The following is a 371,141-nucleotide window of genomic DNA, read 5'->3' as shown; positions in this document are numbered from 1 at the left end:
GGTGACAACGTGTCGATCACTGTGAAGCTGATCAACCCCATCGCCATGGAAGAAGGTCTGCGCTTCGCTATCCGCGAAGGCGGCCGTACCGTGGGCGCTGGCGTCGTGGCCAAGATCATTGCTTAATCAAGCAAGGTATACAGGGGTATAGCTCAATTGGCAGAGCGTCGGTCTCCAAAACCGAAGGTTGTAGGTTCGATTCCTACTGCCCCTGCCACTTGAATGTGGCCCCCAACAAGCCCGCCAGACCCTGGCGGGCTTCGGTGTCTTAAGTGATGCCGTGAATAGGAAGCAGGAAATACTCAAAGATGGCCACTTCACAGGTTGAAACTGTCAATACAGGCGCAGACAAGGCCAAGCTCGCAGCGGTAGTGGCGTTGGTCATTGCCTCCGTTGCGGGCTTTTATTTGTTGAGCAAGCAAGGCGCCGTCGTGCAGTGGGCGGCATTGATCGTCGGGCTGGTTGCGGCTACGGCGGTGTTTTTGGTGTCGGAATCGGGGCGTCAATTCGTCGCGTTTGCCAAAGACGCATGGCGCGAAGTGAAGAAGGTGGTCTGGCCCACGCGCAAGGAAACCTTGCAGATGACGGCCTATGTGTTCGCCTTCGTGGTCATCATGGCGCTTTTTCTGTGGTTCACGGACAAGACGCTGGAGTGGGTCTTGTACGACTTGATTTTGGGTTGGAGAAAGTCATGACGACCGCTGCGGAAATCACGGGAGCACAAGCTCCTGCAGGCGCTTCTGCCTCGGCCAATCCAGACCTGCGCTGGTACATCGTCCATGCCTATTCGGGCATGGAAAAAGCGGTCGAACGCAACATTCAGGAGCGCATCGGCCGCTCTGGCATGCAAGACAAATTTGGTCGGATTTTGGTGCCGACCGAAGAAGTCGTGGAAATGAAGAACGGCCAGCGCAAGACGACGGAGCGTCGCTTGTTCCCTGGCTATGTGTTCGTTGAGATGGTGATGGATGACGACACCTGGCACTTGGTGAAGCACACCAACAAGGTCACGGGTTTCGTGGGCGGCGCCAAGAACAGGCCTGCCCCTATCTCGGAAGACGAAGTGCAAAAGATCGTCAGCCAGATGCAGGAAGGCACCGACAAACCACGCCACAAGATCGAGTTCATGGTGGGCGAGTTGGTGCGCGTCAAGGAAGGTCCTTTCACTGACTTCAACGGCTCTGTCGAGGAAGTCAATTACGAAAAGAGTCGCGTGCGCGTCTCTGTGATGATTTTCGGTCGCTCGACCCCTGTGGAGTTGGAGTTCGGGCAGGTCGAAAAGACATAAATCTGTCGATCACAAGCCTGACTGCCTCGGCAGTCAGGGCAATGATTTTGGACGCCGCACTTTTCGGCTCGGTGCGGACGTCGTCATGGTGAGTCGTTAACCCGGGGAGCTGGTGGTTGCATGGTGCAACACAAGCGTTATGACCCGTCAGGAGTAAAGCATGGCGAAAAAAATCGTCGGTTTTATCAAGCTGCAAGTTCCAGCTGGTAAGGCCAATCCATCCCCACCGATCGGCCCAGCACTGGGTCAACGTGGCCTCAACATCATGGAGTTCTGCAAGGCATTCAATGCGCAGACCCAAGGTGTGGAGCCAGGTCTGCCACTGCCCGTGGTCATCACGGCGTTCGCAGACAAGAGCTTTACCTTCATCATCAAGACGCCGCCTGCGACGACTCTGATCAAGAAGGCCATCAAGCTCGAAAAGGGTTCTTCCAACGCCCTGAAGACCAAGGTTGGCAAGATCACGCGCGAACAGCTCGAAGAGATCGCCAAGACCAAGATGAAGGACATGAACGCCGCTAACGTTGACGCTGCTGTCCGTACGCTGGCTGGTTCCGCACGCTCGATGGGCGTGACGGTGGAGGGTTTGTAAATGGCCAAGTTGACGAAAAAGCAAAAGGCCCTGCAGGGCAAGGTTGACAGCACCAAGCTGTACGCTTTTGCAGACGCAGTGGCGCTCGTGAAAGAAGCTGCAACGGCCAAGTTCGATGAATCCATCGACGTGGCAGTGCAACTAGGCATCGATGCCAAGAAGTCGGACCAAGTGGTGCGTGGCGCCGTGGTGCTGCCCAATGGCACTGGCAAGACGACCCGTGTCGCTGTGTTTGCACAAGGCGCCAAAGCGGAAGAAGCCAAGGCTGCGGGTGCTGACATCGTTGGCATGGACGACCTGGCTGCCATGGTCAAGGCTGGTGACATGCCTTTCGACGTGGTGATTGCTGCCCCCGACGCTATGCGCGTTGTGGGTACGCTGGGCCAGATTCTGGGCCCTCGTGGTCTGATGCCTAACCCCAAGGTTGGCACCGTGACTCCTGACGTTGCCACGGCTGTGAAGAACGCCAAGGCTGGTCAGGTGCAATTCCGCGTAGACAAGGCCGGTATCGTGCACAGCACCATTGGCCGCCGTTCGTTCGACAACGAAAAGCTGCAAGGCAACCTGGCTGCGCTGATCGATGCACTGAACAAGGCCAAGCCAGCTTCGAGCAAGGGTCTGTACCTGCGCAAGGTCGCTGTGTCCTCCACGATGGGCGTTGGCGTCCGCGTGGATACGCAATCCATCGCAGCGTAATTGCGATTGAAATCTTCGGGCCTTTTTCAAAGGGCCTGATGTGGTGGGCTGTGGGTGGTGCAATACCTGCCTGCAGGCCATCCAAGACCGTTGGTGTGTGGCTCGCCGCACTTAATCCCCTTGCGGGGCCAACGCAGATGGCGATCCCGCTGCAGATGGAATTCGTTCCGAAACAGTTGGTCGCTGCAACAAGAGCGCGCAGGAGGGTGCAAGCCTGAGTGCGCAATTTAAGGAGTAGACCTTGAGTCTTAATCGCAGTGAGAAAGAAGCGGTCATCAGTGAAGTGACCAGCCTCGCCGCTAAAGCTCAAACGCTTGTGATCGCGGAATACCGTGGCATCACGGTCGCCGACATGACCAAACTGCGCGTTGATGCTCGCAGCAAGGGTGTGAGCCTGAGTGTTCTGAAGAACACCCTGGCCCGCCGTGCTGTGGCAGGCAGCCAGTTTGACGTGGTGGCAGACCAGATGACCGGTCCCCTGATCTATGGCTTCTCCGAAGACGCCGTGGCTGCCGCGAAAGTGGTGGCTGACTTTGCGAAGACCAACGACAAGTTGGTGATTCGCGGTGGCGCTTTCGGTGGTAAAGCCCTGGACGTCAACGGCGTGAAGCAACTGGCCAACATTCCTTCCAAGGAAGTTCTGCTGGCTCAGATTTGTGGCTTGCTTATGTCCCCCATGTCGCGTACAGCCGTTGTGCTGGGCGCACTGGCGGCGAAAAAAGGCGAAGGCGCAGCCGCACCGGCCGCCGAACCTGCAGCAGCTTGATAGCTGGGCAGTCAACCAACACAATTGTTAGGAAATCAAAATGGCATTCGATAAAGACGCATTTTTGACCGCGCTGGACAGCATGACGGTTCTGGAACTCAATGACCTGGTGAAGGCCATTGAAGAGAAGTTTGGCGTGAGCGCTGCAGCTATGGCTGCTCCTGCTGCCGCTGGTGGTGGCGCTGGCGCCGCTGCTGCTGAAGAAAAGACGGAATTCAACGTGGTGCTGACCGAAGCCGGCGCCAACAAGGTGTCCGTCATCAAGGCAGTGCGCGAAATCACCGGCCTGGGCCTCAAGGAAGCCAAGGACCTGGTGGACGGCGCTCCCAAGAACGTCAAGGAAGGCATTGCCAAGGCCGACGCCGAAGCAGCCGTCAAGAAGCTGGTGGAAGCCGGCGCCAAGGCCGAACTCAAGTAATTCGGTCTTGCTCAAGGGCTGGAGTGCTCCTCAAAGGGCCTCCAGCCTTTGGTGCTTTCAGAGAGCACCCGTAAGCCCCGTCTGCAACGAGGCTTTCGAGTGTCTTCTGACAACCCCGACAGCAGAAGACGCCTTGGTTCGGGTGATGTGCAACGCATCACCGTCCGCCATGGTTGGTAGTGGCCAACCGCCAAGCCCGTAAGGACCACGCTCCTTGCGGGTCAGTCGTCGAAGACCCAGGACTCATGTCTTTGCCCGGAGATCTCATGGCCTATTCCTACACCGAACGCAAGCGAATTCGCAAAAGTTTCGGCACCCGCGATAGCGTGCTCGAAGTTCCTTATCTGCTGCAGATGCAGAAGGACGCATACACCGCTTTCCTGCAGGCAGATACAGCACCCCAGAAAAGAACCATCGAAGGCCTTCAGGCTGCATTCGACGCTGCCTTCCCCATCGTCTCCCACAACGGTTTTGTGGAGATGAAGTTCATTGAGTACAACCTGGCAAAGCCGGCCTTCGATGTGCGTGAGTGCCAGACCCGTGGTCTGACGTTCGCCTCGGCCGTGCGCGCCAAGGTGCAACTGATCATCTATGACCGCGAGTCCTCGACGTCGCAGTCCAAGGTGGTCAAGGAAGTGAAGGAGCAAGAGGTCTACATGGGTGAAGTGCCCCTGATGACCGACAAGGGCTCGTTCATCATCAACGGCACGGAGCGCGTGATCGTGTCGCAGCTGCACCGTTCGCCAGGCGTGTTTTTCGAGCATGACAAGGGCAAGACCCACAGCTCGGGCAAGCTGCTGTTCTCGGCTCGGATCATCCCGTACCGCGGCTCCTGGCTCGACTTCGAGTTCGACCCCAAGGACATCCTGTACTTCCGCGTGGACCGTCGCCGCAAGATGCCGGTCACGATTCTGCTCAAGGCCATCGGCCTGAACCCCGAGTCCATCCTGGCGAACTTCTTCGTCAACGACAACTTCCGTCTGATGGACAGCGGTGCGCAGATGGAGTTTGTCTCCGAGCGCCTGCGTGGCGAAGTGGCACGTTTCGACATCACCGACAAGTCGGGCAAGGTGGTTGTGGCCAAGGACAAGCGCGTCACGGCCCGTCACACCCGCGAACTGGAGCAGTCTGGCACCACGCACATCAGCGTGCCCGAAGACTTCCTGATTGGCCGTGTGGTCGCTCGCAACATTGTGGACGCCGACACGGGCGAAATCATCGCCAAGGCCAATGAAGAACTGACTGAAGCGCTGCTCAAGAAGCTGCGTACTGCCGGCGTGCAAGACCTGCAGGTCATCTACACGAACGAACTGGACCAAGGCGCCTACATCTCGCAGACCCTGCGTATCGATGAAACGGTGGACGAGTTCGCTGCCCGCGTGGCCATCTACCGCATGATGCGCCCCGGCGAGCCGCCGACAGAAGACGCCGTGCAGGCCCTGTTCCAGCGCCTGTTCTACAACCCCGACACGTACGACCTGTCGCGCGTGGGCCGCATGAAGTTCAACGCCAAGATTGGCCGCGACGAATCCACCGGCCCCATGGTGCTGTCCAACGAAGACATCTTGGCCGTGGTCAAGATCCTGGTGGATCTGCGCAACGGCAACGGCGAAGTCGATGACATAGATCACTTGGGCAACCGCCGCGTGCGTTGCGTGGGCGAACTGGCCGAAAACCAGTACCGCACAGGCCTGGCGCGTATCGAAAAGGCTGTGAAGGAGCGTCTGGGCCAGGCCGAGCAAGAGCCGCTGATGCCCCATGACCTGATCAACAGCAAGCCGATCTCGGCAGCGCTGAAGGAGTTCTTCGGCGCATCGCAGCTGTCACAGTTCATGGACCAGACCAACCCGCTGGCGGAAATCACGCACAAGCGCCGTGTATCTGCCCTCGGCCCAGGCGGTCTGACCCGTGAGCGCGCAGGCTTTGAAGTGCGTGACGTGCACGTGACCCACTATGGTCGCGTCTGCCCTATCGAAACGCCTGAAGGTCCGAACATTGGTCTGATCAACTCGCTGGCTCTGTACGCCCGCCTGAACGAGTACGGTTTCATCGAGACACCGTACCGCCGCGTGGTGGACGGCAAGGTGACCAACGACATCGACTATCTGTCGGCGATCGAAGAAGGCAAATACGTGATTGCGCAGGCCAATGCGCAGCTCGACAAGGACGGTCGTCTGACGGGCGAACTGGTCTCAGCCCGTGAAAAGGGTGAGTCGATTCTGTGCGGCGCAGACCGTGTGCAGTACATGGACGTGTCGCCCGCGCAGATCGTGTCGGTGGCAGCCTCGCTGGTGCCATTCCTGGAGCACGATGACGCGAACCGCGCGTTGATGGGCGCCAACATGTCGCGCCAGGCCGTGCCTGTGCTGCGTCCTGAAAAGCCCCTGGTCGGTACGGGCATCGAACGTGTGGCCGCTGTGGACTCGGGCACCGTGGTGACCGCTACACGTGGTGGTATCGTGGATTACGTGGATGCCACCCGTATCGTGGTCCGCGTGAACGACGACGAAGCCGTGGCCGGTGAAGTGGGTGTGGACATCTACAACCTCATCAAGTACCAGCGTTCCAACCAGAACACCAACATCCACCAGCGTCCTATCGTCAAGAAGGGTGACAAGCTGGTCAAGGGTGACGTTGTGGCCGACGGTGCATCGACGGACTTTGGCGAAATCGCCATTGGCCAGAATATGCTGATCGCGTTCATGCCCTGGAACGGCTACAACTTCGAAGACTCGATCCTGATCTCCGAACGCGTGGTGTCCGAAGACCGCTACACCTCGATCCACATCGAAGAGCTGGTGGTCATGGCTCGCGACACGAAGCTGGGTGCAGAAGAAATCACACGCGACATTCCGAACCTGTCGGAACAGCAACTGAACCGTCTGGACGAGTCCGGCATCATCTACGTGGGCGCCGAAGTGCAACCCGGCGACACGCTGGTCGGCAAGGTCACGCCCAAGGGCGAAACCACCCTCACGCCTGAAGAGAAGCTGCTGCGCGCCATCTTCGGCGAGAAGGCTTCCGACGTGAAGGACACGTCGCTGCGCGTGGACCAGGGTTCGTCCGGCACCGTGATCGACGTGCAGGTGTTCACACGTGAAGGCATCCAGCGCGACAAGCGTGCCCAGCAGATCATCGACGATGAACTCAAGCGCTTCCGTCTGGACCTGAACGATCAGCTGCGCATCGTGGAGGCCGACGCCTTTGATCGTATCGAGAAGCTGCTGACCGGCCGCGTGGCCAACGGCGGCCCACAGAAGCTCGCCAAGGGCACGAAGATCGACAAGGCCTATCTGGCTTCCGTCGAGAAGTTCCACTGGTTCGACATCCGCCCTGCGGAAGACGAAGTCGCCACCCAGCTCGAATCCATCAAGAACGCGCTGGAGCAAACTCGCCACAGCTTCGACCTGGCCTTTGAAGAAAAGCGCAAGAAGCTCACGCAAGGCGACGAGCTGCCTGCTGGCGTGCTCAAGATGGTCAAGGTGTACCTTGCCGTCAAGCGCCGTCTGCAGCCTGGCGACAAAATGGCTGGCCGCCACGGTAACAAGGGTGTGGTGTCCAAGATCGTTCCGGTCGAAGACATGCCCTACATGGCCGACGGCACGCCTGCCGACATCGTTCTGAACCCGCTGGGCGTGCCCTCGCGGATGAACATTGGTCAGGTGCTGGAAGTCCACCTGGGCTGGGCCGGCAAGGGCATTGGTCAGCGCATTGGCAACATGCTCCAGGAGCAGGCCAAGGCGTCCGAGCTGCGCACCTTCCTCGAAGAGGTGTACAACTCGCGCGGCCGCAAGGAAGACCTGTCGCAACTGAGCGACGACGACCTGATGGCCATGGCGGAAAACCTGACGAGTGGTGTGCCTTACGCCACCCCCGTGTTCGATGGTGCTTCGGAAGAAGAAATCAAGGACATGCTCAAGATCGCCTACCCGGACGATATTGCTGAGCGCAAGGGCCTGACACCGACCCGCACACAGGCTTATCTGTTTGATGGCCGCACGGGCGAGCGCTTTGAGCGCCCGACCACCATCGGCTACATGCACTACCTGAAGCTGCACCACTTGGTGGACGACAAGATGCACGCCCGCTCGACCGGTCCTTACTCGCTCGTCACGCAGCAGCCGCTGGGTGGTAAGGCGCAGTTCGGTGGCCAGCGTTTCGGGGAAATGGAAGTGTGGGCGCTGGAAGCTTACGGCGCCGCCTACGTGCTGCAGGAAATGCTGACCGTGAAGTCCGACGACGTCGTGGGCCGTACCAAGGTGTACGAGTCCATCGTCAAGGGCGAACACGCCATCGAAGCCGGCATGCCGGAATCGTTCAACGTGCTGGTCAAGGAAATCCGTTCGCTGGGCCTGGACATCGAGCTGGAACGCTCCTAAGCAGAAAAGGAAAGAGTCACTATGAAATCGCTACTCGACCTGTTCAAGCAATTCACGCCGGACGAGCATTTCGATGCCATCCGCATCGGCATGGCTTCGCCCGAAAAGATCCGTTCGTGGTCTTTCGGCGAAGTGAAGAAGCCCGAAACCATCAACTACCGCACATTCAAGCCCGAGCGTGACGGTCTGTTCTGCGCCAAGATTTTTGGTCCTATCAAGGACTACGAATGCCTGTGCGGCAAGTACAAGCGCCTCAAGCACCGCGGTGTGATCTGCGAGAAGTGCGGCGTTGAAGTCACGCAGACCAAGGTGCGTCGCGAGCGCATGGGCCACATTGATCTGGCCGCACCTTGCGCTCACATCTGGTTCCTGAAGTCGCTGCCTTCGCGTCTGGGCCTGGTGCTCGACATGACGCTGCGCGACATCGAACGCGTGCTGTACTTTGAAGCCTACGTGGTGACCGACCCCGGCATGACCCCGCTGAAGAAGTTCAGCATCATGTCCGAGGACGACTACGACGCCAAGCGCAAGGAATACGGCGACGAGTTCATCGCCAAGATGGGCGCCGAAGGCATCAAGGACCTGCTGGAATCCATCGACATCGACCTGTCGATCGAACGCCTGCGCGGCGACCTGACCGGCTCCGAAGTCAAGGTCAAGAAGAACGCCAAGCGCCTGAAGGTGCTCGAAGCCTTCAAGAAGTCGGGCATCAAGCCCGAGTGGATGGTGCTCGAAGTGCTGCCAGTGCTGCCACCGGACCTGCGTCCGCTGGTGCCGCTGGACGGCGGCCGCTTCGCGACCTCCGACCTGAACGATCTGTACCGCCGCGTCATCAACCGCAACTCGCGTCTGCGCCGCCTGCTGGAGCTGAAGGCCCCTGAAATCATCGCCCGCAACGAAAAGCGGATGCTGCAGGAAGCCGTCGACTCGCTGCTGGACAACGGCCGCCGTGGCAAGGCCATGACGGGCGCCAACAAGCGTGCGCTGAAGTCGCTGGCTGACATGATCAAGGGCAAGTCCGGCCGTTTCCGCCAGAACTTGCTGGGCAAGCGCGTGGACTACTCCGGTCGTTCCGTGATCACCGTGGGCCCAACGCTCAAGCTGCATCAGTGCGGTCTGCCCAAGCTGATGGCGCTGGAGCTGTTCAAGCCTTTCATCTTCTCGCGCCTCGAAGCCATGGGCATCGCGACGACGATCAAGGCCGCCAAGAAGGAAGTCGAATCCGGCACCCCCGTGGTGTGGGACATCCTGGAAGAGGTCATCAAGGAACACCCCGTGATGCTGAACCGTGCACCTACGCTGCACCGTTTGGGTATCCAGGCCTTTGAACCCATCCTGATCGAAGGCAAGGCCATCCAGCTGCACCCCCTCGTCTGCGCCGCCTTCAACGCCGACTTCGACGGTGACCAGATGGCTGTGCACGTCCCGCTGTCGGTGGAAGCACAAATGGAAGCCCGCACGCTGATGCTGGCCTCCAACAACGTGCTGTTCCCCGCCTCGGGCGAACCCTCCATCGTGCCTTCGCAGGACGTGGTGCTGGGTCTGTACTACGCCACCCGTGACCGTATCAACGGCAAGGGTGAAGGCCTGGTGTTCGCTGACACCGGCGAAGTGCAGCGTGCCCTGGACGCTGGTCAGGTCGAACTGGCTGCCAAGATCACGGTGCGCATGACCGAGTGGACCAAGGACAAGGCCACGGGCGAATTTGTGCCCTCGACCTCGCTGGTGGAAACCACCGCAGGCCGCGCACTGCTGTCCGAGATCCTGCCCAAGGGTCTGCCGTTCAGCAACATGAACAAGGCGCTGAAGAAGAAGGAAATCTCCAAGCTCATCAACGTGAGCTTCCGCAAGTGCGGCCTGAAGGAAACCGTGGTGTTTGCAGACAAACTGCTGCAAAACGGTTTCCGCCTGGCTACGCGCGCCGGTATCTCCATTGCCATCGACGACATGCTGGTGCCTCCGCAGAAGGCCGGCATCATTGAGCGCTCCGAGAAGGAAGTCAAAGAGATCGAACAGCAGTACGTGTCCGGTCTGGTGACGTCTGGCGAGCGCTACAACAAGGTGGTGGATATCTGGGGCAAGGCCGGCGACGAAGTGTCCAAGGTGATGATGGCCCAGCTGTCCAAGCAAAAGGTCACCGACCGCCACGGCAAGGAAGTGGACCAGGAGTCTTTCAACTCCATCTACATGATGGCCGACTCCGGTGCCCGGGGCTCTGCGGCCCAGATCCGTCAGGTGGCTGGTATGCGGGGTCTGATGGCCAAGCCAGACGGCTCGATCATCGAGACGCCCATTACCGCGAACTTCCGCGAAGGTCTGAACGTGCTGGAGTACTTCATCTCCACCCACGGTGCCCGTAAGGGTCTGGCAGATACGGCGCTGAAGACGGCGAACTCCGGTTACCTCACCCGCCGTCTGGTGGACGTGACGCAAGACCTGGTTGTGACCGAAGAGGATTGCGGCACGGCCAATGGTTCGCTGATGCGCGCCATCGTCGAAGGCGGTGAAGTGATCGAATCGCTGCGCGAGCGTATCCTGGGCCGCACTGCGGCTGAGGACGTGCTGCACCCCGAGAACCGTGCGGTGCTGGTCGAAGCTGGTGTGATGCTGGACGAAGACCTGATCGAAGAGCTCGAAGCCGCTGGCGTGGACGAAGTGAAGGTGCGCACGGCCCTGACCTGCGAAACCCGCTACGGCCTGTGCGCCAAGTGCTACGGCCGCGACCTGGGCCGCGGTGGCCTGATCAACCTCGGCGAAGCCGTGGGTGTGATCGCTGCCCAGTCCATCGGCGAGCCCGGCACGCAGCTGACCATGCGTACGTTCCACATCGGCGGTGCCGCTTCGCGTGCAGCCATCGCGTCGAGCGTGGAAGCCAAGTCCAACGGCGTGATCGGCTTCAACGCCACGATGCGCTACGTGAGCAACACCAAGGGCGAGCTGGTGGTGATTGCACGTTCGGGTGAAATCATCATCCAGGACGAGCATGGCCGCGAGCGTGAGCGCCACAAGGTGCCTTACGGTGCGACGCTGACGGTGAAGGCCGACCAGCAGATCAAGGCCGGTACGATCCTGGCCAACTGGGATCCGCTGACGCGACCCATCATCACCGAGTTCGCCGGCCAGACCAAGTTCGAGAACGTCGAAGAAGGCCTGACGGTGGCCAAGCAGGTCGATGAAGTGACCGGTCTGTCCACGCTGGTGGTGATCGATCCGAAGCGCCGTGGTGCCGCCAAGGTGGTGCGTCCGCAGGTGAAGCTGATCGACGCCCAGGGCAACGAAGTGAAGATCCCTGGTACCGACCACTCGGTGACCATCGGCTTCCAGGTCGGTGCTCTGATCCAGGTGCGCGATGGCCAGGACGTGGGCCCTGGCGAAGTGCTGGCGCGTATTCCGGTCGAAGGCCAGAAGACCCGCGACATTACCGGCGGTCTGCCCCGCGTGGCCGAGCTGTTCGAAGCCCGTACGCCGAAGGACAAGGGCACCCTGGCCGAAATGACCGGTACCGTGTCGTTCGGCAAGGAAACCAAGGGCAAGGTTCGCCTGCAGATCACTGACCCTGAAGGTCGCGTGTTCGAAGAGCTCGTGCCCAAGGAAAAGAACATCCTGGTGCACGAAGGCCAGGTGGTGAACAAGGGCGAATCGATTGTGGACGGCCCGGCCGACCCACAAGACATTCTGCGTTTGCTGGGTATCGAAGAACTCTCGCGCTACATCGTCGATGAAGTGCAGGACGTGTACCGCTTGCAGGGCGTGAAGATCAACGACAAGCACATCGAGGTGATCGTTCGCCAGATGCTGCGCCGCGTCGTGGTCGAGAACGTCGGCGAGTCGAACTACATTGCCGGCGAGCAGGTCGAGCGCTCCGAGATCCTCAACACCAACGAGGCACTGCAGGCCGAGGGCAAGATCCCTGCGACTTACAGCAACCTGTTGCTGGGTATCACGAAGGCATCTCTGTCTACCGACTCGTTCATCTCGGCCGCTTCCTTCCAGGAAACGACCCGCGTGCTTACCGAGGCTGCCATCATGGGCAAGCGCGACGAGCTGCGTGGCCTGAAGGAAAACGTGATCGTGGGTCGCCTGATCCCTGCCGGTACGGGTCTGGCCTACCACCAGGCACGCAAGGCCAAGGACGCCATGGACGACGCCGAGCGCCGCGCCATCGCCGAAGCCGAAGCCGCCGAAATGGCAGCCCAGTCGGACGCCTCGGATGTGGACAGTGGCAGCGTCACTGCCACCGACGCAGCGGCGGACTGATAGAAAACAGCAAGGCCTCCCTCAGGCCCTGCTGCGGTCGCCACAGCGCCCCCGTCCTGTCCCAGGCAGGCCGGGGGCGTTTTTGATGGACGCGTGTCTTTTCACCGCCCGTCGTTTGTTTCAACTTTCTGTTTTTCGGGCCGCGACGGGTGCAGCAGCATCCGCTCCGGCAACTGTGCATGCTGTGGTCGTCGCCCCTCTTCTGGATTGCTTTTGCCGTCTTTCTGTTCTGGGCCCTGGGGGCCTACAACCGTCTGATGCGTCTGCGCTCGGCCGTCGTTCAGTCGTTCGGCAGTTTTGATGCACACATGGTGCGGCTGGTGGCCTTGCTTGGCGAGTTCGGGGCGGCGCAGACCGTACAGCGCGGCAGTTTGCTGGCCGATGCAGGTGCGCAAGAGTTGGCTGCGCTGCAGGGTGCCGTGACGCAATTGAGTGCCTCGCTGGCCGTGGCACGCGCCCGCCCGCTGCAGGGTGACGCGGTGGCAGCATTGACCGCCGCCCGCGAAGTGCTGCGAGCAACCTGGGCCACCGCCTTGCAGAAGTTGCTGGCCGACCCTGCACAGCCAACAGCGTTGGCCTCGACTGCAGATACCGCTACGGTGACCCCAGGGTCTGCGCCCGTGGTCCTGTCCGTGTGGCAGGTGCGCTGGGACGAACACGCCGTGCAGAACGAGCAAGCGATTCGCGTGTTCAATGAGGCCGTGGTGCAGTACAACAGTGCCATTGCCCAGTTTCCGGCCAGCCTGCTGGCCTGGGTGTTCGGGTTCAAGGCGGCACGTGCGCTGTAACCCGTTTTCAGGATCACGATGACTCCACCTCCCCACCACCGTCCCCGCCGCACCGGTGGCAATGCGCCTCGTCCCGTGCGCGCAGGCTCCGGCCAGCAGTCTCCGCAGGCGGGTTCTGCTGCGGTCTCACCCGATAGGGCGACTTCGTCGAGTGCCCCGACGGTTCCTCTGTGGCGGTTGCTGACAGCGGTGGCTGGCGCCTTGCAGGCGATCCGGGGTGGGCAGTCCGGCACCGCAGCGCTGGCGGCCATAGAGATCGCGCTGCGCCCTGGCGCGCAAGCCCTGCTGTTCCAGGTATTGCGCCAGGCTGGGCGGGCCGAGGCCCTGCGCCGACAGCTGGCCGCCCGTGCCCCCGCACCCGCCGCCGATGCGCTGCTGTGCAGCGCGCTGGCGCTGTGCTGGGACCCGCAGGCCTCGCCCTATGAACCCTTCACCCTGGTGAACCAGGCGGTGGAGGCGGCCAAGCACCACCCGGCCACCCGCGCGCAGGCCTCGTTCATCAACGGCTGCCTGCGCCGTTTTCTGCGCGAGCGCGACGCCCTGGTGGCCGCCACCGACAACGATCCCGTGGCGCGCTGGAACCATCCGGCGTGGTGGGTGCAGCGCCTGCGCAAGGACCACCCCCAGCACTGGGAGCAGATCCTGCAGGCCAACAATGCCCACGCACCCATGGTGTTGCGGGTCAATGAACAAAAATGCACGGTAGCGCAGTATTTACATGCCTTGGATGCTATTGGTTTAGGAGCGATTGCGGTGGGCCAGCATGGCGTCGCGCTGCGCCAGGCGATGCCCGTTCAGTCGCTGCCACACTTTGCGGAGGGCTGGGTGTCCGTGCAGGACGCCGCCGCCCAGCAGGCGGCTCCTTTGCTGCTGCAAGGGCTGGATCTGAGTCAGCCCTTGCGCGTGCTCGACGCCTGCGCCGCCCCCGGCGGCAAGACGGCGCACTTGCTGGAGATGGCGGGTCCGCAGTCTCCCTTGCAGGTCACGGCGCTGGAGATCGATGCCACACGCAGCGTCCGTATTGGTGAAACCCTGCAGCGCCTGGGGCTGATGGCCCAGGTCTTGGTGGCCGATGCTGCCCGCCCGCAAGACTGGTGGCAGTCGCAGTGCGGCGGCGTGCCGTTCGACGCCATCCTGCTCGACGCACCGTGCACCGCGTCCGGCATTGTGCGTCGCCATCCGGACGTGCGCTGGCTGCGCCGTGAATCCGACATTGCCCAGCTGGCAACCCTGCAGGCGGCCCTGCTCAAGGCCCTGTGGCCGCTGTTGCGTCCGGGCGGGCGCCTGCTGTATTGCACTTGTTCCGTCTTCCGGGCAGAGGGTGATGCCCAGGTGCAAACGTTTCTTGCACACAACACCGATGCGCAAATGCTGCCGTCGCCGGGGCATTTAATTCCCGGCAACGCGGACAAGGTCGGGGCTGTCCCGGACAATCTGACCGGTGACCACGACGGCTTTTTTTACGCACTGTTGCAAAAATCGGCGCAATGAGCCCCGGGACATGCGCTGGTGGCTGGTGTGCGCATGGTTTGTGCTGTTTTGGGGGACGGTGCTCTGCTGGGTGCCGCAGGCCGTAGCGGCACAGGCGGCCTCCTCCGAGGTGGGTGACCTGCGCCTTGAACGCGGGGACGATGGTCTGTACCTGAGTGCCAACCTGCAATTTGAACTGCCCGAGCTGGCTGAAGACGCCTTGCAAAAAGGCATTCCCATGTTCTTCGTGGCCGACGCCCAGGTGCTGCGCGACCGCTGGTACTGGTCCGACCGGCAGGTGGCCGAGACCACCCGGTACTTCCGCCTGAGCTACCAGCCGCTCACCCGCCGTTGGCGTCTCAACATCTCCTCCACGCCTTTCACCAACAGCGGGCTGGGCGTGGTGCTGGGTCAGAATTTTGACAATTACGCCGATGCCTTGTCGTCGATTCAGCGTTTTTCACGTTGGAAGATCGCCGAACGCGATGTGATCGAGTCCGATGCCGTGCATACGGTGAACTTCCGCTTCCGCCTCGATATGTCCCAGCTGCCCCGTCCTTTCCAGATCGGCGCGGTCGGCCGGTCGGGCTGGAACCTGCTGGTCTCCCGCAGCCAGCGCCTGGGCGCAGAGCCAGCCAAGTGAGCACGTCCCCCCCATCCACCGGCGTTTCGGCATCGACCCACGCCACCGCCCGCCAGTCCCGCGCAGTGCGCTGGGCCGTGGGCGTGGGTGCCGCCATCATGTCGGCCATCGGTCTGGTACTGCTGTTCTTGCTGACGCTGGCCACCAACAACCGCGTGCTGTACGAGCGCAACTACGCCTGGCTCTTCGGCGTCAACGTATTTGTGGCGCTGCTACTGCTGCTGGTGCTGGGCTGGGTGGCGGTGCGATTGGGCTTGCGCCTGCGCAAGGGGCGTTTTGGCAGCCGCCTGCTGGTCAAACTCGCAGCCATTTTTGCGCTGGTGGGGCTCATGCCGGGGTTGCTGATCTATGTGGTGTCCTACCAGTTCGTCACGCGCTCCATCGAAAGCTGGTTCGACGTGAAGGTGGAGGGAGCTCTGTCTGCGGGCGTCAACCTGGCCCGCGTGTCGCTGGACTCGCTGGCCACGGACATGGCCGCCAAGACCCGCAATGCCAGCGCCCAGGTGGCCCAGGTGCCCGACGCCGCTGCAGGCCTGGTGCTGGAGCGTATTCGCGACCAGCTCGGCGCGACCGACGTGGTGCTCTGGAACGCGTCCGGTCAGGCGGTGGCCAGCGCGGGGCAGTCGCGGTTCAGCCTCAACCCCGAGCGGCCCGGCGCTGCCTTGCTGCGCACGGCGCGCCAGCAGCGCGCCACGGCGCAGATCGAAGGGCTGGACGACATTGCCGACCCGGCTGCGGCGCAGAACGCGCGGGTCAAGGTGCTGGCCCTGGTCAGCAGCCCCAGCGTGGGCCTGTTGATGGAGCCGCGCTATCTGCAGGCCACCTTGCCCCTACCGCCAGCCTTGGTGGCCAACGCCATCGCCGTGCAGGAGGCCAATCGTGAATACCAGGAGCGTGCGCTGGCCCGGGGCGGGCTGCGGCGCATGTATGTGGGCACGCTCACGCTGAGTCTGTTCCTGGCGGTGTTCGGCGCTGTGCTACTGGCGGTGCTGCTGGGCAACCAGCTGGCGCGGCCTTTGTTGGTGCTTGCAGAGGGGGTGCGCGAGGTGGCTGCGGGCAATCTGAGTCCCAAGGCCGCGCTGCAAAGCAAAGATGAGTTGGGTGGGCTGACGCGCTCGTTCGCGCTCATGACCCAGCAACTGGCAGACGCGCGCCAGGCGGTGGAGCAGAGCATGGGCGAGGTCGATGCCTCCCGCGCCAACCTGCAGACCATTCTGGACAACCTTACGGCGGGTGTCATCGTGCTGGATGCGCAGGGACTGATCCGTTCGTCCAACCCGGGCGCCACCCGCATCCTGCGCGCTCCCATGGCCGCTTATGAGGGGCGGCCGCTGTCCGAAGTGCCGGGCCTCGCGGAGTTTGCCGCGTCGGTCCAGGGCCATTTCGATGCGTTTCTGGGGGACCATGAACGCCATGGCCTAGACCATTGGCAGCAGCCGTTCGAGCTGCATGCCTCCTCCGGCGGCGCCGGACAACACGCCACCAGCCTGGTCGCGCGGGGCGCAGAGCTGCCCGATGCCACCCGACTGTTGGTTTTTGACGACATTTCGGAAATCGTTTCGGCCCAGCGTGCGCAGGCCTGGGGCGAGGTAGCGCGCCGGCTGGCGCACGAAATCAAGAACCCGCTGACCCCCATCCAGCTGTCGGCCGAGCGCCTTGAAATGAAGCTGTCGGGCAAGCTGCCGGACCCTGAACAAGCCATCCTCGCCAAGTCCGTCAAGACCATCGTGGACCAGGTCGATGCGATGAAGCGACTGGTCAACGAGTTCCGCGATTACGCGCGCTTGCCTGCCGCCGAACTGCATGCGCTGGACCTCAATGCCCTGGTCGCCGACGTGCTCCATTTGTATGGGGCAGAAAACGCCACCGTGCCTGTAGAAGCCGAGCTGGACCCGCGCTGCCCCTGGATTGCGGGCGATGCGCAGCAGTTGCGCCAGGTCGTACACAACCTGCTGCAGAACGCCCAGGACTCGACCGAGCAGGCCCGCGCCGGGGCCTCCGAGCCCGTGCCGCCGGTGCGCATCAGCACCCGCTGGAGCGAATCGTCACGCCGTGTGCGGCTCACGGTATCGGACAGCGGCGGGGGCTTTCCGTCCCACATCCTGCAGCGCGCTTTCGAACCCTATGTCACCACCAAACCGCGTGGCACCGGCCTGGGTTTGGCCGTGGTCAAAAAGATCGCAGATGAGCACGGAGCGCGCATCGAACTGTCCAATCGCACCGAAGAAGGCGTGGTGCGCGGCGCCCAAGTGTCGTTATCATTCGCCCCTGAACCAGCGGTGGCGTCATAACAACACCGCCCCGCAGTACCTCCCCAAGGCGCTTCAACACACATGGCAAACATTCTGGTGGTCGACGATGAGCTCGGCATTCGCGATCTGCTGTCGGAAATCCTGAACGACGAAGGTCACAGCGTAGACCTCGCAGAAAATGCGACCCAGGCCCGAGCCGCCCGGGCAGGCAACAGCTATGACCTGGTGCTGCTGGACATCTGGATGCCCGACACCGACGGCGTCTCGTTGCTCAAAGAGTGGGCGACTGCGGGCGTGCTCACCATGCCGGTCATCATGATGAGCGGCCACGCCACCATCGACACGGCGGTGGAGGCCACGCGCATCGGCGCCTTCTCGTTCCTCGAGAAACCCATCACCCTGCAAAAGCTGCTCAAGGCCGTGGAGCAGGGCCTGGCCCGCAACGCGGCCCACCAGGCTGCACCCGTGGCTGCCGTGTCTGCACCCGCTGCCGCTCCGGCCGATCCGACGTTCTCGCAGCTGCCTGCCGTTTCTGCGGTGATGGCCGGGGTGGACCCCGGCCCCCATGCCCACCAGGGGTTTGACCTGGATCGCCCCCTGCGCGAAGCGCGCGATGGTTTCGAGAAAGCCTACTTCGAGTTTCACCTGGCCCGCGAAGGCGGCTCCATGACGCGCGTGGCCGAAAAAACGGGCCTGGAGCGCACCCACCTGTACCGCAAGCTGCGCCAGCTGGGCGTGGATCTGGGGCGCGGCAAGCGCGGCTGATCAATTAATTTGTGCCTTTTGCCGGAAGCGCTGATTTTTCTGGCTATAATTTGAGGCTCAGGCCCGGTAGCTCAGTCGGTAGAGCAGAGGATTGAAAATCCTTGTGTCGGTGGTTCGATTCCGCCCCAGGCCACCAAACAAAAGCCCTTGATTTGCAAGAATCAAGGGCTTTTTCAATTTCGTACTGCCGAAGCAGGGCCACACCCAGCTGGGCAGGTGCGCATGCCGAAATCCCGCGTTGCCTTGGTGCTGGTTGCCGCCCGTACCGCGCATTGCCTTCCTTGTTGTCTCTCCCCACGTTCCCCATGCCCCTTCTGCAGGACACCACCCTTGGTATCGACTTCGGCACTTCCAACTCCGCGATGGCGGTGCGGCAGGGCGCGGGCCTGTCGCGGATGGTGGCGCTGGAGGGGGATGCACACACGCTGCCCACGGCGCTGTTCTTCAACGCCGAAGACCAGCGCACGCACTTTGGGCGCGATGCGGTGGCGCAGTACCTCGCGGGCACGGAAGGGCGGCTGATGCGCTCGCTCAAGAGCCTGCTGGGCAGTGCGCTGCTGCAGGACAAAACCGCAGTGCACAACCAGCTGGTCAGCTACCAGGACATCATCGGCCTCTTCTTGCGGATGCTGGCGCAGAAGGCCCGCGACGAACTCGGTGGCACGCCCGGGCGGGTGGTGATGGGGCGGCCGGTGCATTTTGTGGACGGCGATGCCGAGCGCGATCAGCAGGCCGAGGACGCGCTGCGCCAGGCCGCGCTGTCTGCAGGGTTCGAGAACGTGAGCTTCCAGTTCGAGCCCATTGCGGCCGCGCTGGACTACGAGCAGCGCATCGACCGGGAGTCGCTGGTGCTGGTGGTGGACATTGGCGGCGGTACGTCGGACTTCACGGTGGTGCGCCTGGGCCCCGAGCGCATGGCCCGCGCGGACCGCAGCAGCGATGTGCTGGCCACCACTGGCGTGCACATCGGTGGCACGGACTTTGACCGGCGCCTCAGCCTGGACCTGCTCATGCCGCTGCTGGGCTTTCGCCACATCGGTCCGTCGGGGCGCGAGGTGCCCAGCCGCGTGTTTTTCGACCTCTCGACCTGGCACCTGATCCAGTGGCTTTATTCGCCGCGCGCACTGCGTGATGCGCAGAACCTGCGTACCGACTATGCCGATGCCGCGCTGCATGCCCGGCTGATGCGGGTGTTGAACGAGCGGCTGGGCCACCGCCTGGCCAACACGGTGGAGCAGGCCAAGATCGCGGCTTCTCTGGCCGATGCCGAGGCGCCTATGCCGCTGGACTGGGTCGAGGCTGGGCTCGGCGCCGCCATCACGCCGCCCGGATTGGCGCAGTCCCTGGCGCAGCCGCTGGAACAGGTGGTGGCCTGCGCGCGCGACTGCCTGCAGATGGCGGGACTGGGCGATGGGGGGGTGGATGCGATCTACCTGACCGGGGGCTCGTCGGCATTGCGGCCCCTGCGCCAGGCACTGCGCACGGCCTTCCCGGCAACTCCGCAAGTGGAGGGTGATCTGTTCGGCGGGGTGGCTGCGGGCCTGGCGGTTTCGCGGTAGTCATGCCATCCAGTTTGCTATCAATTGAATAGCTGATACGGCATATTGCACTAGCGCTACCGCCACAAATCATCGCAAACACTGCCCGGGAGCATCTGGAGTCAGTCCTGTACGCCATCCCCGCGCTTCCACTCCAGCGCGGTGTCGTACAGCACGTTGCGCGATGCGCCCGTGATCTCGGCGGCCAGGCGCACGGCGGTCTTCAGGGGCAGCTCGGCCAGCAACAGGCGCAGCACGCGGTGGCTGTCGCCCGCGTCGCTGACCACAGGGACCGGGTGCAGCAGCACCACGAATTCGCCGCGCGAGCGCTGGGGCGACCCATCCAGCCACGCCGTCAGCGCCTGCGCGGGCTGGGTGGTGACTTCTTCAAACTGCTTGGTCAGCTCGCGCGCCAGGGTGACGGGGCGCTCGCCCAATACGGCCAGGGCCTGGGCCAGCTCGCCGATGCGGTGGGGCGCTTCGAGCAGCACCACGCACCGGGGCTCCTGGGCCAGCTGCTGCGCAATCACGTTGGCACGCTCCGCGTTCTTGACGGGCAGGAATCCTGCAAACACAAAGCCGCCGTGTTCGGTGCTGTGGGCCACGGCACCGGCCACGCTCAATGCGGTGGTGATGCTGCTGGCGCCCGGCAGGGGCACGGCACGCAGGCCCGCCGCCTGCACGGCAGCCACCAGACGTGCGCCGGGGTCGCTCACGCCGGGGGTGCCTGCGTCGCTCACATAGGCCACGCGCTGGCCCTGCTGCAGCCGGTGCACCACGTTCTGCGCGGCTTCGGCCTCGTTGTGCTGGTGCACAGCCAGCAGCTGGCTGGCGCCCTTGTCGATGCCGTAGGCGCGCAGCATCGACTGCGTATGGCGCGTGTCTTCGCAGGCCACCGTGTCGGCCAGTTGCAGCACATGCAGTGCGCGCAAGGTGATGTCGGCCAGGTTGCCGATGGGCGTGGCCACCACGTACAGCGCGCCCTGCGGATAATGCTGCGCAGCGGCGGCGTCGTGCGCCGCACCCTGGGCTGAAGCGAAAGATGCGCTCAATGAATTTCCTTGGAAAAAGACCACCGGCCGTTGCCACCCCGGGGGCTGCCAAAAAAGCCACCACACGTGAGCGGGGCAACGCTGCCGAGGACCAGGCATTGGCCCATCTGCAGGCAGCGGGACTGCAACTGGCGGTACGCAATTATCGGACGCCCGGACGCGGCGGGGGCGAGATTGATCTGGTGATGCGTGACCGGGATGGCACCCTGGTGTTTGTGGAGGTGCGTAGCCGCGCGCATGGCGGCTTTGGCGGCGCCGGTGCCAGCATCAGCGCGACCAAGCAGCAGCGCATCATCTTTGCCGCACGGCACTACCTGATGCGCTTGCCGTCGCCACCGCCCTGCCGTTTTGACGTGGTGCTGGTGGAGGAGGGGGTGCAGTGGCTCAAGGCGGCGTTCGATGCGCAGTAGCGGCGGGCGCCGTACCGGTCGCCAGCGTAATGCGGGTGGCTACCCTTTGCTACAAAAGCTGTAACACGCGGCGGGTATCATCGGGCCCTCATGCTTGAGCAACGCATCCAACAGCATTTCATCGACAGCGCCGACCTGAAGTACCAGGCCGCGCAGACCCTGAGCCACCCCATTGCCGCTGCCGTACAGGCGGTGCTGGCCTGCGTGACCAGCGGCGGCAAGGTGCTGGCCTGTGGCAACGGCCCGTCCGCCGCCGAAGCGCAGCAGTTTGCCGCCTTTTGCGTGGCGGGCTTTGAACGCGAACGTCCCGAGCTGGCCGCGCTGGCGCTCACATCCGACAACACCCTGCTCACGGCGGCTGCGGGAAGCAACGATGCCACCCAGCAGTTTGCGCGCCAGGTGCGCGCCCTGGGCCAGGCGGGCGATGTGCTGCTGGCCCTGACGGTGCACGGCAACGACCCCAACCTGCTGGCTGCCGCCGAGGCCGCGCACGAGCGCGACATGACCGTGGTGGTGTTGGCGGGCCGCACCGGCGGCAAACTGGCCGCCATGCTGCGGGAGACCGACGTCTTGATCAGCGTGCCCCATGACCGTGCGGCACGCGTGCGCGAAGTCCATACGCTGGTACTGCACTGCATCAGCGACGGCGTGGACGCACAGTTACTTGGTGAACAGGAGATCCCACTATGAACCCGACAACCCTGAATCGCACCCGCCGCGTGGTGGGCACTGCCCTGGCTGCTGCCACGCTGGCCGCTGCACTATCGGCCTGCGCGCCCCTGATCGTGGGCGGCGCTGTGGTCGGCGGCGTGATGGCGGTGGACCGCCGCACGGCCGGCACCCAGATCGAAGACGAAGGCATTGAGCTGCGCGCGGCCAACCGCATCCGCGAAGCCCTGGGCGACCGGGCCCATGTCAATGTGACCAGCTACAACCGCCAGGCCCTGCTGACCGGTGAAGTCGCCACAGCCCAGGACCGCCAGGCGGTGGAGCAGATGGTGTCGCAGGTGGAGAACGTGCGCTCCGTGGTCAACGATCTGGCCGTGATGCCCAGCTCCACCCTGAGCCAGCGGTCCACGGACACCTTCATCACCGGCAAGGTGCGTGCGAGCCTGGTGGACGCGCAGGACATCTCGGCCAATTCCTTCAAGGTGGTGACCGAGCGCAACACCGTCTATCTGATGGGCCGTGTCTCGCAGCGCGAGGCCAACCGTGCCACGGACATCGCCCGGGGCGTGAGTGACGTGCGCAAGGTGGTGCGTGTGTTCGAGATCGTTTCGGAGGAAGAGCTGCGCCGCATCGCGCCGCAACCTGCGCCGGTTACCACGGACACCAAGCCGGCCGGCGGCTGAGGACGGGGTTCAGACCGGAGGGTCAATGTCCCACACCGCAGCGCGTGGTCTGGGACATTTTTCTTGCAGCGCAGCGCTGGGGCTCCGCAACGCTGCCACACGTCGCCGGCGTTGCGCCCGGGGGTGAGGCTGCGACGACGCCTGCTTTGCCCGACCGCCGGGTCTGCCCTTTGTCAGGGTAGACACCGCAGGCGGCTGAGGGGGTTACTTCAAGCGCTGAATCAGGCTGGACGTATCCCAGCGGTTGCCGCCCATCTTCTGCACATCGGCATAGAACTGGTCCACCAGTGCCGTCACCGGCACGCGTGATCCGTTGCGCTTGGCTTCGTCCAGCACCAGTCCCAGGTCCTTGCGCATCCAGTCCACGGCAAAACCAAAGTCGAACTTGCCGTCCACCATGGTCTTGCCACGGTTGTCCATCTGCCAGCTCTGGGCAGCGCCCTTGCCGATCACTTCCAGCACCTGCTTCATGTCCAGCCCGGCGTTCTGGCCAAACGCCACGGCTTCCGACAGGGCCTGCACCAGCCCGGCGATGCAGATCTGGTTGACCATCTTGGCCAACTGGCCCGAGCCGCTGGCACCCAGCAGCGTGAAGGCGCGCGAGAACGCCATGGCCACGGGCTGAGCAGCCTCGAAGGCTGCTGCATCGCCGCCGCACATCACGGTCAGCAGGCCGTTCTGAGCGCCGGCTTGGCCGCCGGACACGGGCGCATCCACAAACTGCAGGCCGAGCGCCTGGGCGGCCGCATACAGCTCGCGGGCCACCTCGGCCGAGGCCGTGGTGTGGTCCACAAAAATCGCGCCGGGCTTCATGCCAGCGAAGGCACCGTCCGCGCCCAGGGTGACCGAGCGCAGGTCGTCGTCATTGCCCACACAGCAGAACACGATGTCGGCGCCTGCCGCCGCCTCGCGGGGCGTGGCTGCATGCTGGGGAGCCTTGGTGCCCGCGTGCTCTGCGCACCACGCTACGGATTTGGTAGCGGTCCGGTTGTACACAGTGACTTCATGGCCAGCCAGCGCCAGGTGGCCTGCCATGGGATAGCCCATCACGCCCAGGCCCAGAAAGGCGACTTTGCGGGAGGGAGTGGTGTCGTAATTGCGGGGGTTAGTGCTTGGCATGGTGTGACGGCAAGATGATGCAAAAGTATGCGTGAAAACGAAAACCCGCCCAGGAGGGCGGGTGAAGCTGCGCGAAGGTGTGTGGACCTGGCTCTGGGGTCAAACGATCGCGAAATGCTCGGTGCCCTGTGCCAGGTCGGGTGACTTGGCGCGCTGGCTGTTGAGCTTGATCTGCAGGCGCAAGTCGTTGAGCGAGTCGGCATTGCGCAGCGCGTCTTCGTAGCTGATGACATTGGCCTCGTAGGCATCGAACAGCGCCTGGTCGAAGGTCTGCATGCCCAGGTTGCGGCTCTTCTTCATGATCTCCTTGATCTCGGAGACCTCGCCCTTGAAGATCAGGTCGGAGATCAGTGGGGTGTTGAGCATCACCTCCACCGCTGCGGCGCGGCCCTTGCCGTCCTGCTTGGGGATCAGGCGCTGCGACACCATGGCGCGCAGGTTGAGCGACAGGTCCATCAACAACTGGGCGCGGCGCTCTTCGGGGAAGAAGTTGATGATCCGGTCCAGCGCCTGGTTGGCGCTGTTGGCGTGCAGCGTGGCCAGGCACAAGTGCCCGGTTTCGGCAAACGCCACCGCATGTTCCATGGTCTCGCGGTCGCGGATTTCGCCCATCAGGATCACGTCGGGCGCCTGCCGCAGCGTGTTCTTCAGCGCTGCTTCCCAGCTGTCGGTATCCAGGCCCACTTCACGCTGCGTCACCACGCAGTTCTTGTGCGGGTGCACAAATTCGATGGGGTCTTCCACCGTGATGATGTGGCCGAACGAGTTCTCGTTGCGCCAGTCCACCATGGCGGCCAGCGTGGTGGACTTGCCCGAGCCCGTGGCACCCACCAGGATGCACAGGCCGCGTTTGGTCATCGTCACTTCCTTGAGCACCTGCGGCACACCCAGGCCGTCGATGGTGGGCAGCGTGAGCGGAATGGTCCGCAGCACCATGCCGACCTTGCCCTGCTGGATGAAAGCGTTGACGCGGAAGCGCCCGATGCCAGCGGGCGAGATGGCGAAGTTGCACTCCTTGGTGCGCTCGAAGTCCGCCACTTGCTTGTCGCTCATGATGGCGCGCGCCAGCGTGAGCGTGTGGTTGGACGTGAGGGGTTGCGGCGACACCTTGGTCACCTTGCCATCGACCTTGATGGCGGGTGGAAACTCTGCCGTGATGAACAAGTCGCTGCCGTTGCGGCTCACCATCAGCTTGAGCAGGTCATTGATGAATTTACTGGCCTGATCGCGTTCCATCAGAAGTTCTCCCGGGGGTGGTCGTCTGCCGGACGATCTTGTGTCGTGGATAGGTGCATCATTTCTGGTTGTCGCTCAGGCGTGCGCTCACCACGCGCAGGCGCAGCGACAGCTTGCGCGCCAGCAGGGCAATCAGGCTGGCGGCCAGTTGCGGATCCTTGGTCATCATGTCGTCCATGGCCTCGGCGGAGAGCACGGCGATCTCGCAGTCGGTGAGTGTGGTGCAGGCCGAAAAGCGGATGCCGCTGTCCAGCAGCGACATCTCGCCCAGGATGTCCCCAGGGCGTGTCTCGGCCAGGCGCAATTGTTCGCCCCAAGGCTGCACGCGGTCCACGGCGATGGTGCCGGTGAGCAGCACCACCATGAAGTTGCCGTACTCATCCTGGCGAATCACGTCGCGATTGGACGGGACGGCCGCAAATTCAAAAAAGCGCTCCATGCGCTCCACGGCGTCCTTGTCCAGGTGCGCCATGTACTTGTCCTTGGCCCACAGGCCTTGCAGCAGTTTGCCGCCCCGGCTGGTAGGCAGGCGCTTGGCGCCCACTTCCACGGCGCGTGCCTCCCAGGGCACCAGCATGGAGTCGTCCACACCCTGGCCCGCAAACGCGGTGGAAAACAGCACGGAATCCGTGTGGTCGTCCGATGGCTTGCCGCTGCGGGCTTTCATTTTCAGAAGGCTCAAAATGCCTTTCATATCGCGCTCCGGTATGCGGCGCCTGCAGGGGCCGCAAAGTCGTTCATGGGGGTGTGCTGTCGGGGGCTCAGCCGGGGAAGTTCTCGGGGATCTTGGCCTTGCTGCGTGCTTCGGCCGGACTGATGATGTTGCGGCGCACGAGGTCGGTCAGGTTCTGGTCCAGCGTCTGCATGCCCACGCTGTTGCTGGTCTGGATGGTGGAGTACATCTGCGCCACCTTGGCCTCGCGGATCAGGTTGCGGATGGCGCTGGTGCCCAGCATGATCTCGTGCGCAGCCACGCGGCCGGAGCCGTCCTTGGTCTTGCACAGCGTTTGCGAGATCACGGCCTGCAGCGATTCGGACAACATCGCGCGCACCATTTCCTTTTCTTCGGCGGGGAACACGTCGATGATCCGGTCGATGGTCTTGGCGGCGCTCGAGGTGTGCAGCGTACCGAACACCAAGTGGCCCGTTTCAGCAGCCGTCATGGCCAGGCGGATGGTTTCCAGGTCGCGCATTTCGCCCACCAGAATGGCGTCCGGGTCTTCGCGCAGTGCGGACTTCAGGGCCGCCGCGAAGGACAGCGTCATCGGGCCGACTTCACGCTGGTTGATCAGGCACTTCTTGGACTCGTGCACGAATTCGATCGGGTCTTCCACCGTGAGGATGTGGCCGTATTCGGATTCGTTGAGGTAGTTGACCATGGCGGCCAGCGTGGTGGACTTGCCCGAGCCCGTGGGGCCGGTCACCAGCACCAGGCCCCGTGGCTTCAAGGCCAGGTCGCCGAAGATCTTGGGGGCGTTGAGCTGCTCCAGCGTCAGGATCTTGCTCGGAATCGTCCGGAACACGGCGGCCGCGCCCCGGTTCTGGTTGAAGGCGTTGACGCGGAAGCGGGCCAGGCCTTCGATCTCGAAGGAAAAGTCCACCTCCAGGAACTCTTCATACGTCTTGCGCTGCGCGTCGCTCATGATGTCGTACACCATGGCATGCACCGTCTTGTGGTCCAGCGCATCGACGTTGATACGCCGCACGTCGCCGTGGACCCGGATCATGGGCGGCAGACCGGCGGAGAGGTGCAGGTCGGAGGCCTTGTTCTTCACGCTGAACGCGAGCAATTGGGTAATGTCCACGGAGTCCCTCTATCGTTTGGTACGCTTGCCAAACATTATGACCACGATTGCTAACAACCTCCAACAGGTTATGGGCCGGATCGCCCAGGCGTGCCGGGCTGCCGGGCGCGACCCGGGCCAGGTGGGCCTGCTGGCCGTTTCCAAGACCTTTGGCGCCGATGCAGTGCTGGAGGCGGTGGCCGCAGGCCAGCGCGCCTTTGGCGAGAACTACATCCAGGAGGGCGTGGACAAGATCGCCGCCGTGCGGGCTGCCTTGCCCGGCGTCGCGCTGCAGTGGCACTGCATTGGCCCTATCCAGAGCAACAAGACCCGCCTGGTGGCCGAGCACTTTGACTGGGTGCATACGGTGGATCGGCTCAAGATCGCCGAGCGCCTGTCGGCCCAGCGGCCCGATCACCTGCCGCCGCTGCAGGTATGTATCCAGGTCAACATCGACGGTGGGCCCACCAAGTCGGGCGTGGCCCCGGCCGAGGCCCTGGATCTGGTGCGCGCTGTCGCAAAACTGCCACGACTGGTGGTGCGAGGACTCATGAGCATTCCGGACCATGCTCCTGAGTTTGAAGCGCAATTGGCAATCCACACTAGCGCCAGAAGGCTATTTGACGAGATATCGGCAGTGGGAGAGCCAGGCCTGGGGCAGTTTGACACCCTGTCCCTGGGCATGACGGCCGACCTGGAGGCCGCCATTCAGGCAGGCAGCACGCTGGTGCGCGTGGGCACCGGCGTGTTTGGTGGCCGGACCTACCCCGCCGCCTGAGCGGGCTCAGCCCGGCAGCGTGAAGCGCGCCACGCAGTCCAGCGCCGCTGTCACATCCGCCTCACTCACATCCAAGTGCGTCACCCAGCGCAGCCGGGTGGCGCCGCCATACAGGCTGCTGGTCACGCGCACGCCGTGCTGCGCCAGCCAGGCGGTGAAGGCTGGGGCCACCTCCGGGTGCAGGTCGGTGAAGAGGATGTTGGTCTGCCACGGCAGCACGGTGAGCTTGCCCTGCAGCACGGGGTGGCTGCGGTTGGCTTCGGCCAGCCCTTGGGCCAGCCGGTCCAGGCGGGCGTGGTCTTCCGCCAGGCGCCGCACATGGTGCTGCAGCGCGTAGTGGCCGGCAGCCGCCAGGACACCCGCCTGCCGCATGCCACCGCCCAGGATCTTGCGGGTGCGGCGCGCCTGCCGGATGAAGTCGCGCGAGCCCAGCACCAGCGAGCCCACGGGTGCGCCCAGGCCCTTGCTCAGGCACAGCGATGCGGAATCAAAGTGGCTGCACAGCGCGCGCGCTTCCGCATACACATCGGTGCCGTTGCGCGCGGCATTGGCCGTGGCGGCGTTGAACATGCGTGCGCCGTCCAGGTGCATGGCCAGCCCCCGGCTGCGCGCCAGTTGCGCCACCTCGGCGATGTAGGCGGGCGGCAGCACCTGGCCGCCGGTCGTGTTCTCCAGCACCACGAGGCGGGTGCGCGCGAAGTGCGGGTCGTCCGGTTTGATGGCTGCCGCGATGTCGGCCACGCGCAGCGTGCCGTCAGGCTGGGTTTCGACCGGCTGGGGCTGGATGGAGCCCAGCACGGCCATGCCGCCCGCCTCCCAGCGGTAGGTGTGCCAGCTCTGGCCCACGATGGCCTCGTCGCCGCGCTGGCAGTGGCCCCACAGCGCGATCAGGTTGGTTTGCGTGCCCGAGGGGGCGAACAGGGCGGCCTCAAAACCCAGCAGCTCGGCGGCATGGTCCTGCAGTGCGTTCACCGAGGGGTCGTCGGCAAACACATCGTCGCCCAGCGGGGCCTTGAACATGGCCTCGCGCATGGCGGGCGTGGGCTGGGTGACGGTGTCGCTGCGAAAGTCGGGCATGGGCGCGGTCCTTGTGGGTCGGGTCAATGAATGCAATGGCCGGCCATATTAGTCGCGTTGGCATCCCCTGCGGCTGCAATGCCCTCGGCCGGCGAAATGGGCGCTGCCTAGGTCAGGGACGCCGAGCAAGGGCCGCCCCGCAGCGAGGGCGTCGTCCCCCTGAGGGGGAAGGCGCCGAAGGCGACTCAGGGGGGCTACGGTCTGTTCATCTTGCAATCCGTGCCTTGCGCCAGCTCATTGCCGGTGTAGGCGGCATCGGTGCGAAAGCCATAGTTCGTGCCTTCCCAGCCCACCTTCACGGTCTTGCCGTCCACCGGCGCGATGGTGTTGACCACCTGGGGCAGCAGCAGCTGGTGGTCTTCGCCGCGCATGCGCACGGGGCCCACCACCGATTCGAGCGTCAGGTCTTCCAGCGCACGGGCTACCTTCACCGGGTCGGTGGACTGGGCCTTGTTGATGGCTGCGGCGAGGAAGCGCGGCGTCATCTCGATGCGCGGCGCGAGAAAGTCCTTGCCCGTCTTGGTCTTGTAGGTCTTGGCCAGCGCATCCACCTTGGGGGTGTCGGCCTGGCCGGGGTGCCATTCGGCCACCCAGGTCAGCTGGCCCTGCTTGGCCTGCGACACCGCCAGCACCGTGCCGGGGATGGAGCCCGCGCTGTGGTTGAAGTAGCGTAGGTTGTAGCCCGCATCGCCCGCCGCCTTGAGCAGCAGCGTCATGTCCTGCCCCCAGTTACCGGTGATGACCGAGTCGGCCTCCGTGCTCTTGACCTTGGCGAGGTAGGGCGCAAAGTCCTTCACGCGGCCGATGGGGTGCAGCGCCTCGCCCACAAACTGGATGTCGGGCCGCGCCAGGCCCACCATCTCGCGGCCATAGTGCGCCCACTGCTTGCCGTGCGCGTAGTCCTGGTTCAGCAGGTACACCTTTTTGATGTCCGGCTGCTTCTTGATGTAGTTGGCAATCGCCTTCATCTTCATGGCCGTGTTGGCCTCGAACTGGAAGTGCCAGAAGTTGCACGCCTTGCCCGTCAGCTCGGGGTCGATAGAGGAGTGGTTCAGCACCAGGATCTCCTTGCCCGGGTTGCGCTGGTTGTGGCGCGCTGCCGCCTGCACCAGCGCCGTGACCACGGAGGAGCCCGAGCCGCCCGTCACGATGGCCTTGGCTCCCTGGTCAATGGCGGCCTGCAGCGCGCTCTGGCTCTCTTGCGCCGAGAGCTTGCTGTCGAACTGCAGCAGCTGCAGCTTGGTGCCCTTGAGCACGCCGCCCTTGGCGTTGATGTCCTCGATGGCGTACTGCGTGTGGGTGAGCATCAGCTCGCCCACATTGGCGAACGGGCCCGACAGCGGATCGATGTAGGCGACCTTGAAGGTCTCCTGCGCGCTGGCGGCTGTACCGATCAGCAGGGCCGCCGCAGCGGCCAGGGGGGTGAGGAACACGGTTTTCATGGGTTTTGTCTCCGGTGGTTGTTGTGCTTGGTGTAGGGGGGCTGCGGTGCGCGTCAGGCTGAGTTGCGCTTGCGGATTCGCCGCAGCCCCAGCACACGCCAGGCCAGCTGCGCCAGCTCCTGCGCCACCTCGTCTTGCGACAGGCGGCCGTCAGGGCGGTACCAGTTGTAGAGAAAGCCGGGCAGGCTGCAGGCGGCCAGGGCGGTGATTTTGGTGTCGTTGAACTCGAACATGCCGTCCTGGCGGCCCTGTTCGAGCAGTGCACACAGCCGGTCGTAGAAGTGGTTCGCCAAATCCTTTTGCGCCGCCAGGTACTCGGGCCGGTACACCTGCGGCTCGCGGTACGGGAAGAAGGCCGAGGGGTGGTGCTCCAGCGTGGCGCGGATCAGCCGCTCGATGCCTTCCGTCACCTTCACATGGGCAGGCCGGTCATCGTCCGCCGCAAAGTCCATCGCAGTGAAACACGCCACGGCAGGCGCCCACGACAGCGTCTCGAAGATCTCCTGCTTGTTGCGAAAGTAGTAGTACACAAAGGGCTTGGTCACGCCCAGCTGCTGCACGATCTGCTCAATGGTGGTGTTGGCGTAGCCCTGCGCATCGAACAGCGCCTCGGCCGCGCGCAAGATGCGTTCGCGCTTCTCGTCCGACCCGGCCGTGGCGGCCTTCTGGCGGCCGCTGGCCTGCACGGGGGGCTGCTGGTTCATCGGTGTCCTTTGCGCGACGTTGGAGTTATACCCATGGGTAGCATTGTTCTACCGAGCGGTATATATTGGCAAGACGCTGGCGGGTGAGGGTGCTCAGAGAAAACCCTGAGTGGCCGCCAAGAACCAGCGATTCCAGACACCTCGGAGACAACGCCATGCCTTCTGCCGCACCGCAGCTGCCGCTGCACGAACACCTGCGCCACCACGCGCGCGAAACGCCCGACCACATCGCCTACCTCTGGTACGGCCAGCCCCTAACGTGGGCGCAGCTTGATGCGGCCAGTGATGCATTTGCCGCGCGCCTGCAGGCGCTGGGTGTGGCCAAGGGCGAGCCCGTGGCGCTGTTCATGAACAACTGCCCGCAGTACGTGATGGCGCACTACGGCATCCAGAAGATCGGCGCCATCGTCTGCCCTTGCGGGCCGCTGAACAAGGAGCATGAGCTGGAATACCAGCTCACCGACCTGCAGGCGCGCGTGATCGTCGCGGCCGATGTGCTGCTGCCCGTGGTGGACAAAGTGCGCGCCAGGACCGCGCTGCAGCAGGTGTTTGTGGTGCGCTATGCCGAGCTGCTGCCAGAGGGCGCGCCCAGCATCGACGTGCCCGCCGAGCTGCTGGCCATGCGCGCCGCCATGGGCCCGGTGCCTGCGGGCTGCGAAGACTTCCTGGCCGCCACCCGCACCGGTGCGCGGCCTGCGCCCGTGGCCTGGTCGATGGATGACATCTCGCTCATGACCTACACCTCGGGCACCACCGGGTTGCCGAAGGGCGCGATGCTGAGCTATGGCAACGCCACGTTCAAGACCGCTGCATCGGCGGACTGCAATGGCATGACACCGCACGAAACGCTGCTGGCGGTGGCGCCGCTGTACCACATTGCCGGCATGGTGATGGGCGTGAACCTGCCGGTCTACACCGGCGCCACGGCCGTGCTGCTGTACCGTTTTGACCCGCTGGGTGTGGCCCAGGCGCTGGAGCGCCACCGCGTGACCTGGTGGTACAGCATCGCGCCCATGAATGGCGCGCTTATGCAGGTGCCCGGCGCACGCGAGATGGACTGGAGCGCGCTGCGCCGCAACCCAGTCACCAGCTTCGGCATCACCTTCACCGAGGCGCTGGCCCTGCAGTGGCAGCAGTTCGCGCCGAACTGCATCTCCCACGAGGCGGCCTACGGGCTGTCCGAAACGCACACCGTGGACACCGCCATGCCGGTGGACGCCATCCGCTGGGGCACTCAGGGCAAGCCCGTGCCGGGCAACACCATCCGCATCGTCGACCCCGACACTGGCGCGCCGCTGCCCACCGGCGAGGTGGGCGAGATCACCATCCACGGCCCCGGCAACTTCAAGGGCTACTGGAACAAGCCCGAGGCCACGGCCAAGACGCTGCGGGATGGCTGGGTCTACACCGGCGACATGGGCAAGATCGATGCGGACGGCTATGTCACCTTCATCGGCCGTTTCAAGGAAATGATCAAGGTGTCGGGCTACAGCGTGTTTCCCGAAGAGGTCGAGACCCTGCTCATCAAGCACCCCGCCGTGGCCCAGGCCGCCGTGATTGGCGTGCCCGATGCGGAAAAGGGTGAGGTGGTGCGCGCCTTCATCGTCAAGAAGTCCGGCCAGGAGGTGGACGCCGCCGGCCTGGTGGCCTGGTGCCGCGAGAACATGGCGCCCTACAAAGCCCCGCGAGAGGTGCGTTTCATCGACGCACTGCCCGCCACGGGCGCTGGCAAAGTGCTGCGCCGCCTGCTGCGTGATATTGCTTGAATGAGTGAAAAATTGGCTGCTGGCGCTAGTTGAATATGCGCTGGCAGCTATAAAAAATAGAGCGACTGCCCCATGCCATCTTCTGTTCTGTTCACCAAAGTGCTGGTTGCCAATCGGGGCGAAATCGCACTGCGCACCGTGCGCGCCCTGCACGACCTGAGCATCACCAGTGTGGCCGTGTATGCCGACGATGACGCCACCAGCCCCCATGTCCACGCAGCCAGTGCGGCCGTGGCACTGGGCGCCACCGGCCCGGCGGCGTACCTGGACGGTGCGCGCCTCATCGCGATTGCGAAGGCGCAGGGCTGCGATGCCGTGCATCCGGGCTACGGCTTCTTGAGCGAGCGCGCCGACTTCGCCCGCGCCTGCGCCGAGGCCGGGTTGCGCTTCATCGGCCCCACGCCTGCGCAGCTCGCGCTGTTCGGCGACAAGGCGCAGGCCCGTGCGCTGGCGCAGCAGCAGGGCGTGCCGCTCATGCCCGGCACGCAGGCGGCGGTGACGCTGCTGGAGGCACAGGCCTTCTTTGCGCAGCACGCCCATGCCGGCATCGTCATCAAGGCCATCGGTGGCGGCGGCGGGCGCGGCATGCGCGCGGTGGCGTCGGCCGATGACTTGCCCGCTGCCTACGCGCGCTGTCGCAGCGAGGCGCAGGCCGCCTTTGGTGTGGACGGCGTGTACGTGGAGCGCCTGATGGGCAACGCCCGCCACATCGAGGTGCAGGTGCTGGGCGATGGGCGCGAGGTGATCGCGCTGGGCGAGCGCGAGTGCACGCTGCAGCGGCGCTTTCAGAAGGTGGTGGAGATCGCGCCCAGCCCTTCGCTGCCCGCAGTGCTGCGCGAGCGGATCACCACCGCCGCACTGTCCATGGCGCGGGCGGTGCAGTACGAAGGCCTGGGCACCTTCGAGTTTCTGGTGGACTTGGCGTCGAGCGACCTGCCGTTTGTCTTCATCGAATGCAACCCACGCCTGCAGGTGGAGCACACCATCACCGAAGAGGTCACCGGCGTGGACCTGGTGCAGGCGCAGATTGCGCTGGCCGCAGGCCGCACGCTGCAGGACATCGGCCTCGACCCTGCCGCACCGCCTGCCGTGTTGGGCTTTGCCGTGCAGTGGCGCATCAACGCCGAGACGCTGGACGCACAGGGCAACGCCACCCCCGGCAGCGGCATGCTCAGCCGCTTTGACCTGCCCGCAGGCCCAGGCGTGCGCGTGGACACGCACGGCGCAGCAGGCGTAACGCCGTCGCCGCACTACGACACGCTGCTGGCCAAGCTCATCGTGCACACGCGCGGCCCGCGCTTTGCGGACGCGCTGCGCCGCTCGCAGCGCGCGCTGGCCGAGTGCCGCATCGACGGTGTGGCCACCAACCTCGCGCTGCTGCAGGCGCTGGCAACATGGCCCGAAATGGAGAGCCAGCAGGTGCACACGCGCTGGCTGGAGTCGGTGCTGCCGGATCTTTTGGTTGCTACTGAAAATATAGCTATCAAGGCAGATTCGACTAGCGCTACAGGGCAAAAAGACCCGCATATCGCCTCTGACACCCCTGACGGCGCAGTGCTGGCCCCCATGCCCGCCCGCCTGGTGCAGCTGAGCGTGGCCGAGGGCGACGTGGTCGCCGCAGGCGCCGAGCTGGCCGTGCTCGAAGCCATGAAGATGGAGCATGTGCTGCTGGCCCCACACGCGGGCCGCGTCGGCGCGCTGCTGGCCGTGGCCGGTGCCTACGTCGCGCAGGGGCAGCCGCTGCTGGTGCTGGACGCGGTGGACGATGCGGCCGATGTCGAAGTGCAGGGCAGCGCTGCGCACGACCCCGACCACATCCGCGCCGACCTGCAACGCGTGATCGACCGCCACGCCTTCACGCTCGACGCCGCGCGCCCCGACGCCATGGCCAAACGCCACGCCCAAGGTGGCCGCTCCGCGCGCGAGAATATTGCCGACCTGTGCGACGACGGCAGCTTCATCGAATATGGCGCCCTCGCCATCGCCGCGCAGGCGCGCCGCCGCAGCAAGGAGGACCTGATTGCCAACACACCCGCCGACGGCATGGTCACAGGCATCGGCGGCATCAATGGCGCACTGTTTGGCGACGAGAAGTCCCGCACCGTGGTCATGTCTTACGACGCCACCGTGCTCGCGGGCACCCAGGGCGCACGCAACCACGCCAAGACCGACCGCATGCTCGGCATCGCGCTGGCGCAGAAGCTGCCGGTGGTGTTGTTCGCCGAGGGCGGCGGCGGGCGCCCGGGCGACACCGACATGCCCGTGGTGGCGGGGCTGCATGTGCACACGTTTGCGAGCTACGCGGCGCTGTCGGGCCAGGTGCCAGTCATCGGCATCGCCGCCGGGCGCTGCTTTGCGGGCAACGCGGCGCTGCTGGGCTGCAGCGACGTGATCATTGCCACGCGCGCCAGCAACATCGGCATGGGCGGCCCGGCCATGATCGAAGGTGGTGGTCTGGGCATCTTCAAGCCAGAGCAGATCGGACCGAGCCGCGTGCAGCATGCCAACGGCGTGATCGACGTGCTGGTCGATGACGAGGCCGGGGCGGTGCAGGCCGCGCGCCATTACCTGTCGTTCTTCCAGGGCCGCACATCGCAGTGGTCTGCACCCGACCAGCGCCTGCTGCGCGCCGTGGTGCCCGAAAACCGCCTGCGCGTGTACGACACCCGCACGGCGATGGCGGGCCTGGTGGACGACGGCAGCCTGCTGCTGCTGCGCACCGGCTTTGGCGCGGGCATCCACACCGCACTCGCGCGCATCGAAGGCCGCCCCGTGGGCCTGCTGGCCAACAACCCGCAACACCTGGGCGGCGCCATCGACGCCGATGCGGCCGACAAAGGCGCGCGCTTCATGCAGCTGTGCAACGCGCATGGTCTGCCCATCGTGAGCCTGGTGGACACGCCCGGCTTCATGGTCGGCCCCGAGGTCGAAGCCACGGCCCAGGTGCGCCACGTGAGCCGCCTGTTCGTCACCGCAGCCAGCCTGCGCGTACCCACCTTCAGCGTGGTGCTGCGCAAGGGTTACGGCCTGGGCGCCATGGGCATGACGGCCGGGGGCTTCCATGCGCCCGTGTTCACTGTCGCCTGGCCCACGGGCGAGTTCGGTGCCATGGGGCTCGAAGGCGCCGTGCGCCTGGGCTTTCGCAAGGAGCTGGAGGCGCTGCCCGAGGGCGCCGAGCGCGACGCGCTGTTTGCCAAGCTGCTGGCCAAGTCCTACGCCAACGGCGAGGCGATGCACATGGCCGCCACGCTGGAGATCGACGCGGTGATCGACCCGGCGGACACGCGGGCCTGGCTGGCGCGGGGGCTGGCGTCGGCGCAGGTGGCTCCGCTGGGTCCACGTTGCATCGATACCTGGTGAAGCAGCACGGCACCTGGCACGGTGGTGCCTATCGGTGCATCAGGGCGAGCTTTGCGCCGAGCCCGACAAACGCGGCCGCAAAGCCGCGGCGCAGCCACACCAGCACGCCGGGGCGCTGCAGCACCTGGTCACGAAACCGGGCGGCAAAGACGCCATAGCCCAAAAACACCACAAAAGTCATGGCCATGAAGACCAGCGAGAGCTGGACCATGCGCCACGCGGGCTGCGATTCACCCGGTGCGATGAACTGCGGCAGAAAGGTGAGGAAGAACAGCGACAGCTTGGGGTTGAGCAGGTTGATCAGCATGGCTTCCGCGATACGCCCACCGGCTGTGCGTGCGGGTGCGTCGGCGCGCACCTCCAGTGTGGCGGGCGAGCGCCACGTGGCCCAGCCCATGTAGACCAGGTAGGCGACCCCCGCGTAGCGCAGGACTTCGAATGCCGTGGCGCTGGCGTTGAGAAGTGCGGCCAGCCCGGTGATCGCCGCCAGCAGGTGCGGCACGATGCCGAGCGTGCAGCCCAGCGCCGTCACGGCGGCGGCCCGCGCGCCGCCCGAGAGTCCGGCCGCCACGGTCAGCAGGGTTCCTGGCCCCGGCGAGACGACCACGATGAGAGAGGTGATGAGAAATTCGATGCCCATGGCGAGAGGCCGCGCGGCGGCGGCGTGAAGTGGCGATGCCCGCAGCATCCGCCAACCCCCGCACAACGGTCTTGAACGAAATTGCAGGGTCCGGGCTGTCAGCCGCGTGCGCGGACGTAGGCGCCCGGTGTGATGCCAAAGCTGCGCGTGAAGAGGCGCGTCAGGTGGCTTTGGTCGGCAAAGCCACTGGCTGCGGCGATATCGGCCAGGGGCGTACCCGCACCCATCAGATGGCGCGCAAGCTGCAGTCGGCGCTGCAGCAGGTAGGCGTGCGGCGTCAGGCCCGTGGCCTGGGCAAATTGGCGCACGAGCTGGTAGCGGCTCAAACTTGCCGCATCGGCCAGTTGCGCGAGGCTCCAGGCCGCGGTGGGATCGTCGTCCATCATGGTGCGAGCCCTGGCGATGGACGCGGCGGATTGTTGGTGGCCCTTCGGCCGCAGCAGGCCGCTCAGCACCCGCAACAGGCATTCCTCCACATGCAGCGCTGCGGCCGAGTGGTTGGGGCGGTGGGTGGCCGCGTCGAACAGCGCCAGTACCTGGTCCGCCAGCCGCGCATCGCGCATGGTCGGAGCATGGAATTCGAAGGCGGAGCCGTGCGGGCCCGGATGCACCTCTGCCGCCAATGGCGCCACCAGGGCGGGCTCCAGGTAGAGCATGCGCCAGGCGCGTCCACGCTCGTCCAGCGGCATGCCATCGTGGACTTCGCCGGGGTTGACCGTGATGGTGTCGCCTGGGCCCGATTCCACAATCCCCCGGCCGCTGGCCGATTTCTGCGCACCCCGCTCGATCACGCCGAGGCCGAACTGCAAGTGCATGTGCCTGCCGAAGACGAGGCGGGAGTCGGCCTGCATCGCTTCGATGCCGGGCAGTGCGGTGGGCAGGAATCGGAAGGGTTTTTGCTGCATGGCGCGCGGCCTTGGGGTGGCGCGGGGCCATGATAAGCTGACCTGATCGTCCCTTTTTCCTCCCTCAGTTTCACACGCGGAGACTCCTCTATGCCTGGCCTTTTGCCCGATATCGACCCCGATGGTTTGCTCGAATTTTCGGTGGTCTACACCGACCGCGCGCTCAACCACATGTCCAAGCGCTTCACCGGCGTGGTGCAGGACATCCTGGGCACGCTCAAAGAGGTCTACCACGCCCACACCGCCGTGCTGGTGCCCGGCAGCGGCACCTTCGGCATGGAGGCCGTGGCGCGCCAGTTTGCCAACAAGGAAAAGGTGCTCATCGTGCGCAACGGTTGGTTCAGCTACCGCTGGACGCAGATCTTTGATGCCGACAAGGGCCTGGGCGGTGGTTCCGTGGTGTGCAAGGCGCGCCAGCAGGGCAGTGGCCCGCAGGCGCCCTGGGCACCATGCCCCGCTGAAGAAGTCGCCGCCACCATCCGGGCAGAAAAGCCCAAGGTGGTGTTTGCGCCCCATGTGGAAACGGCCAGCGGCATCATCCTTTCGGACGACTACATCCGCACGCTGACGGCAGCTGCGCATGAGGTGGGCGCGCTGTTTGTGCTGGACTGCGTGGCGTCGGGCGCGATGTGGGTGGACATGCAGGCCACGGGCGTGGATGTGCTCATCAGCGCACCGCAAAAGGGCTGGAGCGGATCGCCTTGCTGCGCCATGGTGATGCTGTCCGAGCGTGCGCGCGAAGCCATCGAGGGCACCACGAGCAGCAGCTTCTCGTGCGACCTCAAGAAGTGGATGCAGATTGCCGAGGGCTACGAAAAGGGCCAGCACGCGTACCACACCACCATGCCCACGGATGCGCTGGTGCGCCTGCGCGAGGTGATGGGCGAGACGCGTGAATATGGATTTGCCAAGGTGCGTGACGAGCAGATCGAATTGGGCGCCAAGGTGCGCGCGCTGCTCGAATCGCGCGGCTTCCCCAGCGTGGCGGCAGACGGCTTCAAGGCGCCCGGCGTGGTGGTGAGCTACACCACCGACTCCGGCATCCAGAACGGCAAGAAGTTCATGGAAGTGGGCCTGCAGACGGCTGCGGGTGTGCCGCTGCAGTGCGATGAGGGGCCGGACTTCAAGACCTTCCGCATTGGCCTGTTTGGCCTGGAGAAGTGGCACAACGTGGACCGCACGGTGGGCCACCTGTCGAAGGCGCTGGACCAGATTGCGGCGACTGCCTGACGCATTGGGGTCGAGGTCGGCGGGCTGGCCCGGATGAAGCCAGAGACTGACAGCGCAACCGTAGCCCTGCGGCGTGCCAAACGGCAGGCGCTGGGACTGTTGCTGCTGGTGACGGCGGTGTTCATCGCCACCAGCGTGGTCGAACGCGGACTGTGGCTCAACGGTGTGAAGGCCATGGCCGAGGCCGCCATGGTGGGTGCGCTGGCGGACTGGTTTGCGGTGGTGGCGCTGTTCCGGCGCCCGCTGGGCCTGCCGATTCCGCACACCGCAGTCATCGCGCGCAACCAGGCGCGCATCGGCCGCAACCTGGCCACCTTTGTACGCGACAAGTTCCTGGACGTGCCTTCGCTCGTGTCGCTGATCCGCCGGCACGACCCGGCCGAGCGTCTGGCGCAGTGGCTCACGGCGCCAGGCAACGCCGCGCTGCTGGGACACCAGGCCACGCGCCTGGCATCGGCCGCGCTGGAGACGGTGCAGGACGCGCAGGTGGAGCGCTTCATCCACAAGGCCGCGCGTGCCTTGATCGGGCAGGTGGATATGTCGCGCGCCCTGGCGGCGGTGCTCGACACCCTCACGCACAACGGCCGTCACCAGGCGCTGCTGGACGACGTGCTGGCCAAGCTCATCGAACTGCTGCAGAACGAGCAAACCCGCACCTGGGTCGCGCAGTCCATCGTGGTCTGGCTGAAGAAGGACCACCCGCGCACCGAGAAATTGCTGCCCAGCGACTGGCTGGGCGACAAGGGTTCGGCCCTGCTGGCCCGCGCGCTGGAGAGCCTGATGACCGATGTGGCCGCCAACCCGCAGCACGCATTGCGTGCGCAGTTTGATGTGGCGGTGCAGCGCTTTATCGAGCGCCTGCGCAGCGACCCGGAATGGGAGCGCAAGGGCGAGGAGATCCGCACATGGTTGCAGACCGACGCCACGGTGGCAGGTTATGTACAGACCTTGTGGTTGGATCTGCGCGGCGCTCTGCAACGCGACCTGGCCGATGCCAACTCGGTGCTGGCGCGGCAGGTGGGCAAGCTGGGGTTATGGCTGGGCGAGTCGCTGGCGGGGGACGCGGCGCTGCGGCAGTCGTTCAATGACAGGCTGGAGCGTTGGGTGGAGGGTCTGGCGCCGGATGTGTCGGCGTTCATTGCGCAGCACATCGAGGACACGGTGCGGCGGTGGGATACGGAAGAGATGACTCAGCTGATCGAGCTGAACATTGGCAAGGATCTGCAGTACATCCGCATCAATGGCACCGTGGTGGGCGGGCTCATCGGGCTGGTGCTGTTTGCTGTGTCGCATGTGGGGGAGATGGGGCGGGCTTTGTGGGGCGGGTGAGGGCCGCTGAGCGCGGCGCAGCGTGGGACAAGAGGTGATGCCCCTGCCGCACCCCTCACAACAACCGGAACACCAGCGGCATCAGCACCGCAGCCAGCACCACCTGCAGCCCCAGCGCCAACCCTGCATACGCCCCCGCTTCGGCATGCACCTGCAGCGCATGCGCCGCGCCGATGCCATGTGACGCCGTGCCCAGCGCAAAGCCCCGCAGTGCCATGCCTTGCGCGTCGGTGGGCAGGCGCATCAAGCCAAACAACCAGCGCGCAGACAGCGCCCCCACCATGCCCGTCAGCGCCGCGAACACGGCGGCCAGGGCGGGCACGCCGCCGATCTGTGCGGCAATGCCCATGGCGACCGGGGCGGTGACGGATTTGGGGGCCAGCGACATCAGCACATCACCCGGCAGGCCCAGTGCCCAGCCCAGGCCTACAGCGCTGGCGGCCGCCGCGCTGCCACCCGCCAGCGAGGCCAGCACCAGCCGGCCCCAACGCGAGCGCAAGGCCGCGCGGCGCTGCCACAGGGGCCAGCCCAGCGCCACCACCGCAGGGCCCAGCAAGAAGTGGATGAACTGCGCGCCCGCAAAGTACGTGGGATAGGCCGTGCCGGTGGCCAGCATGACCGTGGCCAGAATGGCCACCGACAGCATCACCGGGTTGGCCCAGGGCGCGTGCCCCGAGCGCACCGACAGCGCCTGCGCCAGCACATACACCGCCAGCGTTGCGGTCAGCCCGAACAGTGGGGCCGATGCCAGGTACACCCACAGCTCAACGAAGTTCGCCATGGGTCTCCTTGGGCTGCAAAAGACGCAGCACCAGCGCCGTCACGGCCATACCGACCCAGGTGGACAGCACAATCACCGCCACCAGCTGCAGGCCATAGGTGCTCAGCAGCGCCAGGTGGGTCATGACCCCCACGCCCACCGGCACAAACAGCAGCGACAGGTGCTGGAGCAAGAAGCCCGCCGCCGGGGCTACGGCATCCCGAACGGGCTGCCAACGCAAGGCCAGCAAGAGCAGCACCATGCCGACCACCGGCCCTGGGACCGGGAGCTTCAAAAAGTGAGACAGCGCCTCGCCCCCCGACTGCATGAGCAGAAGAAAGGCCAGCCCTTGCAGCGCCTTCATGGCGATCAGAAACGCGGCAGGTCGGGGTGCTTGATCTGCCCCCCACGCACCAGCATCTTCCCGTACTCCGCGCACCGGTTCAGCGTGGGGATTACCTTGCCGGGGTTCAGCAACCCTGCCGGATCAAACGCGTGCTTGAGCCCGAACATCTGTGCGTTTTCCGCTGCAGAGAACTGCACACACATGCTGTTGAGCTTCTCCACGCCCACGCCATGCTCGCCCGTCACCGTGCCGCCCATGGCGACGCTGGTCTCCAGGATGTCGGCGCCAAACAGCTCGCAGCGGTGCAGTTGGTCGGCATCGTTCGCATCGAACAGGATCAGCGGATGCAGGTTGCCGTCGCCCGCGTGGAACACGTTGGCGCAGCGCAGCTGGTATTTTTTCTCCATCTCCTGGATGGCGAGCAGGATGTCCGCCAGGCGCTTGCGCGGGATGGTCGAGTCCATGCACATGTAGTCGGGGCTGATGCGGCCGCTGGCGGGGAAGGCGTTCTTGCGGCCGCTCCAGAAGCGCAGGCGCTCGGCTTCGTCGTTGCTGACCGAGATGGCGGTGGCGCCTGCAGCGCGCAGCACGTCGCTCATGCGGCCAATTTCTTCCTCTACCTCTTCGGGTGTGCCGTCGCTCTCGCACAGCAGGATGGCTTCCGCAGTCAGGTCGTAGCCCGCGTGCACAAAGTCCTCCACGGCAGCGGTCATGGGTTTGTCCATCATCTCCAGGCCGGCCGGGATGATGCCGGCCGCGATGACCGCGGCCACCGCGTCGCCCGCTTTGCGCACGTCGTCAAAGCTGGCCATGATGCAGCGCGCCAGCTGGGGCTTGGGGATGAGCTTGACGGTGACCTCGGTGGTCACGGCCAGCATGCCCTCGCTGCCGATCACGGCGGCCAGCAGGTCGTAGCCAGGGGCGTCGAGTGCCTCGCTGCCGAATTCGACGGGCTCGCCTTCCACCGTGAAGCCCTTTACCTTGAGCACGTTGTGCACGGTGAGGCCGTATTTGAGGCAGTGCACGCCGCCCGAGTTCTCGGCCACATTGCCGCCGATGGTGCAGGCGATCTGGCTGCTGGGGTCGGGCGCGTAGTAGAGGTTGTAGGGGGCTGCCGCCTCGCTGATCGCCAGGTTGCGCACGCCACACTGCACCACGGCCGTGCGGCTTTCGGGGTTGATGTCGAGAATGCGGTTGAACTTGGCCAGCGACATCGTCACGCCCAGGGCGTGGGGCATGGCGCCGCCCGACAGGCCCGTGCCCGCACCGCGCGCCACCACCGGCACCTGCAGCCGGTGGCACACCTGCAGCACGGCCTGCACCTCGTCGTAGGTTTCCGGCAGGCACACCACCAGCGGGCGCTGGCGGTAGGCGGTGAGGCCGTCGCATTCGTAGGGCGTGGTGTCCTCGTTGTGCCAGAGCAGTGCGTGGGCGGGCAGCACGCGGCCCAGGGCCTGGACAACCTCGGCCTGGCGCGCGGCGCGTTCGGACAGGGCTACGGTGGGGTCGGCGGCAGTGTTCATGGCTGTCACTGTAGGGGATGGTTCGGTGCCCGGGCTTGAGCTTTTCTTCAGGGGATTGTGAAAAACACCGGATTGCTCACCAATTGATAGCTGCTGGTGCCTGTTGGGCAAGCGCTGGAGGCAAATTTACCTGAACCTGATGGAGGCGAGCGTGACTCGGGCGAGGGCAGCCGAGCAAGGGCCGCCCCGCAGCTAGGGCTGCGTCCCCCTTCCCGGCGCAGCGGAGAGAAAGGAGAAGGCGCCCAAGGCGACTCAGGGGGATACCTCTACTACGCCATGGTTTTGCGCAGCCATTCGGCAAACGCTGCGCATTCCCACCGGTCCATGGTGCCCGTGCGCCAGCACAGGTAGTGCGCGTGGGGGCTGGCGGTGTCGGTGTCAAACAGGCGCACCAGTGTGCCGTTCTCCAGCCAGGGCGCGCCCAGCTTCAGGCGTACCAGCGCCACGCCCATGCCGGCAGCGGCGCCATCACACATCAGGCCGATGTCGTTGAACTGCGAGCCCTCGCTGGGCTCGGCCCAGTCGAGACCCGTGGCAGCAAACCAGGTGCGCCAGGGCTCCAGCGGGCTGCGCAGCAGGGGCACGCCCTCCAGGTCCTCGGGGCGGTCAAAGGGCCCGTGCTCGCGCACAAATGCGGGCGAGGCCAGGGGCGTGACCACGTCGCGCGCCAGCTCCACATGCTCCACGTCGGCATAGTGGCCGGGGCCAAAGCGCACCATCAGGTCGGCGTCTTCGGCCACCACGTCCAGCAGCGGGATGGAGACCTGCAGCGCCAGGTCGATCTCGGGATAGGCCTCGGTGAACTGGCGCAGGCGGGGGATGAGGATGGTGCGCGCAAACGTGGGCGTCACGGCCAGCTTGAGCCGCCGCCGCCCGGGCGCGGCCGCCTGGCCGGGGAACCGCTGCAGCGCGCCCAGCCCCTCGCGCACATGGGCCAGGTAGGCGCTGCCCTCGGTGGTGAGCGAAAAATCGGCCCGGCCAAACAGCCGCACCCCCAGGATCTGCTCCAGCTGCTTGACGCGGTGGCTCACGGCGCTGGGTGTCACGCACAGCTCGTCGGCCGTCTGCGTCACGCTGCGCAGGCGGGCCAGCGCCTCGAAGGTCAGCAGGCACTGGATGGGCGGGATGCGCCGTGCAGCGCTGCTGAGGAAGGAGGACGGGGCTGCCGTGGCCATGGGAAAGCTGGACTAGCGGAAGATGACTGTCTTGTGGCCGTTCAGGATCACGCGGTGCTCGCTGTGCCACTTCACGGCGCGGGCCAGCACCTGGCTTTCGGTGTCGCGGCCGCGGGCCGTGAGGTCTTCCACGGTGTCGGTGTGGTCGGCGCGGGCCACGTCCTGCTCGATGATCGGGCCTTCGTCCAGGTCGGCCGTCACATAGTGGGCCGTGGCGCCGATCAGCTTCACGCCCCGGTCATGGGCCTGGTAGTAAGGCTTGGCGCCCTTGAAGCTGGGCAGGAAGCTGTGGTGGATGTTGATGGCCCGACCGGCCAACTTTTGACATAGGTCAAGAGAAAGTATCTGCATGTAACGGGCCAATACCACCAACTCGGCCCCTTCGCCCTCGATAATCTCAAACTGCTTGGCTTCGGCCTGGGCCTTGGTGCTGCCCGTCATCGGGATGTGATGAAACGGCACGTTGTAGCTGGCCGCCAGCTGGTAGAAGTCGCGGTGGTTGCTGATGATGGCGCGGATGTCGATGGGCAGCAGGCCACTCTTCCAGCGGAACAGCAGGTCGTTGAGGCAGTGGCCTTCCTTGCTGACCATGAGCACGGTTTTCATGGGGGCTGCCGTGGCGTGCAGGCTCCAGTGCATGTTGTAGGGCTCGGCAAAGCTGGTCAGGCGCGCTTTGAGGGTGGGGTGGTCGTGCTGGTCGCAGGCAAACTGCACCCGCATGAAGAACAGGCCCGTGGCGTGGTCGTTGTACTGCGCGGCTTCTTCGATGTTGCCGCCATGCTCCAGCAAAAAGCCGGAGACGGCGTGCACCAGCCCCAGGCGGTCGGGGCAGGACAGGGTAAGGATGTAGGCGTTGGTCATAGCTGTGCAATTGTCGCAGCAAGGGCCAAAGGCCGTGAAACCGTGAAATCAACAAGGAGCGCAAGAAGCGCAATGGGCAACGAGGGCTATGCCTCATCACTGGTCCCCTGGCGGGGCATGCTGCTGTACCTGGTGCTGGGGGTGGCCTGGGTGTTTGCGGGCGATGTGTTGCTGGCTCACTGGGTGACCGACCCGGCCCTGCTGACCCGTTTTCAGACCTGGAAGGGCTGGGGCTATGTGGCGCTGACCAGCGGCCTGGCCTGGTGGCTGCTGCGGCGCATGCGCCGCGCCGAAAAGGTGCGCATGGCCATGGCGCAGGAGCTGACGCAGATCGTGCGCCATGCGCCGGCCGGGTTTGCGCGGGTGGCGCTGGACGGCAGCTTTCTGTGGGCCAACGCCCGCCTGTGCGACCTGCTGGGGGCCACGCCCGCGCAGACGCTGGGCCTCAATTTTCGCGATGTGATGATCGCCCAGGACCCTGACTGGGCGGCGTCGCAACTGGAGCGCCTGCTGGCTGGCGAGATCGACCACTATGTGGGCGAGCGTCACTGCCTGCGGCTGGACAACGGCCGCCGGGCGCCCGTGCTGTGCACCGTGACACTGGCGCCCGAAGTGGGCGATGAGCCCGCGCACCTGGTGTGTGTGGTGCAGGACCTCGACGAGATCAAGGCCGCGCGTGCTGCGCTGCAGCGCAGCGAGGCCCGCCAGCGCCTGGCGGCCACGGTGGTGGACAACACCATGGAGGGCGTGGTGGTAACCGACGCCCACAGCCGCATCCTGTCGGTCAACGCGGCGTTCACCCGGCTGCTGGGCTATACCGAGGAGGAGCTGCTGGGCAAGACCCCGCGCGTCTTCAAGTCGGGCCGCCACGACAAGGCTTTTTATGAGGCGATGTGGTCGGCGCTGACCGAAACCGGGTACTGGCAGGGCGAGATCTGGAACCGCCGAAAGAACGGCGAGATCTTCCCGGAGCACATGTCCCTGTCGGCCGTGCGCGACCCGGCGGGCGAGATCACGCACTACGTGTGCATGTTCACCGACATCTCCGAAGAAAAGGCCCAGCAGCGGCAACTGGAATACCTGGCGCACAACGACCCGCTCACGGGCTTGTCCAACCGCACCTGGTTCGGGCACCAGCTGGAGCTGGCGGTGCAGGAGGCGCAGGGCAGTGGCGAGCACATCGCCGTGCTGCTGCTCAACCTGGACCGCTTCAAGGACGTGAACGACAGCTACGGCCATGCCACGGGCGACGAGGTGCTCAAGCACATTGCGCGGCAGGTGCAGTCCGCCCTGCGGCCCGGAGACGTGCTGGGGCGCATGGCGGGCGACGAGCTGGCCGTGGTGGCGCGCAACCTGCGCCATGCCGATGGTGCCGCCGCCGTGGCGCGCCACCTGATCCGCGCCGTGGCCGAGCCCTGGCGTTCGCCCGACGGGCTCGAGGTGGTGGCGGGCGTCAGTGTGGGCATCTGCATGTTCCCTGAGCACGCTGGCACCACCGAACTGCTGCTGCAGGGCGCCCACGCGGCGGTCTATGGCGCCAAGGCGCGCGGCCGGGGGGCGTGGTGCTTCTTCCACGAGGCCATGACCCAGGCGGCCCGCGAGCGGCTGGAGCTGGAGTCGCGCCTGCGCCTGGCGCTGGCCCAGGGCCATCTGCAGATGTACTACCAGCCCCAGATCGACATTGCCACCGGTCGCATCCAGGGCGCCGAAGCCCTGGTGCGCTGGAACGACCCGCAAGAGGGGCTGATCTCCCCCGCGCGCTTCATTCCCGTGGCCGAGACCTCGGGCGTCATCGGTCCGCTGGGGGAATGGGTGGTGCGCGAGGTCTGCCGTCAGGGCCAGCAATGGCGTGACGCCGGGCTGCCCCCGCTGACCCTGGCGCTGAATGTGTCGCCGCGCCAGTTCCACCTGACCGACTTGGCCGGTTGCACGGCGGCCGCGCTGCAGGCCAGCGGGTTCCCCGCGGCACTGCTGGAGCTGGAGATCACCGAAAGCGCCCTGGCCGAACGTACCGAAGAGGCCCGCCAGGTGCTGGTGCGACTGCGCGAGCTGGGGGTGCGCATCGCGGTGGATGACTTCGGCACCGGCTATTCGTCGCTGGCGCAGCTCAAGCGGTTTCCCATCGACGTACTCAAGATCGACCAGGGATTCATCCGCGATATTCCGCAAAGCGAGGACGACATGGCCATCAGCGCCGCCATCATCGCCATGGGGCACAGCATGGGCCTGTCGGTGCTGGCCGAGGGGGTGGAGACCGAGGGCCAGCTGGCCTTCCTGCGCGAACGGGGCTGCGACGCCTACCAGGGCTACCTGTGCAGCCGCCCTGTGCCTGCCGACGATTTTGTGGCGCTGCTGCGCGCGCAGGCGGAGACTGCTGCCGCCGCGCAGGGCTAAAAGGCGCGCTCAGACCTTCTGTCCGGGGGGCGCAGGGCGCCACTGCTCGCGCAACTCTGCGCACACATCACGCGGGGGCAGCGCCGGGGTCTGGACCACGGCATCTGCTTGTGCACCTGATTTGATAGCGGCTGGCGCATGCTCCACCTGCGCTATCACTACTTTTGACACCAGATTTGCCGGCCAATGCGTTGGCACGCCCAGGTGGCGCAGCACATGGCCGCCGCCAGCCACCAGCAGCACCGTCTGGCCGGAGCGCAACGCCTCGTGGGCCGTCCGGGCCATGCTGGCGTCGCGGGCGATCTGGATGCGGGCCATGGGCGCAATTTGTGGCTCCGGCAGCAGCCCGCAGTGGCCGTCGCGCAGCGCCTGGTATTGCTGCGCCAGCGCGGGGGCGGGCAGGTGCCGGTCCCAGGCGGTCTCCGCCATGGCGGCCCGCATGCGGGCGCGGGGCAGGTTGCCTCCCAGCACGGGCACGCCGGCGCCCACGGCCGCCATCACCACCGGGCCATAGGCCTGCCATGGCCAGGCGGCGTTGTCCCATTGCAGGGCGGCCTGGGCCTGCGCTTCGCTGGCATCGCGCGGCAGGCCCCGGGTGCTGTGGCCCCGCTCGGCCATCTCCATCACCACGGCCGCCAGCTGCCCGCGCGAGGACAGCCACGCCACGGCCTCGCGCTGCAGGCGCTGGTGGTCGGGTGCATCGTGCTGCTCGCCCAGCAGCAGTACATCGGCGGGAAGCAGGCTCTGCAAGCGGTCGGTCCAGAGGGGGGAGGGCGGCGTGCCCGGGGCAGGGGCGTAGGCGCAGCCAGCCAGCGCCACGGTGACGCTTCCCAGCACCAGCCAGGTTCGCAGGAGAGGGAGGGGCAGTCGTTGCATGGCTCCATGCTACGCGGGCCGCTCTTGACCCAGGTCAAGGTTGTGGTGATGCCCCTTCCCTACACTGCGCCATGCGCTCCCGTCCCACGCTCTCCACCAAACTCCTTGCCATGGGCGCGGGCTTCTTGCTGGTGGCGCTCGCTTCCATCGGCCTGACCCTGTGGGTGACCTGGAAGCTCGAAGGTGGCGCAGCGGCGGTCAACGAGGCCGGCCGCCTGCGCATGAACATGCTGCGCATGGTGCTGGTGCTGCAGACCGAGCCACCCGAGGCCGTGCAAGAACGCGCCCGCCAGTTCGACGCCAGCCTGGAGTTGCTGCGCACGGGCGATCCGTCGCGCCCGCTGTTTGTGCCGTGGAGCGACGAGACACGTACGCGGTTCGATGGCATCCGCACCCGGTGGACCGAGGCCCGCACCGGGTGGGTCAGCGCATCGCCCCCGGACCGCGCCCGGAACCTGGCGGAGGCCGATGCCTTTGTGCAGCAGGTCGATGGTTTTGTGGATGCCATCGAGATCCAGATCGCGGGCTGGACCGCCGCGCTGCACCTGTTCCAGCTGTTCATGATGGCGCTGGCCATCGTGGCTGCCGTCACCTTCATGGCCGTGAGCTATCTGCTGGTCATCAATCCCGTGGCACGTCTGCAGCAGGCCCAGGCCCGGCTGCGCCAGGGCGAGCTGGGCACGCGGCTGCCGGTGGATACGGATGACGAGTTCGGTCAGCTGTCGGCGGGCTTCAACCTCATGGCGCATGCACTGCAGGCATCGCACGACGAGCTGGAGCACAAGGTGCGCGAAAAGACCGCCAGCATCGCCGTGCAGAACCAGCGCCTGGCCGCGTTGTATGAGGTGAGCGCGCTGGCCAGCACGGCGGGCAGCCTGGAGCTGCTGGCCCAGGGTTTTGTGCAGCAGATCCGCCGCGTAGCGGGGGCCGACGCAGCCGCCGTGCGCTGGTCCAATGAGGCCAACGAACGCTATGTGCTGCTGGCGGGCGACGGCCTGCCGCGCACCATGGCCGAAGGCGAGCACTGCCTGCACACGGGCACCTGCCTGTGCGGCCAGCCGCAGGCCCAGGCGCGCACGCGGGTCATTCCCATCACACCGTCCACGACCGTTGCCTTGCCCCATTGCCGCGAGGCGGGGTTCCAGACCATGGTCACCATCCCGGTGCAGATGCTGCAGCGCCTGTTGGGCGAGGTGGATCTGTTCTTCCGCTCGCCAGTGGAGCTGACCGATGAACTGCGCGACCTGCTCGAAGCCATGACGCGCCACCTGGCCAGTGCCATGGAGGGCCTGCGTGCCACCGCGCTGGAGCGCGAGGCGGCGGTGGCAGAGGAGCGCAGCCTGCTGGCGCGGGAGCTGCACGACTCCATCGCCCAGTCGCTGGCCTTCCTCAAGATCCAGACCCAGCTGCTGCGCGATGCCGTGGCGCGCGGCGATGAGGCCAAGCGCGACCGCAGCATCGGCGAGCTGGATGTGGGTGTGCGCGAGTGTTATTCCGATGTGCGCGAGCTGCTGGTGCACTTCCGCACCCGAACCAGCGAGGAAGACATCGAGTCAGCGCTGCGCGCCACCTTGTCCAAGTTTGAGCACCAGACCGGCATGGCCACCACGCTGGGCATGGTGGGCCACGGCTTGCCGCTGGCGCAGGACGTGCAGATCCAGGTGCTGCACATGGTGCAGGAGGCATTGTCGAACGTGCGCAAACATTCGGGCGCCACGCGGGTGGATGTGCTGGTGCACCGCCATCCACGCTGGCGCTTTGAGGTGCAGGACAACGGCACTGGCTTTGAGGTGGCCTCCGTGCCACCGGACTCGCTGCATGTAGGCCTGGGCATCATGCGCGAACGGGCCCAGCGCATTGGCGCGGTGGTCCAGGTGGAGTCTGCTCCGGGGCAGGGCACCCGCGTGTGCATCGAGCTTCCCTCGATCGCACCCACGCCGCCTCACCAGCCCGCCGCATCCACCCATTCAGCGGGTTCGATATACGCCGTAGCCCCCCAACAAGCCACCATCCCATGACGACCTCCGTATTGCCCGTTGCCACAGCCCCCGCGTCAGCGCCGACGACACCGCCGGTCACGCTGCTGGTGGTGGACGACCACACGCTGTTCCGTCGCGGGCTGATCGCGCTGCTGAGCCAGTATGAGGGCCTGTCCGTGGTGGGCGAGGCGGGGGATGCCGCGCAGGCCCTGCGGCTTGCGCCCCAGCTGCAGCCGCAGGTGATCCTGCTCGACAACCACCTGCCCGGGGTGATGGGCGTGGATGCCATCCAGGGCCTGCGCGAAGTCTCGCCCGCCTCGCGCGTGCTCATGCTCACCGTGAGCGAGGACGCGCAGGACCTGGCCACCGCGCTGCGCAACGGCGCGCAGGGCTACCTGCTCAAGACCATCGACGGCGACCTGTTGGCCCAGGCCATTCGCCGTGCCGCCCGGGGTGAGCCCGTGGTGAGCCCCGAACTCATGGGCAAGCTGGTGGCGGCGTTCCAGTCGCAAGGCGCGCCCGAGATAGCGCCCACCGCGCCCATACCCGCCGATGCCGCTGCGGTCGCTGCAGGCGCCGTCAGCGGCTTCACACCCCTGTCACCGCGCGAGGAAGACGTGCTGCGCGAGATTGCACGCGGCGCCAGCAACAAGGAGATCGCGCGCACGCTCGACATCGCCGAGACCACGGTGAAGATCCACGTGCAGCACATCCTGCGCAAGCTGGGCCTGAGTTCGCGCGTGCAGGCCGCGGTGTACGCCTCGGACCGGCAGCGCGCCGAATAGCGCTGGCCCTCGCACGCTCCGGGCGCATCGGGCTGGTGTGGTGCGGGTGCTATTACCCACAACGCTTGCGCCATAGTTCTTTCGGACGATGCTCCGCCCCGGGTAACTAGTCCCTCTGCCGCGCCGCACACCCTCTAGTGAAGGATGTGCAAAGGTCGCCACAAACGCGACCATTCCTCTCATGCAAAAAGAGAGGAATCGCGCAATGGCCAACGCAACCCTGCCCCCGGGCGACAGCCCGCAGCGCACTCGCCAGGCTTGGTCGGTGCTGATCGTTAGCACCTTCGCCTTCACGGTCTGCTTCATGGTGTGGATGATGTTTGGCGTCATCGGCATCCCCATCAAGAAGATGCTGAACCTGAACTCCACGCAGTTCGGGCTGCTGATGTCCATGCCCGTGCTCACGGGCTCGCTGGTGCGGGTGCCCCTAGGCATCTGGACCGACAAGTTCGGTGGCCGTATCGTGATGGCGGCCGTCATGGCCACCACCGTGCCTGCTATCTGGCTCATGAGCTATGCCACGGAGTACTGGCACTTCCTGACGATCGGCCTGTTCGTGGGCTTGGCGGGGGGCTCGTTCTCAGTGGGTACGCCTTATGTGGCGCGCTGGTTCCCCAAGCATCGCCAGGGCACGGCCATGGGTGTGTATGGCGCGGGTAACTCGGGTGCAGCCGTGAACAAGTTCGTGGCGCCGGTGCTGCTGGTGGCCTTCGGCTGGACTATGGTGCCGCAGGTGTATGCGGCCATCATGCTGGGCACCCTGGTGCTGTTCTGGTTGTTCAGCTACAGCGACCCGGCCCACCTGGTGCCCAGCAACGTCAAGTTCACCGACCAGCTCAAGGCGCTCAAGGACCCCAAGGTCCTCAAGTACTGCCAGTACTACAGCATCGTGTTTGGCGGCTATGTGGCGCTGTCGCTGTGGATGGTGCAGTACTACGTGGGCGAGTTTGGCCTCGACATCCGCGTGGCGGCACTGCTGGCCGCGTGCTTCTCGCTGCCCGGCGGTGTGCTGCGCGCCATTGGAGGCATGCTGTCCGACAAGTACGGCGCCCACAGCGTGACCTGGTGGGTGATGTGGGTGAGCTGGATCTGCCTTTTCCTGCTGAGCTACCCCCAGACTGATTTCACCATCGTCACCGTCAACGGCCCCAAGACCTTCCACATCGGCCTGAACGTGTACCTGTTCACCGGTCTCATGTTTCTGCTGGGCATTTGCTGGGCCTTCGGCAAGGCCAGTGTCTTCAAGTACATCAGCGACGACTACCCCCACAACATCGGCGCCATCAGCGGCATCGTGGGTCTGGCTGGTGGCCTGGGCGGGTTCGTGCTGCCGATCCTGTTCGGTGCGCTGATGGACCTTACCGGCATCCGCTCCAGCGCTTTCATGCTGATGTACGGCGTGGTGTGGGTCTCGCTCATCTGGATGTACTTCACCGAAGTGCGCAACACCCGTCTCATGGGTTCGCAGGGCGCTGTTGCGCAACCTGCCACCCGTTGATCTTTCAAGGAAAAATCACCATGTCTGCCACCACCACCAGCGGGCGCCAGGGGCGTCTGCTCACCCTCTGGGCCCCGGAGGACAAATCGTTCTGGGAGCGCGAAGGCGAAGCCATCGCCAAGCTCAACCTGTGGATCTCGGTGCCCGCGCTGTTCCTGGCCTTTGCCATCTGGCAGGTCTGGAGCGTAGTCGCCGTGAGCCTGCCGGGCCTGGGCTTCAAGTATTCGACCAACCAGCTGTTCTGGCTGGCGGCGGCACCCGCGCTCTCGGGCGCCACGCTGCGCATCTTCTACTCGTTCATGGTGCCGCTGGTCGGTGGCCGCCGCTGGACGGCGATCTCCACCGCCTCGCTGCTGATCCCGGCCATCGGCATCGGCTTTGCGGTGCAGGACAACACCACGGCCTACCCCACCATGCTCATCCTCGCGCTGCTGTGTGGCCTGGGCGGCGGCAACTTCAGCTCCAGCATGGCCAACATCAGCTTCTTCTTTCCGAAGGAGCGCAAGGGCTCCGCGCTGGGTGTGAATGCGGGCCTCGGTAACCTGGGCGTGTCGGTGGTGCAGTTCCTCAGCCCTCTGGTCGTTACGGCCGGTATCTTTGGGGTCTTTGGTGGCGATGCACAGACCATTGTGAAGAACGGCCAGACCGCGCAGGTGTGGACGCAGAACGCCGCCTTCATCTGGGTGCCATGGATTGCGCTGACGGCGCTGGCCGCCTGGTTCGGCATGAACGACATTGCCGATGCGCGTGCCTCGTTCGCTGCGCAGGCCGCCATCTTCAAGCGCAAGCACAACTGGCTGATGTGTGTGCTGTACCTCGGCACCTTCGGGTCGTTCATCGGCTATGCCGCAGGCTTTCCGCTGCTCATCAAGAGCCAGTTTCCTAACATCAACCCCCTGGCCTACGCATGGCTGGGGCCGCTGGTGGGCGCGGTGGTCCGGCCGTTTGGCGGGTGGCTGGCCGACAAGCTCGGCGGCGCGCGCGTCACGCTGTGGAACTTCATCGTCATGGCGATTGCCGTGGTGGGCGTCACGGTGTTCCTGCCATCCGCAGGCAATGAAGGTCAGTTTGCAGGCTTCTTCGTGTGCTTCCTGGTGCTGTTCCTCACCACCGGTATCGGCAATGGCTCCACCTTCCGGATGATCCCCGTGATCTTCCTGACCGAAGCCATGCGCGGTGTGGACCCCCGCAACACTGCGGCCGTGGCCCAGGCCAACAAGGAAGGCAACACCCTGGGCGCCGCCACGCTGGGCTTCACGGCCGCCATGGCGGCTTACGGCGGGTTCTTCATTCCCAAGAGCTATGGCAGCTCCATTGCGCTGACCGGCAGCCCCCATGCCGCGCTGTGGACGTTCTTCGCCTTCTACCTCGTTTGCATCGTGATCACCTGGTGGCACTACGCGCGCAAGAACGCCGCCATGCCTTGCTGATGACCCCTGAACAGAACAGAACAAGGAGCCCCCGATGAGCCATTTCCTCGACCGCCTTTCGTACTTCTCGCAGCCCCGCGAGACCTTTGCCCAGGGCCATGGCGAAACCAATGGTGAAGACCGCACCTGGGAAGACGCCTACCGTGACCGCTGGGCACACGACAAGATCGTGCGCAGCACCCACGGCGTGAACTGCACGGGCTCCTGCTCGTGGAAGATCTACGTCAAGGGCGGCATCGTCACCTGGGAAACCCAGCAGACCGACTACCCCCGCACCCGGCCCGACCTGCCCAATCACGAACCCCGTGGCTGCGCACGCGGCGCCAGCTACAGCTGGTACCTGTACAGCGCCAACCGCGTGAAGTACCCCATGGTGCGCGGCCGCCTGCTCAAGCACTGGCGCGCCGCCATCGCCCTGGCCAAGAGCCCGGTGGACGCCTGGGCCAGCATCGTCGAGAACGATGCCTCCAAGCGCGAATGGCAAAAGCAGCGCGGCCTGGGCGGCTTTGTGCGCAGCACCTGGGACGAAGTCAACCAGATGATCGCTGCGGCCAACGTGTACACCATCAAGAAGCACGGCCCGGACCGCATCATCGGCTTCTCGCCCATCCCGGCGATGTCGATGATTTCGTATGCAGCGGGTTCGCGTTACCTGAGCCTCATCGGCGGCGTGTGCATGAGTTTTTACGACTGGTACTGCGACCTGCCTCCCAGCAGCCCACAGACCTGGGGCGAGCAGACCGACGTGCCCGAGTCGGCCGACTGGTACAACAGCTCGTACATCATTGCCTGGGGCTCCAATGTGCCCCAGACGCGCACGCCGGATGCGCACTTCTTGACCGAGGTGCGCTACAAGGGCACCAAGGTGGTGTCCATCACGCCCGACTACTCCGAAGTCGCCAAACTGGGCGATCTGTGGATGCATCCCAAGCAGGGCACCGACGCTGCCGTGGCCATGGCCATGGGCCATGTGATCCTGAAGGAGTTCTACTTCAAGGACGGGGGCAAGGGCCGCTCGGCGTACTTTGATGACTACGCCCGCCGCTACACCGACCTGCCCCTGCTGGTGGTGCTCAAGGAAAAGACGCTGCCCGATGGCCGCATGGTGATGGTGCCAGACCGCTATGTGCGCGCCAGCGACTTTCCGAACAAGCTCGACCAGTCCAACAACCCCGACTGGAAGACCGTGGGCTACGACGAACTGGGCCAGGTCACGCTGCCCAATGGTTCCATCGGCTTCCGCTGGGGGGCCGACGGACGTGCCGACCAGGGCCTGTGGAACCTGGAGAACAAGGACGCACGCACCGCCAACACCTTCAAGCTCAAGCTTTCGGTGATCGAGGACGGCGCGCAGGCCCATGAAGTAGCTGATGTGGCCTTCCCGTACTTTGGCGGCGTGGCAACGCCCAACTTCACGGCCAACGAACAAGGCGGCGACGTGATGGTGCGCCGCGTGCCGGTGTCCCACCTGGAGCTGGCCGGGCACGAAGCCCAGGGCCGGGTGATGGTGGCCACCGTGTTCGACCTGCTGGCTGGCAACTACGGCATTGACCGGGGTCTGCCCGGCGAAGAGCAGGGCGTCACCTACGACAGCGACCGCCCCTACACGCCCGCCTGGCAGGAAAAGATCACCGGTGTGCCGCGCGATCAGATCATCACCGTGGCCCGCCAGTTTGCCGACAACGCGCACAAGACCCACGGGAAGTCCATGGTCATCATCGGTGCGGCCATGAACCACTGGTACCACAGTGACATGAACTACCGCGGCATCATCAACATGCTGATGTTGTGTGGCTGTATCGGTCAGAGCGGTGGTGGTTGGGCGCACTATGTGGGCCAGGAAAAGCTGCGCCCACAGACCGGCTGGACGGCGCTAGCCTTTGCGTTGGACTGGATCCGCCCACCGCGCCAGATGAACAGCACCAGCTTCTTCTACGCCCACACCGACCAGTGGCGCTACGAGAAGCTGGGCATGGAGGAGGTCCTCTCGCCGCTGGCCGACAAGAAGGCTTATCACGGCGCGCAGATCGACTACAACGTGCGCGCCGAGCGCATGGGCTGGCTGCCATCCGCCCCCCAGCTCAAGACCAGCCCGCTGCAGGTGGCCAAGGACGCCGCAGCCCGGGGCATGGACGCCAAGGACTACGTGGTCCAGTCACTGAAAGACGGCAGCCTGCAGATGAGCTGCGAAGACCCGGACCACCCCGCCAACTGGCCGCGCAACATGTTCGTGTGGCGCTCCAACATTTTGGGCTCGTCGGGCAAGGGGCATGAATACTTCCTCAAGCACCTGCTGGGCACCACCCACGGCGTGCAGGGCAAGGATCTGGGCAAGGATGAAGCCAAGCCCGAGGAAGTGCAGTGGCACACCAACGCGCCCGAAGGCAAGCTGGACCTGCTGGTCACGCTCGACTTCCGCATGAGCACGACCTGCCTGTACTCCGACATCGTCTTGCCCACGGCCACTTGGTACGAGAAGAACGACCTCAACACCAGCGACATGCACCCCTTCATCCATCCGCTGTCCACAGCGGTGGACCCTGCCTGGCAGGCCAAGAGCGACTGGGAGATCTACAAGGGTTTCGCCAAGGCCGTGAGCGAGGTCAGCGTGGGCCATCTGGGCGTCGAAAAGGACGTGGTGCTCACGCCCATCATGCACGACACGGCCGGCGAAATGGCACAGCCCTATGGTGTGCGCGACTGGAAGCGGGGCGAGTGCGAACTCATCCCCGGCAAGACAGCGCCGCAGGTCACGGTGGTTGAGCGCGACTACCCCAACCTCTACAAACGCTTTACAGCGCTGGGCCCGCTGATGGAGAAGGTGGGCAACGGCGGCAAGGGCATTGGCTGGAACACGCAGACCGAGGTGGGCCAGCTGGGTGACCTGAACGGCCGCGTGAAGGAAGAGGGTGTGACACAGGGCATGCCCCGCATCGTGACCGACATCGACGCCACCGAAGTGGTGATGATGTTGGCCCCCGAAACCAACGGCCACGTGGCCTGTAAGGCCTGGGAGGCCCTGGGCAAGCAGACCGGGCGCGACCACGTGCACCTGGCGCTGCACCGCGAGGACGAGAAGATCCGCTTCCGCGACATCCAGGCGCAGCCGCGCAAGATCATCAGCTCGCCCACCTGGTCGGGCCTGGAAAGCGAGAAGGTCAGCTACAACGCGGGCTACACCAACGTGCACGAGTACATCCCATGGCGCACGCTCACGGGCCGCCAGCAGTTCTACCAGGACCACCCGTGGATGCGTGACTTCGGCGAAGGCTTTGTGAGCTACCGCCCACCGGTGCACCTCAAGACGCTGGAAGAAGTCGAGGGCAAGAAGCCCAACGGCAACCGCGAGATCGCGTTGAACTTCATCACGCCGCACCAGAAGTGGGGCATCCACAGCACGTACAGCGACAACCTGATGATGCTCACGCTCAACCGGGGTGGCTCCGTGGTGTGGCTGAGCGAAGACGACGCCAAGGTTGCAGGCATCGTGGACAACGACTGGGTCGAACTTTTCAACGCCAACGGCGCCATTGCGGCCCGCGCGGTGGTGAGCCAGCGCGTGAACCCCGGCATGGTGATGATGTACCACTCGCAAGAGAAGATCATCAACACCCCTGGCTCCGAGATCACTGGCACCCGTGGCGGTATCCACAACTCGGTCACGCGCATCGTGCTCAAGCCCACCCACATGATTGGCGGCTACGCACAGTACAGCTACGGCTTCAACTACTACGGAACCATCGGCACCAACCGCGACGAGTTTGTGCTGGTGCGCAAGATGGACCGCGTGGACTGGCTCGACGATGAGCCTGTGTCCAGCACCGCAGCCCACGCCTGAAGCCAAGGAGAAACACGATGAAAATTCGCGCACAAATCGGCATGGTGCTGAACCTGGACAAGTGCATTGGTTGCCACACCTGTTCTGTTACCTGCAAGAACGTCTGGACCAGCCGCCCCGGGGTGGAATACGCCTGGTTCAACAACGTCGAAACCAAGCCCGGCATCGGCTACCCCAAGGAATGGGAAAACCAGGACAAGTGGAATGGCGGCTGGGTGCGCAGCCCCGACGGCTCCATCGCGCCCCGCCAGGGCGGCAAGTGGAAGCTGCTCATGCGCATCTTCGCCAACCCCAACCTGCCGCAGATCGACGACTACTACGAGCCCTTCACGTTCGACTACGACCACCTGCAGTCCGCGCCTGAAACCAAGGCCGCACCCACGGCCCGCCCACGCAGCTTGATCACCGGCAAGCGCATGGAGAAGATCGAGTGGGGCCCGAACTGGGAAGAAATCCTGGGCGGCGAGTTCAGCAAGCGCAGCAAGGACAAGAACTTCGACGATGTGCAAAAGGACATCTACGGCCAGTTCGAAAACACCTTCATGATGTACCTGCCGCGCCTGTGCGAGCACTGCCTGAACCCGGCGTGTGTGGCATCGTGCCCCAGCGGCTCGATCTACAAGCGCGAGGAAGACGGCATCGTGCTGATCGACCAGGACAAGTGCCGTGGCTGGCGCATGTGCGTCTCAGGCTGCCCCTACAAGAAGATCTACTACAACTGGCAGTCGGGCAAGGCCGAGAAGTGCATCTTCTGCTACCCCCGCATCGAGGCGGGCCAGCCCACGGTGTGCTCGGAAACCTGCGTGGGCCGCATCCGCTACCTGGGTGTGCTGCTGTATGACGCAGACCGCATCCAGGAAGCCGCCAGCGTGGAGCGCGACCGCGACCTGTACCAGGCCCAGCTCGACATCTTCCTGAACCCGAACGACCCCGATGTCATCAAGCAGGCCCGCATCGACGGCATCCCGGACAGCTGGATGGACGCCGCCCGCAACAGCCCCGTCTACAAGATGGCAGTGGACTGGAAGGTGGCCCTGCCGCTGCACCCCGAGTACCGCACGCTGCCCATGGTCTGGTATGTACCGCCCCTGTCGCCCATCACGGCCGCTGCCAATGCCGGCCACGTGGGCGTGAATGGCGAGATCCCCGACGTGTCGCAGCTGCGCATCCCCGTACAGTACCTGGCCAACCTGCTCACCGCCGGTGACACCGGGCCCGTGGTGCGGGCGCTGGAGCGCATGCTGGCCATGCGTACCTACCAGCGCGACAAGCATGTGGAGCAGCGCCAGAACCTGTCGGTGCTCAAGCAGGCCGGCCTGTCGATGGCGGAGGTGGAGGAGATGTACCACGTGATGGCGATTGCCAATTACGAGGACCGCTTCGTCATCCCATCGGCCCACCGCGAGTACGCAGAAAACGCGTTCGACATCCGGGGCGGCTGCGGCTTCTCGTTTGGCAACGGTTGCTCCGACGGCGCCACCGAGACCAGTATGTTCGGTGGCAAGAAGCCGCGGACCATTCCCATCAAAGCGACTGTTTGAGCGACACGGAAGGAATCACCATGTTCAAGAAGAACCCGACCTCCGTGCGCCTGACCCTGCGCGCCCTGGGCTACCTGCTGAGCTACCCCGATGCTCAGCTGCGCAGCGTGATGCCGCAGCTCATCGACGCTCTGCAGGCCGAGCAAGCCCTGACGGCCGAGCGCATGGAGGAGTTGAAGGCGGTGTGCGAGCACCTGGCTGCACTCGACCCGCTGGAAGCCGAAGCCCGCTACGTGGACAACTTTGATCGAGGCCGCCAGACCTCGCTGCACCTGTTCGAGCATGTGCACGGCGATTCGCGTGACCGGGGCCCGGCGCTCATCGACCTGTTGCAGACCTACGAGAAGGCAGGCCTGCAGTTCCAGGCAGAGGAGCTGCCCGACCACCTGCCGGTGGTGCTGGAGTTCGCCTCTACCCAGCCGCCCGAAGTGGCCAGGGAGTTTCTGGGCGAAATGGCCCACATCCTCAATGCGCTGTTCAGCGCCCTCGTGGCGCGCAACAGCCCCTACGCCAGTGTGATTGCCGCCGTGCTCGAAGTCTCGGGCCAGCGTGTGCAGTCGGTGGCGCTCACGCCCGAGCCGCCCATGGACGAGGTCTGGGCCGAGCCCGAAGCGTTTGGCGGTTGCAGCACCCAGGGCCAGTCCAAGCCCGACCAGCCGCAGCCCCTGCATTTTGTTCGTACCCCCCGCGCCGAGCGGGCACCCGAAGGAGTCTCAGCATGACCACCTGGCTTGACACCCTGCTGTTTGGCATCTATCCCTACATTTGCCTGGCCGTGTTCTTCATCGGCAGCTGGACGCGGTTTGACCGTGACCAGTACACCTGGAAGAGTGACTCGTCGCAGCTGCTGCGCACCGGCAGTCTGCGCTGGGGCAGCAACCTGTTCCACATCGGCGTGCTGTTCCTGTTCTTCGGCCACACGGTGGGCATGCTCACGCCGCACTTTCTGTATGAGCATTTCATGAGTGCAGGCGCCAAGCAGCTCATGGCCATGGTCTCCGGCGGGATCGCGGGCACGCTGGGCTTCATCGGCCTGTCCATCCTGCTGCACCGCCGCCTGTCGGACCCTCGCATCCGTGCCACGTCCAAGACCAGCGACATCCTGATTCTGGTGCTGCTGTGGCTGCAACTGGCACTGGGCCTGGCCACCATTCCGCTGTCGGCGCAGCATCTGGATGGCTCCATGATGATGAAGCTGGCCGAGTGGGGGCAACGGGTGGTGACCTTCCGCAGCGGCGGGGTGGAGCTGCTGGCCGAGGCGGGCTGGATTTTCAAGGCCCACATGTTCCTGGGCATGAGCATCTTCCTGGTCTTCCCCTTCACCCGTCTGGTGCATGTGTGGAGTGGATTTGGCACGCTGGCCTATGTGCTGCGCCCCTACCAGGTGGTGCGTGCGCGCCGCTTGAACCTGCCCCCAGGCCACATGCAGTCGCAAGACCGCCGCGCCTGAAATCCACCGACTATCAAGGAGCACACCATGAGCGGATGTGGAACCGGGAGCTGCGGATGCGGCTCCACTGACAGCGGCGTGGCGGCAGCACCTGCCAGCACGCTGACCCCGACGCAGGCTGCGGCCTACGAGGCCCTGGTGGCAACGATGGACGATGTGCCCCTGCAAGCCACCCTGGCACCACAAGCTGGCGCCATGGGGGGCGGTGGCTCGGTGGCGGCCGAGGTGGCACGTGTCAATGGCGTGGCCCTCAACGCCCCGCACGAGTCGCTGGACGAAGAGGCCCTGCGCCAGCGTGCGTGCACCGAGTTGCTGCGCCAGGCGGCGCAACAAGCGGGTCTGCTGCCCGCGAGCGATGTGCCGGGTGCCCTGGGCGCCATCAGCGTCCAGGCCTCCGATGCCATTGAGCAGTTGCTGGAGCGCGAGTTGGACCTCCCCGATCCTTCGGAAGAAGCCTGCCGCCGCTACCACGAGGCCCACCCTGCGGCCCATGCCCAGGGGGAGCGTGCGCAACTGCGCCATGTGCTGTTTGCGGTGACACCGGGCGTGGATGTGAAGCAGCTGCGCCTGCGGGCCGAGGCCTTGCTGATCGAGCTGCGCTGCGCGGACGATGGCGGTGCACAGTTCGCCAAGGCCGCCGCCCAGTGGTCCAACTGCCCCAGTGGCCAGCAGGGCGGTGACCTGGGCTGGCTGACCCGCGCCGACTGCGCCCCCGAGTTCGCGCGCGAGGTGTTTGGCGGTGCTGAGATCGGCGTGCTGGCACGCCTGGTGCACAGCCGCTTTGGTCTGCATGTGGTGGAGGTGGTGGCCCGTGACCCGGGGCAACAGCCCTCGTTCGAAGAGGTGCGCCAGGCCATTGCGCTCACCCTGCGCCAGCAGGCCTGGGTGAATGCGTTGCGCCAATATTTGCAGCTGCTGGCGGGCGCCGCCGTGGTCGAAGGGGTGGCGCTGGACGCGGCCGACACTCCGCTCGTACAGTAGTTGCTCCACACACCACCGTTATCTGATTGCCTGCCCATGCCCGACGAGTTGCTGGACCGCTTGCGCCGCTTCCATGACGACGCTTTCCCCCAGTATCGCCAGCAGTTCCAGGCGCTGGTGGACGAAGGGCAGCATCCCACCACCTTGTTCATCGGGTGTTCCGACTCCCGCCTGGTGCCCTATCTGCTGACTGGTGCGGGGCCGGGCGAGCTGTTTCTGGTGCGCAATGTGGGGGCGTTCATCCCGCCGTACGACGGGTCGCATGGCCACCATGGCACCACGGCGGCCATCGAGTTCGCGGTGCTCAACCTGCAGGTGCGCCGCATCGTGGTGTGCGGCCACAGTCACTGTGGGGCCATCAAGGCGATGTATGGTGAGGTGTCGCCCGAGGCCCCCAACCTCAACCGCTGGCTGGACCTGGGGCGCGAGGCACTGTTGCCCATGCAGCCGGGTCCCGAAGTATTGCGCCGCACCGAGCAGCGCGCGGTGGTGCTGCAGCTGGAGCGCCTCATGGAGTACCCCATGGTGCGCAGCCGGGTGCAGTCGGGCCAGATCAGCCTGCACGGTTGGCACTATGTGATCGAGGACGGCGAAGTGCATGTGTTCGATGTCCAGACCGGTGGATTTGTGCCCGCTTCGCAGTCGGACCACAGCGGCACCGGCCCCTACCAGCCCTACGTGGAGCATGATGGGCAGGTGCTGGTGGACGAGTGAGCGGCTACCGACTTGCCATGGCGCTGCATTCGGAGTGGAATGAGCGCTCCTTGACGGAACGCAACCCCGTTTCAGCCTGAAACCCAAATCATCGGCCCCCATGAAACGCGAACCCCAGCCCCCACTCAACCCCACCTCGTCCCTGCAGCCCATCAGCCTGGATGTGTTGCGGGAGAAATACCTCAAACCCGGCGAAACCACGGCCGACGAGCTGTACCAGCGCGTGGCACGGGCCCTGGCCTCGGTCGAAAAACCCGAGCTGCGCGAAAAGTACGAGGCCCTGTTCCTCGCCAACCTGAAGGCGGGCGCCATCGGCGCAGGCCGCATCATGAGCGCAGCGGGCACCGACATCCAGGCCACCCTCATCAACTGCTTTGTGCAGCCCGTGGGTGACTGCATCCAGGGCGTGGATGACGAAGGCTTTCCGGGCATCTACGAAGCGCTGCGCGAGGCGGCCGAGACCATGCGCCGTGGCGGGGGCGTGGGCTACGATTTCTCCCGCATCCGTCCCAAGGGCGCACAGGTGAAGGCCACCGCCTCCATGGCATCGGGGCCGTGCAGCTACATGAACGTGTTCGACCAGTCCTGCTCCACCGTGGAGAGCGCTGGCGCACGCCGGGGTGCGCAGATGGGCGTGCTGCGCATCGACCACCCCGATGTGCACGAGTTCATCACCGCCAAGCGCACGCCAGGCCGCTGGAACAATTTCAATGTGTCGGTGGGGGTGTCGGACGATTTCATCCAGGCCGTGCAGAACAACGCACCGTGGGAGCTGGTGCACAAGGCCCGCCCCGGCACCGCCCTGCTGGCCCAGGGCGCTCGCCAGCGCGCCGATGGCCTGTGGGTCTACGTCACCGTGGCCGCGCGCGAGCTGTGGGACACGATCATGAAGTCGGCCTACGACTTTGCCGAGCCTGGCATCCTGTTCCTGGGGCGCATCAACGAAGACAACAACCTGCATTACTGCGAAGACATTGCGGCGACCAACCCCTGCGGAGAGCAGCCGCTGCCGTCCTATGGCTGCTGTGACCTGGGCCCCATCATCCTCACCCGCTTTGTGCGGCACCCCTTTGGTTTTGGCGGTGTGGCCGCGTTTGACTTTGACGCATTCACCCAAGCCGTGGCACTGCAGGTGCGCGCACTCGACAATGTGCTCGATGTGACCTACTGGCCGCTGCCGCAGCAGCGCGACGAGGCCATGGCCAAGCGCCGTATTGGCGTGGGCTTTACCGGCATGGGCAACACGCTGGCCATGCTGTGCCTGCGCTACGACTTGCCCGAGGGCCGCACCATGGCCGCGCGCATTGCCGAGTGCATGCGCGACGCAGCGTATGCCGCATCGGTGGATCTGGCGCGCGAGAAAGGTGCGTTTCCAAAGTTCGATGCGCGGGGCTACCTGGCGGAAGGCACGTTTGCGAGCCGGCTGCCCGAATCGCTCAAGACCGCGATCCACCAGCACGGCATCCGCAACAGCCACCTGTTGTCCATCGCGCCCACCGGCACCGTGAGCCTGGCCTTCGCCGACAATGCCTCCAATGGCATCGAGCCGCCGTTCTCGTGGATGTACAAGCGCAAGAAGCGCGAGTCCGACGGCAGCACCACCGAATACGCTGTGGAAGACCATGCCTGGCGCCTGTACCGCGAGCTGGGCGGGGATGTGGAGGCGTTGCCGGACTACTTCGTCTCGGCCCTGGCCATGCCGGCCGAAGGCCACATCGCCATGATGGAAGCCGTGCAGCCTTTTGTGGACACGGCCATCTCCAAGACCGTGAACATTCCCGCGGACTACCCCTACGAAGGGTTCAAGGACCTGTACCTGCAGGCCTGGCGCGCCAAGCTCAAGGGCCTGGCCACCTACCGGCCCAACAGCATTCTGGGTTCGGTGCTCGAAACCCATGCGGAACCTGCGCCTGCGCCCGCTGCGGCGCCTGTGGCGCCACCCGCACCCCCGGTGGACCCCATGCGCACCGTGATCGAAAGCCGTCCGCAAGGGGGCCTTTCGGCGGTGGCTGAGAAGCTTGAGTACTGGACACAGGAAGGCCACAAGACCCTGTACCTCATCGTGTCCTTCCTGCCCGTGCCAACGGGCGTGGGCAACGGTACGGTGGACCGCGCCATCGAGTTCTTCATGCCGGTGGGCCAGAGCGGCGAGTCGCAGCAGTGGATCACGTCCAGCATGCGCATGCTGTCGCTCGCAGCGCGTGGCGGTTTTCTGGAGCGGGCGCTGTCGGACATGCGCAAGGTCGCCTGGGACCGCGGCCCGGTGCGCCTGGGCACCCACCGCAAGGACGACGGCACGCTGGTGCCCATGTGGCACGACTCCGAAGTGGCGGCCATGGCCTATGCCATCCAGAACATCCTGGCGCGCCGCGTGGCCGACCCGGTGCAGCAGCAACTGCCGCTGGACGAGCCCGCCCCGCTGCCCGTGGCCGTGCCCCAGGCCATGGCGGGCAAGAAGTGCAGTGAGTGCGGAGCCCATGCGGTCATCCGCAAGGACGGCTGCGACTACTGCACGCAGTGTGGGCACCTGGGGAGCTGTGGATGAACGGTCGGGTCCCGCATCGGCCTTCCCGGCACACACGGTAAGCATTGGAAGGATTCCCCATGTCTGTCATTCCCTGGCCGTTGAACCCTTCGTCTCGCGCGCAGCCTGCTGCAGCGCGGGCCAGTGCGCCTGACGATGTGGCCGGGCTGGCGGCGGCGTTGATCCAGTCACGCCAGACCATTCTGCCCAAGCGCCTGGGCGGGCCAGGCCCCAATGCTGCCGAGCTGGCGCAGATCCTCCAGGCCGCAGCCCACGCGCCAGACCATGGCCAGCTGCTGCCCTGGCGCTTCATCCTGGTGCCGCAGGCCGCGCGTCCGCCGCTGGCCGATGTGTTTGCGCAGGCCCTGCTGGAGCGCGACTCTGCCGCCACCCCCGAGCAGGCCGAGCAGGCACGCGAGAAGGCGTACCGCTCCCCGGTGTTGCTGTTGGCGGTGGTGGATGCCGAGCGGGGCGACGCCGAGATTGATCTGGTCGAGCGCACCGTCTCTGCGGGCTGCGCCGTGCAGAACATGCTGCTGATGGCCACCGCGCAGGGCTACGGCTCCGCGCTGACCAGCGGCAAGGCGCTGAAGGCGCCCAGCCTGCGGGCTTTGTTCCAGCTGGCTGCCTCCGAGCAGGCCTTGTGTTTCATCAGCATCGGCACCGTGTTGTCGCGCAAGGCGGTGCGTGCACGCCCTGCGGCCGGTGCCTATGTGAGCACGCTGGATGCCAAGCGGGGCGTGGTGCCCGGTTTTTGAGGTGCGCTGGTGGGCCCCAACCTTTCATTGATTGCGAGACTTTTGCATGGATATTTCCAGTTTTGACGACCTGCTGCAGGCTGCACGCATGCAGCCTGAGCCACAGCGCCTGCTGTTCGTCTTCGCGGCGGTGGAGCTGCCCGACGACGCCACCCCGGCGCAGCGCGCGCGCTACGAGGCCGGGCAGGGCGGTGCCCTGGTGCCGCTGATGTGTGTGGACAAGACGCCGCAGGAACTGGCATCGTTCGACGCGCTGGTGACCGAGGCCCGCCAGTTCACCGCCCCGGGCCACGACTGGGCCATCGTGTTTGCGGCGGCGATGTCCGGCACGCTGAACCAGGCGCCTAGCAGCGCCGATGCCGAGGCGCCCTTGCAGCGCATGGTGGATGCGATCAAGGGTGGGGCGCATGGGGCGTTCATTCCGTTTGACCGCCAGGGCCACCCTGTGCGGTTTGGCTGAGGCCTGCCATGGCACAGGCGTCCGTACCTGCGTCCGCATCCGCACCTGCACCCGTATCTGCACCCGCATCTGCACCCGTATCTGCTGCCGCGCCAAGGCATCTGCCCGGCTTCAGCGCACCGGCCGTGGGCTTTGAGCAGCCTTTTGCCATGCTGGAGGCCTGCCACGAGCGCGTGCAACGCACGCTGGGTTTGCTGGGCCGCTTGCGTGAGCATGTGCGAAAGCAGGGCGTTGACAACGATGCCCGCCAGGCCGCGCGGGATGTGCTGCGTTATTTCGACATCGCCGCACCGCTGCACCACCAGGACGAAGAACTGCATGTGTTCCCCCTGCTGCTCGCCCAGGCCACGCCCGAGGTCCGGGCGCTGGTCACGCGCCTGCAGCACGACCACGTGGCCATGACCACCGACTGGGCAGCGGCCCGGCCCGGGCTGCAAGCGTTGCTGGATGAAAGCGCCACCGGCTTCACGCCCCAGGACGAGGCCGCGCTGGACCGTTTTGCAATGCGGTATGACGCCCACATCGCCGCCGAAGAAGGCGTGGCCTACCCTGCTGCTGCCGCTTTGCTGCCGCCCGCGTCCTTTGCGGCGATGGGGCAGGAGATGGCTGCGCGGCGGGGTGCGATCTGATTGCTATCAAAAATATAGCTTCAAGCGCATATTCGACTAGCGCAAGAGGCCGCTAGGGCTGAAATTTAGGCGCCTGCTGCCCCAGGGGCAGCTTGGCGCCCGGTGCCACGCGGCCGTTGCCCGGTGGCGATGCCAGCCGTTCCGTCTGGGCAGCGCCTTGGCGGCTGCGGGGCCAGCGGCTCGCGCGATACTGCGGGGTTGCGCGCGCGCCCCGCCGCGCCTGTTTGCTTGCCTGCCTGCCGTTTCCCGTATGCGCCCCCTCTTTATTGTTCGCACCCTGGCCACCCTGGCCTTGGCGTGGGCCGCTGCCGCCGCCTGTGTGGCCCTGCAGACCCCGCTGCCCTGGATGATCGGCCCACTGCTGGCCACTTCTGTCGTGTCGATGGCCGGCGGCCCCACCGAAAGCTGGGGCCCGCTGCGCAACGCCGGGCAATGGACCATTGGCGCCGCGCTGGGCCTGTATTTCACGCCCCAGGTGGTCGCGCTGATCGGCGGCCTGTGGTGGGCCATCGTGCTGGGCATTGCGTGGGCGCTGCTCCTGGGCTGGCTGTTTGGTGCGTGGCTTTACCGCGTGCATGCGCCTCGCATGCACGGTGTTCCTGCGCCGATGCTGCGCGCCACCAGCTACTTTGCCGGCGCGATTGGGGCGGCGTCCGAGATGACCTTGTTGTCCGAGCGCGAAAACGCACGCACTGACCTGGTGGCTGCCAGCCACAGCCTGCGGCTGCTGATCGTTACGGTGACCATTCCGTTCGCGCTGCAGTTCAGCGGCCTGCACGGCCTCGATATCCTGCCGCCCACGCTGCGGGTGGTGAACTGGCCGGGGCTGGCGCTGATGGCGCTGCTGACCGGTGCAGGGGCGTTGCTGATGGACCGGCTGGGCCGCGCCAACCCCTGGTTCATGGGGGCGATGCTGGTGTCCATGGGCCTGACCATGGCGGGCCAGAGCCTGTCGGCGGTGCCCCAGGGCATGGTCAACGCAGCGCAGCTCGTGATCGGGGTGAGCCTGGGCGTGCGGTTTCGCGCGGAGTTCTTGCACACCGCGCCGCGTTGGCTGGCGTCGGTGGCGCTGGGCACGGTGGCGTTGATGGGCGTGTGCGCACTGTTTGCCGGTGCCCTGGCCTGGGCGACGGGGCTGCCCTGGGTCACCTTGCTGCTGGGCACTTCGCCCGGCGGCATCACCGAGATGGCCATCACGGCCAAGGTGCTGCAGCTGGGGGTGCCCGTGGTGACGGCGTTCCAGGTGTGCCGGCTGATTGCGGTGCTGATGCTAGTGGACCCGCTGTACCGAAAAATTTACCCGCCTCCCGGGACCTGATGCCTCGCAGCGGCCGATTGTGGTGGGTGGGGCCACGGCCTCCCGCACAATCAGGGTCCATGGCGATGCGTTCGCCCATACAACCATCTTGCGCGCGGCCCTGGACGGCTGCATATCCTGACCATGAGCATCAAGTACAACTTGGGCGGCCGCCCTCCACAGAGTCTTCAGACCCAGCAATCGGCATTGTTCGAACAGGCTCTGCGCTTGCACCAGCAGGGGCAGTTGGCACAAGCCAATCAAATTTACAACGCTATCCTGCAGGCCAATTCGCGCCATTTTGGCGCCTTGCACATGCTCGGCGTTCTGGCGTACCAGACGGGGCACCACCAGGCTGCATGTGACTTGATGGCGCAAGCGATTGCACAGCAGCCAAAGGACCCCGCGCCCCATGTCAATCGCGGGCTTGCTTTGGGTGCATTGGGACTGCGCGAGGAGGCGCTGGCGCATTTTGATCGTGCCATTGCCCTGCGCGCTGATTTCGCCGAGGCCCATGTCAACCGCGGAAAGACACTGGTGGAGTTGGGGCGGGTTCCAGAGGCCCTCCAGAGTTACGATCTGGCCATCGCAACCCAACCCCGGATGGCAGCCGCCCACAACAACAAGGGAACCGCGCTTCGGACGCTGGAGCGGTTGGATGAGGCCTTGGAGTGCTACCAGCGGGCGTGTGCGCTGGATGGCAACTATGTTGATGCGCTGCTGAACATGGCAACGCTGCACGCGGCACTTGGCCAGGCAGATGAGGCGCTGGCTGGCTTCGACCAGTTGCTCGCGCTGCAACCTCAACACGCCCAAGCCCACAACGGCAAGGGCGCGATCCTGGCGCAGAAGGAGCAGTGGGCGTTGGCGGTACCGCACTTCCAGGCCGCCATTCAGTCGGACGAGAAGCTGGTGTCAGCACACAAGAATCTGGGGCAGGCATTGCATGCGCTGGCCCAGTATGCCCAGGCCGTGCCTGTATTGCGAAAGGCTGCAGAGCTGCAACCCGATGACCTGGACATCCTTGCCTTGCTGGCCGTCGCGCAGACCGATGCAGGGCAGTTTGCCGACGCGCTTGGCACATACGACTTGGTCATCTGGATGGCCCCGGACAGGCCTGGCTTGTACTTCAACCGCGCGGGTCTCCACGTACGATTTAACAGACATGCGCAGGCGCTGGCAGACTTCATGGCGGCGTCCGATATGCAGCCGGACAACCAGCATTTGTTCGGCTGGATTGCGAACAGCCGTGTTCACGCGTGCGACTGGAGCGGGCTGTCTGCCGATTTGAAGCGCTGCGAAGAAAGTATTCGTGCTGGGGAAAACAATGTGCCGCCTTTTGTGGCGTTGTCGTTGTTTGACGCCCCCGCATTGCAGATGCAGGCTGCTATCAATCGCGTAGCGGCAGACTTCCCGGAAAACCATTCTCTGGGCGCCATTTCTCAACGTGCGCCCTCTCAAAAAATCCGCGTGGGCTACTATTCCGCAGATTTTTACGGCCATGCGACTGCATTCCTCATGGCGGAGCTTTTTGAAAAGCACGACCGGCAGCGTTTTGAGTGGTTCGCGTTTTCCTACGGGCCGAATGTCCAGGACTCAATGCGAGAACGCCTGGCCGCCAGCTTCGATCACTTTATCGACGTGCGTGAGCACAGAGACATTGATGTTGCCCGCATGTCCAGAGAGTTGGGCATAGATATCGCCGTCGATCTGAAGGGCTTCACAACAGACCAGCGCTTTGGAATTTTTTCCCATCGCTGTGCTCCCGTGCAGGTCAGTTACCTGGGATATCCGGGAACGACAGGGGCGCCTTATATGGACTACGTCGTGGCCGACAGGGTGGTCATTCCGGAAAAGGAGAGAGAGTTCTTTACCGAGAAGGTGGTGTACCTGCCGCACAGCTACCAAGTCAATGACGCGAAGCGCAGAATCAGTGACAGGGTGTTCACGCGTGAGGAACTGGGGCTTCCAAGCAGTGGTTTCGTATTTTGTTGCTTCAACAACAATTACAAGATTCGTCCCCCGGTTTTCGACAGCTGGATGCGCATCCTGCAAGCGGTGCCGGGCAGTGTCTTGTGGCTCTTCGAAGGCAATGCCAGCGTCATGGACAACCTGCGCGCAGAGGCGCAGTCCAGGGGTATAGCCGGTGATCGCCTGGTGTTTGCCCCGCGCATGCCGTTGGACGATCACTTGGCGCGGCACCGCTTGGCCGACCTGTTCCTTGATACCTTGCCGTACAACGCCCACACCACTGCGAGTGACGCGCTCTGGGCAGGCCTGCCAGTCCTGACGCGGGCAGGCCAATCGTTCGCGGCGCGAGTGGCCGCCAGTCTGCTGCAGGCGGTAGGAATGCCGGAGTTGGTGACCCACACTGCAGAGGAATATGAAGCGCTCGCCATTGCGCTGGCGCAGGACCCTGTCCGGTTGCAGGCGCTGCGCGACAAACTGGATGCGGAAAAAAACCAAGCCCCGCTATTCAACGCAAAACAGTTTGCGAGTGACATTGAGGCGGCGTATCTGGCAATGCACGCGCGTTGTGTGCAAGGCCTGCGTCCCGATCACATCGAGATATGAGTGGCTGGTAGCCGCCCCCGAGCGACGGGGGCGGGACTCGAAGCTCCAGCTTTCAGTGCACCACCACCGGGTTCTGCGCCAGGCCCGCGTAGCGGTCCAGTGCGTCTTCCACTTCTTCCTGGGTGGGCGTGTCGCGCTGCCAGGCCAGGATCTGTTCCTGGAACATCTCGGCCCAGGAACCGTCCAGGTAGACCTCTTTGCCGGAGCGCTTGTCCACGATTTCAAAACCATGGCGCGCAAGCTGGGGAACGGCGGGGGCGGTGTCGTTGAGCACCTGGGCGCTCTTTTTCTCCACGGCATCGGGCAGCATATGGACCACCACGAAGGATTCTGAGTCGTAGAGCATGTGCATCGTGTTCCCCTTGTCGATATAGATGTCAGATGACAGCGGGTGCGCAGAGTTCAAGGGCCCCGGGCCAAGCCACGGCTTTTGTCCCCTGCTGCGTTGCAGTATTTCATGAAAAACGGAGCACGCCGGGTTCGCGGGGCTTTTTTGCCCGGATGGCGTATGGGCGCAACACTCCGTGCGGCGCGAGCCATCGGAGGCAGTGCTTTGAACAGGTTCTCAGGGTGGGCTGCTGGCGCGCAGCAGCAGGTCGGCGAAATCGCCGTTGGCCTGGGTGAGCTTGATGCGCACGGGCAGATAACCCAGCCCCGGCGCCACCCAGAGTTCGGCCTTCTGGTCGTAGTCCTTGCGGGGCAGGCGCAGCAGCTTGAGGGCAGGCGTGGGCCCGGCGGGCAGGTCCAGGGTTTCGGGGCCTTCCACGGTGAAGGTCCAGCGGTCGGCGCTGCGGGCGCTCACCGTGGTCAGCGTGATCTGGGTGCCGGGCACAAAGCGGCCTGGGTCTGCAGCCAGTAGGGCGCCCAGCTGGATGAACAGGCTCAGGCGGTCCTGCACGCCCGGCCCTGCCGCCGCGTCGGGCGTGTTGGCGCTGAAGGTGACACGGCCCTTGGCGTAGTCGAAATGGGCGGCCTGCTCGCTGCGGGATTTGTCAGAGAACTTTTCGGGCAGCAGCCCCTGCGCTGTGACCGTGCCCACGCTGCGCTGCGTGCGGGTACCCACCAGGAAGGCACTGATCTCCTGGCGCGCTTCGTAGCGATTGCCGTCGTGCTGCCACAGCAGTTCGGCCCGGGCGCTGTAGGCGAACTTTTTGGCCTGGCCGCTCACATCAAACGCGAGGCGCGTGGGGGCAGGCATGCGCACGGGCGGCGGTGGGGCGCTGGCACTGCGGCCGGTGCCTCCGGGCGGGCGGATGTCCACGCCCGTGCCGGGCTGGGCGTCTTCAGCCGGGGGCTCTGGGGGGGCGGCCGGTGCCGATGCCGCAGGCGCGGGCGCCGGGGCGGCGTCGTTGGCAGGCGTCTCAGGGGTTGCGCTGGCCACGGTGGTTGCGGCACCAGGGTCCGCAGGCGCGCCGGCTTCCGTGACAGGGGCGGCCGCCAGTGGCGCCTCGGGACGGTCTGGAGCGACAGGGGTTGGTGGGCGCTTGGGGGTGGGCGCCTTTTTACGGGCCGGGGGCTGCGGTGCGGCGACGGGCGCGGCGGTCACGCCGGAGGGCGCAACGGCTGGTGGGGGCGGTGCGGGCGCGATGCTGCGCGTGCTGAACACTTGGCTGGACGGCTGTGCAGGGCTGTCCCAGGCCAGGGGCACGCCGCTGAGCACCAGCCAGTGCAGGGCCAGCACCAGGGCCGTGATGAAAACCAGCGCGCGCCGTGGCATCTGCTCGCTGCTTGTGTGTGCGGGTACGGGGCCGTCAGGCGGTGCCTGCGCCCAGGTCGCTGGACAGCTGGGCTGCGGCCGCGCGCAGCGGCGCATCAATGGCGCCGCCCCATTCGGGGTCAAAGGTGGCGATGGATCCCAGCGTGGTGATGCCCAGCTCCAGGTGACCGTCGGCATCGAAAACCGGCGCGCAGAAGGCGACGATGCCCGGCAGCAGCGTGTCCACCACGCGCGCCGCGCCGCGCTCGCGCACCTTAGCGAGCAGTGCGTTCACTTCGGCCATGGTCGCGGGCAGGTCGGTGCGGCGCATCTTCACGGCGCGGGCCAGCTCCTCTTTGAGCAGCGGCGCCACCACCTCGGGCGACATGAAGGCCGCAAAACACCGGCCCGTGGCCGACGACAGCAGCGGCATCACGTCGCCCAGGCGCAGATTGGCGGTGACGGCCTGGGGCGATTCCTCCCAGTGCACGATGGTGGGGCCGTGGTTGCCCCACACGGCCAGCGCCAGCGTGTGGCCGATGGTTTCCATGAGCGCGGGCATGCGTTCGCGGGCCAGGCGCACGCCATCGAGCCGTGTCAGCGAGGCCAGCCCCAGCTTGAGTGCAGCCGGGCCCAGGTCATAGCGCGCGGTGCGGGGGTCTTGCGTGACCAGGCCCAGGCGCTGAAAGCTCACCAGATACCGGTGCGCCTTGGCCGCGCTCATGCCCGCCGAGGCGGCCACATCCTTGAGCATCAGCGGTCCGCGCGAGCGGGTCAGCCCCTCCAGCAGGGCAAAACCGACCTCGACCGATTGAATTCCTGCACGTTCTTTGTCCATGTGCACTAAAATTTGCGAGTTTTGTTTAGTTAAATCAATTTACCCAAGCGTAATTTTCGCTAGCGGTGCCCATCAACCCTTCTGAGACAAAGGTCCTGCCACCATGAAACTCGCTACCTACAAAGACGGCTCGCGCGACGGCCAACTGGTTGTCGTCTCCCGCGACCTGGGCACGGCCCATTATGCGACCGGCATTGCCAGCAAGATGCAGCAGGTGCTGGACGACTGGGGCTTCATCTCGCCCCAGCTGCAGGACCTGTACGACCAGCTCAACAGCGGCCGCGCGCGCCACGCCTTCCCCTTCGACCCCGCCCAGTGCATGGCCCCGTTGCCCCGCGCCTACCAGTGGGCCGACGGCTCGGCCTACATCAACCACGTTGAACTGGTGCGAAAAGCGCGCAACTCCGAAGTGCCCGAAAGCTTCTACACCGACCCCCTGATGTACCAGGGCGGCAGCGACGACTTCATCGGCCCCTGCGACGATGTCGTGGTGCCCAGCGAAGCCATGGGCATCGACTTCGAGGCCGAGATCGCCGTCATCACCGGCGACGTGAAGATGGGCACCACCGCCGACCAGGCGCTGGACGGCATCCGCCTGGTGATGATTGCCAACGACGTGAGCCTGCGCAACCTGATCCCGGCCGAGCTGGCCAAGGGTTTCGGTTTCTTCCAGAGCAAGCCCGCCACCGCCTTCGGCCCCGTGGCCGTCACACTGGACGAGCTGGGCGACGCCTGGGACCACGGCCGCGTCAACCTCACCGTGCAGTCCACCTGGAACGGCCGCAAGGTCGGCATGTGCGACGCGGGCCCCGAAATGACCTTCCACTTCGGCCAGCTCATTGCCCACATCGCCAAGACGCGCAACGTGCGCGCCGGCTCCATCGTGGGCAGCGGCACCGTCAGCAACAAAGGCGTGGAGCAGAACGGCCGCATGGAATGGCCCAAGGGCTACAGTTGCATCGCCGAAAAGCGCTGCATCGAAACCATCCAGGACGGCAAGCCCAGCACCGACTTCATGAAGTTTGGCGACACCATCCGCATCGAGGTCAAGGGCAAGGACGGCGCCAGCATTTTTGGTGCCATCGACCAGACCATTGCCGCACCGGCCGCCTGAGGCCCCGCAGAGCAAAATTTGAATAAAAACGGCTGTATGCGCTAGAGGAACATGCGCTTGCAGCTATCAAATTAATAGTATCAAGGAGACAACCCCATGCAACGCCGTACCCTCTTGTCCGCCCTGGCCGCCGCAGGCGCTACTACCGCCGCGCCCTGGGCCGCCGCCCAGTCCGCCTGGCCCGACCAGCCCCTGCGCTGGGTGGTGCCATACCCCGCCGGTGGCGGCACCGACGTGCTGGCCCGCACCGTGGCTGAGGCCATGCGCCAGACGCTGGGCCAGCAGATCGTGGTGGACAACCGCCCTGGCGCCTCCACCAACATCGGTGGCCAGATGGTGGCCACGGCCAAGCCCGACGGCAACACCTTCATGTCGGCCGACAACGCCATCCTGGCTTACAACGAACACCTGTTCACCAAGCTGCCGTTCAACCCTGAAAAGGACTTCACCTACGTGGGCGGCATCAGCCGCTTTCCGCTGGCGCTGGTGGTGCACCCGGCGTTTGAAGCCAAGACGGTGAAGGAATTCCTCGCCTACGCGCGCGCCAACCCCGGCAAGCTCAACTACGCATCGCCGGGCAATGGTTCGCCACACCACCTGGCGATGGAGATGTTCAAGAACCGCACCAAGACCTTCCTCACCCACATCCCCTACCGCGGCGCGGCGCCCGCGCTGCAGGACGTGATGGGTGGCCAGGTGCCCTGCATGTTCCTGGACCTGGCCGCTGGGCTTCCCGTCATCACCTCGGGCAAGGTGCGTGCGCTGGCGATTGGCTCGGCCAAGCGCGTGGCCGCGCTGCCCGACGTGCCCACCTTGGCCGAAGCCGGTGTGCCCAACACCGAAGTGTTTGCGTTCCAGGGCATCCTGGCGCCCGCCGGTCTGCCCGCTGCGATCACGGCGCGCCTGAACGGCGACCTGAACAAGGCCCTGCTCAACCCCGCCGTGGTCAAGCGCATGGCCGACTTCGGCATGGAAGCCCTGCCCGGCACGCCCGAGCAGTTCCGCGCCATGGCACGCTCCGAGTCCAAGCGCTGGGGCGAGATCATCAAAGCGGCAGGCGTGAAACTCGACTGACCCCCCTGAGCGGCTGCGCCGCTTCCCCCCAGGGGGACGCACCCGGTGGCCTGGCAAAGCCAGTTCCACGGGGGCACTCGCTTGGCGGCGCGCCCTCTGCGGAGGGTGCAGCGGTGTTTCTTACTCCGGCAGGTGGCACACCGCCTCGATGTTGTTGCCCTCGGGGTCGATGACAAACGCGCCGTAATAGTGGGGGTGGTAGTCGGGCCGCAGGCCCGGGGCGCCGTTGTCTTGGCCCCCGGCTTCGATGGCGGCGCGGTAGAAGGCATCGACCTGGGCCCGCGTGGTGGCCCGCCACGCCAGGTGGCAGCCCGTGGTGGCGGGCGGGCCGCCGTAGGGCGAGGGGCCGTCGATGAACCACACATCCGCCTTCTTGCCGTCGGGCTCGGACGGAGCCGGGTAGGTATAGCCCAGCATGTTCGAGCCGTAGTTGCCTTCAAAACACAGGCTGTAGCCCAAAGGCGCGAGGGCAGCGGTGTAGAACGCCTTGGTGCGGGCAATGTCGGTGACGCGGAAGGTCATGTGGTCCAGCATGGGAGGTCTCCTCGGGTTGTGGTGCCCTGATTTATACCTGAAAGACTGTTTATAAATAAGGGGTATCTATTTAGCTCCAGTGACGTCAAAATAACTGGATGGAAACCCAGATGCTAACGCCAACTCCTGGACAGGACTACCCTCGCACCTGGAACGAATTTCTTGACTGGTTTGCCACCGAAGAGGCCTGCCAGGCGTTCCTGGAGAAGCTTCGCTGGCCCCAAGGCTTCGTCTGCCCGCGTTGCGGCAACGCTGGTGATGTGTACCGCGCCAGCCGCACCCGCCTGATGTGCCGCTCATGCCAGTACCAAGGCACAGTGACATCTGGAACCATCTTTGACAAGACGCGCACACCGCTGCGTGTCTGGCTGGCTGCAGCTTGGTACCTGACCAATCAGAAGCAAGGCGTGAGCGCCCTGGGGCTGCAGCGCGTATTGGGTTTGGGGAGCTACCAGACCGCCTGGACCATGCTGCACCGGTTTCGACGTGCCATGGTCCGCCCGGGCCGGGACAAGCTCAAGGGGCTTGTGGAGGTGGATGAAACGTACCTGTCCATCACGGATCGCAAAAATCCCGCTACCCCTGCAGGGCGCAAGAGCAGAACCACCAAAGTGTTGATGGTCATGGCGGTGGAGATCGTGGAGCCCAAGGGGTTTGGACGCATCCGGTTACGCCGCATTGACCGAGACGCCGCCACCCACGTAATCCCCTTTGTGCAGGAGGTGGTCGAGCCCGGAGCCCAGGTACGCACTGATGGTTCGGCGGCATACCGCGCTCTGGGAGAACTGGGTTACACCCACCAGCGCACCGTCATGCTCGGCTCAGGCGTACCTGCCCATGTCTCCATGGCGGGAGTGCACCGGGTCGCCTCATTGGTACAGCGCTGGGTGCTCGGAACGCATCATGGCTCTGTACAGCCAGACCACCTGGATGCCTATCTCGATGAATTCGTGTTCCGCTTCAACCGGCGCACATCCAGCTCACGCGGGATGCTGTTTTACCGCTTGCTGCAGCAAGCGGTGGTTACGCCGCCAGTGACGTATGGGGATGTCGTGAGCAAGAACACCGGGGAGAGCCAATCGGATACCATTGCTGGATAAAATCACAGTATCAATGGGGCTACTGGAGCTAAATAGATACCCCTTTTATAAATACAGTATTTTTCAGCCCGACACACAATCTGCCGCGCGGGTGGTGCTACGCCCCCTGCGTGGCCCGCAGGTCTTCAGGCCCACCCCTCCAGCACCAGCTTGCCCCGCGCCTTGCCGCTCTCGATCAGCGCATGTGCGCGCTTCAGATTCTCGGCATTGATCGTTCCAAAGCGCTGGTCCAGCGTCGTGCGAATCAGCCCCGCATCCACCAGCTGCGCCACCTCGGTCAGCAGCCGGTGCTGGCCGATCATGTCGGCGGTGCCGAACAGTGCGCGGGTGAACATCAGCTCCCAGTGCACCGACACCGACTTGCGCTTGAACTTCGTCACGTCGAGCGACACCGGGTCATCGATCAGCGCGAACTGGCCCTGCGGCGCGATGGCCTCCACGATCTGGTCGAAGTGCGCGTCGGTCTGCGTGAGGCTCACGACGATGTCCACCGTGGGGTGGCCGATGCGGGCCAGCTCTTGTGTGAGCGGCTGGCTGTGGTCGATGACGTGGTGGGCGCCCAGGTCGCGCACCCACTGCTGCGTTTCGGGGCGCGATGCGGTGCCGATGATCGTGAGGCTGGTGAGCCGCGCCGCCAGCTGCGTGAGGATGGAGCCCACGCCGCCGCTCGCGCCAATGATGAGCAGGGTCTTGTGGGTGGGCTGCTTGCCAGGGGCCACACCCAGGCGGTCAAACAGCAGCTCCCACGCGGTGATGGTGGTCAGCGGCAGCGCGGCGGCTTCGGCAAAGTCGAGCGATTGGGGGGCATGGCCCACGATGCGTTCATCCACCAGGTGCAGTTCGCTGTTAGTGCCCTGGCGTGCGATGGAGCCCGCGTACCAGACGCGGTCGCCGGGCTGGAACAGCGTCACATCGGGGCCCACGGCGCGGACGATGCCGCTGGCGTCCCAGCCCAGCACCTTGTAGTCGGGCCCGTCGCCGCTGCGTGAGCTGCTTTTGCGCACTTTCGTGTCCACGGGGTTGACCGAAACGGCGTGCACTTCCACCAGCAGATCGCGGCCCGTGGCCACCGGGTCGGGCAGGGTGATGTCGAGCAGCGACTCGGGGTGGTCGATGGGGTGGGCGGTTTGGTAGCCAACGGATTTCATGATGGGTCCTTGAGGTGCAAAGGGAGTTGAAGCGGGGGATATGCGGAGTCCGGAAGGGCGCGTGGTGCCGTTTTCAGGCCACTTCAGCCGCGCCAGCCCGGGCCTTGGGCGCAGCCAGCGGGGCCGGTGTGTAGTCGCTGTAGCCATGTGCGTCGCCGCCAAACAGCGTGGCCGCATCGAACGGGGCCAGTGGCAGCCCGGCGGCATAGCGCGCAGGCAGATCGGGGTTGGCAATGAACGGGCGGCCAAACGCCACCAGGTCGGCCATGCCGGACGCGAGGATCTGTTGCGCGCGTTCGGGTGTGTACTGGCCCGCCACCATCACTCGGCCGCTGAATGCGGTGCGTAGAGCCTGGCGGAATTCATCTGGAATGCGGGGGGCGTCGTCCCAGTCGGCCTCTGCCAGGTGGATATAGGCCAGGCCCAGCGTGTCCAGCTCGCGCGCCAGGTGCAGGATGGTGGGGATGATCTCCAGGCAGTCCATGCCGCGCTGCGTGATGAACGGGGCCAGGCGCATGCCCGTGCGTTCGGCGCCGGCCTCGCTGGCCACGGCTGCGGCCACTTCGCGGGCGAAGCGGGTGCGGTTTTCCACCGGGCCGCCATAGGCGTCGATGCGGTGGTTGGAGGTCGTGCGCAGAAACTGGTCAAGGAGATAGCCGTTGGCGCCGTGGATCTCCACGCCGTCGAACCCTGCGCGCATGGCGTTGGCGGCGGCACGGCGGAAGTCGTCCACCACGCCAGGAATCTCGGCGGCCTCCAGTGCGCGGGGCACGGGGCAGTCGAGCATGCGGCCCACGCCGTCTTCGCCTGCCACCCATACCCGTGCCGCCGGGGCCAGGGCCGAGGGCGCCACGGGCAGCCCATCGGCATGGAAGCTGGCGTGCGACATGCGGCCCACGTGCCACAGCTGCAGCACCATGCGCCCGCCCGCGGCGTGCACCGCTTCGGTCACGCGGCGCCAGCCTTGCACCTGCGCCTCGCTGTAGATGCCGGGCGTGAAGCTGTAGCCCTGGCCTTGGCGTGACACCTGGCTGGCCTCGCTGACGATGAGGCCCGCACTGGCGCGCTGGGCGTAGTAGTCGGCCATGAGCGCGTTGGGCACGTCGCCCGGCTGGCTGCTGCGGGCGCGCGTCATGGGCGCCATCACGATGCGGTGGGGCAGTGCCAGCGGCCCCATCTGCAGGGGGCGGAACAGGGCGGGTGTGGCGGTGTGTGGGGTGGTGGTCATGGCAGGGGCTCGGGTCGGCGGCAGGCCGGTGTGGAACATGACGTGAATGGTGGGCTTTCTGCAATAGTTTTTAAATAGATGGTTGATTGAAAGAATATTCAAAGAAAATTTGAACATCAGCCCCTGGTGGTGGTGTCGTTCCATCGCCGTCGTCTTCCCTTTCCCATCCACCCTCGCCATGAAAAGCCTGCAAGACCTCGACATCTTTGTGCGCACCGTGGACAGCGGCAGCCTTTCGGCCACGGCCCGTGCGCTGGATCTCACCCCCGCCGCCACGAGCGCCGCGCTCAAGCGGCTGGAGGCCGAGCTGGGCGTGGCGCTGTTCGTGCGCTCCACGCGCAGCCTGCGGCTCACGCAGGAGGGCGCGCTGTTTCTGGAGCACTGCCGCCCCGCACTCGCCGCGCTGCAGCAGGTGCAGGGCCAGCTCGCCAGCGGCCGGGCGGGCGAGCTGCGTGGCATGCTGCAGCTGGCGGCCCCGTCCGACCTGGGGCGCAATGTGCTGCTGCCCTGGCTGGATGCCTTCCAGGCACTGCACCCCGGCATCGACATCCGCCTGCAGCTGTCGGACCGCATGGCCAATGTCTACGGCGAACCGGTGGATGCCGCCTTCCGCTACGGCAAGCCGCAGGATTCGAGCCTGGTGGCGCTGCCGCTGGTCGCCGAACACCGGCGCGTGCTCTGCGCCGCCCCCTCCTACCTGGCAGCGCACGGCACGCCCGATACGCCCCACGCCTTGGCTGCACACGATGGCCTGTGCTTCATGCTGGGCGAGGACGTGCACGACCGCTGGCGCTTCTGGGACGCATCGGGCCAGGAAGTGGTGGTGCGCGTGCGCAGCCGCAACGTGGCCAACGACGGCGACGCGGTGCGCCGCTGGGCCGTGCTGGGCCGGGGCATTGCGTACAAGTCGTACTTTGATGTGGCCGACGACCTGGCCGCCGGGCGCCTGGTGCCGCTGTGCCCCGGCTGGACCACCGAGGCCGTGCCGCTCTTCCTGGTGGCCCCCAGCCGCCGCCAGTTCACGCCGCTGGTGCGGGCGCTGCGCGACTTCATGGCCGAGCGGCTGCAGGCGCTGATGGAGCGGGCGCCGCACTGAGTGCCTGTTGACGACCCCCGCTGGATCGTCAACAGGCTCCCAGCGCTAGCAGCAGTCGCATGCGCTACGCCCGACGTGCTGCATGAGGCTCTGCTGGCGGCAGGGCTATCGCACGCGCGACCGGCACCGGGACCCCGTGCGCCGCACAATCGCGCCCTTGCTGTCGCTACCCAGGGCGGCGCGCCCCCTGCGCCCACCCGCGCGGCCGGGTTCCTGGTGATGCAGCGACGGCCTTTGACGGAGAAAGACCAACATGCTGAATTTCGACTTCCACAACCCCACCCACATCGCCTTCGGCCAAGGCCGCATTGCCGACCTGGCCAAGCTCGTGCCCGCTGCCGCCAAGGTGCTGATCCTGGTGGGCGGTGCCAGCGCCGAAAAGACCGGCACCCTGGCCGAGGTGCGCGCCGCGTTGGGCGAGCGCCAGCACGCCACCTTCAACGGCATCGAGCCCAACCCGAGCTACGAGACCTCGATGAAGGCCGTGGCGCAGATCCGCGAAGGCGGGTTTGACTTCTTGCTGGCCGTGGGGGGCGGTTCGGTGATCGACGCCACCAAGTTCATCGCAGCCGCTGTCCGTTTTGAAGGCGATGACCCCTGGGCCATCCTCGAAAAGCACGGCCGCAACATCAAGGGCGCCATGCCGTTTGGTTCCGTGCTCACGCTGCCCGCCACAGGCTCGGAGATGAACAACGGCGGCGTCATCACCCACCGCGCCAAGGGCGCCAAGCTGTCGTTTGGCAGCGTGCACACCTACCCGGTGTTCTCGGTGCTCGACCCCACCAAGACCTACACCCTGCCACCCCAGCAACTGGCCAATGGCGTGGTGGATGCGTTTGTGCACACGGTCGAGCAGTACCTGACCTACCCGGTCAACGCACCCGTGCAGGACAGGTTTGCCGAAGGCATCCTGCAGACGCTTATCGAGATCGGCCCGCGCCTGCTGACTGCCCCCGAGCCGGTGTACGACGACCGCGCCAACCTGATGTGGGCCGCCACCATGGCGCTCAACGGCCTGATTGGCGCGGGCGTGCCGCAGGACTGGGCCACGCACATGATCGGCCACGAGCTGACGGCGCTGCATGGCATCGACCACGCGCGCACCCTGGCCATCGTGCTGCCCGCGCTGCTGAACGAGCGCCGGGTGGCCAAGCGCGCCAAGCTGCTGCAGTACGGCGAGCGCGTGTGGGGCATCACCACCGGCAGCGAGGACGAACGCATCACTGCCGCCATCGAGCGCACGCGCGATTTCTTTGAGAGCATGGGCATCGCCACCCGCCTGTCGGGCTACGGCCTGGGCAGCGAGGTGGTGAACACCGTGGTGACGCAGCTGGAAGCGCACGGCATGGTGACGCTGGGCGAACAGCGCGAGATCACCCCGGCGGTGAGCCGCCGCATCCTCGAAGCGGCGCTGTAAATGGAGGTGGACGGGGAGGGCGGGGTCCCAGGCCCTCTCTCCTGCTTGCCCCGCCTGCGCTGCATTTCGCGCCGCGCAGCAGCGTTTCGTCGCAGGGCGCTGGAGCCCGCCTCTTGCGCCGCCTACAGTGCCGTCAAGCCACCTCCTTGGGTGGCATTTGACGAAAGGCGCACCGTGACCCTCATCCTCATCCTGGCCCTCCGCTCCGCGTGGCGCAACGCCCGAGCCCCGTTGCTGGCAGCTTTTGTGGCCATGCTGGCCTGGGCCGCGCCGGCATCGGCCCAGCACGCCGGCCTGCGCACCCTGGTGGTACCGGGCGCAGAGCCCGTGACCGTGGCGCTGTTCTACCCCACGCCGGTGGTGGCGCGCACCCAGCCCATGGGGCCCTGGCGGCCCGTGGTCACGCCGGGCGCCCCGGTGGCAACCGCGCCCCTCAAGGGCCTGATCCTCATCTCGCACGGCACGGGCGGCCATGAACTGGGCCACCACAACCTGGCCACGCGCCTGGCGGCCGACGGCTATCTGGTGGCGGCGTTGCGCCACCCGGGCGACAACTGGGAAGACCGGTCGATGATTACCTCGGGCCGCTACTTCCGCGAGCGCCCCCGCCAGGTAAGCCGCGTGCTGGACGCGCTGCTGGCCAGCCCCGAATGGGGCCCCCGCATTCCGGCCGGGCGCATTGGTGCCGTGGGGCATTCGGCAGGTGGCTATACCGTGCTGGCCCTGGCCGGTGCGCAGGCCGAACCGGCCCGTGCGGCACAGCACTGCCGCAGCGTGTCGGACGACCCCGGCTTTTGCAGCCTGGGCAAGCTGCCCGCCCGTGGCCAGGCCGCTCAGACTTCCAAGGAGGCACCTGCGGCCGCCACAGCGGCACCCACGCAGGCTGGCGCCCCCGTGCTCGATGGCCCGCTGGTCTCGGTGGCAGACCCCCGCATCCGCGCCGTGGTGGCCATGGCGCCCATGGCCGTGGTGTTCACGCCAGACAGCCTGAAGGCCATCAGCGTGCCCGTGCGGCTGATGGTGGCCGAGCGCGATGCCGTGCTTGTGGGCCCCTACCATGGCGGCTATGTGGCAGCGAATTTGCCGTCTGCACAGGCCAGTACGGTGCCGGGTGCAGGCCACTTCGCCTTCATGGCCCAGTCTGTCTGGCCGCTGGCGTCCGAGGCGGGCGACGCCGCCGCCAACCCCGAAGGCTTTGACCGGGTGGCCTATCACGCCACGCTGGAGAACGAGGTGGCGGAGTTTCTGGCCAGGCAGCTGCGTTGACAGGTTGAGGGCCCGCAGGCGCGGCAGCGCCGTGCTGTAAGCCAATGCCGCAAACCTGCCCGCATCGCGGGACAACGGGCCCGATGGCTGGTACGGTGGTGGTTTGGTTTTTCCGATCAACCCCTCCCCACACCGAAAGCGACTTCCATGGCACACATTCTCATGGTTCTGACGTCCCACGACCAACTGGGCGACACCGGCAAAAAGACGGGCTTCTGGCTGGAAGAGTTTGCTGCACCGTACTACGTGTTCAAGGATGCAGGCGTGCAGATCACGCTCGCATCGCCCCACGGCGGCCAGCCACCCCTGGACCCCAAAAGCGACGACGAAAACGCCCAGACCGATGCCACGCGCCGCTTCAAGGCCGATGCTTCAGCGAAGCAGCAGCTGGCCAGCACCGTGCCTCTGTCCAGCGTGAAGGCCGAGGACTTTGATGCCGTGTTCTACCCCGGCGGCCACGGCCCGCTGTGGGACCTGGCCGAAGACGCGCAGTCCATTGCCCTCATCGAAAAGACCTTTGCAGCAGGCAAGCCGCTGGCGCTGGTGTGCCACGCACCCGGCGTGCTGCGCCACGCCAAGGCGCCCGACGGGTCGCCGCTGGTCAAGGGCAAGAAGGTCACGGGGTTTACCAACAGCGAAGAAGACGCGGTGCAGCTGACCCAGATCGTGCCGTTCCTGGTGGAGGACATGCTCAAGGCCAACGGCGGCGTGTATTCCAAAGGCCCCGACTGGGCGCCCTATGTGCTGACCGACGGCACGCTGATCACGGGGCAGAATCCGGCATCGTCCGAGCAGGGCGCCCATGCGTTGCTGAAGCTGTTGGGGTAAGGGGCCGCGAAGGAACCCTGCAAAGCCGCAGATCCTGCGCAGAACGGGTGTTTGCGCAGGTTAAGGGTAAAAATGGCTGCAAGCGCTAGTGGATATTGCGCGAGAAGCTATTGAATAAATAGCAAACCCGGCATCTCAAGCTGCCCTCAGGCCGTGGTGCCGACGCGGGCCCCGGCATCCATGCCGGCATCGGCGGCGCCTGTGGCCTCCACTTCCACCAGACAGTCATAAAACGTGGGCGCGCGGCCCAGGTCGGTCAGCGCCTGGCTGGTCACCTCGTTCACGTTGGTGCCGTTCAGCCCCAGCTTGCGCCACCAGATGCCCAGGCCGTTGACCACGCCGGGCCGTGCGCGGCGCGAGACGGTGGCGTGGCATAGGTAGCTGCCCCGGTCGTTGAACACGCGCACCGCGGCGTCATTGGCAATGCCGCGTGCTTCGGCATCGTCGGGGTGGATCTCCAGCACGGGGCGGCCCTCGATGTTGCGCAGGCTCTGCACATTCACGAAGGTGGAGTTCAAGAAGTTGCGCGCGGGCGGCGAGATCATGGCCAGCGGGTAGCGGGCGTCCGTGCCCTGCAGTTCGTAGTTGGGCAGGTGGTCGGGTAGGCCGTCCAGGCCCTGGGCGGCCAGGCGTGCGCTGTAGAACTCGCACTTTCCAGAGGGTGATGGGAAGTTGCCTTCGGCGAACGGCGCATCGGGCAGCGCCAGCGTGGCAAAGCCTTGGCTTTCAAGCATTGCGTAGTCCACTGCATCGCCAAACGCCTGGCGGCACAGGGCCTCGTCGCTCTCGGCAAAACAGGGCTCGGCAAAGCCCATGCGCGCCGCCAGGTCGCGGAAGATCTGCGCATTGCTGCGTGCCTGGCCCTGTGGCGCAATGGCGGGGCGGTTGAGCAGCACGTCGGTGTGGCCGTAGCTCAGGTGCACGTCCCAGTGCTCCAGCTGCGTGGTGGCGGGCAGGATGTAGTCGGCGTAGTCGGCCGTGTCGGTCTTGAAGTGCTCCAGCACCACGGTGAACAGGTCCTCGCGCGCAAAGCCCTGCACCACCTTGCTGGAGTCAGGCGCCACGGCCACGGGGTTGCTGTTGTAGACCACGATGGCCTCGACCTTCGGGCCGAAGGTGGGTGATGCCTCGCGCAGCAGGTCGTCGCCAATGGTGGACATGTTGATGGTGCGCGGCGTTTTGGCGGGCATCAGGTCGGGCCGCTGCAGCACGGCACGCTGCGCCGGGAACTGTCCCGAGCTGGACAGCAGCACGCCGCCCGCGCGGTGGCGCCAGGCGCCCGTGAGCGCAGGCAGGCAGGCCACGGCGCGCACCGCATTGCCGCCGCCCCGCACGCGCTGCATGCCGTAGTTCAGGCGGATGGCGGCGGGCTTCGTCGTGCCGTAGTCCTGGGCCAGCTGGCGAATCTGCTCCACCGGAATGCCGCACACCTCGGCTGCGCGTTCGGGCGGCCACTGCAGTGCGCGCTCGCGCAGCGGGTCCCAGCCCAGCGTGTGGCGGGCGATGTAGTCGTGGTCCAGCCAGTCGTTCGCGATCAGCTCGTGCATCAGCGCCAGGGCCAGCGCGGCGTCGGTGCCCGGGCGCAGGGCGATGTGCTCGTGGCACTTGTCGGCCGTCTCGCTCTTGCGCGGGTCGATGCACACCAGCTTGGCGCCATTGCGCTTGGCCTGCTGGGCGTAGCGCCAGAAGTGCAGGTTGCTGCCGATGGAGTTGCTGCCCCAGATGATGATGAGCTGTGATTCGGCAAAGAACTCCACCTTCATGCCCACCTTGCCGCCCAGGGTCTGCACCAAGGCCTCGGCGCCGGCCGATGCGCAGATGGTGCGGTCCAGTTGCGAGGCACCCAGCTTGTGGAAGAAGCGGCGGTCCATGCTCTCGCCCTGCACCATGCCCATGGTGCCCGCGTAGCTGTAGGGCAGGATGGCTTCGGGCGCGCGCGCGGCGATGGCCTGCAGGCGCTGGGCGATGTCGCTCAGGGCTTCGTCCCAGGCCACGGGCACGAACTGGCCGGCCCCCTTGGCGCCCGTGCGCTTGAGCGGCGTGAGCACGCGCTCGGGGTGGTAGCTGCGCTCGGTGTACTTGCTCACCTTGGCGCACAGCGCGCCATCGGTGTGGCGGTGGTCGGGGTTGCCCTGCACGCGGGTGGCCACGCCGTGCTCGTCCACGGTGGTGAGCAGAGCGCAGGTGTCGGGGCAGTCGTGGGGGCAAGCGCCACGCACCTGAATCAGTGCCGATGGAGGGGAATTAGCGTCAGAAGGCGTGGGCATTCGGGGGCTGGATCGTTAAACTGGCTGTCAGGGTTGGAACGGGCGTGCATATGGGTCCCCCGTTTCCAAGGGGCTGCCTACCGGCAGTGCAGAGGGGCATGCCCTTTCTTTCTTCTTACAAGAGCAGAGATTTCACCATGAACCAGACAGTATTGGGGCGCAGGCAGTTTTCGGTGGGCATGGGCGCCGTGGCGCTGGGCGGGTTCGGCCTGGCGCGTGCGCAGGGCGAGGGGCGCATCGTGCTGGGGCAGTCGGCCGCCTTCACCGGCCCGGCGGCGCAGCTGGGCGTGCAGTTCAACCAGGGTGCCAAGCTCTTTTTTGACCAGCTCAACGCCCAGGGCGGCGTGGGCAAGCGCATGGTGGAAATCCGCACCATGGACGACGGCTATGAGCCCGACCGGTGCGCCGAGAACACCCGCAAGCTGATTGCCGACGAGGTGTTTGCCCTGTTTGGCTACATCGGCACTCCCACCAGCCTGGCGGCGCTGCCACTGTTCACCAAGGAGAAGGTGCCGTTTTTTGGCCCCTTTACCGGTGCCGAGGCGCTGCGCCAGCCGTTCAACCGGCTGATCTTTCATGTGCGTGCTTCCTACTACGACGAAACCGCACTCATCGTGCGCCAGCTCACCAACCTGGGGCTCAAGAAGATTGCGGTGTTCTACCAGAACGACGCCTATGGCAAGGCGGGGCTCGATGGCGTGAACCGCGCGCTGGCCGAGCTGAAGCTGACACCCGTGGCGACGGCCACCGTGGAGCGCAACTCCACGGACGTGAAAGCGGCCGTGGACAAGCTGGTGCCCGCCACGCCCGATGCCGTGGTGCAGATCACGGCCTATGCGTCGGCCGCCGCGTTTGTGCGTGCGGCGCGCAAGGCGGGCTTTGGCGGCACGTTCTACAACGTGTCGTTTGTGGGCACCCAGGCGCTGGCCGACGAGCTGGGCAAGGACGGTGCGGGTGTGGTGGTGTCGCAGGTGGTGCCCTCGCCCTACCAGCCCTCGCGCCAGATCACGCGCGAGTTTCTGGAGGCCATCAAGAAGGGCGGCGACAAGGTGCAACCCAACTACTCCAGCATGGAAGGCTATCTGGCTGCACGCGTGTTCGCCGAGGGCCTGCGCCAGGCCCAGGCCGGCGGAAAGATCACGCGCGAGAGCTTCATCACGGGCACCGAGTCCATCGGCAACCAGGTGATCTCGGGCTTTCCGGTGTCGTTCAGTGGCACCAGCCACGCAGCCTCGAAGTTTGTCGAGATGTCGATGCTGACCGGGGACGGCCGGGTCAGGACCTGATCCCGAACGTGGGGCGCGCGCGCCGGCCCCCGCCGCTCCGAAGCGATTAGCCCAGCGTGCGCGTGCGCGCCAGCCCCTGCATGAACGCCTCGCAGCGTCCCAGCTGCTCCAGGCTCACGTACTCGTCGGGCTGGTGGGCCTGCTGGATGCTGCCGGGGCCACACACCACGGTGGAGATGCCCGCGTTCTTGAACAGCCCCGCTTCGGTGCCAAAGGCCACCAGGGTGGTGCCTTTTTCGCCCGACAGCTCCTGCGCCAGGCGCGTCACCGGGTCGTCCTTGCTGCCCAGGAAGCTCGGGATTTCGCAGATGGTTTCGAATTCAAAACCCGCTGCAGGCGCCACCTTCTTCATGGCGGGCTCCAGCGATTTGGCGTAGGCCACCACCTCGGACTGCATCTGCGCGGCGTTGGCCGTGGGCAGGTCGCGGAACTCGTAGCGGAACTCGGCGTCGCGCGGCACCACATTGTCGGCAATGCCACCATGGAACTGGCCCACGCTGCTGGTGGAGAACGGCACGTCAAAGCCCTCAAAGCGGGGCTCGTTCTTTTCAAAGTCTTCCGCCATGTCGCGCACCCGGCCCACCACGCGGGCGGCCATCTCGATGGCGTTGACCGAATGCGGCGTGAGGGAGGAATGCGCCTCCTTGCCGCGCACGCAGCACTTGTAGCGGTACACGCCCTTGTGCGCGATGGCGGGGATCATGCTGGTGGGCTCGCCCACGATGCAGGCCAGGGGCTTGATGTTCGCGTCGCGCAGGTCGGCGATGAGTTCCTTCACGCCAAAGCAGCCGATCTCCTCTTCGTAGCTGAACGCCAGATGGACCGCAAAAGGCGCGTCGCTGTTCAGGAACTGCTCTGCGTGCGAGACGGCAATGCCAATGAAGGCCTTCATGTCGGCACTGCCGCGCCCGTACAGGTTGCCGTCCTTGACCAGGGCACTCAGCGGGTCCATGGTCCAGTCCTGTCCATCCCACGGCACCGTGTCGGTATGGCCCGAAAGGATCACGCCCGCCGGCTTGCCCTCGCCCAGGGTGGCGAACAGGTTGGCCTTGGTCTTGTCGTCGTTGAAGGTCAGGCGGCTTTTCACGCCCAGCCTGGCCAGGTGGTCGCGGATGAAATGGATCAGCTCCAGATTGGAGTTATGGCTGACGGTGTTCATGCGCACCAGGGTTTGCGCAAGTTCAAGGGCGTGGGCAGAAATCATGGGTGGCTAGCGAATAACCCGGGTTGGCACGTGTGTTGCTGTCGGGCTAGACTGTGAGATCGTAAGGACACATATCATGAACGTTATTGACTCCATCGTCACCCAGGCGGCCAGTATTGCAGCGGTGCGCCGGGACATTCACGCCCACCCCGAGCTGTGCTTCGAAGAGGTGCGCACCGCCGACGTGGTGGCGCAAAAGCTCACCGAGTGGGGCATTCCCATCCACCGGGGTATGGGCAAGACGGGCGTGGTGGGCATCGTCAAGGGGCGCGACGGTGGCGCCAGTGGCCGCGCGATTGGCCTGCGCGCCGACATGGACGCACTGCCCATGCAGGAGTTCAACACCTTCGCCCACGCCAGCAAACACCAGGGCAAGATGCACGCCTGCGGCCATGACGGCCACGTGGCCATGCTGCTGGCGGCGGCGCAGCACTTTGCCAAGCACCGCAATTTCGATGGCACCGTGTACCTGATCTTCCAGCCCGCCGAAGAGGGCGGCGGCGGGGCCCGCGTGATGATCGAAGACGGCCTGTTCGAGCAGTTCCCCATGGAGGCCGTGTACGGCATGCATAACTGGCCCGGCATGCCGGTGGGCACGTTTGCCGTGAGCCCCGGCCCGGTGATGGCATCGACCAGCGAGTTCAAGATCACCCTGCGCGGCAAGGGTGGCCACGCGGCGCTGCCGCACACCGGCATCGACCCGGTGCCGATTGCCTGCGGCATGGTGCAGTCCTTCCAGACCATCATCAGCCGCAACAAGAAGCCCGTGGACGCTGGCGTGATCTCGGTCACCATGATCCACGCGGGCGAGGCCACCAACGTGATTCCCGACAGCGTCGAGCTGCAGGGCACGGTGCGCACCTTCACCACCGAAGTGACGGACCTCATTGAAAAGCGCATGCGCCAGATCGCCGAGAACCACTGCGCTGCGCACGATGCCACCTGCGAGTTCGATTTCGTGCGCAACTACCCACCCACCGTCAACTCGCCCGCCGAGGCCGAATTTGCCCGCAAGGTCATGACCGGCATCGTGGGGGAAGAGCGTGTGGTGGTTCAGGAGCCCACCATGGGTGCTGAAGACTTTGCCTACATGCTGCAGGCCAAGCCCGGTGCGTATTGCTTCATTGCCAACGGCGACGGCGCCCACCGCGAGATGGGCCACGGCGGCGGACCCTGCATGCTGCACAACCCCAGCTACGACTTCAACGATGACCTGATCCCGCTGGGCGCGACCTACTGGGTCAAGCTGGCCGAGGAATGGCTGGCCCAGCCCGCCAAAGCGGCCTGAAGCAGCTTGGCTGCGCCGTTGATCCTCCTCCACCCGGGCGTGCGCAGCGCGCGTGCCCGGGTTTTCTTTTTGTCTTCCCACTGACTCCTGAAAGCCCTGCCCATGACCGGAATCGTTGAAGCCTTCTCGCCCAGCTACGCCCAGGCGCGCACAAAGTTTCTGGAGGCCGCCGCAGCCGCCGGCCTGTCCATCGAATCGCACGCCCACCCGCTCCAAGGCCGCGACGGCGAAGACCTGGCCATGGACGTGGTGCGCGACGGCCCGGTCGATGCCAAAAAGCTGCTCATCGTGAGCAGCGCCTGCCACGGCGTCGAGGGCTACTGCGGCAGCGGCGTGCAGGTGTTTGCGCTGCACGATGCCGAGTGGCGCGCCAAGGCGCGCGATGCCGGTGTGGCCACGCTCTACATCCACGCGCTCAACCCGTATGGCTTCTCGCACGTGCGCCGCTTCACGCACGAGAACGTGGACCTGAACCGCAACTTCCAGGACTTCAGCAAGCCCCTGCCCGTGAACACGGCCTACCGCGAGGTGCAGCCCCTGCTGCTGCCCGAGCAGTGGCCACCCGGCCCCGAGAACCAGGCAGCGGTGGCGGAGTACATCGCCACCAAGGGCGAGGCCGCGTGGCAGGCCGCCATCTCGCAAGGGCAGCACGAGTTTCCGCAGGGCGTGTTCTTTGGCGGCACCGAGCCCACCTGGAGCAACCGCACGCTGCGCCAGGTGCTGCGCCAGCACGGTGCGGCCGCGTCGAAGATCGCCTGGATCGACCTGCACACGGGCCTGGGCCCCAGCGGCCATGGCGAGCGCATCTATGCGGGCAATGACAACGCCGTGGCCGTGGCCCGGGCGCGCGCCTGGTGGGACGGCGGCGGCGCCACGCCGGTCACGTCGATCTACGACGGCTCGTCCACCTCGGCCTTCCTCACCGGCCTGATGTGGACATCGATCTACGACGAGTGCCCCCATGCCGAATACACCGGCATTGCCATGGAGTACGGCACCGTGCCCGTGCTCGATGTGATGAACGCCATCCGTGCCGAGCAATGGCTCCAACTGCACCCCGAAACTCCGGCTGACAAGGCTGCCCAGATCAAGGCGCAAATGCTGGCGGCCTTCTACACCGACACGGATGTGTGGAAGGGCCAGATCATCAGCCAGGCGCGGCAGTCGATGTTCCAGGCGGTGAACGGGTTGACGGCCTGATTTTGTGTTCCAGAGGTCTCAGGCGCTGGTGCTATATGCCTGAGATGCTATCAATATGGTAGTGGGTGCGCAGGGGTTTGGCGGGTAGTACGGGTTCAGGAGCGTTGGGGTTGCCACCGTGGGGCGGCTACCATCGCCCCAAAAACCAGGAGACACCATGGCCTCTGACCCTCTGCGCGCGCTGAGCCGCTGCCTGCTCCGGCTGTCGGAGCAAGCCCAGCAGGTGGCCCCGCAGGACTTGCTGCAGCAGGCCATGCAGACCTTGCAGGGGCTGGTGCCTTTTGATTCCGCCTGGTGGGGCGAGGTCTCGGCGGGCGATGTGCAGGTGGCACCCCGCAACTGGCTGCACGGCAGCATTGGCCTGAGCCGCAGCTTTGCCGAGGAGTGGAATGCGCTGGCGGCGGTGGACCTGTTTGGGCTGCAGTCCATGCAGCAGCTGGGGGTGGTGATCCGTGAGCGTGACGTGGTGGGCCCGTTACCCGAGCACCCGGAGGTGGCCGCCTTCAGCCAGCGCCACGGCCTGTACCACTGCATGGCCCTCACGGCCGAGCTGCCCCACAGCGGGCTCATGTTTTTTGTCTCCATCTACCGCCCGCCAACGCGGCCGGAATTCTCGGACGGAGAGACCGTGCTGTTCGGTGAATTCGTCCTGCACCTGCTGCAGCAATGGCACTACCGTCTGCAGCGCCTGCAAAGCGATACACCCGGCCGCCCCTGGGACAGCTTTGCCCTGGCCCGGCCGTCGGGCGAACTGCTGTTTGCCGGGCTGCGCATCAGCCGGGCGTTGGGCGAAGCCAGCCCCGGCTGGCACGGCACCCACCTGCCGCCGGTGGTGGCACAGGCGCTGGCGGGCGCGCCCTGCACCCTGTCGGTGGGCAAGGCCTGCCGCCTGCGCTTGGAGCCCTGCGGGCCACTGGTGGCCGTGAGCCTGGCGTCGCGCCAGCACAAGCAAGCCCTGGCACCGCGCGAGCTGAGCGCCGCCATGCTGTACGCCCAGGGCCGCTCGCACAAGGACATTGCGGCCACGCTGGGCCTCACGCCCGCCACGGTGCGCACCTACCTGCGCACGGCCTATGCCGCGCTGGGCGTGAGCAACAAGCTGGAGCTGGTGGCCGCGCTGCGCCACCAGTAGCGATCGGCGGCGGGGCGCTACGCGCGAGTTTGCAGGGCTCGGTAGTTTCCCGCTCCCTCTGCATTTGCAGAGGCTGCAACCACGCCGCCTTTTCCTATCGTCCGCACCGGAGTCCAGTCGCTGGTGCCGGTCATGCCGCCGCCCGGCCTGGGCTCCTGAAGAACCGCCATAACAGGAGACCCTTGCATGTTCCCGAACCCCCACCCCTTCGCCGTGGCGCCCCGACGCCACCCTCACCCCCTGGCACGCGCAGGGCGATGGACCGCTGCCTGCACCCTGGGTGCTGTGGCAGCCCTGGCCCTGACCGCCTGCGGCGGCGGCAGCAGCGACGCCAATCCCCCGCTGGCCAGCAAGCCCCTGGCTGAGGCCTGCGCCGCCTACGCATCCACCGCCTTGCCCCATGGCGCCAAGGTCACCCGTACCGAGCTGCGCAAGGCCGAGGGCACGTTGCCCGACGTGTGCATCGTGCGCGGGCAGATCGTCTCGTCGCCCGAGTCCACCATCAACTGGGCGGTGGAGCTGCCCACACTGACCCAGTGGAACGGCAAGACGCTGACCATTGGTGGTGGCGGCTTTGACGGCTTCATCCCCACCGACGACCCGTGGTACCAGCAGCTGGTGGGCCCGTCGGCCAACCCGTACGTGAAGATCAGCTCCGACTCCGGCCACCAGATCCGCGGCTTTGCCTGGGGCAAGAGCGACGTGGCGCTGCGCAACCACGCGTTCGACGCCAACCATTTCGTGCTGGAGGTGGGCACTTCCATCGCCACCGAGTTCTATGGCAAGCGCCCCGTGCGGCGCTACCACATGGGCCATTCCAACGGCGGTCGGTCGGGGCTCATCTCCACGCAGAAGTACCCCAAGGACTACGACGGTGTGGTGGCCATGGAGCCCGCCATCAGCCAGCAGGCGCACCAGGTCAACCTGGGGCCCACGGTGCTGCGCCACATCTTCAAGAGCCGCGACAACTGGATGAGCCCCGCCAAGATCGCGCTGTATGCCAAGGCCGAGGTGGCGGCGTGTGATGGCCTCGATGGCCTGAAGGACGGCATCATCGGCAACATCGAGGCGTGCAACTACGTGCCTACCGAGCTGCTGTGCCAGGGTGCGGACAACGACAGCTGCCTCACGGCCGGCCAGATCGAATCCATCCGCCTCATCTACAGCGACCACAAGACACCCGTGACCCTGTCGCGCGGTGCCGTGGGCTACCCGCGCTATGGCCGGGGCGGGGCGTCCACGTCGGACTGGCAGTCGTACATGTTCGGCACCAGCTTTGACGCGCCCGATTCGTTCAACCACATGGCCGTGACGGAAGCCGCGCGCCTGGTGGAGGGCAACCCCAACGCCAACATCCTGAGCCACGACCCCACGCAGTACCAGGCGCAGTACGCGCGGCTGGCCGAGATGATCGATGGCACGGACCCCGACATCTCCGCCTTTGCCGACAACGGCGGCAAGCTGCTGATCTGGTACGGTCTGGGCGACACCTGCGTGTCGCTGTACCGCACGGCAGACTATTTCGACACGGTCAAGCAGCGCATGGGCGCCAGCAAGGTGCAGGGCTTTGCGCGCATGGTCACCTCGCCCTCCAACGGACATGACCTGGACGGCGCAGGCACCGAGCCGCGCTCCATCGACCTGCTCGCCGCCATGGACGCCTGGGTGGAAAAGGGCGCGGCGCCTGACAAGCTGGTCGCCACGAAGTTCGCCCCCGGCACCAGCACCCCCGTGGCCCAGCGCCCGGTGTGCGAGTACCCCAAGTTCCCGCGCTACAACGGCACGGGCGATCCGGCCAAGGCCGAGAGCTTTACCTGCTCTGCGACCTGAACGCGGTGCTGGATGCAAAAAGGCACGCCCCTGGGCGTGCCTTTTTTGTGTGTCCAGTCGTCAGGATGCCAGCGCGCGCATCTCTGCGATCAGGTCCGACTTGCCTTCGAAGCCGATGCCCGGCAGCGGCGGCAGCGTGACGTAGCCGTTCTCGACCTTCACGCCATCGGGGAAGCCACCGTAGGGCTGGAACAGATCGGGGTAGCTCTCGTTGCCGCCCAGGCCCAGGCCTGCCGCGATCGCCAGCGACATCTGGTGGCCCCCGTGTGGAATGCAGCGGCTGGGGGACCAGCCGTATTCCTTGAGCATGTCGAGCGTGCGCAGGTACTCCACCAGGCCGTAGCTGAGCGCGCAGTCAAACTGCAGCCAGTCGCGGTCCTTGTGCATGCCGCCGTGGCGGATCAGGTTGCGCGCGTCCTGCATCGAGAACAGGTTCTCGCCCGTGGCCATCGGGCCCTTGTAAACCTCGCCCAGCTTCGCCTGCAGCTCGTAGTCCAGCGGGTCGCCCGCTTCTTCGTACCAGAACAGCGGGTACTGCGACAGGGCCTTGCCGTACTCGATGGCGGTCTTCAGGTCGAAGCGGCCGTTGGCGTCCACTGCCAGTTGCTGGCCCGGGCCCAGGATCTTGAGCACTGACTCGATGCGCTCGCAGTCTTCGGCCAGCGTGGCACCGCCGATCTTCATCTTGACCACCGAGTAACCGCGCCCCAGGTAGCTTTCCATTTCCTTCTTGAGGCCGTCGAGCCCCTTGCCGGGGTAGTAGTAGCCGCCGGCGGCGTAGACAAACACGCGCGGGTTGGGCGTTCCGCTGCCGTAGCGCTCGGCCAGCAACTGGTACAGCGGCTTGCCTGCAATCTTGGCCGTGGCGTCCCACACCGCCATGTCGATGGTGCCCACGGCCACCGAGCGCTCGCCGTGGCCGCCGGGTTTTTCGTTGATCATCATGCGGGCCCAGACCTTGTGCGGGTCGAGGTTCTCACCGGTCTCATCCAGCAGGCTGGCGGGTTCGGCCTCCAGCACGCGCGGGATGAAACGGTCGCGCATCAGCGCACCCTGGCCGTAGCGGCCGTTGGAGTTGAAGCCGTAGCCGATCACCGGCTTGCCATCGCGGATCACGTCGGTGACCACGGCCACGAGGCTCAGCGTCATCTTCGAGAAGTCGATGTAGGCGTTGCGGATGTCCGACTTGATGGGACGGGTCGATTCGAGGATGTTGACGATCTTCATGGTGGTCGCGTTGGTTGGCAAAGAGGGAAAGGTGCGGGATCAAAAGGAAAGATCAGCGGGCGAGCGAAGAGCCCCCGCAGATCGCGATGTCCTGCCCCGTGATGGCGGCGGCAGATTCAGACAGAAGAAAGCCCACCAGTGCGGCAATCTCGGCAGGCTCGATCAGGCGGCCGATGGGCGGCAGGCGCGGTGCACTGCCCTGGCGGGCGGGGTCGTTCAGCATGCCGGTGGCGGTGGCTGCGGGCGAGACGACATTCACCGTCACGCCCTGCGCGGCCACCTCGGCGGCCCAGCTGCGCGCCAGTGCAATCAGCGCGGCCTTGGTCGCGGCGTACTGACCGCGCCCGGCCATGCCCTGCGCCACGCGGCTGCCAATGAACACCACGCGCCCCTGACCGCGCTGGGCCATGTCGGGCACTATGGCATCGGCCAGCCGGGTGGCGGCATCCACATGCAGGCGCCACATCAGCTCGCCGCCCGCATGGTCGAGCTGGCCCAGCGGCCCCACGCGCAGCACGCCGGCCGCATGGACCAGCGCGTCCACGCCGGGCAGTGCAGCGGCCACGCGGGCGATATCGGCACCATCGGCCAGGTTGACCGGTGTATGGGTGAACGAGGGGTGAACGACCGTCGGCTGGGCCACATCCAGGCCCGTCACGCGCCAGCCGACGGCCAGCAGCGACTCGGCGATGCTGCGGCCTATGCCGCTGCTGCTGCCGGTGACGATGGCGTGGCGGGCATTACTCGACACGGATGTTCCCTTCGGTGACGATCTTCTGCGAGCGCTCCATGTCGCTGCGCTGGAACTTCGCAAAATCCTCCACGCTGCCCGGTGTGGTCAGCAGCCCTTGCTCTTTGAGCTTGGGCGTCATCTCGGCCAGGGCCTTGTTCACCTCGGTGTTCAGCCGCTGGGTGATGTCGGCCGGCAGCTTGGCCGGACCCCACAGGCCATACCAGCTGTAGAACTCGTAGCCCGGAATCGTCTCGCCCACCGTGGGCACGTCGGGCAAGCTCGCGGCGCGCTGGGCGGAGGTGACGGCCACCACGCGCAGCATGCCGCTCTTGTGGTACTGCAGAGACCCCAGGATCGGATCGATGAACCCGTCGATCTGTCCGCCGATCAGGTCCTGAAACGCAGGCGCCGTGCCCTTGTAGGGCACGATCAGGTAGTCGAGGTTGCCTGCGCGCTTGAGCAGTTCGGTCGAGAGGTGCCCGGCCGACCCGATGGAACCCACGGCGAAGGTCATCTTGCCGGGGTTGGCTTTGGCGTAGGCCATCAGCGACTTGATGTCGGTGACCGGCAGGTTCTTGTTGATGGCCACCGACAGCGGGGCCTTGGCCACCAGCGCCACGGGCGTGAAGTCCTTGACCACGCCGTAGGGCACGGACTTCATGGTCATGGGCGCAGTGGTGAAGGTGGATGCGTTGAACAGCAGCGTGTAGCCGTCCGCCGGGGCCTTGGCCACCACGTCGCCGCCAATCACGCCGTTGCCGCCCGCCTTGTTCTCGACGATGAAGTTCTGGCCCATCTGGTCGCCCAGCTTTTGCGCGAGCATGCGGCCCACGGTGTCGAGCGTGCCGCCTGGCGGAAAGGGGATGACCATCCGGATGGGCTTGGCGGGGTAAGCCTGCGCAAAGCTGCTGGCCGCCATCGCGAGTGTGGCTACACCCAGGGCGGCGCGGAGGAAAAGGTGGCGTTGCATGGTGTCTTGTCTCCTTGTCGGTTTTCTTGTGTGCAATGAGGCGCGGGGGACTCAAAATCCCCCGCGCCTCGCAGGGACCGCTCAGCGCTTGAGCAGGCCGGCCTGCTTGACTGCAGCGCGCAGCGCTTCGACTTCCGTGGCGTTGGGCGCCTCGGTCGGTGGGCGCACGGTGGCGTCGTCGATCACGCCTGCCAGGTACATGCCACCCTTCATGCGGGCGTGGGCCTCGCCGGTGGGCTCGCCGCCGCCGTACACCGCGTCCTTCAGGGGCGTGATGACGGCCTGCACGGCCATGGCTTTCTTCAAGTCGCCGGCCTTCACCGCATTCCACAGATCGATGATGAGCTGGGGGATGAAGGTGGCAAAGCCCACCAGCGCGCCGTCCACGCCCTGCACCATCGAGGCCAGCAGGTACTCGTCGTGGCAGGTCAGGATGGCCTTGGACGCGTCGGCCTCGCGGATCGCCTGGATGTCGCGGGCGTACTTGTTCATGTCGCGCTGGCCCACCTTGAAGGCCTGCAGGTAGGGCAGCCGGGCCAGGTCGGCCAGCAGCTGCGACGAGTAAGAGGCACGCGTCCAGGCCGGGTAGACGTGGCAGACCAGATCGGCGTTGGGCGCCGCCTTGTGGATGGCCTCGAAGTACTGCAGTGCATGGCCGGGCGTGAAGCCAAAGCGCAGCCAGTGGTGCGGGGGCATCACGTCCAGCGCCACGGCACCAGCCTCGACGGCAGCGCGGGCATGGTCGGCCGCGTCGGCCAGGCCTTCGCAGACGATGGACGAAATGACAGGCATGCGCCCCTTGAGTTCGTCGGCCACGATGCGGGTGACCTTGGCGCGTTCAGCCGGTGTGAGGGAGAACACCTCGCCGGTGTGGCCGTTGGTCATGACGGCCACCACGCCGTCGTGGCCTGCCAGCCAGGCGGCGAGCTTGCGCAGCGCGGGCTCGTCGATGCGGTGGTCGGGGGTGAAGGGGCACGAGATGGCGGGGATGATCCCGCGATAATTCGAGATGGCAGGCATGCTTTCTTGTCTCCGTTGGGAAAAGCTGGTGAACAACGGGGTGGATCATTCCGCGCCATGCTGCAGCGGTCCAATACTCGAATCGCATACAACTATCTATCGATCCATCGCGGAGACACATGGGACCCGGCAACCGACCCCTGGACCTGGAATGGCTGGAGGATTTCCTAGCTCTGGCCGAGACGGGCAATTTCTCGCGCGCGGCGGAGGCCCGCGCCATTGCCCAGCCCGCCTTCAGCCGCCATATCCGCGCACTGGAAGACTGGGTGGGCGTGGAGCTGTTCGACCGCAGTGCCCATCCTGCGGCGCTCACGGCGGCAGGCCAGCGCTTTCTGCCGCTGCTCGAAACCATCCTGGCCAATCTGGAGGCCGCGCGCATCAAGGCCCGCGCTGCACACGACCTGGCGGCTGCCAGTCTGCGCTTTGCGGCCACGCACGTGCTCTCGCTCACGTTTTTTCCGCGCTGGCTGGTGGGCATGGAGGCGCGCCTGCGGCTGGGGCCCATCCAGACCATGTCCGACAGCTCGCAGGCCTGCGAAGACCTGATGCTCCAGCGGCGTGTGCAGTTTGTGCTGTGCCATGGCCACGCCGAGGTGCCGGGGCGCCTGGACGAGGCGCAGTACCCCATGTGCCGCCTGGCGGACGACCGGCTGCTGCCAGTCAGTGCGCCACAGCCCGGCGGCGCAGCAGGCCAGCCGATGCATGCGCTGGGCCAGCAGGCCCCGGTGCCCGTGCTGGCCTACAGCGAGGCGTCGGGCCTGGGCCGCATCATGCGGGCCCGCATGCGCGGGGTGTTCGCTGACGGTGCTGACGGCCCGGTGGCGGTGGTGTTCACCGCGCACCACGCGGTGTTGCTCAAGACTCTTGCCCAGGAAGGGCGGGGCGTGGCCTGGCTGCCCGAAAGCCTGATTGCCGACGAGTTGCGCGCCGGCACGCTGGTGGCTGCCGGGGGCGCCGACTGGAACGTGCCGGTGCAGATCCGCCTGTACCGCCAGCGTGCCGAGATGTCGCCGGTGGCCGAGTCCTTGTGGGAACTGGCGGTGGCGCAGGTGGCACCGCTGGCCTGAGCGCTTGCCGTTCCCCTGGCTGGCAGCCGATTCTTAAAGGCCCAGGTCGCTCAGCCCCGGATGGTCGTCCGGTCGGCGCCCCAGCGGCCAGAAGAACAGCCGGTCTGCGGCCTGGATGGGGCGGTCGTTGATGCTGGCGTGGCGCACGGCCATCAGGCCTGCGTCGTTGAACTCCCAGTTCTCGTTGCCGTAGCTGCGGTACCACTGGCCTGCGTCGTCATGCCATTCGTAGGCAAACCGCACGGCGATGCGGTGGCCGCTGAACGCCCACAGCTCCTTGATGAGGCGGTAGTCCAGTTCGCGTGCCCACTTGCGCTCCAGCAGCTGCCGGGCGGCCTCGCGGCCCACGGGGAACTCGGCGCGGTTGCGCCAGCGCGTGTCCTCGGTGTAGGCCAGGGCCACGCGGGCAGGGTCGCGCGAGTTCCAGCCGTCTTCGGCCAGGCGCACTTTCTGGACGGCGGTGTGTTGGGTAAAGGGGGGCAAAGGCGGGCGTGTTTCCATGGGAACCTCGACGGTGAAGGGTTGATGTAGACAGATCTGTCTACGTGCCATCATAAAGCCATGTAGACAGACTTGTCTACAATGAGCGAATGACCTTTGATCCTCTCCCTGTCGGCTGGCAAGACCTGCCCGCCCGAGACCGCCTGCTGCACACGGCGCACGCGCTGTTCTACCGGGATGGCATCCGCGCCACGGGCATCGACCGGGTGATTGCGGAGTCTGGCGTGACCAAGGTGACCTTCTACCGGCATTTCCCGAGCAAGAATGCGCTCATCTGTGCGTATCTGGAGTACCGGCACGCGGGCTGGATGGGCTGGTTCGCCGACGCGCTGCAGCGCCATGCGCACGCGCTGCCCTCAGGGGCGGATCGCACGCGGGCATTGGCGCCTGCCCTGGCGGAATGGTTGGGCAGCAAGCACTTTCGGGGCTGTGCCTTCATCAACAGCGTGAGCGAGCTGGGAGACACCGTGCCGGAGGTGCTGGAGATTGCGCAGCGCCACAAGCGCGACATGACGGCGTTGCTGGCTGCCTTGTTGCCAGCGCCTTCCCACCGTGCGCAGGACGCGCAGGCGCTCACCCTGGTGGTGGAGGGCGCCATCGTGCGTGCGCAGATGGGCGAACCTGTCGCCGCGGTGGTGGCCGCAGTGTCCCGCCTGACGGATGCGCTGGTTGCGCCTCCTCAGCGCAAGGGGTGAGCCTGTCGGTCGATAGGAAAGATGGGAACGTTTCTGGCGGCCACCCGCATGGTCAGTCCAGCCGTGCGCCTTGTGTGGCACCGTGGCGGGTGCGCTGGTCGTACTGCTTCTCGCGTGCCACGTGGTCCTGCAGCAGCCGGTGGCCCAGGGCATTGGCTTCGCGCTCCAGCGTGGCGCAGTCGGACGCTGCGGGCATCTGGCGGATGGCCTGGTCAATGGCCTGCGCTGCGTCGCGCCCGATCTGCACATGGCCTTGCTCGTGGTGGGACAGCGCCTGCACATACCGGTCAAAAACCGCCTGCTGCGCCGGGCTGGCGGCCTGCAGGTCGGGCAGCTGCACTTCGGTGCGCAGCCGGGTGTTGACTTCGGTGATCGCACAGCGGCCCGAGGCTTCGCGCCACCAGCGGAAGGTCCAGCGCACGTTCCAGCGGGTGTAGCCATGAAAGCGCTGTCCACCCACCGAAATGGGGGTTGCAGCATGCAGGGCATCGCGCAGTGTCTCTCCGGGCTGGGCGCGCACCACGTAGGGCCGCTGGGTGCTTTCTTCCTCCACGGCCGCGTGTGCCCCACCCGCAGACAGCAGCAAGGCCACCACCCACCCGAGACGCACGCAGGGTGGTGGCTCTTGCAACGCAGATGCGTTCAGTCGCCCCACGGCAGCATCAGCGTGAGCAGCGACAGCTGGTCAAACTCGGGCGCAAAGGCATCAATGATCTGCTGCGGCTCGGGGCACAGGGTGGTGTCGGTGATCACGCCAAACTGTACGCCGCCGCCGTAGCTGAGGATGGAGACCCCCAGGCCGATGTCACCCGACTGCGGCACCCAGAACATGCACTGCGTGACGCGTGCACCGCACAGCGTGAGCTGCTCCTTGGGGCCGGGCACGTTGGTCATCACCGCCGTGGTCTTGCGGCCAAACAGGTTGAGCAGTGCGTCCTGTGCGGGCTTGATCATCAGGCCTGCCACGGCGAGCATGGCAAACGCCAGGATGGGCTGGGTGCTGCCTTTGAGCGCATTCATGCGCTTGCGCACTTCGTACACGCGCTCGACAGGGTTGGCCACGCCAATCGGCAGCACCAGCGGCACCAAGCCAAAGCGGTTGCCCAGCTTCCAGGCCTCTTCCATGGGGCGCAGATTCACCGGGATCATGGCGCGGATCTCCTGGCCCGTAGGGTCGTCCCCCTGGCTGCGCAGGTAGCCGCCGATGGCGCCCGCCACACACGACAGCAGCACATCGTTGATGGAGCAGTTGAGTGCTTTGCCAATGGCCTTGACCTCTTCGAGCGGAATCGGCGGGCACCAGGCCACACGCTTGGCGCTGCCGGGCTGGCCTTTCAGGCGCGTGGGGGAGTCGTCAGGCATCAGCGCCAATGCCGCCGCATCGCTGACGAGCTGGTAGGCCATGCGGGCCATGTCCATGGTGCCGGTCAGCCCGTGGTGCATGGCCTTTTCCGGGTCTCCCAGCATCTGCAACGACTTGGCGGCGCTGTCGCCCGCCAGGTCCAGGGCCTTGACGGTGAGGCCGGTGAAGGGCTTGATGAGTGCGTCGGCGATCCAGTCCTCGGCGGTGGCGGCTTCCTTGTCTGCCCGCGCCTTGCGCTTGGGGGGCTCCGAGCCGCCGTCCACCAGCGACATGGTCACCGAGATGAGTGCAATGCCGTCGGCAATGCAGTGGTGGATGCGCACGATGAGCGCGCTGCCTTTCGCGCCGTCATCACCCACAAAGTCTTCGATCAGGTGCATTTGCCACAGCGGGCGGCGTGTATCGAGCGGCTGCATGGCGAGCTCGCCCACGCGGTCCTGTAGTGCGCGCTGCATGCTGTGGCCTGTGCGGTGGGGCAGCTTTTCGCGCAGCACATGCGCAGCGATGTCGAAGTTGCGGTCCTCCACCCAGGTGGCGCCTGCGGCATCTTCCACCACCCGCTGGCGAAAGCGCGGGTACTGCAGCAGGCGCTGCTGTACGCGTTCGCACAAGGCCTCCCAGGTGATGCCGGGTGACAGGGTCCACACGCCGTTGATCATCATCAGGTTGCTGTGCGAATCCATGCGCAGCCAGGCGGTATCGACCTTGCTCATGCGTTCGCCCGACAGGCCCAGCATGCCGGTGGCCGCGCGGCGCACGTTCTTCTGCACCACGGTGGCGGCCTTGCGGGCTGCGGGGGGCAGGGCCTGGGCGGCCTTGCGTGCCACCTCAGGCGCCTGGTCGCGCATGGTGCGCAGGGGGCTCGTGCTGCGGCCGGGGGCAGCTTTGCGGGGGGCTGGAATGCGGGTCACCATCAGATGTACACCTATTGTTTGATTTTTGGGGGCTTGCCTCTATGGATTGAGCGGCCCCGGGCCGTGCTCAGCCCGTAAGATACAACGCAGCAAACCCTTGCCGACACCGTTCTTTCCCTCCCCCCACACATCCCAAGGAGCACACCGACATGGCCGACCTCAATGCCACCTTCGAAGCCGCCGTGGCCAATTCCAAGAACCTGAGCGAGCGTCCCGACAACGCCACGCTGCTCAAGATCTACGCGCTGTACAAGCAAGCCACCGCCGGCGACAACACCGAGAAGAAGCCCAGCTTCTCCGACATGGTGGGCCGTGCCAAGTGGGACGCCTGGGAAAAGCTCAAGGGCACGGGTGCCGACGAGGCCAAGCAACTGTATGTGGACCTGATCACCTCGCTGAGCTGATACGGCGGTGACCCCCCAAAGAAAAAGGCGACCTTGGTCGCCTTTTTCTTTGGGGGCAGAGGCGCCTAACGCTGGACCCACCCCTTGGGCAGCCCGGCTTCCGGCGTCATGCCGTAGACCGCCTCGCCCGGCAGCCCCGCCTGCAGCGGCACGCGGGCGGCCATCAGGCGCTCCAGGTCCACCCCCGTGGCAATGCCCATGGCTTCGAACATGAACACCAGGTCTTCGGTCACCACGTTGCCCGATGCGCCTGGTGCATAGGGGCAACCGCCCAGGCCGCCCAGCGACGCATCAAAGGTGCGCACGCCTACGTCGTAGGCCGCTAGGCAGTTGGCCAGCCCCAGCCCGCGGGTGTTGTGCATGTGGGCAGCACCGGCCTTGGCACCCAGCTCGGCGCGCAGGCGCGTGAACAGGCGGCGCACCTGCGCCGGGTTGGCCATGCCGGTGGTGTCCGACAGGCCCACCTCGTCGGAACCGGCCTCGGCGCACAAGACTGCGAGCCAGATCACATCGTCCTCGGGCACCACGCCCTGCAGCGTGCAGCCAAAGGCGGTGGACAACCCCACCTCCACCAGCACGCCGGGCGCTAACTCATCACGCAGCTGTGCCACGGCGCGCACCTCCTCGACCATGGACTCGCGCGTCTTGCGCACATTGGCCAGCGAATGGGCAGCACTGGCCGATACCGGCAGGGTGACCTTGTGCACCCCTGCTGCCAGCGCCGCCTCGGCGCCGCGCAGGTTGGGGGCCAGGGCCATCACGGTGATGCCAGGGTGGGTGAGCGCGTGCTGCACCACTTCGGCCACATCGGCCATCTGGGGCAGCAGGCGGGCGGGCACGAAGGAGCCGACTTCGATCTCGCGCAGGCCGGCCGCCACCAGGGCGTCGATCCAGCGCAACTTGTCGGCCGTGGACATGGTGGCTTTGACGGACTGCAGGCCATCGCGCGGGCCGACTTCGCTGATGAGTACTTGGGGTTGCGTCATGGTGCTGGACGGAGGATGCCGCCGAGGATAGCGCGCTGGCGCTGCCAGAAGGTGCTCTGGGGGTTTTGAACAAAGTGGCAATTTGTGATGCCATACCGGCAAACAGCCCAGCAATATGCAGCAGATTGGGCGATTCCCATTGTTTTGGCACTTCGGGACACTGCTTGGAGCCGTATCCATTCCCATTCGGAGACAAGCGCCATGCCCTCACACCATCCTTTTTCCACCCGCTACCTCAGTGCCACCGATGTCATCGACATGGTGCAGCGCAAGGGCGTCGAGGCCTGCCTGCGCGGCGTTGCCGACTACATCCTGGCCGACTTTCTGCGCTGGGGCGCGTTCGACAAATCCGCACGTGTGGCCAGCCACTCGCGCGACGGCGTGATCGAACTCATGCCCATTGCCGATGACCAGACCTATGCGTTCAAGTACGTCAACGGCCATCCCAAGAACACGCGCTGGGGCCTGCCTACGGTGATGGCGTTTGGCGTGCTGGCCGATGTGGCCACCGGCGCGCCGCTGCTGCTGAGCGAACTCACGCTCACCACCGCCCTGCGCACCGCCGCCATGTCGGCCGTGGCCGCCCGCGCCCTGGCGCGGCCTGACAGCCGCACCATGGCGCTGATCGGCAACGGCGCCCAAAGCGAGTTCCAGGCGCTGGCGTTTCACCACCTGCTGGGCATCACCACGCTGCGGCTGTTCGATACCGACCCGGCCGCCACCGCCAAGCTGCAGGCTAACCTGCAAGGCACAGGCCTGCGCACCGTGGCCTGCAACAGCACGGCCGAGGCCGTGCGCGGCGCCGACGTTGTGACCACGGTCACGGCCGACAAGACCAACGCCACCATCCTCACGCCCGGCATGCTGGCGATCGGCATGCACATCAACGCCGTGGGGGGCGACTGCCCCGGCAAGACCGAGCTGCATGCCGACGTGCTGCGCCAGGCCCAGGTGTTTGTGGAATACGCGCCGCAGACGCGCATTGAAGGCGACATCCAGCAGCTGCCTGCCGACTTTGGCGTGACCGAGCTGTGGGAAGTGCTGGCAGGCCAACACACCGGCCGGGCCAGCGATGCCGCAATAACGGTGTTTGACTCCGTAGGCTTTGCGCTGGAGGACTTTTCTGCGCTGCGCTTCTTGCGCGATACGGCCGCCGAGCTGGGCATGGGCCAGCCCATCGAACTCATCCCCCAGCTGTCAGACCCCAAGAACCTGTTTGGGCTGCTGCGCACGCACAACCCCCTGCTGCGCGCTGTGGCCTGACGCCTGTCCGGTCACCCCTTCTCAGTCCCTCCAGACCACGCTGCTGGCGGAGTCGGCGCGTGTGGTGCGGAAATGGTTGGCCGGGTGGGCCGGGTCCGCCATGCCAAAGGAGATGCCGCAGACGATGCTGCGGTCGTCGCCAATGCCCAGCACCTCGCGCAGCACGCCGGGGTAGGACGCCAGCGCCGCCTGTGCGATGGAGCCCACGCCCAGGCTGTGCGCGGCCAGCATGAAGTTGCTCACATAGGCGCCACAGTCCACCGCACCATAGACGCCCAGTGCCTCGTCGCTGGTGACGATGGCCACATGCGGTGCGCCGAACATCGTGAAGTTCTGCGCCGCTTGGCGGGCCGAGGCTTCGCGGTCACCCTTGGCAATGCCCAGGGCTTCGTACAGGCCCCAGCCGCATTCGCGCCGCCGTTCCTGGTACACGCCCCGGTATTCGCGGGGCCAGGGCAGGTCGGGATTGGGGGCTGCGGTGGTCACGTGCGACTGCAGTGCGCTGCGCAGGCGCTCCAGCGTGGCGCCGCTGGCTATGGTGAGCTGCCAGGGCTGCGCGTTGCACCACGATGCTGTGCGCTGCGCGGTGGCCCGGATGGCTTCGATGGTGCCGCGCGGCAACGGCTCGGGCAGAAAAGCGCGGCAGCTGTAGCGGGTGTGGAGCAGCGTGGAGAGGGTGTCAAACGCCGGGCTGTGGGCGGCGGTCTCGCTCGCGGTGGATGTCATGGCGGTGGCTAGGCCTTCTTGGCCTTGGTGGCAGGCTTGGCCGCTGCCTTGGGGGCCGGCTTGTCAGCATCCGCGTCTGCCGCCGCTTTCTTCTTGTCGGCCGCTGGCTTCTTGGCACTGGGGTGCGGTGCATTGAGCAGTGCATCCAGCTGTTCGCCAATCTCGGCCTCGATGCGGTCCTTGAACGCGCCGAACAGAAAGCCGAGCTGTGCCTTCATCTCGAACTGGTGCGCATCCACCAGCAGCGTGCCCTTGACGCCCGAGCGGGTGAAGGTGAGCAGGTCTTCCTTGTCGCCCTCTTCGTAGGTGCATTCCATGTCGAATTTTTCTTCGGCCTTCTCGGCCCAGGAGAAGGCGACCTTGCGGGCTTCCTTGAAACCCAGGTGGTGTTCGCGGTGGATATGAATGTCAGGCACCGGCTGTCTCCTTGAGGTGTTGGGGGTCAGGTAAAAGGGCGCGCAGTGTGTCGTGCCGCTCGGGCTGGGGCTGCTGCGTCAGTTGTCGTACGGCATCATAAAACCGGGGCCAGTTGCGCCCCTCGCGTTCAAACAAGGCCTCGAACGCGGGCACCAGTTCGTCGTAGGCGGCCTGGGCGGCAAAACTGGCGTTGTTGGCCTGGGCCACCCAGCGGTCGTAGCCCGCCACCTGGGCTGTGGTGGCTCGGGGGGGCGTCCCGCCGGGCGCGTCCAGCCAGCGTGCGCGCAGTGCGGCATAGTCGTCGCGAAATGCTTGCATTGCTTCTCTTTTCATAGCAATTAAGGCATGATCTTCTAGCGCTTGAAGCTCCTTTTGCTCATAAATGGCCGCCAGGCGGGTGCGCGTGGCCCGGGTGAGCATGCGGAAGGCGCTGCGCCGCGCTTCGCTGGTGGCGTAGGCCTCGCGCGCGGCGGGCGTGGACTGCGTGGCCAGCCACCGCGCCACGCCAATGCGTTCCACCGCCGTGGCAAAGGATTCGTTGAACAAGGTGTCGTTCTCGGCATAGACCACCTGGTGCGCCAGCTCGTGGAACAGCAGGCGCACAAAGTCGCCCTCGGGCCAGGCGATGAAGGTGGACAGCAGCGGGTCGCCGCCCGCCCAGTTCATGTAGCCCAGCGTGGAGTAGGCGGGCACGCCGTACACCTCCACCTCCAGGCCCTGTGCGGCCAGCTCGGCGGCCTCGGCCTGTGCCGCAGCCTCGGTGAAATAGCCCCGGTAGCCGATGCAGCCCGTGACCGGAAAGCACCAGGTGTGTAGCGTCAGCGAATAGGGCGGCGCGGCGACCACATTCCACACGGCGGCGGGGCGCTTCAGGTCGGCATAGCGGCGGTAGCTGGCGTTGTCGGGCAGGCCGAGTTCCGCCACCGCAAAAGCCCGCGCACGTTGCGCCAGCTGCAGCTGCTCGCGCAGGGCGGGCGAGATGTCCTTGCGCGCCACCCATTCGTCAATCGGTTCTGCGGCATGCATGATCTGCATGTGCCCGCGCAGCGATTGCCAGTAGTAGCCCAGCGCGTTGGAGGGACCGGTGGTGCTGGCGCAGCCGACCAGCACCAGGCAAAACATCAGGCTGCAAGTGGCCCGCAGGCGGGAAAGTGGCTGGCGCATGCAGCGCAGTTTATGGGCAGATTGAACCCTTTGCGCTCGCCCTGTCAGCAGCCTGGCTGTTGCGCTTTCTAGAATGCCGCGCATGATCCCTTTGACCGCTCCCGATCCTGCTGGCCCACCCGCACTGGCCGACGGCCTGTTTGCTGACGAAGCCGGTTGCCCGCGCTGCACTTGGTGCCAGTCCACGCCGCTGTACCGCCACTACCACGACACCGAGTGGGGCTTTCCAGTGGCCGACGACCGCAGGCTGTTCGAGAAGATCTGCCTGGAGGGTTTTCAATCGGGCCTGAGCTGGCTCACCATCCTGAACAAGCGCGAGGGCTTTCGTGCCGCGTTCGCGAACTTCGACGCCGAGCAGGTCGCGGCCTTCGGCCCGGCCGAGGTCGAGCGCCTGGTGCAGGACGCGGCCATCGTGCGCCACCGCGGAAAGATCGAGTCCACCATCAACAATGCGCACCGCGTGCTGGAGCTGCGGCGCGAGTTTGGTTCGCTCGCGCACTACGCTTGGCGCTACGAGCCCGCTGCCACCGACCGGCCCGAGCGCCTCACGCGCGAGGTGGCGCGCACCCTGTCCACGTCGCCCGCGTCGATTGCCATGTCCAAGGACCTCAAGAAACGTGGCTGGAGTTTTGTGGGCCCCACCACGGTGTACGCCTTCATGCAGGCGATGGGGCTGGTCAATGACCACCTGGAAGGCTGCCACTCGCGCCCCGCAGCGCTCGCTGCGCGCAAGGCGTTTGTGGTGCCGCGCGGTTGATCATTCAGGCCCGCGCCACGGGACGCAGCAGCCACAGCGCTCCCAACGCGGCCAGCCCCAGCATTGTGGTGAGCCACAGGGCCGCTGCCCCGGCGCGGTCCAGCAGCATGCCAAACAGCACCGGCGCAAATGCCTGCGCTACGCGGGCGGGCACCATCATCAGGCCCTGGCGCGCGCCGTAGCCTGCTGGCCCAAACAGCACCAGTGGCAGCGTGCCCTTGGCAATGGTCAGGATGCCGTTGCCTGCCCCGTGCAGCACGGTGAACACCGCTGCCGCAGGCCCGCCCAGTACCATCAGCAGGCCCGCGCCCACAGGGTGTGCGGCGGCAGCCAGCTGGGCCGATAGCAGCGGGTGCAGGCGGCGCAGAAAACCAAACTCCAGCAGGCGTGCCGCCACCTGCGCCGGGCCCACCAGCGCGGCCAGTGCCACTGCCGCCTGCAGCGACGTACCACTGGCCTGCAGCAGGCGCGGCAGGTGGGCTGCCATGGCGGTGCTGGCGAACCAGGTGACCGCAAACACAAAGGACAGCAGCACGGTGGTGCGCAGCGGGTGGGCTGGAGTGGGCGGGGCGGATACGGCCGGTTCTGTGGTGGGCGCTGCGATGGCGTCCGTCGATGGTTCGGTGGCCTTTTCTGCGGCGTCGGCGCGCGGCAGCCAGCCATTGAGCGGCACGCCCACCAGCAAGTGCAATGCGGCCCAGCCCGCGCACGCGCCGCGCCAACCCCACTGCACCTCCATCCAGGCCGACAGCGGCCAGCCCACGGTGCTGGCAAACCCCGCGATCAGCGTGATGCCGGTGATGGCGCTGCGCGCGCCCTGGCCGTACAGCCGCACCAGCGTGGCAAACGCCGCCTCGTACAGGCCCGACCCCATGGCCACGCCCATCAACACCCACGCGGCAAACAGGCCCACCGGGCCTTGCGCCAGGGCCATGCCCACCAGAGCAGCTGCAAACAACAGGTTGGTGCCCACCAGCACCGGGCGGCCGCCATGGCGGTCGATGGCCCGGCCCGCGAAAGGCCCGAGCAGCGCCGACACGATGAGCGCCACGGAAAACGCCGCGAACACCGTGGGGGTGGCCACACCCAGGTCGCGCGCCATGGGCGCGGCCAGCATGGCAGGCAGGTAGTAGGACGAGGCCCAGGCCAGCGTCTGGGCCGTGCCCAGGCGCGCCACGGTCCAGCGTTGCGAGGCGGCGCTCATGCCGCGCGGTGGGCCATGGTGGGGGCGCGCGAGGTTGCCTCAGACACGCTGGCCCTGCGCGTTGATGACGACTTCGCCATCTTCCTTGGTGAAGGCGCTCTGCTGGGGGGCGGGCAGGATGTCGAGCACCTTCTCGGACGGGCGGCACAGCCGCGTGCCCAGGGGCGTGACCACGATGGGGCGGTTGATGAGGATGGGGTGCTGCAGCATCGCGTCGATGAGCTGCGCGTCGGTGACGCCCGGTGCGTCCAGTTGCAGCTCGGTGAAGATCGCCTCCTTGGTGCGCACGGCGTTGATCACCGGCTCGCCGGTCGCTGCAATCAGCGCTACCAGCGTGGCACGGTCGGACGGGGTCTTGAGGTATTCGATGACCTCGGGCTCCACGCCGCTGTTGCGGATCATGGCGAGGGTGTTGCGGGACGTGCCGCACTTGGGGTTGTGATAAATCGTGATGGCGGTCATGGCGTGCTGGAAAGTACGGAAACAATGGGCGAAAGTTTGCCACTGCGCTGGGGCCAACCCGGCAAATTTTCCAAAGCATTCAGCAGCCGCAGGCCCGCATCGCCCAGCGCTCCGTCGTTGTGCACCTCCAGGCTGGCCGCGCCCGGCGGCGGGCTGTAGGCCAGCGCGCGCTGCACGCGGGCCTCCACCTCTTCGCGCGTCTCGCGGCCCCGCGCCTGCAGACGTTCGCGCAGCACCTGCGGGCTGGCAGTGATGTGCACAGCCACCAGGTCCGGGAAGCGCGCCAGGGCCTCGGGCAGGTAGGCGCGCGAGCCATTGAGCAGCACCCAGTGACCCTGCGCCAGCGGCGCCAGTTGCGCATGCCGCACGCCGTAACCCAGGCCGTTGGCCTGCCAGTGCAGGGCAAAGGCGTGGTCGCTGCACAGCGCAAAAAACGTTTGGGGCGAAACGCTTTCATGCACTTCGCCGGCAGACGTCGCGGCACGGCTGATGGTGCGCTGCGCCCAGTGCACGGGGCACGGGGTGGGCAGGTGTGTCCGTAACCAGTTCAGCAGGCTGTCCTTACCCGCACCCGAGGGGCCCATGCAGTAAATCAGTCTGCCGGTGGTCATGCGCCCATCTCCAGGTGGTCCAGCAGCACAAAGTCCGCGCCGGGCGCAGGCTCTGCGAACAAGGCCAGGCTGTTGAACTTCAGGGTCGGCAGGTCCGAGAAGAACTCCTGCGCGGCCTCGAACACCAGCGCCTGCGTTGGCGGGTCCACCTGCGCCAGACTGCCGGTGAGCGACATGTGAAAGCGGAACTCGTCCAGCACAAAGGGGTAGCCCCATTGCTGCAGCAGCGCGTCCTGCCGGGCAGTGAGCCCCGCCGAGCGGCGCCGGGCGAGGTCGGCGTCGGACAAGGGTGCGGCCAAGGGCTGCAGCGCCGTCACGCAGGTGGCGGCGGTCTCCTGGATCTGCGCATTGGCGGGGTGCAACGCCGGGGGCACCAGTGCCAGAAAGTCGTCGATGCGTTGCACCTGCAGGGGCGGCAGCACAAAGGGTTGCAGCCCGCGCGCCACGGACTGCACGGCCTGGTGCAGCGTGATCCAGTCGGTGCCGGGCGCCAGTGCAAACGGCGCCTTGAGCGTGGCGTGCCAGCCGTAGCGGCGGGGCGCTGCGGTCAGGCGGTGCAGGTCGTCCGCCGCCACGCCGTCGATGGCGAGCTGCTGCAGCGGCTGCAGCAGCGCAGCGCAGCGCCCCAGCCAGTGGCTGCCGGCGAGCCAGCCCAGGCTGCCCGGGTTGGGTGCGAAATAGACCGCATAGCGGTGGTGGGTGGGAGGCATGTCAGGCGTGTTCATCGTGGTCAATGGTCAGTTTCACGCGGTCGCCCGCAAACCAGGCGCGCGCCCATTCGATGGGCGTGCCTGCCAGGTCCACGTTCAGGCTCTCTACCTGCAGCACGGGGCGTGACGTGGGCTGGCGCAACTGGGCGGCCACTTCGGCGCTCGGCAGCTCGGCGGTGATGCGGCTTTCGCGGCGCGTGTAGTCGGCCACGCCGTGGGCGGTGAAGCCTGCGGTGATGGAGCCCGTTTCGCGCACCACGGCCGCCAGGTTTTCGAAGCGGGGCAGGGGAAAGTAGCGCTCGCTGATGTGCAGGGGCTGGCCCTCGGCGTCGCCCCGCACGCGCAGCGCCAGCAGCGGGCTGCGCGCGGGCACTTGCAGCGCCTTCGCCAGCGCCGCCGTGGCGCGCGTGGTCTGGGCCTGCAGCACCAACAGGCTGCCGCGCAGACCGGCCTGTGCCAGGCCCTGCTGGTGGCGCGTGCGCTTGCCCAGCACCAGGTCCACCGCAAAGTCTTCCACATAGGTGCCACTGCCCTGTGTGATGCGCACCAGCCCCTGGCTGCACAGGCTGGCGAGCGAGCGGCGGATGGTGTGGCGGTTCACGCCGAACTGCTCAGCCAGCGCGTGTTCCGAGGGCAGTCGCTGGCCTGGCGGATAGACACCACTGCCGATGGCCTCGGCCAGCTCGGCGGCAATGCGCGTCCAGAAGCTGTCGCGCGCAGGGCGCAGTGGTGGTGCTTGCGGGACCTGCAACGGGGTCGTGAGAGAGGTGGTGCTGGCTGTCATGAAACCTACATGCGCGCTCTTTAAGCTGGCGCCAGTTGTTCAATTTGTCTATACAACTTTCAGGGTACCACTTCCATGTTTCAAGCCTTTGACAACCCGGGACCGGGCCGCCCCCTGGGCCGCGCGCAGTGGATGGCGCTGCTGGCCCGGGCGCCGCTGGGGCTGCTCGAATCTGCCTTGCACGAGCATGCCACGCGCCCCGCGCGCTGGCTGCGTGCGCCAGAGACCGGCCTGATGATGGTGCAGGGCCGCGCCGGTGGCACGGGCGAGCGCTTCAACCTGGGCGAGGTCACCGTCACCCGCTGCGCGCTGCGCGTGGCCGACGCATCGGACGCCGCCGAGGCCACTGTGGGCGTGGCCTACGTGCTGGGCCGGTCGCACCGCCAGGTGCAGCTGGCGGCCCTGGCCGATGCGCTGCTGCAAGACCCTGTTCAGCAACCGGTGCTGGACGCACAACTGCTCGACCCCATCCGCAACCACCTGCGCAATACGCAGGCTGAGCGCCAGGCGCGGGCTGCCAGCACCAAGGTGGACTTTTTCACCGTGGCGCGCGAGAGCGGTGCCGACAACGACGAGGACACCGAATGAGCACGACCCCCTTGGCATCGCTGGGTGCCGGATTCTCGAACGAAGCCTTTGGCAGCCAGGCGGTGTTCCGCGCGGTGCTGCAGGCGCTGTCGCACCCCGGCCGCACGGTGGCGGTAGAACACGACGCGCAAGCTCCTGCCGTGGGGCATGCCGCATCGGCTGCCGTGCTGCTGGCGCTGCTCGACAGCGACTGCACGTTGTGGCTCTCGCCCAAGCTGGCAGCCAGTGATGCCGGTGCCTGGCTGCGCTTTCACACAGGCTGTACTTTGGTGGCCGACGCCGCGCAAGCCCGTTTTGTGTGGGTGGCGCAGGGTGATGCGCTGCCTGCCCTGAACCGTCTGGCCCTGGGCACCGACATCTACCCCGACCAGTCAGTGACTTGCGTGGTCGATGTACCGCGTGCCGCCGCCACCACGGCGGACGCAAGTGAGGCATGGCACTTGCGCGGCCCTGGCATCCAGGAGGTTGCGGACTTGCAGGTGGATGGCTTGCCTGAGGACTTCGAGGCCCAGTGGGCGGCCAACCATGGGGTGTTTCCACGCGGTGTGGATCTGCTGCTGGCCACTGCGGACCACATCGTGGGCCTGCCCCGCACCACGCGGGCGACGCGCAGCGCCACTGCCGTTCAGGAGGCCTGAGCATGTACGTAGCCGTCAAAGGCGGAGAAGCCGCCATTCTCAACAGCTACCAGCTGCTGACGCGCCAGCGCCGGGGCGATGTAGCACAGCCCGAACTCTCGGTAGCGCAGATCCGCCAGCAGCTCAAGCTGGCGGTGGACCGCGTCATGACCGAGGGATCGGTGTACGACCCCGAGCTGGCGGCACTGGCCATCAAGCAGGCAGCAGGCGACCTCGTGGAAGCCATCTTTTTGCTGCGCGCCTACCGCGCCACGCTGCCGCGCCTGGGCACCACCTGCCCGCTGGACACCAGCCGCATGGCGCTGGACCGCCGCATCTCCGCCACCTTCAAGGACCTGCCGGGCGGCCAGGTGTTGGGCCCCACCTATGACTACACGCAGCGCCTGCTGGACTTCAAGCTGCTGGCCGAGGGTCCTGGTATGGAGTCTGCGGGCACTGCCGCAGCGCCATCCGCAACAGCGCCAAGCCCCACGCCGCGCGTAGTGGACCTGCTCAACCAGGAAGGCCTGATCGAGACCCGCCCCGTGCCCCCGGGCGACCCGGCGCCCACAGACCTGACCCGTGAGCCACTGCGCTTCCCCGCCAACCGCGCCACGCGCCTGCAAAACCTGGCGCGCGGGGACGAGGGCTTCTTGCTCGCCATGGCGTATTCCACGCAGCGCGGCTATTCGCACTCGCACCCGTTTGTGGGCGAGGTGCGCCTGGGCACGGTGGCGGTGGAGATCGAACCCGAAGAGCTGGGCTTTGCCATCGACATCGGCGACATCGAGATCACCGAATGCGAAATGGTGAACCAGTTTGCGGGCAGCAAGAGCCAGCCGCCGCAGTTCACGCGCGGCTACGGCCTGGCGTTTGGCCACAGCGAGCGCAAGGCGATGGCCATGGGCCTGGTGGATCGCGCCCTGCGTGCGGATGAGTTGGGCGAACCCGTCGAGTCCCCCGCGCAGATGCAGGAGTTTGTGCTGGGCCACAGCGACAGCCTCGAAGCCTCGGGCTTCGTGCAGCACCTGAAGCTGCCGCACTACGTGGACTTCCAGTCCGAGCTGGAGCTGGTGCGCAAGATGCGCGCCGCTGCCGCCCACCCCACAACCACCGCCGAGGAGGATGCCGCATGAACGCGCCCCTGGAACCCGCCGTGATGGGCCTGCCCGCCGACGCCGCACCAGTGGACGGCCACTTCAACTTTGCCTACCTGGACGAGCGCACCAAGCGCATGATCCGCCGCGCCATCTTGAAGGCCGTGGCCATCCCCGGTTACCAGGTGCCCTTTGGCTCGCGCGAGATGCCGCTGCCCTATGGCTGGGGCACGGGCGGCATCCAGGTCACCGCGTCCATCATCGGCCCGCAGGACTGCCTCAAGGTCATCGACCAGGGTTCGGACGACACCGTCAACGCGGTCAACATCCGCCGCTTCTTCGAGCGCACCACGGCCGTGGCGACCACCACCCGCACGCGCGAGGCCACGCTGATCCAGACGCGCCACCGCATCCCCGAGACGCCGCTGGCCGAAGGCCAGGTCATCGTCTACCAGGTGCCCGTGCCCGAGCCCATGCAGCGCCTGGAGCCGCGCGAGACCGAGACACGCACCCTGCACGGCCTGGCCGAGTACGGGCTCATGCACGTCAAGCTCTACGAAGACATCGCACGCTATGGCCACATCGCCACCACCTACGACTACCCCGTGCTGGTCAACGGCCGCTATGTGATGGCGCCGTCGCCCATCCCCAAGTTCGACAACCCCAAGATGCACATGAACCCCGCGCTGCAGCTGTTTGGTGCGGGCCGCGAAAAGCGCATCTACGCCGTGCCGCCCTATACGCCGGTGGAGAGCCTGGGTTTTGAGGACCACCCGTTCGAGGTGCAGCGCTGGGATGCTGCCTGCGCGCTGTGTGGTGCCACCGACAGCTTTCTGGACGAGGTCATCACCGACGACCAGGGCGGGCGCATGCATGTCTGTTCCGATTCGGACTACTGCCAGGAGCGCCAGGCGCAGCAGGCCGAAACGGCGCGCGTGGAAGGCGGCGCCGCATGAGCACCGTGCACATCCGCGAAGCCCGGCAGGCAGACCTGGAGAGCGTGCTGGCGCTGTATGCCGCCATTGAAGACAGCCCGGCCGACGTGCTGACCCTGGAAGAAGCCCAGGCCGTGTGGGCCCAGTTCGCCCGCTACCCCTGCTACCGCCTGTGGGTGGCCTGCGACCCCTCGCAGCACGGCGCCGTGGTGGGCACCTATGCGCTGCTCGTCATGCACAACCTGGCGCACCGGGGCACGCCCTCGGCCATCGTGGAAGACGTGGTGGTGGCACAGGACCAGCAGGGCCGAGGCATTGGCCGCCAGATGATGGCCCACGCCATGCAGCAGGCGCGCGACGCGGGCTGCTACAAGCTCGCGCTCTCGTCCAACGCCCGCCGAAAGGGCGCGCATGCCTTCTATGAATCCCTGGGCTTTGCGCAGCATGGCCTGAGCTTTGTTGTCGAGACCCTCACATGAATCACCCCGAACCTTCTGCGCCGCTGCTCAGCGTGCGCAACGTCAGCAAGCGCTATGGCGACCGCGTGGTGCTGCAAGGCGCGTCCTTTGACCTGTGGCCCGGCGAGGTGCTGGCCGTGGTGGGCGAGTCGGGCTCCGGCAAGTCCACGCTGCTCAACGCCATTGCGGCACGCAGCGCCCCGGACGAAGGCACAGTGCAGTTCCGCCAGCGCAGCGGCGAGCTGCAGGACATCTATGCCATGACCGAAGCACAGCAGCGCCTGCTGGCGCGCACCGACTGGGGGTTTGTGCACCAGAACGCGGCGGATGGCTTGCGCATGGATGTATCGGCTGGTGCCAACGTGGGCGAGCGGCTGATGGGCCTGGGCGAGCGCCACTACGGAAAGCTGCGTGCTACGGCCACCGAATGGCTGCAGCGCGTGGAGATCGATGCCGCGCGCATCGACGACGCACCGCGCACGTTTTCGGGCGGCATGCGCCAGCGCCTGCAGATTGCGCGCAACCTCGTCACCCAGCCCCGCCTGGTGTTCATGGACGAACCCACCTCGGGCCTGGATGTGTCGGTGCAGGCGCGCTTGCTGGACCTGCTGCGCCAGCTCACGCGGCAGATGCAGTTGGCGGCCATTGTGGTCACGCACGACCTGGCCGTGGCACGCCTGCTGGCCCACCGCATGGTGGTCATGCAACGCGGCCGCGTGGTCGAAGCGGGCCTGACCGACCAGGTGCTCGACGACCCGCAACACCCCTACACCCAGCTCCTCGTTTCTTCGGTACTGCAGCCATGAACCAGCCACCTTCCATTGCGCCCATTCTCCAGATGCAAGGGGTGGCCAAGCGCTTCACCCTGCACCACCAGAACGGCATTGAACTGCCCGTGCTCGCCCACGTGGACCTGGCCGTGCAGCCGGGTGAATGTGTGGTGCTGGACGGACCCTCGGGCATGGGCAAGAGCACGCTGCTCAAGATGATCTACGCCAACTACCGGGTCAATGCGGGGCGCATCACCGTGCGCTCGGCCGATGGCGCCGTAGTGGATGTGACGCAGGCCACGCCGCGTGCGCTGGTGCAGTTGCGGCGCGACACCGTGGGTTATGTGAGCCAGTTCCTGCGGGTCATCCCCCGTGTGTCGGCGTTGGACGTGGTGGCCGAGCCACTGGCGGAAGACGCCGGCGACGACCCAGCGGGCATCGAGGCTGCACGCGAGACCGCCCGGCAGTGGCTGACCCGCCTGCGCATCCCCGAGCGGCTGTGGCACCTTCCGCCCGCCACCTTCTCGGGCGGGGAGCAGCAGCGCATCAACATTGCCCGCAACATGATCAAGCCCAAGCCGTTGCTGTTGCTGGACGAGCCCACCGCATCGCTCGATGCAGCCAACACCGAGACCGTGATCGCCATGATCCGCGAGGCGGTGGCGCGCGGGGCGGCCTTGGTGGGCATTTTTCATGACGCACAGGTCGGCACTGCCGTGGCCACGCGCCGCGTGAACGTGGGTGACTTCCAGGGAGCATCGGCATGAATGCAACCGTGTTCAAGAACGCCCGCATGGTGCTGCCAGGCGAAGTGGTGTTGGGCAGCCTGCACGTGGATGGCGGGCGCATTGCGTCGCTGGACAGCGGGGCCACCTCAGCTTTGCGAGGCATCGACCTGAGGGGCGACTACCTGCTGCCCGGGCTGGTCGAAATCCACACCGACAACTTTGAGCGCCACCTGATGCCGCGCCCCAAGGTGCAATGGGCCGAAATGCCCGCACTGCTGGCGCACGACGCCGAGATTGCGGCCGCAGGCATCACGACGGTGCTCGACGCGCTGGGCGTGGGCGAGGCCGACGTGGACAGCCTGCGCGGCAGCGCCTGGAACCGCGTGCTCGACACTATCGATACCTGCACCGAGCGCAACCTGCTGCGGGCCGACCACCACCTGCATGTGCGCTGCGAGCTGCCTGCGCCCAACACCATCGACCTGTTCGAGCCGTTCCACGGGCACCCGCGCCTGTCGTTGATCTCACTGATGGACCACACCCCAGGTCAGCGCCAGTGGGAGAACATCGAGCAGGCGCGCACCTACTACACCGGCAAGAAGGGCTGGAGCGCCGAGAAATTCGAGCGCCAGGTGGCGCACGCTGCCACGCTGCAGGCGCAGTACGCCGAGCCACACCGTGCGTACTTTGTGGATTACTGCCGCACGCACGGCATCTCGCTGGCCAGCCACGACGACACCACGGTGGCCCATGTGGAGCAGGCCCATGCCGAAGGGGCCGCGATGTCGGAGTTCCCGACCACACTGGCTGCAGCCCAGGCCGCGCACGAACGTGGCTTGCTCACCGTGATGGGCGGGCCCAACGTGGTGCGCGGTGGTTCGCATTCGGGCAACGTGGCGGCGGCCGACCTGGCGCGCAGGGGGCTCTTGGACATCCTCTCGTCCGACTATGTGCCCGGCAGTCTGCTGAGCGCGGTGATGCGGCTGGTGCAGGACGACATCCTGCCTTTACCACAGGCTGTGGCCACCGTCACCCACAACCCGGCCAAGGCGGCGGGCATGCTGGACCGGGGCGCGCTGGCGCCCGGCCTGCGCGCCGACCTGGTGCAGGTGCACATGGCCGAGCTGCCTGATGGCGGTCGCCAGGCCGTGGTGCGTGGGGTGTGGCGCGAAGGGCAGCGCGTCCTGTAGAGCGCGTGCAGGTCGTTTCCTGACATCCAAACTTCTCCCAACTGTCAAAGCACTGTCACGCCCGACAACCACACTCCGGTTGTCTAGACGACTTAACCCCCAGGAGGCTGCCATGACTGCCGCACTGCACATCCACCAACTGAACAAGCACTTCGCCAACGGCAAACGCGCCCTGCGCGACATCAACCTCACCGTGCAGCGCGGCGAGATGGTGGCGTTGATCGGTGCATCGGGCTCGGGCAAGTCCACCCTGCTGCGCCACGTGGCGGGCCTGGTGGTAGCCGATGCAGCCAGCGATTCGCTGATCGAGGTGGATGGTCGCTGCGTGCAGCAGGGCGGGCGCATCCACAGCGACATCCGCAAGGTGCGTTCGCAGGTGGGCTTTGTGTTTCAGCAGTTCAACCTGGTGGACCGCTTGCCGGTGTTGATGAACGTGCTGGTGGGTCTTCTGCACCGCACGCCCTGGTGGCGCGGCTGGCTGCGCATGTTCAAGCCGCAGGAGCGCGCGCTGGCGCTGGAAGCGCTCCACCGCGTGGGCATTGCCGAATGCCATGCACAACGTGCTTCCACCCTGTCCGGCGGGCAGCAGCAGCGCGCGGCCATTGCCCGCACGCTGGTGCAGGGCGCCAAGGTGGTGCTGGCCGACGAGCCCATCGCCTCGCTGGACCCCGAATCCTCGCGCAAGGTCATGGACATCCTGGCCCGCATCAACCGCGAGGACCGCTGCACCGTCATCGTGTCGCTGCACCAGGTAGATGTGGCCATCAAATACTGCCCCCGCGTGGTGGCGTTGCACCACGGCCAGGTGGTGTACGACGGCCCTTCGGCGGCACTCACGCCCGCACTGCTGCGCAGCCTGTATGGCGTGCACGCCGACGAAATTCTGTCGGATGCAGCGGGTGCCCCCACAGCACCCGTACATGCCCCAACACCCGTCCCTCAGTGGGCGCCCGCCATGGTCCAGGCCGCCTGAACGGTCTTTTGTTTCTTTTCAATTCCTTTCTCTGGAGTTTTCAACATGTTCAAGAAACTGTGTGCCGCCCTGACACTCGGGCTGGGTTTGACCACGGGCGCGTTGGCCCAGGACATCAACTTCGGCATGATCTCGACCGAGGCCTCGCAAAACCTCAAGGCCGACTGGCAGCCCCTGCTGGATGACATGGCCAAGCAGACCGGTCTGAAGATCAACGCCTTCTTTGCATCCGACTACGCAGGCCTCATCGAAGCCATGCGCTTCAACAAGATGCAGGTGGCCTGGCTGGGCAACAAGTCGGCCATGGAAGCCGTGGACCGCGCCAACGGCGAAGTCTTTGCGCAGATGGTGAACGCCGACGGAACACAGGGCTACTACTCGCACCTCATCGTGCACAAGGACAGCCCCCTGGCCACCCTGGATGACGTGCTCAAGAACGGCAAGTCGCTGAGCTTTGGCAACGGCGACCCCAACTCCACCTCGGGCTTCCTGGTGCCTGGCTACTACGCCTTTGCACAGAACAAGATCGACGCGAAGACGCACTTCAAGATCACGCGCAGCGCCAACCACGAGACCAACGCGCTGGCCGTGGCCAACAAGCAGGTGGATGTGGCCACCAACAACAGCGAGAACCTGGAGAAGATCAAGGAGCGCCAGCCCGAGAAGTTCAAGGACATCAAGATCGTCTGGACCTCGCCCCTGATTCCGCTGGACCCGCTGGTGATGCGCAAGGACTTGCCCGAGGCCACCAAGACCAAGATCCGCGACTTCTTCTACAACTACGCCAAGACCGATGCGCGCGAGAAGGAGATCGTGATGAAGATCTCCAAGCTCTCGGGCTTCAAGCCATCAACGAACGCACAGCTCACCCCCATCCGCCAGCTGGACCTCTTCGGTAAGCGCAACAAGATCGAGGCCGACGCGACGCTGGCCGATGCCGACAAGAAGACCCGCCTGGCCGAGATCGACCAGCAGCTGGCGTCGTTGAAGTAATCCGTAGGTTTCTTGTTGCGACCCGGGTGTCTCCATGTCCTCTGCTTTGAATCCCTCGCTGGCCACCCTGGCCGGCACCTCGTCGCCCAAGCGCAGCCTGGCCTGGTACCTGTCGTGGGGCATCCTGCTGGTGTTGCTGGCGGCGTCCTGGAAGGGCGCCGACATGCGCCCGTTCGATCTGTGGAACGACTCGGGCAACATGGTCAGCTATGCGGCGGAGTTCTTTCCGCCCAATTTTGCGCAGTGGCAGATCTATGTGCAGGAGATGCTGGTCACGCTGCAGATCGCGCTGTGGGGCACGGCGCTGGCGGTGGTCACCGCCGTGCCGCTGGCACTGCTGGCCTCGTCCAACATCGTGCCTTGGTGGGTGTACCAGCCGGTGCGCCGCGTGCTGGACGCGTGCCGCGCCATCAACGAAATGGTGTTTGCCATGCTGTTTGTGGTGGCCGTGGGCCTGGGGCCTTTTGCAGGTGTCCTGGCCCTGTGGATCCACACCTCGGGCACCCTGGCCAAGCTGTTCTCCGAAGCCGTGGAGGCGATTGACCCGCAGCCCGTGGAAGGCATCCGCTCCACCGGTGCGAGCGCACTGCACGAAATCATCTATGGCGTGATCCCGCAGGTCATGCCGCTGTGGATCTCGTACACGCTGTACCGCTTCGAGGCCAACGTGCGTTCGGCTTCGGTGGTGGGCATGGTGGGTGCTGGAGGCATTGGGGTGGTGCTGTGGGAAATCATCCGGGGCTTCCAGTACGCCGAGACCTGCGCGGTCATGCTCATCATCGTGGTCACGGTGAGCGTGATCGACCTGGTGTCGGCCCGCATCCGCAAGGCACTGGTCTGACAAGGAGCACACCATGGCATTGAGCCTTGAAGACATTGCCCACCTGCTCGCTACCCGGGGCGTGAACCAGTACGGCCGCGAGGCGGTCAGCCAGCTGGAGCACGCACTGCAGTGCGCGCAGTGGGCCGAAAAATCGGGTGAAACCCCGGCCACTGTCGTCGCGGCCCTGCTGCACGACCTGGGCCACCTGCTGGCGCCCGGGGGCGACTCGGCCGAGCAGGACGACCTGCACCAGTACATGGCCATCCCGTTCTTGCGGGGCCTGCTGTCGGACGCAGTGCTGGAGCCCATCCGCCTGCATGTGGATGCCAAGCGCTACCTGTGCACCATGGAGCCGGGGTACTGGGAGACACTGTCGCCCGCATCGCAACACAGCCTGTTGCTGCAGGGCGGGCCCTTCACGCCGAAAGAGGCAATGCAGTTTGCGGCCCAGCCCTTTGCGCAGGAGGCCATCCGCCTGCGCCGCTATGACGACCATGCCAAGGTGCCGGGGCTGGTCACGCCCCCGCTGGGCTACTACATGGCGCTGGTGCAGCGGCTGGCGCCAGTTCCAGCGGCTATTGCCGCTGCGGCTGAACTCGCCCCGGTGGCTGCGTAAAAAGCCGCGCGACCAAGCCGAGGCCGCCCCTACGCATCACCCTCCCTTGTCGCCATTCACCCACCCCAGGTCCAGCGGCCGGTCCTCGAATTCGGTATTCAGGACCACGGTGCTCGTGGTGCGCGCCACGCCGGGAATCGCCTTGATCTGGTAGAGCACGTCCTCCAGCCCGCGCGCGTGCGTGGTGCGGATCTTGGCCAGGAAGTCGTGCTCGCCAGCCACGCTGTGCAACTCCTCCACCTGGGGGATACCGCGCAGGCGCGGCGCAATGTCGCGGCAGTGCGCGCCGCCATCGTTGCGGATCGCCACAAACGCGGTGAAGTTCAGCCCCACGCGTTCCGGGTCCACGCTGATCGAAAACCGGCGAATCACGCCCTTGTCCAGCAGCTTCTTCACGCGCTCGTGCACGGCGGCGGTGGACAGTCCCACTTCGGCCCCCACATCGGCATAGGAACGTCGGCCATCGGCGCCTAGCGCCGAAATAATTCTGGCGTCCATGTCATCTGTCTGAATATTTGCTTGCATAGCCGCTCGATTTTGGTAAAAATTCCGAAAACCTCGCGGTTTCCATAAATTATTCGGTCAGGTGAAGAATATGCCGGCAATTTTCAATGCGCAAGCCCATGCACAGCGCAAAGGGGCGGTGGCCATGGCACTGCTCCTGGTCTACATCGTCTGGGGCACTACCTATTTCGCCATTGGTATTGCGCTGCAGAGCATGCCGCCGCTGCTGATGAATGCGATCCGCTTTCTGTGTGCAGGGGGGGTGATGCTGCTGATTGCGTTGTGGCAAGGCCATGCATTGCCCACGTGGGTGCAATGGCGCAACTCGGCGGTGGTGGGTGGCTGCATGGTGTTTCTGGCCATGAACCTGATGGGTTTTGCGCAGAAGCTGGGCATCGGCTCTGGCCTGATGGCCACGGTGGTCACCACCATGCCGATGTGGCTGGCGCTGTGGTCGCGCTGGGGCGGCGAGCGGGTGCCCTTCACCAGCTGGATCGGCCTGGCCCTGGGCGTGGTGGGTGCGCTGCTGCTGGCGCTGGAGGGCGACTTTTCAGCCACCTGGCTCGGTGCGCTGCTGGCCTTTGGTGCTCCGCTGTGCTGGAGTGTGGGCTCGTATGCATCGCGCAAGCTGTCGCTACCTGCGCCCGCCATGGCATCGGCCGCGCAGTGGTTTGCGGGGGGCGCCATGGGGCTGGTGGTGGCGTTGTGGTTTGAGCCGTTGAGCGCCCTGGGCCAGGTCACTGCCAAGTCGTGGGCGGCGTGGGTCTATCTGCTGGTGTTTGGCACTTTGGTAGCGCTCAATGCATATCTATGGCTGCTGCAGAACACGTCGGCCGCGCTGGCGGGCAGCTATTCGTTTGTGAACCCTGCGGTGGCTTTGCTGGTGGGCGTGGCGCTGGGGGGCGAATTGCTGACGGGCTGGGTGTTTGCCGCGCTGCCGTTGATTGGGGCGGCGCTGGCGTTCATCCTGTACGGGCAAGCGCTGCAGCGGTGGCTGGAAAAGCTCAGTCCGGGATTACAGCGGTTGCTTCAATCTCGATCTTCGCGCGCTCTTCCATAAGCCCCGCCACCTGCACACACGCCATCGCCGGAAAGTTCTTGCCCAGCACCTCGCGGTAGACCGCGCCCAGCTCTTTCAAGCGGCTGTTGTATTCGTTGCGGTCGGTCACATACCAGGTCAGCCGGACCAGGTGCTCGGGGCCCGCGCCGCCAGCCTCCAGCACCGCACGCACATTCAACAGCGTCTGCCTCGTCTGGTCGATGAAATCGTCGCTCTCAAACTGTTGCTGCGCGTTCCAGCCGATCTGGCCGCCGGTAAAAACCATCGTTCCGCGCGCGGCCACGCCGTTGGCGTAGCCCTTGGGGGTGACCCAGCCTTCGGGCTGCAAAAGGGTGTTTTTCATCATGTTGTTTTTGTTGAAGAAGAAGGTGCCGGCACCGCGCCCTGGCGCAGCTTGAAACGCTGCAGCTTGCCGGTTTCGGTGCGCGGCAGGGCGGCCACAAACTCCACCACGCGTGGGTATTTGAACGGGGCGATGGTGGCCTTCACGTGGTCCTGCAGGGTCTTGACCATGGCGGCGTCGCCGGTGTGGCCGGGCTTGAGCACGCAGATGGCCTTGACCACCATGCCGCGCTCTTCGTCGGGCACGCCGATCACGCCGCATTCCGCCACTGCCGGGTGGCGCAGCAGGGCGTCTTCCACCTCTGGGCCGCCCACGTTGTAGCCGGCGGTGATGATCATGTCGTCGTCGCGTGCCTGGTAGAAAAAGTAGCCGTCTGCGTCCTGCGTGAACGCGTCGCCCGGGTAGTTCCAGCCGTCCTTCACGTACTTGGCCTGGCGCGGGTCGTCGAGGTACTTGCAGCCCGTGGGGCCGATCACCGCGAGCTTGCCCACCGTGCCGCGCGGCAGCTCATTGCCATCGTCGTCCACCACCTTGGCGGTATAGCCGGGCACCACCTTGCCGATGGCGCCGCGCCGGCTCTCACCGCCGGGCGAGGAAATGAAGATGTGGAACATTTCGGTGGCGCCGATACCGTCCGTCATGTCGAGGCCGGTCGCCTCCTTCCACAGCTGGCGTGTGGCGTCCGGCAGGCCCTCGCCCGCGCTCACGCTGGTGCGCAGCTGGGGCAGGCCGATCTGCCGGGCGAACGGTGCCATCTGCCGGTAGAAGGTGGGGGCGGTGTAGCAGATGGTCACGCCCGCGTCGCGCATCAGCCGCACCATGGTTTCGGGCGTGTAGGGCTGGTCGGGGAAGTACACGCTGGCCCCGGCCCACATCGGAAACACCAGCAAGCCGCCCAGGCCAAAGGTGAACGCCAGCGGCGGCGAGCCCGCCACGATGTCATCGGGCGTGGCCTTGAGTACATGGCGCGGCCAGGCCTCGCAGCCTGCCAGCACATCGCGGTGCGTGTGCACGGCCGCCTTGGGGGAACCTGTGGTGCCCGAGGTGAACGCCATCAGCGCGATGTCGTCCGCTGACGTGGGGCAGGGCGGCGTGGTGCCGGGCTTGCCCTGCGCGCGCTGCAGCAGGTCGGCTGCATCCGGCGCTGTGTGGAAGGGCACGATGGTGGCGAGCACGGGGTGCTGCGTCTGCGCGGCCTGCAGCTCGGCCAGCAGGCGGCCGTCGCACAGTGCCAGCGTGGGCTGGGCGCGGTCGATGATGCTGCCCAGCTCCACCGCGCGCAGCAGCGGCATGGTGGCCACCGCCACCAGCCCCGCGTAGACGGTACCCAGCCAGGCCAGCGCCATCTCCACCGTGTTGCCTCCGCGCAGCAGCACGCGGTTGCCGGGCACCAGGCCGTGGTCCTGCGTCAGCACCTCGGCAATGCGCGCGGCCTCGGTGCGGGCGTCGCGGTAGGTGTACGTGCGGTGCGGGCCGCGCAACAGGGGGCGGTCGATGTGGCCCGCACGTTCGGCCTGGTCGAACAGCGCCTGCACCAGGTTGGCCTGTTTGGCGATCTGCAGCTCGGGCAGGTCGTAGCGCAGTGTGGGCCAGGCCTCGGGCGGCGGCAAGCGGTCGTGCACGAAGTGGTCGGGCTGGGCGGAGGGGGCTTTCATGCGATTACTCCTGCAGAACGGCCTTGCCGATGATGAGCTGCTGCACTTCGGTCGCGCCTTCGTAAATGCGCAGCGAGCGGATGTCGCGGTACAGCGATTCGACCTTGCTGCCCACCTCCACGCCGCGCCCGCCGTGCAGCTGCAGCGCCATGTCGATCACGCGCTGGGCGTTTTCGGTGGCGGTCATCTTCGCCATCGCAGCTTCGGCCGTCACGCGCACGCCACCGAATTTTTCGCCCGTGTCGCGCAGCCAGGCCGCGCGGTAGGTGAGCAGCGCGGCGCTGTCCACCAGCGCGGCCATCTCGCCGATCTTGGCTTGCGTGAGCTGGAAGTCGGCGAGCGTCTGGCCGAACATGCGGCGCTGGCGTGCGTGGTGCACGGCCTCGGCCAGTGCGCGGCGCGCCATGCCCAGTGCGGCGGCGGCCACCGATGCGCGGAAGATGTCGAGCGTGCGCATGGCCAGCTTGAAGCCGCCGTTCTCGTCGCCCAGCAGCGCGGTGGCAGGCACGTTGCAGTTGGTGAACTGCAGCGTGGCCAGTGGGTGGGGCGCCATCACATGGATATGGCGCGAGGCGTCCAGGCCCGGCGTGTTCGCATCGACGATGAAGGCGCTGATGCCGCGCGTGCCGCCGCTCGGGTTGGTCTTGGCGAACACGCAGTAGAAGTCGGCGATGCCGCCGTTGCTGATCCAGGTTTTGGTGCCGTTCAAGCAAAAAGTGCCTGTAGCGCTAGTCGAATCTGTGCTGGCAGCTATGGTTTGCATAGCACCCACATCTGACCCCGCCTCGGGCTCGGAGAGCGCAAACGCAGCGATCAGCTCGCCGCGCGCCACCCCCTGCAGATAGTGCGCCTGCTGTGCCGGGCTGCCGGCCAGCGTGATGGCGCCGCTGCCCAGGCCCTGCATTGCAAACGCAAAGTCCGCCAGCGGCGAGTGATAGGCCAGCGTCTCGCGCAGCAGCACCAGCGCGCGCGAGTCGAGCGCCGGCAGCGCGCCGCCGTGCGCGGCGGGCACGCAGTAGCGCAGCCAGCCGCCCGCGCCCAGGCGCTGCACCCAGTCGCGGCAGGCGGCGCGGTCGTCGGTTTCATCCACCTCTTGCGCGGCAGCCCAGGGCACCAGGCCCTCGGCCAGCGCGCGGTGGGCATCGTCAAAAAAGGGCAGGGCCAGGTGCGCCGTCGAGGGCGGGCGTGGGGCCGGGGGCGTTGCGACGTGCATGGGTTCAATCTCCCTGGAACACGGGCTTTTGCTTGGCGGCGAACGCTTCGTAGGCGCGGCGGAAGTCTTCGGTCTGCATGCAGATGGCCTGGGCCTGCGCTTCGGCTTCGATGGCCTGCTCGATGGTCATGCTCCACTCCTGGCTCAGCATGGTCTTGGTCATGCCGTGGGCGAAGGTGGGGCCGTCGGCCAGCGCGCGCGCGGTAGCCTGCACATTGGCCAGCAGGTCGGCGCTTTCATACAAGTCGTTGAAGAAGCCCCAGGCCAGGCCTTCGTGCGCCGTCATCGCGCGGCCGGTGAACAGCAGTTCGCTGGCGCGGCCCTGGCCGATCATGCGCGGCAGCAGTGCGCAGGCGCCCATGTCGGCACCGGCCAGGCCCACGCGGGTGAACAAAAAGGCGGTCTTGGTGGCCTCGGTGCCGTAGCGCATGTCGCAGGCCAGCGCCATCATCGCGCCCGCACCGGCGCAGATGCCGTCGATGGCGCCCAGCACGGGCTGCGGGCAGGCGCGCATGGCTTTCACCAGGTCACCCGTCATGCGCGTGAACTCCAGCAGCTCGGGCATGGTCATGGTGGTGAGCGGGCCGATGATCTCGTGCACGTCGCCGCCTGAGCAGAAGTTGCCGCCCGCACCCGTGACCACGATGGCTTTCACATCGGTGGCAAAGCGCAGCGCGTAGAAGAAGTCGCGCAGCTCGGCATAGCTCTGGAAGGTGAGAGGGTTCTTGCGGTCCGGGCGGTTGAGCGTGACGGTGCCCACACCATCGGCAAAGGTCCAGGCAAAGTGCTCGGCCACATAGCTGGCTTGCGGGTTGAACTGCTCGCGCATGGGGTTGCTCGCCCCGATGAAGTGTTTCATTCGGCTGTCTCCAAAGAATTGTTTTGGGTGTGTTCTTTCACCTTGCCCAGCAGGCGGTACAAGGTGCTGATGTCGCGCTCGCCCAACGAGGCGAAGGCTTCGACGATCCATTGCTCGTGCTGGCGCGCCATGGTGTTGAACTGCTCGCGGCCTTGCGGCGTGAGGCGCACCAGGTACGCGCGGCGGTCGCCTTCCACGTCCAGGCGCTCCACCAGGCCTTCGGCTACGAGCTGGTCGGTGATGCCGGTGATGTTGCCGCTCGTCACCATCATGCGGCGCGAGAGTTCCTTCATCTTCATGCCGTCCGGCGCCCGCTCCAGCTGCGCCATCAGGTCGAAGCGAGGCAAGGTGGTGTCGAACTGCGCGCGCAGATGGCTGCGCACCTGCTTTTCGATGAGCTGGGTGCAGGTGAGCAGGCGCAGCCACAGGCGCAGGGCTTCGGGATGTTCGCTGGGGGCGGCGCCGTGCAGGCGGGCTTCGAGGTCCATGGTGGTTTACTCGATTGCTTCTATTTTTGTAGCTGCTGGCGCTTGATTCACTAGTGCTTGTGCCTGCTTTTGCTTGGAAATTTCGCGCAGCATCTGGTCGCGGCCGCTGTGATACTGCACCGGCCAGTCGGTGTGCGCTGCGGCCACGGGGCTCAACTGCGCGGCGGCGTGCAGCGTCCAGGCCGGGTCGGCCAGGTGGGGGCGGGCAATGGCACACAGGTCGGCGCGGCCGGCCGCGATGATGCTGTTCGCGTGGTCGGCCTCGGTGATCGCGCCCACCGCCATGGTGGCAATGCCCACTTCGTTGCGGATGCGGTCGGCAAACGGCGTCTGGTACATGCGGCCGTAGACGGGGCGCGAGTCGCGCGTGGTCTGGCCGGAGGACACGTCGATCAGGTCCGCGCCTGCGGCCTTGAACAAGCGCGCAATGGCGATGGCGTCGTCGGCAGTATTTCCGTCAGGGAGCCAGTCGTGGGCCGAGATACGCACGCTCAGCGGCTTGTCGGCCGGCCACACGGCGCGCAGCGCGGTCAGCACCTCCAGCGGGTAGCGGCAGCGGTTCTCCAGGCTGCCGCCGTACGCATCGGTACGCTGGTTGGTGGCGGGGCTCAAAAAGCTGGCCAGCAGGTAGCCGTGTGCGCAGTGCAGCTCCAGCCAGTCAAAGCCGCAGGCCATGGCCCGGCGGGCGCTGTCCACAAAAGCGGCGGTCACGCGGTCCATGTCGGCGCGGGTCATGGCGGCGGGTGTCTGGTTCTGCGCGCCATAGGCGATGGGGCTGGCGGCCAGCAGGGGCCAGTTGCCCGCCTCCAGCGGCTCGTCCGTGCCCTCCCATCCCACGCGGGTGGACCCCTTGGGGCCGCTGTGGCCGAGTTGCAGGCCGATCTTGGCCGTGCTGCTGCCGTGCACAAAGTTGACGACGCGCGCAAAGGCGGCTTGTTGTGCGTCGTTCCACAGACCGGGGCAGGCGGGGGTGATGCGGCCCTCGGGCGTGGGGCTGGTCATCTCCACCATCACCAGCGCCGCGCCGCCGAGGGCGCGCGCGCCCAGGTGCACCAGGTGAAAGTCCTGCGGCACGCCCTCGACTGCGCTGTAGGTGGCCATGGGCGAGACAACGATGCGGTTCTTGAGCGTGAGGCCTTTGAGCGTGAAGGGCGTGAGCATGGGCAGAATCGCGGCCTTGCCACCCGCGAGCCAGGCCTCATAGCCCTCCAGCCACGCGGCATCGCGCAGCCGCAGGTTCTCGTGACTGATGCGCTGGCTGCGCGTGAGCAGCGAGTAGGTGAACTGCTCCACGGGCATGCCGGCGTAGCGCGCCACGTTTTCAAACCACTCGGTGCTGTTGCGCGCGGCGTTCTGGATCTTGAGTACCTCCACGCTGCGGCGCGCCTCGTAGTGCTGCAGCACTTCGTCGATGGGCAGGCCGGTGGCGAACTCGTTGGCGAGGTCGATGGCGTCTTCCAGTGCGAGCTTTGTGCCGCTGCCAATCGAGAAATGCGCCGTGTGCGCTGCGTCGCCCATCAGCACGATGGGCACCTGCTTGCTGCCGATGGCTTCGCGGTGCACCCAGGTGTTGCAGATCACACGCGGAAAGCGGATCCAGTTGGCCGAGCCGCGCAGGTGCGTGGCGTTGCTGATGAGCGCGTTGCCGTCCAGGTATTGGGCAAACAGCTTTTCGCAGAATGCAATGGCCTCGGGCTGCTCCATCTGGTCCAGGCCGTGGGCCTTCCACACGGCCTCGGGCGTTTCGACGATGAAGGTGGAGGTGTCGGCGTCAAACTGGTAGGCGTGTGCCTGGAACCAGCCATGCTCGGTCTGCTCGAAAGCAAACGTAAAAGCGTCGAACTTTTTCTTGGTGCCCAGCCATACGAAGCGGCACTGGCGCAGATCGATGTCTGGCTGGTAGATGGCTGCGTAGCGGGTGCGGATGCGGCTGTTGAGGCCGTCGCTGGCGATGACCAGGTCGGCGTTGTACTGCGCAGCCAGCGCCTGGTCGTCGGCCACGTCGGTCTCGAACACCAGCTCCACGCCCACCGCCAGGCACCGGTCCTGCAGGATGTTGAGCAGGCGCTTGCGGCCAATGCCGCAGAAGCCGTGGCCGGTGGAGCGCACGCTGCGCCCCTTGAAGAACACCTCGATATCGTCCCAGTGGTTGAACGCGTCGCCGATCAGGGCTGCCGTGGGCGAATCGGCCGCCTGCAGGTTGGCCAGCGTCTGGTCCGACAGCACCACCCCCCATCCGAAGGTGTCGAACGGCCGGTTGCGTTCGACCACCGTGACGCGGTGCGAGGGGTTTTGCTGCTTCATGAGCAGTGCGAAGTAGAGACCGGCGGGCCCACCGCCAATGCAGAGGATGTTCATGTCAAAATAGTTTAGGCTTAAACAAAATACTGTCAATGGGGCCTTCCCGGCGAAACCCCTGATGCCATTGCGGGGTGTTGACGCAGTGCAGCAAATTTTTCAAGATGCTCCGCATGAAGCACTTGCTGCACACCTTGGAGGGGCGGCTGGCGGCCTTGCCGGTGCCGATGGCGGTCCAGTTGCCTGCGGGCCAGCAACTGGGCGCGCCCGAGCCCGCCGTCACCTTGCGCTTTCGCGACCGCATGGCCCTGGTGGCGCTGGCCACAGGCGAAATCGGCAGCGTGGGGGCTGCCATCGTCGAGGGGCGTGTGGCGCTGGAAGGCGGGATGCGCGACCTGATGGTTGCGGCCGCAGGCCTGCTGACCCGCGACCCGGCCCGCGACCAACACCTCGGCTGGTGGCGGCGGGTGCTGGCACGCGCGCGGTCCATGGCGTCGCATACGCTGGCGCACGACGCGCGCCATGTGCAGTTTCACTACGACCTGTCGGACGACTTCTACGCGCTGTGGCTGGATCCGCGCCGCGTGTATTCGTGTGCCTACTACCGATCGCCCGACTTGACACTGGCCCAGGCACAAGAGGCCAAGATCGACCACATCTGTCGCAAGCTGCAGCTGCAGCCCGGCGACCGGTTCCTGGACATTGGCGCGGGCTGGGGTGGCCTGCTGCTGTGGGCGGCTGAGCACTACGGCGTGGATGCCACAGGCATCACGCTGTCGCGCAACCAGCATGCGCATGTGCAGCAGCGCATTGAAGAGCGTGGGCTGCAGGGGCGCGTGCGCATGCAATTGGTGGATTACCGCGAGTTGCAGGTGGAGCAGCCCTTCGACAAGATCGCGTCGGTGGGCATGTTCGAGCATGTGGGCCGCGCGCAGATGCTGCGTTATTTTGAAACCGTGGCCCGCCTGCTGCGCCCGGGCGGGCTGGTGCTGAACCACGGCATCACGGCCGGGGGCTCAGACAACGCGCAGCTGGGCGCAGGCATGGGTGACTTTATCGAGCAGTACATCTTCCCCGGCGGCGAGCTTTTGCATGTGAGCGCGGTGCTGCACGACATGGCGCGCGCGGGCCTGGAGATGGTGGACACCGAGAACCTGCGCCCGCACTATGCGCGCACGCTGTGGGCGTGGTCCGACGGGCTCGAAGTCCGATTGCCTGCAGCCCGTGAGGTGCTGGTCGCACAGGGAGGGGAGGAACCGGGTGATAAGGTCTTGCGTGCGTACCGCCTGTACCTTGCGGGCAGCGCCCTGGGTTTTGAACGTGGCTGGATGGCGCTGCACCAGATGCTGGCCATCAAGCCGGATGGCGACACGGCCAGAGGCCTTTTGCCCGGCGCACAATCGAGCTATCCGTTCACCCGCGACTACATGTATGCGGACCCTGGCAACCTCTTCCGATAGGCCTTGACCATGCTCTACAAGTTCAAATCCCGTGCCACCGCCGACCTGATCATGCTCGAACCCCAGGGGCGCCAGATCGTGACCATCATCGGCAAGACACCCGGCGCCAGCGGCATCGTGACCGCTGCCCAGATTCCCGGCGCCATTGCCGCGCTGGAGGCGGCCGTGATCGCCGACGAAGCCCAGCCCGAAGCCCAGGAAAACGATGAGGCCGCGGCTGAAGAAATCAACGAGGCCGTGCGCCTGCGCCAGCGTGCTGCGCCGTTCATCGAGATGCTCAAGCGCAGTGCTGCGGCGGACGTGGATGTAGTGTGGGGTGTGTGACCTGATCGCAGGTGCGTCTGCCGCTAGCGAGCGTTGTTAGCTTGGCTGCGTACGTTCGGCTGGCGTCGCAGCCCATGCTCGCGGCACGGCTGATACGGTGGCGCCAACCATCAATCCACCTTGGCCCCCGATGTCTTCACCACCTGCGCCCACTTCTTGTGCTCGTTGTCGATGTGCTTGGCAAATTCGGCCGGGGTGTTGCCGCCGGGGATGGCGCCTTGTGCCAGCAGCCGCTCCTTCATGGCGGGCGTGGCCAGTGACTTGGCGACTTCCTGCTGGATGCGGTTGACGATGTCGGCGGGTGTGCCCGCCGGGGCCAGCAGGCCGAACCAGGAACTGGCTTCATAGCCCTTGAGTGTGGGGCCGCCCGCCTGCTCCACGGTGGGCACATCGGGCAGTGCGCCCGAGCGCTCGGAGCTGGTCACGGCCAGCGCGGTGAGCTTGCCGGCCTTGATCTGCGCCATGGACGAGGGCAGGTTGTCGAACATCACGTCCGCATTGCCCGCCACCATGTCCATGAGCGCCGGGCCCGAGCCACGGTAGGGCAGGTGCAGCATGAAGGTGCCGGTCATGCTTTTGAACAGCTCGCCAGCCAGATGGATCGATGTGCCGTTGCCGCTGGAGGCCATGTTCATCTTGCCGGGGTTGGCCTTGGCCACCCGGATGAAATCCTGCACGTTGTGAATGCCCTGGGCCTTGGCCTTGTCGGCATTCATCACCATCACATTGGGAACAGCCGCCACCAGGGTGATGGGCACAAAGTCCTTGATGGGGTCGTACGGCAGCTTCGCGTACAGCGCACGGTTGATGCCGTGGGTGCCCACGGTGCCCATCAACAGCGTGTAGCCGTCGCCGGGCGACTTGGCGACGATCTCCGCGCCCACATTGCCGCCGGCGCCGGCACGGTTGTCCACGATGAACTGCTGGCCGAAGGCCTTGGACAGCTCGGGCGCCATGGCGCGGGCCAGGATGTCGGTCGTGCCACCGGGCGCAAAGGGCACGACGATGCGCACCGGCTTGGTGGGCCACGCCCCCTGGGCGCGCGCCATGGTGGGCAGCAGCGCCGCCGCGCAGGCCAGTGCCAGCGCACTGGCGGCCAGGGTCAGCGCCTGGCGACGTCGCGCACGAAGTGGGTGCACGGCGACTGTCGCACCGGATGGGCGAGTGGGTGCGTGGGGGGGAGTGCGTGCCATGGAGATCGATCCTTGATGTCGGGGGGAGGAGATAGGTCTGCCCTGGTTCTACGCGCGTTGGCGCAGTGGGGGCAGATGGATAACCCCAATCCTGTCGGCGCATGGGATTTGCCAGGCGCTATGTCTTGCGCATGGTGCGATCAATAACCCGCCACGCACCCACAAAAAAAGCCGCAACGCGGCGGCTTTTTTGGAGGGGCTGGCAGGGCTGCGTTCAGAGCCCTGCCGGGTGCGAAAGCATCAGTCCGCGTAGGTGCCAGCGGCCTTGATGACGGCGCCCCACTTGTCGATCTCAGCCGCCACAAACTTCTTGTGTTCCGGGCCATCGATGCGCTTGTCGGTGATGACCACGGCGCCCAGGGCTTCCTGCTTCTTGATGAACTCCGGGTCCTTCAGTGCGACCTTGAGGGCTTCGTTGATCTTCTTCTGCACATCGGCTGGCGTGCCCTTGGGGGCGTACAGGCCGTGCCAGATGCTCACGTTGAAGTCCTTCAGACCGGATTCGGCCAGGGTGGGCAGGTCCTTGAGCGCAGGCGTGGTCAGGCGCTTGGCGGTGGTCACGGCATAGGCCTTGACCTTCTTGCCTTCGATCTGGCTGGTGGTGTTGGTGGTCTGGTCGCACAGCAGGTCGATCTGGCCGCCGATCAGGTCGGTGATGGCAGGGGCCGTGCCCTTGTAAGGCACATCCGTCATGTCCGTCTGCAGGGCGGACTTGAACATCAGTCCGCACAGGTGCGAGGCCGCGCCCAGGCCCGCGTTGCCCAGGTTGATCTTGCCCTTGTTTTGCTGGATCCAGGCGGTCAACTCCTTGAAGTTGTTGGCGGGCATGGTGGGGCGAGCGATCAGCGTCATGGGCACTTCGTTGACCATGCCCAGGTATTCAAAGTCGTTGGGTACGCTGAACGACAGCTTGCGGTACAGCGCAGGCATGGTGGACATGCCGATGTGGTTGAGCAGCAGCGTGTAGCCATCGGGTGTGGCGCGGGCTACGCGGGCGGCACCGATCGAGCTGCCTGCGCCGGCGGTGTTGTCCACCACAACGGTCGCGCCCAAAGGCTTGCGCAGCGCCTCGGCCAGGTCGCGCGCCACGCGGTCGGTGGGGCCACCCGCCGCAAAGGGCACCACCAGGGTGACTGTCTTGTCCTTGGCGGGGAAGTCCTGCGCATGGGCGCCAAAGGCGGCCACTGCAGCGGCAGCGACGAGGGCGAGTTTCAGCGTTGTTTTCATGGGTGCTCCTGTAAATGACGGGCCATGATAGCGAGGGGTATTTCCGGCAACATTGCGGATAGTACGTAGCACACAAGCCATATGGTCTTTAAGCCAAAGAGGCCTGTAGCGCAGATATTTATTGGCTTGAATGCTATTCAAAAGATAGCATTTGTAAGGGTAAACACTGCGGTACCCCGGCGCGCAAAGTGGACATGTTTTGCGCTGTCGCAAGGGCAGGCGCGATGTCCTGGCCATTGATGTGCATGCACATCTTTTGGGCGCCAGCATGCGTTGCGGGCGCTGCCAGCACGGGCACGCGCCGCGCTCCTGCGGCCCCTGCGAGAACGTCAGCGGGCTCTCAGGGGCTACTTGTAGCTGCGCGCGTCTTCGATGACCTTGCCATCGTTGGGCAGTGTGCCCGGGGGCACCATCTGCACCTCGCCGCGCAGCTTGGTCACTTCGCGGATGGCGTCGCTGAGCTGGTGGGCCAGGCCCTCGGCGGTTTCGGTGGTCTCCACCTGCAGCACCATCTGGTCGTTGGCCATCTCTCCGCTGACCACGAGCCGGGCACGCTGCACCTGTGGAAAGCGCCGCGCGATGGTGGCGATCTGGCCGGGGTGCACGAACATTCCGCGCACCTTGGTGGTCTGGTCAGCCCGGCCCATCCAGCCCTTGATGCGGGTGTTGGTGCGGCCGGTGGGGCACTGGCCCGGCAGCACTGCCGACAGGTCGCCAGTACCAAAGCGGATCAGCGGGTAGTCAGTGTTGAGCGTGGTGATGACCAGCTCGCCCACCTCACCCTCGGGCACGGGGTCGCCCGTGCCGGGACGCACGATCTCGACGATCACGCCTTCATCCAGCACCAGGCCTTCGCGGGCCGAGGTTTCATACGCAATCAGGCCCAGGTCGGCGGTGGCATAGCACTGGTAGCCCGCGATGCCACGCTCGGCAAACCAGTCGCGCAGCGAAGGCGGGAAGGCCTCGCCCGACACCAGGGCCTTGGTGACGGTGGGCAGCGCCACGCCCATCTCTGCAGCCTTCTCGACGATGATTTTCAGAAAACTGGGCGTTCCGATGTAGCCCGCAGGCTTCAGCTCGGCCATGGCCTGCACTTGCTGCTCGGTCTGGCCCGTGCCACCGGGGAAGACGGTGCAGCCCAGCGCGTGGGCGCCGGTTTCCATCATCGAACCCGCAGGCACAAAGTGATAGCTGAAGCTGTTGTGGATCAACTCGCCGCTGCGAAAGCCCGCTGCGTGGATCGCCCGCGCCATGCGCCAGTAGTCCCGACGCGTGCCCTCGGGCTCGTAGATGGTGCCGGGGCTGGCAAAAACCCGGGTCATACCCGGCCCGAAGCCCAGCGCACTGAACCCGCCAAACACGTTGGCCGCGCGGCCTGCCTGCTGGCGCTCCAACAGCTCGTACTTGCGCGTGACGGGCAGCTGCGCCAGGGCTGCGCGGCCGGTGATGGTGGTTGCATCCACACCAGCCAGGATGCCGGCAAAAGCGGGCGATGCCTTCTGGGCATGGGCGATCTGCTGCGGCAGCGCAGCCATCAGCGCCGCTTCGCGCTCGGCGGGGCTGCGTGTTTCCAGGGCGTCATAGAACGTGCTCATGCCTGGGTTTCCTTGTGAGGTTGTTTGAGTGAAATATGCCTCTAGCGCTTTTCGATCAAGCGTAAGCAGCTATAAATTTAAGAGTGAATTCGTCCGAAGTCTGAAAAGGAGTACAGCCCTGATCTCCCACACTGCCGAAGGCCAGCGCCACCGCGCAAGGGCCGCCCCGCCGCGCTGGTGGCGTCCCCCTGAGGGGGATGGCGCGTCAGCGCCTCAGGGGGCTCCCTAAGCCAACCAGCGCTTGCGCCGCTTGTAGCTTTTGACATCCTTGAAACTCTTGCGCTCGCCGCCGCCCACGCCCAGGTAGAACTCCTTGACGTCCTCGTTGTTGGCCAGGTCGCTCGCGGCGCCGTCCATCACCACGCGGCCGCTTTCCATGATGTAGCCGTAGTCCGAGTACTTGAGGGCCATGTTGGTGTTCTGCTCGGCCAGCAGGAAGGTGACCTTCTCCTTGGTGTTCAGGTCCTTCACGATGTTGAACACCTCCTCCACGATCTGTGGGGCCAGGCCCATGGAGGGCTCGTCCAGCAGCACCATGCTGGGGTTGGCCATGAGCGCGCGACCGATGGCGCACATCTGCTGCTCGCCGCCCGAGGTGTAGGCCGCCTGCGAGGTACGCCGCGTCTTCAGGCGCGGAAAGTAGTTGTAGACCTTCTCCAGGTTGGCCGCGATTTCGGCCTTGCTGGTGCGGGTGTAGGAGCCTGTCATCAGGTTCTCTTCAATGGTCAGGTGGGCAAAGCAGTGCCGCCCCTCCATCACCTGCACCACGCCACGCTGCACCAGGTCGGCGGGCGACAGGTTCTCGATGCGCTCGCCACGCAGCTCGATGGAGCCCTTGGTGACCGCGCCGCGCTCCCCCTGCAGCAGGTTGGAGATGGCCCGCAATGTGGTGGTCTTGCCCGCGCCATTGCCGCCCAGAATGGCCACGATGGAGCCCTCGCGCACCTGCAGCGAGACGCCCTTGAGCACCAGGATCACGTGGTTGTAGATGACCTCGATGCCGTTGACGTTGAGAACGATATTGCTGTTGGAGTCCATGGTGTTGCCTTCCTGTACCAATCCAAAGGGTTGTTGCACAACCCTTTGGATTGGCGGCTGCCAAAGAGGCAACCGCTGTTCATTGGCCCTTGAAACGGTCGCTGCCCAGGCCAGTGCCACCGCGCAAGGGCCGCCCCGCCGCTCTGGCGGCGTCCCCCTTCCCGCAGCGCGCAGCGCTAAGAGAGAAGGGGGAAGCGGCAAAGCCGCTCAGGGGGATGTGCTTAGCTCTGGCAATCCGCCGCATCCCGGCGCGTCATCTTCTTGTCGGCCAGGTACTTGTCCGCACCGGCCTTGACCATGGGCTTCAGGATCTGCTCATCGGCCTGGTACCAGTCGGACGAGAAGTTCCACTTGCTGCCATCCCAGGTGTGCACGCGCGACCAGGTGGAGCCCATGTGGTCGGCGCAGCTGGTGGACAGCGGACGCATCACGCCGCCAAAGCCCAGCGCGTCCAGCTTCTTCTGGTCCAGGGCCAGGTTTTCCATGCCCCAGCGCACTTGTTCGCCAGTCATGACCTTGCCCTTGCCAAAACGCTCCTGCGCGCGGCGCACCGATTCGACGGCCAGCATCTGGATGATCACGCCACGGGTGTACAGCACCGAGCCCACTTCGTCCTTGGGACCCGTGCCCTGGCCCTTGTCGTGCACGTTCTTCAGGATGTCCTGGATCACCTTGGGCTGCTGGCCCGAGGTGTTCAGGGCCAGCGCGTTGTAGCCCTTGGCGCCTTCGCCCACGTCACGCACATCGGGCTCGGCACCGGCCCACCACACGCCGTACATCTTGTCGCGGGGGTAGCCGGTGGCCTGGGCTTCCTTTAGGGCGGTGGAGTTCATCACGCCCCAGCCCCACAGCAGCACGTAGTCGGGGCGGCTCTGGCGCACTTGCAGCCAGGTGGCCTTCTGCTCCACGCCAGGGGCTGTCACAGGCAGCATCTGCAGCTCAAAGCCGTGCATCTTGGCGCGCTCCTGCAGCAGCGGGATAGGCTCCTTGCCAAACGGGCTGTCGTGGTACACCAGCGCAATCTTCTTGCCCTTGAGCTTGTCCAGACCGCCGTTGGCCTTGCCGATGTGCTGGATCAGGATGTCGGCGCCGGTCCAGTAGCTGCCCATGAACGGGAAGTTCCACTTGAATGCCTGGCCGTCCTGCGCCACCGACAGGCCGTAGCCCAGTGTCATCAGCGGAATCTTGTCCACGGGGGCTTTTTCGGTCAGCGCAAACGTGATGCCGGTGGCCTGGGGGTCGAACAGCGACACGCCGGGGCGGCTCTTGAGGCGCTCATAGCATTCCACGCCACGGTCCGTGGCGTAGCCCGTTTCACATTCTTCAAAAGTCAGCTTCACACCATTGATGCCGCCATCGCGTGCATTGATCATCTTGATGTAATCCTGCTTGCCGTTGGCCCATGGCACGCCGTTGGGCGCGTAGGGGCCGGTGCGGTACGACAGCAGCGGGAAGAACTGCTCCTTGGCTTGTGCGAAAGCGCTCGTCGCGATGGACGATGCACCGGCAGCAACCACCGCAGCGGCGATCACGATTTTCGAAAGCTTCATGGATGTCTCCTTTGGATGAATGTGTTGAAGCACGGGAAAAAACAGGACAGATAGACAGTTAACGCGGCAATGCGACAGGCACGTATCGGGACTTGCGAGTAAGGGGTTTCCTGCAATGCCGTCCGGTCAATGGGGGAAGGGCCACAGGCGCAGCTTCTGCTTGGCGGTGGACCACAGCTTGGCCAGACCGTGGGGCTCGACGATGAGGAACCACACGATCAGCGCACCGAAGATCATCAGCTCGGCATGCGATACGCCCGCCGTGGACACCTCGATGCCAAAGAGCCCCATGAAGGCCGGCAGGAACTGGTTGAGCACGATGGGCAGCACCACGATGAAGGCTGCACCAAAGAAGCCACCCATGATCGAGCCCAGCCCGCCGATGATCACCATGAACAGCAGGCGGAACGATATTTCCACCGAGAAGGCTGCTGGCTCCCACGCGCCCAGGTGCACAAAGGCCCACAGTGCACCGGCCATGCCCACGATGAACGAGCTGACCGCAAACGCGCTGAGCTTGGCATACATGGGGCGGATGCCGATCACGGCCGCGGCCACGTCCATGTCGCGAATCGCCATCCACTCGCGGCCAATGGCGCCACGCACCAGGTTCTTGGCCAGCAGGGCCACGATGACCAGCAACGCCAGGCAGAAAAGGTATTTGCTGGTGGCGCTTTCGATGGGCATGCCCAGCACCTGCAGGTTGTTGACCGACACCGAGCCCGAGTCGGAGTTGTTGGTGAACCACTTGATGCGCAGGAACATCCAGTCGCTGAAGAACTGCGCGGCCAGCGTCGCCACGGCCAGATACAACCCTTTGACGCGCAGGCTGGGCAGCCCGAACAGGATGCCGAAGAACGTGGCGCACAGGCCGCCCAGGATCAGTGCAGGGATCAGCGGCATGCCTGGAAAACGCACGAAGAAGTTGTAGGCGCCGTAGGCTCCCACGGCCATGAAGGCGCCCGAGCCCAGCGAGATCTGCCCGCAGTAGCCCACCAGGATGTTCACCCCCAGAGCCGCCAGCGCCATGATGACGAAGGGGATCAGGATGGCGCGGAAGATGTAGTCGCTGGCCAGCATGGGCACGGCGATGAAGGCAATGGCCAGGATGATGCCGATGGCAATGCGATCCTGCGCGATCGGAAAGATCTGCTGATCAGCGCGGTAGCTCGTCTTGAACTGGCCGTTTTCGCGGTAGAGCATGGAAGTCTCCTGTTCTTGTTGTTATGGGTTACACGCGGTCAATGATCTTCTCCCCGAACAAACCTTGCGGTCTGAACAGAAGGAACACCAGCGCCAGCACATACGCAAACCAGATCTCGATGCCGCCGCCCACGAAGGGGCCCAGGTACACCTCGGAGAGCTTCTCGCCCACGCCGATGATCAGCCCGCCGATGATGGCGCCGGGCACCGAGGTGAGGCCGCCCAGGATCACCACGGGCAGCGCACGCAGCGCCACCGTGGTCAGTGAGAACTGCACACCCAGCTTGCTGCCCCAGATCATCCCGGCCACCAGGGCCACGACACCGGCCACGCACCACACGATCACCCAGATGCGGTTGAGCGGAATGCCGATGGACTGGGCGGCCTGGTGGTCGTCGGCCACGGCGCGCAGCGCGCGGCCGGTGGAAGTCTTCTGGAAGAACACCGACAGCAGGGCCACCAGCGCGGCGGCAATGGCGGCGGCAATCACGTCTTCCTTGTTGATCAGGATGCCGCCCTGGAACATGGACTCCAGCGCAAAGATCGGCTCCTTAGGCATGCCCACATCGATCTTGTAGATGTCGCTGCCGAACAGCGTCTGGCCCAGGCCTTCCATGAAGTAGGTGATGCCCAGCGTGGCCATGAGCAGCGTGGCGCCCTCCTGGTTCACGAGGTGGCGCAGCACCAGTTTTTCAATCAGCCAGGCCACCACAAACATGATGGCGCCTGCGATCACAAAGGCCGCCAGGTTGGCCACGATGGGGCTGCTGATGCCCGTCCACTTGGGGATCCACTCGGCAAAACGGGCCATGGCCAGCGCTGCGAACAGCACCATGGCGCCCTGCGCAAAGTTGAACACGCCCGAGGCCTTGTAGATCAGCACAAAGCCCAGCGCCACCAGCGAATACAGCATGCCGGCCATCAGGCCGCCGATCAGTGTTTCAAGAAAGAATGCCATGTTGTCTTCTCCTGATCAGTGCGAGGTGCCGAGATAGGCACTGATCACGTCTTCGTTGCTGCGCACTTCGTCGGGGCTGCCGTCGCCGATCTTCTTGCCGTAGTCCAGCACCACCACGCGGTCGCTGATGTCCATCACCACGCCCATGTCGTGTTCGATCAGCACGATGGTGGTGCCGAACTCGTCGTTCACGTCCAGGATGAAGCGGCACATGTCCTGCTTTTCTTCCACGTTCATGCCGGCCATGGGCTCGTCGAGCAGCAGCACCTGCGGCTCCATGGCCAGGGCGCGGCCCAGGTCCACGCGCTTTTGCAGGCCGTAGGGCAGCTGGCCCACGGGTGTCTTGCGGTAGGCCTGGATTTCCAGGAAGTCAATGATGTGCTCGACGTATTCGCGGTGGCGGATTTCCTCGCGCTCGGCCGGGCCGATGCGCAGCGCCTGCATCAGCAGGTTGCTTTTGATCTTGAGGTTGCGGCCGGTCATGATGTTGTCGATCACGCTCATGCCCTTGAACAGCGCCAGGTTCTGGAACGTGCGCGCCACCCCCATCTCGGCCACCTGGCGCGAGTTCATGTGGTCAAACGTCTTGCCCCGGAAGGTGATGGAGCCCTCGGACGGCGTGTACACGCCGTTGATGCAGTTGAGCATGGAGCTTTTGCCTGCGCCGTTGGGGCCGATGATGGCGCGGATCTCATGCTCCTTGACATTGAAGGAGATGTCGGTGAGCGCCTTCACGCCGCCAAACCGGAGGCTGATGTTCTTGACGTCGAGGATGACGTCGCCGATCTTTTTAGTGGTCATGGTGGGGGGCTTCTCCAGCGGGTAGAGCGCGGGCTTCATGCGGCACTCTTCACAGGCGCAAATGTCTTCGTGTCCGACAGCTTGAGCGTGGCGCTCACGCTGCCGGTGCGGCCGTCCTCGAACTTGACCTGGGTCTCGATGTACTGCTCGGTGCGGCCTGCGTACAGCGCATCCACCAGCACGCCGTACTTGTCGGCAATGAAGCCCCGGCGGACCTTGTTGGTGCGGGTGAGTTCGCCGTCGTCGGCGTCCAGCTCCTTGTGCAGCACCAGGAAGCGGCTCACCTGGCTGCCAGCCAGCATGGTGTCGGTGGCCAGGTCTGCGTTGACCTTCTCGATGCACTCGCGGATCAGTTCGTACACCTCGGGTTTTTGGGCCAGGTCGGTGTAGCCAGCGTAGGGCAGGTTGCGGCGCTCGGCCCAGTTGCCCACGGCGTCGAAGTCGATGTTGACCATCACGCAGACCTTCTCGCGCTTGTCGCCCAGGGCCACCACTTCCTTGATGTGCGGGAAGAACTTGAGCTTGTTCTCCACGTACTTGGGCGCAAACATGGCGCCGTCGTTGGCGCCGCCCATGATGCGGCCCACGTCCTTGACGCGGTCGATGATCTTGAGGTGGCCATGCGCATCCAGAAAGCCTGCGTCGCTGGTGTGGTACCAGCCGTCGGCCGTCAGCACCTCGGCCGTGGCGGCCGGGTTCTTGTAGTACTCCTTGAGCAGCCCGGCCGACTTGACCAGGATCTCGCCGTTGTCGGCCACCTTGATTTCCACACCGCGAATCGGCACGCCCACCGTGTCGGCGCGCGCCTGGTTGTCGGGCTGCAGGCACACAAACACGGCGGTTTCGGTGGAGCCGTACAGTTGCTTCAAGTTGATGCCGATGGAGCGGTAGAAGGTGAAAAGGTCAGGGCCAATAGCCTCACCCGCCGTGTAGGCCACGCGCACGCGGCTGAAACCCAGGTTGTTGCGCAGCGGGCCGTACACCAGCACATTGCCTAAGGCGTACTTGATGCGGTCGAGGGTGCCCACGGGCTCGCCATCCATGAGGGCGGGGCCCACGCGTTTGGCGACGCGCATGCAGGCCTCGAACATCTTGCGCTTCAAGGCGCCCGCGTCTTCCATGCGGATCATCACGCTGGTGAGCAGACCTTCAAAGATGCGCGGTGGCGCAAAGTAGTAGGTGGGGCCCACTTCCTTCAGATCGATGGTCACCGTGCTGGCCGACTCGGGGCAGTTGACCACGTAGCCGCAGGCCAGCCACTGGGCATAGCTGAAGATGTTCTGGCCGATCCAGGCGGGTGGCAGGTAGGCCAGCACTTCTTCGCTGCTGGTGAGCTTGTCGAACTCGGCGCCCGCGCTGGCGCGGTCCAGCAGCGTGCTGTGGGTGTGGACCACGCCCTTGGGGTTGCCCGTGGTGCCGGAGGTGAAGAACATTGCAGCCACGTCGCCGGGCTGGGCCTTGGCCACCTCGGCCTTGAACCAGCCGGGGTTCTTTGCTGCAAAGGCCTTGCCGGACTCGATCAGGGCATCCAGCGATGCCAGTCCGGGCTCTGCGTAATTGCGCAGGCCGCGGGGGTCGTCAAAGAAGATGTTGGAGATCTGCGGGCATTGCTCGCGGATTTCGAGCAGCTTGTCCACCTGCTCCTGGTCTTCCACCAGGCAAAAGCGCACCTCGGCGTTGTTGAGCGGGAAGATGCACTCGGCGGCCACCGCGTCCTGGTACAGCGGCACGGGGATGGCGCCCAGCGACTGGGCGGCCAGCATGGTGGCGTACAGGCGGGGGCGATTCGCGCCCACCACCACCATGTGTTCATGGCGCTTCAGGCCCGCCAGGTGCAGGCCGGCGGCCACCTGTTCCACCAGGCGCACCAGGTCGGCCCAGCTGTGGGTTTGCCAGATGCCATATTCTTTTTCGCGCAGGGCCGGGGCATTGGGGCGCTCGGCGGCATGCTTGAGCAGCAGTTGCGGGAACGTGGTCAACATTGCAGGTTCCTGAAAGTGAGAAGGTGTCAGCCCGGTGACTGCCGGGCGCGCAAGCTTGTGATTGCGCGATGGGGGAATGCTAGGACCCACTTTGACGTCATCTTGTCTTGCCGACGACAATTTAGGGGTAACTCCCGGGTGGGTAAAACCCTGCCCACGGGCGGGCGGTATCCTCCGGGGCATGTACGCCCCGTTCTTCGGCCTTCAGCACCCGCCGTTCTCCATCGCCCCTGACCCCCGCTACCTGTTCATGAGCGAGCGGCACCGTGAGGCGCTGGCGCACCTGCTGTATGGCCTGGACGCCGGCGGCGGTTTTGTGCTGCTGACCGGCGAGGTGGGTGCGGGCAAGACCACGGTGTGCCGCTGCTTTCTGGAGCAGATCCCGCCGCATTGCAACGTCGCTTACATCTTCAACCCCAAGCTCACCGTGGGCGAGCTGCTGCGCTCCATCTGCGACGAGTTTGGCGTGCCGCACCGGCCCTCGGTGGCAGGCGTGGAGACGGTCAAGGACTACATCGACCCGCTCAATGCCTCACTGCTGGCGGCGCACGGCGCCGGGCGCAACACCGTGCTGATCATCGACGAGGCGCAGAACCTGTCGGCCGACGTGCTGGAGCAGCTGCGCCTGTTGACCAACCTGGAAACCAGCGAGCGCAAGCTGCTGCAGATCATCCTGATCGGCCAGCCAGAGCTGCGCACCATGGTCGCCAGCCCGGCCTTGGAGCAACTGGCCCAGCGGGTGATTGCGCGTTTTCACCTCGATGCGCTGAGCGCGCAGGAGACCCAGCAATACATCGCCCACCGCCTGGCCGTGGCGGGCCTGCAAGGGCCGCTGCCCTTCAGTCGCAGCGCCATCCGGCGGGTGCACACGCTGTCGCGCGGCATTCCCCGGCGCATCAACCTGCTGTGCGACCGGGCGCTGCTGGGTGCCTATGCCGCCGGGGTGCGCGAGGTCAGCGCCCGCATCGTCCAGCGCGCGGCGGCTGAGGTGTTTGATGCGCCAGCGTCGGCCGCTGCGGCGCGCAACGTCCGTGGCCTGTGGCCGCGCTGGGCGGTTGCGGGCCTGGGCGTGGTGGCCGGTGCAGCCCTGGTGGCGGGCGGATGGGCACTGGGGGCCTGGCCGCAATGGTCTCGGCAAGGCGCCGTGACATCCGCCGTGCCTGCGGGCGCCATGGCCAGCAAAACATCTGCCAGCGCGCCACCGAGCGGCGCTGCCAGCACAGCGGGGGTAACGCCCGCAGCACCTGCGTCCGGGGCTTCGGCCCCGCGCGGGGCAGCGCCGGTGGCCATGTCGGACCTGCAGCAGTTTGTGGCCGCACTGCCCGCCAGCGACACCGCCGCCTGGCAGGCGCTGGCCTCGGCCTGGGGCGCCAGTGTGGCCGATGGCGCCGACGCCTGCGCCGCATTGCCCCGCGACGGTTTGCGCTGTTATCGCAACCGCCGCGCCGGCCTGAACCTGGTGCGGCAGATCGACCGCCCGGTGCTGCTCACGCTGTTCCCGTCCGAAGAGGGCGACGTGGCGGTGTCGGCCGTGCTGCGCCGCCTGGACGGCGACACGGCCACGCTAGAAGGCGGGGGCCGCACAGTGCGCGTGCCCGTGGCCGAGCTGGCCCAGGTGTGGCGCGGCGACATTGCCACGCTGTGGCGCACGCCGCCCGACATGCCCGACAAGGGCGACCTGGCGGAGACCCCCGCTGGCGCCGCCTGGCTGGACCAGCAACTGGCCACGGCTGCAGCAGGGGGCACGCGGGCTGCCGTACCTGCAGCCGGTCGCGCGACCACGCCGGCCCAGCGCCAGTCCCGCATCCAGCGCTTCCAGCTGGCCCAGGGGGTGACCCCGGACGGCCGGGCGGGCCCCTTGACCCTCATGCTGCTCAACCGTGTCAACGGCGTGAGCGAACCGCGCTTGCGCACCGGAGGCTGAACCCAGTGTCTTACATCCTTGATGCGCTGCGGCGCGCAGAAGCTGAGCGCGGCCGTGGCGCTGTGCCCGGCATCCATACCCCGGCGGTGCCTGTCCCCGGTGCCGTGCCGGTGGCAGGGCGATCGGCCATCAGCCCGGTGCTGGTGGCCGTGGCGGTGGTGGTTGTGGCTGCTGTGGCGGCCGGTGGTACTTGGTGGTTTATGCAGCGGCCGGTGCCTGCGGGCGCCGTTGTTGTTGCTGCCGCGCCCGCCATATCTGCCGCTGTGACGCCGTCCATGCCGGCGGTGGCGTCCACGGCGCCGCCGGCAGCGCCTGCAGCTCTGCCGGCAGCCCCCGAAGCGGCCCCTGCGGTGGTGGCGGCGGTGACGCCCCCTCCGGCAGCCGCGCCCCGCGCGGCGGCACCGCAGCGGGAGCGGCCCGCGCCGGTGTCCAGCAGCTCGGTCGCACCGCGCTCCCCCGCCACAGACTCCGAACGGTCACGCCCTGCAGAGCTTGCCCCCCGTGAGCGCGTGCCTGCGGCCCCAGCGCCGCGTGTACCCGACATGGCTGCGGCCAGTCCAGCTCCTTCCGCAGCACCGGCGGCTACGGGCACCGTGTTTGCCCAGGCCGACCTGCCCGAGGCTGTGCGGGCGCAGTTGCCGTCGCTCAAGATCTCTGGCGTCACCTATTCCAGCAATCCGGTGTACCGCATGGCCATCGTCAACGGACAGGTGCTGCACGAGGGCGACCCTGCCGGGCCAGGCCTGCTGCTGGAGAAGATCGAGCCCGGCCGGACCATCTGGTCGTTCAAGGGCTACCGGTACGGGTTGGCTTCGCAATAGCAAAATTTGGGCGAAATAGGCCAGTAGCGCTAGTGAAATATGCGTCAATAGCTATTTAATTGATAGCAATTGTGTGGGCGTCCGCTGCACCACCTGCGCCGCTCACATCTGCGCAGAACTGGCGTGACCCGGGGCTATCGCAAGAACCGCCCATCGCGCCCCACCAGCGTGAGCTCCACAAAGCGCGAGGCGTTGCGGTCGGGCGTGCTGGCGCTGATCTCGAACCCGCCCAGGTCCCATTTTTTCAGGTTCCAGGTGGCGTCGATGAAGGCCGCGCGCGTGGGGTTGCGGCCTGCGCGCTGCAGGGCCTCGGCAAACACGCGGGCGTTGATGTAGCCCTCCAGCGCCAGGTGCGAGGGCTCGGCCGTGGCGCCGGATGCCTTCCAGGCGGCCTGGAATTCGCGCACCACGGGCATCACCACGTTGGAGGGCAGGGGCACCACCTGCGAAATCGCCATGCCCGTGGCGTCCGCGCCCAGGGCCTTGACTGTGGCCGGGGTGCCCATGACCGACAGCGCGTACAGCGTCACGCCCCGCTTGAGCGCGCGGAACGCCTTCACGAACTCCAGCGTGGGCTTGCCCGCCAGGCCAATCACGATGGCCTCCAGGTTGCCGCCAGCCAGCTTGGCCGCTGCGCTGCCCGCGTCCGAGGCGTTGTTCTCCACCGTCACCGTGGTGGCTTCGGGCAGTTTCAGCCGGTCCATGGACTGCTTGGCCGCGTTGAACACCTCTTTGCCGAACGAGTTGTTCTGGTAGACGATGCCAATGCGCTGGATGCCGATGGTGGACAGGTGCTGCACCAGCTTCTCGGCCTCGTCGGCATAGCTGGCGCGGATGTTGAACACGTTGCGGGCGTTCTTGGTGCGGCTGAGCTGCGCGCCGGTGAAGGGCGCAAAAAACGGGATGCCGCTCTCGATCACCTTGGGCAGCATGGCGTCGATCATGGGCGTGCCCATGCAGTTGAACAGCGCAAAGTACCCAGGGTCGGCCAGAAACTGCTCCACATTGGCCAGCGCCTTGGGCACGTCGTAGGTGTCATCCTGCGTGACGAGTTCGACGGCCTTGCCATGCACGCCGCCGCGCGCGTTGATGCCCGCAAATGCGGCCTTGGCGCCCTGGTGCATGGCCGAGCCCAGGTCGCCCAGCGGGCCGGTGAGGGCGGTGGATTGCGCAATCTTGATCGCGCCCTCCTGCGCGCGGGCCGCGCCGCTCCAGCCCAGCCCGGGCAGGCCGACGGCCGCTGCGGTGGCGGCTGCGGCGGCCAGCACCTGGCGGCGGGCCAGGGGGCGCGGCGCGGTGGGCGCGGGTGGGACGGTGCGTGCGGTGATGGAAGGGTGTTGGGTCATGGTGCTTGTCTCCTCGGGGGCTCCGGCCCTGTACGGGCGGGGCGCGAGGCGACATCATCCCGTCACGATTGGCATTTTTTTGTCGGTCTGGCGACAATTGGGATCGTGGTATTCCCGCATGCCGAGGCGGCTGCGGGGCGCCCTTTTTCGTGAGAACCTTTGCGCCATGGACCCACGCACCCACCAGGACCTGTCGCTGCACCAGCGGCGCCGTTCGCCCACGCCGCAGGAGCTTGACGGTATTCCGTGGCTCGACTTGCTGCTGCCCGCCGAGCGAGAGCGCGCCGTGGCCTCGTTGCTGGTGGGGGACGCCAAGGCGGGCGACTATGTGTGCCGCGTGGGGCGCCCGGTGACCTACTGGTTTGGGGTAGTGGAGGGCCTGCTCAAGATGAGCACCGACAACGCCCAGGGCCAGACCATGACCTATGCGGGCCTGCCGCCCGGCGGCTGGTTTGGCGAGGGCACCACCATCAAGCGCGAGCCCTACCGCTACAACATCCAGGCCCTGCGCAAGAGCGTGGTGGCCGGGCTGCCGATTGACAGCTTTCACTGGCTGCTGGACCACTCCATCGGCTTCAACCGTTTTGTGATGAACCAGCTCAACGAGCGCCTGGGCCAGTTCATTGCAGCCCGCGAGATCGACCGCCTGAACAACCCCGATGTGCGTGTGGCGCGCAGCCTGGCGTCGCTGTTCAACCCCGTGCTGTACCCGGGCGTGGGCGAGGTGCTGCGCATCACGCAGCAGGAGCTGGCCTATCTGGTGGGGCTGTCGCGCCAGCGGGTGAACGAGGCGCTGGCGGCGCTGGAGGCGCAGGGGGCGATCCGGGTGGAGTACGGCGGCCTGCGGGTGCTGGACCTGGCGGCGCTGCGATCCAGTGTGACACCCCCCTGAGGCACTGTGCGCCTTCCCCCTGAGGGGGCGACGCCCTCGCTGCGGGGCGGTCCTTGCTTGGTGCCCCTGGCGTGGAGTGCGCCCGATTGAAAGTCCCGTCAGCTACGCGGCAGTGCGGGAGCGCGGGATGATGGGGCTGAGGCCAGGTGGCGCGGGGCTGCCGTGCGCGTGGGCGCTGGCACTGCGGTGGGCGATGCGGAGGCGCTGGCCGTGCCCCAGCTGTTTTCGTCGCCGCCGTCGCGCGTCAGACGGAAGGTACCCACCATCTGTGTCAGGCGTCCGGCCTGGTCCTTGAGGCTGTCGGCCGCGGCCGCGCCTTCCTCCACCAGGGCGGCGTTCTGCTGGGTCATTTCTTCCAGCGCACCCACCGACTGGCTCACATGCCCGATGCGCTGGCTTTGCTCCTGCGTGGCCGCCGTGATCTCGCCCATGATGTCGGAGACGCGGCGCACCGACTGCACCAGTTCTTCAATCGTCTTGCCGGCGTGGTTGACGAGCGCGCTGCCCTCTTGCACCTGGTCCACGCTGGTTCCGATCAGCGCCTTGATTTCGCGCGCGGCCTGGGCCGAGCGTCCCGCCAGGTTGCGCACCTCGCCCGCCACCACCGCAAAGCCGCGGCCCTGCTCGCCCGCACGGGCGGCTTCCACCGCCGCGTTCAGCGCGAGGATGTTGGTCTGGAACGCGATGCCATCGATCACGCTGATGATGTCGGCGATCTTGCGCGAGCTGGCGCTGATGGTGTCCATGGTGCGCACCACCTGGCCCACCACTTCGCCGCCGCGTGTGGCCGCATCGGACGCGGTGGACGCGAGCTGGTTGGCCTGGCGGGCCGAGTCGGCGCTTTGCGACACCGTGCCGGTCAGGTCCACCAGCGCTGTCGCGGCGCCCTGCAGGTTGTGCGAGGTCTGTTCGGTGCGCTGGCTCAGGTCCAGGTTGCCCGAAGCCACTTCGGAGCTGGCCACCAGGATGGAGTCGGCGGTCTGGCCGATTTCGCCCACCAGGGTGCGCAGGCGCTCCTGCATGGCGGCAATGGCTTCGAGCAGGCGGCCGGTTTCGTCGTGGATGCGCACTTCGACCTGCGAGGTGAGGTCGCCGCGTGCAATGCGCTCGGCCACCACGACTGCGCGGCCAATGGGGGCGGTGATACTGGCCGTGATGCGCCAGGCAATCAGCGCGCCCAGCCCGATGGCCAGCAGCACCAGCAGCCCGCCCACCACGCGGGCACTGCTCTGGGTTTGCTCTGCCGAGACGGTGGCCTCGGCATTCAAGGTGTTTTGCAGCTCGATCAGCTCACGCAGCTTGGCGCGCCAGGCGGTTTCTGCGGGGGCCACGCGGGTCATCAGCGCCAGCGTGGCGCTCACGGTGTCGCCGTCGTCAGCGGCCTTGATGGCGTTGTCCAGTTCGGGGCGGGTCTTGCCGCCCAGGGTCTGCACCTCGGTCAGCAGCTTGAGTTCTGCGGGGGTGGCCGTGGCAGGGGTGAGCAGCTGGGTCAAAGCGGCTTCTTGCGTGGCGTATTCCTTGAGCGTCTTGCCCACGGCCACGATCTGCTCGCGCGCCTGCTTGGGGTCGATGTCGTTGAGCATGGCGGCGGAGCGGCTCTGGATGCCGATGGCGCTCACGCTTTCCAGCATGCCGTTGACCAGCTTGGCCTTGTTGGCACCCACGCCGGTGATCTGCGTCATCTGATCATGCACTTTGCCCACGGACAGCTGGCCCACTGCCGCCACCGCCACTAGGAGCACCAGCATGCAGCCAAACCCCAGGCTGAGCCGGCTGGAAATCGACAGGGATTTGAAGGTGGAAGCAGCCGGCATGGGGGTCCTTGGGTATCGAAAAGGATCAAAGCGTGATCAAACGGGGGCCTCTGCGCAAAGCAATAACGGTGCCCACCGGCCGCCGCGCGTCCGTTGAACGGGCGCGGGAGTCGGTGCAGTGTAGGCAATAACAACAAAATGTGTCATGAGCGTTGAGGATGGTCCCATGCCCGATCTGCATAGCTGTGTTTGTTACAAATACCGCGCCGCACGACCCTGGTGCAATGGCGCCAAAGTGCAACAGAAGGTGGCGCTGAAATTATTCGCAAAACCATCGCGGGCGCCTGTAATTAATACCTGTTTTGCTATCAAAAACAAAGTGAATGTGGGGCTTGGGGTTTGCCCTTGCCCACACCACGGGCGCTACCGATCAGGTATAAACCTGTAACACTTGCGAGGTCTTTCATGCATCCGTTTTTTCCCTCTTCCACGCTGCGCACCGCCCTCGCTGCAGCCGCCCTGGCCTTGCTGGCCGGCTGTGCGGCACCCCGGCCCGACACCGGTTTGCGCGAAACCCTGGTGGCCGTGACGGCCTCGCATGAGCTCATTACCTTCCAGGCCGCGCAGCCCGAGCGCATCCTGGAGCGGCGCCCCGTGACGGGCCTGGCGCCCGGCGAGCGGCTGGTGGGCATCGACTTCCGCGTGGCCAAGGGCGTGCTCTATGCGCTGTCGCAGGCGGGCCGCCTGTACACGCTCGACATCCCCACCGGCGCGCTGCGCCCGGTGGGCCCTGCACCCGCCGCGCTGGCGCTGCAAGGCGCAGTCTTCGGCTTTGATTTCAACCCGGCAGCCGACCGTATCCGGGTGGTGTCGAACACCGGCCAGAACCTGCGTCTGCACCCCGACACCGGGGCGGTGGTCGATGGCGACACTGCGGTGGAAGGGGTGCAGCCCGACCCCAGCCTGCGCTACGCCTGGGGCGACGTCAACGCCCGCCGCAGGCCCGACATTGCCGGTGCCGCCTACACCTACAACCCCAACGACAGCAAGATCACCACCAACTACGCCATCGACCGTGCGCTGGGCGTGCTGGTGATGCAGGGCTCGCGCGAGGGCACCCAGCCCGTGGTGTCGCCCAACGCCGGGCAGCTGCGCACCGTGGGCCCGCTGGGGCTGGGGCCGCTCACGGACGTGAGTTTTGACATCGCCGACGTGGGCAACACCGCCCTCATCGCCGTGCGCACCGCCGCCGATACCCAGACCCGGCTGCACCAGGTGGACCTGGCAACCGGCGCCACCCGCCCCCTGGGCCTGGTGGGCGATGGCGCGCCCCTGGTGGGCCTGGCGATCGAACCATGAGGCCGGACGGCCTGCCGACGCTGCGGCCGCGCGCGGTGCACCAAGCCTTGCGTCACGCCATGCGTACCTCGTCAGCGGCACTCGCTGCGCTGGCGTTGGTGGCCGGCGGCGCGCAGGCAGGCACCGTGCAGGTGGATGTGTCCGACGCTGCGGGCAAGCCTGTGGCCGATGCGGTGGTGTTCCTGGACTCGGCCGAGGCGCGCAAGCAGGTCAAACCGCTGACCGGTGTGGAGATGGCGCAGGAGAAACGGCAGTTTGTGCCCGGCCTGCTGGTGGTGCCGGTGGGCACCGAGGTGCTGTTCCCCAACCGCGACTCGGTGCGGCACCATGTGTACTCCTTCTCGCCAGCCAAGAAGTTCGAACTCAAGCTCTACAGCGGCACGCCATCCAACCCGGTGCTGTTTGACAAGGCCGGTGTGGTGGCCCTGGGCTGCAACATCCATGACCAGATGGTGGGCTGGGTGCTGGTGGTGGACACGCCGTACTACGCCCGTACCCCCGCCGCCACGGGCAAGGCGCAGCTCGACAATGTGCCGCCCGGCACCTACACGCTGCGCACCTGGCACACCCGCCTGCCGGTGGGTGCCTCAGCCCTGGAGCAGGCGCTGACCGTGCCCGCTACAGGCTCCGCCACGGCGTCGGTGCGCATGACGGGGTTGCAACCTTGAAGCGGCTGCGCCTGGCCCGGCGCAGCCTGATCCTGCGGTTGGTGGGGTTGTCGCTGCTGCTGCTGCTCATCGTGCAGGCGGCAGGGTTTGCCGTGGTGCGGGCCTCCATCGACCGCAATGCCCGCGCCCAGATCGCGCGGGCCCTGGACCTGGACGAAAACATCTGGCGCCGCCTGCTCGACCAGAATGCCGAGCAGCTGCGCCAGGGATCGGCCCTGCTCGCGGCTGACTATGGCTTTCGCTCGGCGGTCAACTCGGGGGACGAGGAAACCATCCAGTCGGTGCTGGAGAACCATGGCAGCCGCATCGGCGCAGCCGTGACTGCACTGCTCGGAACGGACCTGGAGCTGCGCGCGGTCAGCCTGTCCGACAGCATGGAGCAATTCCCGGCCACGCTGCGGCAGGTGGTGCCGCGCCTGGCGCAGCAGCCCCAGGGCAGCCAGGTTGCGGTGATGGATGGCGTGCCCTACCAGTTCGTGATGGTGCCCATGCGTGCGCCGGTGGTCATTGGCTGGGTGTTGATGGGTTTTCGCATCGACCAGTCGCGTGCCGACGAAATGCGGCAGCTCTTGTCGGTGCATGTCGCCCTGATGATCAAGTCCCCGGAGGGGGCGATGACCCTGTCGGTCAGCACCTTGCCCGCAGATGCGCGGGCCTTGCTGCTGAGCACCGGTGGCGCGGCGGGCGAGCTGCAGACAGCCGAGGGCACCTTGCTCGCGCGCTCCAGCAAGCTCGACAGCGTGGGGGGGGAGGTGTACTCGCTGCTGCTGCGTTCGGTGGACGAGGTGGTGGCGCCTTATCGCCAGCTGCAGGTGTTGCTGGCCATCATCACCGTGGCGGGTGTGCTGCTGTTTGCGGCAGGCACGGGCCTGGTGGCGCAACGGCTCACCACGCCCCTGCGCTCGCTGCTGGCGGCCACGCAGCGGCTCTCACGCGGTGAATACGATGTTCCGCTGGAGCACACCGACCGCACGGACGAGATCGGCAACCTGGCGCGTTCGTTCGACCACATGCGCGTGGACATCGGCGCGCAGCAAACCGAAATCCGCCGCCTCGCCTACTGGGACCGCCTGACGGGCCTGCCCAACCGGGAGCGCTTTCGTGACGCCGTGGTGCAGGCCATCGCCGCAAATGCCGATCCTGCGCAGCCGCTGGCAGTGCTCACGCTGGACCTGGACCGTTTCAAGCATGTCAATGACGTGCTGGGCTACGCCTTTGGCGACCGCCTGCTGCAGGCCGTGGCCGAGCGTCTGAGCCAGCAGGTGCGTTCGCCCGATGACATGGTGGCGCGCCTGGGGGGCAATGAGTTCGCCATCCTGCTGCAGCGCGCCGACGCCGCTGCGGCACACGAGATTGCCCAGCGCATCAACCAGTCGTTCGAGGAACCGCTGGCCTTTGAGGACCAGACGGTGGACCTGAGCGCAGGCATTGGTTTTGCCTGCTGGCCGGGCAATGCGGGTGACGCCGACACGCTGCTCAGCCGCTCTGAAATCGCCATGTATGCCGCCAAGCGCAAGCTCAGCGGAGCCCTGCAGTACGACGCAGCCTTTGATTCGTCCAGTGCGCAGACCCTGTCGCTGCTGACCGAGCTGCGCCACGCCGTGGAGCACCATGAGTTGCGCCTGTACCTGCAGCCCAAGGTGCCCTTGCACGGGCAGCCGGGCCTGGCGGCCGAGGCGCTGGTGCGCTGGCAGCACCCGCAGCGCGGGCTGGTGCCGCCCATGCAGTTCATCCCGTTTGCCGAGCAGACCGGGTTTGTGCGCCACCTCACGCTGTGGATGTTTGAAGAAGTCGCGCGCCTGCTGGCCGACCCGCGCACGCAGGGCCTGCCGCTCAGGGTGTCGGTCAACCTCTCCACCCGCGACCTTCTCGACCCCGAGCTGAGCCACCGGCTGGCTGACATCCTGGCGCGCCACGGAGTGGCGGCCAGTGCCTTTTGCCTGGAGATCACCGAAAGCGCGATCATGGACGATCCGCAGCGCGCCGAGGCCATGCTCAACCGCCTGTCGGAGCAGGGTTTCAAGCTGTCCATCGACGATTTCGGCACGGGCTATTCGTCGCTGGCCTACCTCAAGCGCCTGCCGGTCGATGAGCTCAAGATCGACAAGTCGTTTGTGATGGGCATGGAGACGGGCGAAGACGACGCGATGATCGTGCGCTCGACCATCGACCTGGCGCACAACCTCGGGCTCACCGTGGTGGCCGAAGGCGTGGAGACCGCCGCCATCCTGGAGCGCCTGCGCCTCCTGGCCTGCGACGAGGCGCAGGGGTATCACATTGCGCGGCCCCTGCCGGTGGATGATTTCCTGGCGTGGCAGGCCCGCCAGGGGTAGCTGGCGCCAGGCCGTTGCATCTCAGTTTGGGGGCGAAGAGCCTGTTCAAAGCAGTTCACAGGCGAAAATACACGCAATGTCTTCCTCCTCCTCTCGCCCGCCTGCGGGCTCCGCTGCTGCCCCAGCCTCTGACGCTGGCGGCTCCACGCCTGCTTCTTCCTCTGCGCCTGCCGCGCGTCCCGTGCTGCGCCGCCCGACCCTGGCGGCCAAGCCTGCGCCTGCACGGCCTGCGCCGCCACCCAGGGCCCCCCGTCCGTCGCGCGCTCCAGCGCCGTCCAGCTACCGCGTCGCGTCAGGCGCCTTTGTGGCGCCCGTGCGCCAGGTGCCTGCGCCGGCCACCAGCACCGTGGGGGGCTTGCCCACCTCGCGCCTGAACAAGCGCATGGCCGAGCTGGGTCTGTGCTCGCGCCGCGAGGCCGACGACTGGGTGGAGCAGGGCTGGGTCAAGGTCAACGGCGTGGTGGCGACCATGGGCCAGCAGGTCACGGCGGCCGACCGCATCGAGGTGGACAAGATTGCCCAGGGTTTCCAGGAGCAGCGCGTCACCATCCTGCTGAACAAGCCCATTGGCTATGTGAGCGGCCAGGCCGAGGACGGTCACACGCCCGCCGTGGCACTGATCAACCCCCGCACCCACTGGCGCGATGACCCCAGCCGCAACCGCTTCTCCCCGCCGCAGCTGCGGGGCCTGGCACCTTGCGGGCGGCTCGATATCGACTCGGTGGGCCTCCTGGTGCTGACCCAGGACGGCCGCGTGGCCCGGCAGATCATTGGCGAGGACTCCGAGATGGAAAAGGAGTACCTGGTGCGCGTGGTCTACCAGGCCCCCGGTCAGGCGGTGCCACGCCACCCCGGCGAGCGCTCCGCGCCGCTGCAGGAAATCGACGAGCGTGACCCGGTCAGCACCAATGTGCAGGCGGTGTTTCCCCGAGAGTTGCTGGAACGCCTGCGCCATGGCCTGAGCCTCGACGGCGAACCGCTCAAGCCCGCCAAGGTCGATTGGCAAAACCCCGAGCAGCTGCGGTTTGTGCTCACCGAGGGCAAAAAACGCCAGATCCGCCGCATGTGCGAACTGGTGGGGCTCAAGGTGGTGGGTCTCAAGCGCATTCGCATCGGCCGGGTGACCTTGGGCAACCTGCCGGTGGGGCAGTGGCGTTATCTTTCGCCCAACGAGCGGTTCTGAGAGCCCCGGGCTCCCTGACATTTTTTAAACGGAGCCCTTTCATGCCCCCACCGTCCACACCCCGGCTGCGCAAGCCTGCTGCTTCTGCCCCTCCGGTCGACGGCGCCATTGCGGCGAACGCCAACCCGCTGCGCCAGTTGCGGGCGTCCGACCTGCGCGGTGTCGCGCGCCTGGCCGCGCAGGCCACCACCGGCATCAGCCGGGTAGCCGAGGGGGTGCACCAGTCGGTGCTGGGCACGCTGGGGCTGCCGGGCGGTGCCCAGCCGGGTCGTACGCGGGGGCTGACCGGGTTGGTGTACCAAAGCATCCGGGGGGTAACGCAGCTGGTGGATGCGGGCCTGCAGGCCGGGCTGGCGCGGCTGGAACCGTTTTTTGCTCCGGCCACGCCATCCGACGCAGTGCATTGGGAGCGCGAGGCGGTCATCGCAGCGCTCAACGGCGTGATGGGCGACCGCCTGCAACGCGACGGCAACCCGTTGTGCACGCAGATGGGCTGGTACCAGCACGGTCTGCCCCTGGACTTGCGCGCGCTGGCTGCACCGGGCGCCGCCACGGGCAAGCTCCTGGTGCTGGTGCATGGCCTGTGCATGAACGACCTGCAGTGGCTGCGCCATGGCCACGACCATGGCGCCCATCTGGCCGAGGTCCTGGGCTATACCCCTGTCTACCTGCGCTACAACACCGGCCAGCACACATCCACCAACGGTGCCGAGTTATCGGCCCTGCTTGCATCCCTGGTGGCTTCGTGGCCCGTGCCGGTGACGGAGCTGTCCATCCTGGCCCACAGCATGGGTGGGCTGGTGGCGCGCAGCGCCTGTCACCATGCCGCACAGGCCCCGGCAGGCTCCGGCGGCTGGCTGCCTCGGCTGCGCCACCTGGTGTTTCTGGGCACCCCGCACCACGGCGCGCCCCTGGAGCGCGCGGGCCACTGGGTGGATGTGCTGCTGGGCAGCACCGCGTACTCACGCCCCTTTGCCCGCCTGGCCCAGTTGCGCAGTGCGGGCATCACCGACCTGCGCTACGGCCATGTGCTCGATACGGACTGGCAGGGGCGCGATCGCTTTCGCAAAAGCCCCGACCAGCGCACCCCGGTGCCGCTGCCTTCCGCCGTGGCGTGCCACGCGGTGGCGGCCACCCTGGCTGCGCGGCGCAGCCCGGTGGGCGAGCGGCTGGTCGGGGACGGGTTGGTGCCCTTGCACAGTGCGCTGGGCATCCACGATGATCCCGAGAGGACGCTGGGCTTTGCCAAGCCCCGGCAGGCGGTGTTCTACCGCCTGGGCCACCTGGATATGCTGGCAGATGCGGGCGTGGCCCGGCAGCTGCAGGAATGGATGCAGGCATGAGTACCTGGGCGGCCTGCTTTTTGACGCAGGTGGCGCTTGCCAGGGGCCGGGGCGCGGCTACCATGTCGCGGTGCGCTACGTAACAAGGAGAATTTAGTGAGTGATGCGAAATACCGCCTGGTGACCCGCAGTGACTTTGACGGCCTGGTCTGCGCGGTGCTGCTCAATGAGCTGAACCTGATCGACGAGATCACTTTTGTCCACCCCAAGGACATGCAGGACGGCAAGGTGCCTATCACCAGCCGCGATATCACCACCAACCTGCCCTACGTGCCGGGTGCGCACCTGGTGTTCGACCACCACGAGTCCGAAACCATCCGCAACTCGGGTCGCCGCGACGAGAACCACATCATCGAGGCCCACGCCCCCTCGGCCGCGCGCGTGGTCTACAACCACTATGGCGGTAAGGCCGCGTTCCCGCGCATCACCGACGAGATGATGGCCGCCGTGGACCAGGCCGACTCGGCGCAGTATTCACGCGACGACATCCTCAACCCCCAGGGCTGGGTGTTGCTGAACTACCTCATGGACTCGCGCACGGGCCTGGGGCGTTTTCGGGAGTTCCGCATCAGCAACTATGCGCTGATGATGGACCTGATCCAGTATTGCCGCGACCACACCATCGACGAGATCCTGGCGCTGCCCGATGTGCAAGAGCGCGTCAATCTGTACCGCGAGCACGCCCCCAAGGCCCAGGCCCAGCTGCAAAGCTGTGCCATTCGCATCGGCAACCTGGTGGTGCTGGACCTGCGCGACGAGGAAACCATCTGGGCCACCAACCGGTTCATGATCTATGCGCTGTTTCCACAGTGCAACATCTCCATCCATGTGATGTGGGGCCTGCAGAAGCAGAACACGGTGTTTGCCACCGGCAAGTCCATTCTGGACCGCAGCAGCAAGACCCACGTGGGTAACCTGATGCTGGAGTTTGGCGGCGGCGGCCATGCGGCGGCGGGCACCTGCCAGGTGGCCAACGACAAGGCCGACACCATGCTCAAGACGCTGATCGAGCGCATCACCACCGACGGCTGAGCACTGAGGCCCGGCCGGGCGGTCAACGATCGCCATGCCTGGCCCTTGAAAAACGGGCGCACGCCCCTACATCACGCCTGCTGGTTCGGCAGGCGTGATTTTTTGTGCCGATCCCATTCGTATTCGTTCAGACCGATTTCCATAGAGAGAACCCCTCCATGAGCAAGCAAACCCTGTCGTTCCAGGCCGAAGTGGCCCAGCTGCTGCACCTGGTTACCCATTCGCTGTATTCCAACCAGGAAATCTTCCTGCGCGAGCTGATCTCCAACGCGTCGGACGCCTGCGACAAGCTGCGTTTTGAGGCGCTGGACAAGCCCGCCCTGTACGAAGACGCGCCCAACCTTGAAGTGCGCGTGACCTTCGACAAGGCCGCCAAGACGCTGACCATCACCGACAACGGCATCGGCATGAGCCAGCAGGAGGCCATCGACCACCTGGGCACGATTGCCAAGAGCGGCACCAAGGACTTTATGGGCAAGCTCTCGGGCGACCAGAAGGCGGATGCCCAGCTCATCGGCCAGTTCGGCGTGGGCTTCTATTCCGGCTTCATCGTGGCCGACAAGATCACGGTGGAATCGCGCCGTGCGGGCCTGAAGGCCGACGAAGGCGTGCGCTGGATCAGCGGCGGCACGGGCGACTTCGAGGTGGAAACCATCACCCGCGCCCAGCGCGGCACCAGCATCATCCTGCACCTGCGCGATGACGCCGAGGAATACCTCAACGCCTGGAAGCTCAAGCAGGTCATCGCCAAATACTCCGACCACATCAGCCTGCCCATCCTGATGGAAAAGGAAGAGTGGAAAGACGGCGAGCTGATCACCCCCGGCGACGAAGCCGGCGGCCGCCAGCCTGGCGGCATGGTCAAGACCGGCGAGTGGGAAACCATCAACAAGGCCAGCGCCCTGTGGACGCGTCCCAAGAAGGACATCACCGACGAGCAGTACGCCGAGTTCTACAAGACCATCAGCCACGACCACGAAGCCCCACTGACCTGGGCGCACAACCGCGTGGAAGGCAACACCGAATACACGCAGCTGCTGTACATCCCCGCCAAGGCGCCGTTCGATTTGTGGAACCGCGACAAGAAGGCGGGCGTGAAGCTGTATGTGAAGCGTGTGTTCATCATGGACGACGCCGAAGCGCTGATGCCCACCTACCTGCGCTTCGTCAAGGGCGTGATCGACTCGGCCGACCTGCCGCTGAACGTGAGCCGCGAGCTGCTGCAGGAAAGCCGTGACGTGCGGTCCATCCGCGAAGGCTCCACCAAGCGCGTGCTCTCGATGCTGGAAGACCTGGCCAAGCACGACAAGCACGACGCCGCAGCGGGCGCCGACGGCGTGACCGACGTGGTGGATGCCGACGACAAGGCCAAGGAAGGCAAGTACACCGCGTTCTACGCCGAGTTTGGCGCCGTGCTGAAGGAAGGCCTGGGTGAAGACTTTGGCAACCGCGAGCGCCTGGCCAAGCTGCTGCGTTTTGCATCCACCACCAGCGACGCCGTGACGGTCGGTTTTGCCGATTACAAGGCCCGCATGAAGGAAGGCCAGGAGGCGATTTACTACATCACTGCCGACACCCTGGCTGCTGCCAAGAACAGTCCACAGCTCGAAGTCTTCAAGAAAAAGGGCATCGAGGTCCTGCTGATGACCGACCGCGTGGACGAGTGGGCACTGAACTACCTGCACGAGTTTGACGGCACCCCGCTGCAAAGCGTGGCCAAGGGTGCCGTGGACCTGGGCAAGCTGCAGGACGAGGCCGAGAAGAAGGCCGCTGAAGAGGCTGCCGAGGCGTTCAAGCCCGTGCTCGCCAAGCTCAAGGAAGCCCTGAAGGACAAGGCCGAAGACGTGCGCGTGACCACCCGCCTCGTCGATTCACCCGCCTGCCTGGTGGTGCAGGACGACGGCATGAGCACCCAGCTGGCGCGCATGCTCAAGCAGGCCGGCCAGCAGGCGCCCGAGACCAAGCCCGTGCTGGAGGTGAATGCCGAGCACGCGCTGGTCAAGAAGCTCGACGGCAGCGTGCACTTCCATGACCTGGCGCACATCCTGTTCGACCAGGCCCTGCTGGCCGAAGGCGGCTTGCCAGAAGACCCCGCGGCCTATGTGAAGCGTGTGAACGCCTTGCTGGTCTGACCCTGGACGTTTTGCCGGTAAAACGGCAGCGGGCGCTAGTTCCATATGCGCTGGCTGCTATCAAATTTGAATCCCGGTGGTGCCAGGCATCACCGGGATTTTTTCTTGCCGACGGACGGTGGCAGACGCTGCGGCTGGGTTTTGTGCCCCTGGTGGCGAGGGGCCGTATGGTTCGTCAGTCCTGGGACTCGGCCAGTTCCAGGATGCGTGCATGCGCCTGGTTGCGCTCCGCCGGGTCGGCGTCGATCAGCATCTTGAGTGCACCGTCGGGCAGCAGCAGGCCTTTGCGGCGATCGGCCTTGACCGGCATGTTGCGCCAGCCCGATAGCACCAGCCAGTCCCACAACTCAGTGGACACAGGGTGGGTGACCAGCATCTTCACCGTTCCCCGCACGATGAACACCCCCACAACAGGCAGCGAGCCCACAGGCGCTGGCCGACGCGGTTGGCGGATCGATAGGGCGTTGCGGATCCAGTCTTTCATGGGGGCACTGCGTACGGGGTGGGATGCCTGGCAGCATAGCCCAGCGTCGCCCGCAATGCCATCAGCTTGTTGCCAGTTGCGGCTGGAGGTCGCTGCGCTCTGGCAATGGCTCGGTAGCGGGTGCTGTAGTTCCACTTTTCTGCGGTAGCGACACCGCATCCAGCCGGTACCCCACCCCATACACCGCCGTGATCGTGTAGCCGTTGGCCTCCGTCAACTGCAGCTTGCTGCGCAGCCGCGACATGTGGGTGTCCAGGGAGCGCGAAGGGGTGTCGGTGGCGTCGCTCCATACCGCTTCGCGCAGGTGTGAGCGGGACAGCAGGCGGCCCGCGTTGCGGAACAGGAACAGCGCGAGTTCGTATTCGCGGTGTTTGAGCCCGATGGCTTGGCCGTGGATGTGCAGGGTGCGTTGTTCCGCGTCAAAGCGGTACACGCCAAACTCCAGCCGGGCGCCCATGGACTGGGGAAAGGCGCGGCGCAGCAGGGCGGTGGCGCGGGCCACCAGTTCCCCCATGCGCAGGGGCTTGCTCATGAAGTCGTCGGCACCCCGCGACAGGGCCTCGACCACGTCGCGTTCATCGCTGCGGCGGGTGATGAACAGGATGGGCGGCTGCATGCCGTGGGTGTTGCGCACGGTCTGTACCACGTCGGTGCCCTCCATGTCGGGCAGGTGCCAGTCCACGATCAGCAGATCGAAGGTGTCGTTGCGCAGCGCCTGCAGCAGGCTGGTGCCGTCGGCAAAGGTGTGGCACACGTGCTGGTGGCATTCCAGGGTGCCCTTGATCTGCTCCAGCAGGAGAAGGTCGTCGTCAAGGACTGCGATGCGCATGGGGATGGGCTCTGGGGGGTTGGCACCCCGTTGGAATTAACAAAACACCCCCAATTGGGGAGCGCTTTGATGTTGCCCCACATCTGCCCGTCGTGCGCGCGGGTTGACAATCGTTTGCAATGGCCGGGCCTGCGCTGGTGGGGCCTGTCCCCGCCCGATCCGCCTTGTCAGGCCACCAGCGGTTCTTCCTCCATCGCCTCGATCTGCTCGATCAGCATGTCCACTTGCCCGCGCCAGTAGTCGCTGGTGCCAAACCAGGGAAAGTTCACCGGGAAGATCGGGTCTTGCCAGCGGCGCGCGAGCCAGGCGCTGTAGTGGATCAGGCGCAAGGTGCGCAGCGGTTCGATGAGTGCCAGCTCGCGGCGGTCGAAGCTGCGGAACTGTTCGTAGCCGTCGATCAGTGCGCCGAGCTGGTGGGTGCGCTGGCGCCGGTCGCCCGAGAGCAGCATCCACAGGTCCTGCACGGCCGGACCCATGCGCGCGTCGTCCAGGTCCACAAAGTGGGGGCCGCCCCGGCCCCACTCGTCCAGTGGCGTCCACAGGATGTTGCCGGGGTGGCAGTCGCCGTGCAGGCGGATCATGGTGGCATTGTTCAAGCCAAATTGGCCTGTAGCGCTAGTGGAATATGCGCTGGCAGCTATCAAATCAAGAGCTTTGTCGCACTGGGCCTTCCAGGCGGCTTGCATGTCGAGCGGAATGATCTCGTTCATCAGCAGCCAGTCGCGCGATGCCGTGCCAAAGGTGGCCAGGTCCAGCGTCGGCCGGTGCACAAACGGCTGGGCAGTGCCCACGGTGTGGATGCGGGCCAGAAAGCGGCCAATCCATTCCAGCACTTCAAAGTCGTCCAGCTCGGGCTGTCGCCCGCCGCGCCAGGGGCTGACGGAGAACGCAAAGCCATCGTGCTGGTGCAGGGTGGTGCCGTTCAGCACCAGCGGGCCCACGGCGGGCACCTCGGCGGCTATCAGCTCGGCGGCAAAGGCGTGTTCTTCGAGGATCTGGGCCTCAGACCAGCGGCCTGGGCGGTAGAACTTGGCCACCACGCGCTCGCCGTCTTCCAGCGTGACCTGGTACACCCGGTTTTCGTAGGACGACAGGGCCATGAGGCGGCCATCGCCGTACAGGCCCACGCCAGCCAGTGCGTCCAGCACCTGGTCGGGGGTGAGGCGGGCGTAGGGGTGTGTCAGCAGGCTGTCGGGGCTGGGGTGCGTCATGGGGACTATTGTCGGGCCTGGCACCCGACTTCATCCCTCGGTGTGGGCCCCGCCCACACGCTGGCGCGTGGGCGCCAGCGCCTCAAGCCTGGTGCCGCCGCACCGCGTGCAGGCCCAAGGCTGCCGCCAGGGCTGACAGCAGCAGCATGCCCCACTCGCCAAGCGTGGGAATGGATTGCGCACCAGCGGGCGCGCCCGCCAGTGCGAAGCCGCCCGGGTCCTGGATGAACTGGTTGGCGGCGCCGTCATGGTCGCCCAGGCCGCCGTCGGTCAGCGTCAATGTGGCGCTCAGGCGGTCCGGTGCCAGCGCGGCGCGGTTGGCGGGCAGCTCGTACCAGTGAGGCTGCGCGCAGGCGGCGCCCTGGCAGTTGTAGCCGTCGGGGCTAGGGCCGTACTTCATGTACACGGCGCCTGCGGGCACAGGAGTGGTGAACTGCAGGGTCACGGTCGCATCACTTCCTTGCACGCCCCCGCTCAGGTTCAGTGCCAGCAGGCCCAAGGGGAAGCTCACACCTTGCGGAGCAGCCGCTGGGGGCGAAGCGCTGAAGGTGGCGCTCGTGACCTGCCAATTGTTCGTGCCCGGTCCTGCCACCGTACCGCGGCCGCCGCCTGCGTTGGCCCATTGGGCCTGGCAGCTGTTGCTGGCGCCGCCGTTCTGTCCCTGGCACTGCCAGGTGTAGGTGCCGCTGGCATTGGACACCGCGCTGGCCGTGCCCGCGCTGCACAAATTGGCCGTGGGCGCCACCGACAGGCTCTGCCCTGCCGATGCGCCGCAAACGCCAATGACTGCAGCGGCCAGTACGGCAGGCGTGGGCGCCGAGCAGGCCTGCACACCCGCAGCCGTGCCCGCGCTGGCCACCGGGGTCACGCAAAACACAAGGGTCTGGCCCACGTCGGCAAGCGCCGGCGTGTATTGCGCGCTGGTAGCGCCGCCAATGGGCGTGCTGCCGCGCTTCCACACAAAGGTGCTGGCGCCCTGGGGGTCACTGTCTGCGTCGGCATAGACATAGCTGCCAGTGAGCGGCTGGCCCACCTGCGGAGTGCCTGAAACGGCCACGCTGCTGGCCACCGGGGCGGCGTTGGCCGCCCCTGCGGATGTGGGTGCCGAACAGGTTTCCACACCCAAAGCCGTGCCCGCGCTGGCCACCGGGGTCACGCAAAACACAAGGGTCTGGCCCACGTCGGCAGGCACCGGCGTGTACTGCGCGCTGGTAGCGCCGCCAATGGGCGTGCTGCCGCGCTTCCAAACAAAGGTGCTTGCGCCCTGGGGGTCGCTCTCGGCATCGGAATAGCTATAGCTGCCGGTGAGCAGCTGGCCCACTTGCGGTGTGCCGGTAACGGCAACGCTGCTGGCCACCGGGGCGGCGTTGGCGACCAAGGTGGGCTGATAATGCCCGACCACGCGGCCACGGTCATAGTCGGGAATCATCAGGTAGCCCGCCTGGGCGTTGTAGCCCAGGCCCAGCGGGAAATTGAGTCCGGTGGCGGTGAGCGCAGGCGCGTCGCTGGTGAAATTGCCTTGTCCCAGCACATGGTCGGCGGGCGCGCCGTTGGCCTTGGTGGCGGGGTTGTTGTAGACCAGCACCCGGTGGTAGCGGGCATCCGCCGCATACAGGGCGCCATCGGCAAGCACATCGATGCCGAAGACGTCGATACTCATGTTTGAGGCTGACGCGGAACCTGTGCCAGCTGTCGTGAAATCGGGCGCGCCCAGCACGCCGTCGGCGGCGGCGCCGTTGGCCTTGGCCGCGGCGTTGTCGAAGCGCAGGATGCGGCGGTAGCCCGCATCGCTCACGTAGAGGTTGCCGGCGGCATCCACCGTCACGCCGTTGATACTGCCGGAGAAGGTAGATGCTGTGAGCGCAACTGCACCCGCCGTGGTGAGGTTGGCCGCGCCCAGCACACCATCGGCGTCGGCTCCATTGGCCTTGGCGGCGGCGTTGTCAAAGCGCAGCACACGGCGGTTGAGTGAGTCAGACACATACAGCGCGCCGTTGGGGCCCAGGGCGATGCCGTAGAGAACCGCCCCGCCGAAGCGATTGGCGGTGTTACCGGTGCTGCTGCTGGTGAAGTCGGCTTGGCCCAGCACCCCGTCTGCCGCCGCGAAACTGGGCTTGGTGGCCGCGTTGTCGTAGCGCAGCACACGGCGGTTGTCGGAGTCCGTCACGAAGAGCCGCCCGGCGGCATCCATGGCGCAGGTCATGGGGTGGGACAGCGATTGTGCAGAACGCCCGCCGTTGTTGGCGGCGATGCTGGTGAAGTCGGGCTGGCCAAAAACGGCCTCGGCCACACCGCCGTTGGTGACGGCCTGGGCTGCAGAAAAACGCAGGATGCGATGTTGGCCGTAGACGATCACGAACACCTTGCCGGTGGCCGCGTCGGTGCAGATGTCTGAAGGGTCGGCAAAGCGGGAGGCCGATGCACCGCCACCGGCCGTGGTGAAGTCGTCCGCCCCCAGCACCAGCGTGGCGGCCTGGCCGTCGGTCCAGGGAGTGGCGGCGTGGGCGCCCGCTGAAAGGGAGAGGCCCAAGGCCAAGGCTTGCAGCGCCCGCCAGGCGCGGGTTGTCAACATAGAGAGGGTCTGCTTGGGTGGCATGGGCCGTTCATGAATCCAAAGGGATACCGAGAGGGTACATGCTGAAACACTTTGGCATGGAATAAATTTGGCCGCTGTGTGTTATTTGGACCAAATCGGGCTCTGGCGCATGCCCAGTATGCGCGAGCAGCTATGATTTTTATACCAAGTGGTCGGCGTTGCCCGCCGTGTTATGCGGCCTGCAGTGTGGCGATATGCCCCGCACGCGGGTCACCGCTGCCCGCCAGCACGCTGGCAAACAGGGTTTGCGTGGCCTGGGGGCCCGCATGGCGCTGCACCACCAGCCAGGGCTGCGGCCCCGACGACACGGCGGCGCTGAACTGGTTCCACGCCGCCACCAGGCGCTCGTTCAGGCCCTGGGCGCCCCAGTCGGCGTGGCGCTTCTTGACCTGGGCGGGCGCAAAGAACATCACCGGGCGCGGGCCGGGCAGCTGGCCTGCGCCGCCCAGGTCCTGCACGTGGCTGGCGCCCACCGAGCAGCTGTAGGCCAGGCCCGTGAAGTGGGCGTGGATGCGCTGGCGCAGGCCCACGCTGCCCGCAAAGTCGATGTAGACGCTGGGCGTCGCGCCGTCGATCTGGTCCAGTGTGTCGTAGGTGACCACGCGGCTGTAGCAGCCCAGGCTTTCGCAAAACGCCACATTGCCCGGCGAGGTGAGGCCAATGACCTCGATGCCGTCGCGCTGTGCAAGCTGGAAGGCGGTGCCGTAGGCCGTTTTGCTCGACGCGCTGGACAGCAGCATGCGCTTGGCGCCAAAGAACTGCTGGTCGGCCAGAAAGTCGTCGATGAGCCACGAGGTGATGAACAGCGGCCGCAGCAGCGCCTGCACGTCCTCGTTGTCAGCGCGGTACAGCCCGTCGGTGCTGGTGCGCAGGTAGTGGTTGTAGACCGCATGCAGGCCCGCGCGGTGCGGGGCGCCGTCGCTGAAGCCCGTGGGGTTGACACGCTGGGGCGAAAGCACGGCCTGGCTGGCCATGGGCCAGTAGCCATACAACCGCTCGCCCACCGCCACGGCCGGGTGCAGCGACTGCACCACGGTGCCAAAGCCCCACACGGGCACGATGCCCCAGCCGGCCTCGCCGGTGGGGAAGAACTGCCAGTAGTTCAGCATGTCGCCCAGCGCGGCATAGGTGATGTTGTTGGCCGTGAGGGCAAAGGACTCGACCCGCACGCGGACCTGGCCCTCGGCCAGCGGGGTGTCGTCGGTGGTCAACAGGCGGGTGGTGGCCAGCTGGTCCTGGCGCACGAGAAGGGTGGTGGTGCTCATGCCGCGACGCTAAACCAAAGCGGGCGTGCGCTCAAGCAGCGCGCGCCGCCTGGGCGACAGGTGCGCGGCGTGGCGGTGCGCCGGAGTGCCGGAATGCTGACGGGCTCAGTCCGCCGTGGGCTGGGCCAGTTGCTCGAAAGGCAGCGCCTGCTTGACCAGGATGACGGTGCAGGGCGCATCGCGCGCCACGCGCATGGGCACCGTGGCAAAAAAGCGCTGGGTTTGCAGCCCGTGGGTGGCGGCGCCCAGGATCATCATGCTCACGTGGTTGCTGGCCGCATAGCGCACCAGCGCGTGGGCCACGTCGCCCGCTTCGAGCACGTGGTAGCTCACGGCATGCCCGGTCAGGTCCAGCCCCTGTGCCCACTGGCGCAGGCGCGCCATGTGCTGGCGGTGCAGCGTGGTTTCGCTGCGCTCGCTGTCGCTGGTGCTGCTGGCGCCGGGCGACACCACCGTCACGCAGGCCAGCCGTGCGCCGGGGCGGATGCCCAGGGAGCGCGCCACGGCCTGGCGCAGCGAATACAGCGTGGCGTCAGTCACGTCGGCATGGGGCACGGCCACCATGAGGATGGGCGTGTCCTCGATCTGCTGCGAGGGCAGGGGGCTGGGGGTGTAGTGCATGCCCGCTGCGCGCAGCCAGCGTCGCAGGTGGGTGCGCAGTGGCGTGCGCTCGGTGCGCTCGCCGCGTTCGGTGATGAGTACCTGCTCGGGGTTGGACAGGTCAAACGCCAGGTGCGCGGCCGAGGGGTAACGGCTTGCGGCCTCGGGCTCCAGGCAGCGCAGGATGACCTCCTGCAGCCAGGGCGGGATGTCGGCGCGGTGCTTGCGTGGCGGCGCGGGCGTCATCCACAGGCGCTGGCGCATGCCGCCGCTGGTGGTGGGGGCGCCAAAGGGCAGCTCGCCCGTGGCCAGCTCGTACAGCATCACGCCGATGGCAAAGATATCGCTGCGCGGGTCGCCGCGCACGCCCACCACCTGCTCCGGTGCGATCCAGGCGGGCGAGCCCACGGCCTGGCGCATTTCCTCGGCCAGCAGGTCCGGGTAGTGGGCGTGGCACGAGAGGCCAAAGTCCAGCAGCACGGCCGTGCCATCTTCTTTGATGAGCACGTTGGCAGGTTTGAGGTCCAGGTGGCACACGTTCTGCTGGTGCAGGCTGTGCGCGGCGCGCGCCGTGGCCGCGCCCAGGCGGGCTATGGTGGTGATGTCGCAGCGCCCGGGCGCATCCAGCCAGTGCTGCAGCGTCTGGCCGGGGATGTATTCCATGACCAGGTAGGGCAGCCGCACCAGGTCGCCCGCCGCCACAAAACGCGGCACATGCGGGCCGCTGAGCACCGGCAGGATCTGCAGCTCGACCTCGAAGCTCACGATGTTCTCGGCCCCGTCGCCCGCCGTCATGCGCGGGATCTTCATCGCCATGGCAAAGCCGGGGCTGCGGTCGGCCTGCGCGTATTCCACGGCGTAGATGTGGGCCATGCCGCCCGCGTGGATGCAGTCCACCACGCGGAAGCCGTCGATCTCGGTGCCGGGCTCCAGCAGTTTCATGTCACTGGCCTTTTTCGAGCCGGTCGGCGTAGAAGCCGGGCAGGCCCGCCGCGCGGATGGCGGCGGCGGCGGCCAGGTGGTCGTAGGGCACGCGGTAGAACGTGATCTGCTTGGCGGTGTCGTCGAACAGCGCGTACATGGCGCGCGCATCGCCGTCGCGCGGCTGGCCCACGGAGCCCACGATGCCCAGCCACTGGCGGTGCGTTGGCACGGGCACCGGCACGCCGGGCTCGGGCGCAAAGCGCATCAGCTTGGCGGTGGGGGTGAGGAAGTACAGCACCTGCTCGTGCACGTGGCCGCAGAACACATAGCGGATGGCGGGGTCGATGCCTTGCGCTGCGGTCATGCTGCGCTCGGCGGCGTTGGAGTCCTCCACATACCGCCATTGCGCGGGCATGTCGGCACTGGCGTGCACCAGCAAGGCGCTGCTGCCCAGCCGCGCCGTGAGCGGCAGCGACTGCAAAAAGGCGATGTGGCTGTTGCCGAGCTGGTCGTGCGTCCACTGCGCTCCCAGCTCGCTGCGGTTGCGGGGGTTGGCGGGGGGCGCCAGGGCCATGGCGTCGTGGTTGCCCAGCACACACAGGGCACCTTGCTGGGCAAGGTCGCGCACCTGCTCCACCACGGCCACGGGCTCGCCGCCGTACCCCACCAGGTCGCCCAGCAGCGCAAATTGTTCGGCGCCCTGTGCGCGGGCGTGTTGCAGGCAGGCGTCCAGGGCCTGGCGGTTGGCATGGATGTCGGACAGCAGGGCGATTTTCATGGGGTTGTCTCCAACCCCATCATCGCGGGTGTCGCTGAACGCCAGCTTGCAGGCGGCAGTACCTGCGTGGATTCAAAGAAAAAATAGCTGCCAGCGCTTGTGGAGCAAGCGCTGGAAGCTATGGTTTTGGTAGCTCAGAGGCTGCGCTGTGCGGCGACTTTTTTGTCCAGTGCCAGCACCAGGCCCAGCGCAATGATCGCGGGCAGCGCCTGGCTGAAGAAGATCTTGGGCGCTGCGGTGGCGGCGCCAAACACCCCGGCCACGATCACGCAGGCCAGGAAGAAGATCTTGAACACCCGGTTGCCGGTGAACAGCCCCCAGAACAGGCCTGCCGCCAGAAAACCGTTGTACAGCCCCTGGTTGGCCGCCAGCGTGGTGGTGGCGTCGGCCAGCTCCTGGGTCAGGTTGAAGGTCTTCATGCCCAGGGGCTTGTTCCAGAAGAACATTTCGAGCACGAGGATGTACACATGCTCGATGGCCACCAGGGCCACCGCGATGCGGGGGATCAGCAGGCGGCCCATGGTCTTAGACGATCGTGATGGTCACGTCGATGTTGCCGCGCGTGGCGTTGGAGTAGGGGCAAACCTGGTGGGCTGCGTCTACCAGCTTCTGGGCCGTGGCCTTGTCCAGGCCGGGCAGGCTGATCGCCAGGCGGGCAGCGATGCCGTAGGCGTTCGGGATGGGGCCCAGGTCCACTTCGGCGTCGATGGACACGTCCTGGGGCACGGGGATGCCGATCTTGCCGCCGACGGCCTTCATCGCGCCGATGAAGCACGCTGCGTAGCCGGAGGCAAACAGCTGCTCGGGGTTGGTGCCGGTGCCGGACGTACCAGGCGAGGACAGCTTGACGTCCAGGCGGCCGTCATCGGTCTTGGCGGCGCCATCGCGGCCACCGGTCACGTGCGACTTTGCGGTGTACAGGACTTTTTCGAGTGTGGTCATGGTGTCTTCCTTGCGGTTGTTGCCCACTGGCGGGCGGTGGAGGGAATCGGTTCTTGCGTTGTCTGCAGGCCGTCAGCGTTGCTCGCTGAGCCGGTCTCGCAGCTGCTTGAGTTCGGTGGTCAAGGTGGTCAGCTCGGCAATCGAGCACTGGCTGCTTTGCAGCACGCACGGTGGAATGGCTTCGGCCTGGTTGCGCAGCGCGCGGCCTTGTGACGTGAGGGTGATGCGCACGCGGCGCTCGTCCTGCACATCGCGCAACCGGGCAATGTGGCCCTGCGCCTCCAGGCGCTTGAGCAACGGCGTGAGCGTGCCGGAGTCGAGGAACAGGCGCTCGCCCAGCTCGGACACCGTCACGCCATCCTGTTCCCACAACACCAGCATCACGAGGTACTGGGGGTAGGTCAGGCCGATCTGGTCGAGCAGCGGTTTGTACAGCTTGGTCATCGCCAGCGAGGCGGAATACAGCGCAAAGCAGACCTGGTTGTCCAGCCGCAGGATGGCGGGGCTGGGAGTGTGGGGTGTGCTGTGGCTGGGCATGGGGTGAATTGTGGGTGCAAATTCAATTGTGTGCAATTGAATTGTGAAAAACTTTGTTAATGGATGGGATTGTGTGGGTGGGGGTGTGGCGCCGCGCCATCGGTGCTATTCGCGCGTCCCGCTTGCGCAGGCGGGGACGCTGTGCCCCTTTCACCCTTGGAAAATTGCTATCAATAGCAGAGCTGCTAGCGCATGATTCATATGCGCTATCGGCCGATTGGGCTTGAAATTTGGCATGTAGTGGTTCGGGCGGCGATGCACCACCAGGCCCTCAGCGCCCGCTGAACTGCGCGGGCCGGCGCTCGACAAACGCGCGCACGCCTTCGGCCGCATCCTCGCTGTTGGCCAGTTCCTTCTGCACCGGGATGAAGTCCGCCACCGCAGCCGCCTGGCCTTGCTCGATGGCCTTGAGCACATTCAGGCGAGTGGCGACCACCGCACGCGGCGCCTGTGCGGCAATGCGCTGGGCGATCGCCAAGGCCTCGTCCAGCTCCTGGCCAGCCGGCACCACTTTTTGCACAAAGTTCAGGCGGTACGCTTCAGCGCTGCCGAACTCGTCGGCCGTCAGCAGGTGCAGCAGCGCATTGCCCGTGCCCGCGCGCTCGGCCATGCGCAGCGTGGCGCCGCCCGTGGCCATGATGCCGCGCTGCACCTCCATCTGCGAGAAGCGGCAGTTGTCGGCCGCCACCACGATGTCGGCACCCAGCATCAACTCGATGCCCACGGTGAAGCAGATGCCCTTGACCGCCACCACCATGGGCTTGGTACGGCGCCGGTAGCCGGGCAGGCCGTAGTCGTGCGGCTCCACCAGGCCTTCGGGGATGGCTTTTTCGCCGCGCTGCATGTAGGCGCTCACGGCGGGCAGGTCCAGTCCGGCCGTGAAGTGGTCGCCCATGGCATGCAGCACACCGACGCGCAGGTCGGGGTCATCATCCAGTCGGGTGTAGGCCTCCGCCAGCTGGCGGAACATGGGGGGCGTCCAGCCGTTGCGCTTGGCCGGGCGGTTGATGCCGATCAGCAGCACGTGGCCGAGCACCAGGGTGTCGATGCAGCCCTCGGGCGGGGGCGTGGTGCTGGATGGGGTGGTGGTGTTGACTTCTGACATGGCCGGGTCTCCTTTTCGTTTCCACGATTGAAAACCCGGTGCGCGGACTGCGCCGTCCCCAGGGGGACAACGCAGCGCGTTCAACGGTTAGTAGGTGTAAACACCCTGGCCCGTCTTGCGGCCGAGGCGGCCTGCGGCCACCATTTCCTTGAGCAGCGGGCAGGGGCGGTATTTGCTGTCGCCAAACTCGGTCAGGTACACGTCCATCACCGCCAGGCACACATCCAGGCCGATCATGTCCGCCAGCGCCAGCGGGCCGATGGGCTGGTTGCAGCCCAGTTTCATGCCCGCGTCGATGTCCTCGGGCGTGGCCAGGCCCTCGGCCAGCACGAAGAAGGCCTCGTTGATCATGGGCACCAGGATGCGGTTGACCACAAAGCCGGGGGCGTTCTTCACGGTGATGGGGCTCTTGCCCAGCGCCTCGGCGAGCGCCTTCACGGCGTCGTGGGTCGCGTCGCTGGTCTGCAGGCCGCGAATGATCTCCACCAGCGCCATCATGGGCACGGGGTTGAAGAAGTGCATGCCGATGAAGCGGTCGGCGCGGCTGGTGGCGGCGGCCAGCTTGGTGATGGAGATCGAAGACGTGTTCGATGCAATCAGCACCTCGGGCGCCACGATGGCGTCCACCTGCTTCAGGATTTTGAGCTTGAGTTCGTAGTTTTCGGTGGCGGCCTCGATCACCAATTGCGCGGCTTTGAGGTCGTCGTAGCTGGTGGAGGTTTGGATGCGCGCCAGGGCCGCAGCCTTGTCGGCTTCGGTGATCTTTTCCTTCTTGATCAGGCGGTCCAGGCTGCCGGCCACGGTGGCCAGGCCTTTTTGCACTGCAGCATCCGAGATATCGACCATCACCACGTTGATGCCCGACACCGCACAGGCCTGTGCAATGCCGTTGCCCATGGTGCCTGCGCCGATGATGCCTACGGTCTGAATCGTCATATAGAGAGCCCTCTTCAAAGTGAAACGGATGGACGGAATGGTAAGGCGAATCGCACGACCGTTCGGTTATCGTGCGTCAAACCTGAACCAACAAGCCGCTGCGCAGCATGGCGGAGGAGACACAAAACATGTTTGACTACATCGTGATCGGTGGCGGATCGGCGGGCTCCGTGCTGGCCGGCCGTCTGACTGAGAACCCCTCCGTGCGCGTCTGCCTGCTGGAGGCCGGGCCTGCCGACAAGAGCGTGCTCATCCACTGCCCGGCCGGGCTGGCTGTGATGGCCAAGTTCGAGCTGAACGGCTGGGGCTTCAACACCACACCACAGGCGGCGCTCAACAACCGGCGCGGCTACCAGCCACGCGGCAAGGTGCTGGGGGGCTCCAGCTCCATCAACGCCATGGTCTACATCCGGGGCCAGCATGCCGACTACGACCACTGGGCCGCGCAGGGCAACCCGGGCTGGGGTTGGGAGGATGTGAAGCCCTACTTTCTGCGCGCCGAGAACAACGAGCGCGGTGCCAACGACTGGCATGGTCGGGGCGGTCCCTTCAACGTGGCGGACCTGCGTGCGCCCAACCGGTTCAGCCAATACTTCACCGACGCCGGTGTGCAGGCCGGGCACCCGCACAACACCGACTTCAATGGCGCCACGCAGGAAGGCGTGGGCCTGTACCAGGTCACGCACAAGAACGGCGAGCGCCACAGCGCAGCCAAGGGCTACCTCACGCCGCACCTGGCGCGGCCCAACCTGCAGGTCATTACCGGTGCGCATGCCACGCGCATTCTGTTCGAGGGCACACGCGCCGTGGGTGTCGAATACCGCCAGGGCGGCGCCTTGAAGCAGGTGCGTGCGGGACGCGAAGTGCTGCTGAGTGCGGGCGCGCTGCTGTCGCCGCAGCTGCTGATGCTGTCGGGCGTGGGGCCCGCGGCACACTTGCAGCAACAAGGCATCCCGGTGCTGCACGACCTGCCGGGCGTGGGCCAGCACCTGCACGACCACCCCGACGTGGTGCAGGTGCTGGACGCACCCGAGCTCAAGGACCTGTTCGGCCTGTCACTGTCGGGCATGGCGCAGACGCTGCGCGGCATAGCCGAATGGCGCAAGCACCGCACGGGCATGTTGACCACGAACTTTGCCGAGGCGGGGGGCTTCATCAAGAGCGACCCGTCCGAGCCCGCGCCCGACCTGCAGCTGCACTTTGTGATCGGCAAGCTGGTGGACCACGGGCGCAAGACCGTGTTCGGCCATGGTTACTCGGCCCACGTGTGCCTGCTGCAGCCCAAGAGCCGGGGCGCGGTCACGCTGGCCAGCCGCGACCCCATGGCCTTGCCTTTGGTGGACCCGAACTTCCTGGCCGATCCCGATGACATGGCGCGCATGGTGCGTGGCTTCAAACGCACGCGGGAGATCCTCATGCAACCGGCGCTCGCGAAGTTCGGCGCCAAGGAGCTGGCGGCCTCGGCCAGTGCCCGCAGCGACGCGGAGATCGAGCAGTTCATCCGCCAGTACGCCGACACCATCTACCACCCCGTGGGCACCTGCCGCATGGGGCCCGGGCCGCTGGATGTGGTGGATACCGAACTGCGTGTGCATGGCCTCGCGGGCCTGCGTGTGGTGGACGCGTCCATCATGCCGCGCATCGTGAGCGGCAATACCAATGCGCCCACGGTGATGATTGCTGAAAAAGCGGTGGACCTGCTGCGCGCCGCGCCGTGAACGATTTCACGGTTGGCGCCCGGAACGCGATTTTTAAGGTTTTCAAAGGGTCTGTTTAAGGAGTTTTTAACAGGCAAAAGCGCGGCGAATTTCTAGACTTCTTTGCATGGAAACGGGTGCATGGTGCACCCGGCCCAGCGCCCAAAAAAGGCGCTGAAAGAGCCCACCGGGGCCATGAAAGAACGTGATGAAGATTGATGCCCGCGAAATTGCCGCACTGACACAAGCCCAGCCCGCCGCCCCCCGCATGGACATGTACGCCAGCATCCACAAGGCGCTGCGCGCCTTCATGGCCGACACGCTGCTGGGCCTGGGCCGCATGGATGTCGAGGATGACCTGGAGTTTGCCCACACCTGCGACCGCGTGATGCAGCTGCTGGACCTGTGCCGCGCCCACCTGCACCACGAGAACCAGTTCGTGCACGCCGCCATGGAGGCGCGCCAGCCCGGATCCAGCCAGAGCATTGCCGGTGAACATGTGGAGCACGAAGAGGCCATCACGGCCCTGGCAGACGGGGTGAACCACCTGATGGCCTGTGCCAAGCCCGCACGCCCCGCAGCCACCCAGGCCCTGTACCGCCAGCTGGCGCTGTTTGTGGCGCACAACTTTGAGCACATGCACGAGGAAGAGACTTCGCACAACCGCGTACTCTGGCAGTGCTACACCGACGCAGAACTGGCGGGCGTGCACGACGCGCTGGTGGCCTCGATCCCGCCGCACGAAATGATGGTGGTGGCCCGCTGGATGGTGCCCTACATGTCACCCGCCGAGCGCACGGCCATGCTGTCGGACATGAAACAACATGCGCCTGCCCCTGTGCTGGCAGCGGTGCTGGCGCAAGTGCAGCCGCACCTCACGCAGCCTGAGTGGACCAAGCTGATGCGCAGCCTGGGCCTGCCGGTGGTGCCGGGTCTGGTGCACTGAGAAGGTGTGAACGAACCCGCCATGCCCGATCATCCCGCCAAAACACACCCGTTCGTCGTTACAAATGCTCGCCATAGCCCGAGCTATGGCTGCGCTTTGCGTCTCGATCGGGCGCGTTTTGACGGCCTGCTCGGGCTCGCCGGACTCATTCACACCTTCTGAGGCTCAAGCGTCTTCCAGCACCACCGGGCGCAGCACGCACAGCCGAAAGCGCCCGCGCCCCGTCTTTTCGATGTGGATGTGCGGGCAGTTCTCCTGCAGGCGGCGCTGCAGCAATAGCAGGCGGGCCTCCAGGTTGTCGGCCACATCGGGCAGGCGCAGGGCGGGGTCCAGCCGCAGTTCGCGGTTGGTGAAGTCCACGCGCCCGGTGTGCTGGTGGTCGCGCAGCAGCTTCCAGACAATGGCGCCCGCCACGCCCTTGATCAAATAGTCGTCGTTGATGAACACGCTGTCGTTGGCCGCAAAGTGGCGCACCCGCAGCGCGCTGCCGCTCACCGGCGGTGCAGCCGTCGGAGTAGGCAGCGGCTCGGCCACATCGGGCGCGGCCTGCAGCAGGTCGATGGCGGCGGCCAGCTGGCCCGCAATCGCCACCAGCAGGTCTTCGTCCTCGAAGCCAAAGCGCATGTCCTCGGGACTCTCGGCAAACAGCACGCCCAACAGGCGCCCGGCCGACAGCAGGGGCACCGCCACCTGGCTGTGCGGCTCGGGCAGGCCGGGGTAGGGGATGTCCAGGCCGCGCAACGAGGGCGCATCGGGTGTGGCATGCGCGTCCATGCTTTCGCGGATGGCATGGCTGTACAGGGCAGCGTGCGTCATGTGGCTGATGCGCACCGGCGTGCGCTCGCGCGCAGCCATGCCGATCACTCCCTGGCCCAGCCGGATTTCGGAACCCACGCCCGATGTGGCATAGCCGCAGCTGGCCACCGTGTAGAGCTGCTGGGCGCTGGCGTCCAGCATCAGCACCATGGCGTGCTGGATGCCCAGCTTGTCCTGCAGGCCCTGCAGCGCGCCTTGCAGCAACTCGTCCAGCCCCGAGCAGCGCGCGATGCTCTCGCTGCACAGACGCAGCGTGTGCAGCAACCCGGAACGCGGCGCCGGTGCCGGCAGGCCTTCGCCCGCCACCGATTCGATGCGCTCCACAGCGTAGATGTCGGCCCCTTTGAGTTCAAACACCTCGGCCATGCCCGCATGCGACGCAATGCCCGCCAGCTGCGCGCGCATGCTCTCGAACACCGGCCCGCTATCCTCGGTGCGTTCGTACAGCAGGTGCAGGCGGTAGAAATGGGCGGTGACTGGGTCCAGCACCAGCACCGACGCGCGCGGGTTGCGCAGGATGTTCTGGCGGGTCTTGTTGAAGAACTGGAACGACAGCGCCACATGCACCGCATCCACATAGACCACCTGCGAGATGTAGGCCACGTTGGGTGTGCCGTCAGGGGCGCAGGTCGCCATGATGGCGGGAATCGCCCCCTCCAGGCAGGGGCGGATGCTGTGCAGGGACGGCGCTGCGGTGCTCATGGCTGCGGTAGGGGTGGTGTGGGTGGTGCGGGCGGCGCACACAACTCCGCGCCCGCGCGCGGGCCTGGGGTCTGGTCGAACGCGCTGGTGGGGGTGAATGTCACTGCCACCACATCCTGCAGCGGTGCTGCCAGCATGGCGCCCACATACTGCGGCCCATAACCCACCCGGCCCACCTCCTGCACCATGGACTGGAGGTAGGCCTGCAACACCGGCAGGTCGCCATCAGTGGCCGGGTGCTGCGTGGCCCGGCGGGCTTTGAGCTGCAGCGTCTGGTGGGTGGACGGCACGCTGAACACCACGGCAATCTCTCCGGTGTGCGCAATGTCCTGCAGCAACTGTTCGGACTGGCTGCGCCGCAGGTACACCGTGACCTCCCGCCCATCGCCGCTGATGCGACTGCCCACGGCCCGCATGATGCTCGGCCGCAGGGCCGCATCGCGTGACGCCACGATGGCCGACACGCCCTTGGCCACCATGGCGATATGGCTGGGGCCGAGCAGCGCGGTCATGCCTTGAAGCGCTTGCGGGTCAGGGCCAGAGCCACCCAGAAGGCCACCACGGTGGTCACCACCAGCACCAGGCCGTGGCGCAAGGGGTGGGCGGGCCACTGGTCCATGAACAGCGGGCGTACCAGCTCGACCGCGTTGGTCAGCGGCAGCCAGTCGGAGATGGTGCGCACGATGGGAGGCAGCTGCTCGCGCGGGAAGAACACGCCCGAGAGAAACATCATGGGCGTGAGCACCAGCGTGAAGTAGTAGGTAAAAAAGTCATACCCCTTGGCCAGCGCATTGAAGATGAGCGCGATGCTGGAGAACATCACCCCCACGAACAGCAGCACCGGCCAGGCCACCAGCAGCTTGGGGCTGTGGCTGATGGAGAGGGCCAGCATGACGCCCAGGATGGCGGTGACGGTGAATAGCGCCTTGAACGCCGCCCACAGCATTTCGGCCAGCACCACGTCGTCCAGGCTGACCGGCGCGTTCATGATGCCGTCCCAGGTCTTTTGCACATGCATGCGCGAGAAGGCCGAGTACAGCGCCTCGAAGCTGGCCGCGTTCATGGCGCTCATGCAGATGGAGCCGCTGGCCAGGAACAGGATGTAGGGCACCTTGGTGTCGCCCGCCGCGCCGCCCACGTTCACCTGCCCCACCAGGGCCCCCATGCCGTAGCCAAAGGCCACCAGCCACATCAGCGGCTCGGCAATGTTGCCCACCAGGCTGGGGATGGCCAGCTTGCGCCAGACCAGCAGGTTGCGCATGAACACGGGCCACCAGCGCACGGACAGGCTGGGCGGGCGCCATACCGACGGCGGGGGCGGGGCCACAGTGGCCACCGAGGACGGGGTAACGGTTTGCATCCGCTTATTGTGCGATGTTGGCGGGCGGGCGCACAGTCCCCGATGTGTTCATCTTCGCCTCCTGGGCACGGCCATTGCTTGGGTACCCCTATGTCCACCCACGTCCTGAACCTGCCCGCCGGTGCCAGTGCCCTCTGGCAGAACCGCCTGGGGCTGCTGCTGGAGTCCACGGGCGAGGGGGTGTTTGGCATTGATCTGGCGGGCAACTGCGTGTTCATCAACCGGGCGGGCGCGCAGATGCTGGGCTTTGCGGCCGATGAGGTGATGGGGCGCAACATGCACGCGCTCACCCACCACAGCCACCCCGACGGCAGCCCGTATGCGGATGGCGACTGCCCCATCTTCAACGCGTTCCGCCAGGGCCTGCCCTGCCGGGTGGACACCGAGGTATTCTGGCGCCGCGATGGATCGGCGTTTGCCGTGGAGTATTCCAGCCACCCCATTTTGGAAGGCGATCAGGTGCAGGGTGCCGTGATCGCCTTTGTCGACATCACCAGCCGCAAACGCGCCGCCGACGAGCTGCAGCGCGCGCACGATGAGCTGGCCCGCGCCAACGATGAGTTGGAGCGCCGAGTGGCAGCGCGCACACAAGAGCTGTCGCAGGCGCTGGCGCAGCTGCGCGAGCTGTCGGCCTACTCGGAGCAGGTGCGCGAAGACGAACGCACCCGCATCGCCCGTGAGGTGCATGACGAGCTGGGCAGCCTGCTGGTGGCGCTGAAGATGGATGTGAACTGGCTGCACAAGCGCCTGGGCGAGCAGGGCGAGCGCACGCCTGAGGCCGCGGGCGACATGCGCACCCAGATGCGCTGCAAGTGCCAGAACATGAGCCGCCTGATCGAAAACGCCGTGGACAACGTGGGCCGCATCATCACCGACCTGCGCCCCAGCATCCTGGACCACCAGGGGCTATGGGCGGCGCTGGAGTGGCAGGCACAGGAGTTCGTGCAGTCGGCCGAACTGGAGCTGGCGTGGCAGATGGAGGTGCCTGCCACCCTGCACTTGCCCGAGCCTGCCGCCATCGCGGTGTTCCGCATCTTTCAGGAGATGCTGAGCAATGTGGGCCGCCACGCGCAGGCCAGCGCCATCGACATTGCCATCGACGTGCAGGACGAGATGCTGCAACTGCGCGTGCGCGACAACGGCGTGGGCGCCACTCGCCAGGCCCTGGAGGCGCCCACTGCCTATGGCGTGATGGGCATGCGCGAGCGGGCGCGGCAGCTTGGGGGCCGGTTGAGCATCACCAGCGAGCCGGGGCAGGGCTCGTGCCTGCAATTGCTGATTCCTCTGGAGCTGTCATGAATTCCGTGGTTCGAGTGTTGATCGGTGATGACCACCGCATCGTGCGGGAGGGGCTCAAGCAGGTGCTGGGCGACCCGGCCAATGGCCTGCCCGAGATCACTGTGGTCGCTGAGGCCACCCAGGGCAACGAGGTGCTGGAGCTGGTCGCCGCCTTGCAAGGGCCCACGGGAACACCGGGGCTGAACCTGGTGCTGCTGGACATCGCCATGCCGGGCATGGACGGCCTCGAAGTGCTGCAGGCGCTGCGCAAGGCCTGGCCTGCATTGCCGGTGCTGATGCTCAGCACCTACCCCGAGCGGCAATACGCGGTGCGCTGCATCCAGATGGGCGCGGCGGGCTACCTGCACAAAAGCGCCGATCCCGACGACATGGTGGCCGCCGTGCGCAAGGTGGCCGCTGGCGGGCGCTACCTGACGGAAGCGACTGCGCAAGCCCTGGCAGGTGCACTAGAACGCACCGGGGTGGTGCGCACCGCCCAGCAGGGCACGCCCGCCGGGGTGGACGCGCTCTCCTATCGGGAGCACCAGGTGTTCCGCCTGCTCACTGCCGGGCAGAGCGTGAGCGAAATTGGTGCGCAGCTCAAGCTCGCGCCCAACACGGTGAGCACCTACCGCGCCCGCATCCTCGAAAAGACCGGCGCGCGCAACGATGTGGAGCTTGCGCTGCTGGCACGTGGCGCACCGGCAGAGTGAATTCGGTGCGTTGCACGACCGATTTGTAGTGCTGGCCCTACACGCTGTAGACACCACACCCACGAATTCATGACAGCGGGCCGACACCGGCAAAAACTGGCCCGCGCTTTGCGTAACGCCTGGCACCAACTTCTTCGAGGTGTGCCATGTCCGAATTCTTCTCGCCCTACGATGCCGACCGCCCGTTGATGCTGAAATGCAGCTGTGGCCGCGACCACACGGTGGCCGACCACCACACCGAGGTGTCGGCCGATGCCGCCGCAGCCACCCTGCGCCAGCGCAGCGAGACCCGTGAGTTCGAGCTCTACAGCAACGAGTTCATCGAAGCCACGCTGGTCAAGGCGCTGTTTCCGCAAGACGCAGTGCGCCGCCGCTTCATCAAGGCGGTGGGCAAGGGAACGGCCATGGCGGCCATCGCCAGCGTGTTGCCCGTGGCCAGCATGCAGGCCATGGCGCAAGAGAAACAGGGCGCACTGGAGAAGACCAACCTCAAGATCGGCTTCATCCCGATCACCTGCGCCACCCCGCTGATCATGGCCCACCCGCTGGGCTTCTACAGCAAGCAGGGCCTGAGCGTCGAAGTCACCAAGACGGCCGGCTGGGCACTGATCCGCGACAAGATGATCAACAAGGAGTACGACGCCACGCACTTCCTGAGCCCCATGCCGCTGGCGATCTCCATGGGCCTGGGCTCCAACGCCACGCCGATGAACGTGGCCACCATCCAGAACGTGAACGGCCAGGCCATCACGCTCAGCCTCAAGCACAAGGACAACCGCGATCCCAAGAACTGGAAGGGCTTCAAGTTCGCGATTCCGTTCGAGTACAGCATGCACAACTTCCTGCTGCGCTACTACCTGGCCGAGGCGGGTTTGAACCCCGACACCGACGTGCAGCTGCGCGTGGTGCCACCCGCAGAGATGGTGGCCAATCTGCGTGCGGGCAATATCGACGGCTTCCTCGGCCCCGATCCTTTCAACCAGCGTGCCGTGTTCGAGGAAGTCGGCTTCATCCACCTGCTCACCAAGGACCTGTGGAACGGCCACCCCTGTTGCGCCTTCGGCACCAGCACCGAGTTCATCCAGAAGAACCCCAACACCTTTGCCGCGCTGTACCGCGCGGTGCTCACCTCGGCCGCGATGGCGCGCGACCCGGCCAACCGGGAGCTCATCGCCAAGGTGATTGCGCCCCAGGCCTACCTGAACCAGCCCGAGGCAGTGCTCAACCAGGTGCTCACCGGAAAGTTCGCAGACGGCCTGGGCAAGATCCAGAACGTGCCGGACCGCGCGGACTTCGACCCCATGCCGTGGCAGAGCATGGCCGTATGGATGCTCACGCAGATGCAGCGCTGGGGCTACATCAAGGGCGATGTGGACTACAAGCAGATTGCCGAAAAGGTGTTCCTGATCACCGATGCGAAAAAGCAGATGAAGGCGCTGGACCAGAAGGTGCCCGAAGGCGCGTACCCCAAGTTCAAGATCATGGGGCGCGAATTCGATGCCGCCAAGGCGAGCGAGTACGCCAAGAGCTTCCCCATCCGCAAGGCGGCATGACATGACTCCCGCCAAGAACCTCAACCTGCGCGCGGGCCTGTTGTCCGTGCTCATCTTCCTGGCCCTGCTGGGGATCTGGTACATCGCCACCGCTTCTTCGGGCGGGGGCAACAGCACGGCCGGCATGACCGCCGAGCAGATCGAGTACGCCAAGATGATGGGCAAGGACCCAGGCGCCAGCGCCAAGGGCAGCGGCTTCCCCTCGCTGGCAGAGATGGGCCGTACCGTGTGGGGGCACGTGTCCAACCCGTTCTATGACAACGGCCCCAACGACAAGGGCATCGCCATCCAGCTCGCGCATTCGCTGGGCCGGGTCGCGCTAGGGTTCGGCCTGGCCTGCTTGGTGGCGATACCGCTCGGTTTCGTCATCGGCATGTCGCCGCTGCTGCGCCGTGCGTTCGACCCGTTCATTCAGGTGCTCAAACCCATCAGCCCGCTGGCGTGGATGCCGCTTGCGCTCTACACCATCAAGGACTCATCGATCTCGGGCATCTTCGTGATCTTCATCTGCTCGGTGTGGCCCATGCTGGTGAACACGGCGTTTGGCGTGGCATCGGTCAAGCGCGAGTGGCTCAACGTGTCGGCCACGCTGCAGGTCAACCCGCTGCGCAAGGCCTTCCTGGTGATCTTGCCCGCCGCAGCGCCCACCATCCTCACGGGCATGCGCATCAGCATGGGCATCGCCTGGCTGGTGATCGTGGCGGCCGAGATGCTGGTGGGCGGCACGGGGATTGGCTACTTCGTGTGGAACGAGTGGAACAACCTGTCGCTCACCAACGTGATCTTTGCCATCCTGGTGATTGGCGTGGTGGGCATGTTGCTCGACCTGGCCTTCGGCCAGCTGCAGAAGGTGGTGACCTATGTGGAGTGATGTCGCCCAGCGCCCGGCTGTTCCAGCCCCTCTTGCCACTGACGTCCCGCAACGAAAGGCCTCTGCCGTGACCCAAGGCTTCCTCCAGATCGACCGGCTGAGCAAAGCCTTTGTGCCCGCCAAGCCCGTGTTTGCTGATGTGTCGTTCACGCTCGACAAGGGCGAGTTCGTCTGCATCATCGGCCACTCGGGCTGCGGCAAGACCACCATCCTGAACGTGCTGGCGGGGCTGGACACCGCCACCTCGGGCACCGTCATCATGGACGGGCGCGAAGTGGCCGGCCCCAGTCTGGACCGGGGCGTGGTGTTCCAGAGCCACGCGCTCATGCCCTGGCTGACGGTGCGCCAGAACATCGCGTTCGCCGTGAAGTCGCGCTGGCCTGACTGGAAGAAGAGCCAGGTGGATGCGCATGTGGAGAAGTTCGTGGCGCTGGTGGGCCTGAGCCCTGCCATCGACAAGAAGCCCTCACAGCTCTCAGGCGGTATGAAGCAGCGCGTGGGCATTGCGCGCGCGTTCTCCATCCAGCCCAAGATGTTGCTGCTGGATGAACCCTTTGGCGCACTGGATGCGCTCACGCGCGGCACCATCCAGGACGAGCTGATGGCCATCGTGCGCCAGACGCAGCAGACGGTCTTCATGATCACGCACGATGTGGACGAAGCCATCTTGCTGGCCGACCGCATCCTGCTCATGAGCAACGGCAACGAGACGCCCGAGGGCTACCGCCCCGGCGGCATCGCCGAGGTGGTGGTGAACCCGCTGCCACGCGAACGTACGCGCACCAGCCTGCACCACCTGGACGGCTACTACGCGCTGCGCAACCACATCGTGGACTTTCTCGTCACCCGAGCCAAAGCCCACTGATTTCCTGAATAGCCCAGCACTGTCGTGTTGCCCCTTGGGGGGGCAGGGAGTGCTGCACCCTGAAGTTCCTGTTCCCTGTTCCAAAACCCATCCAACCGAAGGAGCCATCACCATGAACCGCAACGACGTTACCGAAAAGATCATCAGCACCAAGGTCGCCAAGGGCCTGCAATGGGAGGCCATTGCCAAGAAGGTCGGCCAGTCCAAGGAATGGACCACGGCCCTGTGCCTGGGCCAGATGACGGCCACGCCCGAGCAGGCCAAGATCGTCGGCAAGATCTTCGGCCTCACGGCCGAGGAGCAGAAGTGGCTGCAGGTGGTGCCCTACAAGGGCTCGCTGCCCACGCCAGTGCCCACCGATCCGCTGATCTACCGCTGGTACGAGGTGGTGAGTGTGTACGGCACCACCATCAAGGAGCTGATCCACGAAGAGTTTGGCGACGGCATCATGAGCGCCATCGACTTCAGCATGGACATCCAGCGCGAAGCCAATCCCAATGGCGACCGCGTGAATGTGGTCCTGTCCGGCAAGTTCCTGCCGTATAAACAGTACTAACCCCCTGAGTCGCTTCGCGCCTTCCCCCTTTCTCTCGAATTGCTGCGCAATTCGGGAAGGGGGACACCGCCAGCGCGGCGGGGCGGCCCTTGCGCGGCGGTCGCTGGTATAGGCCGTGCTCGTTACACCGGCGTGGGCCTATGCATTGCGCCGAGTGGGGTAACGAATACAGTCAGAGCACCTTGACCGCCCGGCCGATGAACTGGATGGGGCCTGTGGGCTTGCCAATCGGCGAGCCCGTGGGCGGTTCCAGCGTCAGCTCGAACAGCTGGTTGGGCTGCAGCGGCGGCAGCTTGTCCAGCGGGATCTGCAGGGGCTGACCGGGCTGCACCAGGCCCAGCGATACGGGGCCGCTCCAGCCGTCGGCCTTGGTCCAGAACTCCAGGGCCTTGTCGGCCGGTACTTCGGCCACACCCAGCGGAATCAGGCTGATCTGCCGGGGCGAGCTGGCCTGCACCACCCAGCCCGGGGCCTTGTCCTGCGGCGCGACCAGCACCACCATGAACTGTGGCGGCGCGGCCACTGGGGCGGTGCGGGTGACGAGCACTGCCGCGAGCACCGCCGCCATGGCAAAGCCCGAGCCGGCGAGGGCCCGCCACAGGCCCAGGTGGTCCCACCAGCGCACGGACGGTTTGCGTTTTGTTTCTGCGCGGGGCGGTGCAACGGGTGTCGCAGTCTGTTGAGGGCTCGCCGCTCGCAGCGACTGGTCGATGCGCGCCCACAAGACAGCGGGGGGCGCGATGGGCTCTGCCAGCTGGGTCAGCGGCAGCAGGCGGGCTTCCCATTCGGCAACCGCCTGTTGCAGTGCCTTGTCACCAGGCAGGCGTTGCTGCACACCCTGGCGTTCGGCGGCGGGCAGGGTGCCCAGCACGTACTCGCCGGCCAGCACGCTCAGGTCTTCCGGCGAGGGGGAGGACGGTGTGTTGCGCACGTCGGTCATGCCATGCACTCCCGCAGCGAAACCAGGCTGCGCCGGATCCACGCCTTCACGGTGCCCAACGGGGCACCGAGGCGCTCCGCAATTTCTCCGTGCGAGCAGCCGTCCACATAGGCGTGCAGCACGCAGTTGCGGCGCGCGGGGTCCAGGGCCTCCAGGCAATGCTGCAGGCGGCCCAGGCTGGCGTTCAGCGCAAAGGTTTCCTCGACCTCATGGTGGGCCTGCACAGACATGTCGGCCTCCAGGGCTTGGGTGGTGGTGTCGTCCACATCAACGTGGCGGCCCGCGTCGCGCACGGCGTTCAGGGCCAGGTTGCGCACCACGCTGTAGATCCAGCCGCGTGCGCTGCCCCGGCGCGGGTCGTAGCTGGCGGCGCGGGTCCAGATGTTCACGCAGGCATCGTGCACGATGTCCTCGGCCAGGGCCCGCTGGCGCACGATGCGCAGCGCAACGCCCAGTAGCCGCGCGCCCTCCTGTTGGTACAGGCGGTGCATGGCCTGCCGGTCGCCCGCTGCGCAGGCGGCCAGAGCGGCTTCGTAGTCAAAATCGCCAGGGGTGTCGGGCACGGTGTGCAGGCAGCGGGGCCGCGGCTAAAGAGTGGGCGCATCGTAGCCGCAAACCCGCCACCGCCTGGCGGTAGCCCCCGCTGGGCAGGGGATTGCGTGTGCGTGGTTTACGCGGCCTTCCAGAAGATGTAGTCGGCCTGGTACTTCACGATCTGGCGCTCGCCCTTGTTGGCGGTGGTGCAGGCGGCTGCAGGTGCCACACCACCCTTCAAGGCCACGCGCTGGATGAAGGTCACGCCGGTCATGGCGCCGGAGCCCATGGCGGGGTTGGCCTTGACGAGCTGGTAGGGCAGGTTACCCGTGCCCGAGGGGGCCACGGCCAGCTGGGTGGCTGTCAGCTTGGACCCATCGCTCGACTCCCAGGTGGCCGGCGGGCCGTAGTAGGTGCCCACTTGTTTGCCACTGCGGTCATTCAGCACGGCCTTGGGGCCCACGAACACCCATTCGGTCTGGCCGGGCATGTTGGCCTTGTCGCGGCATTCGTAGGTGATCTCGCCCACGCCCACGGTTTCCATCGCCACCTTGTTGCCAGCCGGCACCTTGATGCTGTCGGGCAGGCTGTCCTGCGAAACCATGGATTTGGAGGACGACGACATCATCGAACCGCAGGCGCTCAGCAGCACGGCGGCGGCAATGGCGCCCGTCAGGGGCAGCAGGCGGGAGATGGGGGACGTGTGGATGGTCATGGCGTTTCTCTCTGGTCTATGGGTTGATAGGACAGCAGCAAGATGCGCTGCTGTAGGTACTACCCACGAAAACGCCGTTTGGATGCAGTGGATGCCAAAAATTTTTTGCCGATGCCAGCCCGGGCAAGATTGCCGCCCGGGCCCGATGCTGCCTCAATGCAGGGTCAGCGGCCGTGTGGTGGTCTTGACCCGCACCACGGCTGCCCGGTGCTCATAGGGGGTGACCGGTTGGCCCAGGATGGCGGCCGCCAGCGTGCGCGCCTGTCGCGCAATCGGTTCGATATAGCGGCTGCACTGCCCGTCGATGCTGATGCAATCGCCCAGTGCATGGATGCGGGATACGCTGGTTTGCAGCGTGTCTGCGTCCACCGCAATGCCATGGGTCCAATCAAGCCCTGCACTCTGCGCAAGGCGGTGGGGGGGCAGCAGGCCTGCTGCCACCACCACTTCGTCCGCCGCAAAACGCCGCCCGCTGGTGGTGGTGACGCGGTAGCGCGAGCCCACGCGTTCCACCTGCTCCACCTGCAGACCGCCTTCAAAGCGGATGGACAGGTCTTTCCAGGCGTCCAGCAGCTGCGGGCCCGCCTGCTGGTCGTGCCAGCGCGCCAGTGGTTCGGTGGCCGTGTCCAGCAGCGTGATGTGGTGGCCGCCCAGTGCCAGGTCGTTGGCCAACTCACTGCCGACCAGGCCCGCGCCGATGATGAGCACGTCCTTGGGCTGATCGCCCAGGTGCTGGCGCAGGCGCTGGTAGGCGTCCAGGTGGTTGACGCGCCAGCACAGGCTGGCGGGCAAGCCCTGAGGCAAGGCGGCCTGCGCGCCGTGGGCCAGCACCAAGTGGCCGTAGCGCAGCACGCCCCGCGTGGTGCGCAGTTGGCGAGTGTCGGCGCAGATGCGCACGGCATGGGTGTGGGCCAGCAGGGTCACGCCCAGGCGCTGCGCCGCATCGCGGCCGGGCTCGGACACCAGGGCCAGCGGGTCCAGCTGGCGCGCCATGGCCACCGACAGCAAAGGCTTGTCGTACCGGTCGCCCGCGCAGGCCGTCACCAGGGTGATGGGCAGCGTGGCGCTGTGTTGGCGCAGGGTTTCGGCCAGTTGCCAGCCTGCACGGCCCGCGCCGACGATGACCACTCCCGGCTCGCCACGCACGCGGAGGGAGGCGGCTGGCGCTGCGCTGGCCTGCGCCTGCAGCGCCTCCAGCGTGGGGGCTTCGTACGGAGAAAAATCGGCCTTGGTCACTCCACACAGCGGGCAGGCCCAGTCGTCGGGTATTTCCGCCAGCCGCGTGCCCGGTGGCAGGCCGCCATCGGGGTCGCCGTCGGCCTCGTTGTAGATGTAGCCGCAGGCGTTGCAGATGTAGCTTTGCCAGGGCGCCTGGGTGGCCGCGTCGGCAAACGCATCGCACAGCGCCTGCGATGCCGCGCTCAACACGGACTCGGAGGTAACCGACGGCGTGGTGGCGGTGGGGAGGGCGAGCGTCATGCAGGCATCTCCTCGGTGCTGAGCCGGGCGATCTCCTTGCGCAGGTGCTTGATGGCGGGCGTGACGATGGCCACAAAGTGCGACTCGCGCACGCGCCGCTGCACGTCTGAGCTCATGAGGTAGCCGCGCGCACCCTGGTGCATCAGGGCGGACTGGGCGGCGCGCAGGCACAGCTCCGCGCCATGGGCTCGGGTGTCCAGCACGTCGATGAAGAAATCAGTGCTTGTGTCGAACGGCGTCTGGGCCAGTTGCATGACGCGTGCAGTCAGTGCATCCAGCTCGGCCTGCAGCGCGTCGGGCCGGTCTTCCAGGAACTGGTTGACATGGCCCAATTGGGCCTCCACCGCCCACATCGAGTCGATGGCGCCCTGGGTGATGCCCACGGCCAGGCCACATTGCAGCATCACAAACGCCGCGCGGATGCGGGCGATGAAAGGCCGGGTGGGGTCGGCCATGGTGTCGGCCGTGCCGATGAAATGGTCCTTGAGCCGCAGCGCATAGGTGCCCGTGCCCTCCATGGCGGAGAAGCTGGGGCATTCGCGCATCTCCACGCCGGGGGCATCGCAGCGCAGCAGGAACATCACCTCGCGCTGGCTGGCCGCACCGTCGGCCTCCACCACCGCCGCAATCGCGCCGCAGTAGTGGTCGGGCCCCAGGTTGCTCACCCAGGGCAGAGTGCCGTTGATGAGGTAGCCCCCCTCCACTGGCGTGGCCTTGAGCAGCAGGCTTTCGATCTGCGCATAGCTCTTCATGGGGTTGGACAGCGCCGTGCCGCCCATGCCTGCGCCGCTGGCGTGGCGCTGCAGCACATCGCCCATCAGCGCGGGGTTGCCCGACTGCTGCAGGTACAGCCCACACACCGCCTGGCACCACATCATGAAGCCGGTGGCGCCGCACACGCGCGAGGCCTCGGCCATGGCGCGGATGGCCAGGCCGTAGTCGGCCGGGCCGGCCGTGCTGTCCAGGTGCGCGCTCATCGCGCCCACGGCGGCCAGCTGCTGCAGCTCGGCGCAGGGGTAGTAGCCGGTGCGGTCAATCGCCTCCACCTGCGCGGCCAGCGGGCCCTGGGCGATCTGGCGCACAGCGGCCAGCAGCGCATCGCCCCGCAGGGCGCCGTCCAGGTGGAGTTGGGGGGGGAGGTCGGCGGGGTTCATGGGGCTCCTTGGGTGCGCAGGGCGGGCTCGGTGGCGGGGCTATTTAGTCCGCGAGGCTGATCTGGAACGGAATGGGGTTGCGCATGCTGTTGGCCACGGGCGAGTAGAAATTGGCGTGCTGCACGATCTCGTCCAGCACCTCGCGCGGTGCATCGCCTTCCACCAGCACCTTCACGCGGATCGCCTGAAAGCCCATCTCCGGCGGCGTCTTCTGCAATGCGCCACCCGCACCCCAGGCGGCGGGGTTGCCGATGTCGCCTTCCATGAACACCTCGATCTTGCTGAGCTTGACCTGCTTCCAGGTGGCCACGGCCGTGATGCCCACGGCCAGGCAGCCGCCCAGGCCCGACAGCACGATTTCGCCGGGCGCAGGCGCCGTGTCCTGACCGAACAGGTGCAGGGGCTCGTCCACCACCACCGGCGCATGGTTGCCCACATAGCTCAGCGAGCGGTACTGCCCCTCCATCACCGTATGGACCTTGTTGGTACCCCGGCTGGCAGGGTTGTTGCGGCCTTTGTCGGCAAAGGCCATCAGGCCGTCGCGGTCGATGGGGCGCAGGTGTGTGTGCACGGTGGTGACGGGGGCAGAGGGTTCCAGCAGATCGGTGGACATGGTGTTCCTTGGAGAAAGAGAGGGGAATGCAAAAAAGAAGGACAGGGTTCGCAGCGGGCCATGCCCGCTGCAACAACGCACGGTGCTCAGGCCGCCAGTGCCAGCGCAGGCTTTTTGGGGAACTTGACCAGCGGCAGCCCGCTTTCGATCGGCAACTTGTCGTCGCGCGACCATTCGTTCCACGAGCCGAAGTACATGCGCACATCGGCAAAGCCCGCCTGCTTGAGCGCCAGGAAGGTGTTGGACGCGCGTGCGCCCTTGAAGCAATACAGGTATACCGTGTCCGCCGGGCTGATGCCCGCCGTGGCGCATTCGGCGCGCACTTCGTCGGGCGACTTGAACACCGGACCCTGGGGCGAGGGCTTCATGAAGCGGTACCACTCCAGCCACTTGGCGCCCGGCAGGCGGCCTTTGCGCGGCGCGAAGTCCTTGCCATAAGGGCTGGAGCTGTCGCCAATCCACTCGTCCACATCGCGCACGTCCAGCAGCACGGTGTCGGTGCCCAGGGCCTCGATCACATCTTCCTTGGTCAGCATCACATCGGTGGTGGCCAGCTGGGTGGGGAAGATGGCGGGCGTGGGCACCACGGCCTCGGTGGAGACGGGCAGCTCTGCCGCCTTCCAGGCCGAGTAGCCGCCATTCAATACCTTGACCTTGGGGTAGCCCAGCCAGGTCAGCAGGTAGTAGCCCCGACACGACTGGCCGTAGCCGCTGTTGAGCGCATCTTCATAGAACACGGCCGTCTCGGCGCCCGACAGGCCGATGGCGCCCAGGTGCGCGGCAAAGGTGTCTTTCAGCTCCTGCAGGCCTTGGGGCGTGGAGGTGGCGAGATACGTGAATGTCTCGCGCAGGTTCACCGCGCCGGGGATGTGCCCCAGGGCATAGGTGTCGGCGTCGCGGGTGTCGATCAGCACCACAGGTTCTGCGGCTTGCAGGGCCAACAACTGGGTGGGTGAGATGAGGACGGCGTCGGAGGCGGTGGCGGTCACGGTGCTCATGGAAAACCTTTCGGTGCGGTGGTGGGCGGGATGCCTGCCTTCCTTATCGCAACAGGTGTGCCAGAGCGGGTGGAGATAGGTAAATTTGAATAAAAATGGCTGGAAGCGCTAGTGAAATATGCGCTGGCAGCTATTGATTTGATAGTGAGTGGGGTGTGGCCATGTGTCGGTAGCCAGGGTGGAGCAGACCGCGCCAGACACTGTGTCTACAAATTGTCGACACAGTGTCCGTCGTCACTTCAGACCCGCCTTGCGCAGCCGGTAGCTGAACTGCCGCAGCGTCAGCCCCAGGCTCTGCGCTGCACGCGACTGGTTGCCGTGGTGCTCGGCCAGTGCTGTCTGCAGCACCAACACGCTGTGCGACTGGGCCGGCGCGTAGTCACGCACCAGCGGCGCCGGGGCAATGGCTGGGCGTTCTGCTGCCGTGGTGGCTGCAGGAGGCTGTGGTGCGGGAGGCGAAGGCAACGGCACGGACGCAGCCGGCAGAAACCGGTCCAGCTCCGCCCGCGCCACCAGCGTGTCATTGGTCAGCAGCACCAGGCGTTCGATCACATTGCCCAGCTCGCGGATGTTGCCGGGCCAGGGGTGTTCTTCCAGCCGCGCCAGCGCGTCGGGCGAGAGGTTCACGTTGCGCTGGTGCGCCTGGTTGGCGCGGCTCACAAAGTGCAGCGCCAGCGCGCGGATGTCCTCGCGCCGCTCGGCCAGCGAGGGCAGATGGATCGGAATCACATGCAGGCGGTAGTACAGGTCCTGCCGAAAGCGCCCGGCCTCCACATCGGCCGCCAGGTCGCGGTGGGTGGCCGCCACCAGGCGCACGTTGACCTTGACCTCGCGCTGCCCGCCCAGGCGCACCAGCGTGCCCTCCTGCAGCGTGCGCAGCAGCTTGGACTGCAGGGCCAGCGGCAGCTCGCCAATCTCGTCGAGAAAGATGGTGCCGCTGTCAGCCTGCTCAAACCAGCCCGCGCGGGCTGTGCTGGCGCCGGTGAACGCGCCTTTCTCGTAGCCAAACAGTTCGGATTCGAACAGCGCGTCTGGAATGGCCGAGCAGTTGACCTTGATGAAGGGCCGATCGCGCCGCCCGCTGGCCAGGTGCACGGCGCGTGCGAACAGCTCCTTGCCCGTGCCCGACTGGCCCAGCAGCAGCACGGTGGCCTGGGTTTGCGACACACGCTCCAGCTCGCTCAAGGCCTGCAGCAGCGGTGGCGAGCTGCCAATGAGCCCGTATCGCGCGCTTTTGGTGTTGAGCGCATTGGCCAGCACGGCGTTGCGCGCCTGCAGCTGCCGCGTCTGCTCGGCCACCAGGGCTTCCAGCTGCAGCAGCTGCCCGACCAGCGTGGCCAGCACGCGCAGCACCGCCAGGTCGTCGTTCAGGTGGCGCTGGCGGCTGCGGATGCGGTGACAAGCCAGCACGCCGATGGGCGCGTTGTTGACCTCGACGGGCAGGGCGATGAAGGCCACCGTCTCGGGCGGCAGCTGGCTGCGCTCCACCGCGCGGGCCAGAAACAGCGGTTCGGCATCAATGTCCTGCACGATGGCAGGTTGCCCCGTGGCCAGCACGCGGCCGGTGATGCCCTCGCCCCAGGCGTACCGCCCGCGCTGCACCTCGGCCTGGGTGAGGCCGTAGGCGTGCTGGATGGAGGCGGTGCGCGGCGCGCCGGCTGGGGAGGAGGGAGCGTCGTCCACCAGCACGATGCGCCCCCGGTTCAGGCCCAGCAGTTCGCTCATCAGGTGCAGCATTTCGCGCAGCACCAGGCCGGGCGCCAGGCTGCGGCCGATGAGGCGCATCACCTCGCGCATCAGCAGCAGCTCCTGGGCGTGCCAGTCGGTGGGGCTGTGCGAGCGGGCCGTGCTGGAAGGGGAGGGCATGGGCGGTGGGGGCATGTCAGGGCGATTGCAAGTTCTGCGCCCGGGTGCATTAAAGTCGCCTGCGTCCCGCCATTTACCGACTTTTTCACCTTCTCGAAAGCCCCCACCATGACCACCCTCGGAACCCCTCTGTCCCCCCATGCCACCAAAGTCATGCTGCTGGGCTCGGGCGAGCTGGGCAAGGAGGTGCTGATCGCGCTGCAGCGCCTGGGCGTGGAAACCATCGCTGTGGACCGTTACGACAACGCGCCCGGCCAGCAGGTGGCCCACCACGCGCGCACCATCACCATGAGCGACCCCGCCCAGCTCAAGGCGCTGATCGAAGCCGAACGGCCCCACCTGGTGGTGCCCGAGATCGAAGCCATCGCCACCCCCATGCTCGAAGAGCTGGAAGCCGTGGGCACCGTGCGCGTGATCCCTACGGCCCGCGCAGCGCGCCTGACCATGGACCGTGAAGGCATCCGCGTGCTGGCCGCCGAAACGCTGGGCCTGCCCACCAGCCCGTACAAATTCTGTAATTCGCTTGAAGAGTTGCAGGCCGCGATTGATGGCGGGATTGGTTACCCTTGCATCGTCAAGCCCGTGATGAGCAGCTCCGGCAAGGGCCAGAGCAAGATCGACGGCCCGGCGGACGTCAAGAAGGCCTGGGACTACGCCATGGCCGGTGGCCGGGTGAGCCACGGCCGTGTGATCGTCGAGGGCTTCATCGACTTTGACTACGAAATCACCCAGCTCACCGTGCGGTCGGTGGGCGCCGACGGCCAAATCACCACCAGTTTCTGCGACCCCATCGGCCATGTGCAGGTGAGCGGCGACTATGTGGAAAGCTGGCAGCCCCACCCCATGCACCCCGCTGCGCTCGAAAAGTCGCGCCAGATCGCCAAGGCCGTCACCGACAACCTGGGCGGCCAGGGATTGTTTGGTGTGGAGCTGTTCGTCAAGGGCCAGGACGTCTGGTTCAGCGAAGTGAGCCCCCGCCCGCACGACACGGGCCTGGTCACGCTGTGCACCCAGCACCAGAGCGAGTTTGAGCTGCACGCCCGCGCCATCCTGGGCCTGCCGGTGGACACGAGTCTGCGCAACCCCGGCGCCAGTGCCGTCATCTACGGCGGTGTGGAAGCCCAGGGCATCGTGTTCGACGGCGTGGAAGAAGCGCTGCGCGTGCCGGGCACCGACCTGCGCCTGTTCGGCAAGCCCGAGAGTTTTGTGAAGCGCCGCATGGGCGTGGCGCTGGCGCGGGCTGAGAATGTGGACACGGCGCGTGCGAACGCCAAGCTGGCGGCGAGCAAGGTCAGGCCCCGCGTGGCCTGAAAGCCTGCGGCCGCTGTTGCGGCGGGCCGGTGCGACGACGGCGCTTCTGAAGGAGAAACCCCTGTGAGCCTGAGTGCGCGGATCCTGTGGCTGGTGCTGGCAGCCTCTTTGTTGCCTGTGCCGGCCCTGGTGTGGCTGCTGCTGGAGTTTCGGGTGACCACCACCGGACAGGCGCGCGACCGGCTGGTGGCCCGGGCAGGCATCATTGCCAGCGACCTGGACGACAAGATCGCTGGTACCGGGCAACTCTTGTTTGGCCTTGGGCGCGTACCCCTGCTGGCAGCGGGCGACAAGGCCGCCTGCTCTGATTTCCTGGCAGATGTCCTCAAGGAACATCCCCAGTACACCGGCATCCTCACCATCCAGCCCGATGGTTCCCTGTTCTGTGATTCGCTGCGCAGTGGCCGTACGCTGGACCTCCGGGACCGCAGTTACTTTCAGCGTGCGCTGACAGCCTCCGGGCCGGTGCTGGAAGCGGTCGTAGGCCGCCTGACGGGCAAGGGAGTGCTGCAGGTGGCCTACCCGGTGCGCGATGCGGGAGGCGCGTTGCGCTTCATCCTTCTGGCCTCGCTCGACATGCAGGACTACGGGCAGGCCACGGTGCATGCACAGCGCTATGAGCGTATGCATCTGCAGGTATGGAATGCCGACGGTTCGGTGGTCATGGACTTCCGCCGGCCGGAGTTGGCGCCGCTGACCCTGGGGGACGCCGAGCGCACTTTCATGTTGCAAGCGGTCGAAGGGCATGCCGTGATAGAGGGGGCCGATGGCGTGCGTCGCGTCTGGGTACGCGCCCAGTTGCCGCGCGCACAGGGCTCGGATCTGCGTCTGGCCCTGGCCGTGCCCGAGGACGACCTGCGTGGCCCGGTGGAGCGCCAGTTCCGGAGCGCACTGCTGGGGGTGCTGGCACTGGCGGTCATCGTGTTCGTTGCGGCTTTTCTGTTGGTGGAATTTGCGGTGCGCCGCCATGCCATGCGCGCCATCCGTGCCATTGGCCGCATGGATGCTGGCAACTACGCCGAACCCATTGGTACACCCTATCCCCCGGGAGAGCTGGGGCAGGTGGCCCGAGCACTGGACCGGATGGCGGAGTCCCTGCTGCGCCAGCAGCAGTCCATTGCGCAACACACGGAGACGCTGGAGCGCCAGGCGCGGCGAGACCCCCTGACCGACTTGGCCAACCGCTACAGCCTCACGGAGCGGCTGGACGCGGCGTTGGACCGGGCGCGGGAGCAGGGCCACTGCGTGGCCGTTCTGGCCATGGACCTGGACCGGTTCAAAGGGGTGAACGACAGCCTGGGACATGCCCGGGGCGATGCCTTGCTCAAGGAGGTGGCGGTCCGGTTGCAGGGTTGTGTACGCCCTGGCGACGTAGTGGCCCGCCCGGGAGGGGATGAGTTTGTGGTGGTGCTGCCTGACCTGCCGGACCCGGCCGTGGTGGCGCCCATGGCGCGGCGCATTGTGCGGGCGCTGACCCTGCCTGTGGAGACCGGCACGTCCAGCTGGTTACTGGGCACCAGCCTGGGCATTGCGGTCTTCCCGCAGGATGGGGACTCCGGGGATCTCCTGCTGCGCAATGCGGATGTGGCCATGTACGACGCCAAGGACCTGGGTGGGAACCGGCTGGCTTTCTTCAGCCCGCACATGACGGAGGTGTTGACGGAGCGCCTGCGGGTGGAGGCGGGCCTGCGCCATGCCATCGAGCACGACGGGCTGCGCCTGCACTATCAGCCCATCATGGATGCGCGGACGGGGCGCGTGTCGTCGGTGGAGGCGCTGGTGCGGTGGGCGGACCCGGAGCGTGGGCTGGTGTCTCCGCTGCAGTTCATCGGCATTGCGGAAGAAACGGGGCTGATCGTGCCCCTGGGCGAATGGGTGCTGAACGAGGCCTGCGCGCAGGCACGCCGGTGGCTGGATGCCGGTTGGGGGGAGATCCCGGTGGCGGTGAACCTCTCGGCGCGCCAGTTCCAGGAGCCCGAGCTGGACCAGGTGGTGGACCGCGCCTTGCAAAGCACCGGGTGCCCACCCCGGATGCTGCAATTGGAGATCACTGAAAGCGCGATCATGGAGCCCGTGGAGGAGGCCCTGCAGACCATGCAGCGCCTCACCGCTCTGGGTGTGCAGCTGGCCATCGACGACTTCGGCACCGGCTATTCGTCACTCAGCCAGCTCAAGCGGTTTCCGGTGCGCAAGCTCAAGATCGACCGCTCTTTCGTCAACGACCTGGGGAGCAATGACCGGGGCGAAGCACTGGTGGACGCCATCGTGGCCCTGGCGCAAAAGCTGGGCCTGCGCACGGTGGCCGAGGGCGTGGAAACCGAGCACCAGGCACAGTGGCTGACCCGGCTGGGGTGCGACGAACTGCAGGGCTATCTGTTCTCGCAGCCTTGCGCACCGCAAGCCCTCGAAGGCTGGTGGCAGGGGCGGCTGGCAGACCGCCCTGCCGACCTCACTCCCGGATCTGCCGCCCCGTGAGCTTGAGGAACAGGTCTTCCAGATTGGCCGGCCGGTGCAGCGTGCGCAGGTGGCCGTGTGCGGCCAAGGCCTGCAGCAGCGGCTGGGCGTTCTGGGTGTAGAAAAACACGGTCTCGCCGCTGATTTCCACGCGGGCGGCCAGGGCGCGCAGCGCGGTGTCTTCGGCCATCTGGACGGCCCCCACGCCGAACACCTCCACCACATCCGGCTCCAGGTGCTGGGCGATCAGCTCGCGCGGGCGGCCTTCGGCAATCTTGCGGCCGTGGTCCAGCACCAGCAGGCGCGAGCACAGGCGCTCGGCCTCGTCCATGAAGTGGGTGGTCAGCAGGATCGACTTGCCTTGCTGCAGCAGCAGTTGCAGGCGCTCCCACATCAGGTGGCGGGCTTGCGGGTCCAGGCCGGTGGTGGGCTCGTCCAGCAGCAGCAGGCGCGGGTTGTTGACCAGGGCGCGCGCCAGCGAGAGGCGCCGCTTCATGCCGCCCGACAGCTCGCCCGGCTTGGCGTCGGCCTTGTGGGTGAGGGCCGCGAACTCCAGCAACTGGGGCACACGCTCGTCCATCACCGGGCCCTTCAGGCCGAAGTAGCGGCCGAACACGCGCAGGTTTTCGGCGCAGGTGAAGTCCGGGTCGAGGGTGTCGAACTGCGTGACCACACCCAGCTGCGCCTTGATGGCCAGTGCATCGCGGGGCATCAGCAGCGGGGCCGTGCCGGGCTGGGGCGTGAAATGCACTTCGCCCCCGTCTGGCGACGCCAGGCCCAGGCACATGCGGATGGTGGTGGTCTTGCCCGCGCCGTTGGGGCCGATGACCCCCAGGCATTCGCCGGGAGCAATGGCGAAGGACACGTCGTCCACCACCGTGGTCTCGCCATAACGTTTGCGCAGGTGCAGGGCTTCAAAAAGTGCGGTCATGGAGGGATTGTGTGCGACGAGTGCGTCCGTGGTGCTTGGGGGCGGATTTTTGCGAGAATCTGCCGCAGGCGCTAGTGGGTATTGCGCCTGATGCTATCAAAACAGGACTGCTTGCCTCAGTCCGCCGCGACCAGCCGCCCCCGGCCCGCCGTCTTGGCTGCATAGAGGGCACCGTCGGCACGGGCCATCAGTTCGGCCAAGCCAGCTTCGCCCGGCTGCAGCACGGCCATCCCGGCGCTGTAGTCCAGCGCAAAGCCCAGCTCTGCCACGCTGACGGCATGCAGACGCCTGCGCAGTCGCCGGTCCAGGGCCAGTCCAGCGGGTGCGCTGTTGTGCAACAGCAGCACGCCAAACTCCTCGCCCCCCAGGCGCCCGACCAGGTCGCCGCTGCGGCAGGTGTCGCCCAGCAGGCGGGCAAACAGTTGCAGTGCGCGGTCTCCGGCCTCGTGGCCGTGGGTGTCGTTGACCTGCTTGAAGTGGTCCAGGTCCAGCATCATTGCCGTCATGGGCAACTGGTGGCGTGCGGCGTGTGCCAGCAGGCTGCTGCCTTGGGTGGTGAAGCCTCGCCGGTTGAGCACGCCGGTGAGGCCATCGGTCATCGCCAGCGTGCGCAGCTTGTGTTCTGCCTCCGACCGCCACGCCACCAGCAGGGCGACGGTGCCCAGCACCAGGCTCACATTGGTGGCCACAGCAGCTGCCAGGTTGACGGGATGGGGCGTGCGAAAGCTCGGATACTGGTCGGTGAAGGCGCCCAGCATGCCCCGCGCCAGCGTGAAAGCTGCCGACGTCAGAAGGCAGCCCATCAGCAGGCTGCGCCAGCGCAGGTTGGCCTCCACCACGGGCGCCAGGGTGGCGCGCGCAACGATGCACAAAATGGTGGCCATCAAAAAGTTGGCCCAGCCCACGCGCCAGGCGTAGTGACCAAAGCCCAGGGTGTAGCCCAGCGGGGCGGCTATCACCAGCACCAGCAGCAGGCTGCGCAAGGGACGGGGGCCCAGCCATTCCTCCAGCGCCCGGTACAGCATCCACTGTGCGGCCGCGTTGCAGGCAATCGACACGGTAGAAAGGGCCTGGTCCCACAGGGTGGATGAGGCAATGATGGCCGCCCAGGCCACGGCCTGCAGCAGCATGCTGGCCTGCACATGGCGTGCCGCGCGGCTCACGTCCCGGCCCATGATCAGCGGCAGCGCGGCCGAGATCATGAACAGGTTGGCCGCCATGACCGTCATCAGCGTGAGGAAATCCAGTGGCATACGCAGCGGCCCCGGGGCCCTCGTTTACTGAAAAGCGACCTCGGCAAAGCTGCGCAGCTTGCGGCTGTGCAGGCGGTCCACGCCGCCGTTGCGCAGGATCTCGATGGCGCGCATGCCGATGCGCAGATGCTGGTCCACCCGCTCGCGGTAGAAGTGGTTGGCCATGCCGGGCAGCTTGATTTCGCCGTGCAGGGGCTTGTCGCTCACGCACAGCAGGGTGCCGTAGGGCACGCGAAAGCGAAAACCATTGGCGGCGATGGTGGCGCTTTCCATGTCCAGCGCCACGGCGCGGCTCTGGCTGAAGCGGCGCTGCGGCGTGTTGTCGGGCAGCAGCTCCCAGTTGCGGTTGTCGGTGCTGGCCACGGTGCCGGTGCGCATCACACGTTTCAGGTCCGCGCCGCTGATCTGCGTGACATCGGCCACCGCCTGCTGCAGCGCCAGCTGGATTTCGGCCAGCGCCGGGATGGGCACCCACAGCGGCAGGTCTTCGTCCAGCACATGGTCCTCGCGCACATAGGCGTGGGCCAGCACGTAGTCGCCCAGCTGCTGGCTGTTGCGCAGGCCTGCGCAGTGGCCCAGCATCATCCAGGCATGGGGGCGCAGCACGGCGATGTGGTCGGTGATGGTCTTGGCGTTGGCCGGGCCCACGCCGATGTTGACCATGGTGATGCCGCTCGCGTCCTTGCGCACCAGGTGGTAGGCGGGCATCTGCGGCAGGCGGGGTGGAGCGGCGCCCAGGTCGTCGCCTGCCTCGGCGCTCAGGCCCACGCGGCGCGTGACCACGTTGCCGGGTTCGATGAAGGCAATGTATTCGCTGTCGGGTTTGGCCATCTCGGCGTGGCCCAGGCGCACGAATTCGTCGATGTAGAACTGGTAATTGGTGAACAGCACGAAGTTCTGGAACCACTCGGGCGCAGTGCCTGTGTAGTGGCGCAGGCGGTGCAGCGAGTAGTCCACGCGCGGCGCGGTGAACAGCGACAGCGGCTGCGCCTCCCCGGGGGCGGCCTGCCAGGTGCCGTTGGCGATGCCATCGTCCATGGCGGCCAGGTCGGGCAGGTCGAACACGTCGCGCATCAGCATGCGGCGGGCCTGGGTCAGCGTGCCCTCGATATGGTCGTGCTCTGCAAACGAGAAATGGATGGGAATCGGGTGGGTGCTGGTTCCCACTTCCAGCTCCACGTTGTGGCTGGCGCGCAGCAGGCGGAACTGCTCGGCGTAGTAGTTGGCAAACAGGTCGGGCCGGGTCAGCGTCGTCTCATACCGCCCGGGGCCTTCCACAAAGCCATAGGCCAGCTTGGTATCGGCCCGCGCCACGGTGGTGGTGTGCACCCGCACAAACGGGTAGAAAGCCCGCACCGGGCCCTCGGGCGTCTCGCCCGCCACAAAACGCTGCATGGCGTCGCGCAGGTGGCCAATTTGTTGCTGGTAGATGCGCTGCACCTGGGCCAGGGCGTCGGCCGGGTCGGTGTGGCGGGTGGGGGCGATGAAGTCGGGGATGAGGGGCATGCCGCTATTGTCCACAAGCCAGAGGGGCCAGCGGACAACTTGCCGCTATTGCGGTGGCTGGCGTTCCAGCCAGCTGCCGGTGGCCAGGGCATCCATGGGTACCGACACCACAAACCCCTGGATCACATCGCACCCGAGTTCCTTGAGCAATGCGATCTGCCCTTGTGTCTCCACCCCTTCCGCCACCGTCTTGAGCTGCAGGCTGCGGGCCATCTGGATGATGGCGGTGACGATGGCGACGTCGTCGGCACTGCCGGGGGTGTCGGTGACAAATGACCGGTCGATCTTGAGCTTGTCGATGGGGTAGCGCTTCAGATATGCCAGGGAGGAGTACCCGGTGCCGAAGTCATCGATGGAGATGCCGACGCCCAACGCCTTGACGGCGTGCAGGGTGTTCAGGGTCTGGCCAGTCTGGTGCATGAGCACGGACTCGGTCAGTTCGATCTCCAGGTATTGCGGTGCCAGCCCTGTTTCCTGGAGGACGGCCGCGATTTCAGCGGCCACATCGCGCTGGCGGAATTCGAGGGCCGAGAGGTTGACTGCCACGGGCACCTTGGCCAGGCCCTGGTCCTGCCAGGCTTTGAGCTGGCGGCAGGCTTCGCGCATCACCCAGCGGCCGATGGGCGTGATGAGGCCCCGTGACTCCGAGAACGTGATGAACTCGTCGGGCCCCACCAGCCCACGCTCGGGGTGGCGCCATCGCACCAGCGCTTCCAGGCCTTGCAGCGAGCCGTCGGCCAGGCAAATTTGCGGCTGGTAATGCAGCACGAAGTCGTTGCGTGCAATGGCGTCGCGCAGCAGGCGCTCCTGGTGCAGCACATCGAGGGCACTGGCCTCCATGCTGGTGGCGTAGAACTGGCGGTTGCCGCGCCCGCTGTCCTTGGCATGCTGCATGGCCGCATCGGCGCAGCGCAGCAGCATGTCGGCGCTGCCGCCGTGGTCCGGGTACAGGCTGATGCCGATGGACGGGGAGATGGTGAGCGGCAGCTGATCGACCGTGAAAACGCCGTGCATGGACTCCAGCAGCTTGTCGGCCACCATGGCCGCGTCATCGGGCGTCTGCACGTCGGTCAGCACCACCACAAACTCGTCGCCGCCGATGCGCGCGACCACGTCGGCATCGCGCACACCCTGGCGCAGTCGCTCGGCGACGTTGCACAGCAGCTGGTCGCCCGCATGGTGGCCGAGCGAGTCGTTCACTGTCTTGAAATGGTCCAGGTTCATGAACAGCACCGCCACACGGCCATGCCGCCGACGGGCCAGCGACAGCACCTGCGACAGCTGCTCCATCAGGAAGTGCCGGTTGGGCAATTGTGTGAGGGGGTCGTGCAGTGCGATGAAGGCTTCGCGCTCCTGCGCCTGTTTGCGGGCTGTGATGTCGCGCACCACCACGATGCGGTAGTCGGCATGGTGCAGGGGCATGGTCTTGCCGACGACCTCGACGGGGATGGCATGCCCATCCTTGTGGCGGATGGTGACTTCGTACGGATCCTCCCGTCCGCTGCGGGTGTATTCCAGCGCGGTGGCGCGCCACTCGGGGCTGATGAAGTTGAAGATCGACAGGCCCAGCACTTCGTGCAGCGCAAATCCCGTCAAGCGGTACAGTGCCTCGTTGCCGTCGGTGATGATGCCGTCGCGATGGAACACGATGGCCTCGTCCGTGGCCTCGGTGAACTTGCGCATGCGTTCTTCGCTCTGGCGCACCTCGCGCTCGGCGCGCCAACGCTCGGTGATGTCGGTGATCAGCACAAAGGAGCCGAGCTGCAGCCCCGCGTTGCCAAAATGCGGGATCAGGTTGACCTCGATCATCCGCACCTCGCCGTTGGGCAGGGTTTGCTCGCGCGTGTATTTCACGCGCTCACCGTGCGAGCAGCGTTCCACGTACGGCTGGATGGCCTGCCAGGCCTTGTCGCCAATCGCCTCCTGCACGGTCAGGCCCAGGATGGATTCTGTGCTGTGGCCGTTGTAGGCGGCGTAGCCCTGGTTGGCGAACTGGCAGCGCAGTCCCGGCAGGTCGTAGTAAGCCATCAGGGCCGGGACCGAGTCGGCGATCAGGCGCAGCAGCGAGTCGCTGGAACCCCCTTGACCTGGCGTGTTGGCTGCGTTGGATGAGTCTGGCATGGACCGCTCGGTACGTATCTGTTTGTTATAGCCGATACACCTGACGGGGGCGTAAGGTAGTTGCCCGGATACCCCGCACCGGATAATCGGCCCATGACCTCCAAAGAAAACCAAGCCCGCGCTGATTTCAGCGCGCTGGCCCTGAGCCCCGCCATGCTGGCCAACCTGCAGCAGCTGGGCTACACCACGATGACGCCCATTCAGGCGGCCAGCCTGCCGCCCGCCTTGCTCGGCAAGGACCTGATCGCCCAGGCCAGCACCGGCAGCGGCAAGACCGCCGCGTTTGCGCTGGCGCTGCTGGCCAACCTCAACCCCCGCCGCTTTGCGGTACAGGCCCTGGTGCTGTGCCCCACGCGCGAGCTGGCCGACCAGGTGACCACTGAAATCCGCCGCCTGGCGCGCGCCGAAGAAAACATCAAGGTCGTGACCTTGTGCGGCGGCGTGCCGCTGCGCGGCCAGATGCTGAGCCTGGAGCATGGCGCGCACATCGTGGTGGGCACACCCGGCCGGGTGATGGACCACCTGGAGCGCCAGCACCTGACGCTGGAGGCGCTCAACACCCTGGTGCTCGACGAGGCCGACCGTATGCTCGACATGGGCTTCTTCGACGACATCGTCGTGGTGGCCAAGCAGTGTCCCAAAGAGCGCCAGACCCTGCTGTTCTCGGCCACTTACCCCGAGGGCATCGCCAAGCTGAGCGCCCAGTTCATGAAGTCGCCCGAGCAGATCACCGTGCAGGCGCAGCATGCCGAGGGCAAGATCGAGCAGCGCTGGTACGAGGTGAAGAACAGCGAGCGCCTGCATGCCGTGTCGCTGCTGCTCAACCACTTCCGGCCCGATTCGTCCATCGCGTTCTGCAACACCAAGCAGCAGTGCCGCGACCTGGTGGCCGTGCTGCAGGCCCAGGGCTTCAGCGCGCTGGCGCTGTTTGGCGAGCTGGAGCAGCGCGAGCGCGACCAGGTGCTGGTGCAGTTTGCCAACAAGAGTTGCTCGGTGCTGGTGGCCACCGACGTGGCCGCGCGCGGGCTGGACATTGCCAACCTGGCCGCCGTGATCAACGTGGACGTGACGCCCGACCCCGAGGTGCACATCCACCGCATCGGCCGCACGGGCCGGGGCGATGCCGAAGGGCTGGCGCTGAACCTGGCCAGCCTGGACGAGATGGGCAGCGTGGGCAAGATCGAACAACTGCAGGGCCGAGAGTCGCGCTGGTTCCCTGTGGCCGACCTGACACCGACCGGCAACGGCCCGCTGGTGCCGCCCATGGTCACCATCCAGATCATCGGTGGCCGCAAGGAGAAGATCCGTGCGGGCGACGTGCTGGGCGCGCTGACCGGCGAGATGGGCTACACCCGAGAGCAGATCGGCAAGATCAACGTGAACGACTTCTCCACCTATGTGGCGGTGGACCGTGCCATCGGCGCCCAAGCTGCCCAGCGCCTGAACCAGGGCCGGGTGAAGGGCAAGACCGTGAAGGCCCGCCTGGTGACGGGAACCCAGGACTTTGAGTAAAAAGCGCCGGATGCGCTAGTCAATCATGCGCCAATAGCTAACAATTTGATAGTGGGTGCGCGTCCTGCCCTGGCGGCATCAGCGCCGTGCCGCGGCAGCCTCCAGCATCCGCACCATCTCTCCAAAGCCCCGCTGGCGCGCCAGCTGCAGGGGCGTGTTGCCCTGCCGGTCGGTCAGTGCCTGGCTGGCCCCCGCCTGTAGCAAGGCTTGCAGTGTCGCCTGGTGGCGCGGACCGCCGTTGCCCAGCACGATGGACTCGATGAGCGCCGTCCAGTGCAGGTTGTTCATATGGTCCAGCGGCGCCCCGGCGGCGATCAACTGACGCACCACGCCGTCGTGCCCCAGGTGGGCGGCGGCGATCAGGGCCGTGCCGTCGTAGCGGCTGGTCACCTGTTTGGCGCTGGCGCCCAGCTGCAGCAGCACGCGCAGCGTGGCCTCGTCGTCGGCCACGGCGGCGATGGTCACGGCGTCGTAGCGGTCGTTCTCCAGCGCATTCAGGTCGGCCCCAGCCTGGGCGACGGCGCGGATGGCATCGGCCTGCCGCGCATAGGTGGCCACGTGCAGTGGCGTGCGGCCGTAGCCATCGCGGGCATTCACATCGGCCCGCGCTGCGATCAGCTGGGTGAGCCTGGGCATATCGCCCCGCGCCGCAGCGGCATGCAGGCCCTGGTAGGCTGCTGTTTCGGCCGCCGTGGGTGGCACCTGGGCCTGGGCCGGGGTGGCACAGGCCAGTGCGGCGGCCAGGGCGAAAACAAGATTCCACGGCTTCATGGGGGCCTCCGTTGAATGCTCAGGTGCCTGTGGTTGGGCTGGCTTACTTCAGCAAGTCCTGCACCTTGGCGATGCCCGCCACCGCGCACTGCTCGTCCAGATGGCCGCCGGGTGCACCGCCCACGCCCACAGCGCCGATCACCTCGTTGCCCACCTTCACCGGCACGCCGCCGCCCAGCAGCAGGTAGCCGGGGATGTTCACCAGGTTGGCCGCAGCGGGGTTCTTCTGTGCGCCTTCCATCATGGCCAGCGTGGTGTTCTTGGCCGATGCCGAGGTGTAGGCCTTGAGGCGGCTGGCTTCCAGCGTGTGGGGGCCGGCGTTGTCGGCGCGCTGCACAGCGCGCACGGTGCCTGCGCGGTCCACCACGGTGGCCGTGACGGCGTAGCCGTTGGCGGTGCAGGTGGCCACGGTTTGCGCAGCGATCTGCGTGGCCAGGTCCAGCGACATGTTCTTTTCGGTGCGCACGCCGTCGGCGCTGGCGGCGGTGGCGATCAGGGACAGGGTGAGGGCGGCGACGGTGGCGAGGCGGTTTTGCATGGTGTTCTCCGGTGTTTCTGGGTCGGTGCCACCCGTTGTGGCGCCGTGGGAGAACTGTAGAAATGGCCGCCGTTTTCGGCCATTCGGGCGGCTACGCGCGGGCCTCCGTAGAACTACGGAAGGCCCATGCCGGCCGATTCAGGATGCGGCATCCACCAGCGCCGCGTACCGCCGGATCAGCTGCGCCAGCGACTCGGCCCCCAGCTTGGCAAACAGGTTGGCGCGGTGTGTTTCCACCGTGCGGGGCGATAGTTCGAGCGCCCGGCCGATTTCCTTGTTGGTCAGACCCTCCACGATCAGTCCCAGCACCTCGCGCTCGCGGGCCGAGAGCTGCGCAAAACGCTCGCGCGCCTGCTGGTCTGCCTGGTGGCGTTCGCGCGAGCGCACATGCTGGCGCACGGCGTTTTGCAGGGCTTCGATCAGCACCTCGTCGTCCACCGGCTTTTCCAGAAACTCGGCCGCGCCGGTCTTGAAGGCGCGGCGGCACATCTCCACCGTGCCGTGGCCGGTGAGCAGGATCACGGGCTGGTCCACGCCCTGCGCCAGCAGTTGCTCCAGCACCGTGAGGCCGCTGATGCCCGGCATGCGCACATCCAGCACGATGGCGCCGATGCTGGCGCGGTCAAACCCGGCCATGAAGGACTGCGGGTCGGCCCAGGTCTGCACGCGCAGGCCCACGGTGCTGATGAGCAGGGAGAGGCCCTCGCGCACGGCAGCATCGTCGTCCACCAGGTGGATCAGGGGCGAGAGGGAGGGGGCGCTATCGGTCATCGGTGGGTGGTGCGACGTTGAGGGTCAGCACAAACTCAGCCCCCCGTTGGGCGGCGGATGGGGGCGTGGCTTCGGGCGCCAGGCTCAGATGCGCGCCCATGGCTTGCGCCAGGCTCTCGCACAGCGTGAGACCCAGGCCCAGGCCGCCGTTGCGTGTGGTGTAGAAGGGCTCGAACAGGTGCTGGCGTGCTTCGGGCGGGATGCCGGGGCCGTGGTCGCGCACCGAAAGCGCCACCTGTCCGCCCCCAGCCTGCGCCATTGCAAGGTGCAGCTGGCGTTCAGCGGGGGGCACTTGTTCCAGCGCCTGCAGCGCGTTCATCAGCAGGTTGTGGATGATCTGTTGCAGGGCCACGGGTTCGGCCAGCACCGGGGGCAGGTCTGCGGCGGCCAACACCTCGGGCACCACGCCGCGCTGTGCCAGCTCGGGCTCCAGCAGGTGCAGCACGTCCTGCACGGCGGTGGGCAGTGCCAGGGGCTGGGCCTGACCGGCCAGGTCGGGCCGCTCCACCAGGCGGCGCAGACGGCCCACCACGGTGGATGCGCGGCGCGCCTGCTCCACGGCGCGGGCCATGGCGGTCTGTGCGGTGTCGAGGTCGGGTGGGTCGTCGGCCAGCAGGCGCTGGGCGGCCTGGGTGCTGGACAGCAGGGCGGTCAGCGGCTGGTTTAGCTCGTGGGCCATGCCAGCGGCCAATTCGCCCAATGTGTTCAGCCGGGCCACCTGGCCCAGGCGCAGCAGCTCTTCGGCCCGCTGGCGCGCCACGCGCTGGCGCCACAGTGCGCGGCCTGCGGCCCACAGCGCTGCGGTCAGCAGGCACCAGCCCAGCATGCGCCACCAAGGCAGTTCGTGCAGGCCCACGGTGCGGCGGGCCACTACGTCCAGCGGCTGGCTGGCGGCGGCCAGCAGTTTGTGAAGGTTGTAGGTGCGGATGCCGCTGCCCTGGTCGGCCTGGCCGGGCTGCACCACAAAGGCCGTGCCGCCATGCTCCAGCGTCACGCGCACCGGGCTGGCGGCCATGTCCATGGGCCACTCGTCGGTGGGGATGGTGGTGCGCAGGTCGATGTGCAGCGCATAGCTGGCTGGCGTTCCCGCCAGCACCAAGTAGTAACGGCCTGCGGGCAGGTTCAGGCCTGCCGTAGCGGCGTGGCCGGTGCGCCGTGAGGTGGCCTCGGCGGCTGTCAGCTCGGCCTGCAGTGCGGGCGGCCAGTCGCTGTGGGCCGAGCGCTGCAGCACCGCCAGGATCTGCGGATACACCGACGTGAGGCGGGGCAGGGGCGATGCCGCGTTGTGCAGGTCATCCGCCGCAGCGGCTGGCTGCAGCAGCGCCAGCGTGGCCATGATGGCGTCGTGCTGCACCACGCGCTGGCTCAGCAGCCGGTGCACGATCCGCGCGTCGGTCTCAAACGCCGCGTGCAGCTGCTGCAGGCGGTCCACCACCAGCCAGCCGCAACCGATGCAGGCCACTGCCACCCACAACAGCAGGCTGGGCAGGTGCAGGGCGTGTCGGGGCAAAAGGCGGCGCCAGGCGGGGAGCATGCGCGGATTCTGGCATGGGGGCCTTAGAGCCTGTTCAACGGCGCTCAGATTCTGAACAGGTTCTTAAGGTGGCTCTGGTGTAATTTCAGACTCGCCTGTTTCCGCTCCTTCGCCCACCCGCCATGTCAGCATCTTCTCCCGCATCCCACCCCTGGCTTTCACCCCGCAACCTACTGTGGGCCTCGGTGGCCGTGGCGGTGGTCACCATTGCGCTCAAGACGCTGGCCTGGGTGGTCACGGGCTCGGTGGGCTTGTTGTCTGACGCCATGGAGTCGTTTGTGAACCTGGCCAGCGCCATGTTTGCGCTGGCCATGGTGACGGTGGCGGCACGGCCAGCCGATGACGACCACCCCTACGGTCACCACAAGGCCGAATACTTTTCCTCGGGCTTTGAGGGCATCCTCATCATGGGCGTGTCGGCGGGCATTCTGTGGGCGGCCGGGCACCGCTTGTTTGACCCACAACCCATCGAGCAGGTGGGCTGGGGCCTGGGACTGTCGGTGCTCAGCTCGGCCCTGAACGGGCTGCTGGCCTGGGTGATGTTCCGCTCGGCGCGCGAGCACCGCTCCATCGCGCTGGAGGCCGATGCACGCCACCTGGTCACCGACGTGTGGACCTCGGCCGGTGTGCTGGTGGGCATTGCGGGCGCTGCACTGACCGGGTGGTTGTGGCTGGATGCGGTGGCGGCCATTGCTGTGGCGCTGAACATCCTGAAAGAGGGCGTGGAGCTGGTGTGGCGGTCGTCCCAGGGCCTCATGGATTCGGCGGTAGAGCCCGAGGTGCAGTCCACCATCGACACCACGCTGCAGCAGTTTGTGGCCGCCCAGGCGCCGGGCGCTGTGCGGTTCGACCATGTCTCCACCCGCCGCGCGGGCCAGCGCCAGTTTGTGGACATGCACCTGCACATGCCCGCCGACTGGACCCTGCGCCACGCCGCCGAGCTGCGCGGCCAGGTCGAGCGCGCGCTGATGACCTCCGTGCCCGGCCTGCGTGCCACCATCGAGCTGCTGCCCACCGATGTGGAGGCGCATTTCGACGACCCCCGTGACGATGTGAAGGATGCCGTGAAGTGATCAGCGTATTGCAACGTGTGCGTGAAGCGCGTGTGGATGTGGACGGGCAGACCGTAGGCGCCATCGGCGCGGGGCTGCTGGTGCTGGTGTGTGCGGAGCGTGGAGACACCGAGGCCGAAGCCGACAGGCTGCTGGCCAAGATCCTGAAGCTGCGCATCTTTTCGGACGCCGCAGGCAAGATGAACCAGAGCGTGCAGGACATCGGTGGCGGCCTGCTGTTGGTCAGCCAGTTCACGCTGGCGGCAGACACCACCGGCGGCAACCGCCCCAGCTTCACCCAAGCGGCGGCACCCGATGAAGGGCTGCGGCTGTACGACTACCTGGTGGCCCAGGCGCGCAAGATCCATCCCGTGGTGGCCACCGGCCAGTTTGCAGCCGACATGCAGGTGCATCTGGTGAATGACGGGCCGGTGACGATTCCGCTGCGGATGCCGCCTGCAGTTCAATAAAATTGATAGCTGCTGGTGCTTGTTAGATGGGCGCTAGAGGCTATCTGGGTTCTGATGCTTGCAAAGAAACCAGTGGCGACACAGGCAAAAAACGAAACGCCACCGACGCCAGCGCCAGCCAGGCCGCAATCGCCAGCATGACGGCCGTGTGGACATCCCAGCCCAGGCGCTGGGCGCCGGTGGCCACGATGCCGGTGAACCACTGCATCAGCGCCACGCCCAGGAACATTGCCATCGTGTAGGCCGACAGGGCCCGGCCGGTGAGTGCGGGTGGGTACGAGGCGCGCACGTCGGCGTACTGCAGCACGCCGTAGCCCGACAGCAGCCCCATCAGCAGGATCAGCACCACGCTGGCGGCAGGGTGCACCCGCAAAAATGCCAGCAGCGCGAACAGCCCGGCCATCAGCAGCGAGGCGTTGCCAATCCATCGCCGGCGGCGGCCAATGCCAGGGTCCAGCCGGCCCGCCAGACCGGGTGCAAACAGCGCAATCAACGACAGACCCAGCGCGACGTTGCCGCTGTCCACCAGCGTGAGGTGGTAGCGGTCCATCAGCAGCGGTGCCAGCCACAGGCCCCGCAGCGACAAAAACGCGGCGTAGCCCGACATGCCCAGCAGCAGGATGCCCCAGGTGTGCGGCACCGTGAGCAGTTGGCCAAAGCCCAGCAGCGCCTGGCCCCAGGTTTCGCGCTGCGCCGGGGGCGGCACCAGCGGGGCGGGCTCGTGCACCCGCAGCCAGATCAGCAGCCACGACAGCGCGCTGAGCACCGCCAGCACGGCATAGCCCGTGCGCCAGCCGCCACCGTGCTGCACCAGCCAGGCCAGCGGCGTACCGGTGAACAGCAGGCCCAGACCTCCAACTCCCATCGCCACGCCCGACAGGTAGGCAAACCGGTCGGCAGGGAAATGCCGCGCAATGAACAGCGTGCAGGCCAGGAACGCGGGCGAGCAGCCCACGCCGATCATCAACTGGCCCACCATCAGCCACGCATAGCCGGGCGCTGCCGCCGACAGCGCGGCACCGCCAATCGCCAGCGGGAAAGCGGTCAGCACCGTGCGCCGCAGGCCCCACAGGTCCAGCCCCACGCCCATCAGCAACTGGGCCACACCGAACGACAGGCCGAACAGCCCGGCAAAGGCCCCCAGCGACCCGGGCGACAGCCCGAACTCTGCGGTCAGCCCCTGGGCCAGGATGGCAGTGGTGGTTCGAAACGCCTGGCTCAGCGCGAACCCGCTGAGCAGCGTGAGCAGCATGGCCCACAGCACGCGGGGCGGCGGGCGGCTGCTGCCTGCCATTGGTGCTGGTGTGGGTGCCGGTACCGCCGCAGGCGTGGACCTTGGCGTTGGCGGCGAGGCCAAGGGGCTGCTGCTCACTGCCGCCAGAAGAACACCGCCGCCATCACCAGCCCGGTAGCCACGATGCCCCAGCGGAGCACGTTGGCAGGCAGCTTGCGCGCTACGCGGGCGCCGCCATACCCGCCTGCGGTGGCGGCCACCATCATCATCAGCGCCTGCGGCCACAGCACGATACCGCCTGCTGCGTAGATGGCCACCGCAATCGCGGTGAGCAGCGCAGAGACCAGGTTCTTCATGCCGTTCATGGCATTGAGCTGGGTTTGCCCCAGCAGGCCGAACAGTGCCAGCAGCAAGATGCCCAACCCGCCGTTGAAGTAGCCGCCATACCCCGCCACGGCCAGCATGCCCAGGGCCCCCTTCCACGGCGCGGAGGGGCCATGGGCCGACGCGCCGGCCCACTGGCGCAGCCGGGGCCCCAGGGCAAACAGCGCCGTGGCCGCCAGCAGCAGCCAGGGCACGACCTTGCGGAAGGTGGCATCGGGCGTGATTAGCAGCAGCGCCGCCCCGGCCGATCCGCCGATGAGGGCCAGCAAAACCACTGCCCGCATGGACAGGCCAGGCGGTGGTTGCATGTCTTCCCGAAACCCCCAGGCCCCCGCCATGTAGCCCGGCAACAGCGCCACCGTGCCCGTGGCGTTGGCCACCACGGGCGGCACGCCGGTGAAGACGAGGGCGGGCAGGGTCAGAAAGCTGCCGCCTCCGGCGACGGCATTGAGGGCGCCAGCGACGAAGGCGGCGGCAAGTAGTAAAGGGGTGTCGAACATCCACCAATGGTAGGCGGTGGCGGCGGCGCCATTGGCGACGGCGCAGGTGCAACACTTTTGCCTCCCCCGGTTCCCGTCAGGTGCCGGGGCCGAGCGTCGGTGGGGCTCATACCGCCAGTGCAATCAGTACAGATAGGCCGCGTTGGCCACTGCGGGTGTCACGCCGTCAGTGGTGCTGCTCGTGCCTACGGCCAGCGTGCTGGCATCTCCAGACAGGGCCACGCCAGCGCCGAAGCGCGCAAATGCGCGCGGCTGAGGCGCCTTGACGTAGGCGCTGTGGCCCCAGGTGGTGCTGTTGCGGCGATAGATGTTGACAGCGCCTGCTGAGATGGCGTCCTGGTTGTTGGCGTTGCCGTTGATGCCAGGGGCGTTGCTGGCGTCCTCCAGGTTGCTCAGGGCGAGCGTGCGGCCGTCAGCCGCAAGCGATAACGCAGCCCTGATCGAGTCGTCGTGGATCCCGACCTTGACCGGCAGTGGGGGCTGCTGCTCCCAGGCGCTGCCTGTCTGGGTGAAGGTCATCAACTGAACGTCAAGGCCTACAGAGTGGTCTAGGACGGCCAGCGTGCGGCCATCGCCCGACAGTGCGAAGGGCCGCGGATATCCCCCTCCGGGGGGTTCGCGCCATACCTGCGCGGGAGCGCTCCAGGTGTTGCTGAGCCGGGTAAGGACCGACACGTCCTTGTCCGTGCTTGCGGCGAGGACGTTGCCGTCGCTCGAAAGGGCCAGCACCGCCCCGTAACGGGTCATGCTCGGATCGGGGCTGCTGCCCGGCAGGTGCGCCTGCTCGGCCCAGGCGCCGTTGCTCCGGACAAAGGTGTGTACGGCGCCCATGCCGCCGCCAAAAATGGTTTGGGAAGAGAAGGAGAGCCGACCGCGGACGGCGCTGGTCCCCTGGGTGAAGTCAGCGCCTTCTTCGGGCGCACCCACGGCCAGCAGGGCCCCGTCCGCCGACAGGGCCACGCTGAAACCAAAGTGCTGGGGGGTACAGGGGAAGACATAGACGCCGGTGAATTCTTGGAAGTCGCAGGTCTCAACTTTCACGGGCGTGTTCCGGGACTTGATGTAGGCCTGCTGGCTCCAGGTGCCCCCGCTGCGGGTGAAAACGTATGCAGCCCCCGCGCCGTACGCGTCGCGGTTGGACGCATCGCCGTTGATGCCTCGCGAGTTGCTCCTTTCTTCCGGCGCACCAATGGCCAGCGTGCCCCCGTTGGCCGACAGCGCCAGGCTGGCGCCAAAGGCCATCTTTGCCGCGGGACTGCTGCCTTCAAGCCGCGCCTGTTGGCTCCAGGCACCGTCGGGCGTGCTGCGGCTGAAGACGTACACCGCACCTGCCTCTGCCAGGCCGCCTGAACTGACCTCGCTCGGCGAACCGACGGCCAGCGTTGCCCCGTCGGCCGACAGGGCAATCGCGTTCATGTAGTTCCCAAATCGCTTGGCCGGGTCGCCGTCTGCGAGGTCGAAGCGCCCTATTGCCTGGGTGAGGTCGGGTGTTACCGCGGCAGTTAACGGGCCGCAGCCATTTGCGTCGCAGGCGCGCAGCCGGTAGCTGGCATTCACCCGCTCGTGCAGCGGCACCTGAATCTGTACAGGGAAGCTGGTAGCGTTGTTGGCGGCGCCGATGCCGAACAGCGATTCGGGTTTGGGGCCTCCCACGCCATCAGGGTCTTCGAACAGTTCGTAGCGCGTTGCGCCCGGGGTGACGGCCCAGCCGAAGTTGTAGGTCTTGGGGCCGTAGCTCGCCACGCTGAAGCCGGAAGGGGCCGGGAGTCCGGCGGGCGTTGATTCGCCACTGCTGCCCCCGCAGGCCGCCAGAACGAGTGGCGCCGCCAGCAGCAAAGCGCGATACAAGTAGGGCAGGCCCGAATTCGCCGCGGGCGCAGGGGGGCGCTGGAAATGCATCACAGAGAAGACTCCTCAAAGAAAAAGGGGGGAGACAGGCGCTGCGCGCGGCGGGAGTGCCGGCAGGTCTGCGAGACGCCCGCTGGAGGAGTCAATCGTCGCTTATCAAGGTACCGCCTGGCCCCGACAGACGCGAGCACTTTGTACCAAATGGTAAAAAGTGCGCCACTGCCCTCGGCAGTCGGAATGGCGTTCAGGAGGTCGCGTAAGGATCGGCAAAGCCCAGCTCGCGCAGGATGTCGGTCTCGTACGCCTCCATCTCCTCGGCGTCGGCCTCGCTCGTCTCGTGGTCCCAGCCCTGGGCGTGCAGCGTGCCGTGCACCAGCATGTGGGCGTAGTGTTCTTCCAGGCTCTTGTTTTGCTCCTTCGCCTCGCGCTCGATCACGGGGGCGCACAGCACCAGGTCGGCGGTCACCACCGGCTCCTGCGTGTAGTCGAAGGTGAGCACGTTGGTGGCGTAGTCCTTCTTGCGGTACTCGCGGTTGAGCTGCTGGCCTTCTTCGGCACCCACGATGCGCACGGTGATCTCCGCGTCGGTGGCCAGGGCGTGGCGAATCCAGCGCGTGACCTTGTGGCGGGGCAGCACAGCCCGGTGGGCGGCGGCTTCGTCAAACGCGCCAAACTGCAGCGACAGGGAGAGTTGGTTTAAGGACATTTGAGGTGTTTTAGGCTACTGGTGCGCGATGTATAAGCGTAAGCAGCTATCAAATTAGGAGTTCAGTCGCGGGTACGGGCCGCTGCGGCACGGCGGGGGGCGTCGTAGGCGTCCACGATGCGGGCCACCAGCGGATGGCGCACCACGTCGGCGCTGGTGAAGTGGGTGATCGAGATGCCCTTGACGCGCTTCAATACGCGCTCGGCGTCGATCAGGCCGCTCAGGGTGCCCTTGGGCAGGTCGATCTGGCTGACGTCACCGGTCACCACGGCCTTGGCGCCAAAGCCGATACGGGTGAGGAACATCTTCATCTGCTCGGGCGTGGTGTTCTGTGCCTCGTCGAGGATGACGAACGCGTTGTTCAGCGTGCGACCGCGCATGAAGGCCAGCGGCGCAATCTCGATGGCGTTGCGCTCAAACGCCTTTTGCACCTTGTCGTGTCCCATCAGCTCGTACAGCGCGTCGTACAGCGGGCGCAGATAAGGGTCCACCTTCTGCGCCAGATCGCCGGGCAAAAAGCCCAGGCGCTCTCCAGCCTCCACCGCCGGGCGAGTCAGCACGATCCGCTGCACACTGCTGCGCTCCAATGCATCCACCGCACTGGCCACGGCGAGATACGTCTTGCCGGTGCCCGCAGGGCCGATGCCGAAGGTGATGTCGTGCGTGGCGATGTTCTGCAGGTACAGGTTCTGCGTGGGGGTGCGCCCGCGCAGGTCCGCACGGCGGGTGTTGAGGATGATGGCGTCGTCCGGGGCCTCCAGCAGTTCGCTGTCGCCCGCCAGCATCAGCTGGATATAGTCCTCGCCAATGGGGCGCTCGGCCATTTCATATAGGGCCTGCAGCAGCTCCATCGCCTGCGTGGCCTTGGCCTTGGGGCCGTCGACCTTGAACTGCTCGTGCCGGTGCGCAATGCTCACCTGCAAGGCCACCTCGATGGTGCGCAGGTGCGCATCGGCCGGGCCACACAGGTGGGTGAGCCGGGTGTTGTTGTGGGGGGTGAAGGTGTGGCGCAGGATCACGCGGATAATTCCAGTCAGGCAACGGAAAACAGCAAGAACGGCGGCGCGGCATGTCATGCCCGCGTCGTCAAAGGACATCAATGATAGGCAAATTGACCGGCACCCTGCTGGAGAAGAATCCCCCCGAGGTGCTGCTGGACTGCCACGGCGTGGGCTACGAGGTGAATGTGCCCATGAGCACGTTCTACAACCTGCCCGCCGTGGGAGAGCGTGTGAGCCTGCTGACACAGTTCATCGTGCGTGAGGATGCTCAGCTGCTGTACGGTTTTGCAACCGCCCCTGAGCGCCAGGCGTTTCGTGAGCTGATCAAGATCTCCGGCGTGGGGCCGCGCACGGCGCTGTCCATCCTGAGCGGGATGGGCGTGAGCGACTTGGCGCAAGCGATTTCTCTGCAGGAGGCGGGCCGTTTGGTGAAGGTGCCGGGCATCGGCAAAAAGACAGCCGAGCGTTTGCTGCTGGAGCTCAAGGGCAAGCTGGGTGCGGACATGGGGGCTGTGCATGGCGCGGCCACCAGCGATGCGCAAGCCGACATTCTGCAGGCGCTGTTGGCTTTGGGCTACAGCGACAAGGAGGCGGCTGCGGCGCTCAAGGCGCTGCCAGCGGAGGTGGGGGTGAGTGAGGGGATCAAGCTGGCGCTGAAGGCACTGGCGAAGTAGTCACGGTTGGCTTTCGTGGCGGTGCATTTCAGTGTTCAATGACGGTTTGTGTGGGTCTAGAGGTAAAAATGAAACCTAAGATATTCGCTCGTTGGGGATGGGGTCTTGTGGCAGCGGCTGCGCTGCTGGTGGGGTGTGGCGGCGGGGGGCAGGAAGGCGTGGCGCCGACTTCCTCCGCCGTGCTGCAGGTGGATGGGTGGGTGCAGCCTGCCAGCGCGGACCAGGGGGTGTCCAACGTCAAGTCGCGCAGTATGCTGGCGTCCCCGCCTGTACACTCATTGGTGAGCCTGGGCGCTTTGGCCGAGGCCAAGGCAACTCCCGCTGGCGGTGGCATCGGTCCGCGCCAAGTGGGCGTTGCGCGTGACGTAGCAGCTACCCGAGCCGCACCGCAAACATTGCAGCAGTTCCGTTGGACCCCCACTTCCAGCGGCGGTCAGGTGGCCGCTATCAGCTTCTCCGCCGAGGGGGCCTATGGCCTGCGCCTGGGGGTGGTCGCCCGAAAGCTGCCTCCAGGCGCTGTACTGCGTGTGTACAGCCAAGCAGATGCAGCCTCAGTTTTTCAGATTGCCGGGCATGAAGTGATGCAGCGCATTGAACGTAATGCGCAGGCGGGCGACACCTCGATCGACGGCCAGACCTGGTGGTCCCCGGACCTGGGTTCGCACGAGGTGACCCTGGAGCTGGAGTTGCCCGCTGGCGTAGCCCCGGACGCAGTGGATATCTCGGTGCCACGCGTCTCCCACATCTTCGAAAATCTGTCGATTCCCACAGAAGGTGAACTGACTGCCAAGATCAACGAATCGGCTTCGTGCCAGTTGGACGCCAGTTGCTATGAGGCCTATGCCAACCAGCGCAACGCCGTTGCCCGCATGATCTTTACGTCCGGTGGTGGGACCTATGTATGTACTGGTACGTTGCTCAATGACGCGCAGTCTTCTGGCACACCGTACTTTCTGACGGCCAACCATTGCATATCCACCCAGACAGAGGCGTCTTCGCTGCAGACCGACTGGTTTTACCGTGCTCCGACATGCAACAGCCGCACCCTTTCCAGCGCAACCACCAAGCGTCTGAATGGTGCGGTGTTGCTCTACGCGACGGACGTTACCGACACGGCGTTGCTCAAGCTCAACGACACGCCGCCAGCGGGGGCCTTCTTTGCCGGGTGGGATGCCAGCACGCAGGCCACGGGCGCGTCGGTGGTGGGCCTGCATCATCCCCGGGGTGATTTGCTCAAGGTGAGTATTGGCGCATTGAACAGCTTGACTTCCTGCACGGCCACCAGTGGAACCCAATTCCAGTGCGTGGGTTCGTCGGGAAATTTCTATCGTGTGAACTGGAGCCAAGGTACCACCGAAGGCGGTAGCAGCGGTTCAGCTCTGTTCAAAGGCGGCACCCAGGTCATTGGGACACTGTACGGTGGCAGCGCAAGCTGCACCTCCATCTCGTCTCCCGAGTTCTATGGCCGCTTTGATGTCGCATACAACACGGCGCTGAAAAACTGGCTGTCGTCTGGCCAGCCGCAGACACCGTCGTCCGGAGTGCGTGTGCCCGTCTACCGTTTTTTTAACGGCACCACGGGGGCCCACTTCTTCACCACCAGCGCAGCAGAGCGCGACAACACCATCGTGAATTTTCCGGTGTTCAATTACGAGGGCATTGCGTTCTATGCCCAAGCGGCGCTGCAGTCGGGTAACAGTGCGGTGTACCGCTTTTATGGCCTCACCGGCGGGGCACATTTTTACACCATCAATCCTGCAGAGCGGGATAGCGTGCAACGCAGTAACCCGGATTTCCAGCTGGAGGGCATCGCTTGGTACGCAATGCCCAGCGCAGCAGGAGGTGGGATTCCTGTCTATCGGTTCTACCGTCTCTCGAAAGGCGTGCATTTCTATACGACCAGCCCCTCAGAGCGGGATTTCATCCAGGCCAGCATGCCTGACTACCGCTACGAAGGAGTCGCTTACTACGCCTGGGCGAACCAGTAAGTAAGCTACGGCAATGACCATCCAGACCGACGACTTCACCCCCGCCCCCGCCAAACGCGTCATCTCCGCAGTTCCCGTTTCCCCCCAAGAGGAGGCCATCGAACGTGCCCTGCGCCCCAAACTCTTGCAGGAGTATGTGGGGCAGGCCAAGGCCAGGGAGCAGTTGGAAATCTTCATCGGCGCGGCGAGGAAGCGGGGTGAGGCGCTGGACCATGTGCTGCTGTTCGGCCCGCCCGGCCTGGGCAAGACCACGCTGTCGCACATCATCGCGGCGGAGTTGGGCGTGAACCTGCGCCAGACCAGCGGCCCGGTGCTGGAAAAGCCCAAGGACCTGGCGGCGCTGCTGACCAACCTGGAAAAGAACGACGTTCTCTTCATCGACGAGATCCACCGCTTGTCACCCGTGGTGGAGGAAATCCTCTACCCCGCGCTGGAGGACTACCAGATCGACATCATGATCGGCGAGGGGCCGGCAGCGCGCAGCATCAAGCTGGACCTTCAGCCCTTCACCCTGGTGGGCGCCACCACGCGCGCGGGCATGCTGACCAACCCGTTGCGCGACCGCTTCGGCATCGTGGCGCGGCTGGAGTTCTACACGGCCGAGGAGCTGGCGCGCATTGTCCAGCGCAGTGCCGGGTTGCTCCATGCACCGATGGATGAGGAAGGTGGCTTCGAGATCGCCCGCCGCTCGCGCGGCACACCGCGCATTGCCAACCGGCTGCTGCGCCGGGTGCGCGACTATGCAGAGGTCAAGGGTGATGGGCGCATTACCAAACCCATTGCCGACAAGGCGCTGGCCATGCTCGATGTGGACCCGCAAGGCTTTGACGTGATGGACCGCAAGCTGCTCGAAGCCGTGATCCACCGCTTCGATGGCGGCCCCGTGGGGCTGGACAACATCGCGGCCAGCATTGGTGAAGAGGCCGGCACCATCGAGGACGTGATCGAGCCCTACCTGATCCAGCAGGGCTTCCTGCAGCGCACGCCGCGTGGACGTATTGCCACGCTGGCGGCGTTCCGCCACCTGGGGGTCACGCCCCCGAAGGCGAGCGGGCAAGATCTGTTTGGGGTGTGAGGGGCGTGGCAGAGCCGGGCTCTGCGCGGGCTGTGCCCCGCAGCATGCCTGCCACGATCAGCGCCTGTGCAGCGTAATACGTCGCCAGCACCCAGACCTGCGCCATGGGCAGGGGCGTCACAAACCGGTTGGTGGCCAGCAGCGAGTCGCTGAGCATGAAAAACCCGGCGCCGATGGCGGCACACAGCGAAGCGGTGTCGCGCAACACGGTGGCACGGCCCACCGCCTGGGCCGCCATCAGCGCGATCACCAGCACATAGGCCGCGACGGGGGCGCGGAGTGCAGGCGGCAGGCCGCCCGTGCACAGAAAGGCGTACATGGCCGCGCCGATGCCCAGCGTGGCCGCTAGCGCACCCCGGTGCGGAAACCATGCCTGTCCACTTTTGAACAGCGCTACATAAAACAGATGCGCCACCAGAAAGCTCACCAGGCCGGGGATGAAGAAGCCCTGGAACATGAGGAACACATCCCCTGCCAATGACCCGCCCAGGGCCGCGATCAGCAAGACCCAGGGAGTTTTTGCGCCTGGTGCATCTCTTGCGCTGGTCGAATATGCACTGAAAGCTACTAAAATAATAGCAATCGCCATGGTCAGCGGTTTGAACAGCCAATGCCATTGTGTGAACTCCAGCGCACTGGTGGCCGTGGCCAGTGCCGCGCTTTGCAGCATCAGCGCCATCAGCATGCGAAGGCGCCCCTGCATGACAGCGCCCAGCGACCATTGCACTGTCAGCAGCACGGCGAACCAGACGGCGTTGTGCGCCAGCGGCGCCGCATCGGCCTGCCACAAAAAGGCCGCCACGCCCCCGAGCAGCAGCACAAACTGCACCAGTGCAAACCACTGCACGGCGCGCGACATCGGTGGGTGGTAGAGCGCCATCTGCGCCATGCTGAAGGCCGGCTTGGGAAAGCGCTCCGCCACATCCGCAGGCCGCCAGCCCGGCGGCTTGATCCAGACCTTGAGCTTGTCGAGCCAGCTGCGTGCGTGCCAGCTGTCGTGCGCCAGCCCCGCGTACACCTGGGCGTTGGCCCACAGTGGGTCCCAGCTATTGAGCAGGCCGCGCGTGCCATACACACATTTTTCCTGGTCGTCTTCGTCCTTGAAGGTGCCGAACATCCGGTCCCATACGATCAGGATGCCGCCGTAGTTCTTGTCCAGATAGGCGTCGTTGACGGCATGGTGCACGCGGTGGTTGCTGGGGCTGCAGAACCAGCGGTCGAACCAGCCCAGGCGTCCCACCTGCTCGGTATGCACCCAGAACTGGTAGAGCAGGTCAATCAGCGCCACGACGCCGAACACCAGCGGCGGAACGCCCGCCAGTGCCATGGGCACATAAAAGATCCAGCCCAGCAGCGCGCCCGAACTCGTCTGGCGCAGCGCGGTGCTGAGGTTGTAGTCCTGGCTCTGGTGGTGCACCGCGTGCGCGGCCCACAGCACCGCCGATTCATGCCCCATGCGGTGGAGCCAGTAGTAGCAGAAGTCGTAGAACACCAGCGCCAGCAGCCAGCCGGGCAGGCTGGTCCAGAACGCATCGTTGCGCCACAGCGCCACGTGCTCGAACAGGGCGGTGTAGATGCCAATGCGCAGCAGCCGCGTGAACACTGCGCTGGTCTGGCTCAGCATGCCCAGGCTGATGCTGCTGACGGCATCGGCCAGGCGGTAGGTGTTGCGCTGGCGCTTGAAGCCAATGGCCAGCTCAATGGCGATCAGCAGGAAGAAGACGGGTGTGGCAAGGACGATGATCTGGCTGGGGCTCATGTTGCCGGATTGTGGTCCAGCAGCCAGCTCACACCGGGGCAGGTGAACCCCTATAGCGCCGGTGTTTAGAGGGCTGCGCCTATGTCAGCGCTCCCCGTGCATCCACCCGGATGATGCGCTCCACCGTGCCGGCCGCCAAACCGCCGCGCACGCCGATCAAAAAGTCATGCAGATTGACCGTGGGATCGCAATGGCCAGGGATGAGCCAGAGCATGTGTCCCAGGCTGGGCAGGCGGGCATCGGGAGCGTCTGCGTAGAGCAAGCCATGCTCGTCGCCCCCGTTGGCATAGCGCAGGGTGCGGTCGGCGGGCAGCAGGGCCACCGTGGGCAGGCCGGAGTCAATGGCGTGGCTCTTGTGACCGGCGTCGCACACCGCGTGGGTGTCGCGCACCGACACCACCTGGGTCTTGACGTACAGCGCATGTTCAAACGCGGGCTGCGCAGGATCGCGTTCGTTGCGCGCGTAATCTGCGTCCATGAACAAGAACGAGCCCGCCTGCAACTCGCCAAACACGCCGCTGGCGGCCTCATGAACCAGGGTACCTGTGCCTGATCCGGTGATCAGCGGCACGGGCAGCCCTGCGGCTTCGATGAGCTGGCGCGTGTGATCCGCCGCGCGAACGACAGCGGCGATGGTCTCGCGCCGACCCACGCTGCTGGCCAGGTGCTGGGCGCGCCCATGGTAGGCCTGCAGCCCCGCAAACCGCAGGCGGGGGCTGCGCGACACGGCCAGCGCGAGCGGTACGGCGGCCTCGCCCGGCGGCACGCCGCAGCGGCCCTGGCCCACGTCGATCTCGACCAGCACATCAATGCCCGCGTCGCTGCCGTACTGCGCCATGGCTTCGGCCAGGCGTTCGATGCCGTCGATGTGGTCCACGGCCACGCCCAGGCGACCGCCGTGTGCCGCCAGCAGCGCCGCCAGCCGCGCCACGCGGTGCAGCTTGGGCATGGCAATGACCTGGTTGGTGATGGTGATGTCATCGACCCCGCCAGCGGCCAGCGCCTCGGCCTCAGCGACCTTCTGCACGCACACGCCCTGGGCGCCAGCGCGTTGCTGCAGCAGCGCGAGTTCGGCGCTCTTGTGCAGCTTGGCATGGGGGCGCCAGCGCACGTGGTGCTTGCGCGCGAAGTCGGCCATGCGCTGGATGTTGCGGTCCATGGCATCCAGGTCCACCACCAGGGCGGGGGTGTCGATAGCGTCCACCCGCTGGCCGATGGTGGATTGCAATTCAGGCGTGGTTTTCATCGCGCACGACAATCTGGTCAAGGTGTTGGGTGTCCGCCCAGCCGACGAGGGTGAGGCCGTCAGGCGTCCACAGCAGGCGGTTGATGGCGGCGTTGGAGAGTTGCCAGGTGCGTGGCGCCTGGATGTCCTGGCGCGTGGCCAGGCGGTACAGCACATCGAGCACGCCGCCATGCGCCACCATCACCACCTGCTCGCCCACATGCTGTTGCGCCAGCGCGGTCACGGTGCGTTCGATGCGGTCACGCAAGGTGACGAGGGATTCGCCGCCCTCGGGCGTGTAGTGGGGGTCGCGCTTGCGCCAGCGCAATGCGTCCTCGGGCAGTTCGGCCTCGATCTCGGCAAACGTGCGGCCCTGGAAGTGCCCGAAGCTGCGTTCGCGCAAGCCGGGCTCGGTCTTCAACGGGGCGCCTGTGGTGTGGGCCACGGCCTGGGCGGTGGCGTGCGCGCGTTGCAGGTCGCTGGAGTAGATGGCTGCAATCGGCTCGCCCACCAGGGCCTGCGCGACCTGGGCGGCCTGCCACAGGCCGGTGTCGTTGAGCGGGATGTCCAGGTGGCCCTGGATGCGGGTGTCCACGTTCCAGGCGGTTTCGCCGTGGCGGATGGCAACGATGCGGGTGGCGTGCATGCAATAGACAGGCGTAGAGGGAATCAGTGTGAGGGCGGAACCAATGGCAGGCGTACTTGCCGTGGCCCCTCGGGCGGCTTCGGAAAGCCGTTGAGTGCGGCGTCGAACAGCACGCCATAGACGGCCGGATCGCTCACCCACACATCTTCGTGCACGGCGGAGGTTTCGTACACGACGGCCTGGGTGCTGGCGTCGCGCATCACGATGCTGACCGCGCGGCGGTGCAGGGGCGTGGGCTCGCCAAAACGCCACATGCCATGCACCCCCCAGCCCCGTCCATACCAGCCGCCCATGCCCCAGGGGCCGGGGCCGTAAGGGCCGTACGGGCGGAACGGGTCATAGCGCGGCACGGCGTCGGCCTGCACGCCCAGCTGCACCAGCAGGCGGGGCGCAGCATCGTCGCGCTGCAGGCCCGCGCGGGCCAGGGCCTGTTCGGCCAGTGTGGTGATGGTGTCGAACGAAGGGGCCTGCTGCGAAGGCAGGCGCTCAATGCGGTACGTGGCAGGTGCGGGCACTGCCGCCAGCGTTGAGAAGCTCTGCACCTGGCCCTCCACCACGCGGGTGGTGCTGCAGCCTGCGAGCAGGGTGACGGTGAGGCCCAGGAGCAGGGCGGGAATCCATCGGCGTTGTGTCATGGTCAGAGTGTCCTGAAACAAGGATCTCCGTGAGAGTGCCGCTGGCCCCGGCAGTTCACGACAGTTGCACCACCTGCACGCCGGGCAGCGATGGCGATGACGCCGCAAACTCTTCCTTGTCAAAGGCCTTGTCGCCGTCTTCGCTGGCGATGCCGGTGGCCTTGGCGTTCTTGAAGTCGTACAGGCTGCCGTCCAGCAGGTGCGAGGGCACCACGTTCTGCAGGGCGTTGAACATGTTCTCCACGCGGCCGGGGAAGCGCTTTTCCCATTCGCGCAGCATCTCGCCCACCTGCTTGCGCTGCAGGTTCTCTTGGCTGCCGCACAGGTTGCACGGGATGATGGGGAAGTTGCGGTGCGCAGCCCAGCGGGCGGTGTCTTTCTCGGCCACGTAGGCCAGTGGGCGGATCACCACATGCTTGCCGTCGTCGCTGACCAGCTTGGGCGGCATGCTCTTCATCTTGCCGCCAAAGAACATGTTGAGCAGCAGCGTCTGCAGGATGTCGTCGCGGTGGTGGCCCAGCGCGATCTTGGTGCAGCCCAGCTCATCGGCCACGCGGTACAGAATGCCTCGGCGCAGGCGGCTGCACAGGCTGCAGGTGGTCTTGCCCTCGGGGATCAGCTTCTTGACGATGCTGTAGGTGTCCTCGTTCTCGATGTGGAAGGGCACGCCGGTGCTGGCCAGGTACTCGGGCAGCACATGCTCAGGAAACCCCGGCTGCTTCTGGTCCAGATTCACGGCCACCAGGTCAAAGTGGATGGGCGCGCGGGCCTTGAGCTTGAGCAGGATGTCCAGCAGCGCGTAGCTGTCCTTGCCACCCGACATGCACACCATGACCTTGTCGCCTTCTTCAATCATGTTGAAGTCGACGATGGCCTTGCCGACTTCGCGGCACAGGCGCTTTTCCAGCTTGTGGGTTTCACGCTCGATCTTCATGCGGGCGGCGCCGCTGGCGGCTGCTTCAGCAGGCTCGTCGGCCCAGCCGACGGGGGCGGAGAGAGCGGGGTTGGTGGTTGGGGCTTCGTTCACTACGGTGCTCATGGGGTCACCACTGTCCTGTCTCGACGCGAATGGCCACTTCGCAGTCGTCAAAAATTTCGAGTTTGGCAATCTTCACGCGCACGCCCAGCACGCCGGGCAGTTGCATCAGGCGGTTGGCCAGCTTGCCGATCAGGCTCTCCAGCAGGTTGACATGCTCGGCCGTGCACTCGTCGATGATGATCTGGCGCACACGCCGGTAGTCCAGCACATGGCCAATGTCGTCGTCGCGCGGGGCCAGCGGCTGCACGCCCAGGCTCAGTTCGGCATCGACCTGGATGGGTTGCGGGTCGGTCTTCTCGTGGTCGAGGATGCCCAGGTTGGCATCGAAGCGCAAACCGGTGAGCGTCAGGATCTGCGTGCCAGTCATCTGGGAAGGGGTCTGTGTCATGGTGGGGGCTCGTTGTGTGCGCAAGCGCTGGGCTCACATCAACGAGAAGTCGCGGTCAAACTTCATCAGGTGCTGGCCGCCATCGACCAGCAGCGTGGTGCCGGTGATGGAACGGTTCTCCAGCGCAAACTTCACCGTGGCGGCCACGTCCTCGGCGGTGGAAGAGCGGCCCAGGGGGCTGAGGGAATGCAGCTGGGCGAACTTTTCGTCGCTCAGCATATGGCTGGTCAATGTGAGGCCGGGTGCCACGCCCACCACACGCACGCGCGGCGCCAGGGCCAGCGCCAGCATGGTGCCGGCGGCTTCCAGCGCGGCCTTGGAGAGCGTGTAGCTCATGAAGTCGGGGTTCTGGTTCCAGAGCTTCTGGTCCAGCAGGTTGACCACGGCGCCCTGCGCATCGGCCTCACCCGCCGCCACCCGGTCGGCCACATGCTGGTGCAGGGCCTGGGCCAACAGCACGGGGGCGGCGGTGTTGCTGCGCAGATGCTTTTCGAGCGCGGCAAAGCCAAAGGTCCCTACGTTGTCGTGTTCGAACAGCGAAGCACTGTTGACCACCGCGTCCACGCTGCCAAAGTGCGCCACCACGCGGGGCAGCAGGCCGCGCACGGCGGCTTCGTCATCAAAATCGGCCTCAAAATGGGCGCTTGCGCTAGTCAATCTTGCACATTCAGCTACTGTATTGATAGCATCTTGCGCTGACGAGCGGTAGTGCACTGCCACCTGCCAGCCGCCGGCAGCCAGGGCCAGCGCAATGCTGCGGCCCAGGCGCTTGGCGGCACCGGTCACCAGCACGGTGCGGGGGCGGTGGGGAAGGGAAGGGGTGGACATGTGGGGGACAATGCGGGCCGTGACCCAAAGACCCGACAGTTTAACGACCGCCCTGCACCAGCACATCACCCAGGCCATTGCCGCCGAGGGTGGATGGCTGGGTTTTGATCGCTTCATGGCCTTGGCCTTGTACACGCCCGGCCTGGGCTACTACGCCAACTATTCCACCAAATTCGGCGCCATGCCGGAGTCCGGCAGCGATTTCGTGACCGCGCCCGAGATGACCCCACTGTTCGGCCAGACCCTGGCCGTGCAGGTGGGCGAGGCGCTGGTCCAAACTGCTACCTCCGAGGTCTGGGAGTTCGGCGCGGGCTCGGGCGCGCTGGCGCTGCAGTTGCTGGATGCGTTGGGCGATCAGGTGCAGCGCTACACCATCGTTGATCTGTCGGGCAGCCTGCGCGCGCGCCAGCAGGCCAAGCTGGTAGCCCACGCCCACAAGCTGCGCTGGGTGGACGCCTTGCCCGAAAAGTTCAGCGGCGTGGTGGTGGGCAACGAGGTACTGGACGCCATGCCCGTGCAACTGCTGGCGCGCCACGGCGGCCAGCAGGGCGGCGTGTGGCACGAACGCGGTGTGGTGGTGGCCGAAGACGGCCACTTTGTCTGGGCCGACCGCCCCACCGACCTGCGCCCGCCCATCGACATCGAAGGCCCGCAGGACTACCTGACCGAGATCCACGCCCAGGGCGAAGGCTTCATGCGCATGCTGGCCGACCGGCTCACGCGCGGCGCAGCCTTCTTGCTGGACTATGGATTTGGCGAAGATGAGTACTACCACCCCCAGCGCCACATGGGCACCGTGATGTGCCACCAGGGCCACCTGGCCGATGGCGACCCGCTGGTGGCGGTGGGGCTCAAAGACATCACCGCCCACGTCAACTTCACCGCCATGGCACTGGCCGCGCAGGAGGCGGGCCTGAATGTGCTGGGCTACACCACGCAGGCGCATTTTTTGATCAATTGCGGCTTGTTACCCAAGATGGAGCAGTTACCGCAAGCCCAGCGGGCAACAGCGGCCAAATTGATCATGGAACACGAGATGGGCGAGCTGTTCAAGGTGCTGGCTGTGGGCGCGGGCGAGCCATGGGAGCCGCTGGGGTTCAGCCACGGAGACCGCTCGCACCGGCTGTAGGCGGCGCGATGGCGGCCTTGCCGTCCCGTCCTAGGGCAGAGATGGGAAGGCGTTGCTGCGCGGGTTCAGAGGCTCGCGGTCGGTTTGGGACTGCTTTGCGCGGTGTGCCTTGAGGGGGCTCAACGCAGCTGCGCTGCGTCGCCGCCTTGGTCTGCCGCTAGCGTCACCGCATCGCTGCGGTCCTTCAGCCCCACCCCCGTCAGCCCCAGTTGCCGCGCCTCCTGGCACAGCCACCACAGGCGCGCAGCGGCGGCGGCCGGGGGCAGGCCCTCGGGCCGCACGTTGGAGATGCAATTGCGCTGCGCATCGTGGCGCCCCACCTGCGGGTGCCAGGTGAGGTAGATGCCGAGGCTGTCGGGCGAGCTGAGGCCTGGCCGCTCGCCGATCAGCACCGCCACCAGGCGCGCGCCCAACAGCGCGCCCACCTCGTCACCCAGTGCCACGCGGGCCTGTTGGGCAATCACCACGGGGCCCAGCTGCCAGCCTGCGGGCGCCTGTTGGCAAATCGCGCCGATGAGCGGTGGCGCCTGCCGCGCCACGGCCAGGGACGAGAGGCCGTCGGCCACCAGCAGCAGCAGGTCCACGGGGCGGCCGCCGCTGTGCTGATCGCCCAGGACGCGCAGCGCCTGCGCATCGGCGTCGCACAGGCGGCGGCCCAGGTCGGGGCGCAGCAGGTAGGTGGCGCGGTCGGGGGCGGCGCTGTGCACGGGGAGCGTCGCGCAGCCCTGGGCCTGCAGTTGGGCGGCCAGCGCTTCTGCGGCCAGCGGGATGTGCACGGCGTCGCGCGCCTGCGCATGGGCCAGGCCAAAACGCAGCAGCTCGGCCGTGGGCAGGGCTGCGCCCGCACGCCCCAGGGCCAGGCGCGCCTGGGTGTGGGCGCGCAGGTCGTCCCAGGGGTCGGGAGGGATGCCGTGTGGCGCTGGTTCGTGTGTCATGCGCCCAGCCTCCATTGCCGCATTTGTGCCAGCGCCGGGTGTTGATCGTGGGCAGGCAGCAGGCGTCCGCCTGCATCGGTGATGTGCATGCGCTGCAGCCAGGCGCCAAACTCGGGCGCGCACTGCAGGCCCAGCACCTCGCGCAGGTAGAGCGCGTCGTGGAACGAGGTGCTCTGGTAGTTGAGCATGATGTCGTCCGCACCCGGAACGCCCATGATGAAAGTCAGGCCCGCCGTGCCCAACAGCGTCATCAGCGTGTCCATGTCGTCGGAGTCAGCCTCGGCGTGGTTGGTGTAGCAGACATCGCAGCCCAGCGGCACGCCCAGCAGCTTGCCGCAGAAGTGGTCTTCCAGGCCCGCGCGGATGATCTGCTTGCCGTCGTACAGGTACTCGGGCCCGATGAAACCGACCACCGTGTTGGTCAGCAGCGGCGCAAACGCGCGGGCCACGCCGTAGGCCCGCGCCTCGCAGGTCTGCTGGTCCACGCCGTGGTGGGCGTTGGCCGACAGGGCGCTGCCTTGGCCGGTCTCGAAATACATCACGTTGTCGCCCAGGGTTCCACGCTGCAGTGAAAGCGCCGCGTCGCGCGCCTCCTTCAGCAGCGCCAGCGAAATGCCAAAGCTCGCGTTGGCCGCCTCGGTGCCCGCAATCGACTGGAACACCAGGTCCACCGGCGCGCCTTGTTCCACCATCTGGATCGTGTTGGTCACATGCGTGAGCACACACGACTGGGTGGGGATCTGCAGCCGCTCGATCACATCGCCCAGCATGTGCACCAGCCCGGTGAGCGCGGCGATGCTGTCGGTGGCCGGGTTCACGCCAATCACCGCGTCGCCCGCGCCGTACAGCAGGCCGTCGATCATCGACGCCGCAATGCCGCGCAGGTCGTCCGTAGGGTGGTTGGGCTGCAGCCGCACGGCCAGGTGGCCCGGCAGGCCGATGGTGTTGCGAAACCGCGTGACCACGCGGCACTTGCGCGCCACGGCGATCAAGTCCTGGTTGCGCATGAGCTTGCTCACGGCCGCCGCCATCTCGGGCGTGATGCCGGGTGCCACGGCGGCGAGCATGGCGCTGTCGGTGCTGTGGGCCAGCAGCCAGTTGCGGAAGTCCCCCACGGTGAGATGGGCGAGGGGCGCGAACGCGGCGGCGTTGTGGGTGTCGAGGATCAGGCGCGTGACCTCGTCGCTTTCGTAGGGGATGAGCGCCTCGCTCAGAAAGCGCGTCAGAGGGATGTCGGCCAGGCACAGGCGCGCGGCCATGCGCTCCACAGCCGATGTGGCTGCCACGCCTGCCAGGGCGTCGCCCGAGCGCAGCGGCGTGGCCTTGGCCATCACTTCGCGCAGATCGCTGAACTGCCAGCGCTCGCCGCCAATGGTGTGCTGGTAGGCCATGGTGCGTTCTGCCCCCTGTGAATGCCTCAGGCCACTACGATGTGACAGCCCGCTGCCTGCAGTGCCGAGAAGGCGGGCAAGGACCGGGCACCTGCGTCGGTGACCAGCGTGCCCACGTCGGCCAGGCTGGCATAGGTCACGCGGCTGGCTTGTCCCACCTTGCTGTGGTCGGCCAGCAAGATCAGCTCCTTGGCCTGCGCAGCCATGGCGCGGGCCACGGCGGCCTCGTGGTGTTCAAAGCTGGTGGCGCCACTGTGCACGCTGATGCCCACGGGCGAGAGCAGGGCCACATCGGCGCGGTAGCGGTGGATTTCGGCCACGGTGGTGTCGCCGTGCGTGGCCTGCACGGCAGGGTCGGTGCGGCCACCGAGCAGGATCACGTCGTTGCGTGTGTTGCGCCCGGCGTCGGCTGCAGCGAGCTTGAGCGCCACGTTCAGCCCGTTGGTAATGATGGTCAGGCCCGACAGGCTGGACAACGCTTCGGCCAGCAGGGTGGTGGTGCTGCCCGCATCAATGAACAGCGTTTGCCCCGGCTGCAGCAGCTGCAGGGCGGCGCGGGCGATGGCGCGTTTTTCGCGCTCGCGCACCGCCTGGCGCACGGCCAGCGGGGGTTCTGGCTCTGGCCCCTGGGCCACCACGCCCCCGTGCACGCGCCGCAGAATGCCCTGCGACTCCAGCGCGAGGATGTCGCGGCGCACGGTCTCGCGCGACACATCCAGGTCTTGCGCAATGCGCTCCGTGCTCACCCGCGAGAGCGTGGACAGCAGGGTGCGGATGCGGAGGAAACGTTCTTCTTGCAGCATGGGGCGATGTTAGGCGGGCTTGGAGCCTGGGGCGCGTCGGACGCGGCGCTGCGTGCCAAAGTGCAGCAGCAGCGCCAGCGACCCCACCACCGCCATGATGCAGGTAGAGAACGCTGCCGCCTGCGAAGTCAGCCCCGCTTCATCCAGCCGCATCACCGTCACCGCCCCCATGGGCAGCGAGGGCGTGATGAGGAAGATGACCGCCGACAGCGTGACCATGGAGCGCATGAACAAGAACACCAGCACCGCCAGCAACGTAGGCAGCAGCGCGGGCAGGTACACATCGCGCAGCACGCGGGCGGTGCTGCCGCCCAGCACGGTGGTGGCGTCTTCCAGCGTGGTGGGCACGTTGCGCATGCCGGTCATCATGGTCATGAAACCCTGCGTGTGGTAGTGGTAGTAGTTGCACAGCGCCAGCAAGATGGCCGTGCCATACAGCATGCCCCAGGGCCAGGTGGCGGTGTTGAAGGTGAACACATAGGCCAGCCCCAGCACCAGCCCGGGCACGCCCACCGGCAGGGCCGACAGCGCCGTGGCCGCCTGCGCCAGCCGCCCCGGCAGGCGGCGGATGCCAAAGCACAGCACAAACAGCATCGCCGTGCCCACGCTGGCGGCGAGGGCCGAAACCCACACCGAGGTCCACAGCGGCGCATAGCCCCCCGCAATGGTGATGTCGTAGTGCTTGAGCGTGAGGTCCAGCCGGTAGGGCCACAGCCGGATGAAGCTGGCCACCACCACCGTGAGCACCAGGGCCACGATGCTGCCCGCAATGCCCATGCAGGCGATGAAGAATGCGGTATCGCGCCCCGGGCGGCGGGTGGGCGTGGGCGGCAGGGCCGATTCGGCACCTGCCCCGGCACGTTGTGCGGCCATGCGTTCGATGAACACCGACAACGCGGCGGGCGCCAGCAGCAGCATGCCCACCACCGCGCCCATGCCAAACCTCATCTGCCCGCTGACCTGGTTGTAGATCTCGGTGGCCAGTACGGCAAAGTTGCCGCCAATGACCACGGCGTTGCCAAAGTCGGTGATGGTGATGGTGAACACCACAAACCCCGCGCTCAGCAGGCCGTAGCGGGCCTGCGGCAGCGTGATGTCGCAAAACTGTCGCCACGGCGTGGCGCCCAGCACCTCGGCGGCGTCGTACTGCCGGGCATCGCCCTGGCGCAGCGCGGTGCGCACGATGAGCACGGCCTGCGGCAGCGCATAGAGCACGTCCGCAATCAGCAGGCCCCAAAAACCATAGATTTCGGGCCGCACGCCTAGCATCTTGCCCACGATGCCGTTGCGCCCCAGCAAAAAGATGATGCCTAGCCCCAGCACCAGCGAGGGCGCCAGCATGGGCAGGGCCAGCGCACCGGCCACAAAGCGGCGGCCCGGCATGCCGGTGCGCTCCAGCCCAAACGCCACCACAAAGGCCAGCACCAGCGTGACGGCCGTGGTTACGGCGCCCAGCAGCAGACTGTTGGCCAGGGCCCGCCACACGCCCGGGGTGTCGAGCAGCGCGGCGTAGTTGCCCCAGCCGATGCCGCCCGTGTCCTGCACCAGGCTGCGCCAGGCAATGGCCAGCATGGGCACGCCAAAGAACAGCACCAGCGCGGCCAGCGGCAGCAGCAGGCAGGCGCGCAGCAGCCAGCGCTCGCTGGCATGCATGGGCGGCAGGTGTGGGGCGGCAGTGGTGCTCATGCGTGCACCCAGGCGCAGTCCTGTGCACTCACCGAGATGTCCACACTCTGGCCAGCCTCCCAGGTGCTGGCGCTGCTGGATTCGGCCAGCAGGTCCAGGTCGTTCCAGCGCAGCTGCACCCGCTGGATGCTGCCCAGGAAGGTGGTGCCGGTGACGCGGCCCGCGCCCTGCGCGCTGGCTTGCAGCTGCAAGCGTTCGGGGCGGATGCACAGCAGGGCCGATTCGGGCGCCATGCCTTCGGGGGCACCGCCCAGCGCGGGCTGCAGCAGCCGGGCCTGGGCGGGCGGCAGCAGGTTGCTGTGCCCCATGAAGTTGGCCACGAAGCGGGTGCGCGGCGCCAGGTACAGCTCGCGCGGCGAGCCCGCTTGCGCAATGCGCCCGCCCTGCATGCAGACGATGCGGTCGGCCATGGCCAGGGCTTCTTCCTGGTCGTGCGTGACCATGATGGTGGGAATGCCCAGGCGGCGCTGCACCTCGCGCAGCTCATGGCGCAGGTCGGCGCGCACGCGCGCATCCAGCGCCGACAGGGGCTCGTCGAGCAGCAGCAGCGAAGGGTTCACCGCCAGTGCCCGCGCAATGGCCACACGCTGCTGCTGGCCGCCCGACAGCTGCGCCGGGTAGCGCCCGCCATAGTCGGCCAGCTTCACCATGTCCAGCAGCTCGGCCGTGCGCGCCTGCACCACGTCGGGCGGTGTGCGGCGGATGGCCAGGCCGTAGCCCACGTTCTGCGCCACCGTCATGTGCGGGAACAGCGAGTACGACTGGAACACGATACCAAAGCCCCGGTCGCGCGCCGGCAGCGTGGCCAGGTCACGGCCGCCAAGCGTAATGCGGCCGCCATCGGCAGGCAGCAGCCCCGCGATGATGCGCAGCAGCGTGGTCTTGCCGCATCCGCTGGGGCCGAGCAGGCACACGAACTCCGAGGCGCCCACGGCGAGGTGGATGCGTTCGAGCGCGACCTGGCCGTCAAAGCTCTTGTGCAGGTCGGTGATCTGCAGGGACATGGTGTGTGGTCCTCGGGGAGTGCGGTTCAGTGCAGCGGTTCGGTACAGCGGTTCAGCGGCCGATGGTCTTTTGCCAGGCGCTCAGGATCGCGTCGCGTTCCTTGGCGGACTTGGCAAAGTCCATGGGGTAGAGCACCTTGGAGAGGTCGGCGGGCAGGCCTGCCGCTGCAGCCGCCTTGGATTGCGGCACGCCGGGCACGGTGACGATTTCCTTGTACTTGGTGTAGAGCTGCGCCGCGCCGGGCGACAGCGTCCAGTCCAGAAAGCGCTTGGCGTCGGCCTTGTTCTTGGAGCTGGCCATCAGGCCCGAGGCTTCCAGCTCATAGCCCGCGCCGTCAGTGGGGATCACCATCTTGACCGGGTAGCCCTCGTCCACCGACTGCATGGCCGCAAACGCCAGCGAGGTGCCAATCGCAAACTCACCCGCCCGCGCCGCCTTGCAGGGGCGCGAGCCCGACTTGATGTACTGCGCCACGTTGCCGTCCATGGCCTTGATGAGCTTCCAGCCCTCGTCATTGCCGCGCGACTGGATCAGCGCGGCAATCTGCAGGTAGCCCGTGCCCGAGGACACAGGGTTGGGCATGACCACCTCGCCCTTGTAGACGGGGTTGGTGAGGTCCTTCCACGACGTGGGCATGGGCAGCTTCTTGGCCTTGAGCACCTCGGTGTTCACGCAGAACGCGGCCATGTAGCCGGTGGTGGTGAACCATTTGCCATCGGCGGCCTTGTCCTTGGCAGCCAGCTTGTCGCTGCCCTTGGGGCTGTAGGGCTCCAGCAGGGCGGTGATGCGCGGGTCCAGCGTGTTGGTCAGTGCCCAGCCCCAGATCACGTCGTGCTGCGGGTTGGCAGCTTCGGCCAGGATGCGCGCGCCGAGGTCGCCGGTGGACAGGCGCAGCACTTTCACATCCACATCGGGCAAGTCCTTTTTGGCGGCGGCCAGGTATTCCTTGATCTCGTCTTCTTCGAGCGCGGTGTAGGCCGTGACGGTGCCCGCCTGGGCTGCGGTCAGCCCGCAGGCCAAGGCGCCCAGCACGGGCAGCAGGCGCAGGGCGGCAAAGAGGGAGGAGCGAGTGCGCATGAATTTCTCCAGAACGGTGCGTTGCCAAAAAACAGTGCGGGGTCGCCGCAGGCCAGGGAATTTGTTCACCAAGATTGTGCGTTTTATTGCACTTGTGCAAATTATTGTTTTTGCACGAAAATACACAAGCACTAAATATGCCAACCCGTTCATGCCGAGCGGTAGGCCCTTCTTCATTGCCCAAACACTGCCCGGACCTCTTTCCTTGACCATTCCCATGAACACTTTGCCAACCCCCGTTTCCCCCTTCCTGGCCCTGGCGCACGCCCTGGCCGATGCGGCCCGCGTCCACTCGCTGCGGTACTTCCGCACCCCGCTGGATGTGCTGACCAAATCGGACGAGAGCCCGGTCACCATTGCCGACCGCGAGGCCGAGGCTGCGATGCGCGCGGTGCTGCGGGCGCAGGCGCCCACGCACGGCATCCTGGGCGAGGAGCATGGCCGCGAGCGGCTGGACGCCGAGTACGTGTGGGTGATCGACCCCATCGACGGCACCAAAAGCTTCATCACCGGATCGCCGCTGTGGGGCACGCTCGTTGCACTGCTGCACCAGGGGCTGCCCGTGCTGGGGCTCATGGATTTGCCGGTGCTGGGTGAGCGCTGGACGGGGCTGGCAGGCCAGCTGACGCAGTGCAATGGCCAGCCCGTGCGGGCCAGCGGGTGCGAGCAACTGGCGCAGGCCCGCATCTACACCACGTCGCCGGACGCCTTTGGTGCGGCCGACTGGCAGCGTTTTGACGCGCTGAGCCGCCAGTGCGCGCTGCGCCGGTTTGGCGGCGACTGCTATGCCTATGCCCAGCTGGCGGGGGGGCATGTGGACCTGGTGGTGGAGGCAGGGCTGCAGCCCTACGACTACCTCTCGCTGGTCTGCCTGGTGGAGGGCGCGGGCGGGCGCATTACCGACTGGCAGGGCCGCGCGCTCACGGTGGCATCGGATGGTCGGGTGGTGGCGGCTGCCACGCCCCAGTTGCATGCCCAGGCGCTGGCCCAACTGGCCGAAACCGCCATCGCCTAGTCGAATGCGGTGGCGCCTACACTGGGCGCACCATGTTCCGCTGGCTCCTCGTCATTCTCCTGGCCCTGATGTTCATCAGCTGGCTGTCGCCGCTGCTGCGCCGCATGGGCTTCGGGCGGTTGCCCGGGGACTTCCGGTTTCGCTGGCTGGGGCGCGATTGGGATGTGCCACTGGCGTCCACGCTGCTGCTGAGCTTTGTGGTCAGCCTGATCACCAAGCTGTTGTAGGGCCGCCATCACCGCGGCCGCTGCGCCTGCTAGCCCGCCGTCTGCAGCGCGTCCAGAAACGCCTTGCGCCACCAGTGCACGTCGTGCTCGCGGATGCGCGCCATCAGCTTCTGGTGGCGCGCCTGCCGTTCAGCCAGCGGCATCTGCAGCGCCTGCTGGATGCTGTCGGCCATGCCCTGGGGGTCGTAGGGGTTCACCAGCAGCGCCTCTTTCAACTGTTCTGCTGCACCTGCAAACCGTGACAGCACCAGCACGCCGGGGTTGTCCGGGTCTTGCGCCACCACGTATTCCTTGGCCACCAGGTTCATGCCATCGCGCAGTGGCGTGACCAGGCCCACGGCAGCGGCGCGGCACAGGCCCGGCACACGTTTGCGCGCCACCATGCGGTGGATGTAGCGCACGGGCATCCAGTCCAGTTCGCCGTAGTCGCCATTGACCGAGCCGCACAGGCCCTCCAGTTCCTGGCGCAGGTCGGCATAGGCGTGCACGTCGTCGCGGCTGGGCGAGGCGATCATGATCATCGTCGCACTGTCGCGGTTTTCGGGGTAACGATCCAGCAGCTCTCGGAATGCGCGCACGCGGTGTGGGATGCCCTTGGAGTAGTCGAGCCGGTCAATGCCCAGCAGCAGGCGCCTGCGCGAATACTCGTCGCGCATGTTCTCGTAGGTCTCCATCGCGTCGGGGGCGTGTGTGAGGCGGGTGAATTCGTCCACGTCGATGCCGATGGGAAACGACTGCACCACCACGGTAGCCCCAAAGGCGCGCACGCGCTTTTCGTCCACCGCTTCGGCGCTGCCCTCGTTGCGCACATAGCGCGTGAAATGCGACACATCGGCCTCGCTCTGCAGGCCCACCAGGTCGTAGGCGAACAAAGAGCGCATCAGCCACTCGTGCTGCGGAATGGCCGCCATGATGAGCGGCGGCGGCATGGGAATGTGCAGAAAGAACCCGATGCGCTGCTTGCAGCCCATGGCACGCAGCTCGGCGGCGAGGGGAATGAGGTGGTAGTCGTGCACCCAGATCACATCGTCGTTGCGCAGCAGGGGCAGCAGCTTGCGCGCAAACATCTGGTTCACACGCCGGTAGCCGGTGATGTAGCGGGCGTTGAAGTCGGCCAGGTCCAGCCGGTAATGGAACACCGGCCACAGCACGCTGTTGCTGTAGCCGTGGTAGTAGCTGTCATGGTCTTCGCGGCACAGGTCCACGGTGGCCAGGGTGACGGCGCCGGCCTGGCGGGTGTGCAGTTCGCTCTCGCCGGGTGTGCCGTCTTCGACCACGGTGCCGCTCCAGCCAAACCAGAGTCCTCCGGTCTGGTTCAGGGCTTCGCCCAGGGCCACAGCAAGGCCACCGGCGGCGGGCTTGCGCGGATCGGCAAGGCGGTTGGAGATGACGACAAGACGGCTCATGGGGGCAATCATCCGTGCTGACCGCCCCCGGCCGGTGTCGGACAGCGCCTCAAATCACGCTGTCCCAGGGCGCTGACAGGCGCACGGCGGCGTTGATCACACCCACCATCGAATAGGTCTGCGGGAAGTTGCCCCACATCTCGCGGGTTTCGGGGTGGGTGTCCTCCGACAGCAGGCCCAGCGGGTTGCGTGCGGCCAGCATGGTCTCAAAGATGGCCCGTGCCTCGGCCTTGCGGCCAATGCGCGCCAGCGCGTCGATGCGCCAGAAGGTGCAGATGTTGAAGGCCGTTTCGGGCTTGCCAAAGTCGTCGGCCGCCTCGTAGCGGCGCATGTAGGGCCCATCGCACAGACTCTTTTCCATGGCCTCCACGGTGCTCACAAAGCGTGGGTCCTTGGGGTCGATCAGGCCCACCTCGGCCATCAGCAGCACGCTGGCATCCAGCTCATGCCCGCCAAAACTCTCGGCAAACGCCTGGCGTTCTTCGCACCACGACTTGTCGAGGATCTCCGCGCGCATGCGGTCGGCATGTTGCTGCCAGTGGCTGGCACGGTCGGCCAGCTGCAGCGTGGCGGCGATCTTGGCCAGCCGGTCGCAGGCGGCCCAGCTCATCAGTGCGGACGAGGTGTGCACCCGGGCGCGCGTGCGCAGCTCCCACATGCCGGCATCGGGCTGACCGTACACACGCACTGCGTTGTCGCCCACCTGTTCCAGCCGCTTGAATTCGGCCAGGCCCGCGCGGTGCAGCAGGCGGTGGTCATGAAAGGCCTGGGCCGCGCCCAGCACGATGTTGCCGTACACGTCGTGCTGAAAATGCTCGGCTGCCTGGTTGCCCACGCGCACCGGGCCCATGCCCCGGTAGCCCGCCAGCTGGGGCACAAAACTTTCGGGCAGGTCTTTCTCCAGTCCGATGCCATACAGCGGCTGGATGTGGCCGTCGCCGCCTTCGACCACCACATTGCTCAGCCAGCGCAGGTAGTCCTCCATGGTGCCCACCTCGGAGATGCTGTTGAGCGCGCGCACCACAAAAAAAGCATCGCGCAGCCAGCAGTAGCGGTAGTCCCAGTTGCGGCCGCTGTGGGCCGACTCAGGGATGCTGGTGGTCATGGCGGCCACAATGGCACCGGTTTCTTCGTACAGCGACAGCTTGAGCGTGATGGCCGCACGGATCACCGCGTCCTGCCATTCCAGTGGAATGGCCAGGGCGCGGCTCCAGCTGCGCCAGTAGGCCGTGGTCTCCTGTTCAAAGCGGCGGGCGGTATCGGCAATACCGTCCACCAGCGTCTCGTCGGCGCCCAGCAGAAAGTTGTGTTCGCGCGTGAGCACAAACGCCTGGCCCGACAGCACATGCGACACCGGTGCATCGGTGGACAGGCGCAGCGTCATGCTCTCGCCCACATAGCGGATGTGGTTGCTGCCGCGCGTGATCTCGGGGGTGGTCTGGCCCCAGTCGTAGCGCACCTTGAGCGCCACACGGATGCGCGGCGACCCCTGGATGGGGCGCACCCGGCGTACCAGCGTCATGGGCCGGAAGTAACGTGACCGGCTGTAAAAGCGCGGCGCAAAGTCGGTGATCTCGATGCCGTGGCCCGCCTTGTCGAACAACTGCGTGCGCAGGATGGCGGTGTTCGGTTCGTACCACTGGTGGGCCGATGCCAGGTCTTCCAGCTCGATCGCAAAGTGGCTGCCCTCATCCCCGGGCTGCAGCAGGGCGTTGAACACCGGGTCGCCATCAAAGCGCGGCAGGCAGCACCACACCATGCGGGCGTGGTCGTCGATCAGTGCGCTGATGGCGCAGTTGCCGATCATCCCGAGGTTGAGCGAGCCCGTCTGGGGGGCTGTGGCGGCTGTGTTCATCGTTCGCGCTCCAGCGTTGTGCGTGCAGACGACAGCCAGCCCCGCAGTGCGGCCGATGTCATGCAGCGGTGTTGTGCCATGGTGGGCCCTTCGCCCACCTTGATGCCCCAGCCGCCGAGCGTCTGCACAGCGGCAAAGCCGGCCTCGTCGGTGACGTCATCGCCCACAAAGACCGGCGTGCGGCCCACAAAGGGTGGCTGTGTCATGAAGTCGACGATGGCCTGGCCTTTGTGAACGCCACGGGGTTTCACTTCAAAGACGCATTTGCCACGCAGCAGTTCCACACCTTCCACCTCGCGCATGGCCCGCACCAGCGTGTCGTGGCACAGGGATTCGAGGTGGGGCGCCTGGCGGTAGTGCAGGGCCACGCTCACACGCTTGGTCTCCACCAGCAGGCCGGGGTGTCGTGCTGCAAGGTCTTGGGCGGCCTGTAACACGGGCTCCAGGGCGGGTGGCTCGGTGGCGGGAACGGAAGTCTCGCCCAGACGGTATTGGGCCCCATGTTCGCTCGCCAGCGGCAGGTGCAGCGGTGCCAGAAATCCGTCGATGTCGGCCTCGGGCCTGCCAGTCACGATGGCCAGCGCGCCACCCAGCTGGGTATGCAGCGATGACAGCGTCGGAATCAGCCCCGACGCGATGCGCACCGCCTCGGGGCGCGGTGCCAGCTCGGTGAGCGTGCCATCGAAGTCGAGAAAAAGCGCATGGGCAGTTGTCAGTGTGGGGAGCAGCTGCATGCACGAAACCATAGCAGACGCTGCAATGCAGATATGGCGACCAGGGGGATTCTGGGCTGGTAAACGCGCGCAAGGTTTGCGACCTCTTGAAACGGAGAGCCAGTGCCGCAATGTGTTCAGAGATCCCAACGCCCCCGCCACGCCATGACCGAAGCCCTGCACATCGTCTGCCCCCATTGCCACACCACCAACCGCGTGCAGAGCGCCGACCTGGGCAGCGCGCCCGACTGTGGCCAATGCCATCAGCCCCTGTTTGCTGGGGCGCCGCTGGAGCTGGATGCCACCAGCTTTGACAAGCATGTGGTGCGCAGCCACATCCCGGTGCTGGTGGATTTTTGGGCCCCGTGGTGCGGTCCCTGCCGCCAGATGGCGCCCGCCTTTGCGCAGGCTGCCCGTGAGCTGGAACCCCGCGTGCGCCTGGCCAAGCTCAACACCGAAGACCAGCAGGCCATTGCGGCGCGCTACGCCATCCGCAGCATTCCGACCATGATCCTGTTCCAGCAGGGGCGTGAGGTGGCGCGCATCTCGGGCGCGCTGGGGGCGGCAGACATCGTGCGCTGGGTGCGTACGGCCGGTGGTTGAAGAGACTGTTGCTTCAACGGATCAACGGACTCCGAACGCGCGGTCCAGCGACACGTTGCCGGCGCCGCGCCCCACCAGGTACAGCATCAGCCCCGCCCATGACAGGTGGGTGGGCCAGGCGTCCGGGTAGACAAACAGTTGAATTGTCAGCGTCATGCCCAGCAGCGCCAGGGCCGACAGGCGTGTGAAGAGGCCGAGCACCAGCAGCACCGGAAACAGGTGCTCCGCCACGGTGGCCATCTGCGCCGCCAGCTCGGGCGGCAGCAAGGGCAGCTTGTATTCGTCGCGGAACAGCGCATACGCGCTGTCGGAGATGGTGAACCAGCCCTCGACCTTGGTGCGGGCCGACAGCCAGAAGATGCCTGCAATGGCCACGCGGTTGACCAGTGCCAGCAGGCTGTGGGGCGTGAGCCATGTGGCCGCATCGGCCAGGCGCGCCCACAGCATGCGCGGGCCTGTGGCTGGGGGCGTGGGGAAGTGGGTGGCCGGGGTGTTGGGGATGTGCATGGTGGGCTCCTCAGCCGGTGTGGGTGGTGTGTGGGTTGGTGATCGTCAAGGCGCCCGCGTCAAGCAGGCTGGTCATCAGGGTGGCAAAGTCGGTCGCCGGCTCGGCCACCAGGGCGCGGGTGGCGGCAGTCTCCAGTGGCAGGCCTTGGGCGCACGCGTCCAGAAACGCCACGCCGGCGCGGGACAGGGGCCGCCATATCACGTCCGCATGGGGCCGGGTGAGCAGTGCTCCGTCGCCGTGCCAGTCCAAGGCCTCGGGCAGGGCCAGGCCTTCGCGGTGGTGGTGCCACAGCGCATAGGCGGGAAAGTCTTCACACCAGGCCCAGCGTGCGGCGGGGTGCGGCTGCAGTGACGCGTGGGGCACGGTGCCAGGGGCCTGCTGTGCCAGCCAGTGGCGGTCCACGGCGGTGGCGTCTGCCGCCAGATGGCATGCGGTCCAGCAGCGGTCAAGGCTTGCCACGGCGCTCAGGTAGGGCAGTTCGGCCGCCGGTGCAAAACCGGCCAGAAAGTTGTCAAACCCGGCGCCATAGTCCACCAGCAAGCCGTCACGCGGCGGCTGCGCGCGGGCAAACACCGCCGCAGCGGCGCGGAACCAGTCTTCGCCCACCAGCTGGCACACCGTGGGGTAATTGGCCTGCAGCGCATCGATGCAGCCCTTTAGCACGGTGTTGCGGTACACGGCAAAACCGGGCTGAGCTTCCAATGCGGACAGCCATGGTGCATCTGCAGCATGGCCGAGCAGAGCGGCAGAGAAGCCGTCCTGAAAGGTGCTCAGCTGCATGCAACCTCCCGGGGCTGTGTATGGGTGAGCGCGCGGTGGGCACGCTCCCGCTCGGCCAGCAGTTCATTGAAGGTAGGCAACTGGTCGTCGCGTTCGATCAGGGTGGGCACGGGGCCGGTGCGCGCCATCACTCGCTCGTACAGCGCCCACACCGCTGGCGCGATGGGCGCATCGTGGCTATCGATCAGCAGAGCATTGCCATGCACCGGGTCGGCATGGTGGCCTGCCAGGTGGATCTCTGCCACGGCGTGCAGGGGGAAAGCTTCGAGGTAGGCTTGCGCGCTAAATCCCAGGTTGTTGGCGCTGATGTACACGTTGTTCACGTCCAGCAGCAGTGTGCAACCAGTGCGCAGCACCAGCTCGGCCAGAAAATCGGTTTCCGCCCAGTCGTGGCCGTCGATGTGCAGGTAATGCGTGGGGTTCTCGATGGCGATGGGGCGCTGCAGCACATCCTGCGTGCGGGCGATGTTGCCGGCGATGCGGTGCAGTGCCGCGTGCGTGCGTGGAAACGGCAGCAGGTCGGGCAAATACTGCCCGCGCCAGGTGGACCAGGCCAGGTGCTCCGAAATGATGGCGGGCTCCACGCGCCTTGCGAGGGCGGCCAGGCGCGCCAGGTAGGCCTCATCGGGCGGCGCATCGGCCGCGAGCGACAGTGACACGCCATGCAGTGCCACCGGATGGCGCGAGCGGATGGCTTCGAGCCAAGCCAGGCGCGGGCCGCCGTCGGCCAGGTAGTTCTCGGGGTGCACCTCCCACCACAGGCCGGGGGCAGTGCACCGCAGCGCCTCGTCGTAGTGCTGGGGCTTGAGACCCAGGCCGGCGGTGAGAGGGGATGCCATGGTCAGCTCTTCATGGGCGTCAGCATGCCCATGCCTTTGGGCGTCTTGATGGTGGTGCAGGTGCCTGCGGGTACAAACTTCCAGGCGTTGCCCTGGTAGTCCATCTTGGACGTGCCCGCGCAGGTGGTGCCGGGACCTGCAGCGCAGTCGTTCTTGCCAGCCATCGAGACGCCGTAGCACTTCTCCATGGCAGGCTTGGCGCCGTCCATGGGGGCGGCGTTGGTTTGGGCCATTGCGGCGCCAGAGGTCAGGGCAACAAGTGCGAGGGCGCCGAGGCTGAGGGTGCGAGTGGTCATGGTACGGTTCTCCGAGGGTTGGATAAAGGTTGAATCCGACCGGGTGGCGGCACTGAGGTCGCATTGAGTGGCCCGATCTGCGTTGTAATTCGGGCTGTGCAGCAGGCGGGTTACAGCACTGCTCAAAAAATCGTGGCGGCGTTGCGCAAATATTTTTTGTGTTGCCTGTAACCCATTGGCCCCGGCATACGAATTCCTTGCAGGGAGACACCATGGAGATAGTGGAAGAGCGCCTGCGCGGCTTGCTGATGCAGGGGCTGGATGCCGATGCAGCCGCTTACCAGCGTTTTTTGAAGGAGCTGAGCGCCCACCTGCGCGCCTTCCTGCGCCGCCGCCTGGCGCAGCGGCCCGATGAGGTGGAAGACCTGGTGCAGGAGACGCTGCTGGCCGTGCACAACCAGCGCCACACCTACCGGCCCGAGATGCCGGTGACCGCCTGGGCGCATGCGATTGCGCGCTACAAGCTCATCGACTGGCTGCGCTCGCATGCCGTGAAGGAGGGCCGCAACGACCCGCTGGACGATGCCGACGAGTTGTTTGCCACCAGCGACAGCGAGGCTGCCGAAGCCCGTCGAGACCTGGGGCAACTGTTGCGCACGCTGCCAGACAAGCAGCGGCTGCCCATTGAGTATGTGAAGCTGGAAGGGTTGTCGGTGGTCGAGACGGCGCGCCTCACGGGGTTGTCGGAGTCGGCCGTCAAAGTCGGCGTGCACCGGGGGCTCAAGGCCCTGGCCGCCAAGATCAGGGGAATGTCATGAAAACCGATGAATTGATCCACCTGCTGGCCACCGATGACCGGCCGGTGCAGCCCGTCGCTATTGAACGACGGTTTGCTGTCGCCAGCGCTGTGGGCATTGCCGGTGCCGGGGGGCTGATGCTGGCCCTGTTCGGTCTGCGCCCTGACCTGCTGGCGACCATGGCGTTGCCCATGTTCTGGGGCAAGCTGGTGTTTGCGGCCGCCCTGGCAGCCGCTGGCCTGGCGCTGCTGCGCCGCATGGCCCGCCCGGGCATGCCGCTGGGCCTCGCAGCCCTGTGGCTGGCGGTGCCGCCGCTGGTGCTGTGGGCCATGGCCCTGGGGGCTCTGTGGCAGGTGCCTGCGGCGGAGCGTGTGCCGCTGATTCTGGGCAGCACCTGGCGGACTTGTCCCTTCAATATCGCCTTGCTGTCGGTTCCTGCGTTCGTTGGGGGCTTCTGGGCGCTCAAGGGCGCTGCGCCCACGCGGCTGGCGTGGGCAGGAGCGGGCGCTGGCTTGCTGGCAGGCGCGCTGGGGGCGCTGGTGTATGCCCTGCATTGCCCCGAGATGGCCACCCCGTTTTTGGCGGTGTGGTATCTGGCGGGCATGGCCATCCCGACTGCTCTGGGGGCTGTGCTGGGGCCGCGTCTGCTGCGCTGGTAGCGCTGGTGGGGGAATGGAGCTTCAGGCGCTGACACGCTTGTTGTAGGCGCGGAACACTGTGTCCAGCGTCCAGCCCAGCGATTCGTAGAGCTTTTGCGCCGTGGTGTTGGTATGGGCCGTGGTCAGGTCCATGCGCACCTTGCCATGGGCGCGGGCCGTCGCTTCTGCCGCCAGCAGCAAGCTGCGCCCGGCCCCTGTCTTGCGCGCTGCGGGCGCCACGAACAGGTCGTACAGCGTGTAGATGGGCGCTGCCTCCACCGAGCAGAACGTGGGGTAGAGCTGGCAAAAGCCCACCGCTGCCTGTGCCCCATCCATCGCAAGCAAGATCACGGACTCTTCGCGCTCCAACCGCTCTGCAATGAAGGCCCGCGCTCCGGCCAGGTCTGGTGCCTGTTCGTAGAACTGCCGGTAGGCATCCAACAGCGGCGCGATGGTGTCGGCGTCTGCCGGGGTGGCGGGGCGGATGTGCACAGAGGTCATAGCGGCGTCGTGATCGCAAAATAGCCAAGAGGCGCACCCTTCCCAGGGTGCGAGCGGACGCGGATTGTAGGGAGGGTTGGACCGATCTTGGCGACGCAGCGCACGCGGTCAGGTGGTAGCGCCGTGCGCCTGGGTGTGCAGCCACTGCGCCACCGCCTCGACCCGTGCCTGGTGGATCAGCGCACCCACCTGCGGGCCGCTCTGGCCCTTGGCGGCGGCCTGGGCCGCAATCTCGCGCGTGACGACCGATTGGACGGCGGCCAGCACGGCCAGCAGGCGGGGGCGCTGTGGATACGCGGACTCTTCAAACCCCAGCCGCCCGCGCGCATCGCACTCGCAGGCCAACAGCACCTCGGCAAACCGCTCGGGCTTGCGGATGGCGTCGCAGCGCTCCAGCAGGCGCACCAGGGCAGCGGCAGACAGGTCGGCGCTGCGGTGGATGTGCCCGTGTTCGCGCGCCACCACTTCGGCGGTCTCGCGGCAGTCCACGGGCACGCGCAGGCGCTCGGCCACGTCTTTCAGCAGCTCGGCACTGCGCTCCTCATGCCCGATGTGGCGCGGCAGTACATCGGCGGCCGTGGTGCCCTTACCCAGGTCGTGCGCCAGGCAGGCAAAGCGCACGGTGAGTGGCGCCTGCAGCCGCGCAGCCATGTCCAGCACCATCATCAGGTGCTCGCCGGTGTCCACCTCGGGGTGGTACTCGGCCCGCTGGGGCACGCCCCACAGGCGCTCCACCTCGGGCAGCAGCACGGCCAGCGCGCCACACTCGCGCAGCACCTCGAACATGCGCGAGGGTTGTGCTTCCATCAGCCCGCGCGCCAGCTCTTGCCACACGCGCTCTGCCACCAGGTGGTCCACGTCGCCATGCGCGACCATCTCGCGCATCAGCTGCATCGTCTCGGGCGCCACCGTGAAGTCGGTGAAGCGCGCAGCAAACCGCGCCACGCGCAGGATGCGTACCGGGTCTTCGCGGAAGGCGTCGGTCACATGGCGCAGCACACGCGCACGGAGGTCTTTTTCGCCGTGGTAGGGATCAAAAAGGCGGGTGGCGCCGGATTCATCTGTGTTGGATGCTATTGAATTGATAGTGAGATCGCGGCGCGAGAGGTCTTCCTCCAGTGTCACATCGGGCGAGCTCTGCACCACAAAGCCCCGGTAGCCGCGCCCGCTCTTGCGCTCGGTGCGGGCCAGCGCGTATTCCTCCCGTGTTTCGGGGTGCAAAAAGACGGGGAAGTCGCGCCCCACGGGCAGGTAGCCTTGCGCCAGCATCTGCTCCGGCGTCGCGCCCACCACCACCCAGTCGTGGTCATTCACCGGTCGGCCCAGCAGCTTGTCGCGGACGGCGCCGCCCACCATGTAGATTTGCATCGGCGTAGTTTAGGACGAGGGTCGTATAGTCCCGCCACCATGTCCCTATCGTCCGACCTCACCATTGCCCAGCTCAACCCCGACGGCAGCGTGCCCGTGCCCCAGGCGCCCGACGCCGCTGCCAACGCGGCCGCCGAGGCCCTGCAGCGCGAGGCGGAGTTCGAGGCCCTGAAGGCCCAGGTGGAGGCGCTGCAGGAGATCCTGGCCAAGCCGCTCAACGACATCCTGGCTGAACACGACAAGTTCAAGGAGGTGGCGGCCGCATGGGATTCATTCGGCGCGATGTGGATGCTGTCGCAGCGCGCCATGCGCCGCGTGGCGATGGACCTTGCATCCACCCAGGGCGTGAGCGAGGAAGAGGTGGTGGCCCGCGCCATGGCCTACGCGAACCAGGTGCTCAACACCGAGGACGAAGACCTGGGCGGCACCATCGCCCCCGCCCAGTTGGCGCACATCGCGCGGCACAAGGCGTTCTTGCGCAAGCAGTTCCGGTAACGGGGCTGCACGGCCCCGCCGGTTCATCGGAACACGGGGCGGAAAAAACTCCGCTCATAACTCACGATGCACCCCGTGTCTTCGGCATAGCGGAAGGCCGCCTGGCAGTCCGCATCCTGCATCGACGCCTCGCGGTAGCGCTCGTAGGCTGCGAGGCTCTCGAACGTGAACAGCGCCAGCGCGATGTTGTTGGCGCCCTCGCTGGGCATGAAGTAGCCGTGGTGTTGGCCGCCGAATTTCTCGACCAGCGGAATCCACAGCTTTCCGTAGTGCTCAAACTCTTTCAGCTTGCTGGTGTTGAGCACATAGCGCAGGTAGATGGTGACGGCCATGGTGGTGCTCAGCCTTCGGTATGGCGCAGGCGGTAGGGCTCTTCGAAGTCCAGGAAGTCCTTCTCGGCCAGAGCTTCGTCGATCCATGCCTGCACGCCGGGCAGGGCGCGCACGCGATCCACATAGGCCTGGATGGTCTCAGGCACGGGCAGAGCGTAGGTATACAGGCGCATGCAGACGGGCGCAAAGTAGGCGTCGGCCACGGTGAATTCGCCAAACAGCAGCGGACCGCCGTGCTCATGCAGCAGCGCACTCCACATCTCCACCAGGCGCTGCACGTCGGCGCGCACGCCGGCCTGGTCGCGCCAGATCAGGGCGCCGGTGTCGGCAAGGTTTGCTTCGATGTTCATGGGGCAGTGGCTGCGCAGGGCGGTGAAACCGCTGTGCATCTCGGCGCAGACGCTGCGGGCGCGTGCGCGGGCCTTGGCGTCGGTGGGCCAGAGCTTTTTGTCGGAGTGGGTTTCGGCCACGTACTCCGCAATCGCCAGGGTGTCCCACACCACCATGTCGCCGTCCACCAGCACGGGCACTTTGGCCGTGGGGCTCACGGCCCCGATGGTGCGCTTGAATTCCGACTGCGCGTCAAAGCTGTCAAAGCGCACGCGCACTTCTTCAAAGACGATGCCCGCCTGCTTGAGCAGCACCCAGGGGCGCATGGACCAGGACGAGTAGTTCTTGTTGCCGATGTAGAGCTTGAGCATGTTGGGCACCTGAGATGAAGAGGTCAGCCCGCCATGCTAGCGGCTGCCGGGCGCGTCAGCGATGCCAAAAACTGGCCTGAATGATGCGCTGCCGGCATCACAGGCCATCGTGCAGGTCTGCCTGGCCGGGGATCAGATGGGCCAGACCACGCCGTTGTCGTTCAGGATGGCGTCGAGTGGCAGGTCGAACTCCTCGGGCTCAAAGTCGTCCAGGTAGCCATGGGTGAAGCCCAGGCCCACGGTGAACGGCTTGGGCTGCAGCGTCGCCAGCGTGCGGTCGTAAAAGCCGCCGCCATAGCCCAGCCGGTAGCCACCCGGTGCGTAGCCCACGCAGGGCACAAACAGCAGCGTGGGCACGATGACCTCGGTGTCCTTGGGCTTGGGGATGCCATAGGCGTCTTCTTCCATGGGGCAGCCGGGGTACCAGGCGTGGAAGGTGAGGGTCTTGTGCTGCTTGTTGACCACCGGCAGGCCGATGCGGCGGCGCAGGGGTTCGTCCAGCAGTTCGCCATCTTCCTTCCAGCGGTGCAGGGCGGGCAGGGGGTCGAACTCGCCCTTGATGGGCCAGTAGGCGCCGATCACCGTATCCGGCCGATTCACCAGCCAGATGCGCATCACCTGCTGTAACAGGTCGGCCCGCTGTAGGCGGTCGGGCAGGTTGAGGCGTTCTTCTATCAATGTGCGCCGAAGGGCTGCTTTGTCCATCAGATAATTCCCCCATGCAATTTCTCAGAGCGATTCTGACACCCCTTGTGGCCGCCACCCTGCTGGCCGCCACCGCGCCCCTTGTCATGGCGCAAAACCGTGGTGACGATACCCTGCTGGAGATGCAGCAGGCGTTCCGCAAGGGCGACCGCAACAAGCTCGCGCAGCTGCTGCCAGCGGCACGCGGCCATGCGCTCGAGCCCTGGGCCGCCTACTGGGAGCTGCGCGTGCGTCTGGGCGAGGCCTCGTCACAGGAGATTCAGGCCTTCATGCAGCGCTACGCCGGCACCTACCAGGAAGACCGCCTGCGCAACGACTGGCTGCTGCTGCTGGGCCAGCGGCGCGACTGGGGCCAGTTTGCCGACCAACACCCCAGCTACCGCATGTCGGACGACCGCGAAGTGCGCTGCTACGCGCTGCTGATCGACCAGATCAAGGGCACGGCACCGGCCACCGTGGCCGAGGACGTGCGCAGCAACTGGTATGCGATCCGCGACGCCGACGATGGCTGCACCCACGCCGCGCGCGAGCTGTATGGCTACAAGAAGCTCTCGGCCCTGGACGTGTGGCGCAAGGCCCGCCTGGGCGTGGAGGCCAACCGCCCCCGCGTGGTGCGCTCGGCGGTCGAGATCGTTTCGCCCGAATCGCTGCCGCAGCTCAAGGATGTGCTCGATGCGCCCAGCAAATACCTGCTCTCGCGCGCCACGGCGGCCGGCAAGGCCCGGCAAGAGTTGGTGCTGCTCGCCCTGTTGAAGCTGGCCACCAGCGACCCGGACGGCGCGGCCTACCAGCTGGAGAACAAATGGGGCGTGCACCTCTCGGCCGAAGAGCGCAACTGGGCCTGGGGCGTGATCGGCAAGACCGCTGCGCAGAAACTGGCGAGCAACGCCCACGGCTACTTCGCCAATGTGACCAAGGACAGCGACCTCAACGACGACCTGCTGGGCTGGAAGGTGCGTGCCGCCTTGCGCGCCGGCCAGTGGAAGGCCGTGGGCAAGGCGGTGGATGCCATGGGCCCTGAAGGCCGTCAGGACAGCACCTGGGTGTACTGGAAGGCACGCTCGCTGCTGGCGGGCCGCGTGAGCGATGCCGAACGCGCCGAAGCCCGGCAACTGCTCGAAGGCATTGCCGGAACGCGCGGCTTCTATGAGCAGCTGGCGCTCGAAGAGCTGGGCCAGCGCATCACCACACCCCCCGCTCCCGCGCCCCTCACCGCCGAAGAAAAGGCTGCCGCCCGCGCCAACCCGGGGCTCAACCGCGCCCTGTACGCCATCCTGCTGGGTCTTCGCAGCGAAGGCGTGCGCGAGTGGAACTACACCACCAACCTGCACCAGAGCGGCGGCATGCCCGACCGCGAACTGCTGGCCGCCGCCGACTTCGCCTGCCAGCGCGAGGTGTGGGACCGCTGCATCAACACCAGCGAACGCACCAAGGGCGTGGTGGACGTCACGCAGCGCTTTCCCATGCCGTTTCGCAGCACCGTGGTGGAGCGTGCCCAAGGCATCGGCATCGACCCGGCCTATGTGTACGGCCTCATCCGCCAGGAAAGCCGTTTTGTGATGGATGCCCGCTCGCATGTCGGGGCCTCGGGCCTCATGCAAGTGATGCCCGCCACGGCCCGTTGGACGGCCAAGAAGATTGGCCTCACCAACTTCACGCCCGACCAGATCACCGACCGCGACACCAACATCACCATCGGCACGGCCTACCTCAAGCTGGCGCTGGACGACTTCGCGGGCTCCATGCCCATGGCCGCGGCCGCCTACAACGCGGGCCCTGGCCGCCCGCGCAGCTGGCGCAACGGCCCGGTGCTGGACGCCGCCATCTGGGCCGAGAACGTGCCCTTTGCCGAGACGCGCGACTACGTGAAGAAGGTGCTTTCCAACACCACCAACTACGCAGCCATCCTCACCGGCCTGCCTCAGTCGCTCAAGAGCCGCCTGGGCACCATTGGCCCCCGCGACGCGAACCTGCCCGAGGTGAACAAGGACTTGCCCTGAGGCTCTTTCGCTCACCGAGCTGACAGGCAGTGAGGGGTAGTAGGTTTGCTATAAATAGAGGAGCTGAAGGCGCATGTTCAACTGGCGCTTCAGTGGGTTTTAATTAAAAGAGAGAGGGTGTGATGGGCAAACTGGCATGGATGGCCTGTGTGGCCGCAGTGTGGGCGTGGGGCGCGGGTGCTCAGGCGCAACCCGTGTACAAGTGGGTGGATGCCGATGGCAAGACCCACTATGGCTCGCAGCCCCCGCCCGCCAAACAGGACGCCGAGCCGCTGAAGCTGCAAAGCAACAACGGCTCCAGTGGCGGCAGCACCTCATCCGGCAACAAGGGCGCCAGCGCCAAGGCGGGCCAGCAGTACAACCCCGATGGCACCAAAAAGGTCTCCAAGGACGTGGAGGAGTTTGGCGAAGGGCTCAAGAAATCGCTGGGCACCGTGGACAGCCAGCAGGCACCCCTGAACTGCGCCGTGGCCGTGGACAACATCCACTACCAGGCCGACCTGATGCTGGAGGTGGGCCAGAAGAACGTGCGCGATGGCTACATGACGCAGGCAGCGTTTGATTCCGCCGCCCCCAAAATCCGCGAGGCCAAGGGCAAGTACAGCGTGTCGGACTGTCAGGGCGCCTCGGGCAACAAGAAGTCGTTCTACCAGTGCATGTCCAGCAGCAAGAACCACGTGACGGGCTGCGACAAGCAATACAAACACTGACGGCGTTGTGCTGATCCGCCCAGGCGCTTTGCGCCAGCGGCGGGGTCCCTCCGTCAGGGCACGCACCGGCACCCAGTGATGCCGAGGCGCCAGGCCTCACACGTTGTGCAGCACCTCGCCCTGACGCGCCGCGGCGCCTGACCGCACCAGTTCATCTGCCAGGCTCTGCAGCCATTCGGCCTCGGTCTGCGCTGCAAAGTGCCGTGCACGCAGCATGCCGAAATACGGCGTGGCCTGCGCCCAGGCCGTGAGGTCGGCAATCCCGATCTGCTGCCATTCGAGCAGCTTGTACTTGAGTAGCACCTTGGCCGCATAAAGCGCGTGCTTGCCTGGGTTGTGCACAAAGCCGTCCAGGCGGCGGCGGGCGCCGTCGATGGCGCGGGGCGCATCGGCAAACACCGGCCCGTGGCCCGGGATCACGACCTGGGGCGACAGCGTTTCAATCAGGTCCAGCGTGGCCCCCACCTGGGCGAAGGCATCGTCGCCCTCCAGCTCCGGGAACACCACGCCAAAGCCGTTTTCCCACAGCGCATCGGCCGAGATCAGCACGCGGCCCTGGGGTTCGAACAGCACCACCGAGTGCGGGTCGTGCCCCGGCGCGGCATGCACCTGCCAGGGCTTGTCGCCCAGCAGCACGCACGAGCCCGGCACCAGCAGCGTGTCGGCCCGAAAGGGTGGGCACTCCTGCCCTGTGGGGGTGTAGCTCAGCGCGTAGGCATCCCACTGGCGCACATGGTCGGCCTGGCCGGGCGGTATGGCCGTGAGCACGCCGGGCCAGGCCTTTTGCAGCGCGGCATTGCCGCCGCAGTGGTCGCTGTGCAGGTGGGTGTTGAGCAGGCGGTCCAGCCTGCGGCCCGCGAGAGCATCGCGCACCAGCTCCACGGTTTGCTCGGCATGGCTGCAATAGCCGGTGTCCACGATGGCTGTGTCGTGCTGGCCGATGAAGAGGATGTTGTTGGCCGACAGCCAGCCGCGTTCGAGAACGGTGATTTCAGGGGGCAGGAGATCGTGGGGCGCTGTGGTGGGCATGGGTGCAGGAATTCGGGGCTTCGGTGGCGGGCTTTAACGCCGCGCCGTGGGCTGCTGCCCAGCGTACCGCAGGTCGCACCTGCCCGAAGTCCTCCAAAACCCGCAGCCTGGCCGCCCAGGCTGTGTCAGAACGTCACGCCCGCCACCAGGATCACATTGGCATACGGCGTGCATTCGCCGGTGCGCACCATCACGCGGGCCTGCTGGGTCAGGCGCTTGAACTCCTCGTGCGATACGGTGCCAGGGACTACCGGAAGCTGGCACCACGTGGGCAACTGGCCACTGTTGCGCTCCATGGCTTCGGTGGCGATCACGGCTTTCTCGACCTGCATTTCTTCCAGCACCACCCGCAGCACATCGGCCACGGCCGGGATGCCGGGCGTGAGGGCCAGGTCGATGCGGCGCGGGCCGGGCGGAATGGGCAGGCCCACGTCGCCAATCACCAGCATGTCGCCGTGGCCCAGGGTGGCGATGGCGTGGGAGAGTTCGGCGTGCAGCAGGGCGGTGCGTTTCACAGGGGGCTCCAGGCGGGCGGTTGGGGGCTGCGCGCCACGGCGGCGCGGGTGGGGATGGAGGGCTGGGCGCCCGGCTGGGTGACGCACAGCGCCGATGCTCGGATGCCTTCGCGCACGGCGGCATCGAGCGCCTCGCCGCGTGCCAGCGCCACGGCCAGTGCCCCCAGGAAAGTGTCACCAGCGGCCGTGGTGTCCACGGCTTTCACGAGCAGGCCGGGGTGGTAGCGGTTGCCTGCCGCATCGGCGGCCACGGCGCCCGCAGCGCCCAGGGTCACCACCACCTGGGCGGGGCCCTTGGCGCGCAGCGCCTGTGCCGCCTGCGCGGCATCAGTGGGCGTGGCCACGCTCTGGCCCGCCAGCGCGGCAGCTTCCACCTCGTTCACCACCAGCGTGTGCACCAGCGGCCACATCGCATCGGGCAGGGGCTGGATGGGCGAGGGGTTCAGCACCACCGGGCAGCCCGCCGCATGGGCCATCTCGGCGGCGGCCAGTACCTGGGGCAGGGGGGTTTCGAACTGCAGCACCAGGCCGCCTGCGCCGTGCAGCGCAGCGCCCAGCGCGGCAGCGTCCAGCACGAAACGTCCATTGGCGCCGGGCACGACCACGATGCGGTTCTGCCCTGTCGCTTCCACCGTGATGGCGGCCACGCCGGTGGTGGTGTCGGTGTCGGTCTGCACGCCGCTGTGGTCGATGCTGTCGGCTTCGAGCCCGGCGCGCAGCGTGTGGCCGTAGCCGTCGTCGCCCACGCGGCCGAACAAGGCCACCCGGGCGCCCTGGCGCGCACAGGCCACGGCCTGGTTACCGCCCTTGCCGCCGGGCAACAGGTGCAGGGCGTCGGCCAGCACGGTTTCGCCGGGGCCGGGCGCATGTTGCACCTGCAGCACCAGGTCCATATTCAGGCTGCCGACGACGGCGATGCGGGGCGTGTGGGTCGGGCTCATGCCGCACCTCCGGGCGCATGGGCCGTGGAGGCGCGCACGCGCAGCTCGGGCTGCAGCATCACTTTGCGCGCGTCTTGGCGCTTGCCGTCGATGCGCTCCAGCAGCATGTCCACGGCCAGTGCGCCGATGCGCTGCTTGGGCTGGGCCACGGTGGTGAGGGGCGGGCTGGTAAAGGCAGTGAGTTCGATGTCGTCAAAGCCGACGATGGACAGTGCCTCGGGCACGCGCAGGTCGCGTTCGTGCGCGGCGCACAGCGCGCCCATGGCCATGAGGTCGTTACACACGAAGACGGCAGTGGGCGCCTCGGGCGCGCGCAGCACCGCGTGCATGGCTTCGTAGCCGCCTTGGCTGGTGAAGTTGCCATGCCAGAGCAGGCCCTCACCCGCGCCGCAGCCCGCATCGGCCAGCGCCGTGCGCCAGCCGGCAATGCGCTGCTCGCTGGGGGCAATGCCGTCGGGGCCGCCAATGCAGGCAATGCGGCGGTGGCCCAGCGACAGCAGGTGGCGCGTGGCCAGCAGGCCGCCCTGCATGTGGGCAGTTTCCACCAGGTCGCAGGGTTGTTGTTCGGCGATGTCGATTTCGCGGTCCACCAGCACGGTGGGGATGGACAGGCCCGCCAGCTGCGTGGCCAGCGTGGCGTCGTGCCCGGTAGAGACCACGATCAGCCCGTCAATGCGCCGCTCGGCCAGCACCTGCAGGTAGGTGCCCTGGCGGTGCGCCTCGTCGTTGGTGTTGCACAGGATGACGTTGTAGCCCGCGCCAAAGCAGCGGTCTTCCACGCTGTGCACGATCTCGGCAAAGTAGGGGTTGGAGCTGTTGGGGATCAGCATGCCCAGCGTGCGCGTGTTGTTGCTCTTGAGGCTGCGCGCGATGGCGCTGGGCACATAGCCCAGGGCGCGGATGGCGGCCTCCACGCGCTCGCGCCCCTCGGGGCTCACGCGGCGCGTGCCGTTGACAACGTGCGACACCGTGGTGACCGACACCTCAGCGTGGCGCGCAACGTCCTTGATAGTAGCCATGCAGGAAGAAGAAAAATCGGTGTGTTGAAACAGGTTCAGCGGGCGGCGCGGCGCTGGCGCAGCGTGTCCACAATGACGGCCGCCACGATCACAAAACCCGTGATGATGCGCTTGCTGGGCTCGCTGGCGCCCACCTGGGCCAGGCCTGCCTCCAGCACCGCGATGATGAGCACGCCAAACGCGGTGTTCACCACCGAGCCGCGCCCGCCCATCAGGCTGGTGCCGCCAATCACCACCGCCGCAATCACCTGCAGCTCCATGCCGGTTCCGGCGTTGGGGTCGGCGGCTTCCAACCGTGCCGACTGCATCAGGCCCGCCAGGCCCGCCAGCAGGCCGGTCATGGCAAACACGATGACGCGGATGGGGCGCGGGTCCACACCGGCCAGGCGCATGGCTTCTTCATTGGTGCCAATGCCCACCACGCAGCGGCCAAACACCGTGCGCGACAGCACCAGCTGTGCCACGACCACCAGCACCACGGCCAGCAAGAACGCGAACGAGATGCCGCCAAAAAACGGTGCCGACAGCCACGAGATCGCATCGCCCACGTACTGCGTGCGCGAGTCGGTCACCACATAGGCGCTGCCGCGCACGGCTTCGAGCATGCCCAGCGACACGATGAACGAGGGCAGCCGCCATGCGACCGAAATGGTGCCCGTGATGGTGCCGCACACCAGCCCCGTGGCAAGGGCCAGCGCAGCGGCGGCGGGCACCGTCCAGCCCCACTGCAGGATGGCAGCGGCCGAGGTGGCGGCGGCCAGCGCCATCACCGAGCCTACCGACAAATCGATGCCCGCAATGATGAGCACAAAGGTCATGCCCACCGCCATCACGGCCAGGGCCGGGATTTCGTTGGCGATGGTGATGAAGGTCTCGGCGCTCCAGAAATATTCGGACAGCGACGAGAACAGTGCCACCATGCCCGCCAAAACGGCCAGCAGGCCCAGGTAGGTGCCCAGCTGGCTGCGCCAGACCGAAGCGGAGGAAGGCGCCGCAGCGGGCGCGGCAGATGGGGTGGGGGCGTTCATGCGGTCACAGGAGAAGAAGTTGAAGGGGTGGTGCTGGTGCGCCCGCCGGGCTCGGAGAACGCGGCCGCCAGCAGCGATTGCTCGGACCACTCGCCGCGCTCGAACACGGCCACCAGGCGGCCCGCGCTCATCACGCCGATGCGGTCGGCCATGGCCATGAGTTCGCGCAGGTCGGACGACACCATGAGCAGCGCGCGGCCTTCCAGGGCCATGCGATCCAGCTCGCCATACAGCTCGGCGCGTGCGCCCACGTCCACGCCGCGCGTGGGTTCATCCAGCAGCAGCACGCGGCCTTCGCGGTGCAGCCAGCGGGCAAACACCACCTTTTGCTGGTTGCCGCCCGACAGCTGCCCCACGGGCTGCTCGGGGCTGCGGCAGCGGATGCCCAGCGTACGCACAAAGCCCTGCACCAGGCGGCTTTCGAGCCCGCGCTGCAGCCAGCCGCCGCGCGACACGGCCGACAGGTCGGACAGCGTGGCGTTGATGCGGATGGGCTGCGTGAGCAGCAGGCCCTGGGATTTGCGGTCTTCGGTGACCAGGCCCACACCGGCGGCGATGGCCTGCAGCGGCGACGCGAAACCCCGCTGCCAGGTGCGGGGGGCGGTGGGTGCTAGTGTGGGTGAATTTGCTATGTTTTGTGTAGCTGCTGGCGCATGATTCACTAGCGCTTGCGGTTGTTTTTGCTCAAAAGATGGGTGCAGCGTCACGCTGCCGCGGTCTGCCCGGTCCGCGCCGAACAGCAGGCGGACCAGCTCGGTGCGGCCCGATCCAACCAGCCCGGCAATGCCGAAGATCTCGCCCGCGCGCAGCTCCAGGCTCACGTCCTGCACTGCGGTGCCCCGGCCCAGGTTTTCAGCGCTCATCACCACCGGGCCGACGGGGCGGCGCGGGCGGTGGTCCAGGTCGCTGACCACGCGGCCCACCATGCGCTGCACCAGGTCGTCTTCGTTCATGCCCGCCATGGGGCGAACGTCCACCAGGCGGCCGTCGCGCAGCACGGCCACGCGGTCGGCAATGCGGCGCAGTTCTTCGAGCCGGTGCGACACGTAGATGATGGCTACGCCGCGCGCGGTGAGGTGCGCGATCTGCTCGAACAGGTAATTGGTCTCGCGCGGCGTGAGCATGGCCGTGGGCTCGTCGAGCACCAGGATGCGTGTATCGTCCTGCAGGTTGCGCGCAATCTCCACCATCTGCTGCTGGCCGATCCCCAGCTGCGAGACCGGGGTGGCGGGGTCGATGGTGTCGAGCCCGATCTTGGCCAGCTGCGCACGGGCGGCGGCGTGCAGCACATCGCGCTGCAGCCAGCCCAGCCGGTGCGGCAGGCGGCCCATCAACAAGTTCTCGGCCACGGTGAGCGTGGGCACCAGGCCCAGCTCCTGCATCACCATGCGCACGCCGTGGCGCTCGGCATCGCGGCGCGACGTGGGGGCGTAGGCCTGCCCCGCCAGCTGCATGCCGCCGCGCGTGGGCTGCTCCAGCCCGCAGAGGATCTTGGACAGCGTGCTCTTGCCCGCGCCGTTCTCCCCAGTCAGCGCCAGCACCTCGCCCGCAAACAGCTCCACGTTCACGCCGTCGAGCACGGTGGCGGTGTAGTCCTTGCCCACGGCCTGGATGGCGAGCAGGGGCGGGGACTGAGGAGCGGGCGAGCGACTGGGCATGGGGCTTGAAGTGGGCGGCTGCAGGGCGGTGTTTATCTGTTGAGCGGCGAACAACGCCAGAAGGGCCTTGTTCGCCGCTCTCGGATTTACTTGCTGTCTTTCGTCACCAGCACCACATCCGTCTTCACCGTGGCGGGCAGCTGGTTCTGCGGCGTCTTGGCGGCCAGGGCCTTCTGTGCCAGTTCGATGCCGAACACGGCCTGCTTGGCGGCGTACTGGTCGGCGGTGGCCAGCACGCGGCCGTCGGCCAGCATGGGCTTGATGGCGCCGATGTTGTCGTAGCCCACCACCTGCACCTTGCCGGTCTTGCCGGCGGCCTTCACGGCGGCCACGGCGCCCAGGGCCATGCTGTCGTTGCCAGCCAGCAGGGCCACCAGGTCAGGGTGCTCGCGCATCATGCCGGCGGCTACCGTGTTGCCTTTTTCGATCTCCCAGTTGCCGGACTGCACGCCCACCACGGTGATGTTGGCGGCCTTCATGGCGTCCTGGTAGCCCAGGGTGCGCTGCTGCGCATTGAAGGTGGTGGACACGCCTTCGATGATGCTGACCTTGTCACCGGCCTTCAGTGTCTTGGCCAGGTGGTCGCCCACCAGCTTGGCGCCAGCACGGTTGTCCGGGCCCACGAAGGGCACGGTGATGTTCTTTTCCTTCAGCGCATCGGCATCGAGCTGGTTGTCGATGTTGACCACGAGGATGCCCTTGTCGATGGCGGACTTGACCACGGGCACCAGCGCCTTGGAGTCGGCGGGGGCCAGCACGATGGCGCTGACCTTCTGCGCCACGGCCTGTTCGATCATCTTGATCTGGGCTGCCGTATCGGTCTCGTTCTTGATGCCGTTGGCCACCAGCGTGTATTCCTTGGCGTGGGCCTTCTGGTGCGCCTTGGCGCCGTCTTCCATGGTGCGGAAGAACTCGTTGGCCAGCGACTTCATGATGAGCGCGATCTTCGGCTTGTCCTGCGCGAAGGCAGGGCTGGCCAGCAGGCTGCCCACAACGGCGAGGGCGGCGGCGGTCTGAACGGAACGGCGGGTGAACTGCATGGGTGTTGTCTCCAGGTTGGAATGTGGACAAAGGCAACGCTGAACAAGCCTCTCGCGCCCGGCGCATCCATGGCTCAGACGGTCTGCAGCGTTGCAAATCCTCGCGATAGCTACGGCTATCACTCTGGTTTGCGCCTTGCAGTCCATGCCGATCCAGGGCCCGCCGCATCGCGGAGACTTATCCAGCGTCGCCCTAAGGCGACCGACAGCGTGGAGGGAAATCCCCGGCAGCGCCCCCAAAAAGGAGCGGCTACGGATGCCCGGTGCCTTGTCGCGAACGGGATGATAACGAAAGCAAACGTTTGCGCAAACGTTTGCTAATCAGTAAAAACCCGAAGATGCAGACATTGGACTACCGGCGCAGTGGGGCGATCTGCAGGGTTTACGCCCAAGAAAAAGGGCGCCGAAGCGCCCTGGGGGAGGTGATGGAGGGCAGCGTTTTTCGCTCTGCCCTTAGGAACAACGGCCTCAAGCCTTGCGCAGCTCGCGACGCAAAATCTTGCCCACATTGCTCTTGGGCAGCTCGTCGCGGAACTCGATGTACTTGGGGCGCTTGTAGCCGGTGAGATTTTGGTGGCAGTAGTTGGCCACCTCGTCCTCGGTCAGGGCCGGGTCGTTCTTGATGATGAACACCTTGATGGCCTCGCCCTGCTTCTCATCGGGAACACCAATGGCTGCGCATTCGACCACGCCGGGGCACAGGCTGATGACCTGCTCCAGCTCGTTGGGGAACACGTTGAAGCCACTCACCAGGATCATGTCCTTCTTGCGGTCGATGATGCGGGTGTAGCCCTGCGGGTCCATGATGCCGATGTCGCCCGTGCGCATGAAACCATCGGGCGTGAAGGCCTTGGCGTTTTCTTCGGGCTGGTTGTAGTAGCCCACCATCACGTTGGGGCCGCGGATGCAGATCTCGCCCGACTCGCCCTGGGGCAGGCTGTTGCCTTCGTCGTCCTTGATGGCGATGTCGATGCCCGGCAAGGGCAGGCCGATGTTGCCGCTGAAGGTGGTGCTGATCACCGGGTTGTTGGTGCCGATGGCGCAGGTCTCGCTCATGCCCCAGCCTTCGATCATCGTGCTGCCAGTCACCTTCTGCCATTGCTTGGCGGTGCCCTCGCTGGCCGCCATGCCCCCGGCCTGCGACACGCACAGGTGGGAGAAGTCCAGCGTCTTGAACTGCGGGTTTTGCAGCAGCGCGTTGAACAGCGTGTTCACCGCAGGCAGCATGTGGAAGGGGCGCTTCTTGAGTTCGGCCACGAACTTCGGAATGTCGCGCGGGTTGGGGATCAGCGTGAGGCTGGAGCCCTGGCGGATGGCCAGCAGGCACAGCGTGAGCGCGAAGATGTGGTACAGCGGCAGTGCGGCAATGCTGTTGGCTTTGCTCAGGTCGCCCACTTTGGACAGCGCGGGCGTGAACCAGGCCTCGGCCTGCAGCGTGGCGGCCACGATGTTGCGGTGGGTCAGCACCGCGCCTTTCGACAGGCCTGTGGTGCCGCCGGTGTACTGCAGAAAGGCAATCGAATCCAGCGTGGCCTGGCTGGGCGCGAGCGACTTGTGCTCGCCCAGCGACAGTGCCTTCTTGAACGTGACGACCTTGCGGCCATTCGACAGCGGCAGGTCATACGCAGGCACCATCTTGGCCAGGTGGCGCACGGCGAAGGTGATCCATTTGCCAAACCAGAAGCCCAGCAGGTCGCCCATGGAGGCCATCACCACATGCTTGACGGCCGTGTGGTCAATGACCTCAGCCAGCGTGTGGGCAAAGTTCTCCAGGATCACGATGGCCGTGGCGCCAGAGTCCTTGAGCTGGTGCTCCAGCTCACGGGCGGTGTACAGCGGGTTCACGTTCACGCAGGTATAGCCTGCGCGCAGCACGGCGGCCATGGTCACGCCAAACTGGGGGATGTTGGGCAGCATGATGGCCACGCGCGCACCGGGCTCCAGGCCCAGGCTTTGCAGATAGGCACCCAAAGCGGCCGAGCGGCGATCCAGCTCGCCGTAGGTCATCCACTGGTCCATGCAGACCGAAAACGGGCTCGATGCGTGTTTGCGGAACGACTCTTCCAGCAGGTGGGCCACAGAGCGGTATTGCTCGGGCTTCACGTCGTGTGGGACGCCCGGGGGGTAGCTCTTGAGCCAGATCTTTTCCATGCGCTTGTTTCCTTGTGCTCGCCAAATGCCATTGATAGGTGGGCACAGATTGTGGAAGGCGGGCGCGTTGCGGGCTATCGGGCTTGTCCTAGTGTGCTGGCGAGCTGGGTCCCGCAGGTGACAGGATCGGCATCGAACAGTTGCTCCATCAGCGCCCGCTCCCGTTGCTCGATGGTGGCCAGAAACTGCTCCACCCCGCCGCGCTGGCGCGCAAGCTGGCCGAAGGTGTCAAACCCCGCCTCCAGAAACTTCTGCAACGCGCCCATGCCCGCGGCGTTGGCCGGGCCGCGCATCATGCGCAGCATCATCCGCAGGCCGGGGGTGCGCGTGAGGCGCGCCAGGTCATTCCCCATGGCCAGCACGCGCTGCAGCTGCTGCTGGCGCGCATGGCGCTGGCCCACAGTGCGCCAGGCGGCGGTGTAGCGGGCGGCAACGTTGGCCGCATCGGCTTCGTGCAGCAACCACGCGCGGCCCATGTCCTGGTCCAGTCCCTCGGTCTGTGCGTGCAGCACCGCCAGGGCCACGGCGGTGTTCACGACCGGTTGGGGGAACATGGTCTGCAGCGTGCCGGCGATGCGGCCAAACTGCAGATCGCGGTCGGTGTAGTCGGTGTCGCTGTACAGCTCTTCCAAAAAGAACTGTGCTGCGGGCCCGAACGCGGGCGAGCCCATCAGGTCCGCATAGGTGCCGCGAAAGCGCCGGGCCTGCAGGCTTTTGACGCTGCCCACCGCCGCCCCCAGCGCCGGGTCGCCCGTGCGGTGCAGGCGCAGGGCGGTCACGTCGGCGATGCAGTCGCGGATGGTCTGGGCGGCATCCATGGGGCGGGGTCCTTTCTGCGTTCTGCGGGGTGCGGTGTCGGGCGGTGGTCAGACCGCACAATGCGGCTGGTCAATTACAACATCTGCCCATCACCACCATGATCGCGCGCTGGCAACGAACCCTGCTTCTGTTCATCCTGCTGACCATGGCCGCCTGGCTGGTGTGGCAGTGGCCCCATTCACCCTGGCGTGCCGTGCTGGGGGCCTTGGTACCGCTGTGTCTGTACCTGGTGGTGATGGCGCTGGAGTTTGTGCTGATGCACATCACCAACCGCACCGACGCTGCGCCACGTGCCCGCCTGTCGCAGGTGGTGGGTGCCTGGTGGGCCGAGGGGTGGGTGGCGCTGATGGTGTTTTGCTGGCGCCAGCCGTTTCGCCACCAGTCATTGCCCGATTGGCTGCCTGTGCAGCCGACCGGAAAGCGGGGCGTGGTGCTGGTGCATGGATTCATGTGCAACCGGGGGCTCTGGCTGCCGTGGTTTGCGCCTTTGCAGGCGCGGGGGCATGCCTATGTGGCGGTGAATCTGGAGCCGGTGATGGGCTCGATTGACGAGTACGCGGACATCATTGAAGACGCTGTGCGCCAAGTGACGGCGGCCACGGGCCAGGCGCCGGTGCTGTTGTGCCATAGCATGGGTGGCTTGGCGGTGCGGGCGTGGCTGCGGGCGCACCAGGCGGATGGGCGGGTGCACCGGGTGTTGACGCTGGGCACGCCGCATGGGGGCACATGGCTGGGGCGTTTCAGCCGGGCGGTGAATGGGCGGCAGATGAGCTTGGCGGGGGACTGGGTGGTGGCCTTGCAGCGGGCGGAGCCTGCGGGGCGGGCAGCGTTGTTTACCTGCTGGTATTCGAACTGCGACAACATCGTGTTTCCGGCGACCACAGCGGCGTTGGCGGGGGCAGAACACCGGTTGGTGGAAGGGGTTGCGCATGTGCAGATGGCGTTTGACCCTGGGGTGATGAAGGCTTGTCTGGAGGAGGTAAGTCGAGGGTGATTCTTTGAGGCCTTTTGGCTGCTAGCGCTCGTATGCAAGGTGCTGGTAGCTATTGATTTTGTAGTGTGTTTTCGATGGCTACATCGGGCGTGAGTTGCACATCGGACTGCATGTTTGGTTGTAGGGCGGAGGCCGGGAGTCGCCCGGCGTGCGAGTAACTTTCTTTTGCTTCGCCAAAAGAAAGTCACCAAAGAAAAGGCGACCCCCAGTCTGCGACCCCTGCGCTTCGCTACGGGGCAGACCTGCGTCGTGTCGGTTGCGGGGTGCGCCGTGGAACTCACTGCGCTGCGTTGCAGCTTCGTTCAGACATCCACGGCGAGTCAGAGCACGAAGCACGCACGCTCCGACGCGCGTGCCACCCCGCAGCCGCCCCGCCGCAGGCGCAGCCCGCAGGGGTGGGACAGCCGAACATCCCAACAGCCCCACGGGCCATTGCTTCGCTCGGCCCAGGCTGCGCAGCGCGTGGCGCTTGCGCCCGCGATTCGGTGCCGAGCGCAGCGATGATGTTCTGCTCGCCGTGCCCCTCTGGATGCGCCGAGGAGCGCAGGGTTTGGCGGATCAGGGCTCGCGTGTGTCTGAGCGACGCGCAGCGGCGCGAGTTGAGCGAGACCCCGCCAAACCCGAGCACCGCAGGTTGCCCCGTAGCGTCAGCGCAGGGGACGCAGACAGTGGGGTCGCCTTTCTTTTGGGTACTTTTCTTTGGCGAAGCAAAGAAAAGTGCCTCGCCTGCCGGGCGATTCCCGGCCCCCGCCCTCAACCCAGGCACAGAGACCGATTCATCCAAAAGGCCCAACAACCCCAGCCCAGCCCCGCATTCCTGGATGCAAGTTGCTATTAAAAGCGTAGCTTTCAGGGCATGATTCACTAACGCTGGCAGCCATTTTCTTCAAAACATCAAGCCGCAACAGCCTCCCGCTCATCCGCGGCAAACTCCGGCAACCCCCGCAGCCGCTCATAGATCGGCGCAAAGTCCGCCGCCGTCATCTCAAACAGCTGCTCAAAACTGTCGATCACAAAATACGTCTGCTGGTACGTATCGATCTTGTAGCGCGTGCGCATGGTGCGCTCCAGTTGTAGCGGAATGCGCTGCGGCTCTGGGCTCTGCACCGAGTACGCCAGTTCGCCCGACGAACTCAGGATGCCCGCGCCATAGGCCCGCAACTGCCCCGCCTCGCGGATCAGCCCGAACTCGATCGTGTACCAGTACAAGCGGCTCAGCATCTCGCACGACCCCAGCCCCTGCGCCTTCAGCCCGCCCTGGCCGTAGCGCTGCACATAGTCGGCAAACACCGGGTTGAACAGCAGCGGCACATGCCCGAACAGGTCATGAAAGATGTCGGGCTCGACGATGTATTCGAACTCTTCGGGCTTGCGGATCCAGTCCGTCACCGGGAATTTGCGGTTGGCCAGCAGGGTGAAGAACGGCACCTCCGGGATCAGCCCGGGCACGCCCACCAGCTCCCAGCCGGTCGCTTTGTAGAGGCGCTCGTTCACCTCTTCAAAGCGCGGGATGCGGTCGCTCGCGCCCAGTGAGGGCAGGGCGTCGATGAACGCCTGGCTGGCCAGGCCCGGCAGCAGGGCGCGCTGGCGCTCGTACAGACGGCGGTAGGTGTCGTGGTCGGCGGCGGTGTAGGCCGCGTAGTCCTGCGGGCAGGTGTAGTCCGCGTTGGCGCGCGAATAGTCGCCACGCGGTGGGCGGGTGGATTGGCCATAGACGACAGGGGCTTGTCCCATTTTTTCTCCTTTGCCGCCATGGTCGGCGCACCGCGACGGGGGTGCGCACCAGCCCACGCGGCTGCTAATCGATCTTGATCTTTGCGGCCCGGATCAGGAGCTCGTACTTGCTGTTTTCCGAGCGCACAAACTGCGCAAATCCGTCGAGCGTCAGCTCTTCGGGGGTGATGCCCATCTTCTTGAACTTCTCCTTGCCCGCAGGCGAGTGCATTGCGGCGCTGAACGCGTTGGCATAGCGGCGTGCATCCGCATCGGGCAGCGAGGCCGGCGCGAACAGGCCGAACCAGGTGGACACGTTGAAGCCCTGCACGCTGTCGTTGATGCTGGGCACGTTGGGTAGCGCCTCGTTGCGGCTGAGGGTGGTCACACCCAGCGCCAGCAGCTTGCCCGACTGGATCTGCGGCAGCGCCGAGGCCAGGTTGTCAAACACCATCAGCACCTGGCCTGATTCCAGCGCGGCGAGCGCGGGCTTCGAGCCCTGGAAGGGCGTGTGGCCCATCCGGGTGTTGGTGAGCGACTTGAACATCTCGGCCGAGATGTGGCCGATGCTGCCGTTGCCGCCCGAGCCGTACTTGGCCTGGTCCGGGTTCTTCTTGAGGTACTGCACCAGGTCGGGCGTGGTCTTGATGCCCAGCTTGGCCGCCTGCTCCGCGTTCACCACCAGCACATTGGGCGTGCGCGCCACGAGGACGAGGGGTTTGAAGTCCTTGAGTGCGTTGTAGGGGAAATTCTTGTACAGCCAGGGGTTCACCGCGTGCGTGGCCACGGCGCCCATCAGCACCTGGTTGCTGGTCTTCCCGGCCTTGGCGACCTGGTCGGCGCCGGTATTGCCACCTGCCCCTGGTTTGTTCTCCACGGTAATGGAGCCCAACTGGGCTGCAGCACCATCGGCCACGATGCGGGCCGAGGTGTCCAGCGGACCACCAGCGGGGTAGGGCACCACGATGGTGAGCGGGGCAGACGGGTTCTGCGCCAGCGCGGCAGTGGCCGCGCCAGCCAGAAGGGTGCTGAACAGGGTGCTACGGAGCGACATCGGGATCCTTTTGAGTTCCGGAGAGCGCGCAGTATAGGCACCTGTGCAGGGTTAACCCTGGATGTCCGATGTCTTACGTGTTCAGCACACCACGGCGGATCTGGTCGCGTTCCAGCGACTCGAACAGCGCCTTGAAGTTGCCTTCGCCAAACCCGTCGCGGTAGTCGCCCTCGCGCTGGATGAATTCGAAGAACACCGGGCCCAGCATGGGCGTGGAGAAGATCTGAAGCAGCAGGCGGGGCGTGCCGTCGGCCGTGGTGCCGTCCAGCAAGATGCCGCGCGACTGCAGCTCGGGCACCGGCTGGCCGTGGCCGGGCAGGCGGGTGTCCAGCATTTCGTAATAGACCTCGTTGGGCGCGGTGGCCAGCTGCACGCCGGCCATGCCCAGCTTGTCCACCACGTCCAGCAGGTTGTCGCAGATCAGCGCGATGTGCTGAATGCCCTCGCCGTTGAATTGCATCAAAAATTCTTCGATCTGGCCGCCACCCTGCTTGGACTCTTCGTTCAGCGGGATGCGGATCTTGCCGTCAGGCGCGGTCATGGCCTTGGACGTGAGGCCCGTGTATTCGCCCTGGATGTCGAAGTAGCGGATTTCGCGGAAGTTGAACAGCTTCTCGTAGAAGTTGGCCCAGAAGCCCATGCGGCCGCGGTACACGTTGTGCGTGAGGTGGTCGATGAGGTTCAGGCCGTGGCCCACGGGGCGGCGGTCCACGCCTTCGATGAATTCGAAGTCGATGTCGTAGATGGACTTGCCGTCTTCAAACCGGTCAATCAAATACAGCGGCGCACCGCCAATGCCCTTGATGGCGGGCAGGCGCAGCTCCATGGGGCCGGTGGGGATCTCGATGGGCTGGGCGCCCAGCTCCAGCGCGCGGTTGTAAGCCTTGTGCGCATCCTTCACACGGAAGGCCAGGCCACAGGCGGAGGGGCCATGCTCGGCACCAAAGTAGGCGGCCTGGCTGTGGGGCTCGCGGTTCAGGATGAAGTTGATGCCGTTCTGGCGGTACAGCACCACATCCTTGGACCGGTGCTTGGCGACCAGGGTGAAACCGAGCTTTTCAAACACCGCCTCCAGCACGCCGGGCTGGGGCGAGGTGAATTCGACGAACTCGAAGCCCATGAGGCCCATGGGGTTGTCCCAGGCAGCGAGCTGGGCGGTGGTTTCTTGCGGCAAGGCGGCGTTCATGGGGTGTCTCCGGCATTCGTTGATGAATGTCATGGACTGTAGGCGCGGCCTGCCTCATGTTTCTGGCGAAATCAAGAGGCTTTGGCCTTTGATTTGCAGGAATTTTGTGAATGATCAAAATTTTGCGCAGTCTGGCGGCGCGCTGGGCGGGGCTTGCCGCCGCAGCGCTGCGCGGTCGGCAGAAGGTCCCTATGAGCCCGAGGTGCCCGCGTTGAGCTGGCGCAGCGCCAGGGCGGCGTCAATGCGTTGTTGCTCTTCGGGCGAGAACAGCTGCTGGCGCAGTTGCTGCAGGCCGGGGCCCTCGCCCTGCTGGGTGCGGGCTTGGCTGTATTGGTCGAGGCGCTGGTTCCAGTGCTGTTCGTCCCTGTCCAGCTGCGCCATGGCCTGGGCGGCTGCCGGGCCGTACTGCGCGCTGCGGGTGGCGTAGCGGCTGCGCTCGTCGGTGTTGCTGGCGTTGAAGGCGGCCGTCTGCGCGGCGGCGGTCATGTGTTCGGTGGCGGCGCTGCGTTCGGCGCGGCGCTCGGTGGAGAGTTCGTTGTCGGCCGCCTGCAGCGCCTGGGCGCGCTGCTCGGGGCTGAGCTGGGTGTTGCGCTCAATCTCCAGGCGCGCCAGGGTGTAGCGGTCCAGGTCGGCCTCGCGGGCAAACAGGGCGTCGTATTCGGCGTCGTCAAAAAACTGCAGGCGCACCTTGTGGCGCGCCTCCAGCGCGTCGCGCAGTGCGCGTGGGTCGGACAGGTCCTGCGGCGCACGCAAGCTGCCCAGGGCCACACGGTAGTCCACGTAGCGCTCGGCCAGTGCCAGGGCTCGCGTGGCCAGGGCGGCGGGGAAATGCCGGTTGACCAGCGCGGCCAGGCGCTGTTTGAGCGTGGCTGGGTCGCTGGCGTCGCCCGCTTCCATCAGCAGGGCTTCCAGCGTGTCGCGCAGGCCGTGCACCAGCAGGGGGTCGGCCGGGCCGTCGGTGGTGATGGCGCGGCGGCGTGCAAAAAAACTGTGGTCCGCGCCCTGTGCTAGCGAGGGTTGTACCTGGGCACCGGCGGAGGCGGCGGCCGCCCCCGCCGGTGATGGGTGGGTATCCCCCGCGCCCAACCCGGCAGGGCCGCCCAGCCACCACACCACGGCGACCGTGGTGAGGGCCAGGACTGCGGCGGCAACCGCCCAGGTGCGCGAGGGCTGGGCCATGGCTTACAGGCCTTGTTGCTTGAGGCGGTTGGCGTGCTGGCGGTACAGCGTCACCGGGTCGGTGGAGAACCAGTCGCGCAGGCCCAGCAGCTGGTTGACTTCGTCGAGGTGGTTCTGGCGGTAGTCGCCCAGGTGTTTGCCCAAGCGCGACGAGCAGGCCGACACCAGGCCATCGTTGGCTTCGCCAAAGGTCAGGCTCAGCGTGGCGAGCAGGGCGTCGCTGGCATCGAGCACGTTGGTCAGGGGCAGGGTGCCGGTCCAGGAGTAGTAGCGCACACCGTTCACCTGCTCGGCGCCGCTGCCGCAGCCGGAGGTGGGCACGCCTTGCGGAAAGCGGCTGTTGAACTTGGCCGAGCCGGCCGTGGTCAGCGAGTCCAGCGCCGCCGTGGGCATCTGGGGCAGGCCGGTGCCGCCGGAGGTCAGGTTGATCAGGCCCACCAGCGCCTTGGCGGCGGCGCTGGCCACGGCTTCGGACACCGAGCCCGCGGGCGCTACGCCGCGCAGGATGTCGGCTACGCGCGAACCCCGGTTCACGCCGCCGATCGAGGTGACCGATGCCACCAGCTGCGGCGCCACGCCCGCCACATAGCGGGTGGTGGGGCCGCCGTGCGAATGGCCTACCAGGTTCACCTTGGGGGCACCGGTCAGCGCCAGGATGGTCTTGACCTGTGCCAGCAATTGCTCGCCGCGCACCTCGGTGCTGTTGGCGGCCGAGACCTGGGCGACGTAGACCTTGGCGCCGCCCTGGCGCAGTGCGTCGGGGATGCCGTAGAAGTAGTCGATCCCAAGGGCCGAGTCAAAGCCGAACAGGCCATGCACCAGCACGATGGGGTAGCGCGTCTGGGTGTAGCCCGTCTGCGCCTGCGCGCCCACGCCCAGCAGCAGCAACCCCGCCGTTGCTGCCAGCACCAGTCGCCGCAAAAAGCAGCTGAAAAATCCGGTCATGTGTTTGTCTCCGTTGGTATGGTTTCTTATGCTCGCAAAAACGAACGACCGTTCTTTTTTGCGAGATCAATTTTTGTATTCGGGCCATAGAGTCACTATCGGGACATACCCGTGTGTGCGCCGCACCATGCAGAAATCACGCAGTTGTTCGTAAAATCCTGCGCCATGAAAGCCTTTGACGCACTCGACAAGCTGGACCGCGCCATCCTGCGCCGCCTGCAGGACAACGGCCGCGAGACGTACGACGTCATCGGAGAACAGGTGGGCCTGTCGCCCAGCGCGGTGCTGCGCCGCGTCAAGCGGCTGGAAGACAGCGGCGTGATCCACCGCTACGTAGCCCTGGTGCAGCCCGAAGCGGTGGGCCTGGGGCTCACGGCGTACCTGAACGTGCGGCTGGAAAAACACACGGAAAGCCACAAGCGCAACCCCATGGACCTGTTCCGCGCCAGCGTGCAGACCTGGCCCGAGGTGGTGGAGTGCGCATCGCTCACCGGCGAAATGGACTACCTGCTGCGCGTGGTGGTGGCCGACATGGCGCACTACAGCCGCTTCATCATGGACACGCTGCTCAAGCACCCCAGCGTGCAGGACTGCAAGACCAGCTTTGTGCTCGACCGCGTGAAGGCGACGACGGCTGTGCCAGTGTAGTCCAGCGCGGGCCTTCGCCCTTGGCTGGGATGGGGCACGTCACAGGCGTGACTCCCTGTGGCGCCTGTTGATGTGGTGGAGGTTGCTGTAAGGCGGTCCGCGCTTTACGCTCTGGCCCGTGCAGAGAAGGCTTGGCGCAGATGGGGGTGCAGCCACCCCAGCCGTCGCGTCTGCGACCCATGCTGAGGAGATCCAGGGCATGAATACTCTCAAATTGATAGCTATTGAGGCATGATCTTCCAGCGCTTGGAGCCGATTTTTCCGCATTTTGAGTAGGATCACTATTTTGTTGCGGCGCAGCAATTTGGACTGGAAAAGATGAGGGAAAACCCTTATATTTGGCGACATGTTCGCAACCAAAGACTGGCTCAAGGCATCCTGGTACGCAGGCCGGGACCTGCTGCGCCCGGTAACCAGCGGCTCTTCTGCCTCTGACATTCACATCCACCAGCAGGAGACGCCCGTGATGGTTCCTATCCGCTCCCTGGGCCCCTCCTACCGGGAGCGGATCACCCAGCACCTGCTGCAGCTGGAGCCTGCAGACCGCTACCTGCGCTTTGGCTATGCCGCCAACGACGAACAGATCCGCCGCTACGCCGAGCAGCTCAACTTCGAGCGCGATGAAATCTTTGGCATCTACAACCGCCGCCTTGAGCTCATCGCCATGGCCCACCTGGCGTTTTCGGAAAACCCCGAACACAAGCCGTGTGCTGAATTCGGTGTGTCCGTGCTCAAGCAAGCACGGGGTCGAGGCTTTGGCGCGCGCCTGTTCGAGCGTGCCGTGATGCATGCGCGCAATGAGGGCGTGAACATGGTGTTCATCCATGCGTTGTCTGAAAACACCGCCATGCTCAAGATCGCGCGCAACGCCGGTGCCACCGTGCGCCGCGACGGGTCCGAGTCCGAGGCTTATCTGCAGATACCACCCGCCAGCCTCGACACGCGCATGACCGAGATGGTCGAGCAGCAGTTCGCCGAGGTGGACTACCAGCTCAAAAAGCAGGCCAAGCAGTTCTGGGACTTTCTGGCCAATGTGCAGGAAGTGCGCAGCGGCGTGCAACACGCGCGCCACCAGTCGGCCGAGTGATCCGTTGCGGTCGCACCCGCGGCAGTGACGCCGGTGGTGGCCGGTTGTCACGGCAATCCGCTATCCTAGGGGCCTGATTCACTACCGCACGTCCTGCACTCCAGACAGTGTCTGACCCGCACCCCGCGCACCCCGGGCGACCGCCCGAGAGGGAAGACAAGCGCACCTTCCTGCAGAAAGTGGCCGAGTTCATCCATCCTGGGCCGGACTCCACGGAAGAACTCATCGAAACCCTGGCCGAGGCCGAGGACAACGAGGTCATCGGCGCCGAATCGCGCGTGATGCTGGAGCGCGTGATCCGCATGGCCGACATGACGGCGGGCGATGTGATGGTGGCAGCACCGCGCATGGACCTCGTCAACATTGACGCGCCTTTCGATGAGCTGCTGCACCTGGTGATCAGCACCGCGCATTCACGGTTTCCGGTCTACCAGGGCGAGCGCGAGAACATCATCGGCATCCTGATGGCCAAGGACCTGCTCAAGCTGCAGCGGGCGCCCGAGCTGAACATCCGTGCGTTGCTGCGCCCGGCAGCGTTTGTGCCCGAAAGCAAAGGCCTGAACGACCTGCTGCGCGAGTTCCGTGGCAACCGCAACCACCTGGCCATCGTGATCGACGAGTTTGGCCGCGTGGCCGGGCTCATCACCATCGAAGACGTTCTGGAGCAGATCGTGGGCGAGATCGAGGACGAGTTCGACATCCCCGAAGACGATGGCGACATCTTTGGCTTGGCCGACCGGACCTACCGTGTGAGTGGTGACACCCCCATCGAGCGTGTGGCCGAGGCCTTTGAGGTGGCCATCGTGGGTAGCGACCCCAACGAGCATTTCGACACCATCGGCGGCCTGATTGCCCACGAAATGGGCCATGTGCCCAAGCGCGGTGAGCATCTGCAGCTCAGCGGCCTGCATTTTGTGGTGCTGCACACCAAGGGCGGGGCGGTGCGCTGGTTCAAGGTGTCCAGGGTCGAAGACACTCCCTCCGACGGCTGATGTCGCGGCGCTCTCGGATGGCGGGCGGGCCGCTGCTGCCGCAACTGCTGCTGGCACTGGCGGCGGGCCTGGCCCAGGCGGCCTCGCTGGCCTGGCCGGGCAGCGGCCAACCCTTGTGGTGGCTGCAGCTGGCTTCGATGGCTGCGCTCGCCTGGATGGTGCGGCCTTTCGCTGTGGAGCACCCGCGCGTCGCTGCGCCCTGGCGGCGCGGTGCGCTCGTGGGTGGGTTGTTTGCCACCGCCTGGCTGGCAGGCACTTTCTGGTGGCTGTTCATTTCCATGCATTCCTATGGCGGCCTGCCCGCGCCTTTGGCCGTGGCAGCGGTGCTGGGGCTCGCTGCCTTTCTGGCCAGCTACTATGCAGCGGCTTTGGCCTTGTTTTGCCGGTATGCGCCGGTGAATCGTGCCGGGAGTGCTCTTCTTTTCGGAGCGCTGTGGCTGCTGGCCGAACTGGCACGGGGCGTCTGGTGGACGGGGTTCCCGTGGGGTGCTGGCGGCTACGCGCATGTGGATGGGCCGCTCGCCGTGCTGGCCCGCCACATGGGGGTGTATGGCATCAGCGCGGTGGCTGCGGCGTTGGCGATGGGCGTGGTGCAGGTGCGTGCCACCGATCTGCGCAACGCGCGCTGGTGGGCGCTGGTGCTGGCGGCGGGCGGCCTGCTGGCCTGGGCCACGGTGGACCGGCTGTGCGCGGTCAATCTGTGCCACACCCCGGCACGGCGCGCAGCGCCCGCCCTGAGCCTGGAGCTGCTGCAGGGCAATATCCCCCAGGACGAAAAGTTTCAATCCGGCAGCGGCGTGCCCGTGGCCCTGCAGTGGTATGCCGAGGCCCTGCGCAACGCCCAGGCTGACCTGGTGGTGGCGCCCGAGACCGCCATACCGCTGCTGCCGCAGCAGCTCATTCCGGGGTATCTGGAGGGCATGCAGCAACGCTATGCGCAAGGGGCTCAGGCCGCCATGGTGGGCATTCCGCTGGGGGATGAAGCGCAGGGCTACACCAACTCCGTGCTGGGCATGAGTGCTGCCACACAAGCCGCGCCCTACCGCTACGACAAGCACCACCTGGTGCCGTTTGGAGAGTTCATTCCGCCGTTTTTCAAGTGGTTCACGGCCATGATGAACATCCCTCTGGGCGATTTCAACCGGGGGACCGTGGGCCAGGCGTCGTTTGCCGTGGCGGGGCAGCGCATCGCGCCGAACATCTGCTACGAAGACTTGTTCGGCGAGGAGCTGGGGGCGCGATTCATCGACCCCGCCCAGGCCCCCACGGTGTTTGTCAACTTCAGCAACATCGGCTGGTTTGGCGACACCCTGGCCATCGACCAGCATCTGCACATCAGCCGCATGCGTGCGCTCGAATTCGAGCGGCCCATGGTGCGCGCCACCAATACGGGTGCCACGGTCATCATCGACCACCGGGGCGTGGTCACGCACCAGCTGGCCCGCTACACGCGCGGCGTGCTCAAGGGCGAGGTGCAGGGCCGGGGGCTGGACGCACAAAGTGGCTGGGCCATCACGCCTTACGCGTGGTGGGTATCCCGCTGGGGGCTGTGGCCGCTGTGGGCGCTGGGGGCTCTGGTGCTGATAGGGGCCATGGTCGCCAGCAGGGGCCGCAGGCCACGTGGCAATTGATCCAGGTCAGGCATTGCGCCCGACGGCGCAGGGGCCTGCGCACCCCCGTGTTTAGAGGCGGCTCCCTATGCCTTGATAATAGAGGCCCGCAACCGGGGGCTGGTGTTGCGTAAAACGATGATTTGAGGCGGGCCATCCGCCGTTCTGGAGCACGACTGAAAATGGCAGATTCCTTTTCCTACGAACAACTGATCGCCTCCGGCGAGGGCCGGCTGTTCGGCGCTGACAGCGGGCGTCTGCCGCTGCCACCCATGCTGATGTTTGACCGCATCACGCACATCGACAGCGATGGTGGCGCGCACGGGCTGGGAAAGATCCGCGCCGAGCTCGATGTCAAACCCGACCTCTGGTTCTTTGCCTGCCACTTCCAGGGCGACCCGGTCATGCCTGGCTGCCTGGGGCTCGACGCCATGTGGCAGCTCATCGGTTTTTACCTGACCTGGCTGCAACTGCCGGGCCGGGGCCGCGCGCTGGGTGCGGGCGAGGTCAAGTTCACCGGCGAGGTCGGCCCTGACGTGAAGCTGGTCACCTACGAAATCGATATCAAGCGCGTCATCAAGCGCAAGCTGGTCATGGCCATTGGCGATGCCCGCCTGCTGGCCGACGGCAAAGAAATCTATGTGGCCAACGACCTTCGCGTGGGTCTGTTCAAGCGCGAGGAAGACGGTAAGGACGCAGCATGACCACCAAGAAGCGCGTAGTCATCACCGGCGCGGGCATCGTCTCGTGCATTGGCAACGACCTGGCCTCCGTGGAAGCTTCGCTGCGTGCGGGCACCAGCGGCATCAAGGCCGTGGAGAAGTTCAAGGAACTGGGCCTGCGCAGTCAGGTGGGCGGCGCCCCGGAGATCGATATCGAAGCGCGCATTGACCGCAAGCAGCTGCGCTTCATGGGCGATGCGGCGGCCTATGCGCAGATCGCACTGGAAGACGCTATCCTGCAAGCAGGCCTCACGCCAAGCCAAGTCAGCCACCCGCGCACCGGCCTCATCATGGGTTCGGGCGGTGGCTCGCCCGCCAACCAGATCGAAGCGGCCGACACGCTGCGCGAAAAAGGCATCCGCCGCGTGGGGCCCTATCAGGTCACGCGCTGCATGAGCTCCACGGTTTCTGCGTGCCTGGCCACCAACTTCAAGGTCAAGGGCATCAACTACTCCATCACATCGGCCTGCTCCACGTCCGCCCACTGCATCGGCGCGGCCGCGCAGCAGATCGCCTGGGGTGTGCAGGACGTGATGTTTGCGGGCGGTGGCGAAGAGCTGAGCTGGGGCATGTCGCTGCTGTTTGATGGCATGGGCGCCATGTCCAGCAAGTACAACGAAACGCCCGAGAAGGCCTCACGCGCCTACGACGCGAACCGCGACGGCTTCGTGATCGCTGGCGGCGGCGGTGCCGTGGTGCTGGAGAGCCTGGAGCACGCCCAGGCCCGTGGCGCGACCATCCTGGCCGAAGTGGTGGGCTTTGGCGCCACCAGCGACGGTGAAGACATGGTGGCCCCGTCGGGCGACGGTGCCATTGCCTGCATGCAGCAAGCCATGGAAGGTCTGGACGCCCCCATCGACTACATCAACACCCACGGCACCTCCACCCCCGTGGGCGACATGCAGGAAGTGCGCGCCATGCGTGCCCTGTTTGGCGACAAGGTGCCACCGTTCTCGTCCACCAAGTCGCTCACCGGCCACTCGCTGGGCGCCACGGGCGTGCAGGAGGCCATCTACTGCATGATCATGCTGAACAAGGGCTTCATCGCTGGCTCTGCCAATGTCGAGACACCTGACCCGGCCCTGGGCGACATGCCTCTGGTCACGCAAACGCGTGATGCGCAGCTGAACACGGTGTTGTCCAACAGCTTCGGCTTTGGTGGCACCAACGCCAGCCTGGTGCTGCGCCGCTGGAACCACTGACCGCGGACTCCCCACCGCAACGGCCTGCCTGTCTCTGGACATGCAGGCCGTTTTTCATGGGCTCTATCGGCCCGTCAGCGCCTGACGGGCCTTGGGGTTGGGCTGCAGGGCCTCGTGCAGCAAGGCTGGCAACATGCCCAGCATGCGGGTGGCCTGCAGACCGGGCGGAAAGGCGCGCGCGTGATAGCTGTACAGCGACATGGGGGCCAGCTCGTGCAGCTCCTGCGCCACCATCTGTGCAGGGTCCAGCCCCTTGGCGGTGAGAAAGTCCACCACCGTCCAGCCCATGCCCCGGCGCACCAGCTCCAAAGCGAGGCGTGATGTCTGCACCTGGATGCCGGGCCCGGCGGGGGAACCGAGGCGGTGTGCGATTTCGTCAATCGCCTGGCGCATGGGGTCGTCGCCCACCAGGCGGATCACGGGCACCTGCGCCAGCCGCGCACCGGGGCTGGCGGCACGGGGAGCACGCGCCCACACGCTGGTCGCGACCGCCAGGTACAAGCGACCACTGACCAGCAGGTCGCTCGCGATTTGTGGGTGGGGGTGCTTGTAGAAACCCAGGCAAAAGTCCACGCTGCGCGTGAGCAGGGCCTGCGTCATCTGGTCCTGGTGGATGGTGCGCACCTCCACACCCACCTGCGGATGCTGCTCGGCATGGTGCTGCAGCAGACGCGGCAGAAATTCGTGCGTGATGGACGGTATGGCGCCCAGCCGCACATCGCCCGAGTCACTGGTGGCCAGGTTGCGCGCGGTGCGCTTGAGCGCATCCAGCTGCCGGTAGATGCCGGTGGACTCGGTGGCCAGCACCTGGGCCTCGGGCGTCGGGGTCAGGCCTGCGGGCGAGCGGTTGAACAGCCGGTAGCCCAGCTGCAGCTCGGTGTGCGCCACGGCCTTGCTGATTGCTGAGGGGGTGATGCACAGCAACCGCGCCGCAGCGCTCATGTTGCCGGTTTGCAGCACGGCCTGAAAAACTTCCAGTTGTCTCAAGTTCATGGCGGAGTTGTCTTGTGGCGGTGGCCGGTGGGCACTTCATGGCCTTCGAACGGCAGTTCTGGGGTGTGAGCTGAATTCATAAGGGTGGGTCAATTATTCCGCATGACTGTGTTCTGGTTTCTCATAGGATGCGGCACCGCTTCACCGGCGGTTTTGAATAAAGCGGCGCAACGCGTGCTGCCACCCAAAAAAATCAGGAGACTTCTTCATGCGCATTTCTTCCTCCCCCACCGCCAGCCGCTGGCTCGCGGGTTTGCTGTTGTCTGCTGCCTCCGCCGTTGCCATGGCCCAGGCTGCCAAGCCCAATGTGGTGGTGCTGGCCACGGGCGGCACCATTGCCGGTGCGGGCGCCTCGGCCGCCAACAGCGCAACCTATGCCGCCGCCAAGGTGCCGGTGGACAAGCTCCTGGCAGGCCTGCCTGAGCTGGCCAATGTGGCCAAGGTGTCGGGTGAGCAGGTGTTCCAGATCGCCTCCGAGAGCTTCACCAACGAGCACCTGCTGCGCCTCGGGCAGCGCGTGTCGGCCCTGGCCAAGCAGGCAGACGTGGACGGCATCGTGATCACCCACGGCACGGACACCCTGGAAGAAACCGCGTACTTCCTGAACCTCACCGTGCGCACCAACAAGCCCATCGTGGTGGTCGGCTCCATGCGTCCCGGCACGGCCCTGTCGGCTGACGGCGCGCTGAACCTGTACGACGCCGTGACCGTGGCCGCCAGCAAGGACGCCGCCGGCAAGGGCGTGCTGGTCACGATGAACGACGAGATCCAGAGCGGTCGCGATGTGAGCAAGACCATCAACATCAAGACCGAGGCCTTCAAGAGCCAGTGGGGCCCGCTGGGCATGGTGGTGGAAGGCAAGAACTACTGGTTCCGCGCCCCGGTCAAGCGCCACACGACCAACTCCGAGTTCAACATCGACGACATCAAGGCGCTGCCCGCCGTGGACATCGTGTACGGCTACGGCAACATGAACACCACGGGCATCGAGGCCTACGGCAAGGCCGGCGTCAAGGCCCTGATCCATGCCGGGACCGGCAACGGCTCGGTGGCCGCACAGGCGGTCGATTCGCTCAAGGCCTTGCGTGGCCAGGGCGTGCAGATCATCCGTTCGGCCCGCGTGCCCGATGGTTTTGTGCTGCGCAATGCCGAGCAGCCCGACGACAAGTACGACTGGGTGGTGGCCCATGACCTGCGCCCCCAAAAGGCCCGCATCCTGGCCATGGTCGCTTTGACCAAGACCAACGACAGCAAGGAACTGCAGCGCATTTTCTGGGAGTATTGATCCCTGTTTTCGAGGTTTGAACGCCATGCTTTGACGCGATGCATGCGTTGACGGCCACACCCGTGTGGCCACCGGTACGCACCGGCTTATAGCTCGCGTGACTGGTTGGGAAGGCTGGGGCTCCAAAAGGGCTCCGGCCTTTTTTCATGGGCGCGGGCCGGTGTTGCTGGCGCTGCCGCAGCACGCGCGGCTGCGCGCCGTAAAATCACCGGCTTGCGCGCGCGATGCCCGTCCTTGTTGCCCATGGGGCGGCGGGCGCTGGGTTTGGCTCGCGCACCGCGTTTTCTTCTTTTTCCCCTTACTTGCCAGGCCCTGGCTTGCCAGTGCCTCAGCCACAGACGCCATGTTGACATTCCAGCAAATCATTTTGAAGCTGCAGTCCTATTGGGACGCGCAGGGTTGCGCCCTTTTGCAACCCTATGACATGGAAGTGGGCGCCGGCACCTCGCACACTGCCACCTTCCTGCGCGCCATCGGCCCCGAGCCCTGGAAGGCCGCCTACGTGCAGCCCAGCCGCCGCCCCAAGGACGGCCGCTACGGCGAGAACCCCAACCGCCTGCAGCACTACTACCAGTACCAGGTGGTGCTCAAGCCCGCACCGGCCAACATCCTGGAGCTGTACCTGGGCTCGCTCGAAGCCCTGGGCTTCGACCTGAAAAAGAACGACATCCGCTTTGTCGAAGACGACTGGGAGAACCCCACGCTCGGCGCCTGGGGCCTGGGCTGGGAGGTGTGGCTCAACGGCATGGAAGTCACGCAGTTCACCTACTTCCAGCAGGTCGGCGGCATTGACTGCAAGCCCGCCACGGGCGAGATCACCTACGGCCTGGAGCGCCTGGCCATGTACCTGCAGGGCGTGGACAACGTCTACAACCTGAAGTGGACCGACACCCTGAGCTACGGTGACGTGTACAAGCAAAACGAGGTGGAGCAGTCCACCTACAACTTCGAGCACAGCGACGCTGACTTCCTGTTCACCGCCTTCAACGCGCACGAAAAGCAGGCCAAGTACCTGATGGAGCAGCAGCTGGCGCTGCCTGCGTATGAGCAGGTGCTCAAGGCCGCACACAGCTTCAACCTGCTGGATGCGCGCGGTGCGATCAGCGTGACCGAACGCGCTGCCTACATCGGCCGCATCCGCAACCTGGCCCGTGCCGTGGCGCAAAGCTACTACGAGAGCCGCGAGCGCCTGGGCTTCCCCATGGCGCCGCGCGAGTGGGTGGAACAGATGACGAAGAAGGCTGCGTGAGAGAAATGACGATGACAACCCAAAACCTCCTCGTTGAACTGTTTGTCGAAGAGCTGCCGCCCAAGGCGCTGCAGAAGCTGGGCGATGCTTTCGCCACCGTGCTGGGCGACCAGCTCAAGGCCCTGGGCCTGGCGTCTGCCTCCTCGGTGGTCACGCCCTTTGCCTCGCCCCGCCGCCTGGCCGCGCATGTGACCGCCGTGGCCGACAAGGCCGCCGACAAGGCCGTGCAGCAAAAGCTGATGCCCGTGACCGTGGGCCTTCAAGCGGACGGCAACGCCACGCCTGCGCTGCTGAAAAAGCTGCAGGCGCTGGGCGCCGATGTGTCCAACCCCGCAGCCGCTGTGGCTGTCTTGAAGCGCGCGCAGGACGGCAAGGCCGAAGCCCTGTTCTACGACAGCGTGGTGCCCGGTGCCACGTTGCAAGCGGGCTTGCAAAAGGCTCTGGACGAAGCCATTGCCAAGCTCCCTATCCCCAAGGTCATGAGCTACCAGCTCGAAACCGACTGCGAGCTGCCCGGCTGGACCAGCGTGAACTTTGTGCGCCCCGCGCACGGCCTGGTGGCGCTGCATGGCAGCACCGTGGTGCCCGTGAAGGCGCTGGGCCTGACCGCTGGCAACAGCACCACCGGCCACCGTTTTGAAGCCACCGTGTCGCCCGTGGTGCTGGCCGATGCCGACAGCTACGCCGCCACGCTGAAGAAGGACGGCGCCGTGATCGCCAGCTTTGCCGAGCGCAAGGCCGAGATCGTGCGCCAGCTGGCTGCGGCTGCTGCGAAGGTGGGCAACGGCGCCCGCCCCATCGAAGACGAAGCCCTGCTGGACGAAGTGACCGCGCTGGTGGAGCGCCCCAACGTGGTCATCTGCCAGTTTGAAGAGCAGTTCCTGGGTGTGCCACAAGAGTGCCTCATCCTCACGATGAAGGCCAACCAGAAGTACTTCCCGCTGCTGGACGCCGCGGGCAAGCTCACCAACAAGTTCCTGGTGGTCAGCAACATCAGCCCCGAAGACACCAGCTTTGTGACCGGCGGCAACGAGCGCGTGGTGCGCCCCCGCCTGGCCGATGCCAAGTTCTTCTTCGACCAAGACCGCAAAAAGACGCTGGCCTCGCGCGTCGAAGGCCTGGGCAAGGTGGTCTATCACAACAAGTTGGGCACGCAGGGTGAGCGCGTGGAGCGCGTGCGCGCCATCGCCAAGGCGATTGCATCCCAGCTGGGCGACGCGCAACTGGTGCAGGATGCCGATCTGGCCGCGCAACTGGCCAAGACCGACCTCGTGACCGATATGGTGGGCGAATTCCCTGAGCTGCAGGGCATCATGGGCGGCTACTACGCCCTGAACGACGGCCTGGGCGAGACCGTGGCGAACGCGATCGAAGACCACTACAAACCCCGCTTTGCGGGCGATGCACTGCCGCGCAACACCGCCGGCGTTGTGGTGGCGCTGGCCGACAAACTAGAAACCCTGGTCGGCATGTTCGGTATCGGCAACCTGCCCACGGGCGACCGCGATCCGTTCGCGCTGCGCCGCCATGCACTGGGGGTGATCCGCATGCTGATTGAACAGCGCCTGCCTTTGCATTTTTACGAGCTAACGCGGCTGGCTTTTGCTGCCTTCCCATCGGGCTTGGTTCAAGACAAGGCTGTTGAGTTGGACGAATTCTTGGTTGAGCGCCTCAAGGGCTATCTCCGGGATGGCGGCTTCTCCCCAGCGGAGGTGGATGCTGCCATTTACGCGCGCCAGTTGGGACAGTGGGCCAGCATTCCGCAGCGCCTCGCAGCCGTGCGTGCCTTCGCGGCCTTGCCGGAAAGCCCCGCCCTAGCAGCAGCCAACAAACGCGTCGGCAATATTCTCAAAAAGGCGGAAGCAGAGGGCCCCGTGGATGCCCATGTGAACCCAGAGCTCCTGCAGGAAAAGGCCGAGCAGGACCTGTACGCCGCGCTGCAGCGCTTTGTGCCCGAGGCCAATGCCCAGTTCGACGCGGGCGACTACACCGCCAGCCTGCAGACCCTGGCCGTGCTGCGCGCGCCCGTGGATGCGTTCTTTGACGACGTGATGGTGAACGCCGAGCAGCTGGACCTGCGCCTGAACCGCCAGGGCCTGCTCAAGACGTTGCACGAAGCCATGAACCGCGTGGCCGATTTGTCCCGTCTGGCGGCCTGACCCCTGGTGCTGGTAGGCTGGTGGTTCTCACAAGGCAAACCCCTCCTATGAAACTCGCCATCCTCGACCGCGACGGCACCCTCAACCCGATGGGGGATGAATACATCACTTCGGCCGACGAGTGGGCGGCGGTGCCGGGCGCGCTCGAAGCCATTGCCCGCCTCAACCATGCCGGCTGGCATGTGGTGGTCGCCACCAACCAGCCGGGATTGGGCCGGGGCCTGTTTGACGTGGTGGCGCTCAACGCCATCCACGCCAAGATGCACCGGCAGGTGGCGGCGGTGGGCGGGCGCATCGACGCGGTGTTCTATTGCCCCCATGCGGCCGACGAGGACTGCAGCTGCCGCAAGCCCGCCCCGGGCCTGCTGGAGCAGATTTGCGACCGCTACGGCATGGAGCGCAACGAGGTCCGTGTGGTCGGCAGCTGCGAGGCCCACCTGCAGGCGGGTGCCGCCCTGGGGGCCCAGTTGCACCTGGTGTGCACCGGCCGGTCTGCTGCGTTGCGGCCGGGCGGGGCGTTGCCTGCGGGGTTGCCGGCGGGTACGCAGTTGCACGCCAGCCTCGGAGATTTTGTGGACCAGTTGCTGCCGGTGGTGCCAAGCGCCGCAGCCGCCGTGGCCGCAGCGCCCTTGCCGCTGTCGTGACAGGGCGCAGCAGCATCTTGATGCTATTTAATTAATAGCTGTTGGCGCATATTCCACTAGCGCTTGCGGCCAAAAAGACATCCCAATGGCTCTTATCCGTTCTGTCATTCACCTTCTCTGGATGGGCATCACCGTGGTGCCCTACGCGCTGGCCATCATGCTGGGCACGCTGCTGGGCGTGCGGGGTGTGCCCCTGTACCGCATCGCCCGGGCCTGGCTGTCGCTGTGCATCAGCGGGGCGCGGGTGGTTCTGGGCATCCGCGCCGAGGTGACCGGCATGGAGAACCTGCCGCAGGGCGCCAACGAAGGCGCGATCCTGCTGGTCAAGCACCAGTCCACGTACGAGACCTTCCTGATGCCGGTGATCATGCCGCACCCCCTGGCCTACGTGTTCAAGAAGGAGCTGCTGCATGTGCCCTTCTTCGGCTGGGCCATCGGGCGGCTGGACATGATCCACATCGACCGCAACCAGCGCACGCAGGCCTTCAACAAGGTGGTGCAGCAGGGCAAGGACCTGCTGGCCAAGGGCATCTGGATCATCATGTTTCCCGAGGGCACGCGCATCGAGCGGGGGCAAAAGGGCAACTACAAGACCGGCGGTACGCGCCTGGCGATTGACACCGGTGCGCCAGTGATTCCAATCGCCGTGACCTCGGCCAAAGTGTGGCCGCGCAAGGCGTTCGTCAAGCGCCCCGGCGTGGTGGATGTGTCGATTGGCAAGCCCATCTCCAGCGTAGGGCGCCAGCCCGACGAACTGATGCGCGAGGTGGAGGCCTGGATCGAGGCCGAGATGCGTCGCCTGGACCCAGAGGCTTACCCAGCGGCCAACACCACGGCCCCCAGCGGGAAGTAAACCGACCGTGATGCAGCGGCTTGTGCAACTGGCGCTGGACCTGTTTGACCCGCCCGGGACCCCTGCAGCAGGCCCCAGTCCTGTGGCTGCAGGTTTCAAGCCCAATCAGCCAAAAGCGCTAGTCGATCCAGCGCCGGTAGCTCCTAAAACTATAGTGAGCCGGCCTTCGGCGCCAGCGGTGCCGCTGCCCTCGCTGTTGTCGCCCGCCGAATTTCGCCACCCCCAGGCCAGCCGCGAGGTCCTGCTGGGAGATGCCGTAGTAGCTTATGCGCTGCAGCGCGCTCGCCGCCGCAGCATCGGCTTTACCGTGGGGGCCGATGGCCTGTCGGTGCGGGCCCCCAGCTGGGTGACGCTGGGCGCAGTGGATGCCGCGCTGCGCGAGAAGTCCGACTGGATCCTGCGCAAGCTGTCGGAGGCGCGCGAGCGCCAGCAGCGCATGGAAGGCGGTCGTATCGTCTGGGCCCATGGCGCAGAGCTGCCCTATCTGGGGGAGCCGCTGAGGCTGGTGCTGGACCCGAGCCACGGCTTTGCGGGCAAAGGCGGAGCGCTGGTGGCGGCGGTGGAGCCGGGCGGCGCAGCCACGACGCCCAGCCTGCACATTGGCCTGCCGCACAGCGCCAGCCCCGCACAGGTCCGCGATGCCGTCCAGGCCTGGTTGATGCGCGACGCGCGCCGCCACTTCACCGAGCGGCTGGACCACTTTGCCCCGCTGCTGGGCGTGCGCTGGGCCAGCCTGCGCCTGTCGAGCGCCAATACCCGCTGGGGCAGCGCCAAGGCCGACGGCTCCATCCGCCTGAACTGGCGCCTGCTGCACTACCGCCCGGCCATCATCGACTACGTGGTGGCGCACGAACTGGCCCACCTGCGCGTGATGGACCACAGTCCCCGCTTCTGGGACACCGTGGCCACCGTGGTGCCGGACTACGCGCAGCTGCGCAGCCATCTCCGTGATGAACCCGCCCCTCTATGGTGAATCCCCCCTGAGTCGCCTTCGGCGCCTTCCCTCAAGGGGGACGACGCCCTCGCTGCGGGGCGGCCCTTGGCTTGCGTCCCTCGCGCCGGTCGCGCCCAGTACAAACGTTTTGCCTAGTGCCCAGAAAGGATCGAAACCATGACAAATACGCTCTCCATCGTTACTCCCGCCGAAGGCTATGCCGGTGACGTGACGCCCCAACAGGCCTGGCAATGGGTGCAGGCCGGTGACGCCGTGCTGGTGGATGTGCGCAGCGACGCCGAACGCGAGTGGGTGGGCCACGTGCCCGGCGCCGCAGCGGTCGCCTGGAAGCAATGGCCGGGCATGGCGATGAACGCCGACTTCGATGCCCAGATGCGCGCCGCCGTGCCCGAGGGCGCGCGGGCCGTGCTGCTGTGCCGCAGTGGCGTGCGCTCCATCGCCGCCGCGCGCCGCGCCACCGAGTTGGGTATCACCGCTTACAACATCCTCGAAGGGTTCGAGGGCGATGCGGATGCGCAAGGCCAGCGCGGCAAACGTGGTGGCTGGCGCTTTCATGGCCTGCCGTGGAAGCAGGGCTGATTCGCTATCAAAAAAAGAGCTGCCAGCGCTTTTTCTACTAGCGCTGGCAGCTCAGAGGGCTTGAATCTGCGAGAGATTACTTGGTCAGTGGCGGAATCCGCAGCTTCTGGCCGGGATAGATCTTGTCGGGGTGGCTCAGCATGGGCTTGTTGGCCTCGAAGATCACGGGGTACTTGTTGGCGTCGCCATAGAACTTCTTGGCAATGGCGCTCAGCGTGTCGCCGCGCACCACGTCGTGGTATTGGGCCTCGGGCTCGGGGTTGGTCACCTCCATCAGGTTCTCGACGCTGGTCACGCTGGCCACGTTGCCGCAGCACAGGGTGACTTTTTCCTTGGCGGCCTGGGTGGGCGCGGTGCCTTTGACGGTGACCTTGCCTTGCGTGCCGTCGAATGCCACCTGTACGTTGCTGGCGCCCAGGTTTTGGGACGCGATGTAGGTCTCGATGGCCTTGGATGCCTTGGCGTTGAGTTCATCCTGCGTGGGGGCGGCGGCCGTGGCGGCCTGCGCTTCTTTGCCGCCGAACAGCTTTTCGCCGGCTTCCTTGATGAAACTGAAAAGACCCATGTCGTACCTCCTAATGTTGCAGAAACAGGAAGGACCACTGTAGCGGGTACGGGCGGCTGCGTCGTGTCGGACAGGGGCGCGACACGATTTTTCACAATTTGGGGGCCGGGGAGGGTTGGTGCTGCAGTGGCTGTCGCCCTCGGGCAGGGGCGCATCGCAAAACTCGGGATAATCCGCCGCATGACTTTTCTGGCCATCGACGTCGGTAACACCCGTCTCAAATGGGCGTTGTACGACGCTCCCCGCCCCGGGGCTGCGCTCATTGCGCATGGCGCCGAGTTTCTCGACCACATCGACCGCCTGGCCGAAGGCAGCTGGGCCTCGCTACCCCATCCGACACGCATGCTGGGCTGTGTGGTGGCGGGAGATGCCGTCAAACGCCGCGTACAGGAACAGATGGAAATCTGGGACGTCACCCCCTCGTGGGTGGTGTCATCGGCGCAAGAGGCGGGGTTGACCAATGGCTACGACCACCCCTCGCGCCTGGGCTCGGACCGGTGGGTGGCCATGATCGGCGCACGCCACCATGTGCTGGCAAGCGGCCCTGCACGGCCGCTGGTGGTGGTGATGGTGGGCACGGCCGTGACGGTGGAGTGCATCGACACCGAGGGCCGCTTCATGGGCGGCCTGATTCTGCCCGGCCACGGCATCATGCTGCGTGCGCTTGAATCCGGCACCGCCGGCCTGCACGTGCCTACGGGTGAAGTGCGCCCGTTCCCCACCAACACCAGCGATGCGCTGACCAGCGGCGGCACCTACGCCATCGCGGGGGCCGTGGAGCGCATGTACCAGCATCTGTTGCAGCACTGCGGCCAGGAGCCTGCCTGCATCATGACCGGCGGCGCCGGCTGGAAGATGGCGCCCAGCATGACGCGGCCGTTTGAGCTGGTGGACAACCTGATTTTTGACGGACTTCTGGAGATTGCCGCGCAGCGGTTTGGGGGCTGAGGGCTTTTGAGCTCCGCATCCATTGCAGCGCGACACTGCAATCTACTGCAAACCTCTGTGCAAAACTGGCGCTGCGCAAGCCAGAGACACCGAGCAAGGGCCGCCCCGCAGCGAGGGTGTCGTCCCCCTTCCCGAATGGCGGAGCCAGTCGAGAGAAGGGGGAAGCGGCAAAGCCGCTCAGGGGGATGCCTCTTACTCTTCTTCCAGTTCCGCCCGTGCCATCTCCACATCCAGCCGCTCCATGGCATCCATGGGTTCTGCGGTGGCGGCCTTTTCGTAGAGCGCAGTGGCTTCCTTCATCTTCTTGTCGCCCTCCAGCATGACGAGGGCATTGGCGTACTCAATCATGGCGATGGCCGATCCCGGGTTGAGCTTGAGGGCCTCCTGGAACAGCTTGAGGCCCGTGTCCTTCTTGGCGCCATAGGTCATGCCGCCAATCAGCGAACCCACCTTGTCGATCACCTCCGCATGGAAGGCACCCAGCGCAATGCGCGCATCGGCGTGTTTGGGCGACAGGGCGATGGCCTTTTCCAGCGACTCCTTCACCTTGCCGCCCAGGCCCTGCGCCAGCGCCTTGGCCACGCTGATGCCCTGGCTGTAGCGGCCCAGCGCATACGCATGCCAGTACCAGGCGTTGGCGTTGTTCGGTTCTGCGGCTGCCTGGGCCTCGGCCCTTTCGGCCACCTGCATGAACAGGTCCAGCCGCGTCTTTTCCTTGGGCTCCAGGTAGTTGGCGTAGATGGAGGTGGCCTTGTTGGCTGCGGTAATGCCCGCTCCACCGGCCGCCAGGCCTGCAGCCGCCGCTTTCTCAAAGTCGCCGTTGTGGAACAGCGCCCACGCTTCCAGCGCGGCTGCGTCCTTGGGGCAGGGTTCGGCATCACCGCCATGCAGTCGTGCCCATTGCTTCTTGACGCCCGCAGCGTCGAACTGGTAGTCGCCGGCGTGGGGGAAGGGGGTCCATTTGGCCATGGTGTGTGTCTCCGGAAGTTCTTGTGGTTGGGTGTCTGTGGTGGGCCGTCTCTGTATCAGCCAGGCACTGCGGCGTAGGCGCCGACCAGCTCCAGCAAGTGGGCCCGCTGGCCGCTTTCGAGGTAGGGCATGAGCAGGTTCAGCACATGGTGGGCTCCGCGCAGCAGCGCGGCCTGGGCGCTTTCAGGCTCCAGCGCGCGGCGCGGGTCGCGCACGTATTCAAAACTGAGCCAGTAGGTGAGCACAACGACCATGCTGGTGGCGGTGGCCTCCAGCTCGCGCGAGTCGATGTGCAGCGCGTCTGCGCGGCCCATGCCATCGAGCATCGCGCGCACGGCGCGGGTCTTGTTCTTGAGGATGGCCTGGAAGTGGGTTTCCAGGCGCCGGTTCTTGGACAGCAGGTCGTTGAGATCGCGGTACAGAAAGCGGTACTGCCAGATCAGCTCGAACAGCGAGTGCATGAAGAACCAGGCGTCCTCCACATTGCGCACGCCATCTGCTGCGGCCAGCAGCTCGGTGAGCGAGCCTTCGTAGCGATCAAACAGCGCGTTGATCAGCTCGTCCTTGGCGGGGTAGTGGTAGTAGAGATTGCCAGGGCTGATGCGCAACTCGGCCGAGATCAGGGTGGTGGAGACGTTGGGTTCACCGAACCGGTTGAACAGGTCCAGCGTCACTTCCAGAATGCGTTCTGCGGTGCGGCGTGGCGCTTTCTTCACCATGTGTGTGGGCCCCTTCGCGTCGTTGTGTGTCGTTGTTGCGTTGTCTCTGATGGCTACTCTAACCCACGCAGTCATGCTGCAGTGCGACATGAGAAGAGGACGCGCGTGTCGCTCCCAGATCGCTTTTAGCGCACTTCACGGGTTTCACCAAAAAAAGAAAAGCGGTCCAGGCGCCGTGGCGCGCGGACCGCTTGGTGCGGGCTGGGTGCTTGCCGCCGGCAAGCCGTGATCAGCTGGCCGACGGCGTGCTGGTGGCTGCGTCGGCAGCGGCACGTGTTGCGGTCTTCTTGGCCACAGCCTTCTTGGCGGTGGCCTTGGCTGCAGGCTTTGCCGCTGCCTTGGCGGGCGGGGCCTTCTTTGCAGCCGCCTTCTTGGCAGGGGCCTTGGCAACAGGCTTGGCGGCTGCCTTGGCAGCAGCTTTGGCGGGGGCAGCCTTGCTGCCCTTGGCCAGGGCGTCCACACGGGCGCTCAGGGCTTCCAGGTCGCGGGCCGAGGGCACGCCCAGCTTGGCCAGGGCCTTGGCCACGCGGTCTTCAAAGATGTTTTCGAGCTTGTCCCACTGGCCCTGGGCCTTGGAGCCGATGTCGCTGGCCATGGTGGTCACGCGGCTGGTGGCTTCGGTGATCTTTTCTTCGGCCACGGCCTGCGTCTTGCGCTGGATGGTCAGGCCTTCCTTGACCAGGGCTTCAAACACCTTGCCACCTTCTTCCTGCGCCTTGGAGAAGGCACCCAGACCGGCCAGCCAGATCTGCTGGGCGGAGTCCTTGACGGTGCTGGACAGTTGGGCGTTGCTCTTCTTCTTGTCAGCGCTGAGTTTCTGCAGTTTCTTGACCATAAGGCCTCCATGGTGCGGTTGGTTGGGGTTGCCGGGGCGATTTTGCCTTCGACGCATGGCCGCACTGTACGCCGCACGGTGCGCAAGGTGTAGGCGCGCGCTCCTAAAAATGTAGAGCGTGCCATCTAGCGCGCCTGCCGGCTGGGCACCTAGCATCGGCGCGGGTTTCTGCTGAATCGGGGTGTGCAGGCCTTGGGCAAGAATGAAGCTATCTCAGAGGAGTTATCCATGCAGTATTTCGTGACGGGGGCAACAGGGTTCATTGGCAAGCGGCTGGTCAAGAAGCTGCTGGAGCGCAAGGGGGCGGTGGTGCATTTCCTGATCCGCAAGGAAAGTGCGGACAAGGTGGCCGACCTGCGCAGCTTCTGGGGCGTAGGCCCTGCACGCGCCGTCCCCGTGTTTGGCGACCTCACCGCCAAGAAGCTGGGCGTCTCGGCAGACGACGTGAAGAAGCTCAAGGGCCAGATCGACCACTTTTACCACCTGGCCGCGGTGTATGACCTGGCTGCCGATGAGGAAACCCAGGTGGCCGTGAACATCGAGGGCACGCGCAACACGGTGGACCTGGTCAAGGCGATTGATGCCGGGCACTTCCACCATGTCTCGTCCATCGCCGCCGCAGGTCTGTATGAAGGTGTGTTCCGCGAAGACATGTTCGAGGAAGCCGAGGGCCTGGACCACCCGTACTTCCAGACCAAACACGAGAGCGAAAAGATCGTGCGCCAGGACTGCAAGGTGCCCTGGACGGTGTACCGCCCGGCCATGGTGGTGGGCGACAGCCAGACCGGCGAGATGGACAAGATCGATGGGCCCTACTACTTCTTCAAGCTCATCCAGCGCCTGCGCCAGCTGCTGCCACCCTGGATGCCCACCGTGGGCCTGGAAGGCGGGCGTGTGAACATCGTGCCGGTGGACTTTGTGGTGAACGCACTGAACGTCATCAGCCACCAAAAAGACATCACCAAGAAGTGTTACCACCTGGTGGACCCAGTGGGTTACCGCGTGGGGGATGTGCTCGACATCTTCAGCCGCGCCGCCCATGCGCCGCGCATGAACCTGTTCGTCAACGCAGCGCTGCTGGGCTTCATTCCCAAGAGTGTGAAGAAGAGTCTGATGGCGCTGGCTCCCGTGCGCCGCGTGCGCAATGCCGTCATGAAAGACCTGGGCTTGCCGGAGGACATGCTGACCTTCGTGAACTACCCCACCCGCTTCGACTGCCGCGAGACCATGGCAGCTCTCAAGGGTTCGGGGGTGACCTGCCCCAACCTCAAGGACTACGCCTGGCGCCTGTGGGACTACTGGGAGCGCAATCTGGATCCTGAGCTTTTCATCGACCGCACCCTCAAAGGCACGGTAGCGGGCAAGGTGGTGCTGATCACCGGTGGATCGTCTGGCATCGGGCTGGCGGCGGCGCACAAGTTTGCCGAGGCGGGTGCCACCACCATCATTTGCGGGCGCGACCAGGACAAGCTGGACGAGGCCTGTGCCGAGGCAAAGGCGAAAGGCTACAGCTTCATCGCGTACTCGGCCGACATCGCCGACATGACCGACTGCGATCGCTTTGTGCAGCTGCTCATCGACAAGCATGGCGGTGTGGATTTCCTGATCAATAACGCGGGCCGCTCCATCCGCCGCGCCATCGAATCGAGCTACGACCGCTTCCACGATTACGAGCGCACCATGCAGCTGAACTACTTCGGCTGCCTGCGGGTGACCATGGGCTTCTTGCCTGGCATGGTCGAAAAGCGCAAGGGCCATGTGGTCAACATCAGCTCCATTGGCGTGCTCACCAACGCACCCCGCTTTTCGGCCTATGTGGCCAGCAAGGCAGCACTGGATGCCTGGACGCGTTGTGCCTCTAGCGAGTTCGCGGACCAGGGCATCACCTTCACTACCATCAACATGCCCCTGGTGCGCACGCCCATGATCGCGCCCACCAAGATCTACAACAACGTACCTACGCTGAGTCCTGAAGAGGCAGCGGACATGATCGCCCAGGCCTGCATCTTCAAGCCGGTGCGCATCGCCACGCGCCTGGGCATCACCGGCCAACTGCTGCACGCCCTGGTGCCGCGCGTGGCGCAGATCACCATGAACACGAGCTTCCGCATGTTCCCGGATTCCACCGCCGCCAAGGGCGCCAAGGATGCCAAACCGCAGTTGTCCGCCGAGGCGGTAGCGCTGCAGCAAATGATGCGTGGCATCCACTTCTGATGACCCGCCGGCCCAGACAGAAATACCCGCGTTGAACTCTGTTACCCGGGGGCCGGGCGGGGTGGGATAATCATGGGTTCTGCCGAGCTGGCATTTCACACGGCCCTCCCTATGATTCTGGTTACTGGCGGCGCGGGTTTCATCGGCGCCAACTTCGTTCTTGACTGGCTTGCTGCCTCCAGCGAGCCCGTCGTCAACCTCGACAAGCTCACCTACGCGGGCAACCTGCACAACCTGGACGGCATCCAGGGCGACCCCCGCCACATCTTCGTGCAGGGCGACATCGGCGACACGGGCCTGCTGGAGCGCTTGCTGGCAGAGCACCGGCCCCGCGCGGTGGTGAACTTCGCGGCCGAGTCGCATGTGGACCGCTCCATCCACGGGCCCGAGGATTTCATCCAGACCAACATCGTCGGTTCGTTCCGCCTGCTCGAAGCCGTGCGTGCCTACTGGAGCGCGATGCCTGAGGGCGAGCGCGCGGCCTTCCGTTTCCTGCACGTGTCCACCGACGAGGTGTACGGGTCGCTGGCGCCCACCGACCCGGCCTTCGCGGAGACGCGCGGGTTCGAGCCCAACAGCCCCTACAGCGCCAGCAAGGCGGCCAGCGACCACCTGGTGCGCGCCTGGCACCACACCTATGGCCTGCCGGTGCTCACCACCAACTGCAGCAACAACTACGGGCCCTACCACTTCCCCGAGAAGCTGATCCCGCTGATGATCGTGAACGCCCTGGCCGGCAAGAACCTGCCGGTTTACGGGGACGGCATGCAGGTGCGCGACTGGCTTTACGTGAAGGACCACTGCAGCGCCATCCGCCGCGTGCTGGAAGCCGGTGCCCCTGGCGAGACCTACAACGTGGGCGGCTGGAACGAGAAGCCCAACATCGAGATCGTGAACATGGTGTGCGGCCTGCTCGACGAGCTGCGCCCCCGCGCTGACGGCCAGAGCTACCGTACCCAGATCACCTACGTGAAGGACCGTCCTGGTCATGACCGCCGCTATGCCATCGATGCGCGCAAGATCGAGCGGGATCTGGGCTGGAAGCCCGCCGAGACCTTCGATACCGGCATCCGCAAGACTGTGCAGTGGTATCTGGACCATGCTGACTGGGTGGCCAGCGTGCAGACGGGGGCTTACCGCGCCTGGGTGCAGACCCAGTATGCGCAGGAGGCCGCCACTGCAGCCGTCACGGACGTTGCTGCATGAACATTTTGCTTTTTGGCAAGGGCGGTCAGGTAGGCTGGGAACTGCAGCGCAGCCTGTCGGTGCTGGGCACGATCACGGCGCTGGACCACGACAGCACGGACCACTGTGGCGACTTTGCCAACACTGCGGGTGTGGCTGAGACGGTGCGCACCCTGCGCCCCGACGTCATCGTCAACGCCGCAGCCCACACTGCCGTGGACAAGGCCGAGAGCGAGGCCGATTTCGCTCGCACGCTGAATACCACCACTCCCGGCGCCATCGCGCTGGAGGCGGCGAAGCTCGGCGCATGGCTGGTGCACTACAGCACCGACTACGTCTTTGACGGCAGCGGCAGCCGCCCCTGGGTCGAGACCGACATGCCTGCTCCCTTGAGCGTGTACGGCCGTACCAAGCTCGAGGGCGAGCAGCTCATCGCGCAGGCGTGCCCCAAGCACCTCATTCTGCGCACCAGCTGGGTCTATGCGGCGCGCGGCGGCAACTTCGCAAAGACCATGCTGCGCCTGGCGCAGGAGCGCGATCGCCTGACCGTGATCGACGACCAGTGGGGGGCGCCCACGGGGGCCGACCTGCTGGCCGACGTGACGGCGCATGCGCTGCGTCACCTGCAGCAGCGCCCGCAGGACGCAGGCCTGTACCACTGTGTCGCAGCCGGTGAAACAAACTGGAACGAGTACGCAAAATTCGTGATTGCGAAGGCGCAGCAAGCGCAGCCTGCTATCAAAATAAAAGCAAATGAAGTTGCGCCCGTCCCGACGAGCGCATTCCCCACTCCTGCCGTGCGCCCGCACAACTCGCGCCTTCATACCGGCAAGCTGCAAGCCACCTTCGGCCTGCAGATGCCCCACTGGCAAGCGGGCGTGGCGCGCATGCTGGCTGAAATTCTCTGATCGGCACCCTCACATGACGCAACGCAAAGGCATCATCCTTGCCGGAGGCTCCGGTACCCGGCTGCATCCGGCCACCTTGGCCATCAGCAAGCAACTGCTGCCGGTGTACGACAAGCCCATGATCTACTACCCGCTGAGCACCCTGATGCTCGCGGGCATCCGCGACATCCTGGTCATCAGCACGCCGCAGGACACGCCGCGGTTTGAGCAACTGCTGGGCGACGGCAGCCAATGGGGCCTGAACCTGCAATATGCCGTGCAGCCCAGTCCGGATGGCTTGGCGCAGGCATTCATCATCGGAGAGGCTTTCCTGGCCGGTGCGCCCAGTGCGCTGGTGCTGGGCGACAACATCTTCTACGGCCACGACTTTCACGAACTGCTGGGCAACGCGCAGCAGCGCACTGATGGCGCCAGCGTATTCGCCTATCACGTGCATGACCCGGAGCGCTACGGTGTGGCCGAGTTCGATGCGAGCGGCAAGGTGCTGTCGCTGGAGGAAAAGCCCGCACATCCCAAGAGCAGCTATGCCGTCACCGGCTTGTACTTCTACGACAGCCAGGTGGCGCAGATGGCCAGGAGCCTCAAACCGTCTCCGCGCGGCGAGCTGGAAATCACTGACCTGAACCGGCTGTACCTGGAGCAGGGGCAGCTGAATGTAGAGATCATGGGCCGCGGCTACGCGTGGCTGGACACGGGTACCCACGAAAGCCTGCTGGAGGCCAGCCAGTTCATCGCCACGCTGGAGCACCGTCAGGGCCTCAAGATCGCATGCCCGGAAGAAATTGCCTGGCGGTCACAGTGGATCAACAGTGCGCAGCTGGAGCGTCTGGCCAAGCCTCTGGCCAAGAATGGCTACGGCCAGTACCTTCAGCGCCTGCTGAACGACAAGGTTTATTGATCTGCCATGCAAGCTATACGGCAATCCATCCCAGACGTGGTACTGATCGAACCCAAGGTGTTCGGTGACAGCCGCGGATTTTTCTACGAGAGTTTCAACGGGAAGGCCTTTCGCGAGGCCACCGGCGTGCAGGACGCGTTCGTGCAGGACAACCACAGCCGCAGCAGCCAGGGCGTGCTGCGCGGCCTGCACTACCAGCTGCCGCCCCGCGCTCAGGGCAAGCTGGTGCGTGTGGTGCGCGGGGCTGTATTTGATGTGGCGGTTGATATCCGCAAAGACTCACAGACCTTTGGTCAATGGGTGGGGGCGCTGCTGACGGAGGACAACCATCGTCAACTCTGGGTTCCCCCAGGCCTGGCACACGGTTTTTTAGTGCTCTCCGAGTCTGCCGATTTCCTGTACAAAACCACGGACTACTACAGCCCCGAACACGAGCGCTGTATCCGTTGGGATGATCCCAGGCTTGCGATTGCATGGCCCACGCTGGACGTGCAGATTCAGCTGTCGGCCAAGGACCAGTCCGGCCGTCTGCTCGCCGAGGCCGACCTTTGACATTGTTGTTGGAGGCAGGTAGCTCGGAGGGGCGTCCAGCCCCGCTGCGCATTGCCGTTCTGGGGGCAAAAGGGATACCGGCGAGCTACGGGGGGTTTGAGACGTTTGCCGAACAGCTGTCCGTTCGCCTCGCAGAGCGGGGACACTCGGTTACGGTGTATGCCGAGTCCGATCAGGATGCTGTGGCGGATAGCCAGTTCCAAGGCGTTCGGGTGCGTTATCGGCGTCGCCCGCAATGGGGGCCCGCCTCCGTGTTAGCCTACGACTGTGCATGCCTTTGGGATGCCCGCCACGGATACGATCTGGTTTACATGTTGGGCTACGGTGCCGCTTGGGCTTGTTGGTGGCCCCGGGTCAGCGGGACCCCTGTGTGGATCAATATGGATGGCCTGGAATGGGCCCGCAGTAAGTGGGGCTGGGCGGCGCGCGCGTATCTGCGCTGCATGGAATGGGTGGCGACATTGACTGCTACACGCCTGATTGCCGATGCCAACGCTATTGCGCAGAGGCTGCAGAACGTTTATCCCAAGGGCGCGCCTTCCAGTTTTATTGCCTATGGTGCTGAGCCCGTGCGCGAGGGCTCGCTGGATTCTTCAGCGCTCTCGGCTTGGGGACTGGTGCCGTTTCAGTATATGGTCGTAGTGGCGCGTCCCGAGCCGGAGAACCACCTCCTGGAGATCATTGAGGGCTATATCTTGCATGGCGGCGAGTGGCCCCTCGTGATCGTGGGAGACGTCTCCGGTGCCACCGCTTATCAGCAGCGCTTGCTTCAGTACACCAGTGAATGCGTGCGGTTCGTCGGCGGCATTTACGATCCCCGGCAACTGGCGTGCGTGCGCGCGCATGCGGCCTGCTATATCCATGGCCATTCGGTCGGCGGTACCAACCCCTCTTTGCTAGAGGCCATGGCCTGCGGCAACTGGGTGGTGGCCCACGACAATCCGTTCAACCGAGAAGTGGCACGCGATGCTGCAGACTACTTCGGATCGCCGGAGGAGCTGGCGCGCCGTTTGGATCAATTGGTCGGCCAGTGGCAACTGGCTTACCCTGAGCGCAGTCGACGTGCCCGGGACATCGTGGATACCTATTACACATGGGAGCGCATCACCGACGCCTATGAAAGGTTGATGTATGCGCAGTGCCGGTCCTCCGCTGCGTTGCCCCACCCGGCGGAGGGCCTGTGACGGCTGTGTGGGGAGCGCGCGATCCTGTACGACCTAGCGAGGGGCTGCAGCCCCGAGCGGGGCAGCCCTTGGTCGATATCCTTATGGCCACATACAACGGCGCAAAGTATCTGGCTGACCAGTTAGATTCTCTGTTGGCGCAGACGCATCAGAATTTTCGTCTGCTGGTTAGCGACGATGGTTCTACAGACGGCACCCTGGCCCTGCTAGAGACGTATCGTTCCCGTCTCGGGGATCGTTTGGTCGTGGTGCCCCATCCTGGGATGGGACAAGGGGTTGTCAAGAACTTTGAAAATTTGATGCGAGCCAGCCTGCAAGGCTGCCATGCGCACTGGATCGCTTTCTCCGACCAGGACGACGTCTGGCTGCCAGAAAAAGTTGAGCGCTGCCTGCATGTATTGATGCAGTTGGAGCAAGCCACGGGCGTCCATCAACCTTGCTTGGTGCATTCCGATCTGACCGTTGTGGACGAAGAGCTGAACGTCATTGCGCCTTCTTTTTCGCAGCACCAGCGCATGGATCCAGCGGCATGTTCTCCTACCGCGCTACTCAGTATCAATCAGGTCACGGGTTGTACGATGATGATCAACCGCGCGCTGTTGGAGATGTCGCTGCCTCTGCCTGATCAGACCGTCATGCATGACTGGTGGTGCGCTCTGTTGAGCAGCAGCGGGCGCCGCACCTTCCTTGACGAACAGCTGATCCTCTACCGGCAGCATGGATTCAACCAGCTCGGTGCCAAGGATCGAAGGCTGAAGATGCGTCTTTTACGCCTTGTCACGAATGGGCGCGGAGTGCTGCGGCGCGTGCTCAACCTCGGCCGTGCAACAAAAGCCCAAGCCGAGGCCCTGCAATCGCGTCTGGATAGCCGAGGCTATCCCGGGGGCTACGTGTCAGAATACCTTGCTTGGCGCGGCGCGCCCCTCCGGAGCAGGCTCCTGGGGTACCGCAGTTATTACATCGGCCCTGAGCTGGATCGGTTGAGCCGTTGTCTGCTGTGGTGCAGATGATGGTTGTGCCGGGTGGCGCGAAGCGCAGCCAAGCACTGTTGGGTGGGAAATTGTTCAAAGGCGTTGGTCATGAAGTTCTCGGCGGAAGTAGGTGAAGTGGAAAGCGTTGACGTCGCTGCGCCCCGGCTGGGAGAAATGTTGCTCGCAGAGCAGAAGTTGTCGCGCAATGACTTGGAGCGGGCGCTGGAAGTCCAGCGCTCCATGGGAGGGCGCCTGGGACGGCTGCTCATCAGCCTGGGTCTAGTATCTGAAGTGGATGTCTATGCCGCTTTGGCAAGGCAAGCGGGTTTGCCTCTTGTACGTCAGGACGCCTTTCCCAAGGAGAAGCCCGCCATCTCGCGGATGAACACCAGCTTTTTGCTCGTCAACAACCTGTTGCCTCTGGGCGAAGCGGGCGATGCGGATTCGGCGCCAGATTTCGCTTCGGTGGACCCTCAAAGCGGTGCTTTGTGCGACGCGCTGCGGCTTGTATTTGGCGAGGTACCCAGGATTTCTTTCGGCTTGGAGTCGGAGATCGCTGCCCAGCTCAATGCCTGGTACGTGGAGGATCCCGAAGCTCAGGGTGACGGCGTAGCCGACCAGTTCGAGGCGTCTGAATTCATCGAACACCTGCGGGACATGGCGTCCGAGGCGCCCATTATCCAACGCGTGAGCCAGATCCTCTCCCAGGCCGTGGCAGCGCAGGCTTCGGACATCCACATTGAGACGTACGAGGAAAAGTCGGTCGTTCGCATCCGCGTGGATGGCGAGCTCTACCCGATCGATGAGATCGACAACAAGGACGCACCTGCTGTCGTTTCTCGCATCAAGATCCTGTCTCAGCTTGATATTGCTGAGCGCCGCATGCCGCAGGACGGGCGCACCAAGCTGCGGGTGCATGGCAAAGAAATGGACTCCCGCGTCTCCACCATTCCAACCATGTTCGGCGAATCGGTGGTGATGCGCTTGCTGGAGAAGAATTTTGACCTGCTCTCGCTGGAAAGTCTGCACTTCACTCCGGCGACTCTGAAGGCCATGCGACAGCTTTTGAGCGTGCCGCACGGGATATTCTTAGTGACGGGTCCCACGGGTTCGGGCAAGTCCACTACGCTGTATGCGTCTATGCAGGAGTTGGAAGGCGAGAACCTCAAGATCCTCACAGTGGAGGACCCTGTCGAATACCGGCTGCAATGGCTCAATCAGGTCCAGGTACAGCCGCAGATTGGACTTACCTTTGCCAAGGTGCTTCGTTCCTTTCTGCGTCAGGACCCTGATGTCATCATGATCGGGGAAATGCGTGACGGTGAAACGGCAGAGATCGCTGTCCAGGCCGCGCTGACGGGACACTTGGTGATGTCCACGCTCCACACCAACAGTGCGCTGGGGGCCATCGTGCGGTTGATCAACATGGGTGTCGAGCCATATCTGATTACTGCCTCGGTAATCGGCGTACTCGCCCAACGGCTGGTGCGAAAGCTGTGCGAAGAGTGCAAGCAGGCGCTACCTGCCGAGCAGGCGGATGCGGCAGCGGCTTCGCTTGGGGTGATCCTCGACAAAGGCCAAACCCTATACAGGGCGGTAGGTTGTCCTGCATGCCGGGGCACAGGGTATCGTGGCCGCCTCGCGGTCCACGAACTGCTGCTGATGACGGAAGATGTCAAAAAAGGCGTACTGGAGCGAGGCTCTTCTCTGGGGGGCGGCGATGGCTCTTATGCAGGCGGGAACTTGTTGCAGGATGGGGCTACCAAGGTATTCCAGGGACTGACGACGGCTGAAGAAGTCTTACGCGTTGCACGTCAAAATGATTGAATTTCAATATGACGGTATTGCGTCGGACGGTAAGCCCTGTCGGGGTGTGATGCGCGCGCAGAATGTCGAAGCCGCCCGATTGAGGCTGATTGGCCAGGGGGTGACGCCAGTGCGCATTACCGACAGTTTGGCTGCGGCTGTGCAGGCTGATCCGCAGGCCCGGGGCAGCAAGCTGCGGCGCAGCGAGATCCTGCTGTTCAGCCGCGAGATGGCTCATCTCAAGCAGGCGAACATGCCCTTGGACAGGGCGCTGGTCATGCTCAAGGAAACTGCCAATACAGATCGACTGAGAGCCTTTGTCGGGAAGGTGGAGGAGGGCGTAAGGGGGGGGAAGTCGCTCTACCAGTCGTTACTGCCATTTGAGCGTGACCTGGGACGGCAGTATCTGGTCCTGATCCGTGCGGGCGAAACCTCTGGCTCATTGCATGTGGTTCTCAAGGAGCTCACCGTGCAACTGGAGGCAGAAGACAAGCTGCGCAACTATGTCATCTCGTCCATGACCTATCCCGTCATTTTGCTGATAGTCGCCGTGCTTTCGGTGGTTCTGCTGTTGGCGTTCGTGGTTCCTCAGTTTCGTGAAATCTTCGATTCCATGGGTGACAAGCTGCCATCTTCCACCAGACTTGTCGTTGATCTCAGCGACATGATTCGCCTGCATTGGATGGCAATTCTCCTGGTCTTGGCCGTCATTTTGTTTCTGGGCTCGCGCTGGAGTGCCACCCCATCGGGGAGGTTGCGCTTGGACAGCATTCTGCTGGATCTGCCTTTGTTCGGCAAAGTACTGCGCAACCTTCAGTTCGCCATTTACTTTCGTACATTCGGCATTTTGTTGCAGAGAGGCGTTCCGATGGTAGACGCCTTGCGCATTGCCGTGGATACCTTGACCAATACGGCCTTGCGCAAGGATATCGAGCCCCTGGTCGGGATTGTGAAGGCGGGTAAGCGACTCTCGTCCGGATTTGTTTCCCCGTATCTGGGTAGATCAAGCACTCCCCAGCTGATCCGGGTGGCGGAAGAGACGGGTCAGCTGGATGCAACCCTGTTGGGGTTGGCTGATCGCTATGAGGATGAAGGGCGACGCACTATGGGGCGCGTGCTGGCTGCCATGGAGCCCTTGATTATTATTGTTTTAGGCGCCTTGGTCGCGTTCATCATTATTGCGATCTTGGGCGGTGTTTTGTCTATCAATGACACTATTTGATTCTGAGTCCTCTGGAAGATATTGAAATGAATATGAAAGAGCTGCAAAGTCCATTCCATGCGCGAGCGCGTAATAACTCCGGTTTCACTCTCATTGAATTGCTGGTGGTGTTGGTGATCTTGACTTTGTTGGCGGGTTTAGTGGGCCCGAAAGTCCTTGATCAGCTTGGTGGTGCCAAATCCAAGACGGCACGCATCCAAATTTCTGAAATTGAACAGAGTCTGGATTTGTTCAAACTGGACGTGGGGCGGTATCCCAACGATGCAGAGGGCTTGCGTGCACTAGCTGAGCGCCCTGCGACGGCGCAAGGCTGGAACGGCCCGTATCTGAAGAAGGGGTTGCCAGCGGACCCGTGGGGCGCTGCTTACCTGTACAAAAATCCCGGCCGCAATGGCAGCCCCGATGTTTTCACTCTGGGATCTGATGGCAAGCCAGGTGGTGATGGCGAAAACGCAGACGTTTACAACTGACGTTTCGGTGGATGCCTGGGGTCCATTTGTGTCTATTGGCGGTATTTCCTGCCTTAGTGCGCGCGTCGTAGTCATGCGTCGCGGCGCCTGCGGGTTCACCCTGCTGGAGTTGCTGGTAGTGCTGGTGCTCGCGAGCATCACCACGGCGGTCGTCGGTGCGGGTGGTCAAGCATTTCTGGAGCGTGCGCGCTACACCCAAGCAGTGCGAGACGTGGCAAGTCAGCTCAACAAGGCGCGTGTGCTCAGTGTGCAGGAGGGGAGGCCTGTATCGGTGACCTACCTGCCGGACGCGCGTAGGCTGGCGGTGGACGGAAAGCTGTTTCTGGACCTTCACGAAGCCGTCAATATCCAGTGGGAAGCAATGCGCGGTGATGGGCGGTCAGGAAAATCCGTCGTTCCGGCTGGCGAGCTTTTGTTTATCTTCAATCCGGATGGTGGTGCTCGCGGAGGACGTATCTCTGTACTGAGGGGTAGCAGCGGTGTTGCCTTTCGCGTCAATTGGCTCCTCGGAACGGTTGAACAATCTGTGGCCGTGGCGCAGCCATGATGCGGCCGATTAACCGCTTGCATGCCCCTTGCGCGAGCTTTGTTTGGCAGCGGCGCTGTCTCACAAAGCCTTTGGGCTTCAGTCTGCTGGAGGCATTGGTCGCGATGGCGATCGCTGCCATCGCACTGGCAAGTCTGTACCGCAGTGTGGGGCAGGGCTCGCAAAGCGTGATGGGGGTGCAAGCGCGTGTGGAGGCCGCATTGGTGGCGAAGTCCGTGCTGGCTGCGGGTATTTTTGCTGAAGACCTCATGCGGCAAGATTCTGGTCAGGCAGGTGGGTGGAACTGGCGAGTCGACGTAACGCCAGAGCCGATTTTTCTGAGCGATGAGGCTGGGCGTCCTGCACCCTCGGGCCCGTTGCGTGCGGCCAAAGTCACGGTGCAGGTCAGCAGGGATGGCGTCACGGCCATGACCTGGATCACCTGGAAGCCCTACAGGTCCGCACCATGAGTCGTGCACCTCGCAAATTGACCCAGGGCTTCACGCTGCTGGAGTTATTGATTGGTCTGGCAGTGACCGCTGCAGTGGTGGCTTTGATTTTTGCAGCCTTAGGATTGATTGGCCGCACCGAGGAGCGCAATCAGCGTGTGGGCGAGCGGGCCGAGCGCATGTTGGTTGTGAGCCAATGGTTGGGCCGTAAATTCGATACGCTGCGCTTGCTGAGTCGTCGCGAAGGCAGTGTCTTCGTCAATTTCTTTAGTGGAAATGCTGCGGGTGCCATTTGGGTTGCACCCTTGCCCGAGCGCGGCGATGCCGGGGGGCTTTATGTTTTCCGCACCACCCCTTTGCGCCATTCAGACGGCCGGGTGGATTTGACTGTGGAGGCCATTCCCTATGATGGTGCTTTGATGGCTATGGACTGGAGTCGTGCCTTGCGCGAAACGCTCATTTCGAACGTTCGTACTCTGCAGTGGCACTACCAGGATGGTCGTACCGGCCAATGGACTCAGGACTGGGACGCGTCCAAGGGTCAGTACCCCGCACGCATCCGCCTTGAAATAGGAGACACCCTCGGAGATTGGCCTTCCCTGGTGTTCCCGCTGGTGAGAGCGAAATGATGATACCGGCTCTAAAGGGTGGTCGGGGGGCCGCGTTGATCCTCGTGCTGTGGCTGGTGGCAGCGTTATCGCTCGTCGTCATGGCGAGTGCACGGAGTGTTCGCCAGCAGACACAGCGGGTAGGGCTGGATCTTGAGCGCATGCGCGTTGAGTCGGTGTTGGACTCCGCGATCGAGTTGACTGCTCAGCAGATGCTCGCCGATAGAAATGCTGGGAATGCTTATCGCTTTCAGCGTCTGTCCATGGGGGGGGGCGACGTGTGGGTGGAGATCACGCCTTCTGGGGGGCTTGTTGATGTCAACGTTGCCAGCGATGCTCTGCTGCAGACCTTGTTCCAGCGAGCTGGAGGGCTGTCCGCCGGCGAAGCGTTGATTCTGACGTCGAGAGTGCGTGATTATCTCGATCCGGACGATTCGCCAGGTGGCGTAGGAGGAGCAGAAGCACCTCAGTACCGAGCTGCAGGCTGGCCGTCCATGCCTCGCAATGGGGCTCTGGATGATCTCTCCGAGCTGCGTTCGGTCCTTGGAATGACCTCTGGCCTCTATGAGATAATCGCGCCCCATTTGGGTATCAATGGGCAGCAACGCATCGAGATCGATTCAGCTCCCCCCGCACTGATTGACGCGCTGACGGGACAGCCGGGATTGGGAGCGCGCATTCACAACTCTCCACCAGAAACGAGGGGCAGTGTGCTCATGACCGGGCCCGCAGCCGATTTTTTTTCGCCTGCGCGCGGCGGCGGAACGACGGTGCGCCTGAAAGCTGCGGTAAGGCTGGAGGGTGAGCGCTGGTGGCAGCGGGAAGCGTGGGTTGATCTGAGTGAGCGCCCGGGTAACCTGACGCCTTGGACCATGCTCTCCCTGGAGCCCACACGCCGTCTCAACACGCAAGAACAGGAATTGAAGCCATGACAGCTTGGAGGCAGTTATCTCTTCGTGCGCACGCGGCGCTGGACCGATTGGCTTGGGGTCTGGGAGACCTTAAGCGTGCACTTATGGAGCGCGGAGGGTGGCCGGCGACGTCGTGCACGGCGATTGCGCTGGATGGTGGTCGCTGGTCCGTCACTGGGACACGTGCCCGCCGACTGAAGGGTGACCGCAGGGCCAGTGCTTTGCTGGTTCCGGAGCCCGAATGCCTTTGGGGCAATGTGCAACTTCCTGATATGCCGCGGCGGTCTTTGCCGAACGGCGTAGAGGAGACGCTCTGGCGAGTGTCGCCCTTACCTCCCGACCAGATTGTTGCAGCCTGGCACGCGGAGCCTCTTGCGCACGGTGGGTGGTCTGTGCAATGGGGAATGTGCCGGCGCAATACCCTGGTGGAGCACTTGGGGCGGCAGGGGCTTTCCGAGACGGCGCAGGTATATCTAATGCGCAACGGATTTGTCTTTCCCGTGCGAGGCGATGCCTGGCGAAAGCAGGACCGACGTCAGGGATTGATGGATTGTGCAGGTGTTGTTTTACTGTTGATTTTGCTAGCTGCGTTGGCCCTGCCAGCCCTCATGCCGCTGGTGCTCAAGCGCCAAGCGGTGGTGCGCGCCGTATCGCATGTCAGCGCTTTGGAGCCCCAGGCGGCACCCTTGCGCCAAAAGATGGACGAGTTGCGTCGGCAAGCCCTGCTGGCCGAAGAGCTGCGCAAGAACGTCAGCGCGGATGTCCCGCTCGCCAGCGTGATTGATGCACTGTCAGGCGCTATCCCCGCCGATACGTGGCTCGATCGTATCGAGGTCAATGGCAGCGAAATTCGGATAACGGGTCTTACGGCCAATGCGACCGAGCTCACCTCCTCGATTGCGCGTGCGCCGGGACTGGTTGACGTTCGGTCAACAGGGGCGAACGTGCGTGACGGCACACTGAATAAAGAGCGCTTTACTTTTGAAATGCGCTGGCGGGGTGAAGGAGTCAAGCCATGAAAATGAATGTATGGCGAGCTCGATCTTTGACCCTCATATTGGTAGTGCTGATCGGTGCCATGGCAGGGACTGCTTTGGTCTACCGGGCTCTGTGGGTACGTTATGACAATGCCTTACTGCAACTTGAGCCTCGTAGCGAGCGCCTGGAGGGCGTGGTCAACGCCGGCAGCCAAATCGAAGAGCTGCTCGGAGCAGCCAGCTCTACGGTAGCCCCCTTGTTGCATTCGGGAGGGGAGGCTGCACAGAACGAAGTGCAGCAGAAGTTGCGCCAGATGATCATGGCTTCGGGCAGTACGCTCGTCTCGCTGCAGGTTGCGTTGGAGCCTGGCGCGGACGACAAGATCCCGCGAATCCGCTTGACTGCTACGGTCAGTGGCGAATGGGTCAAGTTGGTGAACTTTATGGAAAGCCTCCAAGTTCACCGTCCCCCTTTCTGGGTGCGTACCGCCAACGTTACCCGCGAAGGGATGAGCTCAGGCCCTGGCCCCCAGAATGCCCGACTGACCTTGCAACTGGAGGCACCTCTGGTACCGGAAAAGGCCAACCCATGATGAAAGCTTGGTATCTTGGGCCATTGCTGGGAGCTGCAGCGTTGGCGGCCAGTGCGTATTGGTGGGATGTTGAGAAGGAGCGCTGGACTCCTCCGCCCCCTCGAAAGCCTGATCTTCCCAAGGTGGAGCCTATGCCGTCAGTCGTTCCGGTACGGGCTAGGCAAGCGATTGAGCACCCATTGTTCTGGACCTCCAGGCGACCTGTAGTGGTAGATGAAAAGAAGAGCAGTCTTGTCTCAGAGTTGATGCAGTCGCGCTTGACGGCCGTCTTCGAGTCCGGGCCTGAGCGTGTGGCGATCTTGCTGCGTGCGGATGGCAGCACCCTCAAGATCACCGGGGAAACCAAACCCTGGCGTATCGAGTCCTTTGATGGACGTAGGGCCTTCTTCATATCTTCGGACGATCAACGAGTGGAGCGTCCTCTAGAGGCAGGAAGTGTGGCTGCGGCGCGGCCAGGAGCGCCCGTTGGTGATCGTCTGCGCAGATCCCCTGCAAATCAGTGAGCCACTGCGGCCTACCCCAATATTGGAGCTATCTATATGAACATTCGGCCATCCGTCCTTTTGCTGGCGTTGCTAGCGTCAGGTTGCGCTAGCACGCAAGGCGCTCCTGCCGCACCCAAACCGGCGGAGCCTACACCGGCGGTTGCTGTAGTCCCTGTTGTCATGCCTGCGGCAGCCACCACAGCGCCAACGCCTGCCGTTTCGGTGCCCAAAGCGCAGGGGCAAAAGGAAACGTCTTCGAGTACGAAGCTGTTTCCCGGCAATGATCAGTTCATTAAGCGCGATGTGTCGCCGCGTGTGGATCCAGTCCTAGCCACAGGGGACAAGGTTGCGCTCAATTTTGAAAATGTCACTGTGAGTAACCTCGCAGTGGCATTGCTGGGAGACCTGCTTAAGCTCAACTACACAATTGACGCAGGGGGCGATACGGTGGTGAGCCTCAATACGCGCCAGCCCTTGATGCGAAACCAAGTACTGGATGTACTGGATGCGGTATTGCTGCCACATGACCTCGCGATTGTTCGGGATAACGCTGGCGTGTATCACGTGACGAAGCGCACTGTCACGTTAGGGGCTCGCCCGGTAGTGGGTTCGTCAAAATTTAAGGATCTCTCAGGCGCAGGGACGGTCATAGTTCCACTGAACCACATTGCTGCGGCCGAGATGGCCAAGATCCTTGCGCCTCTCGCGCCTCGTGAGGCGATCGTATACGTGGATTCCATGCGTAATCTGCTCGTGCTGCAGGGCAGCAAAGCACAGCTTGGTGGTTGGCTGGAGATGGTTGAGGCGTTTGACGTGGACTTTCTCTCTGGCATGTCGCTGGGGGTGTTCGTGTTGGAGAACGCGAACGTGAATGTGGTGCGAGACGCGCTGCAGGCGATGCTTGGCAACGAGAAATCCTCCGACCCTTATGGCGGAACCGGTGCTGTGGCATCTCCTGGTGGTGCGCCGAGTGCAACAGCAGGCAGTAGCGCTGCTGGTTCGACGTCCGGTGGCGCTGGAGCGGGCGGTGCGGGCGCGCAGATGGCAACCCCCTTGGGCGGCTTGATTCGAGTATTCCCCGTGGAGCGTCTGAATGCATTGGTGGTTGTAACGCCGCGCAGCCATTTATTGGCCCAGGTCGAAACCTGGATTCGCCGACTGGATCGCCCTACGGATACTCTGGAGGCCAGCCTGTTTGTTTACCCTGTGCAGAATGGATCTGCGTTGCAATTGGCGGAAATGCTCAACGGCTTGTTCGGTGGGCAGGCGGGGCAAGGCAAGACAGCTGGTGTGGCTGCGGGTTCTGCACCCACACAGTTTTCTCAGGGAACCGGTCTCGGGGCGAGCGCAAGTACGGGTAGCTCAGGGGCTTATGGCAGTAGCGCTGGTACTTTGGGCTTAAGCGGAGGAGCAATGGGGTCGGCATTGGGAGGTGCGGGCAAGACATCTGCTAACAACACATCCTTGACGTCGACCAGTCAGCTGGATGGCAATGTACGCGTCGTAGCAGATGAAAAGCGGAATGCGCTACTGATCCGCGCTCCGCGTACTGAATACCGTCGGATTGAGCAGGCTCTCCGTGAACTTGACAAGGCTCCGTCTCAGGTGCTGATCGAGGCAAGCATCGTGGAGGTAACGCTGACGGGCAATCTGGAGTATGGGGTGGAGTGGTATTTGCAGAATGGTCTCAGCAATGGTCGTGAAGGGCAGGCATCACTGAACATGAACACTTCGGGGGGCATTAGCGCCAGGCAGCCCGGGTTCTCTTACACGATCGTCAACAAGGCGAATGTAGTGCGTGCGACGCTGAACGCTCTGGCAGAGAAGTCTCAGGTGCGTTTGTTGTCCAGTCCGTCGGTGCTGGTTCTCAACAATCACAATGCAACCATACAGGTCGGTCAGCAGCAACCCATCAAGTCGTCTACCGCAGTAACTACTGGCAACCTTGTGACTGAGTCAATCACCTACAAGGATACAGGGGTGATGCTATCTGTCACGCCTTCTGTCAATGCGGGAGGGTTGATCACGATGGACATTTCTCAGCAAGTAACCGATGTTGGCGAGCGGGACACTGCAACAGGGCAGCGGGCCTTTCAAACTCGTCAGATCCAAACGCGAGTAGCGGTGCGTTCTGGGGAGCCAATCGTCCTGGGTGGTTTGATCCGTGAAAACGACACCAATACTCGCAGTGGCGTGCCGGGGTTTGCCGATATCCCTTTGCTGGGTGCACTGTTCTCCACGACGTCAAACTTGCGCAATCGCACAGAACTGCTTGTCCTGATGACGCCTCGTGCGCTTGAGGATGATGATCAATTGCGCTCTGCAAGTGCCGAAATGCGGCAGCGCATGCGCAGCATGTCTTTGGAGTCGCAGCCCTTCAAGCTGCGTGCTGATGATGTGCCTGCTGTGCCAAGGCAATGATGTTGCGCAGTTTGCTCCTTGCTGCCTGTTTTTCGTATCGTATTTAGTCCACAGGAGATTTCGAGCATGACAAAATTCATGGGTCGCCGCCAGTGGGTCGCTGGCTTTGCGGTGCCGGTAGTTACCCTCTTGCTTGCGGGATGTGCTGTAAACGGCGGTGGGGCGAGGTCGTCAGATGATGACCAAGCCACTTTGCTGCAGCGCGCCCAGGCGTACTGGGCGTTGGTGCGCAGTGGTGACAATGTAGGCGCCTGGAAGTATGAAGAGGCATCCAAAGACCCGAAGGCCACTTTGGAGGAATACCTCAAGCGAGGTGGTGTTGCCTACGAGGCGCTGGAAGTGCGGGATGTGCGTAGTGTTGAAGGCGACCGCGCCATCGTGAATGTGTGGATGCGCTATTCGGTCCCCATCCTGCGCATCAAAAGACAAGAGGCGGTTGCCGAAGACGAGTGGCGCCGTATCGATGGTGTCTGGCACCATGTGCTGCGCCGCAGCGTGATGTTCTCCAAGGATGCCAAATAAGTTCGTTGTTTGAGTGCAACAAACCAACGCATGCCGGGTTTCTGGCGGAAATAGGTTGAAAAATTCAAAGGTATCAGTATAAGATTGCATCAACCCAAACGGAGTACGGATGGGTTGCAGATCCCGCACAGGGTGGGAAAGCTTCCTTCAATTATCTAAGGACTGAGAAGATGAAAAAATTTGCAATGGCAGCCGTTGCAGCCGCTGCGCTGAGTGCTGGTGTGGCGCAGGCGTACACCGTGGGTACGTTCAGCAACGGTTTCGTGGTTCCTAACGTGATTCACAACGGCCCAACCGACACCACTGCTGTTGGCCTGATCAACCAAACCGGCCAAAGCGTTGCTGTGTACTGGACGTTCTTCGATCAGAACTCCACTCACATCACTGACGGCTGCTTTGCTATGACCAACAAGGACTATGAGCCCTTCATCTGGTCTTCGCAGTCCGGTGGCGGTCTGTCCGGCACCCGTGGTTACCTGGTGTTCGCCGTTGGTGCTACCACCGAAGGCGGCACAGCACAAACCGCTTGCGGCGGCGCTGCTTTCCTGGCTTCCACCGCTTCCGCAATCTCTGGCAATGCATTCCAAGTGAACAGCGTTGCTAAGGATGTGGCTTTCGTGCCCGTTATCGACGGTGCTCTGACGATCGCTTCTGGCGTTGATATCACCAAGATGAACAACGTGAGCTTGGTGTCTGTTGCTGGCGCTGCTCAAGTTGGCGTTTCCGGTGCAGCTCCTCAGCCAACCTTCAGCATGCGTTACGCTATCGACCAAGCCGCTGGTGGTACGGACACTGCCGTGGTGGTGTGGTCTACTGGCAACCACAGCGGTACGCACACTGTCAACATTTATGATGACAAGCAAAACCGTAAGTCTGTGAACTTCAAGCTGGTGAAGGCTGAGCTGGACTGGTTCGATCCTGAAGGCATCGCTGGTCTGCCTGCTACGTTCACCGACGGTTTCATCGAATGGCAACCAGGTTTGGCTGCTCCTTCTGATGCAACTGCAGCTCTGGGTACCACGCTGTACGCACTCGGCGGTTCCGTGTTCACGTACTCGGCTATCAGCTCCACCGCTTTCGGTGCTGTGCAAACCGTTCTGGGTTCGTACAAGTAATCATCCGATTTGATGGGTGTTTGGACACTCATCAGTCGAATAAATTACAAATTACTATCGCCGAACAGGCGGTAAAAAAAATAGCGCCGCAAGGCGCTATTTTTTTGCTTTGTGAGATTGGCAATATGACTTTGAAAATTCGCTTCTCCACATTCTTTGCGCCCATACTTGTCGTCATGGCGGCAATGTCGGGATGCCAATCCCAGTCCTTGCTTGAGGGGGCTGGAGGCGTTGCTCCCGTGCCAACGTCTGCGCAAATGGCGGTGCCTGTCCCTTTTGCATGGGGGGGAGAAGTGCGTTGCGGGGCGGCTGGGTGTCTGTTGGCTGCTGTCGAGCACGAAAATAATATGCTTGCTCTGCATCGCATTGATGGCCGCAAGTCCACTCTTCTGGATCGCGTACAGGTCGGTTACCACCCGGACTCTGCCGCGTGGCTTGCCGATGATTTGTTGGTTGCGGCTGTGGAGGGTACTGCGAGCCTGGATGTTTTCCGTGTCAGAGGTTCAAAGCTTGATCGTTTGCAGCAGATCAAAGTCGGATTTTCTCCGCGCGACGTCATGGTGGTGAAGGCTGATGGGGGGCGTTACACGCTTTTGGTCAGTCCGTACAACGGTAAAGAAGTGGCCTGGGTTCTGGACTGGGCGGTTGATGATCAGCAGGCGCCTAACGTCAAGAAGGTGTCTTGGTGTGAGGTGGCATGGCACCCGACGAGACTGAAAAAGGTCGTAGGTATCAACGGCTCGGCTATAGCCGCGGCATGCTTGGACGACAAGCAGTTGGTGGCGGTTCCGGAATCAAATTTGCTCTCTGCACCTGTTGTTGTGGCAAGGTTCTCTGCGATATCTCGGAATGCCCGTCCTTCGCCGCAAGGGAACTGGGTTTACGTGTCTCTGGAGACGGGGGGGCGGAATGCCCGTGTGAATGCGGAGACGGGGGAACTCCAGATGATCGCATCGCCTCTCACTGGGAGTGTGTCGGTGGCGCCGCTGGATGAGCATGTCGTCATTTGGGGAGAGGATCGAGAGCTGTATTTGCAGCGCTTGGATGAGAAAGGCATGGTTGTAGAAACACGCTGGCATGCGGTGAGTGGTTTTGCGACGAGTTTGCAATTGTTGGACATAGATGGAGACGGCGAGCGTGACGTAGTCGCGTTCAACTCGGGCGGTGAGGTGATCGACGTTGTTTACGGCCCTTTGTGGGATCGTGCGAGTCAGAGTAGGTTGTTGAAGCAGCGAGCACAATAAAGGAGTATGGGCAATGCGTGAACGTTCTGTGGGTGCGGGTCGATTTTGGGGTGTTTGCCTTTTATCTGCTCTGGTGATTGGGGGGGCACCGCTGGCTACCGCAGCAGATCTGGTTCAGTTAAAGAGTGGAGAGGTCATAACGTCGTCTGATCTGTCTCAGTACCTTGAGCGCCGGGTTGACCTGCGCGCCAGCTCCCGTAGCAAGTGGGGTGTGGAGCAAGTACTGCGCGAGATGGCGATGGGAAGGGCGCTTGTGCAAGAGGGAGAGCGTCTGGGTGAAAAACGGCAGCCCGGGAAAGAAGGCGATCGATTTGATGATGCGTATGCAATGTCGGTATTTCGCAAGCTGATGCCACCTTGCGATCCGCCCGCAGATGCCACAGCGGCAAGAAAGTTCTTTGACGAAAATCCGCAGGCGTTCAGAGTTCCGCCCATGGCACGTTTGAATCGCGTGATGCTGCCAGCCTCGGAAACGGTGGACGGCATGGCTGCTATGGATTGGATGATGGCGCAAGCCAAATTGATTGCGTCAGGTGCCCAGCCTTTCGAGGCCATGGCTAAGCGTGTTGAAGGAATCTATCGCCTGGAAGCGCAAGGTGACATCGGTTGGGCAGTTCTGGTTGATGAGAATGTAATTTTGCGTACCCTCGCTGCGGCGAAGCAAGGCGATATGGTGGGTCCCGTGCGTGAAGGGGATTTCGTGTACCTGTTCTCCATTGACGACAAGCGTGATAGTCGTCAGCTGGCATGGGATGAAGTGGCGGTTTCGGCTGCGGCTAGAGCTGTGAACTATTGCCGGCAGACTGCCACAAGAAAGCTGGAGCAAGACCTCCTCGCGAAGTACGGCGTGGTGATGAACTCGGCTGCCATCAGTGGGCTGTTCGAAAAGGCGCAATCAAAGTAGAGGTGTCTGGATTGTTGTAGCGGCCTGTTACAGCGCTTCTTGCGGTGCCAGTAGGCGACGGTACAATGTACGGTTGCCTAGATATTGCTTTCCGCTTTGGATGCCCAGATGATTCTTGGGGGCGATGGGCGATGCAGCAGATTTTTCTTTTCGAGCGATTGCTTCGCCGCCTCACTGAATGACCCACGTTCGCGCTTCCGTATTAATTCCTGTCAAAAACGGCGGCCCACTGCTTGGCGAGGTGATTGATGCGATCCTGCAGCAGCAAACTCCATGGCCCTTTGAGGTCATCGTTGTTGATTCTGGCTCAACGGATGACTCCGTAGCACTGGTGCGCACGAAGGGGGTTCGTTGTGAAGAGATTTCTCCACAAGAATTTGGTCATGGGCGCACACGCAACTATCTAGCTTCTTTGTCGGTGGGAGAGTTTTTGGTGTTCATTACTCAGGACGCCAAGCCCGCAACCACGGACTGGCTATACAACATGGTAAAGGGGTGTGATGCCGAGCCTGCTGTGGCAGGTGCATTTGGGCCGCATCGTGCTCATCCCGAAGCCCGCCATGTTACGCATTGTGAACTGAGTCAGCACTTCGCGGGCTTTGGTTGCGAGTTGGCTGTGGTCCGGCTTGACGACCGTGCTCGTTTTGCCGCAGACGTCGGCTACCGTCAGTGGTTGCATTTTTTCTCAAGCAACAATGCCTGTATTCGTCGCTCGGTTTGGCAGCAACTTCCGTTGCCAGAAGTCGCGTTTGCCGAGGATCAGACTTGGGCTTTGCGTGCGATTGAGGCTGGCTATGCAAAGGCCTTCGTGCCGAATGCAGTTGTCTACCATTCACATGACTTCGGTATATGGGAAACCCTTCAGCGCAATTTTGATGAGGCGCGGTCGTTTAACCTTTACTTTGGCTATCGAATTCAAGACAGCCTTGTGCAGGCCATCAAATCGGGTTTTTACTTGGCAAGACGCGATCTTGGTTGGCTTCGCGATGGGGGGTTGAGAGGGTGGCGTCTGTTGAAGAATGCTGCATACATGGGTTTCATTGAAATGGCTCGTGTTGCCGGGCAATACCTTGGTACCAGGCACGACCAATTACCCCCTTGGCTGCTGCGTTCGGTATCGCGCGATGAGCAATTGCAGCGTGCTGGGACTGCTTGATCATGGCGTTGAATCTTGCAAAAAAAGTATGGCGCGTTAAAGAAATGGCGCGCAAAGAGGGCGTGCTTGCAGCACTGCGGGCTGTAGTGCGTCGTCTGAGGCAAGGGCCTGGCCGCCATGTCGATGTGTTCCGCCACTACGGATTTGCAATGCCCTACGTGCTGCCCGCACGGCCAGGTGAGGCTAAGCAGGGGACGCTTCTGTGGTTTATCCCGGATTTCAATGTGGGTTCAGGTGGCCACCTGAATATCTTTCGCACGATTTGGCATCTCGAGCAGATGGGGTATGTTTCTAGCATCGTGATCGCAAATCCTGTCATGCACCACGACGCCCATGAAGCACGCAATGCCATCCGCAAGCACTTCTTCCCGTTGGAAGCGGCCGTGTTACTCGGGCAGGACAAGCTTCCACCTTGCGAGTTTGCAGTCGCGACGGGCTGGGATACCGCGTACACAGTGCGCGCATTTGCCGGCGCTCGATCCAAACTTTATTTCGTGCAGGACTACGAGCCACACTTTTATCCTGTGGGCTCGGAGTCGGTGCTTGCACAGAATACTTACCATTTCGGCTTCTTTGGGATCACTGCGGGTGCTTGGCTTGCAGAAAAACTTGCCAAAGAGTATGGGATGGCCACTCGCCCGGTGGGCTTTGGTGTGGAGCTTGAGCGCTACCGCCGATTGCCACGTAGGGAGCCAGAGATCCGCCGTGTTTTCTTCTATGCGCGCCCGCCCACGCCACGGCGTGCATTCGAGTTGGGACTCCTCGTGCTCAATGCCGTTTGGCAGCGCATGCCGGACACGCAGTTCGTACTAGCGGGTTGGGATACCGCTGGTTATCACATCCCATTTCCTCATCTTCCTTGCGGCACGGTTGCGTTGGATGATTTGCCGGATCTTTACAGTCAATGCGATGTGGCTCTGGTGTTGTCGTTGACCAATGCGTCACTGCTACCACTTGAATTAATGGCCAGCGGGTGTGCCGTGGTGTCTAATCGGGGCCCAAATGTAGAGTGGCTGCTGCACGAGGACGTTGCGGTGCTTGCAGAGACTTCGCCCGAAGGTCTGACCGCAGCCATATGCGGCTTGCTTGAGGATGACGAGCGACGTCATGCCCTCAGTGCCAGGGCGGAAGCTTTTGCGCGTGCGCACACTTGGGAAATGGTGGCACAAGAGTTTGAGGTGGCTTTGCTGGATGCGCGGGCTCAGGTGCATAAGAAGGGCCTTTCCTGATGCGCTGTGTTATTTTGGGCGGGGGAGGCTTTCTGGGGCGTCATATTGGACGTGCTATGGCCGGAGAAGGTGCTGAGGTATGGTCCGTTGACCGGTCCTTGCTGGCGGCTAGGATTGCTCCATGGCTTGCCGGTGAGGTTCAAGCGGATTGTTTTGATCTGTCTACTTGGTGGGATATGGTGGGGGGGGCGGACGTGATTGTCCATTTGGCGTCCTCAACGGTGCCCGCGACGGCGAGTGAAGACCCTATTGGTGATGTCCAGGCCAACCTTGTGGGGACGCTGAGGCTACTCCATGACTTGCGTGGCAAAGCGGCGCGTCCGAGGTTGCTGTTTGCATCTTCTGGTGGCGCCGTTTATGGCCGCCCCTTGTCGGTACCCTTGAGCGAGCTACATCCGACAATGCCCATGGGTGCATACGGGGCCACCAAGCTGGCCATCGAGCATCACCTGCGCATCGAAGAGGCGCAGTATGGCCTGCCCATACGGATCCTGCGCTTGAGCAACCCCTATGGCGAATGGCAGCAACCTCATGGTGTGCAAGGGGTCATTGCTGTTTTTGCGCACCGTGCACTCCATTCCACGCCGGTGGATGTGTGGGGGGATGGGTCTGTCGTGCGAGATTTTGTTTATGCTGCAGATGTGGGGCGTGCATTTGTGGCTGCAGCACGTCATCAGGGGGAATCACGCATCTTCAACGTGGGTGGCGGCTTGGGAACCAGTGTCAACGACATTCTGGTCACCCTGGAGCGATTGCTAGGGCGCACGGTAGAGCGCCGCGTGTTTCCTGCGCGGTCATTTGACCCCCCGGTCAACGTGCTGGATATTCGGCGTGCCCAAGATGAGCTGAAATGGAAGCCTGAGATGGCTTTTGGAGAGGGCGTAGCTAAGGCGGTCGATTGGCTGCGGACTGTGGCATGACGGACCCGACATCCCGTTCCCATGCCATTTCGTCGGCATCGTCTCGCAATACACGTCAAGTGTGGGTGCTTTGGCGCTATTGGATGGCGCGTGAGTTCAAGACCCGTTATGCCGGTTCAGTGCTCGGATTTGCTTGGGCATTTGTCCAGCCCGTAGCTACTCTGGCAATTTTTTATGTCTTGTTTGGTCTGGTACTGGCAGTGCGTGTGCCCGGACTGGATGTGGACAACGGTTATCTGTTGCACCTGTTGGCGGGGCTGGCCGTGTGGCTTCCATTCACCGATGCAATTGGTCGTGGTGTCGGGAGTCTTGCTGCATATGAGGACTTTCTACGCAAGCAGCCCATGCCAGCTGAAATACTCCCGGCTGTGTCTGTGGGGGGGAGCCTACTGGTCTTGGGTATAGGCTACGGATTGCTGCTTGCTCTGTCGATAGCGCAAGGTGTAGGGCCGTTTATGTCTTTGGCCTGGCTGCCCGTACTGGTTTTGGCGCAGATTGTCCTCACGTTTGGTCTGACGCTATTGCTCAGCATGGCGCACTTCCTCTGGCGCGACGTCGGATCGATGGTTGCCTTTGCGCTGCAGCTTTGGTTTTACCTAACGCCAGTCGTGTATCCGCTGTCCCAGGTGCCTGAAAAGTTCCATGGGTTGTTTCTTTTGAATCCCTTGGCATGTTTGGTGTTGATGGTGCAGAGCTCGGTATTGCACATGCCGGTGCCGGCAGGTACGCCCTTGGCGTTGGTGATTTGGGTTGTGTTGCTGGGCGGAGGCGGTTGGTGGTTTTTCCGTTCGATGAAATCTGCCTTGGGTGAGGCCCTGTAACGCCATGACGATCCGCTTCGAGGGTATCGAAAAAACATACACGGTATATGGCCGCCCTCAGGATCGGCTATGGGAGTGGGTCACCCGCAAGCCCCGTCACCGCGTGCATGTAGCGCTGACTGGTGTGGACTTCGAAGTCAAGGCGGGTGAGACCTTTGGTCTCATCGGCGAGAACGGGGCAGGTAAAAGTACGTTATTGAAAATTGCAGCAGGTACGATCGGACCGACTCAGGGGCGGGTGTCTCGGGAAGGGCGCGTCGCGGCGCTTCTGGAATTGGGCGCTGGATTTCACCCCGAAGAGTCGGGCTACGACAATATTCGCTTCATGGCCGCCTTGCATGGTCTGGAGGGTGAGACGATGGAGGAATTCACCGTCAGAGCGACTGCGTTTTCGGAACTTACCCGTGAGACGTTAGAACGCCCGGTGAAAACTTACTCATCAGGCATGTTTATGCGCTTGGCATTTGCTGCCGCTACGGCTATCGATCCCGACGTTCTCATTGTGGACGAGGCGCTTTCGGTCGGCGATTTGCATTTCCAGAAAAAGAGCTTGAATCGCATTTTGGAATTGCGCGAACGCGGTGCCACAGTTCTTTTTTGCTCACACAATCTATATCAGGTTCGAAGCTTATGCCAGCGCGCCGCATGGATTCACAATGGCCGAGTCCAAGCGATCGGCGCAACGGAAGGTGTAGTAACAGCTTACGAGGCACATGAACGCCGCCGGTACGCACACCTGAGGGTCGAGGTTGCCGAGAATGTGCTAAATGCCCCAGAGCCTTCCGCTGCAGAGGCTCCCACAACAGCACCACTGGTCAAAATTTCGCATCTGATCACTGAGACCAGCGATGGCATCAATCCCGCGCAGGTGGATTCCTTCCAAGATCTGACCGTCGAAATTCAGGTCGAATCGTACTGTAAAGACAAGTTTCACATAGGTTTTGCCTTGGTCAGGCCAGACAAGGACAACGTGTTCGGGACCAGCACCCAATTTCAAGATCCGCCAACACCGTTGAGTGGGGTCGGGACGCATAGCTTGCGCGTTAGATTTCCTTCTCTTCCACTCCTCTCGGGGGAATATCTCTGGAATGTTTACGTGCTCGATGATTCCGGGCTGCAGGTGTTGGACATGGCGGAATTAATTCAACCCTTTACGGTTTTGAATCAAAAGAACCGTGAGGTGGGATTGGTGTGGCTCGACCATGAGATGTTGTTGGCGGCATGATGAGCGAATGGCGCTTGCGCTACGCGTTCCCGGCCTTGAGCCGCATGCCGACTACCGTGCCGTGGTACCTGGCTGCGGCAGTGGGACGTGAGCCATATGCTGCACGCCGACTGACAGAGCAGTTCCTCGTCAGGCGTTTCGAACAGGTGTTTCCGAGCGCAACTGCGATTGAACGTCGCCAGTGGGCACGTACGCATTTGTCGATGCTGGCGCGGGAAATGATGGACGCGTCAGCCCTTCACCGATTGGGTCGATCGGGCGGTCCAGAGATCGATGTGCAGGGATGGGAGCATGTCGATACGCTGATCCGTCGCAAGCAAGGGTTCATCCTTGTGCTTAACCACTATGACCGACTGTTGACATCAGCCTTGGCGTTGGCCCTGAGAGGCCTGTCGCTGAACACATTGACCATGCCCGTGTTGGGGAATCCTGGGCTCACTGCCGTTCAAAGAGATTTCCTGGTTCGTAAGGTAAAGAGTTTTTCTGAGATAGCTAGAGGCGAATGGCGCACAACAGATCAGGGGATGCGCCCCGTCTATGCGTCCTTGAAGGCAGGCCAGGCATGGGGAATACTTGCCGACGCCTGGGCTCCTGAATTTACAAGGTTACGCAGTCACCCCTTTCTCGGTGGGCAACTGCATCTGCCCACCGGGATCGAACGCATGGCGGAGTCCGCTGGGGTTCCCATGCTGCATGCGGTGACGTACTCCGATGGTGCGACGCGTCTCAGAGTCGAAGTTGAGACATTGCCGGATAATGCTAGGCTGGCTATTGATTCGGTGATCCGGCGTTTGGAGCGGGATGTCCGTAGCCGTCCGTGGGCCTGGTGGCACTGGGGGCAATGGGAGCAAATGTGGACACCTTCGTCCGCCGAGGCGATATGAGCAAAATTGAGCGTTACGACTACGCATTCGACCCTGACGGTGGGGAGTGGGCAGCCCGGTTGCTGCGTCGCGTTCCGCCTGGCCAAGGCTCTGTTCTGGAGTTGGGGCCTGGCCCAGGTGCCATGACGCGTGTCTTGTTGGACCGTGGTCACCGCGTCACGGTGGTGGAGAACGACCCTCAGGCCCTTGAAGTCCTCAAGACAATGGATGTGGAAGTCATCCCCGGAAACCTTGACAGCACGGATTGGCAAGATGCAATTGACGGGCGCCGTTTTGACATGGTGCTGGCTTGTGATGTGCTTGAGCACTTGCGAAAACCCGAGGATGTGCTGCAACGCTTGAGCGGGTTGCTGGCCCCAATGGGGCAGCTACTGATTTCCGTGCCGAACATCGCCTACGCCGGTGTCCTGGCTGCCATGCGCGGGGGCGTCTTCGATTATTCGGATAAGGGGCAATTGGACAGGACGCATGTTCGATTTTTTACCAAGCGCAGTATCGAGAAGGTGCTGCTTGATGCGGGATGGGCGCCGCGAGTATGGGAGGCCAACCGCGTGCCCGTGGAATGCAGCGAATTTGCCGGGTATTGGCGTGCACTTTCTGGTGATCAACGCCAGGCATTGTTGGCAGGTTGGCAAGACTTTGACGTTTACCAATGGATGGTGGTTGTCACTCCCAGTGTCGAAGCACCTATCTGGGAGCTGAAAGAGGCTCGGGGAATGGTGGACGGTTTGCGTGACGAGCTTCAGGCACTGACTCTGGTGCACCAGCGTGAACGAGCCTCGTTGCTAGAACACCAGAAAGCCTTTGCGGAAGCCAAAGAACTCATTGCGAAGCTACAACAGGAGGTCGGTGAGTTGCGAAAGAATGTGGACTTGCTGCGCTCTGAGAAGATCAGGTTGGACTCTGAGCTGGTGACAGCGCGCGTCGAGCTGCAGGCGAGGACTCTGGAGCTGAGCGATCGCGCATGGCGAAGCCGCTGGCGCAGGTTCATGGGTTCGTACCTTAGCCGTTGAGCGCTAGAAAAATGCTGCTGGGAATTCCAGACTTTGTGACGTCACACGCCGGTGTGGACACGATGGGTGAAGGATGTCGGATTGATTCGTCTGTCTCTGTAATGCGTTTTGGGCAGCGTTCCAACGTGCTGTGCCTAGCTGATGGGGTCAGTCTCTACGCCCAGACGCGACTGGTGCTCGGAGATGTGGGTGCTGATCCTTGCGTAGGCATGCATATTGGGGCCCGCACCATCGTGAACGTCGGTAGCTACCTGTCGGGAGAGGGCGGGTTGGAAATTGGTGAGGATGTTCTGATCGGGCCGCATGCCAAGCTCTTGTCGGCGGGGCATGCGATTGATGAGGGGGATGTCGTCATCGCACGTAACCGTATTACCCGTGCGCGAATCGTTATTGAGGATGGTGCCTGGATTGGTGCCGGGGCCATTGTTCTTGAGGGGGTGACTATTGGTCGCGGAGCGGTTGTTGCGGCTGGGGCCTTGGTGCGGCAGGACGTGCCTGCGGGAATGGTCGCAGCGGGCATGCCTGCGCGTTTGATCCGTTCCAGGCGGGGTGCGGCTTGGCCTAGTAGCTCCTCGCCTGCCCCAATTCCATGGCACGGCAAGTTCGCCTCAACACTGAAAACTATCTTGTCTATCGCAGGCAAGAGGATATGACGATGAAAGCCACTGTGCTTGGCGGTGTGGGCGGGCGCATCCGCTCTGGATTTTTCTCTTGCCGTGGTGTGGTGTTGCTCGTGGTGCTGTTCGTGGGCTTGCAGTCTGCCCCCCGGGCAAATCAGATCTGGGAGTTCGTGGATAAGGACGGCGTAACCCATATAGGCAATGTACCCCCATCGGCGCAGTCGCGCGGGGTGATCTGGCTCAACCGGGTGCCGCCCGCGTCGGAGCTGAAAGGCAAAGAGCGCAGTGCTTCCGCTTTGCAATTGCCCGGTTATGAAGATGCCAAATTACACCTAGAGGAAGCGGCCGCGGCGCAATCGTTGGACCCCGCATTTGTTATTGCGGTCGCCGCAGCGGAGTCGGCCTTTAATGCGAAGGCCATATCACGCAAGGGGGCCCTTGGATTGATGCAAGTCATGCCTGCCACCGCTGAGCGCTATGGGGTGGCAGCTCGCCCGTTCTCTGGTGGAGAGCATGCGGCCATGGAGCCTAAGGTAAATGCCCAAATTGGTACGCGATATCTGGCAGATCTGCTGCGTATGTTCGACGGTGACAAGGAATTGGCACTGGCGGCCTACAACGCAGGGGAGGGTGCTGTGATCAAGTATGGCCGACGGATTCCGCCTTATCCTGAAACGCAGCAGTATGTTGAGAAAGTGATGCGCTTTTACCGTGGCCTGCTTCGGTAGTGGCTAAGTGGGCGAATGAGTGAGCCGTACTGTGAGTCGCGTTATGTCGTCACGAAGCGAGTGGTGTCAATTTGCTCGCGTGCAGTGCGCCGTGTCCAGGCGACGAGGCTGCCGAGGCCCGATTTTTCGCACGGATTGTCTTCGTTCGAGTGTCCTTGGTGCCGCTGACAACGGTTTCTTGCAGGTACCTCTGGCGAGTGCGGGTACCATCGGCCGCTCATGATTTGGTTATCCGTGGTGGCATTTATCGTGGCTGCGTTGGCAGCAGGGTTCATCGTGCGGTGGATGCGTAGCCATGCTCTTGTGTATGGCGATGGCATGCCACAACGTTTCCATCTGGGGGATATACCCAGACTCGGCGGTGCTGCGCTGTTTATTGGGATTGGGTGCAGTTGGGGGCTGGGAGTTCTGCAATCGACTCATTGGGGAGATCCGGGTTCGCTCAAGTTGGGCGCGTGGGTCGGCGGGTGGTTGGTGGCTTTGCTACCGGCGGTCGTCGGAGGCATTGCTGAAGACATGACCCAGCGTCTCTCGGTACGCTATCGCTTGAGCCTGACGGGCGCTTCTGGCGTTCTCGCTGTCATTCTTCTGGGCCTCAGCTTGCCACGTTCAGGTTGGCCCTGGTTGGACTCGGTGCTGATAGCTGCTCCTTGGTTAAGCATTGCGATTGTGGTTCTTGCTGTTTCTGGGCTCCCACACGCCTTCAACATCATCGATGGATACAACGGTCTAGCCGGCATGGTTGCACTTATTGTCTGCTTGGCTCTGGCTCACGTAGCATTGCAGGTGGGTGATCGTGCGCTGGCCGCCTTGTTGGTGTCCACGGCCGCTGCCACGGGGGGATTTCTTGTCTGGAACTATCCGCGTGGCATGCTGTTTGCAGGGGATGGTGGTGCTTATGTTTGGGGGGGCGTGATCGCTTTGGCCAGCATCTCGCTGGTGCAGCGCAATGCGGACGTATCGCCTTGGTTCCCGATGCTCCTGCTGATCTACCCGGTGTGGGAGACGATTTTCTCCATTTACCGCAAGGCGGTGCGGGGCGTTTCACCGGGCGTGGCCGATGCGCTGCATTTTCACCAGCTCATCTACCGCCGCATTGTTCGTGGGGTGTTTCACGATGATGAGTCCCGCCGGGTGCTGATGCGCAACAACCGTACGTCGCCCTATCTGTGGGGCTTTACGCTCCTGACGGTGGTGCCTGCAGTGCTGTTCTGGAACAACACGCCCCTGCTCATGGCGTTTTGCGGGCTTTTTGTGGTCAGCTATGTCATGGCCTATCTGGCCATCGTGCGGTTCAAAGTGCCGAACTGGCTGCGCCACTGAAGCCTTCTTGTGTTCGCGCGCCTGGCGAATGCGGCACAATTTGCGCCTCACAGTTTTCTCCGGATGGCACGCCCCCATGACCGACCTTCTTTCGATTGCCCCACGCGACAAGGCTGAAATCCTGGCCCAGGCGCTGCCTTACATCCGCAAGTTCCATGGCAAGACCATGGTGATCAAGTACGGCGGCAACGCCATGACGGACCCGGCCCTGCAGGCCGACTTTGCCGAGGACGTGGTGCTGCTCAAGCTGGTGGGCATGAACCCGGTGGTGGTGCACGGTGGCGGCCCGCAAATCGAAACCGCGCTCAACCGACTGGGCAAGAAGGGCGAGTTCATCCAGGGCATGCGTGTGACCGATGCCGAGACCATGGAAGTGGTCGAATGGGTGCTGGCCGGCGAGGTGCAGCAGGACATCGTGGGACTGATCAACCAAGCCGGTGGCAAGGCCGTGGGCTTGACCGGCCGTGACGGCGGCATGATTCGCGCACAAAAGCTCAAGATGGTGGACAGCAAGGATCCCACCATCGAACACGACGTGGGCCAGGTGGGTGACATCGTTTCCATCGACCCCAGCGTGGTGAAGGCGCTGCAAGACGATGCGTTCATTCCCGTCATCAGCCCGATTGGCTTTGGCGAGAACAACGAAAGCTACAACATCAATGCGGATGTGGTGGCCAGCAAGCTGGCCACGGTGTTGCAGGCTGAAAAGCTGATGCTGCTGACCAACACCCCCGGTGTGCTCGACAAGTCCGGCAACCTGTTGACCGACCTGACAGCCCGCCGCATCGACGAGCTGTTTGCCGACGGCACCATCTCGGGCGGCATGCTGCCCAAGATTGCCGGTGCGCTGGATGCCGCCAAGGCGGGCGTGAATGCCGTGCACATCATTGACGGGCGTGTGCCCCATGCCATGCTGCTGGAGATCCTGACTGACCAGGCCTACGGCACCATGATTCGGTCTCACTGACCCCGCGTGAGGTCTCCATGCGTCTGCTGTTGGTCGAAGACGATGTGATGGTGGCCAGCGGCATCAAGCTGGGGCTCACCGATGCGGGTTATGCGGTGGACTGGGTGGGCAGTGGCGAGCGGGCCGAAGAGGTGCTGCGCGCCGAGTCGTTTGATGCAGCCATCATCGACATCGGGTTGCCCGCCATGGACGGCCTGGAGCTGACACGCCGCCTGCGCCGCCCAGACATGGCAAGCCCCGCCATGCCAGTTTTGATCCTGACGGCGCGTGACGCGCTGCATGACCGGGTGCAGGGGCTGGATCTGGGGGCGGATGACTACATGGTCAAGCCGTTCGAGCTGCCCGAGCTGCTGGCGCGCCTGCGTGCGCTGTTGCGCCGTTCCCAGGCCGCGACCACGGCCGTGCTGAGTTTTGGCCCGCTGGAGCTGGACACGGCCGGGCGCCGGGCCAGCATGCGCACACCGGCTGGTGAGCAGGTCATCGAACTGGGCCCGCGCGAGTGGACGGTGCTCGAATACCTGCTCATCAACGCCCCCAAGCCTGCTAGCAAAGACAAGCTGCTGCAGGCGCTGACGGGGTGGGACAAGGAGATCACCCCCAACGCGGTGGAGGTGTATGTCTCGCGCCTGCGGGGCAAGCTGGAACCCCACGGTGTGGCGCTGCGGTCCATACGGGGCTTTGGCTACCGGCTTGAACTGCAGGCAACCTGAGCAGGAATTTTCCGCGCCCAGCTCGCCGCCTCGCCATGCTTTGGAAAAACTCCTCCCGGCGGCCCGGCCTGCGCGCCATGACATCGGACCTGCGCACCCGGCTGCTGCTGATGCTGGTACTGCCCCTGTGTGTGCTGGTGCTGGCGGGGGTCTGGCTGGACTACCGGTCGGCCGATGAGGCAGCTGGCCAGCACGACCAGCGTCTGGTGCGGCTGCTGCCCGCGCTGGCCGATTCGGTGCTGGCGCCGCCCATCCACGACAACGACCCACCGCTGCTGCTGCTGGCGCCGCCCATCGAAGAGTTTTTGCGCCAGAACGCGGGCTTTGCGGCCTATAGCGTGCGCGATACCTCGGGGCGCCTGTTGCTCGGAGAGGGCTGGGTACACGGCGCCGTGCCCACCACACAGGCCCCGGAGTTCCACAGCGTGGAGTTCGGCGGCGTGACGTACCGGGTGGCGGCGCAACGCGGGCGCACGGGGGCGGGCGAACTGGTCGTGGCCCTCGCCGACGGGTCGGACCCTCGCCAGAAATGGGCGCAGCAACTGCTCCTGAGGGTGTTGTTGCCCAACCTCGTATTGCTGATTGCCGCGGGTTTTGCGATCCATTGGGCGGTGCGGCAGGCCTTCAAACCCCTGGTGGGGCTTGCGGAGGCGGTGGAGCGCCGCTCTCCCCGCGATCTCAGTCCCATCGACGAGGCCGCCTCGCCCGACGAGGTGCGGCCCCTGGTGCACTCGCTCAACCGCCTGTTTGCGCTGGTCAACGCACAGGCCGAAGGGCAGCGGCGTTTTGTGGCCGACGCGGCGCACCAGTTGCGCACGCCGCTGGCGGGCTTGCAGGCCCAGGTGGAGGCCTGGGCCATGATGGCCAAGGCGGCAGCGCCCCCACGCACGTCATTCCCGGATTTCGACCGAAAAATGCCGCTAGCGCATGAAAATCGTGCACAAGGTGCTATTGTTTTGGGAGCGGATCAAATCGAGAAGCTGCGCAACGCTACGCGCCGCACCTCTCAGCTGGCGCACCAGCTGCTGGCGTTGTCTCGCGCGGACGCCCGCAGCCTGGACGCGCAGCCGCCGCAGCGGGTGGACCTCAAGGATCTGTGCGAGTCGCTGCTGGAAACATTTTTGGACGCAGCCACCGGCAAGGGCCTGGACCTCGGGCTCGATGTCCAGTTGGTGCATGTGACAGGCCATGGCTGGCTGCTGCGCGAGCTGCTGTCCAACCTGGTGGACAACGCCATCAAATACACACCTGCGGGGGGCGTGGTGACCATCCGCTGCGGACTGCGCCAGGGGCGCGCGGGCCCGCCCCGGCCCTACGTGGAGGTGGAGGACGACGGCCCTGGCGTGCCGGAGTCTGAGCGTACCCGCGTGTTGCAGCGGTTCTACCGCGTGCCCGGCGCGGGAGGCGAGGGCACGGGCCTGGGCCTGGCCATTGCGGACGAGATTGCCCGGGTACACCGTGCCGCACTGACGCTGGGCACGGGCCCCCAGGGGCGCGGGCTGCTGGTGACGGTGGTGTTTCCGCTGTAGTCGTGCGGGGTCCCCGGGCCGTCCGGACCGACAAGGGGCCTGTGCGAGAATCATTTCCACACACGATTGACTTGTGCAAACAGGTGGCGGCCCGGCCCCTCCTGGCTGCGGCAAGATGTGACATCGTGATCCACGCCCTGCAGTGATCCGACCATGCCCAGTGGCATGCGCACCGGGAGCAGGGCCCCACCGGAGTCCCTGTCCTGCATGTCTGAAATCTCGCCCCTCCCCGAGCCTGCCAGTACCGCCGAAGCGGGTGATGTTGCGGCTGCACGCAAGCGGCCCAAGCCCGGGGAACGGCGCGTCCAGATCCTGCAGGCCCTGGCCGCCATGCTGGAGCAGCCTGGGGTCGAGCGCATCACCACTGCCGCACTGGCCGCACGCCTGTCGGTCAGCGAGGCGGCGCTGTACCGTCATTTCGCCAGCAAGGCGCAAATGTTCGAGGGCTTGATCGATTTCATCGAGCAGTCAGTGTTCACACTGGTGCAGCAGATCACGGGGCGCGACGTGCCCGACCCCACACAGCCTGCCGACGTGGGCGCGCGCCAGGCGGCGCGCATCGTGGCGCTGGTGCTGCAGTTTGGCGAACGCAACCCGGGCATGGTGCGGGTCATGGTGGGCGACGCACTGGTGTTCGAGCACGAGCGCTTGCAGCAGCGCATGAACCAGTTCTTTGACCGCATCGAATCCACCCTGCGCCAGTGCCTGCGCGCGAGTGCAGCCGCATCCAGCACGCCCACAGTCGATGCCCAAGTGGCGGCCAGCGTGTTGACGGCCTTTGTGGTCGGGCGCCTGCAGTGCTACGCCCGCTCGGGGTTTCGGCGCCTGCCCACCGAGCACCTGGAAGCCAGCCTTGCGCTGATGTTGTAGCGGTCCGCGCTGTTGAGGCGGCGCATCACGGCGGGGGTGGCGCGGCTGCAACGGGTGGTTTGGATGGGTCTCCCTATTTTTTCCGGGGGCTTGGGGGCTGCAGGGAATTTGCTGCAGAATAGAACGAACGTTCGTTTTTATTCGTGCCCATGTCCTCCATCCCCGAATCCCGCCAGGTCACCCGCATCCCGCGCGCTCGCAGTGGTACCGGCCGTGCCTTGCAAAAAGGCCAGCAGACTAAGGCGGCCATCGTCGAGGCCGCGCTGGGCTTGGCCACGCACATCGGGCTGGAAGGCCTGTCCATCGGGGCGCTGGCAGACGTCACCGGCATGAGCAAGTCGGGCGTTTTCGCCCACTTTGGCTCCCGCGAAGAGCTGCAGATCTCCGTCATCCGCGAATACCACACCCGCTTCGAGCAGGAAGTGTTCTACCCCGCCATGTCCGCCCCCCGTGGCGTGGCGCGTTTGTCGGCGCTGTTCGACAACTGGATGAAGCGCACCTCCATCGAAATCGACTCGGGCTGCATTTACATCAGCGGCGCGGTCGAGTTCGATGACCGTACCGGCCCCGTGCGCGATGCGCTGGCCAGTTCGGTGCTGACCTGGCATGCCGCCATGCGCCGCGCCATCGAGCAGTGCAAGGAATTGGGCGAACTGCGTGCCGACACCAAGGAAGAGCAGATGCTCTTCGAGATCCACGGCCTGATCCTCGCGCTGCACTACGAGGCGCGGTTCCTGCAGACCCCGGGCTCCATCGACCGGGCCGTCGTGGGCTTTCACAACATTCTGGCGCGCTACAGCGCGCCGACAGCGGCAGCCAAGGCACCCGCAGTGGCGCGCCGCAAAGTTTCCAACCAAACCACCACATCCAAGGAGTAAACCCATGCCTACCTATACGCCGCCCCTGCGCGACATGCAATTCGTCATGCACGAAGTGCTCAAGGTCAGTGATGAATTCAAGGCGATGCCACCCCACGCCGAAGTGGATGTGGACACCATCAATGCCGTGATCGAAGAGGCCGGCAAGTTTGCTTCCGAAGTCGCGTTCCCGCTCAACATCAGCGGCGACACCGAAGGCTGCGTGCTGAACAAGACCACGCACGAAGTGAAGACCCCAACCGGCTTCAAGGACGCCTATGCCAAGTACGTCGAGGGTGGATGGGCTGCACTGAGCTGCGACCCCACCTATGGCGGCCAGGGCCTGCCCTTCGTGCTGAACCAGTGCCTGTACGAGATGCTGAACTCGGCCAACCAGGCCTGGACGATGTACCCCGGCCTGTCGCACGGCGCCTACGAAGCCCTGCACGCCCATGGCACCGACGCCCAGAAGGCCCTGTACCTGCCCAAGCTGACCAGCGGCGAATGGACCGGCACCATGTGCCTGACCGAACCCCACTGCGGTACCGACCTGGGCCTGATGCGCACCAAGGCCGAGCCTCTGCCTGACGGCACCTACAAGATCACCGGCAACAAGATCTTCATCAGCGCCGGCGAGCACGACATGGCCGCCAACATCGTTCACCTGGTGCTGGCCCGCCTGCCCGATGCGCCCAAGGGCAGCAAGGGCATCAGCCTGTTTGTGGTGCCCAAGTTCAACGTGAATGCCGACGGCTCGCTGGGCGAGCGCAACCCGATCTTCTGCACGGGTCTGGAGCACAAGATGGGTATCCACGGCAACGCCACCGCGCAGATCGCACTGGACGGCGCCATCGGCACCATGGTGGGCCAGCCCAACAAGGGCCTGGCTGCCATGTTCGTGATGATGAACGCCGCCCGCCTGGGTGTGGGCAACCAGTCGCTGGGCCTGACGGAAGTGGCTTACCAGAACGCTCTGGCCTATGCCAAGGACCGCATCCAGTCGCGCAGCCTGTCGGGCCCCAAGGCCAAGGACAAGGATGCTGACCCCATCATCGTGCACCCCGATGTGCGCAAGATGTTGCTCACCGCCAAGGCCTACGCCGAAGGTGGCCGCGCGCTGCAGATCTTCTGCACGCTGTTGCTGGACAAGGTGCACAGCCACCCCGATGAAAAGGTGCGCAAGGATTCCGAAGAACTCGTGGCCCTGCTGACCCCCATCGTCAAGGCCTTCATCACCGACAACGGCCACATCAGCACCAACGCGTGCATGCAGGTCTTCGGCGGCCACGGCTTCATCAAGGAATGGGGCATGGAGCAGTACGTGCGGGACAACCGCATCAACATGATCTACGAAGGCACCAACACCATCCAGTCGCTCGACCTGCTGGGCCGCAAGGTGCTGGGCAACAACGGCGCCACGCTGAAAAAGCTGGGCAAGCTGATTGGCCAGCTGGTGGAAGAAGAGGGCGTGAACGAGCGCATGGCCGAGTTCATCAACCCGGTGGCCATGCTGGGCGACCAGATGACCAAGTTCACCACCGAGATCGGCTTCAAGGGCATGCAAAACCCCGACGAAGTGGGCGCTGCTGCGGTGGACTACCTGCGCGTGGCCGGCCACCTGGTGTTCGGCTACCTGTTCGCCCGCATGGCCCAGGTCGCCCTGCGCGAGATCGCAGCCGGCAACACCGACCCGTTCTACGGCGCCAAGCTGCAGACCGCGCGCTTCTACTTCGCCAAGCTGTTCCCCGAAACCGCCACGCTGATGCGCACCGCCCGTGCCGGCAGCAAGGTGCTGATGGACACCGATCTGGCCCTGGCCTGATCGGTGCCGGATGCGGATTTCAAGCCTTTTTGCCAGGGAGCGCAGATGTTCAAAGCGGTAGCAGCTATTGTTTTGGTAGCGGGTGCGCTGCCGGCCTGGGCGCAGATGACGCCCGAAGGCCTGTGGCGCAACATCGATGACAAGACCGGCGAGGCCAAGGCCGAGATCCGCATCCGCGACATTGGTGGCGGCGTGCTGCACGGAGCGCTGGAAAAGCGCCTGTCCAAGGACGCCAAACCCGAGGATGTCTGCGAGGAGTGCTCCGACGACCGCAAGGGCAAGCCCTTGGTGGGCTTGGAGATCATCCGTGGCGCCAAGAAGGCCGACGGCAAAGAGGTGTGGGAGGGCGGCAAGATTCTCGACCCTGAGAACGGCCGCAACTACACCCTGCGCATGACCCCCGTCGAGGGCGGCAAGAAGCTCGAAGTGCGCGGCTCGATCGGCCCGTTCGGCCGCACGCAAACCTGGATTCGCGTCCAGTAAACCCCATTCCCGTGGCCTTGCGCGCCCCCTGCGGTGTTGCGCAACGCCCCAACCAGGAACCCAACCCATGTCCCGATTCCAAGTGAAAAAAGTCGCCGTACTCGGCGCAGGCGTGATGGGCGCGCAGATTGCCGCCCACCTCGTCAACGTGAAGGTGCCCGTGGTGCTGTTCGACCTGCCTGCCAAGGAAGGTCCCAAGAACGGCATCGTCACCAAGGCCGTCGAAGGCCTGAAAAAGCTCAAGCCTTCGCCCCTGGGCGTGGCCGACGACGCGGCGCTGATCCAGCAGGCCAACTACGAAGAGCACATGCACCTGCTCAAGGAATGCGACCTCGTGATCGAGGCCATTGCCGAGCGCATGGACTGGAAGCTCGACCTGTACACCAAGATCGCTCCCCACGTGGCCAAGCACGCCATCCTGGCGTCCAACACCTCGGGCCTGTCGATCACGAAGCTGTCCGAAGTGCTGCCCGAGAGCATCAAGCCCCGCTTCTGCGGCATCCACTTCTTCAACCCCCCGCGCTACATGACGCTGGTGGAGCTGATCAACACGCCCACCACCCAGCCAGAAGTGCTGGACCAGCTCGAAGCCTTTGTCACCAGCGGCCTGGGCAAGGGCGTGGTGCGCGCACACGACACCCCCAACTTCGTGGCCAACCGCGTGGGCATCGCGGGCATGCTGGCCACGATGAAAGAGGTCGAGAACTTTGGCCTGACCTACGACGTGGTGGACGACCTCACGGGCAAGAAGCTGGGCCGCGCATCCAGCGGCACCTTCCGCACCGCCGACGTGGTGGGCCTGGACACCATGGCCCACGTGATCAAGACGCTGCAGGACAACCTGAGCATTGAGACGGACCCGTTCTACGAAAGCTTTGGCACGCCCGCCGTGCTGAAAAAGCTGCTGGAGCTGGGCAACCTGGGCCAGAAGACCAAGGCCGGTTTCTTCAAGAAGGTCGGCCGCGATGTGATGCGCTTCGAGCTGGAGAGCGAAGAGTACGTGCCCGCCGGCCAGAAGGCCGACGAGGTGTATGCCCGCATGCTCAAGAAGCCCGCTGCCGAGCGCCTGCGCCTGCTGCGCAACGCCGAAGGCGCGCCCGGCCAGTTCCTCTGGGCCATCCTGCGCAACAGCTTTCACTACGCCGCCGTGCACCTGGGCACCATTGCCGACAACGCACGCGACGTGGACCAGGCCATGCGCTGGGGCTTTGGCATGAAGCAGGGCCCCTTCGAGCTGTGGCAGGACGCCGGTTGGCTCGAAGTCGCGAAGATGATCCAGGAGGACATCGACGCTGGCAAGGCACTGTGCAAGGCACCGCTGCCCGAGTGGGTCTTCAAGGGCCCCGTGGCCGAAGCCGGTGGCGTGCACACCGCGCAAGGTTCCTGGAGTGCATCGCAGAACAAGTTTGTGCCGCGCCGCCAGCTGCCCGTGTACGAGCGGCAGATCTTCCCCGAGTCGCTGCTCGGTGAGTCCAACCTGCCCGACTGGCGCACCGCCGGCACGACCATTGCAGAGTCGAACGCCCTGCGCACCTGGACGCTTGACGGTCAGGTGCTCATCGCCAGCATCAAGAACAAGATGCACGCCATCAGCCCCGAGGTGATGGAAGCGCTGATGGAAGCCTTGGAACTGGCCGAGGCCGAATACCAGGGCATGGTGATCTGGTCCGGCGACGCACCTTTCAGCGTGGGTGCCGACCTGGAAGCCACGATGCCGGCCTTTGTGGTGGGTGGTGCAGACGCCGTCGGCAGCATCGAGCAGGAGCTGCAGAACCTGATGATGCGCATCCGCTACGCCCAGGTGCCGGTCGTCGCGGCCATCCATGGCATGGCGCTGGGCGGTGGCTGCGAGCTGGCTGTGTACTCGGCCAAGCGCGTGGCCCACATGGAAAGCTACATCGGCCTGGTGGAAGTGGGCGTGGGCCTGGTGCCTGGCGCCGGCGGCCTGACCTACATCGCACGCCGCGCCGCCGAGAACATGGCGGCCTCTACCGGCAAGGACATCCTGCCCTTCCTGACCGAGGGCTTCACCGCCGCCGCGATGGCCAAGGTGGGCACCAGCGCCATCGAGTCGCGCAAGCTCGGCTTCCTGCTCGACAGCGACATCATCGTGCCCCACAAGGATGAGCTGCTGTTCGTGGCCATCAACGAAGCCAAGTCCATGGCCGCGAGCGGCTGGCGTGCACCGCACAAGCGCCTGTTCCCCGTGGCGGGCCGCAGCGGTCTGGCCACCATCAAGGCGCAGCTCGTGAACATGCGCGATGGTGGTTTCATCAGCGCCTACGACTTCAAGATCGGCGCCATGATTGCCGAGGTGGTCTGTGGCGGTGACGTGGATGCTGGCGCGCTGGTGAGCGAGGAATACCTGCTCACGCTGGAGCGCAAGGTGTTCTGCCACCTGATCGCGCAGCCCAAGACGCACGAGCGCATCCTGGGCATGTTGTCCACCGGCAAGCCGGTTCGCAACTGATCGATTGATCGACCGGTACCGACATGAGCGAACACGCCCCCAACAAACTGCAGCGCTCGCTGATGCGCCTGGACGAGGCACCCGCCTTCATGCGCGGCTTTGTGCAGAACATCATCCTGCGCCGGGCTGTGCCCTTTACCGGCACGGCCGGGGTGAAGTTCGTGTCGCTCACGCCTGAGCGGGTCGAAGTGCATCTTGCCAACGAGCACCGTGTGCAAAACCACATCGGTGGTGTGCATGCCTCGGCCGTGAACCTGCTGGCCGAAACGGCCACGGGCATGGTGGTGGGCATGAACGTGCGCGACGACTGCATCCCGCTGGCCAAGGAGCTGTCCATGGCTTTCAAGAAGCGCGCCACCGGTGGCCTCAAGGCCGTGGCCACGCTGACCGCCGAGCAGCGCGCCGCCATGTTGGCCGGCGACAAGGGCGAGGTGCAGGTGGCGGTCACTGTGACCGACGAAGCCGGTGTGGAGCCGGTCGAATGTGTATTTACGTGGGCCTGGGTTCCTTCCAGCCGCCCCGCCAAGAATTGAAGGAGTTTCAACACCATGGCTCAAAAACAAGTCCAGGACGCCTACATCGTCGCCGCCACGCGCACGCCCATCGGGCGCTCGGGCCGCGGCTATTTCAAGAACACCCGGCCTGACGACCTGCTGGTCGCCGCCATCAAGAGCGCCATGCTGCAGGTGCCCACGCTCGACCCCAAGGCGATTGAGGACGCCATCATCGGCTGCTCGTTCCCCGAGGGTGAGCAGGGCATGAACATGGCGCGCATTGCCGTGGGCCTGGCGTTCGACCACCCCGTAGGCGGCGTGACGGTCAACCGCTTCTGCGCATCCGGCATCACCGCGCTGCAGATGGCGGCCGACCGCATCCGCGTGGGTGAGGCCGATGTGCTGATCGCCGGCGGAGCCGAGTCCATGAGCCTGGTGCCCATGGGCGGCAACAAGACATCGTTTAACGCCGAAATTTTTGCGCGCGACGAAAACGTGGGCATCGCCTACGGCATGGGTCTCACGGCCGAGAAGGTGGCCCAGCAGTGGAAGGTCAGCCGCGAGGCACAGGATGCGTTTGCACTCGAATCCCACCTGCGTGCCATCAAGGCGCAAAAAGCAGGTGAGTTCACCGACGAAATCACCCCCTTCGAGATCGTGGAGCGTTCGCCCAACCTCGCCACCGGTGAAGTGATGGAAAAGCGCCGCACCGTGAGCCTGGACGAAGGTCCCCGCCCCGACACATCCCTCGAAGGCCTGGCCAAGCTCAAGCCCGTGTTTGCCGCGCGTGGCAGCGTCACGGCCGGCAACAGCTCGCAGACCAGCGATGGCGCGGGTGCTTTGATCGTGGCCAGCGAAAAGGCCGTGAAGCAGTTTGGCCTGACGCCCCTCGCGCGTTTTGTGAGCTACGCCGCCCGGGGCGTGCCGCCCGAGATCATGGGCATTGGCCCCATCGAAGCGATTCCTGCGGCCCTGCGTTATGCGGGTCTCAAGAGCGATGACATCGGCTGGTACGAGCTGAACGAAGCGTTTGCGGCCCAGTCGCTGGCGGTGATCAATACGCTGGGCCTGAACCCTGCGAACGTGAACCCGATGGGCGGCGCCATTGCGCTGGGCCACCCGCTGGGTGCCACGGGCGCGATCCGTGCGGCCACGGTGGTGCATGCGCTGCGTCGGCACAAGCTGAAGTACGGCATGGTCACGATGTGTGTAGGTACCGGCCAAGGCGCCGCCGGCATCATCGAAGCTTTGTGAGTTAGCTGGCTACTGCGCGGGCCATCTGCGTCGTTGGGCGGTGCTCGGAATCCTCGCGTACAGGAAGTACGTTCCGGTTCCTGTGCTCCGTCCGCCTAGCAGCTGATCCCGCTCGCTACGCCCTGGAGGGTGGGGTGTGACGGCAGGGGAACGGGCGGGGTAAGACTTGAATTGCTCCCACCCAAACCGCTCGGGCTGAGCTTGTCGAAGCCAGGGTTCTGCCCTCAGCGATAGTTTTCTTTTCAAGCCGACGCAGATCGGTTTCGACACAAGGAGACAGACATGAACAAGCAAACCTTGCAGGTCAACGGGGCGGTGTCTTTGGCACTGCGTGTCTACGAACCCGAGGGCGCACCGCGCGCCAGCGTTGTCATCGGCGGCGCGATGGGGGTGCGGCAGTCGTATTACGAGGCCTTTGCGCTGTGGATGGCGCAGCAGGGGTTTCGGGTCACCACGTTCGACTACCGGGGCCATGGCGACTCTCTGCAGGGCGCCATGCGCGATGTGAAGGCGGATCTGTTTGATTGGGCGCAGGACTACGAGGCGGTGATTTCTGCCGCCAAGGCTGCGCTGCCGTCGCAGCCGCTGTATTTGCTGGGTCACAGCCTGGGCGCGCAGTTGCCGGGCTTGCTGAAAAAGCCCGAGCAGGTGGCGGGCCTGCTGAGCGTGGCCGCAGGCAGCGGCTACTGGCGTGATAACGCGCCGCAGCTCAAGCGCATCGTTCCGTATTTCTGGTGGGTGCTGGTGCCGCTGGCCACGCGGCTGTGCGGGTACTTCCCGGGGCGCACGCTCAAGAAGGTGGGCGACCTGCCTGCGGGCGTGATCCTGCAGTGGCGGCGCTGGTGTCTGGACCCCGCTTACAGCGTGGGGGCTGAGGGGCCTGCGGTGGCGCAGAGTTATGGCGCGGTGCGGTTCCCGGTGCTGGCGCTGTCGATGGCGGACGACGAGCTGATGACCTTGCGCGGCACGCACAACCTGGTGAACCTGTACGCCAACACCGAGCGCCGGGTGGAGAGCATCACGCCGGCCGACCTGCAGGTGCGGCGTATTGGGCACTTTGGTTTCTTTCGCGACCAGTTCCGCCAAAGCCTGTGGCCGCGCGCAGCGGCTGCGCTGGCCGCACTGGGCGGTGGCGGAATGCCCCACGGCGAAGTCTCCGGTACGACGGCCTGAGCGATCGTTTCGCGGCACACTCGCAGCATGACTTCCTCTTCATCCACTTCTTCGTCTGCGTCTTCGTCCTCCGCTGCCCACCCGCTGGACGAGGCGCTGCAGCTGACTGCCTCGTCCGCTGCGACCGGCCAGTACGAAGGGCAGACCCACCCCGGCTACTGGAACATGGTGGGCCCGTTTGGCGGCATCACCGCTGCCACGCTGCTGCAGGCCATCTTGCAGCACCCCGATCGGCTGGGCGACCCGCTGTCGCTCACAGTCAACTACGCGGGCGCGTTGACCGCTGGTGCGTTCACGGTGCAGGCAACTCCTGTTCGCACCAATCGCTCCACCCAGCACTGGACGCTGTCGATCCTGCAGGCCGGTGCCGACGGCGCGCAGGTGGTCACTACCACGGCCACCGCCGTCACGGCCGTGCGCCGCGAGACCTGGAGCGTGGGCGATGTGCCCATGCCGCAGGTGCCCCCACCTGCAGAGCAAAAAGCCATCGTTGCCCCCTTGGGTGCGGTGGAATGGCTCAACCGCTACGAGATGCGTCCCATCGCTGGCTTCATCCCGCGCACCTGGGACGGCAGTGGCGACCACAGCCTGACGCAGCTGTGGATGCGCGACACACCACCGCGGCCGCTCGACTTTGTGGCGCTGTCCGCATTGGCTGATGTGTTCTTCCCCCGCGTGTGGCTGCGCCGTGCGCGCCAGGTGCCTGCGGGCACGGTGTCGATCACCGTGTACTTCCACGCCACGGCAGAGCAGCTGCAGGCCACGGGCACGGGCTTCCTGCTCGGCCAGGCGCGCGGGCAGGAGTTCCGCAACGGTTTCTTTGACCAGACCGTGCAGCTCTGGAACGAGGCAGGCACCATGCTCGCCACCAGCCACCAGATCGTTTACTACAAGGAATAGTGCGCGGACCGGTGGCTCTGCGCCGCCGTGCATCGTTCCTCTCGTCCCCATCCATCAGACCCGGAATCACCTCCACCATGACCGAAGCCACCCAAGATATCCTCGTCCACTCCGAAGCGGGCGTGACCACCATCACCTTCAACCGCGTGGACAAGAAGAACTCCATCACGCGCGACATGTACGCCGCCATGGCCGATGCGCTCGATGCCGCCAAGGCCGATGCCAGCGTGCGCGTGGTGGTGTTCCAGGGCGACGTGGCGATCTTCAGCGCGGGCAATGACATTGGCGACTTTCTGCAGCAGCCGCCTGCCACGCAGGACTCGCCCGTGTTCCGTTTTCTGCGCGGCATCGCCACTTTCCCCAAGCCCGTGATCGCTTCGGTCTGCGGCCCGGCCGTGGGCATCGGCACGACCATGCTGTTCCATTGCGACCTGGTCTATGCGGGCGACAACGCGGCGTTCTCCATGCCATTCGTCAATCTGGGCCTGTGCCCCGAGGCCGCATCCAGCCTGTTGGTGCCGCAGATGCTGGGGTACCACCGCGCTGCGGAAGCCTTGCTGTTGGGCGAGCCGTTCATGGCCGAGGCCGCGTTGGAAGTGGGGCTGGTGAATCGTGTGGTGCCGCCGACCGAGTGCAATGGGGTGGCGCAGGCGCAGGCGAAGAAGCTGGCTGCCAAGCCGTTGTCGTCGCTCATCGAAACCAAGCGGTTGATGAAGGGCGGGCAGACGGCGAAGGTGCTGGAGGTGATGGCGGAAGAGGGCGAGAGCTTTGGGCGCATGTTGCGCGAGCCGGCAGCGCGGGAAGCGTTCTCGGCTTTTATGGAGAAGAGAAAGCCTGATTTCAGCGCGGTTTGATTCGCTAGTTCTGAGGTATTTTTGGCTACTGGCGCTTGTACATAAAGCGCTGGCAGCTATTGTTTTTATAGTTCGTTCTCGCCCCGTCCGTTTGGGTTGAGCCTGTCGAAGCTTTTGTGCGGGTGGCGACTGCATGCCCGTGTGAAGTGCGGGAGCCGGGAGTCGCCCGGCGTGCGAGTAACTTTCTTTTGCTTCGCCAAAAGAAAGTCACCAAAGAAAAGGCGCCCCCCAGTCTGCAACCCCTGCGCTTCGCTACGGGGCAAACCTGCGGCGTGTCGGTTGCGGGGTGCGCCGTGGAACTCACTGCGCTGCGTTACAGCTTCGCTCAGACATCCACGGCGAGTCAGTTGACGAAGCATGGGCGCTCCGACGCCCATGCTCACCCCGCAATCGCCCCGCCGCAGGCGCAGCCAGCAGGGGGTGGACAGCCGAACATCCAAACAACCGAACAGCCGGACATCCATTCGGGCCATTGCTGCGCTCGGCCCAGGCTGCGCAGCGCGTGGCGCTTGCGCCCGCGAGATGGGGCCGAGCGCAGCAAAGGCCCGTGTGGATGTTCTGTACCCCGGTGCCCCTGTGGATGCGCCGAGGAGCGCAGGGTTTGGCGGATCAGGGCTCGCGTGTGTCTGAGCGACGCGCAGCGGCGCGAGTTGAGCGAGACCCCGCCAAACCCGAGCACCGCAGGTTGCCCCGTAGCGTCAGCGCAGGGGACGCAGACAGCGGGGTCGCCTTTCTTTTGGGTACTTTTCTTTGGCGAAGCAAAGAAAAGTACCTCGCACGCCGGGCGACTCCCGGCTCCCGCACTCCACACGGGCATGCCATCCGCTTCCAAATAGATAGCAAATCAAGCGATAGATAACAGCGCTTCAAATCAAATAACACCCGATGGCAATCATGATGAGGAAAGCCATCTATTTTTACAAAGCACTTGCTTGCTAAAAATAAACAGTTTTGCTATCGTGCCTGCATGGACTCACCCGTGCCGCGCACCCGCGCCATCGCCCCCACTCTCAAGAAGCCCCCGGCCCGCCCCCGCAGCAAGGCCGTAGCGCCCCTCAACGCCAACTCGGCAACCACAACACAATCCCCCACCGAAGAAACCACCCGCCGCCCCCGCGGCCGCCCCCGCAAGACCGCAGAAGAACTCGACGACGGCAACCGCCGTCGCAAGCTCATGGACGGCGCGGCCAAACTCTTTCGCACCCAGGGCTTCGCCGCCACCAGCACGCGTGACATCGCGGCGGCCGCAGGCATGCACAGCGGCTCGCCCTTCTACCACTTCGAAAGCAAAAGCGCGCTGCTCTACGCCGTGATGAGCGAAGGCATGACCATGGCCACGCAAAGCCAGCAGCAGGCACTCGATGCGCTGCCAGCCAAGGCCACACCACGCGAACAGCTGCACACCCTCATTCGCCACCATTTCGAGATCCTGCTCGGCCCGCGCAGCAGCTTCATCCCCGTGATGCTGTACGAGTGGCGCTCGCTCACGCCGGCCCAGCGCAAGGGCATTGCCCGCATCAAGGACAGCTACGAGGCCACCTGGATGCCCGTGCTTCACGCGCTGGCGCAGCAAGGCGCACTGCAGGCCGAGCCCGGTGTGGCGCGGTTGTTCATCTTTGGCGCGCTCAACTGGGCGGTGCAGTGGTTCTCTCCCAAGAAGGGCAAGTCGCTCGACGCGCTCACCGACGAGGCACTGGCCCTCTTCATCCGCAAATAAAAACTCAAGCAAGGTTGAACCCCCATGGCCCCCACCGCGCGCAACGCCTACCAGTCTGTGTTTGCTCCGGGCCTGTTCCAGGGCCAGGTGGTGGTGGTCACCGGCGGCGGCTCGGGCATAGGCCGGTGCACGGCGCATGAATTGGCGCACCTGGGCGCGCATGTGGTGCTGGTGGGGCGCAAGCCAGAAAAGCTGCTGGCCGTGGCCGAAGAGATCACCGCCGATGGTGGCCGTGTGTCCTGCGAGGTGTGCGACATCCGATCCGAAGAAGGCGTGGTGGCGCTGGTGCAGCAGATCGTCGCTGCGCAGGGCCGCATCGATGCGCTGGTCAACAACGCGGGCGGGCAGTTCATGTCGCCGCTCGAATCCATCAGCGCCAAGGGCTGGGAGGCCGTGCTGCACACCAACCTCACCGGCGGCTTTCTGATGGCGCGCGAGTGCTACCGGCAGTGGATGGCGCAGCACGGCGGCTCCATCGTCAACATCGTGGCCGACATGTGGGGCTCCATGCCTGGCATGGGGCACAGCGGCGCGGCGCGCGCGGGCATGGTCAGCTTCACCGAAACCGCTGCGCTGGAATGGGCACACAGCGGTGTGCGCGTGAACGCCGTGGCGCCGGGTTACATCGCCTCCAGCGGCATGGACAACTACCCGCCCGAGGCGGGCGACATGCTGCGCGCCATGCCGCGCACGGTGCCGCTCGGGCGCTTTGGCAACGAGGCCGAGGTGTCGGCGGCCATCACCTTTTTGCTCAGCCCGGCAGCCAGCTTCATCAGCGGCACCACGCTGCGGGTGGACGGCGCACGGCCCCAGGTGCGCATGGGCTGGCCGCAGCGCCCGCCTGGTGCCACTGCCGCTGCACACCCGGCCGTGCGGCCATTTGACGGCTTTCACCGCGCGCAGGTGCCGCAGGTGTTTGCACCTTCCCACACCCCCAAGACCGAGGCCGCATGACCGCCGTCTTCACTTCCCGATTCAACCCAGGCAGCGCCGAGGCCACGCAGCGCCGCGCGGCGCTGCAGACCCGCCTTCATGCCCTGCGCGCGCTGGAAGACCGCGCCGCCGCCGCCTCGTCCCGGTCGCTGCCCCAGTTTGAAAAACGCGGCCAGCTACTGCCGCGCCAGCGTGTGGCGCTGCTGCTGGATGCGGGTGCGCCCTGGCTGCCGCTGTGCACCCTGGCGGGCTACCTGCAGGATGTGAAAGATCCCGAGAAGTCCGTGCCCGGTGGCGGCATGGTCGCGGGCATCGGCTTTGTGAGTGGCGTGCGCTGCATGGTGGTGGCCAGCGACTCGGGCATCGAGGCCGGTGCCATCCAGCCCATGGGCCTGGAAAAGATTCTGCGCGTGCAGGAGATCGCTCTGCGCGAGCGCCTTCCTTTTGTGCACTTGGTGGAGAGCGCGGGCGCCAACCTCATGCGCTACCGCGTCGAGGGCTTCGTGCACGGCGGCACGCTGTTCCGCAACCTCGCGCGGCTGTCGGCGGCGGGCATTCCGGTCATCACCGTGCAGCACGGCTCGGGCACCGCAGGCGGCGCCTACATGCCCGGCTTGTCGGATGTGGTGATCATGGTGCAGGGCCGCTCGCGCGCCTTTCTGGCCGGGCCGCCGCTGCTCATGGCTGCGACGGGCGAGATTGCGACGGAAGAAGAACTGGGCGGCGCCGAGATGCACACCGCCGTCTCAGGCCTGGGCGAATACCTGGCGCAGGACGACCGCGAGGCCATTGGCCTGGCGCGCGATGTGGTCGCGCAGCTGGGGTGGAACATGCCCCGGCGACCCAGCGCACCTGGGCCCACCTTGCCCGCAGACGATCTCCTGTCCCTGATGTCTGCCGACCTGCGCCAGCCCGTGGACATGCGCGAGGTGATCGCGCGGCTGGTGGATGGCTCTGAGCTGCTCGAATTCAAGGCCCGCTACGGCATGGCCACTTTGTGCGCGCAGGGCCGCATCCAGGGCCATGCGGTAGGCTTCATCAGCAACAACGGCCCCATCGACGTGGCGGGCGCCAACAAGGCCACACACTTCATCCACTGGATGTGCCAGCTGGGCCACCCCATCATCTACCTGCAGAACACCACGGGCTACATGGTGGGCAAGGACAGCGAGCAGGGCGGCATGATCAAGCATGGCAGCAAGATGATCCAGGCTGTGACCAACGCCTCCGTGCCGCAGATCACCATCCAGTGCGGCGCCAGCTTTGGTGCGGGCAACTACGGCATGTGCGGGCGAGGTTATGCGCCGCGCTTCCTGTTCAGCTGGCCCGGTGCCAAGACGGCTGTGATGGGTGGCGAGCAGGCTGCGCGCACCATGCAGATCGTGACCGAGGCGGCGCTCGCGCGCAAAGGCATCACGCCCGACCCGGTCGAATCGCAGGCCCAGTTCGACAAGATCGTCGCCATGTTCGAGGCCCAGGCCGATGCGTTCTACACCAGCGGCCTGCTGTTGGACGACGGCGTGATCGACCCGCGCGACACACGGGCCGTGCTGGCGTTTTGCCTGGACACATGCGCCGAGGCACAGGCCCGCACGCTGCGGCCCCTGAGCTTTGGCGTGGCGCGGATGTAGGCGCTTCGCACGCAATCTCCCCGATGGCCGAGCCTCTCAAATACCTGCTGAACGACACCGTGCCGCCGCGCATCGCGGCCATGGTGCGTCGTGCGTGGCGCAAGTTCGATACCACTGCATTTCTGCAGCAGGTAGAGCCCGGCTACGAATCGCTGGAGCTGATGGCGCGCGGCCAGCGCATTGCGCAGGCCCTGCAGACCCACCTGCCGCAAGACGTGCCGCGCGCGCTGGGCTTGCTGGTCGATTCGATGGACCCGTCGATGGGCATCGATGCCGCCGGTGAGCCCGATGCGGGTGACCGCCCCTACAGCGCCTTCCTGTACCTGCCCCACAGCATCTACATCGGCACACACGGCCTGCCGCATTTCGAGGCAGCGATGGCCGCGCAGCACGCGCTCACCCAGCGCTTTACGGCCGAGTTCAGCATCCGCCCCTATCTGCTGCACCACCAGGGCGCCACGCTAGCGCGGCTGCGTGACTGGGCGCAGGACGACAACGCCCATGTGCGCCGTCTGGTGAGCGAAGGCACGCGGCCCCGCCTGCCCTGGGCGCCGCGTTTGCCTGCATTCCAGAACAACCCGCAGCTGGCCCTGCCGTTGCTCGATGCGCTCAAGGACGACCCATCGTCCTACGTGCGCCGCTCCGTGGCCAACCACCTGGGCGACATCGCCAAGGACCACCCCGACCTGGCCGTGGGCACCGCGCGCACCTGGCTGTTGGGTGCACCCGCCCCGCGTGAAGCCCTGGTGCGCCACGGCCTGCGTTTTCTCATCAAACGCGGCGACGCCGCTGCGCTCGATGCCCTGGGCGTGGGCCATGCCGTGGCGCTGGATGTGCGGGCCGCGCGCGTGCTGCCCGCCCGCGCACGCATTGGCGACAAGGTGCGCATCGAGGTCGAACTGCACAACCCCACACCCCAGCCCCAGCGCGTGCTGGCGGACCTGAAGGTGCACTACGTCAAGGCCCACGGCGGCGCGGCGCCCAAGGTGTTCAAGCTGCAGACGCTGGACATACCGCCCGGCGCCACCGTAGCGGTGGGCAAGACGCTGTCGCTGCAGCAGATGACCACACGCACCCACTACCCCGGCGCGCACCAGGTGGAGCTGGTGCTCAACGGGCGGCCACAGCCGCTGGGGCAGTTTCAGCTTTCGTGATCGAAGTTTGCAGGCACACAAACGTACAAACGCAACAGCAGGAGACAAGCACCATGCAGTTCACGCACGAGCACCGCGAGATCCAGAAGACCCTCAAGCGTTTCATCGACGAAGAGATCAACCCCCATGTGGACGAATGGGAGGCGGCCGAGATCTTCCCCGCGCACGAGGTCTTCAAGAAGATGGGCAACCTGGGCCTGCTGGGCTTGTGCAAGCCCGAGGAATATGGCGGCGCAGGGCTGGACTACTCCTACAGCCTGGCCATGGCCGAGGCGCTGGGCCACATCCACTGCGGCGGCGTGCCCATGGCCATCGGCGTGCAGACCGACATGTGCACCCCGGCGCTGGCGCGCTATGGCAGCGAAGAACTCAAGCGCAACTTTCTCGCCCCCGCCATTGCGGGCGACATGGTGGGCTGCATCGGCGTGAGCGAGCCTGCGGCGGGCAGCGATGTGTCGGGCATCAAGAGCGTGGCGCGCAAGGACGGCGACGACTACGTGATCACCGGCCAGAAGATGTGGATCACCAACAGCCTGCAGGCCGACTGGATGTGCATGCTGGTGAACACGGGCGAAGGGCCTGTGCACAAGAACAAGAGCCTGGTCATGGTGCCCATGCGGGATGGCCCGGGCGGCAAGCTCACCAAGGGCATCGAGGTGGCGCAAAAGATCCGCAAGATCGGCATGCACAGCAGCGACACCGGCCTGATCTACTTTGACGAGGTGCGCGTGCCGCAGCGTTACCGCATCGGTGCCGAGGGGCAGGGCTTTATTTACCAGATGCAGCAGTTCCAGGAAGAGCGCCTGTGGTGCGCCGCCAGCACCCTCGAATCGCTGAACCACTGCATCCAGTGGACCATCGACTACGCGCAGGAGCGCAAGTTGTTTGGCGCCACGCTGGCCGACCAGCAGTGGGTGCAGTTCAAGCTGGCCGAACTCAAGACCGAGGTCGAAGCGCTGCGTGCACTCACCTACCGCGCCTGCGACCTGTACGTGAACGGCCAGGACGTGCTGGAGCTGGCCAGCATGGCCAAGCTCAAGGCCGGCCGCCTGAACCGCGAGGTGCCCGACACCTGCCTGCAGTTCTGGGGCGGCATGGGCTTCACGCTGGAGAACAAGGTCTCGCGCATGTACCGCGACGGGCGGCTGGCGTCCATCGGCGGCGGTGCGGACGAGGTGATGCTGGGCATCCTCGCCAAGCTTATGGGCATCGCCAAGCGGCCCGCGCACTGACATGACTGATGCGCTGTTGATCGACCGCGCGCCGCTGGCCAGCGGCAGCGTGGAAACCTGGACGCTCAACGACCCGGCCAGCCGCAATGCGCTGTCAGAAGCCATGGTGGACGCCCTGCTAGCCGCGTGTGAGCGGACCGCGGCCGATGCCGACCTGCGTGGCGTGGTGCTGCGTGGTGCCGGTGGGCACTTCTGCGCGGGCGGCAGCCTGGGCGGTTTTGCCAAGACCATTGGCCAGCCCCTGGCTGCAGGCGAAGCCGATCCGCTAGTGCCGCTGAACCGCCGCTTTGGCGCGCTGCTGCAGGCGCTGTGTGCGTTGCCGCAGTGGTTCATCGTGGCTGTGGAGGGCGCCGCGATGGGCGGCGGCTTTGGCCTGGTGTGCTGCGCCGATCAGGTGCTGGCCCACACCAGCGCGCAGTTCGCCACGCCCGAGGTCACGCTGGGCATCGTGCCTGCGCAGATCGCGCCCTTTGTGGTGCGGCGCCTTGGCCCGTCTGCTGCGCGGCGGTGTTTGCTGACCGGCGAGCGCTGGGATGCCGCTGCCGCCCAGCGCTTGGGCCTGGTCGATGACCTGGTGGAGGGCGACATGAATGCCGCTTTGCAGGCCGCCATTGCACGCCACGCTGCCGCAGCGCCGCAGGCAGTGGCCGCCACCAAACGTTTGTTGCTGGCACAGCCCGAGACGGCGTTGCCCGCGCTGCTCGATGACGCCGCCCTCGCCTTTGCGCAAGCGCTGCGTGGCCCCGAGGCGCCGCAAGGGCTGGCAGCGTTTGCTGCGCGCAAGGCGCCGCCGTGGAGTGCGAACTCATGAAGAAAATCCTCATAGCCAATCGATCAGAGATCGCACGCCGCATCATCCACACCGCCCACCGCATGGGCATCGAAACGGTCGCGGTCTATTCCAACCCCGATGCCAACGCCCTGCATGTGCGCGAAGCCACCCAGGCCGTTGCGCTGGGCGGCGCCGCCAGCGCCGACACCTACCTGCGCACCGACAAGCTGCTGGCCGCTGCCCGTGCCACCGGCGCAGATGCCGTGCACCCCGGCTATGGCTTCCTCAGCGAGAACGCTGACTTCGCCCAGGCAGTGGTCGATGCGGGCCTGACCTGGATCGGCCCCCCGCCAGCCGCCATCCGCGCGCTGGGCAGCAAGGCCGGCGCCAAGGCGTTGGCCCAGACGCAGGAAGTGCCCTGCCTGCCCGGCTATGCGGGCGACGACCAGAGCGACGAACGCTTTGCCGCCGAGGCAGCGCGCATCGGCACCCCCCTCATGGTCAAGGCCGTGGCGGGTGGGGGAGGGCGCGGCATGCGCCTGGTCACCGACCTGGCGCAGTTGCCTGCCGCGCTGGCCAGTGCCCGGTCGGAGGCGCTGGCGGGTTTTGGCTGTGGCGACCTGCTCATCGAACGCGCACTGCTGCAGCCGCGCCATGTGGAGGTGCAGATCTTTGCCGACGCTCACGGCGGATGCATCCACCTGGGCGAGCGCGATTGCTCGGTACAGCGCCGCCACCAGAAGATCATCGAAGAGTCCCCCAGCCCCGCCGTGGACGCAGCGCTGCGCGAGCGCATGGGCGCCTGCGCCGTGGCGCTGGCACAGGCCGCTGGCTATGTGGGTGCGGGCACGGTGGAATTCCTTCTGGACGGGGCTGAATTCTTCTTGATGGAGATGAACACCCGCCTGCAGGTGGAGCACCCGGTGACCGAAGCGCTCACGGGGCTGGACCTGGTGGAATGGCAAATCCGCGTGGCACGTGGCGAGCCGCTGCCGCTCACGCAAGATCAGGTGCATCTGCAAGGCCACGCCATCGAAGTGCGCCTGTGTGCCGAAGACGCGCACTTCCGCCCCCACACCGGCCGCGTGCTGCAGTTCAGCGCACCACCGGCCACCGCGTTTGAGCGGGCTGCGCCGGGCGTGCTGCGTTTTGACCATGCGCTGGAGGAGGGGGCAGAGGTCACGCCTCACTACGACGCCATGCTGGGCAAGCTCATCGTGCACGCCCCCACGCGGGCCGAGGCCATCGCCGCGCTGGTCCGCGCGTTGCAGGGCACCCGCGTGCTGGGCCTGCCCACCAACCGCGCGTTTCTGGCGGCCTGCCTGCAGCACCCCGTGTTTGCCAGTGGCCAGGCGCTGGTGCCGTTCCTGGCAGAGCATGCCCAGGAGCTGCAGCGGTTGCTATCAAATGATGAGCTATCAGTGCATATTCCTTCAGCACTATCGGCTATTTTTGCTTCAAATCCGACGTCGGACCTGCCTTGTGCCATGGCCAGGCCCCTGCGGCTGCGTCACCAGGGCGAGGTGCACTCCATTGCCGTGCGCGAGCTGGGCGGTGGAAGGCTGCTGGTGGAACAGGCCGGGGCAGAGCCTGTGACTTTGCAGCTGCCCCAGCGCGGTGTGCATTGCGTGGCGGTGGGCCCCCGGCGCTGGCACTGGCAAACCGGCGGCGTGGACGGCTGGGTGGAAGACGCATCGTGGGAGCCCGCTGCGCGCGCGGGTGCGGCGGGCGGTGCGACGGAGTTGCGCGCGCCCTTCAACGGCAAGGTCGTCGCGCTGCCTGTGGCCGCAGGCCAGGCGCTGGCGGCGGGCGATACGGTGGTGGTCATCGAATCCATGAAGCTCGAACACAGCCTGGCCAGCCCTGCCGCCGCCACGGTGGCAGAGCTGCTGGTAGCCCCCGGCCAGCAGGTGTCGCCCGGCCAGGTGCTGGCCCGCTTTGCACCCGCCACGCAAGGAGCGCCCGCATGACCGCCACATCCGACGCAACCCCTGTGAGCGACGAAGACCGCGCCGTCCTCACCGACACCGTCACCCGCTTTGCCCGCACCGAGATCGGGCCGCATGTGGACGCGTGGGATGCCGCCGGTGAGTTCCCCCGCAGCCTGTACCGCCGCGCGGCCGACCTGGGCCTGCTGGGCCTGGGCTACCCCGAGCAGTACGGCGGCACACCCGCCAGCTACCTGCTGCGCCTGCCGCTGTGGCGCGCGCTCAGCCGCCACGGTGCCAGCGGCGGTGTGCTGGCCAGCCTGCTGTCGCACAACATCGGCCTGCCGCCGGTGCTGGCCCATGGCAGCGACGCTGTGCGCGCTGAGGTCATCCCATCGGTGCTGGCGGGCGAGCAAATCGCTGCGCTGGCGATTACCGAACCTGGGGGTGGGTCGGACGTGGCGCAGCTCAAGACCACCGTGCGGCGCGAGGGTGAGGAGTACATCGTCAACGGCGAAAAGGTGTTCATCACCTCCGGCATGCGCGCGGACTGGATCACGGTCGCTGTCAGAACGGGAGACGCTGGAAGCAAGGGCAGTGGTGGCATCTCCATGCTGCTCATCCCCGGCCACAGCGCAGGCCTGTCGCGCAGCAAGCTCGACAAGATGGGCTGGCTGTGCTCCGACACCGCCCATCTGCGCTTTGACAACGTGCGCGTGCCCGCCCGCTACCTGCTGGGTGAAGAGGGCGCGGGCTTTCGGATCATCATGGCCAACTTCAATGGCGAGCGCTTTGGCCTGGCCGCGTCGGCCCTGGGCTTTGCCGAGGCCTGCTACGACGAAGCCCTGGCCTGGGCCCGCCAGCGCAAGACCTTTGGCGCCGCGCTGGTGGAGCACCAGGTCATCCGCCACAAGCTGGTTGACATGCAGATGCGCATCCAGTCCACCGCCGCGTGGTGCGAGTCCGTGGCCGCGCAGGCCGACGTGGGCCGCACCGGCCCCGAGTGGGTGGCGCAGGTTTGCATGTTGAAAAACCACGCCACCCAAACCATGCAGTTCTGCGCCGACCAGGCCGTGCAGATCCTGGGCGGCATGGGCTTCATGCGCGGCACCGTCAGCGAGCGCATCTACCGCGAGGTCAAGGTCATGATGATCGGCGGCGGTGCGGAAGAAATCATGAAAGACTTGGCTGCACGTCAGCTAGGCATTTGAAGGGGACAGCCACCATGCACAGCACCGACCACGGCAATAAAGCCATCATCACCTGCGCCATCACCGGCGTGCTGACGGACCCCGGCCAGCACCACGTGCCCGTCACGCCCGAGCAACTGGCAAAAGAAGCCCGCCGCGCCTACGACGCTGGCGCCGCCGTGGTCCACGTGCACTTTCGCAACCAGGAGCCCGGCAAGGGCCACCTGCCCAGCTGGGACCCGCAGGTGGCGCGCGATTGCGTGTTAGCCATGCGCGAGGCTTGCCCCGGCCTGATCATCAACCAGACCACCGGCGTGGTCGGCCCCAATTACCAGGGCCCGCTCGATTGCCTGCGCGCCACCCGCCCCGAGATGGCCGCGTGTAACGCGGGCTCACTCAACTACCTGAAGGTGCGCAGCAACGGCACCTGGGCCTGGCCGCCCATGCTGTTCGACAACCAGCCTGCCAAGGTCAAGGACTTCATCGACGTGATGCTGGAGACCGGCACGCTGCCCGAATTTGAATGCTTCGACGTGGGCATCGTGCGCTGCGTGGAGATGTATGTGCAGACCGGCATGTACACCGAGCGCCTGCCCGAATACAACTTTGTGATGGGCGTCGAATCCGGCATGCCTGCGGACCCCGACCTGCTGCCCATCTTGCTCAAACTCAAGATCAAGGACGCCCCCTGGCAAGCCACCGTCATCGGCCGCAGCGAGATCTGGCCCGTGCACCAGCGCGTGGCGGAACTGGGCGGGCATTTGCGCACGGGGCTGGAAGATACCTTCTATCTGCCGGATGGGACGAAGGCGGATTCGAACGGGCCGTTGATTGAGAAGCTGGCGGAGTACGCGCGCAACGCGGGGCGGGAGGTGGCTTCGCCGCAGGAGGCGCGGGGGATGTTGGGGTTGAAGGATTCTTGAGAATTCGTTGGTGCGTGAGTCGCGCCAATAGGAGAGTCCGTCCGGCCAAAGAACCCGCACTGGGCGGGCGGATCTCATCAATGACAGTGCCTAATGCCTGTCTTGCTATCCATGTGGCAACCTTGTTTGTCAGTGCCACCTGAATGCGCATGCACTGCAACTGTGGCGCACAGAGCAAGTAGTGCAATCAGAGTTTTCATCTGCATTGCCATTACTTCTTGCTATCAACAGCTACTGCCGCAGGCTCTACAGGTGGTTGCGCTGATTCGACCTTTGCTGGAACCGGGCTTGCCTCCTTTGCCTGCTGCATCCCGCATTTCTTTTGGATAGACGCTTGTTGCAACGCATCGTGTTCGCCTTTGATACGGGCGTATTCGGCTTCTTGATTCTTGGTGCCTCCTAGTGCAAAAAGCGCTGGCCAGAAAAGTACAGCTCCCACAACGCCGATGGCCTTGTCATTAGAAGCAGCTTCATCCAGGCGTCCACCAAGTTGACTCACGCGGTTGACGAGTCGTGCATTCTCAGCTTCGATTTGCTGGCAGTCGTAGGACTGATATTGGATCGGTGAAACGTAGGTTGGCGCGATGTCTTTTGCGGCAGTCGAGCAGCCTCCAAGAATGATTGCGGTGGAGGTAAGCAAGACGGTTGTGAATTTCATGTGTCATCCAATAGTTGTGACAACATGTTACTCAAGAAGCAGTATGCGCAATAGCAAAAAATGTGCATTCACTCAGATGTACGGCAAAAAGGTTTTGTCTTGATTCTTGTCAAGCGATAGAGCCGGTAAGGTGGGGCGAATGCAAGCGCCGAGCACGCGCGTGGCCCACCTGTATCGACTATTCTGATTTGGCGCAGAAATGCGCAACTGTCATGCGCTTGAATGGTGATGCTCAAATGATTTGATCAGTACACCGGGACAGAAAGCGCAATGGCATTTCTCGTGTTGGTATCTAACGCAAACCCCGTTCCATACTTCGCCGCCAGTTCATCCGCACGCTTCAGGAACGCCTCAACACCCGTTCCATAAACGAACTGCATCGCCCCCCCCGTCCAAGCCGGAAACCCAATCCCAAAAATCGACCCAATGTTCGCGTCATGCACGCTGGTTAGCACACCCTCGGCCAGGCAGCGCGCGGTTTCGATGGCTTGGCGGTAGAGCAAACGGTCCTGGATCTCCTGCACGCTCCACTCCATGCCGGGCTTTTCGAACAAAGGTTTCAGCTCCGGCCACAGGTGCTTCTTGGCGCCTGCGGGGTAGTCGTAAAAGCCGCCGCCACCCGCGCGGCCCGGGCGCTTCAGCTCTTTGACCATGCGCTCCACCAGCAGCTCGCCGGGTGTGGCGGTGTAGGTCTTGCCTTCGGCGGCGTAGTCGGCGCGGGTCTGGTCCAGTACATGCACGCTCAGGGTTAGCGCGGTTTCGTCCAGCACGGCCAGCGGGCCCACGGGCAGGCCGGCCTGCAGGGCGGCGTTTTCAATCGCGGCGGCGGGGATGCCTTCGCCCAGCATGGCGGCGCCTTCCATCACAAAGGTGCCGAAAGTGCGGCTGGTGTAGAAGCCGCGTGAGTCGTTGACCACGATGGGCACTTTGCCCAGGGCCTGCACGTAGTCGAACGCGCGGGCCACGGTTTCGTCATCGGTCTGCTTGCCCCGGATGATCTCGACCAGCTTCATCTTGTCCACGGGGCTGAAGAAGTGGATGCCGACAAACTTCTCGGGCCGGCTACTGGCCGTGGCCAGGCCGCTGATGGGCAGGGTGGAGGTGTTGCTGGCAAAGAAGCCGCCGGGTGCCAGTTGTGGCTCGGCCTCGCGCGTGACCTGGGCCTTGAGGTCGCGGCTTTCAAACACGGCTTCGATGATGAGGTCGCAGCCTGCCAGGTCGGCCGCGCTGGCGGTGGGCGTGATGCGCGAGAGCAGTGCTTGCTGCGCCTCGGCCGTCATGCGGCCCTTGTCCACGCGGGCCTGCGTGAGTTTGGCGCTGTAGGCCTTGCCCGCCTCGGCCTTCTCCGCGCTCACGTCCTTGAGCACGGTGGTGATGCCCCGGCTGGCCTGGGCCCAGGCGATGCCCGCGCCCATCATGCCCGCGCCCAGGATGCCGACCTTTTGGGGTTTGTAGCGTGGGGCCGAGCCGGGGCGCGACTTGCCGCTCTTGATCGCGTTCATGTCGAAGAAGAACGTGTTGATCATGTTGCGCGCCACGGGACCGGTCATCAGGCGGGCGAGGTAGCGGCTTTCGATGCGCAGGGCGGTGTCGTAGTCCACCATGGCGCCTTCGACCATGGCGGCGAGAGCTGCCTCGGGCGCTGGGTAGCGGCCGCGCGTGGTCTTCTTGAGCATGGCGGGCGCGACGGTCAGTGCGCCAGCAATCTTGGGGTTGGCGGGCGTACCGCCGGGCATCTTGTAGTTCTTGTCGTCCCACGGCTGCACCGCGTGCGGGTGGGTGGCGATGTGGGCTAGGGCGGCGGGCAGCAGTTGCTCGCGCGTGGCGACCAGTTCGTGCACCAGTTGCAGCTCCAGCGCCTCGGCAGGGTTGAAGAGCTTGCCTTCCAGGATGTAGGGCTGCGCACCCATCAGGCCCAGCAGGCGCGTCATCTTGGTCACGCCGGTGGCGCCAGGCATCAGCCCCAGCGTCACCTCGGGCAGGCCGAACTGGATCTTGGGGTCGGCCACAGCAATGCGGTAGTGGGCGACCAGCGCCACCTCCCAGCCGCCACCCAGCGCGGCACCGTTGAGGCAGGCCACCACGGGGATGCCCAGCGTTTCGAGCGTGCGGAAGTGCTTCTTCATGCGCTCGATTTCGCCAAACGCGCTGGGCGCATCCGCAGGTGTCAGGCGCATGGTGGCCTTGAGGTCGGCGCCCGCAAAGAAGCTGGTCTTGGCCGATGTGAGCACGATGCCCTTGAGGGCAGTGCCCAGGCGTTCGCGGTCGCCCAGCACTTGGGCCGTGACCTCGCCCAGCTCTTGCTGCCACTGGCGGCACATGGTGTTGACGGGGGAATTGGTTTCGTCAAACGTGATGACGGCAACTTCGCCTTCGGTGCCCTGGGCGGGGATGAGTTCGTAGCGGATGGTTTGCATGTTGTTGTCTCCTTCCCAGTCAATCAGATTCGCTCGACGATGGTGGCAATGCCCATGCCGCCGCCCACGCACAGCGTGGCCAGGCCATAGCGCTGGCCCCTGCGGTGCAGTTCGTCAATCAGGGTGCCGAGGATCATGGCGCCCGTGGCGCCCAGCGGGTGGCCCATGGCAATGGCGCCGCCGTTCACGTTGACCTTGTCGTGCGGCACGCCCAGCTCGCGCATGAAGCGCATGGGCACGGCGGCAAAGGCCTCGTTCACTTCAAACAGGTCGATCTGGTCGATGGTCATGCCTGCGCGGGCCAGCGCCTTTTGCGCGGCGGGCACGGGGCCGGTGAGCATGATGGTGGGATCGGCGCCGCTGAGCGCCGTTGCCACGATGCGGGCGCGCGGCGTGAGGCCATGGGCCTTGGCAGCGGCCTCGTTGCCGATCAGCACGGCGGCGGCGCCGTCCACAATGCCCGACGAGTTGCCCGCGTGGTGCACATGGTGGATGCGCTCCACCTGCGGGTAGCGCTGCAGCGCCACGGCGTCAAAGCCCATGCCGCCCAGTTGCTCGAACGATGCCTTGAGCGCGCCCAGGCCTTCAAGGGTCGTCTTGGGCTTGATGAATTCGTCTTCGGCCAGGATGGTCTGGCCGATGAAGTCGCGCACGGGCACGACAGAGTTCTTGAAGTAGCCCGCTGCGCGCGCTGCGGTGGCGCGGCGCTGGGATTCGAGTGCGAAGGCGTCCACATCGGCGCGGGTGTAGCCGTCCAGCGTGGCGATGAGGTCGGCGCCGATGCCCTGGGGCACGAACAACGTGGCGGAGTTGGTGGCGGGGTCTTGCGCCCAGGCGCCGCCGTCGGAGCCGATGGGCACGCGGCTCATGCTCTCCACGCCGCCGGCCACCACCAGGTCTTCCCAGCCGCTGCGCACCTTCTGCGCGGCCAGGTTCACAGCCTCCAGGCCTGATGCGCAGAACCGGTTGACCTGCACGCCTGCACACCGAAAGTCCCACCCGGCCTTGAGCGCCGCCACCTTGGGCAACACCGAGCCCTGCTCGCCCACGGGCGAGACGATGCCCATGACCACGTCGTCCACTGCGGCGGTGTCAAAGCGGTGGCGCGTTTGTAGCTCGGTCAGCAGGCCTGCCAGCAGGTCGATGGGCTTGACCTCGTGCAGGGTGCCGTCCTTCTTGCCCTTGCCGCGCGGGGTGCGCAGCGCATCGAATACATAGGCTTCGGTCATGAATGGTCTCCGGTGGTTTCTCTAAACTTCAAGCAGTGCGGCGATAAAGCAGCTGGGCTGGCTCACGCCACTACAAGGTGCTTTCTGACGCGGGTGCAGTGGTTTTTGCACTATCTTTCGGCGGTTGCTATCTACATTTCTGGCTATGGAACGAAATACATCCCCTGCATTGCAGCGCATCGCGCGCAGCGCCATCGAATACGACGACACGCGCGAAGGATTTGCGCTGGAGCACCATGTCGTGCTGGCGGCATCCAGTGCGCTGGCGGTGGCGGCCTTCATGGCGCCCAGCCGCAGCTCGGCGGCCATACGCGGCATTGGCGCAGGCTTGCTGCTGATGCGCGCGCTGAGCGGCAGCCAGGGTGTGCGCTCCTGGCTGAATGTGACCGACCGCCGCCCCGGTGCGCCGCTCAGCCCCGAAGAAGCCCGCGCCGCCTGGTACCTGTAGCGGCATTCGGCGCCCACTTGTGCGTTGTGAAGAGCGTTGTGCAGGGCGTCGGGCACTGCGTTATTCACGGCGCGGTGCATTCCGTTATTTGCCCAGGCCCATGGCCCGCGCAATCACTTCTTTCATGATCTCGTTGGTGCCGCCATAAATGCGCTGCACGCGTGCGTCGGCATAGGCGCGGGTGATGGGGTATTCCCACATGTAGCCGTAGCCGCCAAACAGCTGCACGCATTCGTCCATCACCTTGCACTGCAGGTCGGTCGACCAGTACTTGGCCATGCTGGCGGTTTCTGTGTCGAGCTGGTCGCGCACGATCAACTCGCAGCATTTGTCCACAAAAACGCGGGCCACCTGCACCTGGGTCTGCAGTTCCGCCAGGGTGTGGCGGGTGTTCTGGAACGACGCCACGGCTTGCCCGAAGACTTTGCGCTGCTTGACGTAGTCCACCGTCCAGTCGATGGCGGCCTGCGCGGCCGCCACGGCGGTGATGGCGATCTGCAGGCGCTCCCACGGTAGCTGCTCCATCAGGCAGATGAAGCCACGCCCTTCCATGGCGGGGCCGCCCAGCAAGTTGTCCAACGACACCTGCACGTCGTTGAAGAACAGCTCGGACGTGTCCTGCGCCTTCATTCCCATCTTCTTGAGGCGCTGGCCTTTTTCAAAACCGGGCATGCCGCGCTCCACCAGCAGCAGGCTGGTGCCCTTGGCGCCCGCAGCCGGATCGGTTTTGGCGACCACGATCACCAGGTCGGCATGCCAGCCGTTGGTGATGAAGGTCTTGCTGCCGTTCAGCACATAGTGTGACCCGTCCGCACTCTTGATGGCCGTGGTCTTGATGCCCTGCAGGTCGCTGCCCGCAGCCGGCTCGCTCATGGCGATGGCGCCCACCACGGCGCCGCTGGCCATTTGCGGCAGGTACTTGCGCTTTTGTTCCTCGGTGCCGTAGTGCAGGATGTACGGCGCCACGATCTCGCTGTGCAGACCAAAGCCGATGCCGGTGGTGCCTGCGCGCGCCAGCTCTTCCATCTGCGCCACCGAATACAGCTTGTCGGCCCCGGCGCCGCCGTATTCCTCGGGCAGGCTCATGCACAGAAATCCGTTGGCGCCCGCCTGGCTCCACACCTCGCGCGCCACATAGCCCTGGTCTTCCCAGTCGGCGTGGTGGGGCGTCACTTCCTTGTCGATGAAGCGGCGGAAGCTGTCGGCAAAGGCCAGGTGGTCGGGCTGGAAGAGAGTGCGTTCGATCATGGTGGGGCAACCAGGTTATTTATGCAAAGTTACTGCTTGGTTAAATTCTGCCACCGACTGAGTCCGGATGCACCCCCTGAAACGCAAAAGCCGCCCGAAGGCGGCTTGAAGGAGGCGGGTCAGGCGCTCATGGCTTGACGTAGTCGGACACCACCTTCCACTTGCCATCGGTGATCTGCGACAGGCGAGAAAGATCGCTGCCCAGGCGCTTTTGTGGGCCAAAGGTGCCCTCGGCGCTGCCGAACATGTCGGGCGGAATCACCATGGTGTCCATGGCCTTGATGAAGCTGTCGGTGCTCAGGTTGGGACCTGCCTTCTGGGCTGCCTTGATGAAGGCGTCGATGGCGTTGTAGCCGTAGACCGAGAACACGGTGGGGTCTTCGTTGAACTTGGTCTTGTACTTGTTGGCCCAGAAACGGATGGGCTGGCTGGCTTCATCCAGGTAGGGGTGTTGCACCGTCATGGTGGCGTACAGCCCATCCATGGGCTTGCCGCCCAGCTTGTGGATGAGGTCGGTGTAGGCGGCGCTGGAGCCCAGGAAGGTGGGGTTGAAGCCCGTTTTGCGCGCCTCGCCAATCGTGCCGATGGTCTCGCGGATGATGGTGCCCAGGATCACGAAGTCGCATTCGGACGACTTCATCTTGGCGACCTGTGAAGAGAAGTCGGTGGCGCCGCGCTTGTACGAGGTCTTCTCGGTGAAGTCCATGCCCATGGACTTGAGTGCCGCCTCGCCCCCGCGCATCACCTCCAGGCCAAACTCATCGTCCTGGTAGATGGTGCAGATCTTCTTGGCGCCTTTTTCCTTGATGAGCTTGGGGGCTGCCAGGCGGATCTGGTCGTAGTAAGTAGCGGCAAACGAATACTTGAGCTTGTGGAAGGGCTCGTACATTTCCCGAGCGGCCGTCACCGGGAAGAAGTTGATGACGTTCTTGCTGAACTGCACGGGCATGGCGGCCAGGTTTTGCGCCGTGCCGATGTGCGCCACCATCATGAAGATCTTGTCCTGGTTCACGAGCTTTTGCGCGGCCAGCACGGCTTTCTTGGGGTCGTAGCCCGAGTCTTCCACCTTCAGGTCGAGCTTGCGGCCGTTCACGCCGCCTTGCTCGTTGGCCTCGTCCACGCGCAGCATCATGCCCAGCCGCACCTGCTTGCCAAAGCCCGCCAGCGGGCCGGACAGATCCTGGATGGAACCCAGCGTGATGGTGTCCTTGCTCACGCCCTGGCTGGGCTGCGCCTGTGCAGCACCTCCGGCCATGGCCACGATGGCCAGCGCGGCAATGTGATGAAACTTCATGGCACGTCTCCTTTGGTTGGATCGAACTCGGTTGCTCGTTATAGAACGATGCCCGGGGTGGGGCACCAGCACTTTCCCTATCCTGATGGGCGTGCCCTGCGGTTGCGTGACGTGCGCACCTACCGGTACATCGCCTCAATCTGCGGTGCGTACTTCTGCTGCACCAGCTTGCGCTTGAGCTTCATGGTGGGTGTCAGCTCTTCGTCCTCGGCCGTGAGCTGTGTGTCGAGCAGGAAGAACTTCTTGATCTGCTCCACGCGGGCGAACTTGGCGTTCACGCGGTCGATTTCGCCCTGGATCAGCTCCTGCACCTCGCGCGTGCGGGTCAGACTGGCGTAGTTGGAGAACGGCACGTCGTTGTCCTGTGCGTACTTCTCCACGTTCTCCTGGTCGATCATGATGATCACCGTGAGGTAGGGCAGCTTGTCGCCAATCACCACCGCGTCGGTGATGTACGGGCTGAACTTGAGTTCATTCTCCAGCTCGCTCGGCGTGATGTTCTTGCCGCCCGCCGTGATGATGATGTCCTTCATGCGGTCGGTGATGCGAAGGTAGCCGTCGGCGTCGATGGCGCCCACATCGCCCGTGTGCAGCCAGCCTTCGGGGTCGATGGTTTCAGCGGTTTTCTCGGGCTGGTTGAGATAGCCCTTGAACACATTGGGGCCACGCACCAGGATTTCGCCCGTGGCGGGGTCGATGCGCACCTCGTTGTAGCTGGCCGCGGGGCCGATGGAGCCGGGTTTGATGCGGCTGGCAGGCACACCGGTGGAGGCGCCGCAGGTCTCGGTCATGCCCCACACCTCCAGCATGGGCACACCCAGCGCCAGGTACCACTTCACCAGATCGGGCGAAATGGGCGCTGCGCCTGTGACCAGAAAGCGCGCACGGTGGATGCCGATGAGCTTGCGCACATTGTTGAGTGCCAGAAAGCGCGCCAGCATGAACTGCGCCTTCAGCAAACCGCCCACCGGCTGTCCGGCCAGCACCCGATCTGCTATGCGGGTGCCCACGCCAATCGACCAGGCATAGGCCGCTTGCTGCATGCGTGTGGATTCCTTGAGCGCGATCATCACGCCCGAATAGAACTTCTCCCACACCCGGGGTACGGCGGTGAACACCGTGGGCGCGATCTCTCGCACGTTCTCGGGCACGGTGTCGGGGTTCTCCACAAAGTTCAGGCGCGCGCCGGTATAGAGCGAGAAGTATTCACCCCCCATGCGCTCGGCGATGTGGCACAGCGGCAGAAAACACATGGTCTCGTCGGCCTCGCTGCGCGAGATCAGCGTGTTGTAGCCGCGCACGGTGTAGGTGAGCGCGGCGTGCGTGTGCATGGCACCCTTCGGCTTGCCTGTGGTGCCCGAGGTGTACACCAGGATGGCCAGGTCTTCGGGTCGGCAGGCCTTGACGCGCTGCATCAGCGCGTCGGGGTGTTGTGTATTCCAGGCCCTGCCCAGCTCGCGCAGGCCCGCAAGGCTCAGCACATCGGGGTCGTTCAGGCTGCGCAGGCCTTCCATGTCGAACACCACCACCTTGCGCAGCAGGGGCAGGCTGCTGCGCACTTCCAAGGCCTTGTCGAGCTGTTCATCGTCTTCCACAAACAGCACGGTGGTGCGAGAGTCTTCGCTCAGGTAGTGCACCTGCGCCGCCGCGTCAGTGGGGTAAATGCCATTGGCTACGCCGCCGCAGCTCAGCACGGCCAGATCGGCCAGCACCCATTCAATGTTGGTGTTGGACAGGATGGATGCACATTCTCCGGGCGCAAAACCCAGCGACATCAGGCCGCCCGCAATCTCCCGCACGGCTTCGGCCGTCTGGTCCCAGGTCCAGCTCTTCCAGATGCCCAGCTCCTTCTGGCGCATCCACACGCGCGGGCCGCGCTCGGCCACGGCGTTCCAGAACATGGCGGCGATGGTGTCGCCCGCGAGCACGTCGGTGCCTGCGGGCTGGATGTGATTGAGGTCCCAGAGGTTAGACATTTGCGCTTATCTCCAGGTCTTCTTCTTCTTCCAGCGCCGCTCTCCGCGCACGCCGACATCTTTCATCCCAAGGTAGAACTCCTTGATGTCGTCCTTCTCGCGCAGGCGCTCGCAGCTGTCTTCCATCACGATGCGGCCGTTCTCCAGCACGTAGCCGTAGTCCGATGCGTTGAGCGCCATGTTGGCGTTCTGCTCCACCAGCAGGATGGTGGTGCCGCGCTCACGGTTGATGCGCACCACGATTTCGAAGATCTCCTTGGTGAGCTTGGGGGACAGGCCCAGGCTGGGCTCGTCGAGCAGGATGAGTTCGGGGTTGGCCATGAGCGCACGCGAGATGGCCAGCATCTGCTGTTGCCCACCCGAGAGCAGGCCGGCGTCCTGCGCGGCGCGCTCCTTCAGGATGGGGAAGTAGCCATACACCGTTTCGATGTCGCGGGCCACGGCGTCGGCATCGCTGCGCGTGTAGGCGCCCATGAGCAGGTTGTCACGCACCGAGAGCAGCGCAAACACCTCGCGCCCCTCGGGCACATGCATGAGGCCCCGGCGCACGATGGCCGCCGGATCGTTGGCGGTGATGTCGGCACCCTGGAATTCGATGGAGCCCTTGCGGGGGTCGATGATGCCGCTGATGGTTTTGAGGATCGTCGTCTTGCCCGCGCCGTTGCTGCCCAGCACGGCGGCGATCTCGCCGCGCCGCACCTGCAGGCTCACGCCGCGGATGGCCTTGATGGGGCCGTAGGCACTCTCCACGTTCTGCAGGCGCAGCAGGGGCTGGTCAGCGGCTGCAGCAACTGGTGTGCTGGTGGCGGCAAGTACGGCGCTCATTAGGAAACCTCCGTGCTGCGCACTGCGGTGCGAGCTTGCTTGGGGCGGCCCGGCGTGGCGCTCATGCCCGAACCCCCATGTGAGACCCCGCCGGGCGGCGCAGGTTGCTCACATCGTCGATGGTGCCCAGGTACGCTTCGATCACCCCGGGGTGCGACTGCACCTCGCGCGGCGTGCCCATGGCCACGACCTCGCCCTGGTTCATGGCCAGCACGCGGTCGGACACCTTGGAGACCAGCGACATGTCGTGCTCCACCATCAGCACGGTGATGCCCAGCTCGTGCTGGATGTCCTGTATCCAGAAGGCCATGTCGTCAGTCTCCTCCACGTTCAGGCCCGACGAGGGCTCGTCGAGCAGCAGCAACTGCGGCTCGGTGCACAGCGCGCGGGCCAGCTCCACCACCTTGCGCACGCCGTAGGGCAGGCCTGCCACCATGGTGTCGCGGTAGTGCTGCAAGTCGAGAAAATCGATGACCTGCTCGGCCTTCTCCCGGGCCTGAATTTCCCCTTCGCGCACCTTGCGCGTGAAGAACATCTCGGCCCACAGGCTGCTGTGTTGTCGGGTGTGGCGGCCGATCAGCAGGTTGTGCAGCACACTCGCGTGCTCGAAGAGTTCGATGTTCTGGAAGGTGCGTGCAATGCCCAGGCCCGCTACCTTGTGCGGCGGCTGGTCGGTCAGTGGCAGCAGAGCCCCGCCCGGGCCCGCATAGGCGATGGTGCCGGTGGTGGGCGTGTAGATGCGGCTGATGAGGTTGAACACCGTCGTCTTGCCCGCGCCGTTGGGGCCGATGAGGGTGAACACCTCGCCACGGCGCACGTCAAAGCTCACGTTGTTGACCGCGAGCACGCCGCCAAAGCGCACACTGAGGTTCTGGGCGCTGAGCAGGATTTCGTTTTTCATTTCAGCCGATCTGATTTTTGAAACGATTTCTGCCGCTTGAACAAGCCCTTGCGGTAGAACGGGAACATCTGCAGCCAGGTGCGCACCTTGAGCCAGCGGCCGTACAGGCCCATGGGCTCGAACAGCACAAACGCGATCAGCACGACGCCGTACACCACCGCCTGCAGGCCGGGTGACTGGCCGATGGAGTCCGGCAGCCAGTCCTTGCCCAGGGAGATGAGCTGTGGCATGGAGATCAGGAAAATTGCGCCCAGAAAGGCGCCATGCACCGAGCCCAGCCCGCCGATCACGATCATCAGCAGCAGGTCGATGGACTGCAGGATGTTGAACTGGTCGGGCGAGATGAACTGCAGCTTGTGCGCGTACAACGCACCGCCGACGCCTGCCAGTGCGGCCGATATGGAGAACGACAGCGTCTTGTAGCGCGCGAGGTGGATGCCCATGCTCTGTGCGGAGATCTCTGAATCACGGATGGCGACAAACGCGCGGCCCGTGGGCGAGCGCAGCAGGTTCAGGATGGCCAGCGTGCTGACCACCGCAATCACGAGGCACAAAAAGTAGAACGACTCCGTGGTCTCGAACGAGTAGCCCGCGATTTGTGGCGGTACCAGGTGCTTGCCGGAGTTGCCGCCGGTCACCGACTCCCAGCGCGCAAAAACTTCTTCCACAATGAACCCGAACGACAGCGTGGCCATGCCCAGGTAGATGCCCTTGACGCGCAATGCGGGCAGGCCCACCACCACACCCACAGCGGCCGACAGCCCCGCCGCGCAGGCCAGAGACAGCGCAAACGGCCAGCCCATTCCCGTGAGCACTGCCTGCGTATACGCCCCCACGCCCAGAAACGCTGCGTGCCCCAGCGAGAACAAGCCGGTGAAGCCCGCCAGCAGCATCAGCCCCAGGCCCACGATGGCGTAGATGAGCACAAAGGTGAGCTGCGCCAGCCAGTACTCCGGCGCCACCCAGGGCGCGGCGACCAGCGCCAGGCACAGCAGGCTGTACCAGAACACATGCCCGCCATGCTTGGCGAGGCGAATGTCTTGCTCGTACGAGGTCTTGAAGAGAAAGCGCATGGGTCAGACTTTCTTTCTCAGCTTCTCGCCGAACAGTCCGTTGGGTTTGACCATCAGCATGATGAGCACCACGATGTACGCCGCCGTGTCCTTGAAACCGTCGGGAAGGTAAAAGCCCGAGAGCGATTCGACGATGCCAATCACCAGCCCACCGACGATGGCGCCCGGCAGGCTGCCAAAGCCGCCCACCACAGCGGCCGGGAAGGCCTTGAGGCCGATCAGCCCCATGTTGGCGTGCACGAAGGTAATGGGAGCCAGCAGCAGGCCTGCCACCGCCGCCACAGCGGCGGCCAGGCCCCAGGCCAGGCCGTTGAGCCGCTGCACCGGAATGCCCATGTAGTAGGCGGCCAGCTGGTTCTGCGACGACGCCTGCATGGCAATGCCGAGCTTGCTGTAGCGGAACATGGCAAACAGCAGCACACACAACACGCCCGTGGCGCCGATCACTACCAGCTGTTCGGCGTTGAGCACCAGCGCACCGAGGCGAAACGACAGGTCCTTGTAGGGCACGGGCAGCGTGTGCGTCTCGGTGCCGATGTTGGGGATCATGGTCACCAGCCCACGCAGCACGTAGCCGATGCCGATGGTGAGCATGACGATGGAGAAGGCGGGCTGGCCCAGGATGGGACGGATCACGGCGCGCTCCAGCACCACGCCAAAGCAGCCCATGGCCAGGATGCTGGCGAGCACGGCCACCCAGAAGGGAAAGCCCAGCACCGTCATGAGTGCCAGCCCGCAGAAGGCGCCGAGCATCATGAGTTCGCCCTGGGCGAAGCTCACGGTCTCCGTGGCCTTGTAGATGAGCACGAAGCCCAGCGCGATCAGGCCGTAGATGCACCCCTGGGAGACACCGCTGATCAACAGTTGCACAAATTGCACACTGGCTCTCCAGAATAAGTGATACGCAAAGCGGGTAAGGGCGGGGCGTATGCCTTGTGGGCATGTGCCAGGTGCATCGTTGCTTGCGCAGGTCCTGCAGATTATTTTTACAAAGCGATTGCTTTGCATAAATAATGGTGCACGCGTGCTGTGCATACCGCACTCGGGGCTAACCCTGATGGGGTGGGCGAGCGGGTAGCGGCGGATATTGACGCAGCGCTGCACCCTGCGCAATAGGAGTAACGTCGGGTGGGTGAACAGGTTCTGAGCACCGGACCACAGGAGAGCCGCATGTCCGTAGAGGTTGAAACGCAAGGCGGTGTCACGCTGGTGACATTGCGCCGGCCTGATGTGCGCAACGCGGTGGACGCCCACACCGCCCGCGCGCTGCATGCGGCCTTTCTGGCCTTTGAGCGCGATGAAAGCGCCAATGTGGCGGTGTTCCAGGGCGCTGGCGGGCATTTTTGTGCGGGCTGGGATCTGCAGTCGGGCGCGCGTCTGCTGGCCGACGGCGTCACGCCCGAGGCGCTGGCAGAGACGCTGGACTTCACGGCCGATGCGGTCCACCCGCCGGGGCCCATGGGGCCGAGTCGCCTGCATCTGTCCAAGCCGGTGATCGCAGCGATCGAAGGCGCCGCTGTGGCCGGCGGCATGGAGCTGGCACTGTGGTGCGACCTGCGCGTGATGGCGGAGGACGCCTACATGGGCGTGTTCTGCCGTCGTTTTGGCGTGCCGCTGATCGATGGTGGCACCGTGCGCCTGCCGCGCCTTGTCGGGCTGTCGCACGCGCTCGACCTGATCCTGACCGGGCGCAAGGTGGAATCTGCCGAAGCCCTGCGCATGGGGCTGTGCAACCGCGTGGTGCCTGCCGGGCAGGCGCTGGAGGCCGCCCTGGCCCTGGCACATCAGTTGGCCGCCTTCCCGCAGGCCACCCTGCGTGCAGACCGCGCCAGCGCGCTGGCCGCCGAGGGCTTGCCTTTGCAGCAGGCCTTGCTGCAGGAGTGGGCGGGTGGCCGCGAATGCCTGGCCGACGCGCTGCGTGGCGCCTCGCGGTTTGCGGCTGGGCAGGGACGCCACGGCCAGTTTTAAGTCAAAATGCCTCCAGGTGCCGGTGTATCAAGCGCCAGCAGCTATAAAAACAGGAGTCATCGGACCGGTGGGCGCAGCGCGCTGCAGGTCCGTACACAGCACACCATGAGCAAAACCATTTCCCCCCAGCCCCAGGCTTTCGAGCCCGAGTTCATCGCCGGGCTCAAGTCCATCTTTGAAGAAAAGATCGTGTTCAACCAGGTCCTGGGGCTCAAGGTCACCGCCCTGGCGCCTGACGGCGTGGTGGGACGCATTGACATGAAGCCCGACCTGGTGGGTCACTACGCCTACAACCGCATCCACGGTGGCGTGATCAGTGCGGGGCTCGACGCCATGGGCGGCCTGGCCGTGATGGCTGCGATTGGCGCCAAGCACCTGGACGAGCCGCCCGAGCAGCGCCTGCACCGCTTTGCCAAGCTGGGCACCATCGACCTGCGCATCGACTACCTGCGCCCGGGCATTGGCAGCCACTTTGAGCTGCGCGCGCAGGTGTTGCGGCTGGGCTCGCGTGTCGCCACGACACGCATGGAGTTTCTGGGGCCGGACGGGCAGATCATGTCGGCGGGGGCTGCGGCGTACATCGTTTCTTGATCCGGGCGTGCTGCCGTGCGCGGTATGTGTGATCCCGCAAGCCTTGCAAGCGCATGCTACGAGAGAACCGTTTGGTTACCGTTCTTGCGTAACGAAGGCATCTTTCCAGGGGTACGAAACCTACGATGACTCTCTTTTCAAGGAGATCTGATGGCCGTGCAAAACCCTTTCTTTGGCAAGCGTGAACCCGAGTCGTTCCAACCCCGCAGCAGCACCACCTCAGGCTCCGTATTGGGCGGCACGGCGGCCAGCAGCGCCGCACCTGCGCAGCCGGTGCCTGCTCCGGCTGCCCCCAAGTCGGCCAGTGCCAGCGACAGCTCGGGCAGCAAGCTCACGGTGGGCCCGAACATCAAGCTCAAGGGCGTGGAGATCACCGACTGCGACACGCTCGTGGTCGAAGGCACGGTCGAGGCCACGATGGATTCGCGCGTGATCCAGATCTCGGAGCACGGCGCCTTCAAGGGCTCGGCTGAGATCGACATTGCCGAGATCCACGGCGAGTTCAACGGCACGCTCACCGTGCGGCAAAAGCTGGTGATCTACAGCACCGGCAAGGTCAACGGCAAGATCCGCTACGGCAAGCTGGTGGTGGAAGAGGGTGGACAGCTGGCGGGAGAGATCGAGGCCGGTTTTTCCGCATCGTCGTCCAGCAGCACACAGCGGGCAGCAGCCCCCTTGAGGGCTGAGCCAGCCGCGCTGGCCGCCTGATCTGCACTCACAACCGCGTCCCGATAGGCGCGGTCCGTCCGTTCGATTCCGTTCGGTGGCTCACGCAGGCGCGTTGTGCTTGGGCACCGGGCGCGGCCTGCCCTGGTGGTCGATGGCTACATAGGTCAGGCGCGCCTCCGTCACTTTCACATACTGCCCCTGGGCAGAAAAACGCTCGGCATACACCTCCACCTCCACGGTGACCGAGGTGTTGCCGACGCGCGTGATGGCCGAGAAGAACGACAGGATGTCGCCCACGCGCACGGGCTGCTTGAAGATGAATTCATTGACCGCCACCGTGGCCATGCGGCCCTGGATGTAACGCGCGGGCAGCACGGAGCCCGCCAGGTCGACCTGCGCCATCACCCATCCGCCAAAGATGTCGCCATTGCCGTTGGTGTCGGCGGGCATGGGGATGACCTTGAGCACCAGCTCCTTGTCGGTGGGCAATGCGGCGGGTGGTGGGCTGAAAACGGCAGACATGGGCACAATCTCGGTTGGGGCTGAGCCAATCCTTGGGGAAACCGGTGGTTTCACAAGGCCTCGCGCCCTGAAAAAGCCACCTGGGCATCAGCCAGGTCGGTAAAAACAACAAACGGAATTGTCCCCCATGCGCCACCACGGCGAAACCTCCCCCCCTGCCGCCGCCAACGCGCCCGGTGCCACCGCCAGTGGCACGGCCGCCAGTCCCGCACCGGTCCAGTCGGACTGGGTCACCCTGCACCGATTGCTGCCCTACCTGTGGCAATACAAATGGCGCGTGATAGCCGCCATCGTCTTCATGGTGGGCGCCAAGTTCGCCAACGTGGGCGTGCCCATCCTGCTCAAGACGCTGGTCGATGCCATGAGCCTGAAGCCGGGCGACCCCGCCGCGCTGCTGGTGGTGCCGGTGGGGCTGCTGGTGGCCTACGGCGCGCTGCGGCTGTCCACCTCGCTGTTCACCGAGCTGCGCGAGCTGGTGTTTGCCAAGGCCACGCAGGGCGCAGCGCGCTCGATTGCGCTGCAGACCTTTGAGCACCTGCACGCCCTGAGCCTGCGGTTTCACCTGGAGCGCCAGACGGGTGGCATGACGCGTGACATCGAGCGCGGTGTGCGCGGCATCGAGTCGCTGATCTCGTTCACCCTGTTCAACGTGGTTGCCACCCTGGTCGAGGTGGTGCTGGTGCTGTCGGTGCTGGCCATCAAGTTCGACGCCTGGTTTGCGTGGATCACGCTGGCGGCGCTGGCGCTGTACATCCTCTTCACGGTGCTGGTGACCGAGTGGCGCACCCAGTTCCGCCGCGAGGCCAACGAGTTCGACTCGGCCGCGCATTCCAAGGCCGTGGATTCGCTGCTCAACTACGAGACGGTGAAGTATTTCAACAACGAAGGCTTCGAGGCCCGCCGCTACGACGAAAGCCTGGAGCGCCTGCGCCGCGCGCGGCTGAAAAGCCAGACCACGCTGTCGCTGCTCAACACCGGCCAGCAGCTCATCATTGCCGTGGGCCTGGTGGCCATGCTCTGGCGCGCAACGCAGGGCGTGGTCGATGGCCGCATGACGCTGGGCGACCTGGTCATGGTCAATGCCTTCATGATCCAGCTGTACATCCCGCTCAACTTCCTGGGCGTGATCTACCGCGAGATCAAGCAGAGCCTGACCGACCTGGACAAGATGTTCACGCTGATGGACAAGGAGCGCGAGGTGGCCGACGCCCCTGGCGCCCAGCCGCTGGCGGGGCTGGACCAGCCCACCGTGCGTTTCGAGGACGTGGTGTTTGCCTATGACGCCAAGGGCGGGCGCACCATCTTGCAAGGCGTCAGCTTCGAGATCCCGGCGGGCAAGACGGTGGCGGTGGTGGGGCCCTCGGGCTCGGGCAAGAGCACGCTGGCGCGGCTGCTGTTCCGCTTCTACGACATCCAGCGAGGCCGCATCACGATTGCGGGACAGGAGATCCGCAGCGTGACGCAGGGCAGCGTGCGCCAGGCGATTGGCATCGTGCCGCAAGACACCGTGCTGTTCAACGACACCGTGGCCTACAACATCGCCTATGGCCGCCCTGGCGCCACGCAGGACGAGATCGAATCCGCCGCCCGCGCCGCGCGCATCCACGACTTCATTGCCAGCACACCCAAGGGCTACGCGACCATGGTCGGCGAGCGGGGGCTCAAGCTTTCGGGCGGTGAAAAGCAGCGCGTGGCGATTGCCCGCACCTTGCTCAAGAACCCGCCCATCCTGATCTTTGACGAGGCCACCAGCGCGCTGGACTCCGCCAACGAGCGCGCCATCCAGGCCGAGCTGCAGGGTGTGGCGCAGAACAAGACCACGCTGGTGATTGCCCACCGCCTGTCCACGGTGGTGGACGCGCACGAGATCCTGGTCATGGACGCGGGCCGCATCATCGAGCGCGGCACGCACGCGCAGCTCCTGGCCCTCGGCGGCCGCTACGCCAGCATGTGGTCGCTCCAGCAAAGCGATGCTGCCGCCTGAGCGGCATCCCTCTCTCTTTTATTTGTTTCGCGATTTGTCATCCATGAAGCCCGTCCTTCTTGCCCTCATGTTTTTGTCTGAAGAGCACATCGCGCAGATGGCCCAGACCTTTGAAGTGATCTACGCCCCCGATGCACCGCAGGCCGCCACCGCCATCGCGCAGCACGGCAGCCGCGTGCGTGTGGTGCTCACCATTGGTGCGGTGGGCCTGAGCCCGGCGCAGATCGATGCGCTGCCCGCGCTCACACTCATCTGCGCGCTGGGCGCAGGCTACGAGAACGTGGCGGTGGCCCATGCCAAGGCGCGCGGCATTGTGGTGGCCACCGGTGCAGGCACCAACGACGACTGCGTGGCCGACCACACCTGGGGCCTGCTGATCGCGGCGCAGCGCCGCATCCTGCCGCTGGACAAGGCCACCCGCGCCGGCATCTGGCGCACGGCCTTGCCGCTGCCGCCCAACGTGTCGCACAAGCGGCTGGGCATCATCGGCCTGGGGACCATCGGCAAGAAGATTGCCCAGCGCGCGCTGGGCTTCGAGATCGAGGTGGGCTACCACAACCGCAGTGCACGCACCGATGTGCCTTACCGCTACTTTGCCGATGTCACCGCGCTGGCCGAATGGGCGGACTTTCTCGTGGTCGCCACGCCGGGCGGCGCGGGCACCAGGCACCTGGTCAACGCAGACGTGCTGACGGCGCTCGGCGCGCGGGGCGTGGTGGTCAACATCGCACGCGGCAGCGTGATCGACACCACCGCCCTGGCCGCAGCGCTGCGCGACGGCCGCATTGCCGCCGCAGGGCTGGATGTGTACGAGAGCGAGCCCGCCCCCCCGGCCGAGCTGCTGGACCTGGACAACGTGGTGCTCACGCCCCATGTGGCGGGCTGGTCGCCCGAAGCCGTGCAGGCCTCGGTGGACCGGTTCATGGAGAACGCCCGGCGCCATCTGGCGGGTGAGGCGCCGGTCACGCCGGTGTGACCGGTTTGGGGCCGTGCAGGTCGATAGCGCTAGTGGAATATGCTCTGTTAGCTATTGAATCAGGAGCAATGGAATGTCTGTCGATTTGACGGAGCTGCAGACCCGGTTGCGCGCGTTTGCGGCGGAGCGGCAGTGGCAGCCGTTCCACACCCCCAAGAACCTGGCGATGGCGCTGATGGTCGAGGCGGCCGAGCTGGCCGAGATCTTTCAGTGGATGACGCCGGAACAGTCGCTCGCCGTGCGTGAGGACCCAGCGCTGAAGGAGCCCATTGCCGATGAGGTGGCCGATGTGCTGCTGTACCTGCTGCAACTGGCGGACCACGCGGGCGTGGACCTGGCCGAGGCGGTGGAGCACAAGCTGCGCAAAAACGCGGTCAAGCATCCGGTTTCCGATGATTCGAAGTGAAAGTGGCGGGTAGCGCTAGTGCAATATGCTTGTATTGCTATCAAATTAATAGTTTCATGGCGGATGCGGCACCAGGGCCCGTCTTCCGGTCTACCCAGCAAAAAGCCCCGCCATGGCGGGGCTTTGGCAAACACCGGGCAACTGTCGCGCACCGGTGACGGACGGGCCCACTCAAGGGTCACTTCTTGCGTGCAGCAATGGCCTTCTCGGCAGAGCCCACCAGGTCGGCGCCGATCTGGCCCTTCCACTTTTCGTACACGGGGCGCGTGGCCTTCACGAAGGCTTCGCGCTCGGCGGCTGACAGCTGCGTGACGGTCACGCCGTTGGCAGCAATTTCCTTGAGCAGGGGCTTGTCGGCCTCGACCATGCCCTTGCGGGCGATGGCGATTTCTTCCTTGCCGGCGTCGATGGCGGCCTGCTTCACGATCTCGCGGTCGGCGGGCGTCCAGCTGTTCCAGATGTCCTTGTTCACCACGAACACCAGCGGGTCGTTCACGTAGCCCCACATGGTGATGTGCTTCTGGGCCACGGTGTGCAGCTTGGCGGCCTGGTACACGGCGATGGGGTTCTCCTGGCCGTCCACGGCGCCGCTGGCGAAGGCGGGCTGCGCGTCGGCCCAGCTCATCTGTGTGGGGTTGGCGCCCAGTGCGGTGAAGGTGTCCAGGAACAGGGGCGAGCCCACCACGCGGATCTTCAGGCCCTTGAGGTCGGCGGGGCTCTTGATGGCCAGCTTGGAGTTGGAGATTTCGCGGTAGCCGTTTTCACCCCAGGCCAGGGGCACGACGCCGGCCTTGTCCAGCGTGGCGAAGATCTGCTTGCCCACATCGCCCTGCGTCACTGCATCGACGGCGGCGTAGTCAGGGAACAGGAAGGGCAGCGAGAACAGGTTGAGTGCCTTGACCTGGGGCGACCAGTTGATGGTGGAGCCCACGGCCATGTCGATCACGCCCTGGCGCAGCGCGCTGAACTCGCGCGTCTGGTCGCCCTGGATCAGCGACACCCCGGGGTACAGCTTGATGTTGATGCGGCCGTTGGTGCGCTCGCGCACCTTGTTGGCCCACAGCTCACCGCCCTTACCCCAGGGGAAGGCCGTGCCCAGCACCAGCGACATGCGGTACTCGCTCTTGTACGCGGTCTGCGCGATGGCGGCTGGGGCGGTGAACGCCAGGGCGGCGGCAGCGGCCACGGCGGAAGTGAGGAAGGTGCGCAGTTTCATTGTGTCAGTCTCCTGGTTAGAAATTCGTCGGCAAGGGGTCAGTAGCCCAGTTTGGCGGGCAGCCACAGGGCCAGTTGCGGGAAGGCGATCACGGCCACCATCACAAGGAACATGGCGAACAGCATCCAGCCCACCCAGCGCACGGTCGATTCCATGCGCACACCGGCAATGCGGCAAGACACCATCAGGTTCACGGCCAGTGGCGGGGTGAACTGGCCCAGGGCTACCTTGAGCGTGAGGATGACGCCAAACCAAACCGGGTCCCACTTGTAGTGCTGCATGATGGGCAAGAGCAGCGGCACAAAGATCAGGAAGATCGAGATGCCGTCAAGGAACATGCCCACCGTGATCAGCAGCACGATGAGCAGCGCCAGCACGCCGTACTCGCCCAGGCCCGAGTTCACGATGGCGTTGGCCACCGGGTCGATCACGCCCAGCGTGGACAGCGAATACGCAAAGATGCCCGCGAGCGACACCACGATGAGGATCACCGCCGACAGCTCGCCCGATTCGCGCAAGATGGGGAACAGGTCGCGCACAGAAATCGTGCGGTGGATCACCATGCCCACAAAGAGGCCATAGAACACCGCGACCACGGCGGCTTCCGTCGGCGTGAACCAACCGGCCCGCATGCCGCCCAGGATCAGCACCGGCGCGGCCAGGCCCCAGGTGGCCTCGCGCAGGCTCTTCCAGAATGGGGGGCGGGGCATGGTGGCTTCGAGTGCGCCCATCTTGTGCTTGCGCGCCATCCACACGGCGGGCACGATGAGCGCCACGCCTGCCAGGATGCCGGGGATCATTCCGGCCGCAAACAGCGCGGGCACCGAGGCGCCCGGCACCAGCACCGAGTAGATGATGAACGCGACCGATGGCGGGATCAGGATGTCCGTGGCCGCGGCGGCCCCCACCACGCTGGCCGAGAACGAGGGCGGGTAGCCCGCGCGCGACATGGCCGCGATCATCACCCCGCCCACAGCGGCGGCATTGGCCGGGCCCGAGCCCGAGATGCCGCCCAGGAACATGGCCACCGCAATGGCCACCAGCGGCAGCATGCCCGGGCCACGCCCGACGATGGCCACGGCGAAGTTCACGAGGCGCAGCGCCACGCCCGAGCGGTCGAAGATGGAGCCCACCAGCACGAACATCGGAATGGCCAGCAGCGGGTATTTGCCCAGCCCGGCGTAGAAGTTCTGCGGCACGGCCAGCAGGCCGAACCACTGGCTGTCGGCATTGGCCAGCGCGATGGCGGCGGCTCCGGCCAGGCCCAGCGCGGCACCAATCGGCACGCCCACAAACATCAGGCCCAGAAAGGCCACAAACAGCAGCGTGGCGATCATGGTTGCGCATCCTTGTGCGCCGGGGCGGCATCGCTGACCGCGCCGCGGCTGCGGCGGATGAACAGCCCGATGGCGCGTGCCGTGATGAGCGCAGAGAACACGGGCAGCCAGATCGAATACCACCACTGCGGCACGCCGATGCCGGGGGAGGTTTCGCCAAAGCTGTAGTCGTCCCACACCACGCGCACGCTCAGGACGGCGATGACGCCAAACAGCAGGGCCACGGTGGCCGCGCCCAGCATGGACAGGCGCTTGCTGCGCAGGGCAGAGCCGCCCTCGGCAAAGTACTCGATGCGGATGTGCTGGTCACGTGCCACGGCGGCCGAGCCTGCGATGAGCGCCAGCGCGATCATCAGGAACACCGAGATTTCTTCTGTCCAGGCGAACGAGGAGTTGGTGAAGTAACGCACCAGCACGTTGGCAAATGTGATGAGTGCGAGGGCCGCCATGACGATGACGGTGAGCCAGTCTTCAAGGCGCAGCGAGCGGGGCTCGGCCTCGGGACTCGCGGCGCCGGGCAGTGCGTCGGTCGCAGGCCCTTGGGGGGAGGAGGAGGACATGGGGCAGGGGAAGGAGGAGAACAAACACGGGAGCATGCGGGTCGCCCTGCCCGGCAGTGTTGTGCACCAGGGGCCTCGACGCGGAGCGCTGTAGGCGCCGCTTTCTATTATGCGATGGGTTGCTATGCATGCACACCATTGGTGCGCCGCGTCAGCACTGTGTAAACCCTCATGCCAGCGGCCAGCACGGTGTAGCCCGCGCGCGGATAATGCACCGATGGAAACCAAGTGGCTTGAAGATTTCGTCAGTCTTGCGGAAACCCGCAGCTTCAGCCGGTCAGCGCAGCTGCGGCATGTGACCCAGCCAGCGTTCTCGCGGCGCATCCAGGCGCTGGAGGCCTGGGCCGGCACCGACCTGGTGGACCGCAGCTCCTACCCCACCCGGCTGACCCCGGCCGGCAAGACCCTGTACGACCAGGCCCTGGAAATGCTCCAGTCGCTGCAGAACACGCGTGCCATGCTGCGCGCGCACACCAGCGCAGGCAAGGACATGATCGAGTTCGCCGTGCCCCACACGCTGGCGTTCACGTTCTTCCCGGCCTGGGTGTCCAGCCTGCACGACAAGTTCGGCCCGTTCAAGAGCCGCCTGATTGCGCTGAATGTGCACGACGCGGTGATGCGCCTGGTCGAAGGCGGGTGCGACTTGCTGATCGCCTACCACCACCCCTCGCAGCCCTTTCAGCTCGATGCCGATCGGTATGAGATGGTCAGCCTGGGTCAGGAAGTGTTGTCGCCCTACAGCAAGGCCGACGCCGATGGCCAGCCCGTGCACCGCCTGCCCGGCCGCGCAGGCCAGCCGCTGCCCTACCTGGGCTATGCGCCCGGCGCCTACCTGGGGCGGGTGACCGAACTCATCCTCAAACAATCGCAGACGCCCATTCACCTGGAGCGCGTGTACGAGACCGATATGGCCGAAGGTCTCAAGGCCATGGCGCTGGAAGGGCATGGTGTGGCCTTCTTGCCCCACAGCGCCGTGAAGAAGGAGCTGCGCTCGCGCCGCCTGGTCAGCGCCGCGCCCCCCGACACCGAAGGCCTGCAGATGACCATGGATGTGCGTGCCTACCGCGAAAAGCCCAATGGCAAGGACACCCCCAAAGGCACGGCGCAGGCGCTGTGGACCTACCTGCAGGCCCAAGCGGCCTCATGCTAAGGGTAAATACGGACATAAACACTTTGCATAGTTGTGCGCGCAAACGGCATTGGAATTTCACCGTAACGACACGTACAGTCTGCGCCATCGCCGGATCGGTGGATAGCAGCGTGTGCCTTGGCAGGGCCCCACGGTGGCACGAAGATTGCAAACCCGGTTCATTCCTTCACAGAGGCATCGTATGAAAGTTCAGCATTGGGGATTGGCCTGGGGCCTCGCAGCACTGTGCTGTGCGGTCGGTGCGTCTGCGCAGGCCAGCGTGCTGGAGCGCGTGGCTGGCGGTGGCAAGCTGGTCATTGCCTACCGTGAATCCTCGGTGCCTTTCTCGTACATCGACAGCCAGTCGGGCAAGCCCGTGGGCTACGCGCTGGACCTGTGCCTGCGCATGGCCGAGCTGGTGCGCAAGAAGACCGGCAAGAAGGACATGGAGATCGAGCTGGTGCCTGTCACGCCGGCCAACCGCATCGCCATGATCGAGCAGGGCAAGGCCGACATGGAGTGTGGCTCCACCACCAACAACGCCGAGCGGCGCCAGAAGGTGGCCTTCACCATCCCCCACTTCATCACCGGCGCGCGGCTGCTGGTCAAGTCCTCCAGCACCATCGACAGGGTGGAGGATCTCAACGGCAAGAAGCTGGTGTCCACCAAGGGCACGACGCCCCTGAAGGCAGCCGACCAGGCCAACCGCGAGCGCCTGATGGGCATCACCATCGTCGAGGCACCCGACCATGCCAAGGCGGTCGAGATGGTCGAGAAGGGTGAGGCCGATGCGTTTGTGATGGACGACGTGCTGCTGTACGGCCTGGCGGCCGGGCGGCCCGACCCCAAGGCGCTTAAGGTGGTGGGCCGCTTCATGACCACCGAGCCACTGGCCATCATGCTGCCCAAGAACGACCCTGAGTTCAAAAAGCTGGTGGACGAGGAAATGCGCCGCCTGATTACCAGCCGCGAGATTTACCCGATTTACGACAAGTGGTTCAACAAGGCCATTCCACCCAACAACACCGTGCTGAGCCTGCCGGTCAGTTACTTGTTGCGCGACTTCTGGAAATACCCTACCGACCAGGTCCCGTTCTGACTAATATCCCTGGTTGCGTGCTACCCCTTTTTGGAGTGCGGTCCTGACCGGTTACCCCCGGCTGGCCCCTGTCTCTAAAATCCCCCCCTTTTTCGTTTTCAACACAAGGAGATCCCTATGAAGAAACATTTGCTCGCGGTTGCCGTGACCGCCTTGGCTGCAGGCAGCGTATTTGCCCAGGCCAATGACACTCTGGCCAAGATCAAGGCCTCCGGCAGCGTGACGCTGGGCGTGCGCGAGTCTTCGGGTCTTTCGTACACGCTGGGCAACGGCAAGTACGTGGGTTTCCACACCGAAATGGGCGAGATCGTTCTGCACGACATCCAGAAGCAACTGGGCTTGCCCAAGCTGGATATCAAGTACCAGCCCGTGACCTCGCAAAACCGTATTCCGCTGGTGACCAACGGCACCGTGGACCTGGAGTGCGGCTCCACCACCAACAACGCCGCCCGCCAAAAGGACGTGGCGTTTGCCGTGACCACCTATGTGGAAGAAGTGCGCACCGTGGTGAAGGCCAACTCGGGCATCACCTCGATCAAGGACCTGAACGGCAAGACCGTGGCCACCACCACCGGCACGACCTCCGTGCAGACCCTGCGCAAGCACGAACGTGCTGGCGGCATCGACTTCAAGGAAGTGTTTGGCAAGGACCACGCCGACAGCTTCCTGATGCTGGAAACCGGCCGTGCTGACGCATTCGTGATGGACGGCTCCATCCTGGCTGCCAACGTCTCCAAGTCCAAAAACCCTGCCGATTACAAGATCGTGGGCGAAGTGCTGTCGGTGGAACCCATCGCCTGCATGCTGCGCAAGGACGACCCCGCGTTCAAGAAGGCTGTGGACGACTCCATCAAGCGCCAGATCGCCGACGGCTCGCTGGCCAAGCTGTACGACAAGTGGTTCATGCAACCGGTGCCACCGACCAACACCAAGATCGGCCTGCCGATGTCCGACGCTACCAAGGCAGCCTGGGCATCGCCTAACGACAAGCCCATGGAAGACTACGCCAAGAAGTAAGCTCTGCAACGCTTGTGCCCCTTCGGCCAGCTGGTTTGAAGGGGCTTTTTTGTTGGGTCGGCCCAGTGGGCCCCCCAGCGCAAAACCAAAAATTAAAGGGGTGCTCCTATGAGTTGGGATTGGCAGGTGTTCTGCCAGGACACCATGGACCGGGATGTGGTGCAGGGCTGCTTTGGCAAAGGCGGCGAGATCACCTACCTGGACTGGATGCTGTCGGCCTGGGGCTGGACGGTGTCCGTTTCGCTGCTGGCCTTGCTGCTGGCGCTTGTGTTGGGTTCATTCATCGGTACGCTGCGCACCTTGCAGGATCGCCCGATGATCGTTCGGCTGGGCAATGCCTGGGTCGAGCTGTTTCGCAATATTCCGCTGCTGGTGCAGATTTTCCTGTGGTACCACGTGCTGCCCAGCCTGTTCCCGGTGCTGCGGGGCGTGCCCGGTTTTGCGCTGGTGGTGCTGGCGCTGGGCTTTTTCACCTCGGCACGTATCGCCGAGCAGGTGCGTTCGGGCATCCAGGCCCTGCCACGCGGCCAGCGGTATGCCGGCATGGCCATGGGTTTCACCACCTTCCAGACCTACCGCTATGTGCTGCTGCCCATGGCGTTTCGCATCATCATTCCGCCGCTGACCAGCGAGACGATGAACATCTTCAAGAACTCGTCCGTGGCGTTTGCCGTGTCGGTGGCCGAACTCACCATGTTCGCCATGCAGGCGCAGGAAGAAACCTCGCGCGGCATCGAGGTCTATCTGGCGGTGACCACGCTGTACATCATCTCGGCGTTTGCGATCAACCGCATCATGGCCTTCATTGAAAAGCGTGCACGCATCCCTGGCATGGTCGTGAGTGGCGCGGCCGGAGGGGGGCATTGATATGAATCTCGATTTCTCCTTCTACAACTGGGACCTGATCTCCAACTTCGTGCTCAAGGGGCTGTACTTCAGCCTGATCCTCACGCTGGTGGCCACCATCGGGGGCGTGCTGTTTGGCACCGTGCTGGCACTCATGCGCCTGTCGGGCAAGAAGTGGCTGGATGTGCCTGCCACCATCTACGTCAACGGCATGCGCTCCATTCCGCTGGTGATGGTGATCCTGTGGTTCTTCCTGCTGGTCCCCGCCATCATCGGCCGCCCCATTGGCGCGGAAGTGTCGGCAGTCATCACCTTCATTGCCTTTGAGGCAGCGTACTTCAGCGAAATCATGCGCGCTGGCATCCAGTCCATCCCACGCGGCCAGGTGTACGCCGGCCAGGCATTGGGCATGACTTACGGCCAGAACATGAAGCTGGTGGTGCTGCCCCAGGCGTTCCGCAACATGCTGCCCGTGCTGCTCACCCAGACCATCATCCTGTTCCAGGACACGTCGCTGGTTTACGCCATTGGCGCCTACGACATGCTCAAGGGCTTTGAAGTGGCGGGCAAGAACTTTGGTCGTCCGATCGAGGCGTACCTGGCTGCTGCGGTTCTGTACTTCATCATGTGCTATGCGCTGTCCTGGGCGGTCAAGCGCCTGCACCAGAAGATCGCGATCATCCGCTGATCGAGGCTGGTGCAAAAGAGATTGGATTGAGGAAAAAGAAATGATCGAACTCAAAAACGTATCCAAGTGGTATGGCCCGGTGCAGGTGCTCAACGAGTGCTCGGCCACCATCAACAAGGGTGAAGTGGTCGTGGTCTGCGGGCCCTCGGGCTCCGGTAAGTCCACACTCATCAAGACCATCAACGCGCTCGAACCCTTCCAGAAGGGCGAGATCACGGTCGATGGCGTGAAGCTGCATGACCCCAGCACCAACCTGCCCAAGCTGCGCAGCCGCGTGGGCATGGTGTTCCAGCACTTCGAGCTGTTCCCCCACCTGTCGGTGACGGACAACCTGACCATTGCGCAGATCAAGGTGCTGGGCCGCAGCGCGGACGACGCCAAGAAGCGCGGCCTCAAGATGCTGGAGCGCGTGGGCCTGATCGCCCACAAGGACAAGTTCCCCGGCCAGCTCTCGGGCGGTCAGCAGCAGCGTGTGGCCATTGCGCGGGCGCTGAGCATGGACCCCATCGTGATGCTGTTCGACGAACCCACATCCGCGCTCGACCCCGAAATGGTCGGTGAAGTGCTGGACGTGATGGTGGGCCTGGCCAACGAAGGCATGACCATGATGTGCGTGACCCACGAAATGGGCTTTGCCCGCAAGGTGAGCAACCGCGTGATCTTCATGGACGTGGGCGGCAAGATCCTGGAAGACTGCTCCAAGGACGACTTCTTCAACAACCCCGACGCACGCCAGCCGCGTACCAAGGACTTCCTCAATAAGATCCTGCAGCACTGAACGGTGCTTGCACTCCAGCGCCGCAAGGGTTGGGGGCTACAAAAAAAGCGCTCTCCGGAGCGCTTTTTTCATGGATCCACCCAGGGCTGAACGTCTGCTGCGCGCAGGCTAGCGCTTGCTCCGCCGACTGGCTGGCGAGGGGCTTTCCACGATGAGTTGCGACTCGAAATCCGTCCACAGATCGTCGCGCCGCTTCAGTGCCTCGGACACCGCCTTGTGCCGCAGCTGGGCCACGGCCGACACCAGCGCATTGCACAGGAAGAACGCGGCGGTGTAAGAGTCGAACGGCGACGCATTGGACGT

General features: G+C 65.4%; 342 protein-coding genes, 2 tRNA genes and 1 pseudogene (1 of these 345 running past the window's edge). 191 read left to right on the top strand and 154 right to left on the bottom strand.

The features are described 5' to 3' along the window. From IB236_RS12755 to IB236_RS12675, 17 genes and pseudogenes are all read left to right on the top strand, one after another. A pseudogene (locus IB236_RS12755) lies at window positions 1-126 on the top strand (elongation factor Tu); the annotation flags it as partial. Between the two features lie 15 nt (window positions 127-141). Then, a tRNA-Trp gene (locus IB236_RS12750) sits at window positions 142-217 on the top strand. A 91-nt stretch (window positions 218-308) separates the two neighbouring features. Beyond that, on the top strand, window positions 309-695 hold the full coding sequence (secE, locus tag IB236_RS12745) for a preprotein translocase subunit SecE (protein WP_056745845.1): 387 nt from the start codon (window positions 309-311) through the stop codon (window positions 693-695). After that, on the top strand, window positions 692-1,288 hold the full coding sequence (gene nusG, locus IB236_RS12740) for a transcription termination/antitermination protein NusG (RefSeq protein ID WP_015012231.1): 597 nt from the start codon (window positions 692-694) through the stop codon (window positions 1,286-1,288). The genes secE and nusG overlap by 4 nt, the downstream gene beginning before the upstream one ends. Before the next feature lie 160 nt (window positions 1,289-1,448). Then, window positions 1,449-1,880, top strand: a complete 432-nt coding sequence (rplK, locus tag IB236_RS12735) for a 50S ribosomal protein L11 (protein WP_008907082.1) — start codon at window positions 1,449-1,451, stop codon at window positions 1,878-1,880. Then, window positions 1,881-2,576, top strand: a complete 696-nt coding sequence (gene rplA, locus IB236_RS12730) for a 50S ribosomal protein L1 (protein ID WP_056059944.1) — start codon at window positions 1,881-1,883, stop codon at window positions 2,574-2,576. It abuts the gene before it with no gap. A gap of 241 nt (window positions 2,577-2,817) precedes the next feature. After that, window positions 2,818-3,342, top strand: coding sequence for a 50S ribosomal protein L10 (rplJ, locus tag IB236_RS12725; protein WP_034695835.1), 525 nt, complete (start codon window positions 2,818-2,820; stop codon window positions 3,340-3,342). A 40-nt stretch (window positions 3,343-3,382) separates the two neighbouring features. Then, window positions 3,383-3,760, top strand: a complete 378-nt coding sequence (gene rplL, locus IB236_RS12720) for a 50S ribosomal protein L7/L12 (protein WP_008907085.1) — start codon at window positions 3,383-3,385, stop codon at window positions 3,758-3,760. Between the two features lie 266 nt (window positions 3,761-4,026). Then, window positions 4,027-8,139, top strand: coding sequence for a DNA-directed RNA polymerase subunit beta (rpoB, locus tag IB236_RS12715; protein ID WP_056745841.1), 4,113 nt, complete (start codon window positions 4,027-4,029; stop codon window positions 8,137-8,139). Window positions 8,140-8,160: 21 nt separating this feature from the next. Next, entirely contained in the window at window positions 8,161-12,396 is a 4,236-nt protein-coding gene (gene rpoC / locus IB236_RS12710; protein ID WP_056745839.1) for a DNA-directed RNA polymerase subunit beta', read from the top strand. Between the two features lie 179 nt (window positions 12,397-12,575). Then, complete coding sequence (locus tag IB236_RS12705; protein ID WP_192421032.1) at window positions 12,576-13,184, top strand: LemA family protein; 609 nt, start codon at window positions 12,576-12,578, stop codon at window positions 13,182-13,184. Between the two features lie 18 nt (window positions 13,185-13,202). After that, entirely contained in the window at window positions 13,203-14,675 is a 1,473-nt protein-coding gene (rsmB, locus tag IB236_RS12700; protein ID WP_225581117.1) for a 16S rRNA (cytosine(967)-C(5))-methyltransferase RsmB, read from the top strand. A gap of 10 nt (window positions 14,676-14,685) precedes the next feature. Then, complete coding sequence (locus IB236_RS12695; protein WP_056059932.1) at window positions 14,686-15,297, top strand: DUF4390 domain-containing protein; 612 nt, start codon at window positions 14,686-14,688, stop codon at window positions 15,295-15,297. Further along, window positions 15,294-17,588, top strand: coding sequence for an ATP-binding protein (locus IB236_RS12690; RefSeq protein WP_108498075.1), 2,295 nt, complete (start codon window positions 15,294-15,296; stop codon window positions 17,586-17,588). The genes IB236_RS12695 and IB236_RS12690 overlap by 4 nt, the downstream gene beginning before the upstream one ends. 42 nt (window positions 17,589-17,630) lie before the next feature. Then, the gene (locus IB236_RS12685) at window positions 17,631-18,314 is read left to right on the top strand and encodes a response regulator (protein WP_060986598.1); all 684 of its coding nucleotides are present in this window, start codon (window positions 17,631-17,633) and stop codon (window positions 18,312-18,314) included. 60 nt (window positions 18,315-18,374) lie between these two features. Then, window positions 18,375-18,450, top strand: a tRNA-Phe gene (locus IB236_RS12680). Between the two features lie 169 nt (window positions 18,451-18,619). Beyond that, window positions 18,620-19,873 (top strand): Hsp70 family protein, encoded by a 1,254-nt coding sequence (locus IB236_RS12675; protein WP_192421031.1) that lies wholly within the window; start codon window positions 18,620-18,622, stop codon window positions 19,871-19,873. 101 nt (window positions 19,874-19,974) lie between these two features. On the opposite strand, the gene rsmI is transcribed toward IB236_RS12675, so the two are convergent. Then, window positions 19,975-20,904 (bottom strand): 16S rRNA (cytidine(1402)-2'-O)-methyltransferase, encoded by a 930-nt coding sequence (rsmI, locus tag IB236_RS12670; RefSeq protein ID WP_192421030.1) that lies wholly within the window; start codon window positions 20,902-20,904, stop codon window positions 19,975-19,977. Between rsmI and IB236_RS12665 the strand changes: the two genes are divergently transcribed. From IB236_RS12665 to IB236_RS12655, 3 genes are all read left to right on the top strand, one after another. Then, a complete protein-coding gene (locus IB236_RS12665) occupies window positions 20,904-21,314 on the top strand; it encodes a YraN family protein (RefSeq protein WP_192421029.1) in 411 nt (136 codons plus the stop codon). The genes rsmI and IB236_RS12665 overlap by 1 nt on opposite strands. Before the next feature lie 90 nt (window positions 21,315-21,404). After that, window positions 21,405-22,004 (top strand): SIS domain-containing protein, encoded by a 600-nt coding sequence (locus IB236_RS12660; protein ID WP_056059914.1) that lies wholly within the window; start codon window positions 21,405-21,407, stop codon window positions 22,002-22,004. Then, on the top strand, window positions 22,001-22,666 hold the full coding sequence (locus IB236_RS12655; protein WP_056745822.1) for a BON domain-containing protein: 666 nt from the start codon (window positions 22,001-22,003) through the stop codon (window positions 22,664-22,666). The genes IB236_RS12660 and IB236_RS12655 overlap by 4 nt, the downstream gene beginning before the upstream one ends. Window positions 22,667-22,870: 204 nt before the next feature. Here IB236_RS12655 and IB236_RS12650 read toward each other — a convergent pair whose 3' ends face one another. The 4 genes from IB236_RS12650 to IB236_RS12635 form a co-directional block, all read right to left on the bottom strand. Next, window positions 22,871-23,785, bottom strand: coding sequence for an NAD(P)-dependent oxidoreductase (locus IB236_RS12650; protein WP_192421028.1), 915 nt, complete (start codon window positions 23,783-23,785; stop codon window positions 22,871-22,873). A 99-nt stretch (window positions 23,786-23,884) separates the two neighbouring features. Further along, window positions 23,885-25,021: a PilT/PilU family type 4a pilus ATPase gene (locus IB236_RS12645; protein WP_056059906.1), complete on the bottom strand. Its 1,137-nt coding sequence runs from the start codon at window positions 25,019-25,021 to the stop codon at window positions 23,885-23,887. A gap of 58 nt (window positions 25,022-25,079) precedes the next feature. Next, a complete protein-coding gene (locus IB236_RS12640; RefSeq protein ID WP_015012256.1) occupies window positions 25,080-25,715 on the bottom strand; it encodes a Crp/Fnr family transcriptional regulator in 636 nt (211 codons plus the stop codon). Between the two features lie 67 nt (window positions 25,716-25,782). Continuing rightward, a complete protein-coding gene (locus IB236_RS12635) occupies window positions 25,783-26,826 on the bottom strand; it encodes a type IV pilus twitching motility protein PilT (RefSeq protein WP_015012257.1) in 1,044 nt (347 codons plus the stop codon). 37 nt (window positions 26,827-26,863) lie between these two features. On the opposite strand from IB236_RS12635, the gene IB236_RS12630 reads away from it, so the two are divergent. Further along, window positions 26,864-27,583: a YggS family pyridoxal phosphate-dependent enzyme gene (locus tag IB236_RS12630; RefSeq protein WP_192421027.1), complete on the top strand. Its 720-nt coding sequence runs from the start codon at window positions 26,864-26,866 to the stop codon at window positions 27,581-27,583. A 6-nt stretch (window positions 27,584-27,589) separates the two neighbouring features. Here the strand turns inward: IB236_RS12630 and ltaE are convergent, their stop codons facing one another. The 3 genes from ltaE to IB236_RS12615 all read right to left on the bottom strand — a co-directional run bounded on the left by ltaE (window position 27,590) and on the right by IB236_RS12615 (window position 30,806). After that, complete coding sequence (ltaE, locus tag IB236_RS12625; protein ID WP_192421026.1) at window positions 27,590-28,660, bottom strand: low-specificity L-threonine aldolase; 1,071 nt, start codon at window positions 28,658-28,660, stop codon at window positions 27,590-27,592. Window positions 28,661-28,854: 194 nt separating this feature from the next. After that, complete coding sequence (locus tag IB236_RS12620; protein ID WP_192421025.1) at window positions 28,855-30,102, bottom strand: branched-chain amino acid ABC transporter substrate-binding protein; 1,248 nt, start codon at window positions 30,100-30,102, stop codon at window positions 28,855-28,857. A gap of 53 nt (window positions 30,103-30,155) precedes the next feature. Continuing rightward, window positions 30,156-30,806 carry a TetR/AcrR family transcriptional regulator gene (locus IB236_RS12615; protein ID WP_192421024.1) on the bottom strand — a complete coding sequence of 217 codons (651 nt, stop codon included), beginning with the start codon at window positions 30,804-30,806 and terminating at the stop codon, window positions 30,156-30,158. Between the two features lie 155 nt (window positions 30,807-30,961). On the opposite strand from IB236_RS12615, the gene IB236_RS12610 reads away from it, so the two are divergent. Together IB236_RS12610 and IB236_RS12605 are read left to right on the top strand one after the other, a co-directional pair. Next, complete coding sequence (locus IB236_RS12610; RefSeq protein WP_192421023.1) at window positions 30,962-32,572, top strand: AMP-binding protein; 1,611 nt, start codon at window positions 30,962-30,964, stop codon at window positions 32,570-32,572. Between the two features lie 87 nt (window positions 32,573-32,659). Next, entirely contained in the window at window positions 32,660-35,932 is a 3,273-nt protein-coding gene (locus IB236_RS12605) for a carboxyl transferase domain-containing protein (protein WP_192421051.1), read from the top strand. Between the two features lie 28 nt (window positions 35,933-35,960). On the opposite strand, the gene IB236_RS12600 is transcribed toward IB236_RS12605, so the two are convergent. Both IB236_RS12600 and IB236_RS12595 read right to left on the bottom strand, forming a co-directional pair. Continuing rightward, entirely contained in the window at window positions 35,961-36,572 is a 612-nt protein-coding gene (locus IB236_RS12600; RefSeq protein WP_192421022.1) for a LysE family translocator, read from the bottom strand. 98 nt (window positions 36,573-36,670) lie between these two features. After that, entirely contained in the window at window positions 36,671-37,477 is an 807-nt protein-coding gene (locus IB236_RS12595; RefSeq protein ID WP_056059887.1) for an AraC family transcriptional regulator, read from the bottom strand. A 90-nt stretch (window positions 37,478-37,567) separates the two neighbouring features. On the opposite strand from IB236_RS12595, the gene IB236_RS12590 reads away from it, so the two are divergent. Next, window positions 37,568-38,707, top strand: a complete 1,140-nt coding sequence (locus IB236_RS12590) for an aminotransferase class V-fold PLP-dependent enzyme (RefSeq protein WP_056059884.1) — start codon at window positions 37,568-37,570, stop codon at window positions 38,705-38,707. 33 nt (window positions 38,708-38,740) lie between these two features. Then, complete coding sequence (locus IB236_RS12585) at window positions 38,741-40,036, top strand: DUF445 domain-containing protein (protein WP_056059879.1); 1,296 nt, start codon at window positions 38,741-38,743, stop codon at window positions 40,034-40,036. A 55-nt stretch (window positions 40,037-40,091) separates the two neighbouring features. Here IB236_RS12585 and IB236_RS12580 read toward each other — a convergent pair whose 3' ends face one another. The 5 genes from IB236_RS12580 to purU all read right to left on the bottom strand — a co-directional run bounded on the left by IB236_RS12580 (window position 40,092) and on the right by purU (window position 44,701). Then, window positions 40,092-40,817, bottom strand: a complete 726-nt coding sequence (locus tag IB236_RS12580) for an LrgB family protein (protein WP_056059876.1) — start codon at window positions 40,815-40,817, stop codon at window positions 40,092-40,094. Continuing rightward, entirely contained in the window at window positions 40,801-41,160 is a 360-nt protein-coding gene (locus tag IB236_RS12575; protein WP_056059873.1) for a CidA/LrgA family protein, read from the bottom strand. The genes IB236_RS12580 and IB236_RS12575 overlap by 17 nt, the downstream gene beginning before the upstream one ends. Before the next feature lie 5 nt (window positions 41,161-41,165). Further along, entirely contained in the window at window positions 41,166-42,665 is a 1,500-nt protein-coding gene (locus IB236_RS12570; protein WP_056059869.1) for an FAD-linked oxidase C-terminal domain-containing protein, read from the bottom strand. A 269-nt stretch (window positions 42,666-42,934) separates the two neighbouring features. Further along, window positions 42,935-43,840 (bottom strand): LysR substrate-binding domain-containing protein, encoded by a 906-nt coding sequence (locus IB236_RS12565; RefSeq protein WP_056059867.1) that lies wholly within the window; start codon window positions 43,838-43,840, stop codon window positions 42,935-42,937. A 12-nt stretch (window positions 43,841-43,852) separates the two neighbouring features. Then, a complete protein-coding gene (gene purU / locus IB236_RS12560) occupies window positions 43,853-44,701 on the bottom strand; it encodes a formyltetrahydrofolate deformylase (RefSeq protein ID WP_056059864.1) in 849 nt (282 codons plus the stop codon). Between the two features lie 72 nt (window positions 44,702-44,773). Between purU and IB236_RS12555 the strand changes: the two genes are divergently transcribed. Further along, the gene (locus IB236_RS12555) at window positions 44,774-47,095 is read left to right on the top strand and encodes a bifunctional diguanylate cyclase/phosphodiesterase (protein WP_165836537.1); all 2,322 of its coding nucleotides are present in this window, start codon (window positions 44,774-44,776) and stop codon (window positions 47,093-47,095) included. Window positions 47,096-47,104: 9 nt separating this feature from the next. Here the strand turns inward: IB236_RS12555 and IB236_RS12550 are convergent, their stop codons facing one another. After that, window positions 47,105-47,971: a ChaN family lipoprotein gene (locus tag IB236_RS12550; protein WP_056059858.1), complete on the bottom strand. Its 867-nt coding sequence runs from the start codon at window positions 47,969-47,971 to the stop codon at window positions 47,105-47,107. Window positions 47,972-48,042: 71 nt separating this feature from the next. On the opposite strand from IB236_RS12550, the gene IB236_RS12545 reads away from it, so the two are divergent. From IB236_RS12545 to IB236_RS12470, 16 genes are all read left to right on the top strand, one after another. Next, a complete protein-coding gene (locus IB236_RS12545) occupies window positions 48,043-49,989 on the top strand; it encodes a type IV pili methyl-accepting chemotaxis transducer N-terminal domain-containing protein (RefSeq protein WP_225581116.1) in 1,947 nt (648 codons plus the stop codon). Continuing rightward, the gene (locus IB236_RS12540) at window positions 49,986-50,735 is read left to right on the top strand and encodes a response regulator (protein WP_192421021.1); all 750 of its coding nucleotides are present in this window, start codon (window positions 49,986-49,988) and stop codon (window positions 50,733-50,735) included. Before IB236_RS12545 ends, IB236_RS12540 begins: the two co-directional genes overlap by 4 nt. Before the next feature lie 205 nt (window positions 50,736-50,940). Then, window positions 50,941-52,233 carry a nitrate/nitrite transporter gene (locus IB236_RS12535; RefSeq protein ID WP_116748705.1) on the top strand — a complete coding sequence of 431 codons (1,293 nt, stop codon included), beginning with the start codon at window positions 50,941-50,943 and terminating at the stop codon, window positions 52,231-52,233. Between the two features lie 20 nt (window positions 52,234-52,253). Further along, entirely contained in the window at window positions 52,254-53,663 is a 1,410-nt protein-coding gene (locus IB236_RS12530) for a NarK family nitrate/nitrite MFS transporter (RefSeq protein ID WP_056745778.1), read from the top strand. A gap of 34 nt (window positions 53,664-53,697) precedes the next feature. Further along, the gene (locus IB236_RS12525) at window positions 53,698-57,501 is read left to right on the top strand and encodes a nitrate reductase subunit alpha (RefSeq protein ID WP_192421020.1); all 3,804 of its coding nucleotides are present in this window, start codon (window positions 53,698-53,700) and stop codon (window positions 57,499-57,501) included. Window positions 57,502-57,518: 17 nt separating this feature from the next. Then, window positions 57,519-59,042: a nitrate reductase subunit beta gene (gene narH / locus IB236_RS12520; protein WP_056745774.1), complete on the top strand. Its 1,524-nt coding sequence runs from the start codon at window positions 57,519-57,521 to the stop codon at window positions 59,040-59,042. A gap of 20 nt (window positions 59,043-59,062) precedes the next feature. Next, entirely contained in the window at window positions 59,063-59,764 is a 702-nt protein-coding gene (gene narJ / locus IB236_RS12515; protein ID WP_108497439.1) for a nitrate reductase molybdenum cofactor assembly chaperone, read from the top strand. Beyond that, entirely contained in the window at window positions 59,761-60,492 is a 732-nt protein-coding gene (gene narI, locus IB236_RS12510; RefSeq protein ID WP_146870175.1) for a respiratory nitrate reductase subunit gamma, read from the top strand. Before narJ ends, narI begins: the two co-directional genes overlap by 4 nt. Window positions 60,493-60,639: 147 nt before the next feature. Further along, window positions 60,640-61,473: a peptidylprolyl isomerase gene (locus IB236_RS12505; protein ID WP_192421050.1), complete on the top strand. Its 834-nt coding sequence runs from the start codon at window positions 60,640-60,642 to the stop codon at window positions 61,471-61,473. A 36-nt stretch (window positions 61,474-61,509) separates the two neighbouring features. Next, window positions 61,510-62,187, top strand: coding sequence for a carbonic anhydrase (locus IB236_RS12500; RefSeq protein WP_015012284.1), 678 nt, complete (start codon window positions 61,510-61,512; stop codon window positions 62,185-62,187). Window positions 62,188-62,287: 100 nt separating this feature from the next. Beyond that, window positions 62,288-64,732 carry an adenosylcobalamin-dependent ribonucleoside-diphosphate reductase gene (locus tag IB236_RS12495; protein WP_192421019.1) on the top strand — a complete coding sequence of 815 codons (2,445 nt, stop codon included), beginning with the start codon at window positions 62,288-62,290 and terminating at the stop codon, window positions 64,730-64,732. 59 nt (window positions 64,733-64,791) lie between these two features. Then, window positions 64,792-65,469, top strand: a complete 678-nt coding sequence (locus IB236_RS12490) for a nitroreductase (protein ID WP_192421018.1) — start codon at window positions 64,792-64,794, stop codon at window positions 65,467-65,469. A 46-nt stretch (window positions 65,470-65,515) separates the two neighbouring features. Further along, window positions 65,516-65,929: a ribonucleotide reductase subunit alpha gene (locus IB236_RS12485; protein ID WP_192421017.1), complete on the top strand. Its 414-nt coding sequence runs from the start codon at window positions 65,516-65,518 to the stop codon at window positions 65,927-65,929. 8 nt (window positions 65,930-65,937) lie between these two features. Next, window positions 65,938-66,558 (top strand): hemerythrin domain-containing protein, encoded by a 621-nt coding sequence (locus tag IB236_RS12480; RefSeq protein ID WP_370539914.1) that lies wholly within the window; start codon window positions 65,938-65,940, stop codon window positions 66,556-66,558. A gap of 250 nt (window positions 66,559-66,808) precedes the next feature. After that, window positions 66,809-67,876: an AbrB family transcriptional regulator gene (locus IB236_RS12475; RefSeq protein ID WP_192421016.1), complete on the top strand. Its 1,068-nt coding sequence runs from the start codon at window positions 66,809-66,811 to the stop codon at window positions 67,874-67,876. 123 nt (window positions 67,877-67,999) lie between these two features. Next, a complete protein-coding gene (locus IB236_RS12470; protein ID WP_192421015.1) occupies window positions 68,000-70,429 on the top strand; it encodes a tetratricopeptide repeat protein in 2,430 nt (809 codons plus the stop codon). Window positions 70,430-70,481: 52 nt separating this feature from the next. Here IB236_RS12470 and IB236_RS12465 read toward each other — a convergent pair whose 3' ends face one another. The 3 genes from IB236_RS12465 to IB236_RS12455 all read right to left on the bottom strand — a co-directional run bounded on the left by IB236_RS12465 (window position 70,482) and on the right by IB236_RS12455 (window position 72,963). Continuing rightward, window positions 70,482-70,781, bottom strand: a complete 300-nt coding sequence (locus IB236_RS12465) for a DUF3567 domain-containing protein (RefSeq protein ID WP_055392879.1) — start codon at window positions 70,779-70,781, stop codon at window positions 70,482-70,484. 213 nt (window positions 70,782-70,994) lie between these two features. Beyond that, window positions 70,995-72,146 carry a DUF3108 domain-containing protein gene (locus IB236_RS12460; protein ID WP_146870169.1) on the bottom strand — a complete coding sequence of 384 codons (1,152 nt, stop codon included), beginning with the start codon at window positions 72,144-72,146 and terminating at the stop codon, window positions 70,995-70,997. A gap of 34 nt (window positions 72,147-72,180) precedes the next feature. Next, the gene (locus IB236_RS12455) at window positions 72,181-72,963 is read right to left on the bottom strand and encodes an IclR family transcriptional regulator (RefSeq protein WP_192421014.1); all 783 of its coding nucleotides are present in this window, start codon (window positions 72,961-72,963) and stop codon (window positions 72,181-72,183) included. A gap of 103 nt (window positions 72,964-73,066) precedes the next feature. Here IB236_RS12455 and IB236_RS12450 point away from each other — a divergent pair, with 103 nt between their 5' ends. Together IB236_RS12450 and IB236_RS12445 are read left to right on the top strand one after the other, a co-directional pair. Further along, window positions 73,067-74,077, top strand: coding sequence for a fumarylacetoacetate hydrolase family protein (locus IB236_RS12450; RefSeq protein WP_108499870.1), 1,011 nt, complete (start codon window positions 73,067-73,069; stop codon window positions 74,075-74,077). 96 nt (window positions 74,078-74,173) lie between these two features. Further along, entirely contained in the window at window positions 74,174-75,151 is a 978-nt protein-coding gene (locus IB236_RS12445; RefSeq protein WP_056745756.1) for a tripartite tricarboxylate transporter substrate binding protein, read from the top strand. Window positions 75,152-75,271: 120 nt separating this feature from the next. Here the strand turns inward: IB236_RS12445 and IB236_RS12440 are convergent, their stop codons facing one another. Next, window positions 75,272-75,685, bottom strand: coding sequence for a VOC family protein (locus tag IB236_RS12440; protein ID WP_192421013.1), 414 nt, complete (start codon window positions 75,683-75,685; stop codon window positions 75,272-75,274). A gap of 98 nt (window positions 75,686-75,783) precedes the next feature. Between IB236_RS12440 and IB236_RS12435 the strand changes: the two genes are divergently transcribed. After that, window positions 75,784-76,785, top strand: coding sequence for an IS1595-like element ISCsp2 family transposase (locus IB236_RS12435; RefSeq protein ID WP_192421012.1), 1,002 nt, complete (start codon window positions 75,784-75,786; stop codon window positions 76,783-76,785). Window positions 76,786-76,910: 125 nt separating this feature from the next. Here the strand turns inward: IB236_RS12435 and IB236_RS12430 are convergent, their stop codons facing one another. Further along, window positions 76,911-77,933 carry a zinc-binding alcohol dehydrogenase family protein gene (locus tag IB236_RS12430; RefSeq protein WP_192421011.1) on the bottom strand — a complete coding sequence of 341 codons (1,023 nt, stop codon included), beginning with the start codon at window positions 77,931-77,933 and terminating at the stop codon, window positions 76,911-76,913. Between the two features lie 73 nt (window positions 77,934-78,006). Further along, window positions 78,007-79,161 carry an alkene reductase gene (locus IB236_RS12425; protein ID WP_192421010.1) on the bottom strand — a complete coding sequence of 385 codons (1,155 nt, stop codon included), beginning with the start codon at window positions 79,159-79,161 and terminating at the stop codon, window positions 78,007-78,009. Between the two features lie 178 nt (window positions 79,162-79,339). On the opposite strand from IB236_RS12425, the gene IB236_RS12420 reads away from it, so the two are divergent. The 4 genes from IB236_RS12420 (at window position 79,340) to IB236_RS12405 (ending at window position 83,768) form a co-directional block, all read left to right on the top strand. Continuing rightward, window positions 79,340-80,257, top strand: coding sequence for a LysR family transcriptional regulator (locus IB236_RS12420; protein WP_192421009.1), 918 nt, complete (start codon window positions 79,340-79,342; stop codon window positions 80,255-80,257). Between the two features lie 253 nt (window positions 80,258-80,510). Beyond that, window positions 80,511-81,674 carry an iron-containing alcohol dehydrogenase gene (locus tag IB236_RS12415; RefSeq protein ID WP_099731442.1) on the top strand — a complete coding sequence of 388 codons (1,164 nt, stop codon included), beginning with the start codon at window positions 80,511-80,513 and terminating at the stop codon, window positions 81,672-81,674. 174 nt (window positions 81,675-81,848) lie between these two features. Then, complete coding sequence (locus tag IB236_RS12410) at window positions 81,849-82,940, top strand: alpha/beta fold hydrolase (protein ID WP_233193818.1); 1,092 nt, start codon at window positions 81,849-81,851, stop codon at window positions 82,938-82,940. Between the two features lie 147 nt (window positions 82,941-83,087). Then, the gene (locus tag IB236_RS12405) at window positions 83,088-83,768 is read left to right on the top strand and encodes a type 1 glutamine amidotransferase domain-containing protein (protein WP_192421008.1); all 681 of its coding nucleotides are present in this window, start codon (window positions 83,088-83,090) and stop codon (window positions 83,766-83,768) included. Window positions 83,769-83,914: 146 nt separating this feature from the next. Here the strand turns inward: IB236_RS12405 and IB236_RS12400 are convergent, their stop codons facing one another. Further along, complete coding sequence (locus IB236_RS12400) at window positions 83,915-86,035, bottom strand: molybdopterin-dependent oxidoreductase (protein WP_192421007.1); 2,121 nt, start codon at window positions 86,033-86,035, stop codon at window positions 83,915-83,917. Between the two features lie 137 nt (window positions 86,036-86,172). Here IB236_RS12400 and IB236_RS12395 point away from each other — a divergent pair, with 137 nt between their 5' ends. Further along, window positions 86,173-87,321, top strand: a complete 1,149-nt coding sequence (locus tag IB236_RS12395) for an ABC transporter substrate-binding protein (RefSeq protein WP_056745736.1) — start codon at window positions 86,173-86,175, stop codon at window positions 87,319-87,321. A 46-nt stretch (window positions 87,322-87,367) separates the two neighbouring features. Here the strand turns inward: IB236_RS12395 and argE are convergent, their stop codons facing one another. Continuing rightward, a complete protein-coding gene (argE, locus tag IB236_RS12390) occupies window positions 87,368-88,525 on the bottom strand; it encodes an acetylornithine deacetylase (RefSeq protein WP_121941799.1) in 1,158 nt (385 codons plus the stop codon). Between the two features lie 76 nt (window positions 88,526-88,601). Between argE and IB236_RS12385 the strand changes: the two genes are divergently transcribed. From IB236_RS12385 to IB236_RS12370, 4 genes are all read left to right on the top strand, one after another. Then, window positions 88,602-89,813 (top strand): M20 aminoacylase family protein, encoded by a 1,212-nt coding sequence (locus IB236_RS12385; protein WP_192421006.1) that lies wholly within the window; start codon window positions 88,602-88,604, stop codon window positions 89,811-89,813. Window positions 89,814-89,915: 102 nt separating this feature from the next. Continuing rightward, window positions 89,916-91,013, top strand: a complete 1,098-nt coding sequence (locus IB236_RS12380) for a M14 family metallopeptidase (protein ID WP_192421005.1) — start codon at window positions 89,916-89,918, stop codon at window positions 91,011-91,013. Between the two features lie 157 nt (window positions 91,014-91,170). Further along, on the top strand, window positions 91,171-92,145 hold the full coding sequence (locus IB236_RS12375) for a LuxR C-terminal-related transcriptional regulator (protein ID WP_192421004.1): 975 nt from the start codon (window positions 91,171-91,173) through the stop codon (window positions 92,143-92,145). A gap of 186 nt (window positions 92,146-92,331) precedes the next feature. Further along, a complete protein-coding gene (locus IB236_RS12370; protein ID WP_225581114.1) occupies window positions 92,332-93,975 on the top strand; it encodes a tannase/feruloyl esterase family alpha/beta hydrolase in 1,644 nt (547 codons plus the stop codon). Window positions 93,976-94,035: 60 nt separating this feature from the next. Here the strand turns inward: IB236_RS12370 and IB236_RS12365 are convergent, their stop codons facing one another. The 4 genes from IB236_RS12365 to IB236_RS12350 form a co-directional block, all read right to left on the bottom strand. Beyond that, on the bottom strand, window positions 94,036-95,202 hold the full coding sequence (locus tag IB236_RS12365; RefSeq protein WP_192421003.1) for a mandelate racemase/muconate lactonizing enzyme family protein: 1,167 nt from the start codon (window positions 95,200-95,202) through the stop codon (window positions 94,036-94,038). A gap of 52 nt (window positions 95,203-95,254) precedes the next feature. Next, window positions 95,255-95,953 (bottom strand): SDR family oxidoreductase, encoded by a 699-nt coding sequence (locus tag IB236_RS12360; RefSeq protein WP_192421002.1) that lies wholly within the window; start codon window positions 95,951-95,953, stop codon window positions 95,255-95,257. Further along, complete coding sequence (locus IB236_RS12355) at window positions 95,943-96,905, bottom strand: tripartite tricarboxylate transporter substrate binding protein (protein ID WP_192421001.1); 963 nt, start codon at window positions 96,903-96,905, stop codon at window positions 95,943-95,945. Before IB236_RS12355 ends, IB236_RS12360 begins: the two co-directional genes overlap by 11 nt. Window positions 96,906-96,986: 81 nt before the next feature. Beyond that, window positions 96,987-97,925 (bottom strand): dihydrodipicolinate synthase family protein, encoded by a 939-nt coding sequence (locus IB236_RS12350; protein ID WP_192421000.1) that lies wholly within the window; start codon window positions 97,923-97,925, stop codon window positions 96,987-96,989. 119 nt (window positions 97,926-98,044) lie between these two features. Between IB236_RS12350 and IB236_RS12345 the strand changes: the two genes are divergently transcribed. Then, a complete protein-coding gene (locus IB236_RS12345) occupies window positions 98,045-98,992 on the top strand; it encodes a LysR family transcriptional regulator (protein ID WP_192420999.1) in 948 nt (315 codons plus the stop codon). 33 nt (window positions 98,993-99,025) lie between these two features. Here IB236_RS12345 and IB236_RS12340 read toward each other — a convergent pair whose 3' ends face one another. Next, window positions 99,026-99,493, bottom strand: a complete 468-nt coding sequence (locus tag IB236_RS12340) for a nuclear transport factor 2 family protein (RefSeq protein ID WP_056059789.1) — start codon at window positions 99,491-99,493, stop codon at window positions 99,026-99,028. A gap of 89 nt (window positions 99,494-99,582) precedes the next feature. On the opposite strand from IB236_RS12340, the gene IB236_RS12335 reads away from it, so the two are divergent. Next, window positions 99,583-100,188, top strand: a complete 606-nt coding sequence (locus tag IB236_RS12335; protein WP_192420998.1) for a TetR/AcrR family transcriptional regulator — start codon at window positions 99,583-99,585, stop codon at window positions 100,186-100,188. 52 nt (window positions 100,189-100,240) lie between these two features. Here the strand turns inward: IB236_RS12335 and IB236_RS12330 are convergent, their stop codons facing one another. Together IB236_RS12330 and IB236_RS12325 are read right to left on the bottom strand one after the other, a co-directional pair. After that, window positions 100,241-100,798 carry a DUF922 domain-containing protein gene (locus tag IB236_RS12330; protein ID WP_192420997.1) on the bottom strand — a complete coding sequence of 186 codons (558 nt, stop codon included), beginning with the start codon at window positions 100,796-100,798 and terminating at the stop codon, window positions 100,241-100,243. A 32-nt stretch (window positions 100,799-100,830) separates the two neighbouring features. Further along, window positions 100,831-102,465, bottom strand: a complete 1,635-nt coding sequence (locus tag IB236_RS12325; RefSeq protein WP_192420996.1) for a wax ester/triacylglycerol synthase family O-acyltransferase — start codon at window positions 102,463-102,465, stop codon at window positions 100,831-100,833. Between the two features lie 149 nt (window positions 102,466-102,614). Here IB236_RS12325 and IB236_RS12320 point away from each other — a divergent pair, with 149 nt between their 5' ends. Then, window positions 102,615-102,869 carry an acyl-CoA-binding protein gene (locus IB236_RS12320; RefSeq protein WP_056745710.1) on the top strand — a complete coding sequence of 85 codons (255 nt, stop codon included), beginning with the start codon at window positions 102,615-102,617 and terminating at the stop codon, window positions 102,867-102,869. 65 nt (window positions 102,870-102,934) lie between these two features. On the opposite strand, the gene IB236_RS12315 is transcribed toward IB236_RS12320, so the two are convergent. Beyond that, on the bottom strand, window positions 102,935-103,855 hold the full coding sequence (locus tag IB236_RS12315; protein WP_192420995.1) for a hydroxymethylglutaryl-CoA lyase: 921 nt from the start codon (window positions 103,853-103,855) through the stop codon (window positions 102,935-102,937). 201 nt (window positions 103,856-104,056) lie between these two features. On the opposite strand from IB236_RS12315, the gene IB236_RS12310 reads away from it, so the two are divergent. Further along, window positions 104,057-105,118 carry an ornithine cyclodeaminase gene (locus IB236_RS12310; RefSeq protein WP_192420994.1) on the top strand — a complete coding sequence of 354 codons (1,062 nt, stop codon included), beginning with the start codon at window positions 104,057-104,059 and terminating at the stop codon, window positions 105,116-105,118. 21 nt (window positions 105,119-105,139) lie between these two features. Here IB236_RS12310 and IB236_RS12305 read toward each other — a convergent pair whose 3' ends face one another. From IB236_RS12305 to IB236_RS12295, 3 genes are read right to left on the bottom strand one after another with little or no spacing between them, the layout of a single operon-like run. Further along, window positions 105,140-105,844, bottom strand: a complete 705-nt coding sequence (locus IB236_RS12305; RefSeq protein ID WP_192420993.1) for a nitroreductase — start codon at window positions 105,842-105,844, stop codon at window positions 105,140-105,142. A gap of 8 nt (window positions 105,845-105,852) precedes the next feature. Beyond that, window positions 105,853-106,260 (bottom strand): polyhydroxyalkanoic acid system family protein, encoded by a 408-nt coding sequence (locus IB236_RS12300; RefSeq protein WP_192420992.1) that lies wholly within the window; start codon window positions 106,258-106,260, stop codon window positions 105,853-105,855. After that, the gene (locus tag IB236_RS12295; RefSeq protein WP_192420991.1) at window positions 106,253-107,425 is read right to left on the bottom strand and encodes an aminopeptidase; all 1,173 of its coding nucleotides are present in this window, start codon (window positions 107,423-107,425) and stop codon (window positions 106,253-106,255) included. Before IB236_RS12295 ends, IB236_RS12300 begins: the two co-directional genes overlap by 8 nt. An 82-nt stretch (window positions 107,426-107,507) precedes the next feature. On the opposite strand from IB236_RS12295, the gene IB236_RS12290 reads away from it, so the two are divergent. Next, a complete protein-coding gene (locus IB236_RS12290; protein WP_192420990.1) occupies window positions 107,508-108,182 on the top strand; it encodes a DNA-3-methyladenine glycosylase I in 675 nt (224 codons plus the stop codon). A gap of 4 nt (window positions 108,183-108,186) precedes the next feature. Here IB236_RS12290 and IB236_RS12285 read toward each other — a convergent pair whose 3' ends face one another. From IB236_RS12285 to phnF, 5 genes are read right to left on the bottom strand one after another with little or no spacing between them, the layout of a single operon-like run. Then, complete coding sequence (locus IB236_RS12285) at window positions 108,187-109,386, bottom strand: MFS transporter (RefSeq protein ID WP_108498747.1); 1,200 nt, start codon at window positions 109,384-109,386, stop codon at window positions 108,187-108,189. A 39-nt stretch (window positions 109,387-109,425) separates the two neighbouring features. Beyond that, window positions 109,426-109,848, bottom strand: coding sequence for an arsenate reductase (glutaredoxin) (arsC, locus tag IB236_RS12280; RefSeq protein ID WP_192420989.1), 423 nt, complete (start codon window positions 109,846-109,848; stop codon window positions 109,426-109,428). Continuing rightward, window positions 109,845-110,459 (bottom strand): phosphonate metabolism protein/1,5-bisphosphokinase (PRPP-forming) PhnN, encoded by a 615-nt coding sequence (phnN, locus tag IB236_RS12275; protein WP_108498745.1) that lies wholly within the window; start codon window positions 110,457-110,459, stop codon window positions 109,845-109,847. Before phnN ends, arsC begins: the two co-directional genes overlap by 4 nt. Then, window positions 110,456-111,184, bottom strand: coding sequence for a DUF1045 domain-containing protein (locus IB236_RS12270; RefSeq protein WP_192420988.1), 729 nt, complete (start codon window positions 111,182-111,184; stop codon window positions 110,456-110,458). Before IB236_RS12270 ends, phnN begins: the two co-directional genes overlap by 4 nt. After that, window positions 111,171-111,953, bottom strand: a complete 783-nt coding sequence (phnF, locus tag IB236_RS12265; RefSeq protein WP_055396997.1) for a phosphonate metabolism transcriptional regulator PhnF — start codon at window positions 111,951-111,953, stop codon at window positions 111,171-111,173. The genes IB236_RS12270 and phnF overlap by 14 nt, the downstream gene beginning before the upstream one ends. Before the next feature lie 75 nt (window positions 111,954-112,028). On the opposite strand from phnF, the gene phnG reads away from it, so the two are divergent. From phnG to IB236_RS12205, 12 genes are all read left to right on the top strand, one after another. Next, complete coding sequence (gene phnG / locus IB236_RS12260; protein ID WP_192420987.1) at window positions 112,029-112,541, top strand: phosphonate C-P lyase system protein PhnG; 513 nt, start codon at window positions 112,029-112,031, stop codon at window positions 112,539-112,541. Continuing rightward, a complete protein-coding gene (phnH, locus tag IB236_RS12255) occupies window positions 112,538-113,179 on the top strand; it encodes a phosphonate C-P lyase system protein PhnH (protein WP_192420986.1) in 642 nt (213 codons plus the stop codon). The genes phnG and phnH overlap by 4 nt, the downstream gene beginning before the upstream one ends. Before the next feature lie 2 nt (window positions 113,180-113,181). Beyond that, window positions 113,182-114,294, top strand: coding sequence for a carbon-phosphorus lyase complex subunit PhnI (locus IB236_RS12250; protein ID WP_192420985.1), 1,113 nt, complete (start codon window positions 113,182-113,184; stop codon window positions 114,292-114,294). Further along, window positions 114,291-115,211, top strand: coding sequence for an alpha-D-ribose 1-methylphosphonate 5-phosphate C-P-lyase PhnJ (locus IB236_RS12245; RefSeq protein WP_304503414.1), 921 nt, complete (start codon window positions 114,291-114,293; stop codon window positions 115,209-115,211). The genes IB236_RS12250 and IB236_RS12245 overlap by 4 nt, the downstream gene beginning before the upstream one ends. Next, window positions 115,208-115,669 (top strand): GNAT family N-acetyltransferase, encoded by a 462-nt coding sequence (locus IB236_RS12240; RefSeq protein WP_192420984.1) that lies wholly within the window; start codon window positions 115,208-115,210, stop codon window positions 115,667-115,669. The genes IB236_RS12245 and IB236_RS12240 overlap by 4 nt, the downstream gene beginning before the upstream one ends. Next, on the top strand, window positions 115,666-116,454 hold the full coding sequence (gene phnK / locus IB236_RS12235; protein WP_192420983.1) for a phosphonate C-P lyase system protein PhnK: 789 nt from the start codon (window positions 115,666-115,668) through the stop codon (window positions 116,452-116,454). Before IB236_RS12240 ends, phnK begins: the two co-directional genes overlap by 4 nt. Further along, window positions 116,451-117,185 carry a phosphonate C-P lyase system protein PhnL gene (gene phnL / locus IB236_RS12230; RefSeq protein ID WP_192420982.1) on the top strand — a complete coding sequence of 245 codons (735 nt, stop codon included), beginning with the start codon at window positions 116,451-116,453 and terminating at the stop codon, window positions 117,183-117,185. The genes phnK and phnL overlap by 4 nt, the downstream gene beginning before the upstream one ends. Next, window positions 117,182-118,336, top strand: a complete 1,155-nt coding sequence (locus IB236_RS12225) for an alpha-D-ribose 1-methylphosphonate 5-triphosphate diphosphatase (RefSeq protein ID WP_192420981.1) — start codon at window positions 117,182-117,184, stop codon at window positions 118,334-118,336. Before phnL ends, IB236_RS12225 begins: the two co-directional genes overlap by 4 nt. A 112-nt stretch (window positions 118,337-118,448) precedes the next feature. Continuing rightward, window positions 118,449-119,309, top strand: a complete 861-nt coding sequence (gene phnC / locus IB236_RS12220) for a phosphonate ABC transporter ATP-binding protein (RefSeq protein WP_192420980.1) — start codon at window positions 118,449-118,451, stop codon at window positions 119,307-119,309. Between the two features lie 45 nt (window positions 119,310-119,354). Further along, window positions 119,355-120,302 carry a phosphonate ABC transporter substrate-binding protein gene (gene phnD, locus IB236_RS12215; RefSeq protein WP_192420979.1) on the top strand — a complete coding sequence of 316 codons (948 nt, stop codon included), beginning with the start codon at window positions 119,355-119,357 and terminating at the stop codon, window positions 120,300-120,302. A 34-nt stretch (window positions 120,303-120,336) separates the two neighbouring features. Then, a complete protein-coding gene (gene phnE, locus IB236_RS12210; RefSeq protein WP_056059739.1) occupies window positions 120,337-121,143 on the top strand; it encodes a phosphonate ABC transporter, permease protein PhnE in 807 nt (268 codons plus the stop codon). A gap of 13 nt (window positions 121,144-121,156) precedes the next feature. Continuing rightward, on the top strand, window positions 121,157-121,741 hold the full coding sequence (locus IB236_RS12205; protein ID WP_192420978.1) for a phosphonate degradation HD-domain oxygenase: 585 nt from the start codon (window positions 121,157-121,159) through the stop codon (window positions 121,739-121,741). Between the two features lie 36 nt (window positions 121,742-121,777). On the opposite strand, the gene IB236_RS12200 is transcribed toward IB236_RS12205, so the two are convergent. Then, window positions 121,778-122,239, bottom strand: a complete 462-nt coding sequence (locus tag IB236_RS12200) for an Lrp/AsnC family transcriptional regulator (RefSeq protein ID WP_056059735.1) — start codon at window positions 122,237-122,239, stop codon at window positions 121,778-121,780. A 97-nt stretch (window positions 122,240-122,336) separates the two neighbouring features. On the opposite strand from IB236_RS12200, the gene IB236_RS12195 reads away from it, so the two are divergent. Beyond that, window positions 122,337-123,305, top strand: coding sequence for an EamA family transporter (locus tag IB236_RS12195; RefSeq protein ID WP_056059733.1), 969 nt, complete (start codon window positions 122,337-122,339; stop codon window positions 123,303-123,305). Here IB236_RS12195 and IB236_RS12190 read toward each other — a convergent pair. Genes IB236_RS12190 through IB236_RS12165 form a run of 6 tightly spaced genes read right to left on the bottom strand, consistent with a single transcriptional unit; the run spans window position 123,250 to window position 130,221 of the window. Beyond that, a complete protein-coding gene (locus IB236_RS12190; protein WP_055400021.1) occupies window positions 123,250-123,648 on the bottom strand; it encodes a RidA family protein in 399 nt (132 codons plus the stop codon). The genes IB236_RS12195 and IB236_RS12190 overlap by 56 nt on opposite strands. After that, window positions 123,648-125,303, bottom strand: a complete 1,656-nt coding sequence (locus IB236_RS12185) for an AMP-binding protein (RefSeq protein WP_192420977.1) — start codon at window positions 125,301-125,303, stop codon at window positions 123,648-123,650. Before IB236_RS12185 ends, IB236_RS12190 begins: the two co-directional genes overlap by 1 nt. A 4-nt stretch (window positions 125,304-125,307) precedes the next feature. Then, window positions 125,308-126,516 carry an acyl-CoA dehydrogenase family protein gene (locus IB236_RS12180; RefSeq protein WP_192420976.1) on the bottom strand — a complete coding sequence of 403 codons (1,209 nt, stop codon included), beginning with the start codon at window positions 126,514-126,516 and terminating at the stop codon, window positions 125,308-125,310. Window positions 126,517-126,520: 4 nt separating this feature from the next. Beyond that, the gene (locus tag IB236_RS12175) at window positions 126,521-127,375 is read right to left on the bottom strand and encodes an enoyl-CoA hydratase family protein (protein ID WP_192420975.1); all 855 of its coding nucleotides are present in this window, start codon (window positions 127,373-127,375) and stop codon (window positions 126,521-126,523) included. Continuing rightward, window positions 127,372-127,863: a MarR family winged helix-turn-helix transcriptional regulator gene (locus IB236_RS12170; RefSeq protein WP_192420974.1), complete on the bottom strand. Its 492-nt coding sequence runs from the start codon at window positions 127,861-127,863 to the stop codon at window positions 127,372-127,374. The genes IB236_RS12175 and IB236_RS12170 overlap by 4 nt, the downstream gene beginning before the upstream one ends. A gap of 6 nt (window positions 127,864-127,869) precedes the next feature. Next, on the bottom strand, window positions 127,870-130,221 hold the full coding sequence (locus tag IB236_RS12165; protein WP_192420973.1) for a bifunctional salicylyl-CoA 5-hydroxylase/oxidoreductase: 2,352 nt from the start codon (window positions 130,219-130,221) through the stop codon (window positions 127,870-127,872). 113 nt (window positions 130,222-130,334) lie between these two features. On the opposite strand from IB236_RS12165, the gene IB236_RS12160 reads away from it, so the two are divergent. Both IB236_RS12160 and IB236_RS12155 read left to right on the top strand, forming a co-directional pair. Beyond that, window positions 130,335-131,621, top strand: a complete 1,287-nt coding sequence (locus IB236_RS12160) for a class I SAM-dependent methyltransferase (RefSeq protein ID WP_099732240.1) — start codon at window positions 130,335-130,337, stop codon at window positions 131,619-131,621. A gap of 9 nt (window positions 131,622-131,630) precedes the next feature. Continuing rightward, window positions 131,631-131,945: a DUF1840 domain-containing protein gene (locus IB236_RS12155; RefSeq protein WP_056059719.1), complete on the top strand. Its 315-nt coding sequence runs from the start codon at window positions 131,631-131,633 to the stop codon at window positions 131,943-131,945. Window positions 131,946-132,055: 110 nt separating this feature from the next. Here the strand turns inward: IB236_RS12155 and IB236_RS12150 are convergent, their stop codons facing one another. The 9 genes from IB236_RS12150 to IB236_RS12110 all read right to left on the bottom strand — a co-directional run bounded on the left by IB236_RS12150 (window position 132,056) and on the right by IB236_RS12110 (window position 143,492). Further along, window positions 132,056-133,138, bottom strand: coding sequence for a Bug family tripartite tricarboxylate transporter substrate binding protein (locus IB236_RS12150; RefSeq protein WP_370539913.1), 1,083 nt, complete (start codon window positions 133,136-133,138; stop codon window positions 132,056-132,058). A 240-nt stretch (window positions 133,139-133,378) separates the two neighbouring features. Continuing rightward, window positions 133,379-134,365 (bottom strand): tripartite tricarboxylate transporter substrate-binding protein, encoded by a 987-nt coding sequence (locus IB236_RS12145; RefSeq protein WP_056059714.1) that lies wholly within the window; start codon window positions 134,363-134,365, stop codon window positions 133,379-133,381. 347 nt (window positions 134,366-134,712) lie between these two features. Then, window positions 134,713-135,960 (bottom strand): phenylacetate--CoA ligase family protein, encoded by a 1,248-nt coding sequence (locus IB236_RS12140; RefSeq protein WP_192420972.1) that lies wholly within the window; start codon window positions 135,958-135,960, stop codon window positions 134,713-134,715. Between the two features lie 225 nt (window positions 135,961-136,185). Then, window positions 136,186-136,998 (bottom strand): ABC transporter ATP-binding protein, encoded by an 813-nt coding sequence (locus tag IB236_RS12135; RefSeq protein ID WP_056060067.1) that lies wholly within the window; start codon window positions 136,996-136,998, stop codon window positions 136,186-136,188. A gap of 221 nt (window positions 136,999-137,219) precedes the next feature. Then, entirely contained in the window at window positions 137,220-138,548 is a 1,329-nt protein-coding gene (locus IB236_RS12130; RefSeq protein WP_192420971.1) for an ABC transporter substrate-binding protein, read from the bottom strand. 126 nt (window positions 138,549-138,674) lie between these two features. Further along, window positions 138,675-139,751, bottom strand: a complete 1,077-nt coding sequence (locus IB236_RS12125) for a branched-chain amino acid ABC transporter permease (protein ID WP_056059708.1) — start codon at window positions 139,749-139,751, stop codon at window positions 138,675-138,677. 28 nt (window positions 139,752-139,779) lie between these two features. Continuing rightward, on the bottom strand, window positions 139,780-140,709 hold the full coding sequence (locus IB236_RS12120; RefSeq protein WP_056647436.1) for a branched-chain amino acid ABC transporter permease: 930 nt from the start codon (window positions 140,707-140,709) through the stop codon (window positions 139,780-139,782). Window positions 140,710-140,724: 15 nt separating this feature from the next. Next, window positions 140,725-141,510 carry an ABC transporter ATP-binding protein gene (locus IB236_RS12115; protein WP_056060064.1) on the bottom strand — a complete coding sequence of 262 codons (786 nt, stop codon included), beginning with the start codon at window positions 141,508-141,510 and terminating at the stop codon, window positions 140,725-140,727. Window positions 141,511-141,545: 35 nt separating this feature from the next. Then, a complete protein-coding gene (locus IB236_RS12110; RefSeq protein ID WP_056745640.1) occupies window positions 141,546-143,492 on the bottom strand; it encodes a long-chain fatty acid--CoA ligase in 1,947 nt (648 codons plus the stop codon). Between the two features lie 181 nt (window positions 143,493-143,673). Between IB236_RS12110 and IB236_RS12105 the strand changes: the two genes are divergently transcribed. Continuing rightward, a complete protein-coding gene (locus IB236_RS12105; protein ID WP_192420970.1) occupies window positions 143,674-145,416 on the top strand; it encodes an AAA family ATPase in 1,743 nt (580 codons plus the stop codon). Window positions 145,417-145,421: 5 nt separating this feature from the next. Then, entirely contained in the window at window positions 145,422-146,237 is an 816-nt protein-coding gene (locus tag IB236_RS12100) for a general secretion pathway protein GspB (RefSeq protein WP_192420969.1), read from the top strand. Between the two features lie 134 nt (window positions 146,238-146,371). Here the strand turns inward: IB236_RS12100 and IB236_RS12095 are convergent, their stop codons facing one another. Then, on the bottom strand, window positions 146,372-147,583 hold the full coding sequence (locus IB236_RS12095; RefSeq protein ID WP_108497014.1) for an ABC transporter substrate-binding protein: 1,212 nt from the start codon (window positions 147,581-147,583) through the stop codon (window positions 146,372-146,374). Window positions 147,584-147,749: 166 nt separating this feature from the next. Here IB236_RS12095 and IB236_RS12090 point away from each other — a divergent pair, with 166 nt between their 5' ends. Next, on the top strand, window positions 147,750-148,475 hold the full coding sequence (locus tag IB236_RS12090; protein WP_056059696.1) for a Crp/Fnr family transcriptional regulator: 726 nt from the start codon (window positions 147,750-147,752) through the stop codon (window positions 148,473-148,475). 98 nt (window positions 148,476-148,573) lie between these two features. Here the strand turns inward: IB236_RS12090 and IB236_RS12085 are convergent, their stop codons facing one another. Then, entirely contained in the window at window positions 148,574-150,289 is a 1,716-nt protein-coding gene (locus IB236_RS12085; protein WP_192420968.1) for a methyl-accepting chemotaxis protein, read from the bottom strand. Window positions 150,290-150,694: 405 nt separating this feature from the next. Between IB236_RS12085 and IB236_RS12080 the strand changes: the two genes are divergently transcribed. From IB236_RS12080 to htpG, 7 genes are all read left to right on the top strand, one after another. After that, window positions 150,695-151,588 (top strand): DUF4394 domain-containing protein, encoded by an 894-nt coding sequence (locus IB236_RS12080; protein WP_192420967.1) that lies wholly within the window; start codon window positions 150,695-150,697, stop codon window positions 151,586-151,588. A 59-nt stretch (window positions 151,589-151,647) separates the two neighbouring features. Then, complete coding sequence (locus tag IB236_RS12075) at window positions 151,648-152,256, top strand: methylamine utilization protein (RefSeq protein ID WP_225581112.1); 609 nt, start codon at window positions 151,648-151,650, stop codon at window positions 152,254-152,256. Then, window positions 152,253-154,589, top strand: coding sequence for a bifunctional diguanylate cyclase/phosphodiesterase (locus tag IB236_RS12070; RefSeq protein WP_192420965.1), 2,337 nt, complete (start codon window positions 152,253-152,255; stop codon window positions 154,587-154,589). Before IB236_RS12075 ends, IB236_RS12070 begins: the two co-directional genes overlap by 4 nt. 322 nt (window positions 154,590-154,911) lie before the next feature. Continuing rightward, the gene (locus IB236_RS12065) at window positions 154,912-155,772 is read left to right on the top strand and encodes a pseudouridine synthase (RefSeq protein WP_233194301.1); all 861 of its coding nucleotides are present in this window, start codon (window positions 154,912-154,914) and stop codon (window positions 155,770-155,772) included. A gap of 41 nt (window positions 155,773-155,813) precedes the next feature. Then, window positions 155,814-157,115: a triacylglycerol lipase gene (locus IB236_RS12060; RefSeq protein WP_225581111.1), complete on the top strand. Its 1,302-nt coding sequence runs from the start codon at window positions 155,814-155,816 to the stop codon at window positions 157,113-157,115. Window positions 157,116-157,211: 96 nt separating this feature from the next. Further along, a complete protein-coding gene (locus tag IB236_RS12055; RefSeq protein ID WP_099731391.1) occupies window positions 157,212-158,147 on the top strand; it encodes an exopolyphosphatase in 936 nt (311 codons plus the stop codon). 158 nt (window positions 158,148-158,305) lie between these two features. Next, the gene (htpG, locus tag IB236_RS12050) at window positions 158,306-160,279 is read left to right on the top strand and encodes a molecular chaperone HtpG (protein WP_192420964.1); all 1,974 of its coding nucleotides are present in this window, start codon (window positions 158,306-158,308) and stop codon (window positions 160,277-160,279) included. Between the two features lie 175 nt (window positions 160,280-160,454). Here htpG and IB236_RS12045 read toward each other — a convergent pair whose 3' ends face one another. The 12 genes from IB236_RS12045 to IB236_RS11990 all read right to left on the bottom strand — a co-directional run bounded on the left by IB236_RS12045 (window position 160,455) and on the right by IB236_RS11990 (window position 172,486). Continuing rightward, window positions 160,455-160,763, bottom strand: a complete 309-nt coding sequence (locus IB236_RS12045; protein WP_121941839.1) for a hypothetical protein — start codon at window positions 160,761-160,763, stop codon at window positions 160,455-160,457. Between the two features lie 61 nt (window positions 160,764-160,824). After that, entirely contained in the window at window positions 160,825-161,592 is a 768-nt protein-coding gene (locus IB236_RS12040; protein WP_192420963.1) for a response regulator transcription factor, read from the bottom strand. 167 nt (window positions 161,593-161,759) lie between these two features. Further along, window positions 161,760-162,803, bottom strand: coding sequence for a serine/threonine protein kinase (locus tag IB236_RS12035; protein ID WP_192420962.1), 1,044 nt, complete (start codon window positions 162,801-162,803; stop codon window positions 161,760-161,762). A gap of 82 nt (window positions 162,804-162,885) precedes the next feature. Then, the gene (locus IB236_RS24320; protein ID WP_225581110.1) at window positions 162,886-165,375 is read right to left on the bottom strand and encodes an IPTL-CTERM sorting domain-containing protein; all 2,490 of its coding nucleotides are present in this window, start codon (window positions 165,373-165,375) and stop codon (window positions 162,886-162,888) included. Between the two features lie 194 nt (window positions 165,376-165,569). Then, entirely contained in the window at window positions 165,570-166,664 is a 1,095-nt protein-coding gene (locus IB236_RS12025) for a DUF2855 family protein (RefSeq protein WP_192420961.1), read from the bottom strand. A gap of 105 nt (window positions 166,665-166,769) precedes the next feature. Continuing rightward, window positions 166,770-168,206, bottom strand: a complete 1,437-nt coding sequence (locus tag IB236_RS12020) for a bifunctional serine/threonine-protein kinase/universal stress protein (RefSeq protein WP_192420960.1) — start codon at window positions 168,204-168,206, stop codon at window positions 166,770-166,772. Window position 168,207: 1 nt separating this feature from the next. Then, window positions 168,208-168,966: a metallophosphoesterase gene (locus IB236_RS12015; protein WP_056745617.1), complete on the bottom strand. Its 759-nt coding sequence runs from the start codon at window positions 168,964-168,966 to the stop codon at window positions 168,208-168,210. 134 nt (window positions 168,967-169,100) lie between these two features. Then, window positions 169,101-169,487 carry a DUF1304 domain-containing protein gene (locus IB236_RS12010; RefSeq protein WP_192420958.1) on the bottom strand — a complete coding sequence of 129 codons (387 nt, stop codon included), beginning with the start codon at window positions 169,485-169,487 and terminating at the stop codon, window positions 169,101-169,103. Between the two features lie 4 nt (window positions 169,488-169,491). Further along, complete coding sequence (locus IB236_RS12005) at window positions 169,492-169,908, bottom strand: organic hydroperoxide resistance protein (protein WP_056060042.1); 417 nt, start codon at window positions 169,906-169,908, stop codon at window positions 169,492-169,494. Window positions 169,909-169,980: 72 nt separating this feature from the next. After that, window positions 169,981-170,445 (bottom strand): MarR family winged helix-turn-helix transcriptional regulator, encoded by a 465-nt coding sequence (locus tag IB236_RS12000; RefSeq protein WP_099731384.1) that lies wholly within the window; start codon window positions 170,443-170,445, stop codon window positions 169,981-169,983. Between the two features lie 271 nt (window positions 170,446-170,716). Beyond that, a complete protein-coding gene (locus IB236_RS11995; RefSeq protein ID WP_192420956.1) occupies window positions 170,717-171,550 on the bottom strand; it encodes a crotonase/enoyl-CoA hydratase family protein in 834 nt (277 codons plus the stop codon). Between the two features lie 87 nt (window positions 171,551-171,637). Next, entirely contained in the window at window positions 171,638-172,486 is an 849-nt protein-coding gene (locus tag IB236_RS11990) for a 3-hydroxybutyryl-CoA dehydrogenase (RefSeq protein ID WP_192420954.1), read from the bottom strand. A gap of 128 nt (window positions 172,487-172,614) precedes the next feature. Between IB236_RS11990 and IB236_RS11985 the strand changes: the two genes are divergently transcribed. From IB236_RS11985 to IB236_RS11975, 3 genes are all read left to right on the top strand, one after another. Continuing rightward, a complete protein-coding gene (locus IB236_RS11985) occupies window positions 172,615-174,204 on the top strand; it encodes a GMC family oxidoreductase (RefSeq protein WP_192420952.1) in 1,590 nt (529 codons plus the stop codon). A 187-nt stretch (window positions 174,205-174,391) separates the two neighbouring features. After that, a complete protein-coding gene (locus IB236_RS11980) occupies window positions 174,392-175,129 on the top strand; it encodes a hypothetical protein (protein ID WP_192420950.1) in 738 nt (245 codons plus the stop codon). Between the two features lie 6 nt (window positions 175,130-175,135). Then, window positions 175,136-175,291, top strand: a complete 156-nt coding sequence (locus tag IB236_RS11975; protein ID WP_192420948.1) for a hypothetical protein — start codon at window positions 175,136-175,138, stop codon at window positions 175,289-175,291. 3 nt (window positions 175,292-175,294) lie between these two features. Here the strand turns inward: IB236_RS11975 and IB236_RS11970 are convergent, their stop codons facing one another. The 3 genes from IB236_RS11970 to IB236_RS11960 are packed head-to-tail and all read right to left on the bottom strand — an operon-like array spanning window position 175,295 to window position 178,007. Beyond that, entirely contained in the window at window positions 175,295-176,647 is a 1,353-nt protein-coding gene (locus IB236_RS11970) for a GAF domain-containing protein (RefSeq protein WP_192420946.1), read from the bottom strand. Next, entirely contained in the window at window positions 176,644-177,159 is a 516-nt protein-coding gene (locus IB236_RS11965; RefSeq protein ID WP_192420944.1) for a hypothetical protein, read from the bottom strand. Before IB236_RS11965 ends, IB236_RS11970 begins: the two co-directional genes overlap by 4 nt. Beyond that, window positions 177,156-178,007, bottom strand: a complete 852-nt coding sequence (locus IB236_RS11960; protein WP_192420942.1) for an ABC transporter permease — start codon at window positions 178,005-178,007, stop codon at window positions 177,156-177,158. Before IB236_RS11960 ends, IB236_RS11965 begins: the two co-directional genes overlap by 4 nt. Before the next feature lie 90 nt (window positions 178,008-178,097). Between IB236_RS11960 and IB236_RS11955 the strand changes: the two genes are divergently transcribed. The 6 genes from IB236_RS11955 to cynS all read left to right on the top strand — a co-directional run bounded on the left by IB236_RS11955 (window position 178,098) and on the right by cynS (window position 183,843). After that, window positions 178,098-179,306 (top strand): PAS domain-containing sensor histidine kinase, encoded by a 1,209-nt coding sequence (locus IB236_RS11955; RefSeq protein ID WP_056059659.1) that lies wholly within the window; start codon window positions 178,098-178,100, stop codon window positions 179,304-179,306. Beyond that, window positions 179,303-179,998, top strand: coding sequence for a response regulator transcription factor (locus tag IB236_RS11950; RefSeq protein WP_192420941.1), 696 nt, complete (start codon window positions 179,303-179,305; stop codon window positions 179,996-179,998). The genes IB236_RS11955 and IB236_RS11950 overlap by 4 nt, the downstream gene beginning before the upstream one ends. A 146-nt stretch (window positions 179,999-180,144) precedes the next feature. Then, the gene (locus IB236_RS11945) at window positions 180,145-181,551 is read left to right on the top strand and encodes a CmpA/NrtA family ABC transporter substrate-binding protein (RefSeq protein WP_146870102.1); all 1,407 of its coding nucleotides are present in this window, start codon (window positions 180,145-180,147) and stop codon (window positions 181,549-181,551) included. 1 nt (window position 181,552) lies between these two features. Next, a complete protein-coding gene (ntrB, locus tag IB236_RS11940) occupies window positions 181,553-182,422 on the top strand; it encodes a nitrate ABC transporter permease (protein ID WP_192420939.1) in 870 nt (289 codons plus the stop codon). Next, on the top strand, window positions 182,412-183,287 hold the full coding sequence (locus IB236_RS11935) for an ABC transporter ATP-binding protein (RefSeq protein WP_192420937.1): 876 nt from the start codon (window positions 182,412-182,414) through the stop codon (window positions 183,285-183,287). Before ntrB ends, IB236_RS11935 begins: the two co-directional genes overlap by 11 nt. Before the next feature lie 112 nt (window positions 183,288-183,399). Continuing rightward, window positions 183,400-183,843: a cyanase gene (gene cynS, locus IB236_RS11930; protein WP_008905293.1), complete on the top strand. Its 444-nt coding sequence runs from the start codon at window positions 183,400-183,402 to the stop codon at window positions 183,841-183,843. A gap of 172 nt (window positions 183,844-184,015) precedes the next feature. On the opposite strand, the gene IB236_RS11925 is transcribed toward cynS, so the two are convergent. From IB236_RS11925 to IB236_RS11890, 8 genes are all read right to left on the bottom strand, one after another. Beyond that, window positions 184,016-184,783, bottom strand: coding sequence for an anti-sigma factor domain-containing protein (locus IB236_RS11925; protein ID WP_192420935.1), 768 nt, complete (start codon window positions 184,781-184,783; stop codon window positions 184,016-184,018). Beyond that, window positions 184,780-185,346 (bottom strand): sigma-70 family RNA polymerase sigma factor, encoded by a 567-nt coding sequence (locus tag IB236_RS11920; protein WP_055396332.1) that lies wholly within the window; start codon window positions 185,344-185,346, stop codon window positions 184,780-184,782. The genes IB236_RS11925 and IB236_RS11920 overlap by 4 nt, the downstream gene beginning before the upstream one ends. A gap of 107 nt (window positions 185,347-185,453) precedes the next feature. Continuing rightward, window positions 185,454-186,032, bottom strand: coding sequence for a DUF3455 domain-containing protein (locus IB236_RS11915; RefSeq protein ID WP_192420933.1), 579 nt, complete (start codon window positions 186,030-186,032; stop codon window positions 185,454-185,456). A gap of 153 nt (window positions 186,033-186,185) precedes the next feature. Then, window positions 186,186-187,511, bottom strand: a complete 1,326-nt coding sequence (locus tag IB236_RS11910; protein WP_192420931.1) for an FAD-dependent oxidoreductase — start codon at window positions 187,509-187,511, stop codon at window positions 186,186-186,188. Next, a complete protein-coding gene (locus IB236_RS11905; protein ID WP_192420929.1) occupies window positions 187,508-188,665 on the bottom strand; it encodes an acyl-CoA dehydrogenase family protein in 1,158 nt (385 codons plus the stop codon). The genes IB236_RS11910 and IB236_RS11905 overlap by 4 nt, the downstream gene beginning before the upstream one ends. A gap of 43 nt (window positions 188,666-188,708) precedes the next feature. Continuing rightward, window positions 188,709-189,278 (bottom strand): OsmC family protein, encoded by a 570-nt coding sequence (locus tag IB236_RS11900; RefSeq protein ID WP_192420927.1) that lies wholly within the window; start codon window positions 189,276-189,278, stop codon window positions 188,709-188,711. A gap of 86 nt (window positions 189,279-189,364) precedes the next feature. Then, on the bottom strand, window positions 189,365-190,276 hold the full coding sequence (locus IB236_RS11895; RefSeq protein WP_056745584.1) for a sulfurtransferase: 912 nt from the start codon (window positions 190,274-190,276) through the stop codon (window positions 189,365-189,367). A gap of 234 nt (window positions 190,277-190,510) precedes the next feature. Further along, window positions 190,511-192,142 carry a sigma-54-dependent Fis family transcriptional regulator gene (locus tag IB236_RS11890; protein WP_225581109.1) on the bottom strand — a complete coding sequence of 544 codons (1,632 nt, stop codon included), beginning with the start codon at window positions 192,140-192,142 and terminating at the stop codon, window positions 190,511-190,513. 108 nt (window positions 192,143-192,250) lie between these two features. On the opposite strand from IB236_RS11890, the gene purT reads away from it, so the two are divergent. Together purT and IB236_RS11880 are read left to right on the top strand one after the other, a co-directional pair. Beyond that, a complete protein-coding gene (purT, locus tag IB236_RS11885) occupies window positions 192,251-193,453 on the top strand; it encodes a formate-dependent phosphoribosylglycinamide formyltransferase (RefSeq protein ID WP_056745579.1) in 1,203 nt (400 codons plus the stop codon). A 63-nt stretch (window positions 193,454-193,516) separates the two neighbouring features. After that, a complete protein-coding gene (locus IB236_RS11880) occupies window positions 193,517-195,928 on the top strand; it encodes an EAL domain-containing protein (protein WP_192420923.1) in 2,412 nt (803 codons plus the stop codon). On the opposite strand, the gene IB236_RS11875 is transcribed toward IB236_RS11880, so the two are convergent. The 4 genes from IB236_RS11875 to IB236_RS11860 all read right to left on the bottom strand — a co-directional run bounded on the left by IB236_RS11875 (window position 195,903) and on the right by IB236_RS11860 (window position 201,718). Further along, a complete protein-coding gene (locus IB236_RS11875) occupies window positions 195,903-196,838 on the bottom strand; it encodes an ATP-binding cassette domain-containing protein (RefSeq protein ID WP_056745575.1) in 936 nt (311 codons plus the stop codon). The genes IB236_RS11880 and IB236_RS11875 overlap by 26 nt on opposite strands. A gap of 116 nt (window positions 196,839-196,954) precedes the next feature. Then, complete coding sequence (locus IB236_RS11870; protein WP_192420921.1) at window positions 196,955-198,091, bottom strand: GGDEF domain-containing protein; 1,137 nt, start codon at window positions 198,089-198,091, stop codon at window positions 196,955-196,957. A 24-nt stretch (window positions 198,092-198,115) separates the two neighbouring features. Then, complete coding sequence (locus IB236_RS11865; protein ID WP_056745571.1) at window positions 198,116-199,597, bottom strand: AMP nucleosidase; 1,482 nt, start codon at window positions 199,595-199,597, stop codon at window positions 198,116-198,118. Between the two features lie 45 nt (window positions 199,598-199,642). Beyond that, entirely contained in the window at window positions 199,643-201,718 is a 2,076-nt protein-coding gene (locus IB236_RS11860) for a bifunctional diguanylate cyclase/phosphodiesterase (protein ID WP_146870090.1), read from the bottom strand. A gap of 93 nt (window positions 201,719-201,811) precedes the next feature. On the opposite strand from IB236_RS11860, the gene dbpA reads away from it, so the two are divergent. Continuing rightward, on the top strand, window positions 201,812-203,230 hold the full coding sequence (gene dbpA, locus IB236_RS11855; protein ID WP_099731364.1) for an ATP-dependent RNA helicase DbpA: 1,419 nt from the start codon (window positions 201,812-201,814) through the stop codon (window positions 203,228-203,230). 78 nt (window positions 203,231-203,308) lie between these two features. Here dbpA and IB236_RS11850 read toward each other — a convergent pair whose 3' ends face one another. The 4 genes from IB236_RS11850 to IB236_RS11835 all read right to left on the bottom strand — a co-directional run bounded on the left by IB236_RS11850 (window position 203,309) and on the right by IB236_RS11835 (window position 206,844). Next, window positions 203,309-204,001: an ankyrin repeat domain-containing protein gene (locus tag IB236_RS11850; RefSeq protein WP_192420919.1), complete on the bottom strand. Its 693-nt coding sequence runs from the start codon at window positions 203,999-204,001 to the stop codon at window positions 203,309-203,311. Window positions 204,002-204,044: 43 nt separating this feature from the next. Further along, the gene (locus IB236_RS11845) at window positions 204,045-204,539 is read right to left on the bottom strand and encodes a heme-binding protein (RefSeq protein WP_192420917.1); all 495 of its coding nucleotides are present in this window, start codon (window positions 204,537-204,539) and stop codon (window positions 204,045-204,047) included. 138 nt (window positions 204,540-204,677) lie between these two features. Continuing rightward, window positions 204,678-205,310: a response regulator transcription factor gene (locus IB236_RS11840; RefSeq protein WP_008907145.1), complete on the bottom strand. Its 633-nt coding sequence runs from the start codon at window positions 205,308-205,310 to the stop codon at window positions 204,678-204,680. Then, complete coding sequence (locus tag IB236_RS11835) at window positions 205,300-206,844, bottom strand: sensor histidine kinase (RefSeq protein WP_192420915.1); 1,545 nt, start codon at window positions 206,842-206,844, stop codon at window positions 205,300-205,302. The genes IB236_RS11840 and IB236_RS11835 overlap by 11 nt, the downstream gene beginning before the upstream one ends. Window positions 206,845-206,966: 122 nt before the next feature. Here IB236_RS11835 and IB236_RS11830 point away from each other — a divergent pair, with 122 nt between their 5' ends. Next, window positions 206,967-207,917, top strand: coding sequence for a cation diffusion facilitator family transporter (locus tag IB236_RS11830; protein ID WP_192420913.1), 951 nt, complete (start codon window positions 206,967-206,969; stop codon window positions 207,915-207,917). Then, a complete protein-coding gene (gene dtd, locus IB236_RS11825) occupies window positions 207,914-208,366 on the top strand; it encodes a D-aminoacyl-tRNA deacylase (protein WP_192420911.1) in 453 nt (150 codons plus the stop codon). The genes IB236_RS11830 and dtd overlap by 4 nt, the downstream gene beginning before the upstream one ends. 40 nt (window positions 208,367-208,406) lie before the next feature. Here the strand turns inward: dtd and IB236_RS11820 are convergent, their stop codons facing one another. From IB236_RS11820 to IB236_RS11800, 5 genes are all read right to left on the bottom strand, one after another. Beyond that, window positions 208,407-209,660, bottom strand: a complete 1,254-nt coding sequence (locus tag IB236_RS11820; RefSeq protein ID WP_192420909.1) for a nitrate/nitrite transporter — start codon at window positions 209,658-209,660, stop codon at window positions 208,407-208,409. A gap of 74 nt (window positions 209,661-209,734) precedes the next feature. Then, window positions 209,735-210,484 carry a sulfite exporter TauE/SafE family protein gene (locus IB236_RS11815; protein ID WP_192420907.1) on the bottom strand — a complete coding sequence of 250 codons (750 nt, stop codon included), beginning with the start codon at window positions 210,482-210,484 and terminating at the stop codon, window positions 209,735-209,737. A gap of 123 nt (window positions 210,485-210,607) precedes the next feature. Next, the gene (locus tag IB236_RS11810; RefSeq protein WP_192420905.1) at window positions 210,608-212,383 is read right to left on the bottom strand and encodes a hypothetical protein; all 1,776 of its coding nucleotides are present in this window, start codon (window positions 212,381-212,383) and stop codon (window positions 210,608-210,610) included. 193 nt (window positions 212,384-212,576) lie between these two features. After that, window positions 212,577-213,038, bottom strand: a complete 462-nt coding sequence (ybeY, locus tag IB236_RS11805) for an rRNA maturation RNase YbeY (RefSeq protein WP_121941869.1) — start codon at window positions 213,036-213,038, stop codon at window positions 212,577-212,579. 62 nt (window positions 213,039-213,100) lie between these two features. Further along, window positions 213,101-214,057: a PhoH family protein gene (locus tag IB236_RS11800; protein WP_056059579.1), complete on the bottom strand. Its 957-nt coding sequence runs from the start codon at window positions 214,055-214,057 to the stop codon at window positions 213,101-213,103. Window positions 214,058-214,137: 80 nt separating this feature from the next. Between IB236_RS11800 and ruvA the strand changes: the two genes are divergently transcribed. The 3 genes from ruvA to ruvB all read left to right on the top strand — a co-directional run bounded on the left by ruvA (window position 214,138) and on the right by ruvB (window position 217,776). Then, window positions 214,138-214,713, top strand: a complete 576-nt coding sequence (gene ruvA, locus IB236_RS11795) for a Holliday junction branch migration protein RuvA (RefSeq protein WP_121941870.1) — start codon at window positions 214,138-214,140, stop codon at window positions 214,711-214,713. Between the two features lie 227 nt (window positions 214,714-214,940). Further along, on the top strand, window positions 214,941-216,701 hold the full coding sequence (locus tag IB236_RS11790; RefSeq protein WP_370539912.1) for a trypsin-like peptidase domain-containing protein: 1,761 nt from the start codon (window positions 214,941-214,943) through the stop codon (window positions 216,699-216,701). A 13-nt stretch (window positions 216,702-216,714) separates the two neighbouring features. Further along, the gene (ruvB, locus tag IB236_RS11785) at window positions 216,715-217,776 is read left to right on the top strand and encodes a Holliday junction branch migration DNA helicase RuvB (protein ID WP_056059575.1); all 1,062 of its coding nucleotides are present in this window, start codon (window positions 216,715-216,717) and stop codon (window positions 217,774-217,776) included. Here the strand turns inward: ruvB and IB236_RS11780 are convergent. The 7 genes from IB236_RS11780 to IB236_RS11750 all read right to left on the bottom strand — a co-directional run bounded on the left by IB236_RS11780 (window position 217,733) and on the right by IB236_RS11750 (window position 224,296). Next, entirely contained in the window at window positions 217,733-219,535 is a 1,803-nt protein-coding gene (locus IB236_RS11780; RefSeq protein WP_192420903.1) for a lysoplasmalogenase family protein, read from the bottom strand. The genes ruvB and IB236_RS11780 overlap by 44 nt on opposite strands. 79 nt (window positions 219,536-219,614) lie before the next feature. Continuing rightward, window positions 219,615-220,781: a DSD1 family PLP-dependent enzyme gene (locus IB236_RS11775; protein WP_192420894.1), complete on the bottom strand. Its 1,167-nt coding sequence runs from the start codon at window positions 220,779-220,781 to the stop codon at window positions 219,615-219,617. Next, window positions 220,765-221,406, bottom strand: coding sequence for a histidine phosphatase family protein (locus tag IB236_RS11770; protein ID WP_056745541.1), 642 nt, complete (start codon window positions 221,404-221,406; stop codon window positions 220,765-220,767). The genes IB236_RS11775 and IB236_RS11770 overlap by 17 nt, the downstream gene beginning before the upstream one ends. A gap of 23 nt (window positions 221,407-221,429) precedes the next feature. Next, window positions 221,430-222,041 carry a DUF4136 domain-containing protein gene (locus IB236_RS11765; protein WP_121422176.1) on the bottom strand — a complete coding sequence of 204 codons (612 nt, stop codon included), beginning with the start codon at window positions 222,039-222,041 and terminating at the stop codon, window positions 221,430-221,432. Between the two features lie 55 nt (window positions 222,042-222,096). Beyond that, a complete protein-coding gene (gene ttcA, locus IB236_RS11760) occupies window positions 222,097-223,080 on the bottom strand; it encodes a tRNA 2-thiocytidine(32) synthetase TtcA (RefSeq protein ID WP_192420892.1) in 984 nt (327 codons plus the stop codon). A gap of 4 nt (window positions 223,081-223,084) precedes the next feature. Further along, the gene (locus tag IB236_RS11755; protein ID WP_192420890.1) at window positions 223,085-223,468 is read right to left on the bottom strand and encodes a dihydroneopterin aldolase; all 384 of its coding nucleotides are present in this window, start codon (window positions 223,466-223,468) and stop codon (window positions 223,085-223,087) included. A 33-nt stretch (window positions 223,469-223,501) separates the two neighbouring features. Beyond that, window positions 223,502-224,296 (bottom strand): SDR family oxidoreductase, encoded by a 795-nt coding sequence (locus IB236_RS11750; RefSeq protein WP_116748823.1) that lies wholly within the window; start codon window positions 224,294-224,296, stop codon window positions 223,502-223,504. 10 nt (window positions 224,297-224,306) lie between these two features. Between IB236_RS11750 and IB236_RS11745 the strand changes: the two genes are divergently transcribed. After that, a complete protein-coding gene (locus IB236_RS11745) occupies window positions 224,307-225,425 on the top strand; it encodes a class I SAM-dependent methyltransferase (protein WP_192421044.1) in 1,119 nt (372 codons plus the stop codon). Window positions 225,426-225,544: 119 nt separating this feature from the next. On the opposite strand, the gene eutC is transcribed toward IB236_RS11745, so the two are convergent. From eutC to IB236_RS11715, 6 genes are read right to left on the bottom strand one after another with little or no spacing between them, the layout of a single operon-like run. Then, on the bottom strand, window positions 225,545-226,360 hold the full coding sequence (gene eutC / locus IB236_RS11740) for an ethanolamine ammonia-lyase subunit EutC (protein ID WP_192420888.1): 816 nt from the start codon (window positions 226,358-226,360) through the stop codon (window positions 225,545-225,547). Then, window positions 226,357-227,751, bottom strand: a complete 1,395-nt coding sequence (locus IB236_RS11735; RefSeq protein WP_056745529.1) for an ethanolamine ammonia-lyase subunit EutB — start codon at window positions 227,749-227,751, stop codon at window positions 226,357-226,359. The genes eutC and IB236_RS11735 overlap by 4 nt, the downstream gene beginning before the upstream one ends. 26 nt (window positions 227,752-227,777) lie before the next feature. Next, a complete protein-coding gene (locus IB236_RS11730) occupies window positions 227,778-228,554 on the bottom strand; it encodes a DeoR/GlpR family DNA-binding transcription regulator (protein ID WP_056745527.1) in 777 nt (258 codons plus the stop codon). A 9-nt stretch (window positions 228,555-228,563) separates the two neighbouring features. Then, window positions 228,564-230,240 (bottom strand): ABC transporter permease subunit, encoded by a 1,677-nt coding sequence (locus IB236_RS11725; protein ID WP_192420886.1) that lies wholly within the window; start codon window positions 230,238-230,240, stop codon window positions 228,564-228,566. Next, on the bottom strand, window positions 230,237-231,244 hold the full coding sequence (locus IB236_RS11720) for an ABC transporter ATP-binding protein (RefSeq protein WP_192420884.1): 1,008 nt from the start codon (window positions 231,242-231,244) through the stop codon (window positions 230,237-230,239). Before IB236_RS11720 ends, IB236_RS11725 begins: the two co-directional genes overlap by 4 nt. 52 nt (window positions 231,245-231,296) lie before the next feature. Beyond that, a complete protein-coding gene (locus IB236_RS11715; RefSeq protein ID WP_192420882.1) occupies window positions 231,297-232,322 on the bottom strand; it encodes an ABC transporter substrate-binding protein in 1,026 nt (341 codons plus the stop codon). A gap of 217 nt (window positions 232,323-232,539) precedes the next feature. Between IB236_RS11715 and hisN the strand changes: the two genes are divergently transcribed. Together hisN and IB236_RS11705 are read left to right on the top strand one after the other, a co-directional pair. After that, window positions 232,540-233,337 (top strand): histidinol-phosphatase, encoded by a 798-nt coding sequence (gene hisN / locus IB236_RS11710; RefSeq protein WP_192420879.1) that lies wholly within the window; start codon window positions 232,540-232,542, stop codon window positions 233,335-233,337. Window positions 233,338-233,369: 32 nt separating this feature from the next. Beyond that, window positions 233,370-233,564 carry a DUF2905 domain-containing protein gene (locus IB236_RS11705; protein ID WP_056745516.1) on the top strand — a complete coding sequence of 65 codons (195 nt, stop codon included), beginning with the start codon at window positions 233,370-233,372 and terminating at the stop codon, window positions 233,562-233,564. 29 nt (window positions 233,565-233,593) lie between these two features. Here the strand turns inward: IB236_RS11705 and otsA are convergent, their stop codons facing one another. Genes otsA through otsB form a run of 3 tightly spaced genes read right to left on the bottom strand, consistent with a single transcriptional unit; the run spans window position 233,594 to window position 237,559 of the window. After that, complete coding sequence (otsA, locus tag IB236_RS11700) at window positions 233,594-234,970, bottom strand: alpha,alpha-trehalose-phosphate synthase (UDP-forming) (RefSeq protein ID WP_192420877.1); 1,377 nt, start codon at window positions 234,968-234,970, stop codon at window positions 233,594-233,596. A 49-nt stretch (window positions 234,971-235,019) separates the two neighbouring features. Beyond that, a complete protein-coding gene (locus IB236_RS11695) occupies window positions 235,020-236,825 on the bottom strand; it encodes a glycoside hydrolase family 15 protein (protein WP_192420875.1) in 1,806 nt (601 codons plus the stop codon). Further along, window positions 236,822-237,559 carry a trehalose-phosphatase gene (otsB, locus tag IB236_RS11690; protein WP_056059553.1) on the bottom strand — a complete coding sequence of 246 codons (738 nt, stop codon included), beginning with the start codon at window positions 237,557-237,559 and terminating at the stop codon, window positions 236,822-236,824. Before otsB ends, IB236_RS11695 begins: the two co-directional genes overlap by 4 nt. A 144-nt stretch (window positions 237,560-237,703) precedes the next feature. Between otsB and trxC the strand changes: the two genes are divergently transcribed. Then, window positions 237,704-238,141 carry a thioredoxin TrxC gene (trxC, locus tag IB236_RS11685; RefSeq protein WP_099731342.1) on the top strand — a complete coding sequence of 146 codons (438 nt, stop codon included), beginning with the start codon at window positions 237,704-237,706 and terminating at the stop codon, window positions 238,139-238,141. A gap of 21 nt (window positions 238,142-238,162) precedes the next feature. Here the strand turns inward: trxC and IB236_RS11680 are convergent, their stop codons facing one another. From IB236_RS11680 to IB236_RS11665, 4 genes are all read right to left on the bottom strand, one after another. Next, window positions 238,163-238,588, bottom strand: coding sequence for a DoxX family protein (locus tag IB236_RS11680; RefSeq protein ID WP_225581125.1), 426 nt, complete (start codon window positions 238,586-238,588; stop codon window positions 238,163-238,165). Window positions 238,589-238,658: 70 nt separating this feature from the next. Further along, window positions 238,659-239,429: a DNA-binding domain-containing protein gene (locus IB236_RS11675; protein ID WP_192420873.1), complete on the bottom strand. Its 771-nt coding sequence runs from the start codon at window positions 239,427-239,429 to the stop codon at window positions 238,659-238,661. Beyond that, entirely contained in the window at window positions 239,420-240,268 is an 849-nt protein-coding gene (locus tag IB236_RS11670) for a DUF692 domain-containing protein (RefSeq protein ID WP_099731339.1), read from the bottom strand. Before IB236_RS11670 ends, IB236_RS11675 begins: the two co-directional genes overlap by 10 nt. A 2-nt stretch (window positions 240,269-240,270) precedes the next feature. After that, window positions 240,271-240,564 (bottom strand): DUF2282 domain-containing protein, encoded by a 294-nt coding sequence (locus tag IB236_RS11665; RefSeq protein WP_056059544.1) that lies wholly within the window; start codon window positions 240,562-240,564, stop codon window positions 240,271-240,273. A gap of 212 nt (window positions 240,565-240,776) precedes the next feature. Between IB236_RS11665 and IB236_RS11660 the strand changes: the two genes are divergently transcribed. Then, window positions 240,777-241,322, top strand: a complete 546-nt coding sequence (locus tag IB236_RS11660) for a sigma-70 family RNA polymerase sigma factor (protein WP_192420871.1) — start codon at window positions 240,777-240,779, stop codon at window positions 241,320-241,322. Further along, window positions 241,319-241,960: a DUF1109 domain-containing protein gene (locus IB236_RS11655; RefSeq protein WP_099731337.1), complete on the top strand. Its 642-nt coding sequence runs from the start codon at window positions 241,319-241,321 to the stop codon at window positions 241,958-241,960. Before IB236_RS11660 ends, IB236_RS11655 begins: the two co-directional genes overlap by 4 nt. A 21-nt stretch (window positions 241,961-241,981) precedes the next feature. Here the strand turns inward: IB236_RS11655 and IB236_RS11650 are convergent, their stop codons facing one another. Then, window positions 241,982-242,440 (bottom strand): GNAT family N-acetyltransferase, encoded by a 459-nt coding sequence (locus IB236_RS11650; protein ID WP_121941887.1) that lies wholly within the window; start codon window positions 242,438-242,440, stop codon window positions 241,982-241,984. A gap of 108 nt (window positions 242,441-242,548) precedes the next feature. Beyond that, entirely contained in the window at window positions 242,549-243,808 is a 1,260-nt protein-coding gene (locus tag IB236_RS11645; protein ID WP_192420869.1) for a multifunctional CCA addition/repair protein, read from the bottom strand. 39 nt (window positions 243,809-243,847) lie between these two features. Here IB236_RS11645 and IB236_RS11640 point away from each other — a divergent pair, with 39 nt between their 5' ends. Further along, window positions 243,848-244,303 carry a hypothetical protein gene (locus tag IB236_RS11640; RefSeq protein ID WP_192420867.1) on the top strand — a complete coding sequence of 152 codons (456 nt, stop codon included), beginning with the start codon at window positions 243,848-243,850 and terminating at the stop codon, window positions 244,301-244,303. A gap of 23 nt (window positions 244,304-244,326) precedes the next feature. Here IB236_RS11640 and IB236_RS11635 read toward each other — a convergent pair whose 3' ends face one another. From IB236_RS11635 to IB236_RS11625, 3 genes are all read right to left on the bottom strand, one after another. Beyond that, entirely contained in the window at window positions 244,327-244,635 is a 309-nt protein-coding gene (locus tag IB236_RS11635) for an NIPSNAP family protein (protein WP_192420865.1), read from the bottom strand. Window positions 244,636-244,643: 8 nt separating this feature from the next. Continuing rightward, a complete protein-coding gene (locus IB236_RS11630) occupies window positions 244,644-245,336 on the bottom strand; it encodes a glutathione S-transferase family protein (RefSeq protein WP_192420863.1) in 693 nt (230 codons plus the stop codon). Between the two features lie 132 nt (window positions 245,337-245,468). Beyond that, a complete protein-coding gene (locus IB236_RS11625; protein WP_056059531.1) occupies window positions 245,469-246,041 on the bottom strand; it encodes a 5-formyltetrahydrofolate cyclo-ligase in 573 nt (190 codons plus the stop codon). Between the two features lie 14 nt (window positions 246,042-246,055). Between IB236_RS11625 and IB236_RS11620 the strand changes: the two genes are divergently transcribed. Both IB236_RS11620 and IB236_RS11615 read left to right on the top strand, forming a co-directional pair. After that, window positions 246,056-248,041 (top strand): lytic transglycosylase domain-containing protein, encoded by a 1,986-nt coding sequence (locus IB236_RS11620; protein ID WP_056059529.1) that lies wholly within the window; start codon window positions 246,056-246,058, stop codon window positions 248,039-248,041. Between the two features lie 122 nt (window positions 248,042-248,163). Next, the gene (locus tag IB236_RS11615; protein WP_192420861.1) at window positions 248,164-248,751 is read left to right on the top strand and encodes a DUF4124 domain-containing protein; all 588 of its coding nucleotides are present in this window, start codon (window positions 248,164-248,166) and stop codon (window positions 248,749-248,751) included. 96 nt (window positions 248,752-248,847) lie between these two features. Here the strand turns inward: IB236_RS11615 and IB236_RS11610 are convergent, their stop codons facing one another. The 9 genes from IB236_RS11610 to IB236_RS11570 all read right to left on the bottom strand — a co-directional run bounded on the left by IB236_RS11610 (window position 248,848) and on the right by IB236_RS11570 (window position 258,950). Then, the gene (locus IB236_RS11610) at window positions 248,848-249,780 is read right to left on the bottom strand and encodes an MBL fold metallo-hydrolase (RefSeq protein ID WP_056059526.1); all 933 of its coding nucleotides are present in this window, start codon (window positions 249,778-249,780) and stop codon (window positions 248,848-248,850) included. Window positions 249,781-249,905: 125 nt separating this feature from the next. Then, window positions 249,906-250,295, bottom strand: coding sequence for a D-ribose pyranase (gene rbsD / locus IB236_RS11605; protein WP_192420859.1), 390 nt, complete (start codon window positions 250,293-250,295; stop codon window positions 249,906-249,908). Then, window positions 250,292-251,236 carry a ribokinase gene (rbsK, locus tag IB236_RS11600; RefSeq protein ID WP_192420850.1) on the bottom strand — a complete coding sequence of 315 codons (945 nt, stop codon included), beginning with the start codon at window positions 251,234-251,236 and terminating at the stop codon, window positions 250,292-250,294. Before rbsK ends, rbsD begins: the two co-directional genes overlap by 4 nt. After that, on the bottom strand, window positions 251,233-252,255 hold the full coding sequence (locus tag IB236_RS11595; protein ID WP_192420848.1) for a LacI family DNA-binding transcriptional regulator: 1,023 nt from the start codon (window positions 252,253-252,255) through the stop codon (window positions 251,233-251,235). The genes rbsK and IB236_RS11595 overlap by 4 nt, the downstream gene beginning before the upstream one ends. A gap of 35 nt (window positions 252,256-252,290) precedes the next feature. Beyond that, window positions 252,291-253,283: an ABC transporter permease gene (locus tag IB236_RS11590; protein WP_192420846.1), complete on the bottom strand. Its 993-nt coding sequence runs from the start codon at window positions 253,281-253,283 to the stop codon at window positions 252,291-252,293. After that, window positions 253,280-254,941 carry a sugar ABC transporter ATP-binding protein gene (locus IB236_RS11585; protein ID WP_192420844.1) on the bottom strand — a complete coding sequence of 554 codons (1,662 nt, stop codon included), beginning with the start codon at window positions 254,939-254,941 and terminating at the stop codon, window positions 253,280-253,282. Before IB236_RS11585 ends, IB236_RS11590 begins: the two co-directional genes overlap by 4 nt. Before the next feature lie 86 nt (window positions 254,942-255,027). After that, window positions 255,028-255,981 (bottom strand): sugar ABC transporter substrate-binding protein, encoded by a 954-nt coding sequence (locus IB236_RS11580; protein WP_192420842.1) that lies wholly within the window; start codon window positions 255,979-255,981, stop codon window positions 255,028-255,030. A gap of 468 nt (window positions 255,982-256,449) precedes the next feature. Then, the gene (locus IB236_RS11575) at window positions 256,450-258,132 is read right to left on the bottom strand and encodes an AMP-binding protein (RefSeq protein WP_146870045.1); all 1,683 of its coding nucleotides are present in this window, start codon (window positions 258,130-258,132) and stop codon (window positions 256,450-256,452) included. A gap of 74 nt (window positions 258,133-258,206) precedes the next feature. After that, on the bottom strand, window positions 258,207-258,950 hold the full coding sequence (locus tag IB236_RS11570) for a hypothetical protein (protein WP_099731322.1): 744 nt from the start codon (window positions 258,948-258,950) through the stop codon (window positions 258,207-258,209). 98 nt (window positions 258,951-259,048) lie between these two features. Here IB236_RS11570 and IB236_RS11565 point away from each other — a divergent pair, with 98 nt between their 5' ends. Then, window positions 259,049-259,945, top strand: coding sequence for a triacylglycerol lipase (locus IB236_RS11565; RefSeq protein ID WP_192420840.1), 897 nt, complete (start codon window positions 259,049-259,051; stop codon window positions 259,943-259,945). An 894-nt stretch (window positions 259,946-260,839) separates the two neighbouring features. Here IB236_RS11565 and phhA read toward each other — a convergent pair. The 5 genes from phhA to IB236_RS11540 all read right to left on the bottom strand — a co-directional run bounded on the left by phhA (window position 260,840) and on the right by IB236_RS11540 (window position 266,022). Then, window positions 260,840-261,679: a phenylalanine 4-monooxygenase gene (phhA, locus tag IB236_RS11560; protein ID WP_056059511.1), complete on the bottom strand. Its 840-nt coding sequence runs from the start codon at window positions 261,677-261,679 to the stop codon at window positions 260,840-260,842. 64 nt (window positions 261,680-261,743) lie between these two features. After that, window positions 261,744-262,712: a tripartite tricarboxylate transporter substrate binding protein gene (locus tag IB236_RS11555; protein ID WP_192420838.1), complete on the bottom strand. Its 969-nt coding sequence runs from the start codon at window positions 262,710-262,712 to the stop codon at window positions 261,744-261,746. Between the two features lie 73 nt (window positions 262,713-262,785). Further along, entirely contained in the window at window positions 262,786-263,898 is a 1,113-nt protein-coding gene (gene hppD, locus IB236_RS11550; RefSeq protein ID WP_108499960.1) for a 4-hydroxyphenylpyruvate dioxygenase, read from the bottom strand. Window positions 263,899-264,087: 189 nt separating this feature from the next. Continuing rightward, window positions 264,088-265,077 (bottom strand): lipase chaperone family protein, encoded by a 990-nt coding sequence (locus tag IB236_RS11545; protein WP_192420836.1) that lies wholly within the window; start codon window positions 265,075-265,077, stop codon window positions 264,088-264,090. Window positions 265,078-265,080: 3 nt separating this feature from the next. Next, on the bottom strand, window positions 265,081-266,022 hold the full coding sequence (locus IB236_RS11540; RefSeq protein ID WP_192420833.1) for a triacylglycerol lipase: 942 nt from the start codon (window positions 266,020-266,022) through the stop codon (window positions 265,081-265,083). A 165-nt stretch (window positions 266,023-266,187) separates the two neighbouring features. Here IB236_RS11540 and IB236_RS11535 point away from each other — a divergent pair, with 165 nt between their 5' ends. The 6 genes from IB236_RS11535 to fabB all read left to right on the top strand — a co-directional run bounded on the left by IB236_RS11535 (window position 266,188) and on the right by fabB (window position 272,283). Then, complete coding sequence (locus IB236_RS11535) at window positions 266,188-266,670, top strand: Lrp/AsnC family transcriptional regulator (protein ID WP_015012403.1); 483 nt, start codon at window positions 266,188-266,190, stop codon at window positions 266,668-266,670. A gap of 346 nt (window positions 266,671-267,016) precedes the next feature. Next, window positions 267,017-267,757: a GNAT family N-acetyltransferase gene (locus IB236_RS11530; protein WP_056059504.1), complete on the top strand. Its 741-nt coding sequence runs from the start codon at window positions 267,017-267,019 to the stop codon at window positions 267,755-267,757. A gap of 107 nt (window positions 267,758-267,864) precedes the next feature. Next, window positions 267,865-268,749 (top strand): HlyC/CorC family transporter, encoded by an 885-nt coding sequence (locus tag IB236_RS11525; RefSeq protein ID WP_060986846.1) that lies wholly within the window; start codon window positions 267,865-267,867, stop codon window positions 268,747-268,749. Beyond that, a complete protein-coding gene (gene lnt / locus IB236_RS11520) occupies window positions 268,749-270,380 on the top strand; it encodes an apolipoprotein N-acyltransferase (protein ID WP_192420831.1) in 1,632 nt (543 codons plus the stop codon). The genes IB236_RS11525 and lnt overlap by 1 nt, the downstream gene beginning before the upstream one ends. A 161-nt stretch (window positions 270,381-270,541) precedes the next feature. Continuing rightward, window positions 270,542-271,063: a 3-hydroxyacyl-[acyl-carrier-protein] dehydratase FabA gene (fabA, locus tag IB236_RS11515; protein ID WP_008907199.1), complete on the top strand. Its 522-nt coding sequence runs from the start codon at window positions 270,542-270,544 to the stop codon at window positions 271,061-271,063. Continuing rightward, complete coding sequence (gene fabB, locus IB236_RS11510; protein ID WP_056745452.1) at window positions 271,060-272,283, top strand: beta-ketoacyl-ACP synthase I; 1,224 nt, start codon at window positions 271,060-271,062, stop codon at window positions 272,281-272,283. The genes fabA and fabB overlap by 4 nt, the downstream gene beginning before the upstream one ends. A gap of 63 nt (window positions 272,284-272,346) precedes the next feature. Here fabB and IB236_RS11505 read toward each other — a convergent pair whose 3' ends face one another. After that, a complete protein-coding gene (locus IB236_RS11505) occupies window positions 272,347-273,276 on the bottom strand; it encodes a LysR family transcriptional regulator (RefSeq protein WP_056745449.1) in 930 nt (309 codons plus the stop codon). Between the two features lie 208 nt (window positions 273,277-273,484). Here IB236_RS11505 and IB236_RS11500 point away from each other — a divergent pair, with 208 nt between their 5' ends. The 7 genes from IB236_RS11500 to IB236_RS11470 all read left to right on the top strand — a co-directional run bounded on the left by IB236_RS11500 (window position 273,485) and on the right by IB236_RS11470 (window position 281,000). Then, window positions 273,485-274,561: a type II asparaginase gene (locus IB236_RS11500; RefSeq protein ID WP_099731311.1), complete on the top strand. Its 1,077-nt coding sequence runs from the start codon at window positions 273,485-273,487 to the stop codon at window positions 274,559-274,561. 343 nt (window positions 274,562-274,904) lie between these two features. After that, the gene (glyQ, locus tag IB236_RS11495; protein WP_010462637.1) at window positions 274,905-275,810 is read left to right on the top strand and encodes a glycine--tRNA ligase subunit alpha; all 906 of its coding nucleotides are present in this window, start codon (window positions 274,905-274,907) and stop codon (window positions 275,808-275,810) included. Window positions 275,811-275,821: 11 nt separating this feature from the next. Beyond that, complete coding sequence (glyS, locus tag IB236_RS11490) at window positions 275,822-277,969, top strand: glycine--tRNA ligase subunit beta (protein WP_192420829.1); 2,148 nt, start codon at window positions 275,822-275,824, stop codon at window positions 277,967-277,969. 47 nt (window positions 277,970-278,016) lie between these two features. Next, complete coding sequence (gmhB, locus tag IB236_RS11485) at window positions 278,017-278,613, top strand: D-glycero-beta-D-manno-heptose 1,7-bisphosphate 7-phosphatase (RefSeq protein ID WP_056059492.1); 597 nt, start codon at window positions 278,017-278,019, stop codon at window positions 278,611-278,613. Window positions 278,614-278,698: 85 nt separating this feature from the next. Next, window positions 278,699-279,466, top strand: a complete 768-nt coding sequence (locus IB236_RS11480) for a 1-acyl-sn-glycerol-3-phosphate acyltransferase (protein ID WP_099731310.1) — start codon at window positions 278,699-278,701, stop codon at window positions 279,464-279,466. 10 nt (window positions 279,467-279,476) lie between these two features. Next, complete coding sequence (locus IB236_RS11475) at window positions 279,477-280,439, top strand: M48 family metallopeptidase (protein WP_192420827.1); 963 nt, start codon at window positions 279,477-279,479, stop codon at window positions 280,437-280,439. A 138-nt stretch (window positions 280,440-280,577) separates the two neighbouring features. Then, entirely contained in the window at window positions 280,578-281,000 is a 423-nt protein-coding gene (locus IB236_RS11470; RefSeq protein ID WP_192420825.1) for a rhodanese-like domain-containing protein, read from the top strand. 76 nt (window positions 281,001-281,076) lie between these two features. Here the strand turns inward: IB236_RS11470 and lysM are convergent, their stop codons facing one another. Next, window positions 281,077-281,565, bottom strand: coding sequence for a peptidoglycan-binding protein LysM (gene lysM, locus IB236_RS11465; protein WP_056745437.1), 489 nt, complete (start codon window positions 281,563-281,565; stop codon window positions 281,077-281,079). A 180-nt stretch (window positions 281,566-281,745) separates the two neighbouring features. On the opposite strand from lysM, the gene IB236_RS11460 reads away from it, so the two are divergent. After that, window positions 281,746-282,513 carry a type III pantothenate kinase gene (locus IB236_RS11460; protein ID WP_056059481.1) on the top strand — a complete coding sequence of 256 codons (768 nt, stop codon included), beginning with the start codon at window positions 281,746-281,748 and terminating at the stop codon, window positions 282,511-282,513. 192 nt (window positions 282,514-282,705) lie between these two features. Here the strand turns inward: IB236_RS11460 and IB236_RS11455 are convergent, their stop codons facing one another. From IB236_RS11455 to IB236_RS11445, 3 genes are all read right to left on the bottom strand, one after another. Further along, entirely contained in the window at window positions 282,706-283,482 is a 777-nt protein-coding gene (locus IB236_RS11455; protein ID WP_192420823.1) for a hypothetical protein, read from the bottom strand. 56 nt (window positions 283,483-283,538) lie between these two features. After that, the gene (locus tag IB236_RS11450; RefSeq protein ID WP_056059478.1) at window positions 283,539-284,201 is read right to left on the bottom strand and encodes a TetR/AcrR family transcriptional regulator; all 663 of its coding nucleotides are present in this window, start codon (window positions 284,199-284,201) and stop codon (window positions 283,539-283,541) included. Between the two features lie 229 nt (window positions 284,202-284,430). Then, entirely contained in the window at window positions 284,431-285,036 is a 606-nt protein-coding gene (locus tag IB236_RS11445) for a phasin family protein (RefSeq protein ID WP_192420821.1), read from the bottom strand. A gap of 228 nt (window positions 285,037-285,264) precedes the next feature. Between IB236_RS11445 and IB236_RS11440 the strand changes: the two genes are divergently transcribed. The 53 genes from IB236_RS11440 to IB236_RS11180 all read left to right on the top strand — a co-directional run bounded on the left by IB236_RS11440 (window position 285,265) and on the right by IB236_RS11180 (window position 342,983). Next, complete coding sequence (locus IB236_RS11440; RefSeq protein WP_192420819.1) at window positions 285,265-287,250, top strand: SDR family oxidoreductase; 1,986 nt, start codon at window positions 285,265-285,267, stop codon at window positions 287,248-287,250. A gap of 111 nt (window positions 287,251-287,361) precedes the next feature. Beyond that, entirely contained in the window at window positions 287,362-288,456 is a 1,095-nt protein-coding gene (rfbB, locus tag IB236_RS11435; protein WP_056745430.1) for a dTDP-glucose 4,6-dehydratase, read from the top strand. Continuing rightward, window positions 288,453-289,343, top strand: coding sequence for a dTDP-4-dehydrorhamnose reductase (gene rfbD / locus IB236_RS11430; protein ID WP_192420817.1), 891 nt, complete (start codon window positions 288,453-288,455; stop codon window positions 289,341-289,343). Before rfbB ends, rfbD begins: the two co-directional genes overlap by 4 nt. A gap of 13 nt (window positions 289,344-289,356) precedes the next feature. Further along, entirely contained in the window at window positions 289,357-290,241 is an 885-nt protein-coding gene (gene rfbA, locus IB236_RS11425; protein WP_056745426.1) for a glucose-1-phosphate thymidylyltransferase RfbA, read from the top strand. 6 nt (window positions 290,242-290,247) lie between these two features. Further along, window positions 290,248-290,793, top strand: a complete 546-nt coding sequence (gene rfbC / locus IB236_RS11420; RefSeq protein ID WP_192420815.1) for a dTDP-4-dehydrorhamnose 3,5-epimerase — start codon at window positions 290,248-290,250, stop codon at window positions 290,791-290,793. Beyond that, window positions 290,715-291,977, top strand: a complete 1,263-nt coding sequence (locus IB236_RS11415) for a DUF1972 domain-containing protein (RefSeq protein ID WP_192420813.1) — start codon at window positions 290,715-290,717, stop codon at window positions 291,975-291,977. Before rfbC ends, IB236_RS11415 begins: the two co-directional genes overlap by 79 nt. Window positions 291,978-292,060: 83 nt before the next feature. Continuing rightward, window positions 292,061-292,987 carry a glycosyltransferase family 2 protein gene (locus IB236_RS11410; protein ID WP_146870029.1) on the top strand — a complete coding sequence of 309 codons (927 nt, stop codon included), beginning with the start codon at window positions 292,061-292,063 and terminating at the stop codon, window positions 292,985-292,987. A gap of 69 nt (window positions 292,988-293,056) precedes the next feature. Beyond that, entirely contained in the window at window positions 293,057-294,775 is a 1,719-nt protein-coding gene (locus IB236_RS11405; protein ID WP_192420811.1) for a GspE/PulE family protein, read from the top strand. Beyond that, window positions 294,768-295,976 (top strand): type II secretion system F family protein, encoded by a 1,209-nt coding sequence (locus IB236_RS11400; protein ID WP_146870027.1) that lies wholly within the window; start codon window positions 294,768-294,770, stop codon window positions 295,974-295,976. The genes IB236_RS11405 and IB236_RS11400 overlap by 8 nt, the downstream gene beginning before the upstream one ends. 32 nt (window positions 295,977-296,008) lie before the next feature. Then, window positions 296,009-296,446, top strand: coding sequence for a type II secretion system major pseudopilin GspG (gspG, locus tag IB236_RS11395; RefSeq protein ID WP_146870717.1), 438 nt, complete (start codon window positions 296,009-296,011; stop codon window positions 296,444-296,446). After that, window positions 296,379-296,993, top strand: coding sequence for a GspH/FimT family pseudopilin (locus tag IB236_RS11390; RefSeq protein ID WP_225581108.1), 615 nt, complete (start codon window positions 296,379-296,381; stop codon window positions 296,991-296,993). The genes gspG and IB236_RS11390 overlap by 68 nt, the downstream gene beginning before the upstream one ends. Continuing rightward, on the top strand, window positions 296,990-297,442 hold the full coding sequence (locus IB236_RS11385) for a prepilin-type N-terminal cleavage/methylation domain-containing protein (RefSeq protein WP_225581107.1): 453 nt from the start codon (window positions 296,990-296,992) through the stop codon (window positions 297,440-297,442). Before IB236_RS11390 ends, IB236_RS11385 begins: the two co-directional genes overlap by 4 nt. Next, a complete protein-coding gene (locus IB236_RS11380) occupies window positions 297,439-298,050 on the top strand; it encodes a prepilin-type N-terminal cleavage/methylation domain-containing protein (protein WP_056745416.1) in 612 nt (203 codons plus the stop codon). Before IB236_RS11385 ends, IB236_RS11380 begins: the two co-directional genes overlap by 4 nt. 44 nt (window positions 298,051-298,094) lie before the next feature. Then, the gene (locus IB236_RS11375) at window positions 298,095-298,961 is read left to right on the top strand and encodes a general secretion pathway protein GspK (RefSeq protein ID WP_370539915.1); all 867 of its coding nucleotides are present in this window, start codon (window positions 298,095-298,097) and stop codon (window positions 298,959-298,961) included. Window positions 298,962-299,416: 455 nt separating this feature from the next. After that, window positions 299,417-299,959, top strand: a complete 543-nt coding sequence (locus IB236_RS24315) for a PilN domain-containing protein (protein ID WP_225581105.1) — start codon at window positions 299,417-299,419, stop codon at window positions 299,957-299,959. Beyond that, on the top strand, window positions 299,956-300,510 hold the full coding sequence (locus IB236_RS11365) for a GspMb/PilO family protein (protein WP_192420807.1): 555 nt from the start codon (window positions 299,956-299,958) through the stop codon (window positions 300,508-300,510). Before IB236_RS24315 ends, IB236_RS11365 begins: the two co-directional genes overlap by 4 nt. 539 nt (window positions 300,511-301,049) lie before the next feature. Next, on the top strand, window positions 301,050-303,416 hold the full coding sequence (gene gspD / locus IB236_RS11360) for a type II secretion system secretin GspD (protein ID WP_192420806.1): 2,367 nt from the start codon (window positions 301,050-301,052) through the stop codon (window positions 303,414-303,416). Between the two features lie 66 nt (window positions 303,417-303,482). Beyond that, complete coding sequence (locus IB236_RS11355; RefSeq protein ID WP_056745410.1) at window positions 303,483-303,938, top strand: hypothetical protein; 456 nt, start codon at window positions 303,483-303,485, stop codon at window positions 303,936-303,938. Between the two features lie 170 nt (window positions 303,939-304,108). Then, window positions 304,109-305,053 carry a hypothetical protein gene (locus IB236_RS11350; RefSeq protein WP_192420804.1) on the top strand — a complete coding sequence of 315 codons (945 nt, stop codon included), beginning with the start codon at window positions 304,109-304,111 and terminating at the stop codon, window positions 305,051-305,053. Between the two features lie 20 nt (window positions 305,054-305,073). Next, window positions 305,074-306,297 carry a hypothetical protein gene (locus tag IB236_RS11345; protein ID WP_192420802.1) on the top strand — a complete coding sequence of 408 codons (1,224 nt, stop codon included), beginning with the start codon at window positions 305,074-305,076 and terminating at the stop codon, window positions 306,295-306,297. A gap of 13 nt (window positions 306,298-306,310) precedes the next feature. Continuing rightward, complete coding sequence (locus IB236_RS11340; protein WP_225581104.1) at window positions 306,311-307,201, top strand: peptidylprolyl isomerase; 891 nt, start codon at window positions 306,311-306,313, stop codon at window positions 307,199-307,201. Window positions 307,202-307,379: 178 nt separating this feature from the next. After that, window positions 307,380-308,357, top strand: a complete 978-nt coding sequence (locus IB236_RS11335) for a glycosyltransferase family 2 protein (RefSeq protein ID WP_192420800.1) — start codon at window positions 307,380-307,382, stop codon at window positions 308,355-308,357. A gap of 2 nt (window positions 308,358-308,359) precedes the next feature. Beyond that, window positions 308,360-309,586 (top strand): glycosyltransferase family 4 protein, encoded by a 1,227-nt coding sequence (locus IB236_RS11330; RefSeq protein ID WP_192420798.1) that lies wholly within the window; start codon window positions 308,360-308,362, stop codon window positions 309,584-309,586. Then, the gene (locus tag IB236_RS11325; RefSeq protein WP_056745400.1) at window positions 309,586-310,506 is read left to right on the top strand and encodes an NAD-dependent epimerase/dehydratase family protein; all 921 of its coding nucleotides are present in this window, start codon (window positions 309,586-309,588) and stop codon (window positions 310,504-310,506) included. The genes IB236_RS11330 and IB236_RS11325 overlap by 1 nt, the downstream gene beginning before the upstream one ends. Next, on the top strand, window positions 310,503-311,327 hold the full coding sequence (locus IB236_RS11320; protein ID WP_056745873.1) for an ABC transporter permease: 825 nt from the start codon (window positions 310,503-310,505) through the stop codon (window positions 311,325-311,327). The genes IB236_RS11325 and IB236_RS11320 overlap by 4 nt, the downstream gene beginning before the upstream one ends. Window positions 311,328-311,331: 4 nt before the next feature. Continuing rightward, window positions 311,332-312,552, top strand: coding sequence for an ABC transporter ATP-binding protein (locus IB236_RS11315; RefSeq protein WP_056745398.1), 1,221 nt, complete (start codon window positions 311,332-311,334; stop codon window positions 312,550-312,552). Window positions 312,553-312,596: 44 nt separating this feature from the next. Continuing rightward, on the top strand, window positions 312,597-313,436 hold the full coding sequence (locus IB236_RS11310) for a hypothetical protein (protein ID WP_225581103.1): 840 nt from the start codon (window positions 312,597-312,599) through the stop codon (window positions 313,434-313,436). Then, window positions 313,406-314,449 carry a methyltransferase domain-containing protein gene (locus IB236_RS11305; protein WP_370539911.1) on the top strand — a complete coding sequence of 348 codons (1,044 nt, stop codon included), beginning with the start codon at window positions 313,406-313,408 and terminating at the stop codon, window positions 314,447-314,449. The genes IB236_RS11310 and IB236_RS11305 overlap by 31 nt, the downstream gene beginning before the upstream one ends. Window positions 314,450-314,460: 11 nt before the next feature. After that, window positions 314,461-315,102 (top strand): DapH/DapD/GlmU-related protein, encoded by a 642-nt coding sequence (locus tag IB236_RS11300; RefSeq protein ID WP_192420794.1) that lies wholly within the window; start codon window positions 314,461-314,463, stop codon window positions 315,100-315,102. Continuing rightward, entirely contained in the window at window positions 315,099-315,797 is a 699-nt protein-coding gene (locus tag IB236_RS11295) for a lytic transglycosylase domain-containing protein (RefSeq protein ID WP_225581102.1), read from the top strand. The genes IB236_RS11300 and IB236_RS11295 overlap by 4 nt, the downstream gene beginning before the upstream one ends. Before the next feature lie 219 nt (window positions 315,798-316,016). Next, window positions 316,017-317,120 carry a glycosyltransferase family 4 protein gene (locus tag IB236_RS11290; RefSeq protein WP_056745385.1) on the top strand — a complete coding sequence of 368 codons (1,104 nt, stop codon included), beginning with the start codon at window positions 316,017-316,019 and terminating at the stop codon, window positions 317,118-317,120. A gap of 76 nt (window positions 317,121-317,196) precedes the next feature. Next, the gene (gene argB / locus IB236_RS11285) at window positions 317,197-318,087 is read left to right on the top strand and encodes an acetylglutamate kinase (protein ID WP_192420792.1); all 891 of its coding nucleotides are present in this window, start codon (window positions 317,197-317,199) and stop codon (window positions 318,085-318,087) included. 17 nt (window positions 318,088-318,104) lie between these two features. Beyond that, window positions 318,105-318,797: a response regulator transcription factor gene (locus IB236_RS11280; RefSeq protein ID WP_056059420.1), complete on the top strand. Its 693-nt coding sequence runs from the start codon at window positions 318,105-318,107 to the stop codon at window positions 318,795-318,797. 77 nt (window positions 318,798-318,874) lie between these two features. Continuing rightward, the gene (locus IB236_RS11275; RefSeq protein ID WP_192421038.1) at window positions 318,875-320,326 is read left to right on the top strand and encodes a sensor histidine kinase; all 1,452 of its coding nucleotides are present in this window, start codon (window positions 318,875-318,877) and stop codon (window positions 320,324-320,326) included. A 207-nt stretch (window positions 320,327-320,533) separates the two neighbouring features. Continuing rightward, the gene (gene slmA, locus IB236_RS11270) at window positions 320,534-321,196 is read left to right on the top strand and encodes a nucleoid occlusion factor SlmA (protein ID WP_056745381.1); all 663 of its coding nucleotides are present in this window, start codon (window positions 320,534-320,536) and stop codon (window positions 321,194-321,196) included. 149 nt (window positions 321,197-321,345) lie between these two features. Continuing rightward, complete coding sequence (locus IB236_RS11265) at window positions 321,346-322,074, top strand: TetR/AcrR family transcriptional regulator (protein ID WP_056745379.1); 729 nt, start codon at window positions 321,346-321,348, stop codon at window positions 322,072-322,074. A gap of 4 nt (window positions 322,075-322,078) precedes the next feature. After that, on the top strand, window positions 322,079-323,875 hold the full coding sequence (locus IB236_RS11260; protein WP_056745377.1) for an acyl-CoA dehydrogenase C-terminal domain-containing protein: 1,797 nt from the start codon (window positions 322,079-322,081) through the stop codon (window positions 323,873-323,875). A 45-nt stretch (window positions 323,876-323,920) separates the two neighbouring features. Further along, on the top strand, window positions 323,921-324,358 hold the full coding sequence (locus IB236_RS11255) for a DUF2147 domain-containing protein (protein WP_056059410.1): 438 nt from the start codon (window positions 323,921-323,923) through the stop codon (window positions 324,356-324,358). Window positions 324,359-324,425: 67 nt separating this feature from the next. Continuing rightward, on the top strand, window positions 324,426-326,828 hold the full coding sequence (locus IB236_RS11250; RefSeq protein ID WP_192420791.1) for a 3-hydroxyacyl-CoA dehydrogenase/enoyl-CoA hydratase family protein: 2,403 nt from the start codon (window positions 324,426-324,428) through the stop codon (window positions 326,826-326,828). 23 nt (window positions 326,829-326,851) lie between these two features. Then, entirely contained in the window at window positions 326,852-327,361 is a 510-nt protein-coding gene (locus IB236_RS11245) for a DUF4442 domain-containing protein (RefSeq protein ID WP_192420788.1), read from the top strand. Window positions 327,362-327,376: 15 nt separating this feature from the next. Continuing rightward, on the top strand, window positions 327,377-328,576 hold the full coding sequence (locus IB236_RS11240; RefSeq protein ID WP_192420786.1) for an acetyl-CoA C-acyltransferase: 1,200 nt from the start codon (window positions 327,377-327,379) through the stop codon (window positions 328,574-328,576). Window positions 328,577-328,858: 282 nt separating this feature from the next. After that, the gene (locus tag IB236_RS11235; RefSeq protein ID WP_099731279.1) at window positions 328,859-329,749 is read left to right on the top strand and encodes an alpha/beta fold hydrolase; all 891 of its coding nucleotides are present in this window, start codon (window positions 328,859-328,861) and stop codon (window positions 329,747-329,749) included. A 27-nt stretch (window positions 329,750-329,776) separates the two neighbouring features. Beyond that, window positions 329,777-330,649, top strand: coding sequence for an acyl-CoA thioesterase II (locus IB236_RS11230; RefSeq protein ID WP_192420784.1), 873 nt, complete (start codon window positions 329,777-329,779; stop codon window positions 330,647-330,649). A 77-nt stretch (window positions 330,650-330,726) separates the two neighbouring features. Next, on the top strand, window positions 330,727-331,503 hold the full coding sequence (locus IB236_RS11225) for an enoyl-CoA hydratase (RefSeq protein ID WP_099731277.1): 777 nt from the start codon (window positions 330,727-330,729) through the stop codon (window positions 331,501-331,503). Between the two features lie 967 nt (window positions 331,504-332,470). Continuing rightward, complete coding sequence (locus tag IB236_RS11220) at window positions 332,471-333,220, top strand: TetR/AcrR family transcriptional regulator (protein ID WP_192420782.1); 750 nt, start codon at window positions 332,471-332,473, stop codon at window positions 333,218-333,220. A 24-nt stretch (window positions 333,221-333,244) separates the two neighbouring features. Beyond that, window positions 333,245-334,174, top strand: a complete 930-nt coding sequence (locus IB236_RS11215; RefSeq protein WP_192420779.1) for an SDR family oxidoreductase — start codon at window positions 333,245-333,247, stop codon at window positions 334,172-334,174. Continuing rightward, window positions 334,171-335,784 carry an acyl-CoA carboxylase subunit beta gene (locus tag IB236_RS11210; RefSeq protein WP_192420777.1) on the top strand — a complete coding sequence of 538 codons (1,614 nt, stop codon included), beginning with the start codon at window positions 334,171-334,173 and terminating at the stop codon, window positions 335,782-335,784. Before IB236_RS11215 ends, IB236_RS11210 begins: the two co-directional genes overlap by 4 nt. Window positions 335,785-335,807: 23 nt before the next feature. Further along, entirely contained in the window at window positions 335,808-336,938 is a 1,131-nt protein-coding gene (locus tag IB236_RS11205; RefSeq protein ID WP_192420775.1) for a DNA alkylation repair protein, read from the top strand. 53 nt (window positions 336,939-336,991) lie between these two features. Continuing rightward, the gene (locus IB236_RS11200; protein WP_192420773.1) at window positions 336,992-338,170 is read left to right on the top strand and encodes an acyl-CoA dehydrogenase family protein; all 1,179 of its coding nucleotides are present in this window, start codon (window positions 336,992-336,994) and stop codon (window positions 338,168-338,170) included. A 1-nt stretch (window position 338,171) separates the two neighbouring features. Further along, window positions 338,172-338,981, top strand: coding sequence for an enoyl-CoA hydratase/isomerase family protein (locus IB236_RS11195; protein WP_192420771.1), 810 nt, complete (start codon window positions 338,172-338,174; stop codon window positions 338,979-338,981). Beyond that, the gene (locus tag IB236_RS11190) at window positions 338,978-340,912 is read left to right on the top strand and encodes a biotin carboxylase N-terminal domain-containing protein (RefSeq protein WP_192420769.1); all 1,935 of its coding nucleotides are present in this window, start codon (window positions 338,978-338,980) and stop codon (window positions 340,910-340,912) included. Before IB236_RS11195 ends, IB236_RS11190 begins: the two co-directional genes overlap by 4 nt. Beyond that, complete coding sequence (locus IB236_RS11185; protein ID WP_192420767.1) at window positions 340,909-342,081, top strand: acyl-CoA dehydrogenase family protein; 1,173 nt, start codon at window positions 340,909-340,911, stop codon at window positions 342,079-342,081. The genes IB236_RS11190 and IB236_RS11185 overlap by 4 nt, the downstream gene beginning before the upstream one ends. A 14-nt stretch (window positions 342,082-342,095) precedes the next feature. After that, window positions 342,096-342,983: a 3-keto-5-aminohexanoate cleavage protein gene (locus IB236_RS11180; RefSeq protein ID WP_192420765.1), complete on the top strand. Its 888-nt coding sequence runs from the start codon at window positions 342,096-342,098 to the stop codon at window positions 342,981-342,983. Between the two features lie 77 nt (window positions 342,984-343,060). Here the strand turns inward: IB236_RS11180 and IB236_RS11175 are convergent, their stop codons facing one another. From IB236_RS11175 to IB236_RS11160, 4 genes are all read right to left on the bottom strand, one after another. Continuing rightward, window positions 343,061-343,183, bottom strand: coding sequence for a YHYH domain-containing protein (locus IB236_RS11175; RefSeq protein ID WP_225581101.1), 123 nt, complete (start codon window positions 343,181-343,183; stop codon window positions 343,061-343,063). Between the two features lie 11 nt (window positions 343,184-343,194). Further along, a complete protein-coding gene (locus tag IB236_RS11170) occupies window positions 343,195-343,641 on the bottom strand; it encodes a hypothetical protein (RefSeq protein WP_192420761.1) in 447 nt (148 codons plus the stop codon). Window positions 343,642-343,886: 245 nt separating this feature from the next. Beyond that, complete coding sequence (locus tag IB236_RS11165; protein ID WP_192420759.1) at window positions 343,887-346,058, bottom strand: 3-hydroxyacyl-CoA dehydrogenase NAD-binding domain-containing protein; 2,172 nt, start codon at window positions 346,056-346,058, stop codon at window positions 343,887-343,889. Window positions 346,059-346,081: 23 nt separating this feature from the next. Continuing rightward, window positions 346,082-347,287, bottom strand: coding sequence for an acetyl-CoA C-acetyltransferase (locus IB236_RS11160; RefSeq protein ID WP_192420757.1), 1,206 nt, complete (start codon window positions 347,285-347,287; stop codon window positions 346,082-346,084). A gap of 145 nt (window positions 347,288-347,432) precedes the next feature. On the opposite strand from IB236_RS11160, the gene IB236_RS11155 reads away from it, so the two are divergent. Further along, window positions 347,433-347,735 carry a hypothetical protein gene (locus IB236_RS11155; RefSeq protein WP_225581100.1) on the top strand — a complete coding sequence of 101 codons (303 nt, stop codon included), beginning with the start codon at window positions 347,433-347,435 and terminating at the stop codon, window positions 347,733-347,735. Window positions 347,736-347,819: 84 nt separating this feature from the next. On the opposite strand, the gene IB236_RS11150 is transcribed toward IB236_RS11155, so the two are convergent. From IB236_RS11150 to IB236_RS11120, 7 genes are all read right to left on the bottom strand, one after another. Further along, entirely contained in the window at window positions 347,820-348,983 is a 1,164-nt protein-coding gene (locus IB236_RS11150; RefSeq protein ID WP_192420755.1) for an acyl-CoA dehydrogenase family protein, read from the bottom strand. A gap of 127 nt (window positions 348,984-349,110) precedes the next feature. Beyond that, a complete protein-coding gene (locus tag IB236_RS11145; RefSeq protein ID WP_056059375.1) occupies window positions 349,111-350,277 on the bottom strand; it encodes an ABC transporter substrate-binding protein in 1,167 nt (388 codons plus the stop codon). 119 nt (window positions 350,278-350,396) lie between these two features. Beyond that, a complete protein-coding gene (locus IB236_RS11140) occupies window positions 350,397-352,253 on the bottom strand; it encodes a long-chain fatty acid--CoA ligase (RefSeq protein WP_192420753.1) in 1,857 nt (618 codons plus the stop codon). 6 nt (window positions 352,254-352,259) lie between these two features. Next, entirely contained in the window at window positions 352,260-353,078 is an 819-nt protein-coding gene (locus IB236_RS11135; protein WP_116748900.1) for an ABC transporter ATP-binding protein, read from the bottom strand. 61 nt (window positions 353,079-353,139) lie between these two features. Continuing rightward, the gene (locus IB236_RS11130; RefSeq protein ID WP_192420751.1) at window positions 353,140-353,979 is read right to left on the bottom strand and encodes an ABC transporter ATP-binding protein; all 840 of its coding nucleotides are present in this window, start codon (window positions 353,977-353,979) and stop codon (window positions 353,140-353,142) included. Continuing rightward, complete coding sequence (locus IB236_RS11125) at window positions 353,976-355,052, bottom strand: branched-chain amino acid ABC transporter permease (protein WP_057229158.1); 1,077 nt, start codon at window positions 355,050-355,052, stop codon at window positions 353,976-353,978. The genes IB236_RS11130 and IB236_RS11125 overlap by 4 nt, the downstream gene beginning before the upstream one ends. A gap of 3 nt (window positions 355,053-355,055) precedes the next feature. Then, window positions 355,056-355,931, bottom strand: coding sequence for a branched-chain amino acid ABC transporter permease (locus IB236_RS11120; protein ID WP_056059365.1), 876 nt, complete (start codon window positions 355,929-355,931; stop codon window positions 355,056-355,058). 291 nt (window positions 355,932-356,222) lie between these two features. On the opposite strand from IB236_RS11120, the gene IB236_RS11115 reads away from it, so the two are divergent. From IB236_RS11115 to IB236_RS11105, 3 genes are all read left to right on the top strand, one after another. Beyond that, entirely contained in the window at window positions 356,223-357,020 is a 798-nt protein-coding gene (locus IB236_RS11115; RefSeq protein WP_192420749.1) for a crotonase/enoyl-CoA hydratase family protein, read from the top strand. Window positions 357,021-357,125: 105 nt separating this feature from the next. Then, window positions 357,126-357,611 (top strand): thioesterase family protein, encoded by a 486-nt coding sequence (locus IB236_RS11110; RefSeq protein ID WP_056059361.1) that lies wholly within the window; start codon window positions 357,126-357,128, stop codon window positions 357,609-357,611. 150 nt (window positions 357,612-357,761) lie between these two features. Further along, window positions 357,762-358,319, top strand: coding sequence for a polymer-forming cytoskeletal protein (locus IB236_RS11105; protein WP_099731258.1), 558 nt, complete (start codon window positions 357,762-357,764; stop codon window positions 358,317-358,319). A gap of 60 nt (window positions 358,320-358,379) precedes the next feature. On the opposite strand, the gene IB236_RS11100 is transcribed toward IB236_RS11105, so the two are convergent. Continuing rightward, window positions 358,380-358,802, bottom strand: a complete 423-nt coding sequence (locus IB236_RS11100) for an acyl-CoA thioesterase (protein ID WP_015012492.1) — start codon at window positions 358,800-358,802, stop codon at window positions 358,380-358,382. Window positions 358,803-358,929: 127 nt separating this feature from the next. Between IB236_RS11100 and IB236_RS11095 the strand changes: the two genes are divergently transcribed. The 3 genes from IB236_RS11095 to IB236_RS11085 all read left to right on the top strand — a co-directional run bounded on the left by IB236_RS11095 (window position 358,930) and on the right by IB236_RS11085 (window position 362,168). Beyond that, the gene (locus IB236_RS11095) at window positions 358,930-360,786 is read left to right on the top strand and encodes an ABC transporter ATP-binding protein/permease (RefSeq protein ID WP_192420747.1); all 1,857 of its coding nucleotides are present in this window, start codon (window positions 358,930-358,932) and stop codon (window positions 360,784-360,786) included. Between the two features lie 43 nt (window positions 360,787-360,829). After that, entirely contained in the window at window positions 360,830-361,762 is a 933-nt protein-coding gene (locus IB236_RS11090) for a 2-hydroxyacid dehydrogenase (protein ID WP_108498498.1), read from the top strand. 73 nt (window positions 361,763-361,835) lie between these two features. Beyond that, the gene (locus tag IB236_RS11085; protein ID WP_192420745.1) at window positions 361,836-362,168 is read left to right on the top strand and encodes a nucleotide pyrophosphohydrolase; all 333 of its coding nucleotides are present in this window, start codon (window positions 361,836-361,838) and stop codon (window positions 362,166-362,168) included. 178 nt (window positions 362,169-362,346) lie between these two features. Here IB236_RS11085 and IB236_RS11080 read toward each other — a convergent pair whose 3' ends face one another. From IB236_RS11080 to IB236_RS11070, 3 genes are read right to left on the bottom strand one after another with little or no spacing between them, the layout of a single operon-like run. Further along, window positions 362,347-363,384, bottom strand: a complete 1,038-nt coding sequence (locus IB236_RS11080) for a DctP family TRAP transporter solute-binding subunit (RefSeq protein ID WP_192420743.1) — start codon at window positions 363,382-363,384, stop codon at window positions 362,347-362,349. Window positions 363,385-363,422: 38 nt separating this feature from the next. Continuing rightward, window positions 363,423-364,721, bottom strand: coding sequence for a TRAP transporter large permease (locus IB236_RS11075; RefSeq protein WP_056745317.1), 1,299 nt, complete (start codon window positions 364,719-364,721; stop codon window positions 363,423-363,425). Further along, window positions 364,718-365,281, bottom strand: coding sequence for a TRAP transporter small permease (locus IB236_RS11070; RefSeq protein WP_056059347.1), 564 nt, complete (start codon window positions 365,279-365,281; stop codon window positions 364,718-364,720). The genes IB236_RS11075 and IB236_RS11070 overlap by 4 nt, the downstream gene beginning before the upstream one ends. A 217-nt stretch (window positions 365,282-365,498) precedes the next feature. Here IB236_RS11070 and IB236_RS11065 point away from each other — a divergent pair, with 217 nt between their 5' ends. The 6 genes from IB236_RS11065 (at window position 365,499) to IB236_RS11040 (ending at window position 370,838) form a co-directional block, all read left to right on the top strand. Next, window positions 365,499-366,431 carry a LysR family transcriptional regulator gene (locus IB236_RS11065; RefSeq protein ID WP_056745314.1) on the top strand — a complete coding sequence of 311 codons (933 nt, stop codon included), beginning with the start codon at window positions 365,499-365,501 and terminating at the stop codon, window positions 366,429-366,431. A 181-nt stretch (window positions 366,432-366,612) separates the two neighbouring features. Continuing rightward, a complete protein-coding gene (locus IB236_RS11060; RefSeq protein WP_056059343.1) occupies window positions 366,613-367,509 on the top strand; it encodes an amino acid ABC transporter substrate-binding protein in 897 nt (298 codons plus the stop codon). A gap of 117 nt (window positions 367,510-367,626) precedes the next feature. Further along, window positions 367,627-368,526, top strand: a complete 900-nt coding sequence (locus IB236_RS11055) for an amino acid ABC transporter substrate-binding protein (RefSeq protein ID WP_056059342.1) — start codon at window positions 367,627-367,629, stop codon at window positions 368,524-368,526. Between the two features lie 108 nt (window positions 368,527-368,634). Continuing rightward, complete coding sequence (locus IB236_RS11050) at window positions 368,635-369,393, top strand: amino acid ABC transporter permease (protein ID WP_056059340.1); 759 nt, start codon at window positions 368,635-368,637, stop codon at window positions 369,391-369,393. Between the two features lies 1 nt (window position 369,394). Then, window positions 369,395-370,060, top strand: a complete 666-nt coding sequence (locus tag IB236_RS11045) for an amino acid ABC transporter permease (protein ID WP_056059987.1) — start codon at window positions 369,395-369,397, stop codon at window positions 370,058-370,060. Between the two features lie 40 nt (window positions 370,061-370,100). Continuing rightward, entirely contained in the window at window positions 370,101-370,838 is a 738-nt protein-coding gene (locus tag IB236_RS11040) for an amino acid ABC transporter ATP-binding protein (protein WP_056059339.1), read from the top strand. Window positions 370,839-370,946: 108 nt separating this feature from the next. On the opposite strand, the gene IB236_RS11035 is transcribed toward IB236_RS11040, so the two are convergent. Beyond that, window positions 370,947-371,141 carry the 3' portion of a MurR/RpiR family transcriptional regulator gene (locus IB236_RS11035; protein WP_192420741.1) on the bottom strand. 726 nt of this gene lie beyond the right edge of the window, so the window shows 195 of its 921 coding nt (coding positions 727-921); the start codon falls outside the window, past its right edge — the gene reads right to left on this strand; its stop codon occupies window positions 370,947-370,949.

This window comes from Acidovorax sp. ACV02 (assembly GCF_014851475.1).
Lineage (GTDB): Bacteria > Pseudomonadota > Gammaproteobacteria > Burkholderiales > Burkholderiaceae_C > Acidovorax > Acidovorax delafieldii.
Note: the sequence above shows the minus strand (reverse complement) of the source record. Positions and strands in the feature narration are given on the sequence as shown.

Bases quoted from the DNA above. Each gene is read 5' to 3' on its own strand.
- IB236_RS11595 (WP_192420848.1), bottom strand. From the start codon at position 252,255: ATGGCTACTATCAAGGACGTTGCGCGCCACGCTGAGGTGTCGGTCACC.
- IB236_RS12380 (WP_192421005.1), top strand. From the start codon at position 89,916: ATGACCGGAATCGTTGAAGCCTTCTCGCCCAGCTACGCCCAGGCGCGC.
- IB236_RS11390 (WP_225581108.1), top strand. From the start codon at position 296,379: ATGTTTTCACTCTGGGATCTGATGGCAAGCCAGGTGGTGATGGCGAAA.
- IB236_RS12025 (WP_192420961.1), bottom strand. From the start codon at position 166,664: ATGAGCACCACCACCCTTCTCGTGCGCCAGGACCAGCTGGCCACCACC.
- narH (WP_056745774.1), top strand. From the start codon at position 57,519: ATGAAAATTCGCGCACAAATCGGCATGGTGCTGAACCTGGACAAGTGC.
- IB236_RS12650 (WP_192421028.1), bottom strand. From the start codon at position 23,785: ATGCCAAGCACTAACCCCCGCAATTACGACACCACTCCCTCCCGCAAA.
- IB236_RS24320 (WP_225581110.1), bottom strand. From the start codon at position 165,375: ATGTTGACAACCCGCGCCTGGCGGGCGCTGCAAGCCTTGGCCTTGGGC.
- IB236_RS12190 (WP_055400021.1), bottom strand. From the start codon at position 123,648: ATGAAAAACACCCTTTTGCAGCCCGAAGGCTGGGTCACCCCCAAGGGC.
- IB236_RS11830 (WP_192420913.1), top strand. From the start codon at position 206,967: ATGTCAGCATCTTCTCCCGCATCCCACCCCTGGCTTTCACCCCGCAAC.
- IB236_RS11645 (WP_192420869.1), bottom strand. From the start codon at position 243,808: ATGCAAATCTACATGGTGGGCGGCGCCGTCCGCGACAAGCTGCTGGGC.
- IB236_RS11970 (WP_192420946.1), bottom strand. From the start codon at position 176,647: ATGAGCACCGCAGCGCCGTCCCTGCACAGCATCCGCCCCTGCCTGGAG.
- phnK (WP_192420983.1), top strand. From the start codon at position 115,666: ATGAATCACCCCGAACCTTCTGCGCCGCTGCTCAGCGTGCGCAACGTC.
- IB236_RS12480 (WP_370539914.1), top strand. From the start codon at position 65,938: ATGGCACAGGCGTCCGTACCTGCGTCCGCATCCGCACCTGCACCCGTA.
- phnN (WP_108498745.1), bottom strand. From the start codon at position 110,459: ATGACCACCGGCAGACTGATTTACTGCATGGGCCCCTCGGGTGCGGGT.
- IB236_RS11650 (WP_121941887.1), bottom strand. From the start codon at position 242,440: ATGACCTCTGTGCACATCCGCCCCGCCACCCCGGCAGACGCCGACACC.
- trxC (WP_099731342.1), top strand. From the start codon at position 237,704: ATGACCGAAGCCCTGCACATCGTCTGCCCCCATTGCCACACCACCAAC.
- IB236_RS11300 (WP_192420794.1), top strand. From the start codon at position 314,461: ATGCTGCTGGGAATTCCAGACTTTGTGACGTCACACGCCGGTGTGGAC.
- IB236_RS12500 (WP_015012284.1), top strand. From the start codon at position 61,510: ATGCCCGACGAGTTGCTGGACCGCTTGCGCCGCTTCCATGACGACGCT.
- dbpA (WP_099731364.1), top strand. From the start codon at position 201,812: ATGACCTCCAAAGAAAACCAAGCCCGCGCTGATTTCAGCGCGCTGGCC.
- ruvA (WP_121941870.1), top strand. From the start codon at position 214,138: ATGATAGGCAAATTGACCGGCACCCTGCTGGAGAAGAATCCCCCCGAG.
- IB236_RS12530 (WP_056745778.1), top strand. From the start codon at position 52,254: ATGTCTGCCACCACCACCAGCGGGCGCCAGGGGCGTCTGCTCACCCTC.
- IB236_RS12620 (WP_192421025.1), bottom strand. From the start codon at position 30,102: ATGAAAACCGTGTTCCTCACCCCCCTGGCCGCTGCGGCGGCCCTGCTG.
- IB236_RS11280 (WP_056059420.1), top strand. From the start codon at position 318,105: ATGCGTCTGCTGTTGGTCGAAGACGATGTGATGGTGGCCAGCGGCATC.
- IB236_RS11060 (WP_056059343.1), top strand. From the start codon at position 366,613: ATGAAAGTTCAGCATTGGGGATTGGCCTGGGGCCTCGCAGCACTGTGC.
- IB236_RS11045 (WP_056059987.1), top strand. From the start codon at position 369,395: ATGAATCTCGATTTCTCCTTCTACAACTGGGACCTGATCTCCAACTTC.
- IB236_RS12570 (WP_056059869.1), bottom strand. From the start codon at position 42,665: ATGAACACTGCCGCCGACCCCACCGTAGCCCTGTCCGAACGCGCCGCG.
- lysM (WP_056745437.1), bottom strand. From the start codon at position 281,565: ATGGGTCTTTTCAGTTTCATCAAGGAAGCCGGCGAAAAGCTGTTCGGC.
- IB236_RS12490 (WP_192421018.1), top strand. From the start codon at position 64,792: ATGTCTGTCATTCCCTGGCCGTTGAACCCTTCGTCTCGCGCGCAGCCT.
- IB236_RS11115 (WP_192420749.1), top strand. From the start codon at position 356,223: ATGTCCGTAGAGGTTGAAACGCAAGGCGGTGTCACGCTGGTGACATTG.
- IB236_RS11455 (WP_192420823.1), bottom strand. From the start codon at position 283,482: ATGGCCAAATGGACCCCCTTCCCCCACGCCGGCGACTACCAGTTCGAC.
- IB236_RS11725 (WP_192420886.1), bottom strand. From the start codon at position 230,240: ATGAGCACCACTGCCGCCCCACACCTGCCGCCCATGCATGCCAGCGAG.
- IB236_RS12645 (WP_056059906.1), bottom strand. From the start codon at position 25,021: ATGGAACGCGATCAGGCCAGTAAATTCATCAATGACCTGCTCAAGCTG.
- IB236_RS12340 (WP_056059789.1), bottom strand. From the start codon at position 99,493: ATGGAAACACGCCCGCCTTTGCCCCCCTTTACCCAACACACCGCCGTC.
- fabA (WP_008907199.1), top strand. From the start codon at position 270,542: ATGGCAGATTCCTTTTCCTACGAACAACTGATCGCCTCCGGCGAGGGC.
- IB236_RS11190 (WP_192420769.1), top strand. From the start codon at position 338,978: ATGAAGAAAATCCTCATAGCCAATCGATCAGAGATCGCACGCCGCATC.
- IB236_RS11210 (WP_192420777.1), top strand. From the start codon at position 334,171: ATGACCGCCGTCTTCACTTCCCGATTCAACCCAGGCAGCGCCGAGGCC.
- IB236_RS11295 (WP_225581102.1), top strand. From the start codon at position 315,099: ATGACGATGAAAGCCACTGTGCTTGGCGGTGTGGGCGGGCGCATCCGC.
- IB236_RS12585 (WP_056059879.1), top strand. From the start codon at position 38,741: ATGAAGCCAGAGACTGACAGCGCAACCGTAGCCCTGCGGCGTGCCAAA.
- IB236_RS12415 (WP_099731442.1), top strand. From the start codon at position 80,511: ATGCTGAATTTCGACTTCCACAACCCCACCCACATCGCCTTCGGCCAA.
- IB236_RS11955 (WP_056059659.1), top strand. From the start codon at position 178,098: ATGTCCACCCACGTCCTGAACCTGCCCGCCGGTGCCAGTGCCCTCTGG.
- IB236_RS12110 (WP_056745640.1), bottom strand. From the start codon at position 143,492: ATGTTGACCACGTTCCCGCAACTGCTGCTCAAGCATGCCGCCGAGCGC.
- IB236_RS12595 (WP_056059887.1), bottom strand. From the start codon at position 37,477: ATGCAGCAAAAACCCTTCCGATTCCTGCCCACCGCACTGCCCGGCATC.
- IB236_RS11050 (WP_056059340.1), top strand. From the start codon at position 368,635: ATGAGTTGGGATTGGCAGGTGTTCTGCCAGGACACCATGGACCGGGAT.
- IB236_RS12085 (WP_192420968.1), bottom strand. From the start codon at position 150,289: ATGCCGGCTGCTTCCACCTTCAAATCCCTGTCGATTTCCAGCCGGCTC.
- argB (WP_192420792.1), top strand. From the start codon at position 317,197: ATGACCGACCTTCTTTCGATTGCCCCACGCGACAAGGCTGAAATCCTG.
- IB236_RS11865 (WP_056745571.1), bottom strand. From the start codon at position 199,597: ATGCCCCTCATCCCCGACTTCATCGCCCCCACCCGCCACACCGACCCG.
- glyQ (WP_010462637.1), top strand. From the start codon at position 274,905: ATGTTGACATTCCAGCAAATCATTTTGAAGCTGCAGTCCTATTGGGAC.
- IB236_RS11695 (WP_192420875.1), bottom strand. From the start codon at position 236,825: ATGAACACAGCCGCCACAGCCCCCCAGACGGGCTCGCTCAACCTCGGG.
- IB236_RS11715 (WP_192420882.1), bottom strand. From the start codon at position 232,322: ATGCGCACTCGCTCCTCCCTCTTTGCCGCCCTGCGCCTGCTGCCCGTG.
- rpoC (WP_056745839.1), top strand. From the start codon at position 8,161: ATGAAATCGCTACTCGACCTGTTCAAGCAATTCACGCCGGACGAGCAT.
- IB236_RS11130 (WP_192420751.1), bottom strand. From the start codon at position 353,979: ATGAAAAACGAAATCCTGCTCAGCGCCCAGAACCTCAGTGTGCGCTTT.
- IB236_RS12485 (WP_192421017.1), top strand. From the start codon at position 65,516: ATGGATATTTCCAGTTTTGACGACCTGCTGCAGGCTGCACGCATGCAG.
- slmA (WP_056745381.1), top strand. From the start codon at position 320,534: ATGTCTGAAATCTCGCCCCTCCCCGAGCCTGCCAGTACCGCCGAAGCG.
- IB236_RS11440 (WP_192420819.1), top strand. From the start codon at position 285,265: ATGCAGTATTTCGTGACGGGGGCAACAGGGTTCATTGGCAAGCGGCTG.
- IB236_RS11100 (WP_015012492.1), bottom strand. From the start codon at position 358,802: ATGTCTGCCGTTTTCAGCCCACCACCCGCCGCATTGCCCACCGACAAG.
- IB236_RS11310 (WP_225581103.1), top strand. From the start codon at position 312,597: ATGCCGACTACCGTGCCGTGGTACCTGGCTGCGGCAGTGGGACGTGAG.
- gspG (WP_146870717.1), top strand. From the start codon at position 296,009: ATGAAAGAGCTGCAAAGTCCATTCCATGCGCGAGCGCGTAATAACTCC.
- IB236_RS11945 (WP_146870102.1), top strand. From the start codon at position 180,145: ATGTCCGAATTCTTCTCGCCCTACGATGCCGACCGCCCGTTGATGCTG.
- IB236_RS12450 (WP_108499870.1), top strand. From the start codon at position 73,067: ATGAAACTCGCTACCTACAAAGACGGCTCGCGCGACGGCCAACTGGTT.
- phnE (WP_056059739.1), top strand. From the start codon at position 120,337: ATGTCCTCTGCTTTGAATCCCTCGCTGGCCACCCTGGCCGGCACCTCG.
- IB236_RS12565 (WP_056059867.1), bottom strand. From the start codon at position 43,840: ATGGCCACGGCAGCCCCGTCCTCCTTCCTCAGCAGCGCTGCACGGCGC.
- IB236_RS11040 (WP_056059339.1), top strand. From the start codon at position 370,101: ATGATCGAACTCAAAAACGTATCCAAGTGGTATGGCCCGGTGCAGGTG.
- IB236_RS11275 (WP_192421038.1), top strand. From the start codon at position 318,875: ATGACATCGGACCTGCGCACCCGGCTGCTGCTGATGCTGGTACTGCCC.
- IB236_RS11900 (WP_192420927.1), bottom strand. From the start codon at position 189,278: ATGTCCACCGATCTGCTGGAACCCTCTGCCCCCGTCACCACCGTGCAC.
- IB236_RS11895 (WP_056745584.1), bottom strand. From the start codon at position 190,276: ATGAGCACCGTGACCGCCACCGCCTCCGACGCCGTCCTCATCTCACCC.
- IB236_RS11245 (WP_192420788.1), top strand. From the start codon at position 326,852: ATGAGCGAACACGCCCCCAACAAACTGCAGCGCTCGCTGATGCGCCTG.
- IB236_RS11055 (WP_056059342.1), top strand. From the start codon at position 367,627: ATGAAGAAACATTTGCTCGCGGTTGCCGTGACCGCCTTGGCTGCAGGC.
- IB236_RS11070 (WP_056059347.1), bottom strand. From the start codon at position 365,281: ATGTCCTCCTCCTCCCCCCAAGGGCCTGCGACCGACGCACTGCCCGGC.
- IB236_RS12355 (WP_192421001.1), bottom strand. From the start codon at position 96,905: ATGCAACGCCACCTTTTCCTCCGCGCCGCCCTGGGTGTAGCCACACTC.
- ttcA (WP_192420892.1), bottom strand. From the start codon at position 223,080: ATGAGCACCGTAGTGAACGAAGCCCCAACCACCAACCCCGCTCTCTCC.
- IB236_RS11225 (WP_099731277.1), top strand. From the start codon at position 330,727: ATGACCGAAGCCACCCAAGATATCCTCGTCCACTCCGAAGCGGGCGTG.
- phnF (WP_055396997.1), bottom strand. From the start codon at position 111,953: ATGACAGCCAGCACCACCTCTCTCACGACCCCGTTGCAGGTCCCGCAA.
- IB236_RS11625 (WP_056059531.1), bottom strand. From the start codon at position 246,041: ATGGACAAAGCAGCCCTTCGGCGCACATTGATAGAAGAACGCCTCAAC.
- IB236_RS12155 (WP_056059719.1), top strand. From the start codon at position 131,631: ATGCTCTACAAGTTCAAATCCCGTGCCACCGCCGACCTGATCATGCTC.
- IB236_RS11125 (WP_057229158.1), bottom strand. From the start codon at position 355,052: ATGCGCTTTCTCTTCAAGACCTCGTACGAGCAAGACATTCGCCTCGCC.
- IB236_RS11255 (WP_056059410.1), top strand. From the start codon at position 323,921: ATGTTCAAAGCGGTAGCAGCTATTGTTTTGGTAGCGGGTGCGCTGCCG.
- IB236_RS11820 (WP_192420909.1), bottom strand. From the start codon at position 209,660: ATGGCAGGCAGCAGCCGCCCGCCGCCCCGCGTGCTGTGGGCCATGCTG.
- htpG (WP_192420964.1), top strand. From the start codon at position 158,306: ATGAGCAAGCAAACCCTGTCGTTCCAGGCCGAAGTGGCCCAGCTGCTG.
- IB236_RS12590 (WP_056059884.1), top strand. From the start codon at position 37,568: ATGCCTGGCCTTTTGCCCGATATCGACCCCGATGGTTTGCTCGAATTT.
- IB236_RS12430 (WP_192421011.1), bottom strand. From the start codon at position 77,933: ATGAAATCCGTTGGCTACCAAACCGCCCACCCCATCGACCACCCCGAG.
- IB236_RS11460 (WP_056059481.1), top strand. From the start codon at position 281,746: ATGACTTTTCTGGCCATCGACGTCGGTAACACCCGTCTCAAATGGGCG.
- IB236_RS11170 (WP_192420761.1), bottom strand. From the start codon at position 343,641: ATGAAATTCACAACCGTCTTGCTTACCTCCACCGCAATCATTCTTGGA.
- hppD (WP_108499960.1), bottom strand. From the start codon at position 263,898: ATGAACGCCGCCTTGCCGCAAGAAACCACCGCCCAGCTCGCTGCCTGG.
- hisN (WP_192420879.1), top strand. From the start codon at position 232,540: ATGAACACTTTGCCAACCCCCGTTTCCCCCTTCCTGGCCCTGGCGCAC.
- IB236_RS11860 (WP_146870090.1), bottom strand. From the start codon at position 201,718: ATGCCAGACTCATCCAACGCAGCCAACACGCCAGGTCAAGGGGGTTCC.
- IB236_RS12465 (WP_055392879.1), bottom strand. From the start codon at position 70,781: ATGCACATGCTCTACGACTCAGAATCCTTCGTGGTGGTCCATATGCTG.
- IB236_RS12225 (WP_192420981.1), top strand. From the start codon at position 117,182: ATGAATGCAACCGTGTTCAAGAACGCCCGCATGGTGCTGCCAGGCGAA.
- IB236_RS11730 (WP_056745527.1), bottom strand. From the start codon at position 228,554: ATGCTGCAAGAAGAACGTTTCCTCCGCATCCGCACCCTGCTGTCCACG.
- IB236_RS12350 (WP_192421000.1), bottom strand. From the start codon at position 97,925: ATGCCTGCCATCTCGAATTATCGCGGGATCATCCCCGCCATCTCGTGC.
- IB236_RS12320 (WP_056745710.1), top strand. From the start codon at position 102,615: ATGGCCGACCTCAATGCCACCTTCGAAGCCGCCGTGGCCAATTCCAAG.
- IB236_RS12540 (WP_192421021.1), top strand. From the start codon at position 49,986: ATGACGACCTCCGTATTGCCCGTTGCCACAGCCCCCGCGTCAGCGCCG.
- IB236_RS12010 (WP_192420958.1), bottom strand. From the start codon at position 169,487: ATGGGCCGCCTGCTGATCCCCCGCATCGCGGTGGCCCTGGTGGCCATC.
- IB236_RS11950 (WP_192420941.1), top strand. From the start codon at position 179,303: ATGAATTCCGTGGTTCGAGTGTTGATCGGTGATGACCACCGCATCGTG.
- rfbC (WP_192420815.1), top strand. From the start codon at position 290,248: ATGCAAGCTATACGGCAATCCATCCCAGACGTGGTACTGATCGAACCC.
- IB236_RS12400 (WP_192421007.1), bottom strand. From the start codon at position 86,035: ATGCCCACGCCTTCTGACGCTAATTCCCCTCCATCGGCACTGATTCAG.
- IB236_RS11085 (WP_192420745.1), top strand. From the start codon at position 361,836: ATGTCTGTCGATTTGACGGAGCTGCAGACCCGGTTGCGCGCGTTTGCG.
- ruvB (WP_056059575.1), top strand. From the start codon at position 216,715: ATGACCATCCAGACCGACGACTTCACCCCCGCCCCCGCCAAACGCGTC.
- IB236_RS11195 (WP_192420771.1), top strand. From the start codon at position 338,172: ATGACTGATGCGCTGTTGATCGACCGCGCGCCGCTGGCCAGCGGCAGC.
- IB236_RS11915 (WP_192420933.1), bottom strand. From the start codon at position 186,032: ATGACCATCCACACGTCCCCCATCTCCCGCCTGCTGCCCCTGACGGGC.
- IB236_RS12240 (WP_192420984.1), top strand. From the start codon at position 115,208: ATGAGCACCGTGCACATCCGCGAAGCCCGGCAGGCAGACCTGGAGAGC.
- rplL (WP_008907085.1), top strand. From the start codon at position 3,383: ATGGCATTCGATAAAGACGCATTTTTGACCGCGCTGGACAGCATGACG.
- IB236_RS12245 (WP_304503414.1), top strand. From the start codon at position 114,291: ATGAACGCGCCCCTGGAACCCGCCGTGATGGGCCTGCCCGCCGACGCC.
- IB236_RS12495 (WP_192421019.1), top strand. From the start codon at position 62,288: ATGAAACGCGAACCCCAGCCCCCACTCAACCCCACCTCGTCCCTGCAG.
- IB236_RS12140 (WP_192420972.1), bottom strand. From the start codon at position 135,960: ATGAGCACGTTCTATGACGCCCTGGAAACACGCAGCCCCGCCGAGCGC.
- IB236_RS12460 (WP_146870169.1), bottom strand. From the start codon at position 72,146: ATGCCACGGCGCGCGCTGGTTTTCATCACGGCCCTGGTGCTGGCCCTG.
- IB236_RS12200 (WP_056059735.1), bottom strand. From the start codon at position 122,239: ATGGACGCCAGAATTATTTCGGCGCTAGGCGCCGATGGCCGACGTTCC.
- narJ (WP_108497439.1), top strand. From the start codon at position 59,063: ATGTTCAAGAAGAACCCGACCTCCGTGCGCCTGACCCTGCGCGCCCTG.
- IB236_RS12470 (WP_192421015.1), top strand. From the start codon at position 68,000: ATGAGCATCAAGTACAACTTGGGCGGCCGCCCTCCACAGAGTCTTCAG.
- IB236_RS12685 (WP_060986598.1), top strand. From the start codon at position 17,631: ATGGCAAACATTCTGGTGGTCGACGATGAGCTCGGCATTCGCGATCTG.
- IB236_RS12660 (WP_056059914.1), top strand. From the start codon at position 21,405: ATGCTTGAGCAACGCATCCAACAGCATTTCATCGACAGCGCCGACCTG.
- IB236_RS11135 (WP_116748900.1), bottom strand. From the start codon at position 353,078: ATGAGCGCCGTACTTGCCGCCACCAGCACACCAGTTGCTGCAGCCGCT.
- IB236_RS12705 (WP_192421032.1), top strand. From the start codon at position 12,576: ATGCTGTGGTCGTCGCCCCTCTTCTGGATTGCTTTTGCCGTCTTTCTG.
- IB236_RS12630 (WP_192421027.1), top strand. From the start codon at position 26,864: ATGACCACGATTGCTAACAACCTCCAACAGGTTATGGGCCGGATCGCC.
- narI (WP_146870175.1), top strand. From the start codon at position 59,761: ATGACCACCTGGCTTGACACCCTGCTGTTTGGCATCTATCCCTACATT.
- IB236_RS12250 (WP_192420985.1), top strand. From the start codon at position 113,182: ATGTACGTAGCCGTCAAAGGCGGAGAAGCCGCCATTCTCAACAGCTAC.
- IB236_RS11290 (WP_056745385.1), top strand. From the start codon at position 316,017: ATGATTTGGTTATCCGTGGTGGCATTTATCGTGGCTGCGTTGGCAGCA.
- IB236_RS11215 (WP_192420779.1), top strand. From the start codon at position 333,245: ATGGCCCCCACCGCGCGCAACGCCTACCAGTCTGTGTTTGCTCCGGGC.
- IB236_RS11165 (WP_192420759.1), bottom strand. From the start codon at position 346,058: ATGCAAACCATCCGCTACGAACTCATCCCCGCCCAGGGCACCGAAGGC.
- IB236_RS11925 (WP_192420935.1), bottom strand. From the start codon at position 184,783: ATGACCGACGTGCGCAACACACCGTCCTCCCCCTCGCCGGAAGACCTG.
- IB236_RS11365 (WP_192420807.1), top strand. From the start codon at position 299,956: ATGAAAATGAATGTATGGCGAGCTCGATCTTTGACCCTCATATTGGTA.
- otsA (WP_192420877.1), bottom strand. From the start codon at position 234,970: ATGAGCCGTCTTGTCGTCATCTCCAACCGCCTTGCCGATCCGCGCAAG.
- IB236_RS12640 (WP_015012256.1), bottom strand. From the start codon at position 25,715: ATGAAAGGCATTTTGAGCCTTCTGAAAATGAAAGCCCGCAGCGGCAAG.
- IB236_RS11155 (WP_225581100.1), top strand. From the start codon at position 347,433: ATGGAACGAAATACATCCCCTGCATTGCAGCGCATCGCGCGCAGCGCC.
- IB236_RS11410 (WP_146870029.1), top strand. From the start codon at position 292,061: ATGGCCACATACAACGGCGCAAAGTATCTGGCTGACCAGTTAGATTCT.
- IB236_RS12060 (WP_225581111.1), top strand. From the start codon at position 155,814: ATGCCCCCACCGTCCACACCCCGGCTGCGCAAGCCTGCTGCTTCTGCC.
- IB236_RS11810 (WP_192420905.1), bottom strand. From the start codon at position 212,383: ATGCATTTCCAGCGCCCCCCTGCGCCCGCGGCGAATTCGGGCCTGCCC.
- IB236_RS11585 (WP_192420844.1), bottom strand. From the start codon at position 254,941: ATGCCCAGTCGCTCGCCCGCTCCTCAGTCCCCGCCCCTGCTCGCCATC.
- IB236_RS11675 (WP_192420873.1), bottom strand. From the start codon at position 239,429: ATGCAGCTGAGCACCTTTCAGGACGGCTTCTCTGCCGCTCTGCTCGGC.
- IB236_RS11705 (WP_056745516.1), top strand. From the start codon at position 233,370: ATGTTCCGCTGGCTCCTCGTCATTCTCCTGGCCCTGATGTTCATCAGC.
- gspD (WP_192420806.1), top strand. From the start codon at position 301,050: ATGAACATTCGGCCATCCGTCCTTTTGCTGGCGTTGCTAGCGTCAGGT.
- IB236_RS12145 (WP_056059714.1), bottom strand. From the start codon at position 134,365: ATGAAAACAACGCTGAAACTCGCCCTCGTCGCTGCCGCTGCAGTGGCC.
- ntrB (WP_192420939.1), top strand. From the start codon at position 181,553: ATGACTCCCGCCAAGAACCTCAACCTGCGCGCGGGCCTGTTGTCCGTG.
- eutC (WP_192420888.1), bottom strand. From the start codon at position 226,360: ATGACACACGAACCAGCGCCACACGGCATCCCTCCCGACCCCTGGGAC.
- IB236_RS12505 (WP_192421050.1), top strand. From the start codon at position 60,640: ATGGACGATGTGCCCCTGCAAGCCACCCTGGCACCACAAGCTGGCGCC.
- IB236_RS11840 (WP_008907145.1), bottom strand. From the start codon at position 205,310: ATGACCGATAGCGCCCCCTCCCTCTCGCCCCTGATCCACCTGGTGGAC.
- IB236_RS11635 (WP_192420865.1), bottom strand. From the start codon at position 244,635: ATGGCCGTCACCATCTACCTGCGCTATGTGCTCAACACCAGCAAGCTG.
- nusG (WP_015012231.1), top strand. From the start codon at position 692: ATGACGACCGCTGCGGAAATCACGGGAGCACAAGCTCCTGCAGGCGCT.
- IB236_RS12440 (WP_192421013.1), bottom strand. From the start codon at position 75,685: ATGCTGGACCACATGACCTTCCGCGTCACCGACATTGCCCGCACCAAG.
- IB236_RS11150 (WP_192420755.1), bottom strand. From the start codon at position 348,983: ATGATCGAACGCACTCTCTTCCAGCCCGACCACCTGGCCTTTGCCGAC.
- IB236_RS11260 (WP_056745377.1), top strand. From the start codon at position 322,079: ATGCCTACCTATACGCCGCCCCTGCGCGACATGCAATTCGTCATGCAC.
- IB236_RS12315 (WP_192420995.1), bottom strand. From the start codon at position 103,855: ATGACGCAACCCCAAGTACTCATCAGCGAAGTCGGCCCGCGCGATGGC.
- IB236_RS11815 (WP_192420907.1), bottom strand. From the start codon at position 210,484: ATGTTCGACACCCCTTTACTACTTGCCGCCGCCTTCGTCGCTGGCGCC.
- fabB (WP_056745452.1), top strand. From the start codon at position 271,060: ATGACCACCAAGAAGCGCGTAGTCATCACCGGCGCGGGCATCGTCTCG.
- IB236_RS12020 (WP_192420960.1), bottom strand. From the start codon at position 168,206: ATGAAACTGCTGGAGCCCGGCACCGAGATCGACGGCTTCCGCGTGGTG.
- IB236_RS12695 (WP_056059932.1), top strand. From the start codon at position 14,686: ATGCGCTGGTGGCTGGTGTGCGCATGGTTTGTGCTGTTTTGGGGGACG.
- IB236_RS11660 (WP_192420871.1), top strand. From the start codon at position 240,777: ATGGAGATAGTGGAAGAGCGCCTGCGCGGCTTGCTGATGCAGGGGCTG.
- IB236_RS12675 (WP_192421031.1), top strand. From the start codon at position 18,620: ATGCCCCTTCTGCAGGACACCACCCTTGGTATCGACTTCGGCACTTCC.
- IB236_RS11750 (WP_116748823.1), bottom strand. From the start codon at position 224,296: ATGTCCACCCCTTCCCTTCCCCACCGCCCCCGCACCGTGCTGGTGACC.
- IB236_RS11505 (WP_056745449.1), bottom strand. From the start codon at position 273,276: ATGAACTTGAGACAACTGGAAGTTTTTCAGGCCGTGCTGCAAACCGGC.
- IB236_RS11535 (WP_015012403.1), top strand. From the start codon at position 266,188: ATGAAAGCCTTTGACGCACTCGACAAGCTGGACCGCGCCATCCTGCGC.
- IB236_RS11670 (WP_099731339.1), bottom strand. From the start codon at position 240,268: ATGGCATCCCCTCTCACCGCCGGCCTGGGTCTCAAGCCCCAGCACTAC.
- IB236_RS12270 (WP_192420988.1), bottom strand. From the start codon at position 111,184: ATGAACACGCCTGACATGCCTCCCACCCACCACCGCTATGCGGTCTAT.
- IB236_RS11575 (WP_146870045.1), bottom strand. From the start codon at position 258,132: ATGGAAAAGATCTGGCTCAAGAGCTACCCCCCGGGCGTCCCACACGAC.
- IB236_RS11400 (WP_146870027.1), top strand. From the start codon at position 294,768: ATGATTGAATTTCAATATGACGGTATTGCGTCGGACGGTAAGCCCTGT.
- IB236_RS11845 (WP_192420917.1), bottom strand. From the start codon at position 204,539: ATGCAAAACCGCCTCGCCACCGTCGCCGCCCTCACCCTGTCCCTGATC.
- rfbA (WP_056745426.1), top strand. From the start codon at position 289,357: ATGACGCAACGCAAAGGCATCATCCTTGCCGGAGGCTCCGGTACCCGG.
- IB236_RS12095 (WP_108497014.1), bottom strand. From the start codon at position 147,583: ATGACCCAACACCCTTCCATCACCGCACGCACCGTCCCACCCGCGCCC.
- IB236_RS12080 (WP_192420967.1), top strand. From the start codon at position 150,695: ATGCATCCGTTTTTTCCCTCTTCCACGCTGCGCACCGCCCTCGCTGCA.
- IB236_RS11175 (WP_225581101.1), bottom strand. From the start codon at position 343,183: ATGAAAACTCTGATTGCACTACTTGCTCTGTGCGCCACAGTTGCAGTG.
- IB236_RS11570 (WP_099731322.1), bottom strand. From the start codon at position 258,950: ATGGATGCCGCCCAGACCATCCGCGACTGCATCGCCGACGTGACCGCC.
- IB236_RS11910 (WP_192420931.1), bottom strand. From the start codon at position 187,511: ATGACGCTCGCCCTCCCCACCGCCACCACGCCGTCGGTTACCTCCGAG.
- IB236_RS12455 (WP_192421014.1), bottom strand. From the start codon at position 72,963: ATGGACAAAGAACGTGCAGGAATTCAATCGGTCGAGGTCGGTTTTGCC.
- IB236_RS11680 (WP_225581125.1), bottom strand. From the start codon at position 238,588: ATGCTGTGGGCGCGCCTGGCCGATGCGGCCACATGGCTCACGCCCCAC.
- IB236_RS11935 (WP_192420937.1), top strand. From the start codon at position 182,412: ATGTGGAGTGATGTCGCCCAGCGCCCGGCTGTTCCAGCCCCTCTTGCC.
- IB236_RS12545 (WP_225581116.1), top strand. From the start codon at position 48,043: ATGCGCTCCCGTCCCACGCTCTCCACCAAACTCCTTGCCATGGGCGCG.
- IB236_RS11735 (WP_056745529.1), bottom strand. From the start codon at position 227,751: ATGGCCTACCAGCACACCATTGGCGGCGAGCGCTGGCAGTTCAGCGAT.
- IB236_RS11620 (WP_056059529.1), top strand. From the start codon at position 246,056: ATGCAATTTCTCAGAGCGATTCTGACACCCCTTGTGGCCGCCACCCTG.
- IB236_RS11960 (WP_192420942.1), bottom strand. From the start codon at position 178,007: ATGCAAACCGTTACCCCGTCCTCGGTGGCCACTGTGGCCCCGCCCCCG.
- IB236_RS11770 (WP_056745541.1), bottom strand. From the start codon at position 221,406: ATGCACGCCACCCGCATCGTTGCCATCCGCCACGGCGAAACCGCCTGG.
- rpoB (WP_056745841.1), top strand. From the start codon at position 4,027: ATGGCCTATTCCTACACCGAACGCAAGCGAATTCGCAAAAGTTTCGGC.
- IB236_RS11480 (WP_099731310.1), top strand. From the start codon at position 278,699: ATGGCTCTTATCCGTTCTGTCATTCACCTTCTCTGGATGGGCATCACC.
- IB236_RS12005 (WP_056060042.1), bottom strand. From the start codon at position 169,908: ATGACCACACTCGAAAAAGTCCTGTACACCGCAAAGTCGCACGTGACC.
- IB236_RS11265 (WP_056745379.1), top strand. From the start codon at position 321,346: ATGTCCTCCATCCCCGAATCCCGCCAGGTCACCCGCATCCCGCGCGCT.
- rfbD (WP_192420817.1), top strand. From the start codon at position 288,453: ATGAACATTTTGCTTTTTGGCAAGGGCGGTCAGGTAGGCTGGGAACTG.
- arsC (WP_192420989.1), bottom strand. From the start codon at position 109,848: ATGACCGCCATCACGATTTATCACAACCCCAAGTGCGGCACGTCCCGC.
- IB236_RS11090 (WP_108498498.1), top strand. From the start codon at position 360,830: ATGAAGCCCGTCCTTCTTGCCCTCATGTTTTTGTCTGAAGAGCACATC.
- IB236_RS11385 (WP_225581107.1), top strand. From the start codon at position 296,990: ATGATGCGGCCGATTAACCGCTTGCATGCCCCTTGCGCGAGCTTTGTT.
- phnD (WP_192420979.1), top strand. From the start codon at position 119,355: ATGTTCAAGAAACTGTGTGCCGCCCTGACACTCGGGCTGGGTTTGACC.
- IB236_RS12125 (WP_056059708.1), bottom strand. From the start codon at position 139,751: ATGCTCTACCGCGAAAACGGCCAGTTCAAGACGAGCTACCGCGCTGAT.
- IB236_RS11140 (WP_192420753.1), bottom strand. From the start codon at position 352,253: ATGTCTAACCTCTGGGACCTCAATCACATCCAGCCCGCAGGCACCGAC.
- IB236_RS12535 (WP_116748705.1), top strand. From the start codon at position 50,941: ATGGCCAACGCAACCCTGCCCCCGGGCGACAGCCCGCAGCGCACTCGC.
- IB236_RS11445 (WP_192420821.1), bottom strand. From the start codon at position 285,036: ATGGTCAAGAAACTGCAGAAACTCAGCGCTGACAAGAAGAAGAGCAAC.
- IB236_RS11890 (WP_225581109.1), bottom strand. From the start codon at position 192,142: ATGCCCTCCCCTTCCAGCACGGCCCGCTCGCACAGCCCCACCGACTGG.
- IB236_RS11075 (WP_056745317.1), bottom strand. From the start codon at position 364,721: ATGATCGCCACGCTGCTGTTTGTGGCCTTTCTGGGCCTGATGTTTGTG.
- IB236_RS12175 (WP_192420975.1), bottom strand. From the start codon at position 127,375: ATGAAACACTTCATCGGGGCGAGCAACCCCATGCGCGAGCAGTTCAAC.
- IB236_RS12015 (WP_056745617.1), bottom strand. From the start codon at position 168,966: ATGAAAATCGCCCTGCTGTCCGACATCCATGCCAACCGCCAGGCCCTG.
- IB236_RS11105 (WP_099731258.1), top strand. From the start codon at position 357,762: ATGGCCGTGCAAAACCCTTTCTTTGGCAAGCGTGAACCCGAGTCGTTC.
- rplA (WP_056059944.1), top strand. From the start codon at position 1,881: ATGGCCAAGTTGACGAAAAAGCAAAAGGCCCTGCAGGGCAAGGTTGAC.
- IB236_RS12120 (WP_056647436.1), bottom strand. From the start codon at position 140,709: ATGGCATTCTTTCTTGAAACACTGATCGGCGGCCTGATGGCCGGCATG.
- phhA (WP_056059511.1), bottom strand. From the start codon at position 261,679: ATGGGACAAGCCCCTGTCGTCTATGGCCAATCCACCCGCCCACCGCGT.
- IB236_RS11875 (WP_056745575.1), bottom strand. From the start codon at position 196,838: ATGACCGCACTTTTTGAAGCCCTGCACCTGCGCAAACGTTATGGCGAG.
- IB236_RS12185 (WP_192420977.1), bottom strand. From the start codon at position 125,303: ATGAAAGCCCCCTCCGCCCAGCCCGACCACTTCGTGCACGACCGCTTG.
- IB236_RS12180 (WP_192420976.1), bottom strand. From the start codon at position 126,516: ATGCACGTCGCAACGCCCCCGGCCCCACGCCCGCCCTCGACGGCGCAC.
- IB236_RS11745 (WP_192421044.1), top strand. From the start codon at position 224,307: ATGCGGGCCGTGACCCAAAGACCCGACAGTTTAACGACCGCCCTGCAC.
- rfbB (WP_056745430.1), top strand. From the start codon at position 287,362: ATGATTCTGGTTACTGGCGGCGCGGGTTTCATCGGCGCCAACTTCGTT.
- IB236_RS12525 (WP_192421020.1), top strand. From the start codon at position 53,698: ATGAGCCATTTCCTCGACCGCCTTTCGTACTTCTCGCAGCCCCGCGAG.
- IB236_RS12580 (WP_056059876.1), bottom strand. From the start codon at position 40,817: ATGGCGAACTTCGTTGAGCTGTGGGTGTACCTGGCATCGGCCCCACTG.
- IB236_RS11235 (WP_099731279.1), top strand. From the start codon at position 328,859: ATGAACAAGCAAACCTTGCAGGTCAACGGGGCGGTGTCTTTGGCACTG.
- IB236_RS11995 (WP_192420956.1), bottom strand. From the start codon at position 171,550: ATGTCAGAAGTCAACACCACCACCCCATCCAGCACCACGCCCCCGCCC.
- IB236_RS11320 (WP_056745873.1), top strand. From the start codon at position 310,503: ATGACGGACCCGACATCCCGTTCCCATGCCATTTCGTCGGCATCGTCT.
- IB236_RS12655 (WP_056745822.1), top strand. From the start codon at position 22,001: ATGAACCCGACAACCCTGAATCGCACCCGCCGCGTGGTGGGCACTGCC.
- IB236_RS11220 (WP_192420782.1), top strand. From the start codon at position 332,471: ATGGACTCACCCGTGCCGCGCACCCGCGCCATCGCCCCCACTCTCAAG.
- IB236_RS11540 (WP_192420833.1), bottom strand. From the start codon at position 266,022: ATGACCGGATTTTTCAGCTGCTTTTTGCGGCGACTGGTGCTGGCAGCA.
- IB236_RS11530 (WP_056059504.1), top strand. From the start codon at position 267,017: ATGTTCGCAACCAAAGACTGGCTCAAGGCATCCTGGTACGCAGGCCGG.
- IB236_RS11080 (WP_192420743.1), bottom strand. From the start codon at position 363,384: ATGAAACTGCGCACCTTCCTCACTTCCGCCGTGGCCGCTGCCGCCGCC.
- IB236_RS11350 (WP_192420804.1), top strand. From the start codon at position 304,109: ATGAAAAAATTTGCAATGGCAGCCGTTGCAGCCGCTGCGCTGAGTGCT.
- rbsK (WP_192420850.1), bottom strand. From the start codon at position 251,236: ATGAGCCCGACCCACACGCCCCGCATCGCCGTCGTCGGCAGCCTGAAT.
- IB236_RS12375 (WP_192421004.1), top strand. From the start codon at position 91,171: ATGGCCTCTGACCCTCTGCGCGCGCTGAGCCGCTGCCTGCTCCGGCTG.
- IB236_RS11110 (WP_056059361.1), top strand. From the start codon at position 357,126: ATGAGCAAAACCATTTCCCCCCAGCCCCAGGCTTTCGAGCCCGAGTTC.
- IB236_RS12195 (WP_056059733.1), top strand. From the start codon at position 122,337: ATGCCGGCAATTTTCAATGCGCAAGCCCATGCACAGCGCAAAGGGGCG.
- lnt (WP_192420831.1), top strand. From the start codon at position 268,749: ATGTCGCGGCGCTCTCGGATGGCGGGCGGGCCGCTGCTGCCGCAACTG.
- IB236_RS11610 (WP_056059526.1), bottom strand. From the start codon at position 249,780: ATGCCCACCACAGCGCCCCACGATCTCCTGCCCCCTGAAATCACCGTT.
- IB236_RS12325 (WP_192420996.1), bottom strand. From the start codon at position 102,465: ATGGTGACCCGCATTCCAGCCCCCCGCAAAGCTGCCCCCGGCCGCAGC.
- IB236_RS12665 (WP_192421029.1), top strand. From the start codon at position 20,904: ATGAATTTCCTTGGAAAAAGACCACCGGCCGTTGCCACCCCGGGGGCT.
- IB236_RS11780 (WP_192420903.1), bottom strand. From the start codon at position 219,535: ATGAGCCCCAGCCAGATCATCGTCCTTGCCACACCCGTCTTCTTCCTG.
- IB236_RS11500 (WP_099731311.1), top strand. From the start codon at position 273,485: ATGCGCATTTCTTCCTCCCCCACCGCCAGCCGCTGGCTCGCGGGTTTG.
- IB236_RS11850 (WP_192420919.1), bottom strand. From the start codon at position 204,001: ATGAAGCCGTGGAATCTTGTTTTCGCCCTGGCCGCCGCACTGGCCTGT.
- IB236_RS24315 (WP_225581105.1), top strand. From the start codon at position 299,417: ATGCGCAACGGATTTGTCTTTCCCGTGCGAGGCGATGCCTGGCGAAAG.
- IB236_RS11325 (WP_056745400.1), top strand. From the start codon at position 309,586: ATGCGCTGTGTTATTTTGGGCGGGGGAGGCTTTCTGGGGCGTCATATT.
- IB236_RS12040 (WP_192420963.1), bottom strand. From the start codon at position 161,592: ATGCGCATCGCAGTCCTTGACGACGACCTTCTCCTGCTGGAGCAGATC.
- argE (WP_121941799.1), bottom strand. From the start codon at position 88,525: ATGATTTCTGCCCACGCCCTTGAACTTGCGCAAACCCTGGTGCGCATG.
- IB236_RS11145 (WP_056059375.1), bottom strand. From the start codon at position 350,277: ATGAAGTTTCATCACATTGCCGCGCTGGCCATCGTGGCCATGGCCGGA.
- IB236_RS11870 (WP_192420921.1), bottom strand. From the start codon at position 198,091: ATGCCACTGGATTTCCTCACGCTGATGACGGTCATGGCGGCCAACCTG.
- IB236_RS12135 (WP_056060067.1), bottom strand. From the start codon at position 136,998: ATGGACTCCAACAGCAATATCGTTCTCAACGTCAACGGCATCGAGGTC.
- IB236_RS11545 (WP_192420836.1), bottom strand. From the start codon at position 265,077: ATGGCCCAGCCCTCGCGCACCTGGGCGGTTGCCGCCGCAGTCCTGGCC.
- IB236_RS11240 (WP_192420786.1), top strand. From the start codon at position 327,377: ATGGCTCAAAAACAAGTCCAGGACGCCTACATCGTCGCCGCCACGCGC.
- IB236_RS11250 (WP_192420791.1), top strand. From the start codon at position 324,426: ATGTCCCGATTCCAAGTGAAAAAAGTCGCCGTACTCGGCGCAGGCGTG.
- IB236_RS11200 (WP_192420773.1), top strand. From the start codon at position 336,992: ATGCAGTTCACGCACGAGCACCGCGAGATCCAGAAGACCCTCAAGCGT.
- IB236_RS11415 (WP_192420813.1), top strand. From the start codon at position 290,715: ATGGCCCACGCTGGACGTGCAGATTCAGCTGTCGGCCAAGGACCAGTC.
- phnG (WP_192420987.1), top strand. From the start codon at position 112,029: ATGTTTCAAGCCTTTGACAACCCGGGACCGGGCCGCCCCCTGGGCCGC.
- IB236_RS11185 (WP_192420767.1), top strand. From the start codon at position 340,909: ATGACCGCCACATCCGACGCAACCCCTGTGAGCGACGAAGACCGCGCC.
- purU (WP_056059864.1), bottom strand. From the start codon at position 44,701: ATGACCAACGCCTACATCCTTACCCTGTCCTGCCCCGACCGCCTGGGG.
- IB236_RS12295 (WP_192420991.1), bottom strand. From the start codon at position 107,425: ATGCGCCAGCCACTTTCCCGCCTGCGGGCCACTTGCAGCCTGATGTTT.
- IB236_RS11755 (WP_192420890.1), bottom strand. From the start codon at position 223,468: ATGACACAGACCCCTTCCCAGATGACTGGCACGCAGATCCTGACGCTC.
- IB236_RS12160 (WP_099732240.1), top strand. From the start codon at position 130,335: ATGAAGCACTTGCTGCACACCTTGGAGGGGCGGCTGGCGGCCTTGCCG.
- IB236_RS12365 (WP_192421003.1), bottom strand. From the start codon at position 95,202: ATGAAGATCGTCAACATCCTCGAATCGACCCGTCCCATCAAGTCGGAC.
- IB236_RS11065 (WP_056745314.1), top strand. From the start codon at position 365,499: ATGGAAACCAAGTGGCTTGAAGATTTCGTCAGTCTTGCGGAAACCCGC.
- IB236_RS12425 (WP_192421010.1), bottom strand. From the start codon at position 79,161: ATGACCACCACCCCACACACCGCCACACCCGCCCTGTTCCGCCCCCTG.
- otsB (WP_056059553.1), bottom strand. From the start codon at position 237,559: ATGCAGCTGCTCCCCACACTGACAACTGCCCATGCGCTTTTTCTCGAC.
- IB236_RS11965 (WP_192420944.1), bottom strand. From the start codon at position 177,159: ATGACCGCGCTGCTCGGCCCCAGCCATATCGCCATGGTGGCCAAGGGC.
- IB236_RS12395 (WP_056745736.1), top strand. From the start codon at position 86,173: ATGAACCAGACAGTATTGGGGCGCAGGCAGTTTTCGGTGGGCATGGGC.
- IB236_RS12475 (WP_192421016.1), top strand. From the start codon at position 66,809: ATGCGCCCCCTCTTTATTGTTCGCACCCTGGCCACCCTGGCCTTGGCG.
- IB236_RS11630 (WP_192420863.1), bottom strand. From the start codon at position 245,336: ATGCTCAAGCTCTACATCGGCAACAAGAACTACTCGTCCTGGTCCATG.
- IB236_RS11905 (WP_192420929.1), bottom strand. From the start codon at position 188,665: ATGAACCCCGCCGACCTCCCCCCCCAACTCCACCTGGACGGCGCCCTG.
- IB236_RS12420 (WP_192421009.1), top strand. From the start codon at position 79,340: ATGAAAAGCCTGCAAGACCTCGACATCTTTGTGCGCACCGTGGACAGC.
- IB236_RS11450 (WP_056059478.1), bottom strand. From the start codon at position 284,201: ATGGTGAAGAAAGCGCCACGCCGCACCGCAGAACGCATTCTGGAAGTG.
- ltaE (WP_192421026.1), bottom strand. From the start codon at position 28,660: ATGCCCGACTTTCGCAGCGACACCGTCACCCAGCCCACGCCCGCCATG.
- cynS (WP_008905293.1), top strand. From the start codon at position 183,400: ATGAACCGCAACGACGTTACCGAAAAGATCATCAGCACCAAGGTCGCC.
- IB236_RS11590 (WP_192420846.1), bottom strand. From the start codon at position 253,283: ATGAACGCCCCCACCCCATCTGCCGCGCCCGCTGCGGCGCCTTCCTCC.
- IB236_RS12105 (WP_192420970.1), top strand. From the start codon at position 143,674: ATGTACGCCCCGTTCTTCGGCCTTCAGCACCCGCCGTTCTCCATCGCC.
- glyS (WP_192420829.1), top strand. From the start codon at position 275,822: ATGACAACCCAAAACCTCCTCGTTGAACTGTTTGTCGAAGAGCTGCCG.
- IB236_RS12550 (WP_056059858.1), bottom strand. From the start codon at position 47,971: ATGCAACGACTGCCCCTCCCTCTCCTGCGAACCTGGCTGGTGCTGGGA.
- IB236_RS11720 (WP_192420884.1), bottom strand. From the start codon at position 231,244: ATGTCCCTGCAGATCACCGACCTGCACAAGAGCTTTGACGGCCAGGTC.
- IB236_RS11765 (WP_121422176.1), bottom strand. From the start codon at position 222,041: ATGACACAACGCCGATGGATTCCCGCCCTGCTCCTGGGCCTCACCGTC.
- IB236_RS12130 (WP_192420971.1), bottom strand. From the start codon at position 138,548: ATGAAGCTTTCGAAAATCGTGATCGCCGCTGCGGTGGTTGCTGCCGGT.
- phnC (WP_192420980.1), top strand. From the start codon at position 118,449: ATGACTGCCGCACTGCACATCCACCAACTGAACAAGCACTTCGCCAAC.
- IB236_RS11095 (WP_192420747.1), top strand. From the start codon at position 358,930: ATGCGCCACCACGGCGAAACCTCCCCCCCTGCCGCCGCCAACGCGCCC.
- IB236_RS12405 (WP_192421008.1), top strand. From the start codon at position 83,088: ATGGCACACATTCTCATGGTTCTGACGTCCCACGACCAACTGGGCGAC.
- IB236_RS12385 (WP_192421006.1), top strand. From the start codon at position 88,602: ATGAACGTTATTGACTCCATCGTCACCCAGGCGGCCAGTATTGCAGCG.
- IB236_RS12290 (WP_192420990.1), top strand. From the start codon at position 107,508: ATGATCCCTTTGACCGCTCCCGATCCTGCTGGCCCACCCGCACTGGCC.
- IB236_RS12610 (WP_192421023.1), top strand. From the start codon at position 30,962: ATGCCTTCTGCCGCACCGCAGCTGCCGCTGCACGAACACCTGCGCCAC.
- IB236_RS11990 (WP_192420954.1), bottom strand. From the start codon at position 172,486: ATGACGATTCAGACCGTAGGCATCATCGGCGCAGGCACCATGGGCAAC.
- IB236_RS12370 (WP_225581114.1), top strand. From the start codon at position 92,332: ATGTTCCCGAACCCCCACCCCTTCGCCGTGGCGCCCCGACGCCACCCT.
- IB236_RS12575 (WP_056059873.1), bottom strand. From the start codon at position 41,160: ATGAAGGCGCTGCAAGGGCTGGCCTTTCTTCTGCTCATGCAGTCGGGG.
- IB236_RS12090 (WP_056059696.1), top strand. From the start codon at position 147,750: ATGGACCCACGCACCCACCAGGACCTGTCGCTGCACCAGCGGCGCCGT.
- IB236_RS12335 (WP_192420998.1), top strand. From the start codon at position 99,583: ATGACCTTTGATCCTCTCCCTGTCGGCTGGCAAGACCTGCCCGCCCGA.
- IB236_RS12035 (WP_192420962.1), bottom strand. From the start codon at position 162,803: ATGACGCACCCCAGCCCCGACAGCCTGCTGACACACCCCTACGCCCGC.
- IB236_RS11985 (WP_192420952.1), top strand. From the start codon at position 172,615: ATGTTTGACTACATCGTGATCGGTGGCGGATCGGCGGGCTCCGTGCTG.
- IB236_RS12045 (WP_121941839.1), bottom strand. From the start codon at position 160,763: ATGAAAGACTGGATCCGCAACGCCCTATCGATCCGCCAACCGCGTCGG.
- IB236_RS11205 (WP_192420775.1), top strand. From the start codon at position 335,808: ATGGCCGAGCCTCTCAAATACCTGCTGAACGACACCGTGCCGCCGCGC.
- IB236_RS12165 (WP_192420973.1), bottom strand. From the start codon at position 130,221: ATGAACATCCTCTGCATTGGCGGTGGGCCCGCCGGTCTCTACTTCGCA.
- IB236_RS11355 (WP_056745410.1), top strand. From the start codon at position 303,483: ATGACAAAATTCATGGGTCGCCGCCAGTGGGTCGCTGGCTTTGCGGTG.
- IB236_RS12600 (WP_192421022.1), bottom strand. From the start codon at position 36,572: ATGGGCATCGAATTTCTCATCACCTCTCTCATCGTGGTCGTCTCGCCG.
- IB236_RS12170 (WP_192420974.1), bottom strand. From the start codon at position 127,863: ATGGACCTCGAAGCCCGCCTGCACGGCGCCGCCCCCAGCGAACATCCC.
- IB236_RS11640 (WP_192420867.1), top strand. From the start codon at position 243,848: ATGTCCCTATCGTCCGACCTCACCATTGCCCAGCTCAACCCCGACGGC.
- IB236_RS12205 (WP_192420978.1), top strand. From the start codon at position 121,157: ATGGCATTGAGCCTTGAAGACATTGCCCACCTGCTCGCTACCCGGGGC.
- IB236_RS11980 (WP_192420950.1), top strand. From the start codon at position 174,392: ATGAAGATTGATGCCCGCGAAATTGCCGCACTGACACAAGCCCAGCCC.
- IB236_RS11380 (WP_056745416.1), top strand. From the start codon at position 297,439: ATGAGTCGTGCACCTCGCAAATTGACCCAGGGCTTCACGCTGCTGGAG.
- IB236_RS11615 (WP_192420861.1), top strand. From the start codon at position 248,164: ATGGGCAAACTGGCATGGATGGCCTGTGTGGCCGCAGTGTGGGCGTGG.
- IB236_RS11330 (WP_192420798.1), top strand. From the start codon at position 308,360: ATGGCGTTGAATCTTGCAAAAAAAGTATGGCGCGTTAAAGAAATGGCG.
- ybeY (WP_121941869.1), bottom strand. From the start codon at position 213,038: ATGTCCTTAAACCAACTCTCCCTGTCGCTGCAGTTTGGCGCGTTTGAC.
- IB236_RS12615 (WP_192421024.1), bottom strand. From the start codon at position 30,806: ATGAACCAGCAGCCCCCCGTGCAGGCCAGCGGCCGCCAGAAGGCCGCC.
- IB236_RS11565 (WP_192420840.1), top strand. From the start codon at position 259,049: ATGATCGCGCGCTGGCAACGAACCCTGCTTCTGTTCATCCTGCTGACC.
- IB236_RS11230 (WP_192420784.1), top strand. From the start codon at position 329,777: ATGACTTCCTCTTCATCCACTTCTTCGTCTGCGTCTTCGTCCTCCGCT.
- IB236_RS12115 (WP_056060064.1), bottom strand. From the start codon at position 141,510: ATGACCACTAAAAAGATCGGCGACGTCATCCTCGACGTCAAGAACATC.
- IB236_RS12555 (WP_165836537.1), top strand. From the start codon at position 44,774: ATGGGCAACGAGGGCTATGCCTCATCACTGGTCCCCTGGCGGGGCATG.
- IB236_RS12150 (WP_370539913.1), bottom strand. From the start codon at position 133,138: ATGGCACGCACTCCCCCCCACGCACCCACTCGCCCATCCGGTGCGACA.
- IB236_RS11665 (WP_056059544.1), bottom strand. From the start codon at position 240,564: ATGACCACTCGCACCCTCAGCCTCGGCGCCCTCGCACTTGTTGCCCTG.
- secE (WP_056745845.1), top strand. From the start codon at position 309: ATGGCCACTTCACAGGTTGAAACTGTCAATACAGGCGCAGACAAGGCC.
- IB236_RS11335 (WP_192420800.1), top strand. From the start codon at position 307,380: ATGACCCACGTTCGCGCTTCCGTATTAATTCCTGTCAAAAACGGCGGC.
- IB236_RS11405 (WP_192420811.1), top strand. From the start codon at position 293,057: ATGAAGTTCTCGGCGGAAGTAGGTGAAGTGGAAAGCGTTGACGTCGCT.
- IB236_RS12000 (WP_099731384.1), bottom strand. From the start codon at position 170,445: ATGCCCAGCCACAGCACACCCCACACTCCCAGCCCCGCCATCCTGCGG.
- IB236_RS12345 (WP_192420999.1), top strand. From the start codon at position 98,045: ATGGGACCCGGCAACCGACCCCTGGACCTGGAATGGCTGGAGGATTTC.
- IB236_RS12305 (WP_192420993.1), bottom strand. From the start codon at position 105,844: ATGACATCCACCGCGAGCGAGACCGCCGCCCACAGCCCGGCGTTTGAC.
- IB236_RS11655 (WP_099731337.1), top strand. From the start codon at position 241,319: ATGAAAACCGATGAATTGATCCACCTGCTGGCCACCGATGACCGGCCG.
- gmhB (WP_056059492.1), top strand. From the start codon at position 278,017: ATGAAACTCGCCATCCTCGACCGCGACGGCACCCTCAACCCGATGGGG.
- IB236_RS12310 (WP_192420994.1), top strand. From the start codon at position 104,057: ATGCCCTCACACCATCCTTTTTCCACCCGCTACCTCAGTGCCACCGAT.
- purT (WP_056745579.1), top strand. From the start codon at position 192,251: ATGACCACCCTCGGAACCCCTCTGTCCCCCCATGCCACCAAAGTCATG.
- IB236_RS11555 (WP_192420838.1), bottom strand. From the start codon at position 262,712: ATGTCGCTCCGTAGCACCCTGTTCAGCACCCTTCTGGCTGGCGCGGCC.
- IB236_RS12075 (WP_225581112.1), top strand. From the start codon at position 151,648: ATGCGTACCTCGTCAGCGGCACTCGCTGCGCTGGCGTTGGTGGCCGGC.
- IB236_RS11835 (WP_192420915.1), bottom strand. From the start codon at position 206,844: ATGCTCCCCGCCTGGCGCCGCCTTTTGCCCCGACACGCCCTGCACCTG.
- IB236_RS11340 (WP_225581104.1), top strand. From the start codon at position 306,311: ATGCGTGAACGTTCTGTGGGTGCGGGTCGATTTTGGGGTGTTTGCCTT.
- IB236_RS11315 (WP_056745398.1), top strand. From the start codon at position 311,332: ATGACGATCCGCTTCGAGGGTATCGAAAAAACATACACGGTATATGGC.
- IB236_RS12445 (WP_056745756.1), top strand. From the start codon at position 74,174: ATGCAACGCCGTACCCTCTTGTCCGCCCTGGCCGCCGCAGGCGCTACT.
- IB236_RS11775 (WP_192420894.1), bottom strand. From the start codon at position 220,781: ATGAAAACCACGCCTGAATTGCAATCCACCATCGGCCAGCGGGTGGAC.
- rplK (WP_008907082.1), top strand. From the start codon at position 1,449: ATGGCGAAAAAAATCGTCGGTTTTATCAAGCTGCAAGTTCCAGCTGGT.
- IB236_RS12435 (WP_192421012.1), top strand. From the start codon at position 75,784: ATGGAAACCCAGATGCTAACGCCAACTCCTGGACAGGACTACCCTCGC.
- phnH (WP_192420986.1), top strand. From the start codon at position 112,538: ATGAGCACGACCCCCTTGGCATCGCTGGGTGCCGGATTCTCGAACGAA.
- phnL (WP_192420982.1), top strand. From the start codon at position 116,451: ATGAACCAGCCACCTTCCATTGCGCCCATTCTCCAGATGCAAGGGGTG.
- IB236_RS11470 (WP_192420825.1), top strand. From the start codon at position 280,578: ATGACAAATACGCTCTCCATCGTTACTCCCGCCGAAGGCTATGCCGGT.
- IB236_RS11580 (WP_192420842.1), bottom strand. From the start codon at position 255,981: ATGCAGTTCACCCGCCGTTCCGTTCAGACCGCCGCCGCCCTCGCCGTT.
- IB236_RS11180 (WP_192420765.1), top strand. From the start codon at position 342,096: ATGCACAGCACCGACCACGGCAATAAAGCCATCATCACCTGCGCCATC.
- IB236_RS11160 (WP_192420757.1), bottom strand. From the start codon at position 347,287: ATGACCGAAGCCTATGTATTCGATGCGCTGCGCACCCCGCGCGGCAAG.
- rsmB (WP_225581117.1), top strand. From the start codon at position 13,203: ATGACTCCACCTCCCCACCACCGTCCCCGCCGCACCGGTGGCAATGCG.
- IB236_RS12285 (WP_108498747.1), bottom strand. From the start codon at position 109,386: ATGAGCGCCGCCTCGCAACGCTGGACCGTGGCGCGCCTGGGCACGGCC.
- IB236_RS11475 (WP_192420827.1), top strand. From the start codon at position 279,477: ATGCAGCGGCTTGTGCAACTGGCGCTGGACCTGTTTGACCCGCCCGGG.